Raw genomic sequence first — 375,792 nt, 5'->3', positions numbered from 1 at the left:
GCGCTGTCGCGAAAGAAGATCGGGAGCAAGAATCGTGAAAAAGCCAAATTACTTTTGGCGAAGAAACACGAAAAGATTGCCAACCAACGCAAGGACTTCCTTCACAAACTGTCGAGACGGATCGTTGACGAGAACCAAGTCATCGTCGTGGAGACATTGAAATCGAGCAACATAATGAAGAACCGACGCTTAGCCAAATCGGTTGGCGATGTCAGTTGGTACGAGTTCGTCCGTCAACTCGAATACAAATCAAACTTCTACGGACGGACACTCATCAAGGCAGACCCTTGGTACGCATCCACTCAAATCTGCTCCACTTGCGGCGTAAAGGGCGAGAAGAAGGCGATGGATGTCCGTGAATGGACGTGTGCCTGTGGCGCGCATCATGACCGTGACATCAACGCGAGCATCAACCTGTTGATGTTGGCAAACTAAAACGAATTCCTTCAGGGTGGGAACCACCCGACGAGCTTGGTAAACAACCGTGGCTGGTAAGAGCACGGTCTTCCCAAGAAGCTCCCCCTTCAATTTGCGAAGCAAATAAGTGGCGAGTAGTTCACTCCGAGGATATCAATCAAGCGATTCGTCGTATGTTCTGGTAACTTCCAAATAACGTCCGTCCGTTCGAGTTTCGTAATCACACTCGGACGGTTCGGTTGACCGAGCCAAAGTTGATAACGTTCATACTCCCCACCTTTGTACTGTACTGTGAGGTCGAAATCAGGAGCCACTTCAATCTCAATGCCTTCGATTTCTTCTGAACTTCGGAGCATTTCCGCGAACACCCGAACCTGGCTCAATTCATGAAACTCTAACGCTACTTCTGGATTGAATGTTCCGCGCTCTGATGACTCCGCCACCATCACTCGTTCCATTTCTTCTCTCTCGAGTTCTTCTGTATCGATTTTATAAGAGATCGTCATTTTACGAATCTCACCTGCTAAACGAATCCATTTATCCATCACTCTAACCTCCCGTCTCGTTTTATATACGTTTGTTTTTGTGAAACGGTTTCAACATTTTGAAAATAAAAAAGCCGAGCAAACGCTCAGCTTTTACACTCATTCATACTTCCAACCAACTAATGTCGCATCCGCTCCGACGTAGCGAATCCGTTTCTCGTCGTCACTTGGGAAGACGCGAAGCGTTGCCACGGCGTCACCGTCATTGACGAAACATTCAACACTTGAGGAATCGACGAACAGATGAAGGGACTTGACCTCGTTCACTTTTGTCCGGGTCGTCCCGAACTCGGTCGCGAACGGTTCACCCGCGTTTGTCCGATCGATGGTCAATTCGCGTGTATCTTTCTCGTACCGAATCACAAGCGACTCTTCTTCTGTCTTCAATAGTTCAAGCTCGAAGTCTTCTCCGGACGTCGACAATTTCAATTCATAACGTTCGGGCGAAATCATTTCGATATGCGTACCTGATTCGTCTGCGAACTGATTAGTTCGGAGTTGCTTCATTTCAGGGACTGGTCGTTGTTTTAATACGCCATCCTCAACCGAGAGTTCTCGAGGAAGCGTCAACGCATGGGCCCAACCGTAGCGGTCTGTCGGATATTCAATCTCCGGTAAGCCCATCCAGCCGACTAGAATACGACGACCATCATGCTCCGTCGTTTGCGGAGCGTAAAAGTCGAAACCGAAGTCGAGCTCTTCAAACGACTCGTGCGTGAAGACGAGCGTCTCTAAATCAAGAGTACCTGTGACATATCCGGATTGATAGATGTTGTGGTAGCGATGACCCTCAGGCTCAATCCCTTGCGGAGAAAAAATGAGGACATGTCTTCCATTCAGTTCAAACACGTCAGGACATTCCCACATGTAACCGAACCGCTCAAGCTCGGTCTTCACTTCACCTAAAAACGTCCATTCATTCAAGTCGGTCGAACGATATAAGACGACACATCCTGTCTCATCCGTTCGCTGTGCACCGACAATCGCATAATACGATTCATCTTCTTCCCATACTTTCGGATCACGGAAATGTTCCGTGTAGCCTGCTGGAATATCCGGGATTGCCACATTACGACGCTCAATTACCCCGTCACGTAAGACACCGATAATTTGCGAGGCGTGACGCGTCCAATCGTCGGTACGATGATTCCCGGTGTACATCACATGAAGGGTATCATCAACGACGAATCCACTTCCAGAATATGCACCATGAGAATCTTCCTTCGTTTCAGGGACTAACGCCACCCCGCGGTCCGTCCAATGGACGAGATCAGTTGAACTGACATGGTACCAATGTTTGAGACCGTGAACTGGCCCGAGCGGGAACCACTGATAGAATAGATGGTACTCTCCATCGTAATATGCGAAGCCGTTCGGATCATTGAGGAGGCCCGTAGGCGGCTGGATATGGTATCCAAACCGCCACGGGGATGCGGCCGTCTTAGTACGGAGGACCTCCATCTCGAGGGCGCTCACGTCACGGAGTGAACGATAACGTTCGGCCTTCGTCCAATTCATAGTGTCACTTCCTTTTTCATTATGCGGCTTGTTTGACCGCTTCTTTTTTTGCTTGTCGCTTCGCGAGGATGAATGTCAATCCAAATGTCACGGCGAATGCGATAGCCATACCGATGATATATGAGATGATTGAACCAGGTGCGATTGAGATAATTCCCGGTAACCCAGCAGCACCGAGCGCTACTGCCAATACGTCGTTTCCGACGATGAATGCAGAGGCGATAGCTGAACCGACGATGGCAGCGATGAACGGATAACGAAGCTTTAAGTTAACCCCGAACATGGCAGGCTCTGTGATCCCAAGTAATGCTGAGATTCCTGATGCTGATGCAACACCTTTCATCTTTTTATCAGCAGTCAAGAAGAAGACAGCGAGTGTAGCCGCCCCTTGCGCGACGTTCGACATCGCAGCGATTGGGAAGATGAACGATCCGCCAGTTTCGGCGATATCCGCAAGAAGCTGTGTTTCAATCGCGATGAAGCTATGGTGCATACCTGTAATAACGATTGGGGCGTAGAGAAGACCCATGATCAAACCACCGACGAATCCGAGTGAATCATACGTCCATACCAACCCATCAATGATCAAGTTCCCTGCTTCACGAGTGATCGGACCGACGAAAGCGAACGTGATGAACGCTGTGAAGAGGAGAGAGAGTAATGGCGTAAGCAAGATATCAAGTGACGCCGGCATGAACTTCCGGATGTTGATTTCAAGCTTCGATAAAATATACGTCGAGACGAGGACTGGTAAGACTTGTCCTTGGTATCCTAACTTCTCAATCTCAAGACCAAAGATGTTCCAAACCGGAATTTCTTCAACAGTTGCCTGTGCATATGCGTTGATCAAGTCCGGGTGAACCATGATCATCCCGAGCGCTGCACCAAGATATGGGTTACCCCCGAATCGCTTGGCTGCGGAGAAACCTATGAGTACAGGTAAGAAGACGAAGGCGGCATTCGCGAACGTATTAATCATTGCTGCGAGGTCTGCCATGCCTGGATACTGGTCAATCAATGAACGTCCTTCAAAGAACAAATCCGGTGCCGTCAATAAGTTGTTGATCCCCATCAAGAGACCGCCGGCGACAATCGCCGGAATGATTGGAACGAAGATATCCGATAACATTTTGACGAACTGTTGGAGCGGGTTCATCTTTTTCGCTCCGGCTGATTTCACATCTGTCGTCGACATATCACCAAGTCCTGTTAATAACGAGAACTCTGTATATACCTTGTTGACCGTACCTTGTCCGATGATGATTTGGTATTGTCCTCCCGTTGAGAACGTTCCTTTGACAACATCGAGTTGTTCGAGAGCTTTCTCATCAACCTTCGACTCATCGTTCAATACGAGACGAAGACGCGTCGCACAGTGAGCAGCTGCCGCCACGTTTTCTTTCCCACCAATCGCTTCTAATATCGATGCTGCTTCTTTTTTGTAATCCATTTTCATTTCCCTCCTAACGTTTCATTCACAAGTTGTCGTGATGGAATTGCTGGAATAGCGCCATAAGCTGTACATGTTAATGCACCCGTTACGTTCGCATATTCAATGTCGGAACGTAAGCGCTCCGGGTCAAATCCGAGTGACGCCAAACGATACAGATAAGCACCGACGAACGCATCTCCCGCTCCAGTAGAATCGACACTATCGATCGAGATTGAAGGAACGATTTCATGATGTGCGCTTGTTGCAATCAACGTACCACGAGACCCTAATGTGATGGCAATCTGCTTTGCGCCTAATTCTAGAAGTGCTTGAACAGCATCTTCAAGTTGCTCTTCGCCGGTCAACAAGTGCGCTTCTTCTTCGCTCAATTTAATGAAGTCCGATTCTGCGATGAAATGTCTCGCATCTTGTTTGAACTGCTCGAGGTCAGTGATCAACGCATCTCGATAGTTCGGGTCAAATGAGATGAACAAGCCATCCCGTTTTGCAAATTGCAATAATTTGAAGTACGCATCTTTTAGTTTTCCATCTAGTAATGCTGTCGCAGAACCGAAATGAATGAGATCACCTTTTTGAATCAATGATAAATCGATGGATTCAAACCCATAATCTCCATCACTTCCGCGACGGAACGTGAAGTCCCGCTCTCCGTCCTCTTGAATCGACACAAAAGCGAATGTCGTATCACCCGCTTCAACAAGGTTGTCTGTGCTGACTCCATTCTCGGACAACGTCTGTTTCAAGAAAAGACCAAATGGGTCATTCCCGACTTGTCCGAGAAAACTCGACTGTCCACCATGCTTACTGACGACTGCCGCAACATTCGCAGGTGCGCCACCTGCTTTTTTGACGAACGTCGTTCCGTTGACGAGGTCGCTCGAAGCATCCTCGCATACCCAGTCAATCAACAATTCGCCGATACAATGTACGGTGTTCATATCGTCCACCTCCAAAAATCTTATAAGTTCTATATACGATTGGTACCGGTTCCAATTTAGAATAAAAAATGTTGCGGAACCGGTTCCGCAACACAAATGTAAACGATTTAATTCAGCTTGTCAACGCTTTCGCGCACTTTTAATTCAAAAATTGTGAACGTTTTCATCGGGACGTCATTTCCTTGTAAAAGTTGAAGCATCATATCTGCCGACTTGGCCCCAGTTCGCCGATACGGAAGATGAACAGTAGTGATTGATGGATGTAAGACTTCCGTAAAATCATAGCCACCAAAGCCACTGACAGAGATGTCATTTGGAACAGAAATCCCCTGATTCGCCAGTCCCTTCAATACACCAAGGGCAATATTGTCTGTTGCACAAATAATGAGTGAGGTCGATCCAATCTGTTTCGCCAATTGTTCTCCGATTGGAATGGCATCCTCGATTTTAAACGTTGTCTGAACGACTGTGACACGTGCATCCGCCTCATGAAGCGCCTTCAAAAATCCATCACGTCGATCTTGTCCGACTGCGATATCTGTCTCTGAAACACCGACGTAGACGACGTCCCGATGACCCCATTTCGTGAACTCACTACCGAGGGCATATGCGGCTTCATAGTCCGGGTAGACGAGACTGTGCACGATGTCATGCTGTTGACCAATCAGCAACACCGGAATTTGAATCGTCTCTATTGCTTCGAGGTGACGGTCGGTGACAGTCGTCCCGAGCCAAATGATGCCTGCGACTTTTTGTTTGGCGAGGTTGTATAATTGTTCAATCTCTCGTTCGGTCTGTTGCGCTGTGTTGACGACTAGCATCTGATAGCCTTGTTCTGTCAATCGTTCATCAATTCCCATCATTGTACGCGAGGCAGCGTAAGAATCGAGTCGCGGAACGATGACCCCAATCATTTTCGTCTGCTTTGACTTAAGACTTTGGGCGAATTGATTCGGTTCATAATTGGTTTCCCGGATGACCCGATCGAGCTTTTCTCTCGTCGCCTTCCCTACCGACCCACCGTTCAAATAGCGGGAGACTGTACTCTTTGCGACTCCTGCGAGCTCAGCGATATCTTTAATGGTGACCTGTTTCATCCTTACCCCTCCATATGAAAAAAGCTGACGTGCGAGACGCCGTCAGCTTAATGGTTTACTACATATCGTTTCTTGAAATTTAAATAATATAGACCGTTTCGCTTTTCAAATCCGTTTTGAACGAGCACTTGATGCATCTCTTGTTGATGTGGGCTTGTCGGTGGAATGCCGGCGCGAACTGTTTGTCCATCCATCAATTTTGAGTCCAATAAGGCGAGACGTAAACCTTCCGTCGCATATCCCTTATTTTTGTATGCATCGAACACCATCAGGTCAAGTTGGTAAACTCGGGCAAGCTTGAGTAACAAAACTTTACCGACAAGTTTGTCATCGACTATCAAGTCGTAATAAAAGTCTTCTCCGTAACTATGCTCTTCTGCATGATAAAGTTGCTCCGTCCCCATTTCTTCGAGAATTCCTTTCAACTCTTCAGCAGAAACGCCATATGAGTTTTCTCCATATTTCTGAAAGTGTTCATATTCGATCTCATCAATCTGGCGAATAGGTTGACGCACGATGTTCATCCCGTGCCCTCCTTAACTAGTAGTTCAATATCTGTCTGCGCTTATTATAAACGAATCCGTTCATGAAGCGCAAAAGATAACCGAACGTCAAATCGGCTCAATATGAATATGCACTGAATCGACCGCATGCTGTTCATCCAGTTTTCGTTCGATTTCGTCACATAATTCATGGGCCGCGTCCACGGTCAAATCTCCATCAACTGCAATCGTCACATCGAGCATCACGTGATTTCCTAGATGACGCCCCTTAATTTCCCGAACTTCTTTCACACGTTCAAATTGTTCAATCGTTTCCTCATAAGACTCGACGAGGTGTGGAGGGAATCCGTCAGAAAGCTGATGGGTTGCATCTAAAAAGATTTGAACCGCTGTCCGGATAATCATGCCGGCAATAACAACTGCCAAGACCGTGTCCATCCAAGGCAGTTGGAAATAAGCGAATAGCACACCAAGTGTGGCTCCAACTGAAATCATCGCATCGGCCAAGTTGTCTTTCGCCGCAGCTTTAAGTGCCAATGACTTTGTTTTCTTCGCGAGGTTCAAGTTGAAGCGATACACCCCGAACATGACGAGCGCACTGGCGAACGCGACGACCGCAGCTAACGGGTTCGGTTCTGCATATTCTCCCCCGATTAAATTCGACAGACTATTAAAGAAGACGAAAATACCGACCGCAATCATGATCAATGAAGCGATGAGTGCAGAGATTGTCTCCATCTTCGCGTGACCATATTTATGCTCAGCATCCCGTGGTAACGCCGCAACCCGAATACCGATGTAGACGGCGACCGACGCGATAATATCCGTCGTATTGTTGAATCCATCGGCTAAAACTGCCTCAGACTCATATAAGTATCCGAAGAACACTTTTAATATAGATAAGATCAAATATGCCGTGATCGACACAATCGCTCCCTTGAGCGCTTTTGGTGGATGATTTGTAGTCTCCATCCGCCCACCTCCTTATTAGCTCAGTTAGTATAGCAGGTGAACTTCGTGTGGGGATAGAGAAACAATGTTTCTTACAGTCAAAATAAATGGAATATATTCCCGGTAGTTTCGTTTAACAAATTTTATGGTAAAGTAAACAGGAAGAGACCTTAGGGTTAAACCGCAAAAGAGGTGAAACAGATGTTTACAGAACGAGATGGAATCAAATTACGATTGGAACAAATTGACAGATTACTAGTGGATTTGAATCGTGAGGCGAAACAATTGATGGCGCGCCTTCGCGAGTTAGATGCCTCTGGAGAAAATCCGCATGAAGTATCTTTGAAACCTGAAGAACGTGATACGTTGAAATCGTCAATCGACGAGACACTCGAAGCACTTCAAAGCCGTTCAAAACGTCCGGTGAACGTGAACGACGAGAAGAAGAAAGAACTCGCTTCTCACAAAGCACTGATCGACGAACTGTCAGATTTACTCAGTAAGAAAAAATGAGACGCGACCGCGTCTCATTTTTTATGAAGGAGCCCGTCCCATGTATATCGTAACCACTTGTTTACGTCCGACAGATGAAGTAATGTCTCGGGCGCAAACGCATGCCACCACATACAATATGAGATTTGTCGAGCGACGCAAGCATTCAATTGAAGAATTGAAAAAGCGGCATCACCAAGATGTGCTTGTCTTTGACAAGCGACGCGTCGAGTTCACACCATTGCAAAGTAAAGAGCCATTCTTTTTTCACCCTTCTAGCTCGGTCTTTCGCGTAAAGCAACTCAGTCGTGGTGGAACAGATCCACTCATTGACGCATTACAAGCAACGCCAGGTGATCGTATTTTAGACTGTACGCTCGGCCTCGGATCGGACAGTATCGTCATGAGCCATGCCGTCGGTTCATCCGGTAAAGTAATCGGTCTTGAGAGCCAATTCATAACGGCACAACTCGTCCGGGAAGGTATGTCCGTATGGGTCGAAAAAGATGAGCAAATCAATGAGGCGATGCGCCGCATTGAGGTCGTTCATACGAATTCTCTCGAATATTTGAAAACATGTGTGGAAAATTCGTTCGACTGTATTTACTTTGATCCGATGTTCGAAAAGACGATTTCAGAATCGGTTCATCTGAACCCACTTCGTTCAATCGCAGACACCTCCCCACTCTCAGAAGAGTTGATGATTGAAGCAAAACGTGTAGCTAAAAAACGAATTGTCTTAAAGGCGCATTTTGAGAGCGATGCCTTCAAACGCTATGATTTTACTCACATAAAGCGAAAAACATCGAAGTTCCATTATGGATATATCGACCTGGAGTCTAAGACTATTTAGTTCATATTGACTAAATAGGTCTTTAGACTCTTTTTCCGGTTATTATTTTCTGAATATTGACATTAATCAGACACAAACGGTACATTTACAACAAGCTCACACATTTTCCCATTATTTTTTACAGGAGGTTCATACAAATGAAAAAACGTTCCATCCGTCGAACGACACTCGCGGCTCTCATGACATCTGCCATGACAGTCAGTATCGTTCCGGCCGCTGGTGCTGCACCGCTTTCGGTTGCACCATCTGTGCCGACAACGAGCGAGCTTGCTCCGTTCGACCACAACATCATCGATGAAGATCGTCTCGCAAAAGCACTCGAGAAGCGTGGCGTCATCAAAAAAGGATTGTCAGCATCGGAGCGCATGAAAGCGGTCGACGCGTATATCGCGAAAAAACAAGGTGAAGCGAAAGATCCACATAAGCACGACGACGAATTGAATGAGAAGGCTTCAAAAGCAAAAGAGAAGATACATACTCAATTCGAAAAAGAAACTGAACGAATTCTCGACAAAGCGAAAAAAGGTCAAGCGAACTACCGTAAAGGAAAGCCGAACGGTCAAGTGAAGGTTTCTCCGGCACAACAATCATCTTATAACGGTGCAGTGCGTGAAGATAAGGTCCTCGTCCTTCTCGTCGAGTATAGCGACTTCAAACACAATAACGTCGAACAAGATCCAGGCTATATGTATAGCGATAACTTCAGCAAAGAGCATTATGAAAAATACATGTTCGGTGATGAATCGTTCGAACTCTTTAACGGTGAGAAAGTACAAACGTTTAAACAATACTATGAAGAACAATCAGGTGGCAGTTACACGGTCGACGGAGAGGTTTCTGAATGGTTAACCGTACCTGGAACTGCTAAAGACTATGGTGCAGACAAAGGCGATGGTGGTCATGATAACGTCGGTCCTGGTCCGCGACAACTTGTTAAAGATGCATTGAACGCTGCTGTCGCATCAGGAATCGATCTTGCCGAGCACGATCAATACGATCTTTACGACTTGGATGGCGACGGTGACTTCAATGAGCCAGACGGCCTCGTCGACCACTTGATGATCATCCACGCTGGTACTGGTCAAGAAGCTGGTGGTGGTGCACTCGGTGACGATGCAGTATGGTCACACCGTTGGGTCCTTAACGGCGTTTATCCGGTAGCCAACACAGAAGCTGCAGTTCCTTACTGGGGCGGTAAAATGGCGGCGTACGATTACACGATTCAACCAGAAGACGGCGCAGTTGGCGTCTTCGCACACGAATTTGGACATGACCTCGGTCTTCCAGATGAGTACGATACGCAGTACACAGGTCAAGGTGAGCCAGTACAATCATGGTCAATCATGAGTGGCGGTAGCTGGGCTGGTAAAGTCGCTGGTACAGAGCCAACAAGCTTCTCACCACAAAACAAAGAGTACTTCCAAAAAATCATGGGTGGAAACTGGGCGAACATCACAGAAGTCGACCTTGAAGATATCAACTCACAAGGTTTTGTCTCACAACTCGACCAATCTGTGACGAAGTCAAACAACCCAGGAATTATCAAAGTCAACCTTCCTGATAAGAAGATTAAAGGAATCGAACCAGCTTATGGCGAGCGCTACTACTACTCGACAAAAGGTGACGACATCCATACGGAAATGGCTACACCTAGCGTAAAACTTGGTGCGGACGGTGTCCTCACATTCGATTCATTCTATGAAGTCGAATCAGATTACGACTACTTGTATGTGAAAGCCGTCAGCGGCGGTAAAGAAGTTGTCCTCGATGTGTTCGGTGATGACGTCAACGGTGCAAACGAAGCTGGATACCCTGCTGAGACGACGAACGGTGCATGGGTCAACAAATCTTATGACCTTTCACAATTCGCTGGCCAAGATGTCCAGATCGTATTCGAATACGTGACAGATGGCGGCGTCGCAATGAAAGGCTTCGCAGTCGACAACTTGTCAATCCAATCAGAATCAGCAACACTCTTCGCAGACGATGCGGAAGGTGCTGAAGCCGTCACACTTGATGGATTTGTCAACTCAGACGGATACGATTCAAAACCGCATTACTACTACCTCGAATGGCGTAACCATGCCGGGTCGGATATGGGGCTTCTCAACGGCCGTGGCGTGAAATACAACACTGGTCTTGTCGTGTGGTACGGTGATGACTCGTACACAGACAACTGGGTCGGTGTCCACCCTGGTGAAGGCTTCCTCGGTGTCGTCGACTCTCACCCAGAGGCGCTCATCGGAAACTTGAACGGGAAAGAGACAGTTGCAGGTAGCACGCGTTACCAAATCGCTGATGCTGCATTCAGTCTCGATAAGACACTCGCTTGGTACATCGATTCACCAAGTCGTGGTGTGTATGATTACAAAGCACAAGCTGGCGTGAAACAGTTCAATGATGCGAATTCGTACATCAACTCACTCATCCCAGATGCAGGACGTAAACTTCCGCAATACGGACTCGTCATTGACGTTGTCGGTGAAGCGAAAGACAACTCTGCAGGTGCTGTTTGGATCCGTACAAAATAAGGATGAACCATTTGACCTCCAGTCTTCTAACAAAGAAGATTGGAGGTCTTATTATTCTGAAAAAGCTTGAAAAATGAAAGGAACGTGTGTAACATAGTTGGTGTAACGCCTCTGTAGGTTAGTGGCAGACCTCAGCAATGGTAATGCTGCAGCACGAGTTCGATTCTCGTCGGAGGCATCAAAAATACCGCTCAACGAAGCGGTTCAGAGCACTTCCTGTTTATGACAGGAGGTGCTTTTTTATACTTATCAATCTAATATCTTTTTAATGAACATTCTGACGACAATCAATGGTACAATTTGGATTACCATATCATTTACAGGAGGGTTTCGATGAAACGAGCACTTGGGATAGGCACAGTCGTGATTTTTTTGGCAGCTTGTTCGCCTAGTTCTGATCAGGACTCAAAACCTGAACCAGTTACAGAAAACACCACAGAAACATCAGAAGAAACCGTCGAAGAATTCACTCTATTTTTCAAAGGCGAACCAACTCAAAAAGAAATTGATATTTTCTGGGGATATTTACAATCTGAAAGTAGCGATGTGCTCGCTGCATTCGCCGAGGGATCGGAAAGTCTTTGGGCTTGCCAAAACACTTGCGAGAACCCTGACTCGACTGAATCCATTAACCTACAAAATCGTTTGGATCAAACCTTTACTAACATCGAAGAATTGCGAGTGGGTCTTGAACACTTAAAAGAATTTGATATCGACCATATTCAACATGTTGAAATCGATTCCGTTCTTCGGTCATTAACCTATTCGCAGGACGTGATCAATCACTTCAAAGAAACGAAGCATCAGTTAACTTGGAGAGAACAAGCAGACGTGCTCGGGAGCGCATTTAGTATTGTAAAAGGTTTGAACATCGAACTGAGCGGAGTATAACTGCTTTCGTATCGCATGAATCATAGATCAGCCTGAGTGTACCTCACCTTGACATCATTTCCGTTCCTCTATAAACTTGAAAAGTTGAAATCATTGAATAGTTAGAGGAAGGAGCATGATTCATGCTAAACGAATGGTTATGGATTCCTTCTGCCATCCTTACACTCGGTCTTCTCGTCCTCAGTTACAAATTGTTCGGACGGGTCGGATTATATGCTTGGATTGCGATGGCTTCAGTTGTCGCAAATATTCAAGTCACACAACAGATTGTAATTGGCGGATACATTTTTACGCTCGGTAACATCGTCTACGGTTCGCTCTATTTAGCGACTGATATTTTGAACGAAAAACACGGACGAGCCGCGGCTCGAAAAGGGGTATGGCTCGGGTTCTTCATTTTGATCGTTTCGACGGTACTCATGCAGTATGCCCTCTTGTATGAACCGTTCGAAGAAGCGCTCTTCATGCACGAAAGTTTTGAGGCACTCTTCTCGATGCTTCCGTTGATCACACTTGGTAGCCTTGCTGCTTACCTCGTCTCTCAATTGTTTGACGTCTTCGTCTACTCGAAGATTCGCGCCAAAACGGGCGAGAAAAAACTTTGGCTCAGAACGACAGGTTCTACCGTGCTCTCACAGTTAATTGATACGTTCACTTTCTGTATCATCGCTTTCTGGGGAATGGATTGGGACATCTGGTGGAACATCTTCATTACGACGTACGTTGCGAAATTTGTGATTGCTTGGATGGCAACACCGTTCATGTACTATGCAAAACGCACGAATCCTCAAGATGAAACCGAACAAGACGCTGCATAAAATAAGCCGTAACTTCACTGTCGAAGTTACGGCTTTTCTTATGGTCGTTCAATCTGGATACGCACAGCATACGGACGGGCTTCTTCAATCGACGCCGACTCTCGACAGACAGTGATCGCCTTGAACGCATCAATGGCGACCGCTTCGATCGTTTGATCGTTCGTTTCGACTTCAAGAATGGTATAGGCAGGTAAACGCTCGAGTTTAACCCACTCCCCGTTACGTTTTTTTTCATAGATGACTGGTGTTTGAATCGAGTAACGTCGGAGTAAATCATGTACATTCATCTGATCTCCTCCCTATTTAAATCGTACACCTATTATAGAAAGCGTTTTCACATTTGTAAAGCGAGCTTATCTAAAAATTATACTCATTTCCACTTCATTTCGAATTGTAAATGTCCGATATAGGGAGTAGAGAAATGGGGTGAATTGATGCGTTATCGCAGACAGGAAACTTTTCGCTATATTCTACCGAATCCCCGCACGATCCCTTATCGACTCGTTTGGGAAGAGAAGGAACTTTATGATGGAGAAGGACTTCTATTGAATGTGAGCTCACACGGACTGAAATTGCGATCCGATTATCTTTTCCCACTATCCGATGATTTGCAGGTCCACTTCGTCCTCGATCTCGTTCCGACTCTTCAACCTATTGAGTTGATTGGACATGTCAGACATCGCAGTCAATTAGGTTCATTATACGATTATGGTATTTTACTTGATGCCAAAATGGAAGAAACGCAACAACTTGTTACGATGATTAAAATGTATGCACGTGAAAATAAATGAGAACATGCGCCATCGCATCTTCTCATTTTTTCGTGTTTCCAAAAGAGGGTATACTACTATTATGACTATCATTGGGTGAGGTGTTCGTATGACGAGAAAATTTTTATTGATTCCATGGGGTATGGCCATTGCTTTAGCTATTTTTGGTCCGAACGTACCGTTTGACGGGCGATTCTTACTTGATTTCGTGACGTATAATACGGATGCTTACGAAGGCTATTCTCTTTCCTTATTCAGTATTCTAGGTGTATTTCCATTAGCCATGTTCCCGCTGCTTTGGTCAGAAGTGAACCAATTGAAGCCAAATCCGCTGTTTGCGGCAATCAGTAGTTTCTTCGTAGGAGGCTTCTTACTCGCCCCCTATTTGGCTTTCGCGAGACAATCTCCTTATCCAACTCCCGTTAAACCGCTTCCGACACGCATCCTTGGCGTCGTATTGTTGCTGGTGACAATCGGATTGTTTATCGCCGCCGCAAATACAGGGAATGTAGCAGAATATTGGTCGTATGTGGAGAACAACCAGTTCGTCCGAACGATGACCGTCGATTTCTTTTTATTGGCATTTATTCAGATTACGTTAATGAATCGTGATGCGAAACGGTATAAGATGAGCCTTTGGCCTCTTCCATACATCCCGCTCTTCGGCTTGATCTTCTGGCTCATGATTCGGCATCAAAAACCGTTTAACGAGGCACCACCAAAACGTGAGCGGGCCGAGATGAAACATTGATACCCCCTTTTGACTCATGAACCGTTATACTAGTTATTAGTTTTTATTATCAAAGGAGATTATCGCATGCGCTATTTTCAAGTCACCTCTTATGTGACTGTTAAGAATGAAGAACTCGTGTTGAATGAATATGTAAAAGTGCCGAATCAAAAAGTAGATCAATTTTTAAAAGAGACGCTAGAGCTTGATCTGTATGATGATCAAGTGACGTTGCGTGAATGTGTTGTCGCAAAAGGAAAGTGGGAATGCCCTGTCGGTGACTTCGTCATCACAGAACATATGGATGAAAAGAAGTTTAATCGTCTACAAAACAGCCGTTCCTCAAAAACGAAAAAGTAACCTCGACACGAAAAACCTCCTTGTCTAATCGACGAGGAGGTTTTGTCTTACAAGTTAATCCCTTTATTCATCCGATTCTTCATCGGGATCTGGATCAGGGTGTTGGGTCGGAGCCGGTTTTTGTGCCGGGTTTGATTCATCATCCGGAATTGGATCTGGATGTACCCCTGGTTGTGATTCGTCTCGTTTCATCGTATCCCTCCTTCATCGTTACTCCATTTGTTTATCCGTTTTGTTTATAGATGAAACGTATCAGTGTATATTTTGATTCCCAATCACTCGTCTTGAGATGGCTTTTTCAATCTCTACGATGATAAATACGACGGCTCCAAATGCCACTGGATAAATCCAATCTTCCCACGTAAGTGGAGCGGTCCCGAATAGCGTATGCATGAACGGAACATACGTGATGAACAATTGTAGGGCGATGAGCAGTCCAGATACGAGGAACGCGATTTTATTGTCGAAGAAACGACGATTGAACGCCGGAACCAACTCAGTGCGACAGTTATATAAGTGGAACAACTGTGCCATGACAATCGCATTTAAAGTAATGGTCTGTAATTTCTCGGTCGAGTAATCGAAATCTCCGAGCATGTAGTTGATCCATAAACTACCTCCCCCGATTAATATCGACACGAACGTGACACGGAAAATGTAATAGCGACTGAGAAGTGGTACGTTCGCTGGTCGTGGAGGACGCTTCATCGTACTCTCTTCAAGTGGTTCAAAGGCAATCGCCAATGAGAGCGTAATCGCGACGACCATGTTGACCCATAAGATTTGAACTGGGCTAAGTGGAGCTGCTGCCCCGAGTAAAATACTCATCGCAACGAGTAACGCCTGTCCACCGTTCGTAGGGAGTAGGAAGAGAATCGTTTTCTTCAAGTTGTCATAGACACGTCGACCTTCACGGACGGCGTTATAGATGGTTTTGAAGTTATCATCGACAAGAACCATTTGAGAGGCTTCTTTTGCGACTTCCGTCCCTTTGATCCCCATTGCGACCCCGATATCGGCACGTTTTAAGGCTGGTGCATCGTTCACACCGTCTCCGGTCATCGAGGTGATCAATCCATTCTCTTGTAACCCTTTCACGAGACGAAGTTTATCGTTCGGACTCGTTCGTGCGAATACGTCATTATGAACCGACGCTTCTTTGATTTCTTCATCAGACATGTCTGTCAGCTCTCGACCCTCGAGCGCACCTTCCACTTCCATACCGAGTTCTTTTGCGATGGCGACAGCCGTATCCTTATGGTCACCCGTGATCATTTTAATTCGGATTCCAGCATCGCGACACGCGGCGACTGCGTCAATCGCCTCTTGACGTGGCGGATCGACGATACCAAACAAACCGAGGAAAGTCAGACCATCTTCAACGTCCTCATGATCAATCGATTGTTTTGAACTGTCGACACGTTTTAATCCGGCCCCGAGGACGCGTTGACCGCGGTCGGCAATCTCTTTTCGTTTTTCATCCCAATACTCTTGTTTGAATCCGTCTGTTGTCGCCATATCAAACAAGCGATCCGGAGCCCCTTTGACGAAGATCATACGCTCGCCTTTATATTCAACGAGCGTCGCCATGTATTTGTACTCTGAATCAAATGGGATTTTAGAGATGACTTTAAGACGCTCAATCGGGCGCTCCGCTTTCTCAGCGACAGTTAATAAACAAGCTTCAGTAGGATCTCCGTTAATGACCCATTCTCCATCTTCTTCGTTCAACTGTGCATCGTTACACGTCTTTCCGACAGTCAATAGGTCAATCATTGACTCATCGTCATCCAAGTCAAACGGTTGACCGTTTAATTCTAAGTCTCCGTTCGGTGCATACCCGCTACCTGACACCTCAATGTCATGTTTCGCCGTCACGATTTGTTTGACGGTCATCTCGTTTTTCGTCAATGTTCCGGTCTTATCGGTACAGATGACCGAGACTGCGCCTAACGTTTCAACAGATGGCAGACTTCGAACAATTGCTTTTTGCTCAGCCATATTCCGAACCCCGAGCGCCAAGATAATGGAGATGACAGCTGGTAATCCTTCTGGAATGGCTGCGACTGCTAGACCAATCGTCGTTAACATGAGTTCGACTGGTTCATAATCTCGTAAGAAATAACCGAATGCATAAATAATGACAGAGATAATTAGGATGGCGATGGAGACCGTCTGTCCAAACTTCGTCGTCTGACGAATCAGTGGCGTCTTCACGGTTTGTACTTCTGAAATGGACGCATTGATTTGACCAAGTTCCGTACCTTCTCCGATTGCCGTCACAATGGCTTTCGCACTTCCCGTCGCCACACTCGTTCCTGAATAGACCATGTTTTTTCGATCTGCGAGCACGGCTTCTTCTTTGACGACGTCTGGTTTTTTCTCGACCGTTGTGGCCTCACCGGTCAATGCGGATTCTTCCACTTTAAATTTTTCCGCTTGAATGACCCTTGCGTCGGCGGGTACTTTGTCGCCTGCAGCGAGAACGAGAATATCCCCGACGACGAGATCACTTGAATCGATTTCGGATTGTTTACCATCGCGAATGATGGTCGCTTTCGTCTCTAACAACTTTTTGATTCCTTCAAGTGCTTCTTCCGCTTTATTCTCTTGGAGATAACCGACAACCCCGATGACCGTCACAACTAAGACGATGACAATCGTATCGATATATTCGCCAAGAAAACCGGTGACAATTGCCGCTCCTAAAAGGACGTAAACGAGAATATCATTGAACTGTCTTAAAAATTTTATAATTTCTGGCGTCTTCTCCTTTTCAGGTAGAACGTTCTTTCCGAACTCCTCCTGTCGATTGGTGACCGTTTGCTTCGAGAGACCAGATTCCACATCAGTCTCCACGTGGGATTGAACCTCGTCTACTTCGAGCGCATGCCATTCCCTGTTCTCGTTCTGCATGTTCTTTCCTCCTCGACCAATACTTTATGAAACATCTATCCCCTATCTGTTCCCAATCTGATTCGGCTCGACACGTCCAAACTTGTATAATTGATGTCATTTTTCAAAGAAAACGCTCCCATGATTTTTTGTTTCTTCATGTAAACGGTATCATGAATCAATTTTGATTTTTCTGATGAAAATGGCTTTACAGAAGCCTTTCAATCATTGAATATAGAAGAAATTATGAATGAATACAGATAGATAGAAAGAAGGAAGAGTTTATGGTCATTATTCAAGGAATTGCACTTTTACTGCTCATCCTCGCCTTGTTCACACTTTTCAGTTACAAGGCGCCATACGGAATGAAAGCGATGGGCGCATTGGCAGGTGCGGCAATCGCAAGCTTTCTCGTCGAAGCATTCAACGCATATGCCATCGGCGGATTACTGCCACTCCCTTTATATGAAGAAGTCGGGCAGGCAGCCGGTTCATTATCTGGTCCTGCTGCCGCAGCACTCGTTGCCATCGCACTCAGAATCAATCCCGTTTATAGTTTAATGATCGGGTTATCCGTGTCTGGTTTCGGGATCCTTCCTGGATTTTTCGCAGGATATATCCTAGCTCTGGCTGGCACACGAATCAATCGCTATCTTCCGACAGGTGTCGATATGATTTTCTACGTCATCGTGATGGCACCGCTCGCACGTCTCGTCGCTACTGGCGTGGACCCACTGGTTTCAAATACACTTGCACAAATCGGTGCAGTCATCGAACTCGCCGCGACGCAAAACCCTGTCGTCATGGGACTCGTTCTCGGTGGAATCGTTACTGTCGTTTCGACGTCACCTCTCAGCTCAATGGCTTTGACGGCGATGCTCGGATTGACAGGTGTGCCGATGGCGATTGCCGCTCTCGCGTTGACTGCATCCATTTCGATGAACTACCTGTTGTTCCGTCAACTGAAAATCGGTACGAAAAAAGACCAGCTTTCTGTAGCCATTGAACCGTTGACACAGGCCGACCTCATCTCGGCGAATCCAATCCCAATCTATAGTGTGAACTTTGTAGGAGGTGCAATCGCAGGATTGATTGTAGCGATGACCGGTATGATCAATGATGCCCCCGGGTCGGCTGCGGGTATTCCTGGTCTACTCGTCATGTATGGCTTCAACGACTGGCAGACCGTCACACTGACAGCTGTTGTTTTATTCATCCTTGGAATCGGATTCGGATTGATTGGAAGTCGACTCTTTAAAAACTTCCCGATTGTCCGTCATACGGAAAAAGTTGAATCAACAGAAGAAGATGCCGCATAAAAAAATCGATGCACGCTCGAACGGTTTGTTCAGCGGCATCGATTTTTTTATTTTGCTTTCGGGAGTGGGGTATCCAACCTTACAGGTGTCCGGTAGATTGGAAAGTAATTAGATAATCCATGCAATTGAATGTGCTTTGCATTTAATTGCTGATAAACCTGTTCGTTGAATACAAATTGACCAATGTAGTAAGGAAGCGGCTCATCTCCGGAAAAACTCATTTTAAAGTCATAGAGTGCATCCTGCCCGGTCGCCCCTCCTCCGAGATGAAGATGGAGTTTACCCTTTTCACCCGCCCGGCGAATCATTTCACTGAAGAGGAAATGGTTGGGACGGAGAGGTAAGTATTTCTTAAGAGACCCTCCAAGGTGATAATTGGCTCCCTCATCTCCGTACAATACCAGAACTCCTGCAACCACGGTGTTTTCAAACACAGCAAATAGAAATTCCGCTTCAAAGGATTCGCTCGTCAGTAACTGAGTGAAATAAGAATCGGTATAATAATAGTCTTCAATTGCATCCCGACGATTCATGGTCGCCTCATAAAGATGCATAAATGTGTGAATGTCTGAAGCGTCACCACGCACGACAGTCAACTGTTCACGGTTGGCTCGTTTCACGTTTCGCTTCGTCATTTTATGGAACCGCTCAGTCAAGTATTCATACGGTTCATCTAGTTGGACATGGACAGTCTGTCGTACTGGAACTGCTCTCCCGAATGTTTCCATAATCACCTCATCAATTCTTAATGGATGATAGCGAATCGTTTCGGTCACCGTTCTCTCATTCTCCTGACGTCTAATAAAATGTTGCCTTGCGACTTTCACTTCATCATCTGTGAACGTTCCAACACGAAACGGACCACCATATCCATAAGCTGTCACAAGATCATCATATTTTTCATTGATTCGGCGACGGATATATGGATATACAAGCATCCCTTTTGACGTGATGGCGAGAAACAGCTCTGGTGAGTCGTTCGATTCACAATTCACGTTGACATAATCAAAATGATCATACGCATCGCATGTTGTTAGATCCAACCATTTTTCCCATTCCATTTGGTCTTTGATGATTTTGAATTCCATCATCTCATCCCCTTTTCAGTAAGTGATTTCCATAACCACTTTTCCCATTAAAGGATGAGCACACCAGTGAAGAATTTAACTTTTTGTTGTTAACAATCAATATCCGTTTAAAGTAATTTACGAAATAAATATCGTGATTTCTTTTTACGTTTTTGGTTAAAAAAAGAACGAACTCGCACTCAGGCGAATTCGTTCTTATAGAATTCTTATGGAAATCAATCTACTGACATCACTTGACCCGTCTCGGACGATTGTCGAGCGAGTTCGATCATTTGCGTCGTGAGTGCCGCATCTTTTAATGATACGACAGGTTGCCGTGTCTGATAGCTTTCGGCTAATTGTTGATAATACATCAAATAGTCACCTTTCTCGACTTGAATTGTTTCAACCTCATCCGTCGATAAGATCCCAGTCTCTAACACGTCACTCGTAAACTGTCCTTGCTTCAGTGCCTCTTCCTGAGGATCAAGTCCGAACTTCACGAAACTACCTTTCGTTCCATGGACTTCGAACCGCGGAGTTTCGCCAGCGATGAATGGATTCGAGCGAAGATACACTCGCTTCTCTCCATAATAGAATGTCACATAGAATCCGTCGTCAGACTGTCCACCCTCGCGTTGAATCATCACATCCGCTTGAATCTTGTCAGGTTTTCCGAACAAGGCGAGCGTCTGATCGATGAGATGACTTCCTAAGTCAAACAAAATCCCTGATCCCGGACCTGCATTTTCACGCCAACGGTCCCGTACGTTCGGTCGGAAACGATCAAATCGGGATTCAATCACTTTCCACTCCCCTAACACATTTGAGTCGAGCAATGACCGAATTGTTAAGAAATCACCGTCATAACGACGGTTTTGATAAACGTTGACGATTCCCTCCGACTCCGCTTCGATGCTCATCAACTCAGACCCTTCTGCCGTGGTCAGAAATGCGGGTTTTTCAACCAACACATCTTTCCCAGCTTTGAGACAGGCAACAATCATCTCTTTATGTAAATGCGATGGTGTCGTAATGACATATAAAGAAGCATCCGTTTGAAGTGCCTCGTCTAATGTCGCATACACCGTGGCATCCGGTAATTCAGCCTTTACTTCATCCGGACGTGATGACACAACACCACTCACATTGAATGAATCAATTGCCTTTAAAAATGGCAGATGGAATGTATTCGCTGAAAAGCCGAACCCTACCAAAATGGTTTTAATCATGAAAACTCCTCCTTTTCGCTTTTATCATTGTATCAAAAAAAGGGTCCAAAGACCCTTATGCACTCATGCTCTCATCTAATCTGTATTCGAACGTATTGTACCCGTTTCGTGAATCGACAAAGACGAAACCGAAACGTGGATAATAACTATTTAGAAATTCATTGTCAGCGACACAATCTAGACGAATTGGTTCATCTTCATCGGCTTCCTCTAGTACGTGCTCCATGAGCTGCTGACCGACGCCACGACCTTTCAGCTTTTCGCTGACGACGATTCGATGGATATATTGTCCGCGCTCACTGTCGTCCCATAAGTTGTCATCCCAGTCGTCCGGGGGCAACAAGGCGATTGAAGCTAAAATTTGTTGGTCATCTTCAAAGACATAAACACTGCCTTCTGCAATGTCAGTGCGCACACGCTCTACGAGGTCCTGTTCCAAATATTCGGTCCATTGGTCGCTTCCTTGTTCATTTAGCGCTACGGCTCGTTGTTCGATTAGGTTCGCGATGTTGTTGGCATCGCGCTTCGTCGCGAGTCGAATCATAACGTCCTCCTTTAGTTATACAGTATTTGAAATACAAATATAACGGAGAACTGATTGCCTTTCAACCATCTTGCTCACTGCTGAAGTTCAAACGCAGTGACTTCGCCATCGTTCAATTGATAGCTGTAAGTTAAAGTGGCGTTGAGACTGTGTGAAACAGAACAATAGCGTTCAACAGATAGTTCAATCGCGCGTCGCACCCGTTCTTCCGACATGTCGCCTTTCAGAATATACAAGATGTGAATGGCTGTAAAGCGTTTTGGATGATCGATTGCCCGAACCCCGTCGATTTTCATCTCGAACGATTCTAGCGGTTGACGCATCTTATGCAAAATGGAGACGATATCGATCCCTGTGCATGACGCGGTAGCGTGAAGTAACATCTCTGTCGGACGAGGTCCAGTGTCGAGACCGCCCACGTCCTCGGATGCGTCAAGTGTCACTGTGTGCCCCGACGGCGTATGTGTCTCAAACGCCATACCTTGCTTCCATACGACTTCCATGTTCATTGTCTTCTCCCCCTATTTCATTTGATAGCAACCTATTCCCGCATTTGATGTATGATTAAGCTACAAATCGATTTTTAAGGGGTGTATGTTGTTGGATTGGTCCATTATTTTCAGTTGGGGGCTATATATCGTCCTCGGGTTAAACTTATTGTTCGCACTCGCCGTCATTTTTGCCGAAAGACGTGACGTTGGCGCGACCTGGGCCTGGTTGCTTGTCCTATTTTTCTTGCCGGTGCTCGGTTTTATCATTTACCTGTTCCTCGGACGACAACTCAAAAAGGATAACTTCTACAATTTGAGTGTGGAAGAACGCTCTTTTCATTCGCTACAAGTGGAAGCACAGCTCGAACAGATTCACACACGTCAGACGCAACTTGCGCAACCACTGTTCGAAAAGTATGACCAACTGCTTCAAATGAATTTGCGCTCTTCAAAATCTTTGATTAGTGTACATAACCGTTCCCTCATCTTACATGACGGCGAACAAAAGTTTAAAGCGTTGATGGATGATATTCGCTCCGCCGAAACCGAAATCAACATCCAGTACTATATCATCCAACGCGATGCTCTTGGACAAGCTCTTTTAAAGGAATTGATTGAACGAGCGAAAGCAGGTGTCAAAGTTCGGCTTCTTTACGACGCGGTCGGTTCTCGCAGTCTTCGGAACTCTGACTTCAAAGAATTAATTGCAAACGATGGGGAAGTACGTGTCTTCTTCCCACCGACACTTGGGATGATCAATTTCAAGTTGAACAACCGCAATCACCGAAAAGTCGTCATCATCGATGGGAAGATCGGATATGTCGGTGGATTTAATGTCGGGACCGAATACCTTGGACTTGTTGAGAAGTTCGGTTATTGGCGCGATACCCATTTACGTGTCGAAGGAGACGTCGTCTACAATCTTCAACACCGATTCATCCTGGACTGGAATTACTCAGGTCACCGTAAACATGATCCGGAGAATACGTTTTGCTTTGCGAGACATGAGATTAAAGACAATTCGCCGATGCAAATCGTAACGAGCGGTCCAAACTCGGATACCGAACATCTAAAAAATATGATGATTAAAATGATTATGTCAGCGAAACGACGGGTCGTCATCCAAACCCCTTATTTTATACCAGACACGAGTTTTATGGATGCATGTAAAATGGCACTCAACTCCGGCGTTCAGATGGACATCATGATCCCAGGAAAACCGGACCACCCGTTCGTCATGTGGGCGTCGCTCTCCTTCCTCGGAGAATTGCTCGATTATGGGGCAAACGTCTATCTGTATGATGAAGGCTTCCTCCACGCGAAGACACTTGTCGTCGATGATGAGATTGCGACTGTCGGAACGACGAATTTGGATGCCCGAAGTTTCCGTCTCAACTTTGAAGTGAACGCAGTCATTTACGACGAACGCGTCGCCCTCGAACTTGTTTCCTTATTTGAGACAGACACGTCAGTCAGTCGAACGTATACGATGGAAGACTATGAAAAGCGGAAATGGACAGTACGTGCTCGGGAAGGTGTCTCACGACTCCTCAGCCCGATTTTATAACGAAAGAAGCAGAGCTCGGTGCTCTGCTTCTTTTTCATTTTATAGTTTGAATCTTGAGACGAGGTCTTGTAATTCTTCCGCCATCGTCGCGAGTGCCCTCGCCGATTGTGACACTTCTTCAATCGATTTCAACTGGTCGTCTGTCGTCGCTGCGACTTGTTTGGAGACACTTGAGTTCTCGTCGGCGATGTCAGCAATTTGGGATGCGGTCGCAGCTACTTCTTGGACGTTTGCCGCAATCTCCTCGACTGTTGCCGTCACATCTTCGATTCGCGGTGTCATCGCGACCGTTCGCTCTTTGATTTTCTCAAATCGATCTGCCGTCATTTCTGAAGAAATGAGACCGGCTTTCGTATGAGTGGATACTTCTTGCATCAGGTGGACGGATTGCTCCGTCTCCTGTTTGATGCGGTCAATCAATGCCGCAATTTGTTTAGTCGACTGTTGGGATTGTTCCGCCAGCTTTCGAACCTCGCTCGCCACGACGGCGAACCCTTTCCCGTTTTCACCAGCACGTGCCGCTTCAATCGCTGCGTTCAAAGCGAGCAGGTTCGTCTGTTCAGCAATCCCATTGATGACCGAGACGATTTCTCCAATCTCACTTGAACGATGTGCCAACGATTGGATGACACTCTCAAACGTGACGACCGATGCATCGATTGCCTGCATCTGTTTAACGTTCTCTCGCACGGTCGTTGACCCATCTTCCGCTTCGTTTGACGTCTCACGTGATAGTTCAGACACGTCCATCGAGCTCTCTGAGATACGCATGATTCCGGATGTGATGGCCTGGAGTGACGTCGCGTTGTCATCAAGTTGACGTTTTGAACCATCGGCACTGACTGCCATCTGGTCGACCGCACGAGCAATCTGTTCAGACGAAGCGGTATTATGTGCGGAGTTTGCCATCAATTCCTGAGAAGATGCTGCTACTTGACTAATTGAATCGTCTAGACGAAGTAATACCATTCGCAGTGAGGCACTCATCTCATTGAAACTCTCTGAAACGCGACCAATCTCATCGTTCGATAAGACGGAGATCGGTTCAGTCAAATCGCCGGACTTGATCCGTTCTGCTCCCTCGGTTAATAAGCGTAGAGGGCGCAAGATCGACCGAAGAACGAAGTATAGAAGAATAGCAGCCACACCGAACATACCGATAATGACGAGCACGGTCGTCCAAAGGATGCCGACAGTCTCGTCTTGAATTTCACCATCGTATAGGGTCCCTGTGATTTTCCACCCTGTGAGCGGGTTCGTCACGAACGCTTTTTCGACACCCTCCCCATTCTCTTCAGCGGACAGGATTCCCTCATCTGTTGCAAAAACAGATTCCATCGATGACTCTTCTGATTTCTCTCCGACAGCAATCGATGGATGAATGACGACTTGTCTGGCCTCATCGAAGATGGCCACATATCCTTCTTCACCGATTTGAATATTCTTTGCGACTTCTGCAATATCATTCACGTCCACATCAACCGCAACGACCCCGCGACCATCTGCCGTCTTTTTAGAGACCGTGATCATCATTTTTTGAGAAGCGGCGTCTACGTATGGATTCGTGATGGCGACGTCTTGACCACTCGCTTCTGCCGCCTCATACCAAGGACGAGTCCGTGGATCGTACCCTTTCGGCAATTCTTGCTCAGGATAGATCGTCATCGTACCTTCCGCTGAGGCAAAATAAATATTTGTCACTTTAGGGTGTGTGTCTAAGTATTCCGTGAGCTTTTCTGCTAACGCTTGATTGTCTTCACCTTCTTCATAGATGGATGCATCAATCCGATTGGAGAAGAATGAAATGTCCGTCTGAATCGGAGCAATCAAATTCGTCACTTCATTATTCATCCGGTCTACCCCCGAATTGGCAGACTGGATCATTTGTGACTCGATTTTTTGTTTCGCCTGCGTATAAGCGACGACCCCGATCAATGTTGCTGGAATGAGTAGTAATAGAACTGATAAGACAATTAATTTTTGTTTGATGCTGATGGTACGTTTCTGTCTCATAAAACATCTCCTTACCCCGAATAGAATGTTCAAGAAGCATCGGTATGGGGTACCGAATCCTCCTTGGGTTACTTACAATATCGGTTACGAAAAATAGATTTTAATCATTGATTGAATTATTCGAAAATTATTTTTCGGAAACTGAAATGGAGTTTCACTTTATTCGTAACATAATGACAAATCATTATATTCGTAATCTGAAATGTATTCAGTTAACATATCGGAAAAGGGGGTAAAAATATGAACACATTATTGGAAGAAATCAAAGCGTATAAAGATCAATTCAAGCAAAAAGCACCAGCCGAAAAACAACGTTTGATGGCGCAGGCGACACAAGAATTGAAAGAATCAGGAGTGGCTACCGGTTTAGCAGTCGGGGATCAAGCTCCGCTGTTTGAATTGCCTCATGCGGATGGGACAGAAGTCGGTTTGAAAACACTTCTTGAAAAAGGACCTGTCATAGTCACGTTTTATCGCGGTGGATGGTGCCCATACTGTAACCTCGAACTCCGAGCGTATCAGCGAGAATTGGCACAAATTGAGGAAAAGGGTGCGACGCTCGTGGCAATCAGCCCGGAGACTCCGGATTACTCACTATCTACGAAAGAGAAGAATGAGCTCGATTTTTACGTGTTGAGCGATGTGGATAATCAAGTCGCACGCCAATTTGACCTTGTCTTTGATATGCCGGATTATTTGATTGAGATTTATGAGGCATCTGGTCTTCACGTCGATGCACATAACGGCAATGAGGACTGGCAACTTCCGAAGCCAGCGACGTTCATCATCCAACCGGATGGTACGATTTCATTCAGTGATGTGCCCGCTGACTATACAGAACGAGTAGACCCGAAAACGGTCGTTGAGAAACTATAAATGAAAAAGGAGGTGACGTGTGTCATCTCCTTTTCTGTAACCCATTCGATTAATCGTCTTCATTTATAAAATTCCTCATGTAGAATTCCATACACCATGCTATCGGTCCATTCATTCTTATTCCAATAGTCCTTCAAGAAATGAGCTTCTTTTCTCATTCCAATTCGCTCGCATAATTTTTGGGAAGCGACATTTCTTGCGTCAAGATTGGCTTGTATTCGATGTAAGTTGAACTCCTGGAACAATTTTTCAAGTAATCCTTTAACTGCTTCAGTCGCAAGCCCTTTTCCTGAATGTGAATCAGAAAAACAATACCCGATTTCTACCGTTTCTTTCATTCCCGTATACCAGACCGTCAGATCTCCAATCACTTCATCTTGATGTACGACCGCTAAATTTAACGTACCTGTCTCGGTAAGAGTAGAATTCGTTAGTTTTTTAGTAAACGCTTCATTCATATTCTCAGAAGTCCAAGGGTCATGCAAAAGATATCTACACACGTCTGCATTTTTATAGATGTTGAATGTGGCAGGCAGATCGCTATTCTTGAATGGTCTGATTTCTAGACGTTCAGTGGTAAATTCCAGATCGATTCCCCCTTGTAGATGGTGATGAATATCCTATGAACACTCACCACCTTACAACTTTATGGTGCAATGATAAATTGCTCAACGCGCTTGAGAAGTATTTCAAGTAAGCGTAGTGACCGATATGTATCTCCTGTGTACTCGAGACTATGATTCATCTCTTCGACAATCTCGAGTTCGGTCATGGCCAGATGTTCAAGATGCTTCATTCTCTCATCTACATAATGTTGGTCCGCCGTTCCCATGAGAACGAGCTGTTCACCTTTATGAGACAGGATTGCTTCGTATATGTCGTCTTGTTTCAACAACGGTGTCAACCAAACCAATTTGGCATCATGAAACACGTTTCGGGTAAGCTCACTTGCCATCGCCATCGTACCGAGCGATTTTCCGATGATTATGTATTCATTAACAGAATGGGATTGTAGCACTTGATCGATGACGAGACGAACGTCGTCAACAATCGCCTTAGATACATCGACTGAATCATACCGCTCATCCCGATAGTTGTAGTTGACTTCAAGAACGTTCAACCCATTTTCTAAACAAAGTGCTGTCGTATATCGAAACATCGGGGAATCATTCGTATATCCGTATCCGGGCAACAACATCACGAGCGTGTCAGATGACGAATCAGGCTTCATATACGAATACGAGATAGATATTCCGTTTGTCCCGACGACGTGACCATCTGTTACTTCATACATATCGTCCCCTCATTTCTGCAAAAGTTGCGTGTCATGGTGATGAATCATCGTTCCAATGATCTCTCCTTGGAGAATCCGATGAATGGCGTTCCGTTCCTTGAAGTCGAACAAGTGAATCGGCAAACCGTGGTCTCTAGCGAGGAGTAATGCCGATTGATCCATCACTTTCAAGTTATGAGCGATGACGTCGTTATAGTGTAGGGTTTCGTATTGACGCGCCTCCGAGTCCAACCGAGGGTCTCGGTCAAATACGCCGGAGACACCGTTCTTGGCCACAAACAAGGCGTCGCATCCCACTTCGATGGCACGCTGAACAGCCGGGTAATCTGAAGAGACGAACGGTTGACCGTTACCGCCTGCGAAAATGACGATATACCCTTTTTTCAAATGATTGACGGCCCGAAGCTGAATGTATGGCTCGGCTACACTTGGCATTGGAATCGACGTCATGACGCGTACTTCTCGACTGGCATCACGTTTCAAGATGCCACGCAGCATCAATGAGTTCATGACTGTCCCGAGGGTCCCGATGCTGTCAGCTTCCACTCGATTGATGCCCCACGCTTCTGCTTGATTCCCTCGGAAGAGATTTCCCCCGCCGACCATGACACACACTTCAACCCCGCTATTTGCGAGTGACAAGATCTCCTCTGCAATCAGGCTGAGGCTCATTTCATCAAAATTATCCGGTCCATCACCAGCTAGAGCGGCTCCACTTAACTTGATACAGATTTTTCGGTGTTCCATCATTCCCCAACCCTTCATTTGGAATTTTTTGTTCAATTCAGTATAGAAAAGTTATTGCGGATAGACAACGATTTGAAAGAATATATTTAGGATTTTGAATTATGTCCAATGTCCTAAAACAAAAAAAGACCGTAGAACATTCTACAGTCACTAAGCTTAGGCACCCATAATCGAATCATGACGGGTCGTTTCCCAACCATACGCCACTTCACGGAGTAACAATTCACCAAACTCCCGATCCTTTTGGTCGATGACCTGCCCTTGTTTCCGCTCATAAAATGTGCGGAATGGGTTCATCTCAAGCGCCCAAATCAAAAGTCCCGCCTCGCACATTGATTGGACGGCATGTTCAAGGAGAGCGGACCCGATTCCGTTCCCTTGATGATTTTCCAAAATATAAATGGCATACACTTCGTTCGTATGGTCTGGATACTCACCCGTACGCTCTTCTCCGTAAAGGACGAAGCCCACAATCTCATCATCCACGATCGCCACAAAGCCGGCGACTTCCTGCCGACGAAGCGCTGTGCGCAATCGTTCTGCCCATTCGATGGAACCGGACGAAACTTTCAATAAATACTCAGTCGGTACGATCCCCCGATAGGTAGTACGCCATCCGTTCACACGCACTCTCGCAATCCCATACACATCATCTGGTTTGGCGACTCGAATGTCCAATGTGACCCCCTCCTAACCCGAAGCTTTACAAATAGTTTACCACAAATCCCCAACTTGCAATCCGAGATTATGTGAATTTTCATCGTTCTTCTGCCATAAAAAAGAGCCGCCACCTCTACTGAGGCAACGACTCTCTCGGTTTATGCGACTTCTTTTGATTGCACTGGTGCAGATGTCGTCAACGGCTTCTTCAAGAATGAAAGGAGCAATGCACCGACGAGGGCACCTGTCAAGATGGCAACGGCATAGAGTCCCATGCTCATCGCGACATTTCCAGCACCTTCAAGAAGTGGGAAGACGAAGATTCCACCGTGTGGGGCCGGTAATTGAATCGTGAAGAATGCTGACAATCCGCCTGCGATTGCAGAACCGAGGATGGCAGATGGTAGGACGCGAATCGGGTCAGCAGCAGCGAACGGAATGGCCGCTTCGGTGATGAATGAAGCACCCATGATGTACGCAGTCTTACCAGCTTCACGCTCTTGTTTCGAGAATTTCTGACGAGCAAATACGGTTGATGCAAGTGCGACAAGGATTGGTGGTACCATTCCACCCGCCATGACGGCTGCCATGACTTCTTGGTTTCCTGCTGTGAGGGCTGCCGTACCGAACACGTATGCTGTCTTGTTGATCGGACCACCCATATCGACTGCCATCATACCACCGACGATGACACCGAGAAGGATCGCATTCGCGCCACTCATGCTGTTCAACGTATCCATCAACCATGTCATAAGTGCTGCGATCGGTTCATTAACGACAAGCAACATGATCATACCTGAGATAAACGATCCAAGTAACGGATACAAAAGAACTGGCTTGATCCCTTCAAGCGAAGCAGGCAATTTCGCGAGTGCCTTTTTCAAGAAGAGGACAACATAACCTGCCAAGAAACCGGCAATGAGGCCACCGAGGAATCCGGCGTTCCCTTGGTTTGCGAGTACCCCTGCGACGAGACCTGGTGCGAGACCTGGACGATCGGCAATCGACATCGCGATGAAACCTGCAAGAATCGGAACGAGGAAGCCGAATGCAGCTCCACCGATTGTCATCAACTGTGCTGCGAATTCATTGTAAGATGGATCATCCGGGTTAGCAGAGTTGATGCCCCAGAAGAAACTGATTGCGATCAAGAGACCACCTGCGACGACGAGTGGTAGCATCGCAGATACACCGCTCATCAAGTGCTTATAGACACCTGTACGTTGTTCTTTCGGTGCACCAGACGTTTTGGAAGCTTCATATACCGGCGCATCTTGATTGACGGCACGATTGATGAGTTCTTCCGGTTTCCGGATTCCTTGTGCGACCGGTACTTCGATGACACGTTTTCCGGCGAAACGCTCCATTTCTACGGCTTTGTCCGCTGCGACGATGATAGCTGTCGCACGATCGATGTCTGCCCGTGTAAGCTCGTTCTTCACTCCAGTAGAACCATTCGTTTCGACTTTAATATCGACACCCATCGCTTCCGCTTTTTGTTTCAAGCTGTCCGCCGCCATATACGTATGGGCGATTCCTGTCGGACAAGCCGTGACCGCTAAGATGAACGGTGCATCTTCATTCATCGGTTTGACGACTTCCGGCTTCTCTTCAGCCGCTTCCTTCTCCTCGATGGCACGGATGACATCGCTTTCAGAAGTTGCTGCATAGAGGCGCTCTTGGAATGCTGGGTCCATCAAATAGACCGATAATTTAGAGAGCGTTTCAAGGTGTTCGTTATTCGCGTTCTCCCCTGCCGCAATCATGAAGAAAAGGCGGCTTGGTTGACCGTCCAACGCTTCGTAATCGACTCCTTCTGAACGTCCGAAGGCGATTGCTGGTGTTTGGACAGCACTTGTTTTCGCGTGAGGGATGGCAATCCCTTCTCCGAGTCCAGTCGTGCTCTCGCTTTCACGTTTTAAGATGGCGTCACGATATCCGTCGCGGTCAGATAGTTTGCCGGCACGGTCGAGGACATCGACGAGTTCTTCGATGACCTCACGCTTAGAGCTAGCACGAAGATTCAATTGAATCGTATCGCGTTGAAGCAAGTCCGTGATTTTCATGTTGTTTCCTCCATTCGTTTGAGTGGTGTGAGTTGTACTTGATCAATCAATCGATCAATATCTTCTTTTGAACAAAGACCAAACGTATATGCGGACGCACTACCTGTTGTGACAGCGTAGCGGAACGCCTCCTGTTCGCCTTTTTCTTTGACGTTTGCGACAAATCCGGCAACGAGTGAATCTCCGGCACCGACTGAGTTGACGAGTTTACCGACCGGTGTGTTCGCCGTGACCGCGCCGTCCTTGTTGACGAGTAGTGCTCCATCCCCTGCAAACGAAATGATGACGTTTTTCGCGCCACGTTCGACGAGCTGCTCCGCATAAGGAAGCGCGTCCTCAAACGTCTCGATTTCTGTGTCGAACAATTCGCCTAACTCGTGATGGTTCGGTTTAATCATCAACGGTTCGAGCGAAAGGACTTCAAGCATGGCGTCTTTCGTCGTATCGACGACGAAGTCGGCACCTTTTTCGCGAATCGATTCAGCGATCGTCCGGTACAATGAGTCCGGTAAATTGCTTGGGATACTTCCTGCAAGAACGACGATGTCACCTTCATCGACTTGGTCGAACTTCGCTTTCAATTGTTCGAGTTCACCATCCGTGATGTTCGGTCCGCTCGCGTTCAATTCGGTCTCTTCTTTTGCACGAATCTTGACGTTGATTCGAGTATTTCCGTTCACTTCAACAAAATCCGTGTGCACACCATGGTCGACGAGCGACTTTTTGATGAAATCACCTGTCGTTCCACCGATAAAGCCAAGCGCTTTCGTTTCTTTTTCATATTCTCGAAGCACGATCGAAACGTTGATCCCTTTTCCACCTGCACGTTCGGTCGTTTCTTCGATTCGGTTCACTTCTCCTAAATTTACTTCTGGTAATGTCACATAGTAATCAATAGAAGGGTTGAGTGTTAACGTGTAAATCATTTCGCATTCACCACCTTTGTTATTGTTTGGATGGAACTCATTGATGCATCGCTTGATGTGATCAATTGCGCAGCGTCCAACGTGGCGACTCGGCTGAACGTTCGTTTCCCGATTTTCGATGCGTCCGCGAGCACGTATGACGTCTGTGCCAATTCAATCGCCGTCTTTTTGACAAGCGCTTCTTCTGGGTCCGGTGTCGTGTAGCCTGCGTCAAGGTCGATTCCGTTCATTCCGAGGAAAGCGAGGTCAACTCGATAATTCATCATGCTCTCGCGGGCATTGTATCCAACGAGCGCTTGAGTCGACCGTTTCAATTCTCCGCCGATCACAAACGTCTTAATATCAAGATCAAATAATTCATTCGCTATCGGTAGACTGTTTGTGACGACTACAATTTTCTTTCCTTCTAAAAACGGTACCATCGCCTGAGTCGTTGTCCCGGCATCTAAATAGATTGACATCCCATCTTCAATGAATGTTGCGGCCTTCCGTGCAATCGCAACTTTTTCATCGACGAAACGATCTCGTTTCTCTTCAAATGTCGGTTCTTCGTCAGGAGTCGCGATGAGTGTCGCTCCCCCGTGCACCCTTGCCAGATATCCTTCCGCTTCGAGGTCCGTCAAATCACGACGAATCGTCGACTCGGATGAATCCGTCAAATCAACCAACTCTTTCAATTTGACGACTTTCTGCTCAGATAAGCGTTGTAATATCAACTGATGTCGTTGTTTCGTTAACATCTTGTTCCCTCCATATGTCTAATATAAAGCGTTTTCATTATAAAAACAACTAAAATCATTCAAAAACATTCAGATACATTCAATTTGTCACAATTATAACATAAAAAACGGTCATATAATGACCGTTTTTTATGTTTATGACTGTTTTCTTAACCATTCCACCACTTCTTGGACGAGTTTTGGATGAATCGGTTCATCAATCGCCTCACGGTATTCTTTATGAAGCGTCAGAAGAGAATGCGGTGAATCTCGCTTCACGAGAAGGTGATTCATGTCATCGATGATCGAGGACGTAACCTCCCCTTTCGTCTGAATCATATGGACGTGCTCCGGTGGGACTTGTACGTCACGCCCTCCTGTAATCGCAAGGACCGGAACAGTGACATGTTCTAACCGCTCCCGTACGTCATACGAGGCATGTTCGCGAATCCATTTTGCGTTCACGACTTGTCCTCTATATTTAAAAGCGGAGACGTTCGTGCGTAAAGATCGCTCGAGCAAGTCATCCTGCCGCTGTCTTACCTTTTTCGCCACCCCTGTCACCCGGTAAAACATGCCTTTTAATCCTTTGACACGTTCGACGTCCTTTGCTAAGGCGTCTGCCTGATATAAAAACATCTGTTTCGATGACTCATGGAACCCTGACAATAAAATGAGTCCATCGGATTTCGTCTCCAATTGTACAGCTGGCGCAAGAACTGCCCCTTCACTATGACCGAGTATATAGAGATGGTTGACATCTGCGAGTTGTCGAATCGTCCGCACGACTAGAATCGCATCGTTAATCAAATCATGTAACCCGACCTTATTGAAGTCACCATCCGACTTCCCGATTCCTTGTTTGTCATACCGAAAGACGTTATAGCCATGATCGTATAGCGCCTCAGCTAATTTTCCGTACGTATTAAAGCCGACGCCACCCATATTCCCGTCACGGTCACTTGGTCCGCTTCCACTCAACATGACAATGGTCGCCCGAGGCTCCTCATGCGAAAGAAAAGTTCCTGCAATCGTTCCATATGCTGTCGTAATCGTCATCTCTTGTTTCATCGTATCGCCTCCACTTCTATCATACCCGAAACGAACGACCAAAAAAATATGTCGTCGCCTGTACCGTTTCTTAACTAACCTTTTATCTACTCAAAAAAGGTGCCCGCTCTCTCGAACGGGCACCTTGATTGATTTGATTTCTTATACGCCTTCGTATGCTGCGTACATGATTTCTTTCAACTCTTCAACGAGCGGCATTTTCGGGTTTGCCGTCGTACATTGGTCTTCGAATGCGTCGACTGCCATTTTGTCAATCTTCGCATCGAGTTCTGCTTTCTTGATGCCTTGTGCTTTGAACGAGAGTTTGATGTTCAAACGTTGACCGAGCTCGATGATCGCTTGGACGAGTGACTCGACACCTTCGGCTGTCGTACTTGCCGGGAGGCCGAGGTAACGTGCGATTTCTGCGTAACGCTCGTCTGCGATGAATGACTCATATTTCGGGAACGCCGCAAGTTTTGATGGGCGTGTCGCGTTGTAACGGATGACGTGTGGCATAAGGATTGCGTTCGTACGACCGTGTGGTACGTGGAACTCTCCACCGATTTTGTGAGCGATCGAGTGGTTGATTCCAAGGAACGCGTTCGCGAACGCCATACCAGCCATCGTTGAAGCGTTGTGCACTTTCTGACGTGCTTCCGCATCGCTACCGTTTTCATACGCTTTTGGTAGGTAGTCGAAAATCATCTTGATGGCGCGGAGGCAAAGACCGTCCGTGTAATCATTCGCCATGACTGAAACGTATGCTTCGATCGCGTGCGTCATGACGTCCATTCCTGTGTCAGCCGTAATTGATGCTGGCACGGTCATGACGAACTCAGGGTCGACGATGGCAACGTCTGGTGTGATCGCATAGTCGGCAATCGGATATTTTACGTTACGTTTTTTGTCTGTGATGACGGTGAACGGTGTCACTTCAGAACCTGTACCAGAAGTTGTCGGGATGGCGATAAACATTGATTTGTTACCGAGCGTCGGGAACTTGTACGTCCGTTTGCGAATATCCATGAATTTCTGACGAAGGTTTGAGAACTTCTCTTCTGGACGTTCGTAGAAGAGCCACATTCCTTTCGCAGCATCCATCGGTGATCCACCACCGAGTGCGATAATCATGTCTGGTTGGAAGTGACGCATCGCTTCGGCACCGTTCATGACCGTTTCGACAGATGGGTCTGGTTCGACTTGGTCAAAGATGCGATACTCGACGCCTGCAGGCAAGTTTTTGATGACTTTGTCAGCAAATCCGAGTTTGACCATCATTTCATCCGTGACGATCATCGCCCGTTTTTTCGTTGTGAGCGATTGAAGGTATTGCACCGAGTTTTTCTCGAAGTAGATTTTTTCAGGTACTTTGAACCATTGCATATTCACGCGACGTCTCGCCACCTTTTTCACGTTGAGTAGATGTTTCGCCGTCACGTTTTCTGAGACGGAGTTTTTACCGTATGACCCACAACCGAGCGTGAGGGATGGTGTCATTTCGTTATAAAGGTCACCGATTCCACCGTGTGCTGAAGGTGAGTTGACGATGATACGGCAAGCTTTCATGCGAAGACCGAAGTCAAGGATGGCATCGTCATCTGTTGAGTGGATGACCGCTGTGTGACCGAGACCACCGATTTCGAGCATTTTTTCAGCGATCGCAAATCCTTCTTCACGTGACTGTACTTTATAAGCGCCGAGAACCGGGCTCAACTTTTCATGAGAAAGAAGTTCAGTTGCGCCGACCGTTTCGAGTTCAGCGATCAAGATTTTCGTATCAGCCGGTACTTTGAGACCTGCTTTTTCAGCGATCCACGCTGCTGGCTTCCCGACGATTTCTGGGTTGACCGCACATGTGTCCGTGCGAATGACAAGTGTTTCGAGTTTCGCTTTTTCTTCAGGTGAACAGAAGTAGCAACCGAGTGCCGTCATTTCTGCCTTCACTTCTTCGTAAACTTCTTGGTCGACGATGATTGCTTGTTCAGACGCACAAATCATACCGTTATCGAACGTTTTTGAGAGGATGACGTCTGAGATGGCACGTTTCACTTTCGCAGTCTTATCGATGTAAGCCGGTACGTTACCAGGTCCGACACCGAGTGCTGGTTTACCAGTCGAGTAAGCCGATTTGACCATCGCTGCCCCACCAGTCGCAAGAACCATCGCCACACCTGGGTGATTCATGAGTGCTTTTGTTGCATCGAGTGACGGAACTTCAACCCATTGAATCAAGTTTTCAGGAGCACCTGCCGCTACCGCTGCGTCACGAAGGACACGTGCAGCTTCACTTGAACATTGTTGAGCGGATGGGTGGAACGCGAAGATGATTGGGTTACGTGTCTTGATGGCGATGATCGCTTTGAACATCGTTGTCGATGTTGGGTTTGTGACCGGTGTGACCCCAGCGACGACACCGACTGGTTCTGCGATGTATGTGATTCCGTTTTGAACGTCGTCTTCAAGAACGCCAACTGTTTTTTCTCCACGGAGTGAGTTGTAAATATATTCTGTCGCGAAGATATTTTTGATCATCTTGTCTTCAAAGACACCGCGACCTGTTTCTGTATGTGCTAGTTTCGCAAGTGCGACGTGTTGCTCAAGACCAGCGAGCGCCATCGCTTGTACGATTTCATCGATTTTCTCTTGGTCGAACGTCATCAACGTATCGAGTGCGGCATGTGCACCCGCTACGAGCGCATCCACCATTTGTTCTGCCGTAGTTTCCACTTTTGCTTTCTCTTTGACTGCCATGTTAGGTTCCTCCTCATAATTGAGAGCTTTTAATGAACATATTGACTTGATGGAAGACACAATGTGATGACTGCTTTCAAGAGATTGTGCTTTCCTTCACATTCATAGAATACAATGTTTTTCAGAGTTTGTGGGTGACAACAATGTGAACTCTTTCACAATATTTTTTTGTCATTTGTTGATAGGTCTTGATTTTTAAGTGTGTCCTCAGTAAAATCGAATACGTTTTCATGAAAATAAGTAATTCTGTTTATGTAAACGCTTACATCAATTGTGTCGAATCTATTTCTACTATGATGTATGAATCATCACATCAACCCGTTTTTAGGTTCAACTGCACCTAACTCGTGTATAATAAAAATAGAACCTAACTAGGAAGTGAATCTACTATGCCGAAACAAGATGCTGCGGACCAGTTTGTCAAACTGATCCCTTTAATTCGTCGTAAACTGCTACGTCGATCTGATTTCCCACAAATTCCGAACTTGAACTTCTCTCATTTCCATCTGTTGATGTTGATTGAGGACGAGGGAGCTGTCACAAACGGACGAATTAGTGAAACACTCTCCATCGCGCCGCCAAACGTTACCCCGCTCATCACGAAGCTGTTAAATGAAGGATATATTACACGCGTACCGGATGAACGAGACCGTCGTGTCATTTGGAACCAGTTGACGGAGAAAGGTGAGCGTATTTTACTTGAACGGAGAGACTCGTTCCGGAGGCTTTTTGAGGAGCGTCTCGCCTTCTTAAATGAGGATGAAACCGACCGCCTCATTGACAGTTTGAAGACGCTCACCGAGATTGTTGAGAAGATGGATAAAGGCGACGAGTAAAACTTTTCTCGTCAATTCAAGCAACTTCTTATATAATCTGTAATGAATCTACGTACAAATGGAAAGAGAGATGACATGTAATGGGTCGTAAATGGAACAACATTAAAGAGAAGAAGGCATCAAAAGACGCGAACACGAGTCGCGTCTATGCTAAGTTCGGTCGCGAGATTTATGTAGCCGCCCGTCAAGGGGAACCTGATCCTGAGTTGAACCAGTCATTAAAATTCGTTGTGGAGCGTGCGAAGACGTATAACGTGCCTCGTGCGATTATCGATCGCGCGATCGATAAAGCAAAAGGTGGCGACGAGGAAAACTTCGATGAGCTTCGTTATGAAGGTTTCGGACCGAACGGCGCGATGGTCATCGTCGATACGTTGACGAATAACGTGAACCGTACAGCATCTGAAGTACGTGCCGCTTTCGGTAAAAACGGAGGAAACATGGGAGTCAGCGGCTCGGTCGCCTACATGTTTGATGCGACCGCCGTCATCGGTGTCAATCAAATGTCGGCAGAAGATGTCCTTGAACTCATGATGGAACATGACCTCGACGTTCGTGACGTCATCGAGGAAGACGAGACGGTCATCGTCTATGCCGAGCCAGAAGCGTTCCACGCCGTCCAGACTGCATTCAAGTCTGCAGGGGTTGAAGAGTTTGCTGTGGCGGAGTTGACGATGCTTCCACAAAATGAAGTGTCGCTCGATGACGATTCAAAAGCACAGTTTGAAAAATTAATCGATGTGCTCGAAGACTTGGAAGATGTTCGCCAAGTTTATCACAACGTCGATCTGTAACACGTTAGCGATAACTTTCACGAGTTATCGCTTTTTTTCATAATCGATTTGACAAGGGTCACATCATATGTTAAATTTCAAAAAGTCTTTATCATATTAAAGTGATACCAAGAGAAAGAAATTGTGAAAGGTGTTGGATGGATATGAACGCAGTATTACTTGCAGTCATCGTCTTATTTGCACTCGCCATCAGTCGTGTGCACATTGTATTGTCCTTAATATTAGCTGCGCTTGTCGGAGGGCTTGTTGGAGGGCTCGGATTTAACGATACGTTGACCGCCTTCAGCGACGGTCTTGGCGGCGGAGCAAGCATCGCCCTTAGCTATGCGCTTCTCGGGGCATTCGCCGTCGGATTGTCGAAGACGGGTCTCCCAGACGTCTTAGCTGAAAAGTTAATTGCGATGTCAGGTCGTGACGTGTCAGGCAAGCGCGTGATGTACGTCAAAGCGTTCTTGTTGTCGCTTCTCTTATTGTTGTCAATCAGCTCACAAAACGTACTCCCGATTCACATCGCCTTTATCCCGATTGTGATTCCACCGTTACTCGTCTTATTCAATGAATTGAAATTAGACCGCCGTCTTGTTGCGACAATCTTGACGTTTGGTCTCGTGACACCGTATATGTTGCTACCAGTCGGGTTCGGTGGCATTTACTTGAATGAGATTTTGATTGCAAACGTTGAAGCGAACGGCTTAGCTGTCGGAGACGTCAATATCATCTCGATTATGGGAATTCCGGCATTAGGGATGGTCGTCGGATTGATTGCCGCGTTCATTCACTACCGGAAACCACGAACGTACGAAACGATTGCACTCGGACCATCTGACTATGAAGTTCGTCAAATGAGTGGCTTCAAGATGATCATGACGCTTGCCGTCGTTCTCATCGTCCTCGTCGTCCAATTGCAGACGGAGTCGATGATTGCTTCAGCGGTGACAGGACTAATCTTACTCTCGATTTTCCGCCTCATCCCTTGGTCAGAGGCCGATGACATCTTCACGAGCGGGATGCGCATGATGGCATTCATCGGTTTCGTCATGATTGCCGCTAGTGGATTCGCAGCCGTTATTCGTGAAACAGGTGCCATCGATCCGCTCGTCAACGGTGCGAGCGATTTGATGGGTGATTCTAAAATGATTGCAGCTCTTGTCATGTTACTTGTCGGACTCGTCATTACACTTGGCATCGGCTCGAGCTTCTCAACTGTTCCAATCATTGCGGCCATCTTCGTACCGCTTTGTGTACAGTATGGCTTCTCTGTCGAGGCGACGATTGCCATCATCGGGACTGCAGGTGCTCTTGGTGACGCCGGGAGTCCTGCGAGTGACTCGACCCTCGGACCTACGAGTGGATTGAACGCTGACGGTCAACACGATCACCTTCGTGAAACGGTTTGGCCAACGTTCTTACACTACAACATTCCACTCATCATCTTCGGGGTGATTGCCGCGATGGTGCTTTGATCATTTTTTCCGTCGTGAATAAATGGTTCCTAATAAAATCAGGATGAGAATAAACCAGATTCCCGTATACATGAGGATTTCGGTGAACATAAAACTCCTCCTAAACAAAAGATAAGGAGCGACAGTTGTCGCTCCTTTTTATGATGAGGTTTTTAAAACGGTCTTGCAAGTATCGAGATACGCATCGACCACTTCTGCCACCTCTCGTCCTTCTCGAATTGCCCATACAATCAGGCTTTGCCCCCGCTTCGCATCCCCAGCGACAAAGACGTTATCCGTTTCCGTATGGAAATCTTTCGTCTTCTCGACGCCGATTTTCCGCAACTCGTGCTCTGGGCGTTCAAATCCAATGGCGACGAGGATGAGGTCCGCCGGGTACGTCTCCATCGAATCTTCCTCTTCGAAGAAAGTCGCTTGACCATCCGGGTTGACGACTTTCGTCATCCGTTCCGTTTCAATCCCTGTGACACGTCCTTCTTTCGTAACGATTTGGTTGGAGCGAATCAAATATGTTCTCGGGTCTTTCTCATAGACCGCGAGTGATTCCGCATACGCATAATCGGTCGTAAGCGTGTCAGGTTGAAGTGGCCAAGGTTTCTCTGGTGCACGGAGCAACCGTTTTGACGGGTGCTTCCCAAATTGAACGACTGATTTTGCACCTTGACGGATTGCCGTCGCCACGCAGTCCGCTCCTGTATCTCCTCCTCCAATGACGATGACATCTTTGTCCTTGGCGTCATAACCAGAGGCAAGGGGAGCCCCTTTACGTTCATGCATAGATGCCGTCAAATAATCCATCGCCATTTCAACGCCAGTGGCATCATCTCCGTCAATCCCGAGCGTGCGCTGTTTTTGAGCTCCGGTCGCCAAGATGACCGCATCGTATTCGTTCCGAAGCGATTCGACCGTTACATCTGTACCAACCTCGACGTTCGTCCGGATGACAATACCCTCTTGTTCGAGTAACCGAACGCGACGTCTTACGACATCTTTATCGAGTTTCATGTTTGGGATTCCATACATGAGCAGTCCTCCCGCTTCATCCGACTTCTCGATGATGGTGACCGAATGACCCAATTGATTCAATTGATCAGCGGCGGCCAGACCAGCAGGACCACTTCCGATGATGGCGACCGACATCCCAGTTCTTCGATGAACTAGTCTCGGTTTCACCCATCCTTCTTCAAATGCCCGGTCGATGATTGTTCGCTCGATGGATTTGATGGCGACTGGATCTTCACTGATCCCGAGTGTACACGATCCTTCACACGGTGCCGGACAAACCCTTCCCGTGAACTCCGGGAAGTTGTTCGTCTCCATCAATCGATGGTATGCACCCATCCAGTCCGCTTTCGTGACGAGCTTGTTCCATTCAGGAATATAGTTGTGAATCGGGCATCCAATCGTCTCCTGACCAATCAAATCACCGACATGACAGAACGGTGTGCCGCAGTCCATACAACGCGCGGCTTGTTGTTGAACGGATTGATCATCCATACGAGACGCATATTCATCATAATCCCTCACCCGCTCTTCGACGTGACGTTCTGGAAGCGTCGTTCGCGCGATGTTCAAAAAGTTATGTTTCATACGGTACCTCCTTCTGTCACGACACGGAACAATTCAAGTGCTCGGTCGGCCTCACTCAATTCAGGACGATTTGCCTCAATTTGACGCATCACGTCTAAGACGTTCGCATAGTCTCTAGGAACGACTTTCACAAACTGTGAACGTACTTGTTCAAATGACTCTAAAATTGTCCGTGCTTTGACGCTATCTGTGTGGAATTGGTGCGCTTCAAGAAGCGCATAAATTTGTTCGATATCTTCATCGTCCAACTCCCGTACGACGGAAACAAGCTCCTCATTGACGAGTTGTTCATAGGCTTGCGCTCCGTAAATATAAGCTGTACCACCGGACATACCGGCCGCAAAATTTCGTCCAATCTGTCCGAGTACAAGTACAGTTCCACCGGTCATATATTCACACCCGTGATCCCCGACTCCTTCGACGACTGCCGTCGCACCAGAGTTACGAACGGCGAATCGCTCACCGACATGTCCGTTGAAGAACGCCTGACCGCTCGTCGCTCCGTACAAGCAGACGTTACCGGCAATCATTTGTTCACTTTCATCAAACGGCGCATGCTTTTCAGCAATCAATGCCAGTTTCCCTCCGCTCAAGCCTTTGCCGATATAATCGTTCGCATCGCCAATGACAGAGATAGTGATTCCGTTCGGTAAAAATGCCCCCAGACTTTGTCCGGCAGATCCACTAAGGCGAAGCGAAATCGTATCGTCCGGTAAACCGACCTGACCATGAACTTTCGTCACTTCAAAACCTAACTGTGTTCCGACCGCTCGATCGGTGTTTCGGATGCGACCTACGAAGAACGTCGGTTGGCCAGAAGTGATGGAACGTGATACAGCTGGGATGAGTTTACGATGATCGTATGAACGGTATGCCGGATGAGTGAGTTCTTCTCGTTCCGATAGCGGTGTCGGCATCGAAATCATTGGAGACAAATCTAGACGTCGCGCTTTCAGATGATTCGTCTTCCACACGCTTTCTTCGAGTAGATCCGTTCGACCGACCACTTCGTCGAGTGATGTGACACCGAGTGACGCCAAGATTTCCCGCACTTCTTCAGCCAAGAACGTCATCAAGTTGACGACATGCTCTGGTTTCCCCATAAATTTCTGACGAAGTACCGGGTCTTGTGTCGCCACACCGACCGGACAAGTATCTAAGTGACAAGCGCGCATCATGATACATCCTAGAACGACGAGCGGTGCTGTCGCAAACGCAAACTCTTCTGCACCGAAGATGGCTGCCATAACGATATCGCGACCCGTCATAAGCTTCCCGTCCGTCTCGAGCGTGACTCTTCCCCGGAGTCCGTTCAATGCGAGCGTTTGATGTGTCTCTAGGAGACCGAGTTCCCACGGAAGACCTGTATGCTTAATTGATGTCTTCGGAGAAGCACCGGTCCCACCGTCGTATCCGCTAATGACAATCGTATCCGCATTCGCTTTCGCCACGCCTGCTGCAATCGTCCCAACCCCTGATTTTGAAACGAGTTTGACACTGATTTTCGCGTTCGGGTTCACATGTTTTAAGTCAAAAATAAGTTGTGCCAAATCCTCAATCGAATAAATATCGTGATGCGGAGGTGGCGAGATGAGTCCGACGCCAGGAACCGATCCCCGGACTTCGGCGACCCATGGATACACCTTGTTCCCTGGAAGTTGTCCACCTTCCCCCGGTTTTGCCCCTTGTGCCATCTTGATTTGAATCTCATCGGCATGATATAGATATTCCGCCGTCACGCCGAAACGTCCACTCGCCACTTGTTTGATGCGGCTGATGCGCTCGTTCCCGAATTCATCCGGGACAAAGCGAGCACGGTCTTCCCCACCTTCACCTGAGTTACTTTTCGCACCAATTTGGTTCATCGCAATAGCGAGCGTCTCATGTGCTTCTTTCGACAAGGATCCGAACGACATCGCCCCCGTCTTAAAGCGGCGTACAATCGACGTGATCGGTTCCACCTCATCAATCGCCACCGGACGTTGTTCCTTAAACGCGAACAACTGACGGATAAATTGTCCCGACGACTCATGCAACTTCACGTAGGCATCGTAATATTTTCGCTCATTCTCACGGCAGGCGCGTTGCAACAAGTGAATCGTCTTCGGATTGAACGCATGCTCCTCTCCGTCTGCACGCCATTGGAAGTCACTTCCCGCTTCGAGCGGGCGGTTTGTCTCATATGCGTCTTTGTGGAGTGTTTTTGCCTCGTCTTCTAATTCAACGAATCCGATTCCTGACAGCTGAGACGTCGTTCCTCGGAAATGTGTTTCAATCAAATCACGGTCTAATCCGACCGCTTCGAAGATTTGAGCCCCACGATAACTTTGAATCGTCGAGATTCCCATTTTCGACATGATTTTGACGATGCCTTCAACGACAGCTTTTTGATAGGAACGAATTGCCGCTTCAAACGAATGAGTGATTTGTTCATGTTCGACCAAGTGTTGAATTGTTGCATAGGCAACGTAAGGGTATATCGCATCGGCTCCATAACCGATCAAAGTGGCAGCCTGATGCACTTCTCGCACTTCGCCACTTTCACAAATCACGCTACAGTTCGATCGCAAGTTCTCACGAATCAAATGTTGATGAACGGCACTGAGCACGAGGAGCGCCGGCATCGCAGCCCGATCACGTGACATATAACGGTCAGATAGGACAATGACGTTCGAACCATTTCGTACAATTTCGCTGACGTGTTGCAAAAGAGCTTCAAGCGCAGCCTCTAAATCATTTGTGAACGTCGTATCGACGCGAGCGAGTTTGAGTCGCTCACCAATTTGATCGAGTGTCGAACCATCGATGATTGGATGATCCAGCCACACACGTTTCGCATGACCACGTCCGGTATGGACCGGATCACCTTGCGGACCAATCCAAGTGAACGTCGCTGTGACAATTTTCTCCCGTAAGGCATCAATTGGCGGGTTCGTCACTTGCGCGAAATGTTGTTTAAAGTAATGGAAGAGCGACCGAGGACGGGTAGAGAGAACTGCGATTGGTTGATCATGCCCCATCGACCCAATCGGATCTTTCTCGTCGTTGATCAATGGAATCATATACTGTTCGATATCCTCTTTTGTATACCCGAACGCGCGTTGCACACGATCGAGTTCTGAGACGTCTTGTTCCTGAACACCTTTATCTTCCACTTTCATCATTTGTTTGAGCCATTTATGATACGGCTCCGATTTTGCAATCGTCTCCTTGATTTCCTGATCGGGAATCAAACGTTTCTCAATCAAGTCGATCAAGAGCAATTGTCCAGGTCGTAGGCGCTGTTTTGATTTGACGTTCTCGGCATCGACAGGGATGACGCCTGTCTCTGATGACAGGATCAATTCTCCGTCTAATGTCTCGACGTAACGCATCGGGCGCAACCCGTTCCGGTCTAAAATTGCACCGATCTGTCGCCCATCGGTAAAGACGACGCCCGTTGGACCATCCCATGGCTCCATGATGGATGAATGATATTGATAGAAGTCACGTTTGAACGGTTCCATCTTGCCTTCAACAAACGGTTCGGGAATCAACATCATCGCCGTATGCGCAATCGATCGACCGGTGCGTGTGAAGAACTCGAAGGCATTATCGAGCATCGACGAGTCACTACCGTCCTCTTGGAGAACTGGGAACAAATGATTCACATCCTCAAACAAATCGGTCGATGTGACTCCTTCGCGCGCTCGCATCGCATCGATATTGCCTCGTAACGTGTTGATTTCTCCATTATGGACAATCATCCGGTTTGGGTGTGCACGTTCCCATGAAGGAAACGTATTTGTTGAGAAGCGAGAGTGAACGATTCCGAACGTGCTCTTATAATGCGGTGATTGCAAGTCCAAATAAAAGGCATCAATTTGAACTGGCGTCAGCATTCCTTTATATACAATCGTTCTCGTCGACAGGCTCGCAATATATAAGTTTAGCGATTCAACTTTTTCAATCTTTCGTCGGAGTTCATAGAACACACGTTCATTCGCATCTTCATCGAGAAACGGACAAGAGATGAACCATTGATAAATGACCGGTTGCGTCACACGTGCATGTTCCCCGATTTGCGTTGCATCCACGGGTACTTCTCGCCACTCGATGGTCGAACAGTCTAATTCATCTGCCATGCGTTCCATCAAATTTATTTTTTCCTTTAGCCGATCGTCTGATGGCTGAAAAAAAACCATTCCGACAGCGTAACGACCAAGTGACGGAAGGTTCATCGTTTGCGTGAAAAGTTCATGTGGGATTTCAGTCATAATACCCGCACCATCACCGGCATCGATGACACCTTGCCCTCCTCGGTGCTCTAATTTACATAGCATCGAGAGTGATTTACGGACAATCTCATGTTTTTTTAGTCCGTTTAAATTGACGTATAATCCAATCCCGCACGCGTCTTTCTCAAATCTTGAGTCATACAGTCCAACTCGACTCATATCATCGACCCCTTTCACTCACAGTTTCATAATTAACATTCTGTTCTAAATATTCTGAAAAATCAAGTGGACTGTATGTATTTTTGCATAATAGGAATTGAATCTATTACGATTGAAAGCGTATACATAGCTGATATCAATAGGTTCTACTGTTTTAGTTATGTTAAATAAAGAATAAATATCCATGAATATTATTTATTTATAGGTTCTTAAGAACACAAAAAGGATATCTGTTAAGATATCCTTTTCTAACTTAATGTTCTACTGTTTTACGTGGATGATGTAGAAACGATTTCGGACGCTTCCACAAGATCAAACCGATATATCCAATCGCGAGCAGTGCGAGCGCACTGACGATGACGACATACAGTGTCCCTTCTTCGATTCTTGCGAAAATACCGATATAGGCCCAAACGAATACGAGTGGATAGATGAAATCGTGATGCCACCACATGAAGAGTAGAGCTAATACAACACCGACCATCAGCATGAGCGATGTCCATGCAAGTTCATCAAGACCTAATAAAGAAGTGATCTGTTCTGTCTTCATCACGACGAACGTATTGACAATCGTTGCGACCGACACCCAACCGATATAGATTGAGAACGGGAAACGATCGAGCCAACTTGTAGATGTGCGGAATGCAATATAGTATAGCCAGCATAGAGACGCTAAGAATGACACCATGATTACGAGCGAGAGTACGAACCACTCATTCGTAAATGCGAGAAGCCACAATCCGTTCAACACACATGAAATCAGGAATCCTGCTTTCATACGTTCGGCCTGTCGGTTGGCCGTCGTCCCTTTTTTCAATTGTAAGACTAACCAGACAAGTAATGCGACATAGATGACGCCCCAAATGGAGAAGGCGTAACCCGCCGGTTTAAAGTAGATGTCAATTCGATCTGAAACCGCGGCATTATCACCGCTCGCAAAATAATTGATGACGACGGTCGCTAGAAAAGCGACCCAGTTGACAATTGGCCATTTTGATAAGTCCATAAGCACGATCTTCTGAATGAAGATCAAACACCTCCTTTTAGCAACATAATAATCATTACCCGCATACATGTGACTCTACACGTAGAAAGGGGCTCGCAAATGCGAGCCCCTTGTTATTAAAAGTCGATTTCGTCCGGATCTGGTCCAAGACGTTCACCTGTCGCCACCTGGTCGATTTTTGCCAAATCGTCCACGTCGAGTGAAAAATCGAATACATCGAAGTTTTCACGGATGCGATGCGGTGTCACCGACTTCGGCAATGCGACATGACCTGACTCGAGGTGCCAACGAAGCACGACTTGTGCAGGCGTTTTTCCATGCTTCTCCGCAATTTCTGAGAAGGCATCGATCTCTAAAAACTTCCCTTGCATAAGAGGACTCCACGCCTCAATTTGAATGCCTTCATCCTGGCAATAGTCCAACAAATCCGGTTGTGGAAGCTGTGGATGAAGTTCTACCTGATTGATGAGCGGTGCCATCAGTCCTTCTTCTTTTAACGTCTCAAGATGATGTTCTTTGAAGTTGGATACACCGATTGCTTTAATCTTTCCGGCTTCATATAGTTCGATCAGATCTTTCCAAGCATCGACGAAACCATCAACTGGCCAGTGAAGCAGACAAAGGTCTAAATAGTCTGTCTCGAGGCGTTTTAATGAGTCTTCAAACGCTTCTTTCGTCTTCCCTTCACGAATATCGTCATTCCAAATTTTCGATGTGATGAATAGGTCTGAGCGGTCGACTCCCGAGACTTTAATCCCTTTTGCGACGCCTTCTTCATTTTTATAAATGGCAGCCGTGTCGATATGGCGATAGCCAGTCTTGAGTGCCTCGACGACAGCGGCAGGTGCCTCCGTCTCATTGTCGACTTGCCATACCCCAAACCCAATCATCGGAATCTCTACTTTGTTTCGTAACGTAGCATATAGCATTTCATTCATCCCCTTTTCTTTCTAACGAGCTGATTGTATCATACCCGACAATTTATTTCGGAAAACTAAATCGTTAAATCTTTTCGGGTAAAGCGGATGAATGAGAGTGCTGAAAAGACGATTAACAGGCCGATTAACCAAATAAAGTGAACACCACCGAACTGTTCACGCATGATGGCCGGAGCATCGAAGAGAGAAAAGAAAGAGATGTTCCCTAACCATTCGAACTGCTCGCTTACTCCGTTGATGATATTCACCATCAAGAAGAACGTGAAGATTCCGCCGGTCACCATATAAGATTTACTACTGTCATCAAACAGACTGGCCAGCATATAGGCAACGACCCCTAATACGAGAAGCATGAGCGCTCCGTTCAATTGAAGCATCCATAAAACTGCATAGTCGATTTGTAAATCGAATAATACATCTGCCGCCATGAGACTGAAGCCATTTAACCCGACAAACAAGCCAACTGCAATGATCAGGATGACGAACGTAGACCATACATATTTGACACGAGAAATCGGAGCTGCCATATACAGCATGATTTCACCTGAATCGATCGGTTTAGCAAGAAGTTTCGAGGCAAACGTCAACGCAAACAACACGGCAAGTACATAAAAAATTAATCCATAGTAATTACTCGACAATAAATTGAGCAGATTATCCATCGCCATCGTCGCATCGATTTGAAACACTTCGAGCAACTCAGGTGGAAGTGACTCTAATTTCGCCTCAATCAGTCCCGTTTCCTGAATGGATGGGAATATAGCGGCCAAAAAGAAGAGATAGACACTTGTCCCGACCGAATAACCGAGAATCCAACTGCGATTCTGTTTAAACATTGAGCGTATTAACATTTATGTCGCCTCCCCGTAATACTGCATAAACAAGTGTTCGAGTTCGTCAGCGCCACTCTCCAATGAAAGAATCTCATAGTCGGCAAGCGTTCGAATCAAGTTGTTCAATTCTACTGGCGACGTGATGGCGACTTCTACGTGTATTCCATCTCGTGTTCCAGTAGTTTTGATGAATCGGATTGCCTCTGCCTCGGAAGAAAACTCAATCTGATATCGTTTCACACTGTGCTGTCTAAGTTCTTCCATGTCTTCCTCAATGATGATGCGCCCGTCTTTAATCAATGCGGCTCGATCACACGTCCGCTCCATCTCAGGAAAATGGTGAGAGCTCATCAAAATCGCCTTACCTGCTTCTTTTTCTTCGATTAGCCAATCGATCAAACGTTCTTGCATGAGCGGATCGAGTCCGCTCGTAGGCTCATCCAGAATATAGACGGGTGCCTCTTTCATGAAGCACGTGATGATGGCGAGCTTTTGTTTCATCCCTTTAGACATCTTCCGAACTTTCGTCGACTCATCGAACGCGAATCGCTCGCGAAGTCGTCGCTCTCGTGCAGGATCCGTTTTATGCAAATGACGCGTTAACCGAATGATTTCTTCTCCAGTCATATGTTGTGGATAATTGATTTCCCCAGGCAAATAACCGACATTTCGTTTGACCTGCTCGGTTTCGCTCCAGCAGTCGAACCCGTTTATGGTCGCCTTTCCTTCGCTCGGTTTCAACAGACCCATTAGATGACGAATCGTCGTCGATTTCCCAGCACCGTTCGGTCCGATGAATCCAAAAATCGTTCCGGGTAACACATCGAGTGTCACATCAAAAATACCGTGGGTTGCATCGAATCGTTTTGTTAATCGTTCAATCCGAATCATCACAAACCCTCCTTTTTTGAAATATAAGATTAATATGATTACAAAACTAGTATATCACGTTCTTTTTTGAAATGGAAATGGTATATTTATTACAAAACTACAGAAAGGAGCGCTCCGACCAATGGACGGATTCGCAAAACGCACCGAAGAAAAAAGACAGGCCATCTTACGTGCCGCATATGACCTGATGACGGAGAAACAATCTCGGTTTACCGTTAGTGAACTCGCCAAGCAAGCTCATGTATCCCCCGTCTCAATCTATAATTACTTCGGCTCGAAAGAACAAGTCATCATTGAAGTGTTACAACAAATGACGGAAGAACAAATGAGCTGGATTGATGAACAAATCGAGTCGAACGCTCCGTTTGAGACGTTACTCGTCGATATATTGAAACGAAAAATCAAAACTGCCGTTCTTTTTGATGAGACCATCACCACGATGATTCAACAGGATCCAAACTGGGAGCAGTTGGCGTCCCGTGGTTATGCATCTTTCGCCCGTTTGATCGAATACGGGAAACAAGAAGGGGCGATCGACGCCACATTATCGACCACATCCTATTTACGCTATGTGCAATTGATGCAACAGGCCATCCTGTCCGACCCGCATTTTTCAATCGGCGACATGAAAGAGACAATGGAAGACTATTTTCATTTCTTTCTGAACGGGGTCATCAAACGCTAAAAAGGTGACTGTCTATAAAGAGACAGCCACCTTTTCTTATGCTTTGAATATAAAGTCATCAATCGGATAGAGTGAAAGGTCCACTTCGCATTCGCCCGTCAGCACGAGGTCACTTAACACCTTTCCGATGAACGGACCGACCGTCAAACCGGATGACCCTAGTCCGTTTGCCACAAGCAATTGATTCGCCCCCGTTACTCTCCCGAGTATAGGAATGGAGTTTGGTGTGACCGGGCGGAAACCGACTTTCGTCTCGATGAGTTCTGCTTCCGAAAGTCCTGGTGCTGATTCAAGCCCTTTCGTCAGCACTTCGTGGACACCAATCGCCGTCGGGCGAACATCGAACGCTTTACCTTTCTCATGGGTCGAGCCGATGACGACCTTCCCATCTTCAAATCCAAGTAGATAACGTCGCCTTGGCGGCATGACAACCGGCCAATTCGAGGCATCGGTATCTTTTAACTGGACGTGAACGAGTTGTGCCTTTTCTCCGTCGACGCGAACCGTATATCCGAGAGGCTGTAATAATTCCGGGAGCCACGCCCCAGTCGCAAGGATGATTTCATCCGCTTCATATCGAACTCCGTCACACTCGACGCCAATCGCGTCCCCATCGGTCAACCGTGCCGAACCGTATACAAATTTCACACCACGTTTCATAGCGACTCGTTCAAGTGCTGCACGGAATTTCCCACCATCCACACGTGCGCCACCTTTGACTAGAAGCGCATCATATTCATCTGAAAGTGGAGGGAAAAGACGTTGTGCCTCTTCTGCTGTCAATCGTTCTAAGTCACCGATTTCTGGTGCTTCTTCGCGACGAACCATCGTCCGCTCCATCATTTGATCAAGTTTGGACTCTTCATGGAGGGCAAGTGTCCCGACACGTTTGTATCCAGTGTCCGTCTCGCCTTCAGCTTCCAACTCGTTCACGACATACGGATAATAGTGCGCACCACCTTTAGCGAGTGCGTACCATGCTTTGTTACGCCGCTGGGCAATCCAAGGACAGACAATTCCCGCTGCCGCATCGGTCGCCCGTCCTTCTTCCTTACGGTCGATGACCGTCACGTCAGCTTTTCCTGCTAAATGATAGGCTGTGGAGACACCAACGATGCCCGACCCAATAATCACAATTTTCTTCATCATGTACCTGCCTTTTCAGACAGATGAACACATCCTTTCGTGAAAAAATCATCGACCCAATGGATCGATGATTGATTGTTATTCTCTCATCGCTAGACGATATAATAAGTCCAGCAATTCAATATACAACCAGACGAGCGTGACGATTAAGCCAAACGCCGCAACCCATTCCAATTGTTTTGGTGCCCGCTCTTCGACTTGACGTGCGATGAAATCAAAGTCTAAGACGAGTGCGAGTGAAGCGACGATGACAATGACAAATTGAACACCGATGGCAAGCGGGCTAGAACCTGTCATAAACGCCAATCCTGAACCGAATAGGCTCATGACGAGTTGGACAAGGTACAATAACATGACCGTAAACATCGCAGCCATGACCCCTGCTCTGAATTTTTGCGTCACTTTGACAAGACCTGTCGTATAAACAAACCACATCGCAAAAGCAACGACGAACGTCGTCATGACGGCACGACCGACAATACCAGGGACCATCGCTTCAAAGAAGTATGAAATTGAACCGACGAAGACACCCTCGATAATTCCGTATAACGGCGCAACGACTGGTGCCGTATTCGGCTTGAACGTGATGAGTAATGCAAAGATGAAACCGAGGATGAGTGACCCGATCATGAGCGGGAACAAAAGCCCTTCCCCGATTGTAGGAACGACGAGCCATGTCGTTCCGGCTGCCGCTGTGACGAGAAGAAGCAAGGTGAACACTTTTGACCATGTTCCTGCTTTCGTCATCGGCTCGGCACTGTAAGCTGTAGACTGCATTGATTTACGAAGTAGTGGATTCGATTTTAAGTTCAACGTTGTATAGCTCCTTTATGATTCAATTACTGTTTTGCGAACACGTCGATAAACGCACGCATGTAGTCTGGTAGATCCGGTGGTCGACGACTTGAGACGATATGTCCATCGACGACAACAGGTTCGTCATGCCAAATGGCACCTGCGTTTTCCATGTCGTCCTTGATTCCTGGTGTACTCGTGACGTTCACCCCGTCCAAAATATTCGCTGAAATCAAGACCCATCCAGCATGGCAAATTTGACCGATTGGTCGTTTTTGTTCATCCATATAACGAACGAAGCCTTTCACCGAATCAAAACGGCGCAACAAGTCAGGTGACCAGCCTCCCGGTACGAGGATCGCATCAAACGATGTGATATCCACATCATCGAATGATACGTCCGACTTCGCTGGCACACCATACTTCCCGATGTAGGCATGGTCTGCTTTTTCCCCGGCTAAAATGACATGCGCTCCTTCTTCACGAAGACGGTGTACAGGGTACCAAAGCTCTAAATCCTCGAAGTCATTACTGACAAGTTGAAGGACTTTCTTTCCTTGTAGTTTCATCAAATCCCTCCTTTTGTTCATTCCCCATTATACCCGAAACAGAGGTTCGCGAAAACGAAGAATCAAGGTTGTTTTTTCATTATATGGATGGAATACGCTCCTAGATACTATATCTTGTGTTATGTTATGATACCTTTAGTCAATGGAGATTGAGAAGGAGGTTCATCACCTTATGAAGCAATATCATGATTTATGTCGACATATCCTCGAAAACGGAGTAGTGAAAGAAGACCGTACTGGCACAGGGACGACCAGCGTTTTCGGCTATCAAATGCGATTCAATTTACAAGAAGGCTTCCCCCTCATCACGACGAAAAAGTTACATACTCGTTCGATTATCCATGAACTTCTTTGGTTCATCTCGGGGGAGACGAACATTCGTTATCTACAAGAGAACGGAGTGCGGATTTGGAACGAATGGGCAGATGAAGAAGGAAACCTCGGCCCGGTATACGGCTCACAGTGGCGCTCTTTCCCACGCCCGGACGGCTCGTCCGTCGATCAACTGGCTCAAGTGATTGAACAAATCAAAACGAATCCTGATTCAAGACGATTGATTGTTTCCGCATGGAACCCTGGACAACTCGATGAGATGGCCCTTCCACCGTGTCATTTACTTTTCCAATTCTATGTCGCTGACGGGAAGCTCTCCTGCCAGTTATATCAACGAAGTGCCGACACCTTCTTAGGCGTTCCGTTCAACATCGCATCGTATGCGCTTTTGACGCACATGGTCGCTCATGTGACCGGTCTAGAAGTTGGCGATTTCGTCCACACCCTCGGAGATGCTCATATTTATCATAACCATCTCGAACAAGTGGAACTTCAACTGTCGCGTGACCCTCGTCCGTTACCACAACTCAAGATTGTCCGAGACGTATCATCAATTGAATCATTCCGTTTTGAGGACTTTGAGATTCTCGGATATGACCCGCATCCACATATTAAAGGAGAAGTGAGCGTATGATTTCACACGTGGTCGCGTACGGACTCAATCGGGAAATCGGGAAAGACAATGATTTATTGTGGCGATTGCCGGATGATTTGAAACACTTCAAATCTGTCACGTCTGGTGGCACCGTCGTCATGGGAAGAAAAACGTTCGAATCGATTGGAAAGGCATTGCCGAACCGACGGAATATCGTCGTGACGTCCGATTCAACTTTTAAAGCAGAACACATTGAAGTGTGGCATGATTTAGAACGTCTCGTCGAAGAAAGTCAAAACGAGGAATGGTTTGTCATTGGCGGCGCGACGCTATATGAACAGACCATGTCGATGACGAGTCGAATTTATGCCACCGAAGTAAAATCCACGTTCGAGGCAGACACGTATTACCCTGAACGGAGCGGTTCATGGACGATCCAAAGTCAGACAGATCATCCGCAAGACGAAAGACATGCATATGACTTTTCGTTCATACAATATGACAAAGCAGACATCGATCATTAATCGATGTCTGCTTTTTTAGTCAGGTAGTTTTTCTAACCACTGTTCAATTTTTTTCGTGATGACTTCATCTTGATTATCATCAGCGTAGTCGTCATAAATCGCTTCTAGTTCGGAGGCTGTACGCTTCGAAACCGCGAGGATGTGACTATATTTACCACGCTGTTCTTTCACGGCAGAGAGTGTCCCTCTCGCTTCATGGACTCGGGTATCGTCTAAGACGAACATTTCGATGTTATCGTTACAAGAATATGCTTCGTATGGACGATACACGACCTCATAGCGACGATGCTCTTTTGGCAAGCGGTTTGCAAGCGAAGTGTACGTGTTCTCGGACATCGTCACGTAAGCAATCCGCTTTTCCTCACGAACCGCCGACGTGTATCGGACAACCCGATTTCGACCATCACGTTTTGCCTTATAAAGCGCCTCATCTGCGTATGCACACCATTCCCCAAGCGTATATCCTGTCTGGCAGACACGGGTATATCCGATTGATACGGTCACGTGATGCTCGTACGGGAATTCCATCTCTTCAATCCGGGTACGGACGCGCTCTAACACCGATTCGACAATCGCTCGGTCAGATACGTTCAAGAGAATTAAAAACTCTTCTCCTCCATAACGGATGAGTTCATCACTCGATCGAATCGCGTGTCGGATTTCTTCCGAGACCCGATGAAGAACGTCATCCCCATAAGAGTGACCGAACGTGTCGTTCAATTGTTTAAAATGATCGATATCAAGTAGGGCAACAGCAAAGCTCTCACCTGAGCGCTCTAACCTTGAGATGAAGCGAGAAAACGTCGCTTTTAAATATTTTCTGTTGAATGCACCCGTCAGCTCATCGACAAGTAAGGCCTTTGAAACTAAACGAGACTTTTCAATATGTAGACCAAGACGGACTAACCGCTCCTCCATCGGTACCCATGATTCCCAATAATCATCGAATCCGTAGGAATAGGCAGCGAGACGATAATGCTCATTCGTTCCGATGACGATGAGCGGGACGTAAAGTTTTCTCATCTTGCTCACAAACGATTGGATGTCACGTTCTTTAAACTGTGGCCATAGTTCAACGTCCATGATGATTGCTTTTGGGACGTCCTCATAGTCATACTCGACCGCTTCTTCAAGTGTTTGCAAGAATACAGGACGTGCTCCAAGCTTCTCAACACGCGATTTATACCGACTAAATGTCGAAAAACTTGCAGAAAGAATCAAAACGAGGTCCTCATCTTCTTGTTCGATTCCCAGAACGGTATGGATGTATCGTTTCACCGGTGAGATCAAGGTCATTGCCTCTGCTTGGGTAAGGACGCTAGGCAACTCCTTCGCCTCAGACTCAACACGACTAAATATTTCTAACAGATGCATAAAGCGTCGCTGTCTAACTTCCTTCTTCACCCAATCAAGTAGAAACTCGATATCGGATTTTGGAATTTGTCTAGACTCTGATATCTTTTTTAAAATCATATGTATACGCTCAGTGAGTTGACCTTGCTCCATCTTCGTCCCCCCTATGTTCGTACTCCCCGAATTCTCTTATGTATCGATTATGCGACTTCTACAGATAAAATACAACTATTTCCTTATTTATTTTCTATTGTTTTACATATCCCTAGTGCTTACGTCCTAAAATAGACATAGAAAAAGCGGTCTTGCGACCGCTTCATGTTATTTTTTCACTTTTAGGTTTGGTGATGTCATCTCTTCAGGACGAATCCATTGATCAAATTGCTCTTCTGTCAATAGTCCCGTTTCCAATGCCGCCTCTTTTAAAGAAGTACCGTTTTTATGTGCCAGTTTTGCGATTTTCGCAGCATTTTCATATCCGATATGTGGGTTGAGTGCTGTGACGAGCATGAGCGACTGTTCCACGTTACGAGAAATCACTTCATGATTCGGCTCAATCCCGACCGCACAATGATCGTTGAATGAATGTAGGCTGTCCGTCAAGAGACGACAAGTCTGTAAGAAGTTATACATGATGACCGGTTTGAAGACGTTCAGTTCAAAGTTCCCTTGGCTCGCCCCGAAACCAATCGTCGCGTCGTTACCAAGAACTTGAGCGGCAACCATCGTGAGTGCCTCACTTTGTGTCGGGTTGACTTTCCCTGGCATGATTGAACTTCCTGGCTCATTCTCAGGAATCGTAATTTCGCCGATCCCCGCACGTGGGCCCGATGCCAACCAACGCACGTCGTTCGCAATCTTCATTGCATCCATCGCTAACGCTTTTAAAGCACCATGTGTAAAGACGAGTTGATCGTGACTTGTAAGTGCGTGGAATTTGTTTACGGCCGTGACAAACGGTTTTCCTGTCTCTTCAGAAATCTTTTTCGCCACGACTTCCCCAAATTCGGGATGAGCGTTGATTCCAGTACCGACAGCTGTTCCACCGAGAGCAAGCTCTGTCAATGGTTCAATCGTCCGTTCAATCATTTGTTTTGAGAGTTCGAGCATCCGCACCCAGCCGCTAATTTCCTGACCGAGCGTGACCGGTGTCGCATCTTGAAGATGTGTGCGTCCGATTTTGACGATATCCATATACGCTTCCGCTTTTTGCGAAAGAGTTTGGTGAAGGGCATCGATTGCCGGCAAGACGTCATCTTGCACGGAAAGGATGGCCGCAATGTGCATCGCTGTCGGATACGTGTCATTCGAGCTCTGCGATTTGTTGACATCATCATTCGGATGAATCCAAATCGATTGCTCACGCGCATGCAATTTGATATTCGCAATGTTCGCGATTACTTCGTTGACGTTCATGTTTGATTGGGTACCCGATCCCGTTTGCCAGACGACGAGTGGAAATTCAGCGTCGTACTTTCCTTCTAAAATCTCATCGGCTACTTCCGCAATGATTTCAGCTTTCTCTTCTTCCAGTACTCCAAGTTCAGCGTTGGCGAGAGCCGCCCCTTTTTTTAAGATTGCGAAGGCACGTATAATCTCAAGCGGCATCTTTTCTGCACCGATTTTAAAGTTCTCAAGACTACGTTGCGTTTGTGCTCCCCATTTTGCATCAGCCGGGACTTTGATTTCCCCCATCGTGTCCCGTTCGATTCGATAATCCTTCATGCTAAATTCCCCCTCTATAGTTGACTACGCTTTCATTTTAGCGAAAAACCATCTAAAAAGAAACGACTCAATCCAAAAAGCGACCAAGAATGATCTTAGTCGCTTACTTCGTTCCGTTTAATGCTTCACGTGCAATGACATCTGCACGATTTTCTGCACGAGGAATCCATTTGATAAAGACGTTCGGTAAATCATCGTACGCAATCAACGCTTTGAGAAAGAGGGGTTTGGCCGAGGAATCTTTCATGAACCGTTGCTCCAACGCACGAACAATCACTTCCGCATCGGAGTAGAGCATGAATGACGTCTCTCCTTGCATCGTATGCGCCATTTCAAGTGCATAGGCACAAGCCGCTAATTCTGCATGGACACTGGACAAACCTTGCATTTGACGCTTGAACGTCGAGACCGTACCGTCTGATGACTTAATCCAGACACCAAGCCCGTTCTCTTCGGTTGTCTGATTTGTTGCTGCGTCAAAATAAATGTGAACCAAATCGATACGCCTCCCAGTCCGTATTAATCGGCGCATGGATATCAATTTGTGACAGACGTTTAGATAAGAGCGCAATCTCTTCATGCCCGTCTAATTTTTTTGCAAACTTCTGATGCGGTGCCTCGAGCGTTGCATTTCGAACGTTCGTGTAGAGCGTTTCGACCGTATCGTAATGTTGAATCAAGATGGTTGCCGTTTTTGGCCCGATGCCACGAACGCCAGGGATATTATCCGAAGAATCACCTTGTAATGCTTTCACGTCGACAAACTGATATGGTTTCACCCCATACATCGCTTCAAACGAACTCTCATTGACAAGTTGTTCTTCACCTTTTTTCGGCATGATTTGAAACACGTTTGGTGACAGTAATTGTAGTAAATCACGATCAGAGGAATAAAGATATGATTCTCCCGGGAACGCTGTCGCCACAGCTCCCATCAAGTCATCCGCCTCATAGCCGGTCAATTCTGACTGTAAAATCCCTCGCTCGTCCAAAGCCGCTCTCAATTTGACATAGTCTTCGAAAAGCGGTTCTGGCAAACCATTACGCGTCGCTTTATATTCAGGATAAAGGGCATAACGATGCGTTGTTTCTCTCGTCCCGTCCCAAAAGAAAGCAATATGTGAAAAGTCCGTCGTCCAGGCATCGACTTTTCGAAGCAACCCTTTCACCGTCACATCCGGGTCGAGTGCTCTTCTACGCTCCGTTGCAAAATAATAACGTGATAATAAGTTAAATCCATCAACGAGAATGAGTTTCATCCTGCTCCACCTCACATGCTTTTAATCCTCGTGCCAATGCATCGGCATCTAGTTCTTTTCCAATCCAGACGAATACCGAACGGTTTCCTTCATGTACCTCATTCGCAAATGTCGCGCCCATGAGTTGATTCGTTGCTTGAATGATGAATTTTCGATTCTCATCCTTTAGACGAACGATTGCCTTCATCCGATAGATTGAATCCTCATAATGCATCAGTACCTCACGAACATATCGCGTCACGCGTTCACGAGAGAGCGGACGATCTGCATTCAACGTGACGGCCCGAAGCGAAGAGACAGATTCGGTCGCTTCTGTAAGACGACTCAATTGTTCTTCATCGACTCGCGACAGTTGGAACGTGTTTTCAAGAAGGTCAAATGCCCCTTCCGTCTGGACCGTTTCCACTACACGAACGGTCGGATTGATTTGATTGATACGTGCTCGGGCATGTTTCAATTCCTCGCTCGAGACTAAATCTGTCTTGTTTAATAAGATCATGTCCGCATACGCGATTTGATGAATGCCTTCTTTGAATAAGTCGCGATCCATTTGACTGGCATCCACGACAGTCAAGATGGCGTTCATTTTAAAATGTTGACGTAAGTACTCGTCGTAATAAATCGTCTGGATGATTGGGGCAGGGTCTGCAACACCAGTCGTCTCGATGATGATTCGGTCAAACGTCTCTTTCTTCGCCACGAGTTGATAAAACGTCTTACTCAAGTCATTTTGAATCGAACAACAAATACATCCGTTCGAGAGCTCAATTTGCTCCTGGTCCATCTTTACAATCAACTGTTCATCAATATTGACCGCTCCTAGTTCGTTGACAATCAAACAAATCTTCTCATCTGTCGCAGCGAGTAGACGATTCATATACGTCGTCTTACCTGCTCCTAAAAATCCGGTCACTAACTGAACGGGAATCATAGTACCACCCTTTTCTTACAAATCTTCGTGCGCACGAGCCCATTTCTCATAGCGTGCGTCTAATAAATCAATCAAGTGAAGCATCCACGCTTCTGTCGTCATCGGTAATACACTCGAACCCCACTCACGTTTCCCATGATGCGATAAGATCATATGCCAAATACGGTGATGGACATCAATCGGCAGACGGACGTCTGCACGACGCAGCGTTTCTTCGAATAGAAGTCCACCATACGGCATATGCCCGATCAACATTCCTAGCGGATTGATGGAGATCCCTGTCGTCTCACTCGTTCCTTCGACAGGCGACAGTTTTTCAAAACGGTTCGGGCTCGATAACAGGTGACTGTATTCATATATTTTTCCGATGTCATGGAAGAGGATTCCTAGCGCAAGCTCATCCCAATTGAGTGGTTCCTTCCGCTCTGCCATCGCTTCACATGCCGCATATAATGATTCGAACGTACCTTTATAGGCTTGTTCGATTTTAACACCGTTCATCGTATTCCAAAGGTCGACTTTATGCAACTGCTCGGCTTCTTTGATCACACGAAACACCATTGCCAAATAGTCGTCCTGCTCCTGAATCCGGTATCCGAGACGCAACATGCAGGCGGTATGCTTCAGCAATCCTCCTGCGTAATTGTGATGGTGATAAAGAGCTGCAGGCGAAAGTACAAAGTCATCCCAGACGAAATCGAGGAGTCCGTAGGCAATCTGTTGATAGGTCGGTGATAACGTATCGATTAAACTGAACAACTCATCTGCAAACTGTTCCATCGTCTCATCACCCGGTAACCCTGGGAGTAAAGAAATCGCCTCATCTTTTGAAATCGGTTGGACACGATCGATTGTAATCGACTTAGCACCGTCCGGTTTCGGATAGACATCGATTTTCCCGGACAATTCGATGACACCCGATTCATAGATTGGAAGTAGTTCACTCTCATTTCCACGTAGCCAATGCTTCGCACGCATCATCCCGCTCGCCGTCGTGACACTTAACTGTAGCCATTTCGCCCCGCTTTTCCCTTCTCTCACTTCGACCGTACTAACGAGCGCTTTCGTCTGAACAGGAGCCCCGTCTGGCAACTGATCTAACCGCTCTTTCGTTTTTTCAATATGTGGTATCTGAAATCTTTCACGGTTCATCGATAAACCTGTGACCGAATCAATCTGTTGATAATAATTCATGAACATTCCCTCCTCGCATCTTCTGACATTGTATCGTGTTTCTACACATTAGGCGAACATACTTTCTAGTAGGGTCATGATTTCACATTCATTATATTGAAAGCGCTTACGATTATTGGTACGATAAAGATAGTTCTACAAAGGGGGAAACGATAATGATTTCATTAATCGATACGTATGAGCGTTTTATCGCCTCGGGGGAAGCGACACGTTATGCACAAGAGCAACAATCCATTGAACATATTCTACAAGCATCGAGTTGTCCGGTAGAGATGAAGGATTTAGAACAGTCACTCACTCACCTTTCTGGTAATCCATATACTAAAGATGAATCACTCGACAAAATCGTCGAACACGAGATGAAAGGCGCCATGGCCGCTCTCGAGCTATCTGGTTACCCACTTCAAACACCACTCGCGAAAGCGGTCATCCTATCTGCTTTCACACGGACGAACCGTCTTAACATTGATAAATTGAAAGAACTGAGCCATGCCGACCTTCTAGTCCGGATCCAATCGGCAGAACGCGCATGGAAACGAACATATACATTGTTACACCGTTCGACGCCGACACAAATTTGTGGCCAAATGGATTCGCTCCTCGGTGGCTGCGCCGTCCAGCGCGTCCTAGAGGCAATCAAACAGCCCGGTACGTCAAAAACAGCATAAGAAAAGGAGCGGTCCCCGGGCCGCTCCTTTTCTTATGCTTATCCTTCTGTTACTTCGACTGCATCTGGCTCGTATAACGTGACGTTACGTGCAGGTGAGAATGTTGAGATCGCATGCTTGTAGATTAACTGTTGACGACCTTCTGATTCGACGATGACAGTAAAGTTATCAAATGATTTGATGACACCTCGAATTTGAAACCCGCTCACTAAAAAGACGGTCGTTGGCACCATTTCTTTTCGGAGTTGATTCAAAAAATGGTCTTGGATGTTGTAGCTCGCTTTCATGCTGGATTCCCCCTAGTCTTTATCTCTTTAAAATAATCGGAATTTTCGAAAAAACCCCTCTACATCATCATAAATATTTTTATATGATAGTTCAAATGATTTTCGCCCCATATCCACCCAAATTCCATCAAATTGATGACGGAACCACGTCAATTGACGCTTTGCGAACTGTCTCGTATGTTGTTTCAACAAGTCTGTCGCACGGTCTTTCGAAATTTTTCCCTCAACATACGGAATGATTTCCTTATACCCGATGGCTCGCATCGCCTGAGTATCTCGATATCCTTTCGCCATCAAGCTCTCTACTTCCTCAACAAGTCCAGCTTCCATCATCGCATCGACCCGTTGATTGATTCGGTCATATAGAAGTTCCCGGTCAGCATGGAGGACGAATAATCGGTAATCATAATGTTCAGACGGCGCGCTATCTGTCGTCTGCGTATCACCTTGCATCGCTACTTCGAGTGCTCGCACGACGCGACGGACGTTATTCGGGTGAATCGTAGACGCACGTTCCGGATCAAGTTGAACTAACCTTTGATGTAACGCCTCACGTCCTTCAACTTCTGCCAACCGTTCGAGGTCAGCCCGCAACGCCTCGTCCACAGGTCGCTCCACAAATTCATAGTCATATAAAATCGAACGAATGTATAAACCTGTTCCTCCGACAATAATCGGTAGTTTGCCACGGGCATAAATATCATCAATGGCCGCACGAGCCAACTGTTGAAAAGCTGCGACACTCATTGCATCATCCGGGTCGCAAATATCAATCAAATGATGCGGGATTCCTTCGGCTTCTTCTTTCGTTACTTTTGCCGAACCGATGTCCATGCCCCGGTATACTTGAACCGAGTCACCTGAGACAATCTCGCCGTCGAACGCTTTCGCGAGTTCAATACCCGTCTTTGTTTTTCCAACAGCAGTTGGTCCGACGATGACGACGACAGGTGTTTTTTTCATACTTCTCACTCCTCAATTAAAAACCCGTCTCTTCATGAGACGGGCCATCAAATTCTTCTTTTTATTCTATCATCAAATACGACGGCAAACAGCATCCAACCACATAAAAGTAATCCGAGTAATAACACGAGTCCATCACTCATCTGCTTTCGCCTCCTTTAGCTTCCTCATTCCCACTTTTCACATTTCAGACACAAAATAGATGAGAAAAAAGCACACTCGTGAAGAGTGTGCTAACTAAGATAAATAAGCAACCTACTAATTTAACCTTATCTTCTGAACCAATCCCAAAAGTGGGCACCTTGCGCGACAATCAAATAGTCGAACCAACGTGTATAATCCATTGGAAGTTTTTCAATGTCATCTTGATAAGTCAAAAATTCTCCGACCCAAATGTAGTTCTCATGTTCGTTGACGACCTCACAAACAATCCATTCTCCATCCATACCAGCGCCGACGGGGATAAACTGCTCAGGACATTCCCATACTTCCCGATACTCGTTGATTTCTTCCACACTAAAGAGTTGAATCCCTCCACCGTATGTCGGATGGACGAATAGCTGTGCGCCGTTATGCATGTTCAAAAAGTGAATCATGGCTTCGGGTGTTCTTTTTGGCAATCGTTTGATTTCAAGTTCTGTTGCAGGCTGATTGAAGGAAAATCGTAACGTGTCCACATCCCCTTCTTCTCTTTGTACTTTCAATTGATTGTCTGCAAGTCGACTTTTCAATGCTTCTAAGGCAATCAATCCACGGTCCCCTTTCTACACAACGTTTTCTGTTGAATGTAGTATATACCAAACCATTTCATGTTATACAAAAAAGTCATCCGATGCGATAATACTTCACCAGATGACCTCATATGTGTTTCTATATATTCAAGCTACTTCTACGGCCTGTTTCGTTCGTTTGACGGAGACGATAAAGTACAGAATCGCTGTCCCGCTCGCTGCCCACCAAATCATGTCATACAATCCGTTCATGAGTCCGGCCATCCCAACCATCGCCGGGACAATCAGCGTCAACCATGATAATACGAGAGCGACACGCGCTGTGATGGCCTCATTCGGTCTGCCAAGACCCATACCCAAAAAGAAGAGTCCCCATAATAGTGACCAAAAGAACCATGTCAACGCACCCATCGGATCGGCTACAGCAATCGCCATCACCCCATAAAAAGCGGCTGCGATCGAGACGAATAACGAGAACCAGCCGACGCCACGTCCGTCTAGATTCAAAATGAACGTCACACCGACATATAAATATGTGAACGCGAACAAGTAAATGCTCGCGAGGCCGAACTGCTCTTCAGGACTTGCCCCAATCAGTAACCATGTTGCGATAAACGTTTGCAGGATTCCGGTGAACAAACTGAATACACCAGCACTCTTCATATCGACCTTCCCGAGAAGGACAAGACTATTTAAAAATAGCGCGACGCCACCAAATAATAAACTTACGTTACCCACACTCATTACCCCTTTGTACAGATGTCTGACCTCTATTCTACTGTATCACTTTAGCTTGAATTCGCTTTCAGTGCAAGGGGATTTTTAATTGTTCACGAGAACGTCATCCGTTATTCATTTTCAAGTGTTTGAATCGCCTCATCGATGCGTTCTTGCTCTTCATCCGAAAACGTTGGATATTGTGGGTCGATTTGGTCGAGGACATCAATCATGACGGATGAAATGATATAACGACTGTACCACTCGTCGTCTGCCGGCAAAATATACCACGGTGAAACGTCAGTTGATGTGTGTGTGATCATCTCTTCAAAGATTTTTTGATAATCATCCCAATATTGTCGTTCTTCCACATCGCTGAACGAGAACTCCCAATTCTTCTTCGTGTCTTTCAACCGTTCTACACTGTCCGGAATCAGTTCATCCGTCAAAGTCGAATCATCAGGTTTATCTTTCACATGGGTAGAGAAATCACTCAACTGAATTTGCTTGTTCGGTGTAGCCATATATTCTTTTAGATTCATGTTATTTCTCCTTTTCAGTCATCACTCCAATCTGATTTACCCCATATCGACACAAAAAATCCCTTCCGAAATATTTCGGAAGGGATTTCTTGATTAGACTCTTAGTAGATTCCGACAGCGTCAAACGATTTCGCAGCCGATACTGCTTGTGGGCTAGTCGCACCGTAAAGATCTTTCGCCGATTGAACGACAGCTTGACGAAGGCTAGAGAAGTTAGATGTTGGCGTCAAGTAAACATTGAGCGCACGGTAGTAGATATCACCCATCTCCATAACACCGACTCCTTGGACAGATACACCGTAGTGCGATCCGCCGTTACCTAAGAGGTATGCCGCTTTGTTGACGATACCAGAGTTGATGTGAACACCCCCGTTATCTTGCGTACCTGTGTAACGTTTTGAGTAGTGGTCCGGGTCGCCATAGGCAGCCGGGTTAGACATCGAACGAAGACCATCACCCGCAACTCCAGGTGTGTAGATGTCTTCCCCTACCAACCAGTCGAAGTTTGTTCCGACACTGTACTCGGCCACTGTACCTAAGATATCCGATACCGCTTCGTTGATCGCCCCAGACTCGTTCTGATAGATCAATCCTGCTGTGTATTCCGTGACTGCGTGCGTCAATTCGTGCGCAACAACATCAAGTGCCCCAGAGAGGTATGTGAATGTCTGACCATCTCCATCACCGTATACCATCTTGCTTCCATCCCAGAACGCGTTGTTATAGCTACGGCTATAGTGAACCGTCGAGTTGAGGGCAGCACCAGCATTATCATAGCTGTTACGTCCATACGTGTTCTTATAGAAGTCATACGTTTTCGTTGCATTAACGTGTGCCGAAACTGCTGCACGATCGTATGTCGTGTTCAAGACGTTATCGACATCAGCCCAAAGTGAACCCGGAAGGCGTGTACGGTTTGCTGCATCGTACGTATAGATCCCTTTTCCACGTGTCGAATCTTGTAAGTAGTAGTATGAACCACTCTTCGTTGTCTTGAACGTCTGGCTATATCCAAGAACATCAATCCCTGTTCCTGTATATGTAGTTCCCGTCACACCGTTCGTCGGTTTTGCGTGTGCCAACTGATCGAATTTGTTAAGAACTTCTCCTGTACCAGCATCAATGAAGTACGTCCAACGTGATGGCTCTTCAGCATCTAAAATCGTTCCAGTCACTTGATACGCGTAGACCGACTTGTCTCCATTTGGATAGACGATTAATTCAGCTTCAGGTTCGAGTTCGTAAGCACCTTTATGTCCGACAAGCGTTTTGTAGCTTGCAATGGCTTTCTTCTCGCTCAATTTGATTGACTTATGTAGATTCTTTACTGATTTTGCATCATCTACGACTGTTTTCAATTGTCCGTCTTCATCAACGACACCGACAACGACACCACCGAATACCGGGACACCGTCTACCGTCTGCTGTAACTTGACGACTTTACCAAGTTTGTCTGATTTCGACTCGATCGTTTTGAATTCACCTTTTGCTTTCACGAACTCTTTGACAATTGTCGTCGGAGCACTTTCAGATGGTTTCGTCAACGTGCCTGACTTCAATTCTGCCGCCCCGACCAATTGTGGTACGAGTAGGACACCAGCGATTAATGATGTAGATACAACTTTTTTCATGTGTTTGCCTCCTTTGTGATGACTCTTACTTTACACAGTTTCCCACAAACAATGTATCCAACTTTTTAATTATTTTGACAATTCTAAATATTGAGTATTTAGAACTAATTATTTCTCTTTCATAATCATTTAGCCACTAAAAAAAGTGCCACCCAGGAGGGTAGCACTATAAACAATTAATATACATCTTTTTGCGTAAAGTGATAAAACGCGTACGCGAGAGCAGCCATTGACCAAATGAGAATGACGACTAGAGAAAACGGTAGAGTCATCCCTTCAATCGGTGGGGCTTGTCCTTCCAAATAGGTATGAAGGCCGAAGTTGACGTTCACCAAGTACTTCGAGCTATCCCAATTTGATCCAAGCGACGTCAAAAGCGGTCCTGAAATGAGGACGGCCATCATGATCCCGATTCCGGTCGCCGTGTTTTTCACCAGCACCGAGATCATAAGTGAAATTGTACCAACGGCAGCAACGACAAGCCATGAGAGCCCCATTGACATGAGCAAGTATTCCCACATCGGCAACGTATGGACAAAATCGGTTGAGAAGGTGCCAGTCGGTGAAGCTTGGAAACCTGTCAGGATTGGAGCTGTCCAACCGTCCCACCCGAGAACGATCCCGGATATAGCGTAACTGACGATGGCGGTCACAAATATTAAGATTGACGTATACAAAAGTGTCGTCAACCATTTAGCAAGCAAAATTTTATAACGCCTTACGGGTCGGGACAGTAGCGTCTTGATTGTCCCGTCGTTATGCTCCCCACTGACGATATCTGCCATCAAGACGATGATAAAGAGTGGCAGTACGAGCGTCGTCCCTTGCGAGAAGAAGACACGCATAAACGTCGGAGCGCCTGGATAGTTCGGGTTGATGTCATTGTCTAAATAGTATTGGTTCTGTTGGACACGGAACTCTAAAATCTGACGAAACTCGTCTTGGACGTTGGCGGAAGCGAGTCGGTTTTGTGTATCGATGATTTCTTGCTGAAGATCGACACGCCAATCAATCGTCCCTTGCTCTTCACGTTGCTTCTCGATTTGCCGATAGTTCGCGTATGTGAACATCGAAACGAGTACAATCAGGATGATTGAGACGACCATCAACCTACGCTTCCGATGAATTTTTAATACTTCATTACGTATGAGTCCGAGTAAAGATGGATTAGGCAATGTGATCACCGCCCGTCAATGTAATGAAGAGATCCTCTAACGTCTGCACACGACGCTCGAGTCCGAACACGTCGACATCTCGTTCCATTAAGTATCGATTCAACTTTGCCGTCTCCTCGACGTTCATCGAGATTCGAATCGTTCGCTCATCGATCACGTCCGCTTGATCGATTCCTTCATAACCTTGAACGATCGGCAGCACTTCAAAGCTATTAGCAACGTGCAAATCGACCGTCGATGCGAGTTCTTCAATCAAAGCATCGACCGTCCCCACTTTGACAATCTTCCCGCGCGACATGATCGCGACGCGGTCCGCTAACAATTCAATCTCGGCCAAGATATGACTCGACACGAGAACACTCAGCCCAGTTTCTTCGACAAGTCGACGAATGAACAGTCGTAAATCTCGAATCCCCATCGGATCAAGTCCGTTCGTCGGTTCGTCTAAAATAAGGACGCGTGGATTGTTCAATAATGCCTGTGCGATACCGAGCCGTTGACGCATCCCGAGCGAGTATGTCTTCACTTTATCATCGATGCGAGCCGTCAGATCGACGAGGTCGATCACTTCTTGAATCCGTTTGTCATCCACGCCAGGCAACATGCGAGCGAAGGCTTCTAAGTTCTCACGTCCAGACAAAAATTTATACAGCTCCGGATTCTCGACGATGGCTCCGATCTGATTCATCGCTTGAACGAATTGTTTATCGACACGATAGCCACAAATGGATACATTACCTTTCGTCGGTTTAATCAAGCCGACGATCATCCGAATCGTCGTCGTTTTCCCGGCACCGTTCGGTCCTAAAAATCCGAACACCTCACCCGGGTTGACTTCTAACGAAATATTATCGATGATCGTCTTTTTTCCAATCACTTTTGTCAGTTGATGTAGCTTTAAAGTCGGTTCCATTGTCTCACCTCTTTCTTTATTCTATCGGACAAAATCAAATCTGTCCTATTCGAACATTCACATAGGGCACATCACTACATTTTTGATATGATGTCTGTATAGAAAGCGAGGTCAGCCCATGAAACAGTCGAAATGGTATGCATTTTTAAGTGGCGCCGTACTTTTGACGGGAATCGCCATATATGGTCTTTGGATTGGTTATCAAGATATCGTCAATCCGCCAGAACGAACACTTTCTGTCTCTGAAGACGAACGTCCAGAACCGGAAGGAGACATCTATGTCGCCCTCGGCGATTCGTTGACTCGCGGTGTCGGCTCGACGTCAGGTGCAGGATATGTCCAACCTGTTAGTACAGTACTAGAAGAAGATGGGGTTCGTACACAAAATTTAGCTGTGTCTGGTGCACGTACTGAAGATCTACTTGCTCAACTCGAGCAACCCGAAGTTCGTCGAACAATCGAAAACGCACGATATATCACGTTAACCATCGGCGGAAACGATTTGTTCAACCGCGGGGAGAACGTCGACAACTTTGAATCTGTCGATATTCAACAAGTGGTCACGGATGCAAAGACAAATCTTGAAACGATTTTTTCAGAGATTCGCACGCTGAACGACTCAGCTACGATTGTCTACATCGGCCTATACAACCCGTTTCAAAATGATGAGAATGGACAAGCGTTCAATCAGCTCATCCTCGATTGGAACGCTTCTGCGAAACAATTGGCGAATGCTCAAAATATCGATGTGATTGACCCGTTCGCGTATATTTCTGATTTATCACGTGATCTCGCGACCGATCAATTCCATCCGAGTGACCGCACGTATGAAAAATTCGCGAATGATGTACTTTTCGTCTTAGAATAAACAAAATCCTCGTCAGCTTGACGAGGATTTTTTTACTTCTCATATCGAACAGTCCATTGTTCCCCTTGTTTCATAAGACCAGTCCCGCACCAACCTGCTTGAAGGAGCTCAACTTGTCTCACCCGATCTTCCATCGGAACATCTACCACTTCTGATGCGGGTTGCCATGACCGATGAAGCTCCTTGTAAAAGATATAGCGGAGTTTCCCGCCATACTTTTCTTTCAATGCACCGATTCGGAGTCCAAGCGTGAATTTGTCTTTCATACTTGGAATATTAAACGGTGCGACCGTCGCACAGACGACATCAAATCGGTTGTCCGATTCAACTTGTGACATTAATAGTTTGCCCAAGTGCGTCTGCAACCCATATCCTCGGAAATCTGGATGGACGTTCGTCACTTCCTGATAAAGGACACGTTCAAGCGAATCCTCCGGCCAGCCGATATCTCGTCCTAAATGTTCATCGTCAATCGGGGGGATCAACATGGCACGGAATGCAATCAGTCGCCCTTCAGCCGTTGCCCCGATCAACGTCTGATCTGCCAACAATTTTGTGAATTCTTCAATTGATAATGATTGATAGTGCTCCGGTTCAGCCAACGCTTGAATCACTGCCTCTTGAATCGACAACAACTCAGGTAAGTCTGACAAAGTCAGAACACGCACTTGAAACAGAAGATCTTTAACCTTACCTTGCCACATGTGAGTCTTCTCCAATCACGTATGAATCGATCGTCAATTCACGCAAAATGTCCTCATCGACTTCAATGCCGAGACCAGGACGGTCGTTCAACGAGATGATGGGCAAATCATATGTTAAGTTCCCGACATCCATGCCGAACCGGAGCGGCCCTGTCAATTCCACCGTTTTTACAATCTTACTAGAAAAGGCGACATGGAATCCCGCACTCGATGCGATCGAAGATTCGACCATCGAGCCGATTTGGCATTCAATCCCTGACATCTCCGCCATATGGACCAACTTCTTCGCCGGATAAATGCCACCACATTTCATCAGCTTGATGTTCGCTTTATGGGCTGCTTGCATCATCGTCAACCGTCTCATATCGTGAATGTTTTTCAGACCTTCATCGATCATGAGTGGCACCGAGATTTTTTGTTTCACTTCGAGCATGCCTTCAAAATCATCCGCTTTGACCGGTTGTTCGACCCAATCGATTCCGTACGATTCGAGTAAACGCATAGCTTGGACCGTGTTGGCCGCATTGACCCACCCTTGATTGACGTCGACCCGAATCGGGACATTTGGTCCTACGGCTTCTCGCACGGCTTTGACACGTGCCACGTCCGTTAGTACGTCGACCCCGACTTTCATCTTCACGGCCGTATAGCCCTGATTGATTTGATCAAGAGCCTCTTGTGCCATGTGATCCGGTTCTCCGATACTCAAGACGTGTGTGACCGGGAACGATTCATGGTACCGACCACCAATCCATTCGTAAATCGGTTGATTCAGTTTCTTTCCAATCAAATCGTGACAGGCGATATCGAGTGCTGCTTTTGCTGCAGGAACACCTTTTATCGCACGGTCCATCTCGTCATGAATCCTCTCCAAATGCATCGGATTTTTCCCGATCAATAAAGGTGCCAATAGATGACGGAGGACACTCACCGTACTTTCAGCTGACTCTCCCGTCACGTGCTCATCCGCTACCGCTTCCCCATAACCAATCAGTCCGCAAGACGTGGTCATTTTGACGATGACAGATGGCATATCGTCATAACGATGATAACTCACGATAAATGGAACTTTTAGTGGGAATCGAACTGAGAAAATTTCAATGCTTTGAATGTTCAAGTTCATCACTCCTTTACTTCGTCTACGCTTTCCTCTATATTGTCGTTATATAGTCGTTAAATTGCAAGGGGGATTTTGTGATGTCCATCCATATCGCTGTCGTCGGCTCACCAGCGTTTATTCAACATATTGTAAATGGTTCTTCCTTACCCGATGTCCGGATTGAAGGGTTTCCTTATGATGACCCGCGCGAAGCGAGAGACATCGCCCATCAACTACACTTTTTTGACGGTGTTTTCTTCTCCGGGTCATTTCCGTATACGTACGCGATGGAGAAGGCGAACCTCCCGTATGCTCATCATGTCGTTCAAGACGATGTCGTTTTATTGACCTCACTCTTATATATGACGTTGACGCAACACGTCGAGCTCGAACATCTATCGATTGACCTCGTCGACTCATCACGACTTGCATCGATGTTAGAGCCATTTCCCACTCGTATCTCGCAATCGCAAGTGAAACAGCTTCATCCAGACATGAATTTCGAGGACTTGATTGCCTTTCATAAACAACTTCAAGAAAATGGGACGACACGATTCGCTTTGACGAGTGTCGAGCAAGTCCATCGCCGGTTAAGAACCGACGGCTATCGGAGTCAACTCATGATTGAACCGAAAGAGAGGATTCTTCACCATTTTAATGATTTTCTTCAACAGATTCGATTGCAAAAATCAGATCAGTCTCAGTTTGCCATTCTTCAGTATTCGAATTCGAGTGAAGAGACGTTAGCACACGTGTCGGACCAACAATTCTTCGGTGGCAAGTTGCTACAATCGAATGAAGAGGGAGTCACAATCTTATCGAATAAAGGCAAAATTGAGACAGCTATTTCAAACGGTATTGTTTTACCGAATCCCTCGTCTGTTCATGTTGGCATCGGATATGGCTCAGACTATCAGCGCGCTCTCGACCATGCACGACTCGCTCTTTATGCAGAAAGTGAACGACAGATGCGCATCGTCGATGATTCGAAGCGACTAATGTTCTCTGATCAACCATCACCCATTCATTTTCGCGTCACGCAAACACGAGTCTACGACATGATGAAACAGACCGGTATGAGTCCGACCAATATCGAAAAACTCATCCACTTCTCACGTAATCAACTTGAGTTCACGGCTAAAGAGTTGACCGATTACTTACAAGTCACCCGTCGCACGACAGAGCGACTCATCAAAAAATTGGTTGATGCAAAACTCGTTCATCCGATTGGCGAAGAGATGAGCTACAGTCAAGGTCGTCCGCGCACCGTCTATAAATTTCAATTCCCGGTCGATTGACGACCGGGAATTGTTTTATTGTGCTGCTTGCTTCACAACTGACTCTTCTTGCTGAATGACGGCCATGCGCTCGATTGTGAATCCCGTAAAGGCATACAGAATCGAAATGACCGGTACGATAAAGTTTAAGACGGCGTAAGGCGCGTATTCGAATGCCCCAACCCCGAGCGTACCAAGAATGAATACCCCACACGTATTCCACGGGATGAACACCGATGTCAATGTTCCACCGTCCTCGAGTGCGCGAGATAAGTTTTTTGATTGTAATCCCATTTTTTCATAAGCCCCTGCAAACATACGTGACGGAACAACAATCGAGATATATTGCTCCGAACAGGTCGCATTTGTCGCAATCCCGGCCAAAATCGTTGAAGCAATCAACGAGCCTGCCGTTTTCGCCAACTTCAAGATTTGATTCATGATCGATTGAAGCATACCTGAATATTCTAAAATTCCACCGAACGTCATCGCGACAATCGTCATCGAGACTGTGTACATCATCGCATCGAGACCGCCTCGGCTAAAGAGGTTATCGACCAATTCATTACCTGTATCAATGACATAGCCACTTTGAAGAGCACCTACGCTGTCTGAAAGTGACCCGCCTTGGATGAACACTTGAGCCAAGAAGCCCAGTGCAATCCCGACAACGAGTGCTGGAATCGCTGGTACTTTTTTTGCGACGAGTAAAATGACTGCGAGCGGAACGACAAGTAACCATGGCGAGATGACAAAACTGTCTTCAAGAATGTTAAGCGTCTGTGTAATCTCTGACGAGTCCGTCGTCGAATCCGCAAACCGTCTTCCAAGCCATGCGTATACCCCTAGCGCGATGATGAGACCTGGAATGGTCGTATATAACATGTGTCGGATATGTACGAATAGATTCGTATGAGTCAGTCCTGCCGCCAAGTTTGTCGTATCTGACAATGGTGACATCTTGTCCCCGAAATAAGCACCTGAGATGACGGCCCCCGCAACCATCGGAGCTGGTATCCCCATACTCAGTCCGATTCCCATCCCTGCTACACCGATTGTACCCATCGTCGACCACGAACTCCCAATCGAGAGCGCGACGACCGCACAGATGAGGCAAATCGTTAACAAAAAGTATGCCGGCGAGATGATCTTCAGTCCGAAATAGATCATCGTGGCAACGATTCCCCCACCAATCCAAGCACCGATTGTCAATCCGACCAAAATGATGATGACGACTGCCGGTAAGGCAAGACGAATCCCTTTATACATCATCTCTTCAATCTCTTTCCACTTGAACCCATGACGCCAGGCGACGAGCGAAGCGACCGCCGTCCCGACGATGAGCGGGATGTGTGGTCCTTGTCCGAGCTTGACGATTGAGATGAGCATGACAACAATCATCACACCAAGTGGTAAGAGCGCCCACCCTAGCTTCATGTCTTGCTTGTTCCCCGTTGTTTCCATCTAACTTCCTCCCCTATAGCGAAAATTCAGAATTGTCGTTATATTGTCGCTAATAACGTTATGATAGCGCTTACAATCATCTGATGCAATAAAAAAATGAGTGGACAGACATCTGTCTATCACACTCATCCTGAATTATGTTGCTGCAATTCGGAGTGCATCCGCAAGCAGGCGTGCCCCGTCTTCTAACGCATCACGGTCAAACGTCATATGCGGATGATGAAGTCCTGGACCTAAATCTGCACCAATTCCAATCATCGTCGCATCAAGCGTCGGTTTCTCGACGGTATAGAAATGAAAATCATCGCTACCTGACGTGACAATCCTCTCGACGAGAGCCGACTGGCCGAAGCGTTGCTCGATCGCCTGCTTCGCAATCTGACTCGACTGTTCCCCAACGACCGCTCCCGGTGTGAAGTCTTGCCACTCCCACTCCAATGTCACACGATGAAGCTGACCGACATGGAGTAACATGTCTTCGACACGATTTCGTAGTTCGAGCAATTCCTCATTTTGTTGAGCGCGGACATCAATCGAGAACGTCGCATTTCCTGGAATGATGTTCATATTGTCACTCCCGGCGTGTACTTTCGTCAACTTGACGGAGTGTGGCTCAAACGGTGATAAGTAAATACTTTTGAGCATGTGTTGAATCGTGAAGATGACATCGAGTGCGTTTTGCCCTTGATGCGGTCTTGCGCCGTGCGCGTCATCCCCAATTACCTCTCCCTTTAAGAAGAAGGCAGCACCATGCTGAATCGCCGCCGCATATTGGCCTTTCTTCAACTCTTCTTGTGGACGCAAATGAATCCCGAAGAGTTGCGTCACGTCTTCTAACGCCCCACGTTCGATCATGGCGAGGGAACCATTCCCTTGCTCTTCGGCAGGTTGGAAGATGAAACGGATCCGCTTCTGTAACGCCTCGTCCTTCAACAGTTCGAGTGCACCGAGTACCATGCTGATGTTCGCGTCGTGCCCGCATGAATGGTTCGCACGAAACGTACCGTCCACTTGTTGCCATAACGCATCGATATCGGCGCGGACTGCAATCACGTCTTCTCCCGATCCAATCTCAGCAATCACCCCGGTCACATCTTCAAACGTCCGATGTGGTATCGACCAGTCCGATAAAATCGATGCGATTGTTCGAGTCGTCTCGACTTCTTTCCAACTGATTTCTGGATGTGCATGAAAATGTTCAAACCATTTCAATACGTTTGTCATATGTATCTCCACACCTTTATATTTTTTTGACACCTTTGATGAGAACCCATTGAAGCGGGAGTCGTCCCCATGTGATCCATTTCGGAATGACTTTCCCACCGATTCTAGAAGGTTTGACAGCCATGTTAATATTGGCCGGGAAGACGGCGACAAAGAATGCCGGTAACGTCCGCTTTACGAACGTCGTCCCCTTGTTAAGTAAGAGCATTGCCCCAAAGACGACTTCCACGACTCCGCTCAATTGCACCATCAAGCGGCGGAAAGGCCAAGACTTCGGAATAATCGACATGAATGCCTTCTCTCTGACAAAATGTAAAATTCCTGCCCCGAATAATAACACCCCATATAAATTTCGTACCATATCTCATCCTCCTTTTGTATAAGCATAGCAAAAAAGGCGGGCATGTTGCCCACCTTTTACAATGCAGAACCGTTTGCGTTTTGAATCTCGACTTGAACTGTTTCCGTTTTTCCGTCGCGGACATATTCGATGTCGACCGTTCCGTCCGTATCTCGAATCAATTCACTACGGAGGTCGATGAACGAGCTGACGTCTTTGTCATTGATTTTCACGATGACGTCACGCGCCTCAAGACCCGCTTTTGCGGCTGAACTATTTTGTTGAACTTCTACGATTATCGTTCCCGCCGTTACCGATTCAGGTAAGTTGATTTGTTCCGTCAAGTAACCTGGAGGGAACTCTGACACGTCACGTAGCGATACGCCGAGTGAAGGATGATTCACTTCTCCCGTCTGTTCGATTTGATTGATCAGCGGAAGGGCGATGTCGACCGGAATCGAGAATCCGACTCCCTCGACTTCTGCCGTCGCAATCTTCATCGAGTTGATTCCGACGAGTTGTCCTTCTTCGTTGATTAACGCACCACCCGAGTTACCTGGGTTGATGGCCGCATCCGTTTGAATGACCTCAGCGTTGAAGTCAGCCTGTCCGTTCTCATCCGTATCTACCGGGACTAGACGTGACGTCGATGAGACGACTCCGCGTGTCACGGAGTTCTCGAATTGTCCAAGCGGATTCCCGATGGCGATGACCGTTTGTCCAGGTTTTAATTCGCTTGATTTTCCGATTGAGATGACGGCCGGTACTTTGTCAGCGTCCACTTTCAAGACCGCCAAGTCATACGTCGCGTCACTTCCCATGAGCGTCGCTTCCGCTGTCGTTCCGTCATTAAACGTGACCGTCAGCTTGTCTGCCCCGTTGACAACGTGATGGTTCGTCGCGATAAATGCCGAGTCACCTTCTTTTTTGTAGATGACCCCTGAACCGACTCCAGCCTCAACCGCTTCACTCGAGAAGCCGGTTTGGGCGAAGTTGTTCACGGTGACGACGGCAGGCTGAGCGGTTGCGACGGCATTCGTGACTGAAGAGTCAGACACGTTTGATGACGTTTGGACCGGAGTCCCTTGCGAGGTCACGTTCGTATCACTCACATTCGTTGCGGGTTGGTCGATAAACGGATAAGCGATTGCGCCCGTCAACAATGCCCCGATGACCCCACCGACAAGTCCTGGGAACATGCGGCTGACGAATGAAGGTTTTGTCTGTGTTCGTACCATTGTCTCTTCTCGGTTGGATGAACCGAGTTCTGTATCTAACCAATCTTTTTGTTGTTCTGATTCATGTAATTGATCGTGTTCATTTGATTGATCGTGACGATCCATAATGATTCATCTCCTCTGTGTTATCTTCTACCCTTACTATAACGAAGAGGAACACTCATTTATAAAATGATAAATGAATTACAAGATTCTTCACATTTTGCGTCATTTCATTCAGACAATCACATTTCGTAGCGTGCCAAGACCTTCAATCGTCACTTCGACGGTGTCCCCCGTTTGAAGATAGGTCGGTGGTGTCATCCCATGCCCGACTCCCGCTGGCGTTCCGGTCGCGATAATGTCACCCGCTTCAAGCGTCATGCCTTTCGATAACGTACGAATGAGCTCGTCAATCGGGCGAATCATATCGGCCGTCGTTCCGTCTTGGCGCGTCTCCCCGTTGACATTCGTTTGGATTCGGAGAGGGAACTGAAGCTCGTCCGGCGTCACGATGAACGGTCCCATCGGACAGAACGTATCGAGTGACTTACCACGGAAAAATTGGACATGTTCTTTTTGCACGTCTCGTGCCGTCACATCGTTTAGAATCGTGTATCCGAAAATGTGTTCTTCGACTGATTCGATGTCTCGTCCCGACTTTCCGATGATGACCGCGAGTTCGCCTTCATAGTCGAGTTTTTCCGTCAATTCCGGATGGCGCTCGATGACAGCGTCTGGTCCGACGACTGAAGTTGGTGCTTTCGTGAAGATGACGAGTTTCCCCGCTCCCGCTGTATCCATCTCTTTCACGTGTTCTTCATAGTTCTTCCCGATACAAATCACATTTTTCAACGGTCGATACGGGGCGAGCAATTTCACGTCCGTCACTCGGTATGAAGGTGCCACGTCTAAATCGATATCCGGTTCGAACTCACGCGCAATCACTTCTAATAAGTTAGTCGTATGTACTTGATTGCTGACATCGTAGACGAAATCGCCTTCGACAATCCCCACTCGTTGCTCTTCTTGCATGTCAAAACTACACCATTTCATCAAAAATCCCCCTTTTTCATCATTATACAAAAAATCGAGACATCTCTGCCTCGATTATACTTTGTTCAAAAAGATGATGCGTTGATTACGCGATCCCCGAAAGCGAAGTCCCATATCTCGTAGCGACTGCTCAAAGCGACCATCAACGAGCACATCGGCGTAGTCTAAAACGGTTTGAACGGCTCCATCCTGCATCGCTACCAACTGTTCCATCGTATAGCCCGTATACACCCATACATTTTTACCGAGCGACTTACATGCCTTGACGAGTTTTGCTAACTCTGAAGATTGAAGAAACGGTTCGCCACCTGAGATGGTCACACCGTCCCAACCACTGAGTTTGATGCGACGGACAATCTCATCTACCTCGATTTCCTCACCGCCGGCTGGATTCCATGAGGAAGGATTGTGACACCCTTTACAATGGTGAGGACAGCCAGCAGTAAAGATGACCGTTCGAATCCCCGGTCCATCGACGACGGATTCTTCAACGACGGATAGAATGCGCATCGTGTTTCACCCTCGCCCGTTCTTCTTCTCGCTTCGCCGTATTCCAGCGGTCCATCGTCCCAACCAAATAGCCAGTGATACGGCGGATCCGTTCGATTTTCTCATCTTCACCACAAGTCGGACAAGCCGCGTCAATCAATCCTTCAAGTCCGCAATTCCCGCAGCGGTCGACGGGATGGTTGATGGAACCGTAGCCGATATCATGCTGACGCATCAAGCGAACAATCGATTCTACCGCTTCCGCATTATGGGCAAGGGAGCCATCGACTTCGACATAGGAGATGTGTCCCGCGTCACACAACGCATGATACGGTGCCTCAATCCGGATTTTTTCGCGGATGGATACGGACTGATATACCGGTACGTGGAAGGAATTCGTGTAAAACGCCCGATTCGTCACCCCGTCGATCATGCCGAACTCTTCCTGGTCTCGCGTCACAAATTTCCCTGACAATCCTTCCGCCGGTGTCGCTAGTAACGAGAAATTCAAATCGTATGATTCGGTCGCTGCTCGCATCCGATCAGATAAGTTCGTGACGATATCGAGACCGAGTCGTTCCGCTTCACGCGACTCGGCATGTGTACTGCCCGTCAACACCTTCAACGTTTCAGCGAGTCCGATGAATCCGAGGGAAAGCGTTCCTTGTTTCAGCACATCTCGGACCTCATCATGTATATGTAACTGCTCACTTCCACGCCAGACACCTTGTGTGTAAAGAAAACGAAATTCTTCAGCGCGACGTGTACATTGATACTCGAAACGCTCGATCAACTGTTCGATGCCGATATCGATATATCGGTTAAGAATGCGGTAAAAGTCAGTTAGTGATTCAGAGACAAGCGCCATCTTCACCAAGTTGAGTGTGGAGAAAGATAAGTTGCCACGTCCGACTGACGTCTCCTCACCGTGGCGATTTCCCATAACCCGAGTGCGGCAGCCCATGTACGCCACTTCAGATTCATGCGATCCATCATAGTAAGCGGCATTGAACGGGGCATCGATGAAGGAGAAGTTCGGGAAGAGCCGTTTGCCTGTGACGCGACACGCTTCACGAAAGAGATCAACGTTCGGGTCGTCCTCGTTGAAGTTGATGCCTTCTTTCACTTTAAAGATTTGAATAGGAAAAATCGGGGTCTCTCCATTCCCTAACCCACGTTCTGTGGCACGAAGTAACTCCCGAATGAGGATGCGTCCCCACTTTGAGGTATCCGTCCCGTAATTGATTGAGACGAACGGGACTTGACCGCCACCTCGTGAATGCATCGAGTTCGCATTATGAATGAACGCCTCACACGCCTGATATGTCGCCGAAATCGTCTCTTCTTCTGCGAGTTGTTCCAATTGTGTCTTGTCCCAGTCAACAGGGAGTGATTGGAGTTTGCTCAATTGGCGCTCATAGGTCTTCTCGACGTACGGTGCCAAATCGACGTCAAACATCGGGAACGCTTGACCCCCATGCTGCATATTTTGATTCGCTTGAAGGATGATGGACGCGAGCGCCATGGCGGAGCGAATGTCCTTTGGCGACCGAATCGTCCCATGCCCGGTATGGAAACCGTCATTCAACAATTGACCGAGTGGAATTTGACAACATGTCGTCGATCCTGTGATGTAATAGTCGGCGTCGTGCACGTATAAATAGTTATCAGTGACGGCCTGTTTTGAGCGCTCCGACATCAAATATGTCTGCGACAATTCTTTCGACACTTCTGAAGAGAGTCGTGCTAGTTTCCCAAGTGGGGACTTTCCGTCCACATTCGCATTTTCTTGTACTAAGTCTTGGTCTGGTAAGACGCAAACATCCTCATACAACTGCAGTAATTTCAAAACCCATCACCTCACTATATATGGATTAAAAACATTCAAAAAAGTTTTTAAAATCCTATATATAGATTATGACACGTATTTTTCTTGATGGTCACGAGTCGATATTGTGACAGTTTACGTGTGAGCATACGACAAAAAAGAGCCTCGTCTTCGGTAAGACAAGGCCCAGCGTTATTTGTGACAAACGTCATTTATTTAGCAGCTTTGACGACTTTTAATTCGACTTCTTCCTCTAATTCTTGTGCCTCACGGAGACCTTTTGAGTTGAGCCATGTATAGATGGCTCCCATGAAGAGGGCGCCGCCGATAATATTACCGAATGTCGCAGGAATCAAGTTGTGGATTGCACCTGCCATGCTGATCGTTTCAGGATGTGGAACGACGAGCGTCAAGGCGAACAAGACGAAGTTGGCGATAACATGGTCGAATCCTGAAGCGAAGAAGACGGCAACAAGGAAAATCATCGAGAAAATTTGAGCGAATTCATTTTTCATTTGTTTCGGTAAGAAAATGGCGAGACAGACCATCCAGTTACAGAAGATGGCGCGGAAGAAAATTTCGACCGTCGTGTGATGCATTTTCCCCTCGACGACTGAGAACAACCAGTTGTTCATGCCAAGTTCTTGGATGACGCCAGTCGGTGCAAGTAGTAACGCAAATAGGATTCCCCCAAGTGCGTTCCCGACGAAGCATAATAACCAAACGAGCATCGTGTCGCTGAGCGTTGTATAGCCGCGAAGTGTCGACGTCGTGAAATACATCGTATTCCCCGTAAACAACTCGGCTCCCCCATAGATGATCATAACGAGCGCAATCCCGAACGAGAAGCCCCCGATGAGTGTCGTGAACGGAGATTCCGCTAAATACATACCGTTGACGACTTTCAGCGTGAAGATTGAAGCAAAGCCGATAAAAATCCCGGCTAACATTGCCCGTAAAAAGTATTCCATTGGACGATAATGAATCATTTGCGAGGAAGCCTGTGCTTTTTTCCGTAATGATTCGAGTGCATGGATTTCCATTGATGCCATGTCACAAACCCTTCTTTCTGAATAATTAAATAGGAAAGTATCAGTTCTAATATGTGAAATCATTAACAATATAAACTGTACAGTCTCTGTTGGCAATCACCTCTTGAGGGAATTGACAGAGTGTTCACATCGTAATCGTTTACATATGGCGGATTTGTGACAAAGAAAAAGTGCTCCGATTTCTCGAAGCACTTTCTTTACAATTATTCTTTATCTTCAGTCGATTCTTCTGTTTCTTCAGAAGATGTTTCTGAAGCTTCTTCTTCAGTCGAACCTTCCTCTGATTCAGTTTCTTCCTCTTCCTCAGCAACCGGCTCATTCACAGAGGCGATGTGCATATCTGGTTCAGAGACAATCGTGTATGCTTTGTCTTCTGGAAGATCCGCTACCGTCACCGAGTCACCGATTTCGAGGTCTGACACGTCGAGTTCGATGCGTTCAGGGATGTTGGCAGGTGTCGCAGAAACCGTTACTTTATAGAGCGACTGAGCGAGATATCCGCCTTCTTTGACACCTTTCGCGTCGCCGACAAGGACGATATCCGCTTCGACTTCTGTCTCTTCATCCATCTTCACAGCCATGAATTCGACGTGCTGATAGAAGTTTGTGAACGGATTTGTTTCTGAACCGTGCACGAGCGTATTGATTTTGTTTCCATCGAAATGGAGTTCAATCAAAGCGTTGTCACCATGGTCTCGAAGAATTTTACGAAGGTCCATCTCGTCAAACACGATTGGTGTGCTGTCTACTTTGTAACCATAAACAACTCCTAACGCTTTTCCTTCGTTACGCAACTTCGTGCGTAGTGATCGTGGGCGTAATTCTCGTTTTGAAACTTGAAGTTTGTTCGTCATTTTCTTTTCCTCCTACATGGATATACATTTCATGTCGACATCTTGAGGGTGAGGCAGTGAAAAAGCCACCTCTCAACCTCGATGCGTTGAGTGACATGTGTATAGTTTTCCCATGAGGACTCGTAAATAAACGTTACATCGTATTAAAACAAGGTAACAAGACGATTACATGACACGTTTGAACAACTTCTCGAGTTCATACGTGCTCCACTTCACGAGAATCGGACGACCATGCGGACAAGTGAATGGAGACGTCGTACGACCTAAATCATCAATCAATTGTCGCATCATGTCCATATTGAGTGGATGATTCGCTTTAATCGATCGTTTACACGCCATGAGGATTGATGCTTCCTCTCGATATTTCGCGATGTCAATCGAGCGTTGTTGAATCGCCATCTCCACTAGATCACGAATTGTACCCTCTAAGTCATGTTGTGGATACCATGTCGGAATCTCGCGCACGAGGAACGTGTTTCCCCCAAACGGTTCTAACGTGATACCAGCTTCCGCTAGAAGGGGGAGCACTTCTTCGATGGCAAGCGTCTCTTCCTGTGTGAACTCCAACGTCAACGGAATCAACAGGAGCTGATACTCTTTTTCTGGACGTCCTAACTGCTCATAAAACAACTCATACTTGATGCGTTCCTGGGCAGCATGTTGGTCCATCACGTACATCCCGTCTTCCGCTCCACAGATGATATAACTCGAATGCAGTTGTCCGATGACGTCTAGCGCCGGAAGACGTTCGGACTGACGAACGGGTTCCTCAACCTGTTCTACCTGGAGCATCTCTGGCTCTGGTTCATGAACGAGCGGTGCCGGGTTCCACTGGGAGGGAGACGTGAGCGATTCTTTTCGCTCCCGAGGAATCGGATAATTCCACTCGACCGTGTCTACTTGTTTAGGTTGCGGTTCCATCGAAAAGTCGAGTTTCGACTGTTCGGACGGTGTCTCTCGCTTTGGTTTTGGCTCTTGTTTCACAGACGGAATAAGACGTTGCTCACGGAGAGTCAATTGAACGGTCTCTCGAATGAGCTGGCACAATTCTTTTTCTTTCGACAAGCGCACTTCACGCTTCGTCGGATGGACGTTCACGTCAATCAACATCGGGTCCATCTTCACTTCGAGCACGGCAATCGGATAGCGACCGATCGGTAAGAGCGTATGGTAGCCTTCGAGCACGCTTTGTGTCAGTGCAAAGTTCTTGATACTGCGGCCATTTAAGATGAGAGTCACGTATTGTTTGTTCGAACGGGTCACTTCCGGGCGCACGAGATGCGCGCTCAGTGTATAGTCGTTCGTTTTACTAGAGGCCGTGACGATTTGTGCGGCGACTTGGCGACCATAGATGGCGAGCATGACTTGCTTCAAGTCTCCATTCCCGTTCGTTCGCAACAGTTCTTTCTCTTCATGAAAGACGGTGAAGCGAATCTCTGGATGAGACAGTGCCAAACGGTTCAACGTGTCGGTAATGCTCGCGAGTTCCGTCGCCGATGTCTTCAAATACTTCAGCCTTGCCGGTGTGTTGAAGAAGAGCTGACTGACCGCGATTTCGGTCCCGACGTTCGTCGCCGCCGGATTCGTCTCCTTGACGACACCGCCTTCAAGCGTCATCTCAAAACCGTCCTCATCCGCTCGCTTTGACTTCAACGAGACGTGACTGACCGACGCAATCGAGGCGAGTGCCTCACCACGGAAACCGAGTGTCCGAATACGAAACAAGTCATGCTCGTCCCGGATTTTACTCGTCGCATGTCGTAAGAAGGCTCGTGCTGCGTCTTCTTCATGGAACCCGTGTCCGTTGTCACGCACTTTGATGAGACGGATACCCGCTTCTTGTAAGTCGACGTCCACTTTCGTCGCTCCCGCATCGATCGCATTCTCGACTAATTCTTTGACGACGGAAGCTGGTCGTTCGACGACCTCCCCGGCTGCGATTCGGTTCGCGAGTTGTTCCGGTAACTCTCGAATGATTCCCATCGACTCACCCTTTCTTTGCGGTCTGTTGCAGTTCGTAGAGCGCCTGCATCGCTTCGATTGGATTCATTGCCAATAGATCGAGTTTGAGCAGCTGTTCTCGAACAGCGTCATTCGACTCGAACAATGACAACTGGCTGACATCTTCCACTTGAGGTGAAGCAGTTTGCTCGTTTAAGACAGATTTCGTTGCTTCGGATTCGAGTTCTGACAGAATCGTCCGTGCCCGGTCAATCAATGAATCTGGGAGTTCGGCCAATTCCGCCACGTGAATCCCATACGATTTATCCGCACGTCCTGGATGCACTTCATGGAGGAAGACGACACGCCCATCCCGCTCAATCGCCCGGACATGGACGTTCTCAAGTGTCGGAATCGAGTCCTCGAGCACCGTCAGTTCATGATAGTGCGTCGAAAAGAGTGTCTTCGCCCCGATTGACGAAGCAATATACTCAACAATTGCCTGCGCAAGGGCCATCCCATCATACGTCGACGTCCCGCGACCAATCTCATCCAATAGAATCAGACTATGGTTCGTCGCCTCGGTGACGGCTTGTCGCGTCTCGGTCATCTCGACCATGAACGTCGACTGTCCGCTCACCAAATCGTCCGCCGCACCGATCCGTGTAAAGATGCGGTCAAAGAGCGGGAGTTCCGCTGCTTCTGCCGGGACAAATGAACCGATTTGATGAAGGATCGCAATCAACGCAAACTGACGCATATACGTCGATTTACCGGACATGTTCGGTCCGGTGATGAGTAACATTTGACGTGTGTCGTCAAGCGTCAAGTCATTAGCGACATACTCACCTCGCGGCAAGACCGTCTCAATGACAGGGTGACGACCGCGTTCGATTTGAACGTGCGATGCGGTTTTCGGGCGTACATACTCTCGTCTTTCCGCCACAACGGCAAGGGCGAGTAGCACATCCAACTCACTGAGTGAACGGGCCAATTGTTGAAGGGCCTTCGTGTACGTCTTCACTTCTTCACGAAGTGCAACAAACAAGTCATATTCGAGCGTACAGCTCTTCTCTTCCGCTCCTAAGATGAGGGCTTCCTTCTCTTTTAGCTCAGGCGTAATGTATCGTTCCGCATTCGTCAACGTCTGCTTCCGCTCATAACGCCCTTCTTCGAGCAACTTCGCATTCGCCTTCGTCACTTCCAAGTAGTAACCAAATACGCGGTTATAACCGACTTTCAACGACTTGATGCCGGTTGCGATACGTTCCTGTTGTTCGAGGTTGGCAATCCACGATTTCCCGTTCGCTTTCGCTTCTAGCAATTCATCGAGCTCTTCTGAATATCCGTGACGAATCATCCCGCCTTCTTTCGTCGAGATCGGAGGTGAGTCGACGAGGGCAGTCCGGAGCTGTTCACTCAACGTCTCGAACGAGTCGAGATTCTGTTCGATTTGCTGCAAGCGATCCGCTTTCACTGTTTGTAAGAGTGACCGGACAGAAGGCATCCGCTCGAGCGTGTCGCGAAGTTGGACGAGATCTCGCGCATTCGCTGTCCCGTACCCAACTTTCGCGACAAGGCGTTCGATATCATAGACTCGCTTCAACTCTTCCTGTAGTTGATCGCGCAACATGAAGTCGTCCACTAAGTTCTCGACGGCGTCCTGTCGCTCTTTGATGCCTTGTTCGGTATAGAGCGGCTGTTCAAGCCAGCGTTTCAACAAACGACCACCCATTGCCGTCGTCGTCTCATCAAGGAGTGAAAGGAGTGACCCTTTCCGTTCTCCCGAACGAGCGGAACGAAACAGTTCAAGGTTTCTGGCCGTATTGGCGTCGAGCTGCATATGCTGTTCGACCTCATAGGCGACAGCCGGTTGCAAGTGATCGAGCGAACGCTTCTGTGTTTTCGTCAAATAGGCGAACAACAACTCAAATGCCGAGCGCTGCGCCTCGTCTTTCGCACCTTTTGCGAGTGGACTATCCCGCTTGTCCACTTGAATCGAAAGAGGAATCCCAGTCTGTCGTAACAAGTCAGCGAGTCGTTCGTCTTCGACGATGACCTCGTTCGGAAGCAATCCTTCGATTTCCCGTAAGACGGCCTCTTCTGACGAGAGCGTCGTCAACCACGATTCCCCCGTCGTCACGTCACCTCTAGCAATTCCAAAACGTCCCGCGACGTCCGAGATGGCGACGAGATAACGGTTCTCTTTTTCGCTGAGTGATGCCATATATGTACCTGGCGTGATCACTTGAATGACTTCCCGCTTCACAAGTCCTTTTGTCGCTTTCGGATCTTCTGTCTGTTCGCAGATGGCGACGTTGAATCCTTTTTCGATCAGTTGTTCGATGTAGATTGCCGCCGAATGGTGTGGGACACCACACATCGGAATTGGATGCTCGGCCTGCTTCCCATTTTTAGAAGTGAGCGTGAGCTCTAATTCCTTGGCGACAATTTGTGCATCTTCAAAAAACAACTCGTAAAAGTCACCGAGTCGATAGAATAAAAAGGCGTTCGGATAGTCTGCCTTGATTGAGAAATATTGTTTCATCATTGGTGTCTGATGGACTTCTTGCATGTTGATTCACCTCTAGAAAGTACAACAGCTGACCATCGGCCAGCTGTGTCGTTTTAGTATCCGCAGCCGCCGCGTGCTTGTTCAGCCGCCATGCCGCTCCCTGTCTTCCCTGCAAGGACGTCTCCGTCCGTCGATTCGATGATGCGGTCCGTCACGGAGTTCGCGAGCGTGACCGTCACGTATTGAAGCAAATCGTTCACTTCAACTTGAGTCTCTTGGAATGCTTGAACGACCGGAATCGAGTCGAGCTCTTCCATCGCCTTATCGATCTTCTGCTCGACTTTCGCAAGTGCTTCCGTCTTGCCGTAGTGCTTACAGTTGACGGCTTCTTTTTGTAAGAACTTGATTCGTTTAATCAACGTCTGTACGCGGTCACTTCCGTTCACTTTCGCTTCCGCTTCTTTGAAACGCGCCACTTCTGGTGTTTGTGCTAATACGTCTGCCAATTCTCTTGCTTTTGCAATTACTTGTTGATCGGTCACCATTGTAAACCCCTTTATGTCTATGATGTAATCGTGCTCAAGGGCACGTGAATGTTCTTTCTCATTCTAACATGAACGATTCGGAAACGGTACTAGCGGGATTCGTTGATTCTCGTAACATATCGACGTGTGGAATACGGTCTTCTTGATACACATCACTCGTCCGTTTGAAACCAAACGAGGCATAAAAAGGTTCCACATACGTCTGAGCTTGCAGATACAATGTCTCATGACCGAAGTCCTTGATTGCCGCATCCATCAAGAGGCGAGAATACCCTTTCCCTCGATACGTCGCTTTCGTGACGACACGTCCGATGGCGACTGGAGAGGCTTCCGTCAAAACACGAAGCGCAGAGACAATCTCTCCATCATCTTCGATCCAATAATGGACGGCTTGTTCATCTTTTCCATCGATTTCTTGATACGGACAGTTCTGTTCGACGACGAAAATCTCAGTCCGTAGCGCCAGTAAGCGATACAATTCCAATGTTGTCAGTTCATCAAATGCTTTTTTCTTCATCAATATCCCCCCTAATCAATCGTCACCCCGATTGCTCGGGCAACATGTAACCCGCTCGTCATTGCGCCAATCGTCCCCGCCCCTGGAAATACGGTATCCCCGCATACATAAAAGTTCGGCAAGTCTGTGCGATAACTCGCGGCACGGAACAACGCCTGGCTTGGCGTCTGGGCATATCCCCCGACTGCCCCATGCGGTCGCTTCGTATACTTCACCCATGCACCTGGTCCACCAGGAAGGAGAAGTGACGATTCACGGTCCCATGCAGGGAACGCAGTGGCGACGACATCGACGAGACGATTGGTCCAATCTTGTTTTAGTTTCTCATATGCCGCTCGGTCTTTCCAATGTTGCCATTCTGATAAATCGATATGTGTGGATACCGTAATGGTCCGTTCTGGTTTTTCTGTGCGCAACACGTCATCCGGCGCCGACATGGATATGAACGCATGCCCACTCGGTAATCGCTCGTGATAGATTTGTTGAAATAGTGGTTGCTGTTGACAGACATCCTCAGGCAAGACGAGGTAAAGGCTGAACGTGCCCCATTGCGACTGTTTCAACTGTCTTCGATATTGCCGTTTAAACTTTCGCTGTTCCTGTCCCCGTAAAATCTCGCTCGTCCGCTCAATCGGGATGGCGGAAACAATCACATCGACCAGTTCAAGTCGTCCTCTTCGATCGGTGATGAGCCATCCATCCGTCACTCGTTCGATGGACTGGACGTCTCTGCCTAATTTCGTCTCGCCACCAAACGTTCGGACGGCGCGCTCTAACGCATGAGCCAATTGATACAGCCCACCTTCCACATAGTACGCTCCTTCGTGATAGACCGACAGCGCCACTGCACCGAGTAAATGACTCGCTTCTTTCGCACCGGTCTGCAAACTATCGAGCAGGACTCCATCGATAAATCGCTCGAACATCGTACCGTTTAGTCCATGACGAGCTAACGTGACACCGAGTGGCCGCTGGAGTTTTAGGAGCGCCGTAAGTTGGTTCGGTCGGAACCCCTTCATTGCGTATACCATATCCGATGTCGTGCGAAACGGAAGTGCCGGCAACTCTTGAAACAACGGTCGGATCTTCTCAAAGTCACCCCACACTTCACGATAAAACGCATGGATTGCCTCGTGGTTCTCTGGGAACGCATGACTGAGCTCATCAAGCAGACGTTCTCGGTCGCGATAGTAAGTGACGGTGACGTCAGGCAGATGAATGTCCATCACCTCATCCAACAAAGTGACCTCGACCGATTCGTCCAATTTCTCAAGGACACGCTGATGGACTCCACCTTTTTCAAATCCCATTCCGAGCGTCGCGCCTGCCGGGAACAAGTAGTCACCCCGTTGAAATTTACCTGCACATCCGCCCCATTCACGCGATGCTTCAAAGACGGTTACGTCATGTCCTTTTTGTTGCGCGAGCGCAGCGGCCGTTAAACCCGCGACACCTCCACCTATGACCCCGATTTTCATGTACATCCCTCCTCTCTATATCATACCTGCTCATTCAAAAACTTGAAGAAATGAATCGGTTTTTAAGATTCCAATGTTCTTTTGAAGGGAACTGATTCTCCTATGCAGAAATAGTTTACATCTGAAAAGGTAAGGTGATGAAAATGCGTAGTCGTGTCATGGTTTATTTATTGATTCCCATCCTCATCTTTATTGGTATACTGATTACCCCACCTTCCGAGGAATCGCTCAAGCTCGCGACGATGACCGTCGTCAGCATCCAGGAGATGATTCCTTACGAAAAAGAGTATACGGCACAGAAAGTGCTAGAAGAACGAACAGTGGACGACAAATCAGCCATCATCGAAGAATGGCGTCTCGAGCAAGGAGCAAGAACGTCTTACAGTTATGTGCTCAGACTGAGAGGATTTGAACATGTGACACAGATTGATGCAGGGGCTGCCAACACGAGATCGGATGGGTATTACGCGATGCAGGCGCATAGCCCTATTTTCGAGACGGACAAACCCGTGTCAACGAACTATCCGATCGTCATGTTCAGTTCGGAACAACGACTCGTCATCGGACAGATGGATGTCCGCGTCATTTATGAAGAGGATGAGCAGTTGAAGAAATGGATTGTATTGGAGGATAAACAAGATTAGATGAGCAACTTATGACTTAATCGCAATACAAACATGAAACGAATCATGATCATCGGTTCAGGCGGTGCAGGGAAATCCACACTTGCCCGTCAACTCGGTGAACGATTACAGATTTTACGAACGGGAAAGCCCATATCGGGCATAGCCCGCCTTTAGGCATGGGATGAGAGTGAGTTCGGATGTTTTTACATCCGACGTTCGGGTCTACTTATCCCATAGACAAGAACAAGTCTCTAAAACGCCTGCGTCCATCGCCCCTTGAAAATCGTATACGGTTCGGTCATGAAAACATATGACCGGTAAAACGATGCCTGTCGTCATGCAAAAGACGCTAAAACATCAGATGGATACACCTGCAACGACCTGTGGTGGATGGTAACAGTCCACCAGCCTGAGAATCTATATGATCTGTCTCAGGAGGGGTGATGGCACACCCTCATCTGAAGGCTTGAGCAAAACAGAAATGGACTGCGCTCGCACAAGCACTTCAGAATCCCACGGTTTTAATTGTGGGAGTGTCAAACCTCGATGTCTATCATTTGGATGCTCTCATGTGGAGACCGGGATGGGTGATGGCGCCGAGAGAGGAACGAATCGATATTCAACAATAACTCGTGAAGAAAGATCAATGGATCATCGATGGAAACTTCGGGAACACGCTTGATTTACGTTTACAGGCAGCAGATACCGTCATTTTGATCGACCTTCCGCGAATCATTTGTGTATACCGCGTCCTCAAACGATTTGCCCGTTACCGTGGTACGACGCGACCGGATATGGGCGCATCCTGTGAGGAAAAGCTCGATTTCGCATTTCTGAAATGGGTTTGGAATTTTCCTGACGTTCAACGGCCACAACTGTTACGACAAATTCAACAACATCCGACAAAACCTAATTTGATACATTTGAAATCGTCACGAGCAGTCAGAAACTACTTGAAATCAATTTAAAACGCTTTCATTTCAAAAGCGTTTCTCTTTTTAATATTTTTTGTATTTTTATGCTTTACAATTAATAATCATACATATACACTTAGTCTCATCTACAACAGGGAGGCATTATACACATATGAAAAAATGGTTATTAGCAGGTACACTTATGTTAAGCGCGGCTTTACTCGGTGCATGTAGTCAAGAAACAGAAGGTGAAGCGACAGAGCAAAAAACGCTCGTCATGGGGACGAGCGCCGATTACTTCCCATATGAATTTGTCGATACGGCAAACGGAGATGCGATCGTCGGATTTGATATTGAAATCGCGGAGACGATTACAGAACGTCTCGGTTACGAATTGAAGATTGAAGATATGGACTTCGGTAGCTTACTCGGAGCCTTGAACAGCGGGCGTGTCGACTTCGTCATGGCAGGAATGACGCCAACAGAAGAGCGTAAAGAGAATGCGGACTTCTCAGACATCTATCTTTCCGCGACAAACTTGATCATGACAAAAGATGAGTCACTTCAGGCAATCGAAGATTTGTCTGGTAAGAAAATCGGTGTCCAAACGGCTTCGATTCAAGAAAACATCGCAAAAGAACAAGCGCCTGACGCTGAACTCGTATCGTTGAACAAGATCCCTGAAATCGTTCAAGAGTTGAATACAGGTCGAATCGATGCAATGGTCATCGAAGACACGGTCGCACAAAAGTATCTAGATCAAGACGACAGCTTCTATACATTCGCTTTAAAAGAGGATGGCGAAAAAGGATCAGCTGCTGCATTTAAATTAGATGATGAGTTACGCGACCAGTTCAACGAAGAATTGAACAAGATGATGGAGTCTGGCGAAATCGATGAATTGGTGAAAAAATGGTTCTCGATGGAGCCGACTGAATGAGACAAGTCGAGCTGCCGATCTATCCCGTCGTTTATCCGACGGGACATCGGTTAAATCAAAATGAAAGTCAGTTCCCTTTACCTGACCGAATCAAGAGCCAGCTTGATTCGTTGACGTATCATGACTTACACGAATATCCGGTCGAACCGATCAATGAGTTGTTCGAACGCTACGCTGCGTATGTCGGTGTGACACCTGAGCAACTGCTCGTCGGTTGTGGAAGTGATGAGATGATTCATGTCGTGACGCAAGCATTACTCGCACCAAATGACATCGTCTTGTCCCCGGCTCCTGACTTTTCGATGTATCCCATCTTTACGACCATCGCACACGGGCAACATGTTCAAGCCAATGATTTATCATATGAGGAAATTGTAGAAGCAATCGAGACGCATCATCCGAAGCTTCTTCTTCTCTCGAACCCGAACAATCCAACCGGGAAGCTGTGGACCGTGAAAGAGTTGACGCATCTCGCCTCACTCGTTCCTTACCTTGTGGTGGACGAGGCGTATATGGATTTCACACCGGATGACAGCATGATTCCGTTCATTGCGAACCATCCGAATCTCATCGTCCTTCGCACGATGTCAAAAGCGTTCGGATTGGCAAACGTACGAATTGGATTCATGGTGACAAACAACGAACTCGCTCACTATTTCCGTCAATTCATCCCACCGTTCAACATTAGCGGGGTGAGTGCAAAGATTTGCAACATCTTCTTAAAAGATGCAACTTATCTTCAAGAAACAATCGAATGGCATGACGAGATGCGGCAAAAGTGGGTATCCGCTTTTGAATCAATTGGTCACGTCCTCCCTGCCTCGACAAACTTTTTGTATATCGAGCTCGAGCAACCCGAAGCAGTATGGGCACAATTGACCGCATTGAACGTACACACTTCGAAACAACCGACGGGCATTCGAGTGACCATCGGTGACGAAGCGGCACTTCATCTCGCACATACAGCTATTCAGCAATACAAGGAAACAAGTCACGTAAAAAACTCCTGAACCTCATGTTCAGGAGTTTTTGTCAGTCGATCGTTTTGATCACGCGCGCCGGATTTCCTCCGACAACCGTCCGTGGTGGCACATCTTTTGTGACGACTGCACCAGATGCGATGACTGCCTCATCTCCAATCGTCACACCCGGATTGATGATGGCCCCTCCACCGATCCATACCCGGTCTCCAATCGTCACGGGTTTCCCGAACTCATACCCAGAGATGCGCTCAATCGGATCAATCGGATGTGTCGCCGTATAGATATGTACACCTGGTGCAAGCATACAGTCATCCCCGAAAGTGATGGGACAAATGTCTAAAAAGACACAGTCAAAATTCGCATAGAATCGTTCACCCAAGTGAATATTGTACCCGTAATCACATTTGAAGTTCGGTTCGATGTAATACGACTCTTTCGTCGAACCGAGTAACGCACTAAGAATTTCTTTCCGTTCAGTCAAATCATCAATCCCGGAACGATTGAATCGCTCGGTCAATCGCCGGGCATGCTTCCGATCTTTAACGAGCGTCTCATCACCAGCTAAATACAGTTCACCACGAATCATCTTCTCTTTTTCCGTCATCATGATCCCTCCTTACACTCAGTATAGAGGATTTTCAAATCATTTAGGGAATAGAGACAAGGATGAGCAGAAGGAGGAAGATGTGATGAAACGTATTTTAGAGTGTCGGGCAAGTGATTTTATCACGTTTAATCGTCAAGATTTAGTCGGGTCGATTCGGAAGGCAGAAGGACGAACGGTCATGGCCGAGGTCATCCCGACGGTTCAACCGCTCTACCCAGAAGTCACGAATGCAGAACTGGCAAGAGCGTTCGGTGCCGACTTGATTTTATTGAACATGTTAGATGTGTTCCATCCTTACATTAAAGGACTTGAAAGTCACGCGCTGTTCGGCGACATGCCAGGTGAGGAGATGAGTGACCATCCGATTTTGGAACTAAAGCGATTGATCGGATTGCCGATTGGAGTCAATTTAGAGCCTGTCGACTTTTCAGAGAGATCGTCTGAAATGAATGAAGTGAAACGAGGCAGACTCGCTTCAGTCGAAGCGTTCCAAAAAGCGTCTGAACTCGGGATCGATTTCGTTTGTCTGACAGGCAACCCGAATACCGGGGTTACGAATGAAGCAATCGAACAAGCGATTATCCGAGGGCGTCGTGAATTCGCTGGCGTCATCATTGCCGGAAAGATGCATCAGGCCGGTGTCGGCAGCGTGTTAGATCGCGACGCATATATCCGCTTCGTTGAAGCAGGGGCAGACATTATTCTTCTGCCAGCTCCAGGAACCGTTCCGGGTGTCCGTGAAGAGGCATTCCACGAACTCGTACAAGAACTGCAAGCACTCGGAGCACTCACGTTAGCCGCAATCGGGACATCTCAAGAAGGGGCTGATGTGGCGACTGTTCGTGAGATCGCACTCTCTTCAAAGCGTGGAGGCGCAGATATCGTCCATATCGGTGACGCCGGATTGTCTGGGATTGCCGTACCAGAGAACATTCAGGCACTTTCAATTGCCATTCGCGGGCGACGTCATACATACATTCGCATGGCTGCCTCGGTCAATCGTTGACACAAAAAAGGAAGGAGACGCGCTCCTTCCTTTTGCTTTACCATTCCGTGACGTCTCGACGAGGCTTCGCAGGCGTCGTCGTGCCGTGACGTTTGGCAAGTAACGCTTCTACATCTTCTAAGCGCACACCTTTAGCTGCCAATAAGACGAGCAGGTGATACAGAAGGTCGGCCGATTCTTCGACCAAATCTTCGTCCGTCATTGCGGCAATCACGACCTCGAACGATTCTTCACCGAACTTCTTCGCAATTTTTTCAACGCCTTGTTCAAACAAATATGTCGTATATGAACCTTCTTTTGGTTCATTCTTTCTTGATTGAATCAATTGCTCCAATTCATGAATCATACGTTCACCTCCGTAAAGAAACAACTTCGATTTCCGGTATGACAAGTCGGACCATTCGCATGGACACGAACAAGAAGCGCATCCTGGTCACAGTCGACGTGGATACTGACGACGTCAAGTGTGTTGCCGCTCGTCTCCCCTTTCATCCATAGCCGACCTTTTGAACGAGACCAGAATGTCACGACCCGTTCACGTAGCGTCTGACGGATGGCCTCATCGTTCATATATCCGAGCATGAGAACGGCCTCGTCTTCTTCTGAGACGATGATGGCGGGAATCAATCCATTTTCGTCGAAACGAACCGCATCGGCAAGTTGTGACTCGTGCATACGTGCTTCACCTCTTCTACTGTCGTTTTTCGGTCATGTAAGATGGAGGCAAGTAGTGCGGCATCGACCTTCTCGAGCGCTTCGACTACGTGCTCGGCATTCCCCGCCCCACCTGAGGCAATAATCGGTATGTCGACGACTTCGCGAAGTTGTTCTAAAATCGCAAGGTCATATCCGCTTTGCTTTCCGTCTTGGTTCATGGACGTGACAAGAAGTTCACCCGCCCCGAGTGCGGCCACTTGTTTCGCCCATTCGACCGCTAACAGTTCTGTCTTTTGTTTACCGCCATATGTGTACACATAGTATTCCCCGTCTTCAAATTTCACGTCGATCGCAACGACGATACATTGTGACCCGAAACGATCGGCCGCTTCTCGAATGAGACTTGGGGATTCGACAGCGAGCGTGTTCAACGATACTTTATCTGCTCCTGCTTTTAATAATGACGAGATGTCATCAAGTGAACGAATCCCTCCACCTACCGTCAACGGGATGAATACTTTCCGTGCCACTGCACTGACGACATCTAGCATCGTCTGGCGGCGTTCCGTACTTGCCGTGATGTCGAGAAAGACGAGTTCATCGGCTCCGGACTCATCATAATACTTCGCGATTTCGACCGGGTCACCGATGTCTCGTAGTTGAACGAATTCAATCCCTTTGACGACACGGCCTTCCTTCACATCGAGACATGGAATAATTCTGCGTTTAAGCATAACGCGCCTCCCATTCAATCAGTTCATCGATACTTACTTTACCGGAGAGGAGCGCTTTCCCAACGACGGCCTCATCAATCTTAGCCATCTTCAGTTCCTTCACGTCCTCTTCGGTCGTCACACCGCCTGAGGCAATGAGTGTGACGTTGACGATTTGGCGTAGCGCCTTCATGCGCGCAACGTTCGGACCATTCAGTTTTCCGTCAGATCCGATGTCCGTATACAGAATCGTCTCAATCCCTCGTTTGACGAGATCTTGAGCGACCGAGATGTCATCGAGCTTTGTCGCTTCCTGCCATCCGTTGATGGCGACCTTTCCGTCATATGCATCGAGTGCCACAGCAACTCGTTTGCCATACTTTTCAATCGCCTTGTCTAAAAAGTCAGGATCCGTAAATGCTTTTGTCCCTAAGAGGACACGATCCGCACCAGTTTCCATGACCGCATCGAGTGAGGCTTCTGAACGAATCCCACCACCCGTCTGTACGAGAAAGCCAAGAGACTTCGCATAACGGACGACATCTAAGTGACGCGGTTCGCCTGCCTTAGCCCCTTCTAAGTCGATCAAGTGAATCATCGGCACTTTTCCTTGCCACGCTTTTAATAATTCATACGGGTCACCGTATTGTTCTTCCGTCGAAAAATCGCCTTCCGTCAAACGGACAATCTTGCCTCCAATTAAATCAATGGCGGGTAGTAATTTCACGCTCGACCGCCTCCTTCCATTCTTGAAGTAAACTTAGACCGAACGCCCCACTTTTTTCCGGGTGAAACTGCATGCCTGTGACGAGTCCTTTTTGAACAATCGCGGGAACACGCTCTCCCATATATTCCGCTTCCGCCACGATATTGGCATCGTCCGTCACGGCGTGATAAGAGTGAACAAAGTAGACGTCCTCATCGCGAAGAATCGAGTTCCATCCAACGTGTGGAAGACGCTTCGCGCGCATCCGCTCAACCGTGCCCGGAATCAACCCGAGACCTTTTGTCGGCATGCCTTCCGTGCTCGAATCAAACAGGAGCTGCATCCCAAGACAGATCCCTAAAAACGGCTTTTCCGTCGCCATCTTTTGTAATAGCGGGATGAGCCCCGTCTGTTCGAGTGATTGCATCGCTTGCGGGAAAGCACCGACCCCAGGAAGTAAAATGGCGTCCGCTTCTTCAATTTGGCTTGCATCATTCGTAATCACGACGTAGCAACCGATGGCCTGCAACGCACGTTCGACGTTGAATACGTTACCCATTCCATAATCGATGACCGCTACTTTCATCCTTCAATCCATCCTTTCGTAGAAGGGAGACGATCGGTTCCATCGCTCGAGACCGCCTCAGCGAGTGCTCGTCCGAACGCTTTGAACAACCCTTCAATCATGTGGTGTGAGTTCGATCCATACAGGACCGCGAGGTGAAGTGTGAGTCGACCGTTCATGGCAACCGCCCGGAAGAATTCCTCAGCGAGCTCGGTATCAAAATCGCCAAGCTTTGGATTGCGAATATCCGCCTGATAGACAAGGAAGGGACGTCCTGACACATCGACGACCGCTCGCGCTAACGTTTCGTCCATTGGCATATAACTAGTTCCATAGCGACGAATCCCGACTTTGTCTCCGAGAGACTTCGCAATGAGTTGACCGAGTGCAATCCCCACATCTTCCACTGTATGGTGGGCATCGACCCATGTATCACCTTCGACTTTCACCTCTAAGTCCATCTGACTGTGAAAGGCAAGTAACGTCAACATGTGGTCAAAAAAGCCGACTCCTGTTTGGATGGTGCTTTCTCCTGTTCCATCTAGATTGACTCGAATCTCAATTTTTGTCTCTTTCGTCTCACGCTTTAGTTCAGCTGTTCTCAACAGAATTCACCTCTTCAATCGTTTGTCGGATATAGGTATACGCCTCATCTGTCCCTGCACTGATACGTAATCCATCCGGAAATGCACGTACATGGACGCCTTTTTCTAGGAAGCGGGATGCCCACCCTTCACTGTCATCGGTTTTGACATAGATAAAGTTGGCACGACTCGGTAAAATTTCACCGATTGGTCGTAACAACTCGGTTAATTTCTCACGTTGCGCCGTATGGAACTGAATCGACTCTTGGATATACGTCTCATCACGCAATACAACGTTGGCGACTGCGGCACTGAGTCCACTCACATTGAACGGTGAACGGAATCGGTCAATCTGTTCGATGATCTCTTCTGACGCAATCATGAATCCAATTCGAAGGTTCGCAAGACCGAACGCTTTTGATAACGTTCGTAAGATGATGACGTTCGGATGTTCGTTCAAGCGAGATACAAATGAATCCTCGATCGTGAAATCGATATACGCCTCATCTACGACGAGATAAGGGACGCGTGTCGCAATGTCCGACAATTCTTCAAGTGTCCACATCTTACCGGTCGGGTTATTCGGATTCGAAATCAGAACGAGCTTAGGCTCATTCGTTTGAATAAGTTCGGTTAGCGCATCGTAACTCAATCCATGCTTATCCGGTTGCATGAAGTGCCCTCTCGCAATCTGTGTGTATATGCCATACATCGAAAAGTCTGGAGCCGGTGCGACCACACGGTCTTCCGTATCTAAAATGGCCTGACTTAAGATGGCTAACAGCTCGTCGCTTCCACTTCCGACCATCAGTTGCGTCGTCTCGACTCCCGCATAGTTCGCATAACTCGCTTTTAAAGCAAGCAATTCTTCGACCGGATAACGGCTGAGCGCCTCGAGTGAAACGTCTCGAATAGCTCGTTCAAGCCGCTCTGGTAACGGATATTGACTTTCATTTTGATTGAGCGCGTACCCTGATACGGCATGGGGCACATATCGCGGGATGTTCTGATAATTTCGTCTCATACGTCCTCCATCCGAACAGCCATGGCACGGGCATGTCCTTCTAATTGTTCTTGTTTTGCGATTCGAATCGCAGCCTTTGTGATCGCCTCATCAAGCTCTGTCATCTCAAGGAACGTCTGACGGCGATAAAAGTCATCGACGGACAATCCGCTCGAGAATCGCGCCGTCCCACTTGTCGGAAGGACATGGTTCGGTCCAGCGATATAATCCCCGAACGCTTCCGCCGCCTCGTGACCGAGGAAGAACGACCCGCCGTGACGTATCGCATCCATCAACGTTTCAGGATTTTTGACGGCCAACTGGACGTGCTCCGCAGCCATCGTGTTCGCGTACTCGATGGCATCTTCTAGTGATCGAACGATGACTCCGCCACGTTTCAATGATTCCCTAGCGATCTCTTGTCGTGGTAAGAGCGAAAGTTGATGCTCAAGTTCTTGTTCGACTTCATCACGAAGCGTTTCTGTCGTGACGAGTGCGATAGCCGTCGCTTCTACGTCATGTTCAGCTTGTGCGAGAAGATCGGCGGCAACCCACTTCGGATTTGCCGATTCATCGGCAATGATCAACACTTCGGACGGTCCTGCGACAGAGTCGATGCCGACGATGTGCGAGACGAGCGCCTTCGCCGTCGCGACATACGCATTTCCGGGTCCGACAATCTTATCTACCGGACGAATCGTTTCTGTCCCATATGCGAGTGCGGCAACGGCTTGCGCACCTCCGACTAGAAAACACTCATCTGCCCCTGCGATTTTTGCTGCAATCAAGAGGGAAATGTCGATCCCATCTGCTTTTGGTGGGGTGACCATGACGACTCGTTTGACACCGGCCACTTTCGCCGGAATGATATTCATCAGGACGCTCGACGGATAGACGGCTGTCCCACCTGGTACGTAGACACCGACCGAATCGAGCGGCATATAACGTCTGCCGAGTCGGAACATCGTATCTTCGAACACATCATCTTGACGTACTTGATGCGCGTGGAAGGCGCGAATTCGTTCTGCCGCTAAGGACAACGCTTCCGTCAGTTCAGCATACGCTGCCGGCGGGGTAAAGCGAGACAAATCGACAGACTCGATTTGGTCGACCCCATCGAATTGACGCGTCCATTCAAGGAGTGCTTCATCTCCGCGTGCCTCAACCGCTTCTACGATTGGTTTCACGGCTTCCGCCCAAGCTTCTCGCCGTGATCGATTCGTTTCTGTACTCATGCATTCTCCTCCTGACTCAGCTTTCGAATCCATGCCTTTAATTCGTCAGGCTGCTCTGCCAAAGCCGTTTCGCTCGTGATGAATTTTGCATTGATTGAAAAAATCGTTTCATATTCCTCTAAGTCATTCGCTGCTAACGTTGCACCTGTCTCGACGATGTCGACGATACAATCCGCTAGTCCTGTTAACGGAGCGAGCTCCACAGACCCATTCAACGCGATGACTTCTACGTTTTGTCGCTTTGACGCAAAGTGTGAGATGGCGATGTTCGGATATTTACTCGCCACTTTTAATTTCTTTGTGCCATTACGTCGAACTTTCGGACCACATACGGCCATCCGACAGCGTCCGAACGGTAAGTCGACGACTTCAAGTACACCTGGCGTTTTCTCTCGTAAAATATCTCCACCAACAATTCCGACATCAGCCGCTCCGTGCATTACATATTTATAGACGTCGTCCCCTTTGACGAAAATAAATTCATGATCTCCTGCTTTTACTGTGAGTTCACGTCCCCGCTTCTCTGGCCAAACGGGTAAATCACGTTCGACAAAAAATTGACGAGCTGCTTTTTCGATTCGTCCTTTCGCGACCGCTACCTTCATTTAATCACCTCATCTAACTGTTCTAAATCGAGTGACATACCGAACGCTCGTCTTGAGTGTCCGAAATGACCATATAGTGAATCGTATCGTCCCCCTGAAAGGACACGCTTTCCTTCTACACTTCCCGTCACGGTCAAACCTGAATAGTAATCGAAATCTCCCGTTTGACCGAAATCGTACGATACGTCTAGACCGATCGCACGCAAATGTTGTACGGCCTCATCGACTTCATCGATGGCATCGTTTAGAGATTCTGGTGCCTCAGCCCGTAATTCTTCGAGCGCTGAATTCCCAATTAAAAACGGTAGCTTCGCAATCAATGGATAGCGATACGTCTCTGCTAACTCACGTAACGACTCTAAATTTCGAAGTGCTAAGATTTTTCGGAATGTCCGTTCTTGAATGCCTGTCTCTTTCGCGATAAGCGAGATGACAGCCGCTGATCCGATTTTGATTGTCAAACGCTCAGTAGGCAGGACTCCTTCCGTCATATCGAGAAATGATTCGATAAGATGACTGTCCTTCATTTCCCCGTCGACCCACTCGAGTCCGAGCTGTTGCCGTTCATGTGGTTGACCGGAATGTTTGATCGTCCGACGGTAGACGGCTCCGGCGTACGCGACACGCATCGGTTCATGACCGTCTGCTAACTTTCTTGCGATTTGTAATGTATAGTCAGGGCGCATGACGAGGAGTTCCCCGTCATTCCCGAATAAACGATAATAGGCCGACTCATCAAAGAGCGCTAAATTTTGATAGTGCGAATAGTATTCGAGTAACGGCGGGTCGATGACGGCATAACCGCTCGCCTCTGCCTTTTCTAAAAATGACAGCATCCACCGCTTTGGTCGAATGACATCTCCTGATTGTAGTTCATACCATCCTTCTGGAATTGAACCTTTCGAATTTGACCAAATCATGATAACCACCCTTTATCTTATTATCACTTTACCAAACTAAAGTAGTGTGTTAAATTTATCAAACAGAGAAACACCTGTCAACCAATTGAACTGAAAAGGACGTGTAACAGATGTTTAACTTTACCCATGATGGTCATGTGCATACCCCGTATTGTCCACACGGTACAAAAGACCCGATTGAACACTATATTCAAGTCGGGATTGAAAAAAACCTGCAAGCAATGACGTTCACAGAACATGCACCGTTCCCACAGGCATTTATCGATCCGGTGCCGAATCAAGACTCCGCGATGTCGATTGACCTCCTTCCTGACTACCTTAATACGTTGCATCAGATGAAAAGTCAGTATCAAGAGGTCATTGACATTAAAGTAGGACTAGAAGTCGACTTGTTACCACGTCTAGAAGAAGAGACGATTGCTTTGTTAAAACCATATGCTTCCCTTCTTGATGAAGTCATCTTGTCCCAACACTTTTTATTGGTAGATGGTGTATATATGCCGATAGATTATTCTGCTGAAACGTTTGACGACCTCGTTCAAGCGCTCGGTTCATTTGAAAACGTGATGAAAGCTTATTATGACTCGATTGAACGTAGTCTTAGCTTTCCATGGGAAACGATTCAAGTCGCTCGGATTGGACACATCGACTTACCGATCAAATATCAAAAAAAATATGACTGGGATCGTACAGCAGTCAGACAAGAAGAAGAACGTCTCTTGCGAGCGATTGCCGGCAGAGGATTCGGTCTCGATTTTAATACCGCCGGACTTAGAAAACCTGATTGTGGTGAGCCATACGTCGCAGGACTCGCCAAATATGCGAGCCAATTGAATATCCCTTTCACGTTAGGATCTGATGCTCATCTCGCTAAAGATGTAGCTGCCGGATTCGATGTGATTGCACAAAAAAAAGCCACGTTCCTATGAACGTGGCTTTTTGACAGCGATCTAGCCATCTAGATCCCCATGCTTATGGTTGACAACGATATGGCGTTCCATTTCTTCATCTGTAAATATCATACCATAACGAAGAATAGATGCAACAAAAAATTGGGTGAAATGGTTCACCCAATTAAAATCACATCGCTGCGTATAAAGTTTTCAAGTCGTTTGTCGCTGCCTCATCCATTTGGAGGGCTACAAGTTCAACATATTGAAGGGCAGGATCCTGATCTTTTGATAATGCGACAATTTCAGCGGCCGCCTTATCTAGTGCTAACAAAATGCCTGACACCCCGAGTGTCGGATAGTAACGAAGAAGTGCACGGACATGCTTAATCTCAGAAACTTCATTTCCATTGATGGTCAACGATTTGACCGCCAATTCCTGATGCATGCCAATTGCAAATTTATCTTCCCATACTTCTTCAAGTGTGATTAACGCTTCTACTTCATATGCACCATCTGTAAAGCGAACGTGTTTTTCCATGAACAAATTCCCCTCTCCTGAATCTACTTTTATTATATAAGAGATTTTAGAGAGTATATTGTGAAATATTGAACATTATGTGTAAAGTTTGTCTCACTTCATTTTGAACAACAAAAAAGGCCCCTCCGTAGAGGGGCGAATAATGGAAGAGTAAAACACCATTGGCAGTACATTAATAATATATCATCTAATGAAAACGTTTACAATGTATTTTTGTACATTTTTTCAAGTGGCATATGTAACACTTCGATCCCACTCTCACGCATTAATTCTAATCCATCACCATGCTCATATCCTACTGCATAGACGACGCGGGCGACGCGCGCTGCAATCAGAGCAAGAGAGCAGGCATGACACGGTGAATGAGTGACGTAGGCCGTTGCACCGAACGCATTCGTCGAATCGGCAGCCAATTTTCCGATCGCATTGATTTCGGCATGAATCTCATGTTGCTTCGACCAGTGATGATGATCATACGGGTCCGTACATTTGATATATGTCACACCATCCCGAATGAGCCGGGCGGGCTCATTGATCATATCGAGATCCGACGATGCAATATAGTCCGCATGCTTATAGAACCCGTCTTCTTGCTTGATATAAATCTCATTACAATTCGTATGACCAGAAGGTGTACCATTCAGACCAATTGAAATCGGTTTTTCATCTTTTACGATGACACAAGCAACACTTTTCGATGCACACTTCGAATGTCGTTCTGCCATCATATCGGCGAACAATAGCCACGTCTCGTCCCACAATCGTTGTTTCTCCATATAAGCCCCTCCTCGTAGAAAAGGAAAGTCTGATTGCTCAGACTTCCCTTCTTAATATCCTGTATCTTTTGGCAGTTCTTTATTTTTTGAGGCAATCTCAATGACTTTCTCTTTGAGTTCATGCTCCATCCGGTCGAGTTCACGTTCAGCGTCACGACGCTTTTGTTTACCTTCTTGTTGAATGCGTAACGTTTCATCAAGTGTCGAGAGTAAATTCTCGTGGGCGACTTTAAGGGATTCCACAGAAACAATCCCTTTTTCATTTTCTTGAGCGATTTCAATCGAAGAGTCTTTGAGCATCTTCGAGTTCTGCTCAAGCAACTGATTGGTCGTCTTCGTCACGTCCTGTTGCATACGAAGCGCTGTCTTCTGACGCGTCAAACTAAGCGCGAGAACGACTTGGTTCTTCCAAAGCGGAATCGTATTGACGACCGCAGACTCGATTTTCTCAGCGAGGATTTGGTTGTTCTGTTGGATGACTCGGATTTGCGGCGCCATCTGCAGGCTGATGGTACGGCTCAATTTCAAATCATGTAGCTTCTTCTCAAAACGATCTGCCAATTGAATCATATCGTTCAATTGTTGAAGTTTAGACTGATCTTTTGAAATTTCGACTTCTTGACGAAGTGGCGCGATTTCATGTTCACGTACATGATCAAGCTTCGTCTCACCCGCAGCGATATAGACGTTCAACTCTTCGAAATAACGCTTATTCTTATCATACATTTGATCGAGCATCGTAATGTCTTTCATAAGACCGAACTTCGCACGATCGAGGTTATGGATGACCTCTTCCAAATAAACGTTCATTTTTTCGAATTGAAGCTTATAGTTTTCGGCTTTCTTCTTTGCACGACCGATGAGTGGAATGTTGTCCATAAAACTCTTTTTCTCAGGTTGAAGCATGTCCGGGTCCATCTTTCGGACGTTCTGCATTAAGTCAGACAAGAGTTTCCCCGCATCCCCACCATCTTTCATTCGAACTTCCGTCAGAATTTGGTCAGAGAATTGTGAAAGTTCACGTTGAACGTTCGAGCCAAACAACATGACCGAATCTGTCTTTTTAATATCAATCGACTCCGCCAATCGTGTAATTCGCTCACGGTGCTCTTGAGGCACGTCTGGCTTTGCTTGGATGGCAGGTACTTCGTGAGGTTGTGAAACAGATGACCATTCCACAGATGGGTCACTAAAACCCTCTGTTTCTGTTTCTGTTTTCGTTTTCGTATCAGATGTCAGCTCTTCTTCCGGCCATGACTGCCAGTTCGTTTCATTCGATGAAGTCATGTTTCTTTCTCCCTTCCGGCTGATCAGATAAGACTCTCTCCATCATGATCAGTTCGCGTTCAAAGTCTACGGCGTCATCTTCAAGGAGACGTCCGCGTTGTTCTTTAAATTTATCGACAATTAGTCGCATGTTCGTGATTAATTGCTCTCGAGTTTCTTCTTGAATGACGACTCGTTTTCCTTCAAGTTCTTTAAATTTCAAGACGACCGAGACGAGGGAATCTAAGTAGAATGTGAACAAGTCTCGAACATGTTTTGCGTCTTGTGGATTTTCGAAAAGTTCTTCAAACAATTCGTGTGCTTCTTTAGAGACAGCTTTCATCTCACGCCTTACTTCCACATCTTTGATTTCAGGAAGGACGCGGTCAATCTGTTGTAGCTTCTCATAACCTTGTTCAATCGTACGTTGCAAAAATTGAAGTTCTAAATCGTCCGTTGCCTCGAATTGACGCGCCGGCATGGGTTCCTCAATCGGCTTAAGGATTCTTGAACCTGAGAATGGTTCGTCCTCATCGAGCAACAGTTTTTTCTTGGCACGTTTCGCGACCATTGTCGGTGTTCGTTGACGGTTTTTGCGCTTATTCGTCGACCAGACTTCATTCAAGACGAGCGCCCCTACTATAATGAATAACCAGGAGAAATCGAATACGTTGATGGCAAAGTATATGACTGCCCCTGTCAGGGCCCATTTCATCCATGTTTTCATTCTTTTCACCTCATCTCATGTTACTTCTATTGTACATTACGAAACCTATCAAAAAAAGTTTCGTCATCCCTATCATTTTAGCATAATAAAATTCGTTGTTTCCTCCGTCCACAGGTGTAAAAACAAGTACCTATATCGACTTCTTTCCCGTTGTGCTATGAAAAAAACCGTAGACCTTTAAGCCTACGGTTTGTCTATTATGTTGTGACCCACGTTGATACCATAACAATGGCTACCGTCACAGGAATGACGTAGCGAATGAGCGCATGCCAGATCGGATAAAGTTTCTTACCCGGTTCTGACGTTTGAATCTCATCTTTCAAAATGCGTTGATCGACGACGTATCCGACAAAAATCGATGTTAAGAGTGCCCCGATCGGCATCAAAATATAGCTGACGAGGTAATCCATCGTATCGAAGAACGTCCGACCATTCCAAATCTGTAAATCACTCAATAGTCCGAATGACAATGCAGATGGAACGCCTACGACGAACACGAGAATGGCTGCCATCACGGTTACTTGCTTCTTCGTCCAAGTTGATTTCTTTTCGTTCAAACGATCTGTAACACCCGCGACAACTACTTCTAACATCGCGATTGACGACGTGATCGATGCGAACGCGAATAAGAGGAAGAACAACACCATGAAGAAGCCGCCTAGTGGTACTTGATTAAAGACAGCCGGTAATACGACGAACAGTAACGCCGGACCTTCAGCCGGATCCAGTCCTGATGCAAAGACTGCCGGGAAAATGGCAAGTCCAGCTAAGAGTGAAACCGTGATGTTCAATAGAACAATCATGTTCGCAGAACGATTCAACGTACCTTTCGTCTTAATGTAAGACGCATATGTCAACATCGCCGCTACCCCTAACGATAAGGAGAAGAAGGCTTGTCCTAGTGCAAATAGTACCGATTCACCCGTTAGTGCAGAGAAGTCAGGTTGTAAGAAGAAGCGAACCCCTTCCATCGCCCCGTCGAGTGTCAATGAACGGACGACGAGTACAATGAAGCTGATGAATAAGAGTGGCATTAAAATCTTGCTCATCCGTTCAATCCCAGCTTCGACCCCGCGTAAGACAATCAAAAGCGTGATTAACAAGAATAAGAATTGTCCGAGTACCGCGATGCCAGGTGTCGACACAACATTTCCGAACACATCCCCGAACTCGTCAGCTGTACGCCCACTTAATGTCCCACTTAAACCGAGTCCGATATAAATGAGGACCCATCCTCCAATAACACTATAGAAGGAAAGCAACAAGAAACATGCGATGACACCTAGGTAACCAATAATGCTCCAACGACCATGCCCTAATTTTTTGAAGGCAAGAAGTGCCGTCTTTTGAGTTGAACGTCCAACGATGAATTCACCAATCAATAATGGCAGACCAAGTAATAATGTGAACGCCAAAAACATGAGTAAAAAGGCACCGCCCCCACTAGTTCCAGTGACATATGGAAATTTCCATATCGCACCTAAACCGATTGCCGACCCTGCGGCAGCTAGAATGAATCCAATTTTTGAGGCGAATGAGTTTTGCGCCATGATTACCCCTACTTCCTGTTTTTCATTTCATTTTCATAATAATAGTGAAATACTAACACGGTTCAAGGGTCAGGACAACATAAAAACAGAGAAAAGTCTGAATACTTTTCTCTGTTGATGCTTTATGGCGTTAAAAACGTGAGAGCCCGCTCTCGAATCTGGATTGCTAAGTGATCTGTTTCAAAATGTTCACCGTCGATATCGATAATTTGTGCCTCATTCAATTCGACTTCTACATGTGGAGTTTGAAAGTGATTCCACTCTGGCGATTTTTGATCGAGACCGAGCTGTTGGGCCAACAATTGTCGAATCATCGGAAATCCGATGGCCGAACTGTGAACGACTTCTAACATGCCATCCGAAAACGATTGCGTCTCCAATTTCGTCGGTACGGTTCCGAGATAACTCCCGTTCCCTACATATAAGAAACTGACGTCTCCATCGTAAAGAAGTTCATCTCCTCGTCGTAATCGAATCTGAAACGGGTCAGCTTCACGAAATTGACGAATGGTTGCCAAAAAGTAGCCGATTGATCCTAATGATTCTTTCTCATTTGGGTCGATTTGACGGGACGTGTCTGCAATCAATCCAACTCCAACGAAATTGAGGGCATACATCTCATCTACTTGAATCACGTCCACATGTTGCTCATGGTTTGATTTGATGATGCTCGCGGCTTGTGTTGGTTGAATGGGAAGTTCGAGCGCTCGTGCGAAATCATTACATGTTCCTGCAGGAATAATCCCTACTGTCGGTCGCTCCTCAAGCTCTAACGTCATCAACCCATTGACCACTTCATTGAGCGTACCGTCTCCCCCGATGACAATCAGGTGGTCGAACGATCCACTTTCTTTCGCAAATCGGAGTGCGTCCCCGATTTCTTGAGTCTTCTTGATGATGATTTCTTCATAGAGCGATTCAATCGTTCCGATGACTTCCCCGAGCATCGTTTCGCTCGTACCAGACTTCGGATTCGAAATAATCAATGCTCTCATAATAACCCTTCCTGTTCTAAGAAGTCTTTCGCTACATCATAGGCTCGTTCATTTCCGTACGCGACACGACGGTTCAATTCAGACATTTGTTCGTCTGTGATTTTACCTGCGAGCTGATTGAGTGCATCCTCAATTTCTGGATACTCTTCAAGCGTCTCTTCTTTCAGGAGCGGTGCCCCTTGGTATGGCGGGAAGAACTGTCGATCGTCTTCTAGAACGACAAGGTCGTTCTCGGCAATATCAGGATCTGTCGCGTAAGCGTCTACTAAATTGACATCTCCTCGTGAGATGGCACGATAGCGTAATTTTTGCTCCATCGAGACGACAGAAGGGAAATCAAATCCGTACTCGTTTTGAAGTCCTGGATATCCGTCTTCACGGTCGGTGAATTCAAGTGTAAAGCCTGCTTTAATATCTGACTGCACATTTCGTAAATCTGAGATGGCCGAAATACCTTCTGCCTCGGCATAGTCACGTGGAATCGCGAGCGCGTACGTATTGTTAAACTGCATCGGTTCGAGCATGACGTATCCGTCTTCGGCGAGCGCCTCTCTAGCTTGTTCATATACTTCACGGGCATCGTTTGATTCTGGCGTCTCCTTGACGAGACTCGCGAGTGCTGTCCCTGTGAATTCCGGATAGATGTCAACATCACCAGATTGGAGGGCGCCCCATACAAATGTCGTCTCCCCAAAGTTCGGCTTCACCGATACAGTCAAATCCGTTTCTTCTTCAATCAACAACTTGTACATATTCATAAGAATTTCTGGCTCTGGACCAAGTTTCCCAGCTACGACAAGGTCTGTCTCTTGCGAGCGACCAAATGCGAGCGGTGTGATGATGATGAGTGCGAGTACGGTAGAGACTGCAATCAATTTCGTCTTATTACGGGTCGCTGTCGCACCTTCCATCTGACGTAACAAGAAATCAAACAGGAGGGCTAAAATGGCGGCTGGGATGGCACCCAATAGAATTAAGTAATTGTCATTTCGGTTAATTCCGAGCAAGATCAGCGTACCGAGTCCGCCTGCACCGACTAGCGCGGCAAGTGTCGCCGTACCGACGATGAGGACCATCGCTGTACGGATACCTGCCATGATAACAGGTAGGGCGAGCGGAAGTTCGACTTTCATCAAGCTTTGATTCGGTTTCATCCCACAAGCTCGAGCTGCTTCAAGTAACGATTTGTCCACTTCGTTTAAACCAGTGAATGTATTACGTAATATTGGCAATAGCGCGTATAATACGAGCGCAATAATGGCAGGTAATGCCCCAATCCCGACGAGCGGAATCATTAATCCGAGTAAGGCAAGCGAAGGAATCGTTTGAATAATCGCAGTGACGCCAATGGCGGTTTCAGCAATCTTCTTTCGGCGCGTCAGCCAAATCCCTAAAGGTACGGCAATTAAGACGGCAATCAATAGCGATACGACAGAGAGCTGTAAGTGCTCAATCAGTGCCTCGACAAGCTGTCCTTGTCTATTTTGGAACGTCTCAAGCATCCAGCTCACCTCTTCCACGTTGTGTAAATTCTAAGACGAACGGGTCTTCACTCGCCAAGATTTCTTCTGGTGTTCCGACTAGCATGAGTTCCCCATCACGCATTAACGCAATACGATCCCCGAGCTTCATCGCTTCTTGCATGTCGTGTGTGACAAAAAGAATTGTCTTACCGAGTTCGTCATTTAGTCGTTTGATGTCATCTTGCAATTGGCCACGGCTTATCGGGTCAAGTGCAGAGAACGGTTCATCCATAAGGATGACGTCCGGGTCTGCCGCTAAGGCGCGTAATACACCGACGCGTTGCTGTTGACCACCAGACAGTTCAGAAGGCTTCTTCGAACGGAGTTTCTGATCGAGACCGGCAATTTTCATCAATTCCGTCACCCGGTCTTTTGTTCGTTCTTTTTTCCATTTCAATAGTTCAGGTACGACAGAAATATTTTCTTCCACTGTCAAATGGGGGAATAATGCAATTTGTTGGAGCACGTAACCGATGTTACGACGCAATTCGAAAATATTGAACTGGTAGATTTCTTTTCCATCGATTAGAATCTTTCCATCCGTATGATCAATTAGGCGGTTCACCATTTTCATTGTAGTGGTCTTCCCACAACCGGAAGGTCCGATCAATACAAAGATTTCTCCCTTTTCTACTGTTAAGCTTAATTCTTTGACGGCTAACGTCCCGTCCTCATAACGTTTTGACACATCACGAAACTCAATCAACCTGATCCCTCCTCGACTATTTCCAAAATGGAAATTCAAATATTATTTTGCCCTATTTTCTGCTTCTCTAAACAAAAAAAGGCTCTCCTTTTGGAGAACCTCATCATTAATATAGTGTAACTTGAATATGTCGACGCCCCCACTGGATGGCATCCTGTTTTGAATCGACGAGTAAATCGACGATGTATCCTTTGATCCTGCCGCCTGTATCAAGGGCAATCGCATCACCGACACCTTGAATGTGCACTTTAGAACCTAATGGAATAATGGCCGGGTCGACAGCGATAATGCGCATCCCATTATAATAAATTGAATCTGTGACATCATGTCCGGTTGCTGTTAAGACACGACCGCCATAAGCTTTGTTGTCAGCCACATCATTTGAGTATGCTGTCGATTCGACTGTAATGACTTTCTTATTCGGTGAAGTAGACACCGGTGTTGCCGTGGTCTTCTTGCTCGAAGAAGCCGCTGCTTGTTGTGCTGCCGCACGTTCTGCTTCTTTACGCGCTTCTTCCGCTTTACGCTCTGCTTCGAGTTTAGCAAGTCTTGCTTTCTTTGCTTCCGCTTCTGCTTTCGCTTTTTCAGCAGCGAGACGTTCTGCTTCTAAACGCTTTTCTTCAGCGATGCGTTTTTCTTCAGCAATTTTCTTTTGACGAGCGATTTCTTTTTGTCGTTCTTCTTCGATCGCTTGTCGTTCAAGTTCAAGAGGATTTTGGACGATCTTCTGTTCTGTCCCGATTCCGATCTGAGCAGCATCTGCTTGATCGACAAATGTGAACATCCCCATCATCGCGGTTCCAAATAGAATCATATATTTAATGAATTTCATCGTAGTAAGGTCATCACCTTTCTCGTTATGTAACGAACAGATGTTAATTTACCACGACCCGTCACATTCGAGTAGCCATTTCAACGAAGTGAAATATTCCTGACATATGACTTCAAAAGTGGTTACAGATTGTAACAATTGCAAAAAACGTTGCTATTACTAGGTTTCACAAAAAAATTACAGATTCGTTACAATAAGTCTTGTAACAAACCTGTAATCTCCCTGTCATGCGGTTTACTTATTCAATCGGCTTTAAATCATGCAATCTGAGCATCCCCCACGGTGCAACATCAACTTCCACTGTGAACGATTTTTCACCCTCGATCCTATCCACTTCATCTAGAGGGACACGATACGCCCCCATTTCTTCTATATAAAGGTTACGGTCATAATAGTTCGCGCGCACTCCTCCGAAAAACGGTTTTGACTCGACTCGGTCGATGACAGCAAATCCATCATCCCCTTGTTCGAACGAGACATAAACGGTGCCCGTCTCCACATTATGACGACCTTCGAATTCATCATATTCAAGATAAATCGAGTCCCCAAAATAAGGATCATACGGTTCGAACGAGGTACCCTTGAACGTGTATGTCTCTCCCACCCACGAGATGGCATAAACAAGGATGACAAACAAAATCGCAATCATAACTTGGACAGCAGGAATGATCCACGTAGACAACCGTTTCATGTCGTCACATCCCTTCTCGTACGATTACGCCACCATAATCCGAGTGACAACGCAAAGACGATCAGTGCACCAATCAAGAAGAAGAGAGATATATCGAGACGGTCCCAAACGTAAATGAAATAAATCGTCATCTGGACGACTAAGAAATAGATGAAGGCAAAGATGGTTCGTTGTCTCGTCATGTCTTGACGAACGAGATAAGCCAATGCAATCACTTCAATCAAAACCGCCAAAAGGACACCAGAGTCCTCAAACAACGCAAACGGAATGACTGCGAGCAAACTTACCCACATCAAATCACTCCGACGATGAATCAAGTAGATCGCAACAAGCGCAATGGATAAAAGTGTCGCTTCTATAATCGAAGGCGGTCTTTGAGAGAGCCAGCTTTCCGTGACGTTCACTAAATAACCGATGGAGAGGATTGCTGCGACAAACAAATATACAGATTGCCACGCAGCTTGTTTTCGATAAATGAGAAGCAGCACGTGTAGAATAACAAGAGACCAAAGTGGCCATAGTCTACCTTCATAGTCGACATATTGTCCAAAGATATTAAGAATGCCGTAGAAGGTAAGCCAAGCGAACGTCCGGTCTAACGATTCCTCAACAAAATGGAACCATACCCATGTCACGATGAGTGCAAATCCAATCAACGTCAATCCGACGCCTTCGAAACTGTTCGTAACGCTCATGAATGCGGTGATAGCGGAGATTATCGAAAAAATGATGTGCTCATAAATGATACGGTGAAGGACTGCCATCGTGAAAAGAATCCAAAATAGAAACGTCAACTGCCCGGAAAGATTATACGTTGTAAAGATGACCGCCATGGTCGCCACAAAAAAGACGAATCCTAGTACTCGTAATAATGTCACGTACCTTGGGGTTTTCAATCTGACCCGTTCAGCAAACGCATAAAATCCAACCATAAAAATGAGAAATAATCCTATCTTCAAAAGGTCGGGAATCGCCTGCCAATTGGCTGCGACGAAGCTGAATAGACTGAGTGCCAGTAAAATTGAACCGACAATGACTAAAACAGGCGGCTTGTGACCATGTTGCTCACTAGCCGCCCGTTGTTTATGTTCATAGTCGACTAGTCTTTTACCGGTCGCTTCATCTAACAAACCCGCCTCTTGCCATTCACGTACTTTTTTGTCAATGGACACCTGAATCATCCCTTTCGGAAAAACGTCAGCTGGCGCGTTCAATCAATTCTAATTCTGATTTTAGTAAAACTTGTTTCTCAAACTCGAGTCCGAGCTGTTGAAACTCTTCCATAATCGATACGTCTCCGATTACAGTATTGGTCAGTACGGCGGTCACTTCTGCGACCCATCCTTCACGAGTCGACTTAACGATATCACCTACGAGGAATTCTTCAGACACACCCATTCACTTCCAATCTAAATTTGTTTCTATCATTATAACGAAATTATATCGGTTTGAATACGTTTTCTTTTATACGTTGGATAAATTGTGTCAAAAATTTTCCAGTAAGTCCCCAAATGATGTAGTCCTCATGTTCATAAAAAGGCTCTCTCATCTTAATTACCCGTTTTTTGTACGCTTTAGCATTCGCCAATCGATCTAACGGAATATTTTGATCTGGGTTCATTGTCCACTCCATCTCCCCATGAAACGGGTCAATCATGAGCAACGTCGATACCGGTACCGTAAACAAATGATCGACTTCATCTGTCTCTCTTACGGTCGGCAACTCCGACAACATCCCGACAAAGGGATAAATCAATTGTCGATGTGGCGTGGCGAGTGGCCTCAATTTCCCGATGACTTCGATTTGATTCGAGGCAAGCTCGAGCTCCTCACACGTTTCTCGAACCGCTGCTTCGACAGGCGTCTCCCCTTTTTCAAGTCGTCCACCAGGAAATGAAATCTCTCCAGGCTGCTGTCGCATCGTATGGGCACGTACTTCAAAGACGACGTGCCACTCTTTCTCTATTTCAACGAGCGGAATCAAAACCGCTGCTGTCTGTTCATAATCTTCTTCCATTGTAAAGCTATCTCGTATTTGCTTTTCCTTGATCCATGGCTGCACACTGTTCACTCACCTTCCATCATCGAATATCCTATACCGTTCTATACCCCACTTTTCGTTTAATCGCTGCCAATGTCGGAAATATCATTATTAATGATAGGAGTTGATCACTTTGGACGAACAAGTGGATGTACTAATCGTTGGAGCCGGACCGACCGGCCTAACACTCGGCCTCACCTTAGCTAGATATGGCGTATCATTTCAAATCATCGATCGAAAAACGACCCCGTCGGATAATTCTCGAGCCATCGGAATCCAACCACGGACAATCGAAGTGTTCTCTCGTTTAGATGTCGCTCAAGAAGTGCTCGAGCGGGCCCGGACGATTGAAAGAGGGAATCTCTACTTCTCAGGTCAGTGGACAGCAAAGCTGGAGTTTTCAAAACTTGTCACCCCATATCCGTTTGTGACATTACTTCGTCAAAATGAAACAGAAGAAATTTTAGAACGGGCCTTAAAAAAACATGGACACACAGTGAAACGTGGAGAGTCACTCTCTTCCATCACTCAATATCCATCGCGTACAATCGCTCATTTGACTGCTGAAGGCGGAACTCATCGTTCGGTCGAAGCGAAGTATGTCGTTGCTGCTGATGGCGCCAATAGTTCCATCCGTCGAATGCTCGCCCTTCCATTCAGTGGAAAGTCGTTCAAAGAGGCGTGGGTATTAGCAGATTTGAAAGCAGATTGGCCGATTTCTCGCGAAGAAGTTCACATTTTCTTCTCGGACCAAGGGGTGCTAGAAGTATTTCCACTCACGGATGAAACGATTCGAATCACCGGGAATCTACGGACCGATGAATCGTTCGTCGAAGCGGACCTTCAACAATTCGTGGAGCAACGTAGTCATATGCCCGTTCACATACATGATGTCGAATGGTTCTCGCTCTTTCGGGTTCATAACCGGATGGTCGATACATTCATTCATAATCGCGTCATTCTAATGGGCGATGCCGCCCATATCAATTCACCAGTCGGGGGACAAGGAATGAATACTGGGATTGCGGATGCATTCAACATAGGCTGGAAGCTATGGCTCCATTTGAAGACGGGGGCACCACATCAAGTCGTCTCCACGTATCGAAATGAGCGTGAACATGTCGCAAGAAATGTACTTCAGACAACAAATGTCGCGACTGTGATGCTCCAGACGACGTTGCCGATGCTATTACCGTTCCAAGCAATCGGAGCTGATGTCTTCACTCGCGTCAATCTCGTCAATCAAAAAATCACGGAACGCATCTCACAGCTTCACCTATCCTATCCCAAAACACTGCGTATGCCGTTTCGCCGCGTCGCAGAAGGAAAGATATTCCCAGAGACGGAAATTTTACGAACGGATGATGGATTCCGGACGAAGATTTCAGAGATTGCCGACGGGCGCTTCCAAGTACTCGTTTTCGACGATGGCAAACGCGATTTGACGTCAATCTATGAATACTTAAATCAGCATCACCCGTTTCTTCAGACCATCACCTTGTCGAAGACGAGTCGTCCATTTTTCGACCAAGGGAATGAACTCGCCAAGTCCCTGTTTATGAAACGTGGTATTTTAGTCATTCGTCCGGACGGTTATTTGTTGCACAAGCAACATCACGTCCGTCTTAAGCCGTTACAAGATAAGTTAGCTGTCTGGCTTCCACCATCTTAAGCGTGTATAAATGGAGAGCCTCACCGAATTGGTGAAGCTCTCCATGCCAATTACTCTTCAACATTTACATACAAAATACCTGGTTTTGAGAGTGTCAAATCGTAAAACGCTTCGAACGCTTCGATATCTTCTAGCTTGCGAAAGTCAATCTTGTCCGTCTCCTCATTCGGGATGGCAACGATAATCCCTTCATCTGTAGACTTGATCATGCCTGTTTGCCCGTTGTGAATGCGAATATAGAGTACTTGTTGATCTTCAAGGAGTGAGATGGCCTCTCGTCTCGATTGAATCGGTTTTTTCATGTAATCCCCTCTTTTCCATTTTAGTATAACGTTCAGTTCATATTGCTTTCAACTCGCCGCCCTATTAAACTTGTGTAAAGAAGGGGTTGAATGCGTTGGAAACATTATTCATCATTGTGCTTGCCATCTTGTTCGTCATTTTAGTGACGATTCGGACGATTCGGAACTTAAAATGGATTCGCTTCGGTGAAGCGTTCGGCAAACAAGGGGAAGAACTTCTAGGTGACTATCATTACCTGACAGAACAGGGAATCACCTGTCGCGTCGAACAAGGACTTCCGACCGGAAAGTTGTTAAAACCGCTCGCGAAAAATTTAGACGACCGTGTCGCACTGTTCGTTCATCGAGATGATGCGGCAAGGGCAAGAGAGCTCTTAAAATAAGAAAAAGGCCGAATTCGATTATTCGGCCTTCTTCTAATTATTTATGTATTTGTCGTTCAGAACAATAGTAGGCGATTTGTTTAACAAGTGGCTCCGTCAACGTTTCAAGATTCGTTTTGCTGATGACCTGATTGACGAGTGTGAAAGAATCCCCACAATTGGCCTTGACCCGTTTGAGCTTCAACTGTTCCGTCTCTGGGAAGATCAAGAAGGAATAGACAGGAATCGCTTGTCCACACTCTTTCTTCAACCGTGTCCGTACTTGTTTCGTCATTCGCTCTAGCTCCGTGACAGGATGTGGATAGATGTGCTTCCATCCCATAGACGTCTCCGTCCGACACTCGCGATTCGTCAAATGGACAGGGGCTGGAGTTCGATTTAATTGAATTAAGAATACACCTTTCGGCCCGACGAGCACGTAATGAACGAGGTCCTCGCCAAATTCGACTTGTTCAATCATCATCCAATCAAATCGACAGGTGTGCCTAATGTTTTCGACGAGACGATCTGTATAGCTTGTCGGTGCTTTCATCACTTCTTCTTTCGTTCGAAACAGCTTCCTTGTTTGTTGTTTAACGGGTTGTTTCTCCGTAGCCGTTAACACTTGCAACATTCACTCCACCCCCTATTCCTTATTCGCTTGGTCCCACTTGCTTTCCGAAGACTGCTTTTTCAAGATTTGAAATGCGACGCAACATATCATAGTTCGACGCAACGGGTTGCGCTGGTTTTGTAGGTTCTGCCACTGGTGCCGATTCGCGACGCAATGAATCATTTTCTTTCTGAAGCCGTTCGAATTCTTTCGCCATCTTTTCATAATCGCGAATGACCACATCTAAAAATTGATCGACTTCTTCTTGCGAATAGCCTCGTAATGCCGTTTTAAATTCTTGTTTATAAATTGCCTCTGCCGTTAATTCGGTTTGCATTGTATCACTCCCATTGTTGTTCCCATTGTTTTTCTTCCTCAATGAAACGTAAATCTTCCTGTGTGATGAGAAAGACCTCCATATTCGGCTTTCGCCGAGCCCCTTCGACTAGAAAACGGGGACTTCCCTCCGTTTCTTCGTCATACAAGGTAATCAATCCTTCTGCTTTATCTAAAAAGAATGCAGTTTTTGCGCGTAATTGACTCGGATCCTCATATGGACGTTGCGTCAACGGTTCAAAGAAATCTGCTTCGAGTTGAAGTTGAACAAACAATTCTTGTTCGAACGGTTTATAGCGTTCGTCCATATTTAAGAACGGTGGAAATACCGCAATTTTAATCGGATATGTTTCTCTTAACTCTAACAATACTTGTCCGGCCCATAATTCACAACCGTTCGTTCCACTAAAGATGAACCATTCAGCACCTAATTCAATGACTTCTAGGATTTTTTTTCGGTAAGCTTCTTGAATGATGTCGATCCCCGGATGGTCCGCTTTGAAAATCCCAAGTTCATGGGGACGATATCCTGTGACGGCTACAACTTTCATGATCGCTTCCTTTCTAGACGGGCAAGCCGATGTTCGAGCTCGGCCTTCTCGCGATTAACGGTTTGACGCAAAACGGTGCGCTTTTGCTCGAGCAGTTCGATGGCACGTTCCGTGTAATCGATTGCGAGTACCACGTCCTTCTGTTTATGCTCTGCGTACTTGGCGAGTTCCACATACCCTTCAATCGTATGCAACGATTCAAAGAGCGGGATTGCTTGCTCCATACGACCTGTTCGTTTCAATAACAACGCTTGCCGCATGACGGCTCGCTTCGAAGGGTCAGACAGCTGTTCAAATTCTTTAAGCGCCTGCTCCTGGTCCCCTAAATCATGCAACCAATGCGCTCGCTCTTCTCCGAAATCTGTCTCGGGACTCGTGACGAGTTGACTGAGTCGCGTGTAAAGAGAGACGAGACTCAAACAGTCCGCATGATGGTGCTTGAGGACCGGCATAAGGATCTCTGGGTTGCGCTCTTTGACGTACTGAAAATAATGCATTGGAGCTAAAAATCCAGGTAGATCGTCCGTCCGTCCGTGACCGAAATACGTTTCGACCGCTTTGAGCGACACCGATTCTAACCTCGGTTTCAACAATCGTCTTGCCGCATGCAATAGATCGACATGACCGACGGAAGGCAATGCTTTTACCCGTGATTTGACAAACGTATGTCTCGTTTTGATTTGTGGCCAGTCAAAAGACTTTCCATTATAGGTGACGAACCGTACCTCATCCCCGATGTCCTGTAGAAAATGATAGTAAAAAGCAGTCTCAAAGGCAGGATGAGGCAAGACATACTGAATCATTTCAAGCTGTTCCGCACGAATCCGTGCAAATCCGATTAAGAAAATCGACGTCCCGGACCCACGTAATCCGGTCGTCTCTGTATCCATAAATAAGACTTGATCCGGTTTTAAGTCGACCGCGAAAAACGGATGTTCCGTTTTCTGCATCATTCGTCTGGCGTCTCCGAACGCATAGTCGTGATAAATCTCATCAAGCGGATAGGTGTTTCGGATTCGTACACACCATTCTCCTTCGAACGTTAAAATTTCCCCACCTTGTTCAGTCCATTTCTGTTGTTCCACTTCATCAGGTGAGGTGACGCGCGGGCGTTCGACAGGTTCTTTCGTTTTAATCAATCTTGATAATTTTGCTTTCATAACGATCCTTTCAAAGCTTGTAACTGACGGATGACTTGATGCTTGAAGTCTCCATATCCAATCATACCGACACAGCGAGGGCATCCACTCTCACAAGGACAATCCGATACCGTCCGCTCTGCTGCCTCGAGCACCATGTCTGCATCTTTATAGAGCGCCTCACTGAGACCGATGCCACCCGGATAACGGTCATATAAATAGACGGTCGGTTTATTCGTATGAGTCGACTTCATTTGAATGGTTGTAAATAAATCGAGCGTATCACACATGAGATAGAGTGGGGCAAGCCGTCTGAATAAGTCACTGACCGCTTCGAGTTGGTCTTCAAGATCTGCCTCTGAATAAGCAAAACGTTCATCTAATGTGAACCATGTCGCCGTCGTATGCAGTTCTCGTTCCGGAAGATGAATCGGGCCTGACCCAATATTCTCATGCGTACCGAATTTGATTTTTTTAAAGAGCGTGGCCATCGCTATGACCGACACTTCACCAAACGTTTTTGCACCATCCGTTTTGTTCTCTTCGAGCACTTTTAATTCTACTGCCAGATTCGCATCCGTATAGTAGTCGACATCGACGCGACGGACGAACGCCTTCTTCTCTTCAAAGTCTAATTTCTCGACTTGATACTGTTCAGCTCCGTGTAAATAAATGGCTTCATCGTGTAACAAAGTCATCGCGCTGAACGTATCCATTTCACCGATTACTTGATGCTTCGCGGTTTGGTCGACGATGACGACATTCTCTTGGTCGCTCGTCCGAAGGGAGATATCGTGTGCCGGGAATGAATCAGTCATCCAATAGTATTTATTTGCCCGTTCATGTAGCACTTGTGCGTCTGTCAGGAAATCTAAAATATCTTCCGTGTCGACCGTTCCGAAGCGCTCTCCTTTTTGAAACGGTAGCTCAAATGCGGCACACTTCATGTGGTCGACTAAAATGATCAAGTTGTTCGGGTCAAGACGTGCCGCTTCCGGCGAACGGTCTAAAATCATGTCCGGCTGTTCGACGACGAGCTGATCAAGAGAGGAAGACGATGCGACAAATACGACGAGTGATTCGGAATGACGACGACCTGCACGACCCGCTTGTTGCCAGAGTGAGGCGACGGTTCCAGGATAGCCATTGAGGACACATGCTTGCAATTGACCGATATCCACACCGAGTTCTAACGCGTTCGTTGATACGACCGCTTTGATTTCACCATTTCGTAAACGCCGTTCAATCTCGCGTCGTTCAGACGGAAGATAACCGCCTCGATAACCGACGATTGACTTTGGTCCGAGTTCTCGTCGTGTCAGTTCTTGCAAATACGTCAGAAGCACCTCGACTCGTACACGTGAACGCGCGAAGACAATGGTCTGGATGTTCGCTTCAACGAGCTTCGACGCGATTCGTTTCGTCTCAAGCGTTGCACTTCTTCGAATTCCGAGCGCCTCATTGACGACGGGAGGATTGTAGAAGACGAGGTGTTTCTTCCCTTGTGGCGCCCCGTTTCGGTCAATCAATACGACTTCTTCTTCCGTCAATAATTCAGCGAGTTCTCGCGGGTTTGCAATCGTCGCAGAAGTCATAATCCATTTTGGGTGACTCCCATAATAGGCACAAATTCGTTTCAAGCGACGAAATACGTTGGCCACGTGACTGCCAAACACGCCACGATACGTGTGCAACTCATCGACGACGATGTATTCTAAGTTTTCAAATAGACGAATCCATTTCGTATGGTGCGGTAAAATACCGGAATGTAACATATCCGGATTGGTGATGACGATATTCCCCGCATCCCTGACTTTCGTTCGGGCAGCGGGAGACGTGTCCCCATCATACGTGAAGCATCGTAAATTCCCTTCGAGTGCCTCGACCATCTCCATCAAATCACTATTTTGGTCCTGGGCGAGCGCTTTTGTCGGGTACAAATATAGCGCACGCGCTGTTGGTTTTTCAATCATCTTTGAAAGTACCGGTAAGTTATAACACAGTGTTTTCCCTGATGCGGTAGGTGTCACAATGACGGTCGAATGACCAGCAGCCGTTTGTTTCACGGCTTCAGCTTGGTGCGTGTATAGTTGCTCAATTCCCCGACTTTTCAATACGTTCGTCAATTGTTCCGGCACTTGCTCTGGAATGGGTGCATATTGTGCCGGACGTGCATCGACTGTATGCCAATGACGGACGTTTTTGGCAAAGCTCGGGTCTTCTTTTAATTCTTGAATCATCTCTTCGACGGAGCGTGATTTTCGCATCAGTTCACCTTCTTTTTTTATGAGTTCGAAGGTGCAAGTTCGACTACGGTTTGTCGGATTGATTGAATCCGTTCATCTCGTATCATTCTCGATACAGCGGGCATTTTTAAAATGGTCATGTGTTGAAACGTATCAGCCACATGCGCATTCTCTTCTTCGAGACGGATGAGCGCGTCTGAAAATAGACGTTGTGTCGATCGACCGAATAAGACAATGGTATGTAGCTTCGTACATTTCGAATGAACCGCTAATAGATGTTTGGCGTAGCGTTGCACCGTTTTATAATAATCCTCGTCTGTCGATAACAGTTGACGGTTGCCACGGAGTAAGTCTGGATAATAAGACTCTTCACCTGTGAACATCGTTTCGACTCCGATTCGTTTTAAGTAAGAATGTCCAATCGCTTCAGCGACGGTCTGATCTTGGATGAGACGTCCGAGTGGAATCGACTCTTTTAATAGCAGATGGGAAAGCTTTAATCCGAGATGTCCACTTAGCGGTACGCCGAAATCGTCGTCTTGCAGTCGATCCATAACAAATAACACTTTCATCTTTCGCTTTAAAGAGAGTTGAACCATGTGTCACCATCCTGTTCCCTTTCTTTTCATTATAACAAAGTCATACGAAAAACAGGGCGCACAATGTCGCCCTGCCTTCCTTAGTTATTTCCGTTATTCGAATTGCCGTTCCCACGTTCCGTGGCTGGCGATTCATTATTCGATTGACCTTCTAGCGGAGCACCTGAATCTTCTCCATCTGTCGGTTGGTCTGTTCCTTCATCCGTACCTTCATCGGTCGCTGGCTCATCAGGATTTTGTTCGTCAGTGGTATCTTCACCGTTTCCGTTACCATTACCGTTATTGTTCCCGTTACCGTTGTTCTCGTCCGATGAGTTGTCTTCGTTATTCTCTTCATCAGAAGGACTTTCCTCTTCATCATCCTTCGGTTCTTCTTTTGGTTCGATTGAGTAACTTGCTTGTGCTGGGGCAGATTGCTGTTCACCCGTCAATGGGTTTGTCGCCTTAGCGACGATGGTGAACGTTGTATCCCCTTCAGCCAAGTTCGAAATATCAATACTCGTCTCTCCCGTCGTACCGACGACTTGTTCTCCGCCTTCGGCTGACTGTTGCGTCACGGTGAATGAGATGTCTGAGTAGCCATCTGCTTGTGCGCCATCAAAATCGTATGACCACGAGACAGAGCCTGCTTTTGAATCTTCATCATAGTTGACGCTTGCACCCGTTGGAGCGGCAAGCTTCTCAGGTTGAAGATCCTTTGGCTTCGTTCCTTTGACATATAGTTCATTCCCGAGTGATAAGACAGAGTCTGGACGTTGGAAGCGATCTGGTTGACCTGAAATCTTTGTCGCTTCCTGCATGATATATTCAAAGAAATATTGTGCATGGTCAGGATCGAATTGATCAGATGTGGCTTCACTCGATTTTCCCGTCCAAACCGAAATAGAATAATCTGTCGAATATCCTGTGAACCATTTATCTTTTGGAATGACATTTCCATTTTCATCTTTTTCATTCGTCGTACCCGTTTTACCAGCTACATCCCATGGGAATGCACCCGGTACATATGTTCCACCTTCAGCGCTCACTACGTCACGGAGCATATCGGTTAACATATAAGCTGTATAGTCTTCCATCGCCTGTTTCGCTTTGACTGGCGAGTTAATACTTGAACCATCGTTAAATTCAATTTTTTGAATCAAGTGAGGTTTCGTATACATACCATTCGCACCAAGTGCTGCGTAAGCTGCGGCCATCTGCGTCGTACTTGCCTCAGCCGTACCAAGAGCATTCGATTCATTTAATTGATCGCCAGAATATGAAGGTTCGATCCCAACATTTTTGACGAACGATTCAATCGCATCTTGTCCATACTCATCCCGCACTTCTTGGAAAGCACGAACTGCTGGCGTGTTCGCTGAAATCTTCAAATATTGACGCATCGTGTTTGGTCCACGGAAGCCTGAATAGTAGTTACTTGGACTATATGTGCCATCTAATTCAGCATCAAGTAACACTTTACCAGTTGACCATTGACCGTTCTCAATCCCCGGACCGTAGTCGAAGAACGGTTTGGCTGTCGAACCGATTGGCTTCTTCTCATTCGAATAGTCACGGTACGTCGTATCACCTTGTTTTGCTTGCTGACTATCAACAATCGCGACAATCTCGCCCGTCTTCGTATTCAGTACGGTCGCACCCATTCTTAATTCCTCTGGGTAACCATTAGTTTGAAGATTGACATTGTTTGACTTAATATCGCTATTGATTTTCGTGTGCAATTCTTTGTTGATTGACGTATATACTTTTAGACCTGTTCCGTAGATGTCTGACTGTTCAAGTCCGAAGTCATCTTCTAGCTCTTTAAGCACGCGTGAATAAATCGCACGTGTGAACGCCTCTTCTTCCGTCTCTTCACCAGGTGAGATGACGTCAGCAATGGCAACATCAAGCGCTTCGTTATACTGTTCTTCCGAAATGTGACCGTCTCGCTTCATCGCAGACAATACTTGTTCTTGGCGATAACGCGTTAACTCTTGGTCACCATTGATTGGATCGTATGCACTCGGACGTTGCGGAAGACCTGCAAGGATTGCCGCTTCTTGATAGTTGACCTCAGAGACCGGCTTGTTGAAGTAGCGTTTCGATGCGGTTTGTACACCGTATCCACCGCTACCATAGTAGTTTTTATTTAAATACATCTCTAAAATCTGTTCTTTTGTATACTCACGTTCAAGTTTGAGCGCGAGCCACTGCTCTTGAAGCTTACGCTTCAACTTCTTGTCTGTTGAAAGAAACGACTGTTTCACTAACTGCTGCGTGATAGTTGACCCACCTTCTGCACCGAAACCGTCAGTCAAGTTGGCCACGACTGCGCCACCGATCCGACGTAAGTCGATTCCGTTGTGCTCATAGAAACGACGGTCCTCAATCGAGACGACCGCTTGTTGCATCACTTCTGAAATGTCGTCAATGGAGACGTATTCCCGAATTTGACCGGCTCCTTCGAGCGGTTCACCTTCAGCCGAAATCAATTGAATCGGATACGTATCGACGAGTTTTTCTTCGTCAAGCTCTGGTGCCGTCGCAATCGCATATACGGTATATGCCCCGAATGCGATGACTGCTGCAATAAATAATAAGAAACCTAATAAAAAGATGCGTTTCCACATCGGTTTTTTACTCTTCGTCTTTGGTTGTTTTCCAGTTTTTTTGCGTTTATTTGTCGTCGAATCTTGTCGACGTGCGACCCTACTTCGCTCCATTCATGGTTCACTCCTTCTATTCAATCGAGCCATTGATCGAGCACCGTCAAATAGTCAATCGACGGTAAGGCTCTTGTCGGAACTTCAATCGCTTCCTCTTCGATAAAACGAAGTGGAATTGACTTACGTCCCGTCAATCGTTGTTCCCACCACTGAACAAGTTGTTCCGTGGTCAATACATATTGCGTATTATAGCGACTAAAGCGGATGATGACAAAACAAATCCCTCCATGGCGTTCGCACTCGCGCATGTGTTCAATCTGGTGCTCATGGAAATTTCCTAGAGGAAACGACGTCTTATTATTCGTTTCTTTCGCTTCAAAGTCAATGTACTTACCGCGATACACCCCGTTATAGTCAGTCGTGGATGCCTGTTTGAAATAGGCTTCCGTCACTTTGGCTGCACTTCGCTTCGGATAGTCGACTTTGACAATTTGTAACGGTGTCGGTTTCTTATGAATGACGGCTCGTTGATGGATTCGATAAAATTCATTCGTTTCATTCAACAATGTCTCCAAATTCATTCCGCGATTCGCATAGGTTGGAGAATTCGAGGGTTGTTTCGAAATTCCTTCTTCCTTTGGTGCCTTTGTCACTTTTGCTTTTTTACCGTTTGGATAATGGAACAATGTCGTCACCCCATACATACATATTAACAGGTCGGTCCACTCGTTCCTTCCGTCTCAGGTCTGATTGTCGACTTCTGTCGGTCGACACTTGTGTGGATTTACCGCAACACATATCGTACCAAACTCCCGTATGTTAAACTAGTATGTAAGCGATTGTGTATCCAAATTGAAAAGCTCTCGTCACGTAAGACTTGATTGTTTTTCTATGATAATAGCACCTCTTCTGTTTAACCAAGATTGTACATCGATAAACCTAATTGATGTCATTCTGAAGAAAAAGTGTGCAATACCTGTGCAATTGATTGACCGAATCATCATTCGGAAATAAAATAGAATGCTTAAAGACGTTACTGTTAAGCCGTTTTGGAGGGATTGGATGGAAAGTGGAAAGAAGTATGTCATGTTCGTCGACGAAACAGGTACACCGAAAGGAAACACACAGTTCAATTTGACTGGTGTTCTGATGGAGTACAAATATTCAATCGATGCGGATGAAACTGGAATGCCATGTGAATTGAAGCGACGTCTTCACGCGTTCAAGCGAGATGTTTTTAAAACCGAGCAAATCCCGCTTCATTTAAAAGAAATTTTAAAGGCCGAGCACCCTTATGGGAAAGAAGATGGCATCACGATCGACATGTTGCGTGATTTTTGGGACAAGTTACCTGATTTTTTGCGAGGAATCGATTGTACAATCGTCAGTGTTGAAGTCGATAAACAAAAACTACATGACTTTTATTCGACGCCAAAAGATCCGTATGTAGTCGCCTTCGCCCACTTGATGAAGTCGTTCTATGCGTTCTTAGAGGAAACAGAGGCGGTCAGTGCACGCGTCGTTCTCGAATCACGAGATGATTACCAGAACTTACTCATTCAAAAAGCATTTTTCGATATTTTCAACTCGGGCACGGTCCATCTCGATGTCGAAAAGAGTCGTCAAAAAATCAAAGGATTCATCTTCTCTGAGAAGCAGAACACGATGTATCAATCCGGTTTAGAAATCGCCGACCTCGTCTGTCTCCCACTTTCACGTGTCCGTCGAGGTGTGATCGAGGTAAAACCACGGTTCGTCCATTATGGGGACGAGAACCGAATCTTTAAAGCAATCAAGGACAAAATTTACATTCGTAAAGAAAGTCCGGACCAAGATTTCCGCAACTGGGGCTTCAAAAAGGTACCCATCACGAAAAAGCGTCGTGAGTGGAGCGACCATCCTTGGAATCATTAACACAAAAATGCATCGACACATATGTCGATGCATTTTTTATGTCGTGACTTTCGCGGATTTCATCCGTTTCTTTCCTTCCCGACACATATGAAGAAGCGGGCATGTCTCACAGGCAGGTCGCTGGGCTTTACAATGATAGCGTCCAAAGAAAATAAATTGATGATGAAGTTGTGACCACTCATCGCGTGGGAATTTCTTCATCAACGTATCCTCGACTTGACGGACGTTATCTTTCCAGCGACAAATGCCAAGACGTTTTGACACCCGTTCGACGTGGGTATCCACGGCAAATGCTGGTTCATGAAAAGCGACCGACAAGACGACGTTAGCCGTTTTACGACCGACACCTGGGAGAGCCTCAAGTGATGCCCGATCCGACGGCACAATGCCGTCATGCTCGTTCACGATTTTTTCAGAGAGTGCCTTCACGTTCTTCGCTTTGTTCCGATACAATCCAATGCGTTTGATCAACGCCTCAATCTCTGAAACGTCTGCCGCAGCCATCGCTTCGACTGTCGGAAACGCTTCAAACAAGCCCGGTGTCACCTTGTTGACGAGGGCATCCGTCGCTTGGGCGGAGAGCGCCACAGCGACCACTAATTGGAATGGGTTTTGATGCGTCAGTTCGCAATGCGCATCCGGGAACATTTGCCTCATCGTATCAGACACTTCCTGTAACTGGACTTTCGTCAACATCATTTATTCCTCCGTTGATATTCCACGACATCCTCAAGCGTCTCAACTTGATGGTCCTGCCAGACGCGTAAGATTTTATCCATGTATTTGAAGTTTCGAACATTCCGAAGTTTCGCTTCGCGTAACGCGGCCATGATCAGTTCTTCGCTGAAATTATCTTCCGTCATCCACCCGACGATTTGTTCAATTTCAAACGGTGTAATTGTGCCAAATTCTCGTTCGAACGTATGGATGATATTTTCATTCAACGTCTGTTGCGGTGCGATTTTTTCTTCTCCTTGTAACGCCTCAAATAGCGGTAATAGACTATATCGCTCGCTATTCCCCGAGGCGTCAATGGCAATCAATTCTTTTTGCAACAAGCCGAGTAACACAGAGCGCGCCTCATTCTCCGAGACGTTCAACCGTTTTCCTAACTCGCTCGGGAGTGGCATGACGATGCCTTCCCCCGTCATTTCAAGAAGATGGACGATGAGACTGAATTCGACAGGCGATAAGTCGAGTCGTCTAGCGTCAGTGAACAGTTTGCGCGGAATAACGACCGGACTTTGCTCGAATAATTGTATCAATTGATGTGCATCCATGTCGCACTTCCTTTCTAAGACACATCAATCGGGGAGGACATGACGTCTTCCCCGATTAATCGTTAAGGGTGGATTCGGTTTAATAAACGTGGGAATGGAATAGCTTCACGGATATGCTCGATTCCACTAATCCATGCAACCGTACGCTCGAGTCCAAGTCCGAAACCAGAGTGTGGGACCGAACCGTATTGACGAAGTTCGAGATACCAGTCGTATGCATCTGTTTCATCAAGACCTTCTTTAATGATCTCTTCTTTTAGACGGTCGTAATCGTCTTCACGTTGAGACCCCCCGATGATTTCTCCATATCCTTCTGGTGCAATCAAGTCTGCACAAAGAACGAGCTCAGGATTTTCAGGGTCCACTTTCATGTAGAACGGTTTGATTTCTTTTGGCCAGTGCGTGATGAAAACTGGCTGGTCATGTGCGTTAGCAATCGCCGTCTCATGCGGTGCACCGAAATCGTCGCCGTATTCGATATCGTCAAATCCTTCTGATTTCAAGAATTTGATTGCATCTTCGTAACGGACACGTGGGAAAGGTGCCTTCACTTGTGCCAACTTCTCAAGGTCACGTCCAAGGAATTCAAGTTCATCCTTACAGTTCTCAAGCGCTGATTGTGCGATATATGAGACGTATTGCTCTTGAATCTCAAGGTTCATGTCGTGATCGAAGAACGCCATCTCTGGCTCGATCATCCAGAACTCAATCAAGTGACGACGTGTTTTTGATTTCTCTGCACGGAAAGTTGGTCCGAACGAGAATACTTTACCGAGTGCCATTGCAGCGGCTTCCATATACAATTGGCCCGTCTGTGAGAGGTAAGCGGATTGACCGAAATAGTCTGTCTCGAACAACTCTGTCGTGCCCTCAGGTGCACTGCTCGTAAGGATTGGCGGATCGATTTTGACGAATCCTTCTTTATTAAAGAATTCATACGTCGCACGAATGATTTCGTTACGCACTTTCATAATCGCGTGTTGGCGACGTGAACGGAGCCATAAGTGACGGTTATCCATCAAGAATTCTGTTCCATGTTCTTTCGGTGTGATTGGGTAATCCACTGACTCTGCAATCACCTCTACATCTGTCACTTCTAATTCAAATCCGAGTGGTGTACGTCCACCATCCGACTTGACGTTACCTGTCACCCAGACAGAAGTCTCTTGTGTCACACCTTTAGCAAGAGTGAACAATTCTTCAGAGACGTCAGCCTTCACGACGACCGCTTGTGCAAATCCGCTACCGTCACGTAGTTGAAGGAATGCAATTTTCCCGCTAGAACGTTTGTTGGCAATCCAAGCTCCGACGCGGACCGTCTGTCCTTCGTAGTCTTTAAATTGGTTAATCGAAATTGTTGTCATATTCATTTCCATCCTTTCGCTTATCGAGTGCGCTTCGTAATGAAGTCTTCTACTCGATCGAGCGCTTCTAATACGCGTTTTAATTCTGTTGCATATGATAATCGTACGTAGTCTTCCTGTCCAAAACCAGAGCCTGGAACAAGTGCCACGTTTGCCTCTTCAAGTACTGCCTCGCACCAAGCATCGACTGTGTCGTATCCACTCTCAGTCGCGGCAACTTTCGCATTGGCATATAAGTAAAATGCACCTTGTGGCTTCAGGCAAGTGATTCCTGGAATTTGTTCGAGACGTTTGTAGACGATGTCGAGTCGCTCTTCGAATGACTGACGCATCATCTCTACATCATCTTGTGGACCATTGTATGCCTCGACCGCTGCTGCTTGAGCGACAGATGTCGGGTTTGATGTCGAGTGGGAAGCTAAGTTTGTCATCGCGCTGATGATCGTCGCGTCACCAACGGCATATCCGATACGCCACCCTGTCATCGCGTGAGACTTTGAGACACCGTTGATGATGATCGTACGTTCACGCATATTCGGTAATGTCGCAATCGATACGAATTCAGCGTCACCGTAAATCAACTTCTCATAAATTTCATCGCTCACGACGAGAAGATTATGTCGAAGAACGACATCAGCGAGTGCCTGTAGCTCTTCTTTCGTATAAATCATTCCTGTCGGGTTGGAAGGACTGTTCAAAATGACTGCCTTCGTACGATCTGTAATCGCACATTCGAGCAGTTCAGGTGTCAATTTGAAGGATGTGTCTTCATTTGTATCGACATATACAGGTACACCGTCAGCGAGTTTGATTTGCTCTGGATAACTGACCCAGTAAGGTGTCGGGACGATGACTTCGTCACCTTCATCTAAAATCGCTTGGAACAATGCGTAGAGCGCATGTTTTGCACCTGAAGCGACCATTACTTCATTGCGCTCAAACGTCAACTGGCTGTCTCGCTTCGTTTTTTCAATGATGGCGTCCTTCAACGCGACAGTACCGCCTGATGGTGTATATTTCGTATCGCCATCACGAGCCGCTTGACAAGCAGCATCGATGATTCGTTCCGGTGTATTGAAATCAGGCTCACCTGCGCCGAGTCCAATGACATCTTTGCCCGAAGCCTTAAGCGCCTTCGCTTTAGCCGTAATCGCTAATGTTGTCGACGGCGTGAGTTGTTTCACTCGTTTCGCTAATAGATGTTCCATCATTATCCCCCTCTAATTCGTCACATTTGATCGGTCAATTGGACGCGTCGAATAAACTCTCCAGTCTGTAACGTGTAATACGAATACGTATAAGATGCGTCTGCCTTTGTGACCACTTCAACGAGTGCTCTCTCGTCGAATCCGTACTTACAACTGATGAGTTGTCCGCCTGTATCTTCGACAGAACGAGCGCAGACGTCATTCGCATTCACTTCACCGATTTCACGTTGTTCAATCTCGAACTCGTCATCGAGTGGAACGAACCAAATGGAGTCTCCGTCCGCTTCCGGAAATACGACGTATGCCTCTGTCCCATTGAACAGCTCTCCTTGCCCTACTTGAAGGTTTGGCGATTCCTCATTCAATCGAATCAAGGCTTCCTCGATGAGTTGCTCTTTTTGATTTTCTGTGTGTCCAATCGTGAATCGATACATCACGCTAAAGACAAGGACGACACCGAGCAGTGCCGCCAGTAACGAGACGATCCATTTTGTTTTTCTGGTCATTCTGTACGATAGATGGTGAAGACCATCTCTTCCTTCTTCGGATCATTCACTTTCTTCTCAAGCGAAAGGCCGAACATCAAATCTTGACTTTTTAAAGTCCGATTCAATAAATCGACAATCTTATAAACGTCCGCAGTCGGTTCGATGCGTACACTCGCAAGCGTCTCAATATTCGAATTCATGTTGACTCCTCCTCCAAAACCTATACGTATCATTATAAAACGATAACATCATGATGCCTAGCGTTATCTATCATTTCTTGCCACAGAGTTTTCCTTTTCATCTAAGAACAATTCCAACTCGGATAGAGATGTCTCTAGCGTCCCTTCAATCCGGTCCACCTTCGGTAAGCTATTGATGAACTGTTTCCCGTAACGAGTCGTCTCGACCCGACGATCGAACACAAAAATCGCACCGTAGTCCGATTTCGATCGAATTAATCGACCGACACCTTGTTTGAAACGGATGACTGCTTGAGGAAGCGAAAGTTCGAAGAATGGAGATTTCCCCATCGATTCAATTTTTTCCGAACGTGCTTGCATGATTGGTTGATCGGGCGGCGCGAACGGCAGACGCACGATGACCAGGCACGTCAACGCCTCACCCGGAATATCGACACCTTCCCAAAAGCTTGCCGTTCCGAATAAAATCGATTGTTCCATCCGCTTGAACTGTTTCGTCAATCGGCTTCGCGATCCCCCACTGACTCCTTGTGCAAGTAGCGTATAAGAAGGGTCGAGATGATCTTTTACTTGTTCGTAAGTGAGACGTAACAATTCATTCGAGGTGAAGAGGACGAGCATTCGCCCTTTTGTCACGTTTGCAATTTGAACAATCGATTGAGCGGTCTGATCAACGAACTGAGGAAGCGGTACATCATTGATCAACGGGAAGTCTGACGGAACAAACAATTTTGCCTGGTCCTTAAAGTTGAACGGCGAAGGTAATACGACTCGTCTGACCGGTTCTCCTTCAAGTCCGAGTCGTCGTTCCATAAAACTAAACTTGCCCGAGACCGTCATCGTCGCCGACGTCAAAATCGTCGGTCTCTTCTTAAATAATCGTTCGTGCAGCAACGGACCGATTTCAACCGGTTGCGTGTAGACCGATGTCAATTTACGGTTTCCTAAATTCAACTCGACCCAACTGACCGCATCATCATTGCGTGTCAACATCGTCTCATAAATGACACTTTCGAGCTCACGGACGTCGCTAATCAATGTTTTCAAATCACTCAAAAGTGCGCGTTGTTTGAACGTCATGTGTTCTTTACGCTCATCGAGCAGTCGATGTAGATGTCTGAGTGACGTCCGTAGTGCACGTAACTTGTCCTCTAATCGATTCGCCACTTCACGAATCGGTCTGAATGATGCGCCTTCTCGCTCGAATCGAACGGTTTGCCGGGGTTCTTTTTTCTTTCCTAGCGACTGTAGTGCCGTCAAGAGGTCTTCGAGCTCTTCCTCGACCCGTGCGAGCGCAGAATCAATCTGTTGACTGAACGCTTCTGCCTCTTCTGTCACAGACGTCAAATCGGCTAGCTGAATGATCCGAGAATGAAACTTCCCGTCCGCACCGTATCCGAACCATTTGAACAACCGATCAAACTGGATGGCATCAAACGTCACACCGAAATGGTGAGAGGCCACTTCTTCGACTTGATGTGCCTCGTCTAAGACGAGCGGTGTATCGGTCGGTAAGATACCTGCCTGATGTTGTAAATCAGAGAACAAGAGCGCGTGATTCGTCACAATCAAATCTGCTTCTTTCGAACGGAGGACTGCTTTTGTGAAGAAGTCTCGGCTATACCAAGGGTCGAACCGTCCGAATTCACTTGAAGCATCGGCTTGAATCAACCGTTTAAAAGAAGCTGGACCTTGTGTCGCAGATCCGGGGAATGAGAGTTCTTCCAAATCCCCCGTCTCTGTCTCTGTTAACCAGACGAGTACCATCGCCTTACACATGGAAACCAACAATCCATCATTCGATTCATCGAGCACCATCTCGAATTTACGTAAATCGATATAGTTCCGTCTTCCTTTCAACAAGGTGAATTCAATTTCCGGAAAGATTTGTCGAAGTACTGGTAAATCTCGGTTCAGAAGCTGCTCCTGTAATTGAATCGTATGCGTACTGATGACGACAGGACGTTTCGTCTCAAGTGCATGATGGGCACTCGGGATTAAGTACGCCAACGTCTTCCCTGTTCCCGTTCCTGCTTCGACTAACAACGTTTCCTCGTCGTCTAACGCTTTATAGACGTGACGCATCATTTCAAATTGACTTTGTCTCGGCTCAAATTGATCAAAAATTGACGGGAGTGTTTCTTCAATCGTGCGAAGGAGAAACGGTTCAAAGGGTTCTCGTTCTTCTGCCGGAACGAACGTATCGCTTGGACGGTGTAACGCAATCTTTCGATGAATATCAAAACGCGTTTCGTCGTCTGGTCGAATCCCAACCTCGAGGATGATTTCATCGAGCAACGGCTCGACGTGACTCGTCCACGACTCCGATAAATCGCGAAGTCGTTTCAATGTCACGACCGGTAAATCGCGCAAGCGCTCGAGCATTCGGATAAAAAGCTCGGCCGTTGCTTCCGCATCACTGAGTGCGCGGTGTGCGTCTGTATGTACGAGGTTGAATGTCTCAGATAACGCTTCTAGGGCATGACTCTCAAGTGTTGGGTAGAGGATACGAGCGAGTTCAACCGTATCAATGGCTCTCCCCTGAAACGATAGATAGCCTGCTTGTTCAAGACTCTCGTTTAAAAAAGTTAAATCAAATGCGACGTTATGCGCGACAAATACCCGTCCATCTAGCATTTTCCAAATGTCGGGGATCACTTCTTCAAATGTTGGTGCATCACTTACGTCATCATCGCTAATCGTTGTTAATTGCGTAATAAAAGGTGGGATTGGTCGACCCGGTCGGATCAAGGTGCTGTAGCGCTCGATCACTTCACCATCTTGTACGACGACCGCCGCAAACTCAATCAGTTCATCACCGGACTTTACGGAATGACCCGTTGTCTCTATATCCACAATCACATACGTGTCCATAACATCCATCCCATCTTAGGCACGCTCGTGCTTTCTGTCTGTCTCATCTTACCATAGAACGAACGACGAAAAAACGGGGATGCCTTTGTCGACACCCCCGAATGTTTTATAAAATCGTGTGAGCGATTTCTTCGTAAAGAAGTTGATCGACCTCGTTTTGCTCGTTCAATACGGCTACTTTTGGACGATGCGTTTTCGCTTCTTCTGCAGTCATTTGACCATAAGCCATGATGATGACAACATCACCAACCTGGAAATGACGTGCTGCGGCACCGTTTAAACAAATCACACCAGAACCACGTTCGCCTTTGATGACATACGTCTCGATACGAGCGCCATTGTGGTTGTTCGTGATGTGCACATGTTCATTTTCCATGATGCCTACTGCATCCATCAAGTCCTCATCGATTGTAATCGAACCGACGTAGTGTAAGTTTGCTTCTGTCACCGTTGCTTTATGAAGCTTTGCGTGCATAAATGTACGAATCATTGGATTCATCCCTTCTTCCAAATCACATTATCAATCAATCGGGCTCGCTCAAACTGAACGGCCACCGCCATCAATATTTCATTCGAATCGCTTGAAGCGTCAGCAAGCGTCGGGTAGTCAACGAGTTCGACATAGTCGATCTGACTGTTCGGGATCTCGTGTAATCGTTCGGTCAGTCGTTGCTTCACTTCTTCAAGATCATGACCTGCTTCAAGTGTTTCTCGCGCTGTCGTCAATGCTTTAAAGATTTGACTCGCATCTTCTTTTTCAGTGTCTGACAAATATACGTTTCGAGAAGACTTGGCTAGTCCTGTCTCCTCACGAATAATCGGGCAACGTCGAATCTCGACCGGGACAAAATAGTCTCGGACGTACCCTTCGATGAGCGCCACTTGCTGGGCGTCTTTCAGACCGAAGTAAGCACGGGTCGGTTGAACAAGGTTAAATAATTTCGAGACGATTGTCAACACACCATCAAAATGGCCGGGACGACTCGCCCCACATAATACATCTGCCCCTTGGCGAACAGTGACGCGCGCCATATCAAGCGGGTACATCGTCTCCGTCGTCGGATAGAAGAGAAGATCGACACCGGCTTCTCGTGCCAATTTTTCATCTCGTTCGAAGTCACGAGGATATCGGTCGAGGTCTTCGTTCGGACCGAACTGAGTCGGATTGACGAAAATACTCATGACAACGACGTCATTCTCACGTCGTGCGTTCTCAACCAGACTCATGTGTCCTTCATGCAAATATCCCATCGTTGGCACAAAACCAATCGTTTGATCCGTTGGCAACGTGTGACGTAACTCTTCAACTGTTGATACGATTTTCATCATTTTCCTCCATACAGCGAGTCGAGCAATGACTCATCCATTGTGAACGTGTGACGTTCAAGCGGGAATTGTCCAGCTTTCGTCTCTTCCACATAAGAGCGGATGGCATCAGTCGCCACTTCATTCACGTCGGCATATGCCTGAACGAATTTCGGTAAGCGGTCCACGCCATATTTCAACACGTCATGATAGACGAGTACTTGTCCGTCTACCTCTGCCCCGGCACCGATTCCGATAACTGGAATCGTCAACTCTTCTGCGATTCGTTTCGCCAACTGATGCGGCACACACTCAAGGACGAGCATTTTCGCACCGGCACGTTCGGCAGCCAAGCTATCTTGAAGCAGTGTCTCTGCCGCCTCAAGGGATTTCCCTTGCACTTTATACCCTTCTAGCACACCGACCGATTGCGGAGTCAACCCTAGATGGGCAACACAAGGCATTCCTACTTGAGTGAGTCGTTCAATCGTCTGAAGGACTTCACCCGCACCTTCTAGTTTGATCGCATCCGCATGTCCTTCTTGGAATAGACGGGACGCAGCCTGAAGCGTTCGGTCAAAATCACCATGGTATGTCGCAAATGGCATATCCACCACGACAAATGTGTTTTTCGCCCCACGGCGAACAGCCTTCGAATGGTGAAGCATGTCTTCTGTCGTCACCGGGATCGTTGAGTCATAACCAAGGACGACCATCCCAAGAGAATCGCCAACCAAAATCAAATCGACCCCTGCCGCTTCGGCAAGTTTGGCTGACGGGTAATCATACGCCGTCAACATGACGAGCTTTTCTTGCTCGTTCATCTTTTTCAATAATGAAGTCATCGTGTGCATCTGTTTCTCCTCCTAAACGTGGAGACAGGAAAGAATAAACGCCCTCTTCCACGGTTGGCAAGAAGGCGCACGAAAAACAATTTCATGGTTTTCATGAGTAGTGTCCTTCTGTCCCTGTCAAAATGATCAAGGCAGACAACTGATTGTGACAGTCTGCAAGCGCGGTACACTTCAAAAACTGATAGCGTCCGACACATTAAGTATAGTCGATGGTCTCGCTTTCATCAATCATTCCACACTGCAATCTCAGCTGAGTAGACGGGTTCAACCTTCCCTTCTTCTTCAAGAAGCAATGCGCCCTCTTCGGATATCCCTCGCATGACCCCTGTACGAGAAGTACGAGAAGCGTTCAACGTGATTCTTTCATTCAAGTAGGCGGCATGTTGCATCCAATTGACCCGAATCGGATCAAAACCACTTTCGAGGAATCGGTCGTATTCGACTTCAAGTTCAGCCAGTAATTCAGCCAACAGTTCACTTCGACGGAATCGCTTTTCAGTTTCTAGATAAAGAGAAGTGGCCCGATGAGCTAACTCGTCTGGAATCTCCTCACCATTGACGTTCATCCCAAACCCTAGGATGACGGCCTGGATCCGGTCGCCTTCCGTCTGCATCTCTGTCAAAATGCCACCGATTTTCTTCCCATTCAATAATAAATCATTCGGCCACTTGATCATGACATCAAGATTTCTATGGTTGAGCGCCCGTGCGAATGCACTCGCTGCCATCAACGTCAGTTTCGATGCGTCTCGAATCGGCAAATCGGGTCTTAGGATAATGCTCGCCGCAATATTGACATGTTTCGGATTATGCCAATGACGACCGAGTTGTCCCCGTCCTGCAGTCTGTTCCTCACTGATGACAATCGTCCCTTCCGACACATGCTGTTGCGCCAATTCATGGGCGATTCGTTGTGTCGTATCGACTTGTTCATACGCATGGACCGTCTGACCGAATCGACCTTTACGGAATGAGACAAACGCTGGTTCATCCAAACGGTCGCTCTGTTCGATCAGTTGATATCCTTTACGGGGAATCGTATGAATCGCGTACCCATCTTGCTTCAAGGTTTCGATATGTTTCCAAATAGCGGTACGTGAAATATTCAATTGACGTGCCAATTCTTGTCCGCTCCACACTTCCCCATTTTGTAATAACGTCAAGACACGCCCGCGCGTTGAAGCCATCGTCTCGCCTCCTCTTTTAATACGGTCCCGTGATTCGGAATCTCTTGTGAAATGACACGTCGTTCGAGATCAAGCAATAGATGCTTGATCGCCTCGCCTGTCGCACCGAGTTCAAGCGCATCCCGTCCATTGAATTTCAGTTCTTGGCGGGACTGGATTGGGAGTGACTCCTTCAGTTCACGACTGCGGTCTGGTTCACCATTCATTTTAAAATAAGTCGAGAGAGTCCGCTCATCCGTCGTATAAACCGTCATCACATCGAGTCCGGTCTCACAGAGCTCCGCAAGCACTCGAGCCTCCCGCTTGATTGCATTCGATCGTTTCCATGGCAGTAGCCATGCCTCATCTTTCGCGTGATATAAGAAGATGGCCCATCCACTGACCGCATTCACTGGAGTGCGATCATCTTGTTGCACCCGTTGCATCAGTTCAGTCGTCACGTTCGGTAGATAGCGATGGATGCCGAGCTCGACCATCTCTGCTAACGCCTTTCGATAGGCTGGTCCCGTCAACAGTTTCTCAAACTCGATTGCAATGCGTTCCATTGCGATTTGTTCAAGTTTGTGACTAAGCGAACTCGCTGCGTGACGCAATTCTTCGTGTAACGTGAAGTCGAGCTGAGACATGAAACGGAGCGCACGCATGATGCGTAGGGCATCTTCACCAAACCGCTCGAAAGGACTCCCGACTGTGCGAATGATGCGTTCATCTAAATCGTGTTGCCCTCCGAATAAATCGACGACTTGTCCATCATGAAACGCCATCGCGTTCATCGTGAAGTCACGACGTAACATGTCTTCTTCGAGCGATACACCGAGTGCAACATGGTCCGGACGTCTTGAATCTGAATAAGATCCTTCAGACCGGAATGTCGTCACTTCGAACGGATGATGGTCGATGATGACCGTGACCGTTCCATGTTCGATACCGGTCGGGACCGATTTCGGGAACAGCGCCATCACTTCTTCCGGGAAGAGGGACGTGGCCAAATCGATATCGTCGGGCAAATTTCCAAGGACATAGTCCCGAACGGCTCCGCCAACGATATACGCCTCGCCGCCATGTCGTTCAATCGTCTCGATGATCTGTTTTGCATACTCCCATTCTGTCATGATGTCACCACCTGTTCATACAAGCGTTCATATTGTGTCACGATGTCTTGTGAGGCGAATCGTTTTGATTTCATCAACCCGTTTTGTCTGAAACGCTCCTGTAACGTTGCGTCTGTCAACAGCTGTTGCATCGCCATAGCAGCTTTCGTTGCATCGCCTCGTGGAACGACGAACCCGTCCTCACCGTCCGTGATCACTTCGGGTAGCCCTCCTGCGTCACTGACGACCGACGGGACTCCCGTTGCCATCGCCTCGAGTGCAACAAGACCGAACGCCTCTTTATCTGATAAGAGGACATGGACATCACTAATGGAGAGCAGTGCAGCGACTTGCTCTTGTTTCCCGGCAAAGATGACTTGATCTTCAAGTCCCATCTCCGTCACGAGGCGGCGCATAGCACCCATGAGCGGACCGTCTCCGACGAGTAACAATTTTTTATTCGGGACATCCATCTTGTCGAACGCCTCGAGGACAAGATCGACGCGTTTGACGGGACGGAAGTTTGAAATATGAATCACGACCCGGTCGTCTGTCGTTAAGCCGTATCGTTCCCGCAAGGTTGGGTCGAATTGTGGGGTGTACACCGATTCATCAATAAAGTTGTGAATGACTTGAATCGGCAAATTGCTAGCAATCCGCTCCTCTGTCTCCCGTTTCAAACTGTGTGAGACGGCCGTAATCGCATTAGATTGGCGCAACCCATATAAAATCGCCGGTTTCAATTCCTCATCCTCACCGAGAACGGTGATATCGGTTCCGTGTAGCGTCGAGACAATCGGCGTCTTCACACCGGCCATCTCACGCCCGAGCGCGGCACACACGGCATGTGGTACGGCATAATGTGCATGAATGACATCAAGGCCGAATGACTGGATGACACTCGCAATTTTCGCGGAGAGCGTCATATCGTACGGCGGATAGCGAAAGACCGAATATTGGTTGATTTCGACTTGGTGGAACGTGATATTCGGATGATAGGCGTTCAAACGAAACGGCATACTGCTCGTAATGAAATGAACGTCATGTCCTCGGTCCGCAAGCTTCATGCCGAGTTCCGTCGCTAAAATCCCCGAACCACCGACAGATGGATAACAAAGAATTCCGATTCGATACGTCATGTGAGCTCACCTGCCCGTTTGACGACATACGGTCGCACACGTTTCAACCCTTCCGCATAAGCGACGCCAATCAAGCTCCCGAAATGGCGTTCACGGGCAATGACCCGTTCCACGTATGCATCGGTGAGCGGTGTTTTCACCCCATCGACTGGAGTGAACTGACTTGCGTAACATTGGAGTGCCCGTGTCTTCACTTCAATCGTGTCACTAATATCAACGCATACATCCGGCTCGACATGTGCATTGATCATATATTGATACACACTTTCTGGTCGATATGCCGGAAGCTCCGGTAAATATTTTCGAATACCCGCGTTGAACAACGCCTCTGTCACGAGATAAGCGCATGCCGCATGGTCGGGATGGCGATCGACTTCATATGGATACAACAAGTGCGTTGGACGCTCACGTCGAATCAAGGAGACGATTGCCTTGAGCTGTTCTTCTCCCCCGTCAATTCCCCGATCTTTAAATCCGAGATTGATTCGGCGGACACCAAGCACGTCATCTGCCACACTGGCTTCTTGTTGTCTCGTTTCTACATCACCATTTGAAGAAAGTTCCGCTCTCGTCAAATCGACGTAAACGACCTCAATCTTCTCTTTCGTCCATTGGGCGGTCATCCCTGCAATCCCGATCTCGATATCATCTGGATGTGCCCCGATGGCTACTACTTTCATTTACATCACCTCTTCTTTGAAAAGTATAGCCGACTCGTTTCTGAATGTCATATGTTCAGGGTAGTCAATCGAACTGTTTTTCGAGTACTCTATCTAAGGGGAGGTGAACCTGATGACGGTACAATTACCGATTCGTGTTCGAAATATTATTTTCATCTTAATAGGTTCTTTTATTTTTGCATTCGGCGTTTATCACTTCAACGTCCAAAACAACTTGGCAGAGGGTGGATTCACCGGGATCACCTTGATTCTTCGTGGTCTCTTTGATATCTCGCCTTCCATCACGAACTTGGCGTTAAACGTCCCGCTCTTTTTCATGAGTTATAAGTTATTAGGTCGAACGACTTTCGTTTATACACTCATCGGGACGTTCTCATTTTCACTTTGGTATGCACTCATCGCTAAATATTCTACACTCGTCATCGACCTGACGGATGACATGGTGCTCGCAAGTTTGTTTGCCGGTCTCTTTATCGGAGTCGGACTCGGAATCATCTTTAACAATGGCGGAACGACTGGTGGCGTCGATATCATCGCGCGACTCGTACAACGCTATATCGGCTGGTCAATCGGAAAGACGTTCCTCATCTTTGACTTCTTTGTCATCGTTCTCAGTTTGACATATCTCGATATCCGCGAGGCGATGTATACGCTTCTTGCCGTCTATATCGGGGCACGTGTCATCGACTCAATGCAAGAAGGAACGTATGCCGGTAAGGCGGCGATGATCATCAGTGACCACCGGACTGCCATCGCAGACGGTATTCATGCGACGATGAACCGCGGCACGACAAGACTACTTGCCAAAGGTGGCTATTCGAATCGTGAACTTGAAGTGCTGTACGTCGTCGTCGGGCGAAATGAAGTGAATCGCTTGAAGACGATCGTCAAACAGATCGACCCTCATGCGTTCGTCACGTTCCATCACGTCTATGAAGTGGGCGGAGAAGGCTTTACGTTCGATGAAAATCGAATGCCGTTGAAATAAGCAAAAAATCGCCTCGTTCATAGTAATGAACGGGCGATTTTTTATGGCTCGATGTTGAGCACCTCGACTTGAATCGTGCCTCCGGGCGTTTCAATTTGAATCGTTTGACCGACAGTCGTCCCCATCAAACTACGACCGAGTGGCGATGTCATCGAAATACTTCCTCGTTCTAGGTCTGCTTCTGCCTCACTCACGATTCGATAGCTCTCGGTCTCCTCGTCGCCTACACGAATCACGACCCGATTCCCGAACATCACGACTTCCGACTGTTCGGATTCGACGATTGTCACGTCGGCAAGCAGGCGCTCAAGGTCTTGAATATCCGCCTCTACCCGCTCATATTCCCGTACCGCCTCAGTATAGGTGATATCTTCTCGAAAATCACAAAATTTCCGCGCTGTACGTATACGTTCACGCGCATCCGTCCGAGCCTGTCTTAACACGGCTAGTTTATTTTTCAATTGCTCATGACCGTACTCTGTCAGTTGCGGTTTCATCAACAACATTTCCTTTCATCAAAAAAATAAAAAAATCCCGCCAATCGACGGGATTTCCTTCTACTCCTCACGAGGCATGAAGACGATGAGCGCCAAACGGATGAGTTCGGCAACCGCAACGAGCGTTGCAGCCACATACGTCCATGCTGCGGCATTCAATACTTTCCGTGCGCCAGATTCTTCTGTCGCCGTCACGATGCCGTGTGACGTCAACTGAGCCATCGCTCGTTTCGACGCATCGAACTCGACCGGGAGCGTGATCAATTGGAAGACGACCGCCCCGAGCATCATGATGACACCGAGTTGTGCCAATCCGAGTGCACCGAACAAGAAACCACCGAGTAACAATGGGAACGACAAGTTCGACGTGATGTTTACGACTGGAACGAGACTATGTCGAACGCGCATCATCTTGTAGTCCGTCGCATCTTGAATGACGTGACCGATTTCGTGGGCCGCGATGGCTGCCGACGAAATCGTCGATCCTTGATACACTTCACGAGAGAGACGGACGACCTTATTGACCGGGTCATAGTGGTCGCTCATGAGTCCATCGACCATCTCGATTCGTACGTTGTGGACACCGTTCTGTTTCATGATGAAATCAGCGACTTGTGCGCCTGTGACACCGCTTTGAAGCGGTTGTTTTAAAAACTGTTTGTACGTGCTTTTCACTCGCATCTGGGCCCATAAGGGGATGAGCATAATCAGTGCAAGATAGAAAATATAGCCACCTAATGACATTTTCTATTTCACCTCTGCGTGTATTTGATAATTTGATTTTACATTCTTATGAACTTATTTTCAAGCGAAGGGCGCAGGACGAACGCATATCCCATAAAAAAACATAATCCCGTTAACCAAAACGAGCCGTAGCCGATCCACATAATATGTTCCGCGAGTGACGGATAGCGCGGCCATTGACCGAGCACATAATCAACTACGTCATTATGAATTACCCAAATCAATGAACAGACAAACGATGTAATCGTCCATTTCATAAAAGGTGCGTAGATGAGTGCTTGAAGCGCCATCGCTCCATGAGAAACCATCAACATGACCGCCATTAAAATGGTGATGGTCGGTGCATCCACCGGTAACGTCCCTAAAAACATGATATTCATGATGACGGCCCAGACGCCGTATTTGATTAAGGTAATGAATGCAAGCGTCTCGAATAATGGGGAACGTTTTTTCGCTATCCATAATCCGAGAACAATCGTAAAGAAGAGGGATGCTGTCGGGCTGTCCGGGACAAACGGCCAATATACGTATGGTGTGTCCCGCAGCTGAGGTTCATACCAAATATAGCCGTAAATCGTACCGCCTAAGTTGATGACAAATAATAGCGTCAGTACGATTCGGTTCATTAAGAAAGTGTTTAAAAACGTCGGGTTCATGTTCTCAATCCTTTTTTCTTCAGTTTATCGCAATACGAATACATAAGTAAAAAAGTGTAGCCTGGTTTCTCAGGCTACACTTTATGGCTTACTCGTTATTTTCGCCGCCTTCACCATATGAAGCGATGAATTCAGATAGTACTTGTAAATCTTCAGGTGAGCCGTCCCACTGACCAGCAGGCATCGTCCCAATCCCGTTTACAGCGATATCCGCAATCTCTTCAGCTGTATACTGTGTTCCGACGAGTGCTGGAGCTGCTGCTCCACCTTCAAGGTTTTGACCGTGACAGTTCACACAAGATTGAGCCGAATAGATCTCATATCCTGGTGCAGCCGTATCAATTTCAGGACCTTCACCTGGAATTTGAAGTTCACCTTGAGCGTGGACTTGATCCCAGTGTGTCGTTTGAACAGATTCCCAAGTCAAGTAGAAGACCGAGAGAATACCGAGCAACATGAAACTGATGGCGACTGGACGTTTTGCCGGACGACGCTCGAGACCTTGGTCAAGCCAAGGCGCAATGAGAAGTGCCGTGAACGCCAAACCTGGAATGATGACCGTACCAAGCAAGATCCAGTCTCCTGCAGCGAATTGATATTTGAGTAATTGATACAAGAACAAGAAATACCAGTCCGGTAATGGAATGTATGACGTGTTCGTTGGATCGGCGATATTTTGAAGCGGTGGTGCTTCGACGATTGTCAAAGCGATGAAGCCGATCAAGAAGACCGACCCTACCATCCACTCTTTAAGCAAGAAGTTCGGCCAAAACGCCTCTGTGCGTCCTGGGTATTCTGAATAGTCTTTTGCAATGTTTTGTTTCCGATTCGAGATTCCTACTCGAGAGTCGGTTACAAATTTCATCCCTTTACCGCGATGCATATCGTTTCTCCTCCTTTTTCTCCTCGAATCGGCTTATAGCGGTCCAGAAACCCCTTGTTTACGAATCATCAAGAAGTGGGCTCCCAATAGTCCGAACAATGCCGCCGGTAAGAAGAAGACGTGGATGGCGAAGAATCGTGCGAGCGTGCTCGCCCCGACAATCTCACCACCGGCGAGAAGTGTCTTCGCAATACCACCGATGACCGGTACACTTTCAGCGATTTGAAGCGTAACTTTCGTTGCGAACAATGCTTTCATGTCCCATGGAAGCAAGTATCCTGTGAGTCCAAGCGCCAAGACGACGAAGAACAAGAGAACACCGACGACCCAGTTAAGCTCACGTGGCTTCTTATACGATCCCGTGAAGAACACGCGGAGCGTATGTAAGAATAACATGACGATGGCAACGGATGCGCCCCAGTGGTGCATCCCACGAACGATTTGTCCGTGTGCAATTTCATTTTGTAAATAGTATACCGACGCGTGCGCGTTGATGATATCTGGTACATAGTACATCGTCAAGAACATCCCTGAAAGGATTTGGATGACGATTGTAAAGAACGTCAAACCACCAAAACAATAGACAAATGCAGAGAAGTGATGGGCAGGGTTGACGTGTTCTGGTACTTCGTGGTCTGCGATATCGCGCCAAAGTGGTGTGATGTCTACGCGCTCATCGACCCAATCATAAATTTTTTGTAACATCGACTAGTCCCCCTCTCACTTCTGTGAAATTGGGCTACCTAGGTATAGGAAGCCATCTTTTTCTTCTTTTTCATAACGTGCAAGTGGTGCTGTTGGTGGTGTACCCGGGATGTTCGTTCCATCTTTTTCGTAACGTCCTAAGTGACACGGACAGAAGAATTCTTGTGGACGAGTCGGATCACCCGCAAAAGCTACCTGACAGCCGAGGTGTGTACAAATCGGAGAGAGTGCGATGATTTCGCCACTTTCTGTTTTGTATACCCATGCTGAGAGCGTTTCTTCAAATTCGTACCAAGCATCTTGTGTTTGTTTCTTAAAGTCGACACGTTGCGGCTCAGTCGTGATGTCATCAAGACTCATTACTTTTACTTTGTCGCCTGCTCCAGATTTTTTCAAAACCGGATCAATCGCAAAGTTGACCATCGGACTGATCAATGTTGCCGCCATAAAGCCACCTACTCCAGTCAGTGTGTACGTTAAGAACTGACGGCGCGTGACTTTTGACCCATTTTGAGCCATTTCGTTCCCCCCTCATTCGTGTGCATAACCCCATAATTCTTTATGCATTCTTCACAAAAATTTCTCACTCAACAAAATAGTATATCAATAAAACCTCTACGTCAACCGCTTCATGTCGCCATCCAACGGCTCGAAAGTTCCGTGATAACTTGTGTCGCAAAATTTTGAACCATCGTGTGCGCCTGATCGCTCGACATCGCTCCTAGCGCAAGCGGTGGTACGAACAAAATCGGCAAATCATATGGCTTGTAACGGACGTCTGACGCAATAAATAAAACGTGAGAAAAACCGGATGATTCCGCTTTTGCCACCACATCTTTCGCCAGTTCCACACCAGCTTCCACATCGGTGTAACTGATCGTTGGGCTGAGCATCGTCCGACCAGATAATTGACGTTCTGTCTCAACCGTGACGGCATGAATGACTTCATAGCTTTCGGCTTTACGAACCATATCCTCACCAAACGCCAATTCTGCGAGCGGAACGATGAGCGTATCGACGTATTGTCGTTCGGCAATCGAGCGCAGTGCCCCTTGACTATCGAACCTCATCTTTTCCCTCCTCTCCAACTTATCTCATCATGTCTATTGTATCGTACATGACTTCGTTCACGTTTCAAACTTATGAACGAACTGTGAAATAATTGTGTATTCCTACGTTATTAATATACCAAAAAACAAGCGTCAACCGGAACGGAAGCGCTTGTTTTTTTCAAAATAATTTAGATTCCCGTACTTGGTGAAGTTGACTCGTCAAATTGCGGAATAAGTTCTCATCCCGACGATCGAGCGCTTTATCGATTTCAATCAATAATCGCTCTTCTTCAAATTGGGCAACGGAAGCTTGAATGACCGTCTGAGCAGAAGAAGATACTTCATCTTTCACTTCCGCCACCGGTTCAAACGGATTTTGCTCCACGATGTCAATCCAATTCTCATCAATCATCATGCCTTGAAAATTCAATTCCACATAAATTGGCCCATCGTGCAAACGGATGTCATGATAAGCCTTTTCAGGATTCATGGTCACAAGGTCTCCCCGTCGATATCGAAACGGTTCACCGTCAAATCCGTACGCCGTCATCACAAGACTTCGTGGCGAGACCGAGGCGTTTGTTACGAAATGAACGTTGCCAAGCTTATCCGGATGTCTCAACCAGTAGTCAAGAATCCATTTCGCTTCACGTTTCCGAAGTGTATGATGAGCGACAAATCGCTTCAAAAAATTCCGTTTCCGCTCGACCATCTGACCTCATTCCCTTCCCTTTATCATTCTACGTCATCAGACAATTGTTCGAGCTGGTCTTCGAGCATTTGGCGATCTTCAAGGTCGACCACCAATGCAAGCGATTGCTCGACCACACGTCTCGCGTCTTGTCTACGACCTTCCTCTATCAACAGTGTAGCCCATTCTGTAACAAATGACACGTCCTCTTTCATCATCGGCTCAATCGAGGCATACAAACTAACAGCTTCGTCATATTCCTCGAGCTCATATTTTGCCTTCGCCTTGTACCAAGTCATCAGCGGGGATGTCGTATGATCTTCGAGTGCATCTATTGTTTCGAGGACGTCATCGATTTCTCCTGCTTCGAATAAAATCGATAAGATCAATTCTGTCGCTTGTAGCGATTCCGGATTCAACACGAGTGCTTCTCGAAGCTCTTTAACGGCTCCATCGCGATTGCCAAGTTTGAGGAGCAATTTCGCTTTCACGTGACGAAGTTCGTCATTATAGTCGTCGCGTGTGATTCCTTGATCGACGATTTCAAGCGCTTCTTCCGTCTGCCCATTCGCGTCCAATGCTTCGGTGTAAGGAAGATAGAGCGAGGTAAAGTCCGGGTCCATCGCCTGGAGCTCTTTAAACTGCTTGATGGCAACTTCCTCTCGACCGATTCGATGTGCTGTCATCGCATGTCCGAATACGGTATTTAAATTACGATGTGTTGCTTTTTCATACTCATCGAGCGCTTCTTCGAACGACCCAACCATTGTGAGTGCTTCCGCATAGTCAGCTTGGTAATCGATTTCGGACGGCAAGTTCATTTTAGGCAAACGTGCATAGAGGGGGATGGCCTGCTCGAACGACCCAGTCGAGGCGTACAATTCCGCCAATCCATAGATGAGTAATGGTTCGTCTGGATTCTTTTCAAGAGCTTCCATCAATTTTTTCACGGCTACCTCATCGAGCCCCTGAGATTGATACAAATCAGCTAACAAGACGAGACTTCTTACTTGCGTCTCTGCGTCATCTGACTTGACCTTTTCTAATACCGCAATCGCTTCTTCTTCACGGTCACTGTCTAAATATGCCTCTGCAAGTGAAAGGGCGACGTTTGGGTCACCTTCGTAATCCACGTACAATTTTGAAAGGACTTCTGTCGCTCGATCGGCAAGACCAAGTTCTAAATACAAATCAGCAATCGCTAAGCGATCATCATCCGACCCGTCTTTCTCAAGTTCTTCTATATGCGCAAGAGCATGTTCAGTCTCTCCTGATTCAAGCATCTCGATAATATGTGTTAATGCTGCTTCATCTAGCATGTTTCGTCCTCCTGGCCTTCGGTTTGTCGTTATTCTATCTCACGTTGAATCTGTTGTAAATCTTGACGGAATCCGGGATAGCTGACATCGGACGCATCAATGTCTTCAATTTGGATCGTTTCATCCGTGACGAGTGTAGCGACTTGTAACATCATCGACAGACGATGGTCACCATGTGCCGAGACGTGTCCGCCGTGAAGACGACTCGGTTTTACAATAAACCCGTCCTCTTTTCCGACGATGTCCACCCCTAATTTTCGTAACTCTGAAACGACCACGTCAATCCGATCCGTCTCCTTCACTCTCAGTTCCGCTGCGTCGTTCACGATTGACGGAGAATTTGCCTGTGAAGCGACGAGTGCGAATAACGGCAACTCATCGATTTGTGACGGAATCATATCCCCTTCTACGACCGTGCCAGACAGTTCACTTGTCGCCACCGTGACGTCACCGACCAATTCCTCCCCGATGGTTCGTTCATTGGAGATGACGATATTTGCCCCCATCCGTTCGAGCGTCCGCAAAAATCCGATTCGCGTCTCATTCAAACAGACGTCCGTCGTCGTGACGGAGCTATTCGGCACGATGGCCGCCCCTGCCCAGAAGAAGGCAGCCGACGAAGGGTCTGCCGGTACATCGACCGTCGCGCCGCTTAGTCGAGAAGGTTCGACACGAATGATTCGTTCCCCTTTTTCCGCATCAACAGTGAGCTGCGCCCCAAAGAGCGGCAACATTCGCTCAGTATGGTCTCTAGACAATATCGGCTCACGAACAATCGTCGTCCCTTCCGCACGTAACCCGGCAAGGAGGACAGCCGATTTCACTTGGGCGCTCGCTACCGGTAACGTGTAGTCGATGGATTGTAGCGTTTTCCCTTCAATCACGATCGGCGCCAGATCACCTTTCACGTCCGCTCCCATTTCACGGAGTGGTGCGTTGACACGTCGCATCGGACGTTTTGACAACGACTCATCTCCCACGAGTTCAAATGACCCATCATACCCCGATAAGAGTCCAATCAACAAGCGCATCGTCGTCCCTGAGTTCCCGCAGTCTAATCGTGCCGAATGCGGTGACTCGACCCCTGTGATGAGGAGTTCGTCTTGTTTTTCAATCACTTCTGCTCCGAGTGATCGAATGATGTCAAGCGTAGAGCGACAATCGGCACCGAGAAGTGGATGCACGACGCGCGTCGTCCCAGTCGCCATCATGCCGAATAAAAGCGCACGATGAGTGATCGACTTATCACTCGGCACACGGATTGAACCGTTTAAACTCATCATTCCCACCATCCTTTCATCTGTTCAAATGTATGTTCAAGGTGCTCGAGCGGCACAGATTCAACGACAATCGTGTCACGGAGCAAGACGAACCGAATTTCGCCATGACGATTCTTTTTATCCCGAACCATTTTTTCGACATATTGCTCGAACGGTTTCCAGTCAATCGGTGTGACATCGTTCAGACGAATCCAATCAAACAATCGTTTCGCCCGTGTCTCGTCTCCCGATAGTAAAAAGGCAAACACCATCCCATGTAACACCGCTTCTCCGTGAGGGATACGGTACGCTTCGACGGACTCAAGCGCATGACCGAACGTATGCCCGAAGTTCAGCCAAGCGCGAATACCATGCTCTTGCTCATCTTTCTCGACAACTGCTCGTTTCACTTCAATGCCGCGTGCGAGCCATGTGACCCAATCCAATTCCTGATGTTCAGAAAGAGCGGAAAACAAGTCGTCCTCGAAAGAGGATTCGAGGACGTAACGAGATAAATACGCATGTTTTAACAGTTCACCGAGACCGCTCCGCACTTCTTGGATCGGCAAGGTATGAAGACGAGAAACATTGTAATAGACACCGATCGGTTGATAGAATGAACCGATCGCATTTTTCGCAAGTGGATGATTGACGGCGACTTTACCACCGACAGCCGAATCGTGTGCCAAAATCGTCGTCGGAACTTGTATGTAAGGAACACCACGCATATAGACACTCGCTAAAAAACCAGCTAAATCGCCAATCATCCCGCCACCGAAAGCGACAATCAGAGTATGACGGTCACATCCGTGTCTCAATCCTTCAGTGACGAGCTGTTCGAGTTGTGATAATGATTTCGATGCGTCACCCGCCGTGACGACAGACGAGACGACGTGCGGGTGGACTTGCTTTAACTTTGTAAGGAACGATTCCCCGTAAAGTGCGTCGACCCGTTCATCCGTGACGATCCAGAGCATCGAATAACGTGACCAATCACTTGTTTCCATCCAGCAATCTTGATCGTCGACGATAACCTGATACGGGGTCGATGCCGCGATTGGAATAGTCACCATACTCGTAACTCCTCTCGATACTCATCGATTCGGTGTTTTATTCGTTCCATCGTATCATGACCGAACGTCTCACATACTTCCTTCGCAATTTCAAACGCGATGACCGCCTCGACGACGAGTGATGCTGCAGGGACAGCGCAAGAATCGCTCCGTTCGATTTGTGCGAGGAATGCCTCTTTTGTATCGATATCAACTGATTGAAGAGGTTTATAGAGTGTCGGAATTGGTTTCATCACGGCTGAACAGACAATCGGCATACCTGTTGTCATCCCGCCTTCAAAGCCACCGAGGTGATTACTGAGTCGTGTATATCCTTCATCTCCATATGCAATCGGGTCCATCACTTCAGAACCGGGGCGATATGCCATTTCAAATCCATCTCCGAACTCCACGCCCTTAAATGCGTTCACACTCAAGACCGCCTGCGCGATTTTCGCATCCAATTTCCGATCATACTGCACATATGAACCAAGACCAGGAACAACACCATGTACTTCCGTGCAGACGATACCGCCAATCGAGTCTCCATTCGCCTTGGCTTCATCGATGCGACGCATCATACGCTCAGCCGCTGCTTCGTCAAGCGTCCGAACGGGTGAGGCGTCAATCACTTCTTTTGCTTCTTGAAGCGATTCAAACGTACGCATTTCCGCCTGTTCTCCACCGATCACTTTGACGTAACTGAAGAGCGACACCCCGACTTGTTGAAGCAATTGCTTACAAAAAGCACCGACGGCGACACGTGCCGCCGTCTCCCTCGCACTCGAGCGTTCCAAGACGTCACGTAAATCTCGATGGTCATACTTCATCCCACCTACTAAATCGGCATGACCCGGTCTCGGTCGTGAGACTCGTCGCTTGATTTCGACATCATCTTCGATTGGCTCGGCTTGCATGACATGTTTCCAATGTGTATGGTCTTTATTCTCAATCCAAAATGTGATTGGTGCGCCTGTCGTTTTACCGTGACGTATGCCAGATCGAACATCTACTTGGTCTGACTCGATTTGCATGCGACGTCCTCGCCCATATCCCGACTGACGTTTTTTCAATTCTAGGTTAATTTGATCTAAATTTATAGCGAGACCGGCAGGGGCACCTTCAATGATGACCGTCAGGCCCGGACCGTGTGATTCACCAGCTGTCAAATAGCGCATCTGTTCACCTCATCCATCTATTTTTTCGTAAAAGAAGCTTTGTTTCATCGCATATCCATAACGCTTCGGCTGGAAGATTTGTTCGGTTCCTCCGACAAACAAGATTCCTCCTGGTCGAAGGGCACGTTGAAATGACGTATATACTTTTTCTTTCGCTTCTTCCGTAAAGTAAATCAAAACGTTTCGACAGACAATCAAATCAAAGTTCCGTTCATACACGTCCGCTAGTAAATTGTGTTTTTTAAACGTCACAAGTTGTTTGATTTCATCCGAAATGAAATAGTCGTCTCCACGACGTGTAAAGTATCGATTTTTAAACTCATCTGGCAAATCGATGAGTGCCCGCTCGTGATACTTCCCTTGTTTCGCCTTTTCGATGACAATATCGTCTAAATCAGTGGCCATAATGGAAAATTGAGAAGGTGCCAGATGTTTAGACAATAGCATGGCGAGCGAGTAAGGTTCTTCTCCTGTCGAGCACGCTGCGCTCCACACGCGGAGCTTCCCTTGACTCGAACGGATCAAGTGAGGCAGGATATCTTCTTCAAGCTGCTGCCAACGTATCGGATTGCGATAAAATTCACTCACGTTAATCGTCATTCGGTCAAGGAATTCCTCATAGAGCTGACGATCCGTCTCCATCGCCTTTAAATACTCAATGAACGACGCATATCCCTTCTTTTCGCGTAAGGCGACCATCCGGCGCTTCATTTGCGCCTCTTTATATAAATTCAAGTCAATTCCGGACTTGTTATAAAACTTTTTTACGAAGATGGCATAATCATTCATCACCAATTTCAACCTCAATTCTTTCTCATTTCCTCTTTCTTCTGACCACAGGCTTTTAGAAGGGCATCAAAAAAGGACAGGTTTCCCCGTCCCTTCGAAAAGTCATGAAACGTGTGAGGCAACTCCTGCGAACCAAAGTGCCAATTCGCGTTCCGCGCTGTCCACACTATCAGAACCATGAATTACGTTTTGTGACATCGTCGATGCAAAATCACCACGAATCGTTCCAGGTTGTGCATCGAGCGGCTTTGTCTTCCCGATCATGAGACGAGAGACGGCTACGATGTCTTCCCCTTCCCATTCCATCGCGACGACCGGACCAGAAGTCAAAAACTCTACCAATTCACCAAAGAACGGCTTTTCCTTATGCTCTGCGTAGTGTGCCTCTGCGACCTCAACTGACGGTGTCACCATTTCGAGACGGTTCAATGTATATCCTTTGTTTTCAAAACGTGAGATGATTTCCCCAATCAATCCACGTTTTACCCCATCCGGTTTAACCATTAAAAATGTCTTTTCCATTCCCCAAATCCCCCTAAGTCAATAAATGTGTACGTTGTACGTATTTAGTGTACACGCTCCTGAACATTTTTGAAAGGGGTTACATGGGCATTTACCATTTACGTTTCCCGATATATTGGGCGATTTCAATCAAAGATCGCTTGTCAGGCACATCCGGCAACTCATCGAGTCTTCGAATGGCGCGTTCAACGTATCGGTCAATCGTGCGCTGGCTTCGTTCTAATGTCCCATTTCGTTGCACTTCACGAACGAGTGATTTCGTCATCTCCATGTCTGTCGATGCATTCACCTGGCGGAGACGCTCATAAAAAATCGGGTCTTCTGATGAATAGAGCAACGGCAACGTCTTATGACCATGCTTCAAATCTTCTCCAACGGGTTTCCCGAGTTGGAAACTCTTTGCCGTGAAATCGAGCAAATCATCGGTCATTTGGAATGCCATCCCGATATCATAACCGAATAAGCTTAGTTGTTTGACGACTTGAGGTGACGCTCCTGAAATAACAGCGCCTGCCGCACAACTCGTTTCAATCAAAAGGGCTGTCTTTCGTGCAATCCGATCTAAGTATCGTTTAGGTGATTGACCCCAGTCATATTGATCTTGGATTTGATTGATTTCGCCGACACAAATCCGTTCCATCGTGTCCGCCATGATTCGCATCACTTCCGGAGAATCGATTTCGGATACGAGACGAATCGCCTCTCCGAATAGCGTATTTCCGGTATACATCGCAACGGTCTCATCATAACGCTCCATGACGGTCGGTTTCCCCCTACGCAGCATCGCATCATCGATGACATCGTCATGAACGAGCGATGCCATATGAATCAACTCAAGACTTGAGGCAACTTTCGTCAAACGGATATCTTTCGTCTCACCGAATCCCGCGCTCAATAAAACGAAAGCTGGTCGGATGCGTTTACCACCAGCATCGAGTAGTTGGCGAGATGCCGATTCAATAACAGGGTGGTCCGTCCTGACTCGAGTTGATAAAAATTGATCGATTTGATCAATCTCTCGGTTCATGTGACGGTAAAGTCGCTTCAAAGACATGTTTCACCACTTCTTTCCTAGATGCATGGCACATGCACCTCCGGAGAATGTCTTCACTTCGACTTGTTCGAACCCGGCATCTTCAAACATACGTTTGAGCGTCAGACGGTCAGGAAACTGATCGGTCGATTCTTGTAACCATTTGTATTGGTCGTATGACCCGGCAAACACTTTGCCGAACAAAGGCATGACGGTTCCAAAGTAAAATCGATACAATTCTTTAAAGACGGGTGCCGTCGGTTGACTCGTTTCAAGACAGACGACCGTTCCGCCCGGTTTTAAGACGCGATGCATTTCACGCAAAACCGTCATGTAATCCGGAACGTTCCGAAGTCCAAACCCGATTGTGACGTAATCGAACGAATGATCCCCAAACGGTAGCGCCATTGCATTTCCGTGTAGTAATTCAATCGTCGGCATTGATTTTACTTTTTCCTCTCCCACTTTCAACATATTCTCTGAAAAGTCGAGACCTTTGACGACCCCCGTATTCCCTGCAGCTTCAGCCAATTGAATCGTCCAGTCGGCTGTGCCACAACAAACGTCTAGACATTTAGCCCCCGGAAAGACGTTCATTTTCTTCATCGTTGTCCGACGCCACCATTTGTGAAGTCGGAAGCTGATAATCGAGTTCATCGTATCGTAGCTCGGAGAAATGGACTGAAATACTTCGTATACTTTTTGCTCTTTTTCTATCGGTTGCAACGCGTAACATCCTTTCCGTTCTAAGCGACCGCGTGCGCGAGCAACGTATTAAGCTGCTCCTTTTGGTCCTGTCTGAGCGCTGTCGCTTTCTTATCAATCATTCGTTTCCCACTTGTTGTCAAATAAGGTTGTTCAATCAGTTCGGAAAGTGTTTGAATCAATCCGACGTTCGCTTCGATCCAAATGTTCATCGAGACGTTTTTATCGAGCAGTAATGTACATTTTGCAGCATTGACACGTTGTACAGACTGTCCGAATCGATCGCTATACGACGCTGGGAAAGCCGTCAAGATTTTATAAAACTGAGCCGAGGCAAAATCGCCCGCGAGCACTTTTAATTGGCGCTCTAGCGACCCTTTCGGACTACTGTTCACTTGATCATGTAATTCGAGCGCCTGATGAGCGAAATAAGTTGCCATCACGAGTTGTCGATGCTCAATCGATTCCAAATCAATCATCTCGACCATCCAACGAAGCAACAGCATGTCGACTGCTGGTACAACCTCGTGTTTCGTCAAATAGGGATGATTCATACGTTGTTGGATTTGACGAGCAAGGTCTGTGACAACGAATTCATTTGTCAACTGTTCCATGCTATCCCCCCTCGTCCACTTCATTGTCATTCTGACATAGTATAGCACATTTTTGTCACATTCACGTCATTCGAACTCGCAAACGAAACAAAAAAGCCGCCTTTCGGCGACTTATGTATTGCAGATTACTTGACCGCATCTTTGAGCGCTTTACCTGCTTTAAATGCAGGAACTTTGCTCGCTGGGATTTCGATATCTTCTTTTGTACGTGGGTTACGACCTTTACGGGCAGCACGTTCACGAACTTCAAAAGTACCAAAACCGATCAATTGAATTTTTTCACCGTTTTGGAGTGCTTCAGTGATAGATTCGAAAGTAGCTTCTACAACTACTGTAGCTTCTTTTTTCGAAACATTTGCTTTCTCCGCTACTGCTTGGATCAATTCAGTTTTGTTCATCACGATTCACCTCCTCTCACTAGGAGTTTACGGGATTAATCATATCGTACAAACGTTGATATGACAACATTTTTTGCGTGAATTCACGACATTCGCCATCAAAACAAGCTTAGTTGTTTAAAAAAACGACTTCTCCTTGTTCATCTATTGTATAGCCTTGTGAATAAGCAGGGGCGAATGGAGCGTCTTTATACAGCAAATAACGAATGTCTTCACCGATTTCTGGCGACTCATCCGTATTTTGAAGCGCTTCCTTCACATCTTCTCGATAGTCTACAAATAGTTGTCCGGTACCGTCCACGTAGATCGGGAGTTCACGATCGGAAAACGGGCTCGGGATGACCGGTTCTTCTGTGACAAAGATTTTGTCGTAATCGAGCGTGAACTGATTTTTCCCAATCGAGCCATCGAACGGGAACTTCCCTTCTTTCGCCCGAAACGCATTAATGTTTGTCTGAAGCTGTTGAAGACGTTCCGATACACGCAAATCAATCAATTTGACGGTTGGTTCCGTTTCGACATCAACGAGAATATACTGAAACAACCCACCGCCCTCAAAACTATTCGATGGAGGATCCGCTAAATATCCTGGTACGAGACGGGCAAATTCGATGGGATAGCGCTCCATGAGCGGCGTTTCCGCTGGTTTTGTTTTAATGGGCAAGACGCCAGATTGTTCACGATATGCATCGACCGCACTTTGTACGGTATTCAACTGGTCTTCGTACGGAATATTGTTAGCTCGTTCCGAGTCCGGGAACATACATCCTGCCAACAAAGTCGTTAACAGTAAGCTAACAGCGATAATGCTCTTTTTCATGGTCTATCCTCCCGTCGGTCCTGAGACTACGACAAAAATCATAATAACTGTCCCAAATAAGAAAATGATGAACGCAATCAGGCGCACAAGCGTCGCGAACCATCCGGTCAGTTTCGTGTGACTGATGGCGACCATCAGTGCAGCGATGGCAAAAGCACCAATCCCCGCAAATGAAATCCACATTTTGATGAGTGACGGTGTCACGTCTAACCCCCTACTTTCTCTATGTTCTCCAGACTTCAAGTGTAGCAAAAAAAAGCGAGGAACTGAACGAAAACGTCAGTTCCTCTCCGAAGTATTATTCTTCAAAATGAAATACTTGTTCCATCTCGTGCTTCTGTGGGCGTCTCATGAGTTTTTTCACTTCATCATGAGGGCTCTTCCCTTCAAATAGCACGTTATAGAGCGCTTCCGTAATCGGCATTTCGACCCCAGCTTCTTTCGCGAGCGAGTGTGCCGCTTCACAGGCGCGGACACCTTCGACGACCATTCCCATGTTTCCAAGAACGTCCTCGAGCTTTTCACCGCGTCCGATTGCATTGCCGGCCCGCCAATTTCGGCTATGTTGTGATGTCGCTGTCACAATCAAGTCCCCAATCCCTGTCAATCCAGAGAAAGAGGCCGGATTTGCTCCGAGCTTCACCCCAAGTCGGGCAATTTCCACAATTCCACGTGTCATGAGGGCAGCTTTTGCATTGTCCCCATAACCAAGTCCGTCGGTCATACCTGCAGCAAGAGCGATAATATTTTTAAGCGCCCCGCCATACTCGGCACCGACGACATCCGAGTTCAAATAGACACGGAATTGATCGTTTGTAAGCAGCTCCTGCACTTCGTCAGCGACATCGAGGTCCTCACAAGCAATCGTGATTGTCGTCGGTTTCCGCACTGCAACTTCTTCAGCGTGAGTCGGTCCGGTCAATACACCGATTGCTCGACGTTTTGACGGGTCGATTTCTTCCGCAATGATCTCCGAAAGGCGTTTGTGCGTTTTCGGTTCAATCCCTTTTGCGGCATGAACGATGGTGACCGGTTCCTTCAACATGGTGTTCAACTGTTTTGAGACAGGACGAATCGCCGAGCTTGGGACGACAAGGAAGACGATGTTGCGTCCCTCGAGCGCTTCCTTCAAATCTGTCGTGGCCCGAATCGATTCCGGTAACGGTGCGTCTTTCAAATAAAACGAGTTTGTATGAGACGAATTGATCTCGTCCACATGCTCTTGTTCACGTCCGTAGAGCAGGACGTCATGACCATTATCCGCTAATACGAGCGAGATGGCCGTTCCCCAACTTCCCGCTCCAATGACAGCTACATTTGCCATAAGTGGCACCCCCGTTATTAGTTTTTCTGACGAGCCACGATATGAATCGGCGTCCCGGTGAAGTCAAATGCTTTACGGATTTGATTATCTAAATAACGTTTATACGAGAAATGCAACAATTCAGGATCGTTGACGAACAAGACGAACGTCGGCGGCTCGATGGCAACTTGAGTCGCGTAGTTGATCTTCAAACGTTGTCCTTTATCTGTCGGTGTCGGGTTCATCGCGACCGCATCGACGATGACATCGTTCAATACGCTCGTCGAGATCCGACGACGATGTGTTTCTGCCACTTGCTTGATGACAGGCAATAATGTCTGTAATCGTTTCGACGTAAGTGCCGACAAGAAGACAATCGGTGCATAATCAAGGAACAAAAATTCTTTGCGAATTTTCTCTTCCATCTTCTTCATTGTCTTATCATCTTTTTCGACTGCATCCCACTTGTTGACGACGATGACAATCGCCTTCCCGGCTTCATGGGCGAGACCGGCAACACGTTTATCTTGCTCGATGATTCCTTCTTCACCGTCAAGGACGACGAGGACGACGTTCGAGCGTTCAATCGCCTTTTGCGCGCGCATGACGCTGTAACGTTCTGTCGATTCGTATACTTTTCCGCGTTTACGCATACCAGCCGTATCGATGATGACATACTCTTGTCCGTCACGTGTGAACGGTGTATCGATGGCATCACGCGTCGTTCCAGCGATGTTTGAAACGATGACACGGTCTTCGCCAAGGATCGAGTTCGTCAAACTAGACTTCCCGACGTTTGGTCGACCGATCAACGAGAACTGAATGACGTCTTCGTTATATTCAAATTCATCCTTTTCAGGAGCAAGTTCGAATACTTGGTCTAACAAGTCACCAAGTCCTAACCCGTGTGTACCCGAGATTGGGAACGGGTCACCAAATCCGAGTGAATAAAACTCGTACATGAGATCTCTCATTTCAAAGTTATCCACTTTGTTGACGGCAAGAACGATCGGTTTGTTCGAACGGAACAACAAGTTCGCTACTTCTTCATCGGCTGCCGTGATGCCTTCGCGTCCGTTCACCATGAAGATGATGACATCCGCCTCATCGATGGCAAGTTCAGCCTGATGACGCATTTGTACGAGCAACGGCTCGTCTCCTACTTCGATTCCACCTGTGTCAATCAAATGGAACTTACGGTTGAGCCACTCTCCTGTACCGTAAATACGGTCACGTGTGACACCTGGTTTGTCATCGACGATCGAGACACGATCTCCGATGATGCGGTTAAAAATTGTGGATTTCCCGATATTCGGGCGGCCAACGATGGCCACTGCTGGAATTCCCATAACAACACCTCACTAATCTTTCTATCAAAATTTCATCATTTCAACATTTCGAAACGCAACTCACCTATCATATCACAGGCAAAATTAAGTGACCATACAAAAAGAAGCGGGAGCATGACTCCCGCTTGAACGATCATCTTATTTAGAGTCGTCCGAAGATTCATCACCTGTCAATTCAGAGACAGAGAATCCTCCTTGGTCGCTGTATTCGTCGAGTAACGCTTGGTCATCATCTTGACGAGTCGGTTCAGATGATTCGAGTGCACGCATCGACAATGAGATTTTCTTATCATCGAGATGAACGTCTAATACTTTAACTTTCACTTCTTGGCCTTCTGATAACACTTCAGATGGCGTTGCGATGTGACGGTTCGCGATTTGCGAGATATGAAGGAGACCTTCCACTTGTGGTGCGACCTCGACGAAAGCACCGAACGTCACAAGACGTTTGACAGTTCCTTCGATCACATCACCTGGTTGAATTTTCCCTTCAATCGTTTCCCACGGTCCTGGTTGTGTCTCTTTAATCGAGAGCTTCACTTTTTCATTATCTAAGTCGAGACCAAGGACTTTCACTTTGACGCGGTCGCCTTCTGTTACGACATCGCTCGGCTTCTCGACACGGCTGTGCGCCATTTCTGAGATATGGACGAGACCGTCCACACCGCCGATATCAACGAACGCACCGAAGTCCGTCAAACGTTGAACCGTTCCTTCGATCACTTGACCGACTTCGAGCGATTCAAGCGTCTCGGATTTCTTCGCACTCATTTCCGCTTCGACAACTGCTTTATGTGACAAGATGACGCGATTTTTTTCGCGATCAATCTCGACAACTTTTACGGTAATTGGTTTGTTTAAATAAGACGAGAAGTCTTCTACAAAGTGACTTTCGACGAGAGATGCCGGGATAAATCCACGGATTCCGATATCGACGACAAGACCACCTTTGACCTTATCTTTCACCATCACTTCAAACACTTCGCCCGATTCGAATTTTTCGACGATTCGATCCCATGCTGCTTCAGCATCGACGTCTTTTTTCGAAACGACCACTTCTTCGTCCGTGACTTTTTTAACTTTGACACGAATCTCGTCGTTCACTTGGAGTGATTCGTTTAAATCGTCTAGATGCATGCTTGATACTTCGCTAATTGGCAAAATCGCTTCGGTTTTATAACCGATATCGATTAGCGCTTGCTTGTCCTCGATTTTGACAACTGTTCCGGTCACAATCTGACCACGATTAATTTCAAAATCAGGCATATCTTTCATTTCTTCGACCATTCCAACACTACCCCCTCACGATGAGTACAAAAAGGAGCGCCCTGAGGCGCTTACACCTAGTATAAATCTCTTATAATTCCGAGAATTTGTCAAGGCGTTATGAAGATTGTACCTCTATTGAAAGAAGTTTAAACCTCAATTCCCTAAACCTATAATTACTTCGTGAATGAATGTTTTAAATAGAGGTCGGCGATTGTATCCATGATTAAGTCGGCTGCCTCTTGCGCGTTTGCCTTACGTTCCTTCAAAGGAGCCAAATCAATCGGCTTTCCAATGACGACACGCAATTTCGCACGAAACTTATATCTACCGATGATGGCAATCGGTAAAATGTGCGCGTCTGAACGCATCGCAAAGAAACCAACCCCGGCTTGCGCCTTTCCTAACGTCCCATCTTTTGAACGTGTACCCTCAGGGAAGATCGAGATGACCTCATCTTCTTTTAGCTTTTGAAGAACAACTCGTAGCGCCTGACGGTCACCTTCCCCACGCGATACAGGAATTTGTCCCGCACGGTTCAAAATATGCTTCAATACAGGAACGCTGAAAAGCTCTTTTTTCGCAAAGAATCGTAATGGACGTTCTTTCGGAATCGCACATGCGAGAAGGACCGGATCCCAGTTCGACTGGTGGTTCGAACAGACGAGGATCGCCCCATCTTTTGGGACATGTTCGCGTCCGATGAACTCGACACGAAACGATGCGCGTTGAATGATATTCACGACGCCTCTCGCCAGCCTATACATGCCAAACGGACCATTGTTCAACGGTTTACTCATGCTTTCACCTCTTCAATTAATCGTTCAATCGCCGAGACGACCCCATCAATCGACAACGTCGTCGTATCGAGATAATGAGCATCTTCAGCTTGACGGAGAGGCGCGACCTCGCGCTCTGAATCACGTTTGTCACGAAGGGCGATTTCCTCCTTCAAACGCTCGTAATCACTCGGGATTCCTTTTGACACATTCTCCTCATGACGACGGCGTGCTCGCTCTTCGACCGAGGCAGTCATGAACACTTTCAAATCTGCATTCGGCAACACGTGCGTACCGATATCGCGTCCATCCATGACGACACCGCCATGTTTCGCTAAATCACGTTGTAAATCCATCAAGGCATCCCGTACTTCCGGTTGACGGGCGACAAAACTCACATTATTCGTCACTTCACTAGAACGAATGACGTCTGTCACTTCTTCCTCACCATCGAATACACGTTGCCCTACTTCAGATGGTACAAGACGAATCGACATGTTCTCAATCATCTTTGCAAGCGCAGGACCGTCTTCAAGATTAACCCCTTCGTTTAAAGCACGGTATGTGACCGCTCGATAAATCGCACCTGTATCAATGTAGACATAGCCCAATTGTTTCGCCAACGACTTGGCGATTGTACTTTTCCCGGCACCAGCCGGTCCATCTAAAGCAATTTGTAACGATTTTTTCATACAAAACGGGTATCGAGTGTGCCCGATACCCTCCTCCTCTCGGTCTATAATCCCGAGAACATCATAACAGTTTTTTATCTTGAAGAAAATACAGACCCTGTACGCTTACGCGCTTCAAGTTGAACGCGGAAACAGTATCGTAAAATCGTTTCCTGATCGCGAGGGGTCAAATCTTCGAATGCCAAAGAGAGTTCTTGCTTCACTTCTTGTTTATGTATCCGTACTAAACGACTCTTCACACGAAAGAGTTGTGGCACACCTTGCTCGTCTTCAATCCGAAAAACGACGATGAGTGATTCATCCACTTCGACAGGTGCACGGTTCGCAATGATTTTCATTCCACCAGCCGATACGTCAAGCGATGTCGTTTCAAACGACTCAAAGTCTGCCCCATCCGCCGCAACGACTGTCACATCAATCATTTCAGGAACGCGCAAATATTCTCGTCGTTGAATCCGTTTGATTTTTTTCTCATCCGGCATCTTGAAAGCATAGCGAATCGTCATCTGCGCATCACTGATTCGCTTCGCAACTTTCGTATCAAATGCGAACAACTGGTTATCCCCTTTGAAAAAGTAGACACGCATCTCTTCTTCTTCATGTAAGAAGAATGTTTTGAGCGTCGTCGTGTCGCTTGGTGATTCAATCCAAACGATTTGATCTACTATGGCAGCAATCTTTGTTTTCCCTTCATTACGTCCTTCTACTTCAATTCGTAATTCTTGTCCTTCTTTCAGCATACGCATGCTCCCCTTTATTTAAATTGACGACGATTGGACAGATTGGCTGCTCGTACAAGCAGAAGTGCAACCATCCATAAAATGACGATATAAAGAACGGCGGGCAACTTATGATTTGGTTCTAAAATCAAAATCAAATCAAACGTTCCGTGAATGACCGTTGCAGAAAAAATTGCCATAAACAGCCACACCCGCTCACGTGCCGAATGTTTGGCTCGTCCCAAGCAGTAGCCCATGACAACCGCAAACAATGCATGTCCGCTCACGGGTAAAATGGCCCGCCAAATCGCGATTTCTAGTGAATCGTACACCCATAAGTATAAAAAATTCTCTAACGTCGCAAAGCCTAATGAGCAGGCGACCGCATAGAGAATCCCGTCGTAGTAATCATCAAAGACTTTATGTATATATATTGTATAATAAATCATAAACCACTTAAAAAACTCTTCGAGTAAGGCAGTGGTGACATATGCCTGCCAAAACGGACCAGTCAGGACGCCTTCTTCGATGAACGCATATTGGATAAACATGATCGGGAAAACAAGAACGGCCCCGGCCACGAAAGAACGAATCACATATCCGAGCGGTTCTGCTTCCAATTCATGGCGAAGATAGAAGTAGGAAAGAAGGGCAAGCCCTGGTGCCACCGCAGACAAGGCGATTGCGATCATGACGCATCTCTCCTTTCTCTCATTAGCATACACTGAATTGTCTGAAAGAAAAAGTGTGTAACGCCTAGAAAATGGAAATATCCACAAAAAATAATTAGGAGGTCATTTATGAATCATTTATTACTTATTCACACAGGCGGTACAATCGCCATGTCCCAATCTGGTACAGGACACGTCGAACCGAGCGATGTGAACCCAATCGATGCTACACTTCCGAAGGCGACGGACATCGCTCACATTACAACGAAGCATTTCTCGAATATCCCATCTCCGCATATGACGCCCGATAAAATGCTTGAACTAGCTCACTTCATTCAACATGAGTTGACGCAGGATACGTATGACGGAGTCGTCATCACGCATGGAACGGATACGTTAGAAGAAACGGCTTACTTCTTGCAGATTACGCTCGGTGCGCCCGTACCAATCGTATTGACAGGAGCGATGCGTTCCTCGAACGAGGTCGGTTCAGACGGGGAATTCAATTTAATCACTGCTCTTCGGGTCGCAAAGAGCGAATCAGCTCGCGGAAAAGGAGTACTCGTCGTGTTCAACGGAGAGATTCATTCGGCCTTCAATGTCACAAAAACGCATACGTCATCCGTCGATACGTTCAAGTCGGTTCATTTCGGAAACGTGGGTATGGTCACTAAGGATCACGTACTCATCTATAGTCAACCGGCAACGAGACAGCCTAAAATGATTCCGTCTATCTCAAAACGGGTAGCTGTGTTAAAAGTCGTTGCGGGAATGGAGCCTGATTTGCTCGAATCGGTGATGGAGCTTGGATACGACGGACTCGTCCTCGAAGTGTTAGGACAAGGAAATGTACCACCGACACTTTTGCCGGCGCTCGAGCGCTTGGTCAAGGAGATCCCCGTTGTGATTGTCAGCCGTTGCTTTAACGGGATCGTCCAAGACGTATACGGATATGCCGGTGGCGGGAAACAATTGAAAGAGATGGGGATCATTTTCTCGAACGGGTTAAATTCGCAAAAAGCTCGCCTTCGTTTACTCGTGGAACTCGAATCCGGCTCTTCTCAATCCGTCATGGAGCATAGCTTTAGTTTCCAGCAATAACCTTGCGCTTCCGCATTCCCTTCCCTACAATGAGCAAAGAGGTGATTTTCAGTGAATAAACAAGCGATTATTGTGGGTGCTGGACCATGCGGTCTATCAGCGGCCATCGAGTTAGAGAAGATTGGGGTTTCTTGTACGGTAATTGAACGAGGAAATATCGTTGATGCAATCTATCGATATCCGACCCATCAAACGTTCTTTTCATCTGCAAACCTGTTAGAGATCGGGGACATCCCGTTTATATGTAAAGATTTAAAGCCACGTCGACAAGATGCACTCGTCTATTATCGGGAAGTCGTCACCCGTACCGGATTGAACGTCCATCCGTTCGAGACCGTGGAATCAGTCGAGAAAATCGACGATCGGTTCGTCGTGACGTCTAGACACGAGCGCCGTGGGGAAATCGTTCGCGAGGCGGATTATGTGATTTTAGCCACAGGATACTATGGACGTCCTCGCATGCTCGATGTGCCTGGTGAAGAGTTACCACATGTCCACCATTATTTCCACGAGGCCCATCCGTACTATCGACAACACGTCACCATCATCGGTGGAAAGAACTCAGCTGTCGATGCGGCGATTGAACTCGAAAAGGCTGGAGCATACGTGACGGTGCTTTATCGCGGTGACTCCTACAGTCCTTCGGTGAAGCCATGGGTTCTCCCTAACTTCGACTCACTCGTCCGACATGAGAAAGTTCGGATGGAATTTGAAGCGACAATCGATCGCATTACCGAAGATGGTGTCTATTATCACCAACATGGGGAAGAGAAGCACGTGTATGCCGATCACGTCCTCGCGATGACAGGGTATCAACCAGACCATCACCTTTTTGAAAATGCGGGAATCACGATCGATGAGGAGAGCGGTGTTCCGACGTTTGATGAGGAAACGTTTGAAACGAATGTCGAGCATTTGTTCATCGCTGGCGTTGTCGCTGCCGGCAACGATGCGAATAAGATATTTATCGAGAACGGTCGCTTCCACGGAAAAGCCATCGCAAACACAATCGCAAATCGTATTCAAGTATAAAAAAGTTCGGTCAACACGAGTTGACCGAACTTTTTTTAAACCCAACCGCGGAAACGTGATGCTTCCGCCATCTTACGTACACCGACCATATAGGCAGCGAGACGCATATCGACTTTGCGGGCTGAAGATGTGTTGTAAACGGTGTTGAACGAATGAACGAGTACTTTTTCAAGTTTTTCCTCGACTTCTTCTTCCGTCCAATAGTAACCTTGGTTGTTTTGTACCCATTCGAAGTAAGAAACCGTGACCCCACCACTTGATGCCAATACGTCTGGCACGAGGAGAATTCCGCGCTCTGTCAAGATTTTCGTCGCTTCGTTCGTCGTCGGGCCGTTCGCCGCTTCCACTACGATGGATGCTTTAATGGCATCGGCGTTATCTTCCGTGATTTGATTCTCGATGGCAGCTGGCACGAGAATGTCACAGTCGAGTTCTAACATTTCTTTATTTGAGATGGTGTTTTTGAAGAGCGTCGAGATTGTACCGAATGAATCACGACGGTCTAACAAGTAAGGGATATCTAAGCCATTTTCGTCATGGATTGCACCGTAAGCGTCGCTTACCGCAATCACTTTTGCTCCTGCGTCGTACATGAATTTCGAAAGGAAGCTACCCGCGTTCCCGAATCCTTGAACAACGACACGGGCGCCTTTTAGTTCGATCCCACGGCGGAGTGCCGCTTCTCGAATCATGATGGCTACACCTTTCGCAGTCGCAGTTTCACGGCCGTGCGAACCGCCAAGCACAAGCGGTTTACCCGTAATAAAGCCTGGTGAGTTGAATTCATCGATTCGGCTATACTCATCCATCATCCATGCCATGATTTGCGAGTTCGTGAACACGTCCGGAGCAGGGATATCTTTTGTCGGTCCTACAATTTGGCTAATGGCACGCACATAACCGCGGCTCAATCGTTCGATTTCACGGAAACTCATTTCACGTGGGTCACAGACGATTCCGCCTTTCCCCCCACCATATGGCAAGTCAACAATCCCCGCCTTTAAACTCATCCATACAGATAATGCTTTTACTTCTACTTCAGTTACGCTCGGGTGGAACCGAATTCCCCCTTTTGTCGGTCCGACCGCATCGTTATGTTGAGCGCGATAACCCGTAAAGATTTTTGTCGAGCCATCATCCATGCGAACTGGGATCCGAACGGTCAGCATGCGAAGCGGTTCTTTTAACAACTCGTACATCTCATCTGGATAGCCGAGTTTATCTAAAGCTTCGTGAATTACCTCTTGTGTCGATTCCAAGATGTTTTTTCGTTTTTGATGACCTTTTTCTTGATCCGTAATCATGAAGGTTTCCTCCCCTAAATTGTCAATTCTCCCCCAAGAATTAACCTCGTATTCGTTTAAAAGTATAGCTGATACACGCTCAATTTGAAAGGGTTTTACAAAAATAATGAAAGCGTTTTCTTGAAGTGTGGAATGATCCAGATAACTTACTTCGACTCGCGTTCGAGTGCTAGCTCCATAAAGCGTTCTAAAAGCTCGCCATACGAAATTCCGACTGTTTTCGCACTGTCCGGGAAAAGACTCAACGGCGTCATTCCAGGCAGCGTGTTCGTTTCTAAAATATACGCTTCTCCCGTTTCCGATACGAGGAAATCAGAACGTGAGTACCCTGAGCAACCGAGCGCACGGTGAGCCATGACAGCCGCTTGTTGCACTTCCGTCGTCACCTCATCCGAGATTTCGGCTGGACAAACATGAATCGAACCACCCTCTGTATACTTCGACTCATAGTCGTAAAACTCATTTTTTGGAATGATTTCAATGACAGGAAGTGCTTCTTCTTTCCCAAAGTTCCCGATGACCGGTACCGTCAATTCTTTTCCTTTAATGTACTGCTCGACTAATACCGCTGAATCACATGCAAATGCTCGATCAATTCCCGCACGTAACATCGACTCGTCCATCGCGATCGTCAAACCGTTCGAAGAACCTTCTTGGGCAGGCTTGACGACACACGGAAACTCATTTCCCCACTCAGCTACTTTCGCATCAATCGAATCCACAGATTCAATTAACACGTCGCGCGCCACACGGATGCCTGATGCTGCGAAGATGATTTTTGCTCTTGCCTTATCCATCGCAAGAGCAGATGCTAGGACACCTGACCCCGTGTACGGGATTCCCGCCATTTCTAGTAATGATTGGACGCGACCATCTTCGCCATACTTCCCGTGTAATGCGCTGACGACGACATCGACATCTAACGTCAATATCTCGTTCGCGCGTTCTGGATGAAAATCGATTGCCGTGACCTCATGACCACGCTCCGTCAATGCCTCAATCATCCCTTGTCCACTTGTGAGGGATACCTCACGTTCTCCTGACACTCCACCATACAATACAGCGACCTTCATTCCAATCTCTCCTTCAACTAACTACTGAAAATTCATGTCTAATCATAACACGGACATGTCAAAAACAATAGAAACAGAAAAGTAAAAAAGCCGTACTTATGCGAATGCATCGTACAGCTCTTTCACAGCCTGTTCAGTTTGAATCGTTTTTCCATATTCCATCATGACGTACGGACTGACCGTGGTCGTCTTTCCATATTCGGATAAAATGGCAGCGAGACGTTCTTCCACTTTCTCAGGTAGTACTTCCACGAAGTGGAGATAGTACCGTCCCTCATAGTGATAAAGTGCTCCGCCCTGCTCAGTCTCATGTATATGTGGAAACAGTTGAATCGACGCGTTAATCACATCTTCAATATCATCAAACTGATAAATCAAATGATGAATGACATCAATTGTGAGTCGAATCTCAACTTGCTCGACATCAAGCTCTGCTATGGCCTCACCTTTTTGAACATCGATGACGAGACCATCACGAGGAAACATCGTCACATTCAAATCGACCGCTCCTTGTGGAGAGAATCCGTATTCACTCTCTGCTGTCTCAAGTAATTCTTTCCACAGCTGTTGACCGTTTTCCCCCACGATCGTATCGATAGCGATCCCACGTAACGAAAGCTCATTCGCAGTCACATATACACGAAGATGTTCTTTTGTTTGTTTTTCAAATCTCAATCGAAAACCTCCAGTGAATATTCAATCCTACTAATAAGCTACTCCCGTTTTAATCCCGTGTCAAATAGTTGATAACCATTTCGTCCACTCTTCTGGCGTATCGCCAAGAAATGCATCATCGAACTGACTACGTTCGAGGCTGACCGCGTATCCACCCGCCCCAATCTTTAATGTGGGATGCTCTTCTTGAATATATTCCATCGCCTCTAACAAGCTCGGGATATGGTCCGTCAATGTGCATGCGAAAATAAGGCACGATGTCTTGATGTCGTGCAGAGCCTTGCTTAAATCTTCTTTCGGGAAGCCCGCTCCTAAAAAGATGACGTCGTACCCATGTTGACGCAAATAAAGTGTGACGAACAGCAATCCGATTTCATGCATCTCACCCGGTGCACAGACACAAGTGACTCGTGGAAGAAACGGGTTCATCGGCATTTGAAGTGACAACGTAGAAAGACGTGCTCGTAAAAACGCCGTGGCGAAGTGCTCGTGGGCAATCGTAATCGTTCCTTGCTCCCACTTTGAACCAATATCCATCAGTAACGGTCCAATGATATCTTTTGTCACCTTTTCAAAACTGAACGTATTAAACGCACGATTAATTAGATCATGCGCGGTCCGCTCATCGAAAGAAAGCAGTGCCTGAAGCAAAGCATCCTTCAACTCTTCATCGTAAAGCTTCGCAGACGTCGGTTCTGGTTCAGGAGCTTGGTGGAGTTGTTGAATTGCTTGAGAGACCGTCAATCCCTCTTTTTGCTTGTCTACCACCCACTTAATTTTCTCGACATCTTGATCTGAATATAGGCGGTGACCTGATTCGGTTCGGCTCGGTACGATAAATTGATATCGCCGTTCCCAAGCTCGAATGGTCGTTGGATTGACACCGGTCAACGTCGCCACAGTCTTAATGGAGTATTTCGGCATCTCCGCCCTCCTCTCCTATTCGTTCTATGATATAAGTATATCCTCAATTGAAAAGGTTTACCCCTTTTATTGTGCAATCGAGTATTTTCCCAAAATAAAAAAAGGCACGGACCATGTCCGCACCCTTTTTAAAAAATGGCATCTCGCCCGATATATATGAAAATGAGAATAATCGCTAACATGGCGAAGGTTAGAGTCATCGCCAACGGGCGCTTCATCAAGTTATCATTCAACTTCCTCTTCCGTTCATGCTCTTGCCTCTCCGATCGAGACGGCAACGTATCCGCCAACTGCTCGCGTAAAGAATCTGCCTGATTCCGATGTCGCAACGTATGCCCTCCTTTACCTTTTTTATCATTTTACTATGATATTATTCAAAGGAAAAGATTTGCGTCAACCGTATTTTCCATTCTGTCACATTTTTTCGAACGATTTGCGGTGTCTCAGGGAACTCAATCGTCCCACACACATCACAACATTCCTCTTGTTCGATTGTCGGCTCCGAAAAATAGCGGAGTAAATAGTCGCGTCGGCATGTTCGGATGAGTGCATAATCCATCATCTGACCGAGTTGACGATAACGATCACGCTTTCTCTCTTTTACCCAATCGAGCGCCTCTTGAAGCGAGCGTTCAGACAGCATCTGCTTCAAAAGAAGGAATTTCGGGTCTTCTTCGTTCATTCTTAATAAACGGGGTAATTGCGAAAGTTTCGTGCCATTCTCACACTCAAAGTATGCTAAGCGGATCTCTTCGTCTTTTGGATATTGACCGTCAATTAAAAACTGCTGAATGCGTTCATCCCCATCCGCATAAAGGAGAACAGCAAACGCCGCTGCTCCATCTCTACCTGCACGACCAATCTCCTGCATATATGCTTCCACCGTCGCAGGGATTTGATAGTGGATGACAGAGCGGACGTTGTCTTTGTTCACGCCCATCCCGAATGCACTCGTACACACCATGACCGACACTTCATTCCGTAAAAATTGAGATTGTACGAGCCGTCGGTCTTCCGTTGACATACCACCGTGATAAAACAACGCGTCCTCTAGTTCAAACGCCAATGCCTCGGCTTCCCGACGTGTCGCCGTATAGACGACTGCCGGTTTTGGAACATCTCGGACCAATTCTTTTAGCCGATCAAGTTTCTTCTCTTTTTCAAGTCGTTCGACCATCAATCGAATTTCTGGTCGATTCGCGGAATGGACGAACTGCTCAGGTGAAAAGAGTGCCAACTTTTCAATAATATCTTGCTTCACACTCTCCGGTGCCGTCGCCGTGACGGCCATGCACTGAGGACTCCCGATTTGTTTACGTAGTTCGCCTAAACGCGCATATTCCGGTCTGAACTCATGACCCCATTGTGAGATACAGTGCGCCTCGTCAATGACGAGCATTTGAATCTTCACGTTTGAGAGTGCGCGTGTAACGTACGGAACGGCCAACTGTTCGGGGGAGAGATATAAAAATCGATAACGTTTCAAGTGATTGATGATTTCTTGCTTTTCTTCAGAAGACTCCATCGACGTCAAACGTGCGACGCCACGTTCTCCCCGCTCTCGGATATGGAGCATTTGGTCTTCAATCAAGGAGAGGAGAGGCGAGACGATGACCGTCAATCCCCCGTTCTTGATGTACGAAGGGAGTTGAAACGTCAACGACTTCCCTGCCCCTGTCGGCATGACGGCTAATACATCTTGTCCCTCTACAACGGAGTGGATGATTTCATGCTGCCCAGGACGAAATGAATCATATCCGAACACGCGTTTCAATGTCGATTCATACAAATGTCTCACCTCGTTTCAACCTTGCGAACACAAGGCGTATTTGAAAGTAACTCACGTTGCCCATCTTTTCAAATATAGGTTTCAAAGCCCAGCTCTCTGGGTCTCGCAGTTTCTCGATGGTGACGATGTCGTCGCTCGGAACAAATTGATCGAGGGGAAAGATATCTAAATACATCGCCATCTCTACCACATGATCCTCAATCGTGCTCGTTCGTAGTCGGCGGCTCGATTGAACTTGTTGAAACGAATAGCCTTTGAGGAAGAGATCATACGATTCACGTGCTGAATAGGTCATACGTTCAGTCGATAGTCCGTACGTGAAACCCCGAAGCTTCGCCTCTTTCGGTAACACAGTTAACAGTTCATTCCATCCTGCTAAAAAATAGAGGCGAGCCGTCTCTGCATCGACATCAAGTAGACTGGCGATTTGTTCATAGGTCAGACCGGTCTCGAAGGCTCCCGTGAATCGATAGACGACCGCTGTCGCATATGGGTCCCCAATGATGTCAAGTGCATCCTCGATCTCATGATGGAATGTTTGCATAAGCACCTTCCAATCTCGATCGATCTGTAACAACTGTTTGACCCACTGTTCCGCAGGTCGATCGGCTTGAACGGGATAAAACGTCCTCTCATGTTCCCTAGACATGAATGTCTGGACAAAGAGGCTCAAACGTTTCCACGTCGTCGCATTATAATCACGGCGCTCTCCCCCTAAACGATTGAATAAATCCTTTACCGTTTCAGGTGAAGACAATAGGTTTCCCGCTTCTGTCAGTTTAAACTGTTTACGGTCCAGCCAACCCCGCTTTTCAAATCCTTTTAACAAAGATTCATATGAGTACGTCGTTTGAGGAAATTGACCAAAAACAGGCTCTAGCTCATAAAAGAACGCATCTTGTAACGTCGTTGCCGAGCGCTTTCCGTTCAAGACATGGAACAGGCTACGTTCACTCCGTTCCCCATTTAATCGCTTAATGGCCAGCAGTAAAACTCCATCTGCTAAATGAACCAAGTCGTCACATCCTTAAAAAAATCATTATCCTACCAAAAAGACACTCGTTTCCTCATTGAAATAATTGGGTATGTAGACTACAATTACTCGTAGACAGTAGATTGATTTCTAAGAGAAACGAACCGTTTGGAGGGTTATTATCATGGCAAAATTTACTATCGTCGATAAAGATACATGTATCGCATGCGGAGCTTGTGGCGCAGCGGCACCAGATATTTACGATTACGATGATGAAGGTCTCGCATTCAACTTGATGGATGACAACACAGGTACTGTGGAAATCCCTGATGAGTTGTACGAAGACATGATGGATGCATTCGAAGGGTGCCCGACCGATTCAATCAAAGTGGCAGACGAATCGTTCGATGGCGATGCATTAAAGTACGAATAAACTTGCAAAGACATATTGGTCAAATGACCGATATGTCTTTTTTATTCACTGCTCTATCCCACTCTAATCATGACAGCTCTAGCCAAGTATAACAAAAAAGGTTGTTTGGCTTAAGCACCAAACAACCTTTCCAAAATGGACATATGTCCTATTCTGGATTAACGTTTTCCTTTAATATATGGAATACCGACCGACTTCGGTGCATCTGCACGACCGACGAGTCCAGCGAGCGCAAGAATCGTGAGTGCGTAAGGTGCAATCAAAAGTAGAAGCTGCGGCACGTTATTGATGACAGGCAAGTTGCTTCCGATAATCGATAGCGCTTGGGCGAACCCGAAGAACAATCCAGCTCCGAGCGCTCCGAGCGGATTCCACTTCCCAAAGATCATTGCAGCAATCGCCAAGAACCCTTGACCAACGATTGTCGTTCCACTGAAGTTCGTCGTAACCGTGACGGCGTATACCGCTCCGGCAAGACCACCAAATGCACCAGAGAGCATGACGCCCATAAAGCGCATTTTTGTGACGTTGATCCCCATCGTGTCAGCGGCCATCGGGTGTTCTCCGACTGAACGAAGACGAAGTCCAAATGGTGTCTTGAAGATAACGAACCAGACGACAAACGCTAAAGCGATGGCAACGAATGACGTGTATTGCACGTTAATGAAGAACATTTTTAGAACAGGAATATCTGATAAAAATGGTACATTTTCTTTCGCAATACGGTACTCGATAAAGTCAGTTTGACCTTTGTTGTAAAGCACACGCACAACGAAGATGGCGAGACCAATCGCAAGCATGTTGATTGCTACTCCAAGAACTGTTTGGTCTGCACGCCATAGGATGGCCGGGACAGCCAAGAAGAGAGAGAATAGTGCACCGACTACCATCGCAACGAGCAAGGAGATCCATGGGCTAAATACACCGGCTCCTAAGTCTGTTAACGTGAGCGTCGTGATGATCCCTGTTGCGGCACCGATGATCATAATCCCTTCAAGGGCAATGTTGACGACACCAGAGCGTTCACTGAAAATCCCACCGAGTGCTGCGATAATGAGTGGAGTCGCATAGGCAAGTGCAACCGGTACGACGATATAGAGGACTTCTAAGAAGCTCATTTTTTCTCCACTCCTTTCTTACGATTTCCTTTAAGTTTCTCAATGACATAGTTGATGGCATAACCAGATGCCACAAAGATGACGATTGCTGCGATGATGACTTTGACAAGTTCAGACGGTACGTTCGCACCGAGCTGCATCGCCAATCCACCGATGTTCAATCCAGCAAATAGAATCGCTGCGAGAATGACACCGATTGCTGTGTTGGCACCAAGAAGGGCTACTGCGATCCCGTCAAAACCGACACCTGTGAACGATGCAGAGAGCGTCATACTACCGAACGTCCCGAGACCTTCCATCGCACCAGCGAGACCTGCAAACATCCCTGAGATAACAAACGAAAGGACGATGTTACGGTCAACGCTCATCCCCGCATATTGAGAGGCATGTTTGTTGAAACCGACTGCACGCAACTCATAACCGAGTGTCGTACGCTGAAGAATGTAGTAGTACACAATCGCCGCGAGTACTGCAACGAGGACACCCCAGTGAAGACGTGAGTACGTCGTCAACTCTTGCAACCAAGGTGATGCAAGCGATGCTGATTCATTGATTGAGTCAGTACGCTCGTTCGTCACACCGATGACGCTACGCAAAATCGCATTCGTCGTGTATAGCGCGATATAGTTCATCATGATGGATGTGATAACTTCGTGGACGTAAAACTTCGCTTTCAAGAATCCAGGAACGAAAGCCCAAAGTGCGGCCGCGACCATCGCTGCGAGAAGCGCAAGCGGTAAATGGATGAACATCGGCAAATCGAAGTTGATCCCTACATATACAGCTGCTACCCATCCGATTAATACTTGACCTTCTACCCCGATGTTGAATAACCCCGTCCGGAATGCGAAAGCAACCGCGAGACCCGAGAAGATAAGTGGTGCTGCTGCTCGTAGCGTCTCCCCGACGGCATATGGGCTTCCAAACATCCCTTCAAACAAGGAGATGAAGCCTTGAATCGGGTCGTATCCACCAATCAACATGACGATGGCTCCGACGAGAAGTCCTAAAATGATTGATAGGAATGGAATGAGAAGTTGATTTAAACTTAATTTTTTCATTCTTTGTCGTCCCCTCTCTGACCGCCGGCCATCAAGAAACCAAGCTCTTGTTCCGTCGTCTCTTTCGGATCACGAATTCCTACGATTTTTCCTTCATAAAGAACGGCGATGCGGTCGGATACGTGTAAAATCTCATCAAGTTCGAACGAAATGAGCAAGACGGCACGGCCCTTTTCACGTTCTTTAACGAGTTGTTCGTGAATAAATTCAATCGCACCGACATCAAGACCGCGCGTCGGCTGTGCTGCGATGAGTAAATCAGGTGAACGATCGACCTCACGGGCAATGATTGCTTTCTGTTGGTTACCACCAGAAAGGGCACGAGCCGGGACATCGATGGATGGAGTTCGGACGTCAAACTTCTCAATCAACGCCTTCGCTTTCTCTGCCACAGCTTTATAATTCATGAGTCCTCGTTTCGAGAATGGTTCTTTATAATAAGTTTGAAGAACCATGTTGTCACGAATCGAGTAGTCAAGGACGAGACCATGTTTATGACGGTCCTGTGGAATGTGTCCGATTCCAGCTTCCGTCATTTTACGTGGCGTATGCCCCGTCACATCTTTTCCATTGAGCAAAACTTTACCCGACTCCGGTTTCTTGAGCCCAGAGATCGCTTCAATCAGTTCCGTCTGACCGTTACCGTCAATTCCGGCAATACCAAGCACTTCTCCAGCACGAATCTGAAGGTCTAATCCTTCAACGACTTTCAAACCACGACTGTCTTTGACGACAAGCCCTTGAACGTCGAGAACGACTTGTTGCGGGTCGGCTTTCGAATACTCTGCATCGAAATTAACTTCACGCCCGACCATCATTTCAGCAAGACTATCTTCGTTAACCGTCTCGTCCACTTCAACGGTACCGATATAACGTCCGCGGCGAATGACCGTGCATCGGTCTGCGACTTGCATAATTTCCTTCAGCTTGTGCGTAATCAAGATGATCGACTTACCTTCAGCAATCAGACGTTTCATAATTTGGATAAGTTCTTGAATCTCTTGTGGTGTCAACACTGCCGTCGGTTCATCGAAGATCAAAATATCCGCCCCACGATAGAGCGTCTTCAAGATTTCTACACGCTGTTGCATGCCAACTGAAATATCTTCAATCTTCGCGTCTGGATCAATCTTAAGTCCATACTGTTCTGAAATATCCATGACCTTTTTACGGGCTGTCGCACGGTCTATCGTCACACCGCTCTTTGGCTCAAGTCCAAGGATGATGTTCTCAGTGACTGTGAATTTTTCAACAAGCATAAAGTGCTGGTGGACCATCCCGATCCCAAGTTCGTTGGCGATGTTCGGGTTTTCAATATCCACTTTTTTTCCGTGCACACGAATCTCCCCGCCTTCAGGCTGATAGAGACCGAATAACACGTTCATGAGCGTCGACTTCCCCGCCCCGTTCTCTCCGAGAAGCGCATGGATTTCTCCTTTGCGCAATTGGAGTGTGATATTGTCGTTCGCAACGAACGTACCGAACTCTTTGCGAATATTTAGCATTTCAATTACATATTCCAAGGAAGTTCACCCCTAACTTTAAGTAAAGGGAGACCACATGGGTCCCCCCTTCACTCAAATGAATTATTTTACGTTTTTCATGAACTCTTCGAACTCAGCGTCAGTTGCTGGTGCAGTGAGTTCTCCGTCAACCAATTGTGTACGGTATTCTTCAACTTTATCGAGAATCTCTTGTGAAACGTGCTTGTCAGAAGTTTCTGCGATTCCGACACCGTCATCTTTCAAACCGAACTCGATGATTTCGCCGCCTGGGAATTCTCCGTCCATCGTCTGTTTCGATACATCATAAGTAGCTGTATCTACACGTTTGACCATTGAAGTCAACGTAACGTCTTCTGGAAGACCTTCTTCGTACTGGTCACGGTCAACCCCGATTACCCAAACTTCTTCGCCGTTCTTCTTACGGTTTTTCGCTTCTGTGAATACCCCTACACCTGTACCACCAGCTGCGTGATAGATGATGTCCGATCCAGAACCGTACATACCTGAAGCGATTGCTGTTCCTTTTTCAGCTGAGTTGAAGTCTTCTGCATACTTCACGTCGATTGTTGCTTCTGGGTTAACAGCCATGACACCCGCTTTAAATCCATTTTCAAACTTCTTGATCAAGTCTGACTCTACTCCACCGATGAAACCGACTTTATCAGTTGTCGTTGTGAGACCGGCAATGACACCAACGAGGAATGAACCTTCTTGCTCTTTGAACGTGATTGAAGCAACGTTCGGAGCGTCAACAACCATATCAACGATTGCGAAGTTGTTGTCAGGGAACTGCTCAGCAACTTTTTGTACGTCTTCAGCCATTAAGAAGCCGATACCGTAGATCAAGTTGAAGTTGTCACGAGCCAATTGTTGCAAGTTTGGCTGGTAGTCCGCTTGTTTAGCTGATTGAAGATATTTGTATCCTTCGTTTTCAGTCAAGTTGTTGTCTGAACCGAATTTCGTGAGACCTTCCCAAGCAGATTGGTTGAATGATTTGTCATCAACACCACCAGTATCTGTAACCATTGCTACTTTGAAGTCGCCGCCCTCGCCGCCTTCGCCGTTTGAAGATGAGCCGCCTTCGTTGTCATCTCCACCGCATGCTGCGAGTACTGTAGAGAGTGTGAGTCCTGCTGCTAAAGCTGAGAGAATCGTTTTCTTTTTGTTCATCATCGTCGTGTTTCCCCTTTCGGTTCATAACAAATTTTGTTGTCATGTTATCAGTAGTCTTTACACCGGTATAAGAAAGCGCTTTCACGCTATTCCCCAAAAATAACTCTTCCGTCAAAAAACTGTTCGGTTACACTCGTTTACGTACGACGTGGAAGTCGAATCGATCAGCTCGGAAAAAGTTGGCTGAATCGAGCAATGGTAAATCACTCTCATCGTAATGCAATTGTTTTAAAGCGAGTAACGGTTGGTCCGTCTGAAGTTGTGACGAAATTTCAGAGCTGACACTCGGTTCGATGTGCGTGATCGCGTATGCGACTCGACGTCCTACCTCTTTTTCGAGAGAGTCAAACAGAGACTTCCCTTCAGTCAATGCCTCAGGATTTGAGACGAGATGGGCCGGCACTTTGTCGACACAATAAACGACCGGTGTGTCATCCGCATATCGAATTCGAACAATCCGATAAATCGGTGAGTTCGGCTCAATCTTGAGACGCTCGGCTTCTCTCTCTGTTGCCAACACTTTCTCGGCCACCAATACTTTCGTTCCTGGTGTCATTTTTGCACGTGTGATCATATCAGTGACACTGAACAACTCTTCAATCCCTGACGTGAATGGCGGTTTAGAACTGATAAATGTCCCTACTCCATGTTTTCGCACGACAAATTTCTCATCTTCGAGAATTCTTAGCGCTTCCCGAAGTGTCGCTCGACTTACTCCAAGTTGCTTTGAAAGCTCGAATTCTGAAGGTAACTTCTCACCTTCACGATAGACACCAGCGTCGATATCTTGCTTAATTTTCTCAATCACTCGAAGATAGAGCAATCGATGATCGAGCTTAATCGACATTGGCCTCACCACCTTTAATTTACTTACCAGTGCTCAGACATCTGACGTATGAATGTCCTTGCCAATATTAAGTATAGGGATTCGAGAATTAGAACGCAATAGTTTTTGTTCGGAATCAAGGAAATATTTTAAAAAACCATCTCCAACCGTACCTCTGAGTCCATTTTACCCATTTTAATCCGGTTTGAAAAACTTCTGTAAAATGTAAACGTTATTAAAAGATGTAAGCGTTTCAGCAGTTTTTAAAAGTATGTACTAATAAAAGATATAGGACATATGTGCTATATTACATTTATATTATAGCGAACCTCTCTGATTTGCGCGAATATTTCCATATCGTATAAAAAGGAATAAAAAACGAACGATTGTTTGTCGGTATATACAATCGTTCGCTTTTTAATTTATTCATCTTGTTCGTGAATTAATACTTTCCGTGGTTTCGAACCTTCTGATGGACCTACATATCCCGCCTCTTCAAGCGAGTCAATCAGGCGCGCTGCCCGGTTATAACCAATTCGAAATCTTCGTTGAATCATCGAGGTCGAAGCCGTTTCCTGAGTAACAATGAATTGAATGACTTCTCCGAACAATGAATCGTCCGAGTCAATCGTCGTCACTTCTTCTTCTTTCGGCATCATCGCTTCTACATACTGTGCACGTTGCTGAGCGATGACGTGATTGACGACTGTTTCGACTTCTTGATCGGAGACGAACGCCCCTTGGACACGTACCGGTTTGTTCATCCCGTTTGCAAGCATAAGCATGTCGCCACGCCCAAGCAGTTTTTCTGCTCCTCCTCCGTCCAAGATTGTACGGGAATCGGTTTGTGATGAGACCGCAAATGCGATGCGAGACGGGATGTTTGCTTTAATGACCCCTGTAATGACGTCAACCGACGGACGTTGTGTCGCCAGTACCATATGAATCCCTGCGGCCCGTGCCATTTGCGCGAGTCGCATGATGGCGTCCTCAACGTCATTTGAAGCAACCATCATCAAATCTGCCAACTCATCGACAATGACGACGATGAACGGTAGACGTTTTGCATCCTCATCATCGGACTTGTCCACCAGTTCATTGTATCCTTCAATGTTACGGACACCATATCGACTGAATAGCTCATATCGTCTTTCCATCTCGGCGACGACTTGTTTCAATGCCTGAGCCGCCTTTTTCGGGTCTGTGACAACCGGCGTCAACAGATGCGGCACACCATTATAAACATTGAGTTCGACCATTTTCGGATCAATCATCATGAGTCGAACCTCATCCGGTCGAGAACGCATCAAGATGGATACAATCATCCCGTTGATACAGACTGATTTACCGGAACCTGTCGATCCGGCCACGAGTAAGTGTGGCATTTTGTTTAGTGAGATGCCGACAGTCTCCCCACTGATACTTCGTCCGAGTGCGACGAGTAGCTTTGAATCGTCCTGTTTCACCGGATCTGCTTCAAGCACTTCTCGTAAACAAACTGGAGCGACTTCCTGGTTCGGTACCTCGATTCCAATCGCCGCCTTGCCCGGAATCGGTGCCTCGATTCGGATATCTTTCGCGGCAAGCGCAAGTGCGAGATCATCGCTAAGCGACGTGATGCGACTGACTTTCACACCGATGTCCGGCTGTAACTCATACTTCGTGACTGTCGGACCAAGGTGAATTTTTAAAACTTTCACCCCTACACCAAAAGATTTTAATGTCTTCACTAGTTTAGCGGCATTCTCTTTCAAACGCGCATTTTCGCCAGATAAATCAGTGATCACCGGTTCCTTCAGATTAGTGAATGGTGGTAGCTCATATGTGTCTGAGACATCTTGCGCCGCGGTCATCATCATTTCCTCGGTCGAGATAGATCCATCTGTTTCCGAAGACGGCTCCGTTTTCGTTTCCTCTTTTTTCTCCGCGACAACCTTCTCACTGAATCCGACGATTGGGATGTCATTCATCGTGACCACATCTGATTCTGACTCCATCTCTAAATCAGCTTCCGCCAGCAACGGCTCAGACGATGGTTTTCGCGACCGTTTCGGTTCTTGTTTTTGCTTGTTGTCTTGTTTTTTCTCTGTTTTCGGTCTCGATTGCCATTCTTTTTTCACGGCCATTACGGATTCCTCTAGACGATGATAGATTGTTCCCCAAATCGTTGGCACATAGAGGGAGACACCGAGGATAAAACAGACGATGCCTAAAAAGATGAGACCAAAATCAGAAAATAAGTATTGGTTTAAGCCATAAAGTGCACCGTTGACCCCACCGCGCTCATTTCCCCAAAGTAAATCTCCAAACAGTAGAAATGAGGCGGTCATACTGAGCAGTCCTGCTCGCTCCATCGGCTTCATCGATTTTAATACAATCCATAACAGGATGGCGACCATCAAATAGGTGAGCGCACCCCAGCCACCAAACAGGTATTCGGACAAGTCAGATAGCTGCCGACCAATCCATCCGAAATCGAATAAGGAAAATACGAATGCGACGATGGAAAGAACGAAAATCCCCCATCCATATGTACGTGGCGCAATCGGTTGTTTTTTCCGTTTTCTCGTGTTTCGCGTTGCTGGTCGCTTCCGCTTCACGGGTGTCTTTCTCGTTTTTTGAGCCACTTTTAGTTCCTCCTAAAAAAAGAAGGCAAAAGTCAGATGACTTTTGCCTCACTCTCATTCCATTAAATCTCCATGATGATCGGCAAGATCATCGGACGACGTTTCGTCTGCTCGAATAAGAAGACGCTAAGTCGCTCGCGGATATTTGATTTCAATTCGGTCCAATCACTGCCAGCTTGCAGACTCTTTTCAATCTGTTTCGTGACAATACGGTTTGCCTCTGAAATCATTTCTTCCGATTCGCGCATATACACGAATCCACGTGAGATGAGTTCAGGTCCTGAAATCAATTTCTTCTGTTTCCGATTCAATGTGACCACGCAAAGCACGACCCCATCTTGTGACAACAAACGACGGTCTCGTAAGACGATGTTCCCGACGTCACCGACGCCGATTCCATCAATCAATACGTTACCCGCAGGAACTTTTCGGCTCATCCGGGCTTTTCGACCAGTGAACTCGACGACATCTCCTTTTTCGACGATGAAGATATTGTTCGGTTTGACACCTACTTGTTCAGCGAGTTTCGAGTGTGCCATTTGCATCCGGTATTCCCCGTGAATCGGTAAGAAGTATTTCGGTTTGACGAGGTTGAGCATTAACTTCAACTCTTCCGCCGACCCGTGTCCGGATACGTGAACTTTACGTTGGTTGTAAATGACGTTTGCCCCAGAACGGAACAATAGGTCAATCGTTTTCGAAACTGACTTTTCATTCCCTGGAATCGGTGTCGCCGCAATAACGACTGTGTCATTCAAACGAATGTTCACTTGCTTATGCGCGTTACGTGCCATACGTGTCAACGCAGCCATCGGCTCTCCTTGAGACCCAGTCGTCAAGATGACGACTTTGTTATCAGGAAGACGATTTACTTGAGACAACTCGACGAGTGTCTTCGCTTTGAAACGTAAGTAGTTTAATTTTTGTGCGACTTCGACGATATTGACCATACTGCGGCCAACGACCGCGACTTTACGGTCATTCGCTTCTGCAGCTGCAAAAACTTGTTGTAAGCGATGGACGTTCGAAGCGAATGACGCTACGATGACACGACCTTCGGCTTGATAAATCACATCGTTCAATTCAGCACCGACAATCGATTCTGAACCAGTCTGACCCGGACGCTCTGCGTTTGTCGAATCAGAAAGTAACGCGAGAACACCGCGCTGTCCAATCGCTGCTAATTTATTGAAATCGGATTGTTTCCCATCGACTGGCGTATAATCAAACTTGAAATCTCCGGTATGGACGATCGCACCTTGAGATGTTTGAATACAAACACCGACACAGTCGGGAATCGAGTGATTGACGCGGAAGAACGTGACGAGATGATCAGCGATAGTCAATTTCGTTTTGGCATCAATCATGCGAAGGTCGACTTCTTTCAATAAACCGGCCTCTTTTAATTTCAGTTCAATTAACCCGAGAGTCAATTTTGTCCCGTATACCGGAACGTGTTTTAAATCGCGTAAGACGTAGCTGAGTCCACCAATGTGGTCTTCGTGACCGTGTGTGATGAAAATCGCTCGGACGCGATCTTTGTTTTCTTTTAAATAAGTGATGTCTGGGATGACGATATCAATCCCGAGCATCTCATCGCCTGGAAACATGAGACCGGCATCGATGACGAAGATGTCGTCGTCTAGCTCCACGACGTACATGTTCTTTCCGATTTCGCCTACGCCTCCAAGCGCAAAGACGCTAATATTCTCTGTCTTCTTTTTTGACACTAACAAAAACCTCCTAAATGTTTCATATTCTGTTTCGTCCCTTATCGCTACTGAATATTGTATCGGAAAACGGCTTCATTGCCAACATTTCCGTTCAATCTAGTAGAGGTTTTAGAGTATCGGCAAGCGGTGCGACCGCTTCTTTGTCCGGGCGTTTCCCTGCGTCAAGTTGTCGGATAGACAAGCCAAAGTCCATCTGGAGGTGCGGATAGTCAGGGAATGAGTTCCAGTCGCCTCCCCATTCGAAACCAAGTGCCTTTCCTAATTCTCCGAGTTCTTGCCAGTCTGGTACGTCGTTGCGATTACGGTCCGTGCTTAAATTATAGTCCGTTTTGTTGTCATGGATGATGACAAAGTCGACTGCAAGTCCATAATTATGATAGCTTTGACCCGCTTTTGCGTTCGTCACGACTTGTCCGGGTTCAGACCGACCTTGTGCATATAAAGCGTTCTGTTCTTTTGCTGAACGATACCCTGACGTCAATCGAACTTCGAGATCGAGACAAGAATGTGCCAAGCGCACGAAGGTCGCTCCCCGTTCCGCGACTTGTGGATGTAGGCGGTCGAAGTCAATATTGGTTCTTGCCAATATCGTATTCTCAGTCTCTACGTCCCGCACACACATGTCCGCTTCAAAGGTCGGCTCATCAACCCACGGCACAGGTTCTGGTTGCATATAAAAATAAGCAAGCGTAATTCCAATCAAGAAGGCGACCATCGCAAGTGATAACACGCCGGTCCACCTCATCTTCTTAACCGTTTACGCAGTCCTTTAAGGATTGGTAATCCTTTTTCGAGTGCCATATATAGTGGACGATTCAAGACGAGGTCGAACTCTCCGACTTTCTCAATCATGTCACTTCCCCATCCGGACTTGAAGGCATAGAGACCCGCGTATTCATCGTCTGGATCGGTGCTGCCTGAGACACCGCCGAAGTCATATCGTTCAGCTCCGCTCTCTTTCGCCGCTTGCATCATCGTCCACTGCATCAAATGGTTCGGCATGAACTCACGGAACTCATTCGATGAGGCACCATATAAGTAATACGAACGTCGTCCTGCAAGTGTTAATAATCCACCTGACAACACGAGTCCATCCGGATAAGTCTTGTTCAGTTCGATGAGCTCAGGTAACGCCTGCTCAGCTTTTTGAATTTGTGCCACCGTCTGTTCTTTGCGGTTAAGAAGGCTTGTCCGTTTCTTTTCGACCGTTTCCTTCTCTAACCCACGTTCAATCTTTTCCAACTCTTTTTTTGCTTTTTCAAGCGTCGCTTGTTGCTGATCAAGTGCAATTTTCGGTTCAAGCTTTGTCAAAAAGAGTCGCGCATCGTTCGGTTGGAGACAATCATATAGATTCTCAAAATAATCGAGGCCGCGAATGGCGAACCCGTCACGCTCTCCTGTCACTTTCATCAGGTCGGCAAACGTTTTTAATCCGTCTCGCCCGACTTCTTTACAGACGATTCCTTTCTTCTCTGCTAAACGTACGTTATAGCGGAATTTATGATGGAATTTCGCAAAGATTTCTTTTTCACTCGGTCGTAAATCTGTCTCCATCGTGAAACGAGGTTGTGCATAGTCAAAGCCACCCCCGAACCCTTTATGATGGAATCCGACGGCTTCCATTTCTGTTAAGAGGCCCGGCATCTCATCGCGGTCGATGTTTGGATCGATTTTGACGACAATCGCCTTGTGATTCGCAGCGACTCGCTTCGCTTCTTTTACAAGTGCCTGGAGAGACGCCACGTCATCATAATCCACCACAAATCCGCGTGGAGCATAACATAACGTATACGGTAACTTCGGCACGCGCTTAAATAACAGTAACGCCACGCCAGTCGTCAAACCGTCACGGGCAACCGCAACGCGCTCCGACGTCCATCCGTTCTGTCGTTTTACATCTCCCCAACTTGATAGTTGTAATAAATCACCACGATCATGTGCTTTGACGAAGTCGTCATGTTCTTTTTCTGTCAACGTAACTGGTTGTACTGCCATAAATCATGCTTCCTCCGTATTCAAAATGGTCGATCGGACAATCGCCTCTTCGTCGAGTGGCAATTTCTCGTTTCCGATAATTTGATATTTTTCGTGCCCTTTCCCTGCTAACACGATAATATTATCCGGTTTGGCTAAAGTTGCTGCGTATCGGACTGCTTCTTCTCGGTCGCCGATTTCCACATAGTTGTCATGCGTCATTCCGGCCGCAATCCCTTTCGTGATAGATTCATACGCTTCGAAACGTGGGTCGTCGGTCGTAATAATGACCGTCCCAGCGTAAGTCGACGCCATTTCTCCCATTGCTGGACGCTTCGTCACGTCACGGTTTCCGCCCGTACCGATTAAAAAGACAATCTTCTCTTTTGGTACGCCGACGAGCGATTTCAAACATTGTTCGATGCCGTCGGGTGTATGGGCATAGTCTGCGTATACGTTGTACCCCGGTACGTCTAGGCGCTGCATACGCCCTTTGGCCGGATGAATCATTTCAATTGCTTTAGCGATTTGCTCCAATGAGTATCCTGCTGCGAGGAGACAGCCTGTCGCGAGCAACAAATTATACACGTTGAAACGACCGATAAACTGTACGGTCACCGGTAGGCGTTTGCCTTGATAGTTCAACACAAAGCTCGTTTGAGACAACGTCTGTTCAATCTCTGACGCCATCAAATCAGCCATTGTGTCGATTCCATACGTCAACACTTTAGCGCCTGTCATTGTTTCATAGAGAGCGCTTTGTGCATCATCTGCATTCAAGACGGCTACTTTCCCCCGTGATGCCATTTGACCGAGTTGAGCGAACAACAATCCCTTTGCGCGGGCATAGTTTTCGAACGTTCCATGGAAATCGAGATGATCGTGCGTCAAATTCGTGAATCCGACGATATCAAAATCCGTTCCGATGACACGACCGAGCTCGAGACCGTGCGAAGATACTTCCATCATGACATCTGTCACACCTTCATCACGCATTTGTGCCAACAGTTGTTGAAGTTCCGAGCTTTGTGGTGTCGTATTTTTGCTCGGTACAACTTTGTCGTTGATTCGCACTTCGACGGTGCCGATCAGGCCAGTCGAGTGTCCGAGAACGTCAAGGACATCCCGTAAAATCGTGGTCGTTGTCGTTTTACCATTCGTTCCAGTGATCCCGAACAGTCGCATCTGTTCAGAAGGATACGCATAAAACGCTGAAGCCAAAAGTCCGACCGAGCGAGAACTGTCACGCACAATCAAGTTTGGAACGGAAAGTTCGAGCGGTCGTTCACTGACAACCGCTACTGCCCCTCGTTCCACAGCTTGAGTCGCATATTCATGTCCATCGACCGTATAGCCTTTAATGGCGACAAACAACGTCCCCGGGACAACTTCCCGAGAATCGGTTGTCACGTGAGTCACCACGATGCCTTCAAGATTTGGTTGGTTAATTAGTTGTATCGTCTTCACTAAGTCCGTTAAGTTCAAGTCTTTCCCTTCTTTCACCTGTATCCTATCCAAACTAAAGAATACCTCTTAATCAGTGTAGAGAACTTACAATTCGGTTTCAAGTCACGCTTCGTTTGGGAGGACATATGACTTCGCTGGCTGATGGTTCAACACTTCACGAATCAACGCATTGACCTTATCACGCTTGATTTTCTCCACTTTTTGAATCACCTGTTCAATCGGCTCCACTTCATCAAGTAGTAACAAGTTCCGACCATTCCGATTCATCCGAGCACTCGAGCTTTCATTCCCGAGAACGAGCGAACCTTTCAATTGGCGTTTCCCTTTATCGACTTCTTCATCCGTCAATCCTTCTTCTAACAAACGCTTCAATTCTCTTTCTAGAATGACTTCGACTTGATTCAACGTGTCTGGAGATGTTCCGACATAGATGGTAAACGTCCCATGATCGGCGAACGTCGTATAGTACGAGTAAATCGAGTAGGCCAGTCCTTCTTCTTCACGAATCGATTGAAATAACCGTGAGGACATCGTTGCACCGATGGCGTTGTTCATCAGTGCCAAGTGCGGTAAACGATCATCCGTTGCCGAGATGGCTTCATAGTTCCAACAGAGATGTGCTTGCTCTGTCTCCTTACGTTTCGTCAACGTATCATGGAACAGTTCTGGTTGATTGAGTTCTTTCGACGATTCCCTAGAAGGGATGTTGGCAAACCTACGCTTCACTGCCTCCATCAACTCTTCAGAGACATGTCCTGCGATGGAGACGACGATTTCTTCTGCCACATACCGTTCTTGTAAATAATCGACGAGTTGGTCGCGTGTCAATCGATTGACGCTCTCCTCCGTTCCAAGGATTGGTTGTGCGAGAATATCGTCACGGTATGCCGCAACTGCCAATAGTTCATGTACGAGGTCTTCAGGAGTATCCTCATACATTTTGATTTCTTCCACGACGACTCGCTTCTCTTTTTCAAGTTCTGTCTCATCGAGTACCGAATCAAACAACATATCCGTCAAGACATCGAGCGCCATGACCGCATGTTCGTCGAGCGTCTTCACGTAAAAACAAGTATGGTCTTTTGAGGTGAAGGCATTGACGCTTCCACCAAGTTCATCGAAAAAGGAAGCGATTTCTTTCGCGTTTTTCGTCGATGTTCCTTTAAATAACATATGTTCAATCAAATGACTGATTCCGATGTTTTCAAATGACTCTGTTCGTGTCCCAGCTTTAATAAAGACACCTGTTGACGTACTGCGAGAACCTTCAATCGGTTCGATGATGACGCGGATACCATTTTGTAGTGTCATCCATTCCATATTCTCACTCCTATGAAAAAGGCCATCGCACCAAGACGATGGCCAGAATAATTAATTTGTCGAGCGCGGTGGACGACGGTCCCCGTCACGACGTGGCGGACGGCCTTCACGAGGTGGACGGCTTTCACGTGCAGCCTTCCGTTTCGCTTCATACGCTTCACGCTCTTCAGGAGATAAGCCTTCTAAGATGAGCGCTTTATGCGACGCGTTGACACGACCTTTATCATCGATTTCCGTGACTTTGACTTGAATCGTATCACCGAGCTTCACAACGTCTTCAACGTTTGCGACACGCTCGAGACTGAATTCTGAAACGTGTACGAGTGCATCTTTTCCTTTGAAGAGTTCGACGAACGCGCCGAACTTCTCGATGCGGCGTACCGTTGCATCAAATACTTCACCGACGACGACTTCGCGAACGATGTCCCCAATCATCTTCATGGCAAGATCAATGCCTTCTTGGTCTGTCGAGGCGATGAACACCGTACCATCTTGTTCGATGTCAATCTTGACACCTGTTTGGTCGATGATGCTGTTGATCATCTTACCACCTGGTCCAATCACATCACGGATCTTATCCGGATTGATTGTCATCGTCACGATTTTCGGTGCATATTTCGACAATTGTGTACGTGGTGTTTCTAATGTTTCAAGCATATGGTCAAGGATGTGTAGACGACCGACACGTGCCTGCTCAAGCGCTTCTTCTAAGATTTCACGCGTGATTCCAGCAATCTTGATATCCATTTGAAGGGCTGTAATCCCATCTTTCGTTCCGGCAACTTTGAAGTCCATGTCACCGAGGTGGTCTTCGAGTCCTTGAATATCTGTCAAGACCGTGTAGTGCTCCCCTTCCATGATAAGACCCATGGCAATCCCAGCGACCGGCGCTTTGATTGGTACACCTGCATCCATCAATGCAAGCGTCGAGCCACAGATTGAAGCTTGTGAACTTGAACCGTTTGATTCAAGTACTTCCGAGACGAGACGAATCGTATACGGGAAGTCTGCTTCTTTCGGAATGATTGGCAAGAGTGCGCGCTCACCGAGTGCCCCGTGACCGATCTCACGACGACCTGGTGCACGGACTGGACGTGCTTCACCGACCGAGAACGGCGGGAAGTTATAGTGGTGCATGAAGCGCTTGTTCTCTTCTAAGCCGATTCCGTCAATGATTTGCGCATCACCTATGACACCGAGTGTTGCGACCGACATGACTTGTGTTTGACCACGTGTGAAGAGACCGACACCGTGCGCGCGTGGAAGCAATCCGACTTCTGATGCGAGCGGACGGATGACATCTGGGCGACGACCGTCAGGACGGACTTTGTCGACCGTGATCAAGCGACGGACTTCATCTTTGACGAATTTGTTCAAAATGCCCGAAACTTCTCCAAGTTTTGATGGCTCATCAGCAAGGCGCTCTTCATACATCGCCACGTATTTCGCAATCACTTCATTGATGGCTTCATCGCGAGCATGTTTCTCTTCCACTTGAACCGCTTCAACGATTTCAGGACGAGCTTCTTCAAGCTCTGCTGTGAGTGCCTCATCGTATTTCGAGACCGTATATTCAAACTTCGGTTTGCCGACTGCATCAACGATTTCTTGTTGGAACGCAATCAAACGCTTGATCTCTTCATGCCCAAACAAGATTGACTCGAGCATGACATCTTCTGGCACTTCATTCGCGCCAGCTTCAACCATGTTGATGGCAGTCGATGTACCTGCAACTTGAAGTTCAAGATCCGTTTTCTCCATTTGAGCTGTCGTTGGGTTGACGACGAATTCACCATCAACACGGCCGACCGTCACACCTGCGATTGGACCATCGAATGGTACATCTGAAATCGAGAGTGCGATTGACGTTCCGAGCATTCCTGCCATTTCAGCCGAGCAGTCTGGATCGTTCGACATGACGTAAATCATGACTTGAATGTCATGACGGAATCCATCTGGGAAGAGTGGACGAATCGGACGGTCGATGAGACGTGATGTCAAAATCGCATTTTCCCCTGGACGTCCTTCACGGCGAAGGAATCCTCCTGGAATTTTACCTACCGAGTAAAGTTTTTCCTCATAGTTGACCGTCAATGGGAAAAAGTCTAAATCTTTTGGTGCTTTTGAAGCCGTTACTGTCGCAAGGACGACCGTGTCACCATAGCGAACGAGCGCCGATCCGTTTGCTTGCTTCGCAAGTTGACCGACCTCTACAGACAATGGGCGTCCGCCCCACTCTGTAGAGAATACTTGTTTCGTACCTAACATGTACATTCTCCTCTCAAACCTTATCTAGTTTATTATGTAACTCTATCTTACGAATGTCTAATCATTTTCCTCTTAACAAACAAGAAACGGACTAGGACGTTGTCCCAGCCCGTTAAACAGTCTCGATCGATTAACGACGGAGACCGAGGCGTTGAATCAATTCACGGTAGCGCGTAACGTCCTTGTTACGAAGGTACGTAAGCAAGTTACGACGACGTCCAACCATTTTCAAGAGACCGCGACGTGAGTGGTGGTCTTTCTTGTGTGTACGAAGGTGAGCGTTCAATGTGTTGATTTGTTCAGTCAACACTGCCACTTGTACTTCCGGTGAACCAGTGTCACCTTGTTTAGTCGCGTATTCCGCGATAATTTCGTTTTTACGTTCTTTTGAGAGTGCCATTGCCTCTCCACCTCCATTTAATAAAAAATTGCCGCGTTGCCGAGCCGGCGTTGGTGAATCGACCAGCCAAGCGAAACGGTGTACTTTGCGTACTTGACAAGGATAGCGTAACCGCAACCGAAAGTCAAGATAGGATTGAGCGTGCCGATACCTCATCCTGTTTCAGTTGAGCGATTAATGCATCTAATCCATCGAACGCTCGCTCGTTACGAATATACTGAACCCACTCGATCTCGATCACTTGCCCGTACAAATCCTCCGAAAAGTCAAAGAGATGACTCTCGACAGAAACCGCTCCCGTCTCATAAAACGTCGGGCGACGTCCGACATTGGTCATCGCCTCGAACGTCCGACCATCAGAGAGCGTGACACGTGTCGCATATACGCCGAGCCGTGGCATGACATATGAGGCGTCCATCAACACGTTTGCTGTCGGGAACCCGATTGTACGGCCTCTCGCATCTCCGTGAATGACTTCACCGCAGATAACGTATGGAGAACCGAGTAACTCTTGAGCTGCATCAACGTGGCCTTCAGCCAATAGTTTACGAATTCGCGTCGATGATACCTTCTCTCCATCCATCGTCTGTTCTGTAACAATGGACGTCGTGAACTGATCGCGAGAATGGTATGGGAGTGTCTCCATCGTCCCTTCACCAAACTTGCCATACGAGTAATCAAATCCTGCCGTCACGTGTACGGCTCCAGCAGCAATCAAATAATCATCGACAAACTGTTGAGGAGATAATCCAGCCAACTCTTTCGTAAACGTCAAGACGAGACATCGCTCGACCCCGAGCGCTTCGATTCGTTTTAGTTTCCGGGATAGCGGTGTAATATAACGGACCGCGTCCGGTTTGTTCGAAAGCACTTGTTTCGGATGTGGGTCGAACGTGACGACCGTCACCGGAAGGTTATGCTCTGCCGCGACACGCTTCGCATGATTGATCACAGCTTGATGTCCTTTATGAACACCGTCAAAAAAACCGAGTACCATGACCGATGGATACAGGTCAGGCGTTTCTGGATAGGTGAGATGTCTTGTTTCCATACTGTCAATTTCCCCTTTAGTCGATGGCCAGCATGACCTCGACTGTAGCGTCTGTCGTTCCATCTTGTCTTCGATATAAAGCAAGAGGGATTCCTTCTTCATTATAGACAGTAAATAACTCAAATTCGAGCGAAACGCCGTTCAGCTTGCCACCATTCCGAATATACCGTTCCCGATTCTTCGGAATCGTGATGGCTGGCCAACGTTTGATGACCTCTTCGAGTGGGATGACATGCGCCAATCGTTCTCCTACCGTCTCTAATGCCTGTAACTGTTCGAGGGATACAGCATTCGCTTCTTCGAATGAGCCGGAGCTCGTGCGTCTCAGTTCGCTCATATGAGCAGGGTAACCGAGCTTCTCCCCGATTTGTACGGCGAGCGTACGAATGTATGTCCCTTTTCCGCAATCGATTTCCATCTGAAAACGACATACACCTTCTTCAAACGTTAACTCGCTCGTCCGCTCCAGACGGTGAATCTCGACCATTCGACGGGGGCGTTCAACGGTTTGGCCTTTGCGGGCGTACTCATACAGCTTCTTCCCATTGACCTTGACCGCTGAATAATAAGGCGGAATCTGTTCAATCGTGCCAACTAACTGCCGCATCGCTTCATCAATCTGTGACTCATCCAACTCATTCGGTGTGACTGTCTTCTGTTCTACGACCTCGCCGTGAGCGTCCTCGGTCATAGTGGCCGTCCCGATTGTCACCTCGGCCACGTAACGCTTGCCCTCATCCGTGATAAAACGAGATAACTTCGTGGCACGTCCTAAACAGATTGGTAATACGCCTGTCACTTCCGGGTCAAGCGTGCCCGTATGACCCACTTTTTTCGTTTGAAACAACTTTCGTAACTTGAACACGCAGTCATGACTCGTCATGCCTCGGTCCTTATCGAGTACAAGCACTCCGTTCGGTTCCAACTTCATCCCTCCATACAAAAAAGGGAGAACGATGTCTCCCCTTTCAAATTATTGGTCTTTGTTCAAATCACGAATCAATGAATCGATATGACTACCATATGCGACCGAAGAATCGTATTCGAACGAGATTTCTGGTGTTTTACGAAGACGGATGCGGTTCCCGATTTCGCGACGGATAAATCCTTTCGCTTTGTCGAGACCTGCTTGCGTTTCTGCTTTCACATCTTCCTCATCACCGAGCACCGTATAGTAGACCGTTGCTTGTTGTAAGTCCCCTGTCACATCAACGCTTGTAATTGTAGCATTCTTTGTACGTGGGTCACTCACTTCCCGTAACAAGACGTCTGTAATCTCTTTACGCATTTGCTCGGCAACACGTTGGGCACGAATTTTCATACGTGATCCCTCCTCACATTATTTACGTTCGACTTCTTTCATGACGAACGCTTCAATAACATCTTCTACTTTGATGTCATCAAATTTCTCTACTTTAATCCCACACTCATAACCAGTCGCAACTTCTTTTACGTCATCTTTGAAGCGGCGAAGCGTATCGAGCTTGCCTTCATATACGACGATTCCGTTACGAATGACACGGACACCAGCGTCACGTGTGATTTTACCTTCAGTCACATAACAACCTGCAATCGTACCGACTTTCGATACTTTGAAGACGTCACGGACTTCGACTTGACCAGTGATTTCTTCGACGAACTCAGGGTCAAGCATCCCTTTCATCGCGCTCTCGATTTCTTCGATCGCGTTGTAGATGATGCGGTGGAGACGCATTTCAACATTTTCCTGTTCAGCCATCGAACGAGCGTTACCGTCAGGACGTACGTTGAAACCGATGATGACGGCGTTCGCAGCTGATGCGAGAATGACGTCACCTTCTGTGATGGCACCGACACCTTGGTGAACAATGTTAACTTTGACGCCTTCGACATCAATCTTGCGGAGTGAACCAGCCAATGCTTCAGCTGAACCTTGTACGTCTGCTTTAATGATGACGTTCAAGTCTTTCACTTCACCTTCTTGAATACGGCTGAACAAGTCGTCAAGGCTGACTTTCGCTGATTCACGACGTTGTGACTCGAGGTAACGTTGGTAACGTTTTTCCCCGATTGCACGTGCTTTTTTCTCATCCTCAAATACGATGAACTGATCACCGGCTTGTGGCACATCGTTCAAACCTGTGATTTCAATCGGTGTAGATGGACCGACTTGTTTCACACGACGACCGATATCGTTAACCATTGCCCGAACACGACCGAACGTGCTACCGACAACGATTGGGTCACCGATACGAAGCGTACCGTGTTGAACGAGAAGCGTTGCGACAGGTCCACGACCTTTGTCGAGTTTTGCTTCGATGACTGATCCACGAGCTGGCATGTCTGGCGTCGACTTGTATTCTTCGACTTCAGATACGAGAAGAATCATCTCGAGCAACTCATCGATCCCTTCACCTTTAATCGCAGAGATCGGAACGAAAATCGTTTCGCCGCCCCACTCTTCCGGAATGAGACCGAACTCGGTCAATTCTTGTTTGACACGGTCCGGGTTTGCCCCTTCTTTGTCCATTTTGTTGACCGCAACGATGATTGGAACGTTCGCTGCTTTCGCGTGCGAGATCGCTTCCTCTGTTTGTGGCATGACGCCATCGTCAGCCGCAACGACGATAATGGCGATATCTGTCACTTCCGCACCACGTGCACGCATCGTTGTGAACGCCGCGTGACCTGGCGTATCGAGGAATGTGATTTTCTTGTCGTTTACAGACACTTGGTATGCACCGATATGCTGCGTGATTCCACCCGCTTCTCCTGCAACGACTTTCGTGTTACGAATCGAGTCAAGAAGTGTCGTTTTACCGTGGTCAACGTGACCCATGATTGTAACGACCGCTGGGCGCTCTTCAAGATCATATTGTGAGAAGTCAATCTCAACTGTTTCGAAGTCTGTCTCATCGACGACGACTTCTTTTTCTACTTCAAAACCAAACTCTGAAGCGAGCAACTCGATTGTTTCGTCATCGAGTGTCTGGTTGATTGTCGCCATCACACCAAGACCCATCAACTTCATAATGATTTCGTTTGGTTTTTTGTTCATTTTCTCTGCGAGGTCAGAGACACTGAGCACATCCTCATACTTGATGACGTTCCCCATCTCTGCTTCTTGAGCGAGACGAGCCGCTTTACGCTGACTTGTCTTCGAATTTGGATCGGCTTCTTGTGGCACGGCCGCTTTTACCGGCTTGCCTTTACCTTTCCCTTTTCCACGTTTTTTATTGCGTGGATCGTTGTTACGGTTGTCGTTACGATTTTGACCACCGCGGTTGTTTTGACCGCCACGGTTTTGTTGCGCCGCTTGCGGACGTGACTGTTCTTTTTTCTCTTGTTTCGGCTCGTTCGAAGTTGAAGTCGCTTTCGCTTCAGCTTGCTTCTCAGCACGATATTTTTCTGGATTGAACACACGGTCCAACTGTTTGACTGTCTCATCATCGAGGACGGCCATGTGGTTTTTCACCGGTTTGTTCAATTTTTCTAGTTGAGTAATGACTTGCTTACTCGTTACATTCTGTTCTTTTGCAAATTCATAGACGCGTTTTCCCAAAGCATCCACCTCCGTTAATAGTTAAGAGAGAAGTTGCTTAAGCTTGTTCGCAAATCCGGATTCTGTCACCGATACGACGACACGCATATCTTTCCCAAGTGCGGCACCGATCGTATAGCGATCGCTCACTTCAATCAGCGGCACTTGATAAGATGCACATTTGTCGGTGACTCGTTTTTTCGTCGAGGCACCTGCATCTCCGGCTAGAATAACGAGCTTGGCACGACCTGCTCGTACATCCTTTAATACAAACTCTTCTCCCATCGTTACTTTCCTTGCTCGAGCGGCAAGGCCTAACAATGATTCCCACTGACTCATGATTCGTCACCTGCGGCAGCTTTCAACTGCTCATACAAGTCATCGCTCGTCTTCACTTTCAAATGATGGTCGAGCGTCCGTTTTTTCTCTGCTTGACGAACAACATCGATATCTTTTGATAAGTAGGCACCGCGACCGTTCACTTTACCTGTCTGATCGATGACCACGTCACCTTCAGGCGTTCGAACAACACGAATCAACTCTTTCTTCGGGAGCATTTCTTGTGTGACCACACACTTACGCAAAGGAAGTTTCTTTTGCTTCATGGTCATTCCTCTTCTTTCACCACAGCTGTTTCAACTGAAGCATCTGATAAGTCTTGTTCAACTTCATTTTGAACAATTTCTGGTTCTGATTCAACTTTTTCAGCGAACGTATCGAACAAATCAAGCGCTTCCGCATCTGTCTCGCTCTTAATGTCGATTTTCCAACCTGTCAACTTCGCTGCAAGACGAGCGTTTTGACCACGTTTTCCAATCGCGAGTGACAATTGGTAGTCCGGTACGACGACTGTCGTCGACTTCGCAGGCTCATTGACATAGACGGCAACGACTTGCGCCGGGCTGAGTGCGTTTCGAACGAACTCTTTCGGGTCTTCAGACCAGCGAACGATATCGATTTTCTCACCGTTCAACTCGTCGACGATCGTTTGGACACGTTGTCCTTTCGGTCCGACACATGCGCCGACCGGATCAACGATATCCGAGTGCACAGCAATTTTCGAACGGTCACCTGCTTCACGCGATACAGACATGACATCGACTGTTCCGTTTGAAATCTCAGGTACTTCAAGTTCGAACAAACGGCGTAAAAGTCCCGGATGCGTACGCGACACTTGAATCGCAGCACCTGAACCTTTCGTCGTCGAATCAACTTTTGTCACGTATACCTTGATACGGTCATGAATTTGATACGACTCGTTCGGCATTTGTTCGTTCGGAGTGAGGACCGCTTCAATGTTGTTCTCAAGACCGATATACAAGTTGCGCGGGTCAAAGCGCTCCACAATCCCTGTCATGATCTCGTCTTCTTTGTCTGCGAAGTGGTTGTAGATGCGTTCACGCTCCGCTTCACGCATTTTCTGCGTCACGACTTGTTTCGCCGTCATCGCTGCGACACGTCCGAAATCACTTGGTGTGACTTCTTCTTTATGGAAGTCACCAAGTTCATAGTTCGGGTCGATTTCATGTGCTTCCTCAAGCGAGAGCTGTTGGTCTGGTTGTGTGAGACGTTCGACGACTTCTAAAAGTGCGTAGACACGAATGTCTCCTGTCACCTGGTCGAATTCGACTTTCACATGCTCGTTCGGGTTCGCGACGTTTCGGCGGTATGCAGAAATGAGCGCTTGTTCGAGAGCGTCGATAATAATATTTTTGTCAATTCCTTTTTCTTTGGCAATCTGTTCGATTGTAGTGAGTAATTGTGGACCCATCTTCTTCCCTCTCCTTAACTAAACGTGACCGCTAAGCGGGCTTGTGCAATTTTGTCTACCGGTAGCGATACCGCTTTTTTTCTCGTCTTGATGCGTGTCTCGATCACGACCGTTTCCCCATCATATGCCGTCAAAATTCCTTCAAACTCCTTGGCACCATCGATCGGAGCGAACGTTTTCATGTAGACGTTTTTGCCTACAGCACGTTCGAAATCACTCGGCTTTTTAAGCGGACGCTCCGCACCAGGACTCGAGACATCAAGATAATAAGCCTGTTCAATCGGATCGGTTTCGTTCAGTTTTTCCGAGAGTTGTTCATTGATATTGACGCAATCGTCTAAATCGACGCCCCCTGGTTTATCGATGTAAACGCGCAAGAACCAGTCTGGACCTTCTTTTACGAATTCCACATCGACCAATTCCATGTTTTCTCGTTCGACGATTGGCAACGCAATCGATTCAACGACTTCTGTTATTTTGGACACTCTCATCCCTCCTTCTGGCTTTTACATACAAGAAAGGAGTAGGGTTCCCTACTCCTTTCCGTCGTAGTATCCAACTTTGTTCGATACCAATATATCATATTTTCCCGACAAATCGCAACTTACACCCCAAAATCAAAGAATGAGAGTTGGTTCTCATCAGGCAAGCCTTCGAGACATTTCATCGTATCAAGTGTCTCGATGACCGTTTTCGATAGCTTCGCTCGTTTGCGTAAATCTTCTTTCGAAAGGAACTGCCCTTCCTCCCTCGCTTCGACAATCGCTTTTGCCGCATTCGTTCCGAGCCCATCAACCGCATTGAATGGAGGAATCAACGTATTATCCTCAATCAAGAACTCTGTCGCGCTTGAACGATACAAGTCGATATTTTGGAACTTCATGCCCCGCTCAAGCATCTCAAGCGCAAGTTCGAGGACCGTATGCAATCCTTTATCTTTCGCTGTCGCGTCGAAGCCTTTTTCACGAATATCCGACATCGCTTTACGGACGGCTTGAGGACCTTTGATCATCGCAGATAAGTCAAAGTCCCCGGCGCGCACGGTGAAGTAGGTCGCATAGTATAGGATAGGATGATGCACTTTGAAATACGCGATACGAACGGCCATCAAGACGTATGCTGTCGCGTGCGCTTTCGGGAACATGTATTTGATCTTCTTACAAGAAGAGATATACCATTCCGGCACATCGTTCTCCCGCATCTCTGACTCCATCTCCTCTGTGAGACCTTTCCCTTTACGGACGGATTCCATGATTTTGAAGGCGAACGATGGTTCGAGCCCTGCGTAAATCAAATAGACCATGATGTCATCACGACAACCGATAACGTCTTTCAGTTCACACGTCCCGTTGTAAATCAATTCATTCGCGTTCCCAAGCCACACATCCGTTCCGTGAGACAGACCTGAGATTTGAACGAGCTCCGAGAACGTGGACGGTTTCGTCTCTTCAAGCATCTGCCGGACGAACTTCGTCCCAAACTCAGGAATCCCGAGTGTGCCAGTCTTCGACTCAATCTGTTCCGGCGTCACCCCGAGCACTTCTGGCGAGGAGAAAATTTTCATGACGGTCGGATCATCTGTCGGAATCGTCTTCGGATCAATCCCTGATAAGTCTTGAAGCATCCGGATGACGGTCGGATCATCGTGCCCGAGAATATCAAGCTTTAACAAATTATCATGGATAGAGTGGAAATCGAAGTGTGTCGTCTTCCATTCAGACGAGTTGTCATCCGCCGGATATTGAATCGGTGAGATATCCGCGATGTCCATATAGTCCGGGACAACGATGATTCCACCCGGGTGCTGCCCCGTTGTTCGTTTCACACCAGTGACCCCGGAGACGAGACGATCGACTTCTGCGTTTCGATAAATCTTGTCGTTCTCGGTCGCATATCCTTTCACGTACCCATACGCCGTCTTATCCGCAATCGTTCCGATTGTACCGGCACGATATACATATTCTTCTCCGAACAACACTTTTGTATAGGCGTGGGCATGCGGTTGATATTCACCCGAGAAGTTCAAATCGATATCTGGTACTTTGTCCCCTTTGAATCCGAGGAACGTTTCGAACGGAATATCATGTCCATCTTTTGTATACCATGTGCCACATTCCGGACACTCTTTGTCCGGTAAGTCATATCCCGATCCGACAGACCCGTCGTTGAAGAAGTGCGAGTGTTGACAGTTTGGACATACATAGTGCGGCGGTAACGGATTGACCTCGGTGATCTCCGTCATCGTAGCAACGAGACTCGACCCGACCGACCCACGCGACCCGACCAAGTAACCATCATCTAAAGATTTCTTAACGAGTTTATGTGAGATCAAGTAGATGACCGCGAATCCATGCCCGATGATTGACTTCAATTCTTTTTCTAGACGTGCCTCAACGATTTCAGGAAGCTCGTCCCCATAAATCGAACGGGCCATGTCGTAGCTCATATTCCGAACCTCGTCATCCGCGCCTTCAATTTTCGGCGTATATAAGTCATCCGGGATGATTTGGATCGATTCGATTTGATCGGCGATCGCATTCGGGTTCGTGATGACGATTTCACGTGCCAAGTCGTCACCAAGAAACTTGAACTCTTCCATCATTTCCTTCGTCGTCCGGAAATGGGCATGTGGCAACTCTTTACGTGTATTGATAAAGTTCGCCCCACCTTGGGTACGAATCAAAATCTCACGATACGAACGGTCGGCCCGGTCCAAATAGTGCACATTCCCTGTCGCACATACCGGTAACTCGGCTTTCTCCGCGACACGAATGATACGTTTGATGATTTCACGGAGCTCCATCTCATTCGCGACAATCTCTTTATCGATCAAATGGTGATAGAGCGCCGGCGGGTGAATCTCGATAAAGTCGTAAAACGACATCATCTTCTCGAGCTCATCATCTGACTTATTCAAAGCAGCGTCAAAAATCTCACCATTGTCACAAGCCGAACCAATCAACAGTCCTTCACGGCGCTTCACGAGCTCTGAACGCGGCATCCGTGCCATCCGATATAAATAATCGATATGAGAGAGTGAAATGAGTTCATATAGATGGCGAAGTCCCGGCTTTTTATTTTTCGCATAAATCGTCGCATGGAACGGACGAATCTTCGACACGTCACTCCCGACTTTGGCGTTCAACGAGCGATGCGTCGTCATCTCAAACATCTGTTTGGCGAGGTCGAGAAGTTTCATCAACAAATACGCTGTCGCCTCCGCATCATAAATCGCACGGTGATGCTGAGTCAATTCGATATCGAATCGCTTCGCAAGCGTGTTCAGTCGGTGATTCTTCAAGGTCGGCATCAACGTACGAGCCAGCTCGAGTGTATCGATGACCGGGTAATCATCCGGTTCATGACCTCCGCTCCGAAGTGTCGCCTCGAGGAAGCCCATGTCGAACGATGCGTTATGGGCGACAAGGATACTGTCACCACACCATTCGACGAACTGTTTCGTGATGACTTCTGGGTCAGGTTGTCCTTGAACCATGTCATCCGTGATTCCCGTCAACTCAATCGTCGTCGCCGACAACGCATGTTTCGGGTCAGCGAACGCCTCAAAGCGGTCGATAATCTCCCCGTCCTTGATTTTGACACCTGCGAGCTCGATGATTTTATTATAGACGGCAGAAAGTCCCGTCGTCTCGACGTCAAAGACGACGTATGTCGCATCGTCTAACGACACATCACTTGGATGATACGCAACCGGAACACCATCATTGACGACGTTCGCCTCGACTCCGTACAACACTTTGATGTCGTTTTTCTTCCCGGCATAGTACGCTTCCGGGAACGCTTGGACACCAGCATGGTCGGTAATGGCAATCGCACGATGTCCCCACTTTGCGGCACGCGCGACGAGAGCGGACACGTTCGTGACTGCGTCCATTTGACTCATCTGTGTATGTGCGTGAAGTTCGACCCGCTTCTCACCTTCCCACTCATCTCGGGGTGGCTCGACTTTCACTTCTTGGAGTTGCGACGCCATCATGCATAGTTCACGCATGAACGAATCATCCTCGACTCGTCCTGCCGTTTGAATCCACATGCCCTTTTTGACGGCACTTAGCATCCGGTCGTCATCATCATCGCGCGCAAAGACTTTCACGATGAGCGAATCGGTATAGTCCGTCATTTTGAAGGTGAATAGCTTTTTCCCACTCTTCAGCTCTTTTCGCTCCGCAGAGAAGACGAGACCACGAATGGCGACGCGGCGTTCTTCTTCGATAATCGTCTTGATTGGAACAATCTCATCTTTGATGAGAGCACCCATTCGAATCTCTGTGATGGGTTCATCGTTCGTTTCTGTCGCTTTAGCGAATTGTGCTGCAAGTGCCATTTTCGCTTGCTCGATATCTTCCTGAACCACTTGTTCACGTAAAGCCTGACTGGCTTCGGCATCTTCAGAGAAGTGTGCCTGACACGGTTTTTTCGTGAACCCATATGCGCTATAGAGTGCTTGGACTTCTTGACAAAGTTCTTTGTCCACGTAGCTCGCCTCAGGTCCAGACCGTACCGGAATCAACAGTTTATTCTGTTCAAATCGCGGTGACACCGATCCGAAATAGCTTCGCATCGCTCCGGACACTTGACTCAATTCGCTAACGATTCGTGGCCAGTAGTCGATATAGTCCTGCTCGCTCCCGCCTTTTGCCGTCGAGAAGCGCGCATACACTTCGTCAGCGAACGTCGCGTACCGATTTTCTAACCGACTCATGAACAATTGATGGACGTCGTACGGTAAGACTGTCGGAAATGTAAAATAAAACGTCCACGTTCGTCGTTTTTTATTGACGACGAGTCGTGAGAGTTCCGCTTCGTCGAACAGGTCTGTTTCAGTCGTGATCCCTAAATCACTTAATAATAGTTGCATCTTTTGATTTGCTTCCACGGGTCCGTCTTTCCCCCTTTATGCCAATTCGACAAATGAAGGTGACCGCTTACGCTGTCACCTTCATCCATTAATGAACTTCGCTAAATTTTGAAGTGATGACTTGTTTCAATTCATCGATTGAAGTCTCGATCACTTCACCTGTGGCACGTACTTTTACTTCAACGATTCCTTCACCGGCTTTTTTCCCGACGTTGACGCGAATCGGAAGACCGATCAAGTCTGCATCGGCAAATTTGACGCCCGCTCGTTCTTTTCGATCATCGAACAAGACATCGTACGTTTGACCGAGCTCTTCATAAAGACGATTTGCAAGTCCCACTTGTGTCTCGTCTTTTGCGTTGATCGCAATCAAATGAAGATCGAACGGCGCCACGTTTCGTGGCCAGATGATTCCTCGATCGTCATGATGTTGTTCGACGATGGCAGAGAGTGTCCGTGACACACCAATCCCGTAGCAACCCATGATGAGTGGTTCAGCACGACCTTCTTCGTTTAAGAATGTCGCTCCCATCGCCTCTGAATAACGTGTCCCGAGTTTGAAGACTTGTCCGACTTCGATTCCGCGGGCGAAACGAACAGGACCCGACTCGTCGGGTGCTAAGTCGCCTTCGACGACGAAACGTAAATCATGATAAGTCAATTCTGCTAGGTCACGCTCGGCATTTACGCCTGTGTAGTGCGTGTTTGCTTCGTTCGCTCCACAAACAGCGTCTACGAGATACTTGACCGCATAGTCGGCAACGACTTTAACTGGCGCATGAATTGGTCCGAGCGTACCTGGTGCACACTTGAACAACTCGACGATTTTCGCCTCATCTTCGAGTTGAATATCGAGTCCACCGAGTGCATTTTTTACTTTGACCTCGTTCGCTTCATGGTCACCACGAACGATTGCCATTACCGTTTCTCCATCTACATTGAATAGGACAGATTTAATCGTCGTCTTCGGATCGACGTTCAAGAATTTCGCTACGTCTTCAATCGTGCGATTTTCTTCCGTGTCTACTTTCTCGAGTGGACGTACGTCAGCTTGTTGCATCTCATAACGGTCGAGTGTTTCTGCCATTTCAATGTTCGCCGCATAGTTCGATGAATCGGTATAAACGATCGTGTCTTCACCGATATCAGCGAGTGCTTGGAATTCGTGCGTGTCTTTCCCGCCGATTGCTCCAGAGTCTGCGACGACCGGACGATACTTAAGACCTGTACGGTCGAAGATGCGTGAGTACGCGTTATACATGTTTGTATATTCTTCATCTAAGCCTTCTTGTGTCGCGTGGAATGAGTATGCATCTTTCATCAAGAACTCACGTCCGCGAAGCAATCCAAAGCGCGGACGACGCTCATCGCGATACTTCGTTTGAATCTGATACAAGTTCATCGGAAGTTTTTTATACGAGTTGAGCTCGTCTCGGACAATTGACGTAATCAATTCTTCGTGTGTCGCACCGAGTGCGAAACGACGGTCATGACGGTCAGTCAAGCGCATCAATTCTGGGCCATAAATGCCCCATCGTCCTGTCTCTTCCCAAAGTTCTGCCGGTTGGATGGCCGGCATCAATAACTCTTGTGCACCCGCACGATTCATCTCTTCACGGATGATTGTTTGGATGTTGTGTAACACTTTATGTCCGAGTGGAAGATAAGAATAGATTCCTGCCGCATTTTGACGGATGAATCCTCCACGGACGAGAAGTTGGTGGCTGACCGCTTCCGCGTCAGCCGGTACTTCTCTCAATGTAGGCATGAGCAATCTAGATTGTTTCATACAGTTCAACGTTTCCCTTCTCTACAAACAGCTTATTTAAAGAATGATTGAATGTCGTTCCAAGTGACAATCAACATTAAGATCATCAATAAGGCAAACCCGATAAAGTGGACGAATCCTTCCTTTTTCGGATCAATCGGACGCCCTCGCACCGCTTCGAATAAGAGGAAGATCAATCGTCCTCCATCCAAAGCCGGAAGTGGGAGCAAGTTGAAGATAGCGAGGTTGACGGAAAGGAGCGCTGTCCAGTTCAACAGCATAATCAAACCGCTCGCTGCCACTTCGTCAGTCATCCGTACGATTCCGACAGGTCCTGCCAATTGATCGACACCAACTTGTCCCGTCACCAAATCACCGACGGCTGAGAAGATGAGGGTGGACATCGTCCACGTCGTCTCAGCACCTGTCGTCACGGCTTTGACCGGTGAACGCTCTAATGCGTTCGTGACACCTAGAATCCCGACCGTTTCACCATTTTGTTCAACCGCTTGTGGTGTGACGGTGACGGTCGCCTCCTCGCCATCACGGACGTACGTGACATCTGTTGGCGTATCGGCGCGGTCAGCTAGAGCAGTGCGCAAGTCGAGCCAATCCGTGACTGGTTCGCCTTCAATCGAAACGATTTCATCTCCACTCATCAACCCTGCCTCATCGGCGGCTGAATCAGGTTGAACGGTACCGATTTGACCATCGTTCGTCGGCGTTCCTTGAACGAGACCAACGATAATGAGCAAGATGAACGCTAATACGAAATTCATCGCTGGACCGGCTGCAATCGCCAAGACCCGCTTCCATACCGATTGGGCACCGAACGTGCGATCATACGGTGCGATTTGAATTTCCATCCCTTGGTCGACAAGAAGAGTATCCCGTTCTAATGAATAGACACGTACTTCCTCATCGATGAGGAGTTGCACTTTTAATTCATGCGTCGCGTCAAATTTATCAACGGTCCCGACGACTTGAACATCTGTAGCGGTGTCCGGCTGAAAGTAGACTCGGTCTACTTTACCTTGTTCGGTTAAACGAAGTCCGACGTGTTGACCTGCACGTACTTCAATCGGTTCGAAATCTTCCCCAGCCATTTTGACATAGCCACCGATTGGTAAGAGACGGATGGTATAGAGCGTTTCATTTTTACGGAATGAAACAATTTTTGGACCGAATCCGATTGCAAACTCGTGACAGAGAATGCCTGCCCGTTTCGCCATGACGAGGTGTCCCCATTCGTGTACCGAAATGAGAACCCCAAACATCAGAACGATGGCGATAAAAGTCGTCATGATTTATTCCCCACCTTCAATTCCTTGCTGAATCTGTTGACGTACTGCTTGGTCTACTTCTAGAATTTGCGCGAGCGTCGGTTCGGCAATCACTTCGTGTTGAGCCATCGCCTCTTCCACGAGTCGTTCAATTTCTAAGAACGTAATCTGACCGTTTAAGAACAGGTCCACTGCCATCTCATTGGCCGCATTCAGGACTGTCGGCATGGAGCCGCCGATTCTTCCTGCTTCAAACGCTAACCGAAGTGCCGGATAACGGTTGAAATCAGCCTCTTGAAAATGTAGCTTACCGATTTCTTTCAAGTTTAACCGCTTATTCCCCTCAATTTCAAGCCGCTTCGGTTCCGAAAGCGCATAGAGAATCGGTCCCCGCATATCCGGGTTTCCGAGCTGTGCCATCACGGCTGCATCTTTAAATTCGACCATCGAGTGAATAATTGATTCACGATGCAAGATGACTTCAATATCATTATAATCGATATCGAACAGCCAGTGTGCCTCGATCACCTCGAGCCCTTTATTAAACATCGTCGCAGAGTCGATTGTGATTTTCGCCCCCATCGACCAGTTCGGATGATTCAATGCATCTTCAACCGTCACGTCGGCTAGTTCTTCCCGCGAGCGGTCACGGAAACTTCCGCCAGACGCTGTTAAAATAATTTTTGAAACATCTTCTCTTCGTTCACCGTTCAAACATTGGTAGATGGCAGAATGCTCGCTATCGACCGGTAAAAGTTTAACCCCATGTTCTTTCACGGCCGCCTTGACGAGATGCCCTGCCGTAACGAGTGTTTCTTTGTTGGCGAGTGCAATATCTTTTCCTGCTTGAATCGCAGCAAGCGTCGGCTCGAGACCGACCGCTCCCACGACTGCTGTCACGACGATATCCGCACGCTCTGCCGTCGCACACTCTTTTAGACCTTCAGGACCGATGAAATATAGAGGTTCATATGTAAGGTGCGGCTTCAATTGTTCGAGTACCTCGATACTTGTCGCCGACACATATTTTGGTCTAAGTCGATTGATCCATTCCGTGGCAACATCGACGTTCGTGCCGAACGCATACGCCTCTAATTCAAACAGGTCGGGGTGCTGTTCGATGACGTCACATGTCTGCACGCCAATCGAACCTGTCGCCCCAATTAAGCTAATTCGCTTCATCTCGACACTCCTTCTTATAGCAGATTAAACACCCAAATGACGGTAAAAACCGCAATCATACTGTCGAACCGGTCAAGGATTCCTCCGTGGCCAGGTAAGAGATGACCCGAATCTTTTACTCCGAACTGACGTTTATAAGCGGATTGTACCAAATCACCGAGCTGTCCGACGACGGCAACGACAATGGCTAAAATAATCACTTCTAATACTGGTAAAATCGGATCGATCCAGACGAAGATGATGCCGAGTACAATGGCCGATACAATTCCGCCGATTGCCCCTTCAATCGTCTTATTCGGGCTGATCGATGGCCATAATTTTGCTTTCCCGAACGCCTTTCCAGTGAAATAGGCTCCAGAATCCGTCGCCCAAATCATGAACAAGATGAGCAATACTTTCGACAACCCGTCGTCAGAAAGGCGTACGAGCGCGAAACTTGAGAAACCGACGACCAAATAGACAGCGGATACGAAATAGAATCCTGCATCTTCATACGTGAATCGATTTTTTGTGACGACTGTCCAAAACAGTAATAACACAAGCCCTAACACGAGCCACTGTTCAATCGTGAACGGCATCTCGCCCGTGACGATTCGCGTTTCCAGTAACAACAAGACGAACGGGAAAGCAACGAGGAGCGATGTCACTAAAAATGGGAACGCCAACAGCTTATGTTTTCGCATCAACGTGAACTCGCTCAATCCAATAAGGGCGAGAATACCCATCAAAGAAACAAAGGCGTTACCACCGAGTGCGATGACGGTAATAAAGATTGCGCCCGCCCATAGGCCTGTAATAATTCGTGTCTTCATGTTACACCCCACCAAAACGTCGCGTGCGCGCGTTGTAAGATTCAATCGCTTCTACAAAATGCTCACGCTTAAATTCCGGCCACAATACTTCTGTGAAGTGGAGTTCAGCATATGCGCTTTGCCATAGTAAAAAGTTTGACAGTCGTTGTTCACCGCTTGTGCGAATGATGAGATCCACATCTTGAACGTGAGTCATGAGTCGTTCACCAATCAACTGATCATCCACGGCATCTGGTACTAGCATACCAGACTGTACATCCTCGGCAATGCTACGCATCGCTTGGACGAGTTCGTCCCGACCACCGTAGTTGAGTGCAAAGACGAGTTTCAAACCTGTATTTGTAGCGGTCCGTTCTCTCGCCTGATCGACAGCCTCCCGCGTCTCGAATGGAAGCTTCGTCGTGTCCCCAGCGACGAGCACCTGAACGTTTTGTTCATGAAGTTCTTTCAAATCGGTCTCTAAAAATTGTTTCGGCAACTTCATCAAGAACGAGACTTCCTCTTCCGGGCGAGTCCAGTTTTCCGTAGAGAATGCGTAAAGCGTCAGTGATTGAATCCCGAGTTCTTGCGCTGTCCGAACCGCTTCACGGATTGACTTCATCCCTTCTCGGTGACCCATGATGCGAGGGAGACCACGTTTTTTGGCCCAACGTCCATTTCCATCCATGATGATGGCTACGTGCTCAGGAACACTTAATTCTGCCTCGATTTTTGTTTTAGGATTCACCCATTTAAACATTCTGTTATCCTCCTGATTGTATGAAAGAAGGACCCTCTCAGAAAAAGGGTCCCCACACAGCTTTTTGGTATACCACTTCCGTGATTACACTTCCATGATTTCTTTTTCTTTCGTTGCTGCAGATTCATCAATCTTCTTGATATACGAATCCGTCAACGTTTGAACGTCATCTGCATATCCGCGGAGATCGTCTTCTGTTAACTCGCCATCTTTTTCGAGTTTTTTCAAGTTTTCGTTGGCATCACGGCGAACGTTACGGACAGCGACTTTCGCCTCTTCCGCATATTTCTTCGTGATTTTAACCAATTCTTTACGACGTTCTTCCGTCAAGGCAGGAATCGCCAAACGGATGACTGTTCCGTCAGAAGATGGAGACAAGCCGAGGTCTGCCTTTTGAATCGCTTTTTCTACTTCTGAAACCATTGATTTATCCCATGGTTGAATCAAGAGCAAGCGCGCTTCTGGTGTATTGATGTTTGCTACTTGATTGAGTGGTGTTGGAACACCATAGTAATCAACTTGAACAGGATCCAAAATCGATGCGCTGGCACGGCCAGTGCGAAGCGTACCAAAATCACGTTTCAGTGACGTGTGCGCTTTTTCCATTTTTTCTTCAGCTGTTTGCAATACTTCTTTGACACTCATGAATTGACTCCTCCTACTACCGTCCCGATATGTTCCCCGAGTACGACACGTTTAATGTTACCTTCTTCAAGCAATGAGAATACAATCAATGGAATGTGATTGTCCATACAGAGTGATGTTGCCGTTGAGTCCATGACTTGAAGCCCGTCTTTTAAGACATCAAGGTATGACAACGACTCATATTTCACTGCAGTGGCATCCAATTTCGGATCGGCAGAGTAGACGCCGTCCACATTGTTTTTACCCATTAAAATGACATCGGCTTCGATTTCAGCAGCGCGAAGTGCAGCTGTCGTATCCGTTGAGAAATATGGGTTTCCTGTACCCGCTGCAAAGATGACGACGCGACCTTTTTCAAGGTGACGCATTGCCCGGCGACGAATGTATGGTTCAGCAACTTGTCGCATTTCAATTGATGTTTGGACGCGCGTTTGAACACCGTACGTTTCAAGGCTGTCTTGAAGGGCAAGTGAGTTTAAGACAGTGGCGAGCATTCCCATGTAATCTGCGTTTGCCCGGTCCATTCCAAGTTCACTACCCGTCTTTCCACGCCAAATGTTTCCGGCACCAACAACCACGGCCACTTCTACACCCATCTCGATCAATTCTTTAATTTGATTTGAGATTGAGTTTACAATGTTAGGGTCAATCCCATAACCTTGATCTCCAGCGAGCGCTTCTCCACTCAATTTTAACACAATTCGTTTATATTTCGGTTCCATAACTTTGCCTCCTCTTGCTTGAAAAAAGGGAACACGCTCCCTTAACGAACTAACTCAAGGTTATAAAGACGTGTTCCCAATTTTGATTGCATCATATACGATGACGCAGATTATTTTTTAAGTTGGTTCATAACTTCTTCAGCAAAGTTCTCTTCACGTTTCTCCATACCTTCTCCTACTTCGAAGCGTACGAATGAGTTTACTTTCCCGCCTTTAGATTCTACATACTTACCAACTTTGAAGTCGCCGTCTTTTACGAACGTTTGGTCTACGAGGCAGATTTCCTCGAAGTACTTGTTCATGCGACCAGCAATCATCTTCTCAACGATGTTAGCAGGCTTACCTTCGTTAAGAGCTTGCTCAGTCAAGACTTTCTTCTCACGGTCGATTTCTTCAGCTGATACTTCATCGCGTGTCGCGTAAAGTGGACGTGCTGCTGCAACGTGCATTGCTACGTCTTTTGCAACTGTTTCGTCAGACGTGCCGTCGATTACGACTACAGAACCGATGCGACCACCCATGTGGAGGTACGTACCGAATACAGCGTCGTCAGCTTTTTCAAGAACAGCTACACGGCGGAGTGAGATTTTCTCTCCGATTGTAGAAGCTTCTTCTTGGATGTACGTTTCAAGCGTTTTGCCTGCTTCGTAATCAGCTGCGAGTGCTGCTTCTGCAGTTGTTGCGCCTGAAGCGAGTACTGCTTTTGCTACGTTGTTCACGAGTGTTTGGAACTTCTCGTTCTTCGCAACGAAGTCTGTTTCTGAGTTGATTTCGACGAGCACAGCTTTGTTGCCTTCAACTGCTACTGCTGTCAAACCTTCAGCGGCGATACGATCACCTTTTGATGCTGCTTTAGCGATTCCTTTTTCGCGAAGGAAGTCGATTGCTGCTTGCATGTCACCGTCTGTTTCAACGAGTGCTTTTTTGCAATCGAGCATTCCTGCTCCTGTTTTTTCACGAAGTTCTTTTACCATTGCTGCTGTAACTGCCATCGGAAATTCCTCCTTGTAAAACTTACGAATTTTAAGAAAAAGCACGTGGCTTTTTGAATACTTGTCCTAAAAAAAGGTGATAAAAGGCTTTCCCTTTATCACCTATTGTCTCACTGATTACTCAGCTTCTGTAGCTTCAGCTTCTGTCGCTACAGCTTCTTCAGCAACTTCTTCTTCACCTTGCTTCGCTTCGATAATTGCGTCTGCCATTTTCGAAGTGAGCAATTTAACTGCACGAATTGCATCGTCGTTCGCTGGGATTACGTAGTCGATTTCATCTGGGTCACAGTTTGTGTCGACAATCGCAACGATTGGGATGTTCAATTTGTGAGCTTCCGCGATTGCGATACGCTCTTTACGTGGGTCAACGATGAAGAGGGCGTCAGGCACACCAGGCATATCCTTGATTCCGCCGAGGAACTTCTCAAGACGAGTCATTTCTTTTTTCAAGATGATGACTTCTTTCTTAGGAAGTACTTCGAACGTGCCGTCTTCTTCCATTTTTTCGAGTTGCTTCAAGCGGTTAATACGCTTTTTGATTGTTGAGAAGTTAGTGAGTGTTCCACCCAACCAACGCTCGTTAATGAAGAACATACCAGAACGGATTGCTTCTTCTTTGATTGTATCTTGAGCTTGTTTTTTCGTACCTACGAAGAGGACGTTTCCGCCTTCTGCCGCGAGTTCACGAACAAAGTTGTAAGCTTCGTCTACTTTTTTGACCGTTTTTTGAAGGTCGATGATGTAGATCCCGTTACGCTCTGTGAAGATGTATTTCGCCATTTTTGGGTTCCAACGGCGTGTTTGGTGACCGAAGTGTACACCAGCTTCAAGCAATTGCTTCATTGAAATTACTGCCATGATAAATTTCCTCCTTGTGGTTTAAAAAAGTCCTCCGCCTCGTTCATTGTTGTATTCCGACCTTTCGGCACCGAGGAATATCATCCCGAGACGTGTGTGATGTGTTTAACACCGAGAACTACTATAGCATATGTCACGAAATCCGGCAACTCTCACTTTTTGCGAAGTTTCGCATATAGCGCGAGTTCACCTTCCCCTTTTCCAAGAATGCGTGCAGCATCTCGGACCGAGTGCCGCAATAACACATCATCTACGTCAATTGACGGTTTTGACTTGTCTTCATCTAAGTCATTTGACACGACATCCGTTTTTGTTTCAACAGGCACGGACACATCCTCCTGATGAACGTCCACTTTACGCTCTACCGGTTCTTTCGTGACAAGATCATTCATCGACTCCATAAACGAGAGAAGCAACGTCTCCGTCTCCTGTTTCTCTCGTTCGAGCCGCTCAACCCGTTCTTGTAACGCCTGGACTTGACGGTACCCGAATAAAAAACCGTAAGCAACCAAACAAGCCGTGATCACATATACAATATACACTTGTTCATCTCCTTACGATGTCTTTTCTTCTAAATACGACCGTCCGAGTGCCTGCTTTAACGTCTTCAACGCTTTTGAATGGATTTGAGAAATGCGGGAAGTCGATAATTCGAGCACTTCCCCAATCTCAGTCAATGTCAATTCATCAAAATAAAATAACGATACGACGAGCCGTTCTTTTTCCGATAGATGGTCTACTTCTGTCGCGAGCACATCAATCAACTCTCGTTGAAGGAGTGTGTCTTCCGGTTTTTCGGAGTCCGGGTCGAAGTACGTGACTGACATGACTTTGCCTTCCTCTTGTAACGTCACTGCCTCGTCGATCGATAACATATTAGCAAAATACCCTTCTGCCATCGTTCGTTCGATTTCTGAAACAGGAAGATCACAAGCAAGCGCCAACTCATTCTTCGTCGGAGCGCGATGAAGTGATTGTTCAAGTTGTTCTGCCGCCTGATCGATTTTTTTCACTTTCTCACGAACCGATCGAGGCAACCAGTCTACTTTTCGCAACCCATCGATGATGGCTCCTCGAATTCGAAATGCAGCGTACGTATCAAATTTATTATTATGCTCTGGATCATATTTCATAAGGGCATCGTACAATCCCATGTAACCCAAACTTTTCAATTCGTCGCGTTCGACGCTCTTTGGAAGCGTCACGATCATCCGTTGTACGTGGTAGTGGATGAGAAACTCGTAATGTGCTAGTAATTCGTTTGCTGTATCCATATCACGGTCCGTATTCCAGCGATCCCACAACTGTGTAAGATGAGTCGTCATGTCGATCCCCCCTTATAGTTCTTTCGTACCTACGCTCACCGTCCGAATCGATAAGACCGATGTCGCAACATCGAACTCAATCGTCCGTCCGTTATGACCGCCACAATCTTCGGCCACGAGCGGAATCCGATGAACCTTTAATGCTTGACGAATCGCCTCGGCGTTCCGTTCGCCGATTCGCATCGCTTCATTCTCATATTTGAATTGAAACATTTGTGCCCCACCAGCCATTTTTGCTTGTAACCGCGTCGCTCCCTCTCGTTTGAGAGAACGGACGAGCGTATCGATGGCTGTGTCCGCATATTTTCCTACTTCAATCGCTTGATTCTTCCGCGCAATGGTCGAGTCGGGTAACATGACATGCGCCATCGCTGCCAATTGGAGACGAGTGTCATATAAGATGACACCTACGCACGAACCAAGTCCGGCTGTCCGTAACCGATTCGGTGCCGTCGTTTGTTTCCATTCGGCGATGCCGATTTTTAATACGTCAGCCATTGCCAAGCAACCGTTCTTGAATGCGTTTGAGCGAACCATGTGTTGGTAGGAACAACACATGTCCTGCACTTACTTTTTGATCAATCATAAAGGTCGTATCGATATACAGTGCGGCGTCTTCCTCAGGTTGAACCGATGTGACGACAAACTCGACGATCGATCCCGCCATATCGATTGCGGTTGCCGGTACTTGGATCATGATTGGAGTCTGCAACCAATCACCAAGTGCCCGTGCATACGCACCGCTCATAATATTCCCGATTTCTTCCCAGGCCGATTGTCCGAGTTCATCACCAGATTGGAATGAAAACGGCATGCCGATCAGTGTCGAGACCATCTGTTCGGCGTCCTCAACGGCAAATAAAATAAGTATCATACCACGAATCTCACCGTCTAACTCGAGTAGCACCGAAGCGACATGTCGCTCCGGACCACCAACCCGATCTGGTAAATAGGAGATTGGCTCCATCTCGGCCGAAGAGACCGTGATGTTCACCGGTTTGGCTAACATGGCGGATAAAGCGGTTGCCGCATGTCCAGACCCTATATTTCCCAGTTCCTTTAACAGATCTTGCTCAAACTCACTCAGCATATTGTTCCTCAAACAACGCATTCGCATCGAGAAGCGAGAAGAGTTTGTCTTCCCCTTTAGCGATTGCTGTCAAGTGTGCTGAAATCATGTCGCGACTCGACTCCGGAATCGGTTCAATCCGCACTTCATCACTCTCGACAACTTCATTTGCCCGGTCAACGATAAAGCCCGCGTCCCCTTGATTCAATGATGCGATTAAAATACGTGTCTCATCCGTCGGTTCGATTTCTTCATAACCGAGGCGTAAACGAAGATCGATGACCGGTGTGACGACACCTCGAAGATTAATGACCCCTTTCACGTGTGACGGGGCGTTCGGGACGCGTGTGATTGGCTGAAGTCGCTCGATTGAGCGGACCGACTGCACATCGATTCCGTACGTATTTTCTTCAAGTGAAAAGACTACCCATTTCTGTTCCATCTATATTCCTCCTTAAAAGAGATCGTTACTATCTACGATAAGGGCGACGCGACCGTCACCGAGAATGGTCGCACCTGAGATAGCAGGAATCCCTTCAAGATACGTACCGAGCGGTTTCATGACAATTTCTTGTTGGCCAATCAAATCGTTGACGACGACACCAACGAGTTTGTTACCTTTTCGAACGACGACGACCGGGAATTGGGACTTCGTTTCCGATTCGATTCCGAACATTTCTTTTAAGTAGACGAGTGGAACCAATTGACCACGGAAATCAAACACACGCTCACGATGCGCCGTCAAGATGTCCGCCTCATCAAGTAAGGTCGTCTCAAGAATCGATGACAACGGAATCGCATACGATTCCTCGCCGACTTGTACGAGCATGGCCGAGATGATGGAGAGGGTGAGTGGCAAGCTGACTTGGAATTTCGTCCCTTGTCCCGCTACCGTCTCTAACGAAACGACACCACCGAGCGACTCAATTTTATTTTTGACGACATCGAGGCCGACACCACGACCTGAAAGGTCCGTCACCACATCTGCTGTCGAGAACCCTGGGGCGAAGATCAACATCGCCAACTCATTCTCAGTCATCATGGTCGCCTCTTCATCTGAAATGACACCACGCTCCAACGCTTTAGCACGAACTTTGTCGACATTGATCCCTGCGCCATCATCTTCAATTTCGATAAAGACACGGTTCCCGCCGTGATAAGCACGAAGGGCGAGCATGCCTTGTTCCGGCTTTCCAGCTTGTACGCGAACTTCTGGACGTTCGATTCCATGGTCGATTGCATTCCGAATCAAGTGAACAAGTGGGTCGCCAATCTCATCGATGACTGTCCGATCAAGTTCTGTCTCGGCACCTGAAATATTCAATTGAACTTTCTTATGAATATCTTTTGCGACTGAACGCACCATACGTGGGAAACGATTGAACACTTGCTCGATTGGCATCATGCGAAGTGTCAAAACAAGAGATTGTAGTTCATTTGTACCTCGCTTGATTTTTTCAACCGTTTCATTCAATTCTGGTTGCCCTACCTCTTCAGCAAGTCGTTCCAAACGTCCACGATCGATGATAAATTCTTCAAACAAGTTCATGAGACGATCAATTCGTTCCAAGTTGACGCGAATCGTCTTCGCTTGAGCCTGGGCCGCAACTTGTTCTTTCGTATCTTTTTCTTCTTGGTCTGAAGCTGTCTGCACTACTGGTTCCGGAACTACCGCTTCAGCTGTCACTGCGACTTCTGGTTCGCTTTCTGGCGCTCCTGTGAACACATTGACTTCGACACGTTCCACTTCCGATACTTGGGCGATGGCGTGTTCGATGACTTCCGCAGTCTCTTGTGAGAGGAACAAGACGTCAAACGACAAGTCGAATTGTTCTTGTTCAATTTCTTCTGTCTCCGGATGCGTTCGTACCACTTCGCCTAGTTCTTGAAGGCGATCAAACACCATGTATGCCCGAGCCGCTTTCAAGACGACAGCGTCTGATAGTTTCACAGTAATCTGATACGCCTCAAACCCAGTTTGTTTCGCCTGGTCAATGACCGAGTTTGTGTAAAGGTCAACGTCGAATGTACTCGACTCTTTCGCTTCGGTGACCACGACCTCTTTTCCACCGATGAATGATTGGAAGGCGGCAACCGTTTCAGAAACATCCACGTTTGCTCCTTGTCCCCCGTTCTCGATGTCGGCGATCATGTCTTCCATTTGTTCCATAGCGATGAACATCGTGTCCAACAAGAGTTGGTTGCTTTCTTTTTTACCACCACGAACGAGGTCGAGTGCACTTTCCATCTCATGCGTTAAATTGGCGACGCGTTCGTACCCCATCGTCGAAGACATCCCTTTTAACGTATGTGCAGACCGGAAAATCTCTTGAACGACATCCGCCCCACCCGACTGCTCTAACTTAAGTAACTGTGTGTTGATCGATTGGATATGTTCTTGGGATTCATCTAAAAACAACCCTAAGTATTCGTTCACGTCCATCTTTATTGCCTCCCTGTCGTTATACTCGGTTCCATTGTTTCCGTAAGTTCCCCATCAAACGGTCCATCAAGTGACGTGGTTTTGGAGGCGTTCCCGTAAGCGTTGTCAAAATTCGTTCGAGCCGCCAGCTAATATCACTTTTTCGATTGTATTGATAAAACGGGACTTGTGCGATGACTGCCTTTCTGACTGAAGGGTCATCCGGTAAAAATCCGAGGAATCGAATCGTCTTATTTAAGAACTGCTTGCATGCGACTTCCATCCGTTCGAAACATTGCAGTGCTTCCTCTCCAGACTGAGCTCGGTTTACGATGACGCCGAGTGGTAAGTCGGGATATTGATGATGCACTAGTTTTGTATATGCGTACCCGTCCATGAGCGAAGTCGGTTCCGGTGTTAAAATTAAAAACATTTCGTCACACCCCGCAATAAATTGCAGGGAGGTGTCCGTCGCCCCGGCGCCCATATCGAAGAGGACGTAATCATATGCGGTCAGTACTTCGAGTTCTCGCATGAGAAATTGCATGTCATCATCTGAGAGATGGACGAGTTGGTCTTGTCCACTCCCTCCATGTAATATATCGACACCATGCACATTTTTCTGAACAGCTGCAGCCAATGGAATACGAGCTTTTACGGACTCGATCATCGTTCTCGACTTCATTGCGTTCATCAAGATGTGAACGTTGGCCATGCCAATATCAAAGTCAACGATCAACACCCGTTTTCCGAGCTCCGAAAGGGCGATTGCCGTATTGACGCAAACGTTCGTCTTTCCAACGCCGCCTTTCCCGCTCGCAAAAGCGATGGTCGTCGGATGGACATCATTGATTGCTCTTAAACGCCTTGCTTGGTCCATCTGGCCCACCCTTCTTTCTCAAACAGCCGTTTCGTCAACGCCTCCGCATCTCCTCGAATCAAATCATCTGGCACTTCTTGACCGTCTGTCATCCATGCGACAGGCAGTCCACTCTTTTTCACCATTCGATACATCGCGTGGATGTCACTCGTCTCATCCGCTTTTGTGAAGATGAGCGAACTGAGGGGGAGAGATTCGAATTGGGAATAGATCATGTCCATATCTTTCATTTTGGATGTCAAACTCAATACAAGCGATAGACTCGTTTCCGTGAAGTCATGATGCTCGTGAAACTGTTCCACGTATGCTGGGTCTCGGAAGTTTCGACCTGCCGTATCGATCAATACAATATCTTTTCGGGCAAATAATTGCTTCGCTCGCTTAAAGTCATGAAAGTCATACGCTACTTCAACGGGGATGCTCATGATTTCTGCATACGTCTTCAACTGTTCGATGGCCGCGATTCGATATGTATCTGTCGTAATCAGCCCAACCGTTTTGCCTTCTGTTAATTTGAAATGCGCAGCTAGTTTGGCAAGGGTAGTCGTCTTCCCGACACCCGTCGGTCCAACGAGCATGACATAACGTTTCGCTTCAGGCGGGTCGATAAAGGATGACTTGACTTGCTCATACACGAATCGTTCGGCTACTTCCACAGATTTCGTCGTATAGTAAAGCTCGTTTAACGTCTCTTCCCATGACTCTTCTGCGAACGACTCCGTCGAAAGTAACGCGTCAATGTGTTGCAGTGACGAGTGGAGCCTTGGTGCTGTCCCTCCTACCATACGAGGTGTTGACGGTACTTGAGGTGATGGCGTTGGTGCAGGTGCAGGCGATGACGTCGGATCTGGTTGAACCGAGTCGGGTCGCCTTGGCTTCGTGACCGCCTTCTCTTTTTCGAGTGCGGCGATGACTTCCACTTGTTTCGAAGCGAATAAACCAAACCATCCGGTCTTCACTTGCCGCGAATTGAGGATGACCGCTTCATCACCTAGCTCTTGCTTCACTTTCGTCATCGCCTCAGCCATCGTTTTCGCTGTAAATTTTTTAATTTGCATTTAAATCACCCCAATACTTTTCACTTCGACGGAACTGAGTAACTCGTTATAGGCCAAAACAGGCACATCTGGATAGTATCGTTCGAGCAACTGTCGGACGAACAATCGAATCGTTGGTGAGCATAAAATCACCGCTGACGCACCGTAGCGTTCGAACATCGACAATTGTTCTCCCGTACGCTCGATGATCTCGCGCGCCTGCTCTGGGTCGAGCGCCAAATAGTTCCCAAACTCGGTCTTCTGTACGGCATCTTGGACGGTCTGTTCCGTCTGGCCACCTAACGTAACCACATACAATGGACCTTCTGGTGGCTTGACTTGGTCGGTCAGCTGACGTGACAATCCTTGGCGACAATATTCCCCGAGGATTTCTGCATCTTTCGTCACCTTTCCGTAGTCTGCCATCGTCTCGAACAAGAGAGGCAAGTTTCGAATCGATACGTTCTCTTGTAATAAGTGACGTAGCACTTTTTGAATTTCACCAATCGAGAGGACTGAAGGCGTTACATCTTCTACAAGAACCGGATGGGTTTCCTTCAAGTGCTCGACGAGTTGTTTCGTTTCTTCACGACCGAGTAAATCGGCGGCATGTTTTTTCAGCGTTTCGGTCAAATGTGTCGCGACAACGGATGGTGGGTCTACGACCGTATACCCACTCATTTCAGCTCGCGTCCGTGTCTCCTCATCAATCCAAAGGGCAGGAAGTCCGAATGCCGGTTCCGTCGTTTCAATTCCATATACTTCTGGGTCTTCAATCCCTGGGCTCATCGCCAAGTAGTGGTCGAGTAACAACTCCCCTTCTGCAACGACGTTTCCTTTCACCTTGATGCGATACGCGTTCGGTGAGAGTTGTAAATGGTCGCGAATACGAACTGTCGGCAAGATGAAGCCGAGTTCGAGTGCAAGCTGACGACGAATCATGACGACACGATCTAACAAGTCACCGCCTTGTGACTCATCCGCAAGAGGAATCAAGCCGTATCCGAACTCGAATTCAATCGAATCGATTTGTAAGAGCGAGACAACAGATTCTGTCGGAGCCATCGAAGGTTCTTCTTCCATGATCGGTTCCTCCGTCGCCTGCCGGATGTTTCGTCGCATCGTATAAGCTCCGAAGAACGCCGTACCTGCGATGATCATCGTCACTGGAATAAGTGGAGGTGACACGAATCCGAGCAAGAAGACGATGCCGCCTGCGATATAGAGAAGCGATGGGTTTTGACCGAGCTGGTCGATGACATCCTCCCCTAAATTGCCGTCTGAGACGGCACGGGTCACGATGATCCCGGTCGCCGTAGAAATCAAGAGTGCCGGGATTTGACTGACGAGTCCGTCCCCGATCGTCATGAGCGAGAACGTTTGGAATGCCTCCCCGACCGGTAGTCCCATTTGAACGACGCCGATAATGATCCCGAAGATCAAGTTAATCGTCACGATGATGATCCCGGCGATAGCATCCCCTTTGACGAACTTGGATGCCCCATCCATCGAACCGTAGAAGTCCGCCTCACTTTGAATTTTACGGCGACGCATCTGCGCTTCCTTGTCATCAATCAATCCGGAGTTCAAGTCAGCATCGATGGCCATCTGTTTCCCTGGCATCGCATCGAGCGTGAAGCGGGCAGATACCTCAGATACACGCTCGGCACCTTTCGTGATGACAACGAACTGAATGATGACGAGGATCAGGAAGACGACGAATCCGACAAGGACATTTCCTCCGATGACGAAGTCACCAAACGTCGCAATGACTTCCCCTCCATACCCGTTTGAGAGGATCGAGCGGGTCGTCGATACGTTCAATCCGAGACGAAACAACGTCACAATCAATAAGAGAGAAGGGAATACGGAGAAGTCGAGCGCTTCTCTGGCATTCATCGCCACAAGTAAGATCATGAGGGCGATTAAAATATTTACGATGATTAAAAAGTCTAATAAAAAGCCCGGTAACGGGATGATCAGCATGATGACAATCATCAAGACACCAATCAAAACTGCAAAGTCTTTCGCTTTTACTGCCAACACATACTCCTCCTCAAGACGGTTGCTTCATTTGATAGACGAACGCGAGCACTTCCGCGATTGCTTGATAGAATGATTCGTCTACCACTTCTCCAATATCGATTTGGGCGTAAAGCGCCCGTGCGAGCGGTTTGTTCTCGACAATCGCCACATCGTGCTCTTTTGCGACATCTCGAATATGAAAGGCGACTCGGTCGACCCCTTTTGCGACAACGAGCGGCGCAAAATCTTTCGTGTCATCGTAGCGGATGACGACCGCGTAATGGGTCGGGTTCGTGATGACGACATCGGCATTCGGGATTTCTTGCATCATCCGTCGCATCGCCATTTCCCGTTGTTGTTGCTTAATCTTGGATTTGATGAGCGGGTCACCTTCTGAGTTTTTATACTCGTCTTTAATGTCTTGCTTTGACATTCGAATCGATTTTTCGAAATCAAATCGTTGGTAAAAAAAGTCGAGTAATGCGAGTGCGAGCAAGGCGACACTCACCCAGAGCCCAAGCTCAATCGTGATACCCGCGAGCGCGACGATGGATTCTCGAATCTGCTCGACGGCCATACGGGACAATTCTTTTTGGTTTTGCCAAAGGACAGCGACAGCGGTTGTCAGGATGATTAAAAATTTGAATAAGGACTTTAAAAATTCGACGACCGCTTTCATGCTGACGATCCGTTTCACCCCTTTAATCGGGTCGATTCGTTCGAGCTTTGGCTGAATCGCTTCTAACGAAAATAGCGTTCCAACTTGTAGATAATTGATGAGAATCCCAAAGACGACAGCAACGATAAAGAACGGTGCCAAAATCAGTCCGACTCGAAGCATTAAGTCGATGACCATCCCCGACATGCCCTCAGATACATTGAATAGTAAATATTGCGGGCTAAGTAAATCCCCGATTAGTGAAAGTAGCTGTTGCCCGATGAATGGTCCGAAGAATGACAGCATGAGAAACATGGCAAAGAGTGCGAATGCCCCCGTCAAATCAGCAGATTTGGCGACTTGCCCTTTCTTTCGTGAGTCTTCTCGTTTACGTGGTGTCGCTTTTTCTGTTTTTTCACCTGCAAAAAACTGCAGATTGACCGATAAAGGATATAGAGGCTTCTTCATGAGGCATCTCCTAGCATGAGCATAAAGTCGCGCATCACTTCTTGTAACAATGGAATGAACTGACTAATTCCTGTCAATGTCAATCCCATTAACAACACCATGACGGCAAATCCAGCAATAAGTTTGAAGGAAAAGCCGATTGCAAAGATATTGAACTGTGGTGCTGATTTTGCTAAAAATCCAAGTGCCAAATCAACAAGCAGTAATGATGCCATCATCGGTAAGGCCAGCTGCAAGGCCACCATCATCGTCATCGTGACGACTTTCACCGCCATCATGAGTGAGGCTTCCGTGAAATTAATCATCGGTTGACCGGGTGGATAGATTTGAAAACTGTAATAAATGCCGTCAATCAGGAGTAAATGTAAATTACTCGTCAATAAAATAAACAAGGTAAATATATAATAAAATCGTCCAATGAGTGGAGACTGTCCGCCAAACATAGGATCATATGCGGAAGCCATCGCTAATCCGAGTTGAAGATCGATGACCCCTCCGGCAATTTGTGGAGCGAAAAAGAGGATGTTAATCAATAGACCGAGTAACAGTCCAATCATGACTTCATAGACTACTTGAAGGACGAAAGCATTCGTCATCACGATTGGCTCAGTCAATGTGAACATCGCGTAATACGCTAAGAATGCACTGAACCCGACGCGATGCATGACCGGCAACTGCCTCGTCGAGAACAGAGGGACACTGACAAAAAAGCCAGAAAGTCGCGCAAACGTCAGACCGTACATACTGATGAAGTCGACCACATTCATTTCGAAGCGACCTCGACCATCAGCTCAAAAATCAATCGAGTGAACCCTTCAATTTGTTGAAGCATCCACGGTCCGAAGATGACAAGACCGATGAAGACCGAGATAATTTTTGGAACGAACGAAAGCGTTTGTTCTTGAATTTGAGTCGTGGCCTGTAAAATCGAGATCACGAGACCGACAATCAGTGAAATGAGTAGCAATGGCATTGAAATTTTTAATAATGTCCACACACTCTCTGTTGCCAAGTAAATGACCATTTCTTGTGTCATGTCCGTTCCCCCTACATACTTCTAAGCAATGATTCCACAATCAAGTGCCAGCCATCGACCAATACAAATAACAATAATTTAAACGGCAATGCGATCATGACCGGTGGTAACATCATCATCCCCATCGACATGAGGACACTCGCGACGACCATATCGATAATTAAAAATGGCAAGAAAATCATGAAACCGATTTGGAAGGCTGTCTTCAATTCACTGATCGCATACGCCGGAACGAGAGCGAGAAGCGGTACATCATCAAGTGATTCAGGTTGCTCGTAGTTCCCATACTTCAAAAAGAGTTGTAAATCTTCTTGTCTCGTATACTTCGACATAAATTCCTTCATCGTCCCACTCGCTTCATCAAACGCCTCATCTTGTGAGATTTTGTCATCGAGATAAGGTTTTAACGCGTTCTCATTCAAATCAGAGAGAACGGGGGACATGACAAACAATGTAATGAACAAGGCCAATCCGACAATCAACTGGTTTGGCGGTGTCTGCTGTGTACCGAGCGCTGGCCGAATGAAAGATAGTACGACGACGACACGTGTGAAGCACGTCATCAAAATTAAAAAAGAAGGTGCAAGTGTCAATAACGTCAATAAAATTAAGAGTTTGATGGATGTGGAAGTACTGTCTGGTGTTTCTAAATTAATTAATTGCTCAAACGTTGTCATGACTTCTTCCTCACTTCTTCTAATTGAGCAAGTTGTTTCTTAAATGTATCCAAAAATGCATTCGAATTCGCCGTTCGGAGTGATAAAGGCTCTGACTGTTCTTCATCCATCGTTTCCGCATCGAGACGATCAATCAGTTGAATCGATTCCCCGACACCGAGGACATAGACCTGATCCCCGAGTTTCACGAGTTGGACGGAACGGTCTTTTCCGAGTGGGACGCCTCCTAGATGTTTCATATGCTGAGTCGCTTTCACACCTTGTGTTTTGGAACCGAGCCAACGCATCAAAACGATGAAACCGCCGACCACGACTACGAGACTCAACACGACTTTCACGCCATTCCCAATCGTTGACGCTGTCGTTGGAACGTTACTTTCCAATTCTTCTGTCTGTTTTTGCTCGAATTGTTGGTCTACGGTGGCGGCCTCAACCGTGGTCGGAATATAAAGCCCGACCACGAGAAGAATAATCAACCACCATTTCTTCATTGTGCGACCGTTTTAGAAACCGCTTCGATGACGCGCTCTGCGTTGAACGGCTTGACGATGAAGTCTTTCGCACCTGCTTGAATCGCATCGATGACCATCGCTTGTTGTCCCATCGCTGAACACATGATGACTTTTGCGTTCGAGTCAAAACTACGGATCTCTTTCAATGCTGCGAGTCCATCCATCTCTGGCATCGTGATATCAAGTGTGACGAGATCCGGTGTGAGTTCACGATATTTCACGACCGCGTCAGCTCCGTTTTCTGCCTCACCTACTACGTCATATCCATTCTTAGTCAAAATATCCTTGATCATCATACGCATGAACGCTGCGTCGTCTACTACTAATACTTTTGCACTCATTCTAATTTCCTCCTTAAACGATTCCGATCCGCTCATGCGGTTGAATAATTTCTGTTACACGTACCCCAAAGTTTTCTTCAATGACGACTACTTCTCCTCTAGCAATCCGTTGTTGGTTAACGTAAATATCAACCGGTTCGCCTGCTAGCTTGTCGAGTTCGATGATCGAACCTTGTGATAGCTCGAGTACTTCCCGGACAGACTTTTTCGTTCTGCCTAATTCGACGGTCACGTTCAATGGAACGTCATACAGTAATCCTAAGTTTGCCGGCACGGACTCTTGCGGAGCCGGTGATTGGAGCGGCATGAATTCGGCTTGGCTTACCGCGACCTCTGGCATCGATTTTTGTTTTTCCGGTTGTGCTTGTGGTTGCGCCTGTGGTTGCGCTTGGGGCTGAGGTTTAGGCGCCTCGGCTTTCGGCTGCTCTTTTACAGGCTCTGCAGCTTGTGCCTCCCCGGTTGCTTTCATCAATTCGTCTACCAACTGTTTTCCGAATTGAATTGGTGCAATTTGAACAATTGTCGAGTCAATCAATGTACCGACTTTGAGATTGAACTCAATCAGCACCATCGTCTCCCAAAGTTCGAGGCGGTCGATAATGGTTTGATTTTTCGTCGCATCAAACACCTCGACAAGTGGTGGAGAGATGTCAATCTTCTTCGAGAACACCGTCGATAAAGATGTCGCGGCTGCACCCATCATCTGGTTCATCGCTTCTTGAACAGCCGATAAGCGAATCTCATCAAGGCTTTCAGGATCGACGTTCTCTCCCGTTCCACCTAACATGAGATCAGAGATGATGGCCGCATCTTCGCGAGTCAAGACGAGGACGTTTTCACCCTTTATCCCTTCCGTATAACCGACACGTAACGCCACATGAGGCGTCGGATAACGTTCACGCAACTCTTCGATTCTCACTTCACTGACAACCGGTGTCGTAATTTCTACTTTTTGTTGTAGCAACGTCGACAATGCCGTTGCAGAATTCCCAAACGAAATGTTTCCGATTTCCCCAAGAGCATCGCTTTCCATCGAATCTAGGTGCTCTTCTTTTTCCGCCTTTGGCGTCGGCGTACTGTCGCTTGTCCCACGTAGTAACGCGTCAATTTCATCTTGTGACAGCATTTCACTCATTGCTCTTCCTCCTTCACACGGTGAAGCACCTGAACCGCCATCCGCTTCCCGCTCACACCGACTTGCCCTTTAAATACTTTATTCTCCCCTACCATGATGGATAGAGGTTCTTTTGCCACTTGATCGAGTGCCAAGCAGTCCCCAACTTCAAGGTGCAACAGATCACCAAACGTGATTGTCGTCTCGCCAAGTAATGAGACAACCTCGACAGTCGAATTCATCAACTGTGCTTTGAGTGGTTCTTTGCTCGACTCACTCGCATTGCGACGATTCGCTTCCTGCATCCAGTAATGACTCGACAACTTCGACAAGACCGGTTCGATTGTCACGAACGGAAGACAAACGTTGATTGTTCCGCTCACTTCACCGATTGTCACCCCAATCGAAATGAGGACGACCGTCTCGTTTGGTGAAACGAGTTGGAGAAACTGCGGATTCACTTCCACTGCAGACATTTCCGCCTTGATTTCCGCAATCGATTCCCATGCGTCCCCATACGTTGAAAAGGCACGCTTATACAATTGCGTCAAAATGCGCATCTCGATTTCTGTGAACGATTCAATTTTGTCCATCTCGACACCCGGACCGCCGAGTAGACGATCGAGCATCGCATAAGAAATGTTCGGATTGACCTCGATGATGAAGCGTCCGTTTAACGGTGGCGCTTCAATCAAGTTAATCATCGTCATACTCGGGATAGAATGAATGAATTCATCGTACGGTAATTGTTCGACCGAATTGACGGAAAACTGAACATATGTGCGAAGTTGGGCCGAGAAGAACGTCGTTAACATGCGAGTGAAATGCTCGTGAATTCGAGTCAAACTGCGAATCTGATCTTTTGAAAATCGGACGGCTCGCTTGAAGTCGTATTGCCGAACTTTCTTTTCTTCCTCTTGTGCAAGAAAGGAATCCGCTTCGACATCCCCACTGCTTAGTGCAGATAGTAAGGCATCAATTTCTTGTTGAGACAGTACTTCTCCCATGATGCCACCTCACTGAATAATTTTCTTCGTCATATAGACGCGTTGGACTTCACCTTCTTCAAGCAGTCCATTAAGTTGTTCTCGTAGTGTCTGTTCAAACTTTTGCATATCTTCTTTTGTTGCCAACTGTGTTTTTGTCATTCCAGCCAAATCCCCGAGAATGACGTTGTGTACTTGAAATTTGCGTAACTCTAGATTCTCTCTTGTTTCCAAAGAATCTGTGACAATCGTGAATTGAACGTTGATGAAACGCTCATCTTGAATGTTTGTCGTCATGTCATCGGTCGTGAAGCTTCGTTCCGCCAATTCTTCGGCAGTAACCGGTTTCGTTTTAGCGGTGACGTTATCCCCGAACACGTATTTATATGTCATGAAGCCGGCTCCGCCCATGACAAGTAGGACGACTAGTAAGATGATGACAACCTTCAGGCCGCCACCTTTTTTCTTTTCTTCTTCACTCATCTTCTTCACCTCTTGTGAACATCGTTCCGACTAAACCGATTGAGCGGTAAAAGGCTTCAGTTCGTTCAATGATTTGATCTTTCGTTTCTTTCACGAGATACGTTTTGCCATTAAATAATTGGATAATCGTGTCGGGCTCTGCTTTCACCGTTTCGATGAGCAAAGCGTTGAGCACGAATTCCTCACCCCGAAATGCTGTGACGCGAATCATCAGCGTTTCAAGTTGACGAGTTCTTGAAGAATCTCGTCTGACGTTGTAATGATTCGTGTGTTCGCCTGGAAACCACGTTGTGCCACAATCATTTCCGTAAACTCTTCAGAAAGGTCGACGTTCGACATCTCAAGAGCACCTGAAACGAGGTTACCTCGTCCTAAATCACCAGCTGCCCCGATGAGTGGGTCGCCTGAGTTTTGAGATTGTAAGAAGTTGTTGGCACCGACTTTTGATAGACCAGCGTTGTTGCTAAAGTTTGCCGTCACAATATAGCCTGCTGTCTGAAGTGCACCGGCTGCATCGACATAACTGACTTGACCATCTTTTCCAATCGACAATGAACGTGCATCTGTCGGAATCGAGATTTTACCGTAAGCTGTCGATCCTGCCACGGTGTCAGGAATATTCCCAGTCAAGTTTGGAGCTGGAAGGTTAGCCGCAGGTTTTGCACCCGTTCCTAATAAGTATGTTCCTTCACCAGTCACCAAGTCACCGTTATTGTCCGTGTAAAAGTTACCGGCACGCGTGTACTGCGCTTGTCCGTTGACGATTGTGACGAAGAAGCCTTCACCCGAGATACCGACGTCTAATGCACGTCCCGTATTTTGCATCGCCCCTTGGTTGTAGACGTTATCGACAGTAGCCATCGTGCCCCCAAGACCGACCTCTTTCGGGTTAATCCCTCCTGCCGTTGTCCCGTTCCCGCCTGACGCACTACCGACTTGTTGACTAACCAAGTCTTTGAACGTGACACGTCCCTTTTTGTAACCGAACGTGTTGACGTTCGCAATGTTGTTCCCGACGACGTCTAGCTTAGATTGAAAGTTCTTCAGTCCACTGATTCCTGAGTACATTGCTCTTAACATAATAATTTCCCCCTATGCTTATTTGATGGACGTGATATCGTACACGCTGACCGATGTGCCGTCTTCAAGGTCGGCCATGTATCCAGTTAAATCAGATCGTGAAATCGAGACGACACGACCTGAGTCTTTTGTCGTTTCTTCACTCGATTCCGAACTATAGTCAATCGTTTTACCGATCATGCTACTGAATTCAGAAATCGAGGCCATATGACGGTCAACCAAAACAGAATCAAGTTGCTTCGAAATCGTTTGCATTTGTTCTAGTGAAGAAAATTGCGCCATCTGAGCGATGAACTCACGGTCTTCCATCGGTGACATCGGGTCCTGGTTCGCGATTTGAGCGAGCAGCAACTTCATAAACATGTCTTTGTCATATTGATTCGTCACTTTCGGAAGTGACTGGTCTGGCAATGTATAGTCATTCGTCTTCGATTGGATGCTCGTCATCTTCAGACCCTCCTTTAGGCTGTTCCTGCGGTTGCTCTTGTTCCGGTTGATCGGAACCATCTGGCATCGTCGACTTCGCATCTAGTGCTTGTTGTGTCAAGTTGACCTCGACACGAACGTTTTGGGAATGAGGTGTCAGCGTTTGTTGCAACTGCTGAACTTGTGACTGAATCAGTTGCTTCGCTTCTTGATTGCTTGCAAACAACTTCACGACAAGTTCCCCATTCTGCCGCTCTAGCTTGACGACGAGTTCTCCTAGCTGCTCTGGATAAAGTCGTACCGTAAACACTTTCGAGCCATCCGCTCCACTTTGAAATGGTGCTTTTTGAAGTGCTGCCTCAATTCTTGCCTGTAAGTTTTCAGGTAAGGAGCCTTTCGAGGCATACATGACAGTCTCTACATCAATCTGTGGTCGCGACCAGTTCAAGCCTTTCGGTAACCAATCCACGCTACTTGATTGAGGAAGTGCTTTCGTCGATTTCATGGTTTCAACTTGAGGCATGACGGGAATTTCTTTCGTATTGCCAGTTGGTCCATTAAATTGTGCGATCACCCGCTGAATCGTTTGAACATGCTTTCCAAGTTCTTGATTCGGAACAGGATGTGTCACAAGTGTTTTCGCAGACGGATCTGCTTGTTGAATGATGCCACTAATTGAACCGATTGTTTGAGCAAGGATGAGGGGCCCCTCCTCAACATTGCTAGACGGCATGGACAGGTGCCCGAGTACGCCTACATATGCATCCATAAACGTTCGATATGCATCTTGAGGAAGTGATTTGAGCCATTTCAGTGTTTCAGGTTTTTGAAACCATGTTTCAAGTTCCTGAGCCATTTTTTCGAGGTCGACGAGTTCTTCAGATAACACGCCCTCTTCAAGTTTAGGAATTTCCCCCTGCTCGCCAGAGGCTTGCATTGGCGCAAGCATGGCAGATAAAAGGCTTAAGAAACCGCCTGTTCCCTGCGATTCGCCTTCTGCCACTCCGGTACGAGTCGTCGAACCTTGAATGGCTTGTGATAGTAAAGCAATATTCAATGTAGGTCCTCCCTTCCCATATTCATTGGAGAAGCTGTGTCACAACTGCAGCTTGTTGCGCATTCATCCTCCCTAAAATATCAGCCTGTTGCTTCGGTGATAATTCTTTTAACAGTTCAGCCACTTGGGGACTCTCTAGTTCCCCCATAATGGCCGCAGCTTGTTTGGCAGACATCTCTTCATACACACTGGAAATGTCAGATGAATTTTCCTCTTCCGTTGTGGCCGCTGCAAGTTCGGAGACAAGTCGGTCACGTTCTCGTATTAAATCGGTGATCTCTTCTTGTCTCGCTTTCACTTCATTCGTCAGTTCCACATTTTCATTTCGAAGTTTTTCAATCTCACTGTTTGCTGCTTTCAACCGGTTCGTGGCGTCACTGTCGATGCCCGTCACGTTCACTTTCGCTTCAGACGTCTCAGGCGTTTCTGATGACTTTTCTTCCTCGCTAACTGGTAGGAATGGTACAGATAAAAGTGGACGATCCATCGCATAGTTCATGACGACCATTCCGCCGACTAAAATGAAGATTGCCGGGATGAGGACCAACGCCACAATCATTTGTTTGCCTCGTTTATTGTTCTCTTTTGCCATGCTACTTCCCTTTCCCATGATGAATCACAGCGAGTTCGTCCATCATTAGTTGCTCTGTGAGTTTTGCCGCTGACATCTCTTGTAAACTGACCTTTTCATGTAGCGTCACATATTTCTTTTCTTCCACTACTTTCCCAAGCAGTCTTTCTTGCGACGCATGATAACGATTGCGTGCTTGTTGAACAACGAGCTGTTGCGTTTCGATTTGACGCTTCACTTGCTCACGCGTTTTTTCTCGGTACTGAGACATGAGTAAATCAATATACCCTTGCTGCTCATCTTGATGTTTAATCAATGACTCATACATGAGGAGAAGGTCATACAACGCTTCCATTTCCGTTTCGAGTTTCGCCTTGAAGCCTCTAACTTCTGAAGCAGCATCTTCTTTCTCATGTTCAGCAATTGGCATGATTCGTTCTAAAATAAGTCTGTTCATGATTCACCTCGCGCAATGTCTGACAAATGAGTCATCGTTTGTTGGAATGCTGCGTCTTCATCGATTGATTGTTTCAAAAATGTCAATAAGTATGGATACTTCTCGATTGCGGTGTCAATCGCTGGATTCGACCCTTTTTTATATGCGCCGATGTTAATCAAGTCCTCGGCATCGATATATGTCGCCAGCCAACTCCGAAACGTTTGTGCGGCTTCACGATGTGATGGCGAGACGATTTGGTTCATGACCCGACTGATTGACTTCAATACATGAATCGCAGGAAACTGTCCACGGTTTGCAAGCGCGCGATCCATGACAAAGTGTCCATCTAATATCCCACGCACCGCATCGGCAATCGGTTCGTTCATATCGTCACCATCGACGAGGACCGTATAAAATGCTGTAATCGATCCAGTCGCCGCCGTCCCGCTTCGCTCTAACAATTGCGGGAGCATCGCAAAAACAGACGGTGTATATCCTTTCGATGTCGGTGGTTCTCCCGTCGCGAGCCCGATTTCTCGTTGGGCCATTGCAAAACGTGTCACCGAGTCCATCATGAGCACCACTTCTTTGCCTTGATCACGAAAGTATTCGGCGATTGCGGTTGCGGTATATGCCCCTTTCAATCGGACGAGCGGGGGTTGGTCGCTTGTCGCCACAATGACGACAGATCGGGCCATCCCTTCTGGACCAAGCTCTTTTTCAATGAATTCCTTTACTTCCCGACCACGTTCCCCAATTAAGGCGATGACGTTAATATCTGCCGAGGAGCGTTTGGCAATCATTCCGAGTAACGTGGACTTCCCGACCCCAGAACCGGCAAACAACCCAACACGTTGCCCTTTTCCTACAGTCAGTAGACCATCGATCATACGAACACCAGTCGACAAGGCATCTAAAATCCTTGGACGATTCAACGGGTTTGGCGGTTTACGTTGGACATCATACCGCTTACCTGTCACAAGTCGTTCACCCGACAAAGGACGTCCTAAACCGTCGAGCACTTGTCCAATCAATTCTTCACCGACAGGGACTTGAAGCATCTTCCCGGTTCCTTTTACTAAACAACCGGGTGCAATCTGTGTCGTTTCACCGTATGGCATGAGAAGGACGCGCTCTTCATTAAAGCCCACCACTTCCGCTTCGACCGACTCATTTGAAGGGAGCATGATGAAACATCGCTCCCCGACAAATGCACTCGGTCCATTTGACTCGATCATCAACCCTACGACCCGACAAACTCGACCGATTTTGCGAGTAAACTCGCCATCCGTAGACTGTTTGATCGTATCGATGACCTGCTCAATAAGCGCCATCCGCTAAAACCTCCTCGATTTTGGCTTGGATTCTTTCGAAGCTGTACGAAAGGTCGATTTCATTCCCTCGATGTGGTGATTCAATGCGCACGGACGTTTCATCTAAAGAGCCGTCTCCCCGATATTTCAAAGGAGGTGTCTCTTCATCACGCCACAACGATTCAAATCGCTGAATCGAAGCAAGGCGAGTGGGATGAACGAAGATCGTCAACGCTTCTGCATCAATGAGGTGCGCCATCTGTTCTTGAATCATCTCCGCAAACAACGCCTCATCTTTTCGGACAAGATCTGTCGTCACTTGCGCACTTACTGCAATCGCAAGGTCAATGAGTTGGACTTCTGCCTGCTTCCATTTTTCTTGGAACAGTTGTTCGAGTTCAGTGGAGACCGAGTTCAGACGCGTCGTAACGTCTTCAAACTCGGCATACCCATCTTGTCTTCCTTGGAGTAGGCCCGCTTCATAACCTTCTAATCGAGCCTGTTCATATGCTTCTTGTTTGAATCGTTCGAGTTGTTCGATTTCTGTCTGCTGAAACAGTTGAAACGCTTCTTCATCCTGTCTTAATTTCTCATAACGCGACTCGATGACTTGATGATGATCGATGCCTTCAACCGGGTCCGGAATGGATGACTCCAATCGTTTTGATTCAATTCGATGAGGAATATGCGATGTCGCGCGTTGACGTTTGATCACATTAGACAACGATGTCATCTCCCCCACCTCGACTGATCACGATCTCACCGACGTCTTCTAGACGACGAATGATTCCGACGATTCGACTTTGCGCTTCTTCGACGTCACGCAATCGAACAGGTCCCATAAATTCCATATCTTCTTTGAACGTTTCGACCATCCGTTGAGACATGTTTTTGAAGATAATTTGTTTCACTTCTTCTGACGACACTTTGAGTGCTAGCAACAAGTCGTCGTTCGCCACTTCGCGAATGATTCGTTGAATCGCGCGTGAATCGAGCGTAACGATGTCCTCGAAGACAAACATACGCTTCTTGATTTCTTCTGCGAGTTCAGGATCTTCAATCTCGAGTGCGTCAAGAATGGTACGTTCTGTCGTACGATCGACCCCATTCAATACTTCGACGACCGCCTCGATTCCACCCGACTGGGCATAATCTTGCATATCCGTCTGAGAGAGGTTCTTTTCAAGGATTTGTTCGACTTCATGAATAACATCCGGATTAAGTCGGTCCATCGTCGCAATCCGTTTCGCAACTTCCGATTGAATCTCAGGAGGGAGTTCCGATAAGATTTGCCCTGACTTGACCGGCTCTAAGTGAGCTAAAATTAGAGCAATCGTCTGTGGATGTTCGTTTTGAATAAAGTTCAGTAACTGTTTCGGGTCGGCTTTCCGAGCAAATTCGAACGGTCGAACTTGTAAAGTCGATGTCAAACGATGAATCAATGCCATCGCCTTATCTTCACCGACCGCTTTTTCAAGAACTGTTTTGGCAAAGCCGATTCCACCTTGGGTAATGTAGCTTTGAGCCATCGCAAGTTCGTGGAACTCACCGAGAATGCTCTCTTTTTCTTCTGGAGACACCTTTTTGAGTGCTGAGATTTGAAGCGTCAACTGCTCCATTTCTTCTTCCGAAAGATGTTTATAAACATTCGCTGCCACTTCTGGACCTAATGAGATCATGAGCATTGCTGCTTTTTCTCGATTCGATTGTTTGGCATAGTTCACGTTACTCACTCCTCAGACATCCAAGTACGAAGCAGTTTAGCAAACTCTTCTGGATTACTTTCAGCTAATTTTTCTAACTGTTTCTTCTTCACAGCCCCTTCGCCTCGTTCCTCGAGGTCTAGGTCAGGTACTTCATCTTCATATGGAACTTCCCACTCGTTCGTCTCTTCCACTACTTCTTGTTTACGTCTACGCATTGCGAAGAAGATTAAGGCAAGCAAGACGACTGCTCCGGCTGCTGAAGCGTACATCCACCATGGTGTAGGCTGCTCTGCCGTTGCCACCTCTTCTGCTTCAGCGAACGGTCTCGAAACAACGACTACTTTTTGTTCAAGCTCCGCATCTGTGATAGCTTCGTCCGTTTTCGCTAGTGATGTTCGAATGATGGAATACATCATCGTCTCAAGATCACCTTCAAGTTGTGGGTCAATACTCGTTGCGCCGTCTGGTGGTTCTACAATCAATTGCACCCCAAGGTCGCGGATGGTGTATGGTGCATTTTGAATCTGTTTCGTAATGCGATTTACTTCATAATTAATGATTTCATGATTTTTTTCACTTTCTTCTGTGCTGTCACCTGTAGCAGCAGGGAAGTTGATCGTGTCATTCTCACCGGTCCCAGTCGCTTCTGTCGCCGTCCCCGTACCACCTGTATACGCTTCTGCAATTCGTTCAGCCGAAGTCACGATACCTTCCATGCTCTCTTCATTGACTGGCGTGACAAGGTTTTGTTCTTCGGCAGTCTGAGTCGTATCAATATCTGCTGTGACAGAGACAAGAACGCTCCGTTCACCAAGAAGAACAGACAACATCTGCTGAATTTGTTGACGGACGTCTTTTTCAACTTGACGTTTCAGTGCCAACGGATCAGAGGAAGAGCCCCCAGCCACAACGGTTTGATCAAGGTCATAATACGTAAAGTATTGGTCCATGATCGAGATGTTTTCAGGTTTTAAGTTCGGGACACTTTTACTGATTAAATGATAGAGACCTTTGACCGTGTTCGGTTCTAGATTCGTTCCTGCTCCGATATTTAACACGATCGAGGCTGTGGGCTCACCTTGGTCTTCCGCTAAAAAGACAGACTTCTCAGGAAGCGAGATGATGACTTTCGCTTGATTGATCCCTTCGATTTGGGTAATGAGCCGCTCTAGTTCGGTCTGCATCGCACTTCGTTCAATGACCGCCATTTCTCGGTCTGTCGTTCCGAAACCAGCATTCTCACTGAAGAAACTATAGTCGATTGACCCGGATTTGGGGATCCCGGCCGCAGCAAGGCTCACTTTCAATTGGTCGACCATTTCATTTGGCACGTATACACTGACCCCGTTCGAAGTCGCTTTTATTTCCGACTTCACCCCGTCCGCTGTCAGTTTCTCTGTCACTTCTCCCGCTTCTTGCGCGGATAAGTTCGTGTACAAAGGAGCCATATTTGGTCTTGCAAGGAAGAAAGTGAGCAAGAGGGCCGCGATTAAAATGACCGCAATGGAAATCCCCCATATGAGCTTCCGCTTTGCCGGCATCGATTTCAGCGCATCGGTCATCGATTTGAATCGTTCTTTTAATTGTTCATTCATCGCAACTTGTCATCCTCTACAATTAAACTTGCATTCGCATCATTTCTTGATAGGCCTCAACAGCCTTGTTCCTCACCTCGATGGCAAGTTGCATCGCAATCGACGACTCTTCACTTTGAATCATGACTTGATGAAGGTCCGCTTTCCCGACAGCTAAATCTTGACGGGCTTGACTCGTCGCTTGTTGCGTCTCGTTCAACGCATTCATCGCTTCATTCAAATATGACCCGAATTGAGATGGGTTCGTTTTGTTCATTGATGGCGTGATTTCTGGGTTCATCATTTGAATCGGATTAATTTGCATCCTTCGTCACTCCTTATCCTTTTCCAATCTCCATCGCTTTGACGAGCATCGCTTTTGATGCGTTCATCGCGGCGATGTTTGCTTCGTAAGAGCGGGTCGCACCCATAAGGTCGACCATTTCTTTAAGTAGATCAACGTTCGGCATTTGGACATATCCCCGCTCGTCTGCATCAGGATGACTCGGATTGTAAGCAAGCTTATACGGTGCATCGTCCTCGATGATTTGAGCTACCTGGACCCCACCACTGACTGCATTTAACTGTTTACGGAAAGGTGCTTCCTGTAACACCGTCATCTTTCTCGTGTACGGTTGCCACTCCCCATCGACAAGTTTTCCTCGAGTTGTCTGAGCGTTGGCAATGTTCGCCGATACGGTATCCATCCGCAAACGTTGAGACGTTAACGCAGTAGCTGAAATATGAAAACTATCGAACATTCCCATCGATTAACGACCTCCTCGAATAACAGATTTCAATCCACCTAACCTACGATTTAATTGCTCCATCATCGCCTCATACTGGAGTTGATTACGTGCCAGTTCACTCATCTCATAATCTAAATCGACGTTGTTGCCATCACTTCGCATCGCCCCACCTGCCCGATCGACGACAGTAGACTGCGTCGAATCACTCGGACGCCCACCTTGGAGCTTCAGTCGCATCTCGCTTTGGAGCGTCTGTTCAAACACGGCTTGCTTCGCTTTGAAGTTTGGCGTATCGATATTCGAAAGATTATGACTAATCACTTTTTGATTGAGGACTGCATGATTGACGGCTTGCTTAAGTAATTGATAGTCACTACCAATCCAATTCACGGCGTTCACTCACTTTCATATGCTCATTACTGATATATACCTGATTTGGAAATTCTACTATTTCATTGAAACAAATCTGTAACAGTTCTGAAAGATATTTTTTAAAACATAGGTAAATGGCTTCGCATCTTTTTGTCGAATTAACGACAAATCCTGAAAATGATTACTTTTGCACTAAAAAAAACCGCTTTCTCAATTAAGAAAGCGGTTTTTTAGGAACAAAGTCCCTTTTTATAGTGTTTTCAATGGTAAATGCACATCTAAAGTTGTGTTTCAGTTTGATTTCAGTTTTTGCAGTTCAAACAAGAAATTGTCATTTAGTATCTTGATATACGTTCCCTTCATTCCTAGTGAACGGGATTCAATGACGCCCGCACTTTCTAGTTTCCGAAGCGCGTTCACGATGACAGAACGTGTGATTCCCACACGGTCGGCAATTTTGGAAGCAACTAACAACCCTTCGTTTCCGCCGAGCTCTTCGAAAATGTGTTCGATCGCTTCTAGCTCTGAATACGACAGTGAATTGATTGCCATTTGAACGACAGCTTTTTTACGGGCTGACGTTTCAGCTTCTGCTGCTTTTTCACGAAGAATCTCCATTCCTACGACCGTCGCACTATATTCTGCGAGGACGAGGTCATCTTCTGTGAATTCGTTAGCCAATCGACCTAACACGAGCGTCCCTAGACGCTCACCACCACCGATGATTGGGACAATCGTCGTCTTCGAGTTGAGGAACAAATCATGGTTCTCTACAGGGAACGCCGTATATTCGCTATCAATATCAATGTTCGCTGTCGTTTCTTTCACATTGAACAAGTTTGATGCATATGGCTCTGGGAACTGTCGGTCAACGAGAAATGCCTTCATGCGGTCGTTCTCAATCTGTTGTTTAATCGCAAAGCCAAGTAGGCGACCACGACGGCTCACGATAAACGTATTAGATTCAAGCACTTCACGCATTTTATCCGCCATTTCTTTAAAGTCAACATGTGCACTCGCTTCTTGTTGAAGCATCGTGTTTAATTGGCGAGTTTTGTCTAGTAAATTCATAATGTCTATTTCCTCCCTGTATGTGCATACAGAATCTTATAAAATATATTGGCTGAGGTCTCGATCATCCGCAATCGACCCAACTTTAGCTTGTACATAAGCGGGAGTGATCTCCACGCTTGTTTGCGGCATATCTGCCGCTTCAAATGAAAGATCTTCTAACACGCGCTCCATAATAGTATAAAGGCGACGCGCGCCGATGTCATCGGTCTCACGATTGACATGTGTCGCAATTTTTGCGATTTCTTCAATCGCTTCATGCGTGAATCGGACGGTGATTTCTTCCGATTCCAATAATGCGGTATATTGTTTGATTAACGCCTGAGATGGTTCTGTCAAGATTTTGACGAAGTCCTCTTCCGTCAAGCTGTTCAATTCGACACGAATCGGGAATCGTCCTTGCAACTCTGGAATCAAATCAGACGGTTTGGCCATATGGAACGCTCCAGCTGCGATGAAGAGAACATGATCGGTTTTGACCGGTCCGTACTTCGTGACGACCGTTGACCCTTCGACAATCGGAAGGATATCGCGTTGCACGCCTTCACGAGAGACACCAGCATGGTCTTGCGACTTCGTTGCAATCTTATCGATTTCATCGACGAAGATGATGCCCATCTGTTCACTACGCTGCACCGCTTCATCATGTACTTCGTTCAAATCCAGAAGATTTTCAGCTTCTTCCGCTATGAGGAGCGGTCTCGCTTCACGGACGGTCAATTTCCGTTGCTTCCGTTTCTTCGGAACGATTTGTCCGAGCATATCTTGAAGGTTCGATAACCCTTCCATTCCTTGCCCTTGGAACAAATCCATCGTTTGCTTTTCCTCTAGTTCAACTTCGATGACTCGGTCTTCTAGTTCTCCGAGCTCGAGAAGACGGCGAAGCTGTGCCCGGTCATTCTTTGACGTATCCGTTGTGGATTCAGGCTGTTGTGTCTGCCCACCGAACAACGCCTCAAACGGGTTTGACGCACTCGATGTGGCTTTCGCTTTTCCTTGTAAGGCGTCTAGCAATCGTTCTGTCGCTGCTCGCTCTGCCGGCTCTTTCACGTCTTCTTTCTTCTCTTCTTTCACGAGACGAACAGATGCTTCGACGAGATCTCGCACCATCGACTCAACGTCACGACCGACGTAACCGACTTCCGTAAATTTCGTCGCTTCCACTTTGACGAACGGTGCCCCGACTAATTTCGCTAAACGACGTGCGATTTCGGTTTTCCCGACCCCAGTCGGCCCGATCATCAAAATGTTTTTCGGTGTGACTTCATCACGAAGGTCTGCACTTAATTTCTGACGGCGATAACGATTACGCAATGCAATCGAGACAGCCCGTTTGGCGTCCTTCTGACCGATTACAAACTTGTCCAGTTCCGATACGATTTGTCTTGGTGTCAACTCTCGATTCATTCAGCATCGCCTCCGATCGTTTCTACAATGACTTGATCATTCGTATACACGCAAAGCTCACCGGCAATCTCGAGAGCAGCTCGTGCGATTTCTTCCGCTGACTTCTCAGCGGAATGGCGGACGAGTGCACGTCCTGCTGCGAGCGCGTAATTCCCACCCGAACCGATTGCAAGGATACCGTCATCCGGCTCAATCACTTCTCCATTCCCAGAGACGAGCAGTAAATGGTCAGCATCCATCACAATCAATAGCGCCTCGAGTTGCCGTAAGATTTTATCCCCGCGCCACTCTTTGGCAAGCTCGACCGCAGCACGCGGTAAGTTACCGTTATACATTTCAAGTTTCGATTCAAACTTTTCAAACAATGTGAAAGCATCGGCTACGCTACCTGCAAAACCGGCAACGACTTTCCCGCCGTATAAGCGTCTGACTTTCTTCGCTTTATTTTTCATGATGACGGCATTCCCGAATGTGACTTGGCCATCCCCACTCATCGCGCATTGGCCATTGTGTCGAACTGCAAAAATCGTTGTTGCATGAAACATATCGTAACCTCCTACTTTCTTGGATGTGTCGCTTGATAAATCGAACGTAGTCGTTCAGTCGATACGTGGGTATAGCGTCCTGTCGTCGACAAGGACTCGTGACCGAGCAATTCTTGAACGGCGCGCAAGTCCGCTCCCCGCTCCAATAAGTCCGTTGCAAAGCTATGTCGCAACGAGTGCGGGGTCAATGGCTTATGTACCCCACTGTCTTTTCTCAAACGCTTCATGACATACCGAATTTGGTCTGTTGTCATCCGATTCCCTTTTTGACTCAAAAATAATGCGTTTTCCGTCGGGAGTCCGACGTCTTTCCGTATTTCTACATAGCGCTTCAATGCTTGTACGGCATATTGACCGATTGGAACGTACCGTTCTTTCTTTCCTTTCCCCATCACATGGACGAAAGATAAGACATCGTCAAAGGAAGACAGGTTCATTCCACAAAGCTCTGCGACACGGATTCCCGTTCCATACAACACCTCAATGATGGCGACGTCTCTCGCCTGTAAAAAAGGGTCGTTTTGAATAGAAGCCGCCTCTAACAACCGTTCGACTTCGGACGGGACAGCGAACGTCGGCAAGGACTGTCGCTTTTTCGGTGAAGTCAGGTCATGGAACAATGGCTCTCCCCCATGCTCTCTCGTCATATATTTCCCGAACTGTTTGAGGCAAGATACTTTTTGGGACACCGTAGACGCGGCCAACTGTTTCTCATAAAGGACATATAAATAACGCCGCGCCGTCTGTGCATCATAGGGATCTTGATGCGTCGATTGGCAATATGCGGCGTACTGGTCGAGCGTTTGCTCGTAGGAGCGTTTCGTATGAGGAGACAGTCGACGTTCAATTTGGCAGTAGCGTAAAAATGATTGTCGATCCTCTAAGAATCCCATTTTATCGCCTCCTCGATGACACGTAAAAACGCATGTTCTCGTCAAATCGAAATTAGCATAGCATACAGAATGTATGGTGACAATAGATAGTCGTTCAATAATCTGAAAATTTTCAAAGTATGAAACAAAATACACAATTGAAATTTTATTTCAAAACAAAAGAGCCAAAAATTGGCTCTCCTGTTCAAAGGTCCTTAAACTGTTGAATCGTTTCTAAAGCACGGTTAGCGTATCGCTCGTACCGCTCTTGTTTTTTCATTTTCTTCGGGGCATCCTCTAAAGATGGGACCAATCCGAAGTTCGCATTCATCGGCTGGAAGTGCTTTCCGTCAGCCGTGGTGATGTAGTGCGCCATCGAACCGAGCATCGTTTCACGTGGTAAAACGACGAGCTCTTCTCCTGCAATCATCTTCGCTGCATTGATTCCCGCTAACAATCCAGACGCCGCTGACTCCACGTATCCTTCAACACCTGTCATCTGACCGGCAAAGAATAATGTGTCACGCGTGCGCGCCTGATACGTCGGTTTCAACAAGCTCGGTGAATTGATGAACGTGTTGCGGTGCATGACACCGTAACGAACGATATCTGCATTTTCAAGTCCAGGGATAAGACGGATGATACGCTTCTGTTCGCCCCATTTCAAATGCGTCTGGAAGCCGACAAGATTATAAAGCGTTCCTGCTGAGTTGTCCTGACGAAGTTGAACGACTGCGTACGGACGTTTGCCCGTCTTCGGATCTTCCAAACCGACCGGCTTCATCGGTCCGAAGAGAAGTGTCTTCTTCCCACGCTGGGCCATGACTTCAAATGGCATACAACCTTCGAAGTAAATCTCTTTTTCGAACTCTTTCAATGGAACGACTTCTGCCTTGACCAATTCCTCGTAAAAGACGTCAAACTCTTCTTCTGTCATCGGACAGTTCAAGTAAGCAGCTTCACCTTTATCGTAACGCGACTTCAAGTACACTTTTTCGCGATCGATCGTATCGCCATCTAGAATCGGAGCGGCCGCATCGTAGAAGTAAAGATAATCTTCCCCTGTGAACGCTTTGAGCGATGCCGATAAATCCGGAGACGTCAATGGCCCTGTCGCGACGATGACAATCCCTTCAGGAATTTCTTTTAATTCTTCGGTATGCACCGTGACGTTTTCATGGTTCTTCAACTTCTCAGTGATGAATCCAGCAAACTCATGTCGGTCGACAGCAAGGGCGCCGCCAGCTGGGACGCTTGCTGTGTCTGCCGCTTTCAAGATGAGTGAGTCAAGTGTACGCATCTCTTCTTTCAAGACGCCGACCGCGTTTTGAAGGCCGTTCGCCCGAAGCGAGTTCGAACAAACGAGTTCTGCGAATTGATCCGTGTGGTGCGCCGGTGTTTGACGGACCGGTCTCATTTCATACAAATCTACTTGAATGCCGCGCTTGGCGAGTTGCCAAGCCGCTTCGGAACCGGCCAAGCCGGCTCCGATTACAGTTACACGCTGTTGCAACATTAATCCTCCTCTTGCTGATGTACCTCGGTATGGGTACATTTCGTACATTGATATTTCACGCCGTCTTTAATTTTCTTCTCGACCATCAAACTGTCGCACACTGGGCACGGTTTCGCAACCGGTTTGTCCCATGAGACGAACTCACATTCTGGATAGTTCGAACAGCCATAGAAAAGGCGACCTTTTTTACTACGACGTTCCACGATTTGTCCGTCCTTACAGTCCGGGCAAGGGACACCAATCTCAACTTGAACTGGTTTCGTGTTCGTACAGTTCGGGAAGTTCGAGCAAGCCATAAACTTACCGTATCGACCCATCTTGATGACCATCGGTGAACCACAAACTTCACAGTCGATTCCCGCAGGCTCATCTTTCACTTCAATCTTTTCGATTTCTTCTTCGGCACGCTTCAAGCGTTTCTCAAACGAACGATAGATCGGGGCGACGACTTCCGTCCACTCCACTTCTTTATGCTCAATCGAGTCAAGAAGCGTTTCCATGTCGGCCGTGAACTGGACGGTGATGAAGTCATTGAAATATTCATCTATCATTTCAATGACGAGTTCACCGAGCTCGGTCGGAAGGAACTTCTTCTCTTCTAAAACGACATAGCCACGACGTTGAATCGTGTCAAGTGTAGGCGCATATGTCGACGGGCGACCGATACCGAGCTCTTCCATCGCACGGACGAGTCGTGCTTCCGTGTAACGCGGCGGTGGTTGCGTGAAGTGTTGCTTCGGCTCAATCGCTTCAAAGCTGACCGTGTCCTCGACTTCAAGAGGTGGTAACAAGCCCTCTTTCTCTTGATTCGTATCCTCGATATCATCATCTTTCGACTCGATATACACTTTCATGAAACCTGGGAATTTGACGGTCGAGCCATTCGCACGGAAGATCATTCCGTTCGATTCTACATCGATCTTGACGGTATCGAGTACGGCAGGTGCCATTTGGCTCGCAATCAAACGTTCCCAAATCAATTTATAAAGGCGCAACTGGTCACGAGACAAATAAGGTTTTAAAGAAGCAGGGTCGCGGAGTGCCGATGTCGGACGAATCGCTTCGTGTGCATCTTGTGCGTTTGCCGCTTTCTTTTCCTTTTGCTTCTGTGAGGCGACGTATTCTTCACCGAATGTCGATTCGATGTATTCTTTCGCCTCTCCCTTCGCCAAGTCCGAGATTCGTGTCGAGTCTGTACGCATATACGTAATCAAACCGACCGTCCCCTCTTTCTTACCGAGGTCGATTCCTTCATATAATTGTTGGGCGAGCATCATCGTCTTCTTCGCACGGAAATTCAATTTACGCGCCGCATCTTGTTGCAACGAACTTGTCGTGAACGGCAACGAAGCGTTGCGTTTGCGTTCTTTCTTCGTCACGTCGATGACTTTGAATTCGTCGTTGATGGCATCAAGGACGGCTTGAGCGTCTTCTTCCGACTTCAATTCCATCTTTTTCCCATCTTTTCCGTAAAATGAAGTCTCGAACGTTTCCCCATCATGATTCAAGTCGAGCTTGATCGTCCAATACTCTTCTGGGTCGAACGCATTGATCTCGCGTTCACGGTCGATGATCATCTTCACGGCAACCGACTGAACTCGTCCGGCAGATAGTCCTTTTTTGACTTTCTTCCATAATAACGGACTCATTCCGTATCCGACGAGGCGGTCTAAAATCCGTCGCGCTTGTTGCGCATCGACGAGGTCGTGATTGATTTTACGTGGATGTTTAAATGATTCTTTAATTGCATCTTTTGTGATTTCGTTAAAGACGACACGACATTCAGTCGTTTCATCCACGCCGAGAGCGCGAGCCAAGTGCCAGGCAATCGCTTCCCCTTCTCTGTCGGGGTCGGCTGCGAGAAAGATTTTCGTGGCTTTTTTCGCCGCTGTCTTCAATTCTTTCAATACGGGTCCTTTACCACGGATGGTAATATACTTCGGTTCAAAGTCATGTTCGACGTCTACACCGAGTTGACTCTTCGGTAAATCGATGACGTGTCCCATCGAAGCTTTGACCATATAATTCGGACCTAAATAACGTTTAATTGTTTTTGCTTTCGCAGGTGACTCAACGATCACCAAATATTTTGCCATACATCTGCTCCCCTTTTAGAGGTCATTTAAATCCCTACCATAATATTCATGTTCTCACCGGTTTGTCAACGTACAATCCTGAGATCTCGAATAATTTGATCGGAATTCGTCAATGGAATCGCTCCTTCTTCAATCAATCGATTCGGTCCTTCCGCCAGTGGATCAAGCGGTGAACCTGGTACGGCGAACACCGTCTTTCCCTGCTCTAGTGCGTGTCCAACCGTGTTCATCGTTCCGCTCTTTCGTCTCGCTTGTAAGACAACGAGCGTGTCACCGAGACCGCTCACCAATCGATTTCTTTCCAAAAATTGAAATTTTTGAACAGGTGTGTTTGGGGCATACTCACTCAAGAGAATCCCTTGCTTTGGAATCCGTAAGAGCAACTGTCGATTCGCTGCTGGATAGAGGTTGTTCAGTCCAGCTCCGAGCACTGCCACGGTCGGACGATTCTCATTTACTGCATGATGGTGGACGAGACCATCAATGCCAAGCGCTCCACCCGAAACGGAAACAGTTTCTTCTATTAAAGAGTGATAGTGTTGCACTAACGATTGACTAATTCGATTCAACTCACGACTTCCGACCATCGCGGTCGTTCTTTCTTGTAGTACCTCTAAATCTCCATCGTAAAACAAACAGTACGGCGGGTTGGGAATCTCGAGCAAGCGTTTCGGGAACGTTTCATCTTCCCAAGTGACAAATCGATTAAACGATTCGGACGATCGGAGCGCAGAATGAGCTCGCTTCCAGACATGTGAAGAAAAATGAGTGCGATGTGCTTCTAGCGTTCCGTTCAAATAATGATGCACAAACTCAACCGGAATTCGTGCAGCGGCAAACCGAGCTATTGTTTGATTCATCACAATCTCTCCTTTAAAAAAATGAGGGATGCAAGCATCCCTCATGATTCTTATGTCGTCGGTTGACCCGTGACACACGCTTCGTATAGACCTTCATTTTTCAAGACACGAATCAACGTTTCACCGATGACAGCTGGTGTTTCAGCTACTTCGATTCCATTCGCGTTCAACGTCTTAATCTTTTCAGCAGCCGTCCCTTTACCACCTGAGATGATTGCGCCGGCATGTCCCATACGTTTGCCTTCAGGAGCCGTCTGTCCGCCGATGAAGCCGATGACTGGTTTCGTCATGTTCGCTTTCACCCATTCAGCCGCCTCTTCTTCAGCCGTTCCACCGATTTCCCCGATCATGATGACAGCTTTCGTGTCCTCATCTTCGTTGAACGCCTTGAGCGTATCGATGAAGTTTGTTCCGTTGACTGGGTCTCCCCCGATTCCGACAGCTGTCGATTGACCGATTCCTGCCGTTGTCAACTGATGAACCGCCTCATACGTGAGCGTTCCAGAACGTGACACGATTCCGACATGCCCTTTCGTATGAATATAGCCAGGCATGATTCCAAGTTTTGCTTCTCCTGGAGTGATGATTCCAGGACAGTTCGGTCCAATCAAACGAGCCGGCTTGTCTTCGAGATAGCGTTTCACTTGGATCATGTCCACTACAGGAATGCCTTCAGTGATACAGATGATGAGTTCGATGCCACTGTCCGCTGCTTCCATGATTGAGTCAGCTGCGAAAGCTGGTGGTACGTAGATGATCGATGCGTTTGCACCAGTCGTCTCGACCGCCTCAGAGACTGTGTTGAAGACTGGAACGTTGTCGAGAACAGTCGTACCACCTTTACCTGGTGTTACCCCGCCGACTAATTTCGTGTTATAAGCAAGCATCTGTTCACCATGGAACAAACCTTGCTTCCCTGTAATCCCTTGAATGATGACTTTCGTATCTTTATTCGCCCAAATACTCATGTCGTTTCCCCCTTATCGAACAAGTGCTGCGATTTTTTCCGCACCGTCAGCCATCGAGCTAGCTGTCGTGATCGCAAGTCCAGATTCATCGAGAATGCGCTTCCCGGCATCAACGTTCGTTCCTTCTAAGCGAACGACGAGTGGCAAGTCGAGTCCGATTTCTTTCGTAGCTGCGACAATCCCCTCTGCGATGATGTCACACTTCATGATTCCACCGAAAATGTTAACGAAGATTCCTTTGACTTGGTCATCAGACAAAATCAATTTGAACGCTTCTGTAACTTTTTCTTTTGTCGCACCGCCACCTACATCGAGGAAGTTAGCGGGTTCAGCGCCGTAATGTTTGATGATATCCATCGTTGCCATCGCAAGGCCTGCACCGTTGACAAGGCAACCGATGTTTCCATCAAGTGCGATATAGCTGAGGTCATGTTTTGATGCCTCGACTTCACGTGGATCTTCTTCCGTCGTATCACGAAGCGAAAGGATATCTGAGTGACGATAAAGTGCGTTGCTATCGAAGTTCAACTTCGCATCGAGCGCGATGACGTTTCCGTCTTTCGTCGTGACGAGCGGGTTGATTTCCGCGATTGTGCAATCTGTCTCGACATATACTTTGTACAACTTCATGACCATGTCACTGAACTTGTTCACAAGTTTCGTCGGGACTTCCATTTTGAATGCGAGACGACGTGCTTGGAATGGACGCAAGCCCACAACCGGATCGACGATCTCTTTATGAATCTTCTCAGGTGTATGTTCAGCGACTTCCTCGATGTCCATACCACCTTCTGATGAACCCATGATGACAATTCGGCCGATCGAACGGTCAAGCACGAGTCCTAAGTAAAATTCTTGGTCAATCGCAGAACCTTCTTCGATATAGAGACGCTGGACAACTTTTCCTTCCGGACCTGTTTGGTGTGTCACGAGCGTTTTTCCGAGAATCTCTGTCGCGTATTGCTTCACTTCTTCATCTGTCTTCGCAAGTTTGACGCCACCTGCTTTACCGCGGCCACCTGCGTGGATTTGAGCTTTTACAACTTTCAACTCACCGTCAAGCTTAGCAGCTGCTGCTACAGCTTCTTCAACAGTAAAGGCTGGATAACCCGTCGGAACGGCTACCCCAAACTCTCTTAGCAATTCTTTCGCCTGATACTCATGGATATTCATATGTTTTCCCCCTTAGTCCCCTTTAATATCGGCACGTCTATTGTAACGAAAAACTGAAAGCGCTGTCTATCGTTCTTGCTTTAAGTTTTCATCTTTTTTTCACATATAACCCTAGACAAATCAAATTTTATCTTGTTCCATCTGATAAAGAAAGACAAAAAGTTCGGCAATGACTTGATAAACGTCCTCCGGAATCTGCTCTTCGATGTTTAATGCTGAGAGTAAGGATAGGAGTGCCGGGTCCTCATGAACAGGAATTCCGTTCGCTTGAGCAATCTCAAGCATCCGCTCAGCGACAATCCCCGTCCCTTTCGCCACGACGTGCGGGGCATCCATTGATTGCTCATATGACAGAGCGATTGCTTTCTTTGGATCGTTCATATTTGGAGATCCACCTTTCCGAGAGGCGCAAATGTTTCTGGCACACGCTCACGCTTTGCTTCGTATGAAAAAGAAGACAGATCGAAATCGACGCGTTTCAACCCTTCTTTTAGAAGCGGTTCGTATGTACGGACGTATGGACTCAAATCATGTTGCTCATTAAATACCCGAACGGATACATACCGTTTTTGAATCAACACATCGATTCCCGTTTCGCCGAATCGTGGCGTTTCAAGAAACAAGACGATTCGGGCATGATCAGAATCAATCGCCTCTCGTTTTGGTGCTTCTAAACGAAGTTGAACGTTTTCAAATGGACCTAAATGCGGTATGTGAAATGCTTGAGCGACGAATGGAGGGCTTTGGGTCGCATTGAACGCTTCCTGAGCTCGCACGAACTGCTCGAACTTCGGCTCGCCTTTCGCTTTGAAAAGTTCGCCGACGAGCGCCTTTACATCAGACCCCGCTCCGTTCTCTAGCATCGTTTTCCCGGCTGTCTTGACCGATTCTGGTGTCGGAATCGGTTCACGTATGAAACGGGCAAGTTGTTCCCCTAATGTCTGGAGAGGTGATTTGGAAGCCACGAGCGCTTCTGTCGCTTGTGGGATGACTTTCAAGACGAGCTTCGGCTCGACGTCCGTGACGACCATCTTATACGTCACGTTCTCTTTCACGTTCGCATTGACACCGACCCGGAATATTCCTTGCGGCAACTGCATGACTGCCTCGTTGCCGGGCAGAAGTTGTAGCACCTTACCGACAATCGTATTCCCGAGCAAAAGCGGTCGCGACGTCTGTTCGGTCACTTTGAACGGTAAAACTCCTTGATGATCGATGCGCAACGCCATCACTCCTTTCACATATGCTTGATCGGGGCGAATGTACGACGATGGATCGGTGTCACCCCGTAGCGTCTCAACCCTTCTAAATGAGCCTCTGTCCCATACCCGGCATTATTCGCAAACCCGTAACCGGGATACGTCCGGTCGTATTCTTCCATCATCCGGTCCCGGACGACCTTAGCGACGACACTCGCCGCAGCGATTGAGACGCTGAGCGTGTCTCCTTTAATCAAGGACTGCTGAGGAATGTCGAGGTCCAGTTTCATGGCGTCAATCAATAAAGCATCGACCTCCCCGACTTGACGAATCGCCTCCATCATCGCAAGTTTCGTCGCCTCATAGATGTTGACCTCATCGATTACCGCAGGATCGACGATTCCGACACCGATTTCCGCGACTTCCATGATGTGTTCGTATGCCGTGTCTCTCGCCGTTTTCGACATTTTCTTCGAATCGTCCAACCCCGCCATATAAAACCCTTCCGGTAGCAAGACGGCAGCTGCCACGACCGGTCCTGCGAGCGGTCCACGCCCAACCTCATCGACTCCGACAATTCGAGTGAACCCTTGCGTCTTCCATTCACGTTCATACGTCATCCGACGCTCGAAATCCTCTTGTAATGCTTGTTCTCGCTCGAATTGGCGCTCTTTTTGCCGAAGCAACGTTTGCACACCTGCTCGGGGGTCTTGTGACAAGGTTGGGTAGATTTGTACCCATTCTTCATATCGGATGTCCGCTAGTTGTTGTTTAATCTGTTGAATCGTCACGTTCTTCCTCCTATTCAAAAAAAGCCCTGTTTACACAGGACTTTACGCCATTTCATGGTCAGCCGGTGTCTCAAGCGAGATCCGTCCGATTTTTTCATGCCGTAGTTCGTTCAAAAGTAGCTCGCTCGCCTTCTCAAAATCGACGTAACCGCCACTGATGAGACCACGCTTTTTCCCGATCATCTCAAGGAGTTCCACGCCGTCCTCCGGTAACGTTTCGAGTTTGAACCGTTCCTTTAATTGTTCCGGATAACGAGCATGCAACTCACGAACCGTATACAAGGCGATATCATCTAAATTGAGAATCTCGTCTTTGATGGCGCCGGTCGCGGCTAGACGATATCCGACGAGTTGGTCCTCAAACTTCGGCCACAGAATACCCGGCGTGTCTAAGAGCTCCATCTCGCCACCTTTCATCTTGATCCACTGTTGACGCTTCGTCACACCCGGTCGGTCGCCTGTGATGGCGATGTTACGACCTGCGAGACGGTTGATGAGCGTCGACTTCCCGACGTTCGGGATTCCGATGATGAGCGCACGAATCGGGCCAGGGTTACGTCCCTTTTCACGCATGCGGTCATGTTTTTCTTGCATCAACTTTTGCGCGCCTGTGATGAGCTGTTTCAAGCCTTTGCTATGCTTCGCATCAACCGCGACGACTTCGACCTCTTCTCGCTTCAGAGCACGTAACCACGCGTCCGTCACGACAGGGTCGGCCATGTCCGCCTTGTTGAGGACGATGAGTCTTGGCTTACCAGCCGTAATCTCGTCGACCATCGGGTTACGACTCGATTGTGGCACACGTGCATCCACGAGCTCGATGACGACATCGATCAATTTTAATTTTTCAGTAACTTGTCTTCTTGCTTTGGCCATGTGGCCAGGAAACCATTGAATTGCCAAAAAAGCACCACCTTAATCTTCTACCGTGCCAACATCGTCGAGCGGCCAGAAGATGAAGTTCGTCTTACCGACAATCTCCTCTTTCGACACAAATCCGATTTCACGACTGTCCTTCGAGTTTTGACGGTTGTCTCCCATGACGAAGTATGAATCTTCAGGGACGACTGACTCGCCTGTCACTTGTTCAAGCGTGAAGTTCTCCGTCAGCGGGAACCCGTTCATCTGTGCGCGGAACTCGTCTAAATACGGTTCTTCTACCGCTTCACCGTTAATATAGAGCACGTCATCTCGATATTCGAGCGTGTCGCCTGGAATGGCGATGACACGTTTAATATAATCTTTTGATTCTGTCGCATGGAATACGACGATATCACCTCGGTCTAGCTCACCAACATAGTTCGAAATTTTACTGACGATCATTCGATCCGCATTGTGGAGTGTCGGCATCATCGACTCCCCTTCAACGATGACAGGAACGAAGATGAACGTCCGGATGACGAACGCGATGACAAGAGCGACAACGATGGCTTTGAGCCAACTAAACACTTCTTTCAACTTCACTCACTCCTCTATCCATTTGAACTTATTGTACTAGAAAAAAAGAAGCTTGTCGCAAGCGACAAGCTTAATTCCCATCTTAACGACGGATTTCTTTAATACGTGCTGCTTTACCGCGAAGGTTACGGAGGTAGTAAAGTTTCGCACGGCGAACTTTACCGTAGCGTACGACTTCGATTTGTGCAACGCGTGGTGAGTGAAGCGGGAATGCACGCTCAACACCTACGCCGTAAGAAATCTTACGGACTGTGAATGTTTCGCTGATGCCGCCACCTTTACGCTTGATTACAACACCTTCGAAGATCTGGATACGCTCACGCGTTCCCTCTACAACTTTAACGTGGACACGTACTGTGTCACCAGGACGGAAAGCAGGTACGTCCGATTTGAATTGTTCTTCTGTGATTTCACGGAACAGTTTTTGTGTGTTCATGAATCATATCTCCTTTTTCTTCAATGTTCATATCTTCATATGCCCAAGCATCCAATAGCGGAACATCGGTAATCGATGGGTTTAACCCACATGCTCAAACATAGCATATATTTCTCAATCGCGCAACGATTGGAGAAACTTTTTATCATCTTCTGTCAGCTCGAGTTGCTCGAGTAAATCCGGTCGACGTCGATACGTTCGCTCGAGTGATTGTTCACGTCGCCACGTCTCGATGCGGGCGTGATTGCCAGAAAGGAGGACGTCCGGTACTTTCAACCCACGAAAATCGGCAGGTCGTGTATAGTGCGGATATTCCAGTAGACCGGTTGAGAACGAATCGTCCTCATGGCTCGCCTGATCGCCGAGGACGTCCGGGAGCAGTCTCACCGTCGCATCGATCATCACCATCGTCGCAAGCTCGCCACCCGTCAAGACAAAGTCGCCAATCGACACTTCGTCTGTCGCCAGTTCATCGTGTATGCGTTGGTCGAATCCTTCATAATGCCCACACAAAAAGATCAGGTGTTCTTCCCGTGCCCATTCTTCCGCCATCTGCTGATTAAACGGCTTTCCGGTCGGTGTCGTAAGGATGACACGTGGTGACTTTGCCTCGATCGAGTCAAACGCATCGAAGATCGGTTGTGGGGTAAGCAACATGCCCGCCCCTCCCCCGTACGGATAATCGTCAACCTTATGATGCTTGTTCGTTGAAAAATCCCGGAAATTGATGAACGACATATCCACTTGCCCGAGCGCTTTCGCGCGGCCGACGATGGAATGGTCGAGCGTCTTGAACATGTCCGGGAATAACGTCAACACATCAATCTTCATCGTCAATCATTCCGGGAATCGGGGTGATGACGACACGTTTCGCTTCGACATCAATCTCTTTAACGACCGATTCGATATAAGGGATGAGGGCGTCCGATTTACCCGGGCGTTTGATGACCCATACGTCGTTCGCACCCGTCTCAAAGATATCATCGATCATACCAATCGACTCACCATCAACGATTGCCTCACAACCGATAATCTCATGATAGTAATATTCGTTTTCCGAAAGATCATGGACGTGTTCGGCATGAACATATAACTTCAAGCCTTTATATCTCTCAATGAGGTTGATATTCTCAAACCCTTTGAACGTGACGAGATGGAACTGCTTATGCGGACGATACGTCGTGATCGTCATCTCTTGTTTCGTTCCGTCCACGTCAAGGAACAACGTGTTCCCTTTTTTAAATCGTTCTTCCGGAAAATCTGTCGCCGCCAAAATTTTCACTTCCCCTTTAAGGCCGTGCGTGTTGGCGATTTTCCCAACGTATAACCAATCCATTTCGCGTTCCCTCCTCAACAAAATAGGCCGACCTCAGAAAAGGTCGGCCACATCATTACTTCGCGTTTTTCGCGTTGTGGAATTTCTCCATGATCCCTGCTTTAGAGAACAAGTTACGTACTGTGTCAGATGGCTTCGCGCCGTCTGCCAACCATTTGAGAGCGAGTTCTTCGTTGATGCGAACTTCAGCTTCTGGTTTTGCAACCGGGTTGTAGTGACCAACTTGCTCGATGAAGCGACCGTCACGTGGTGAACGTGAGTCTGCTACAACGATACGGTAGAAAGGTGATTTTTTTGCGCCCATGCGCTTAAGACGAATTTTAACTGCCATGGTAATATACCTCCATCATGTGTTTAAGAATTGACAACTTTTATAGTATACAGCTTTTTTGTCCGACTGACAAAAGTTTTTGTTAGAAGAACGGAAGACCTAAGCCCTTTTTCTTCCCTTTCATTTGTCCTGACATTTGCTTCATCAGCTTCTTCATGTCATCGAACTGTTTGATGAGACGGTTCACTTCTTGAATCGAGCGACCGCTCCCTTTTGCGATCCGCTTCCGACGACTCGCATTGAGCACTTCCGGGTTGGCGCGCTCATGTTTTGTCATCGAGCGAATGATCGCTTCGACGTGATCGAGTTGTTTCTCGTCGATTTGGACGTTTTTCAACCCTTTCATCTTACCTGCACCAGGTAACATCGAAAGTAATTCATCAATCGGGCCCATGTTTTTCACTTGACCCAACTGTTCAATGAAATCATCGAACGTGAATGACGCGTCACGAATTTTGCTTTCTAGCTCTCTCGCTGCGTCTTGGTCCATCTGTGTTTCGGCTTTTTCAATGAGCGAGAGCACGTCCCCCATTCCAAGGATCCGTGACGCCATGCGTTCTGGATGGAATGGTTCGAGGGCATCCAACTTTTCGCCGAGACCGACGAATTTAATCGGCGCTCCCGTGACTGCCTTGATCGAAAGGGCTGCCCCGCCTCGTGTATCTCCGTCGAGCTTTGTGAGCACGACCCCGGTGATTCCGAGTTTCTCATTGAAACTGTCGGCCACATTGACCGCATCTTGACCTGTCATCGAGTCGACGACAAGGAAGATTTCATTTGGTTTGGCAATCGTCTTCACATTTTCGAGCTCACCCATGAGCGTCTCGTCGATATGAAGGCGACCCGCCGTATCGATCAACACGAAATCGTGATGATTTGTTTTTGCGTACTCGAGTGCTTTCGTCACAATCTCTTCCGGTTTCACTTGATCGCCAAGTGAGAAGACCGGTAAATCGAGTTGTTTCCCGAGTGTCTCGAGCTGCTTGATTGCCGCCGGACGATAAATATCCGCCGCGACGAGAAGTGGACTGCGGTTATGCTTTTTGCGAATCAAGTTCGCTAGCTTCCCGGTCGTTGTCGTCTTACCTGCCCCTTGCAGACCGACCATCATGACGACTGTCGGTGGTTTCTGACTGAATGAGATCGGGACGACATCGCTTCCCATCAAATTCGTCAACTCTTCGTGAACGATTTTGACGACTTGTTGACCTGGCGTCAATGATTTCATGACATCCTGACCAACCGCACGTTCTTTCACGTCATTGATGAATTGCTTGACCACTTTAAAGTTGACGTCGGCTTCTAGTAAGGCGAGGCGAACCTCACGCATCATCTCTTTGACATCAGCTTCAGAGATTTTCCCTTTACCGCGCATCTTTGAAAGCGTCGATTGCAACCGTTCTGATAATCCTTCAAATGCCATGCTCCAGCCCCCTACTCTAAATTCTCAAGCGCAGAAATCGTAGCCTGCACGTCATCCGTGAGCTCGACTTGACGTTTGAGGGTCTGAAGAAGTTGCTGACGCTGTTCGAATTTTTCGAATAGAGCGAGCTTTTCCTCGTACTGTTCAAGCATCGTTTCTGTACGCTTTATGTTATCGTAGACCGCTTGACGGCTGACTTCAAACTCTTCCGCTATCTCTCCGAGCGAGTAGTCATCTAGGTAATAAAGAGACATATAGTTGCGCTGTTTCGGTGTGAGGAGCGCTTGATAGAAATCGATGAGATAGTTCATGCGATTCGTTTTTTCGAGCGTCAAACCTTTCACCTCCACATGTTAAGTGAAATCCCTTTACAACTACCAATAGTACAGCCGTGCCTAGTACTTGTCAAGTTTTTTTCTTAACAGTAAAACTTAGGCGAGGTCTTTGTTTGTGTCCTCATTTTCAGTCGAGTCCTCTTCTGATTTGTCCTCAAAAACGTCTCCGAACAACCCGAGGACGAACTGCTCTGGGTCAAACTCTTGCAAATCGTCCATCTTCTCCCCGAGACCGACATATTTGACCGGAATATCGAGTTCATTTCGAATCGCGAGAACAATCCCACCTTTTGCTGTACCGTCGAGTTTCGTCAAGACGATTCCGCTCACGTTCGTCGCTTCTTTGAACGCTTTCGCTTGAATCATAGCGTTTTGTCCGGTCGTTGCATCTAATGCAAGTAAGACCTCATGTGGTCCGTTCGGGACTTCTCGTTCGATGACCCGTTTCACTTTTTCGAGTTCTTTCATTAAGTTCACTTTATTTTGAAGGCGTCCAGCCGTGTCACAAATGAGAACGTCCATGTTACGTGACTTCGCAGATTGAACTGCATCGTATACGACGGCAGCCGGGTCAGACCCTTCCGTTTGACGAATGACCGGTACTCCGACGCGTTCGCCCCATACTTGAAGTTGCTCGATCGCTCCTGCACGGAATGTATCTCCTGCCGCGAGCATGACGTTACGACCTTCCGATTTCAATTGATGCGCCAATTTTCCGATCGTCGTCGTCTTTCCGACACCGTTCACACCGACAAACAAGATGACTGTGAGTCCGTCTTGCATGTTCAGTTCACGGTCAGATTCGTCTTCCTGAAGGCGTTTCGCCACCACTTCAACGAGAGCATCTCGAACAGCGACCGGGTCTTTCAAGTTGCGTCGTTTCACTTCTTCTTTCAAGTCTTCGACAAGGTCCATCGTCGTCGTGACGCCGACATCCGCTTGGATGAGCAAATCTTCGAGTTCATCGAAGAAGTCCTCATCCACCTCGCGAAAACGATAAACGAGGTCGTTGACGGCACTCGCAAATCCGTCACGCGTTTTCGTCAATCCGTCTGTAAACTTCTGTGACACCTCTTGGGTAGATGTCGTTAATTTTTCTTTTAATTTCTTGAAAAAACTCAACGTGATTCCTCCATCTCTTCATCCATTTCTACGACGCGTTTTGCTTCAGATAGTTCGACCGATAATACTTCGGACACCCCGTTCTGTTGCATCGTGACGCCATAAAGCGTATCTGCCGCTTCCATTGTACCTTTTCGGTGCGTGATGATGACAAATTGCGTGTCGATTGAGAGCGTGCGAATATATTCCCCGAACCGGTGTACGTTCGCCTCATCAAGTGCCGCTTCGACTTCATCGAGGACACAGAATGGTACCGGACGCGTTTTCAAAATCGCAAACAGTAAAGCGATTGCCGTGAGTGCACGCTCTCCTCCAGACAACAGACTGAGCGTCTGTAGCTTTTTACCAGGCGGTTTGGCGACGATTTCAATCCCTGTATTCAACAAGTCGGACTCATCAACCAATTTCAAATCGGCTTCGCCCCCACCGAATAACTCGGTGAACGTCTGTTTGAAGTGTGCCCGCACGTTCGTATACGTCTCTTTGAAAAGACGTGTCACTTCACGGTCCATCTCGGCGATGATCTCATACAAATCTTCTTTCGCACTGACCAAGTCATCCCGCTGTTCAGACAAGAACGTAAAGCGCTCATGAACGCTATCGAATTCCTCAATCGCATTCAAGTTAACCGGTCCAATCTCTTCAATTTGACGAACGAGCAATTTGAACTCTTCTTTCGCCTCCTCAAGAGGAATCTCAAGCGCCGGTAAAAGTTCTGCAACGAGCCCGTGTTCCTCTAACGCATCGAGCTTCCACTGTCGTTTTAATTCGAACTCTTGTTTCGCCGTCTCTAGTTTTCGAACGACCGCTTCCGCCTGACGCCGTGCTTCCGTTGCCTGATCGACGCGCTGACGCATGATGCGGTACGCCTCCTCGTTTGACTTGAGCGTTGCCGTCATCTCTTGAAGTCGCCCTTGAATGTGGGTGAATTCAAGTTTGGCCGTAGCGAGCGTCTCTTCTAACTCGGCAGATGAGACGACTTCCCCACTGTCGAGTCGCGTAAGTTCACGATTCATCTGATCGGTCCGGTCCTGTAGACGTTTCCGTTCAGTCGTCAAGCGCTCCACTTCATAGCGAACCCGTTCTTCTTCGAGAGTATGGCGTTGTAGGTCGAGCTCGTTTTGACGAAGCATCGCTTCAAGTTGCCCCGTACTTTCGGCACTTTTTGCCTGTTCGGCACGAAGCGACTCTAGACGAACACGAATGTCCGCTTGCTCTTTATCCGTATCTGCCAACGTTTTCGTCAAACGTTCGAGCTCGGCTGTCGACGTCTCAATCGTTTTCTCATAACGCAGCATCTCATGATCGAACAGTTCAAGTTGTGACTTGGCATCAAGCGAGGCGCGTTCGGCGGTACGGTAAGCAGCTTCGACCTCTCGAAGCGATCCTTCGACGGTACGTTTCTCGTCTCGTAGCGTTGATAATTCTTCAGTGATTGTCTTCAACGCTTCCGTGTATTCTTGAAGACGTTGTTTTTGCTCATGAAGCATCGCAAGCCCTTGCGTCAATCCTTGTTTCAAGTCGTCTAACTCACGCGATTGTGTGAACAAGGCCACACCTTGCTTACGACTACCACCGGTCATCGAACCACCGACGTTCACGATGTCACCCTCAAGCGTGACGACGCGGAAACGGTATCCGGTCATTTGCGCAATCCGGTTCGCGACTTCTAACGTCTCGGCGACGAGCACTGAACCGAGAAGTGATTTTTTCAACGTTTCGAACGACTCGTCCGTCTCGACTAAATCAGATGCCACCCCGACAAATCCGCTCATCGACTCGAGACGATGTAAGACCTCAGTCGGTACGAACCTTGGTTTGATGGTCGTCATCGGTAAGAACGTCGCGCGACCTGCGTTCGCTTTGCGCAATCGATCGATTTCATGACGTCCGACTGTCTCGTCTTTGACGACGACATGTTGTTGCGTCTGTCCGAGAGCCGTCTCGATTGCGGCTTCATACGAAGGACGAACGCGAATCAGTTCAGCGACGGCACCAAGCACACCTGAAGAACGGTCTTTCAATACAAACTTGACCGCATGGAAATACCCTTCATACGATTGCTTCATCCGTTCGAGCATCTCAATCCGATCTTCCGTCTTTTGACGACGACGTTCGAGGTCATAGTAAGACGTCTCTGCCCGTGTCAACTTTTCACGGATCGTCGTCTCTTGGTCACGAAGTTCCGCTTCTTTTTTACTTAGTAATTCGAAACGACCTTGCACATCTTCATATCGTTCCCGTGTCGCTTCGAGTGTTGCTTCTTGTGAAGACCGATCATCAAGACGATGTTTGTTCTCACGAAGGAGACGTTCTTTCGACTCGATGGCGACATCGATATCCCGTTGCTCCCGCTTTTGTTGGTTACTGATTGTCGCTCGCGTTGTCGCGAGTTCGAACGCCTCACTTTGTAACGCTTCGATTTCGGCATTGAAATCACGCGAGGCGGCTGTCAATTGTTGTTGAAGCGCATCTCTCGCCTCAGTCGTTTGTCGCAACGTATCTACTTTTTTAGACAATTCATCACGAACGACCACCAGTCGAGTCTCTAGCTCTTCCATCTCGGCGCTGACTTCTTCACGTTGACGGACGAGACGCTCTTTCATCTCGGCTCCATGCTCTTCTTGTGCTTTCGCGAGCTTGATGTCACCCGTCAAGCGCTCGACATACGTCGACTGTTCGCGCTCTTTCTGGTTCATCTCGGATAACTCTTCACGAAGGGTCGATAGCGTAGCCTCGAGTTGAGTACGTTCCTCCGTGAGGTGTTGTACAGAACGATCGCAATCCGATAATTGCTTGATCGATTCTGTATGACGTACCGTCACTTGTTCAATTTCTTGTTGGAGCAACTGAATTTCGGCACCCATAATCCCCGTCTCGAGCTCGTCATGACGGGCTTTTGCCACTTTATATTCCCGAGCGAGCGCAGCCTGCTCACGAAGCGGTTCCACCCGGTCAGCCAACTCAAATAAAATGTCGTCGACACGTGACAAGTTCAATTCGGTATCTTGCAATTTACGCTCAGCCTGTTTTTTACGCTGGCGATACTTGAGGACACCTGCCGCCTCTTCGATGACGGCACGACGATCTTCCGGCTTCCCGGAAATGACTTGCTCGACTCGACCTTGCCCGATAATCGCGAACGCATCACGGGAAAGACCTGTGTCTAAAAAGAGATCAATGACGTCTTTTAGACGACATGGTTTTTTATTCATAAAATAGTCGCTGTCCCCACTTCGGGTCACGCGACGGGTCACACTCACTTCCTCATAAGGAAGACGTAACTGTTCGTCGCGATTATCAAGGACGAGCGTGACCTCCGCGACGTTTCGGTGATTCTCACCTTCACTCCCGGCAAAGATGACGTCTTCCATCTTGGCACCGCGAAGTGATTTGGCCGACTGTTCTCCAAGTACCCAGCGAACAGCGTCCGATATATTGGATTTCCCGCTTCCGTTCGGCCCTACTACAGCCGTGACGCCGGGACGGAAATCTAATTCAATTCGCTTGGCAAATGATTTAAAGCCAGCGAGTTCGATTCGTTTTAAGTGCATCGTGACCATCCTATCCGCAGTAAGCATTCATCTGTATATTTTACCACAGTTAACAGTTCGTCAAAATGCCAGAATCATGCTATTCTTAAAAGAACTGTAGAAAGGGGAATACAGATGACGAATGAACAGATGATTGAAGCGATTTTGGACAAAATGAACATTATTAACCGCGGTGCAATCAAGGCGGAAGAATATAATGCGGCTGACCCATCAGCGGTGAAAGAGATTTACGAGTACGTAATGACACGTTCTTCCCTCTCTTTATCGGAAGTCGACGGGATTGTCGAAGAACTCGGTCAATTGACATGAAAAAGGAGTGGAACCATTGTGAATGGTCCACTCCTTTTTGTTTATAGATCAGCGTAACGTCGATTGAACGCGATGAGCGCTTCTTTAGCAGCCAACTGCTCGGCTTCTTTTTTTGAGCGTCCAACTCCCTCCCCGACGATGTCGTCGCTGAGACGTGCATGGGCAACGAATTCACGGCTGTGCGCCGGTCCTCGCTCCTCGATGATTTCATAAGTGACCGGACCTAAGCCTTCCCGTTGCACACTTTCCTGCAACTGACTCTTGAAATCGGTCTGTTCTTCAAATACACCCGCTAAGACTTTCGGAAAAACCGCTTCGGCGAGGAATCGTTCGACTGCCTCAATCCCTTGGTCTAAATAAAGAGCACCGATATAGGATTCGAAGACATCGGCAAGTAGTGCCGGACGTTTTCGTCCACCGGTCAACTCTTCACCTTTTCCAAGCAAGATGAAGTCAGAGAAAGCATAGGCCTCCGCAAAATTCACGAGTGACGGTTCGCAAACGATCGCCGCCCGTAATTTCGTTAATTCCCCCTCGGAGCGCTCCGGATAAGTCTCATATAGGAAGCGGGATACGGTCAACTCTAACACGGCATCCCCTAAAAATTCTAAGCGTTCATTGTCTTTTCGTAGTCCACGTTGTTCATTCACATAAGAAGAGTGTGTGAACGCCTGCATGAGCAAGTCGTGATTCGAAAACTGAACGTCTAAACGCTCTTCTAATGACTTGAATAATTCTAAGATGCGTGCCCGTTCCATTTCCTGACGCCGGCGACGCTGCGCCGACCCTTGACGGTCAAACCGTCGTTTGTCTTTTGTCATAGTTCCCTCCATGAATAAGCACAAGCCCACCGCTCGAAACCGAGCGGTGGGATGGCTTGATTACACTTTTGTTTCGATATACGCTACTACGTCGCCAACAGTCGCGAGCTTCTCAGCGTCTTCGTCTTCAATCGTGATGTCGAATTTGTCTTCGAGGTCCATCACCATTTCCATTACTTCAAGCGAGTCAGCGCCAAGGTCGTCCTTGAACGATTTCTCTGCAGTGATCTCAGAAATGTCTTTCCCGAGCTTCTCTGCTACTGCTTCTTGTACGTCTACTAAAATTTGTTCTTTTGTCATGATAAAATCCCTCCAAAGGTAAGTATATTAAATGTCTGTCTATTGGTAAAGTTCTCTTTTACGCCATCGTCATGCCGCCATCGACGGCAATCGTCTGACCCGTCACGTAAGCGGCTTGTTCAGATGCTAAGAATGAGACGAGGTTCGCCACATCTTCGACTTGTCCGAAACGATTGAACGGAATTTGCTCGAGTGTAGCGTTCCGCTGTTCATCTGTCAAGGCATCAGTCATATCGGTTTGAATAAAACCAGGACAAACGGCATTGACCGTCACATGACGACTTGCGAGTTCGCGTGCCACTGATTTCGTCAACCCAATCAATCCTGCTTTTGCAGCCGCATAGTTGGCTTGTCCGGCATTTCCTGTAATCCCGACGACTGAGGCGATATTGATGATTCGCCCCGATTTTGATTTGAGCAACGATCGTGTGACCGCTTGCGATGTGAGGAACGCGCCTTTCAAGTTCGTCGATAAGACGTCATTGAAGTCCGCTTCTTTCATCCGCATGAGTAACCCGTCACGTGTGATGCCTGCATTGTTCACAAGACAATCGACGCGTCCGTACGTATCGACCGTCGTCTTGACGAGCGCTTTAACGTCGTCAGCGTTTGAGACGTCCGCCTTCACGGCCGTAGCATCGCCACCTGCTTCAATGATGGCCGCCACGACAGCGTTTGCTTTTTCTTCACTACCCGAGTAATTCACGACGACTCGGAAGCCGTCTTCCCCTAAACGTTTCGCGATGGCCGCACCGATTCCACGGGACGCGCCAGTCACGATCGCTACTTGATCATGCACGAACTTCTCCTCCTAACGAGGCGACTTCTTCCAACGTGGTCGCCTTTTGAATCGATACATTCGAATCGATTCGTTTAATCAACCCAGAAAGTGGTGACGATGGACCGAATTCGATGAACGTGTCCACCCCGTCTGCAATCGCTTTTCGAACACATTCTTCAAAACGAACCGACGAATACAGTTGTTTCGTCAACAACGCTTTCAGATGTTCGGGATCACGATGCACAGCCGCATCCACGTTCGAGATGAAATCGACAGACGCTTCTTGGAACGGTGATGAGGCGAGGACATCTTGGAAACGTGTCGCCACCGGCATCATATATGAACTGTGGAACGCACCGGAGACGTTTAACGGCAATACCCGTTTCGCGCCGGCTGCCTTCAGTTCTACACTCGCCTGTTCGACCGCATCGATTTGCCCGGAAATGACAAACTGACCAGGGCAATTCAAGTTAGCGATTTGAACCAAGTCCCCACTCGCACTAATTTTTTCAGTGATATGAAGCGCTTCTTGTAAATCGGTCATTCCGACGACTGCCGCCATCGTCCCGTCTTTTACAGAAGACATCAAATTACCACGTTCTCGAACGAGCACGGTCGCCTCTTCTAAATCGATGACCCCCGCTGAGACGAGCGCCGCATACTCTCCTACGCTATGTCCGATGACGACATCCGGTGTCGCACCGTTTGCCGCATAGGCTTGTGCAAGCAACGAGGCATGTGCCACGATTGCTGGTTGTGCGACTTCTGTTTCTTGTAGGTCTTCTTTCGACCCGGCAGACATGACTTCAAGAAGGTCAAATCCGAGTCGACGCCCGATTGCCTGAAGGGCTTCAGGTTGGTCTAAAAAGGTCTGTCCCATTCCAACGGCTTGAGAGCCTTGTCCTGGGAACACCCATGCTACTTTCCCCATGTCCTCACCTGCTTTCGCTTAGTCTATCGCTTTGGCACGCTTGATTTTATCGACGACATCGTGGTCTACCATGATTTTCGCCTGTTTCAACGCACTCGCAATCGCAAGTGCGTCGCTCGATCCATGTGCCTTGATGACAGGCGCATTGATCCCGAATAATCCGGCTCCCCCATGTTCACGATAATCAAGCGTTTCTTTCAATCGTCTTAATTTCGGTTTTAAGATGAGAGCGGCAAGTTTTGATACAAGGTTGCTCGTAAATTGTTCTTTCATCATCTTCATGAGCATCGCTGAGGATCCTTCTACACCTTTTAACAAGATGTTTCCTGCAAATCCTTCTGTCACGATGACGTCCACGTCTCCTGACATCGCTTCTCGCGCTTCGACATTCCCGACAAAGTGGACAGGGGCCTGTTCAAGGAGGGGGAACGCTTCTTTCGTGAGCGCATTTCCTTTTCCGGCTTCCGTCCCGATATTGAGAAGGGCGACACGCGGTGTTTTGATGCCACGGACATGTTCTGCATACAGTGAACCCATGATCGCATAATCCACAAGATGTTCGGCTTTCGCATCCGGATTCGCTCCGACATCCAGCACGACGACACCGCTACCTGTATATGTAGGGAACGTCGGAGATAATGCCGGACGCTCGATTCCTGGGATCCGTCCGATGACGAAGAGAGACGCTGCCATCAAGGCGCCGGTGTTCCCGGCAGACACGAGAGCATCCGCTTTCCCCTCTTTAACAAGGTTTGCCGCTACGACGAGCGAGCTGTCCTTTTTGCGGCGGACCGCACGAACAGGCTCATCCTCACCTGTAATGATTTCACTTGCTGGAACGACCGTCACACGAGGATCGTCAAGTCCGTAAGAGGCAATTTTAACCTCGTCACCGACTAGAAAAAGCTCCATCGGTTCATTCGGATATTGTTCAACGAACCGTTTCACACCTTCTACGATCGCTTTCGGTGCGTGATCGCCACCCATTGCATCAATTGCTAATTTCATGCTTGTTCCTCCTCACCACGTCGGTAAATCGTGAAGTCGCCTTCAAAGACGCGTTCCTCACCGACATAACTTTCGACCGTGACGTCTGTTCTCCCGTCCCCTCTTAGCTTCATCACACGAGCCTTGGCAACGACTCGCTCTCCAAGATGGACCTGGCGACTAAACCGGATTTCCGCTTTAGTGGTCAACGCCAATTCATCATTGATGAGCGCCACCGCTAACGAGTTGGCTTGCGCGAACAGGACGTGCCCACGTGCAATCTCATTGCGGCTAAAGACGTGTTCTTTTTCTATATCGAGGACAGAAATCGCAGAGTCATCGAGTTTCAAGTCAATCATATCACCGATGACCTCGCTCATTGAAAGCGATTTGACTTCATCGAGGTGCTCGGAAGCCACATGTTTGATTCGTTCCCTCACTTCCGGAATTTTTAATTCCATCCGGTCGAGCCGAATCGTCTGGATGCTGACGGAAAACTGTTTTGATAGTTCTTCGTCTTTGATGAACGGGTTGCGCTCAATCGTTTCTTGTAACAAGCGTTGCCGCTCTTTCTTAGGTACCCGCATTCAGTTCCCTCCTAAACTAATCGCTAAAGAACTTAATACCTGGTACTAATAGCAGTATATATTCTTTAGTCGTCATTTTCAAGTATTATTCTAACCTTTCCCCAACGAGAAGGTCGAGTTGTTTCAAATAGCCACGTAACCCTTCATATTGGGCGTCATGCCAAAAGGCGTCGCTTCCTAGAAGTTTTACGGCATCTTGCATCGCCACTTCCATCACTTTCAAGTCGAGAACGGGATCTGCGACCCGGAAGCTCGGAAGACCGCTTTGCGCGGTACCAAAGAAATCACCGGCACCACGTAACTCTAAATCTTTCTCCGCCAATACGAACCCATCATTCGTTTCCGTCATCGTTTTCAGCCGAACTTTCCCGACATCTGATTTCGGGTCCCCGACGAGGATACAGAACGATTGATGGGCACCACGACCGACACGGCCACGTAACTGATGGAGTTGCGCGAGCCCAAAACGCTCGGCGTCATGGATGATAATGAGTGAAGCGTTCGGAACGTTCACCCCGACTTCGACGACCGTTGTCGAGACGAGAATTTGCGTCGCGTTGTCAGCAAATGATTTCATCACGTCGTCCTTTTCTGCGCTCGACAGCTTTCCGTGCATCAGCCCTACCGAATAGTTCGGAAACCGCTCTTTCAACAGTTCATATAATGCTGTCGCACTTTCGACCTCGAGCGTATCCGACTCCTCGATGAGTGGTGCGATCACATATGCTTGACGACCGAGCGACAGCTCACGGTCGACCATCGAATGGACACGGTCGATTTGGTCTTGCTTCGCCCAGTATGTTTCAATCGGTTTTCGACCTTTTGGCATCTCATCGATTGTCGAGACGTCCATCTCACCGAAGGCGCTGATGGCAAGTGTCCTCGGAATCGGGGTCGCTGTCATATATAAGACGTCCGCAAATTCCGCTTTATCGCGAAGTTTCTTCCGTTGTTCGACACCGAATCGATGTTGTTCGTCCGTGATTGCCAAATGTAAATTCGAAAACTCGACGGGTCCTTGAATGAGCGCATGTGTCCCCACGATGATGTCGACGTCCCCTGATTGGATTGCCGTTAGAAGCGCTTCTCGCGCCTTTCCTTTCACCGAGCTCGTCAAGAGGGCGATTGTGATGCCAAACGGTTCAAACAGTTCCTGTAAAGACGTCGCATGTTGTTCTGCTAAAATCTCGGTCGGCACCATCAACGCCCCTTGATACCCAGCCATGACGGTCGCATACAAGGCAATCGCGGCAACGACGGTCTTCCCGCTCCCGACATCCCCTTGTAGCAATCGATTCATCCGTTCTGGCTTCTCCAAATCGGATACGATTTCACGGATGACCCGTGTCTGAGCTCCCGTCAACGGGAATGCGAGTCGTTTGACGAACTCGTTCAATTGGTGCTTATCGAGTTGAAGGACCCGACCGTTTCCTGACCGCTCCATTTTCCGAAACGCCTGCAGTTTCAATTGATACATGAGACATTCTTCATAAACATAACTCCGTCTCGCCTGCTTATACGTTTCCACAGTATCTGGAAAATGCATACCACGTAGCATGTCCATTCGGTCCTCAAGTCGATACCTGGCCCGTATGGACGGCGGCACCCGCTCCGGAAGCTCACTCACTTGTTCGAATGCTAACTTGACGATGCGACTAAAGTTCTTTTGCGTCAGTCCCGCTCGTAATGAATAGATTGGTTGAAGTCCGCCTGACGGAGCACCGAACTCGAGGTCGGTCGCGCTGATTGTCATCCGATTCATGTCCCATTTCCCTTTGACCGTGACGGTCTCGCCGATTGCTAACTTCTCTTTATAAAACGCACGGTTGAACATCGTCACTTGGACCGCATAACGTTCCTCTAACAATAATCTGAACTGAAGTCGATTCTTGCCTTTACTATAGTAGCGAACGAGTGGTTCTGCCTGAACCGTCCCACTCCACTTGACCAGGTCACCGTGAACAGCAGTCGTTACGGTCCCACTGTTATAATTCTCATAACGAAACGGGACGTGCTCTAGCACGTCCTCGATTCGAACAAGTCCCATCACTTCTAGTTTTTTGGCCATCTCTGGCCCGACTCCTTTCAGAGTCGTCAGTCGTTCATTGTTTTGCATCTTCTTTCGCTCCAAATATATTTCGTTCGAGGCGACGAGCCGTCGGCGTATTCGCCAGTCCACCTTTCGCCGTCTCTTTCAATGCAGTCGGCATCATTTGACCGACTTCATGCATCGCTGAAATGACTTCGTCACAAGGAATGCGTGATGTGATTCCCGCGAGGGCCATGTCCGCTGCGACAATGGCATTGGCACCACCCATGGCATTTCGTTTTACACAAGGGACTTCAACGAGTCCTGCCACGGGGTCACAGACGAGACCGAGCATGTTCTTAAGGGCGATCGCAAACGCCGTCGCCGACTGGTCCGGTGTCCCGCCGGCTGCTTCGACGATGGCGGCCGCAGCCATCCCGGTCGCTGAACCGACCTCTGCCTGGCAACCACCTGCCGCTCCCGAAATCGAGGCGTTGTTCGCCACCACGAAACCGAAAGCACCTGACGTGAACAAGTAGCGAATCATCGCATCACGGTCCATCTCGAGACGGTCTTTCACAGCGAATAACGTTCCAGGTACGACACCTGCACTCCCCGCAGTCGGTGTCGCACAAATCCGTCCCATCGCCGCATTTACTTCGTTCGTCCCGATGGCTTTTGACACGGCATCTAAAATGAGGTCTCCAGCAAGTGATTTGCCTGATTGGATATACTCTTGCATGAGTACGGCATCGTTCCCCGTCAATCCCGTTACTGATGTAACACCTTGAAGTGCGCGTTCAACCGCTTCTTCCATGACCTCGAGGTTTCGGTCCATCATCCCGATGATGTCCTCCCGGCTCGCGCGTCTGACGTGCATCTCTTGTTCAATCATGACTTCAGAAATCGGGATGCCTCGTTCTGTGGCAATCGTCACTAACTCTTCTACTGATTTAAACATCTCACATTCTCCTTATTCCCCAAAAATAGCTATCCGTTCGATTTGCGGTAACCGTTCCAGTTCTGCAATCACTTCAGCAGGAATCGTTTCATCAATCTCAATCGCCATCAAAGCTTGCATTCCTTTTTCGTGACGACTCACTTCCATATGCCCGATGTTCAATTGATGATTCGCCAAGACGCCGGTCACTGCAGCGATGGCGCCGAATCGGTCATGATGCAAGACGACGAGCGCAGGTCCCCCACCTGTCAATTTCAACGGGAACCCATTTAGTTCCGTAATCTCAATCGTTCCCCCGCCGATTGAAATCCCGACGATTTCAAATGTGCCAAACTCATCTTCGAGTAAGACACGTGCTGTATTCGGATGATCCGTCAACAAGTCACTCGTCTCAAAGGTGACCTCGATCCCTTTTTCACGGGCGATGTCTAACGCCTGTGGGATTCGCAAGTCAAACGTATCGAATCCCATGATTCCACCGACGATCGCGACATCCGTACCGTGACCCCGATACGTGTCCGCAAACGATCCGTAAAACGTGATGCGCGCGGTGCAGGGCGTTCGCCCAAATAACTTCCCTGCCATCAGCCCGATGCGTGCGGCACCGGCTGTATGTGAGCTTGATGGACCGACCATGACAGGACCAATAATGTCAAACACACTACGATATTTCACTTCATTTTCCCCCTTTCAAAAATCCCTACCTTCATTATACAGAAGGTAGGGATTTGAAACAGCTTATTCCACACTAAAAATATAAGAGTAAAGCGGTTGTTTGCCGTCGTGTACTTCAATCTCAATCTCATCATTTACAGACTCGATATATGACGTCAACGCTTCCACGTCTGATTCAGATGAACCTTCACCTGTTAAGATCGTGATGATTTCGTCATCTGCTTCGACGAGTGCATCGACCAACTTCTTAGCCGCTTCGAGGCTTGACGTCGATGAAGAAACAATTTTCTTCTCTGCAATCGCCATATGCTCGTCTTTCTTGATTTCCACACCATCGATGCTCGTATCACGAACAGCGTAAGTGACCTGACCAGACTTCACAGTCGCGGCAGCCGCTTTCATCGCTTGTTCGTTCATCTCGACATCTGCCTCTGGGTTGAAGGCAATTGCCGCCGCAAGACCTTGTGGGACCGTCTTCGTTGGGATGACAGAGACACCGCATGGTGCGACAGATGCTGCTTGCTCAGCAGCCATGATGATGTTTGAATTGTTCGGGAAGATAAAGACATGTTCCGCATGTGCAGATTCAATCGCCTTGACGATATCTTCTGTCGATGGGTTCATCGTCTGACCGCCTTCGATGACATGTGCCGCTCCGAGCGAACGGAACAATTCACTGACGCCTTCACCCATTGCCACCGTTACGATCGCAAATGGTGCTTTTGGCTTCTCGGCCTGTTGAACACCGTGCTGATTTGCGCCGTGTTCTTCTTCGAGAATCGTCGAGTGCTGTTGACGCATGTTCTCGATTTTGACTGCAACGAGTTCACCGAAACGCTGACCTTTCGTGATGACCTCACCTGGAGTCTCGACGTGAACGTGAACTTTTAAGAGTTCTTCGTCCGCGACGACAAGGAGAGAGTCTCCTAGTTCTGACAATTCGTTACGGAATGCGTCTTCATTGAACGGCGCATCCTTTAACTTATCGTCTTGGAAACGAACCATGATCTCCGTGCAGTAGCCGAATTCGATGTCTTCTGTTGACATGAACCCTTGTGCTGCATGAGCATGATGTTCTGCCTCAATCAACGCATCCATGACGGGTGCATGTGGTTTTTCGAGTTCTTTTCCTTCAAGGCTTGCAAGGAATCCTTCGTAGATGACGAGAAGACCTTGACCACCTGAGTCGACAACGCCGACTTCTTTTAATACCGGCAACAAGTCCGGTGTACGATCTAACGATGCTTTCGCTTCTACGATGACACGTTTCATAAATTCAGTGAAATCACTTGTCGACTCTGACGCAAGAAGCGCTTCGTCGGCCGCTTCACGAGCAACCGTCAAAATCGTTCCTTCAACCGGTTTCATAACCGCCTTGTATGCCGTGTCGACACCGCGCTTGAGAGCCTCTGCAAAATCAACCGTTGTCAGTTCCGCTTTGCCTTCAACCGCTTTACCGAATCCACGGAACAACTGACTTAAAATAACGCCTGAGTTTCCACGTGCTCCCATAAGTAGTCCACGAGCAAACTTCGATGACACCTCTGCGATATCTGATGAGTTCATCGCTGCTACTTCTTTCGCACCCGACGTCATCGTCAAGTTCATGTTCGTTCCCGTATCTCCGTCTGGAACCGGGAAGACGTTAAGCGAATCCACATAATCTGCGTTTTGGCTCAAGTTGGCCGCTCCGTTCGCGATCATGTTTGAGAGCGCCAATCCATCTAAACGTTTTAAACCCACACCAAATCCTCCTCCGTTTTCGTCAGTCATTCGTCAGACGAACGCCTTGAACGAATATATTTACCGACGAAACGTTTAATCCTAAAGTTTCTCCAAGCGTATACTTCACTCGGCTCTGCACGTTGTATGCAACTTCAGATACTTTCGTTCCGTAGCTTACAATGATGTGCATGTCGATATGTACGTCTTCGTCTTCTTGACGTACGACGACACCACGTGCATAATTTTCACGTTTTAACAATTCAGCAATGCCGTCTTTCAATTGTGCTTGTGAAGCCATGCCGACCACACCGAAGCATTCCATCGCCGCACCACCTGCGAGTGTCGCGATGACGTCACTTGTGATGTCAATATTGCCATATGTTGTCTTCATTTCAATTGCCATATGGAGTAGCCTCCTTTATTCGGAATGATTCCTAATGTACATTCTACAATAAGTACCTAGTTATTAAAAGAACCTGCTCCAGAAACTCGGTCAATTAACGCGATAACCTCATTCATTATTCAAATCCTTGAGAGTAATGTCAAGTTTTTTTCTTGTCATGGCATGATTTTCTAGTTGCATCGGGAAAAAAGCCGTGCTAATATAAACGAGTGTCTATTAGGACGAACCCACATAAAAAAGGAGGGGAAACGCATGGCACGTAAATGCTACGTAACAGGTAAATCACCTAAATCAGGTAACAACCGTTCGCACGCACTCAACAAGACAAAACGTACTTGGGGTGTAAACGTACAAAAAGTTCGTATTCTCGTTGACGGTAAACCGAAACGCGTTTGGGTTTCAGCTCGCGCACTTAAATCAGGTCTCGTTGAACGCGTATAATACTTATACACGAACGAATAAATCCCAGCGGCATTCGCCGATGGGATTTTTTTTGCTCATTTTTTGATGATCATGACGAGAACCATCCCTTGATGAACCGTCAATCGGGCAGTCGCTTCGGTCCATTCATTCGAAATGGTCAACGCCTCCCCACTCTTGACTTCATGATGATCGAGTGGATATTTGACACCTTCAATCGAAATCGTTGCCGTCTTCCAGGGCATGAAGGAAAGATAATACCCGTCTCGCTTCATGATGACCTCGTTACCTGTTCTTACGAGATAAACCGTTTGGCCTTCTCCGTGAAGAACCATCTCCGGATAGGCTTCAAGTAGGCCGACGTTCGCAAACGTCATGTCAATGCGTCCGCCTAAGCCACCATATACATCCATCCGTGTCGCCCCGCGTTCTCTCGCAAGCGCTAGTGCAATCTCTAGGTCCGTCACATCTTTTTCCGAGGGATAGCGTAGCGCTTCATCAGGTGGTAGTCCTTCGAACGAATCAAAGTCACCGACCACAACGTCTGGTACGATCTCTTCATCTAATAACCTTTGATATCCGCCATCAACGCCGATGACAAAATCGGCATCACGCGGTAAGTCTGGAATGGGTTCCGGACTCGCCGCGACGATCAATATATTCATTGACGGAGATCCCGTGTCGCCACACGTGTGAAACGTGGTGCTGTCGTGAAGAGGAGCACTAACACGATGGCTGAGATGACGAAGGATGGTGCCATGTACGTAGCATTATAGCCGAGTGAATAGGCGACGACCGGACCTTCTGCATATTCAGCAAAAAAGACAATTCCCGAGATGACGTGTGCCGCGTATCGTAACATCGACCCAAGGAGCGCCCCGAGTACTAAATAAGTGGCAAGCGTCTTCGTCGCGCCTTGACTCGCAGCATGTTTCACACGCCCCGCGAACACTCCGGCCATACCGACAAGGCCATAGGCGACCGTATAATCGAGCAAGAATTGTACGGGCGTGAAAATATAGGCACCGAACAAGAGTTGGAGTGTCCCAACGAGGGCACCTGTCGCGAGACCACCTTTTAGTCCGTGACGGAATGCCATCACAAAGATTGGGAGCATCGCTAAACTGATTGATCCTCCTTGTGGCAAGCGATATGGAATGAGCAAATCGAAAATGAGCCCGAGCGCCGCAAACAATGAAATTTCAATGAGCGCTTGTAATTTGAAACGTGATTTCATCTTTTTTCCTCCTTTATTTGGTTGAACGACAAAAAGCAGCATGACGTAAACGCCATGCTGCTTGGATTCGCAACGTGCATTTTCGCCACATCCCTACGTCCGTGTGAACGGAACAGGTTCAAAGGGTTAGCGTATGCCTCTCAGCCACATGATGTGACACCCCTTGCGACTCTATCTTGTTGTTCTATCGTTGATTATACACGAGATGCGCCACGAATGCTATCGATGGCTGCTTTATAATCTGGTTGATTGTAGATGGCTGATCCCGCAACAAGGACATCAGCGCCTGCGTCGATGCAATGTTTTGCCGTCTCCGCGTTGACACCACCATCGATTTCAATCTCAAAATCAAGCTGACGGTCTTGGCGAAGTTGGCTGAGTGCTGAAATTTTCGGTACGACTGATTCAATGAACGCTTGTCCCCCGAATCCCGGGTTGACGGTCATGAGCAATACCATGTCGACGTCCGCAAGCACGTGCTCAATCGTCGAGAGTGGTGTATGTGGATTCAAGACGACTCCACATTTGGCACCAGCCGCTTTGATTTGTTGCAAGACGCGATGCAAATGGTTCGTCGCTTCCACGTGAACGGTCACGATATCCGCTCCCGCTTTCACGAAGTCTTCAACATAGCGTTCCGGTTGGTCAATCATCAAATGCACATCGAGGATCATATCTGATTTTTTACGCAAGCTCGCGAGGACTGGTAGGCCAATTGAGATGTTCGGCACGAACTGCCCGTCCATGACGTCAAAATGGATATAGTCCGCTCCCGCTTCTTGTACAGCTTTCACTTCCGCCTCCAAATTGGCAAAGTCGGCCGCTAAAATAGATGGTGCAATTTTAATCATCTGTCAATACCTCCGTTTTCGATCGTTTAACTCCTCCATAAAGGTAACATAATTCTCGTACCGTGTTGAAGCGATTTCACCCTTTTCAACGGCTTGTTTGATGGCACATCCCGGTTCATTCAGGTGAGCACATCCGCGGAACTTACAATCGTCATGGCGTTCTACGAACTCAGGAAAACACCATCTGAGTTCGTCCGCCTCAAGTTCTTGCGGAAACTCCAAGCTTGAAAATCCAGGTGTGTCAGCAACAAGCCCATCCGCTAATTGAATCAACGTCACGTGACGCGTCGTGTGCTTCCCTCGACCGAGTGATTTAGAGATTTTCCCTGTCGCCAACTCGAGCTCTGGTGCGACGGCGTTGAGTAACGAACTTTTTCCGACACCGGTCTGACCGGCGAAGACGCTCGTTTTTCCTTCAAAGAGCCCGCGTACTTCATCCACTCCGCGCGCATGCTCTGTCGACGTCTCAATCACCTCATACCCAATGGCACGATAGCGTGCAACCGCCTCCCGGATCGGCTCGACTTCATGTTCATCAAGCAAGTCCATCTTCGTCAAGACGATGATTGGATGAACTTGTTTCGATTCAATGAGCACGAGGAAACGGTCAAGCAAATGATACGAAAACGCTGGTTCTTTTACTGAAAAGAGGAGGAACGCCTGATCGATATTGGCAATCGGCGGGCGAACGAGGTGGTTTTGACGCTCATCCACTTCTAAAATATAGCCGGTCCCATCTTCTTGATCTTGAATCACCACATCGTCGCCGACGACAGGTGAGATGTTGCGTTTTCGAAAATTCCCTCTAGCCCGACAACGAATCTCTTGATTCGTCTCGGTCATCACATCGTAAAACCCGCCTTGAAGGCGAATGATTGTTCCTTTCATTATGACTACCTCCTTTAAAAAAGAGGTGACGACACCGTCACCTCTTTATTGTGCCTCTTCAGCTTGTGCATATGTGACTGAATCCGTTCGGACAATCTCACCATCGACTTCAATCGTCGCCGTCCCGACTTCGTCAGGAGCAATGACGAGCGTATACGAATACGTTGTCGTCTCTGTGATTTGATCACGAAGCACCTCAATCTCACCACGTGCGTCAACCGTACGAATCACGACTTCGACCGTCTTCGGCTTCTTGTCTTTATCCGGTTGTTCGACTTCCACGGTCACTTCACGTTCAATCGAAATATCGGTCGGTTCAACGCCTTCCGATACGATGACCGTAAGTTCCGTTCCCGGGTCGACTGCTGTCCCGGCTGTCGGAAGTTGACGGATGATTTGACCTTTTGGAACACTTGTCGAAAATTCATCCCGCTTCACGATTTTCAATTTGTTCTGTTCAGCATAAATGGATGCTTCGTCGAACGTATATCCAGCAAGGTTCGATAGTTCCACTTTGTTGCTTCCTGTCGACACGACGAGTGTGACCGTCACCTCTGAAGGAACGACCTCTTCACCTGGGTCGACCGATTGCGAAATCACGTCTCCGCTATTCACCGTTTCGGAAGCTTCTGTTGTGATTTCAAGGTCGCTGAATGCCAAGTCTTTCAACATACGTTCGGCAGCAGTTTGCGAGAGACCTTCTACGTTTGGCATTTCGACCGTTTCTTTTCCAGCCGATACGACAATCGTCACGGTCGTTCCGCGTTTTGGCTTACGTCCTTCTTGCGGATTTTGCGAAATGACCTCACCCTCCGCAATATCATCGCTCGCCCGTTCTGTCACTTCGACGACAAACCCGGAAGCTTCAAGCTCTGTCGTCGCATCCCCGATACTCATGCCGACGACATCCGGCACGACGGAACGCGACATCTCGTCGGCGACCACGTAAGCGGCAATGCTTCCACCAATCAATAGAACGATGAGTAAGATCCAAATCCACCATTTTCGTTTCTTCTTTTTCACAGGCACCTCTTCCGGTTCCTGTTCTTTTGGTGGCGTGACCGGTGGTGGTGTCACGGGCACATCTTGTTTTTCTTCCGGCACGACCGGTGCCATGACGAGCGTCTGGTCGAACTCGTCTTGATTTGCCGAGAGTCGTCTCGGTTCATTGGCACGTTCACGGCTCAACGCGGTCATGCAATCTTTTTTAAAGGCTGCGACCGATGCATGTCGGGCACCCGGTGATTTTGATAAGGCTTGCATGACACAGTTCTCAAGCGCTTGTGGGATATTCGGATTTAAGTCCATCGGTCGAATCGGGTCATCTTGCAAATGTTGAAGGGCGACCGCGACCGGCGTCTCGCCGATGAACGGTACACGACCCGTCAACAATTCATAAAGAACCGCACCGAGCGAGTAAATGTCCGATTTTTCATCCGCAAATTTCCCACGAGCTTGCTCGGGTGAGAAGTAATGGACAGAACCAAGGACGGACATCGTATGCGTCAACGTCGCATTCGACATCGCGACAGCAATCCCAAAATCGGTCACTTTCACGTTTCCATGCTGATCGATCATCATATTCTGCGGCTTGATGTCCCGGTGAATGATTCGGTTCGCATGGGCGTGGTCAATCGCATCACAAATCTGCCCCATGATGCGCAACGCCTCATCGACAGATATGTATTCTTCCTGCAAATATTGTTTTAACGTCACGCCATCGACGTGCTCCATGACGATATAGTATAAATCATCTTCATCGCCGACGTCGTAGATGGCGACGATATTCGGATGGTTCAGACTCGTAGCCGCGTGGGCTTCTCGCTCGAACCGACGTATAAATTGTTCGTTATGTGAGAATTCAGATCGCAACACCTTGATGGCGACGGTTCGGTTTAAAATCTCGTCATGAGCCCGGTAGACATTTGCCATGCCTCCGCTGCCGATTTGTTGTTCGATCCGATAACGATCGTTGATTCGTTCTCCGCTTCGCATCGGATTCATCCTCTCTTTCTATCTGTGAATTGAACGAGGGCGACCGTGATGTTGTCGCTCCCTCCCAATTGGTTGGCTTCCGCAATCAGTTGATCTGCCTTTTGATCAGCTGATACAGCTTGTTGTAAAACGTGTTGAATCGCCCCATCGGTCAGATGTGTCGTCAATCCATCCGTACAAATTAAAATCACATCAAACTCAGGGTCAGCGAGCACTTGTACGTCAGGCTCGACTTGTTCGCTTGAACCGATCGCTCGGGTGATGACATTTCGTTTCGGATGAACGCGCATCTCTTCTTCCGTCAATTCACCGAGCTGTTTGAGCACGTTGACGTAAGAATGGTCTTCTGTAAGACGCCTTAATTCGTTCGCTTGCAGGGCATAGACACGGCTATCGCCGATATGAACGATGACAACTGTCTCTCCGTTCCAACAAACGGCCGCCACAGTCGTTCCCATCATGACAAGGTTCGACTGTTTCGCAAACTGCAACACTTGTTCATTCGCCAAGTGAATGTGATGGCGGAACCATTGTTCGATGTCGACAGGGGTCGACGGGAGAGACGGGAAAGCCCGTCGAAACTCTTCAATCACGATTTGACTCGCGACCTCTCCCGCTGCATGTCCACCCATCCCGTCGGCAACGAGCGCAATTCCTGAGAAGGCATCGCCTAAGATTAAAACTGCATCTTCATTTTGTGTGCGTACTTGTCCACGATCTGTTCGAAATGCTAATTCCATCTTTCTGATTACCTCGTTTCTTGTTCGCGCTCCTTCGCTCGAAGTTGCCCACAAGCAGCATCGATATCCGAACCTTGCTCACGACGAATCGTCACGTTCACATTGCGGTCTTTGAGCACTTTTTCGAAGGCAAAGATTTGAGCTCTCGGTGTGCGTACGTAGTCGCGTTCCAATACGTGGTTGACTGGGATCAAGTTGACGTGACATTTAATCCCTTTCAACAAGTCAGCCAATTCGTGGGCATGGTCTTCCGTATCGTTGACACCACCAAACAATCCGTATTCGAACGTGATGCGACGACCGCTCTTCTCTGTATAGTAACGGACGGCATCCATCAATTTGTTCAAGTCAAAGGCACGGTTGATTGGCATGAGACGTGTACGTAGTTCTGTCGAAGCCGCATGAAGAGAGATGGCAAAGTTGATGCGCATACCTTCATCAGCAAACTTATAAATTTTCGGAACGATTCCACTTGTAGATACTGTGATGTGACGGGCACCAATGTTAAGGCCGTTATCATGGTTGACCGTGCGTAAGAAACGCATCAACTCATCATAGTTATCAAACGGTTCACCGATTCCCATGACGACGATTGAGTCAACACGTTCGCCCGTCGCGTCTAGCGCACGCTGTACGTCAAGAACTTGTGCCGTGATTTCACCAGCTTCTAAGTTACGTTTCAACCCACCGAGTGTTGAGGCACAGAACGTACAGCCAATCCGGCAACCGACTTGTGTTGTGACACAAATGGAGTTCCCGTACTCGTGACGCATAAGAACAGTTTCAATTGAATAGCCATCTTGAAGTTCGAATAAGAATTTGATCGTACCGTCTTGCGATTCTTGTTTGACCAATTCCTTCAACGTTGTCAGTTGGAACGATTCTTCTAATTGGTCACGAAGTGCCTTTGGAACGTTCGTCATATCGTCGAATGACGTGACACGTTTAACGTACATCCAATCATATAATTGTTTCGCACGGAATGATTTTTCTCCTGCTTCCACGACCCACGCCTCAAGTTCAGGGAACGTCAACGAATAAAGTGACGGTTTTGCGCCTAAAAGTGGATTCTTTTCTACTGCTTTTGGATTCATTGTTTTATACCTCTTTCTTAAATGCGGCGATATAGAAGCCGTCGGTCCCGAATGTCGTCGGTAATAGTTTTAATTCAGCACGGTCCGATGTCATAATCGGACGAACAGATTGCGGGAGACGTTCTTTTAGCGTCTCGTCCCACACCAATCCTTTTGACAATACATAGTCAGCCTGCGTCTCGTTCTCGGACGGATCAATCGTACATGTCGAGTAAACAAGCGTACCACCTGGTTTCAGCAGTGGCAATACGGCATCAATGATTTGTCGTTGAATCTTCGGTAAGTTTTCTAACTGGGCTTTGTCTTTCGTCCATTTGATATCTGGCTTCCGACGAATGACACCAAGACCCGAACAAGGAACATCCAGAAGAATACGGTCAAAGCTCTCTTTTTCAAACCGTTCACCTGCCAGACGAGCATCAAGGGCAAGTGCGGTCACTCCATTGATGTGAAGACGTTTGGCTTGCTGGTCGATTAATTTCGCTTTATGTGGATGTAAATCGAGTGCTGTGAGCGAACCGTTCTCCATCCGTTCTGCCGTGTGCATCGCTTTCCCACCAGGGGCGGCACATGCGTCTAAAATTTGATCATCTTTCGATACACCTAGGGCATCTGCGACAAGCATCGAGCTCTCATCTTGAATCGATAAGAGGCCTTCCTCGATAAACGGGGTCGAATGGACGTTGCCCGATTCGACGACGAGTCCGTCGCTTGATAGTTCAGAGCGTGACGTCAAGACACCTAAGTCGGCCAACCGGTTCATCATGTCGTCGACAGACGCGCGTTTACGGTTGACGCGAACCGTGACAGGAGCCGGCTCATTGTTCAATTGACAGATGGCTTCTGCCGTCTCCACCCCATATAGGTCAATCCAATCGGAAACGAGCCATTTCGGATGACTATGTTCGATCGAGATTCTTTCCGCATCTGTCAACTCGCTAAAATCAGGGAACCCTTCACGGAGAACGTTACGTAACACCCCGTTCACGAATTTGCTCGTTCCGAGATGGTGTCCTCGTTTTTTCGCGATTTCGACCGCTTCGTGTAAGACGGCACGATCTGGCACCTTATCGAGGTAAAAGAGTTGATATACACTCATCCGAAGAAGCGGAAGGACGAACTTATCGAGCTTCTTCGGCGAACGGATTCGATCGTTTAAGATGTAATCCAACGTTCCTTTCCGACTGAGTGTCCCATAAACGAGTTCGGTATAAAGGCCGACATCTTTTGGAGCGACTTTCTTTTGTTTTAATGCATCATTGACGGCAATCGTTGAATACGCGCCGCCTTGTTCAATTTTTATCAGCGTATCAAGCGCTGCTTCACGTACGTTCATGAGTTCCTCCTAATCGATCACCAACACGCAACTTCTGTCCAGCTCCACGCATGAAGGTCGCACCATCCATTCGTTTTTTCCCTGCTGGTTGTAAGTCCGTCACTTTAATGGCAACGCTGTTCCCAGTCGCCACGACGAATCCGTCTTCTTCAAGTCGAACGACTTCTCCAGGTTGCCCTGTGCCGGTCGTCTTCTCTCCCATGAACAGTTTCACGCGTTCACCTTCAAGCGTCGAATAGGCAGTCGGGAATGGATTCATCCCGCGAATGTGATTATAGATGGCTTCCCCACCCATACTCCAGTCGATTTGTTCGCGCTCACGGCTGATGTTCGGTGCAAACGTCACATCCCGCTCATCTTGAGGGACCGCTTCAATCCATCCTTCTAAGAAAGCCGGAAGTGTACGGATGAGAAGATCGCTTCCTGCTACAGCCAGTTTATCAAATAACGTTCCGACCGTATCCATCTCTTCAATCGGAACAATCGTATTGGCAATCATGTCACCTGCGTCCAATTTGTCGACCATATACATGATTGTCACACCCGTTTCCGATTCCCCATCGATGATCGCTTGATGAATTGGGGCACCTCCACGATATTTCGGAAGAAGGGAAGCGTGGACATTGATTGCTCCGTGAGGCGGTGCCTCAAGTAATGCGGTCGGCACGATTTGACCATACGCTGCCGTGACGATAAGGTCCGGACGCAACGCTAAAATTTCTTCATAATCCGTGCGAACTTTCTCAGGTTGCAAGACAGGAATGCCGTGACGGAGTGCACACTCTTTCACAGGCGTTGGTTTCAGTTCACGTTTTCGCCCGACCGGTTTGTCCGGCTGCGAGACGACACCTACGACATTGTATCCTTCTTCGAGCAGTCGCTCAAGTACAGATACCGCAAATGTCGGAGTTCCCATGAAGACGATCCGTTTGTCTTTTCCAGGGTTTGGAACCGCGAGCTTATCTGTGAATAAGACGCCATCTAAATGATCCATCTCATGCTGAATCGCCCGGGCGAAGAAGCCGCTCGCTTGAATCGTATGCGTGCGCCCTTTCAAGTCCTGATTTTTGACGACAATCGACTCATGACGTTCCACGAATCCAAATTCGCCTGGGATGCTCAAACATCCTTCGAGTCCGACCTCACGTCCTGACGTCTCGATGATTTCAGGATTGATCAAGACGAGAGGACCCGTCTCATCATCGGTATGGACGACTGCGAGTCGTTGATTCAAGTTGACCTGTGGTGCCGCAACACCGACTCCGTCATACTCATACATCGTATCAAACAATCGGTCGACCGTTTGACGCAATTTTTTATCGAACTTCGTTACCGGTTCGCATGTTACGCGTAATATATCGTTCGGTACTTCTACTACTTTATACATGTCTCTCCACCTCACATGAATACGTATGGGTTCACATCGATACTCATTTGATATTCTTTCTTACTGATCGCTTTCGCTCTTGCTTGTTGAAGGCGAGCTAACTCCGCGTAGAGCGTTTCAGGTTGTTTCGTTTTAATGAACACCTGATAACGATACGCATTCTTTAATTTTGATAACGGGGCAGGCATCGGACCGTTCAAGCGGCTGTTCTCCACTTGCGCCTGTAAAAAGTCTGATGCGAACAGTTCCGCCTCTGCCTTGGCGACGAGCGGATTTTCTGCTGAGAACGTGACGAGTGTCAAAAACCAGTATGGCGGATGGTTCCCGACTTGTCTGAGCCCCATCTCCTTGGCGAAGAACGTCTCATAGTCGTGTTCACTCGCTGTCTCGATGACATAATGATCCGGATTATATGTTTGCACAAACGCCTCACCTGGAAGTTTTCCACGACCGGCTCTCCCTGCCACTTGGGTGACGAGTTGGAACGTCCGCTCGGTCGCACGGAAATCAGGCATCCCGAGCGTCGCGTCTGCCGCGAGTACCCCGACGAGCGTGACGTTTGGGAAGTCAAGTCCTTTGGCAATCATTTGAGTGCCGAGTAAAATGTCGGCCTCGCCTTCTTCGAAGCGTCGCAACAGTTGTTCATGTGACCCTTTCCGCGACGTCGTATCTTGGTCCATTCGGATGATGCGCGCCTCCGGAATTCGGTTCAACAACTCTGTCTCAATCTTCTGAGTGCCTGATCCGAACTGCTTGATTTTCTTACTGCTACACGATGGACACGTCGACGGCATGCCGACTTCGTAGCCACAATAATGACACTTCAATCGATCACCAAACTGATGATACGTTAAATTGACCGCACAATGCGGACAGGTCATTCCTTCCCCACAGTCCCGACACATGACAAATGTCGTAAACCCTCGGCGATTCAATAGAATGACACATTGCTCTTTTTTCTCGATTCGGTCGAGGATCCCATTAAACAATTCCTCAGAGAACATCGTCGTATTGCCTTTTGCGAGTTCATGACGCATATCGATAATGTGGACCGGTGGCATCTCTCCACCGTACCGTTCTTTCAAGTGTAAGTAGCGATACACACCCTTTTGAGCTCGGGCGTATGACTCGAGCGAAGGTGTCGCACTCCCCAACACGACGGGACACCCATGATACCGGGCCCGCCAAATGGCGACATCGCGCGCATGATAGCGCGGATTCTCTTCTTGTTTATACGTCGTCTCATGCTCTTCATCTAAGATGATGAGACCGAGACGGTCGAGCGGCGCAAAGATGGCCGAACGAGCACCGACGACGACGTCGACTTCATTCCGCTTGATTTTACGCCACTCGTCATACTTCTCCCCTTTAGAAAGGGCACTGTGTAAGACTGCAACGCGTTCACCGAAGCGACGTTTAAAACGTTTTACCATCATCGGTGTCAAACTGATTTCCGGCACGAGCAAGATGGCCTGCTTGCCTTCATCGATGACTTGCCCAATCGATTCTAAATACACTTCGGTCTTTCCGCTACCGGTCACACCGTGTACAAGTAACGTCTCGCCTGCATCCGCCTCATGAATCGCCTGGACCGCGTTCGCCTGACTATCGTTTAACTGCACCGATTCCTGTACTTGCTCGATTGTCGCATACGGGTCACGATTCAATTCTACTTCGGTCAACCGTACCGCACCGAGACCTTCGAGCTTTTGAAGTTGCGGACGAGTCAACCCAATTTGGCGTAATGCTGACCAATACATACGTGGTGTCTCTTCTAACGCTTGAATCGCTTCTAGTTGTTTTTTCGCACGTTTCGAGACGACTGTCGGATCGAGAAGTTCGACGACGATGTCTGTTTTGACTGTTTTCTTTTCTTTCAGAACGGGAGCGAGGGTAAGCTCCCCTTTTTTAGCAAGTCCGAGAATGATCGATTGAATGTCTTTCGGATATTCCGATAAATGTGTTCCGAGACGAACACCTTCAGGCACATGCCCCTCTTTAATTTCTTTGTCGTAACTGACTTTTAGCGCTGCTGGTAGCATCGCGAGGAGTGCGGAAGAACGGAAGCATAGCGTCGTCTCCTTCACATGGATGGACAAGTCGAGTAGTTCATCCGTGAGTGAAGATTCTTCATCTAATAAGGCTTCGAGCGGTTTCAATCCATCTCTCGTTCCGTCCGAAGTGCCGACAACGATCCCTAACAGACGGCGTGAACCAAATGGAACGGAGACGCGCATCCCCGGCTCAATCAAGGATTCGAACTGTTCGGGTACTTCATAATCAAACGGACGATCAATCGTGATCACCGGTGCATCAACATGGACATGGGCAATCATTGGACCGCTTCCTTAAAGTGTGTGAGCAGTTCGAACGCCAATTGTTTCTTCGACTGTTTCGGAAGTTGGAGCGTCGTCCCGTCAGCATGGAACAGGACAGCCTCATTATCATCTGCACCAAATCCGACGTCACTACCGGATACATCGTTTGCAACGAGGAAATCAACGTTCTTTTTCTTCAGCTTCGCTGCCGCATGTTCTTCGAGTCGTTCCGTCTCCGCAGCAAAGCCGACTAACACTTGATGTGTTTTTCGTTCACCGAGTGTCTTTAGAATGTCTGTCGTTTCTTCGAGTTCGATCGTCAGTGGACCGTGTACTTTTTTATGTTTCTCTGCATGAACTGTTTTTGGACGATAATCCGCGACTGCCGCCGACTTCACGACGAGGTCGAGTGTATCGAAACGACTTGTCACTTCCTGCAACATCTCTTCGCTCGATTTGACGGGAATGGCCGTCACACCGTCTGGCACGGGGACTTGAAGCGGACCGTGGACGAGAGTGACGCGGGCACCCATATCACGTGCTACTTCTGCGAGCGCAACACCCATTTTTCCTGACGAGTCATTTGATAAGTAACGGACGGGGTCGATGCGTTCTACCGTCGGACCAGCCGTAATCAATACTTCTTTTCCGAGGTATAGTTTCGGGACGAACTGGCTTTCGATGATGCGTACCAAATCTTCTGGTTCTGGTAGACGTCCACCGCCAATCCAGCCACATGCCAAGTTACCGACGCCTGGTTCGATTAACTGATAGCCGTATGATTTTAATGTCTCGATATTTCGCTGTGTGGCAGGATGTTCGAGCATATTCACGTTCATCGCGGGTGAGACAATCACTGGGCATTTCGCCGCTAGGATCGACGTCGTAATGAAGTCATCTGCAATCCCGTTCGCTAATTTCGCAATCGTGTTGGCCGTCGCAGGAGCGACGACGATTAAGTCACTTGAGTCGACGACATCGATATGTGCAATCTTTGTCGGATCATGCTCTTCAAACACATCGGTATAGACCGGATTTCGACTGAGCGCCTGGAAGGTCGCCTGACCCACGAATTGTTCTGCCGACTTCGTCATCGCGACGCGAACATTCGCTCCGGCTTGAACCAATTTCGATGTGAGCGCACACGCCTTGTAGGCGGCGATGCCACCACTCACACATAACAAAATAGTACGATCCTTCACCATTCCCAAACTCCCCCTTATAGACAATGAGACCCAAGTCGCAAACGACTTGGGTCACACTTCATCCGTTGTTTTTTTCGTTCACGATGATTGTCGTATCACCCGAAAATAGTTCTTCTAACGCTTGACCGACCGGCTTATATGATTTTGGCTCGGCGACTTTCGGTGCTTTTCCATCTTGAATCTGACGCGCCCGTTTCGCAGCGACCGTAACGATCGTATATTTTGACGGGATAGTACGTTGTAAGGCATCAATCGAAGGGTATAACATTAAATGACCTCCATCATGGCTTTTTTATAGAGTGACGCAACACGTTCACGTTTACAATGCTCAGCTGTCACGATCGCTTTAATTCGATCGATGGCTTTGTCGACCTCGTCGTTCGTGACGACGTAATCATAGGCGTCCATCAACTCGATTTCTTCACGCGCGACGAGCAGGCGTTGCTTGATGACTTCTTCAGACTCCGTGCCTCGTCCGATTAGACGATTGCGAAGTTCTTGAAGACTTGGTGGTGCCAAGAATAAAAAGACGGCTTCCGGGAGAAGTTCCTTCACTTGGAACGCTCCTTGCACCTCAATTTCAAGAATGACATCTTGGCCGCTTTCGAGCGTTTCACGCACCCACTCTACAGGCGTCCCGTAATAGTTGCCGACGAACTCGGCGTGTTCAAGCAATTCTTTTTGTTCGATCATGCGTTCGAACTCTTCTCTCGATTTGAAGAAGTAATGCACTCCTTCGACTTCCCCTTCACGTGGCTTTCGAGTCGTCGCCGACACCGAATATTGAAGGTTATTGTCCTCTTCCTCGCGAAGAGCACGACAAACGGTCCCTTTTCCGACACCGCTCGGTCCAGACAAAACGATTAATAATCCTCGTTCTTTAAAATTCACTGCAAGCCCTCCATCTTCTAACATCACATTTAATTATAATAGCAGTCAATCAATTGTCCCGGCAAGAAGAAGTTCGGATTTCCTACTCCATCGTACCATATTTTCTGTTTTTCTGATAACGTAGAGACAGAAAATGAACAAAGGTGATGAGATCATTGGCTTATGATGGATTAATGACATATCGTGTCGTACAAGAATTACAATCGCTCGTCGGAGGGCGAATCAACAAAGTACATCAACCGTATTCTCTCGATTTGATGCTCCAAATTCGTTCGAACCGACAGAACGCGCAACTACTCATATCAGCAAACGCGATGTATGCCCGTCTTCAATTGACGGATACACCGATTAAAAATCCGCAAGAACCGCCGATGTTTTGCATGATGTTACGAAAACATGTAGAAGGCGGATTTATCACGGCAGTCGAACAAATCGGCCGTGACCGTGTCATCGTCATCTCCGTCCGATCTCGAAACGAGCTCGGTGATGAAGAATCGAAAAAAGTCTACATCGAGTTGATGGGACGTCACTCGAACGTCGTCTTAACGACAGAGGACGGGAAAATTTTAGATGCGATTAAACACCTCCCGCCTTCGCAAAACACGTATCGGACAATCATGCCGGGTAGTGAATACCTACTCCCGCCGGAACAACACAAGTTCGACCCGTTGTCTGATTTGACGGAAGGGTTGAAGCGAATCGACTGGAATGCCGGTAAATTGGACAAACAGATTGTCGCCACGTTCGCCGGGGTCAGCCCTCAAATCGCGCAAGAAGTCGTGCACCTCGCGAAGATGCCAAATCGTGAATCGATTCAACAAGCGTTCGAGAACGTATTGCGTCAACTCGAAGGACCTTACGTCTTCCAACAACTCGCTTCTGGAAAGGAACGTTTCGCCCCGATCGTATTAACGGCAGGAGAAATCGTATCCGAAGAAACATATGCATCGAGTAAAGAAGTGCTCGACCGTTTCTTCTATGAGAAAGCGAACCGTGACCGCGTCAGACAACAAGCCCACGATGTCGAGCGTCTCTTGAAATCCGAACTCGAAAAGAACTTGTTGAAGCGCCGCCGTCTCTTAGAGGACTTAAAGGCGACAGAACGAGCGGACGAGTTACAAAAGTTTGGCGAGTTGTTAACGACGTACTTGTTCCAGCTTGAAAAAGGGATGCGTGTCGCTGAAGTCGTCGATTACTACGATGAAGAGGGTACGACCATCTCGATTCCGCTCGACCCACTTAAAACACCGAACGAGAATGCGCAACAGTACTATAAGAAGTACAACAAATTAAAAGTCGCCAAAGTCGAAGTGAAAAAGCAACTCGAATTAAACGAAGCGGAGATTGACTATTTGGAGACGCTCACCGCCCAGCTCGATGTCGCCTCTCCATCCGACCTACTCGAGATTCGGGAGGAACTCGCCGAAGAAGGATACATCCGTCAAAAACGTCAAAAGAAAAAAGCGAATCCAAAGATTTCGCTTGAAGCGTACACGTCTTCGACGGGAACAGAATTCTTCGTCGGGAAGAATAATACCCAAAACGACCATCTGACGTTCAAGTTCGCACGCCGTGATGAGATTTGGCTTCATGTCAAAGACATCCCGGGTTCTCACGTCATCATTCGTTCCACGGACCCCGATGAGACGACGCTTCTTGAAGCCGCATCGGTCGCTGCCTACTTCTCGAAAGCACGCGCATCGAGCGGTGTGCCCGTCGATTATACGCGCGCCCGCTACGTGAAAAAACCAAGCGGTGCCAAACCCGGGTTTGTCATCTATACGGATCAACAGACCGTCTACGTGACACCGGATGAGCAATTGATGAAGTCGCTGAAACAGTCATAAACGAAACCCGCCATGTTCTGATGGCGGGTTTTTAGTAAGGAAACAACTTGTTTTACGCTTTCGGGTCATGCTTAAACGCTTCGAGCTGTTCATGATAATCGAGCAAATGCCCGTGTAAAATTTCTGAAACGGATAAATCTTCGTGCGGCAACCTAAAGAGCGAATACGGTTTATCACACGTATAGAGAATATCATGATGGTGCGCGAGCAAATATAAGAACTCCGATTCGAACGCCTGACGTTCTTCCTCACTCATGAGTAAGAAGGCTTCCCGATGCTCGGCTAGACTCTCTAGCAACAAGACGAGCTTGTCTTCGAGATGAATGAGCAAGCGATACTGCTTGATTGTCATATACTTCAATTTCACGTTCGTCACTTTCATATCCTCTTGAAGCATCATATGCAGCTCCTGATGACCGAGGATGCGGGCACGCGTCTCTAACAGTTCCGCCGGGGAACCGACGAGTTCACGCCAATGGTGAAACAAATAAGATGAAGTCTTTCTGACCTCGCTCAACAAACGATCTTCATACCGCGGTGGCAAGAACGCATAGTTCACACCGAGTGAGACGAATACACCGACTGCCGTCAACAATGAGCGTGTCCATGCATAATGGAAGAAATCCGAAGTCGGGTTTTCTAACATCATGACGATGGCGAACGCCGCGTACGTCGACATGTGTGTCTTATCGAATGTCGTATTGAGCGTGAGCGACACGATGACCGCTAGACCAATGGAGATGGGATTGACGCCGAATAAATAGACGATGAACAACCCACACATGAGACCGACGACCGTTCCGAATATTCGACTGAACACGATTTTAGACGAGCGCTTGACGGTCGGTTGCATCGCCACGACGGCTGCGATCGCACCCATTCCAGAATAAATTCCGAATACATACCACGAGATTGCGACGGTGATTGATACGGCAATCCCGGTCTTTAACGTACGAAGCCCGATTTTCGGGATGTAGCGTTTTCCATTCATTTCAGTTCGACCTTTCCTGTCTCAGAAATCAACTCAACGACAGGTCGATTCGATGTCGACAACTGATAGACACCTGGTTCGACTTCTTTGTAACGGTCGCTACTAGAAATTTTCCCAGCCGTCGTCACGTTCACTTGCCCTGTCGCATGTTTTGGCGCATAACTAAGCGTTCCTGCCTCCGTTTGAACCGTCATCGCCTGGTTCACGACGACGTCTGTGATGGTCGCATGACGATAAGAACGGATATCTCCCGTTACGAGACGTGCGGATTCGATTGTCGTATCACTCTTCGTCTCAATTCGCAGACGATCACTATCAATTTGCTTCAAATTGACAGCGTTCGCATTCATCACAATCGTTTTCACGTTTAACCCTTGCCCGGTCACTTGTTCAGCCCCGAGATGAACCGAGGTCATCGAACTCGGTAAGGCAACGCGAAGCTTATAGCGGGACGGTTCATCACTGGCCCGACTGCCGAAATAGCTGAACCACCCATACCGCTCGACGACATAGATGGTATCGCCGACCGATTTGACTTTGATACGTCGTTCTTTCGAATTGGTCTGCACCACTTCGATTTGTACTTTTTCATTTGTACTACGCACGAACTCGACATTCCCATGATACGTCTCAAGTCGTAACTTCTTCATTTGGTATCGATCTTCATACTGGTCCCCTAACGCCAACAAATGGCTGAATACGAATAAATTCACGAGAAAGAGCGTTGGGATGACCGTCAAGACGAGACCGAAGGCGATTTTACGATGTTTCGGGATTGCCCGGAATCGTGCGCTCCATGTTTTTTCTTTGCTTCTTGAATACGCCATATGCCTCTCCTTCTTGGTTCACTTTCATCAGTTTACCATGAAGTATGACATATGCCGAATTGAAAAAGAATCCGCCCGAAGGTGGATTCTTAAGACGTGACGAGGTCGCTCCAGGCGCGGGGGTCTTGTTGCCACTCGCGAAGAGAGTGAATCTCTGATTTGGTTAAGTTCCCTGTCGATTCCGCAAATTCGACCAATTCAGGAAATGTCGTCAATGAAGTGGCACTGAGATTTGCATCCGCTAAATTCTTCTCTAAAATCGGCAATCCGTAAGAGAAGATGGCTTGAATGCCAATAACCTCACCACCCGCTTCACGAATCGCATGGGCTGCCTCGATACTCGACATACCTGTCGACAACAGATCTTCGATGACAAGCACGCGTGCTCCACCGTCGAGTTTCCCCTCGATTTGATTCCCTTTCCCATGTCCTTTCGCACTCGAGCGGACGTAAATGAATGGAAGACCGAGACGGTCGGCAAGTAAAGCGCCGTGAGGAATACCGGCTGTTGCCGTTCCTGCAATGACATCGAATTCTGTTGATCCGACTGCGTCCACCAATCCATCGATGATCATGTTACGGATGTCAGGATAACTGAGCGTCAATCGGTTGTCACAATAGATTGGGCTTCTCAAACCACTCGACCATGTATATGGCTCCGTCGGTGATAATGTGACGACTTTGATTTGTAATAAGGCTTCAGCGATTTGTTTCATATGATTGTCCCCATTCCATCATAAATTGTTCATACATGGCTAACGGATTATTTGCGCGTGTGATTGGGCGACCGACGACGATTGCATGAACACCGGCCAGTCTCGCTTCACGAGGTGTCGCGACACGTACTTGGTCATCATCGGTTTGTCCGAGTCGAATCCCAGGTGTGACCGTCATAAATGCGTCACCGAGTTCCTGATGAATCATCTTCGCTTCCTGAACAGATGCGACGACACCATCAAGTCCCGCCTGCTTAGCGAGCGATGCCTGACGGATGACGGCTTGGTCAAGGCGACCCGGAATCCCGAGCTCCATCTGCATCATCTGTTCGTCCGTGGATGTCAGCTGTGTAACCCCGATCAAACGGGTCGTGTCACTTCCTTGACGAAGCCCATCCAACGCGTAGCGCATCATCTTTTCACCGCCTAGCGTATGCACGTTCGTCATCTCAACTCCAAGCTTTCCGATTTGACGCATCGTGCGACGTGCCGTCTCTGGAATGTCATGTACTTTTACATCGAGAAAGACCGGATATCCGAGGTCGACCAACTCTTCGACAAAGCGTCCACCTTCCCGATAAAACAGTTCCATCCCTACTTTGACAGCAGGTCGGCCCGGGAATGGTTTTAATAAATGAAGCGCCTCGTCGCGTGTCTCCACGTCAAGGGCGAGATACAAGTTGTGCATACGCTTTCCCCCTCACGTCCAGTATATGATCGATTCCAAGTGAATCAAGTCGTCCCGGTAATGCCTCGATGATTTCTTGACAAACATATGGATTTTCAAAATTTGCGGTACCGACTGCAACGGCGGACGCTCCCGCATAGATGAATTCGAGAACGTCGTCGACCGTCCGAACCCCGCCCATAGCGATGATTGGAATATCGACCGCTTGCGCGACTTCATATACCATCCGGACCGCCACCGGTTTAATGGCCGGGCCTGATAATCCGCCGATTCGATTCGCCAAGATTGGTTGCCCGGTCTGGATATCGATTCGCATCCCGACGAGCGTATTGATCATCGTCAAGCCGTCCGCCCCAGCCGCTTCGACTGCACGCGCCATGTCAGTGATCGACGTGACGTTCGGGGACAGCTTCACATAAACCGGCTTACTTGAAGCCGCTTTGACGAGTCTCGTCAATTCCGCAGCCATCACGGGATCCGTCCCGAACTGCATCCCCCCACACTTCACGTTCGGGCATGAGATATTCAACTCGATGGCTTTGATGGTCGGGTCTGCACTGATTCGACGTGCGACTTCCACGTATTCGTCTGGCGTCGACCCGGCAACGTTGGCGATAATCTCTGTATCGAAAGTGGAGAGGAACGGCAATTTCTCTTCGATGATTGCATCGACCCCTGGATTTTGAAGGCCGATCGCATTGAGCATCCCTTGCGCCGTCTCTGCGACACGTGGCGTCGCATTTCCGAATCGTGACTCTTCTGTCGCTGCCTTGATCATGATGCCGCCTAAGATGGAGAGGTCATACAGTTTGGCAAACTCTTCCCCGAATCCGAAACATCCAGAAGCCGGGATGATCGGATTTTTCAACTGGAGTCCTGGTAACTCGACATGTAATCTCATAACAGCACCTCTTCCGCATTGAATACCGGTCCATCGCTACATACTTTTACATAGCCTTCCGGTGCTTTGCAGACGCAAGCAAAGCATGCGCCAATGCCACAACCCATTCGATTTTCAATCGAGATGTAACGCTCCGGAATCGGCGAAGCGGCGACCGCCTTCAACATCGCTTCCGGGCCACAGCTGAACAATACGTCCGCATCGATGCGTGCGAGTGGTCCCGTCACAAATCCCCGCTCCCCGTAGCTCCCGTCAACGGTCGTGATGATCGTTTCCCCGAGCTCTTGAAATGCTTCTTCATAAAAGACGCTCTCTTTTGAATCAAACCCAAGAATCGCAATCGTCTCAATCCCCATCTCATGTAGACGACGTCTGACGTAGTAAAGCGGAGGTACCCCGATTCCACCACCGACGAGGACAACCCGTTTCCCATATTGTGCGAGCGGAAAGCCGTTTCCGAGTGGTCCGAGGACGTCAAGCGTGTCCCCAACACGCTTGTTTGCCAACTCGGAAGTCCCTTCTCCGATCACCTTATATAAAAATGTGACTTCTTCTCCTTCAACGTTCGCCACCGACAACGGTCGACGTAACAAGCCGGACGTCTTGATGTGAAAGAACGTCCCAGGGGCGACTTCCACCCCAGGGCAACGTACTTTCATCTCCATCGTCGCTTTTGCGATTTGGCGATTGCTGATGATGGTTACGTCACGTCTCATACCATCACCCCGAACTTCGTGAATGCTGGAATGCTGACCGTTTGGAATGACAGACTTTCAATGACTTGTAATAGCGCTTCGACCGTGTCGAGCGATGTGAGGCACACTGTACCTTGCTCGGCGGCCGTACGTCGAATCAAGAAGCCGTCTTTCGTCACAAGCGCGTCGCGACTCGTCGTATTGATGATCAAGTCGACTTCCCCGCGCTCGATCACGCTGAGCATCGTCTCACCTGATTCTTGAATCTTCCCGACCCGACGGACGCGCATCTGCTCCGCTTCTAGTCCATCTGCCGTACCGCTCGTCGCCATGAGACGGAAGCCGAGACGATCAAATCGTTTGGCTAAGGCAATCGCCTCATCCTTGTCGTGATCTGCGATTGTCATGAGGACGTTTCCTTTTAAGGCGATGTTCATTCCAGCTGCGACAAGACCTTTATAGAGCGCTTTTTCAAGTGTTCGGTCTGTTGCCATGACTTCCCCTGTCGACTTCATCTCAGGTCCAAGCGACGGATCGACTTCTTTTAATTTCGCGAAAGAGAAGACCGGCACTTTGACAGAGATGCTGTCTGACTCAGGATGGATGCCTGTTCCAAGACCGAGTTCTTTCAAGCTCGTTCCGAGAATTGTTTGCGTCGCAATTCGTGCGACCGGTAAACCTGTCACTTTTGAGATGAACGGAACCGTTCGGCTCGCACGCGGGTTTACTTCGATGACGTACAAATCATCCGCATAGACGAACTGGATGTTGAGAAGCCCTTTGATGCGGAACGCTTTCGCTAACTTGATCGTGTAGTCGACGACTTTTTGCTTCAGCGCGTCACTGAGGCGTTGTGGTGGATATACTGCGATCGAGTCACCAGAGTGTACACCGGCACGTTCGATATGCTCCATGATGCCTGGGATATAGACGTCCGTCCCGTCACAAATCGCGTCGACTTCAATCTCAATCCCCGTTAAATAACGGTCGATGAGAACCGGACGATCTTTTGAGGCGATGACGGCGTTTCGCATGTAGCGCTCGAGCTCTGACTGTTCATATACAATCTCCATCGCCCGTCCCCCGAGTACGTAAGATGGTCGGACGAGTACCGGATAACCGAGTTCATTCGCACATGCAACCGCCTCTTCGACGTTCGTCGCTGTCTTCCCTGGTGGTTGGGCCAATCGTTCAGCTGACAAGGTAGCTTCGAACGCCTTCCGGTCCTCGGCGCGATCGATGTCTTCTAATGACGTCCCGAGAATCTTCACGCCGTTCGCTTCGAGCGATGCCGCCAAGTTGATGGCGGTCTGTCCACCGAATTGAACGATGACGCCGAGCGGATTCTCGTTATCGATGACTTCTAACACATCTTCCGTCGTCAACGGCTCGAAGTATAGGCGATCGGAGATGGAGAAGTCTGTCGAGACCGTTTCTGGGTTGTTGTTGATGATAATGGCTTCATATCCGGCGTCACGAATCGTCTGAATCGAATGAACGGTCGCATAGTCGAACTCGACACCTTGACCGATTCGAATCGGGCCTGATCCGAGGACGAGGATCGATGGGCGGTCTGTCTTCACCGCTTCGTTCTCCACTTCATATGTCCCGTAGAAATATGGCGTCTCCGATGCGAATTCCGCCGCACACGTATCGACCATCTTATACACAGGGCGGATGTTCCATCCGTGACGTTGCGAACGAATCGTCTCAACGTCTGTCTCAAGGATTCGGGCGATGGCGACGTCACTGAAGCCGAGTCGCTTCACGTCGAGCAAACGCTCTGACGTCAATGGCTCCGATGCGAGCTGTTGCTCGGTCTGCCAAATATGGTTCAGTTTGTGTAAGTAGAAACGATCAATCTTCGTCAATTGATGAAGCGCTTCTACCGTGTATCCGCGGCGAAGAGCCTCATATACCATGAACAAGCGCTCGTCCGTCGGATGAACGAGACCATGCTCGAGCTGTTCTGTGCTCAAGTCCTGGAGTTGCGGGAGATATAATTCCTCCATCCCCAGTTCGAGCGAGCGCACGGCTTTTAATAGCGCCTCTTCTAAGTTTCGACCGATGGCCATGACTTCACCCGTCGCTTTCATTTGTGTGCCTAAGCGGCGATCCGCGGACTCAAACTTATCGAAAGCGAAACGAGGGATTTTGGCGACGACATAATCAAGTGCCGGCTCGAACGATGCGTAGCTCGTCTCGGTGACCGGGTTTTTTAGTTCTGACAACTTGTAACCGACAGCGACTTTTGCAGCGAGTTTGGCGATCGGATAGCCGGTCGCTTTTGACGCGAGCGCCGAGCTTCTTGAGACGCGCGGGTTCACTTCGATGACGTAGTATGTGAAGCTATCTGGGTCGAGTGCGAATTGGATGTTACATCCTCCTTCAATCCCAAGTGCCCGGATGATGTCGAGCGAGACGCTACGAAGCATCTGATAATCGCGGTCCGATAACGTCTGAGTCGGTGCGAATACGATTGAGTCTCCTGTATGGACACCGACCGGGTCAAAGTTTTCCATCGCACAGACGATGATGGCCTGGTCGCTCGAGTCACGCATGACCTCAAATTCGACTTCTTTCATCCCGGCAATCGACTTCTCTAGCAACACTTGCGTCACTGGACTCGCCTTTAAACCAGATTCGACGATTTGCTCGAACGATTCACGGTCATGGGCAATCCCTCCACCGGTTCCGCCGAGCGTGTAAGCAGGTCGAATGATGATCGGATATCCGATACGCTCTGCAAATCCCCAAGCAGAATCGAGCGTATGAACGATTTCACTCTCAGGAACGCCATGCCCGAGCTCGAACATGAGGTTACGGAACTGCTCACGGTCTTCAGCTTTTACGATGGCCGCTAGATTCGTTCCGAGTAATTCTACCCCACAATCGCGTAATACTCCCCGCTTATCGAGTTCAAACGCCAAGTTCAATCCCGTCTGACCTCCGAGTGTCGCGAGTAGCGCATCGGGGCGTTCTTGGCGGATGATCCGCTCGACGAATTCGGGTTCGAGTGGTTCGATATACACGCGATCCGCTGTCGTCGGGTCCGTCATGATCGTCGCCGGGTTCGAGTTGACGAGAATGACCTCGTAGCCTTCTTCTTTCAAGGCAAGACATGCCTGTGTACCAGCATAATCAAATTCTGCTGCTTGTCCGATCACAATCGGTCCTGATCCGATTACAAGGATTTTCTGAATATCTGGTCGTTTTGGCATGTCAAATTCCCACTTTCTGTTTGTTTTCTTGAACGAGTTGCATGAAACGGTCAAATAAATCGTTGGCGTCAAATGGTCCTGGTGCTGCTTCCGGGTGATACTGTACCGAGAATGTCGGATGATGCAGATGTTTCACTCCTTCGATCGTTCCGTCGTTGACCGCACGATGTGTCACGATGAGCGCTGTATCGAGTAACGATGCCTCTTCTACCGCATATCCATGGTTTTGAGATGTAATCGTCACGGCGCCTGTCTCCAACTCAAGGACAGGATGGTTCGCCCCACGGTGTCCGAACGGAAGTTTGAATGTGTTCGCCCCGTTCGCGAGCGCGATCAGTTGATGACCGAGACAAATCCCGAACATCGGTGTCGTCGGCATGAGTTGTTGAATGAGTGGAATCGCTGTCGGGACGTCTTTCGGATCCCCCGGTCCGTTCGACAACATGATGCCATCTGGCTCGTACCGCAACACGTCTTCTGCCGTAGTGTCATGTGGGAAGACGATGACTTCACAGTCCCGCTTCATCAACTCGCGCATGATGCCAAGTTTGGCCCCAAAGTCAATCAACGCGATCCGCGGCCCCGTACCCGTACTTACATACGTCCGTTTCGTCGAGACGCGTGCGACTTGATCGTTCGGAGACAGTTCGTTAAAGCGAGACTGTACTTCGTCCCATGTCAACTCACCATCAACGAGGACACCTCGCATGACACCTTGTGCCCGTAAGTGACGTGTCAACATGCGCGTATCGATATCGGATAACCCTGGGATGCCAAAGCGAGTAAGCGTTGCATCTAGCGTCGCCGTGGAACGGAAGTTCGACGGTGTGTCGCAAGCCTCTTTTACAATTAATGCTTTTGCCATCGGAACTGTCGTTTCGAAGTCTTCACGATTGACACCGTAGTTTCCGATCAACGGGTTCGTCAGCACGATCATCTGGTCGCAATACGACGGATCCGACAAAATTTCTTGATAACCGGTCATACCTGTTTGGAAGACGACTTCCCCAATCGTATCCGCTGGTGCCCCGAATCCTTTACCGACAAATTTCATTCCATCCTCAAGCCATAATGTTCGTTTCATCAAATCGCCCCTTATATACAATTTCGCCACCGACCATCGTCATGACCGGCCATCCGACAAGTTGTTTCCCCGTAAACGGTGTGTTCTTTCCTTTTGAATAGAACGTCGACGGATCCACCACGCGCGTCTTATCTGTATCGATCAGTACCAAATCGGCATCCGCCCCAACTTTCAGTTCACCTCTTGCTAATCCAAATACGTCGCTCGGACGCTTCGTCATCCAGTCGATTAACTGATGTTCTTTCATGATGCCCGTCTTCACGAACGTCGTGTACAGAAGCGGGAACGCTGTCTCAAATCCGGTAATCCCGAACGGTGCACGCTCGATCCCTTGCGCTTTTTCCTCTGCCGTATGTGGGGCATGGTCTGTCGCAATCATGTCAATCGTTCCATCGAATAATCCTTCAAGAAGCGCCTGTCGATCGTCCTCGCTTCGGAGCGGAGGATTCATCTTGAAGTTGGCATCGAGCCCTGGGATATCGTCTTCGCTCAAGACGAGGTGGTGAGGAGTCACTTCTGCCGTCACTTGAATACCTGCCCGCTTCGCATCTCGGATGACACGGACCGATTGCCGCGATGAGACGTGACACACGTGATAATGACAGCCCGTTTCTTCGGCGATCAGCACATCTCGGGCGATATGGATACTCTCTGCAAGACTTGGAATCCCTTGAATCCCGTGCGCCTCACTGAACTTCCCTTCGTGGACCGATCCTGCTTTTAGCGTATTGTCTTCACAGTGCGCGACGACGGCCTTATTCAACCGTTTCGCTTCACGCATCGCTTGTCGCATCATCGCCGCCGATTGAACACCGACCCCGTCATCGGTGAAGGCAAATGCATCTGATAGAGATTCCATATCAACCTGTTCTTCACCGAGCTGCCGCTTCGTGATGGCAGCGTATGGAAGGACACGGACAACCGCATCTTGCTCAATCTTTTGAAGGAGCGCGTCCATCGTGACGCGATCGTCTGGTACCGGTCGCGTGTTCGGCATCGAACAGATTGTCGTGAATCCACCCGCCGCTGCCGCCATCGTTCCCGTTTTGATCGTTTCTTTCGCTTCGCCTCCCGGCTCACGCAAGTGGACGTGAACATCGACAAGTCCTGGTGCGAGTAGGTAGTCTGTCGCATCGATGACTTCTTCCCCGGCTGTCGACCCGTTATAATCGAGCGATTCGATTTTTCCGTCTTTCAATAGGATGTTTGTCGTGCGTTTTGTCCCGTTGTCATACCATGTCGCGTGTTGAAGTATCATTGTTGTCCTCCTAATGCTCGATTTAAGATGCTCATGCGTGCATAGACGCCGTTCTTCATTTGCGGGAAGATGCGTGACCGTTCATGTTCAATCAGACTGCCCGCAATCTCGACATCCCGATTGACCGGTGCCGGATGCATGATGATGGCCCCTTCTTTCATCCGCTCGACTCGCTCGACCGTCAGTCCATATCGTGTGTGATATTCCTCTTTCGAGAAAATGTCTCCCATGATATGACGCTCGTGCTGAACCCGTAACAGCATGATGACGTCACTTTCTGCCAACACATCATCAAGTTCTTTACGCTCAAGCCCCATGGAATCATCCCACCATGAGGCTGGGCTGCATCCGACCACATTTGCACCAAAACGTTTCAACACACTCGCATTCGATCGAGCGACGCGACTATGAACGAGGTCTCCACAGATGGCAACGTTTAATCCTTGGAACGTTCTGAACTCTTCAAAGATTGTGACGAGGTCGAGTAGTGATTGGGAAGGGTGTTCGCCACTCCCGTCGCCCCCATTGAGTACCGGGATATTCAACTTCTCAACGAGTTCATGATAGTATCCTGCTTCTGGATGTCGGATGACGAGTGCGTCAACTCCAATCGCTTCGAGCGTCTTGCATGTGTCGTAGAGTGTCTCTCCCTTCGTGACCGATGACGTCGTCACATCAAACGGAATCTCTTGCATGTTCAAGTGTCGCTCGGCCATTTGAAACGAGTTTTTCGTACGCGTCGAGTTTTCAAAGAACAGGTTTGCGACCGTCTTCCCATCGAATAGTGGGGGTAGGTCCCCTTGCTTATAGCGCAATGACTCTTCAATCATGCCCATGATCTCATCGAGCGAGAGTGTGTCTAAGCTGACGAAGTGTTTGACTGGTTTGACATTCGTTTGCATCGTATTCATGTTCGTCTCCTCCTTTTGTTAGAGGCAAAGAGAAAAGGCGTCTCTTCACCGATGTGAAGGGACGCCTTCATTTGGGCAAGGTACACCCAAATAAACGAGCCTTCACTTTGCCGACCTCACGGGATCGAATTAAAAGTTACTTGCTTGTTTCGTTTCTTCAGTTGTGCTGACTTCCACGACCGTCTCGACTTCCTCTTTCGGTAAGATGGCGTTTAAAAGAATCCCGACGACCGTCGCGAGCGCCATCCCTTGTACAGGGAAGCTGCCGAGTTGAATCATCGCACCACCCAGCCCGATGACGAGGATGACCGATGAGATGATCAAGTTGCGTTTTTCTGCCAAATCGACTTTGCTCTCTACCATCGTCCGTAGTCCGTTCGACGCGATGACCCCGAATAAGAGAATCGAGATGCCACCTTTGACTGGATTCGGAATCGTTGAGATGAATGCCTCGATATGACCGAGGAATCCGAAGCTGATGGCCATGAGCGCCGCTCCAGCGATGACATAGACACTGTAGACGCGTGTGATGGCCATGACGCCGTTGTTCTCACCGTATGTCGTACATGGTGGACCACCGAGTGCGGAAGCGACTGCTTTCCCTACCCCGTCACCGAGTAGCGTGCGATGGAGGCCGGGATCTTTCATCGTCTCTCGTCCGATGATTTTAGATGTGACCATTTGATCGCCGATATGCTCGGTCATCGTGACGAGTGCGACCGGTACGATCGCGAGGAGTGCACCGACTTGCCACATTGGCATGTAGTCGACGAACACCATCGTGAAGTCAGGGAGTTGGAACAAGCTTGCTTGTTGAATTGGTGAGTAATCGATGATTCCGAATGCTGCGGCAATCCCGTAACCTCCGACGATTCCGAAAAGGATTGGAACCGCTCCCCAAACCCCTTTCAGTTTTGTCATGGCGAGCATCGTGATTCCAAGTGTCAGGAGTGCGATTGTCATGAACGTTCCATTATAAGCTCCGTCTTGATTCATCGACATGTCGATGGCGACCGGCGCGAGCGACAAACCGATGACCATGATGACCGGTCCGACGACGACTGGTGGGAGCAACCGGAGCAACCAGTTGACGCCTGTCTTATAGATGATCAAGGAAACGACACCGTATACCGAGCCGGCAATGATTCCGCCGAACAGTGCCGCTTCGACACCCCATTGCTGACTGACCGCAATGATTGGGGCGATGTAGGCAAAACTTGAACCGAGGTATGTTGGGACTTTGAAGCGCGTAATCGCTAAGAATGAGAGCGTGGCCACTCCGGAAGCGACGAGGGCGACCGATGTATTCAATCCTGTTAAAATCGGGACTAAAATCGTCGCTCCGAACATGGCGAAGACGTGTTGAAGACTGAATAACAGCCATTGTGGAAAGTGAGCTGGACGCTCGTGGATGTGTAGAACGGGTTGTTTCATATTGAATTTCTCCTTCCTGGCCTCTCTGGACCACCTTAAAGGTTTTTAAGATTATTGCTGATTGATTGTCACTTCATCTGCCGTGTCGACTTCACTGAGTCGGACGACGACTTGCTCGGACTTCGATGTCGGAACGTTCTTCCCGATGAAATCAGGTCGAATCGGAAGCTCCCGATGTCCTCGGTCAATCAAGACCGCGAGTTGGATATAGTCTGGGCGACCGTGGTCGACGAGTGCGTCCATTGCGGCACGGACTGTTCGACCGGTATATAGGACGTCGTCGACGAGGACGACGGTCTTCCCATTAATGTCATGCGGCAACTCTGTTGCCTTCACTTCTGGATCTAACGACTTCTTCGATAAGTCATCCCGGTAAAGCGTGATGTCGAGATTCCCGAGTGCGACCGGCTTGCCTTCAATCTCTTCGATGCGGCGTGCGAGTCGGTCAGCGAGCGTCTCGCCTCTCGTCTTGATCCCGACGAGGACGACATCGTCGATTCCTTTATTCCGCTCGATGATTTCATGAGCGATTCGTGTCAACGCTCGACGGATGGCTGATTCATCTAAAATGACGGACTGTTTCACGTCACTCCTCCTTTCATGCTTCATTCAAAAAAGAAGACTCCCTCGTCCGGCTGGAAAGGGAGTCTTCATCAAAAACGGCAGTCTGATGCCGGGTTGAATTGAAGTTAGTGTGACCGCGGTCACAATCCTTTCACAGCCTCTCTGGACTGGGTTTAAAGGTGTTATGCTTCCTAGACTATAAATCGGAACGTGACAGAAGTCAACGAGTTTTCTCGATTTTATCTAACTTTGCAAGTTCTGCCTTAAAGTCTTCAGGAAGTGGTGCCTCAAATTCCATCCATTCTTTCGTACGTGGATGGTGGAAACCGAGCGTCGCCGCATGGAGGGCTTGACCGCCCAAATCAATCGTGCGACGTGGTCCATATTTCGGGTCGCCTGCGAGCGGATGCCCGATATAGCGCATGTGCACACGGATTTGGTGTGTGCGACCTGTCTCGAGTTTACACTCGACGAGCGTGAAGTCTTTGTAGCGCTCGAGCAAGCGGAAATGCGTCACCGCTTCTTTCGCGTTCTTGTCCGTCACGGTCATACGCTGACGATCATTTGTATCGCGACCAATCGGTGCCTCGATTGTCCCGAGTTCGTGAACGAGTTCGCCGTGAACGAGCGCAATATATTCACGTTTAATCGTCTTGTCTTTCAACTGGCTCGCAAGTGATTCATGAGCCAAGTCATTTTTAGCGACCATAAGGAGACCTGTCGTGTCTTTGTCGATTCGATGCACGATTCCAGGGCGCTTGACGCCATTGATGCCTGAGAGGTCATCACAATGTCCGAGAAGCGCATTGACGAGCGTTCCAGACGTGTGACCGGCAGCAGGGTGAACGACCATCCCACGTGCTTTATTGACGACAATCATATCTTCATCTTCATAAACGATTTCAAGGGGAATGTGTTCAGGTAACACTTCGAGTTCCACCGCTTCCGGGACGTTCACTTCGATTTCATCGCCCACTTGAAGCTTATAGTTTGGTTTGACGGCACTCCCATTAACGAGAAGTGCTCCGGTCTTAATCCATTCTTGTACTTGTGAGCGTGACCATTCTCCACGGTCGCTCACCCACTTGTCGATCCTTGCCTTTTCATCGGCGACAAAAGTATAGGATTCCATTACGATTGTCCCCTTTCTTTGTGTAATTTTTCTTCAAATAAAATCCCGATGACCATCAAAATGACCCCGAACGTAAGCGCCATATCGGCCACGTTAAAAATCGGGAAGTTGTAGCCAAACGGATACGTATCAACAAAATCGACGACTTCACCGCGGAACAGTCGATCGATAAAGTTACCGATCGCACCGGCCAACAGCAGTCCAACACTGTATCCGAGAAGCTGATACCCGTTCACTTCTTTATGCAGGAAGTAAACAAGACCCGCCACGACGAGAATCGTGATGACGAAGAAGAACGCCATCTGTCCTTCTAACATCCCCCAAGCCGCTCCTTTATTGCGATAAGAGGTCCAGTATAACAAGTTCGGGATGACTTCAATCGATTGACCGATTGTCATCGTCTGAACGACTACCCATTTGGTGAGTTGATCGAGCAGAATCAAGATGACGGCCAAACCGTAATATCGTTTCATATGCGTCTCCTTTCAAGCCGTTAAGAAACCGGAGTGGGGACGCCACTCCGGTTCGTCTTAACCGATTACTGATGCACAGCGTGGGCAAAGCTCAGGATGCTCTTCGTTTTGTCCAAGCTCTGTCGAGTATGTCCAACAACGTGCACAAGCGGCACCATCTGCTTTCTTGACTGTGATTTTCGTCGTCGCATAATCGACGTCTGCCGTCTCAGCCCATTCTACTTGTGATACTTGAAGCAACTGACTGACGTTATCGATTGTTTCCAATAACGCGGCAGTCTCTGCTTTCGGTGCGAGAATCAATTTCGCCTCGAGCGGTTTCCCGATCAATTTCTCGCCACGTGCGATTTCGATCGCTTTGAGGACATCGTCACGGAAGACGAGGAATTTCGACCATTTCTCTAATAACGCTTGCTCATCAGCAGTCAATGCATCCACTTCTTCTAGATCCGTCAAGAAGATGCTTGCTTCCGACTTCCCAGGGACCTCTTTCCACGCCTCATCAGCAGTGTGTGGAAGGACTGGAGCCAAGAGCTTCGTCAAAAGGACAACCGCATCGTACATGACCGTCTGAACGGCACGACGGCGGAGATCGTCTTCACGCTCGATATAAAGGATATCTTTTGTAAAGTCGAGATAGAACGATGACAACTCGTTAACGCAGAAGTTATGAACGAGATGATACACCGCCATGAAGTCAAACGTGTCATACGCTTTGACAACTTTTGCTTGTAGCTGTTTAAGTTTCGTTGCCATGAAGCGGTCTGCTTCTGGCATGTCCTTGAATGCGACACGCATCGACGGATCAAACCCGTTCAAGTTCCCAAGAAGGAAACGGATTGTGTTACGCATCTTACGGTATACTTCTGACACTTGTTTAAAGTTGTCGTGCGAAGCGCGAACGTCAGACTGATAGTCGACCGACGCGACCCATAGGCGGACGATTTCAGCACCATATTGCTTCACGAGATCGTTTGGCGCAATCGTGTTACCGAGCGATTTCGACATCTTACGTCCATCCCCGTCAAGAACGAAACCGTGGCTCAAGACGTTTCGGTATGGCGCTTTGCCCGTTGTCGCAACAGCTGTTGAGAGTGACGAGTTGAACCAACCGCGGTATTGGTCAGATCCTTCAAGATAAAGGTCAGCCGGGCGACGTAGGTTTTCACGTTCCTCTAATACACCAGCGTGTGAAGAACCTGAATCGAACCAGACGTCCATGATATCGAGTTCTTTACGGAATTCGCCATTCGGGCTGTTCGGATGCGTAAATCCTTCAGGAAGAAGGTCTTTCGCTTCACGCTCGTACCAGACGTTCGAACCGTGCTCACGGAACAAGTTTGCGACGTGGTCGATCGTCTCGCTCGTGATGATTTCCGTTCCATCCTCTGCATAGAAGATTGGAATCGGCACGCCCCATGCACGTTGACGACTGATGACCCAGTCCCCACGGTCACGGACCATGTTGTAAAGACGTGTCATTCCCCATTCCGGAACCCAGTTCACTTCTTCGATTTCACGGAGCATGTCTTCACGGAAATCTTTGATGGAAGCGAACCATTGCGGTGTCGCACGGAAGATGACCGGTTTTTTCGTACGCCAGTCATGCGGGTACGAGTGTTTGATGAACTTCAAGTTGAGCAAGTAGCCGTTCTCTTCAAGTTTCATCCCGATTTGTTTGTTCGCATCTTCATAGAACAACCCTTCAAAACCAGGCGCCTCAGCCGTCATATAACCACGGTCATCGACCGGGCAAAGAACGTCCAAGCCGTAAGCCTGACCGACACGATAATCGTCTTCCCCGTGCCCAGGTGCTGTATGGACGAGTCCAGTCGCATCCGCTGTGACGTGATCGCCGAGCATGACGAGTGACGTGCGGTCATACAACGGATGTTGAGCCGTCATATATTCAAAGTCGCGACCGTTCCATGAACCGCTCACAGTGTAATCAGTCCAGCCGAGCGCTGTCGTCACTTCTTCAACGAGCGTCTCTGCGACGATATAGCCTTTTCCTTCGTGTTCGATACGCGTGTACGTCAACTCATCACTGACTGCGATCCCGAGGTTCGCCGGGATTGTCCAAGGCGTCGTCGTCCAGATGACGAAATGATCGTCAGACGTCAATGTGTCTTTTCCGTCTACGACGCGGAATGCCACGTAGATGGCTGGTGATTTTTTATCGTAATATTCGATCTCAGCTTCTGCGAGTGCAGACTCCGAAGACGGCGACCAGTAGACTGGTTTCTTCCCTTTGTAGATGTATCCTTTTTCAGCCATCGTCCCGAACAAGCGGATTTGTGCCGCCTCATATTCCGGAAGGAGCGTGATATATGGATTTTCAAAGTCTGCAAGAAGACCGAGACGTTTGAACTGTTCACGTTGTGAGTTCACTTGTTCCATCGCATATTCTGCACACTTTTCGCGGAATTCAGCGACCGTCATTTCTTTACGGTTGACGCCAGCTTTTTGAAGGGCGTTCTCGATTGGAAGACCGTGCGTATCCCAACCTGGAATCATTGGAGACTGATATCCGTTCATTCCTTTGAAACGGACGATGATGTCTTTTAAGACTTTGTTCATCGCATGTCCCATGTGGATGTCGCCGTTCGCATATGGAGGCCCATCATGCAAGATGTATTGTGGTTTCCCTGCATTTTTTTCTTGTACCTTGTTGTAAAGGTCCATGTCTTCCCATTCTGTTTGCATCGCTGGTTCGCGTTTTGGTAAATTCCCACGCATTGCGAATTCTGTGTTTGGCATTAATAGCGTGTCTTTGTAGTTCATCGAAACTCCTCCATCAACATTTTTTAGAAAACAAAAAAAACCAACCCATCCCTGATAGGGACGAGTTGGTTGACTCGCGGTACCACCCTACTAGTCTCACTCTCATGAGACCGCTCTCGGTAACCGATAACGAGGTCAGGCGGTCACGCTTACTCTAGTTCAGCGTGACGACTCATAGGGGATACCGATTCGAGTCTTTCTCTTAGGCTCTCACCGTCCCTAAGTCGCTTCGTAGGTATGACTCGATCGACGCGTCCTACTCAACGTGTTGATCATTTATCCATGTTGTTCTTCATTCTGTGTGACTTCGTGGTCATTATACGCAAGTTCTGATCTATCGTCAAGAACCGTCTGCACAGGCGGCTCCCCGACAATCGTCTCCCACTCGGTGCTGTTTAAGAGCTCCATTTGGGCGTCAACGAGGACACGGAAACGTGTGCGATACAACTCGACTTTTTTGAGCATTTGAACAACTTCACGTTCTGCAAGTTGCTCTTTACGGGCCGCTTCTTCTTCACGAGCGTACGCTTCACGCTCCGCTTGTTTCAGAATGAGACTCGCTTCTTTTTGCGCGTTGTTCTTCACTTCTTCCGCTGCTTCCTGCGCGACGATGATCGACTTGTTCAATGTATCTTCCATCGAGGAGAAGTAGTCAATGCGAGCTTGCATATCGTTGACAAGTTCTTCATACCGTCGATTCTCACGAATCAATAGTTCAAACTCTTTAATGATTTGATCTAAAAATTCATTGACCTCATCGATGTCGTACCCACGAAAACGGGAAGAGAATTCTTTATTATGAATATCAATCGGTGTCAACGCCATTCGACTTTCCTCCTAAAATTTAACGTATGGTCCCATACTGGATTTTAATCTTTTCACGTTTGGTCGAACCAAGGATCTCCATCATCTTAATACGACCGTATCCACGGACGGATAAAAGATCATCGGGTTCAAGGATGAAGCTCGGGTCTTCAATGACTTTATGATTCACTTTGCAGTCACCGTGTTTCACGAGCGCCTGAGCTTTCTGACGAGATATGTTGAGTACCTCGCTCACAACCGTATCAAATCGTAACGAGGACACGATGCCGAACCCCTCGACCCACTCTGTTTTCGGAACGACGAGTATGTCATCCTTCGCAACAGAGGAGATGCGAACTTTCGCTTTTCCGACACGCTCCAAGTTCATTTCGATGAACCCGACGGCTTCGCGGGTCGTAGCAAACTGGACGATTTCCTCTTCCAGGACGACGTCCCCAAACTTTTGACGCTTTAATCCAGCGTTCAGTAAAGTTCCAGTCACTTGTCGATGTGTCAGGTCAACAAATTTTGTCGGATATTCGATACGGCGAATCTCAATTTCAAAATCATCGGTATTCAGCTCATAATACTCTGGCGCCAAAATCAGCCGACGTCGTTCAGCTCCTTCAAACCCGCCATCGTCGTGAATGACGAGCTGCTTACCGACAAGCTGTTTGACGATTTGTTGTTCACGAGGATCTAAAAAGTCCGTCAACTTCAATACATAGCTGTTCTCGACTTGTTGTACCCAGTCCAACACTTGTTCGACGAACGCCCGTTCACTTGGTCTGTAGTGGTCATAAACGCTCATACATCACCCGAAAATGGCAGTGATACCGGCTTGTGCCATCCGAAGCACGAACAATGCGACGATTGGAGAGATATCGAGCATGCCACCAATTGGTGGAATAATCCGTCGAAACGGTGCTAAAAACGGTTCACATAAAAACGATAAAATTTGTCCGAACTTCGATTCGCGCGCGTTCGGGAACCATGATAATAAGATATAGCCGATGAGAATCCAACTATAAATACCAAGTAAGTCTCTCAACGTATTGCCTAAGGCAGGGATTACGTTTTCCATTCAGTTACCACCCTTTACTGTGAAGTTCATCCTCCGAAATCAAGTTTGAGATTGAACCAGTCAATTCGACATTGTTCGGAGTACACAGAATCGTGTTATGTCCAATCGAAGTCATCGATCCTTCTAGCGCATACACGACACCGGAAAGGAAGTTGACGACTTGACGTGATTGGTCTTTTGACATGCGTTGAAGATTGACGATGACAGCACGGTTTTCTTTCAATTGATCGCTAATATCTTGCGCTTCAGCAAATACACGTGGTTCAGCCAATACGACTTTCGAGCGTTCTTTCTTCTTCGTATTCAATGCCACGAGATTATTTGCTGATTTTGGGCGATCCTCTTGTCTCACGACCGCTGTTTCAGTTGAAGAAGTTGCTGATGTGTTTGCGACGGCAAACTCTTCTTCTTCGTATGTGCTGTTCGGATCTTCCTCGAGTCCAAAGAAATCTTTCATTTTGTTTTTGATTGACATAACGGATTCCTCCTTAAGATATATTATTGCACAAGTACGGTACCAATACGAACAAACGATGCGCCTTCTTCAATCGCGATTGGATAATCGTTTGACATTCCCATCGACAGCTCCGTGCAGGGGGCGTGTTCAAACCCTTTTACGTTCACTTCATCACGTAATCGACGTAAACGACCGAACGTCTCACGGAGGACTGACTCTTCTTCCGTGAACGGTGCCATCGTCATCAACCCGATGATTCGAATATGAGGATACTGTTTACAGTTCTCGATGAAAGGCATAACTTCCTCTATTTCAAGACCATGTTTTGAATCTTCTCCTGAGGTATTTACTTGAACGAAACAATCAATCGTCTCGCTCGCTCGTTTATCAATCTCTGCAGCGAGTGATAAACGGTCCAATGAGTGAATAGCTGTCACGTGATCGATGATTTGTCTCACTTTACGTGTCTGTAACGTGCCGATGAAGTGAAACTTTGCGTCTTCTGGCATGCCGTTTACTTTCTCAAGTAAGGAATCTGGACGATTTTCACCGAAGTCACGAATTCCTTCTGCGTAGAGAGCATTGGCCACATCTACGCCTACCGATTTCGTGACGGCAATCAAAGTAGGCTCCACATCTTGAACGTGGGCTGCCATGATGGATTGAACTTGCTTTACGTTATCTGAAATACTCACAATTTACGCTCCTTGACGATGACTGCCGCAAATCGACGCTTCGTTTCTCCATCTCGATACGAGAAAAATGGTGTGCTTGCGCCAGTCGATAAATTCGATTGCATGACGGACGTGTCATGTTCGTTTGCCAATACTTCATTGACGGTTTGGAGTGACAACAAGGCGTGGTCGCCCGAATCCTGTCGAACGGCTTCTTGATAGGCAATCGGCGAAACGGATTGAACCGCATCTAGCACTCGACGATCGACCTCATATTCATTCCCAGCAATCGCTGGACCGACGAGCATCTCCACTTCTGTCGCATCGATGCCTAATTCTTCAAACGCTTGGATCATGGACGTGACGATATTGCCGACGGTCCCTTTCCACCCCGCATGAGCGACACCGATGACTCCATGGTCTTTCGCACAGAAAAAGAGAGGTACACAATCTGCAAAGACGAGAGCGAGCGGCAATGCTTCTTCTGTCGTGATCAGTCCGTCTGTTTGCGAAATCGCCTCGTCATATCGAAATGCACCTTTGCCCTTGTCCGCTGAATCCACGCTTTGGACCGTTATCCCGTGCACTTGGTCGGCCCAAACGGAGTCTTCTAGCGAAAGATTCGCCTGTTGAAAGAACCATTGACGATTTTGAATGACTCCATCAATATCATCGCCGACGTGAAGACCGACGTTTCCGGCATTGTGTCCGTTCGTCCGTGTCGTCACGTAAGCAAGATAGCGATTCGATTCGGTTTCCCATGTATGTAACAGTTGCATCGGTTTCTCCTTTTTTAGAAAAAGGGATGCCGAGTCACGGCACCCCTTTTTGTTTAGTTACGGCGTTGTCTCACGAACGCAGGGATGTTGATCGTCTCGTCTGGGACGTCCCCTCCATACACAGGGCGATGGAAGTTCCCTTCGTCTTGTTGAGCCGCTTCATTTGCTTTTGGTTGGGGTTCCTTGTTCTCAACCTCAGGCTGTTTTTTCGGCTGCTGAAGGAACGGGTTCGCCCCTTGTGTTTCCTCAGCAAATTCAGTTGCAATCACGGTGACGATGATTTCATCGTTCAAGTTTTCGTTGATGACTGAACCGAAGATCAAGTTCACTTCTTCATCTGCGGCACTTTGAACGATTTGAGCTGCTTCTGTCACTTCATACAAGCTAAGGCTGAGTCCACCTGTAATGTTCATCAAGACACCTTTCGCTCCTTCGATTGAAGATTCGAGAAGTGGTGAAGAGATTGCTTTCTTCGCTGCTTCAACGGCACGGTTTTCACCTGTAGCAACACCTACACCCATAAGTGCAGATCCTTTTTCCGTCATGATCGTCTTCACGTCAGCGAAGTCAAGGTTGATAAGACCAGGGATGGCAATCAAGTCTGTAATCCCTTGTACACCTTGACGAAGGACGTTATCCGCTTCACGGAACGCTTCGATCATCGGTGTATTGCGTTCCACGATTTCAAGAAGCTTATCGTTTGGAATGACGATGAGTGTATCTACTTTTTCTTTAAACGCTTGAATCCCATGTTGCGCGTGTTGCATGCGCTTCCGGCCTTCAAACATGAATGGTTTTGTGACGACACCGACTGTGAGCGCGCCGATTTCTTTTGAAATCTCAGCGATGACCGGTGCAGCACCAGTTCCTGTTCCGCCGCCCATACCAGCTGTGACGAAGACCATATCCGCTCCGTCGAGTGCTTCAATCAATTGTTCGCGGCTTTCTTCTGCCGCTTTTTTACCGATATCAGGATTCGCACCAGCACCGAGACCACGTGTCAATTTGGCACCAAGTTGAAGCTTCACATCGGCTTTCGACATATTCAAGGCTTGAGCATCCGTGTTGACAGCGATGAACTCAACTCCTTGTACCCCGTGTTCAATCATACGGTTAACGGCGTTTGAACCGCCGCCTCCGACTCCAATTACTTTAATTTTTGCTACGGCGTCAATCGCCTCATCAAAGTACATCATTCAGGTATCCCCCTACTTATTTTCCAAGTTGTATTACAACGTCAGCTTAAACGCCAAATAATTTTTCCATCAAACGACTAAAACCTTTTTTCGACTCTTGATCGGTCTCGTATTCGTTCTCTCCAACATGAGTATCGGTCGGTTCCTGCTTATTGTGAAGCGTTTCGTAGCGAACTTCCGGTTTTTCGAGTTGAGATTTTGAAACGTGATGATCACTCATTAAGACATATTTCAAAACACCGACTGCTGTCGCGTATTTTGGATGTCTGACGCCAATCGACGACGGTTGATACAATCTCGTCTTTTGACCCATGACACGAGTCGCTAACTCTTGAATACCTGGTAGAGCAGCAGCTCCACCACAAAGTAGATATCCGCCATTCAGCATCGGAACACCTACTTTTTGAACCTTATTCAACATAAGAGTAAACATTTCCTCTATTCTCGCCTCTAAAACATAGCTAATTTCTGACTGTGGTTCGAACGCCACTTCCCCATTGATGTTCGTGTAGGAGAAACCTTCTGTTCCATCGGCCATTTCTTCGAGTGCGAGACCATATTCTTCTTTCGCCACTTTGGCGTCTTGATATTTGCAGTTTAGCTTATAGACCAAGTCTCTTGTCATATGGTCTCCACCGACTGGAAGGATATACGAGTAAACGAGATCTCCACGATAAAATACCGAGACCGTCGTCTTTTCGTGCCCGACATCGACAAGACCAATGCCGAGGTCGATTTCATCTACAGAAGCTGCACTCATACCGAGCGCGAGGTTCCCTAAAATAAATCCTTCTAAGTGTAATCCGGCACGTTCAATCGAACGACGAATACTATGTAAAATTGTCTTCGATCCAGTAACCATTTTCCCATGCATTTCTAGTCGATAACCAAGCATTCCACGAGGATCGACGACACCCGTTTGTTGATCCACCGTGAATGATGATGGGATTACATCGATGACACTCATCTCATCCGGTAATCGCATCACTTGTGCTGAATTGATGACTTCCATCACGTCTGCATCTGTAATTTCCTGATCTTCCCGCTTCACGGATGCGATTCCATGACATGGGGCAATTTGGATATGTTCCCCTTCGATGGCAACGTATACAGATCGAATTTGATCACCTAACGATGTCTCCGCGTGTTCAACGGCCTGTTTGATCGCTTGGACTGTTTTATCGATGTCTACGACAGCACCACGTTTCACCCCTGCAGACGGTGCACACCCTTCTGCCAAAATATTAAGCGTTCCGCCGAGCAATTCACCGACGACGAGCTTAATCTCTGACGTTCCAATATCTAATGCGGCCACATAACCATTCGCTTCCAAAAGGGAAACACCTCCGCTCTATAATTTTCCTGTACAAATTACATGACAAATATGACAGATATCCAAAAAAATTGTTGGTTTCGACAAGATATCTCACGTCTAAGTTTACAACAAATAAGATAGTGAGAAAAGGTAGAATCCTACAATTTAAGCGGTTTCGCGTTATCAATTCGTTTACAAACGACAAAAAAACAGCCCTTATGTGTCTAAGGACTGTAATATAACTGATTATTCATTCGTTTTCTTGTATGGAACAAAGTAAAAACCACCATCCATGACGACTGTTCCTTGCTGACCTTTCGGAATGTTTTCATAGATTTCTCCATATTTCGAAACGGTCTCACTTAATTTCAGCGTCGGGGTAAGAAGCGTATTTCCGTCATTCATAAAGATCTCGTAACGTGTCGGCTCTCCCTCTTGTTTAGACAAGATGACTTCCGACATTCGGGCTCGCGTCGCGTCATCGACTTGTTCCAACTCACTGGCAATCTTTTCGAGTTCTTTTTCCGAATTGAATTCTCTTAGCAGTGGACCATCTTTTAACTTCTGAGGGTCGGTGATGGTGCCCGTCGGATGAAGTGAGCCGTCTGCTAACACGACGACATCTCCCGTCTCCGCACGAGCATAAGCAATCATCTTCTCTTCTGTCACATTGACGTGAACGACGTTATACCAAGATCGGTCCATGTCTACCCGTTTGACACCCGGCAACTTTTCCATTTGGTCACTCATCTTGCTCGGTGATAGACTGACAAATTTTGTCGATGTGTCAAGTTCCATGTCTTGAAACACGTAGGATTCATCAAGCCAGTATAGCCCAGATACATTCACTTCTTTCACGTTCGACATCGAAGTTTGCATATAGACCACGAGTAGGATGAGAATCCCAAACAAGGAAAGCACGGAGAACATCCGACGGTTCGCTTTTTTCCGTCGCTGCTTTTTCATGTACGGAATACGGTCTTCTAGACTGCGTACCGTTTGTTGGCTTGGTTCCATCGGATTCTACTCCTTTATCGAATGACTTTTTCTACTAAGTCGGCTAATGCATCCGACGCGTCCGGGAATCCGAGGGCACGGGATGCGTTCGCCATCTCTTCTTGTTTGTCGAGCACTTGGCGAATCGCTTCGACGAGCGTTTCCCCTGTCAACGACTCCTCTTTCACGAGTAACGCCGCACCGTTTTCAACAAGGGCAGAGGCGTTCTTCGTCTGATGGTCTGCTGTCACGTATGGGCTCGGAATCAATACGCTCGGTAAGCCGAGGGCAGTCAATTCAGAAATGGTCGAAGCTCCCGCACGCGAGACGACGATTGACGTACAAGCGAGTAAGGCCGGCATGTCATAGACGTACGGATGAACATGTACGTTTTCAGACGATGGCGCTTCTTTCGATACAGATTCGTAATGAACTTTCCCTGTGACGTAGAGCACGTTGATCGGTAAGTCTGAAAGCGCCGGGATGGCCTCAGTGACGGCACGGTTGATTGCTTCGGCGCCACGGCTCCCTCCGTAAATCAGTACGATTGGTCGTTCATCCAGATTGTACTGTTCTCGTACAGCTGCATCGTCGACTTTCGTTTGTAGCACTTCACTTCCACGCGGATTTCCAATCAAGCGTACGTTTGCCCCAGGGAAATGAACATCTGACCCTTTAAAGGAAAGGGCGACCCGATCCGCCTTTTTCGATAAAAACTTATTCGTTAACCCTGGGATGCTGTTTTGTTCATGCAAAATAGTCGGGATACCGAGTTGTTGCGCCGTATAGACGACCGGTCCTGACACGAATCCACCTGTTCCAATGACGACGTCTGGTTTGAATGCTGCCATATCTTTTTTCAGAGAGCGGACAGCTTTCAAGAACCAGTACGCCGTCTTTAAGTTCTCAAGAGAGAGGGACCGTTTCAATCCAGCGATTTGAATCGATTTGAACGGGACACCTGCTCGAGGAACGAGATCGGCTTCTAATCCATTCTCCGTTCCCACGTATTGTACCTGTAAATTCGGGTGACGTTTTTGTAACGTCTCGATCAATGCGAGGGCCGGATAAATATGACCACCAGTACCTCCACCAGAAATCATGACTTTCATCGGTTCGCCTCCTCATATGCGCGAACGAGTTGGACGAACTGTTCGCCTCGTTCTTCAAAAGTCTTGAATTGGTCCCAACTCGCACAAGCAGGAGATAAGAGAATGACATCTCCCGTCTCAGATTGTTCAAACGCGAGTGGAACGGCGTCTGCTAACGTCTCGACCGTGAAAGACGGAATCTGTTGGGACTCTCCAAGCTCTTTAAAACGCTCTTTTGTCTCACCATACGCGACGACAGCTTTTACGTTTGAGAGAGCTGGCGCGAGCGAAGATAAGTCCGCTCCACGTTCGAGTCCTCCACATAGCCACACAATCGGAGCATCAAATCCTCGTAGCGCCGCTTCCGCCGCGACGTTGTTCGTCGCCTTCGAATCATTGTAGACGGCACGTCCGAGAACATCACCTAAACTTTCAGTTCGATGTGCGACACCGCCAAAGTTTCGTAATACTCGCTCGACGTGTGCTTTTGGAAGTGCAAACGGTTCGACCAACAGAAGAGCCGCTAGTACGTTCTCGACGTTATGGGCACCACCTAATGCCAATTCATTCACACGAATGATTCGCTCTCCGCGTACTGTGACCCAACCGTCCACAACGGAAGCATCTCCTCGCTCAAAACTGAACGTATTCGGTTCAAGATGGGCCGGGACACGTTTCATCACTTCGGAGTCTGTCACTTTGACGACGATTTGGTCGTCTCGTGTCATCTGACGGAACAAATTTCCTTTTGCATCTGCATACGAGTCGAAGTCGCCGTGATAATCGAGATGGGCTTCTGATAGATTCAGCAACGCTGCCGAACGCGGATGGAAGGACTCAACCCCCATCAACTGAAAGCTCGATAATTCAATGACAATCAATTCGCCCGCTTTCGCGTTTGTCGCGACCTCTATAGCTGGGAATCCGATGTTTCCCGCGAGATGAACCGGGCGCTCTCCACCTTTGAGTAACTCATAGACGAGTGTCGTTGTCGTCGTTTTTCCATTCGAACCTGTAATGGCGACAAATTCTGCGTCCGTTGCCATATAGGCCAGCTCCACTTCCGTGTAGATTGGAATCTCACGCGACATCGCTTCTTGAAGCAACGGGATGTGATACGGAATCCCTGGATTTTTGACAATCAACTCTGTCTCATTCAACAAAGCGAGAGGATGTTCATTAAACACCGATTGAATCCCAAGTGACTGAATTTTTTCCTGCTCGTCTTCGGGAGGGATATTCCCCGTATTGATCGTCACATCCGCTCCCGCATGATGCAGATACGTCGCCGCTGCGATTCCGCTCTTAGCGGCGCCGAGGACGAGAACTTTTTTACCGTGCCATTGCTTTTCCATCTGTCTCACCCTTTTACATGAGTAGTAATGATAAACCTGCTGTAATTAAACTGATTCCACCGAACGTAAGGACGATTCGCCATTCCGACCAACCGACCATTTCGAAGTGGTGATGAATCGGGCTCATTTTAAAGATGCGCTTCCCTGTCGTTTTGAATGAAAGAACTTGCAAGATTACGCTCAATGTCTCGATGACAAAGATGATCCCGACGAATACGAGGAGTAACTCAAGTTTCAACATGAGCGCTAGTCCAGCGACAGCTCCACCTAACGCGAGCGAGCCTGTATCGCCCATAAAAATCTTCGCCGGATATTTATTGAAAACGAGGAACCCAATCAATGCTCCGACGACGGCGAATGCGAACCAGGCAATCCCAAGCTCATCTTGTGCGAGCGCATAAATTCCGAAGAACGTGAACGTCGGAATCGCTGAGAACGAAACGAGACCGTCAAGACCGTCCGTCAAGTTGACGGCATTTGAGAAGCCGACGAGCCAGAAGATGACGATCGCGATATAGAACCAACCTGTATCAAATGAAATCGATGTGAATGGAATCGAGATCGATGTATCGAGCTCTCCACCGAGTGAAAGGAACCAGGCGAACAGAACGGATACGACAATTTGACCAATCAACTTCTGAAGTGACGTCAACCCGAGGTTTCGTTTATTGACGACTTTAATATAGTCATCTAAAAATCCGATTACCCCAAACGCCATCGTCACGAATAGAAGTGTCCCGAATCCTGCGACCGCTTCCCCAAAAATGACGGATACGATGAAGCCGACTAAGATAGCTAGCAAGATGACGATTCCGCCCATCGTCGGCGTTCCCGATTTCTTCTGGTGCCAGCCCGGACCTTCATCACGAATCTCTTGTCCAAATTTCAACTGACGCAATGCCGGAATAGCTCGCGGCATGACGATTAATACACTTAATAATGCACTGATTAAGACGATTAAACTAATTAACATATTGCTACCTCACTACTCTATTTATTGAACGAGACGCTCAAGCGCCAGTCCTCGAGATGCCTTTAACAATACCACAGTATCCGGTCGTTGATAACGATGAAGGAGCGCCTTCGCTTCCTCTACGGTCGGGACAGATGTGACGTTCACTCGTGTGTCTTCAATACCATCAGCAATCCATTTCGCTTTTTCACCGACGAGAATACAATCCGTCACGGGAGATGTCACGACGCCCCCCACTTGTGTGTGCTGGGCTTGTTCGTCAGATCCTAGCTCATACATATCGCCAAGGACGAGAACACGCTTCGAAAAGCCTTCGAGCGATTTGACCGTTTCAATCGCCGCAATCATCGATGTCGGGCTCGCATTATATGCATCGTTGATGAGATGCGCTTCACCGAACATTTGCTTTTCCATTCGCATCGTCGTCAGTTTGATGCGGTCAAGACCACGTTGGATCATCGTATGATCGAGTCCGAACTCGAGACCGCATGCAATCGCATAAGCTGCGTTTCGGATTTGATGGGCACCGAGCACCTTCAGCTCGTACAGGTCACCATTGTATTTAAAGATGGATGCATCGAACGTCGTCTCGACCACTTCGATTTTCCCGTCCGCCGTCTCATCGTATCCGACTCGATAGCCTTGACCGGCAAGAAGCGGCTCATCCGCATCGACGATCAATCGTCCGTCCGGTTTCAGACCAGCTTTGATTTCAAGCTTCGCTTTCGCGATCCCTGTGCGTCCGCCGACTTGTTCACCATGTGACTCCCCAATGTTCGTGACAAATGCCACGTCCGGTTTGGCAATTTTCGACAATTGCTCGATTTGACCGAAGCCGTTCATGCCCATCTCCAACACGGCCACTTCCGTATCGCGCGGCATTCTGAGAACGGTAAGCGGTAAGCCAACGTCCGAATTGAAATTTCCAGCTGTCTTATGCGTCTTGAATTTTTCTTCGAGTACGACGGCAATCATATCTTTCGTAGACGTTTTTCCGTTTGAACCGGTAATGGCGACCACGAGTGGATTGATTTCCTCTAAATAGCGTGCCGCTGCCATTTGCAAGGCGTCGATCGTCGACTTGACGGGGATGACAAACACATTGTCCGGTTGAGGGCGACCTTCTTCCCAAAACGTGACGATGGCACCTTTCTCAATCGCTGCTTCGATGTAGTCATGACCGTCAACACGTGCACCGACGATTGGGACAAATAGTCCTGCCCCATTCTCATCTCTCGAATCTGTGGCGATGCGTTCGACGAGACGATCGTCTTCCACGTCAACCCCAAACCAAGACGCTAATTTTTGAACTGTCAATTGTTCCATACAAACTTCCTCCTCATACATAGGAAAAGAGAGCCGCAGCCCTCTTCATCTCGTGCGTTAATTCGATGGTGTCTCCAATTTCACTTTCAAGGAGGCACCCGTTTTGACAGGTTTCCCTTTGCCAATCGATTGCGATGTGACAAATCCGGTACCATCGATTTCTAAATTTAATTGATAGAGCGTCGCTAGACGTTTCACATCACGTAACGACCACCCTTTTAATGTTGGCATCGTAAACGAATTACTCGTTTTTAGCAACAGTCGTTCACCGACGACATAAGATTGTCCCTTTACAGGACTTTGAGCCGTCACTTCATCCCCGTCACCTAAGACGATCGGATTGAACGAACTGTCAGTCGCCTCTTTTACGACATCTTCACGATTTTTACCAATATACGATGTCACCGTCTTTGTCGAGGCCTCAACCGCTTTTTCTTGCTTTTCAGGCTCGACACTCCGGTAACGTAACGCGACATCCATCACATCTTTGAAGAGTGGTGCCATGATGCGTGGACCCGTTGTTGACGAGTCACTGTTCGGACGATCGACCGCGATATACATGACGAGTTCCGGATCGTCTTCCGGTGCCATCCCGACGAATGAGTGAATGTACTGTCCGCTCAAATACTTTCCGTTCTCAGCGATTTGGGCAGTACCCGTCTTCCCGACCACTTGATAGTTATCTAACGCATACAATTGGCCTGTTCCCACATCGCTATTGACGACACCGTCAAGTGCTTCACGCGTCTTTTTCGCAGTCTCTGCAGTGATCGGTTGACCGACCTCTTTCGGGTTCGTCGTCCGAATCGTTTCGCCCGTCTCGCTGTTGACAATCTTCTTAATGACGTGCGGTTGTTTCATCGTGCCGTCCGTTGCAATCGCAGATGTCGCCTGCAAGATTTGCATCGGTGTCACCGCGGTCGATTGTCCCCAAGCTGTGATCAAGACGTTCATCGGACTCTCGAAGTCGAATTGACTGTTTACCTCACCAGGTAAATCAATTCCGGTCCGTTGATCGAACTTGAACGCTTTAAAGTAATCTTCATAGCGACTGAGACCGAGTCGTTCGTTCGCTAAGATCGAGAACGCGACGTTCGACGAGTGCCAGACGCCTTCTACCATAGGAATGGTACCCCATCCAGTAATGTTATAATCATTGAATACCGTCTTGCCGTACTTGTATGATCCTGACTTGTACAACTCGTTCGGGTTATATACGCCCTCGTTGATCGCAGCCGCCAACGTGAAAATTTTCATCGTTGACCCTGGCTCAAAGCGAGACGATACCGAGAAGTTACTGTATGAGGAAATCTCACGCGTATTCGGGTCGAAAGATGGACGGTCCGATAAGGCGATGATCTCCCCTGTTTTCGGATCCATGATGATGGCCGTCGCATTTTTCGGTTCATACTCCTCATATAACTCATTCATCTTCGTCTCGAGCAGCTGTTGAATCCGATGATCAATCGTCAGTTGGACATCCGCGCCGTCTTCTGGCTCGATTTTTAATTGTTCGTCGCTCGAGACGAGCTCACGTCCTGCCAAATCTTTTTCGAATCGATACAAGCCATACGACTCACTTAAAATATCGTTGAGCGATTTTTCGATCCCGAGTTCACCGACGAGCTCGATTCGACCGTTTTGGTCAATCTTTTGCGCATAGCCGATGACCGAAGATGCGAATACTTTATTCGGGTAGTAACGTTTCGGTTCTTCGACGAACGTGATACCCGGAAGTTCGAACGCTTCGATCTCTTCTTTTTGTTCAACGGTCAAATCACGTCCCGGAACACCGAACTCGATTTGGCCGCGGTCGACATTTTGCTCAAGTCGCTTTAAGATGTCGGCCTCTGTCATCGGAAGCACGGTCGCGAGTTGTTTCGCGGCTTCTTCGAACTCGTTTGGCATGAGCGTCTTCCCTTCGACCCGCTCGCCACCAAGTTTTAACACGGCGACAAGTCGATACGATGGAATGTTGATGGCAATTGGTTGACCAAAACGGTCGTACACTTCGCCTCGTTCGGCTTCTAACGTACTGACTGCCTTCCACCGCTGCTCTTCAGCGAACGCCAACATATTCTCGCCTTTATATGTATGCGTGACAGACAAGTAAAGAAACCATCCGACAAAAAATAAAAAGAGTGGGGTGAAGCAGACAATCGCTACCCACGCCACTCTTTTTTTACTCTGTTGTAGAGAATTCATCAATCAATCACCTTGACGTTCTTCTCATTGAATTTCATTCCGAGTTTCTCGGCAATCGCGTAAATTCGTTCTGGCGAGCTTAGTTGGGCGATTTCATACTTTAGTTCTTCGTTTTCTTTTGCAACCCCATTTACCTGCTGGTTGACGGCTGCCGTATCACGCATAATGTTATACGCTTCGTTGTGTTTTGACACCGTGATGCCACCGAACATGACCACTGAACCAATCATCACTGGATACAGGATCGATTCAAACAAGGTCAACGTGCGTCGTTTTGGAGCAGGTATTGGTCGTTCTTGCGGAATCGGATTTCGATTCGGTGTAACTTGAGGCTGCAACGCCTTACGGGCAGCTTCTGGCATCAGGTATCCCTCCTACAAAGTGATTATTTTTGTTTTTCGGCCACTCTCAGTTTTGCCGAGCGTGAACGACGGTTATCTTCGAGTTCTCCTTCACTCGCCACGATTGGTTTGCGTGTGATCAACTTGAGTTCTGGTTCGAACTCTTTCGGGATGACCGGCAATCCTGGTGGTAACGGCGGGTGTTGGCTCCGTTCTTTAAACACTTGTTTACAAATTCGGTCTTCTAACGAATGGAATGTAATGACACAGATGCGTCCGTTCACTGCGAGTAAATCAATCGCATCTTGTACGGCACGGTCAAATACGTTCAACTCGTCATTGACGGCGATTCGAATCGCTTGGAACGTTCGTTTCGCTGGATGACCGCCTTTACGTCTTGCTGGTGCAGGAATCGCTTCTTTAATCAAGTCGACAAGCTCAAACGTCGTCTCAATCGGTTTATCGGCACGGGCTTGCTCAATCTTTCGTGCGATTTGTTTTGAAAACTTTTCCTCCCCGTATGTAAAGAAAATACGAGCAAGTTCTCCAAACGACCATTCATTCACAACATGATAAGCTGAAAACTCTCGCGAGCGATCCATTCTCATATCGAGCGGCGCGTCGTAATTGTAACTGAATCCACGTTCTGCCTCATCAAGCTGTGGCGAAGAAACGCCTAGGTCGAATAGTACGCCGTCCACTTTTGTCACGCCATGTTGGGCGAGTTCTTCTTTCAAGTGAACGAAGTTGCTCTTTATAAACGTCACACGGCCTTCATAAGGAGCCAATCGCTCTTTCGCATGCGCGAGCGCGACGTCATCTTGGTCGAACGCATATAGTTGTCCCGTCGTTAGACGCTTGGCGATTTCTTCACTATGACCCGCTCCACCTAACGTACAGTCCACATATATACCATCTGGTTTGATGTTCAATCCTTCAATGGACTCCATTTTTAAAACCGTTTCATGCTCAAACATTCAAAAAACCCTCTCAACCTACATATTTCAACTGTTTTATTACACTTACTTTATCATAAAAATGTCAAGGTCCGTACAGGTTTTTAGCGAAAAGAGGAAACAAAAAGGTAACAACAAAAAAAAGCTCCTGACAAATGTCAAGAGCTGTTCAAAAAAAGGTTATACCTTGAACAAACATCGCTCCGCTTCCGATTGCTCATAAGCGTGCTTCATCCGCTCAAAAATATCCAAACCATGTCGATTCAACATCGGGACCATCGATAAAATACGCTCCTGAGGCGCATTCATTGGGAAAAGTCGAGTCGAAAGATGAATGCGGCGTGCGTTCAATCGATATTGATCACGTTTTGCCTCGGCACGCATCTCATCTGCCAACCGTTCAAGAACGTGTCTCGACTTCGACTCAAATCGTCTGCCGTGACTGCGTGCTTCCTGGCTGACCGCCTCCGTGAGTGTCCGATACGCATATAACTTCGCTTCGAACGCCTCATCATCAAACGGATGATCAGGTAGTGGTTGCTTCATATATTCCTCAAGTGTGACGCCTTCTTGTCGTAATTTCTTTTCATCGTTACTCGAGACGATTAACCCACCGAGGCGAGGTAATAGGACCGGCATTTTCCATCCAAGCTCGTGGAATAACGGACGGAGTTGTAGCCAGTAGGCGATTTCTCCTGGACCGGCGACATAGCCGAGCGTCGGAAATAAATAGTCTTGCATGAGCGGTCGAGAGACGACGTTGTTTGAAAAGCGTTCCGGGTGTGCCTCGATTTCATCGAGCAATTCGGTCTCCGTGAATCGATGTCCACGTTTTGTCGTGTACACCGAGTCGGTTTTTGTGAGCAACTCACGCGTCCCGTCATGGTAAAAAAGATGCGCCGCCTCTTTATTTAACTCGACGGCTGGCATTCCGTCTTCGAAGGCATGTACAAGCGCTTGTTGCAATGCGTCATGTTGCTCAATCAGTCGACGGAACATTGGACGTTCAAGTTCGCGTACGTCTCTCGCGTGCGGGTCAAACAACAAAAAGTCGTTCCCTACGAAACGGCGCATCATTCCTCCAAAGAACTGCGCGAACGAATGACTTCCTTGAATGAGTTCAATCAACTCCTGATATAGACGTAATGTATGAGGTGTCTCCGTTTCGTTCAACAACATCCGTTGCGCCATTTGTACCAGTTCAAGTTTCACTCGGTCGAACTCAAGCTCCCCTACAGATGCTTTCCCTGCTAGCGGAAGCGTGGATAGTGCATCTTTTTTTAACGTTCTCGAAAACGTCTGGGTCGTGAAGACATGATTGATTTCCGCGAAGTCATGATCTTCCGTCGCCATCCAGAAAATCGGAAGGACCGGTTTGCCGAGCTTCGCTTCCGCCTCTTTCGCTCGTTTGATGACCGCTAGCAATTTATATACAGCGAACAGAGGGCCTCCGTACACGCCGACTTGTTGACCGGTCACCATAACATATGCTTCACGCTGTTCGAGCAAATCAAGATTCGCTGATAGACGTTCCGATAGGTCCCCGAACTGCCGTTGCTGCTGTTTTAAAATGTGGACGAGTTCATGGAGATGGTCGTATGAGCGTCCTGCAATCTCCGTTGCGCGCTTCTCGACTTCATCCATGCCTCGATAATCGAGCCAGCGCCCGTACCCTTCTTCAATTTGTATCATCGGGGATGTGGGTGCATATAGGGCATCAAATGCTTCTACCTTCACGTATAACAACTTCCTTTCAATCAATCAACGAATCATTTCTTGGGCCACGCCGATCGCAAACAAAATCGCATGCGTCGGGACTAGGAGTAAAAAGAGCAAGCGCCAGCCGTGGACGAACATCTTCGTGAACAACACTTCCTCATAACGAATCCGCTGCCAGATCGCATTGATCGGAAAGATGGCGCAACATGCCGCAAGCAATAGAAGAAACACTTCCGTCCCGAAGATGGCCTCAAGTAAAACGCCGCATGCATAGAACCAGAGTACGACCCCGGCATCGCAGGCGAGTTTGAATGAGTTGATTGATTTCGGCATAATTTTTCTAAGTATCATATACACCATAAACCATAAGATGAGTGGAAATGAAACGATATACACTAGCACGATGCGCTCGCTCCTATAATCAGTTTATGTAGCAATGGGATGACTGTAAGTGAAATCTTCATTTGTTCGGCTTTCTCAATCACTGGTTTTAGAATCGCATCCACTTCTGTCGGTCGACCTTCTTCAAGATCACGTAACATGGAAGAACGATTCTCGGCAGTGCGTTCGATGATCGACTCGATATAAGTATACGAGACACGCTTTGAAAAGAGCGGCGTTAGTTCTTCGTAGATGGAATGCGCAATCTCACGATATGGAGCGTTTACGAGCGACCCATTCGGAACACGGCATAATGCTGTGATGGGATTGATGATCGCATTCGCAAATAGCTTTTCGATTACGACTTGTTCGATGTCTTCTTCCCAGATGACCTGAAGGGAACTATCTTGAAGTGTGATTGGAAGGAGACCTGTCATGCTCCCGATTCGAATACGCCCGAGTCCACGATGCTCGATGGTGTTTCCTTGTTTCGTCACCCCGTGTTCGACGACGCCTAAATGAAAACCATGTTGTTTCGCATAATCTAGATGGGCAATCCCGTTCGAGCAAATGAAGACAGGAACCGCTCCAGAGAGTCGTGCCGTAGCCTGTTCGACTTGATGGGCTTTCGTCGTGACAAAAAAGAGATCTTGGTCAGTTTCTTCTAATGTGGCACTAGATTGTAGCGATACATATGCTGACCCATTCGTCATACCCGTTCGTGTGATTAAAATCTTTTCAGGTGATCCACTTCGTCCATATACCGTCACCTCATAATCATCAGCGAACAAGGATGCCATCAATAGTCCGACCGCCCCGTTCCCGATGATGCCAATCCGTTTAATGGAGTTCATACATGCTTTCCTCCTGAATAGAACTATTTTCGCACAAAAAGTTTACCACATCTTCTCGCCATGACCCAAAAATGACAAACAAAAAAAGAAGTGACCTGATATCAGATCACTTCTTCTCGCATTATTTGCTTGTTACTTCTTTACCGTTGTAATGTCCGCAAGATTTGCAAACACGGTGTGAAAGTTTCATTTCGCCACAGTTCGGGCACTCGTTCATACCAGGTACGTTGAGTTTGAAGTGAGTACGACGAAGACGTTTGCGAGTTTTCGACGTTCTACGGAATGGTACTGCCATCGTTGTCCACCTCCTTGAAAAGTTAACCTTCCTCGTTCTCTTTTTTCGAGAACAGGTCGGCCAGTCCCGCGAATCGCGGGTCAATTTTTGGTTGGGCATCCGGCTGTTCGTCAGTGAGCGTCCAGCCTTCCCCTTCAACCTGAGTTTTGTCTGTTTCGTTCCCATAAACTTGCATCGGGACGTCTAACATGATGAGCTCTTTTACAATCGGTACAAGACTGATTGTATTTCCTTCTGGCAAATTCACGTCATCGAATTGCTCCGTATAACGCCCATTCTCCAAAAAGAAAGGCTCGAGCGATTCAATATCAAATTCATAAGTGACGTCTTCTAACGTTCGCGCATCTGGCAACGTCAGATCACCTTGAATCTTCAGATTGAATGTAACTTGATTAGATGTGAACGATGCATCCCCGTGCACATGCACCGGGCGAATCGAACGGATATCCGGATGGAGCTGAGTCAGCTCTGGTAGTTCTACAATCTCATCGATCGTAAAACCGTCACCCTGGTTTCGGAGCTTAAGTAGCTGTGCAATAGACCATTTCATCCGAATCACCTCAATTGCAACAATATGAATTATAGATAGGCCAACTTGTTTTGTCAATGTTTTTTCTTTACACTAAAATCAGTTGACGACGGCGCTTTGCCAAAGCGTACTTACTCATCTTACACCAATCCATACGACAATGCAAAGGAGTAAATCATGCAAAAGACGGCCATTATCGCAGAGTACAATCCGTTTCACAACGGACACTATTATCAAGCGCAAACCGCACGTCAAGAAACCGGGGCTGATGCCATGATTGCCATCATGAGTGCCCAGTTCACTCAACGAGGAGAACCAGCCTCATTCGATAAGTGGAAACGGGCAAGAGCGGCCGTCGAGAGCGGGGCAATCGACCTCGTCGTCGAACTACCGACCAAGTATGGGGTACAACGGGCGGATCGCTTCGCCATGTCTGCCGTCTCAATCGCCGAACAACTCCGATGCCAAACGCTATCGTTCGGAAGCGAAAGCGGAGATGTCGACGCCATCCTTCATGCAGCGCAGTCAAATGTCGAAGAGACACCTCTATATAAAGAGGCACTCCACCAAGCACTACAAGAAGGTCATTCGTCGGCGCAAGCTTCGAGTCGGGCTTTCCGTACCGTCTATCCGTCGTTTGATTTGACACGCCCTAACAATATTTTGGCGTATCATTACGCCAAAGCAGCAAAGACGATTCAGTTACATACGGTGAAGCGTCTCGGGGCAGATTATCACGACACCTCACTCACGGACGTCATGTCGGCCACCGGCATCCGGGCCCATTACCTAGAAACGGGTGAAGTTCGTGCCGTCCCGGCATCGACAGAAGCGATGTTCCAGTCGCAATCGATGACGCATTGGGAAGTGTATTGGCCCGTCTTACAATACAAACTTAGGACGCTACCGCTTCACACATTGACTGAGCTCGTCGGCATTGACACTTCCCTCGCACCTCGCCTTAAACGAGCCGGATTCGAAACGTCGTTTGAACAAGCCCTCACATCCGTTTCGACACGTCGCTATACACGCACATCAATTCAACGGGCGTTCGTGTCCGTTCTTCTGCACTGGTTAAAAGAAGAAGCACCGACACGTTTTGACGATGTCCCTTATGTGAGACCGCTCGCGTTTAACGACATCGGTCGCTTGGCGTTACGTGATGTGAAACAAGAGTTGCCGCTCATCGGTAAATACGATGAACGGCTCGATTTTGAAGCGCGTGTCACCGAGGCGTATCGACTGCCGCTTCATAACGACACATTGATTGAATACCGCCAGCGACCTCAGTTCATCTCTTCTAAATAACGGATTGCATCTTCGACCGTCTTGACAGGGACGACTTCTATGTCACTGTCGAGACGGTCGCGCGATTCAAGCGCTTCCTCATAATTGGAACCGGCCGGGACGAAAAAGACTTCGGCCCCTTCCTCGTCCGCTGCGACAATCTTTTGCCACGCGCCTCCGATTGGTCCGACATTTCCTTCCTCATCGACGGTTCCCGTGCCAGCGATTCGCTTTCCGTTCGCCAAATCGCCCGGCGTCAGCTGATCATAAATTTCTAACGTGAACATCAATCCTGCGGACGGTCCCCCGACATTCGTCAAAGCGACATCGACTTTAGGGTCTGCTGTGATCTCTTGGACAGGTAGTGGCTCATAAATACCAATCCCGACGCGGTCACCACTTTGGTCAATCGGTTGAATAAGCGTCTGCACGACACGCTCCTCCCCGTCTCGCTCGATTGTCAGCTCGACTTCATCACCGGCATCCGATTCCATCACCCGATTTAAAAAGTCCATACGTGTCGCAAATGACATGCCGTTGATTGCCGTAATGACATCGCCCGGCTTTAAGACGTTGGCTGCGAGAGAGCCCGGAATCGGCGCAGAGACGTAAATTCCTTCAAAATCGACCGTCACTTCTTCGTCAGCGAGCTCATAAGCATATTGGATTGCCGCTTGTTGAGAGGAGTCCATCAAAAGTTGTTGACGTCTGTCGTAGTCCGCCTCGCTTTCTCCATCGTATAAATAACGACTAGATAAATTGGCTTCTGTGAACGGTGTGACCCAACTCTCCACTAACCAAAACGGTGTCGCTCTCCGTTGCGAGATGGTCACCATCATCAATTCCCCTTCATCCTTTTCGCCACCTTCGACGGTCAGGAACTCTTCGATCGAGGTAGCCGCACCAGGTGAAGAGATGTAATAAGGGAGCGGAACGAAGAGAAATAGAAGAACAGTGACAAGCAGACCAAGCCCGATTTTTAGTGATTTCATTGTCCCGAACTCACTTGATACTTTTTACGTAACGCGACTTCGACTTGCTCTGGGACGAGTTCATTAACTGATGCGCCATATTTCGCTACTTCTTTCACGATGGACGAACTGAGGAATGAGTATTGACTGTTCGTCATCATGAATAATGTTTCTACGTTCTCATTCAATTTCTTGTTGATTGATGCGATTTGAAGTTCATATTCAAAATCAGATACGGCTCGTAATCCACGCACAATTGTTGCCGCTTCTCGCTCCGCAGCGTACTCGACGAGAAGTCCACCGAACGCGTCAGCCGACACGTTCGGAAGATGTGTCGTCACCTCTCGGATGAGTGCTAATCGTTCTTCCACATCAAATAGTGGGGCCTTGCTGGAATTTTCAAGGACGGCGACAATGACTTCGTCAAAGATGGCCGCCGCTCGTTCGATAATGTCTAAATGTCCATTAGTGATCGGGTCAAAGCTCCCTGGGCAAATCGCAATCCGCTTCATTTGTTTCACTCCTCAATCGATGCATACTCATAAAAGCTGATGGTGATCACCTCTGAGTATCGCTGTTCTTTAATTCGTTCAAGTCGTCCGATACGTTCCGGTAATGTCACGTCGCTCCCGTGTTCACAGACGATGACGCCAACATCGATCAACATGTCAGCTTCATCAATCAGTCGTAAGAAAGCCTCGTGCTCTTCCGCATGATACGGGGGATCCATAAAGATCAGCTTAAACTGTTCCTTCTGTGCGCGAAGCTGTTCGAGCACCGACTTGGCGTCTTGACGATACACGTTCGCCTTCTTTTCGTAGTGGGTCGCCCGCAAGTTTTCTTGAATCGTTTGCACGGCTTTCGGTTGACGGTCGACAAACACCGCTTCGTCACACCCTCTCGACAACGCCTCGATGCCAAGTCCACCACTGCCCGCATAGAGGTCTAACGCTTTCCCACCAGAAAAATAGGGTCCAATGATGTTGAATAACGATTCCTTTACTTTATCTGTTGTCGGCCGCGTAGCCGTTCCTGGGACCGCCTTTAAACGGGTCCCTTTTCGTTCTCCAGATATGACACGCATGTCTTTCCCTCCAGCAGAAAAGATGAAGGTGATGCCACCTTCATCTTTTTGTTTATTTCGATTTTGTCTCGTACGTTTCGGAAATGAATGGACGCTCGCTCCGAACGACCGCTTCCACGAACGGCAATGCCTTTACTTGTTCGAGTACAGCTTCATGACCTTCGAGGTCTGTATAAAGAAACGCATACTTCTCTCGTTTTGAGACAAAGTACAGATTCGCATAACGTCTTAACGCTTTCACTTGTTTCAAGGAATTCACGTATACGACGAAACCGATCCGTTCATTCAACTTAGACGGCGCATCCACAACTTCCGCCTCCTCCGCAACTGCCACCACCGGAACATCCACCTTCGTCAAAGAATGGATTACCAGTCGGGACCTTGATTTTAGGAGAGACTGAATGAGCTAATAGTTCACTCACTTCCCCTAACAACTTATCCAAGCTTCGTTCTGCTTTTTTGAACGCAGCGATTTCCGGCTGAACGTCAAGACGACGTTTGATGAGATGCATCTCTTTTTTGATACGGTCGTGGTCCGGATGGTGCTTCCCAAACCGCTGGACGTACTCATAGTCCTCTTTCATCTTTAGGAACTCGCGCTCGATTTCCTTCGCTTCTTGTGATGCGAGACGTGCCGCTTTCGTTTGAATATATGTTTGAAACGATTCGCTTGCTTCAATCAAATCGGTCAATTCTTCAGTTTGATCGAGCAGGGCAATCGTCTGTTCAGTGATTATCATACCCCTCACCCTTTCTGCCATGATTTTACCACAATTGTTTCCCTATGTAAGCAATCCACACTATAATTGAAGTTGACCGCAAGGCGTTCAATGTAGAAAGGAAGTGAATAGACGTACCCAGTGCGTCTGTATATGAAAAAAGTTTCTTTTAATATGATTCGATCAGCCGGAATCAAGACGGATTATGCGAAGCCTGAATATTATTATGATCAACTCGATAAAGTACGCGAAGCTGACCTCGTTTTGTTCCCCGAGTACTGGATGGTCAACTCCATCATTTACGGAATGAACAAAGCCATTTTCCCATCTCCGGCGACATATCATCTCGGGCACGACAAAATCGAGATGACACGTGCCTTTAAAGCGACGTATCCTCACCGTATTCCGAAGACGCTCATTTACGGAAAAAATCCATACACGATTGAACGCGTGTTGGAAGAGTTCCACTATCCGTTCGTTGCCAAAAAAGCCAAATCCTCGATGGGACAAGGGGTATGGTTGATTAAGAACGACCAAGACTGGTTAGAGTATGTCGAGAACCATGATACGTTCTATGTCCAAGAGTTCATCCCAAATGATCGTGATTTACGAGTCATCATTATTGGTGAAGAAGTCGTCGGTGCGTATTGGCGCGTCAGTGAGGCGTTTTTGAATAACGTCGCCCAAGGAGCTAACTTCTCGTACGAAGACATTCCTGAAGACGTCGTCAAAGAAGTTCAATCGATTGCGAATACGTTGCACATCAACCACGCAGCGTTTGACGTTATCGTGACGGAAGAAGGATTCTATATTTTGGAATTCAACGTCTTTTTCGGTTCGGAAGGACTGCTCCCACTCGGGGTAAAACTCCCTCAAAAAATCGAAGAATATCTAACTACACTAAGCTAATCAATCGTTCATCTTTTTTTCACAATTTGAACACACGTTATTCCAAGAACGTTTTTGAATATGGTATGATGACATATGAGGTTTATTCGAAAAGGGGGATTATGATGAAATTTGAGCAGTTCCACATCGAAGGAAAAGAAATCCGTTTTGGTTTGCTCGAGACGATCATGGATCATCATCATTTCATCCGTGAAGGTGCTTGGGATTATGAGCGTGCCACGTATGATATGAAATATGAGAAACAATCGACTGGCGAAACATTCTATCTTCGCTTACCTGTATACGCCATTGAAGGTCAAATCGAAGATCGTCACGCTGTTGTTAAAATGCTTACACCGATTTTAGGGAAGCATTATTATCCACACGGTGTTGAATACGATGAAGTCTTCCCAGAAGAAATCGTCCGCGACTGCGAACGTCGCCTAAAAGCACTCGCAGAAACACTAGAAGTCAAACCCCTTGCATAAGCAAAGGGGTTTCTTTTTGGGCTATATCGGAGGTTCACAGCCTTGAAGAATTCAATCTATCTTGAAAAAGAGAGTAACCTCTTATGCGCCGAAGCATCACGCATCCAGTTAAAAATGATTCATCTTCCTGATTCAATTCGTGAATTGGAACGAATGATTTTTTCTGATCAAATACAGACTCTTTATATCTCAACTTATCAAATGAAAGATAGAGATCTATTAGAGCCTCAAGCAATCAGCAATATCCGATCCCAATGGAACGAGTCATTCAGGACACACATCGTACTTTCCGATGAAGCAGATTTAGATGACTTTGAAAATGGATATTGCTTATTCGCAGAACTTTTTCATGACCTACAAAAAAATATGATATTAATCCTTTATCAAGCTCACTAATAAATACGATGATAAAACAAAGCCCACAGAAGCAAATTCGCTTCTGTGGGCTTATATTAATTGGTCGCAATGATGGTCAACGTCACATCGACCTGACCGAGCAATAAATCAAATTGGTCTCGAACGTAGCGATACAATCGCTCCGCCTCGACGAGTGGTAAAGATGCAATGATTCGATAATCATAATGGTCTTTCGATTGAGATACGACTTTCACTTCTTTTAAGCCGAACTCAATGGCGCTACATGCGATTAAATCTTCAATCGCCCGTTCTGCAATCGTCACGTCTCCGTATGAATAGTCATTCCCAATCACAGCCATCGTATCGTTCATGGTGATCACTCCTTTTCATTCGCGAGTACTTTAACGTCCTCCATGATAGATTCGATATCAACGGGTTCATCACCTGCTGTCGCCATCTGAGCGACGGCACGAACATCATGATGACGGTCGATGACGTACATCGTCGTCGCATGCGTCACAAGCCCGCTGTTTGCCTTTGAATAATAAAATTGCAGCTGTCGTGTGATTCGGTCAATGTCGACCTGGTCACCCGTCAACATCTTCCATCCGTTTGGCTCCGCCTGGAACGCTTCCCCGTAGTTTTTGAGTACGGGGACCGTGTCCACTTTCGGGTCGACTGTGATGGCGACGAGCTCTACGTCTGAACCGTATAGATTCTCTGCCTTCAACTCTTTCTCCAGCTTCATAAAATCACGTAGCGTGAGCGGACAAATATCAGGGCAGTTCGTATAAAAGAATGTGACAATTTTTACTTTTCCATTATCGGAATTGTATGTTTCTTCATTTAATGCGTTCGTCAATGTGAACGGGGTTGGCTCTTGGATGACCGGCAAGTCGTCTTGGTTGAAGAATACAAAATACACGGCTACTCCGATGACAACGAGCGTCAGGACAGTCAAACCGACCGTCATATAGCTATTCCGTTTCATACAACTCTCCCTCTCTATGGATCATCCTCCGATTATCGCGCGGAATACGTTCGTCGTTTCACCCGGGTCATAAGCCACATAGAGAAGAATATAAACCGTCACACCTGTGATCGCTGTGAAGAACCAAATCACTGATGCTTTCGGTCCGATTTTACGGTGTTTCTCAATCTTGTTTTTATAACCGAGATACAAGGTGATCAAACCGAGGACGCCGCCTGTAGTCGCGAGTAGGATATGGAAGATCATAAAGCCGAGATAGAACGGTTTGACAGAATCCGGTCCCCCAAATGCCGTGTTCCCGACAAAGATGGTACGTGAGACGTAAAGGATGAAGAACGTCGTCGCTGCAATCGCGGCCGCCGTCATCACTTTCTTATGTTTTTCGATGTTGCTACGGTCTTTTGCGATGATCACCCATCCGATGGCGACAAGAATCGCACTGATGACAATGAATGACACACTAATTAAGGCAAGATAGTTCATCAATGTTTCCCCTTTTGTTCTGTTTAATTTTTCTCGTTTGTTTCTTGCGGAGTGAATGACATGCCTTCATCCAGCGCAAGAGATTTTGTGCGACGGACCCAACCGAAGAACGTCCAGCCGAAGAAGAAGCCGTAGACGATTTCTTGACCGAGTTTCATCAAGACGCCACCGAATCGTTGATCTTCGAGGGCACTGTTCGTCGCTCCCATGAGCGCCTCTAAGTTAATCCCCGACACGTCCCCATTCGGTAGACAATATCCAAGTACCCTAGCGAACGTCTCCGGGTCCGTATACGCGTTATATAGCGTCGTTTGACTGAAGATGATGAGCGCACAGGCTGGTGTTAACAACACTCCGTTGGCGATGATATACACCATTCGTTTTAAGTCGGACATGCCTTCCTCTTCGTCCGTCACGAGCGGAACGATGACCGGGTACCACATCGTCAAACTAAAGACGACTAATGCACCGTGGAAGATGCGGTGTACGCCATAGTTCGTCAAGACATAGTCAAATACGACCGGCATGTGATAAATCGAGAACAATGCGTTGAATAAAATGAGCGCGATGAGTGGTTTTGTTAAAAACTTAAACGTTGGCCCAATGAATTTGAAGCTAAGTACTTTTTCAAACACCCAGTACGGTAGACCATAAACGACGAGTGCCGGTGCCAAAATATAGACGAGCACCATTTGGAACATATGCACCGATAAAATGATATGTGCCAACACATCGATCGGACTTCCGAAACCGATATAGTACAAGACAATCGCAAACAACATACTAAACTTTTGTAATAACGTGGTCGAGGCATATCCTCGCTTCGCCATTCTCTCTGTCACGACGGCGTATAACACATAAATCCCGACCATGAGCAATCCGAACAGCGGACTCCATAACGTGAGCCAATCAAATTGATTGAGCAGCTCCGACGTATTCCAGAGCATCCGTTCACCCCTTTTCTTTCTCTCCCTAACCTTTGAAACCGTTCACTTCAAGATTACTATTCATTCATTTTTGAAGTAAAGGAAAAAGGACCGAATCATCCGTGTTTCCACAGATGTTCAATCCTTTGTCACAATTACCAAATGAGTAAGCGTAGTGCCGCGACCGTGATGATGGCGACGAAGATGCCTAACCACATCATGCCGACGATCCATGTGTTCCCACGGTTATTCATATGCATGAAAATATACAACTGAAGGAAGACTTGGATGACTGCCAATATGATTAAGAAACCACCTGCTGCCCAGACTGGCATCAGTTCCGCATAAACGGCACCGAATGCCACGAACGTGAGTAAAATCATCATGGCGAAGCTGATCAACTGAAGTTGATACTCGCGCTTCGATTCTGCTTTTACTTCAAGCTCTAATTGTTTGTGCGATTCGTTCATTGCTCGTTTTTCCATATTAGTTCACCATCCCTAAGAGGTAGACGATTGAGAAGATGAAGACCCAAACAACATCGATGAAGTGCCAGTAAAGACTTGATACATAAAACTTCGGTGCATTGTACACATCGATTGGACGGTTCCAGTTGCGAATCAAGAGTGTCGTGATCCAAAGGAGACCGAACGTAACGTGCGCGCCGTGGAAGCCGACCAACGTGTAGAAGGCTGAACCGAATGCGCTCGACGTGAACGTGTGACCGATGTGGTAGTAGTGAATGAACTCGTAAATCTCAGCACCAAGGAATCCTGCACCAAGAAGGAGCGTCACAATCAACCAAAGCTTCATACGCCCTGGATTGTTTGCTTTCATACTCATCATCGCAAGGACACTTGTCAGTGAACTTGTGAGGAGGAGCATCGTCATGATGAAGACGAGCTCCATTTCAAAAATGTTATACGAGCGTAACTCCTCTGGCGCACCAGAGTTCAAGAGACCAACGTACGTTCCAAAGAGCGAGGCGAAGAGGACTGTCTCTCCACCAAGGAAGAACCAGAAGGCCACATATTTATTTTTCCCTTCCAGCGTTGCTTTCTCTGGATTGGCCGGGATACCGGTCACTGGGTGTTTTTCTACTGCATGTGCCATTTATTGTTCTCCTTTCTCACGAATCGCTTTCAAGTCTGCTTCGACTTGTGACTTCGGAATGTAGTAGCCGTGATCGTCAATCCAAGAACGTAGGAACATCGAGACGAACGTCATCGCTAATCCAAATCCGATCAATGACCAACCGACGACTGCGTTATCCAAGTGGAAGATTGCTCCAAGTCCTGCGATAAAGAGGCCGAGTGACATGAAGAACGGAATGAGCGAGTTGTTCGGCATGTGGATGTCCGAAACTTCTTCAGCGACTGACACGCGTTTGTTTCCTGCCATTTTCTCGAGCCAGAACGTATCAAGTCCTTTAACGAGTGGCGTTTGTGCAAAGTTGTACTCTGGAGTCGGAACAGGAAGTGTCCACTCAAGCGTACGTCCGTCTCCCCAGTGGTCTGGTTTGACGCGTTCTTTTGACAAGAAAGCTTTCACAACAGCGATGAGCAAGATAATCGTTGATACACCCATGAAGAATGCTCCGGCTGTCGAAAGCATGTTAAGTGTGTCCCAACCTTGACCACCAAGGTACGTGAAGACTCGACGTGGCATACCGAACAATCCGAGGAAGTGTTGCGGGAAGAACGTCAAGTGGAACCCGATAAAGAACAACCAGAACTGCCAGTATCCAAGCTTTTCAGAAAGGGCTTTTCCGAACATGAGTGGGAACCAGTAGTAAAGACCTGCGAAGAGACCGTATACAACCCCACCTACGATAACGTAGTGGAAGTGAGCGACAACGAAATAGCTGTCGTGGTACTGATAGTCGGCCGGTGCGACTGAAAGCATAACCCCTGTCATCCCACCAACGAGGAATGAAGGAATGAACGCGACTGAGTAAAGCATCGCCACGTTGAATTTAATTTGACCGCCCCACAGTGTGAAGAGCCAGTTAAAGATTTTAACACCGGTCGGTACGGCGATCGCCATCGTCGCAACAGCGAAGATCGAGTTCGCAACTGGACCAAGACCGACTGTGAACATATGGTGAACCCAAACCATGAATCCAAGGAAACCGATGAGCATTGTCGCGAAGACCATCGTCGTGTAACCGAAGAGGCGTTTACGCGCAAATGTTGGAATGATTTCCGAGAAAATACCGAATGCCGGTAAGATCAAAATGTATACTTCCGGGTGACCGAAGATCCAGAAAAGGTGTTCCCAGATGACAACGTTCCCACCAAGTGCTGGGTCGAAGTATGCGGCTCCAAAGAGTCGCTCGAACATCAACATGAACAATCCGACCGTAAGTGGCGGGAATGCGAAGACGATCAATGCCGATGCAACGAAAGTCGTCCATGTGAAGAGCGGCATGCGCATGAGCTTCATACCTGGCGCACGCATGTTCAAGATGGTGACGAGGAAGTTAATCCCGGCCATCAATGAACCGAAACCTGAAATCTGAAGACCGAGGGCGTAGAAGTCTACCCCTGTTGCTTCCGGTTGTGTCGAAAGTGGAGCGTAAGCTGTCCACCCTGCGTTCGGTGCTGCTCCGAAGAACCAGCTCAAGTTAAGCATGACTCCACCGAAGAAGAACAACCAAAAACCTAATGAGTTAATGAATGGGAACGCGACGTCGCGTGCCCCGATTTGAAGTGGTACGACGGCGTTCATGAAACCGAATAGCATCGGCATCGCCGCTAGGAAGATCATTGTCGTCCCGTGCATCGTAATTAATTGGTTAAACGTTTCACCGCTGACGAAATCGTTCATTGGTTTAACAAGTTGCCAACGAATCAGTAATGCTTCAATTCCACCGAGAAGGAGGAAGAAGATTCCTGAGAACAAATACAAAATACCGATTTTTTTGTGGTCAACCGTCGTAATCCAATCCATGATGCCATTGTATTTACGCGATTGCTGCATTGCAGTGGTCTGTGCCACGTGAAATCCCCCTTTTCCCGTTAGTCAATCTTCTGCTCATACAAGAAGTCAACGAGTGCGTCTAATTCTTCGTTGCTGATTTGACCTTCATTGAAACCTGGCATGAGAGCCCCTTGTTTCTTATCTTGCGGGTTACGAATCCACTCTTTCAAGTTGTCCTCGTTGTTTTCGAGGTAACCTGCGAGCCATTCGCGATCGCCGAAGTTCGTTAAACTTGGTGCAACTTTACCGCCGCCGTGACAGCTCAAGCAGCTTTGAACATACACTTCTTCACCTGTCGTCAAGTTCGTGTTGTCTGCGACGAGTTTCTCACCGTTCTCGTCTTGCTTGGCTTTCATGTCAGCGAGCCATTGATCGTATTCTTCTTGCTCGAGCGCGATGACTTTAAAGTCCATAAGGGCATGTGACGGACCGCAAAGCTCTGCACATTTCCCGTAGTAAGTACCTGGTTCATTTGCATGTAACCACATTTCGTTATCAAGTCCTGGGTTCGTATCTGTTTTACCAGATAAAGCTGGTACCCAGAATGAGTGAATGACATCTTTTGATGTCAAGTTGATGCCGACTCGTTTTCCAACTGGGATGACGAGTTCTTGACCTGTCACAACACCTGCTTCTGGATATTCAAATTCCCACCAGTACAAGTTTGCTGTAACGTTGATTTCTTCTTCTTTTTTTGCTTCTTTCGCTTTCGCGAGTTCGACAGTCGTTGTGATTGTCGGAACAGCGAGAATGATGAGAAGGATAATCGGAACGACTGTCCAAATCATCTCAAGTGTACTGCTACCTTCAACTTGCTTCGGAATCGATTCATCTTTCCGACGGAACTTCATGAGCACGTACACGTAAATGACCGATACGATGATGAGTACGAAGAGCATGATTGCCAAACTGATGAGAATGATGCGGAGCTGAAGCTCAGCGCCTTCTCCCATCGGCTTCAATGCAGACAATCCCTCTTGACCGCAACCTGACAACAGGACTGCGAACATCATCATCGGGACGATGCCAAACAGAAGCTTCTTAAATGATTTCACAACAATCCCCACTTTCTCCCAAAATGATGTGTAATGGTTTTCTATATAGTGAGTGCAATCATCAGAGTGCTGTCAAAATCAGCGCGATAATCCACACGACTAAATAAATTAATGAATAGAAGAACATTTTGTTTGCCCACTTAATTTCATCCTCGGCATTGAATCCTTTCAATCCGAGATACAACCAGTAGCCCCCTAAACCGGCTGCGACTGTCAAGTAAACAAGACCATAGTGCATAAATAAGAGCGATGCCGGAATCAGCGTCGCAATCCACCAGATGATTTGCCGTTTTGTGATGGCAAATCCGTTCACGACCGGAAGCATCGGAATGCCTGCCGCTCGATACTCTTCTGTGCGTCGCATAGCGAGCGCTAGGAAGTGAGGTGGTTGCCATAAGAACATGACAAGAAACATGAGCCACGCATCGATATGAAGTGCCGGGTCGAGCGCTGCCCAACCGATGAGCGGTGGAACGGCTCCTGAAATACTACCGACGACCGTATTGAGCGTACTCGTACGCTTCAGCCACATCGTATAAATCACGACATAAAAAAATGCCCCGATTAAACCGAATACAGCGGCGACGTACGATACAAGGAGCAATAACAGAGTTCCTAACGCAAGTTGTGTCAATCCGAGGAGTAAAATCTTCTCCCCTGAAATCTTGCCGTTTACACTCGGTCGATTGTCCGTACGATCCATTAAGTAATCGATATCTCGGTCCACAAAGTTGTTTAGGTAACAACTCCCCGAAATCACGAGTGCGCTTCCTAACATCGTTAATAAGAGCTGTGGCCAAACTTCAAACAAATAAAGGACTGGCGTATCGCTCTGATACGTCGCTGCCACGAAGAAACCTGCAAACACCAACATCAAGTTGGCACGAACGATTCCCATTTTCGCTAAGGCGACGTAATCTCGGAATGACGTTGACTCTGTATATTCTACATCTACAGTCATTCCTGGGTTGACTTTTGTCATACTGACCCCCCCACATAATCACGAAATCCTCGCATTCTCTTCACAGAAAAAACACAATATGAACAAAATACACTTAACTCTCTACAAAGATACCATATTTTTTTATAAAATACGCCCTTTATGCTTGTAAAATAGCGAGTTTTTTGTGTCAATAGTGTGATATTTGTCACACCTTATGTGCCTTACTAATATTAGAATAACGTTTTTGATAACGATTGCAAGCTTTTCCATTTCGTTTTTTGAACGGAAAGCCGTATAATAAGTATGGCGAAAAAAATATAAATAAACAAGGTACATTTTTAACGGATTTTGATTAGAAGCAGGTGGTATTGCATGCATAAAAAACTCGCGTTTTTCTCAGGGTTTGTCACCCTCGGAATGATGCTTGTCCTCATCATGGGTGGAACCGTGACGAAGACAGACTCAGGGGATGGTTGTGGAACAGACTGGCCACTCTGTCACGGTAAGTTGATTCCGACCAATCCAAGTGTTGAGACGATGATCGAGTACAGTCACCGCGTCGTCTCGGGAATCGAAGGTCTCTTGATCATCGCACTCGCCATTTGGACGTTCATCGCGGTCAAACATCGTGTCGATGTAAAAATCTTTGCGTTTCTTGCATTTATCTTTATGCTCATCCAATCAATCATTGGAGCAGGGGCGGTTATTTGGCAACAATCAGATGCCATCTTGGCCCTTCACTTCGGGATTTCTCTCGTCTCGTTTGCATCGCTACTCATTTTGACGATTCTATTATTCGAAGGTGACCGAGAGCATAAAGTCGTATCGAGACGGTTAAGATCTCATCTTTACGGTCTTTCGATTTACACGATGATCGTCGTTTACACAGGAGCCTATGTCCGTCACCTCGGTGCTACATACGCTTGTGTCGGTTGGCCGATTTGTGAACAAGAAGTGTGGACGTTTGAGTCTTATGTTCAAATGGGTCACCGTGTGATGGCTGGACTACTCGTCTTGTACACGTTGTATGTCCTCTATCTTGCTCGAAAAGAGATGAATCGATTAATCGAACGCGGCATGATGGCGTCCCTTTTCTTCATTCTTCTTCAAGTCGGGACTGGCGCATGGATCGTACTCGGCGGGCATGCCACATATGTGCCGCTCCTCCATGCCTTCTTGATCACTTGTTACTTCGGCATCCTGTCCTATCTCGCTTACCACGCGTACCGTTCGACGGACCGACAAAGTGATTCACAATTGAAAGACATGAACGGATAAGTAAGTAAAAAAGCGCCGCGGCGCTTTTTTACTTACAATTCTTTAAATCGTTCGAGGGCACGCTCTCTCGCTTCTTTATGGTCGACGAGCGGCATCGCATAATTGTCTCGCTCTGACGGGTCCGGAAAATGAATCGATTTGTCTGTCACATGTTTCAGCTCCGGCACATACTTCCGGATGAACGTCCCATCTGGGTCGAACCGTTCAGATTGCGTCGTCGGATTAAAAATACGGAAATACGGAACAGCGTCCGTCCCGACCGAGGCGGCCCATTGCCACCCCCCGATATTCGAAGAGGCCTCGTAATCAATCAACTTCCTCTCGAAATACCGTTCCCCTTTCCGCCAATCGAGAAGAAGGTGTTTCGTCAAGAAAGATGCGACAATCATGCGTAGACGGTTGTGCATCCATCCGGTCTCATTCAATTGACGCATCGCTGCATCGACAATCGGATAACCCGTCTCCCCGTTACACCACTTTTCGAACTGCTCCTCATTGTCTTCCCATTCGAGCGATTTGTATTTGTCATTGAACGGTTGATCTTTCAATCCTTTGAACTTCGCCATCACCATATAATAAAATTCGCGCCACAACAGTTCGTCGTAATACGTGTCGCGTCCTTTAGATTTTCTGGCGGCCAGCACCTGCTCGGTAATCGTACGAATCGATAATACACCGGTCCGTAAGTATGGGGATAACCGGCTCGTCCCGGCAATACTCGGGATGTCACGTTTTTCTTCATAATCGACCATCCGATCATTGACGAAGCGCGTCAACCGCTTCTTCGCCTCGGTCTCCCCTAGCCCTTTCCACTCTCGCTCACAGCGTTTGAACAAGTCTTTCAGTTCACTCGGCTGCTCGTTTTTCGAGCTGATGAAATCCGTTAAACGATCGATATCGACATCGTACGGTTTCGGCGGTTGCTCGGCATAAGCCGCTTTTTTGAACGGGGTGAACACTTTATACGGGTCTCCACTCTTCGTACTGAACGCATCGGGATGAAACAGATGCCGATCAAGGAGTCGGACGACTTTGACTTCTTCACCAAGTGCCTCGATGACACTGTCGTCTCGCTGTTTAAACGGTTCTACATACTCCGCATTGAAGTATAGCGCATCTATCTCCCCGAGCTGTTCCACGAAATCCTTCTCCGTTTCCGCAACGAGCACTCGAAGCCCCAAACCTTTTGTCTCCAAGTCATCCATAAACGTTCGCATCGTCGAGAAGAAATAATCGTGACGGACTTCAAACGGATCACAATATTTCGGGTTTAGCCAAAAGACGAAAGCGAGGTCATCCCCCTCTTCCATATCGTTCAGCGCACGGTGAAGCATATGATTATCGGTCAATCTAAAATCAGATCTAAACCAACATACTCGTTTCATCATTTCCACTCCCATCTACAAAAAAAGAAGCATAGCGAACTATGCTTCTTTTGATTATACAAATTCAATCAACAAGTCGTCACTTTGTATTGTGTCGCCTTCTTTAATATGGATGGCTTTGATCTCGCCATCTTGTGCTGCCTGAATCGTCGTTTCCATCTTCATCGCTTCCGTGACGAGCAGTTGCTCTCCACGATGAACACGGCTTCCTGGCTCGACTAACACTTTCAAAACAGAGCCCGGCATTGAGGCACCGACTTGTTTCGGGTTCGAACGATCCACTTTCGGACGACTCGTTGTCGCTGATTTGACGTTCACGTCTTTAATCTCGATCTCACGTGGTACGCCGTTCATCTCATAAGAGACGAGACGAATGCCATCTTCGTTTGCCGCACTCACTTGTACGAGCTTGATGATCAACGTCTTCCCTGTCTCGATCTCAACTTGAATCGTCTCACCAACGTTTAATCCGTAGAAGAATGTCAACGTGTCGAGGACGGATACGTCACCGTACGTCGTCGTATGTTTGACATAGTCTTCGTATACTTTCGGATAGAGCGCGTGGGCAAGAAGCTCAAAGTCTGTGACCGGTCGCTCAAACTTCTCGAACAACTCTTGGCGTGCTGATTCAAAGTCATATGGCTTGATCAGTTTACCTGGACGAACGTTCAGTGGCTCCTCCCCTTTTAAGATGACTTGTTGGACATCTTTCGGGAAACCGCCAGGAGGTGTACCTAACTCGCCGCGCATCATCTCGACGACCGAGTCCGGGAAGTCGAGTTGATGGCCACGCGTCATCACATCCTCTTCTGTCAAGTTGTGCTGCACCATGAAGAGCGCCATGTCACCGACGACTTTTGAAGAAGGGGTAACCTTGACGATATCTCCGAACAACATGTTGACACGGGCATACATCGCTTTCACTTCTCCCCAACGGTCTCCAAGCCCGACTGCTTTCGCTTGTTGCTGAAGGTTCGAATATTGACCACCTGGCATCTCGTGTTCGTATACAGACGGATGCGGTGCGCGCATATCACTTTCGAACGGTTCGTAGTTGTGGCGCACGTCTTGCCAGTAATCACTGATCACTTCATATTGTTTCGGATCAATCTTCGGCTGACGTTCGTGGTGGTTGAGCGCGTAGACTAAACTTCCACCTGAAGGTTGCGATGTCATCCCTGACATCGAGCTTGCGGCAACGTCGACGATGTCGACACCAGCATCCGTCGCACGTGCGTAAGTGAAGATCCCGTTCCCTGAAGCATCGTGTGTATGCAAGTGAATCGGCAAATCGACCGCATCTTTCAATGCTGACACGAGCGCATAGGCTGATTCCGGCTTCAATAAGCCGGCCATATCTTTAATGGCTAGAATATGCGCACCACTCGCCTCAAGTTTCTTCGCAAGGTCAATGTAGTACGGAAGATGATATTTCGGACGGTTTCCGTCATACAAGTCACCTGTATAACAAATCGCCGCCTCCGCTACTTTTCCTGTCGGTAACGTCGCATCAATTGCTAATTGAATCGACTCTAGGTTGTTAAGACTGTCGAAGATTCGGAATACGTCGACTCCTGCATACGCCGCTTCATGCACGAACTTCTCAATGACGTTGTCCGCATAGTTTTTATACCCGACCGCGTTCGCGCCGCGAAGCAACATTTGAATCAAGACGTTCGGCATCTTCTCACGAAGCTTCATGAGACGTACCCATGGGTCTTCTGACAAGAAGCGGTATGCGACATCGAACGTCGCTCCACCCCATGCTTCGACTGAGAACAATTCTGGCATCAGTTTGCTTGTCGGCTCTGCGATATTGAGAATGTCTTGCGTCCGCATGCGCGTCGCAAGCAATGACTGGTGCGCGTCACGCATCGTCGTATCCGTCAATAACAGTTCCGGTTGACGTTTGATCCAGTCAGCCAGGCCGTCTGGACCGAGTTCCGTCAAGATTTGTTTCGTTCCCGGTTTTGCTTCTGTCGGTAGGTCTTGCGGGATACGTACCGAGCGGCTGATCGGTTTGTCTTTCAGACCGACTCCTGGGAATCCGTTCACTGTCACATCGCCGATATAGTTCAACAACTTCGTACCACGGTCTTTTCGTTTCGGGAAGACGAAAAGTTCTGGCGTCTCATCGATGAATGACGTGTTGTAGTCCCCATTGATGAAGTTCGGATGCTTCATGACGTTAATCAAGAATGGGATGTTCGTCTTGATTCCACGAATTCGGAACTCGTTCAAGTTTCGCACCATTTTCGAAGCGGCTTGTTCGAATGTCATACCATGCGTCGACAGTTTCACGAGAAGTGAATCGTAGTACGGTGAAATTTCTGCACCGACGTACGCGTTTCCGCCGTCAAGACGGACACCAAAACCACCTGGAGAACGGTATGCCATGATTTTCCCAGTATCCGGCATGAAGTTGTTCCCTGGGTCTTCTGACGTAACACGTGATTGAATCGCATAACCGAGAAGTTTAATGTCCTCTTGCTTCGGCATTTGAATCATATCACCGTGAAGCGATTCTCCTTGTGCAATCATCAATTGCGTTTGAACGATGTCAAACCCTGTGACCATCTCTGTGATTGTATGCTCAACTTGGACGCGTGGGTTTACTTCGATGAAGTAGAATGATTCGTCTTCCGTCACTAAAAATTCAACCGTACCGGCGTTGACGTATCCGACGTGACGCATAAGTTGAACCGCCGCATCACAAATCGCTTGACGTGATTCTTCGGATAATGTCACACACGGTGCCACTTCGACGACCTTTTGATGTCGGCGCTGCACTGAACAGTCACGCTCGAACAAGTGAACGATGTGACCGTGCTCATCTCCGAGAATTTGAACCTCGATGTGCTTTGGACGTTCGACTAATTTCTCTATGTACACTTCATCAGAACCAAACGCTTGTTTCGCTTCCGATTTCGCGCGCTCGATGAGATCTTTCATTTCCGCTTCTGTACGGATGACACGCATCCCGCGTCCTCCGCCACCCATTGATGCTTTGACCATGAGTGGGAAGCCGTGTTCGTTCGCAAACGCTTCTGCATCTTCATACGAAGTGAGCGGACCGTTCGAGCCTGGGATAACAGGAAGACCTGCAGCAATCGCACTCTGACGTGCCCGCACTTTGTCCCCGAACGCATGCAAGTGCGACTCGTGTGGACCCACAAAGATGATGCCCTCTTCACGGCAACGTCGTGCGAGGTCAATGTTTTCTGAAAGGAAACCATATCCCGGGTGAATCGCGTCACTACCTGATTCCTTGGCGATACGAATGACACCTTCGATATCGAGGTACGCATCAATCGGCTTCTTATCGAGTCCTACCAAGTAGGCTTCATCGGCTTTAAAGCGATGTAATGAACCGCTATCTTCTTGCGAATAGACGGCTACAGTCCGAATGCCTAACTCAGTTGCCGCTCGAAATACGCGAATGGCAATCTCCCCACGGTTTGCAACAAGTAACTTTTTAATTGGTTTCAAATGAAATCCCCCCGTTAAATTAATTTAAATGTTTCTTACCTGACCACATGAAGCGATGAACGTTGAACGTTCTCTTCGGACTTCACCCGAATTTCTTCTCGTCGTGTCGCTTCTCGATGACGGTTACGCATCGAGATACTACTAAGTACCCCGAGAACACCCATCATCATAATCAGCGATGTTCCCCCATAACTGACCAGCGGCAAGGTCACCCCTGTCCCTGGGAACCAACCAGACATCGCACCGATATTGATGGCTGTTTGAATGATGATTTGTGATGCAATGCCAAACGAGACGAACATCGCAAAATGACTATCTGCATGATTGGCAATATGAATCGCGCGAAACGCGATGAAGAAGAGTAGTACCAAAACCGTCAGCACACCGAAGAACCCTAACTCTTCAGCAATGATTGACATAATATAGTCGGTTTCAGGTTCTGGTAAATACCCATACTTTTGAAAACTGTTCCCGAGTCCGACACCGGTCAATCCACCATGTACGATCGAGATGATCGACATGAGCAACTGATGACCGTATCCTTCCGGGTCCATGAACGGGTTGAACACGACCTCAATCCGGCTCCGTTGATTCTCTGAGAAGATTGTCGTGAACAATAAGAACACAGCACCGACACCGGCTAAAATCCCTGGAATCATGATTCGAAGTGGCGCCCCGACTCCGAACCACATGAGAAGCATGATTGATCCGAGGACGAATAATCCTCCCATGTCTGGTTGCCCATTGATGGCGATGGCGTAGAATGAGAAGTAAAAGAGAACAGGTACTAAGAAGAAGGCACCAATTTGAGCGCGCCACCCTTTTTTCACGATGGCAGCCCGAGCGAGACGTCCCGGTAGTCCTTTTAACTCATTATTCCATAGCTCGTGGTAATAGTTCGCAAGCAGTATGATGAGAACGAATTTGGCAATCTCGACCGGTTGAATAGTAAATCCGCCGATGATGAGCCAAGCCCGTGCCCCGTTCAATGGTGGCATCGCCCATGTAACAAATAGCAAGATGACAGAGACCGCATAGAGACTGAGACGAATGCCTTTCTTCCGAAACATCTCATAGCGGAACAGCGTCGCAATCAAGTAGACAAAGATCCCGATTCCTACGTAGACGAGCTGGCGATAGAACAAGCTGCTATTCGCATAGTCCCCACGATTCCAAACGCTCGCACTGTAAATCATGATCGAACTGATCCCGACGAGTAAGAGCACTGACAAAAACAACGCAAAATCAAAATACCGAAACCGTGTTTTCATGTATTCACTTCCTTATGTAAAACAATCCGACAACCTTTATAAAAAAATACTCAAACAGCGCCACTTGCACAGTTTGAGTATAAGGTTCATAATTCTGAAGCTTCTGCCAAGGCAGACAACTTTTGTTCCAATGAATCGAGCAGTCCTTTACCTTCAATGTCTGAAATGAGTCCAAGACGAACCGCAAAATCAATTTGGCGCGATAGTCCAAACATATGTGTATCAAGCACCTCTTCATAAAGCGGGCACTTCGGCATTTTTAGGTTTTCTAACTGCACTTCAATCAGACAACGGATTTTTTCAGCATCCGCCTCGAGTAACTGAAGCGCTTGCTCCCGTTGGATTGCAGCCAAATTTGTCGCCACTACGACCCCTCCTCCGTACGATGACAGACTGTTTGTCATAACTCAACTGTACATTATCTTTCATCATAATTCAATGTACAGTATGGATGATTGCGACATTCTTCCTCTTTTCCATTTTACGAGAAAGAGCGCTATAATGAAACGTGTAATGTGTATAAAGGGGGATGTAAGCATGATTTTTCCACTAGACGGAGCGGTTCGTCACAGTTTGACGATCGATCCGACCGTATGGATTTTTGACGACCGAAAACGAAAGATTGAAGAATTGGACTCGGTGACCGAGAATGACCGTGAGGCTTACTATGCGAAAATGGGGAAAGCATGGGACGATGGTCTATCACAAGGAACAAGAATCGACCACAATAAGCCGATGTCTCGTCAAGATAAAGACGCAGCTTTGCGCGATTCGTTCGCGATGCCGCTCGCACCATTTTTGAACAATGCCGAACCAATTGATATGGCCACACACGTCCGTTTTTACGGAGAAACGGTGTTGACGCTGTCGCTTAGCGAAGCATCACGCGTGTACTTACAATTTTCAAAAGACGGGAAAGTACTCGCTGACGGACCGGTCTATGTATTATATGAAGATCAGGTCATTCGCCAAGTGAATCACATAACCGTACTGAGCAATCAATGAGAAGGAACTTTCCTTCTCATTTTTTGGACTTTTTACTTCACAAAGTGTAATATGTAGTGTATTGACTACAAATTGAATATGAAAGGTCGTGACGCTTACGATGCCTCTTTGGAAACGAAATTTAATAGTTGTTTGGATCGGTAGCTTCTTGACCGCCGCTTCAATGAGTCTCGTCCTCCCCTTCCTGCCGTTGTTTATTGAACAACTCGGTGTAAAGGACCCTGACCATGTCGTCACTTGGTCGGCGATCGCGTTCGGCGCGACGTTCCTCGTGGCCGCCATCGTTTCCCCGATGTGGGGACGTCTGGCTGACCAAAAAGGGAGAAAGTTGATGCTTATCCGAGCAAGCCTCGGAATGGCCATCGTGATGTTTCTCATTAGTTTTGTGCAAGACGTGTATCAACTGGTCGGGTTGCGTTTACTCATGGGTGCCGTTTCTGGATTTATCTCAGCCGGTATCACCTTAGTCGCTTCCCAAACCCCAAAAGAGAAAAGTGGCTGGGCGCTCGGTACCTTGTCGACCGGTGGAATCACTGGTGGTCTACTCGGCCCGCTCATCGGCGGACTACTTGCAGACTGGATTGGGCTTCGATCCGTTTTTCTCTTTACCGGAAGTGCACTCTTCCTCACATTCCTCATCACGCTCTGGTTCGTAAAAGAAGACTTTGTCCCAGTGAAACGTGATGAACTCGCTTCAGTGAAGTCCATTTTCGCCTCACTGCGGCATCCGCAATTGATTGTCGGGTTGTTTGTGACAACGTTCCTCATCCAGTTCTCAACACAATCAATCGGACCACTCTTGACGTTATATGTACGTGAATTAAATCCGCATACGACCGCACTTGCCTTCATGGCAGGGATTGTCGCATCTTCCCCTGGGCTCGCCGCTCTCTTTTCGGCGCAACGTCTCGGACGATTATCGGACCGATACGGGGCAGAACGGATCTTATTTTGGGCACTGCTACTCTACAGTTTATTCTTAATCCCGCAAGCATTCGTCACATCGACGACCCAACTCATTCTGTTACGCTTCGGGATTGGATTTGCGACCGCTGCATTGATGCCATCCGTTCAGTCGTTGCTGCGGCAGCATACACCAACCGCTGCAACCGGAAGAATCTTTTCCTATAATCAGTCCGCTCAGTTCATGGGAAATCTACTCGGACCGCTATTTGGATCCCAAATCGTAGCACACTTCGGATTTTCCGCACTGTTCATCGTCACAGGATTGATCATGATTTCAAACGCCTTTTTAGAACGGACGAACGTCCAATCGCTACAACTCGATACAAAATAACGCCGAGCGCTTAGCTCGGCGTTATTTGTGTATCTCGCTTATAACAAGTCGGCCGCCAATCTTGCGAGAGACGAACGCTCCCCTTTTACCAATTGGACGTGACCGAAGACATTTTGTCCTTTGAATCGTTCAACGGCGTATGTCAATCCGTTCGAATATTCATCTAAATACGGATGGTCGATTTGGTACGGGTCACCGACGAGAACAATTTTCGAGTTCTCCCCGACTCGGGTGAGAATCGTCTTGATTTCATGTTTCGTTAAGTTTTGAGCTTCGTCGATGATGATGAACTGGTCGGGCATGCTTCTTCCTCGAATATAAGTGAGCGCTTCGAGTTGAATCGATTTCATGCCGGCCAGAATATTCCCTAGCTCATCTTTTGAATTGGCACTGAAGAGAAATTCTAGATTATCATAGATCGGTTGCATCCATGGACGTAACTTTTCTTCCATCTCTCCTGGCAAGTAGCCGATATCGTTCCCCATCGGGACGACCGGTCGGGCGACGACGAGCTTATTGTATCGTTGCTCGTCCTCAACGAGTGAGAGTCCTGCCGCTAGGGCAAGGAGCGTCTTTCCGGTTCCCGCTTTCCCGAGTAACGTGACGAACGGAATGTCATCTCGCAACAATAAGTCGAGCGCCATGCGTTGCTGGACGTTTCGTGGATGAATTCCCCAGATGTGGTCAGCGTCGAGCGCTAGCGGACGAACAATCGGTTGGAGCGTGTCGACCACCGCGAGCGCACTCGCTTTCGACACGTTACTTTTTAACACGACGAACGAATTCGGATATAACGTTTGTTTCGTCAATGCGGATGTCGGAAGTTGGCGTACTTTATAAAATTCATCGATGAGTGCCTGATCGACCTCGATTTCACGATAGCCGGCATACAAATTCGTCGTATCGACGATATGGTCGGTCAGATAGTCTTCGGCATCAATTCCGATCGCGTCCGCCTTCACACGGACCAATATATCTTTTGAGACGACGACGACTTTATGGTTCGTGTCATGCTCGTATTGTTTCATTAATTTTAAGGCAACGAGTAGGATGCGGTTATCGTTCGTCATCACGTCGAATGGAATATCGACTTCGTGTTCGTGTCCAATCTCGACAAAGAGACGTCCACCGTTTTCAAGTGGGACGCCGTCATGAAGTTTCCCCGAAGTTCGGAGCTGGTCTAGAACACGCGACGTTTCACGGGCGTTCCGCCCGACCTCATCCATGTTTCGTTTTTTACCATCAAGTTCTTCTAAGACAATGGCCGGGATGACCACGTCATGTTCTTCAAATTGAAATAAGGATAGCGGATCATGTAGGAGTACGTTCGTATCGAGTACATACGTTTTTTTCATAGACTTTGCCGCCCCTCGACTATAGGATGGTAATCAAGAATGAAGACTTTCTTTCACTTCACGGTCTAATTTTTCCGCCGCTCGGATATCATACGTTTTCGTAATTTCGGGCTGAGCGTATGCTGCACCATAAAATGAGATATTTCTCACTTCTTCGACATGTCCTTCAAAAAAACGAAGATGAAGGCTCGGTTTTACCGCTGGTTCAAATTCTCGAATGGATGAAAGTAAAACATGATAGGACTGACCATCTTCGATAAAGATGAGACCTGCTGTCTTTTCGGTTGATAAAATCGTCACGATATGCGAATTCTTGGTTAAAGCGAACCGCATCGTGTCCTTGTCGAGTGCTTGCACCCAACTGATGGCGTGGCTGATTGGCCAACGCTTTGCCTCATCAAAACCGACGAGAAATGTTAACGGCATGTCATTCAACAATCGCTGTTGAGCGGCTGTCAATTCAAACGTTGCCTTACTCGCCATTCAACTCCCCTCCTTTTAACCGGGTATGGTTGTACCATTCTCCCTTATCGATTCAATTCCCTGCTTTCAACGAATGAAATCATGCTATACTCATCCTATAGAGGAAGGTGAGAAGATGCGTGTAAAATGTTCTCTTTGCGATAAAATCGAAACAATCGACTCATGGTCGTTTGAAGCAAAACGATTGCGCAACAAGCCGGCTAAAACGTATATGTGTCAAGACTGTCAGGAGCGAATCAGCGAACGTACGGCTGAACGCGCCGCATCTGGACAATTCAAGTTATATCCTACATTTCGACAAAAGCGAAATTGGTAATGAAAACGGGCGCCTCCGAAGAGACGCCCGTATTTTTTATGACTCGACTGCATCCTGACGACGGTTCCACCAAAGACGACCGCGATAGATGGCCAACACGATGGCCATGACAGCAAGTACTTCTGGAATCGGCCACGTGAAAAAGACGAGCGCCATCGTCCCTGCGCCAAGTGCAAGTAGAATATAGACGATCAGTGATTTCCACCATGCCAATTGTTTTGCAAAACCAAGCTTAAAGACGAGAATCGTCAGTAAGATGACCGTGACAACGAGTGCGTTGAATCCGACCGAAAAATCGTTCGGGTCGCTCCCGACACCTAGCATCGAGGCAATCCACGGAACATCAATTTGTGTGATATCGATTGTTTGAGAAGCTTTCAAGACAAAGAGTCCCCCTTTATTTCATACACATCCATTCTACACTATTCCATGCAAAAGGGAACGCCGAAGCGTTCCCTTTTCTACTACTTATTCTTTACCAAGTTTACGACGCTTGTCAGCTTTCTCGCGTTCGTTCTTGTTCAAGATTTTCTTACGAAGACGGATTGACTCTGGCGTGATTTCACAGTACTCGTCATCGTTCAAGAACGTGAGCGACTCTTCAAGTGAGAAGACGCGCGGACGTTTCAAGACTTGTGTCGAGTCTTTTGCTGAAGCACGCATGTTTGTCAATTGCTTCCCTTTAACGGCGTTAATCGCAAGGTCGACGTCACGGTTACATTCACCGATGATCATTCCTTCGTATACATCCGTACCTGGCTCGATGAAGATCGTTCCACGGTCTTCGAGTGCACCGATTGAGTAAGCCGTTGACTTCCCGTTTTCGATACAAACCATAACACCACTGCGACGACCACCGATATCAGCTGCGATATACGGACGGTACTCTTCGAACGTGTGGTTCAAGATTCCGTATCCACGTGTCGCCGACAAGAATTCGTTACGGTAACCGATGAGTCCGCGTGATGGAACGATGAATTCCATACGTGTCTGACCGTTATCGTTCGTGTTCATGTTGGCAAGTTCACCTTTACGGAGACCGATCGACTCCATGACTGAACCTGTGTACTCTTCTGGTACGTCGATGATCACGCGCTCAAACGGCTCAACTTTCGTACCGTTTTCGTCTTCACGGATGATAACTTGTGGCTTCGATACTTGAAGCTCGTAGCCTTCACGACGCATGTTCTCGATCAAGATACCGAGGTGAAGCTCACCGCGTCCTGATACGATCCATTGGTCAGGAGAATCCGTGTTTTCCACACGAAGTGACACGTCTGTCTCAAGTTGTTTCATCAAACGCTCTTCGATCTTACGTGCAGTGACGAAGTCCCCTTCACGTCCTGCGAACGGCGAGTTGTTCGTCATGAAGCGCATTTGAAGTGTTGGCTCATCGATACGAAGGAGCGGAAGTGGCTCTTCTTTACCGACTGGCGTAACTGTCTCACCAACGTTGATGTCTTCCATCCCGGCGATAGCGATCAAGTCACCTGCTTTAGCTTCTTCGATTTCAACGCGCTTGAGGCCGAAGTAACCGAACAATTTCGTGACACGGAGTTGCTTCACTGTACCGTCTGTCTTACAGAGCGATACTTGCTCACCGACTTTGATTTTCCCACGGAAGACGCGACCTACACCGATACGACCGAGGTAGTTATCGTAGTCGAGCATCGTCACTTGGAATTGAAGTGGCTCATCTGAGTTATCCACTGGAGCTGGTGTGTTTTCAAGAATTGTATCGAGCACGTGTGTGATCGTGTCTTCTTGGTTTGCTGGATCAGGATCGAACGAACTTGAACCGCTGACAGCCGATGTATAGACGACAGGGAATTCAAGTTGATCTTCATCTGCGCCAAGATCGATCAAGAGATCGACGACTTCATCGACAACGTCGAGTGGGCGAACCATCGGCTTATCGATTTTGTTAACAACGACGATCGGACGAAGTCCTTGGTCGAGTGCTTTTTTCAATACGAAGCGAGTCTGTGGCATACAGCCTTCACGCGCATCGACGACGAGAATAACGCCATCAACCATACGCATGATTCGCTCAACTTCCCCACCAAAGTCTGCGTGACCTGGCGTATCTACGATGTTGATGCGTGTGTCTTTGTAATCGATTGCCGTGTTTTTCGCGAGAATTGTGATTCCGCGCTCACGTTCGATATCGTTCGAGTCCATCGCGCGTTCTGCGACTGCCTCGTTCGTCCGGAAAGTACCAGACTGTTTCAATAATTCATCGACTAACGTTGTTTTACCGTGGTCAACGTGAGCGATGATGGCTACGTTACGAAGGTTTGTTCTTACGTTCATGTAGTTATTCCTCTCTTATTTAAAAAGTTTCAGCTTTTCTTCAACTTTAAGAGTATAGCACACGTCACAGTACCTTTGTCGAGTGGAATCGACTGTGAACGTTTTCATTGGACGTTTTTTATCATACAATGGGGGGGAGAAGAGAAAATAAGGAGGAGTCTCCATGCAGCTTATGTTTCTATTGATTGCCATGACCGTCGTCGCCGGATTTGTCGGCATCGGCATTGGGGTGGCCGAAGGAAGCGCCGCCATCATTTTAGGCAGTCTCGTACTTAGTGGTGTCGCGACATTCTTTGGTATTCAATTACGCCGTCGCATTCTTTCTGATCGTCAATCTTCATAAACACAAGAGGGTTGCCCGACTTTTGTCAGAGCAACCCTCTTTCCTTTTATTTGATGATTCAAATCGGACGTGTCAAACAGATGCGGTCACGTAAGACCAAACCATCCTCCTCAATCGCATCGTACCCATGATTCATGAAGTAATCACGTTCCACAGAATCAAATCGGAATCCGGCTTGTTGATAAAAGCGCAATTGCATGATGCTTGAATTCCCGGTACAAACGAGGAGTTCTTGACCGCCGAGTGCCGTCGCCCGTTTTACTGCGTCTTGTAGCATCCGCTGACCAATCGTTTGATTTTGCCTCTCCGGTTTCACCGCGATATTGACAAGCTCGATTCGTCCTGCCCCATGCGATACAAGCATATAGGCACCGACGATTTCTCCTCCGAGTAACGCTTTAAACGTTCGTCCTGTTTGAAACTGTTCTCGCACCATCGCTTCATTCGGATTCGCTAAAACAAGCAAATCACGAATTTCTTCATATGATTCATGTTTCACGATTTGAAGATCCGGCTTCGCTTCCGGGGTCACCCCTTTTGCGATGACATAGTGTTTGATGACGTCATTGACGAATGTCTCGCTTCCTGCCAATACAGATGTTCTCCCATCGTATCGAATCGGTTCCCCATATAAGGAAACGACCCGTCCACCCACTTCTTCTACGAGCAATTTCCCTGCAGCATAATCCCACGGCATGTTGCGCATCGTAATGTATCCGTCCACTCGTCCTGCGGCGAGCCAAGCAAGCTCAAGCGATGCAGCGCCGTGTGCCCGTGTCCCAATCGAGTCCCGAACAATCGGGGCAAGGATTTCCGGGGCAATTTGATGGTTCGGGGTGACCCACGTCGCATTCATACTCAAAAATGCATCTCGTACATGATGTTCATGTAGATTCGTCAACGTCCGTCCGTTTAATGTCGCACCATACCCTCTTCTTGCCATGAACATCTCATCTGCCATCACATCATAGACAAATCCGTACTCTACGACCCCATCGACCATCACGGCCACCGAGATGGCGAACATACGCTTCTGATGAATAAAATTTAACGTCCCATCAATTGGATCGACGAACCATACCGTTCCTGATAACGTGTCTGGCGTATCCGTCGTCCCTTCTTCCCCCATGATTTGATGGTCCGGGAATTGGTTTTGAATACGGTGGACAATCAACTGTTCCACCGCTCGGTCAATCTCAGTGACCAAGTCTCCTTTTCCGGTCTTCCGTTCCACTTCATAATGTTGATCAATCTCGCGACGAATCAGTTCTCCCGCCTGTTTGATTAAATCGACTGCAAACCATTCTATCATCTGTGATCACCTCAACTGTATTGTACCAAACAAAAACCAGTATCCGCTCGGAATACTGGTTGAATGTGTGTGTAATGGTCAGGCTTCGAGACGCAATAATTCTTGGCGGTACTTCTCCAACCGATGCTTGCTAGCCTGAACTGTAGCATCATCCTGTGACGCCATCGCATCGAAAAGGGTTGCCAATTCATAATCAATCTCCAAGCGCAGCACCGGAATCCGTTTTTCTGCGTCTTTTCTTTTGAATGCCTCAATCACTTGTTTCATAAGATGCCACACTCCTTTTGTTGGGCTACAAGTTACGGTTTAGTGAGTTGAATTGAGTATATCAGATAAAATTCGAAAAAGAAAGAGAATTGTCTGACTATTTTGAATTTTTTATCTTAATGGATATATTCCCAATTTCAATCCCCTTAAACCTGAATAAGTGTTAGATAACTGTACCCGACTTTTAAGAAGTAATAACAAAAAAGCATGCCTGAATTTGCACGGGCATGCTCGGACTTACAATTTAATCATTTTGCTCGATGACTTCATCGCTGCCTGAACGGTACGATACGTAGAATATCCAGTCTGTTCATCGTGAACCGCGTTCAGTTGTTTCTCTTCTGACTTAGATGTTACGATTTGCTTGAAGGCTCGATACGCGTCTAGGAAAACCTCACGCTCGACTCCACCTTCGTTCGCTTGTGCGACGACATTATAAAACTCGACGACCTCGATCAATTCATCGGTCGTCCAATCCGGATTAATCGGATAATTGATTTGCATATTGTTCACCTCGACACTCATTGTATCAACAAAAAAAACTATTGCAAGTTACGTCAGAAATCTCTATAGTTTTTTTGTTGCTTCTTTTTTTTTAAAAAAACATATAACGTAACGATATCATTCATCTAATAAATAAACTGATTCCAAGGGGGATTTACGATTGAAATTAAAAGGTGCTACTCAGCTCGAAACGCCACTATTTGACACGTTACTTGAACATGTCGACTCAAATCCGATTGCGTTCCATATTCCTGGTCACAAGAGCGGGAAAGGGATGGATCCGGAGTTTCGTGGCTTTATTGGCGAAAACGCCCTAAAAATTGATTTGATTAACATTGCCCCACTCGATGACCTTCATCATCCAAAAGCGGCAATCGCTGAAGCGGAACGCTTGGCGGCAGAGGCGTTCCGTGCTGATGAGACCTTTTTCTCCGTTCAAGGAACGTCGAGTGCCATCATGGCGATGATCATGGGCGTCGTCGGACCGAATGAGAAAATCATCGTTCCACGTAACGTGCACAAATCGGTCATGTCCGCGCTCGTCTTGACGGGTGCACACCCGGTCTTCATCCACCCAGAATTCGATGAGACGTACGGCATCGCGCACGGGATTACAGCAAGTGCCGTAGAACGTGCACTCGAGCTTCACCCTGATACAAAAGCCGTACTCGTCATCAACCCGACTTATTTCGGTGTCGCGGGTGATTTGGAGCGCATCGTTGACGTCGCTCATGCACAAGATGTACCCGTACTTGTCGATGAGGCACACGGTGTCCATCTTCCGTTTCACGATGAACTCCCACTCTCGGCAATGCAAGCGGGAGCGGACGTGGCGGCAACGAGCGTGCATAAACTTGGCGGATCGATGACAGGAAGTTCCATCTTGAACGTGCGCCGTGGTCTCGTTTCACCAGAGCGGATACATGCGATGCTTTCGATGATCACGACGACTTCAACATCATACTTGCTCCTTGCTTCTCTTGATGCGGCGCGTCGACAGCTTGCTACGAAAGGTCATATGATGAACGAACGTGCGCTTGACCTTGCTCGAGCAGCACGGACAGCAATCGGTCAAATGCCAAACTTGTCGGTTTACGGACACGCGGAGCTTCACTCAGAATCGACTTATGCACTCGATGAGACAAAAGTTCTCGTATCTGTTCGCGAGCTCGGTGTGACAGGATTTGAAGTCGAGAAGTACCTTCGTGAGAAACACCGCATCGAAGTCGAAATGTCAGATTTATTGAACGTGCTCTTCATTGTTACGTCAGCAGACGATGAGTCGACGATTCAAGCATTGATTGAAGCGATGCGTGACGTCGTGTCCGTTTATCAGAAGTCTGGGAATGACTCACTCTCAATCATGCTTCCTGAAATCCCGCCATTGGCTCTTAGCCCGCGTGATGCATTTTATGAAGAGACGGAGACGATCCCTCTTGAGAACGCCGTCGGACGCATTTCAGCTGAATTCATTATGGTGTACCCACCAGGAATTCCAATCATCATTCCAGGTGAATTGATCACAACGTCGACACTCGAATACATCATGGCCAACATCGAAGCCGGTCTCCCGGTTCAAGGTCTTGAAGATGAGTCTCTTCAAATGATTAAAGTCATCCAACAAACAAAAGCGATTCGCTAAATAAAAAATGAGCCGGTCATAGTGACCGGCTCATTTTTTATGTCATCTCAGAAAAGGTGGCTGTAGATGATCGAATTGCTTCCCCTATTGCCTATTATAAGAAAACGCTTACATGTTTTCAAGTGTCAATTTCTTCAGATGCTTCTGTTTTTTCAACTAGGCAGAGTCGTAAAAATTCAGCGACGTGTTCTGTATCATTCAAGTTAATGCCGAGCATCGGATACAATTGACGGGGCTCTTCTAGCGCATGCAGATCGAGAAGGGCCGATTGACCCGTTTGCATACAGACAACTAATACCTTGCCCATGAATTGATGTGTATAGACGAAACCAAAGTCATAGCGGGCAGCTTCTGTCTCAATCCCGGTGAAACGTACACGACTCGTCTCGGATACGGTATATAATAACTCCTCATCGAATGCCATCAGGATTCCCTCCCTTCTCTCTTCACAAGTATTTTCCTTTATACTACAAGTATGAAACCTAAGGAGAGAGTCATCATGAAAATTGAGTATGCCAAACCGTCAAACCAAGAAGCACTCGCGCAATTGATGCATGAGCTATGGCCCGACGCCCCGATTGAGGAATTGCGGATGGAAGTCAAACTCGGTCTTGCTTCAAAAAAAATGCATTACTTCATCGCATCTTCTGACACAAAAGCGATTGGATTTTGCCAGCTCAGCTTCCGGCATGACTATGTGCCAGGTTCAAGCATGTCTCCGACAGCCTATGTGGAAGGAATCTATGTCATTGAAGCAGAGCGTCAAAGAGGTGTCGCCGCCCGTCTGATTGATGCTGCCTCAACATTCGCGGCACGTCATGGTTGTATCGAACTGGCATCAGATACCGAACTTGAAAACGAGAGCAGCCAACAGTTCCACGAGAAAATCGGATTCCAAGAAGTCGAACGCGTCGTCACCTATATCAAAAAACTCTCTCACGAAAAGTGAGAGAGTTTTTATTGACATTCTTATTTAACGACGTGGATTGGCATACCCATTGCGATTTCAGCAGCTTCCATTGCCATCTCACCGAGTGATGGGTGAGCGTGGATTGTAAGTGCGATATCTTCAGCAGTCATACCAGCTTCGATTGCGAGACCAAGCTCAGCAATCATATCTGATGCACCAGTACCCGCGATTTGAGCACCGATCAAGAGACCGTCCTCTTTGCGAGTGATGAGCTTCATGAAGCCGTCTGGCTCGTCAAGTGCAAGTGCACGACCGTTCGCTGCGAATGGGAATTTCGAAACTGTGATTTCGAGTCCTTCTTCTTTTGCGAGTGGTTCAGTGTAACCAACCGTTGCAAGTTCAGGATCTGTGAAGACGACTGCAGGGATTGCAGAGTAGTCGAGGTAAGCTGGCTTACCTGCTGCTGCTTCCGCTGCGATTTTCGCTTCGTAAGATGCTTTGTGTGCAAGTGGTGGTCCAGGAACGATATCACCGATTGCATAGATGTTTTCGTTCGAAGTCTTACACTGGTCATCGATTTCGATGATTCCACGGTCGCTGATTTTAACGTCCGCGTTCTCAAGGCCGATGTCGCCTGTGTTTGGACGACGACCAACTGTGACGAGGACATAGTCCGCTTCAACAGATTGCTCTTCACCGTTTACTTCAAACTTAACAGTTACGCCGTCTTCCGTTTCTTCGACACCTTTAGCAAGTGCGTTTGTGTGGATTGTGACGTTCCCTTTTTGTTTGAGTTTCTTCTTAACGATTTGCGTCATTTGTGGTTCGAAACCAGACAAGATGTCGCTAGCGCCTTCTACAACAACTACTTCTGTATCGAAGTTAGCGTATGCCGTACCGAGCTCCATACCGATGTATCCACCGCCGATGACGACGAGTTTCTTCGGTACTTCAGGAAGTGCCAATGCGCCAGTTGAAGAAAGGACGCGTTTTGACCATTTGAACGATGGAATCTCGATTGGTGTAGAACCAGTCGCAACGATCGCTTTTTTGAATTTGTAAGGAGTTGAGCTGTCTTCTGTGATGACACGAACTGTGTCTTCAGAAGCGAAGAAAGCTTCACCTTGAACGATTTCAATCTTGTTCCCTTTAAGGAGACCTTTGACACCGCCAGTCAATTTGTTAACAACTGACTGTTTCCAGTCTTGAACTTTTGTGAAGTCCACTGACACGTTGTCAGACGAGATTCCCATTGAATCATGTCCTTTAGCGTGTTGGAAGTTGTGTCCAGCTGTGATCAACGCTTTCGATGGGATACATCCGACGTTTAGGCAGACACCACCGAAGTTGCCTTTCTCAACGATTGTTACTTTCATTCCGAGCTGTGCGCCACGGATTGCGGCAACGTATCCACCAGGACCGGCACCGATGACAAGCAAATCAGTTTCTTGTGCGAATTCTCCTACTACCATGTTCTTATCCCTCCATCATTAGAAGTGCTGGGTCTTCGAGCAAGCGTTTCACCATGTTAAGAGCGTTCTGTGCAGTCGCACCGTCGATGAGGCGGTGGTCAAAGCTGAATGAAAGTGCAAGTACTGGCGCAGCAACGATTTCACCGTTCTTCACGACAGCTTTCTCAGCGATACGGCCGATACCGAGAATTGCAACTTCTGGGTGGTTGATGACAGGTGTGAACCATTGTCCACCAGCAGAACCGATGTTTGTGATTGTGATCGATCCGCCTTTCATGTCTTCCCCAGCGAGCTTACCTTCACGAGCTTTACCTGCAAGTTCGTTAATGTTTGTAGCAAGTGCATAGATTGATTTACGGTCTGCATCTTTTACGACTGGTACAACGAGTCCGTTGTCCGTGTCAGCTGCGATACCGATGTTGTAATAGTTTTTGTAAACGATTTCTTCGTTCACATCATCGATTGAAGCGTTGATTGTTGGGAATGCTTTCGCTGCAGCAGTCAATGCTTTCACGACGAATGGCAAGTACGTGAGTTTCACGCCTTGGTCAGCCGCGACTTGTTTGAAGTCTTTGCGGAGTGCGACGAGTTTTGTAACGTCGACTTCGTCCATGAGCGTAACGTGTGGTGCAGTGTGTTTCGAGTTAACCATAGCTTTCGAGATGGCTTTACGGATTCCACGGATTTTCTCACGTGTTTCAAGTTCTGGAGTCGCTGACTCGTAAGGCTTGATTTCCGTTTTCGCAGCTGCTGCTGGTGCTACAGAATCTGTTTTCTCTGTTGTAGCTTCTGCAGACGGTGCTTCACCGTTCGCGAATGCATCAATGTCTTCTTTCAAGACGCGACCGTTGTCGCCAGAACCGTTTACTTCACGGATGTCGACACCTTTTTCACGTGCATATTTACGGACAGATGGCATTGCGATGACACGCTCAGATTTGTGAAGTTGAACGTCGCGTGGCGCGTCTTCTTTCACATCTTCTTTCACGTCTTCTGTCTTCTCTTCTGCTTTCGGTTGTTCAGGTGCTTCTTCTTCACCTGCTGGTGCGTCGCCTTCGATGTCAAACGAAATGAGGACGTCGCCGACTACGGCAACTGTACCTTCAGAAACTTTAACTTCTTTGACTGTACCGTCGACTGGAGCTGGGATTTCAACGACTGCTTTGTCGTTTTGTACTTCTAAAAGAACATCGTCCTCTTTGACCGTATCCCCTGCTTTTACGAACCACTTGACGATTTCACCTTCGTGAATACCTTCACCGATATCTGGTAATTTAAATTCAAATACTGCCACTGGTTTTTCCTCCCATCAATTCATCATGTAAACACGACAAGGGAGAACATTCTCCCTCATCGTTTATTCAACACGATCTTAGAAGTTCACAACTTCCTTAACTTTTGCAACGACATCTTTATGGTCTGGTAACCACATGTCTTCACCTTGTGCAAATGCAAAGACTGTGTCTGGTGCAGTTACTCGAAGAACTGGTGCTTCGAGGTGAAGAATTGCGCGTTCTTGAATTTCAGTTACAACGTTCGCTGCGATACCTGCTTGACGTTGTGCCTCTTGAACGACGATCGCACGACCTGTTTTCTTAACAGATTCTACGATTGTGTCGATATCAAGCGGGCTCACTGTCATGAGGTCGATGACTTCAACGTTGATGTTTTCTTTTTCGAGTTCTTCCGCTGCTTTAAGTGAAGTATGCACCATCGCACCGTAAGTGATGATTGAAACGTCTGTACCTTCACGTTTCACATCTGCTTTACCGAGTTCGATTGTGTAATCACCTTCAGGTACTTCGTCACGGAATGAACGATACAATTTCATGTGCTCGAGGAACACAACTGGGTCGTTGTCACGGATTGACGCGATCAACAAACCTTTTGCATCGTAAGGAGTCGATGGAATAACGACTTTAAGACCAGGTGTCTGAGCCATCAAACCTTCAAGGCTATCCGCGTGAAGCTCAGGTGTCTTAACTCCACCACCGAATGGTGAACGGATTGTGATTGGTTGGCTGTAAGCGCCGCCTGAACGGTAACGCATACGTGCCATTTGAGCTGCGATTGAGTCAAACACTTCGAATACGAATCCGAAGAACTGGACTTCCATGATTGGACGGAATCCAGTAAGACCTAGACCGATTGCAAGACCACCAATCCCTGATTCAGCGAGTGGCGTGTCGAAGACACGGTCTTCGCCGAGCTCGTCTTGGAGACCTTCCGTCGCACGGAATACCCCACCGTTTTTACCAACGTCTTCTCCGAAGAGAAGTACTTTCTCGTCGCGTTTCATTTCAACGCGCATCGCATCAGTAATCGCTTGGATCATTGTCATTTGAGCCATAACTTACTTCGACTCCTTTGCAGTATATTCTTCAAGCTGTTCTTTCAAGTTTGAAGGAAGTTCTTCGAACATGTTGTTGATGAAGTCCGAAACTTTTTGTTTTGGTTCTTTGTCAGCTTGGCTGATTGCTTCTTTCACATCAGCTTTCGCTTGCTCGATCACTTCGTTCTCCATGTCTTCGTTCCAGAGTTTCTTGTTCTCAAGGAAGAGACGGAAACGCACGAGTGGATCTTTTTCTTGATACTCTGTGTCGAGTTCTTTTGTACGGTAACGTGTTGGGTCATCCCCAGCGAGCGTGTGTGGTCCGTAACGGTAAGTGAGTGACTCGATGAGTGTTGGCGTTCCTTCGAGTGCATCTACGCGAGCTTGTTGTGTCGCTGCAAGCACTGCAAGAACGTCCATTCCGTCTACTTGGATTCCGTTGATTCCAGCTGCAACAGCTTTTTGCGCGATCGTTTTAGCTGCTGTTTGCTTTTCAACTGGCGTCGAAATAGCGAAGCGGTTGTTTTGAACGACGAAGATTGCTGGTGATTTGAATGCACCTGCAAAGTTCAATCCTTCGTAGAAGTCACCTTGTGATGAGCCACCGTCACCTGTGTAAGTAATAGCGACATTTTTGTTGCCGTTGCGTTTGAGGCCCATAGCCACACCCGCAGTTTGAATGATTTGTGCACCGATGATGATTTGCGGCATCAATACGTTGACACCTTCAGGGATGCGGTTTCCTGCCACGTGTCCACGTGAGAACAAGAACGCTTGATAAAGCGGAAGTCCGTGGAATACGAGTTGTGGAATATCACGGTATCCTGGAAGGATCCAGTCCTCTTTGTCGAGCGCGTATTGCGTCCCGATCATCGTCGCTTCTTGACCTGCCACTGGCGCGTAGAATCCTAGGCGTCCTTGACGGTTAAGTGAGATGGCGCGTTGGTCCCAGATTCGAGTATAGACCATGCGGCGCATGAGTTCCTGAAGTTGCTCGTCCGTTAGGTCAGGCATTGCGTCTTGGTTGACGACCTCACCCTTCTCGTCGAGAATACGGAACGTTTGGAAGTTTTCTTCCACGTTTTGAAGTACCTGAACGTTGTTCATTCGTTTCACCTCATCCTTTCAACTATGAGACAATTGTCTTTTTTGTGATCAAACACTATCTCAAATCTTACGTGTATCTGTCCAAAAAAGCAATCTGTATTAACGTAATTCAGGAAAGTTATGCTCTCCTGCCGTTTCCTAGTTAGTATAAAACGGGTTGTTATAATAACGCAAAAAATATGCTTACTGAAATAAAACGCTTACATTCAAGGGATATGACATTCATTTTGCCTCTGTATCATTTTCGTTTCACCTTCTGTACCATCCACATTCTTCTCCTTTTAAATATGATATAATCAATCATATATGTTTTATAGAAAGGAAGTTGCACATGTTAACGATGAAAGACGTCATTCGCGAAGGAGACGAACGACTCCGCACACGTTCAATTGAAGTACCGATTCCGCCAACCGAAGAGGACTTGGCGCTACTTGACGAGATGGAGACGTTCCTCGTCAATAGTCAAGACCCAGAGATGAGCGAAAAATACGAGTTACGAGGTGGTGTCGGAATCGCCGCGCCACAACTCGGTGTAACCCGTCGTTTCTTCACAGTCTTGCTACAAGAAGAGGAAGAAACGTTCAAACTCTCGATTTTCAATCCTAAAATCACAAGCCACTCCGTCGAACAGACATTTTTAAATGGTGGGGAAGGATGTTTGTCGGTCGACCGCGTGGTCAAAGGAAATGTACCTCGTTTTCGTCGAATCACATTAGAAGGGTTTGACCGAGACGGACAACCAATTAAGCTTCGTCTTCGGGGTATGCGCGCGATCGTGTGTCAGCACGAGCTCGACCATTTGGACGGTATTTTATTCTATGACCGAATCAATACGTCGAATCCGCTAGACACATACGGCGAACCGATCTAACATGTTTAGCTCGAGAAAAAGGGCACTGTTGTTACTATTCCCATTTTTATTTCTTTTAATCGGCGGATGTGTGCGCATTAATTACGATGCGACCGTGCATTACGATCAATCCGTTTCACTCGAAACCACTTATGCTTTCCGCGACCACCCAGTGATGAAGTTGCTCAATCTCAGGCTCGACTGGGATACGTGGAAGGAGCAGGCCGAGGATAATGGGTACGAGACTGAAGATTATTCGAGCGCCGATGATTATGAAGGGATGGTCTTGAAGAAGACGTTCCGCAATGTGGATGAGTTACAACAGATTAAAGAAGAATGGAAAACCGGTCCAGCCGGAATTCTCGTCCCACCTGACATTCAATTCGATATCGAGCAACGAGAAGGCATCTGGTTCGACTCTTACACGATGCAGACGAACCTCGATCTTCGACTTGATCAGGTTGACTTACCGGGTGTCGAACTATCGGGCTCCCCGAAGAAATTAGCGGAGCGATATATCCGTCAAGCCGATATCCGGTTTAATCTGACTGTTCCGACCGGTGTGTTCGTGGAAGACGGGACTGGCCTTGACCTTCGCTCCATGAAGCATGTCGAGTGGCAAGTGTACGGTGGTCGCCAAAATAATTTAACACTCGTCGCCCATGTGCCAAACGTTAAAGCATGGGTGATCACCATCATCGTATTTGTGGGAGCGATTATTTTAGGGTATTTCATTTGGCGCAAGTATCGAAAAAACGTCGGTAACCCTAGGGAAACATCGATTCGTTCGCGCCTGTTAGGGTTATTGATTGTCTCCCTTTCACTCGTATTGATTGTCGGGACATTCCGACAAGAATTGGCGAATGAGCGACAATCCGAGGCGATTCGCCAAGCGTCGCAGACGAACGAGTTTATCCCCACTTTCGCGGTGCATGGTCTACTCGGGACTGACCGAACGTTCCTCCGCTTCTCGCAAGCGATGGAAGAGAGTGGTCAGGCTACCGACGGCGCCCTTTGTACGGTAACTGTCAAAGGAAAAACCGATTGCGAAATTTATGACTATAGCTCGAATCGTCCAATCGTTCGAATCGAGTTCGAGGATGCAGAAGCTTCTTTGAACAATCAAACGAAATGGTTAAATTCAGCCATTGAAACGTATAAGAAAACGAGAAACCGCTCATTCGATCGCATGTATATCCTCGGTCATAGTATGGGTGGCGTTGCAGCAGCCAACTACATTTTGAATCAGGAGACATACATCGTCGACAAGTTCGTCACGTTTGATAGTCCATTCGGCGGCACTCGACTCGCAAACTTTGGCCTATCGGCTAGTAACTTTGGAATCAACACAGGTAGCCCAGCTATCCGTGACTTATCACCCAACTCGGACGGGCTACAAGCGTTCCAGTCAAAACTGGAGACATGGCCACGATCCGTACAAGTGCTATCCTTCTCTGGACGAGGCGGCGAGTTCAATCTGATTGAGCCGGAGAGTTCTCTGTTACTAGAAGAATATACAAATAACATTCAAACAGAGACCGTACCGTACGATCATTTCTCGCTTCACCGTAAGAGTGACGTCTTGAAAGAGACCGGGAAATTCTTATATGAGTATACGAATGAGTTTAATCCAATCGAGACGAACTAACGTCAAAACAGCTATCCCCAATTTGAGGATAGCTGTTTTTTAGTACGTCATCGTCCATGTCACTTTTTGAAGCCAATACATCACATACTTTCCAAGCGGGATGTCGGTTTGAATCTCGTCATATGCCACTGTGTACGTTCCATTCTCGTTATTCCATAAGCGATTGAAATAATCGTCTACTTCATCAAAGAAAACTGTATCCTCTTCTCCTTTTACCTCGACGTCTGCCTCTAGGTTGTAATCGTTCATATTTCGTGTCGTATAATTTCCGGAACCTAAGACGACTGTCTTCTCTTCTCCATCCACATATAGGATTTTTGGATGATATTGTTCCTTGCCGACATCATACCAACGAATTTCGATCTGTTCAGGATTGACGGTATTCAGTTCTGCCGTTACAGGTAAGTTCGGCAATCCCGATTTTGAGCGACCAAAAGCGTTCGTATTGGGGTCGAGAATCATGTTCACGGTCACACCTCGGCCAGCGGCATCCTCAATCGCTTGAATAATATTTCGGTCAGCCAAGTAGAACATGCCGATCCAAATCGTATCTCCGTCTTCCGCTCCATTCATCGCATCGAGCACCGACTCCTGAATCTTTCCTTCCGTTACGTAACGAATCTCCATCGGCGCATCGTTCGGCGCGCTCTCGATCTTCGATAATGCGTCATCGTCCGGGAAACGTCGTGCATCGCCTTTTGAGAACGTCGCGACTGCTTGTTCCCCTTTAGCTATCTCTTTTAAAATGGGTCCTTTTAAATGAACACCGACATTTGAGTGATACCCACTCGCATCATGCGGGTTCGCCGATAATACGAACCCTTCATTTTCTGTCACCATCACTTTTCGGTGGTTCGCTTTAATGTTCAGCAATCTTAAATACGCCCGAACGGTAATATCCGGTGCCGACGAGGCCATCGGATTCGGCAACCATCCGTCCTGACTATCCCCAAACCATTGAAGCGCCATCCGATAAAACGTGGAGTACAAAATGTTTGGGTCACGAAGTGCGTCGAGATTCGTGTACACAACTTCCACCCCCGCCTCTTCGAGCACATCGAAGTGGTCGGAGACGTGCCCGTTATACGTCGTATTGATATCGTCTGTAATAAAGACGACTTTCAAGTCCGGGTATCGCTCCATTTGCTCCAGCAGCGCTGATGATAATCGCGCCGTGATATCCGGATATTGCCGGTCTTCATTGGAATATGGATTGAATAAGAAAAAGTCCATGACGATATATTCCTCGGCTTCCTGAATCGCTCGCTCGACTTCCTTAAAAATTTCTTGCTCGACAATCTCCGTATCCTCTCCTTGATATGTCAAATCATGAAGAAAGTCGATTTGATCATCCGAAATGAGATAAGGTTCAGATTGTCGTGACACCCCATCCGGTAACGGTTTTACTTGGTGATACACAAGTGTGATGAGAAAAATGACAGCGATGATGGCTAATCCCCACTTGAGCCAGCCTTTTTTCTTTTTTTCTTTAGCCATGAGTTCCCCTCCTTCTTTACGGTTCAAAAAAAGGACTGTAGTCACCTACAGCCCGTTAGATCATACTTCCATAATAATCGGCAGGACCATCGGGTGTCTCCGCGTCTTTTGTGCCAAATACGGTGTGAGCGTATCGGATACGAGTTGCTTCATCTCCGACCACTTCATCTGTTTATTTGACAGCCCTTGCTCGACGGTTTTCTTCAACAGACGTTCGCCGTCACGAATCAAGCTACCCGATTCACGCATATAGACGAAACCACGCGAGATGATATCCGGTCCTGAAACGAGTTTACGTGTCTTGCCATCGATACTGATGACAACGACGACAAGTCCATCTTCAGAAAGGATACGACGATCCCTTAATACAATATTCCCGATATCGCCGATTCCATTCCCATCAATGTAAACGGCGTTCGCAGAAATTTTACCAGTGACCGCAGCCGACTCAGAATCGACAGCGAGCACTTCCCCGTTATCCATGACGAAGCTATTTTCTTTCGGAATCCCGACTGATTCAGCAAGCTCCGCATGTTTCTTCAACATGCGATACTCTCCGTGAATCGGCATAAAGAATTTTGGATTGAGAAGACGAATCATCAACAACTGTTCTTGTTGTGAACCGTGTCCAGACGTATGAATGTTCGTTAACTTCCCGTAAACGACGTCAGCCCCTGCTTTATACAACTGGTCAATCGTCTTGCCGACCGAAATGGCGTTCCCCGGAATCGGAGAAGATGAGAAGATGACCGTATCCCCTGGGATGATCGACACTTGACGGTGTGTCCCGTTCGCGATCCGACTAAGCGCGGCCATCGGTTCACCTTGTGAACCGGTACAAAGAATGGCAATCTCGTTCGGGTCATAGTGACGCATTTGATTCGCTTCAATGATCATCCCTTTCGGAACGTTGATGAATCCGAGCTCTTGCCCGATCGTCATGACTTTCTCCATGGAGCGACCGAAAATCATGAGGTGACGACCTGTCTCAGCACACGCATCGACGACTTGTTGTAATCGATAAATGTTCGATGCAAATGTGGCGAAGATGATTCGACCGTCCGCTTTACGGAACGTCTCGCTAATCGTCCCCCCGACGACGCTCTCACTCATCGTGAAGCCTTCGACTTCCGCATTTGTCGAGTCAGACAAGAGACAGAGCACGCCTTCTTTTCCAATCTCCGCCATCTTGGCGAGGTCGGCCGGTTCACCGACTGGAGTAAAGTCGAACTTGAAGTCACCCGTATGGACGATGTTCCCTTGTGGTGTTTTGACGACAACACCGAGCGAGTTCGGAATCGAGTGCGTCGTTCGGAAGAACGAAATGCTCGTTTTACGGAACTTGATGAGTGAATCCTCATCGATTTCGTGGAGTTCCGCCTCACGCAACAATCCATGCTCCTCGAGTTTTACTTTAATCAAACCAAGCGCAAGTTTCGTAGCGTAAATCGGTAACTGAACTTGCTTGAGTAAGAATGGAATTCCCCCGATATGGTCTTCGTGACCGTGCGTGATGAATACCCCTTTTACTTTGTCCTTGTTCTTAATCAAATACGAGTAATCCGGAATCACATAGTCAATCCCAAGCAAGTCATCCTCTGGGAACATGATTCCCGCATCGATGACGATGATTTCATCTTGGAATTGAACAACGTATGTGTTCTTCCCGATTTCTCCTAGTCCGCCTAATGCGAACACGGCTGTTTGGTGGTTCTTAACAAACTTCATTTAATCTCTCCTTACTTCAATTATTAATACATCTATGTGAAACATAAGTGATTCTCGAATATGTCCGTAAGATTCTTTTTTCATTATAGCTCATATCATGGCAATATTTCACTAACGATGTGATATTCGTGGTAGTTTCCCTATTTCGTGTTATCCTTTTAGTGGGATCGAAAAACATATTTTTTAGACAAAGAGAAAGAATGGTGAATCAAATGGAAGATCAAAAAGTTGTTTTTTTCGACATTGACGGCACACTCTTGCATGAAGGTAGCTATATTCCACCTTCAACGATTTCAGCGATTCAAGCGCTTCGTGAAAACGGCGTCGAGACATTTATCGCGACGGGACGAGGACCAGCGATGTTATCAGATATCCCGGAACGTGTCGGAATCGATAGCCTTGTTTGTTACAACGGTCAAATCGTCGTGCATAAAGGTGAAATCGTATATCGTAACACGCTATCTAAAGATGCACTCGGTCGTTTGACGACTCATGCCACTTCGAACAACCATACCCTCGTCTATCTAGGACAAGATCGCGGCGGCGCTTCAAAACCGGATGACGCCATCGTCAAGCAATCTCTTGGAGAACTCGACATGCCGATTCCGCGCTACGAACCAAACTTCCACACAGAAGAAGACGTCTATCAAACGCTCCTTTACTGTACACCTGAAGATGAGCATCACTATCTCGACGCCTATCATGAGTTCGACTTCATCCGCTGGCATCCACATGCGATGGACGTCATCAATAAAGGTGCAAGTAAAGCCGACGGCATTCGTCACTTTATCGAAGCGAACGGTTATCGACTCGAGAATACGTACGCGTTTGGAGACGCTTTGAACGACTTGGCCATGCTCCAATATGTAGGGACAGGGATTGCCATGGGAAATGCTCGTTCTGAAGCGAAAGACGTTGCGGACTTTGTGACGAAATCGATTCTTGAAGATGGCATCGAATATGGATTGAAAGCGATGAAGTTAATCTAAAAAAAGAGACCTCTTGCGTCAAACCGCCGAGTTGGATCAATCGATTCAACGATCACGGTATCGCTCAAGAGGTCTTTTTTTATTTCGAACGTAACGTCCGTTCAAGCCTGTCTAAATCGGTATCTTTTCCGATGATAATCAAAATATCTTCTGATAAGATCATCTCATCCGCCTGCGGCGAAATGATGACATCATCATCACGACGAATGGCGACAATGTTGACCCCATACTTCGCACGGAAGTCCAAATCGATGAGCGATTTGTTCGATAACTTATCTGACGCTTTAATTTCAACAATCGAATGTTCATTTGATAATTCAAGATAATCTAAAATGCTCTGGCTCATCAAACCGTTTGCGATTCGAACACCCATGTCACGTTCTGGGTGGACGATATTATCTGCACCGATGCGACGGAGAACTTTTTCATGGTAATCGTTTGTCGCTTTGACAGTGATGATTTGGACGCCAAGTTCTTTTAAGATCAACGTCGTTAAAATCGAAGCTTGAATGTTTTCACCGATGGCAACGATGACGTGTTCAAAGTTACGAATCCCCAAACTCTTCAACACGTTTTCATCTGTCGTATCCGCGATCACGGCATGAGTGGCCAAACCCATGAACTCATTGACGCGTTCTTCATCTGAATCGATGGCGAGGACGTCATATCCGTTTGAAGACAACTCACGGACGATTGACCCACCAAACCGCCCTAATCCAATGACTGCAAATTCACCTGTCATGATATTACATCCCTTTCCTACACATGTTCTCTTCTTGATTCTTCGTTCAGTGTAACTGATTCCACTTGAAAACTCTATATAAAAAAACAAGATGGGATCTCCTCCGTATGAAGGAAATCCCATCTTTTCAATTACGCTTTTCCGCTCGAACGTTTCCCGCGTACATAATCGTTGTCAAACAGGAACAAACGGAGCAACAAGTAGAGCGCCGGAACGAGAAGGAGCAATCCTAAGATGAATACGACGACGAGTGCCACCGCCATCGACTCGTTGACGACACTTCCATTGATATCGATATACGGATACAAGATATACGGTAAGTGTGAATATCCGTAGCCGAACCACGCCATGAAGAATTGTCCCATGACCATCAAGAAGGCAATCCCGTAATTTCGCTTCATATAAACGAATGAGACGGCAATCGCGAAGAAGAGGAAGCTCATTGCGAACCACCACCAGTTTCCTCCTAAGATGCTCTCGTAGTGCCAAGCCGCCTGCGACTTCAAACCGAAGAAGACGAGCCCAGAAGCAATAATCGTCGGAACGCTCCAGAAGAGCGCCCATTTTCTGACGAGTTCGACCGCATTTTGATCGCGTGCCTTGTCCGCATAGAACAAGAGGAACATCGCGCTAATATAGAGGACTGAAACAATCGCCAAGATGACGACTGTCCATGAATAAAAATTGGTGAACAACTTCGCGCCGTCAAAGAAGACGCCGTTTTCCGTCTCGGTGATGAATCCACCTTGACTGACCGTCAATACGGTCGACATCGAAGCTGGGATGAGTAATCCTGTGGCTCCGTAAAGGAACATATACAGCGTGCTTTCTTTCGACCCATAGTTCGCGAATGCGTAAAAGCTACCGCGAATCGCGAGTAAAATCAACACGACGGATGCCGGAACGAGTAACGCCGTTCCATAGTAATAAGCTGTATCCGGAAAGAATCCGACAATCCCGACGAAGAAGAAGACGAAAAACACATTCGTTACTTCCCAAGTCGGTGACAAATACCGTTTAACGAGACGGTTCACTAAGTGATCCCGTTTTGTATAACGGCTATAGAATGCGAAGAAGCCAGCACCGAAGTCAATCGATGCGACGATGAGATAGCCGTATAAGAACGTCCATAAGACGGCAATCCCTAACTCTTGAATTTGCATGTCATACCCTCCGATCACACTTCATCCGCAAACATCGCTTCACCACGATGTTCGGATTGTTTTAGTTCTTTCCCTACTGGGTTCTCTTTGAACAGACGTGATAGAACGACCACCGTGACTGTTCCGAGCACCGCATAGAGGATCGCGAAAGCGACAAGCATCCAACCGACATTCGCCGATGTCGTAGCTGCTTCACTCGTACGCATCAACTCATAAAGCGCCCACGGTTGACGACCAAATTCAGCGAAGAACCAACCGAATTCAATCGCTGCCATCGCAAGCGGTCCACCGGCTGCAATCGCAAAGAGCATCGGTTTACTGAACTGGTTCAAACGTTTAATATAACGCCCTAATACGAATAGGAAGGAGATGAGCGCTAGAAGCATCCCGATTCCGACCATCGCATCAAACAAGTAGTGAACAAAGAGCGGTGGCTGGTCTTCTTTCGCAAATTCATTGAGACCTGTCACTTCATAGTTCGGAACACCACCGGCAAGAATTGAAAGCGCGTAAGGAATTTTTAAGGCGCCTCGAACTTCATATCCGCCTTCACCGTCATCTTCTAACCAACCACCAAGAATCAACTCAGCCTCGGAGGAGGTTTCAAAATGCCATTCCGCTGCTGCTAATTTATCCGGCTGATATTGTGCCAAATACTTACCTGAGAAGTCTCCGACAAGTGCTGTCGCAATCGCAAAAATCAAAGCGACTGTCATCGTCAAGCGAAGACCTTTTTTGTGATATTCAATCGACATCTTGTCGAGTTGATTACGACGTTGACGTAACAACTGTACAGCTGCAATCGCTGCTAGGATGAACGCAGACGTTAAAATCGCAGACGTCAGTACGTGTGCCATCTTCGTCGGCATAGCTGGACTAAACATCGCTTCAAGCGGACTGACGTTCGCTAAACGACCATCGACAATATCGAACCCTACTGGTTGGTTCATAAAGCTGTTTACCGTTGTGATAAAGAACCCAGAGAATAATGCACCGACTGCGACTGGAATCCCGAGTAGCATGTGATGCCACGGGTTTTTAAACCGATCCCACGTATACAAGTAAATCCCAAGGAAAATCGCTTCGAAGAAGAAAGCGAACGTCTCCATGAATAGTGGAAGTGCAATCGTTTGACCCGCGACGCGCATCAAGTTCGGCCATAATAGCGAAAGCTGTAGACCGATTGCTGTACCCGTTACAACCCCGACAGCTACTGTCACGACATACCCGCGTGACCACCGGCGAGCCATAAGGGTATATTTCGGGTCTTTTTTACGAATTCCTAAAAATTCTGCCAATAAGATTAAAAGTGGAACCCCGACGCCGAGTGTGGCAAAAATCACATGAAAACCTAATGTGAGTGCCGTCAATGCTCGGCTCATCAGGACAGGATCTTGAAACATCTATTGATTACCTCCTATCTCTCTCTATCGCTTCGAACCCATGTATGAAACGACAATCACAGATGAATACCCTTCGATACTTCCATCATAATGATTTTATATTGCGCTGTAATGTCTCAATGCTCGAGTTTGCAAAATGTTCACATTTGAGCAATCGCCACAGAATTGTCGCTTTACATTCATATTTGATTCCCTTTTTGCTCACACTTCACTCTTTTTGGGGCACACTAAAAGCGGTCTCAATGGAGACCGCTTCGTGTTATTGAATCATGACCGTGCGGAAATAGTGGTCAAACAATTCGATGGCTACTTCAATCGCTCGTTCGTCCGGGTTGAGTGTCGATTGATGGAGACCCGACCCCATATCGTTCACACCTAGCCAAACCATGAATCCAGGAACTTGTTTCAGCATATATCCGAAGTCTTCCCCTGTCATGGCAGGAACACATGTCTTATACGAATACCCTACCTCTTCGACCGCTTCTTCGAACTGATAAAGATAGCGCTCATCGTTGACGACCTCATGATAACGATTGCCGAATTCAAGGTCGATCTGAACATTATACGTCATTTCGACACCGGCGATGATTTGACGAATTCGGCTCTCGAGTACAACCATCTCCTTGTCAGATAACGCTCGTACCGTTCCATCTAACTTGGCTGTATCGGCGATGATGTTCTCTTTTGTTCCCGCTGCGACTTTCCCGATGCTGACGACCGCACTTCCCATCGGATCAATGTTCCGTGAAACGATGGTTTGCAGTTGCATGATGAGGGCGGCTTGGACGATAACGGCATCAATTCCTGCGTGAGGGAATGCACCGTGCCCTCCCTTTCCATGAATCGTAATATGGAGTTCACGTGCACTTGCGAATAATACACCTGGTCTAGAAGCTACCATCCCGACCGGATATTCAGGCGCGACATGTAATCCAAATAGCGCGTCCGGACGGAAGTGATAGAATAATTCGGATTTCGCCATCGGTTCTGCCCCGCCTGGCCCTTCTTCAGCTGGTTGGAAGAAGACAACAAGATGGTGGTTGAACGGGACTTCGACCGCTCGTTTGATTAATCCGAGCGCGATAGACATATGGACATCATGACCGCACGCATGCATCATACCCTCGTGAATCGATGCAAACTCCAATCCGGTCTCCTCGGTAATCGGCAACCCATCCATGTCGGCTCGGTACCCGATTGTCTTCTCCCCGACGAGACCATCCACGCGAACGAAAAGACCCGTCCGCCAGTGCGTGATATGAACACGCGGCGAATCGAGCGAACGGATCAGTTGTTCGAGAGTCGCCTGTGTTTTGAATTCTTCATATCCAGCTTCCGGGATTAAATGCAGTTGTCTTCTTGCTTCGATTGCCCAATTCATGATTCAGTCTCCTTCGTAACTTCTTCAACAATGTTCCAAAATGCTTGTACTTGTGCCAATTCCAACATCGATTCTGTCGACAGCATCCACGTGTCCCGAACGAGCGGGACACCACTCGAGGACGTCAACGGAATCTTGTTCATTTCATTGACATCTTTAATGGTCGACTCCGGTAAAATGGCGAAGCCGATTCCATGTAACGCCATCTGTTTACACGTTTCAATCTGGTCTACGACGAGTGTGGTGAGCGGCGGGCTCGAAAATCGTTCCTGCCACCATTCTAATATTTCCTGGTAATATGTCGAGTCGCTCTTAAATTGAATAAATGATCGTTCGTTATTTTTTAGTTGGGACAGGTCTGTCATTTTTAAATCGACCAAGTGTAAGGAGTCAGAGAACAGCTTCATCCGCTCCCCGCGCCAATCCGGATTTCCTCGAATGATGCCGATATGAAAATTCTCCTCAAGCATGTAACGCATCATTTCACTCGACCATCCGGTGACTAACTTGACACGGACAGACGGATATCGCTCCACGAACGTCTTTAACACTTTCGGGAGCCAATACTGACCCATGATGGAAGCAACAGCAATCTTTAACGTCCCGTATACTTCTCCAGGATTTGCTGTGAGCTCGCTTCGCAACTCTTGTTCTTCACTGTACATCTTCTTGGCGAACTCGATGATTTTCTCCCCATCTGGCGTCAAGGCAAGACCGCGTGTCGAACGGACAAAAATCTTTTTTCCCCATTGATGTTCAATCGTCACGAGCCGTTGACTGAGCGCCGGTTGAGAGACGAATAACCGCTCCGCCGCTTTGCGCATATTCAATTCTTCTGCAAGGATAATTAACACTTCTACTTCCGATACTTGCATGACGTCACCTGTTTCTCTATCGTTTGAAAGATTGTATACTGAATAAGTATTTGTTTCAATGTATCATATCATGTTTATTCATCAATTTGATTGTTAGGAGGAAATCTGATGCAACGTCATCATTTCGCCTTTATCGTTGCGACCGTCGCGACGCTTGGCAGCCTTTACTTCTCTGAAGTCATGCTTTTCTTACCATGTAAACTGTGTTGGTTCCAACGCATCTTTATGTATCCACTCGCCATCTATTACTTGACGATCATGTTGACCGCCCGTGATGTGAATCGATTGTTCGTCGGAATCATGGCCGGTGCCGGCTGGTGTATCAGTCTCTATCACGTCATCCTAGAACGTATTCCGAACGGAGAAGCCTTCTGCACGAACGACTGCCTCATTCGCTGGGTGAATTATTTCGGCTTTGTTACCATCCCACTTCTCAGTTTCATCGCCTTTACATGTATTCTCATCATCCAATTCGTCCCGTTCAAAAAAGCGTAAGACATACAAAGGAGAAGCCGTCATCAAGACGGCTTCTCCTTTCTCTTATTGCCACCACTCGTCGTACAGTGAAGCAGGCATATGATGCTTATGACGTGAACGTTTGAAAATCGTCTCAATCCGCTCTGCAATCACCGGATCGATGGATTTACCTTCTAAATAATCATCTAATTGGTCATATGTCATGCCAAGCGCCACTTCGTCAGGCAGGCCAGGACGACCGTCTTCAAGATCTGCTGTCGGCACTTTATAAATGACTCGTTCATGCGCCTCTAGTTCGTGAAGCAACGCCTTCCCTTGACGTTTGTTCAAACCAGTCAACGGTGTGAGGTCACACGCCCCGTCTCCATGTTTCGTGTAGAATCCCGTCACATATTCCGCTGCATGGTCCGTACCGACGACAAGGGCACCAAACGTTGCCGCGATGTCATATTGCGCCTTCATCCGTTCACGCGCTTTCGTGTTCCCTTTATGGAAGTCACTCAACTCAAGACCCGTCGCTTGTCGGAACGCTTCTACCGATGCGTCGACGGCAGGCTTGATATTGACAGTGAGGGACTTGTCCGGACGGATGAACTCGAGGGCGAGTTGGGCATCATCTTCATCATGTTGTTCGCCATACGGTAATCTTACCGCATAAAACGTGTAGTCCCCCGCATCTTCTGCTCGTAGTTCTTCCATGGCGAGCTGACATAACTTCCCTGCCAAACTCGAGTCTTGTCCCCCTGAAATTCCGAGGACAAGTCCTTTTGCACCGGCACGTTTCACATACGCTTTCAAGAAATCGATTCGTTGACGAATCTCTGCCTGCGGATCGATGGTCGGTTTGACATGTGTTGATTCGATAATATGTTGTTGCATGAATGACCCTCCCATAATTCTCTCATTTCGTTTTATTGTCTGATAATTCACAAACCCCGTCAACTAGCGATATACAAAAGAAAGACGGAAACATTCGTTTCCGTCTCATGATTATTGAATTTGGAATGACGTAACTTCTCCACCAATCGGTGTCAATTCGAGGAATAATTTTTGACCTTCCGCTGGCGCTTCATCGAGTAACACACCAAATGTGAAGCTTCCACCCGTCACTTCTGCCGCACCTTGTGCATATAAGTTATGCCCGTCTGACACAGACCATTCAAACTCTACTTCTTCCGTGAAGCCACTGACTTGAATCATCGTATCATTCACATCGATTGTCACATCGCGGAACGCACCGTCTGTTTGCGGTTCAGATGCAGGCGTTTCTTCTGGCGTTTCAGTTGTGTCCTCGTCTGGCTCTTCTACAGCTCGTTCAACAGTGAAGGACGTCTCATCCGTCACAGCGATTTCTGGTGCTCCATCGACTTGACCGAGTCCGATCACTTCGACCGAGTATTCACCAGCTGCCAATTCTAATGGAAATACCTCATCAAAGATCTTTTGTTCATCCGCTTCCCACGTCTCTTCGATAATCGATTCCGTGAACATATATTTGCTACCATAGTCAAATACGGTTTCGTCACCTTGTTTGATAATCAATTGGAAGCGTTGTGAAGAGTTGAACGTCACTTTCGCCGCCTCTTCATTCGGGTTTGTCATCTTGACAGTTGCCGATAATGTATTGGCTGACGCATCATATGCCATTTCCGTATCAAGTGTTAATGGAGCTGGTGGTTCAGACGAATCGCTATTCACTTGACTCGGTTTCGCCTCTTCTTTTCCACATGCTGCTACGACTAGTATGATTGCCGTCACGACGGCGAGTAACCAAGTTTTTTTCATGGATCCCACTCTCCTCAACAAAATAAAAAAACGTCTATAGCACTAGTGTATACAAAGTGCAGACGTTTGTAATGATTTTCCTTATATTATTTACCTTTTTTACGAAACTTTAGCTTGTTCCATGTACTGTTGCCAACCGGTCATGAACAACGAATCAGCGATATCGAGATCAGACCGGACTTGAGCCGAAATGGAGAACGTCTCACTATGCATCGATTCAAACGTGACGACCATCGTCTCTCCTACCACTTCTTTATAAGCTACAAGTTCAGGCGTTTCTGCAAACAACATCATAAGTATGGCTCCTTTGTTCATCTGTGATAAACCTAGTGTACCAATATGAAACCAAGATGTAGGTCCTATCGTTCGACAGGGGAACAGTGACATTTTACCTATTGTCGAAACGCTTACATCAAATGTTAGTCAAATGGTGAAATGTGCATATAAGAGATCGAAAAAGAGAGGAAATCCGCCTTGCGGACCCCTCTCCTTTCCTGAAAATGTAAATGAAATTGATTCATCACATGTCGAACGAAACATCACTTCGTACGGTTTGAAATTTGTTGCCATACTGTTCCGAGAGCCGTTTCTCCGCTTGTAATGCGTTCTTTCGCGAGTCGTGCCTGCAACGAAACTTCAAATTCGCGGTCTTGTTCGGCAACTGTCAAAGCCGAAACAGCGCGTTCGTCTCCACAATCGAACAAGAAACGAGCCGCACGCCAACGGACAAGTTTATTTTTGTCTTTCAGCGCCTCGATCATCGAAGGTTGAGATTGAGGTAATGCCCAATCTGAGACAGTGTCCCCAGCCGTACGTCGCACAATCGGAGAAGCGTCCACAAGAGCTTGTTCGATATATGTGACATATTCCTCACGACGTTCTTCAAACATCCCGATCATGACGACAGCTTGTCGGCGAATCGCCATCACGGAATCTTCGAGTGCACGGCGGAAATACACCATATTCTCGTCTTGAATGTCTAATTCGTCTAAGAAAGCCATCCGGTCTTTCCAATTGTCAGATTGCAAGTGGTTCGCATTTGCTTCAAAGTCAGCCTCGCGCCCAAACGCTCGAGCCACGATGCGCTCCACTCGTTCTTGTGGATACGCAGCTTCTAATTCTTCCTGAGCGACGACACTGACCTCATCCAATTCACCATAGCGTGGGGCTTGTTCTACCCAACGACGGTCTTGAATGACGTTCTTCACCTGTGCTTGAACTTCCATGGCCGCGTCGACGAATCGTTTCGACAGCCCGATTCGTTTTTCCTCGTCCCCTTTGACGAGCTTCAACTGCATCGGGACATCAAGCACGAACTGGACGGATACATGGACCGGCTCATAATCCGTATCCATTTGTGTAGATTCGACTTCCTCGACCTGTTCCCCGAACGCCCGTCGGATTTCATTCATGACGTCGTGCCAGTCATGTTTCGGATGACGCTCAACGGCAAGAAAATCAGATACCGCATATACCGATTTGACGCCTCGAAGACCAACGATTTCTTGAATAATCGTCGGGGCATCGGTACTCGCTTTGTCGTATGTGGTGCCTCTCCCCTCAAACGGAGGGTCCACAATAATCTTTAGGTTATTCGGACTTGGTGTCGGTTCAATTGCTACTAGTTTCATTCTCATCACCTCTCTCTCAATCGTGACGAAAATGCCAAAAAAACGCAAGCGAGTCGCTTGCGTTCAACCAACCATCTATTCTATTTAGAACAACGCGATAAACTGTTGGAGTGAATACGTCGTGCCGTCCACAGTAAACGTGTCGTCCTCTGAAATCGGTTCAAGGAAGAAACGTTTTTCACCATTCTCTTTTACGTAACCAAAAATATGATTAGATTGATAGAACAATTCAACAATCGTCATCCGTCCAAACGTCATTCCATCGTTCATTACCGCCCGATCACCTAATTCGCCGCCATTGTACAGTTCGATGTAAGTTTCCATTTTGGTGTCGCTCCTCTTGTGTTTGTTTTCACAATTCCTTTCTATCAAACAAAAAGAGCGACTTCAAGTTAATTTTTTGCGTTACGCTTCCAAAATTCAATCCATTTACGATACTCCAATAATGTTTTATTGATTTGATGAATCGATTTCTCATCATGCAATCCAGTATCATCTATCTTCTCTTTACAATGTGTGATGAAAATTTCATTTCCCGGTAAAACATTTGCACGATTTGTGGCAAATACTTGTCGGAGATGAATTTGACATCTGGCCGTTCCGAGGATGCCCGGAGAGGCACCAGCAATCATAACCGGTTTATCTCGAAGCGGCGTCCCCGGCTCGAGAGAGAGCCAGTCGATTGCATTTTTTAAAACGCCTGGAATGCTATGGTTATATTCAGGTGTGACAATCAATAACCCGTCGGCTTCTCGAACGGACTGCTTCAAAGCGGCCACAGCTTCTGGTTCATCCGGATCAATCAAGTCGTCGTTGAACAGCGGGAGCTCGATGGAGACGACTTCAATATCAAAATCATCTTGAGCCAGTTCAATAATCGAATGCAAAAGAGCGGTATTAAAAGACTTCTTTCGAAGACTCCCCGACATGGCAATTAATTTATATTTTCCCATGCTCTACCTCCTGAATCCACTTATTCACGATCTCTGCTTCTTCCATCGGGTCTTCCATCATCCCCATATGACTGTATGGGACAATCGCTGTCATATGACGTTCTGCACCTAAAAACGCCCGTTCCTCATTCATATTCGGGTCTTTTGATCCATAAATGAATAAGCCGGGAAGGTCCGTTGTTTCGACGGTCCTCACTTCGTCTTCACGATCCCGAATCGCCCGTTGCGCGTTCACAACCCCTTCAACAGACATCTCGTATCCAATCTCGATTGCTTGTTGAATGAGTATAGGATTCGATTCCTTCGAAAAGACATTCGGGATCATCCCGTCGATAAACGACTTTACCCCTTCTTCAATGACCTTGTTGATTGCACCGTTCCGTTTTTCTTTTGCTTCTTCTGAATCAGAGGCAGCGGTCGAATGCATCAATCCAAAGCCGGACAATTCTTCAGCATAGCGACGAACAAGGTTGGTCGTCACATATCCTCCGAATGAATGTCCGATAACGAGTGGTTGTTCAAGATTTCGAAGTCGAATCTCTTCTATGACCCAATCTGCGAACTGGTCCATCGTTTCCGGCCCGACTTCCGTTCCCGCATGACCCGGAAGTGTGAGTGCATGAACTTCGGCGTTCAATAACGGTTCTAACTGTTCAAAGTATGTTGGCGAACCGCACAATCCATGTAACAATACGAGTGCTTTCATATCATCGAGTGCTCCTTTTCTTCCCATTCTGTTTTGAGTAGCCGATACATCGTCAAATCCATGAATCGACCATGGCTGTATGCATAATCATGTAAGAGGCCTTCTTCTATAAATCCGAGCTTTTGTACGAGGCGATTCGACCCCTCATTCCCTGGTGCCACCAAGGCGGAGATTCGGTGAAACTTGAACTCTTCGAATCCATGTTGGATGACGGCAGTCGCCGCCTCAAAAGCCACCCCTTGTCTCCAATAATGGGGCGAGACTTCGAATCCGATTTCAGCCCGGTAATATTGGGGCGTCCAATTATGAAAACCGATTGTGCCGACCAACTCGTTTGTCAATCGATCGCAGATGGCCCAACGAATCGCCTTGCCTTGTTGGAACTGGTCTTTGAAATAGGCGATGACATTTTTCGCCTCATAAACAGCAAGCAACGGGTCCGATCCATAATAACGCATCACTTCTTCAGTGGATAAGATGGTATAAAGTGCTCTAGCATCACGCGGTTCTAGCTCTCGCAGGATAAACCGGGGCGTAGCGAGCTCAGGAAAACTACGTTTCAATCCCCACATGTGGAACCCGCCTTTCCTATTCATTTCCTCAAGTATACTTCTCTTTTCCCAAATGTATCGAACTCAACCCTCTTGAACCGTCTCAAGATAGCGGAACTCATGTGTTTTTGCTACTATAAATGTAGTATGTCAAACCGAGGGGATACCATATGTCAAAACAACTCTTTTATTTAAAACAAGACC

General features: G+C 47.5%; 383 protein-coding genes, 1 tRNA gene, 5 pseudogenes, 1 riboswitch and 1 other annotated feature (1 of these 391 only partly in view). Of the genes and pseudogenes, 55 read left to right on the top strand and 334 right to left on the bottom strand.

Going from position 1 to position 375,792, the window contains the following annotated elements; translation table 11 throughout:
* A partial coding sequence (locus KNP04_RS10485; RefSeq protein ID WP_214875794.1) for an RNA-guided endonuclease TnpB family protein occupies window positions 1-435 on the top strand: 435 nt, incomplete at its 5' end.
* A gap of 89 nt (window positions 436-524) precedes the next feature.
* Here the strand turns inward: KNP04_RS10485 and KNP04_RS10480 are convergent.
* The 7 genes from KNP04_RS10480 to KNP04_RS10450 form a co-directional block, all read right to left on the bottom strand.
* Window positions 525-962, bottom strand: coding sequence for a YhfM domain-containing protein (locus KNP04_RS10480; protein WP_214875792.1), 438 nt, complete (start codon window positions 960-962; stop codon window positions 525-527).
* Window positions 963-1,061: 99 nt separating this feature from the next.
* Entirely contained in the window at window positions 1,062-2,480 is a 1,419-nt protein-coding gene (locus KNP04_RS10475) for a glycoside hydrolase family 32 protein (RefSeq protein WP_214875790.1), read from the bottom strand.
* Window positions 2,481-2,499: 19 nt separating this feature from the next.
* Window positions 2,500-3,930 carry a sucrose-specific PTS transporter subunit IIBC gene (locus KNP04_RS10470; protein WP_214875788.1) on the bottom strand — a complete coding sequence of 477 codons (1,431 nt, stop codon included), beginning with the start codon at window positions 3,928-3,930 and terminating at the stop codon, window positions 2,500-2,502.
* Window positions 3,931-3,932: 2 nt separating this feature from the next.
* Window positions 3,933-4,871 (bottom strand): carbohydrate kinase family protein, encoded by a 939-nt coding sequence (locus tag KNP04_RS10465; protein ID WP_214875786.1) that lies wholly within the window; start codon window positions 4,869-4,871, stop codon window positions 3,933-3,935.
* 107 nt (window positions 4,872-4,978) lie between these two features.
* Window positions 4,979-5,968 carry a LacI family DNA-binding transcriptional regulator gene (locus tag KNP04_RS10460; RefSeq protein WP_214875785.1) on the bottom strand — a complete coding sequence of 330 codons (990 nt, stop codon included), beginning with the start codon at window positions 5,966-5,968 and terminating at the stop codon, window positions 4,979-4,981.
* A 47-nt stretch (window positions 5,969-6,015) separates the two neighbouring features.
* Window positions 6,016-6,492, bottom strand: a complete 477-nt coding sequence (locus KNP04_RS10455) for an N-acetyltransferase (protein ID WP_214875783.1) — start codon at window positions 6,490-6,492, stop codon at window positions 6,016-6,018.
* 87 nt (window positions 6,493-6,579) lie between these two features.
* On the bottom strand, window positions 6,580-7,443 hold the full coding sequence (locus tag KNP04_RS10450; RefSeq protein ID WP_214875781.1) for a cation diffusion facilitator family transporter: 864 nt from the start codon (window positions 7,441-7,443) through the stop codon (window positions 6,580-6,582).
* A 180-nt stretch (window positions 7,444-7,623) separates the two neighbouring features.
* On the opposite strand from KNP04_RS10450, the gene KNP04_RS10445 reads away from it, so the two are divergent.
* The 6 genes from KNP04_RS10445 to KNP04_RS10420 all read left to right on the top strand — a co-directional run bounded on the left by KNP04_RS10445 (window position 7,624) and on the right by KNP04_RS10420 (window position 13,007).
* Entirely contained in the window at window positions 7,624-7,935 is a 312-nt protein-coding gene (locus KNP04_RS10445) for a hypothetical protein (protein ID WP_026826028.1), read from the top strand.
* A 40-nt stretch (window positions 7,936-7,975) separates the two neighbouring features.
* Window positions 7,976-8,767 (top strand): class I SAM-dependent methyltransferase, encoded by a 792-nt coding sequence (locus KNP04_RS10440; protein WP_214875779.1) that lies wholly within the window; start codon window positions 7,976-7,978, stop codon window positions 8,765-8,767.
* Window positions 8,768-8,904: 137 nt separating this feature from the next.
* Window positions 8,905-11,298: an immune inhibitor A domain-containing protein gene (locus KNP04_RS10435; protein ID WP_214875777.1), complete on the top strand. Its 2,394-nt coding sequence runs from the start codon at window positions 8,905-8,907 to the stop codon at window positions 11,296-11,298.
* A 107-nt stretch (window positions 11,299-11,405) separates the two neighbouring features.
* Window positions 11,406-11,476: transfer RNA gene (locus KNP04_RS10430), tRNA-Thr, on the top strand.
* A gap of 155 nt (window positions 11,477-11,631) precedes the next feature.
* Complete coding sequence (locus KNP04_RS10425; RefSeq protein ID WP_214875775.1) at window positions 11,632-12,189, top strand: hypothetical protein; 558 nt, start codon at window positions 11,632-11,634, stop codon at window positions 12,187-12,189.
* Between the two features lie 122 nt (window positions 12,190-12,311).
* Window positions 12,312-13,007: a queuosine precursor transporter gene (locus tag KNP04_RS10420; RefSeq protein WP_074034510.1), complete on the top strand. Its 696-nt coding sequence runs from the start codon at window positions 12,312-12,314 to the stop codon at window positions 13,005-13,007.
* Window positions 13,008-13,045: 38 nt separating this feature from the next.
* On the opposite strand, the gene KNP04_RS10415 is transcribed toward KNP04_RS10420, so the two are convergent.
* The gene (locus KNP04_RS10415) at window positions 13,046-13,294 is read right to left on the bottom strand and encodes a hypothetical protein (protein ID WP_214692196.1); all 249 of its coding nucleotides are present in this window, start codon (window positions 13,292-13,294) and stop codon (window positions 13,046-13,048) included.
* A 147-nt stretch (window positions 13,295-13,441) separates the two neighbouring features.
* Here KNP04_RS10415 and KNP04_RS10410 point away from each other — a divergent pair, with 147 nt between their 5' ends.
* The 3 genes from KNP04_RS10410 (at window position 13,442) to KNP04_RS10400 (ending at window position 14,867) form a co-directional block, all read left to right on the top strand.
* On the top strand, window positions 13,442-13,798 hold the full coding sequence (locus tag KNP04_RS10410) for a PilZ domain-containing protein (RefSeq protein WP_214692194.1): 357 nt from the start codon (window positions 13,442-13,444) through the stop codon (window positions 13,796-13,798).
* Between the two features lie 88 nt (window positions 13,799-13,886).
* Complete coding sequence (locus KNP04_RS10405) at window positions 13,887-14,528, top strand: hypothetical protein (RefSeq protein WP_074034513.1); 642 nt, start codon at window positions 13,887-13,889, stop codon at window positions 14,526-14,528.
* A gap of 66 nt (window positions 14,529-14,594) precedes the next feature.
* Complete coding sequence (locus KNP04_RS10400; protein WP_214875773.1) at window positions 14,595-14,867, top strand: hypothetical protein; 273 nt, start codon at window positions 14,595-14,597, stop codon at window positions 14,865-14,867.
* A gap of 63 nt (window positions 14,868-14,930) precedes the next feature.
* Here the strand turns inward: KNP04_RS10400 and KNP04_RS15460 are convergent, their stop codons facing one another.
* Together KNP04_RS15460 and KNP04_RS10395 are read right to left on the bottom strand one after the other, a co-directional pair.
* Window positions 14,931-15,059 carry a hypothetical protein gene (locus KNP04_RS15460; RefSeq protein ID WP_256441151.1) on the bottom strand — a complete coding sequence of 43 codons (129 nt, stop codon included), beginning with the start codon at window positions 15,057-15,059 and terminating at the stop codon, window positions 14,931-14,933.
* 60 nt (window positions 15,060-15,119) lie between these two features.
* Window positions 15,120-17,783: a cation-transporting P-type ATPase gene (locus tag KNP04_RS10395; RefSeq protein WP_214875771.1), complete on the bottom strand. Its 2,664-nt coding sequence runs from the start codon at window positions 17,781-17,783 to the stop codon at window positions 15,120-15,122.
* A gap of 263 nt (window positions 17,784-18,046) precedes the next feature.
* On the opposite strand from KNP04_RS10395, the gene KNP04_RS10390 reads away from it, so the two are divergent.
* The gene (locus KNP04_RS10390; RefSeq protein WP_214875769.1) at window positions 18,047-19,081 is read left to right on the top strand and encodes a PTS sugar transporter subunit IIC; all 1,035 of its coding nucleotides are present in this window, start codon (window positions 18,047-18,049) and stop codon (window positions 19,079-19,081) included.
* A gap of 47 nt (window positions 19,082-19,128) precedes the next feature.
* Here the strand turns inward: KNP04_RS10390 and KNP04_RS10385 are convergent, their stop codons facing one another.
* From KNP04_RS10385 to KNP04_RS10370, 4 genes are all read right to left on the bottom strand, one after another.
* Entirely contained in the window at window positions 19,129-20,169 is a 1,041-nt protein-coding gene (locus KNP04_RS10385; protein WP_214875767.1) for a lipid II:glycine glycyltransferase FemX, read from the bottom strand.
* 215 nt (window positions 20,170-20,384) lie between these two features.
* Window positions 20,385-21,380 carry a Gfo/Idh/MocA family oxidoreductase gene (locus tag KNP04_RS10380; protein WP_214875760.1) on the bottom strand — a complete coding sequence of 332 codons (996 nt, stop codon included), beginning with the start codon at window positions 21,378-21,380 and terminating at the stop codon, window positions 20,385-20,387.
* A gap of 55 nt (window positions 21,381-21,435) precedes the next feature.
* Window positions 21,436-21,924 (bottom strand): GNAT family N-acetyltransferase, encoded by a 489-nt coding sequence (locus KNP04_RS10375; protein ID WP_074034518.1) that lies wholly within the window; start codon window positions 21,922-21,924, stop codon window positions 21,436-21,438.
* Between the two features lie 74 nt (window positions 21,925-21,998).
* Entirely contained in the window at window positions 21,999-22,433 is a 435-nt protein-coding gene (locus KNP04_RS10370) for an OsmC family protein (protein WP_214875758.1), read from the bottom strand.
* A gap of 85 nt (window positions 22,434-22,518) precedes the next feature.
* Here KNP04_RS10370 and cls point away from each other — a divergent pair, with 85 nt between their 5' ends.
* Window positions 22,519-23,982: a cardiolipin synthase gene (gene cls / locus KNP04_RS10365; protein WP_483297969.1), complete on the top strand. Its 1,464-nt coding sequence runs from the start codon at window positions 22,519-22,521 to the stop codon at window positions 23,980-23,982.
* Window positions 23,983-24,021: 39 nt separating this feature from the next.
* On the opposite strand, the gene KNP04_RS10360 is transcribed toward cls, so the two are convergent.
* Window positions 24,022-25,995 (bottom strand): methyl-accepting chemotaxis protein, encoded by a 1,974-nt coding sequence (locus KNP04_RS10360; protein WP_214875754.1) that lies wholly within the window; start codon window positions 25,993-25,995, stop codon window positions 24,022-24,024.
* A gap of 240 nt (window positions 25,996-26,235) precedes the next feature.
* On the opposite strand from KNP04_RS10360, the gene KNP04_RS10355 reads away from it, so the two are divergent.
* Window positions 26,236-26,871, top strand: a complete 636-nt coding sequence (locus tag KNP04_RS10355) for a peroxiredoxin-like family protein (RefSeq protein ID WP_214875752.1) — start codon at window positions 26,236-26,238, stop codon at window positions 26,869-26,871.
* Between the two features lie 59 nt (window positions 26,872-26,930).
* Here the strand turns inward: KNP04_RS10355 and KNP04_RS10350 are convergent, their stop codons facing one another.
* From KNP04_RS10350 to adhE, 9 genes are all read right to left on the bottom strand, one after another.
* Window positions 26,931-27,458, bottom strand: coding sequence for a GNAT family N-acetyltransferase (locus KNP04_RS10350; protein WP_214875832.1), 528 nt, complete (start codon window positions 27,456-27,458; stop codon window positions 26,931-26,933).
* A gap of 59 nt (window positions 27,459-27,517) precedes the next feature.
* A complete protein-coding gene (locus KNP04_RS10345; RefSeq protein WP_214875750.1) occupies window positions 27,518-28,165 on the bottom strand; it encodes an alpha/beta family hydrolase in 648 nt (215 codons plus the stop codon).
* A gap of 9 nt (window positions 28,166-28,174) precedes the next feature.
* On the bottom strand, window positions 28,175-28,915 hold the full coding sequence (gene pyrH, locus KNP04_RS10340) for a UMP kinase (protein ID WP_214875748.1): 741 nt from the start codon (window positions 28,913-28,915) through the stop codon (window positions 28,175-28,177).
* 153 nt (window positions 28,916-29,068) lie between these two features.
* Complete coding sequence (locus KNP04_RS10335; RefSeq protein WP_214692154.1) at window positions 29,069-29,590, bottom strand: GNAT family N-acetyltransferase; 522 nt, start codon at window positions 29,588-29,590, stop codon at window positions 29,069-29,071.
* A 140-nt stretch (window positions 29,591-29,730) separates the two neighbouring features.
* The gene (locus tag KNP04_RS10330) at window positions 29,731-31,638 is read right to left on the bottom strand and encodes a PTS fructose transporter subunit IIABC (protein ID WP_214875746.1); all 1,908 of its coding nucleotides are present in this window, start codon (window positions 31,636-31,638) and stop codon (window positions 29,731-29,733) included.
* Window positions 31,635-32,564, bottom strand: coding sequence for a 1-phosphofructokinase (pfkB, locus tag KNP04_RS10325; protein WP_214875744.1), 930 nt, complete (start codon window positions 32,562-32,564; stop codon window positions 31,635-31,637). Before pfkB ends, KNP04_RS10330 begins: the two co-directional genes overlap by 4 nt.
* Window positions 32,561-33,304 carry a DeoR/GlpR family DNA-binding transcription regulator gene (locus KNP04_RS10320; RefSeq protein ID WP_214875742.1) on the bottom strand — a complete coding sequence of 248 codons (744 nt, stop codon included), beginning with the start codon at window positions 33,302-33,304 and terminating at the stop codon, window positions 32,561-32,563. The genes pfkB and KNP04_RS10320 overlap by 4 nt, the downstream gene beginning before the upstream one ends.
* 135 nt (window positions 33,305-33,439) lie before the next feature.
* On the bottom strand, window positions 33,440-34,354 hold the full coding sequence (locus KNP04_RS10315) for an alpha/beta hydrolase (protein ID WP_214761815.1): 915 nt from the start codon (window positions 34,352-34,354) through the stop codon (window positions 33,440-33,442).
* A gap of 141 nt (window positions 34,355-34,495) precedes the next feature.
* Window positions 34,496-37,087: a bifunctional acetaldehyde-CoA/alcohol dehydrogenase gene (gene adhE / locus KNP04_RS10310; protein WP_214875740.1), complete on the bottom strand. Its 2,592-nt coding sequence runs from the start codon at window positions 37,085-37,087 to the stop codon at window positions 34,496-34,498.
* 389 nt (window positions 37,088-37,476) lie between these two features.
* Between adhE and KNP04_RS10305 the strand changes: the two genes are divergently transcribed.
* The 3 genes from KNP04_RS10305 to KNP04_RS10295 all read left to right on the top strand — a co-directional run bounded on the left by KNP04_RS10305 (window position 37,477) and on the right by KNP04_RS10295 (window position 40,180).
* A complete protein-coding gene (locus KNP04_RS10305; RefSeq protein ID WP_031423822.1) occupies window positions 37,477-37,923 on the top strand; it encodes a MarR family winged helix-turn-helix transcriptional regulator in 447 nt (148 codons plus the stop codon).
* Between the two features lie 80 nt (window positions 37,924-38,003).
* A complete protein-coding gene (locus tag KNP04_RS10300; RefSeq protein WP_214875738.1) occupies window positions 38,004-38,717 on the top strand; it encodes a YebC/PmpR family DNA-binding transcriptional regulator in 714 nt (237 codons plus the stop codon).
* A 143-nt stretch (window positions 38,718-38,860) separates the two neighbouring features.
* Window positions 38,861-40,180, top strand: coding sequence for a Na+/H+ antiporter family protein (locus KNP04_RS10295; protein WP_214761813.1), 1,320 nt, complete (start codon window positions 38,861-38,863; stop codon window positions 40,178-40,180).
* Between the two features lie 138 nt (window positions 40,181-40,318).
* On the opposite strand, the gene KNP04_RS10290 is transcribed toward KNP04_RS10295, so the two are convergent.
* The 6 genes from KNP04_RS10290 to KNP04_RS10265 all read right to left on the bottom strand — a co-directional run bounded on the left by KNP04_RS10290 (window position 40,319) and on the right by KNP04_RS10265 (window position 49,874).
* Window positions 40,319-41,770 carry a glutamate synthase subunit beta gene (locus KNP04_RS10290; protein ID WP_214875736.1) on the bottom strand — a complete coding sequence of 484 codons (1,452 nt, stop codon included), beginning with the start codon at window positions 41,768-41,770 and terminating at the stop codon, window positions 40,319-40,321.
* Window positions 41,767-46,206, bottom strand: coding sequence for a glutamate synthase large subunit (gltB, locus tag KNP04_RS10285; protein ID WP_214875735.1), 4,440 nt, complete (start codon window positions 46,204-46,206; stop codon window positions 41,767-41,769). The genes KNP04_RS10290 and gltB overlap by 4 nt, the downstream gene beginning before the upstream one ends.
* A gap of 253 nt (window positions 46,207-46,459) precedes the next feature.
* Window positions 46,460-47,212: a tryptophan-rich sensory protein gene (locus KNP04_RS10280; RefSeq protein WP_214761809.1), complete on the bottom strand. Its 753-nt coding sequence runs from the start codon at window positions 47,210-47,212 to the stop codon at window positions 46,460-46,462.
* A 116-nt stretch (window positions 47,213-47,328) separates the two neighbouring features.
* Complete coding sequence (locus KNP04_RS10275) at window positions 47,329-48,141, bottom strand: aldo/keto reductase (protein WP_214875733.1); 813 nt, start codon at window positions 48,139-48,141, stop codon at window positions 47,329-47,331.
* 65 nt (window positions 48,142-48,206) lie between these two features.
* Window positions 48,207-48,986, bottom strand: coding sequence for an ABC transporter permease subunit (locus KNP04_RS10270; protein ID WP_251129902.1), 780 nt, complete (start codon window positions 48,984-48,986; stop codon window positions 48,207-48,209).
* 15 nt (window positions 48,987-49,001) lie between these two features.
* The gene (locus KNP04_RS10265; RefSeq protein ID WP_214875729.1) at window positions 49,002-49,874 is read right to left on the bottom strand and encodes an ABC transporter ATP-binding protein; all 873 of its coding nucleotides are present in this window, start codon (window positions 49,872-49,874) and stop codon (window positions 49,002-49,004) included.
* Between the two features lie 121 nt (window positions 49,875-49,995).
* Between KNP04_RS10265 and KNP04_RS10260 the strand changes: the two genes are divergently transcribed.
* The gene (locus KNP04_RS10260; protein ID WP_214875727.1) at window positions 49,996-50,559 is read left to right on the top strand and encodes a TetR/AcrR family transcriptional regulator; all 564 of its coding nucleotides are present in this window, start codon (window positions 49,996-49,998) and stop codon (window positions 50,557-50,559) included.
* A 36-nt stretch (window positions 50,560-50,595) separates the two neighbouring features.
* Here the strand turns inward: KNP04_RS10260 and KNP04_RS10255 are convergent, their stop codons facing one another.
* The 3 genes from KNP04_RS10255 to KNP04_RS10245 all read right to left on the bottom strand — a co-directional run bounded on the left by KNP04_RS10255 (window position 50,596) and on the right by KNP04_RS10245 (window position 53,069).
* Window positions 50,596-51,708, bottom strand: coding sequence for an NAD(P)/FAD-dependent oxidoreductase (locus tag KNP04_RS10255; RefSeq protein ID WP_353047922.1), 1,113 nt, complete (start codon window positions 51,706-51,708; stop codon window positions 50,596-50,598).
* A 75-nt stretch (window positions 51,709-51,783) separates the two neighbouring features.
* Entirely contained in the window at window positions 51,784-52,518 is a 735-nt protein-coding gene (locus KNP04_RS10250) for a Bax inhibitor-1/YccA family protein (RefSeq protein WP_074034536.1), read from the bottom strand.
* A 26-nt stretch (window positions 52,519-52,544) separates the two neighbouring features.
* The gene (locus KNP04_RS10245) at window positions 52,545-53,069 is read right to left on the bottom strand and encodes a type 1 glutamine amidotransferase domain-containing protein (RefSeq protein WP_026826070.1); all 525 of its coding nucleotides are present in this window, start codon (window positions 53,067-53,069) and stop codon (window positions 52,545-52,547) included.
* Window positions 53,070-53,241: 172 nt separating this feature from the next.
* On the opposite strand from KNP04_RS10245, the gene KNP04_RS10240 reads away from it, so the two are divergent.
* Together KNP04_RS10240 and KNP04_RS10235 are read left to right on the top strand one after the other, a co-directional pair.
* Window positions 53,242-54,036 carry a thymidylate synthase gene (locus tag KNP04_RS10240; protein ID WP_214692107.1) on the top strand — a complete coding sequence of 265 codons (795 nt, stop codon included), beginning with the start codon at window positions 53,242-53,244 and terminating at the stop codon, window positions 54,034-54,036.
* Window positions 54,033-54,521, top strand: coding sequence for a dihydrofolate reductase (locus KNP04_RS10235; RefSeq protein WP_214875725.1), 489 nt, complete (start codon window positions 54,033-54,035; stop codon window positions 54,519-54,521). Before KNP04_RS10240 ends, KNP04_RS10235 begins: the two co-directional genes overlap by 4 nt.
* A gap of 15 nt (window positions 54,522-54,536) precedes the next feature.
* Here KNP04_RS10235 and KNP04_RS10230 read toward each other — a convergent pair whose 3' ends face one another.
* From KNP04_RS10230 to KNP04_RS10205, 7 genes and pseudogenes are all read right to left on the bottom strand, one after another.
* Entirely contained in the window at window positions 54,537-56,027 is a 1,491-nt protein-coding gene (locus KNP04_RS10230; RefSeq protein ID WP_214875723.1) for a GGDEF domain-containing protein, read from the bottom strand.
* Between the two features lie 168 nt (window positions 56,028-56,195).
* Entirely contained in the window at window positions 56,196-57,599 is a 1,404-nt protein-coding gene (fumC, locus tag KNP04_RS10225) for a class II fumarate hydratase (RefSeq protein ID WP_214875721.1), read from the bottom strand.
* Between the two features lie 103 nt (window positions 57,600-57,702).
* The gene (locus KNP04_RS10220) at window positions 57,703-58,095 is read right to left on the bottom strand and encodes a reverse transcriptase-like protein (protein WP_214875719.1); all 393 of its coding nucleotides are present in this window, start codon (window positions 58,093-58,095) and stop codon (window positions 57,703-57,705) included.
* Window positions 58,076-58,858 carry a 5'-3' exonuclease gene (locus KNP04_RS10215; protein ID WP_214875717.1) on the bottom strand — a complete coding sequence of 261 codons (783 nt, stop codon included), beginning with the start codon at window positions 58,856-58,858 and terminating at the stop codon, window positions 58,076-58,078. The genes KNP04_RS10220 and KNP04_RS10215 overlap by 20 nt, the downstream gene beginning before the upstream one ends.
* Complete coding sequence (locus KNP04_RS15535; RefSeq protein ID WP_483297971.1) at window positions 58,839-59,132, bottom strand: CobW C-terminal domain-containing protein; 294 nt, start codon at window positions 59,130-59,132, stop codon at window positions 58,839-58,841. The genes KNP04_RS10215 and KNP04_RS15535 overlap by 20 nt, the downstream gene beginning before the upstream one ends.
* A 189-nt stretch (window positions 59,133-59,321) precedes the next feature.
* Window positions 59,322-59,735: pseudogene (locus KNP04_RS15530) on the bottom strand (CobW family GTP-binding protein); the annotation flags it as partial.
* Between the two features lie 69 nt (window positions 59,736-59,804).
* A complete protein-coding gene (locus tag KNP04_RS10205) occupies window positions 59,805-60,983 on the bottom strand; it encodes an HD domain-containing protein (RefSeq protein ID WP_214875713.1) in 1,179 nt (392 codons plus the stop codon).
* A 155-nt stretch (window positions 60,984-61,138) separates the two neighbouring features.
* On the opposite strand from KNP04_RS10205, the gene KNP04_RS10200 reads away from it, so the two are divergent.
* Entirely contained in the window at window positions 61,139-61,651 is a 513-nt protein-coding gene (locus KNP04_RS10200; protein ID WP_214745247.1) for a hypothetical protein, read from the top strand.
* Window positions 61,652-61,689: 38 nt separating this feature from the next.
* Here KNP04_RS10200 and hfq read toward each other — a convergent pair whose 3' ends face one another.
* The 8 genes from hfq to KNP04_RS10160 form a co-directional block, all read right to left on the bottom strand.
* Entirely contained in the window at window positions 61,690-61,938 is a 249-nt protein-coding gene (hfq, locus tag KNP04_RS10195) for an RNA chaperone Hfq (RefSeq protein WP_012726185.1), read from the bottom strand.
* A gap of 27 nt (window positions 61,939-61,965) precedes the next feature.
* Window positions 61,966-62,901: a tRNA (adenosine(37)-N6)-dimethylallyltransferase MiaA gene (miaA, locus tag KNP04_RS10190; protein WP_214875710.1), complete on the bottom strand. Its 936-nt coding sequence runs from the start codon at window positions 62,899-62,901 to the stop codon at window positions 61,966-61,968.
* 269 nt (window positions 62,902-63,170) lie between these two features.
* Complete coding sequence (locus KNP04_RS10185; protein ID WP_214875708.1) at window positions 63,171-63,650, bottom strand: SMI1/KNR4 family protein; 480 nt, start codon at window positions 63,648-63,650, stop codon at window positions 63,171-63,173.
* 129 nt (window positions 63,651-63,779) lie between these two features.
* Window positions 63,780-64,376, bottom strand: coding sequence for an AmiS/UreI family transporter (locus tag KNP04_RS10180; protein ID WP_251129900.1), 597 nt, complete (start codon window positions 64,374-64,376; stop codon window positions 63,780-63,782).
* A 104-nt stretch (window positions 64,377-64,480) separates the two neighbouring features.
* Window positions 64,481-64,891, bottom strand: a complete 411-nt coding sequence (locus KNP04_RS10175; RefSeq protein WP_251129899.1) for a polyphosphate kinase 2 family protein — start codon at window positions 64,889-64,891, stop codon at window positions 64,481-64,483.
* Between the two features lie 101 nt (window positions 64,892-64,992).
* The gene (locus tag KNP04_RS10170) at window positions 64,993-66,522 is read right to left on the bottom strand and encodes a M4 family metallopeptidase (RefSeq protein ID WP_214875705.1); all 1,530 of its coding nucleotides are present in this window, start codon (window positions 66,520-66,522) and stop codon (window positions 64,993-64,995) included.
* A 176-nt stretch (window positions 66,523-66,698) separates the two neighbouring features.
* The gene (locus KNP04_RS10165; protein WP_214875703.1) at window positions 66,699-67,697 is read right to left on the bottom strand and encodes an ABC transporter permease; all 999 of its coding nucleotides are present in this window, start codon (window positions 67,695-67,697) and stop codon (window positions 66,699-66,701) included.
* Window positions 67,690-68,610, bottom strand: coding sequence for an ABC transporter ATP-binding protein (locus tag KNP04_RS10160; RefSeq protein ID WP_214875701.1), 921 nt, complete (start codon window positions 68,608-68,610; stop codon window positions 67,690-67,692). The genes KNP04_RS10165 and KNP04_RS10160 overlap by 8 nt, the downstream gene beginning before the upstream one ends.
* 118 nt (window positions 68,611-68,728) lie before the next feature.
* On the opposite strand from KNP04_RS10160, the gene KNP04_RS10155 reads away from it, so the two are divergent.
* On the top strand, window positions 68,729-69,478 hold the full coding sequence (locus KNP04_RS10155) for a GDSL-type esterase/lipase family protein (RefSeq protein ID WP_214875699.1): 750 nt from the start codon (window positions 68,729-68,731) through the stop codon (window positions 69,476-69,478).
* A gap of 32 nt (window positions 69,479-69,510) precedes the next feature.
* On the opposite strand, the gene KNP04_RS10150 is transcribed toward KNP04_RS10155, so the two are convergent.
* Entirely contained in the window at window positions 69,511-70,182 is a 672-nt protein-coding gene (locus KNP04_RS10150; RefSeq protein WP_214875697.1) for a GNAT family N-acetyltransferase, read from the bottom strand.
* On the bottom strand, window positions 70,169-71,299 hold the full coding sequence (locus KNP04_RS10145; RefSeq protein ID WP_214875696.1) for a mandelate racemase/muconate lactonizing enzyme family protein: 1,131 nt from the start codon (window positions 71,297-71,299) through the stop codon (window positions 70,169-70,171). Before KNP04_RS10145 ends, KNP04_RS10150 begins: the two co-directional genes overlap by 14 nt.
* A gap of 80 nt (window positions 71,300-71,379) precedes the next feature.
* Here KNP04_RS10145 and KNP04_RS10140 point away from each other — a divergent pair, with 80 nt between their 5' ends.
* Window positions 71,380-72,579: a hypothetical protein gene (locus tag KNP04_RS10140; RefSeq protein ID WP_214875694.1), complete on the top strand. Its 1,200-nt coding sequence runs from the start codon at window positions 71,380-71,382 to the stop codon at window positions 72,577-72,579.
* 15 nt (window positions 72,580-72,594) lie between these two features.
* Here the strand turns inward: KNP04_RS10140 and nhaC are convergent, their stop codons facing one another.
* The 14 genes from nhaC to KNP04_RS10070 form a co-directional block, all read right to left on the bottom strand.
* A complete protein-coding gene (gene nhaC / locus KNP04_RS10135; protein WP_214745263.1) occupies window positions 72,595-74,022 on the bottom strand; it encodes a Na+/H+ antiporter NhaC in 1,428 nt (475 codons plus the stop codon).
* A 135-nt stretch (window positions 74,023-74,157) separates the two neighbouring features.
* Window positions 74,158-75,246 carry an amidohydrolase gene (locus KNP04_RS10130; RefSeq protein ID WP_214875692.1) on the bottom strand — a complete coding sequence of 363 codons (1,089 nt, stop codon included), beginning with the start codon at window positions 75,244-75,246 and terminating at the stop codon, window positions 74,158-74,160.
* 16 nt (window positions 75,247-75,262) lie between these two features.
* Window positions 75,263-75,607, bottom strand: a complete 345-nt coding sequence (locus KNP04_RS10125; protein ID WP_214875690.1) for a DoxX family protein — start codon at window positions 75,605-75,607, stop codon at window positions 75,263-75,265.
* Window positions 75,608-75,663: 56 nt separating this feature from the next.
* Complete coding sequence (locus tag KNP04_RS10120; RefSeq protein WP_214875688.1) at window positions 75,664-76,929, bottom strand: S1C family serine protease; 1,266 nt, start codon at window positions 76,927-76,929, stop codon at window positions 75,664-75,666.
* Window positions 76,930-77,040: 111 nt separating this feature from the next.
* On the bottom strand, window positions 77,041-77,859 hold the full coding sequence (locus tag KNP04_RS10115; RefSeq protein WP_214875686.1) for a fumarylacetoacetate hydrolase family protein: 819 nt from the start codon (window positions 77,857-77,859) through the stop codon (window positions 77,041-77,043).
* A 54-nt stretch (window positions 77,860-77,913) separates the two neighbouring features.
* Window positions 77,914-78,369, bottom strand: coding sequence for an anaerobic ribonucleoside-triphosphate reductase activating protein (gene nrdG / locus KNP04_RS10110; protein WP_214875685.1), 456 nt, complete (start codon window positions 78,367-78,369; stop codon window positions 77,914-77,916).
* On the bottom strand, window positions 78,347-80,197 hold the full coding sequence (locus KNP04_RS10105; protein WP_214875683.1) for an anaerobic ribonucleoside triphosphate reductase: 1,851 nt from the start codon (window positions 80,195-80,197) through the stop codon (window positions 78,347-78,349). The genes nrdG and KNP04_RS10105 overlap by 23 nt, the downstream gene beginning before the upstream one ends.
* A gap of 191 nt (window positions 80,198-80,388) precedes the next feature.
* Window positions 80,389-81,219 (bottom strand): formate/nitrite transporter family protein, encoded by an 831-nt coding sequence (locus KNP04_RS10100; RefSeq protein ID WP_074035310.1) that lies wholly within the window; start codon window positions 81,217-81,219, stop codon window positions 80,389-80,391.
* 212 nt (window positions 81,220-81,431) lie between these two features.
* Window positions 81,432-82,082: a 50S ribosomal protein L25/general stress protein Ctc gene (locus KNP04_RS10095; protein ID WP_214875681.1), complete on the bottom strand. Its 651-nt coding sequence runs from the start codon at window positions 82,080-82,082 to the stop codon at window positions 81,432-81,434.
* A gap of 165 nt (window positions 82,083-82,247) precedes the next feature.
* Window positions 82,248-84,065, bottom strand: coding sequence for a DNA mismatch repair endonuclease MutL (gene mutL, locus KNP04_RS10090; protein WP_214875679.1), 1,818 nt, complete (start codon window positions 84,063-84,065; stop codon window positions 82,248-82,250).
* Between the two features lie 4 nt (window positions 84,066-84,069).
* Window positions 84,070-86,598: a DNA mismatch repair protein MutS gene (mutS, locus tag KNP04_RS10085; protein ID WP_214875677.1), complete on the bottom strand. Its 2,529-nt coding sequence runs from the start codon at window positions 86,596-86,598 to the stop codon at window positions 84,070-84,072.
* Window positions 86,599-86,651: 53 nt separating this feature from the next.
* Window positions 86,652-87,083 carry a YlbF/YmcA family competence regulator gene (locus KNP04_RS10080; protein ID WP_012726155.1) on the bottom strand — a complete coding sequence of 144 codons (432 nt, stop codon included), beginning with the start codon at window positions 87,081-87,083 and terminating at the stop codon, window positions 86,652-86,654.
* 58 nt (window positions 87,084-87,141) lie between these two features.
* Window positions 87,142-87,600: a GNAT family N-acetyltransferase gene (locus tag KNP04_RS10075; RefSeq protein WP_214875675.1), complete on the bottom strand. Its 459-nt coding sequence runs from the start codon at window positions 87,598-87,600 to the stop codon at window positions 87,142-87,144.
* 11 nt (window positions 87,601-87,611) lie between these two features.
* Window positions 87,612-89,078 carry a phytoene desaturase family protein gene (locus KNP04_RS10070; RefSeq protein WP_214875673.1) on the bottom strand — a complete coding sequence of 489 codons (1,467 nt, stop codon included), beginning with the start codon at window positions 89,076-89,078 and terminating at the stop codon, window positions 87,612-87,614.
* 137 nt (window positions 89,079-89,215) lie between these two features.
* On the opposite strand from KNP04_RS10070, the gene KNP04_RS10065 reads away from it, so the two are divergent.
* From KNP04_RS10065 to KNP04_RS10045, 5 genes and pseudogenes are all read left to right on the top strand, one after another.
* The gene (locus tag KNP04_RS10065; RefSeq protein WP_214875671.1) at window positions 89,216-89,722 is read left to right on the top strand and encodes a hypothetical protein; all 507 of its coding nucleotides are present in this window, start codon (window positions 89,216-89,218) and stop codon (window positions 89,720-89,722) included.
* Between the two features lie 33 nt (window positions 89,723-89,755).
* Window positions 89,756-89,836 (top strand): annotated as a pseudogene (locus tag KNP04_RS10060) (EutP/PduV family microcompartment system protein); the annotation flags it as partial.
* 500 nt (window positions 89,837-90,336) lie between these two features.
* Window positions 90,337-90,672 carry a P-loop NTPase family protein gene (locus tag KNP04_RS10055; protein WP_214875669.1) on the top strand — a complete coding sequence of 112 codons (336 nt, stop codon included), beginning with the start codon at window positions 90,337-90,339 and terminating at the stop codon, window positions 90,670-90,672.
* Window positions 90,673-90,790: 118 nt separating this feature from the next.
* Complete coding sequence (locus KNP04_RS10050; protein WP_214745287.1) at window positions 90,791-91,558, top strand: transporter substrate-binding domain-containing protein; 768 nt, start codon at window positions 90,791-90,793, stop codon at window positions 91,556-91,558.
* A complete protein-coding gene (locus KNP04_RS10045) occupies window positions 91,555-92,568 on the top strand; it encodes a pyridoxal phosphate-dependent aminotransferase (RefSeq protein ID WP_214875667.1) in 1,014 nt (337 codons plus the stop codon). The genes KNP04_RS10050 and KNP04_RS10045 overlap by 4 nt, the downstream gene beginning before the upstream one ends.
* A 22-nt stretch (window positions 92,569-92,590) precedes the next feature.
* Here KNP04_RS10045 and KNP04_RS10040 read toward each other — a convergent pair whose 3' ends face one another.
* Window positions 92,591-93,145 (bottom strand): maltose acetyltransferase domain-containing protein, encoded by a 555-nt coding sequence (locus tag KNP04_RS10040; protein WP_285800662.1) that lies wholly within the window; start codon window positions 93,143-93,145, stop codon window positions 92,591-92,593.
* Window positions 93,146-93,230: 85 nt separating this feature from the next.
* Between KNP04_RS10040 and KNP04_RS10035 the strand changes: the two genes are divergently transcribed.
* Complete coding sequence (locus KNP04_RS10035) at window positions 93,231-94,154, top strand: DUF7916 family protein (RefSeq protein WP_214875665.1); 924 nt, start codon at window positions 93,231-93,233, stop codon at window positions 94,152-94,154.
* 37 nt (window positions 94,155-94,191) lie between these two features.
* Here KNP04_RS10035 and hisIE read toward each other — a convergent pair.
* The 9 genes and pseudogenes from hisIE to KNP04_RS09985 form a co-directional block, all read right to left on the bottom strand.
* A pseudogene (gene hisIE, locus KNP04_RS15510) lies at window positions 94,192-94,829 on the bottom strand (bifunctional phosphoribosyl-AMP cyclohydrolase/phosphoribosyl-ATP diphosphatase HisIE).
* Entirely contained in the window at window positions 94,778-95,545 is a 768-nt protein-coding gene (gene hisF, locus KNP04_RS10020; RefSeq protein WP_214692002.1) for an imidazole glycerol phosphate synthase subunit HisF, read from the bottom strand. The pseudogene hisIE and the gene hisF overlap by 52 nt, the downstream one beginning before the upstream one ends.
* On the bottom strand, window positions 95,538-96,251 hold the full coding sequence (gene hisA / locus KNP04_RS10015; RefSeq protein WP_214745297.1) for a 1-(5-phosphoribosyl)-5-[(5-phosphoribosylamino)methylideneamino]imidazole-4-carboxamide isomerase: 714 nt from the start codon (window positions 96,249-96,251) through the stop codon (window positions 95,538-95,540). The genes hisF and hisA overlap by 8 nt, the downstream gene beginning before the upstream one ends.
* On the bottom strand, window positions 96,229-96,816 hold the full coding sequence (hisH, locus tag KNP04_RS10010) for an imidazole glycerol phosphate synthase subunit HisH (protein WP_214783564.1): 588 nt from the start codon (window positions 96,814-96,816) through the stop codon (window positions 96,229-96,231). The genes hisA and hisH overlap by 23 nt, the downstream gene beginning before the upstream one ends.
* Window positions 96,813-97,400 (bottom strand): imidazoleglycerol-phosphate dehydratase HisB, encoded by a 588-nt coding sequence (gene hisB, locus KNP04_RS10005; RefSeq protein WP_214783567.1) that lies wholly within the window; start codon window positions 97,398-97,400, stop codon window positions 96,813-96,815. The genes hisH and hisB overlap by 4 nt, the downstream gene beginning before the upstream one ends.
* Complete coding sequence (locus KNP04_RS10000; protein WP_214875654.1) at window positions 97,387-98,403, bottom strand: pyridoxal phosphate-dependent aminotransferase; 1,017 nt, start codon at window positions 98,401-98,403, stop codon at window positions 97,387-97,389. Before KNP04_RS10000 ends, hisB begins: the two co-directional genes overlap by 14 nt.
* The gene (gene hisD, locus KNP04_RS09995; RefSeq protein WP_214875652.1) at window positions 98,400-99,617 is read right to left on the bottom strand and encodes a histidinol dehydrogenase; all 1,218 of its coding nucleotides are present in this window, start codon (window positions 99,615-99,617) and stop codon (window positions 98,400-98,402) included. The genes KNP04_RS10000 and hisD overlap by 4 nt, the downstream gene beginning before the upstream one ends.
* The gene (gene hisG, locus KNP04_RS09990) at window positions 99,614-100,222 is read right to left on the bottom strand and encodes an ATP phosphoribosyltransferase (protein WP_214691980.1); all 609 of its coding nucleotides are present in this window, start codon (window positions 100,220-100,222) and stop codon (window positions 99,614-99,616) included. Before hisG ends, hisD begins: the two co-directional genes overlap by 4 nt.
* Complete coding sequence (locus KNP04_RS09985; RefSeq protein WP_214783576.1) at window positions 100,219-101,142, bottom strand: ATP phosphoribosyltransferase regulatory subunit; 924 nt, start codon at window positions 101,140-101,142, stop codon at window positions 100,219-100,221. The genes hisG and KNP04_RS09985 overlap by 4 nt, the downstream gene beginning before the upstream one ends.
* 110 nt (window positions 101,143-101,252) lie before the next feature.
* Between KNP04_RS09985 and hisJ the strand changes: the two genes are divergently transcribed.
* Window positions 101,253-102,071, top strand: coding sequence for a histidinol-phosphatase HisJ (gene hisJ / locus KNP04_RS09980; protein WP_214875650.1), 819 nt, complete (start codon window positions 101,253-101,255; stop codon window positions 102,069-102,071).
* A 151-nt stretch (window positions 102,072-102,222) separates the two neighbouring features.
* Here the strand turns inward: hisJ and KNP04_RS09975 are convergent, their stop codons facing one another.
* From KNP04_RS09975 to KNP04_RS09915, 13 genes and pseudogenes are all read right to left on the bottom strand, one after another.
* On the bottom strand, window positions 102,223-102,573 hold the full coding sequence (locus KNP04_RS09975) for a hypothetical protein (protein ID WP_074034584.1): 351 nt from the start codon (window positions 102,571-102,573) through the stop codon (window positions 102,223-102,225).
* 200 nt (window positions 102,574-102,773) lie between these two features.
* Complete coding sequence (locus tag KNP04_RS09970; protein ID WP_214875643.1) at window positions 102,774-103,349, bottom strand: deoxycytidylate deaminase; 576 nt, start codon at window positions 103,347-103,349, stop codon at window positions 102,774-102,776.
* Window positions 103,350-103,400: 51 nt separating this feature from the next.
* Window positions 103,401-104,636 carry a toxic anion resistance protein gene (locus KNP04_RS09965; RefSeq protein ID WP_214875641.1) on the bottom strand — a complete coding sequence of 412 codons (1,236 nt, stop codon included), beginning with the start codon at window positions 104,634-104,636 and terminating at the stop codon, window positions 103,401-103,403.
* Entirely contained in the window at window positions 104,620-105,342 is a 723-nt protein-coding gene (locus KNP04_RS09960) for a 5-bromo-4-chloroindolyl phosphate hydrolysis family protein (RefSeq protein ID WP_214875639.1), read from the bottom strand. The genes KNP04_RS09965 and KNP04_RS09960 overlap by 17 nt, the downstream gene beginning before the upstream one ends.
* Window positions 105,343-105,539: 197 nt before the next feature.
* Window positions 105,540-106,892 carry a sodium-dependent transporter gene (locus tag KNP04_RS09955; protein WP_214875637.1) on the bottom strand — a complete coding sequence of 451 codons (1,353 nt, stop codon included), beginning with the start codon at window positions 106,890-106,892 and terminating at the stop codon, window positions 105,540-105,542.
* Between the two features lie 122 nt (window positions 106,893-107,014).
* A complete protein-coding gene (locus KNP04_RS09950; protein ID WP_214875635.1) occupies window positions 107,015-107,887 on the bottom strand; it encodes a diacylglycerol/lipid kinase family protein in 873 nt (290 codons plus the stop codon).
* Window positions 107,884-109,389: an ABC transporter permease/substrate-binding protein gene (locus KNP04_RS09945; protein WP_214691955.1), complete on the bottom strand. Its 1,506-nt coding sequence runs from the start codon at window positions 109,387-109,389 to the stop codon at window positions 107,884-107,886. Before KNP04_RS09945 ends, KNP04_RS09950 begins: the two co-directional genes overlap by 4 nt.
* Before the next feature lie 10 nt (window positions 109,390-109,399).
* A pseudogene (locus tag KNP04_RS09940) lies at window positions 109,400-110,116 on the bottom strand (ABC transporter ATP-binding protein); the annotation flags it as partial.
* Between the two features lie 106 nt (window positions 110,117-110,222).
* Window positions 110,223-110,948 carry a 3D domain-containing protein gene (locus KNP04_RS15455; protein WP_285801232.1) on the bottom strand — a complete coding sequence of 242 codons (726 nt, stop codon included), beginning with the start codon at window positions 110,946-110,948 and terminating at the stop codon, window positions 110,223-110,225.
* Between the two features lie 238 nt (window positions 110,949-111,186).
* Window positions 111,187-111,639, bottom strand: coding sequence for a GDYXXLXY domain-containing protein (locus tag KNP04_RS09930; RefSeq protein WP_214875631.1), 453 nt, complete (start codon window positions 111,637-111,639; stop codon window positions 111,187-111,189).
* On the bottom strand, window positions 111,636-112,820 hold the full coding sequence (locus tag KNP04_RS09925) for a DUF2157 domain-containing protein (protein WP_214875630.1): 1,185 nt from the start codon (window positions 112,818-112,820) through the stop codon (window positions 111,636-111,638). The genes KNP04_RS09930 and KNP04_RS09925 overlap by 4 nt, the downstream gene beginning before the upstream one ends.
* Before the next feature lie 16 nt (window positions 112,821-112,836).
* The gene (locus KNP04_RS09920) at window positions 112,837-113,037 is read right to left on the bottom strand and encodes a DUF2187 family protein (protein ID WP_012726121.1); all 201 of its coding nucleotides are present in this window, start codon (window positions 113,035-113,037) and stop codon (window positions 112,837-112,839) included.
* A 40-nt stretch (window positions 113,038-113,077) separates the two neighbouring features.
* Window positions 113,078-113,656: an NUDIX hydrolase gene (locus tag KNP04_RS09915; protein WP_251129898.1), complete on the bottom strand. Its 579-nt coding sequence runs from the start codon at window positions 113,654-113,656 to the stop codon at window positions 113,078-113,080.
* A 157-nt stretch (window positions 113,657-113,813) separates the two neighbouring features.
* On the opposite strand from KNP04_RS09915, the gene KNP04_RS09910 reads away from it, so the two are divergent.
* Entirely contained in the window at window positions 113,814-115,352 is a 1,539-nt protein-coding gene (locus KNP04_RS09910; protein ID WP_214875626.1) for an FAD-dependent monooxygenase, read from the top strand.
* Between the two features lie 50 nt (window positions 115,353-115,402).
* On the opposite strand, the gene KNP04_RS09905 is transcribed toward KNP04_RS09910, so the two are convergent.
* Window positions 115,403-115,654, bottom strand: coding sequence for a hypothetical protein (locus tag KNP04_RS09905; protein WP_214875624.1), 252 nt, complete (start codon window positions 115,652-115,654; stop codon window positions 115,403-115,405).
* Window positions 115,655-115,749: 95 nt separating this feature from the next.
* On the opposite strand from KNP04_RS09905, the gene KNP04_RS09900 reads away from it, so the two are divergent.
* Window positions 115,750-116,037: a hypothetical protein gene (locus KNP04_RS09900; RefSeq protein ID WP_214875623.1), complete on the top strand. Its 288-nt coding sequence runs from the start codon at window positions 115,750-115,752 to the stop codon at window positions 116,035-116,037.
* Window positions 116,038-116,074: 37 nt separating this feature from the next.
* On the opposite strand, the gene KNP04_RS09895 is transcribed toward KNP04_RS09900, so the two are convergent.
* The 8 genes from KNP04_RS09895 to recU all read right to left on the bottom strand — a co-directional run bounded on the left by KNP04_RS09895 (window position 116,075) and on the right by recU (window position 124,852).
* Window positions 116,075-116,650 carry an NERD domain-containing protein gene (locus KNP04_RS09895; protein ID WP_214875621.1) on the bottom strand — a complete coding sequence of 192 codons (576 nt, stop codon included), beginning with the start codon at window positions 116,648-116,650 and terminating at the stop codon, window positions 116,075-116,077.
* A gap of 19 nt (window positions 116,651-116,669) precedes the next feature.
* Window positions 116,670-116,966, bottom strand: coding sequence for a cell division regulator GpsB (gene gpsB / locus KNP04_RS09890; RefSeq protein WP_214875619.1), 297 nt, complete (start codon window positions 116,964-116,966; stop codon window positions 116,670-116,672).
* A 4-nt stretch (window positions 116,967-116,970) separates the two neighbouring features.
* The gene (locus KNP04_RS09885; RefSeq protein ID WP_214875617.1) at window positions 116,971-117,516 is read right to left on the bottom strand and encodes an SLOG family protein; all 546 of its coding nucleotides are present in this window, start codon (window positions 117,514-117,516) and stop codon (window positions 116,971-116,973) included.
* Entirely contained in the window at window positions 117,513-118,676 is a 1,164-nt protein-coding gene (locus tag KNP04_RS09880) for a ribonuclease H-like domain-containing protein (protein WP_214875615.1), read from the bottom strand. Before KNP04_RS09880 ends, KNP04_RS09885 begins: the two co-directional genes overlap by 4 nt.
* On the bottom strand, window positions 118,673-120,922 hold the full coding sequence (locus tag KNP04_RS09875; RefSeq protein ID WP_214875613.1) for a DEAD/DEAH box helicase: 2,250 nt from the start codon (window positions 120,920-120,922) through the stop codon (window positions 118,673-118,675). Before KNP04_RS09875 ends, KNP04_RS09880 begins: the two co-directional genes overlap by 4 nt.
* 17 nt (window positions 120,923-120,939) lie before the next feature.
* On the bottom strand, window positions 120,940-121,500 hold the full coding sequence (locus tag KNP04_RS09870) for a hypothetical protein (RefSeq protein ID WP_214875611.1): 561 nt from the start codon (window positions 121,498-121,500) through the stop codon (window positions 120,940-120,942).
* Window positions 121,501-121,580: 80 nt separating this feature from the next.
* On the bottom strand, window positions 121,581-124,205 hold the full coding sequence (locus KNP04_RS09865) for a transglycosylase domain-containing protein (protein ID WP_214875608.1): 2,625 nt from the start codon (window positions 124,203-124,205) through the stop codon (window positions 121,581-121,583).
* 20 nt (window positions 124,206-124,225) lie between these two features.
* On the bottom strand, window positions 124,226-124,852 hold the full coding sequence (gene recU, locus KNP04_RS09860; protein WP_214875606.1) for a Holliday junction resolvase RecU: 627 nt from the start codon (window positions 124,850-124,852) through the stop codon (window positions 124,226-124,228).
* A 358-nt stretch (window positions 124,853-125,210) separates the two neighbouring features.
* On the opposite strand from recU, the gene KNP04_RS09855 reads away from it, so the two are divergent.
* Window positions 125,211-126,062: a DUF3800 domain-containing protein gene (locus KNP04_RS09855; protein ID WP_198930015.1), complete on the top strand. Its 852-nt coding sequence runs from the start codon at window positions 125,211-125,213 to the stop codon at window positions 126,060-126,062.
* Between the two features lie 36 nt (window positions 126,063-126,098).
* Here KNP04_RS09855 and nth read toward each other — a convergent pair whose 3' ends face one another.
* The 14 genes from nth to bshB1 form a co-directional block, all read right to left on the bottom strand.
* The gene (gene nth, locus KNP04_RS09850) at window positions 126,099-126,758 is read right to left on the bottom strand and encodes an endonuclease III (RefSeq protein ID WP_214875604.1); all 660 of its coding nucleotides are present in this window, start codon (window positions 126,756-126,758) and stop codon (window positions 126,099-126,101) included.
* On the bottom strand, window positions 126,758-127,342 hold the full coding sequence (locus tag KNP04_RS09845) for a DnaD domain-containing protein (protein WP_074034606.1): 585 nt from the start codon (window positions 127,340-127,342) through the stop codon (window positions 126,758-126,760). Before KNP04_RS09845 ends, nth begins: the two co-directional genes overlap by 1 nt.
* A 62-nt stretch (window positions 127,343-127,404) precedes the next feature.
* Window positions 127,405-128,706 (bottom strand): asparagine--tRNA ligase, encoded by a 1,302-nt coding sequence (gene asnS, locus KNP04_RS09840; RefSeq protein WP_074034607.1) that lies wholly within the window; start codon window positions 128,704-128,706, stop codon window positions 127,405-127,407.
* Between the two features lie 20 nt (window positions 128,707-128,726).
* Window positions 128,727-129,914 (bottom strand): pyridoxal phosphate-dependent aminotransferase, encoded by a 1,188-nt coding sequence (locus KNP04_RS09835; protein WP_214875602.1) that lies wholly within the window; start codon window positions 129,912-129,914, stop codon window positions 128,727-128,729.
* Window positions 129,915-129,934: 20 nt separating this feature from the next.
* The gene (locus KNP04_RS09830) at window positions 129,935-130,420 is read right to left on the bottom strand and encodes a hypothetical protein (RefSeq protein WP_214875601.1); all 486 of its coding nucleotides are present in this window, start codon (window positions 130,418-130,420) and stop codon (window positions 129,935-129,937) included.
* Window positions 130,417-130,602, bottom strand: coding sequence for a YpmA family protein (locus tag KNP04_RS09825; RefSeq protein WP_015881492.1), 186 nt, complete (start codon window positions 130,600-130,602; stop codon window positions 130,417-130,419). The genes KNP04_RS09830 and KNP04_RS09825 overlap by 4 nt, the downstream gene beginning before the upstream one ends.
* A 63-nt stretch (window positions 130,603-130,665) precedes the next feature.
* A complete protein-coding gene (gene dinG, locus KNP04_RS09820) occupies window positions 130,666-133,476 on the bottom strand; it encodes an ATP-dependent DNA helicase DinG (protein ID WP_214875589.1) in 2,811 nt (936 codons plus the stop codon).
* A gap of 106 nt (window positions 133,477-133,582) precedes the next feature.
* A complete protein-coding gene (gene panD, locus KNP04_RS09815; protein ID WP_015881490.1) occupies window positions 133,583-133,966 on the bottom strand; it encodes an aspartate 1-decarboxylase in 384 nt (127 codons plus the stop codon).
* 5 nt (window positions 133,967-133,971) lie between these two features.
* Complete coding sequence (gene panC, locus KNP04_RS09810) at window positions 133,972-134,802, bottom strand: pantoate--beta-alanine ligase (RefSeq protein ID WP_214745352.1); 831 nt, start codon at window positions 134,800-134,802, stop codon at window positions 133,972-133,974.
* Window positions 134,802-135,635, bottom strand: coding sequence for a 3-methyl-2-oxobutanoate hydroxymethyltransferase (gene panB, locus KNP04_RS09805; protein ID WP_214691902.1), 834 nt, complete (start codon window positions 135,633-135,635; stop codon window positions 134,802-134,804). The genes panC and panB overlap by 1 nt, the downstream gene beginning before the upstream one ends.
* Before the next feature lie 224 nt (window positions 135,636-135,859).
* On the bottom strand, window positions 135,860-136,822 hold the full coding sequence (locus KNP04_RS09800) for a biotin--[acetyl-CoA-carboxylase] ligase (RefSeq protein WP_214875587.1): 963 nt from the start codon (window positions 136,820-136,822) through the stop codon (window positions 135,860-135,862).
* Complete coding sequence (locus tag KNP04_RS09795; protein ID WP_214875585.1) at window positions 136,795-137,934, bottom strand: CCA tRNA nucleotidyltransferase; 1,140 nt, start codon at window positions 137,932-137,934, stop codon at window positions 136,795-136,797. The genes KNP04_RS09800 and KNP04_RS09795 overlap by 28 nt, the downstream gene beginning before the upstream one ends.
* Complete coding sequence (gene bshA / locus KNP04_RS09790; protein ID WP_214875583.1) at window positions 137,931-139,052, bottom strand: N-acetyl-alpha-D-glucosaminyl L-malate synthase BshA; 1,122 nt, start codon at window positions 139,050-139,052, stop codon at window positions 137,931-137,933. The genes KNP04_RS09795 and bshA overlap by 4 nt, the downstream gene beginning before the upstream one ends.
* Entirely contained in the window at window positions 139,049-139,732 is a 684-nt protein-coding gene (bshB1, locus tag KNP04_RS09785) for a bacillithiol biosynthesis deacetylase BshB1 (RefSeq protein ID WP_214875581.1), read from the bottom strand. The genes bshA and bshB1 overlap by 4 nt, the downstream gene beginning before the upstream one ends.
* A 112-nt stretch (window positions 139,733-139,844) precedes the next feature.
* On the opposite strand from bshB1, the gene KNP04_RS09780 reads away from it, so the two are divergent.
* Window positions 139,845-140,720 (top strand): YitT family protein, encoded by an 876-nt coding sequence (locus tag KNP04_RS09780; protein ID WP_214875579.1) that lies wholly within the window; start codon window positions 139,845-139,847, stop codon window positions 140,718-140,720.
* A gap of 41 nt (window positions 140,721-140,761) precedes the next feature.
* Here KNP04_RS09780 and KNP04_RS09775 read toward each other — a convergent pair whose 3' ends face one another.
* The 27 genes from KNP04_RS09775 to prsW form a co-directional block, all read right to left on the bottom strand.
* Window positions 140,762-141,217, bottom strand: coding sequence for a GreA/GreB family elongation factor (locus KNP04_RS09775; RefSeq protein WP_214875577.1), 456 nt, complete (start codon window positions 141,215-141,217; stop codon window positions 140,762-140,764).
* A gap of 60 nt (window positions 141,218-141,277) precedes the next feature.
* On the bottom strand, window positions 141,278-141,961 hold the full coding sequence (locus KNP04_RS09770; RefSeq protein WP_214745364.1) for a zinc metallopeptidase: 684 nt from the start codon (window positions 141,959-141,961) through the stop codon (window positions 141,278-141,280).
* A gap of 38 nt (window positions 141,962-141,999) precedes the next feature.
* A complete protein-coding gene (locus KNP04_RS09765; protein WP_251129897.1) occupies window positions 142,000-142,587 on the bottom strand; it encodes a DUF1405 domain-containing protein in 588 nt (195 codons plus the stop codon).
* Between the two features lie 118 nt (window positions 142,588-142,705).
* Window positions 142,706-143,500, bottom strand: coding sequence for a menaquinol-cytochrome c reductase cytochrome b/c subunit (locus tag KNP04_RS09760; protein ID WP_074034621.1), 795 nt, complete (start codon window positions 143,498-143,500; stop codon window positions 142,706-142,708).
* A 33-nt stretch (window positions 143,501-143,533) separates the two neighbouring features.
* Entirely contained in the window at window positions 143,534-144,205 is a 672-nt protein-coding gene (gene qcrB, locus KNP04_RS09755) for a menaquinol-cytochrome c reductase cytochrome b subunit (RefSeq protein WP_015881478.1), read from the bottom strand.
* 15 nt (window positions 144,206-144,220) lie between these two features.
* Window positions 144,221-144,724 carry a QcrA and Rieske domain-containing protein gene (locus KNP04_RS09750; RefSeq protein ID WP_214691882.1) on the bottom strand — a complete coding sequence of 168 codons (504 nt, stop codon included), beginning with the start codon at window positions 144,722-144,724 and terminating at the stop codon, window positions 144,221-144,223.
* A 110-nt stretch (window positions 144,725-144,834) separates the two neighbouring features.
* Window positions 144,835-145,275, bottom strand: a complete 441-nt coding sequence (locus tag KNP04_RS09745) for a DUF2487 family protein (RefSeq protein ID WP_214875568.1) — start codon at window positions 145,273-145,275, stop codon at window positions 144,835-144,837.
* A gap of 160 nt (window positions 145,276-145,435) precedes the next feature.
* On the bottom strand, window positions 145,436-145,969 hold the full coding sequence (locus KNP04_RS09740) for a ReoY family proteolytic degradation factor (protein ID WP_214691878.1): 534 nt from the start codon (window positions 145,967-145,969) through the stop codon (window positions 145,436-145,438).
* A gap of 23 nt (window positions 145,970-145,992) precedes the next feature.
* The gene (locus KNP04_RS09735) at window positions 145,993-147,267 is read right to left on the bottom strand and encodes a tetratricopeptide repeat protein (RefSeq protein ID WP_214875566.1); all 1,275 of its coding nucleotides are present in this window, start codon (window positions 147,265-147,267) and stop codon (window positions 145,993-145,995) included.
* 29 nt (window positions 147,268-147,296) lie between these two features.
* On the bottom strand, window positions 147,297-148,547 hold the full coding sequence (gene aroA, locus KNP04_RS09730) for a 3-phosphoshikimate 1-carboxyvinyltransferase (protein WP_214875564.1): 1,251 nt from the start codon (window positions 148,545-148,547) through the stop codon (window positions 147,297-147,299).
* Window positions 148,547-149,599 carry a 3-dehydroquinate synthase gene (locus tag KNP04_RS09725; protein WP_214875562.1) on the bottom strand — a complete coding sequence of 351 codons (1,053 nt, stop codon included), beginning with the start codon at window positions 149,597-149,599 and terminating at the stop codon, window positions 148,547-148,549. Before KNP04_RS09725 ends, aroA begins: the two co-directional genes overlap by 1 nt.
* On the bottom strand, window positions 149,593-150,756 hold the full coding sequence (gene aroC, locus KNP04_RS09720; RefSeq protein WP_214875560.1) for a chorismate synthase: 1,164 nt from the start codon (window positions 150,754-150,756) through the stop codon (window positions 149,593-149,595). Before aroC ends, KNP04_RS09725 begins: the two co-directional genes overlap by 7 nt.
* 9 nt (window positions 150,757-150,765) lie before the next feature.
* Window positions 150,766-151,545: a CheR family methyltransferase gene (locus tag KNP04_RS09715; RefSeq protein ID WP_214691869.1), complete on the bottom strand. Its 780-nt coding sequence runs from the start codon at window positions 151,543-151,545 to the stop codon at window positions 150,766-150,768.
* A gap of 102 nt (window positions 151,546-151,647) precedes the next feature.
* A complete protein-coding gene (ndk, locus tag KNP04_RS09710; RefSeq protein WP_214691868.1) occupies window positions 151,648-152,067 on the bottom strand; it encodes a nucleoside-diphosphate kinase in 420 nt (139 codons plus the stop codon).
* A gap of 91 nt (window positions 152,068-152,158) precedes the next feature.
* Window positions 152,159-153,094, bottom strand: coding sequence for a polyprenyl synthetase family protein (locus KNP04_RS09705; protein WP_251129896.1), 936 nt, complete (start codon window positions 153,092-153,094; stop codon window positions 152,159-152,161).
* 30 nt (window positions 153,095-153,124) lie between these two features.
* Window positions 153,125-153,826 (bottom strand): demethylmenaquinone methyltransferase, encoded by a 702-nt coding sequence (locus KNP04_RS09700; RefSeq protein WP_214691866.1) that lies wholly within the window; start codon window positions 153,824-153,826, stop codon window positions 153,125-153,127.
* A gap of 20 nt (window positions 153,827-153,846) precedes the next feature.
* Window positions 153,847-154,419: a heptaprenyl diphosphate synthase component 1 gene (locus KNP04_RS09695; protein WP_214875556.1), complete on the bottom strand. Its 573-nt coding sequence runs from the start codon at window positions 154,417-154,419 to the stop codon at window positions 153,847-153,849.
* 125 nt (window positions 154,420-154,544) lie between these two features.
* Window positions 154,545-154,817 carry an HU family DNA-binding protein gene (locus KNP04_RS09690; protein ID WP_074034634.1) on the bottom strand — a complete coding sequence of 91 codons (273 nt, stop codon included), beginning with the start codon at window positions 154,815-154,817 and terminating at the stop codon, window positions 154,545-154,547.
* A gap of 109 nt (window positions 154,818-154,926) precedes the next feature.
* On the bottom strand, window positions 154,927-155,637 hold the full coding sequence (locus KNP04_RS09685; RefSeq protein ID WP_214875554.1) for a hypothetical protein: 711 nt from the start codon (window positions 155,635-155,637) through the stop codon (window positions 154,927-154,929).
* Between the two features lie 3 nt (window positions 155,638-155,640).
* On the bottom strand, window positions 155,641-155,841 hold the full coding sequence (locus KNP04_RS09680; RefSeq protein WP_074034636.1) for a DUF2768 family protein: 201 nt from the start codon (window positions 155,839-155,841) through the stop codon (window positions 155,641-155,643).
* Between the two features lie 94 nt (window positions 155,842-155,935).
* Window positions 155,936-156,961, bottom strand: a complete 1,026-nt coding sequence (locus KNP04_RS09675) for an NAD(P)H-dependent glycerol-3-phosphate dehydrogenase (protein WP_214875552.1) — start codon at window positions 156,959-156,961, stop codon at window positions 155,936-155,938.
* 17 nt (window positions 156,962-156,978) lie between these two features.
* Window positions 156,979-158,289 carry a ribosome biogenesis GTPase Der gene (gene der / locus KNP04_RS09670; RefSeq protein ID WP_214875550.1) on the bottom strand — a complete coding sequence of 437 codons (1,311 nt, stop codon included), beginning with the start codon at window positions 158,287-158,289 and terminating at the stop codon, window positions 156,979-156,981.
* Between the two features lie 138 nt (window positions 158,290-158,427).
* Complete coding sequence (rpsA, locus tag KNP04_RS09665; protein WP_214691862.1) at window positions 158,428-159,576, bottom strand: 30S ribosomal protein S1; 1,149 nt, start codon at window positions 159,574-159,576, stop codon at window positions 158,428-158,430.
* A 155-nt stretch (window positions 159,577-159,731) separates the two neighbouring features.
* Window positions 159,732-160,355, bottom strand: coding sequence for a lysophospholipid acyltransferase family protein (locus KNP04_RS09660; protein WP_214875548.1), 624 nt, complete (start codon window positions 160,353-160,355; stop codon window positions 159,732-159,734).
* Complete coding sequence (gene cmk, locus KNP04_RS09655; RefSeq protein WP_214875546.1) at window positions 160,352-161,026, bottom strand: (d)CMP kinase; 675 nt, start codon at window positions 161,024-161,026, stop codon at window positions 160,352-160,354. Before cmk ends, KNP04_RS09660 begins: the two co-directional genes overlap by 4 nt.
* A gap of 74 nt (window positions 161,027-161,100) precedes the next feature.
* Window positions 161,101-161,766: a flagellar brake protein gene (locus tag KNP04_RS09650; protein ID WP_214875537.1), complete on the bottom strand. Its 666-nt coding sequence runs from the start codon at window positions 161,764-161,766 to the stop codon at window positions 161,101-161,103.
* 14 nt (window positions 161,767-161,780) lie between these two features.
* Window positions 161,781-162,437, bottom strand: a complete 657-nt coding sequence (prsW, locus tag KNP04_RS09645) for a glutamic-type intramembrane protease PrsW (protein ID WP_214875530.1) — start codon at window positions 162,435-162,437, stop codon at window positions 161,781-161,783.
* Between the two features lie 108 nt (window positions 162,438-162,545).
* Here prsW and KNP04_RS09640 point away from each other — a divergent pair, with 108 nt between their 5' ends.
* Together KNP04_RS09640 and KNP04_RS09635 are read left to right on the top strand one after the other, a co-directional pair.
* The gene (locus KNP04_RS09640) at window positions 162,546-163,517 is read left to right on the top strand and encodes an asparaginase (protein ID WP_214875528.1); all 972 of its coding nucleotides are present in this window, start codon (window positions 162,546-162,548) and stop codon (window positions 163,515-163,517) included.
* 51 nt (window positions 163,518-163,568) lie between these two features.
* On the top strand, window positions 163,569-164,549 hold the full coding sequence (locus KNP04_RS09635) for a YpdA family putative bacillithiol disulfide reductase (RefSeq protein WP_214875526.1): 981 nt from the start codon (window positions 163,569-163,571) through the stop codon (window positions 164,547-164,549).
* Between the two features lie 35 nt (window positions 164,550-164,584).
* Here the strand turns inward: KNP04_RS09635 and KNP04_RS09630 are convergent, their stop codons facing one another.
* The 7 genes from KNP04_RS09630 to KNP04_RS09600 all read right to left on the bottom strand — a co-directional run bounded on the left by KNP04_RS09630 (window position 164,585) and on the right by KNP04_RS09600 (window position 171,329).
* Window positions 164,585-165,853: a Glu/Leu/Phe/Val family dehydrogenase gene (locus KNP04_RS09630; RefSeq protein WP_015881453.1), complete on the bottom strand. Its 1,269-nt coding sequence runs from the start codon at window positions 165,851-165,853 to the stop codon at window positions 164,585-164,587.
* Between the two features lie 146 nt (window positions 165,854-165,999).
* Window positions 166,000-166,926: a D-alanine--D-alanine ligase gene (locus KNP04_RS09625; protein WP_214875524.1), complete on the bottom strand. Its 927-nt coding sequence runs from the start codon at window positions 166,924-166,926 to the stop codon at window positions 166,000-166,002.
* Window positions 166,927-167,022: 96 nt separating this feature from the next.
* The gene (locus KNP04_RS09620) at window positions 167,023-167,601 is read right to left on the bottom strand and encodes an adaptor protein MecA (protein ID WP_074034646.1); all 579 of its coding nucleotides are present in this window, start codon (window positions 167,599-167,601) and stop codon (window positions 167,023-167,025) included.
* A 60-nt stretch (window positions 167,602-167,661) separates the two neighbouring features.
* Window positions 167,662-168,525 carry a MerR family transcriptional regulator gene (locus KNP04_RS09615; RefSeq protein ID WP_214875522.1) on the bottom strand — a complete coding sequence of 288 codons (864 nt, stop codon included), beginning with the start codon at window positions 168,523-168,525 and terminating at the stop codon, window positions 167,662-167,664.
* Between the two features lie 128 nt (window positions 168,526-168,653).
* Window positions 168,654-168,854 (bottom strand): hypothetical protein, encoded by a 201-nt coding sequence (locus tag KNP04_RS09610; protein WP_074034648.1) that lies wholly within the window; start codon window positions 168,852-168,854, stop codon window positions 168,654-168,656.
* A 41-nt stretch (window positions 168,855-168,895) separates the two neighbouring features.
* Window positions 168,896-170,323 carry a RecQ family ATP-dependent DNA helicase gene (locus KNP04_RS09605; protein ID WP_353047921.1) on the bottom strand — a complete coding sequence of 476 codons (1,428 nt, stop codon included), beginning with the start codon at window positions 170,321-170,323 and terminating at the stop codon, window positions 168,896-168,898.
* A complete protein-coding gene (locus tag KNP04_RS09600; protein ID WP_214875520.1) occupies window positions 170,307-171,329 on the bottom strand; it encodes a YpbB family protein in 1,023 nt (340 codons plus the stop codon). The genes KNP04_RS09605 and KNP04_RS09600 overlap by 17 nt, the downstream gene beginning before the upstream one ends.
* Before the next feature lie 142 nt (window positions 171,330-171,471).
* Between KNP04_RS09600 and KNP04_RS09595 the strand changes: the two genes are divergently transcribed.
* Window positions 171,472-171,720, top strand: coding sequence for a ferredoxin (locus KNP04_RS09595; protein ID WP_074034651.1), 249 nt, complete (start codon window positions 171,472-171,474; stop codon window positions 171,718-171,720).
* Window positions 171,721-171,878: 158 nt separating this feature from the next.
* Here KNP04_RS09595 and KNP04_RS09590 read toward each other — a convergent pair whose 3' ends face one another.
* The 84 genes from KNP04_RS09590 to smc form a co-directional block, all read right to left on the bottom strand.
* A complete protein-coding gene (locus KNP04_RS09590) occupies window positions 171,879-172,838 on the bottom strand; it encodes an ABC transporter permease (RefSeq protein WP_074034652.1) in 960 nt (319 codons plus the stop codon).
* Entirely contained in the window at window positions 172,835-173,899 is a 1,065-nt protein-coding gene (locus KNP04_RS09585; RefSeq protein ID WP_214691853.1) for an ABC transporter permease, read from the bottom strand. The genes KNP04_RS09590 and KNP04_RS09585 overlap by 4 nt, the downstream gene beginning before the upstream one ends.
* Window positions 173,896-175,422: an ABC transporter ATP-binding protein gene (locus tag KNP04_RS09580; RefSeq protein WP_214745406.1), complete on the bottom strand. Its 1,527-nt coding sequence runs from the start codon at window positions 175,420-175,422 to the stop codon at window positions 173,896-173,898. The genes KNP04_RS09585 and KNP04_RS09580 overlap by 4 nt, the downstream gene beginning before the upstream one ends.
* A gap of 63 nt (window positions 175,423-175,485) precedes the next feature.
* Entirely contained in the window at window positions 175,486-176,574 is a 1,089-nt protein-coding gene (locus tag KNP04_RS09575) for a BMP family lipoprotein (protein ID WP_214875518.1), read from the bottom strand.
* Window positions 176,575-176,704: 130 nt separating this feature from the next.
* Complete coding sequence (locus tag KNP04_RS09570; protein WP_074034655.1) at window positions 176,705-177,424, bottom strand: GntR family transcriptional regulator; 720 nt, start codon at window positions 177,422-177,424, stop codon at window positions 176,705-176,707.
* A gap of 401 nt (window positions 177,425-177,825) precedes the next feature.
* Window positions 177,826-180,030 carry an FtsK/SpoIIIE family DNA translocase gene (locus KNP04_RS09565; RefSeq protein WP_214875516.1) on the bottom strand — a complete coding sequence of 735 codons (2,205 nt, stop codon included), beginning with the start codon at window positions 180,028-180,030 and terminating at the stop codon, window positions 177,826-177,828.
* A gap of 62 nt (window positions 180,031-180,092) precedes the next feature.
* Window positions 180,093-181,760, bottom strand: a complete 1,668-nt coding sequence (locus KNP04_RS09560; protein WP_074034657.1) for a ribonuclease J — start codon at window positions 181,758-181,760, stop codon at window positions 180,093-180,095.
* Window positions 181,761-181,854: 94 nt separating this feature from the next.
* Window positions 181,855-182,508 (bottom strand): M15 family metallopeptidase, encoded by a 654-nt coding sequence (locus tag KNP04_RS09555; RefSeq protein ID WP_214875514.1) that lies wholly within the window; start codon window positions 182,506-182,508, stop codon window positions 181,855-181,857.
* Window positions 182,505-183,758, bottom strand: coding sequence for a lipid II:glycine glycyltransferase FemX (locus tag KNP04_RS09550; protein WP_214875512.1), 1,254 nt, complete (start codon window positions 183,756-183,758; stop codon window positions 182,505-182,507). The genes KNP04_RS09555 and KNP04_RS09550 overlap by 4 nt, the downstream gene beginning before the upstream one ends.
* A gap of 3 nt (window positions 183,759-183,761) precedes the next feature.
* Window positions 183,762-185,240 carry a UDP-N-acetylmuramoyl-L-alanyl-D-glutamate--2,6-diaminopimelate ligase gene (locus KNP04_RS09545; protein ID WP_214875510.1) on the bottom strand — a complete coding sequence of 493 codons (1,479 nt, stop codon included), beginning with the start codon at window positions 185,238-185,240 and terminating at the stop codon, window positions 183,762-183,764.
* Between the two features lie 66 nt (window positions 185,241-185,306).
* A complete protein-coding gene (locus KNP04_RS09540; RefSeq protein ID WP_214875508.1) occupies window positions 185,307-186,524 on the bottom strand; it encodes a M16 family metallopeptidase in 1,218 nt (405 codons plus the stop codon).
* A gap of 51 nt (window positions 186,525-186,575) precedes the next feature.
* A complete protein-coding gene (gene pnp / locus KNP04_RS09535; protein WP_214875506.1) occupies window positions 186,576-188,792 on the bottom strand; it encodes a polyribonucleotide nucleotidyltransferase in 2,217 nt (738 codons plus the stop codon).
* A gap of 130 nt (window positions 188,793-188,922) precedes the next feature.
* A complete protein-coding gene (gene rpsO, locus KNP04_RS09530; RefSeq protein ID WP_074034662.1) occupies window positions 188,923-189,192 on the bottom strand; it encodes a 30S ribosomal protein S15 in 270 nt (89 codons plus the stop codon).
* 124 nt (window positions 189,193-189,316) lie between these two features.
* On the bottom strand, window positions 189,317-190,243 hold the full coding sequence (locus KNP04_RS09525) for a bifunctional riboflavin kinase/FAD synthetase (RefSeq protein ID WP_214875504.1): 927 nt from the start codon (window positions 190,241-190,243) through the stop codon (window positions 189,317-189,319).
* A gap of 16 nt (window positions 190,244-190,259) precedes the next feature.
* Window positions 190,260-191,174 carry a tRNA pseudouridine(55) synthase TruB gene (truB, locus tag KNP04_RS09520; protein ID WP_483297968.1) on the bottom strand — a complete coding sequence of 305 codons (915 nt, stop codon included), beginning with the start codon at window positions 191,172-191,174 and terminating at the stop codon, window positions 190,260-190,262.
* 42 nt (window positions 191,175-191,216) lie between these two features.
* A complete protein-coding gene (gene rbfA / locus KNP04_RS09515) occupies window positions 191,217-191,564 on the bottom strand; it encodes a 30S ribosome-binding factor RbfA (RefSeq protein WP_015881430.1) in 348 nt (115 codons plus the stop codon).
* A gap of 18 nt (window positions 191,565-191,582) precedes the next feature.
* The gene (infB, locus tag KNP04_RS09510) at window positions 191,583-193,784 is read right to left on the bottom strand and encodes a translation initiation factor IF-2 (protein ID WP_214875501.1); all 2,202 of its coding nucleotides are present in this window, start codon (window positions 193,782-193,784) and stop codon (window positions 191,583-191,585) included.
* A gap of 21 nt (window positions 193,785-193,805) precedes the next feature.
* On the bottom strand, window positions 193,806-194,102 hold the full coding sequence (locus KNP04_RS09505; RefSeq protein WP_015881428.1) for a YlxQ family RNA-binding protein: 297 nt from the start codon (window positions 194,100-194,102) through the stop codon (window positions 193,806-193,808).
* Window positions 194,099-194,374: an RNase P modulator RnpM gene (gene rnpM, locus KNP04_RS09500; protein ID WP_214875499.1), complete on the bottom strand. Its 276-nt coding sequence runs from the start codon at window positions 194,372-194,374 to the stop codon at window positions 194,099-194,101. The genes KNP04_RS09505 and rnpM overlap by 4 nt, the downstream gene beginning before the upstream one ends.
* The gene (gene nusA / locus KNP04_RS09495; protein ID WP_214745422.1) at window positions 194,371-195,534 is read right to left on the bottom strand and encodes a transcription termination factor NusA; all 1,164 of its coding nucleotides are present in this window, start codon (window positions 195,532-195,534) and stop codon (window positions 194,371-194,373) included. The genes rnpM and nusA overlap by 4 nt, the downstream gene beginning before the upstream one ends.
* A 14-nt stretch (window positions 195,535-195,548) precedes the next feature.
* A complete protein-coding gene (gene rimP, locus KNP04_RS09490; protein WP_193343250.1) occupies window positions 195,549-196,025 on the bottom strand; it encodes a ribosome maturation factor RimP in 477 nt (158 codons plus the stop codon).
* A 113-nt stretch (window positions 196,026-196,138) separates the two neighbouring features.
* The gene (locus tag KNP04_RS09485) at window positions 196,139-200,431 is read right to left on the bottom strand and encodes a PolC-type DNA polymerase III (protein WP_214875497.1); all 4,293 of its coding nucleotides are present in this window, start codon (window positions 200,429-200,431) and stop codon (window positions 196,139-196,141) included.
* Between the two features lie 70 nt (window positions 200,432-200,501).
* On the bottom strand, window positions 200,502-202,202 hold the full coding sequence (locus KNP04_RS09480; RefSeq protein ID WP_214875495.1) for a proline--tRNA ligase: 1,701 nt from the start codon (window positions 202,200-202,202) through the stop codon (window positions 200,502-200,504).
* Between the two features lie 32 nt (window positions 202,203-202,234).
* Window positions 202,235-203,485 carry an RIP metalloprotease RseP gene (gene rseP / locus KNP04_RS09475; protein WP_214875493.1) on the bottom strand — a complete coding sequence of 417 codons (1,251 nt, stop codon included), beginning with the start codon at window positions 203,483-203,485 and terminating at the stop codon, window positions 202,235-202,237.
* Window positions 203,486-203,488: 3 nt separating this feature from the next.
* Window positions 203,489-204,646: a 1-deoxy-D-xylulose-5-phosphate reductoisomerase gene (gene dxr, locus KNP04_RS09470; protein ID WP_214875491.1), complete on the bottom strand. Its 1,158-nt coding sequence runs from the start codon at window positions 204,644-204,646 to the stop codon at window positions 203,489-203,491.
* 14 nt (window positions 204,647-204,660) lie between these two features.
* The gene (locus tag KNP04_RS09465) at window positions 204,661-205,458 is read right to left on the bottom strand and encodes a phosphatidate cytidylyltransferase (RefSeq protein WP_214783728.1); all 798 of its coding nucleotides are present in this window, start codon (window positions 205,456-205,458) and stop codon (window positions 204,661-204,663) included.
* Between the two features lies 1 nt (window position 205,459).
* Window positions 205,460-206,197, bottom strand: coding sequence for an undecaprenyl pyrophosphate synthase (locus KNP04_RS09460; RefSeq protein ID WP_214875489.1), 738 nt, complete (start codon window positions 206,195-206,197; stop codon window positions 205,460-205,462).
* A gap of 84 nt (window positions 206,198-206,281) precedes the next feature.
* Entirely contained in the window at window positions 206,282-206,842 is a 561-nt protein-coding gene (gene frr, locus KNP04_RS09455; RefSeq protein WP_074034674.1) for a ribosome recycling factor, read from the bottom strand.
* Entirely contained in the window at window positions 206,839-207,564 is a 726-nt protein-coding gene (gene pyrH, locus KNP04_RS09450) for a UMP kinase (RefSeq protein ID WP_074034675.1), read from the bottom strand. The genes frr and pyrH (KNP04_RS09450) overlap by 4 nt, the downstream gene beginning before the upstream one ends.
* 110 nt (window positions 207,565-207,674) lie before the next feature.
* Window positions 207,675-208,556 (bottom strand): translation elongation factor Ts, encoded by an 882-nt coding sequence (gene tsf / locus KNP04_RS09445; RefSeq protein ID WP_214875487.1) that lies wholly within the window; start codon window positions 208,554-208,556, stop codon window positions 207,675-207,677.
* Window positions 208,557-208,673: 117 nt separating this feature from the next.
* Window positions 208,674-209,414 (bottom strand): 30S ribosomal protein S2, encoded by a 741-nt coding sequence (gene rpsB, locus KNP04_RS09440; protein WP_015881415.1) that lies wholly within the window; start codon window positions 209,412-209,414, stop codon window positions 208,674-208,676.
* A gap of 152 nt (window positions 209,415-209,566) precedes the next feature.
* Window positions 209,567-209,956 (bottom strand): hypothetical protein, encoded by a 390-nt coding sequence (locus KNP04_RS09435; protein ID WP_214875485.1) that lies wholly within the window; start codon window positions 209,954-209,956, stop codon window positions 209,567-209,569.
* 12 nt (window positions 209,957-209,968) lie between these two features.
* Window positions 209,969-210,739: a FliA/WhiG family RNA polymerase sigma factor gene (locus KNP04_RS09430; RefSeq protein WP_074034678.1), complete on the bottom strand. Its 771-nt coding sequence runs from the start codon at window positions 210,737-210,739 to the stop codon at window positions 209,969-209,971.
* 12 nt (window positions 210,740-210,751) lie between these two features.
* The gene (locus KNP04_RS09425; RefSeq protein ID WP_074034679.1) at window positions 210,752-211,237 is read right to left on the bottom strand and encodes a chemotaxis protein CheD; all 486 of its coding nucleotides are present in this window, start codon (window positions 211,235-211,237) and stop codon (window positions 210,752-210,754) included.
* Window positions 211,230-211,829 (bottom strand): chemotaxis protein CheC, encoded by a 600-nt coding sequence (locus KNP04_RS09420; protein ID WP_214875483.1) that lies wholly within the window; start codon window positions 211,827-211,829, stop codon window positions 211,230-211,232. The genes KNP04_RS09425 and KNP04_RS09420 overlap by 8 nt, the downstream gene beginning before the upstream one ends.
* Window positions 211,819-212,250 carry a chemotaxis protein CheW gene (locus tag KNP04_RS09415; RefSeq protein WP_074034681.1) on the bottom strand — a complete coding sequence of 144 codons (432 nt, stop codon included), beginning with the start codon at window positions 212,248-212,250 and terminating at the stop codon, window positions 211,819-211,821. The genes KNP04_RS09420 and KNP04_RS09415 overlap by 11 nt, the downstream gene beginning before the upstream one ends.
* A 12-nt stretch (window positions 212,251-212,262) precedes the next feature.
* Window positions 212,263-214,251, bottom strand: coding sequence for a chemotaxis protein CheA (locus tag KNP04_RS09410; RefSeq protein ID WP_214875481.1), 1,989 nt, complete (start codon window positions 214,249-214,251; stop codon window positions 212,263-212,265).
* Between the two features lie 19 nt (window positions 214,252-214,270).
* The gene (locus KNP04_RS09405; protein ID WP_214875479.1) at window positions 214,271-215,110 is read right to left on the bottom strand and encodes a MinD/ParA family protein; all 840 of its coding nucleotides are present in this window, start codon (window positions 215,108-215,110) and stop codon (window positions 214,271-214,273) included.
* The gene (locus KNP04_RS09400; protein WP_214875477.1) at window positions 215,089-216,168 is read right to left on the bottom strand and encodes a flagellar biosynthesis protein FlhF; all 1,080 of its coding nucleotides are present in this window, start codon (window positions 216,166-216,168) and stop codon (window positions 215,089-215,091) included. The genes KNP04_RS09405 and KNP04_RS09400 overlap by 22 nt, the downstream gene beginning before the upstream one ends.
* On the bottom strand, window positions 216,169-218,190 hold the full coding sequence (gene flhA, locus KNP04_RS09395; RefSeq protein WP_263600777.1) for a flagellar biosynthesis protein FlhA: 2,022 nt from the start codon (window positions 218,188-218,190) through the stop codon (window positions 216,169-216,171).
* A 13-nt stretch (window positions 218,191-218,203) separates the two neighbouring features.
* The gene (gene flhB / locus KNP04_RS09390) at window positions 218,204-219,298 is read right to left on the bottom strand and encodes a flagellar biosynthesis protein FlhB (protein WP_214760335.1); all 1,095 of its coding nucleotides are present in this window, start codon (window positions 219,296-219,298) and stop codon (window positions 218,204-218,206) included.
* A complete protein-coding gene (fliR, locus tag KNP04_RS09385) occupies window positions 219,295-220,065 on the bottom strand; it encodes a flagellar biosynthetic protein FliR (protein WP_214691827.1) in 771 nt (256 codons plus the stop codon). Before fliR ends, flhB begins: the two co-directional genes overlap by 4 nt.
* Window positions 220,062-220,334: a flagellar biosynthesis protein FliQ gene (gene fliQ, locus KNP04_RS09380; RefSeq protein WP_015881403.1), complete on the bottom strand. Its 273-nt coding sequence runs from the start codon at window positions 220,332-220,334 to the stop codon at window positions 220,062-220,064. The genes fliR and fliQ overlap by 4 nt, the downstream gene beginning before the upstream one ends.
* A gap of 11 nt (window positions 220,335-220,345) precedes the next feature.
* Window positions 220,346-221,011: a flagellar type III secretion system pore protein FliP gene (gene fliP / locus KNP04_RS09375; RefSeq protein ID WP_074034688.1), complete on the bottom strand. Its 666-nt coding sequence runs from the start codon at window positions 221,009-221,011 to the stop codon at window positions 220,346-220,348.
* A complete protein-coding gene (locus KNP04_RS09370; protein WP_074034689.1) occupies window positions 221,008-221,502 on the bottom strand; it encodes a flagellar biosynthetic protein FliO in 495 nt (164 codons plus the stop codon). The genes fliP and KNP04_RS09370 overlap by 4 nt, the downstream gene beginning before the upstream one ends.
* The gene (locus KNP04_RS09365; RefSeq protein ID WP_074034690.1) at window positions 221,499-221,864 is read right to left on the bottom strand and encodes a response regulator; all 366 of its coding nucleotides are present in this window, start codon (window positions 221,862-221,864) and stop codon (window positions 221,499-221,501) included. Before KNP04_RS09365 ends, KNP04_RS09370 begins: the two co-directional genes overlap by 4 nt.
* 13 nt (window positions 221,865-221,877) lie before the next feature.
* On the bottom strand, window positions 221,878-222,999 hold the full coding sequence (gene fliY, locus KNP04_RS09360; protein WP_214691825.1) for a flagellar motor switch phosphatase FliY: 1,122 nt from the start codon (window positions 222,997-222,999) through the stop codon (window positions 221,878-221,880).
* Entirely contained in the window at window positions 222,996-223,985 is a 990-nt protein-coding gene (fliM, locus tag KNP04_RS09355) for a flagellar motor switch protein FliM (RefSeq protein WP_074034699.1), read from the bottom strand. The genes fliY and fliM overlap by 4 nt, the downstream gene beginning before the upstream one ends.
* 9 nt (window positions 223,986-223,994) lie before the next feature.
* Window positions 223,995-224,447: a flagellar basal body-associated FliL family protein gene (locus KNP04_RS09350; RefSeq protein WP_214691824.1), complete on the bottom strand. Its 453-nt coding sequence runs from the start codon at window positions 224,445-224,447 to the stop codon at window positions 223,995-223,997.
* A complete protein-coding gene (locus tag KNP04_RS09345; RefSeq protein ID WP_031421671.1) occupies window positions 224,440-224,658 on the bottom strand; it encodes a flagellar FlbD family protein in 219 nt (72 codons plus the stop codon). The genes KNP04_RS09350 and KNP04_RS09345 overlap by 8 nt, the downstream gene beginning before the upstream one ends.
* Window positions 224,658-225,527 carry a flagellar basal body rod protein FlgG gene (flgG, locus tag KNP04_RS09340; RefSeq protein ID WP_214760342.1) on the bottom strand — a complete coding sequence of 290 codons (870 nt, stop codon included), beginning with the start codon at window positions 225,525-225,527 and terminating at the stop codon, window positions 224,658-224,660. Before flgG ends, KNP04_RS09345 begins: the two co-directional genes overlap by 1 nt.
* Window positions 225,528-225,545: 18 nt before the next feature.
* Window positions 225,546-225,974, bottom strand: a complete 429-nt coding sequence (locus KNP04_RS09335; protein WP_214875473.1) for a flagellar hook capping FlgD N-terminal domain-containing protein — start codon at window positions 225,972-225,974, stop codon at window positions 225,546-225,548.
* Window positions 225,946-227,010 carry a flagellar hook-length control protein FliK gene (locus KNP04_RS09330; protein ID WP_214875471.1) on the bottom strand — a complete coding sequence of 355 codons (1,065 nt, stop codon included), beginning with the start codon at window positions 227,008-227,010 and terminating at the stop codon, window positions 225,946-225,948. The genes KNP04_RS09335 and KNP04_RS09330 overlap by 29 nt, the downstream gene beginning before the upstream one ends.
* Window positions 227,011-227,032: 22 nt before the next feature.
* Complete coding sequence (locus tag KNP04_RS09325) at window positions 227,033-227,602, bottom strand: MotE family protein (protein WP_214875469.1); 570 nt, start codon at window positions 227,600-227,602, stop codon at window positions 227,033-227,035.
* A gap of 1 nt (window position 227,603) precedes the next feature.
* On the bottom strand, window positions 227,604-228,038 hold the full coding sequence (locus tag KNP04_RS09320; protein ID WP_214875467.1) for a flagellar FliJ family protein: 435 nt from the start codon (window positions 228,036-228,038) through the stop codon (window positions 227,604-227,606).
* Window positions 228,035-229,354 (bottom strand): flagellar protein export ATPase FliI, encoded by a 1,320-nt coding sequence (fliI, locus tag KNP04_RS09315; protein WP_214875465.1) that lies wholly within the window; start codon window positions 229,352-229,354, stop codon window positions 228,035-228,037. The genes KNP04_RS09320 and fliI overlap by 4 nt, the downstream gene beginning before the upstream one ends.
* The gene (locus tag KNP04_RS09310) at window positions 229,341-230,048 is read right to left on the bottom strand and encodes a FliH/SctL family protein (protein WP_353047920.1); all 708 of its coding nucleotides are present in this window, start codon (window positions 230,046-230,048) and stop codon (window positions 229,341-229,343) included. The genes fliI and KNP04_RS09310 overlap by 14 nt, the downstream gene beginning before the upstream one ends.
* A 1-nt stretch (window position 230,049) precedes the next feature.
* Window positions 230,050-231,057 (bottom strand): flagellar motor switch protein FliG, encoded by a 1,008-nt coding sequence (gene fliG / locus KNP04_RS09305; protein ID WP_031421657.1) that lies wholly within the window; start codon window positions 231,055-231,057, stop codon window positions 230,050-230,052.
* A gap of 5 nt (window positions 231,058-231,062) precedes the next feature.
* Window positions 231,063-232,634 carry a flagellar basal-body MS-ring/collar protein FliF gene (gene fliF, locus KNP04_RS09300; protein ID WP_214691816.1) on the bottom strand — a complete coding sequence of 524 codons (1,572 nt, stop codon included), beginning with the start codon at window positions 232,632-232,634 and terminating at the stop codon, window positions 231,063-231,065.
* A gap of 22 nt (window positions 232,635-232,656) precedes the next feature.
* Complete coding sequence (fliE, locus tag KNP04_RS09295; protein WP_214875461.1) at window positions 232,657-232,938, bottom strand: flagellar hook-basal body complex protein FliE; 282 nt, start codon at window positions 232,936-232,938, stop codon at window positions 232,657-232,659.
* A gap of 13 nt (window positions 232,939-232,951) precedes the next feature.
* Complete coding sequence (flgC, locus tag KNP04_RS09290; RefSeq protein ID WP_214691814.1) at window positions 232,952-233,380, bottom strand: flagellar basal body rod protein FlgC; 429 nt, start codon at window positions 233,378-233,380, stop codon at window positions 232,952-232,954.
* Window positions 233,381-233,383: 3 nt separating this feature from the next.
* The gene (flgB, locus tag KNP04_RS09285; RefSeq protein ID WP_214875453.1) at window positions 233,384-233,752 is read right to left on the bottom strand and encodes a flagellar basal body rod protein FlgB; all 369 of its coding nucleotides are present in this window, start codon (window positions 233,750-233,752) and stop codon (window positions 233,384-233,386) included.
* A 273-nt stretch (window positions 233,753-234,025) separates the two neighbouring features.
* Entirely contained in the window at window positions 234,026-234,805 is a 780-nt protein-coding gene (codY, locus tag KNP04_RS09280; protein WP_214691812.1) for a GTP-sensing pleiotropic transcriptional regulator CodY, read from the bottom strand.
* Window positions 234,806-234,841: 36 nt separating this feature from the next.
* Complete coding sequence (gene hslU / locus KNP04_RS09275) at window positions 234,842-236,212, bottom strand: ATP-dependent protease ATPase subunit HslU (RefSeq protein WP_214875451.1); 1,371 nt, start codon at window positions 236,210-236,212, stop codon at window positions 234,842-234,844.
* The gene (gene hslV, locus KNP04_RS09270; protein WP_074034743.1) at window positions 236,209-236,757 is read right to left on the bottom strand and encodes an ATP-dependent protease subunit HslV; all 549 of its coding nucleotides are present in this window, start codon (window positions 236,755-236,757) and stop codon (window positions 236,209-236,211) included. The genes hslU and hslV overlap by 4 nt, the downstream gene beginning before the upstream one ends.
* A gap of 11 nt (window positions 236,758-236,768) precedes the next feature.
* Window positions 236,769-237,650 (bottom strand): tyrosine-type recombinase/integrase, encoded by an 882-nt coding sequence (locus KNP04_RS09265; RefSeq protein WP_214875448.1) that lies wholly within the window; start codon window positions 237,648-237,650, stop codon window positions 236,769-236,771.
* Window positions 237,651-237,834: 184 nt separating this feature from the next.
* Window positions 237,835-239,145, bottom strand: coding sequence for an FADH(2)-oxidizing methylenetetrahydrofolate--tRNA-(uracil(54)-C(5))-methyltransferase TrmFO (gene trmFO, locus KNP04_RS09260; protein WP_214875446.1), 1,311 nt, complete (start codon window positions 239,143-239,145; stop codon window positions 237,835-237,837).
* Window positions 239,145-241,241: a type I DNA topoisomerase gene (topA, locus tag KNP04_RS09255; RefSeq protein ID WP_214745468.1), complete on the bottom strand. Its 2,097-nt coding sequence runs from the start codon at window positions 241,239-241,241 to the stop codon at window positions 239,145-239,147. The genes trmFO and topA overlap by 1 nt, the downstream gene beginning before the upstream one ends.
* Window positions 241,242-241,306: 65 nt before the next feature.
* The gene (dprA, locus tag KNP04_RS09250; RefSeq protein ID WP_214875444.1) at window positions 241,307-242,101 is read right to left on the bottom strand and encodes a DNA-processing protein DprA; all 795 of its coding nucleotides are present in this window, start codon (window positions 242,099-242,101) and stop codon (window positions 241,307-241,309) included.
* A 50-nt stretch (window positions 242,102-242,151) separates the two neighbouring features.
* A complete protein-coding gene (gene sucD / locus KNP04_RS09245) occupies window positions 242,152-243,069 on the bottom strand; it encodes a succinate--CoA ligase subunit alpha (protein ID WP_074034760.1) in 918 nt (305 codons plus the stop codon).
* Between the two features lie 12 nt (window positions 243,070-243,081).
* Window positions 243,082-244,242 carry an ADP-forming succinate--CoA ligase subunit beta gene (sucC, locus tag KNP04_RS09240; protein ID WP_074034761.1) on the bottom strand — a complete coding sequence of 387 codons (1,161 nt, stop codon included), beginning with the start codon at window positions 244,240-244,242 and terminating at the stop codon, window positions 243,082-243,084.
* Window positions 244,243-244,362: 120 nt separating this feature from the next.
* Window positions 244,363-244,623: an EscU/YscU/HrcU family type III secretion system export apparatus switch protein gene (locus KNP04_RS09235; RefSeq protein WP_074034763.1), complete on the bottom strand. Its 261-nt coding sequence runs from the start codon at window positions 244,621-244,623 to the stop codon at window positions 244,363-244,365.
* Window positions 244,620-245,471 (bottom strand): hypothetical protein, encoded by an 852-nt coding sequence (locus KNP04_RS09230; protein WP_251129895.1) that lies wholly within the window; start codon window positions 245,469-245,471, stop codon window positions 244,620-244,622. Before KNP04_RS09230 ends, KNP04_RS09235 begins: the two co-directional genes overlap by 4 nt.
* A gap of 8 nt (window positions 245,472-245,479) precedes the next feature.
* Entirely contained in the window at window positions 245,480-246,232 is a 753-nt protein-coding gene (locus KNP04_RS09225; RefSeq protein ID WP_214875440.1) for a ribonuclease HII, read from the bottom strand.
* A gap of 42 nt (window positions 246,233-246,274) precedes the next feature.
* Window positions 246,275-247,135, bottom strand: a complete 861-nt coding sequence (gene ylqF, locus KNP04_RS09220; RefSeq protein WP_214745483.1) for a ribosome biogenesis GTPase YlqF — start codon at window positions 247,133-247,135, stop codon at window positions 246,275-246,277.
* A gap of 12 nt (window positions 247,136-247,147) precedes the next feature.
* Window positions 247,148-247,690 (bottom strand): signal peptidase I, encoded by a 543-nt coding sequence (lepB, locus tag KNP04_RS09215; protein ID WP_074034770.1) that lies wholly within the window; start codon window positions 247,688-247,690, stop codon window positions 247,148-247,150.
* An 82-nt stretch (window positions 247,691-247,772) separates the two neighbouring features.
* Window positions 247,773-248,126 (bottom strand): 50S ribosomal protein L19, encoded by a 354-nt coding sequence (gene rplS / locus KNP04_RS09210; RefSeq protein ID WP_015881369.1) that lies wholly within the window; start codon window positions 248,124-248,126, stop codon window positions 247,773-247,775.
* A 114-nt stretch (window positions 248,127-248,240) separates the two neighbouring features.
* Complete coding sequence (gene trmD, locus KNP04_RS09205) at window positions 248,241-248,957, bottom strand: tRNA (guanosine(37)-N1)-methyltransferase TrmD (protein ID WP_214875438.1); 717 nt, start codon at window positions 248,955-248,957, stop codon at window positions 248,241-248,243.
* Window positions 248,947-249,462 (bottom strand): ribosome maturation factor RimM, encoded by a 516-nt coding sequence (gene rimM / locus KNP04_RS09200; RefSeq protein ID WP_214875436.1) that lies wholly within the window; start codon window positions 249,460-249,462, stop codon window positions 248,947-248,949. Before rimM ends, trmD begins: the two co-directional genes overlap by 11 nt.
* Window positions 249,463-249,517: 55 nt before the next feature.
* Window positions 249,518-249,793 (bottom strand): 30S ribosomal protein S16, encoded by a 276-nt coding sequence (rpsP, locus tag KNP04_RS09195; protein ID WP_015881366.1) that lies wholly within the window; start codon window positions 249,791-249,793, stop codon window positions 249,518-249,520.
* Window positions 249,794-249,875: 82 nt separating this feature from the next.
* Window positions 249,876-251,216 carry a signal recognition particle protein gene (gene ffh / locus KNP04_RS09190; protein ID WP_214875434.1) on the bottom strand — a complete coding sequence of 447 codons (1,341 nt, stop codon included), beginning with the start codon at window positions 251,214-251,216 and terminating at the stop codon, window positions 249,876-249,878.
* 11 nt (window positions 251,217-251,227) lie between these two features.
* Complete coding sequence (locus tag KNP04_RS09185) at window positions 251,228-251,551, bottom strand: putative DNA-binding protein (protein ID WP_074034780.1); 324 nt, start codon at window positions 251,549-251,551, stop codon at window positions 251,228-251,230.
* A gap of 96 nt (window positions 251,552-251,647) precedes the next feature.
* Window positions 251,648-252,673, bottom strand: coding sequence for a signal recognition particle-docking protein FtsY (ftsY, locus tag KNP04_RS09180; RefSeq protein ID WP_074034782.1), 1,026 nt, complete (start codon window positions 252,671-252,673; stop codon window positions 251,648-251,650).
* A complete protein-coding gene (smc, locus tag KNP04_RS09175) occupies window positions 252,670-256,227 on the bottom strand; it encodes a chromosome segregation protein SMC (RefSeq protein WP_214875432.1) in 3,558 nt (1,185 codons plus the stop codon). Before smc ends, ftsY begins: the two co-directional genes overlap by 4 nt.
* 114 nt (window positions 256,228-256,341) lie before the next feature.
* Here smc and KNP04_RS09170 point away from each other — a divergent pair, with 114 nt between their 5' ends.
* Window positions 256,342-256,536, top strand: a complete 195-nt coding sequence (locus KNP04_RS09170; RefSeq protein ID WP_015881361.1) for a DUF1128 family protein — start codon at window positions 256,342-256,344, stop codon at window positions 256,534-256,536.
* A 41-nt stretch (window positions 256,537-256,577) separates the two neighbouring features.
* Here KNP04_RS09170 and rnc read toward each other — a convergent pair whose 3' ends face one another.
* The 11 genes from rnc to KNP04_RS09115 form a co-directional block, all read right to left on the bottom strand.
* A complete protein-coding gene (rnc, locus tag KNP04_RS09165; RefSeq protein ID WP_214693956.1) occupies window positions 256,578-257,294 on the bottom strand; it encodes a ribonuclease III in 717 nt (238 codons plus the stop codon).
* Window positions 257,295-257,417: 123 nt separating this feature from the next.
* The gene (gene acpP / locus KNP04_RS09160) at window positions 257,418-257,657 is read right to left on the bottom strand and encodes an acyl carrier protein (protein ID WP_074034794.1); all 240 of its coding nucleotides are present in this window, start codon (window positions 257,655-257,657) and stop codon (window positions 257,418-257,420) included.
* A gap of 58 nt (window positions 257,658-257,715) precedes the next feature.
* A complete protein-coding gene (gene fabG / locus KNP04_RS09155) occupies window positions 257,716-258,456 on the bottom strand; it encodes a 3-oxoacyl-[acyl-carrier-protein] reductase (protein WP_214691798.1) in 741 nt (246 codons plus the stop codon).
* Entirely contained in the window at window positions 258,449-259,369 is a 921-nt protein-coding gene (gene fabD / locus KNP04_RS09150; RefSeq protein ID WP_214745501.1) for an ACP S-malonyltransferase, read from the bottom strand. Before fabD ends, fabG begins: the two co-directional genes overlap by 8 nt.
* An 18-nt stretch (window positions 259,370-259,387) precedes the next feature.
* Window positions 259,388-260,377: a phosphate acyltransferase PlsX gene (plsX, locus tag KNP04_RS09145; RefSeq protein WP_214875424.1), complete on the bottom strand. Its 990-nt coding sequence runs from the start codon at window positions 260,375-260,377 to the stop codon at window positions 259,388-259,390.
* Window positions 260,374-260,943 (bottom strand): transcription factor FapR, encoded by a 570-nt coding sequence (fapR, locus tag KNP04_RS09140; RefSeq protein ID WP_074034802.1) that lies wholly within the window; start codon window positions 260,941-260,943, stop codon window positions 260,374-260,376. The genes plsX and fapR overlap by 4 nt, the downstream gene beginning before the upstream one ends.
* Window positions 260,944-261,028: 85 nt before the next feature.
* Window positions 261,029-263,059: an ATP-dependent DNA helicase RecG gene (gene recG, locus KNP04_RS09135; RefSeq protein WP_214875415.1), complete on the bottom strand. Its 2,031-nt coding sequence runs from the start codon at window positions 263,057-263,059 to the stop codon at window positions 261,029-261,031.
* On the bottom strand, window positions 263,046-263,933 hold the full coding sequence (sdaAA, locus tag KNP04_RS09130; RefSeq protein ID WP_214875413.1) for an L-serine ammonia-lyase, iron-sulfur-dependent, subunit alpha: 888 nt from the start codon (window positions 263,931-263,933) through the stop codon (window positions 263,046-263,048). The genes recG and sdaAA overlap by 14 nt, the downstream gene beginning before the upstream one ends.
* A gap of 12 nt (window positions 263,934-263,945) precedes the next feature.
* Window positions 263,946-264,608, bottom strand: a complete 663-nt coding sequence (gene sdaAB / locus KNP04_RS09125; RefSeq protein WP_214875411.1) for an L-serine ammonia-lyase, iron-sulfur-dependent subunit beta — start codon at window positions 264,606-264,608, stop codon at window positions 263,946-263,948.
* Between the two features lie 63 nt (window positions 264,609-264,671).
* Window positions 264,672-266,351, bottom strand: a complete 1,680-nt coding sequence (locus KNP04_RS09120) for a DAK2 domain-containing protein (protein WP_214875409.1) — start codon at window positions 266,349-266,351, stop codon at window positions 264,672-264,674.
* A 22-nt stretch (window positions 266,352-266,373) separates the two neighbouring features.
* On the bottom strand, window positions 266,374-266,736 hold the full coding sequence (locus tag KNP04_RS09115; RefSeq protein ID WP_015881350.1) for an Asp23/Gls24 family envelope stress response protein: 363 nt from the start codon (window positions 266,734-266,736) through the stop codon (window positions 266,374-266,376).
* Between the two features lie 252 nt (window positions 266,737-266,988).
* Here KNP04_RS09115 and rpmB point away from each other — a divergent pair, with 252 nt between their 5' ends.
* Complete coding sequence (rpmB, locus tag KNP04_RS09110) at window positions 266,989-267,177, top strand: 50S ribosomal protein L28 (RefSeq protein ID WP_015881349.1); 189 nt, start codon at window positions 266,989-266,991, stop codon at window positions 267,175-267,177.
* A 56-nt stretch (window positions 267,178-267,233) separates the two neighbouring features.
* Here rpmB and KNP04_RS09105 read toward each other — a convergent pair whose 3' ends face one another.
* The 14 genes and pseudogenes from KNP04_RS09105 to gmk form a co-directional block, all read right to left on the bottom strand.
* Window positions 267,234-267,821 (bottom strand): thiamine diphosphokinase, encoded by a 588-nt coding sequence (locus KNP04_RS09105; RefSeq protein WP_214875407.1) that lies wholly within the window; start codon window positions 267,819-267,821, stop codon window positions 267,234-267,236.
* Window positions 267,818-268,393 carry an energy-coupled thiamine transporter ThiT gene (gene thiT, locus KNP04_RS09100; RefSeq protein WP_214875405.1) on the bottom strand — a complete coding sequence of 192 codons (576 nt, stop codon included), beginning with the start codon at window positions 268,391-268,393 and terminating at the stop codon, window positions 267,818-267,820. The genes KNP04_RS09105 and thiT overlap by 4 nt, the downstream gene beginning before the upstream one ends.
* A 73-nt stretch (window positions 268,394-268,466) precedes the next feature.
* Window positions 268,467-268,567: riboswitch (TPP riboswitch) on the bottom strand.
* A 20-nt stretch (window positions 268,568-268,587) separates the two neighbouring features.
* Window positions 268,588-269,244 (bottom strand): ribulose-phosphate 3-epimerase, encoded by a 657-nt coding sequence (gene rpe, locus KNP04_RS09095; protein WP_214875397.1) that lies wholly within the window; start codon window positions 269,242-269,244, stop codon window positions 268,588-268,590.
* A 3-nt stretch (window positions 269,245-269,247) separates the two neighbouring features.
* A complete protein-coding gene (rsgA, locus tag KNP04_RS09090; protein ID WP_214875823.1) occupies window positions 269,248-270,135 on the bottom strand; it encodes a ribosome small subunit-dependent GTPase A in 888 nt (295 codons plus the stop codon).
* A gap of 42 nt (window positions 270,136-270,177) precedes the next feature.
* Complete coding sequence (pknB, locus tag KNP04_RS09085) at window positions 270,178-272,127, bottom strand: Stk1 family PASTA domain-containing Ser/Thr kinase (RefSeq protein ID WP_214783830.1); 1,950 nt, start codon at window positions 272,125-272,127, stop codon at window positions 270,178-270,180.
* A 5-nt stretch (window positions 272,128-272,132) separates the two neighbouring features.
* Entirely contained in the window at window positions 272,133-272,867 is a 735-nt protein-coding gene (locus KNP04_RS09080) for a Stp1/IreP family PP2C-type Ser/Thr phosphatase (protein ID WP_214745525.1), read from the bottom strand.
* Window positions 272,868-272,875: 8 nt separating this feature from the next.
* The gene (rlmN, locus tag KNP04_RS09075) at window positions 272,876-273,961 is read right to left on the bottom strand and encodes a dual-specificity RNA methyltransferase RlmN (protein WP_074034829.1); all 1,086 of its coding nucleotides are present in this window, start codon (window positions 273,959-273,961) and stop codon (window positions 272,876-272,878) included.
* A 4-nt stretch (window positions 273,962-273,965) separates the two neighbouring features.
* Window positions 273,966-275,297, bottom strand: coding sequence for a 16S rRNA (cytosine(967)-C(5))-methyltransferase RsmB (rsmB, locus tag KNP04_RS09070; RefSeq protein WP_214691787.1), 1,332 nt, complete (start codon window positions 275,295-275,297; stop codon window positions 273,966-273,968).
* Window positions 275,284-276,222, bottom strand: a complete 939-nt coding sequence (gene fmt / locus KNP04_RS09065; RefSeq protein WP_337873904.1) for a methionyl-tRNA formyltransferase — start codon at window positions 276,220-276,222, stop codon at window positions 275,284-275,286. The genes rsmB and fmt overlap by 14 nt, the downstream gene beginning before the upstream one ends.
* A gap of 24 nt (window positions 276,223-276,246) precedes the next feature.
* Window positions 276,247-276,684: pseudogene (gene def, locus KNP04_RS15505) on the bottom strand (peptide deformylase); the annotation flags it as partial.
* Window positions 276,685-276,695: 11 nt separating this feature from the next.
* On the bottom strand, window positions 276,696-279,020 hold the full coding sequence (gene priA, locus KNP04_RS09060) for a primosomal protein N' (RefSeq protein ID WP_214875379.1): 2,325 nt from the start codon (window positions 279,018-279,020) through the stop codon (window positions 276,696-276,698).
* Window positions 279,017-280,207, bottom strand: coding sequence for a bifunctional phosphopantothenoylcysteine decarboxylase/phosphopantothenate--cysteine ligase CoaBC (gene coaBC / locus KNP04_RS09055; protein ID WP_214875378.1), 1,191 nt, complete (start codon window positions 280,205-280,207; stop codon window positions 279,017-279,019). The genes priA and coaBC overlap by 4 nt, the downstream gene beginning before the upstream one ends.
* Before the next feature lie 58 nt (window positions 280,208-280,265).
* Complete coding sequence (gene rpoZ / locus KNP04_RS09050; protein ID WP_015881337.1) at window positions 280,266-280,475, bottom strand: DNA-directed RNA polymerase subunit omega; 210 nt, start codon at window positions 280,473-280,475, stop codon at window positions 280,266-280,268.
* Window positions 280,475-281,122 carry a guanylate kinase gene (gmk, locus tag KNP04_RS09045; protein WP_031421596.1) on the bottom strand — a complete coding sequence of 216 codons (648 nt, stop codon included), beginning with the start codon at window positions 281,120-281,122 and terminating at the stop codon, window positions 280,475-280,477. The genes rpoZ and gmk overlap by 1 nt, the downstream gene beginning before the upstream one ends.
* Before the next feature lie 131 nt (window positions 281,123-281,253).
* On the opposite strand from gmk, the gene KNP04_RS09040 reads away from it, so the two are divergent.
* Entirely contained in the window at window positions 281,254-282,945 is a 1,692-nt protein-coding gene (locus KNP04_RS09040) for an Rqc2 family fibronectin-binding protein (protein ID WP_214875377.1), read from the top strand.
* Between the two features lie 52 nt (window positions 282,946-282,997).
* Here the strand turns inward: KNP04_RS09040 and KNP04_RS09035 are convergent, their stop codons facing one another.
* From KNP04_RS09035 to KNP04_RS08860, 36 genes are all read right to left on the bottom strand, one after another.
* The gene (locus KNP04_RS09035) at window positions 282,998-283,936 is read right to left on the bottom strand and encodes an FUSC family protein (protein WP_214783850.1); all 939 of its coding nucleotides are present in this window, start codon (window positions 283,934-283,936) and stop codon (window positions 282,998-283,000) included.
* Entirely contained in the window at window positions 283,933-284,763 is an 831-nt protein-coding gene (locus KNP04_RS09030) for a hypothetical protein (protein ID WP_214875376.1), read from the bottom strand. Before KNP04_RS09030 ends, KNP04_RS09035 begins: the two co-directional genes overlap by 4 nt.
* Before the next feature lie 89 nt (window positions 284,764-284,852).
* Entirely contained in the window at window positions 284,853-285,479 is a 627-nt protein-coding gene (gene pyrE, locus KNP04_RS09025) for an orotate phosphoribosyltransferase (protein ID WP_214875375.1), read from the bottom strand.
* Window positions 285,463-286,167: an orotidine-5'-phosphate decarboxylase gene (pyrF, locus tag KNP04_RS09020; RefSeq protein WP_214875374.1), complete on the bottom strand. Its 705-nt coding sequence runs from the start codon at window positions 286,165-286,167 to the stop codon at window positions 285,463-285,465. Before pyrF ends, pyrE begins: the two co-directional genes overlap by 17 nt.
* Window positions 286,142-287,068 (bottom strand): dihydroorotate dehydrogenase, encoded by a 927-nt coding sequence (locus KNP04_RS09015; protein ID WP_214875373.1) that lies wholly within the window; start codon window positions 287,066-287,068, stop codon window positions 286,142-286,144. The genes pyrF and KNP04_RS09015 overlap by 26 nt, the downstream gene beginning before the upstream one ends.
* The gene (locus KNP04_RS09010) at window positions 287,065-287,784 is read right to left on the bottom strand and encodes a dihydroorotate dehydrogenase electron transfer subunit (RefSeq protein WP_214875372.1); all 720 of its coding nucleotides are present in this window, start codon (window positions 287,782-287,784) and stop codon (window positions 287,065-287,067) included. The genes KNP04_RS09015 and KNP04_RS09010 overlap by 4 nt, the downstream gene beginning before the upstream one ends.
* Window positions 287,781-290,984, bottom strand: a complete 3,204-nt coding sequence (gene carB / locus KNP04_RS09005; protein ID WP_214875371.1) for a carbamoyl-phosphate synthase large subunit — start codon at window positions 290,982-290,984, stop codon at window positions 287,781-287,783. The genes KNP04_RS09010 and carB overlap by 4 nt, the downstream gene beginning before the upstream one ends.
* A 1-nt stretch (window position 290,985) precedes the next feature.
* Window positions 290,986-292,068: a carbamoyl phosphate synthase small subunit gene (locus KNP04_RS09000; RefSeq protein WP_214875370.1), complete on the bottom strand. Its 1,083-nt coding sequence runs from the start codon at window positions 292,066-292,068 to the stop codon at window positions 290,986-290,988.
* Window positions 292,046-293,326, bottom strand: coding sequence for a dihydroorotase (locus tag KNP04_RS08995; protein WP_214875369.1), 1,281 nt, complete (start codon window positions 293,324-293,326; stop codon window positions 292,046-292,048). Before KNP04_RS08995 ends, KNP04_RS09000 begins: the two co-directional genes overlap by 23 nt.
* Entirely contained in the window at window positions 293,323-294,237 is a 915-nt protein-coding gene (locus tag KNP04_RS08990; RefSeq protein ID WP_214875368.1) for an aspartate carbamoyltransferase catalytic subunit, read from the bottom strand. The genes KNP04_RS08995 and KNP04_RS08990 overlap by 4 nt, the downstream gene beginning before the upstream one ends.
* Window positions 294,238-294,366: 129 nt before the next feature.
* Window positions 294,367-295,671 (bottom strand): solute carrier family 23 protein, encoded by a 1,305-nt coding sequence (locus KNP04_RS08985; protein ID WP_214875367.1) that lies wholly within the window; start codon window positions 295,669-295,671, stop codon window positions 294,367-294,369.
* 51 nt (window positions 295,672-295,722) lie between these two features.
* Window positions 295,723-296,280: a bifunctional pyr operon transcriptional regulator/uracil phosphoribosyltransferase PyrR gene (pyrR, locus tag KNP04_RS08980; protein WP_251126017.1), complete on the bottom strand. Its 558-nt coding sequence runs from the start codon at window positions 296,278-296,280 to the stop codon at window positions 295,723-295,725.
* Window positions 296,281-296,455: 175 nt separating this feature from the next.
* A complete protein-coding gene (locus KNP04_RS08975) occupies window positions 296,456-297,367 on the bottom strand; it encodes an RluA family pseudouridine synthase (protein WP_214691771.1) in 912 nt (303 codons plus the stop codon).
* On the bottom strand, window positions 297,367-297,840 hold the full coding sequence (gene lspA / locus KNP04_RS08970) for a signal peptidase II (RefSeq protein ID WP_214875366.1): 474 nt from the start codon (window positions 297,838-297,840) through the stop codon (window positions 297,367-297,369). The genes KNP04_RS08975 and lspA overlap by 1 nt, the downstream gene beginning before the upstream one ends.
* A gap of 57 nt (window positions 297,841-297,897) precedes the next feature.
* Window positions 297,898-300,624: an isoleucine--tRNA ligase gene (gene ileS, locus KNP04_RS08965; RefSeq protein WP_214875365.1), complete on the bottom strand. Its 2,727-nt coding sequence runs from the start codon at window positions 300,622-300,624 to the stop codon at window positions 297,898-297,900.
* Between the two features lie 53 nt (window positions 300,625-300,677).
* Window positions 300,678-300,897 (bottom strand) — a binding site (T-box leader).
* Between the two features lie 3 nt (window positions 300,898-300,900).
* Entirely contained in the window at window positions 300,901-301,449 is a 549-nt protein-coding gene (locus KNP04_RS08960; protein ID WP_074034869.1) for a DivIVA domain-containing protein, read from the bottom strand.
* A gap of 19 nt (window positions 301,450-301,468) precedes the next feature.
* On the bottom strand, window positions 301,469-302,239 hold the full coding sequence (locus KNP04_RS08955) for a YlmH family RNA-binding protein (protein ID WP_214875364.1): 771 nt from the start codon (window positions 302,237-302,239) through the stop codon (window positions 301,469-301,471).
* Window positions 302,240-302,242: 3 nt separating this feature from the next.
* On the bottom strand, window positions 302,243-302,512 hold the full coding sequence (locus tag KNP04_RS08950; RefSeq protein WP_214745583.1) for a YggT family protein: 270 nt from the start codon (window positions 302,510-302,512) through the stop codon (window positions 302,243-302,245).
* 4 nt (window positions 302,513-302,516) lie between these two features.
* Window positions 302,517-302,987, bottom strand: a complete 471-nt coding sequence (locus tag KNP04_RS08945) for a cell division protein SepF (RefSeq protein WP_214819602.1) — start codon at window positions 302,985-302,987, stop codon at window positions 302,517-302,519.
* A gap of 23 nt (window positions 302,988-303,010) precedes the next feature.
* Complete coding sequence (locus KNP04_RS08940; RefSeq protein ID WP_214819600.1) at window positions 303,011-303,664, bottom strand: YggS family pyridoxal phosphate-dependent enzyme; 654 nt, start codon at window positions 303,662-303,664, stop codon at window positions 303,011-303,013.
* Entirely contained in the window at window positions 303,661-304,422 is a 762-nt protein-coding gene (gene pgeF / locus KNP04_RS08935; RefSeq protein ID WP_214875363.1) for a peptidoglycan editing factor PgeF, read from the bottom strand. The genes KNP04_RS08940 and pgeF overlap by 4 nt, the downstream gene beginning before the upstream one ends.
* A 53-nt stretch (window positions 304,423-304,475) precedes the next feature.
* Window positions 304,476-305,618 carry a cell division protein FtsZ gene (gene ftsZ, locus KNP04_RS08930; protein WP_214691765.1) on the bottom strand — a complete coding sequence of 381 codons (1,143 nt, stop codon included), beginning with the start codon at window positions 305,616-305,618 and terminating at the stop codon, window positions 304,476-304,478.
* A 46-nt stretch (window positions 305,619-305,664) separates the two neighbouring features.
* Window positions 305,665-306,951 carry a cell division protein FtsA gene (ftsA, locus tag KNP04_RS08925; protein ID WP_214691764.1) on the bottom strand — a complete coding sequence of 429 codons (1,287 nt, stop codon included), beginning with the start codon at window positions 306,949-306,951 and terminating at the stop codon, window positions 305,665-305,667.
* 228 nt (window positions 306,952-307,179) lie between these two features.
* A complete protein-coding gene (locus tag KNP04_RS08920) occupies window positions 307,180-307,950 on the bottom strand; it encodes a cell division protein FtsQ/DivIB (protein WP_214691763.1) in 771 nt (256 codons plus the stop codon).
* Window positions 307,951-307,964: 14 nt separating this feature from the next.
* On the bottom strand, window positions 307,965-309,041 hold the full coding sequence (gene murG / locus KNP04_RS08915; protein WP_214875362.1) for an undecaprenyldiphospho-muramoylpentapeptide beta-N-acetylglucosaminyltransferase: 1,077 nt from the start codon (window positions 309,039-309,041) through the stop codon (window positions 307,965-307,967).
* On the bottom strand, window positions 309,038-310,375 hold the full coding sequence (gene murD / locus KNP04_RS08910) for a UDP-N-acetylmuramoyl-L-alanine--D-glutamate ligase (protein WP_214875361.1): 1,338 nt from the start codon (window positions 310,373-310,375) through the stop codon (window positions 309,038-309,040). Before murD ends, murG begins: the two co-directional genes overlap by 4 nt.
* Before the next feature lie 13 nt (window positions 310,376-310,388).
* Window positions 310,389-311,348 carry a phospho-N-acetylmuramoyl-pentapeptide-transferase gene (mraY, locus tag KNP04_RS08905; protein WP_214691760.1) on the bottom strand — a complete coding sequence of 320 codons (960 nt, stop codon included), beginning with the start codon at window positions 311,346-311,348 and terminating at the stop codon, window positions 310,389-310,391.
* A 21-nt stretch (window positions 311,349-311,369) separates the two neighbouring features.
* Entirely contained in the window at window positions 311,370-312,674 is a 1,305-nt protein-coding gene (locus tag KNP04_RS08900; protein ID WP_214875360.1) for a UDP-N-acetylmuramoyl-tripeptide--D-alanyl-D-alanine ligase, read from the bottom strand.
* 57 nt (window positions 312,675-312,731) lie between these two features.
* A complete protein-coding gene (locus KNP04_RS08895) occupies window positions 312,732-314,879 on the bottom strand; it encodes a penicillin-binding protein (RefSeq protein WP_214819591.1) in 2,148 nt (715 codons plus the stop codon).
* Complete coding sequence (gene ftsL / locus KNP04_RS08890; protein ID WP_214691757.1) at window positions 314,879-315,241, bottom strand: cell division protein FtsL; 363 nt, start codon at window positions 315,239-315,241, stop codon at window positions 314,879-314,881. The genes KNP04_RS08895 and ftsL overlap by 1 nt, the downstream gene beginning before the upstream one ends.
* 23 nt (window positions 315,242-315,264) lie before the next feature.
* Window positions 315,265-316,197 carry a 16S rRNA (cytosine(1402)-N(4))-methyltransferase RsmH gene (gene rsmH, locus KNP04_RS08885; protein WP_214745610.1) on the bottom strand — a complete coding sequence of 311 codons (933 nt, stop codon included), beginning with the start codon at window positions 316,195-316,197 and terminating at the stop codon, window positions 315,265-315,267.
* 159 nt (window positions 316,198-316,356) lie between these two features.
* The gene (bshC, locus tag KNP04_RS08880) at window positions 316,357-317,868 is read right to left on the bottom strand and encodes a bacillithiol biosynthesis cysteine-adding enzyme BshC (RefSeq protein WP_214875359.1); all 1,512 of its coding nucleotides are present in this window, start codon (window positions 317,866-317,868) and stop codon (window positions 316,357-316,359) included.
* Window positions 317,869-317,937: 69 nt separating this feature from the next.
* Entirely contained in the window at window positions 317,938-318,291 is a 354-nt protein-coding gene (locus tag KNP04_RS08875) for a DUF3397 domain-containing protein (RefSeq protein ID WP_353047924.1), read from the bottom strand.
* Window positions 318,291-319,130 (bottom strand): 2-dehydropantoate 2-reductase, encoded by an 840-nt coding sequence (locus KNP04_RS08870; RefSeq protein ID WP_214875358.1) that lies wholly within the window; start codon window positions 319,128-319,130, stop codon window positions 318,291-318,293. The genes KNP04_RS08875 and KNP04_RS08870 overlap by 1 nt, the downstream gene beginning before the upstream one ends.
* Window positions 319,131-319,251: 121 nt before the next feature.
* Window positions 319,252-319,425 (bottom strand): 50S ribosomal protein L32, encoded by a 174-nt coding sequence (gene rpmF / locus KNP04_RS08865; RefSeq protein WP_015881300.1) that lies wholly within the window; start codon window positions 319,423-319,425, stop codon window positions 319,252-319,254.
* A 22-nt stretch (window positions 319,426-319,447) separates the two neighbouring features.
* Window positions 319,448-319,975 (bottom strand): YceD family protein, encoded by a 528-nt coding sequence (locus KNP04_RS08860; protein ID WP_214875357.1) that lies wholly within the window; start codon window positions 319,973-319,975, stop codon window positions 319,448-319,450.
* A 156-nt stretch (window positions 319,976-320,131) separates the two neighbouring features.
* Here KNP04_RS08860 and KNP04_RS08855 point away from each other — a divergent pair, with 156 nt between their 5' ends.
* Window positions 320,132-321,262: a tRNA(Met) cytidine acetate ligase gene (locus tag KNP04_RS08855; protein WP_214875356.1), complete on the top strand. Its 1,131-nt coding sequence runs from the start codon at window positions 320,132-320,134 to the stop codon at window positions 321,260-321,262.
* Here KNP04_RS08855 and KNP04_RS08850 read toward each other — a convergent pair.
* From KNP04_RS08850 to KNP04_RS08830, 5 genes are read right to left on the bottom strand one after another with little or no spacing between them, the layout of a single operon-like run.
* Entirely contained in the window at window positions 321,241-322,233 is a 993-nt protein-coding gene (locus tag KNP04_RS08850; RefSeq protein WP_214819584.1) for a SepM family pheromone-processing serine protease, read from the bottom strand. The two genes, KNP04_RS08855 and KNP04_RS08850, sit on opposite strands and share 22 nt — an antisense overlap.
* Window positions 322,230-322,724 (bottom strand): pantetheine-phosphate adenylyltransferase, encoded by a 495-nt coding sequence (coaD, locus tag KNP04_RS08845; RefSeq protein WP_214745622.1) that lies wholly within the window; start codon window positions 322,722-322,724, stop codon window positions 322,230-322,232. Before coaD ends, KNP04_RS08850 begins: the two co-directional genes overlap by 4 nt.
* A gap of 5 nt (window positions 322,725-322,729) precedes the next feature.
* Window positions 322,730-323,296 carry a 16S rRNA (guanine(966)-N(2))-methyltransferase RsmD gene (rsmD, locus tag KNP04_RS08840; RefSeq protein ID WP_214875355.1) on the bottom strand — a complete coding sequence of 189 codons (567 nt, stop codon included), beginning with the start codon at window positions 323,294-323,296 and terminating at the stop codon, window positions 322,730-322,732.
* Window positions 323,297-323,348: 52 nt separating this feature from the next.
* Complete coding sequence (locus KNP04_RS08835) at window positions 323,349-323,603, bottom strand: YlbG family protein (RefSeq protein WP_143406649.1); 255 nt, start codon at window positions 323,601-323,603, stop codon at window positions 323,349-323,351.
* Window positions 323,587-324,036: a YlbF/YmcA family competence regulator gene (locus tag KNP04_RS08830; RefSeq protein WP_015881293.1), complete on the bottom strand. Its 450-nt coding sequence runs from the start codon at window positions 324,034-324,036 to the stop codon at window positions 323,587-323,589. The genes KNP04_RS08835 and KNP04_RS08830 overlap by 17 nt, the downstream gene beginning before the upstream one ends.
* A gap of 132 nt (window positions 324,037-324,168) precedes the next feature.
* Between KNP04_RS08830 and KNP04_RS08825 the strand changes: the two genes are divergently transcribed.
* The 3 genes from KNP04_RS08825 to KNP04_RS08815 all read left to right on the top strand — a co-directional run bounded on the left by KNP04_RS08825 (window position 324,169) and on the right by KNP04_RS08815 (window position 325,787).
* Complete coding sequence (locus KNP04_RS08825; protein ID WP_214819579.1) at window positions 324,169-324,924, top strand: ATP-grasp domain-containing protein; 756 nt, start codon at window positions 324,169-324,171, stop codon at window positions 324,922-324,924.
* A gap of 104 nt (window positions 324,925-325,028) precedes the next feature.
* A complete protein-coding gene (locus tag KNP04_RS08820; protein ID WP_015881291.1) occupies window positions 325,029-325,391 on the top strand; it encodes a YugN family protein in 363 nt (120 codons plus the stop codon).
* A gap of 42 nt (window positions 325,392-325,433) precedes the next feature.
* Window positions 325,434-325,787, top strand: a complete 354-nt coding sequence (locus tag KNP04_RS08815; RefSeq protein WP_214875354.1) for a hypothetical protein — start codon at window positions 325,434-325,436, stop codon at window positions 325,785-325,787.
* Window positions 325,788-325,843: 56 nt separating this feature from the next.
* Here KNP04_RS08815 and KNP04_RS08810 read toward each other — a convergent pair whose 3' ends face one another.
* The 9 genes from KNP04_RS08810 to cyoE all read right to left on the bottom strand — a co-directional run bounded on the left by KNP04_RS08810 (window position 325,844) and on the right by cyoE (window position 333,167).
* Complete coding sequence (locus KNP04_RS08810) at window positions 325,844-326,119, bottom strand: hypothetical protein (protein ID WP_074034927.1); 276 nt, start codon at window positions 326,117-326,119, stop codon at window positions 325,844-325,846.
* Between the two features lie 5 nt (window positions 326,120-326,124).
* Window positions 326,125-326,739: an SCO family protein gene (locus KNP04_RS08805; protein WP_074034929.1), complete on the bottom strand. Its 615-nt coding sequence runs from the start codon at window positions 326,737-326,739 to the stop codon at window positions 326,125-326,127.
* Between the two features lie 21 nt (window positions 326,740-326,760).
* Complete coding sequence (locus KNP04_RS08800) at window positions 326,761-327,222, bottom strand: DUF420 domain-containing protein (RefSeq protein ID WP_214691745.1); 462 nt, start codon at window positions 327,220-327,222, stop codon at window positions 326,761-326,763.
* Between the two features lie 23 nt (window positions 327,223-327,245).
* Entirely contained in the window at window positions 327,246-328,169 is a 924-nt protein-coding gene (locus KNP04_RS08795; protein WP_214691744.1) for a cytochrome c oxidase assembly protein, read from the bottom strand.
* 134 nt (window positions 328,170-328,303) lie between these two features.
* On the bottom strand, window positions 328,304-328,633 hold the full coding sequence (locus KNP04_RS08790; protein ID WP_214691743.1) for a cytochrome C oxidase subunit IV family protein: 330 nt from the start codon (window positions 328,631-328,633) through the stop codon (window positions 328,304-328,306).
* A gap of 1 nt (window position 328,634) precedes the next feature.
* Window positions 328,635-329,261 carry a cytochrome (ubi)quinol oxidase subunit III gene (locus tag KNP04_RS08785; RefSeq protein WP_214875353.1) on the bottom strand — a complete coding sequence of 209 codons (627 nt, stop codon included), beginning with the start codon at window positions 329,259-329,261 and terminating at the stop codon, window positions 328,635-328,637.
* Window positions 329,262-331,130 carry a cytochrome c oxidase subunit I gene (gene ctaD / locus KNP04_RS08780; RefSeq protein WP_214875821.1) on the bottom strand — a complete coding sequence of 623 codons (1,869 nt, stop codon included), beginning with the start codon at window positions 331,128-331,130 and terminating at the stop codon, window positions 329,262-329,264.
* 38 nt (window positions 331,131-331,168) lie between these two features.
* The gene (gene coxB / locus KNP04_RS08775) at window positions 331,169-332,146 is read right to left on the bottom strand and encodes a cytochrome c oxidase subunit II (RefSeq protein ID WP_074035327.1); all 978 of its coding nucleotides are present in this window, start codon (window positions 332,144-332,146) and stop codon (window positions 331,169-331,171) included.
* Window positions 332,147-332,246: 100 nt separating this feature from the next.
* Window positions 332,247-333,167 (bottom strand): heme o synthase, encoded by a 921-nt coding sequence (gene cyoE, locus KNP04_RS08770; protein WP_214691742.1) that lies wholly within the window; start codon window positions 333,165-333,167, stop codon window positions 332,247-332,249.
* A 333-nt stretch (window positions 333,168-333,500) separates the two neighbouring features.
* Between cyoE and KNP04_RS08765 the strand changes: the two genes are divergently transcribed.
* Window positions 333,501-334,406: a COX15/CtaA family protein gene (locus tag KNP04_RS08765; RefSeq protein WP_214783952.1), complete on the top strand. Its 906-nt coding sequence runs from the start codon at window positions 333,501-333,503 to the stop codon at window positions 334,404-334,406.
* A 32-nt stretch (window positions 334,407-334,438) separates the two neighbouring features.
* Here KNP04_RS08765 and KNP04_RS08760 read toward each other — a convergent pair whose 3' ends face one another.
* The 4 genes from KNP04_RS08760 to KNP04_RS08745 all read right to left on the bottom strand — a co-directional run bounded on the left by KNP04_RS08760 (window position 334,439) and on the right by KNP04_RS08745 (window position 340,916).
* Window positions 334,439-335,791, bottom strand: coding sequence for a cryptochrome/photolyase family protein (locus KNP04_RS08760; protein WP_214819570.1), 1,353 nt, complete (start codon window positions 335,789-335,791; stop codon window positions 334,439-334,441).
* A 54-nt stretch (window positions 335,792-335,845) separates the two neighbouring features.
* Window positions 335,846-339,280 (bottom strand): pyruvate carboxylase, encoded by a 3,435-nt coding sequence (locus KNP04_RS08755; protein WP_214783958.1) that lies wholly within the window; start codon window positions 339,278-339,280, stop codon window positions 335,846-335,848.
* A gap of 35 nt (window positions 339,281-339,315) precedes the next feature.
* Complete coding sequence (locus KNP04_RS08750) at window positions 339,316-340,551, bottom strand: FtsW/RodA/SpoVE family cell cycle protein (RefSeq protein WP_214783962.1); 1,236 nt, start codon at window positions 340,549-340,551, stop codon at window positions 339,316-339,318.
* Window positions 340,552-340,637: 86 nt separating this feature from the next.
* The gene (locus tag KNP04_RS08745; protein ID WP_015881276.1) at window positions 340,638-340,916 is read right to left on the bottom strand and encodes an Fpa/YlaN family protein; all 279 of its coding nucleotides are present in this window, start codon (window positions 340,914-340,916) and stop codon (window positions 340,638-340,640) included.
* A 172-nt stretch (window positions 340,917-341,088) separates the two neighbouring features.
* Here KNP04_RS08745 and KNP04_RS08740 point away from each other — a divergent pair, with 172 nt between their 5' ends.
* Together KNP04_RS08740 and KNP04_RS08735 are read left to right on the top strand one after the other, a co-directional pair.
* Entirely contained in the window at window positions 341,089-341,556 is a 468-nt protein-coding gene (locus KNP04_RS08740; protein ID WP_214819567.1) for a hypothetical protein, read from the top strand.
* A gap of 88 nt (window positions 341,557-341,644) precedes the next feature.
* Window positions 341,645-342,853, top strand: a complete 1,209-nt coding sequence (locus tag KNP04_RS08735) for a multidrug efflux MFS transporter (protein WP_353047919.1) — start codon at window positions 341,645-341,647, stop codon at window positions 342,851-342,853.
* A 38-nt stretch (window positions 342,854-342,891) separates the two neighbouring features.
* Here the strand turns inward: KNP04_RS08735 and KNP04_RS08730 are convergent, their stop codons facing one another.
* Window positions 342,892-344,208 carry a PhoH family protein gene (locus tag KNP04_RS08730; protein WP_214750046.1) on the bottom strand — a complete coding sequence of 439 codons (1,317 nt, stop codon included), beginning with the start codon at window positions 344,206-344,208 and terminating at the stop codon, window positions 342,892-342,894.
* A gap of 33 nt (window positions 344,209-344,241) precedes the next feature.
* Window positions 344,242-344,691: a PNPOx family protein gene (locus KNP04_RS08725; RefSeq protein WP_214695585.1), complete on the bottom strand. Its 450-nt coding sequence runs from the start codon at window positions 344,689-344,691 to the stop codon at window positions 344,242-344,244.
* 115 nt (window positions 344,692-344,806) lie between these two features.
* On the opposite strand from KNP04_RS08725, the gene KNP04_RS08720 reads away from it, so the two are divergent.
* Window positions 344,807-345,007: a YlaI family protein gene (locus tag KNP04_RS08720; RefSeq protein WP_214819563.1), complete on the top strand. Its 201-nt coding sequence runs from the start codon at window positions 344,807-344,809 to the stop codon at window positions 345,005-345,007.
* A 36-nt stretch (window positions 345,008-345,043) separates the two neighbouring features.
* On the opposite strand, the gene KNP04_RS08715 is transcribed toward KNP04_RS08720, so the two are convergent.
* Window positions 345,044-345,388 (bottom strand): YlaH-like family protein, encoded by a 345-nt coding sequence (locus tag KNP04_RS08715; RefSeq protein WP_074034961.1) that lies wholly within the window; start codon window positions 345,386-345,388, stop codon window positions 345,044-345,046.
* Window positions 345,389-345,475: 87 nt separating this feature from the next.
* Window positions 345,476-347,320 carry a translational GTPase TypA gene (gene typA, locus KNP04_RS08710; protein WP_214819560.1) on the bottom strand — a complete coding sequence of 615 codons (1,845 nt, stop codon included), beginning with the start codon at window positions 347,318-347,320 and terminating at the stop codon, window positions 345,476-345,478.
* 163 nt (window positions 347,321-347,483) lie between these two features.
* On the opposite strand from typA, the gene KNP04_RS08705 reads away from it, so the two are divergent.
* Window positions 347,484-347,663 carry a DUF5325 family protein gene (locus tag KNP04_RS08705; protein ID WP_214875352.1) on the top strand — a complete coding sequence of 60 codons (180 nt, stop codon included), beginning with the start codon at window positions 347,484-347,486 and terminating at the stop codon, window positions 347,661-347,663.
* A gap of 58 nt (window positions 347,664-347,721) precedes the next feature.
* Here the strand turns inward: KNP04_RS08705 and KNP04_RS08700 are convergent, their stop codons facing one another.
* The 3 genes from KNP04_RS08700 to KNP04_RS08690 form a co-directional block, all read right to left on the bottom strand.
* A complete protein-coding gene (locus KNP04_RS08700) occupies window positions 347,722-348,975 on the bottom strand; it encodes an inositol monophosphatase family protein (RefSeq protein ID WP_214875351.1) in 1,254 nt (417 codons plus the stop codon).
* A gap of 78 nt (window positions 348,976-349,053) precedes the next feature.
* Window positions 349,054-349,242, bottom strand: coding sequence for a hypothetical protein (locus tag KNP04_RS08695; protein WP_015881266.1), 189 nt, complete (start codon window positions 349,240-349,242; stop codon window positions 349,054-349,056).
* 237 nt (window positions 349,243-349,479) lie between these two features.
* A complete protein-coding gene (locus KNP04_RS08690; protein WP_214748331.1) occupies window positions 349,480-349,746 on the bottom strand; it encodes a UPF0223 family protein in 267 nt (88 codons plus the stop codon).
* Between the two features lie 160 nt (window positions 349,747-349,906).
* Between KNP04_RS08690 and KNP04_RS08685 the strand changes: the two genes are divergently transcribed.
* Window positions 349,907-351,388 carry an aminotransferase class I/II-fold pyridoxal phosphate-dependent enzyme gene (locus tag KNP04_RS08685; protein ID WP_214875350.1) on the top strand — a complete coding sequence of 494 codons (1,482 nt, stop codon included), beginning with the start codon at window positions 349,907-349,909 and terminating at the stop codon, window positions 351,386-351,388.
* Window positions 351,389-351,506: 118 nt separating this feature from the next.
* Here the strand turns inward: KNP04_RS08685 and KNP04_RS08680 are convergent, their stop codons facing one another.
* Window positions 351,507-351,812 (bottom strand): DUF3055 domain-containing protein, encoded by a 306-nt coding sequence (locus KNP04_RS08680; RefSeq protein WP_074034985.1) that lies wholly within the window; start codon window positions 351,810-351,812, stop codon window positions 351,507-351,509.
* Window positions 351,813-351,887: 75 nt separating this feature from the next.
* On the opposite strand from KNP04_RS08680, the gene aac(6') reads away from it, so the two are divergent.
* Window positions 351,888-352,337, top strand: a complete 450-nt coding sequence (gene aac(6') / locus KNP04_RS08675) for an aminoglycoside 6'-N-acetyltransferase (RefSeq protein ID WP_214875349.1) — start codon at window positions 351,888-351,890, stop codon at window positions 352,335-352,337.
* Window positions 352,338-352,357: 20 nt separating this feature from the next.
* Here the strand turns inward: aac(6') and lpdA are convergent, their stop codons facing one another.
* The 4 genes from lpdA to pdhA form a co-directional block, all read right to left on the bottom strand.
* The gene (gene lpdA, locus KNP04_RS08670; RefSeq protein ID WP_074034989.1) at window positions 352,358-353,770 is read right to left on the bottom strand and encodes a dihydrolipoyl dehydrogenase; all 1,413 of its coding nucleotides are present in this window, start codon (window positions 353,768-353,770) and stop codon (window positions 352,358-352,360) included.
* A 4-nt stretch (window positions 353,771-353,774) separates the two neighbouring features.
* Complete coding sequence (locus KNP04_RS08665; protein WP_214875348.1) at window positions 353,775-355,064, bottom strand: dihydrolipoamide acetyltransferase family protein; 1,290 nt, start codon at window positions 355,062-355,064, stop codon at window positions 353,775-353,777.
* A 78-nt stretch (window positions 355,065-355,142) separates the two neighbouring features.
* Window positions 355,143-356,120 (bottom strand): alpha-ketoacid dehydrogenase subunit beta, encoded by a 978-nt coding sequence (locus KNP04_RS08660; protein ID WP_214875347.1) that lies wholly within the window; start codon window positions 356,118-356,120, stop codon window positions 355,143-355,145.
* Window positions 356,121-356,123: 3 nt separating this feature from the next.
* The gene (gene pdhA, locus KNP04_RS08655) at window positions 356,124-357,209 is read right to left on the bottom strand and encodes a pyruvate dehydrogenase (acetyl-transferring) E1 component subunit alpha (RefSeq protein WP_015881258.1); all 1,086 of its coding nucleotides are present in this window, start codon (window positions 357,207-357,209) and stop codon (window positions 356,124-356,126) included.
* A 331-nt stretch (window positions 357,210-357,540) separates the two neighbouring features.
* Here pdhA and def (KNP04_RS08650) point away from each other — a divergent pair, with 331 nt between their 5' ends.
* Entirely contained in the window at window positions 357,541-358,080 is a 540-nt protein-coding gene (gene def / locus KNP04_RS08650) for a peptide deformylase (RefSeq protein WP_214875346.1), read from the top strand.
* 1 nt (window position 358,081) lies between these two features.
* Window positions 358,082-359,707 (top strand): alpha/beta hydrolase, encoded by a 1,626-nt coding sequence (locus KNP04_RS08645; protein ID WP_214695573.1) that lies wholly within the window; start codon window positions 358,082-358,084, stop codon window positions 359,705-359,707.
* 39 nt (window positions 359,708-359,746) lie between these two features.
* Here KNP04_RS08645 and KNP04_RS08640 read toward each other — a convergent pair whose 3' ends face one another.
* Entirely contained in the window at window positions 359,747-361,204 is a 1,458-nt protein-coding gene (locus KNP04_RS08640; RefSeq protein WP_214819545.1) for a phospholipase D family protein, read from the bottom strand.
* A 60-nt stretch (window positions 361,205-361,264) separates the two neighbouring features.
* Window positions 361,265-362,932, bottom strand: a complete 1,668-nt coding sequence (rnjA, locus tag KNP04_RS08635; RefSeq protein ID WP_015881254.1) for a ribonuclease J1 — start codon at window positions 362,930-362,932, stop codon at window positions 361,265-361,267.
* 200 nt (window positions 362,933-363,132) lie between these two features.
* On the opposite strand from rnjA, the gene KNP04_RS08630 reads away from it, so the two are divergent.
* The gene (locus KNP04_RS08630) at window positions 363,133-363,921 is read left to right on the top strand and encodes a Cof-type HAD-IIB family hydrolase (RefSeq protein ID WP_214819543.1); all 789 of its coding nucleotides are present in this window, start codon (window positions 363,133-363,135) and stop codon (window positions 363,919-363,921) included.
* A gap of 79 nt (window positions 363,922-364,000) precedes the next feature.
* On the opposite strand, the gene KNP04_RS08625 is transcribed toward KNP04_RS08630, so the two are convergent.
* From KNP04_RS08625 to KNP04_RS08605, 5 genes are all read right to left on the bottom strand, one after another.
* A complete protein-coding gene (locus KNP04_RS08625; protein ID WP_074035000.1) occupies window positions 364,001-364,663 on the bottom strand; it encodes a potassium channel family protein in 663 nt (220 codons plus the stop codon).
* Between the two features lie 131 nt (window positions 364,664-364,794).
* Window positions 364,795-365,826 (bottom strand): cytochrome d ubiquinol oxidase subunit II, encoded by a 1,032-nt coding sequence (locus tag KNP04_RS08620; RefSeq protein ID WP_214748358.1) that lies wholly within the window; start codon window positions 365,824-365,826, stop codon window positions 364,795-364,797.
* A 14-nt stretch (window positions 365,827-365,840) separates the two neighbouring features.
* On the bottom strand, window positions 365,841-367,229 hold the full coding sequence (locus KNP04_RS08615; protein ID WP_214875345.1) for a cytochrome ubiquinol oxidase subunit I: 1,389 nt from the start codon (window positions 367,227-367,229) through the stop codon (window positions 365,841-365,843).
* A gap of 259 nt (window positions 367,230-367,488) precedes the next feature.
* Complete coding sequence (locus tag KNP04_RS08610; protein ID WP_074035009.1) at window positions 367,489-368,610, bottom strand: N-acetyldiaminopimelate deacetylase; 1,122 nt, start codon at window positions 368,608-368,610, stop codon at window positions 367,489-367,491.
* Window positions 368,607-369,485, bottom strand: coding sequence for a transcriptional regulator CcpC (locus KNP04_RS08605; protein ID WP_214785219.1), 879 nt, complete (start codon window positions 369,483-369,485; stop codon window positions 368,607-368,609). Before KNP04_RS08605 ends, KNP04_RS08610 begins: the two co-directional genes overlap by 4 nt.
* Window positions 369,486-369,593: 108 nt before the next feature.
* Here KNP04_RS08605 and KNP04_RS08600 point away from each other — a divergent pair, with 108 nt between their 5' ends.
* Complete coding sequence (locus tag KNP04_RS08600) at window positions 369,594-369,980, top strand: disulfide bond formation protein B (RefSeq protein ID WP_214748368.1); 387 nt, start codon at window positions 369,594-369,596, stop codon at window positions 369,978-369,980.
* A 45-nt stretch (window positions 369,981-370,025) separates the two neighbouring features.
* On the opposite strand, the gene nadE is transcribed toward KNP04_RS08600, so the two are convergent.
* The 8 genes from nadE to KNP04_RS08560 form a co-directional block, all read right to left on the bottom strand.
* Complete coding sequence (gene nadE, locus KNP04_RS08595; RefSeq protein ID WP_214748371.1) at window positions 370,026-370,841, bottom strand: ammonia-dependent NAD(+) synthetase; 816 nt, start codon at window positions 370,839-370,841, stop codon at window positions 370,026-370,028.
* A gap of 111 nt (window positions 370,842-370,952) precedes the next feature.
* A complete protein-coding gene (locus tag KNP04_RS08590) occupies window positions 370,953-371,747 on the bottom strand; it encodes a BsuPI-related putative proteinase inhibitor (protein ID WP_214819536.1) in 795 nt (264 codons plus the stop codon).
* Between the two features lie 99 nt (window positions 371,748-371,846).
* Window positions 371,847-372,041, bottom strand: coding sequence for a hypothetical protein (locus KNP04_RS08585; RefSeq protein ID WP_214695545.1), 195 nt, complete (start codon window positions 372,039-372,041; stop codon window positions 371,847-371,849).
* Window positions 372,042-372,286: 245 nt separating this feature from the next.
* On the bottom strand, window positions 372,287-373,378 hold the full coding sequence (locus KNP04_RS08580) for a virulence factor (RefSeq protein WP_214819534.1): 1,092 nt from the start codon (window positions 373,376-373,378) through the stop codon (window positions 372,287-372,289).
* Window positions 373,379-373,462: 84 nt separating this feature from the next.
* Window positions 373,463-373,702, bottom strand: coding sequence for a hypothetical protein (locus tag KNP04_RS08575; RefSeq protein ID WP_074035023.1), 240 nt, complete (start codon window positions 373,700-373,702; stop codon window positions 373,463-373,465).
* Window positions 373,703-373,770: 68 nt separating this feature from the next.
* A complete protein-coding gene (locus KNP04_RS08570) occupies window positions 373,771-374,331 on the bottom strand; it encodes an NADPH-dependent FMN reductase (RefSeq protein WP_214819531.1) in 561 nt (186 codons plus the stop codon).
* The gene (locus KNP04_RS08565) at window positions 374,318-375,037 is read right to left on the bottom strand and encodes an alpha/beta fold hydrolase (RefSeq protein ID WP_214875344.1); all 720 of its coding nucleotides are present in this window, start codon (window positions 375,035-375,037) and stop codon (window positions 374,318-374,320) included. Before KNP04_RS08565 ends, KNP04_RS08570 begins: the two co-directional genes overlap by 14 nt.
* The gene (locus KNP04_RS08560; RefSeq protein WP_214819527.1) at window positions 375,034-375,609 is read right to left on the bottom strand and encodes a GNAT family N-acetyltransferase; all 576 of its coding nucleotides are present in this window, start codon (window positions 375,607-375,609) and stop codon (window positions 375,034-375,036) included. The genes KNP04_RS08565 and KNP04_RS08560 overlap by 4 nt, the downstream gene beginning before the upstream one ends.
* Window positions 375,610-375,758: 149 nt before the next feature.
* On the opposite strand from KNP04_RS08560, the gene KNP04_RS08555 reads away from it, so the two are divergent.
* Window positions 375,759-375,792, top strand: partial view of a hypothetical protein gene (locus KNP04_RS08555; RefSeq protein ID WP_214819525.1) — the 5' end (the start) only. Its footprint extends 698 nt past the window's final position; 34 of the gene's 732 nt are visible here — the first part of the coding sequence; it begins with the start codon at window positions 375,759-375,761; the stop codon falls past the right edge of the window.

The organism is Exiguobacterium sp. CH10 (genome assembly GCF_018617635.1).
GTDB classification, from domain to species: domain Bacteria; phylum Bacillota; class Bacilli; order Exiguobacteriales; family Exiguobacteriaceae; genus Exiguobacterium; species Exiguobacterium aestuarii_A.
Note: the sequence above shows the minus strand (reverse complement) of the source record. Positions and strands in the feature narration are given on the sequence as shown.

What these genes read in the sequence shown, in the direction of transcription:
- KNP04_RS09770 (WP_214745364.1), bottom strand. Translation starts at nt 141,961, where the DNA reads ATGTCATTAGGTGGCTATATTTTCTATCTTGCACTGATTATGCTCATC.
- rpsA (WP_214691862.1), bottom strand. Translation starts at nt 159,576, where the DNA reads ATGGTCGAAGAAATGAAAGATATGCCTGATTTTGAAATTAATCGTGGT.
- KNP04_RS10330 (WP_214875746.1), bottom strand. Translation starts at nt 31,638, where the DNA reads ATGAAAATCACGGACTTGCTTCAACGCGATACGATTCAATTGAATCTT.
- KNP04_RS09460 (WP_214875489.1), bottom strand. Translation starts at nt 206,197, where the DNA reads ATGTTTAAATGGGTGAATCCTAAAACAAAAATCGAGGCAGAATTAAGT.
- cmk (WP_214875546.1), bottom strand. Translation starts at nt 161,026, where the DNA reads ATGAAAAAATCGTTACAAATTGCTTTAGATGGACCGGCTGGTGCCGGG.
- KNP04_RS10280 (WP_214761809.1), bottom strand. Translation starts at nt 47,212, where the DNA reads ATGGACTTATCAAAATGGCCAATTGTCAACTGGGTCGCTTTTCTAGCG.
- rnjA (WP_015881254.1), bottom strand. Translation starts at nt 362,932, where the DNA reads ATGAAGTTTGTTAAGAACCACCAAACAGCCGTGTTCGCATTAGGCGGA.
- rseP (WP_214875493.1), bottom strand. Translation starts at nt 203,485, where the DNA reads ATGACGACTTTTATCGCCATCGTTCTGATGTTTGGGGTTCTCATTTCG.
- hisD (WP_214875652.1), bottom strand. Translation starts at nt 99,617, where the DNA reads ATGAGTACAGAAACGAATCGATCACGGCGAGAAGCTTGGGCGGAAGCC.
- recU (WP_214875606.1), bottom strand. Translation starts at nt 124,852, where the DNA reads ATGTATGGGGTGACGACATTGTTCCATTATCCAAACGGTAAAAAAGCA.
- ffh (WP_214875434.1), bottom strand. Translation starts at nt 251,216, where the DNA reads ATGGCATTTGAAGGATTATCAGAACGGTTGCAATCGACGCTTTCAAAG.
- hfq (WP_012726185.1), bottom strand. Translation starts at nt 61,938, where the DNA reads ATGAAAGCGAGCTACAACATCCAAGACCATTTTTTGAATCAACTCCGA.
- KNP04_RS09105 (WP_214875407.1), bottom strand. Translation starts at nt 267,821, where the DNA reads ATGAATATATTGATCGTCGCGGCGAGTCCGGAACCCATTCCAGACTTA.
- KNP04_RS10395 (WP_214875771.1), bottom strand. Translation starts at nt 17,783, where the DNA reads ATGCAGAACGAGAACAGGGAATGGCATGCGCTCGAAGTAGACGAGGTT.
- hisF (WP_214692002.1), bottom strand. Translation starts at nt 95,545, where the DNA reads ATGCTTAAACGCAGAATTATTCCATGTCTCGATGTGAAGGAAGGCCGT.
- KNP04_RS08600 (WP_214748368.1), top strand. Translation starts at nt 369,594, where the DNA reads ATGCAACGTCATCATTTCGCCTTTATCGTTGCGACCGTCGCGACGCTT.
- KNP04_RS08790 (WP_214691743.1), bottom strand. Translation starts at nt 328,633, where the DNA reads ATGGAAAAACGAGCAATGAACGAATCGCACAAACAATTAGAGCTTGAA.
- topA (WP_214745468.1), bottom strand. Translation starts at nt 241,241, where the DNA reads ATGGCAAAATATTTGGTGATCGTTGAGTCACCTGCGAAAGCAAAAACA.
- KNP04_RS09930 (WP_214875631.1), bottom strand. Translation starts at nt 111,639, where the DNA reads ATGAAACGGTTGTCTACGTGGATCATTCCTGCTGTCCAAGTTATGATT.
- KNP04_RS09480 (WP_214875495.1), bottom strand. Translation starts at nt 202,202, where the DNA reads ATGAAACAATCTAGATTGCTCATGCCTACATTGAGAGAAGTACCGGCT.
- KNP04_RS10130 (WP_214875692.1), bottom strand. Translation starts at nt 75,246, where the DNA reads ATGACAAACGTATTGAAATGGTTTGAACATTTTCATGCACATCCAGAA.
- fliM (WP_074034699.1), bottom strand. Translation starts at nt 223,985, where the DNA reads ATGGGAGAAGTACTGTCTCAACAAGAAATTGATGCCTTACTATCTGCA.
- KNP04_RS08800 (WP_214691745.1), bottom strand. Translation starts at nt 327,222, where the DNA reads ATGAACTATCTTGCCTTAATTAGTGTGTCATTCATTGTCATCAGTGCG.
- KNP04_RS09595 (WP_074034651.1), top strand. Translation starts at nt 171,472, where the DNA reads ATGGCAAAATTTACTATCGTCGATAAAGATACATGTATCGCATGCGGA.
- rimP (WP_193343250.1), bottom strand. Translation starts at nt 196,025, where the DNA reads ATGAGAGTGTCCAAAATAACAGAAGTCGTTGAATCGATTGCGTTGCCA.
- KNP04_RS08680 (WP_074034985.1), bottom strand. Translation starts at nt 351,812, where the DNA reads ATGGCATTCGATGAGGAGTTATTATATACCGTATCCGAGACGAGTCGT.
- panD (WP_015881490.1), bottom strand. Translation starts at nt 133,966, where the DNA reads ATGATTCGTACATTTATGCACGCAAAGCTTCATAAAGCAACGGTGACA.
- trmD (WP_214875438.1), bottom strand. Translation starts at nt 248,957, where the DNA reads ATGAAGATTGATGTGTTGACGTTATTCCCGGACATGTTCAAGACGCTC.
- KNP04_RS08900 (WP_214875360.1), bottom strand. Translation starts at nt 312,674, where the DNA reads ATGGAACAATTGACAGTTCAAAAATTAGCGTCTTGGTTTGGGGTTGAC.
- KNP04_RS15460 (WP_256441151.1), bottom strand. Translation starts at nt 15,059, where the DNA reads ATGAAACGAGACGAATCACAACCAGGGGTACATCCAGATCCAATTCCG.
- KNP04_RS10405 (WP_074034513.1), top strand. Translation starts at nt 13,887, where the DNA reads ATGACGAGAAAATTTTTATTGATTCCATGGGGTATGGCCATTGCTTTA.
- KNP04_RS10290 (WP_214875736.1), bottom strand. Translation starts at nt 41,770, where the DNA reads ATGAAACATAACTTTTTGAACATCGCGCGAACGACGCTTCCAGAACGT.
- ftsZ (WP_214691765.1), bottom strand. Translation starts at nt 305,618, where the DNA reads ATGATGTACTTTGATGAGGCGATTGACGCCGTAGCAAAAATTAAAGTA.
- KNP04_RS08580 (WP_214819534.1), bottom strand. Translation starts at nt 373,378, where the DNA reads ATGAAACTAGTAGCAATTGAACCGACACCAAGTCCGAATAACCTAAAG.
- KNP04_RS09625 (WP_214875524.1), bottom strand. Translation starts at nt 166,926, where the DNA reads ATGAAGGTCGCTGTATTGTATGGTGGAGTGTCAGGAGAACGTGAGGTA.
- KNP04_RS10255 (WP_353047922.1), bottom strand. Translation starts at nt 51,708, where the DNA reads ATGATGAAGAAAATTGTGATTATTGGGTCGGGCATCGTTGGTGTCTCC.
- KNP04_RS08620 (WP_214748358.1), bottom strand. Translation starts at nt 365,826, where the DNA reads ATGCAAATTCAAGAGTTAGGGATTGCCGTCTTATGGACGTTCTTATAC.
- sucD (WP_074034760.1), bottom strand. Translation starts at nt 243,069, where the DNA reads ATGAGTATTTGGGCGAATAAAGATACGAAAGTCATCATTCAAGGGATT.
- murD (WP_214875361.1), bottom strand. Translation starts at nt 310,375, where the DNA reads ATGGAAAAGCAATGGCACGGTAAAAAAGTTCTCGTCCTCGGCGCCGCT.
- KNP04_RS10355 (WP_214875752.1), top strand. Translation starts at nt 26,236, where the DNA reads ATGAACACATTATTGGAAGAAATCAAAGCGTATAAAGATCAATTCAAG.
- rplS (WP_015881369.1), bottom strand. Translation starts at nt 248,126, where the DNA reads ATGAACACACAAAAACTGTTCCGTGAAATCACAGAAGAACAATTCAAA.
- KNP04_RS09695 (WP_214875556.1), bottom strand. Translation starts at nt 154,419, where the DNA reads ATGGAACAGTTGACAAATGAATTCGTTGTCACAGACCTTGCTCGTCAA.
- KNP04_RS08560 (WP_214819527.1), bottom strand. Translation starts at nt 375,609, where the DNA reads ATGTGGGGATTGAAACGTAGTTTTCCTGAGCTCGCTACGCCCCGGTTT.
- sdaAA (WP_214875413.1), bottom strand. Translation starts at nt 263,933, where the DNA reads ATGTTTAAATCAGTAGAAGAGTTAGTGACGATTGCCACAGAACGAGGC.
- thiT (WP_214875405.1), bottom strand. Translation starts at nt 268,393, where the DNA reads ATGAAATCACGTTTCAAATTACAAGCGCTCATTGAAATTTCATTGTTT.
- carB (WP_214875371.1), bottom strand. Translation starts at nt 290,984, where the DNA reads ATGCCAAAACGACCAGATATTCAGAAAATCCTTGTAATCGGATCAGGA.
- KNP04_RS10415 (WP_214692196.1), bottom strand. Translation starts at nt 13,294, where the DNA reads ATGAATGTACATGATTTACTCCGACGTTACTCGATTCAAACACCAGTC.
- KNP04_RS08950 (WP_214745583.1), bottom strand. Translation starts at nt 302,512, where the DNA reads ATGGAAAACGTAATCCCTGCCTTAGGCAATACGTTGAGAGACTTACTT.
- fliP (WP_074034688.1), bottom strand. Translation starts at nt 221,011, where the DNA reads ATGACAACGTTTGAGCAATTAATTAATTTAGAAACACCAGACAGTACT.
- rsmB (WP_214691787.1), bottom strand. Translation starts at nt 275,297, where the DNA reads ATGAACGTACGTGAAGCAGCGCTTGATACGCTGATAAAAATTGAACAA.
- plsX (WP_214875424.1), bottom strand. Translation starts at nt 260,377, where the DNA reads ATGAAATTAGCAATTGATGCAATGGGTGGCGATCACGCACCGAAAGCG.
- fumC (WP_214875721.1), bottom strand. Translation starts at nt 57,599, where the DNA reads ATGAAGGATTATCGAATCGAACGGGACACGATGGGGGAAATCAAAGTC.
- KNP04_RS09370 (WP_074034689.1), bottom strand. Translation starts at nt 221,502, where the DNA reads ATGAAGAAATGGTGGTTGATTATTCTTCTCGTGGTCGGGCTTTATATT.
- acpP (WP_074034794.1), bottom strand. Translation starts at nt 257,657, where the DNA reads ATGACAAAAGAACAAATTTTAGTAGACGTACAAGAAGCAGTAGCAGAG.
- KNP04_RS09920 (WP_012726121.1), bottom strand. Translation starts at nt 113,037, where the DNA reads ATGGGTGTGTCTGAAGAATTCCTCGTAGGTGATATCGTTAAGTCGACT.
- KNP04_RS10175 (WP_251129899.1), bottom strand. Translation starts at nt 64,891, where the DNA reads ATGAATCTAAAAGAATATATGGCTACACCGAACAAGCAAATTCAGTTG.
- KNP04_RS10390 (WP_214875769.1), top strand. Translation starts at nt 18,047, where the DNA reads ATGGTCATTATTCAAGGAATTGCACTTTTACTGCTCATCCTCGCCTTG.
- KNP04_RS09550 (WP_214875512.1), bottom strand. Translation starts at nt 183,758, where the DNA reads ATGGCAGTACAACCAGTTACGTTGACAGAAAAAGAACATGACGACTTC.
- hisG (WP_214691980.1), bottom strand. Translation starts at nt 100,222, where the DNA reads ATGAAGGTAGCGGTCGCGAAAGGACGAATCGAAAAAGCAGCTCGTCAA.
- KNP04_RS10205 (WP_214875713.1), bottom strand. Translation starts at nt 60,983, where the DNA reads ATGAATTATTATCAACAGATTGATTCGGTCACAGGTTTATCGATGAAC.
- dinG (WP_214875589.1), bottom strand. Translation starts at nt 133,476, where the DNA reads ATGGACACGTATGTGATTGTGGATATAGAGACAACGGGTCATTCCGTA.
- KNP04_RS10300 (WP_214875738.1), top strand. Translation starts at nt 38,004, where the DNA reads ATGGGTCGTAAATGGAACAACATTAAAGAGAAGAAGGCATCAAAAGAC.
- KNP04_RS08785 (WP_214875353.1), bottom strand. Translation starts at nt 329,261, where the DNA reads ATGGCACATGCAGTAGAAAAACACCCAGTGACCGGTATCCCGGCCAAT.
- KNP04_RS08705 (WP_214875352.1), top strand. Translation starts at nt 347,484, where the DNA reads ATGCAGCTTATGTTTCTATTGATTGCCATGACCGTCGTCGCCGGATTT.
- KNP04_RS08820 (WP_015881291.1), top strand. Translation starts at nt 325,029, where the DNA reads ATGAAATTTGAGCAGTTCCACATCGAAGGAAAAGAAATCCGTTTTGGT.
- KNP04_RS10425 (WP_214875775.1), top strand. Translation starts at nt 11,632, where the DNA reads ATGAAACGAGCACTTGGGATAGGCACAGTCGTGATTTTTTTGGCAGCT.
- mraY (WP_214691760.1), bottom strand. Translation starts at nt 311,348, where the DNA reads ATGTTAATTAGTTTAATCGTCTTAATCAGTGCATTATTAAGTGTATTA.
- KNP04_RS10240 (WP_214692107.1), top strand. Translation starts at nt 53,242, where the DNA reads ATGAAGCAATATCATGATTTATGTCGACATATCCTCGAAAACGGAGTA.
- KNP04_RS08860 (WP_214875357.1), bottom strand. Translation starts at nt 319,975, where the DNA reads ATGAAATGGTCTATTGCACAGCTACTTAAGCTCCGAAACCAGGGTGAC.
- KNP04_RS08570 (WP_214819531.1), bottom strand. Translation starts at nt 374,331, where the DNA reads ATGGGAAAATATAAATTAATTGCCATGTCGGGGAGTCTTCGAAAGAAG.
- hslV (WP_074034743.1), bottom strand. Translation starts at nt 236,757, where the DNA reads ATGTTTCATGCAACAACGATTTTTGCAGTTCGACACAATGGCCAATGC.
- fliQ (WP_015881403.1), bottom strand. Translation starts at nt 220,334, where the DNA reads ATGACACAAGAAATGGTCATTTACTTGGCAACAGAGAGTGTGTGGACA.
- KNP04_RS09880 (WP_214875615.1), bottom strand. Translation starts at nt 118,676, where the DNA reads ATGAAAGCAAAATTATCAAGATTGATTAAAACGAAAGAACCTGTCGAA.
- typA (WP_214819560.1), bottom strand. Translation starts at nt 347,320, where the DNA reads ATGAACGTAAGAACAAACCTTCGTAACGTAGCCATCATCGCTCACGTT.
- nrdG (WP_214875685.1), bottom strand. Translation starts at nt 78,369, where the DNA reads ATGCGCATTCTATCCGTCGTTGAAGAATCCGTCGTCGATGGACCGGGG.
- KNP04_RS09345 (WP_031421671.1), bottom strand. Translation starts at nt 224,658, where the DNA reads ATGATTCGCGTCACAGCATTTCGGGGTGAGGAATTCGTGCTCAACGCT.
- KNP04_RS10080 (WP_012726155.1), bottom strand. Translation starts at nt 87,083, where the DNA reads ATGGTGACCGATCAACAAGTAATTGCAAAAGCAAGAGAATTGGCAGAC.
- KNP04_RS09230 (WP_251129895.1), bottom strand. Translation starts at nt 245,471, where the DNA reads ATGGCGTTGCGCATCGATCATCAAGGAGTTTTACCGTTCAAAGTGACC.
- KNP04_RS09115 (WP_015881350.1), bottom strand. Translation starts at nt 266,736, where the DNA reads ATGGCAATTGAAATGAAGACAACATATGGCAATATTGACATCACAAGT.
- KNP04_RS09235 (WP_074034763.1), bottom strand. Translation starts at nt 244,623, where the DNA reads ATGAACGATCCAAAGAAAGCAATCGCTCTGTCATATGAGCAATCAATG.
- KNP04_RS10480 (WP_214875792.1), bottom strand. Translation starts at nt 962, where the DNA reads ATGGATAAATGGATTCGTTTAGCAGGTGAGATTCGTAAAATGACGATC.
- qcrB (WP_015881478.1), bottom strand. Translation starts at nt 144,205, where the DNA reads ATGTTACAAAAAATTTATGATTGGGTCGATGAGCGCGTAGACATCACA.
- KNP04_RS10435 (WP_214875777.1), top strand. Translation starts at nt 8,905, where the DNA reads ATGAAAAAACGTTCCATCCGTCGAACGACACTCGCGGCTCTCATGACA.
- KNP04_RS10445 (WP_026826028.1), top strand. Translation starts at nt 7,624, where the DNA reads ATGTTTACAGAACGAGATGGAATCAAATTACGATTGGAACAAATTGAC.
- KNP04_RS09765 (WP_251129897.1), bottom strand. Translation starts at nt 142,587, where the DNA reads ATGAACCGAATCGTACTGACGCTATTATTTGTCATCAACTTAGGCGGT.
- coaBC (WP_214875378.1), bottom strand. Translation starts at nt 280,207, where the DNA reads ATGGTGAAGGATCGTACTATTTTGTTATGTGTGAGTGGTGGCATCGCC.
- KNP04_RS10375 (WP_074034518.1), bottom strand. Translation starts at nt 21,924, where the DNA reads ATGATTCGACTCGCGACGAAGCGCGATGCCAACAACATCGCGAACCTA.
- hisJ (WP_214875650.1), top strand. Translation starts at nt 101,253, where the DNA reads ATGTTTAACTTTACCCATGATGGTCATGTGCATACCCCGTATTGTCCA.
- KNP04_RS08805 (WP_074034929.1), bottom strand. Translation starts at nt 326,739, where the DNA reads ATGAAACGGAATAGCTATATGACGGTCGGTTTGACTGTCCTGACGCTC.
- ileS (WP_214875365.1), bottom strand. Translation starts at nt 300,624, where the DNA reads ATGAACTACAAAGACACGCTATTAATGCCAAACACAGAATTCGCAATG.
- KNP04_RS10140 (WP_214875694.1), top strand. Translation starts at nt 71,380, where the DNA reads ATGTCCATCCATATCGCTGTCGTCGGCTCACCAGCGTTTATTCAACAT.
- adhE (WP_214875740.1), bottom strand. Translation starts at nt 37,087, where the DNA reads ATGGCAGTCAAAGAGAAAGCAAAAGTGGAAACTACGGCAGAACAAATG.
- KNP04_RS08575 (WP_074035023.1), bottom strand. Translation starts at nt 373,702, where the DNA reads ATGGAAACTTACATCGAACTGTACAATGGCGGCGAATTAGGTGATCGG.
- KNP04_RS10410 (WP_214692194.1), top strand. Translation starts at nt 13,442, where the DNA reads ATGCGTTATCGCAGACAGGAAACTTTTCGCTATATTCTACCGAATCCC.
- KNP04_RS09430 (WP_074034678.1), bottom strand. Translation starts at nt 210,739, where the DNA reads ATGACGACTCATCTTACACAGTTGTGGGATCGCTGGAATACGGACCGT.
- KNP04_RS09080 (WP_214745525.1), bottom strand. Translation starts at nt 272,867, where the DNA reads ATGGAATTAGCATTTCGAACAGATCGTGGACAAGTACGCACACAAAAT.
- KNP04_RS08615 (WP_214875345.1), bottom strand. Translation starts at nt 367,229, where the DNA reads ATGTTTCAAGATCCTGTCCTGATGAGCCGAGCATTGACGGCACTCACA.
- KNP04_RS08640 (WP_214819545.1), bottom strand. Translation starts at nt 361,204, where the DNA reads ATGGCTAAAGAAAAAAAGAAAAAAGGCTGGCTCAAGTGGGGATTAGCC.
- KNP04_RS09415 (WP_074034681.1), bottom strand. Translation starts at nt 212,250, where the DNA reads ATGGAACAGAAATGGGTAGTCTTTTCACTTGAAGAAAATACGTACGGA.
- KNP04_RS10235 (WP_214875725.1), top strand. Translation starts at nt 54,033, where the DNA reads ATGATTTCACACGTGGTCGCGTACGGACTCAATCGGGAAATCGGGAAA.
- pyrH (WP_214875748.1), bottom strand. Translation starts at nt 28,915, where the DNA reads ATGATGGAACACCGAAAAATCTGTATCAAGTTAAGTGGAGCCGCTCTA.
- prsW (WP_214875530.1), bottom strand. Translation starts at nt 162,437, where the DNA reads ATGATCGCAATCGCCTTGTCTGCGGTGGCACCAGGGCTTGCCCTTCTT.
- KNP04_RS08765 (WP_214783952.1), top strand. Translation starts at nt 333,501, where the DNA reads ATGCATAAAAAACTCGCGTTTTTCTCAGGGTTTGTCACCCTCGGAATG.
- KNP04_RS09750 (WP_214691882.1), bottom strand. Translation starts at nt 144,724, where the DNA reads ATGGCTCAAAATGGGTCAAAAGTCACGCGCCGTCAGTTCTTAACGTAC.
- KNP04_RS09405 (WP_214875479.1), bottom strand. Translation starts at nt 215,110, where the DNA reads ATGGACCAAGCAAGGCGTTTAAGAGCAATCAATGATGTCCATCCGACG.
- nth (WP_214875604.1), bottom strand. Translation starts at nt 126,758, where the DNA reads ATGTTGACGAAAGTCCAGTTACAGGAAGTGTCTGATACGATGAGGCAA.
- truB (WP_483297968.1), bottom strand. Translation starts at nt 191,174, where the DNA reads ATGAAGTTGGAACCGAACGGAGTGCTTGTACTCGATAAGGACCGAGGC.
- rpsB (WP_015881415.1), bottom strand. Translation starts at nt 209,414, where the DNA reads ATGGCAGTAATTTCAATGAAGCAATTGCTTGAAGCTGGTGTACACTTC.
- KNP04_RS09905 (WP_214875624.1), bottom strand. Translation starts at nt 115,654, where the DNA reads ATGAAAAAACCGATTCAATCGAGACGAGAGGCCATCTCACTCCTTGAA.
- KNP04_RS10270 (WP_251129902.1), bottom strand. Translation starts at nt 48,986, where the DNA reads ATGTTTAAACAGAATCGCAGTTGGATTCTCGGTTATTCGGTCGGGACA.
- KNP04_RS08720 (WP_214819563.1), top strand. Translation starts at nt 344,807, where the DNA reads ATGCGTGTAAAATGTTCTCTTTGCGATAAAATCGAAACAATCGACTCA.
- codY (WP_214691812.1), bottom strand. Translation starts at nt 234,805, where the DNA reads ATGAATTTACTAGACAAAACTCGCCAATTAAACACGATGCTTCAACAA.
- KNP04_RS10320 (WP_214875742.1), bottom strand. Translation starts at nt 33,304, where the DNA reads ATGTTAACGAAACAACGACATCAGTTGATATTACAACGCTTATCTGAG.
- KNP04_RS09915 (WP_251129898.1), bottom strand. Translation starts at nt 113,656, where the DNA reads ATGGAAGAAGATTATGAACAGACAGCAGCGGTTTTGATTCCGCTCGTT.
- nusA (WP_214745422.1), bottom strand. Translation starts at nt 195,534, where the DNA reads ATGGGTCCACAATTACTCACTACAATCGAACAGATTGCCAAAGAAAAA.
- dprA (WP_214875444.1), bottom strand. Translation starts at nt 242,101, where the DNA reads ATGAATCAAACAATAGCTCGGTTTGCCGCTGCACGAATTCCGGTTGAG.
- ndk (WP_214691868.1), bottom strand. Translation starts at nt 152,067, where the DNA reads ATGGAAAAGACATTTTTAATGGTTAAACCGGATGGGGTAAAACGTGGA.
- KNP04_RS10275 (WP_214875733.1), bottom strand. Translation starts at nt 48,141, where the DNA reads ATGCTATATGCTACGTTACGAAACAAAGTAGAGATTCCGATGATTGGG.
- KNP04_RS09400 (WP_214875477.1), bottom strand. Translation starts at nt 216,168, where the DNA reads ATGCAAATTAAAAAATTTACAGCGAAAACGATGGCTGAGGCGATGACG.
- gpsB (WP_214875619.1), bottom strand. Translation starts at nt 116,966, where the DNA reads ATGCAAACCGAATTAACGGCAGAGGCAATTTATAAACAAGAATTTAAA.
- KNP04_RS08945 (WP_214819602.1), bottom strand. Translation starts at nt 302,987, where the DNA reads ATGTCAATCAAAAACAAAATGAAAGATTTCTTTGGACTCGAGGAAGAT.
- bshC (WP_214875359.1), bottom strand. Translation starts at nt 317,868, where the DNA reads ATGATACAAATTGAAGAAGGGTACGGGCGCTGGCTCGATTATCGAGGC.
- KNP04_RS08870 (WP_214875358.1), bottom strand. Translation starts at nt 319,130, where the DNA reads ATGAACTCCATTAAACGGATTGGCATCATCGGGAACGGGGCGGTCGGA.
- rlmN (WP_074034829.1), bottom strand. Translation starts at nt 273,961, where the DNA reads ATGAATCCAAAAGCAGTAGAAAAGAATCCACTTTTAGGCGCAAAACCG.
- KNP04_RS09555 (WP_214875514.1), bottom strand. Translation starts at nt 182,508, where the DNA reads ATGAGGTGGACCGGCGTGTTATCACTTGCGATGGTCGCCTTCTTGATT.
- KNP04_RS09465 (WP_214783728.1), bottom strand. Translation starts at nt 205,458, where the DNA reads ATGAAGACACGAATTATTACAGGCCTATGGGCGGGCGCAATCTTTATT.
- KNP04_RS08920 (WP_214691763.1), bottom strand. Translation starts at nt 307,950, where the DNA reads ATGGAACCAAGCCAACAAACGGTACGCAGTCTAGAAGACCGTATTCCG.
- rnpM (WP_214875499.1), bottom strand. Translation starts at nt 194,374, where the DNA reads ATGACCATGAAGCAAAAGAAACTTCCTTTGCGTAAGTGTGTGGTCACA.
- KNP04_RS10450 (WP_214875781.1), bottom strand. Translation starts at nt 7,443, where the DNA reads ATGGAGACTACAAATCATCCACCAAAAGCGCTCAAGGGAGCGATTGTG.
- pdhA (WP_015881258.1), bottom strand. Translation starts at nt 357,209, where the DNA reads ATGAACAACGTTCAGGTACTTCAAAACGTGGAAGAAAACTTCCAAACG.
- KNP04_RS09800 (WP_214875587.1), bottom strand. Translation starts at nt 136,822, where the DNA reads ATGGCTTCAACGCGCGGGCGTGTCTTGACGTTATTACAAAATGGGGAA.
- KNP04_RS09365 (WP_074034690.1), bottom strand. Translation starts at nt 221,864, where the DNA reads ATGAGTGCAAAAGTATTAGTAGTAGACGACGCAGCGTTCATGCGTATG.
- lpdA (WP_074034989.1), bottom strand. Translation starts at nt 353,770, where the DNA reads ATGGTAGTAGGAGAATTCGCACAAGAAACTGATTTGCTTGTCATCGGT.
- KNP04_RS09760 (WP_074034621.1), bottom strand. Translation starts at nt 143,500, where the DNA reads ATGCATCGCGGTAAAGGGATGAAATTTGTAACCGACTCTCGAGTAGGA.
- KNP04_RS09970 (WP_214875643.1), bottom strand. Translation starts at nt 103,349, where the DNA reads ATGGAGAAACAACGATTGTGGGACGAGACGTGGCTATTGTTCGCCGAT.
- KNP04_RS09735 (WP_214875566.1), bottom strand. Translation starts at nt 147,267, where the DNA reads ATGCTAGATGAAGCAGCATTAACACATATTATCGAGATGCTTGAATCA.
- KNP04_RS10065 (WP_214875671.1), top strand. Translation starts at nt 89,216, where the DNA reads ATGAAAATGCGTAGTCGTGTCATGGTTTATTTATTGATTCCCATCCTC.
- pfkB (WP_214875744.1), bottom strand. Translation starts at nt 32,564, where the DNA reads ATGATTTACACGTTAACACTCAACCCTTCTATTGATTACTATGTGACA.
- cls (WP_483297969.1), top strand. Translation starts at nt 22,519, where the DNA reads ATGTTGTTGGATTGGTCCATTATTTTCAGTTGGGGGCTATATATCGTC.
- KNP04_RS08960 (WP_074034869.1), bottom strand. Translation starts at nt 301,449, where the DNA reads ATGGCGTTGACACCGATTGATATTCATAATAAAGAATTCTCTTCCCGT.
- KNP04_RS10305 (WP_031423822.1), top strand. Translation starts at nt 37,477, where the DNA reads ATGCCGAAACAAGATGCTGCGGACCAGTTTGTCAAACTGATCCCTTTA.
- fapR (WP_074034802.1), bottom strand. Translation starts at nt 260,943, where the DNA reads ATGCGGGTACCTAAGAAAGAGCGGCAACGCTTGTTACAAGAAACGATT.
- KNP04_RS10470 (WP_214875788.1), bottom strand. Translation starts at nt 3,930, where the DNA reads ATGGATTACAAAAAAGAAGCAGCATCGATATTAGAAGCGATTGGTGGG.
- rpsO (WP_074034662.1), bottom strand. Translation starts at nt 189,192, where the DNA reads ATGGCACTCTCAAAAGAACGTAAAAACGAAATTATCGCGGAATACGCG.
- KNP04_RS09885 (WP_214875617.1), bottom strand. Translation starts at nt 117,516, where the DNA reads ATGAAAGTTGTAGCCGTCACAGGATATCGTCCCCATGAACTTGGGATT.
- KNP04_RS09715 (WP_214691869.1), bottom strand. Translation starts at nt 151,545, where the DNA reads ATGAATGATTATGCCATCTTCGTAAAAAAGTTTTATAACAAGTCCGGA.
- KNP04_RS09895 (WP_214875621.1), bottom strand. Translation starts at nt 116,650, where the DNA reads ATGTTGCAAGTGTTAACGGCTACGGAGAAACAACCCGTTAAACAACAA.
- KNP04_RS08610 (WP_074035009.1), bottom strand. Translation starts at nt 368,610, where the DNA reads ATGAATTGGGCAATCGAAGCAAGAAGACAACTGCATTTAATCCCGGAA.
- KNP04_RS08760 (WP_214819570.1), bottom strand. Translation starts at nt 335,791, where the DNA reads ATGAAACGAGTATGTTGGTTTAGATCTGATTTTAGATTGACCGATAAT.
- KNP04_RS09835 (WP_214875602.1), bottom strand. Translation starts at nt 129,914, where the DNA reads ATGGAACATCTATTAGCGAAACGAGTGAAACAACTCACGCCGTCGACA.
- KNP04_RS08695 (WP_015881266.1), bottom strand. Translation starts at nt 349,242, where the DNA reads ATGAAACAAGTGATTGAGGCATTCAAAAGAAAAGACGCAGAAAAACGG.
- rpmF (WP_015881300.1), bottom strand. Translation starts at nt 319,425, where the DNA reads ATGGCAGTACCATTCCGTAGAACGTCGAAAACTCGCAAACGTCTTCGT.
- nhaC (WP_214745263.1), bottom strand. Translation starts at nt 74,022, where the DNA reads ATGGAAACAACGGGGAACAAGCAAGACATGAAGCTAGGGTGGGCGCTC.
- fliY (WP_214691825.1), bottom strand. Translation starts at nt 222,999, where the DNA reads ATGAGTGAAATGCTGTCACAAGATGAAATTGACGCGTTACTACGTGGG.
- KNP04_RS09030 (WP_214875376.1), bottom strand. Translation starts at nt 284,763, where the DNA reads ATGGCGTATTCAAGAAGCAAAGAAAAAACATGGAGCGCACGATTCCGG.
- KNP04_RS10230 (WP_214875723.1), bottom strand. Translation starts at nt 56,027, where the DNA reads ATGGAGCAAGGTCAACTCACTGAGCGTATACATATGATTTTAAAAAAG.
- KNP04_RS10160 (WP_214875701.1), bottom strand. Translation starts at nt 68,610, where the DNA reads ATGGAACCGACTTTAAAGCTACATCAACTGACAAAAGTGATTGGAAAA.
- KNP04_RS10345 (WP_214875750.1), bottom strand. Translation starts at nt 28,165, where the DNA reads ATGTATGAAGTAACAGATGGTCACGTCGTCGGGACAAACGGAATATCT.
- sucC (WP_074034761.1), bottom strand. Translation starts at nt 244,242, where the DNA reads ATGAATATCCATGAGTATCAGGCGAAAGAATTGCTAAGAGAGTTTGGG.
- KNP04_RS09525 (WP_214875504.1), bottom strand. Translation starts at nt 190,243, where the DNA reads ATGGAAACAAGACATCTCACCTATCCAGAAACGCCTGACCTGTATCCA.
- KNP04_RS08955 (WP_214875364.1), bottom strand. Translation starts at nt 302,239, where the DNA reads ATGAGCGTTTATGACCACTACAGACCAAGTGAACGGGCGTTCGTCGAA.
- flgC (WP_214691814.1), bottom strand. Translation starts at nt 233,380, where the DNA reads ATGGGAATGTTCGATAGTTTTCATATTTCAGCTACTGCGTTAACGTCT.
- rimM (WP_214875436.1), bottom strand. Translation starts at nt 249,462, where the DNA reads ATGGATTGGTTATACGTTGGGAAAATCGCCAACACGCACGGCCTTAAA.
- KNP04_RS09725 (WP_214875562.1), bottom strand. Translation starts at nt 149,599, where the DNA reads ATGGTGACTATTCCAATCGCGGCATCGACCCCGTATCAGGTTATCGTC.
- KNP04_RS08795 (WP_214691744.1), bottom strand. Translation starts at nt 328,169, where the DNA reads ATGCTCTGGAATACGTCGGAGCTGCTCAATCAATTTGATTGGCTCACG.
- KNP04_RS10120 (WP_214875688.1), bottom strand. Translation starts at nt 76,929, where the DNA reads ATGGATCGTCACGATCAATCAAATGAACACGATCAATTACATGAATCA.
- panC (WP_214745352.1), bottom strand. Translation starts at nt 134,802, where the DNA reads ATGAAAATCGTATCAACAGTTGAAGAGTTACGTCACACGTTGCCAACG.
- KNP04_RS09410 (WP_214875481.1), bottom strand. Translation starts at nt 214,251, where the DNA reads ATGGACGTGAACGAATACTTAGGGTTGTTTTTAGATGAATCCCAAGAA.
- KNP04_RS09690 (WP_074034634.1), bottom strand. Translation starts at nt 154,817, where the DNA reads ATGAACAAAACTGAATTGATCCAAGCAGTAGCGGAGAAAGCAAATGTT.
- KNP04_RS09830 (WP_214875601.1), bottom strand. Translation starts at nt 130,420, where the DNA reads ATGACCAGAAAAACAAAATGGATCGTCTCGTTACTGGCGGCACTGCTC.
- KNP04_RS10460 (WP_214875785.1), bottom strand. Translation starts at nt 5,968, where the DNA reads ATGAAACAGGTCACCATTAAAGATATCGCTGAGCTCGCAGGAGTCGCA.
- gltB (WP_214875735.1), bottom strand. Translation starts at nt 46,206, where the DNA reads ATGAGTCGAGTTGGACTGTATGACTCAAGATTTGAGAAAGACGCGTGC.
- KNP04_RS09745 (WP_214875568.1), bottom strand. Translation starts at nt 145,275, where the DNA reads ATGAGGTTCGATAGTCAAGGGGCACTGCGCTCGATTGCCGAACGACAA.
- rpmB (WP_015881349.1), top strand. Translation starts at nt 266,989, where the DNA reads ATGGCACGTAAATGCTACGTAACAGGTAAATCACCTAAATCAGGTAAC.
- KNP04_RS09010 (WP_214875372.1), bottom strand. Translation starts at nt 287,784, where the DNA reads ATGAGACGTGACGTAACCATCATCAGCAATCGCCAAATCGCAAAAGCG.
- ctaD (WP_214875821.1), bottom strand. Translation starts at nt 331,130, where the DNA reads ATGCAGCAATCGCGTAAATACAATGGCATCATGGATTGGATTACGACG.
- KNP04_RS09630 (WP_015881453.1), bottom strand. Translation starts at nt 165,853, where the DNA reads ATGATTACGGATCAAGAAAAAGGTCATCAAAAACGAAAAAACATCTTG.
- KNP04_RS09350 (WP_214691824.1), bottom strand. Translation starts at nt 224,447, where the DNA reads ATGAGTGAAGAAGAAAAGAAAAAAGGTGGCGGCCTGAAGGTTGTCATC.
- pnp (WP_214875506.1), bottom strand. Translation starts at nt 188,792, where the DNA reads ATGTTAGGTACGAAACAAGTATTCTCTACAGAGTGGGGCGGACGCCCA.
- nadE (WP_214748371.1), bottom strand. Translation starts at nt 370,841, where the DNA reads ATGCAACAACATATTATCGAATCAACACATGTCAAACCGACCATCGAT.
- KNP04_RS10045 (WP_214875667.1), top strand. Translation starts at nt 91,555, where the DNA reads ATGAGACAAGTCGAGCTGCCGATCTATCCCGTCGTTTATCCGACGGGA.
- fliR (WP_214691827.1), bottom strand. Translation starts at nt 220,065, where the DNA reads ATGAATGTGGTCGACTTCATCAGTATGTACGGTCTGACGTTTGCGCGA.
- KNP04_RS10035 (WP_214875665.1), top strand. Translation starts at nt 93,231, where the DNA reads ATGAAACGTATTTTAGAGTGTCGGGCAAGTGATTTTATCACGTTTAAT.
- KNP04_RS10385 (WP_214875767.1), bottom strand. Translation starts at nt 20,169, where the DNA reads ATGGAATTCAAAATCATCAAAGACCAAATGGAATGGGAAAAATGGTTG.
- KNP04_RS08605 (WP_214785219.1), bottom strand. Translation starts at nt 369,485, where the DNA reads ATGCAAGTATCGGAAGTAGAAGTGTTAATTATCCTTGCAGAAGAATTG.
- KNP04_RS08645 (WP_214695573.1), top strand. Translation starts at nt 358,082, where the DNA reads ATGTTTAGCTCGAGAAAAAGGGCACTGTTGTTACTATTCCCATTTTTA.
- gmk (WP_031421596.1), bottom strand. Translation starts at nt 281,122, where the DNA reads ATGTTAGAAGATGGAGGGCTTGCAGTGAATTTTAAAGAACGAGGATTA.
- KNP04_RS09975 (WP_074034584.1), bottom strand. Translation starts at nt 102,573, where the DNA reads ATGGAAAAACACGTTCGCTTTACAGATGGTGCATATGAAGTAGAAGCG.
- KNP04_RS08725 (WP_214695585.1), bottom strand. Translation starts at nt 344,691, where the DNA reads ATGGCGAGTAAGGCAACGTTTGAATTGACAGCCGCTCAACAGCGATTG.
- KNP04_RS09640 (WP_214875528.1), top strand. Translation starts at nt 162,546, where the DNA reads ATGAATCATTTATTACTTATTCACACAGGCGGTACAATCGCCATGTCC.
- KNP04_RS10380 (WP_214875760.1), bottom strand. Translation starts at nt 21,380, where the DNA reads ATGATTAAAACCATTTTGGTAGGGTTCGGCTTTTCAGCGAATACATTC.
- KNP04_RS09320 (WP_214875467.1), bottom strand. Translation starts at nt 228,038, where the DNA reads ATGAACAGACTTATTTTAGAACGAATCATGCCAATTGCTGAACATGAG.
- KNP04_RS10295 (WP_214761813.1), top strand. Translation starts at nt 38,861, where the DNA reads ATGAACGCAGTATTACTTGCAGTCATCGTCTTATTTGCACTCGCCATC.
- cyoE (WP_214691742.1), bottom strand. Translation starts at nt 333,167, where the DNA reads ATGACAAAAGTCAACCCAGGAATGACTGTAGATGTAGAATATACAGAG.
- KNP04_RS08660 (WP_214875347.1), bottom strand. Translation starts at nt 356,120, where the DNA reads ATGGCTCAAATGACAATGATCCAAGCGATTACTGATGCGATGCGCGTT.
- KNP04_RS09000 (WP_214875370.1), bottom strand. Translation starts at nt 292,068, where the DNA reads ATGAAACGAACATTATGGCTTGAGGATGGAATGAAATTTGTCGGTAAA.
- KNP04_RS09945 (WP_214691955.1), bottom strand. Translation starts at nt 109,389, where the DNA reads ATGCTTGAGACGTTCCAAAATAGACAAGGACAGCTTGTCGAGGCACTG.
- bshB1 (WP_214875581.1), bottom strand. Translation starts at nt 139,732, where the DNA reads ATGAAAGTAGTAGCCATCGGGGCACATCCAGATGATATCGAGATCGGG.
- KNP04_RS10180 (WP_251129900.1), bottom strand. Translation starts at nt 64,376, where the DNA reads ATGAGTGTGGGTAACGTAAGTTTATTATTTGGTGGCGTCGCGCTATTT.
- KNP04_RS10475 (WP_214875790.1), bottom strand. Translation starts at nt 2,480, where the DNA reads ATGAATTGGACGAAGGCCGAACGTTATCGTTCACTCCGTGACGTGAGC.
- KNP04_RS09660 (WP_214875548.1), bottom strand. Translation starts at nt 160,355, where the DNA reads ATGAGTAAACCGTTGAACAATGGTCCGTTTGGCATGTATAGGCTGGCG.
- aroC (WP_214875560.1), bottom strand. Translation starts at nt 150,756, where the DNA reads ATGCGCTATTTGACAGCTGGTGAATCACACGGTCCGGGCCTGACGGTC.
- der (WP_214875550.1), bottom strand. Translation starts at nt 158,289, where the DNA reads ATGGGAATTCCAGCAGTGGCCATCGTTGGCCGCCCGAATATCGGGAAA.
- pyrR (WP_251126017.1), bottom strand. Translation starts at nt 296,280, where the DNA reads ATGAAGCATGAAAGGAGGAGTGACGTGAAACAGTCCGTCATTTTAGAT.
- KNP04_RS10115 (WP_214875686.1), bottom strand. Translation starts at nt 77,859, where the DNA reads ATGAAATGGTGTAGTTTTGACATGCAAGAAGAGCAACGAGTGGGGATT.
- KNP04_RS10100 (WP_074035310.1), bottom strand. Translation starts at nt 81,219, where the DNA reads ATGGAAATCCATGCACTCGAATCATTACGGAAAAAAGCACAGGCTTCC.
- murG (WP_214875362.1), bottom strand. Translation starts at nt 309,041, where the DNA reads ATGAAAGTCATGATTTCTGGTGGAGGTACTGGTGGTCATATTTATCCG.
- KNP04_RS10150 (WP_214875697.1), bottom strand. Translation starts at nt 70,182, where the DNA reads ATGTGGCAAGGTAAGGTTAAAGATCTTCTGTTTCAAGTGCGTGTTCTG.
- KNP04_RS08825 (WP_214819579.1), top strand. Translation starts at nt 324,169, where the DNA reads ATGAAAAAAGTTTCTTTTAATATGATTCGATCAGCCGGAATCAAGACG.
- KNP04_RS09420 (WP_214875483.1), bottom strand. Translation starts at nt 211,829, where the DNA reads ATGCTGAGTGAGTTTGAGCAAGATCTGTTAAAGGAACTGGGAAATATA.
- fliF (WP_214691816.1), bottom strand. Translation starts at nt 232,634, where the DNA reads ATGAATGAACAATTAAAAGAACGATTCAAATCGATGACCGATGCGCTG.
- KNP04_RS10000 (WP_214875654.1), bottom strand. Translation starts at nt 98,403, where the DNA reads ATGAGACGAAATTATCAGAACATCCCGCGATATGTGCCCCATGCCGTA.
- fliE (WP_214875461.1), bottom strand. Translation starts at nt 232,938, where the DNA reads ATGCAAATTAATCCGATTCAAATGATGAACCCAGAAATCACGCCATCA.
- tsf (WP_214875487.1), bottom strand. Translation starts at nt 208,556, where the DNA reads ATGGCAGTTACAGCAGCAATGGTAAAAGAACTTCGTGAAAAAACAGGA.
- KNP04_RS09825 (WP_015881492.1), bottom strand. Translation starts at nt 130,602, where the DNA reads ATGAATTCGAATATTGAGACGCTTGCGAGTGTACGCATCGAACCGACT.
- miaA (WP_214875710.1), bottom strand. Translation starts at nt 62,901, where the DNA reads ATGAAAAAAACACCTGTCGTCGTCATCGTCGGACCAACTGCTGTTGGA.
- pyrF (WP_214875374.1), bottom strand. Translation starts at nt 286,167, where the DNA reads ATGCACAACTTGTATCTCGCCCTTGACGTGGAGACACGCGACGAGGCG.
- KNP04_RS09925 (WP_214875630.1), bottom strand. Translation starts at nt 112,820, where the DNA reads ATGATTCAGGTGTCCATTGACAAAAAAGTACGTGAATGGCAAGAGGCG.
- KNP04_RS09685 (WP_214875554.1), bottom strand. Translation starts at nt 155,637, where the DNA reads ATGAAAAAGAGCATTATCGCTGTTAGCTTACTGTTAACGACTTTGTTG.
- KNP04_RS09845 (WP_074034606.1), bottom strand. Translation starts at nt 127,342, where the DNA reads ATGGATGCACATCAATTGATACAATTATTCGAGCAAAGTCCGGTCGTT.
- flhB (WP_214760335.1), bottom strand. Translation starts at nt 219,298, where the DNA reads ATGAAGAAGCCTCTATATCCTTTATCGGTCAATCTGCAGTTTTTTGCA.
- KNP04_RS10075 (WP_214875675.1), bottom strand. Translation starts at nt 87,600, where the DNA reads ATGAAGAAAAAAGCATTTGATGAACTGACAACATTGGAATTGTATCGC.
- KNP04_RS08830 (WP_015881293.1), bottom strand. Translation starts at nt 324,036, where the DNA reads ATGATAATCACTGAACAGACGATTGCCCTGCTCGATCAAACTGAAGAA.
- KNP04_RS10095 (WP_214875681.1), bottom strand. Translation starts at nt 82,082, where the DNA reads ATGACGAACAAACTTCAAGTTTCAAAACGAGAATTACGCCCACGATCA.
- KNP04_RS09615 (WP_214875522.1), bottom strand. Translation starts at nt 168,525, where the DNA reads ATGCCGAAATACTCCATTAAGACTGTGGCGACGTTGACCGGTGTCAAT.
- KNP04_RS09335 (WP_214875473.1), bottom strand. Translation starts at nt 225,974, where the DNA reads ATGACGAGCATCCAATCGAAGACGAATGACTATACATTGCCAGACCAG.
- mutL (WP_214875679.1), bottom strand. Translation starts at nt 84,065, where the DNA reads ATGGGAATCATTCGAGAGTTACCGGAACAACTCGCGAACCGAATCGCA.
- KNP04_RS08850 (WP_214819584.1), bottom strand. Translation starts at nt 322,233, where the DNA reads ATGAAATCACTAAAAATCGGGCTTGGTCTGCTTGTCACTGTTCTTCTA.
- rsmD (WP_214875355.1), bottom strand. Translation starts at nt 323,296, where the DNA reads ATGCGTGTCATATCTGGAGAACGAAAAGGGACCCGTTTAAAGGCGGTC.
- dxr (WP_214875491.1), bottom strand. Translation starts at nt 204,646, where the DNA reads ATGAAGCGAATTAGCTTAATTGGGGCGACAGGTTCGATTGGCGTGCAG.
- KNP04_RS08750 (WP_214783962.1), bottom strand. Translation starts at nt 340,551, where the DNA reads ATGAAAACACGGTTTCGGTATTTTGATTTTGCGTTGTTTTTGTCAGTG.
- KNP04_RS10455 (WP_214875783.1), bottom strand. Translation starts at nt 6,492, where the DNA reads ATGAACATCGTGCGTCAACCTATTCGCCAGATTGATGAGATCGAATAT.
- KNP04_RS10200 (WP_214745247.1), top strand. Translation starts at nt 61,139, where the DNA reads ATGATTTCATTAATCGATACGTATGAGCGTTTTATCGCCTCGGGGGAA.
- KNP04_RS09590 (WP_074034652.1), bottom strand. Translation starts at nt 172,838, where the DNA reads ATGAGCTTCTTAGAAGTCCTCTATATCGTCGTACCGGTTGCACTTGCC.
- KNP04_RS09575 (WP_214875518.1), bottom strand. Translation starts at nt 176,574, where the DNA reads ATGAACAAAAAGAAAACGATTCTCTCAGCTTTAGCAGCAGGACTCACA.
- bshA (WP_214875583.1), bottom strand. Translation starts at nt 139,052, where the DNA reads ATGACGTATCGAATCGGAATTCTTTGTTATCCATCTGTCGGTGGTTCG.
- KNP04_RS08985 (WP_214875367.1), bottom strand. Translation starts at nt 295,671, where the DNA reads ATGAAACAACCCGTTCTACACATCCACGAGCGTCCAGCTCACTTTCCA.
- recG (WP_214875415.1), bottom strand. Translation starts at nt 263,059, where the DNA reads ATGCAAAACAATGAACGACTGACGACTCTGAAAGGAGTCGGGCCAGAG.
- fabD (WP_214745501.1), bottom strand. Translation starts at nt 259,369, where the DNA reads ATGGGGAAAGTAGCATGGGTGTTCCCAGGACAAGGCTCTCAAGCCGTT.
- KNP04_RS10125 (WP_214875690.1), bottom strand. Translation starts at nt 75,607, where the DNA reads ATGGTACGAAATTTATATGGGGTGTTATTATTCGGGGCAGGAATTTTA.
- KNP04_RS10050 (WP_214745287.1), top strand. Translation starts at nt 90,791, where the DNA reads ATGAAAAAATGGTTATTAGCAGGTACACTTATGTTAAGCGCGGCTTTA.
- KNP04_RS08895 (WP_214819591.1), bottom strand. Translation starts at nt 314,879, where the DNA reads ATGAATTCTCTACAACAGAGTAAAAAAAGAGTGGCGTGGGTAGCGATT.
- KNP04_RS10040 (WP_285800662.1), bottom strand. Translation starts at nt 93,145, where the DNA reads ATGACGGAAAAAGAGAAGATGATTCGTGGTGAACTGTATTTAGCTGGT.
- KNP04_RS10170 (WP_214875705.1), bottom strand. Translation starts at nt 66,522, where the DNA reads ATGAAAAAAGTTGTATCTACATCATTAATCGCTGGTGTCCTACTCGTA.
- KNP04_RS09955 (WP_214875637.1), bottom strand. Translation starts at nt 106,892, where the DNA reads ATGGCGCAAAACTCATTCGCCTCAAAAATTGGATTCATTCTAGCTGCC.
- KNP04_RS09705 (WP_251129896.1), bottom strand. Translation starts at nt 153,094, where the DNA reads ATGAACCGAGAGATTGATCAAATCGATCAATTTTTATCAACTCGAGTC.
- KNP04_RS08810 (WP_074034927.1), bottom strand. Translation starts at nt 326,119, where the DNA reads ATGAACGATACGATGGCTGTGATTGGGAATGACTATTCATACGGAGAC.
- KNP04_RS10155 (WP_214875699.1), top strand. Translation starts at nt 68,729, where the DNA reads ATGAAACAGTCGAAATGGTATGCATTTTTAAGTGGCGCCGTACTTTTG.
- KNP04_RS08700 (WP_214875351.1), bottom strand. Translation starts at nt 348,975, where the DNA reads ATGATAGAATGGTTTGCAGTCGATTTAATCAAACAGGCGGGAGAACTG.
- KNP04_RS15455 (WP_285801232.1), bottom strand. Translation starts at nt 110,948, where the DNA reads ATGAAATTCATTAAATATATGATTCTATTTGGAACCGCGATGATGGGG.
- KNP04_RS08990 (WP_214875368.1), bottom strand. Translation starts at nt 294,237, where the DNA reads ATGAATACGATGCAAACGAATGTCAAACCAGTCAAACACTTCGTCAGC.
- KNP04_RS09035 (WP_214783850.1), bottom strand. Translation starts at nt 283,936, where the DNA reads ATGAATGGAAAACGCTACATCCCGAAAATCGGGCTTCGTACGTTAAAG.
- KNP04_RS10440 (WP_214875779.1), top strand. Translation starts at nt 7,976, where the DNA reads ATGTATATCGTAACCACTTGTTTACGTCCGACAGATGAAGTAATGTCT.
- KNP04_RS09585 (WP_214691853.1), bottom strand. Translation starts at nt 173,899, where the DNA reads ATGAAAAAATTAAGTTTAAATCAACTTCTCATTCCATTCCTATCAATC.
- KNP04_RS08625 (WP_074035000.1), bottom strand. Translation starts at nt 364,663, where the DNA reads ATGACAGGTGAATTTGCAGTCATTGGATTAGGGCGGTTTGGTGGGTCA.
- rbfA (WP_015881430.1), bottom strand. Translation starts at nt 191,564, where the DNA reads ATGAAAATTCGTGCCCAACGTGTTGCCGAGCAAATGCGTAAAGAGATT.
- KNP04_RS09170 (WP_015881361.1), top strand. Translation starts at nt 256,342, where the DNA reads ATGACGAATGAACAGATGATTGAAGCGATTTTGGACAAAATGAACATT.
- KNP04_RS09265 (WP_214875448.1), bottom strand. Translation starts at nt 237,650, where the DNA reads ATGGGATTCTTAGAGGATCGACAATCATTTTTACGCTACTGCCAAATT.
- KNP04_RS08585 (WP_214695545.1), bottom strand. Translation starts at nt 372,041, where the DNA reads ATGATGTTGTTTGCAGAAACGCCTGAACTTGTAGCTTATAAAGAAGTG.
- KNP04_RS09015 (WP_214875373.1), bottom strand. Translation starts at nt 287,068, where the DNA reads ATGAGATTACATGTCGAGTTACCAGGACTCCAGTTGAAAAATCCGATC.
- priA (WP_214875379.1), bottom strand. Translation starts at nt 279,020, where the DNA reads ATGATTGCCCATGTCCATGTTGATGCACCGGTGATCACGATTGATCGT.
- aroA (WP_214875564.1), bottom strand. Translation starts at nt 148,547, where the DNA reads ATGAGTTTAAACGGTTCAATCCGTGTGCCGAGTGATAAGTCGATCACT.
- KNP04_RS10400 (WP_214875773.1), top strand. Translation starts at nt 14,595, where the DNA reads ATGCGCTATTTTCAAGTCACCTCTTATGTGACTGTTAAGAATGAAGAA.
- KNP04_RS10245 (WP_026826070.1), bottom strand. Translation starts at nt 53,069, where the DNA reads ATGAAACTACAAGGAAAGAAAGTCCTTCAACTTGTCAGTAATGACTTC.
- KNP04_RS09505 (WP_015881428.1), bottom strand. Translation starts at nt 194,102, where the DNA reads ATGAGTCAGTGGGAATCATTGTTAGGCCTTGCCGCTCGAGCAAGGAAA.
- KNP04_RS09740 (WP_214691878.1), bottom strand. Translation starts at nt 145,969, where the DNA reads ATGGTCGAGCGGAAACGGAATTTTTTGAAGCGATTTGTCGCTCATCAT.
- KNP04_RS09855 (WP_198930015.1), top strand. Translation starts at nt 125,211, where the DNA reads ATGGAAAGTGGAAAGAAGTATGTCATGTTCGTCGACGAAACAGGTACA.
- KNP04_RS09675 (WP_214875552.1), bottom strand. Translation starts at nt 156,961, where the DNA reads ATGGCAAATGTAGCTGTCATTGGAGCGGGAAGTTGGGGAACGGCCATC.
- KNP04_RS08590 (WP_214819536.1), bottom strand. Translation starts at nt 371,747, where the DNA reads ATGAAAAAAACTTGGTTACTCGCCGTCGTGACGGCAATCATACTAGTC.
- fliI (WP_214875465.1), bottom strand. Translation starts at nt 229,354, where the DNA reads ATGGCGCTTATTGAGCAGGTCATCGATACGATCAAACAGTCTACGGAT.
- KNP04_RS09865 (WP_214875608.1), bottom strand. Translation starts at nt 124,205, where the DNA reads ATGGAGCGAAGTAGGGTCGCACGTCGACAAGATTCGACGACAAATAAA.
- KNP04_RS10315 (WP_214761815.1), bottom strand. Translation starts at nt 34,354, where the DNA reads ATGAAACAAGAGATGACGATTACGACAGCATATGGAACGATTGCAGGA.
- rpe (WP_214875397.1), bottom strand. Translation starts at nt 269,244, where the DNA reads ATGATTAAAATTGCACCATCTATTTTAGCGGCCGACTTTGCCAATTTG.
- KNP04_RS09540 (WP_214875508.1), bottom strand. Translation starts at nt 186,524, where the DNA reads ATGGAATGGATGACACTACAAAATGGTATCCGCGTCATCATCGAACCG.
- KNP04_RS10070 (WP_214875673.1), bottom strand. Translation starts at nt 89,078, where the DNA reads ATGAAAATCGGGGTCATAGGTGGAGGTGTCGCGGGTTTAACGGCCGCT.
- rpoZ (WP_015881337.1), bottom strand. Translation starts at nt 280,475, where the DNA reads ATGTTATACCCTTCGATTGATGCCTTACAACGTACTATCCCGTCAAAA.
- KNP04_RS09985 (WP_214783576.1), bottom strand. Translation starts at nt 101,142, where the DNA reads ATGATTTGGTCAAATTCGAAAGGTTCAATTCCAGAAGGATGGTATGAA.
- KNP04_RS09960 (WP_214875639.1), bottom strand. Translation starts at nt 105,342, where the DNA reads ATGAAAACATGGATGAAATGGGCCCTGACAGGGGCAGTCATATACTTT.
- KNP04_RS10265 (WP_214875729.1), bottom strand. Translation starts at nt 49,874, where the DNA reads ATGATTCGGATTGAACGATTAACAAAACGATTCGATGCAACCCACGGT.
- pyrH (WP_074034675.1), bottom strand. Translation starts at nt 207,564, where the DNA reads ATGGAACCGAAATATAAACGAATTGTGTTAAAATTGAGTGGAGAAGCG.
- KNP04_RS09780 (WP_214875579.1), top strand. Translation starts at nt 139,845, where the DNA reads ATGACGGTACAATTACCGATTCGTGTTCGAAATATTATTTTCATCTTA.
- KNP04_RS09650 (WP_214875537.1), bottom strand. Translation starts at nt 161,766, where the DNA reads ATGCTGAAAGAAGGACAAGAATTACGAATTGAAGTAGAAGGACGTAAT.
- pgeF (WP_214875363.1), bottom strand. Translation starts at nt 304,422, where the DNA reads ATGCAACTGTTACATACATGGGAAACCGAATCGAATCGCTATCTTGCT.
- KNP04_RS09570 (WP_074034655.1), bottom strand. Translation starts at nt 177,424, where the DNA reads ATGTCGATTAAGCTCGATCATCGATTGCTCTATCTTCGAGTGATTGAG.
- KNP04_RS08630 (WP_214819543.1), top strand. Translation starts at nt 363,133, where the DNA reads ATGGTGAATCAAATGGAAGATCAAAAAGTTGTTTTTTTCGACATTGAC.
- frr (WP_074034674.1), bottom strand. Translation starts at nt 206,842, where the DNA reads ATGAGTGTCAAAGAAGTATTGCAAACAGCTGAAGAAAAAATGGAAAAA.
- KNP04_RS09965 (WP_214875641.1), bottom strand. Translation starts at nt 104,636, where the DNA reads ATGACTTCATCGAATGAAACGAACTGGCAGTCATGGCCGGAAGAAGAG.
- trmFO (WP_214875446.1), bottom strand. Translation starts at nt 239,145, where the DNA reads ATGTTGCAACAGCGTGTAACTGTAATCGGAGCCGGCTTGGCCGGTTCC.
- KNP04_RS09425 (WP_074034679.1), bottom strand. Translation starts at nt 211,237, where the DNA reads ATGGCTGACGTATTAAAAATCGGCATCGCCGAATGGAAACAAACGACG.
- KNP04_RS10260 (WP_214875727.1), top strand. Translation starts at nt 49,996, where the DNA reads ATGGACGGATTCGCAAAACGCACCGAAGAAAAAAGACAGGCCATCTTA.
- KNP04_RS10370 (WP_214875758.1), bottom strand. Translation starts at nt 22,433, where the DNA reads ATGAACATGGAAGTCGTATGGAAGCAAGGTATGGCGTTTGAGACACAT.
- coxB (WP_074035327.1), bottom strand. Translation starts at nt 332,146, where the DNA reads ATGATGATGTTCGCAGTCCTGTTGTCAGGTTGCGGTCAAGAGGGATTG.
- KNP04_RS10465 (WP_214875786.1), bottom strand. Translation starts at nt 4,871, where the DNA reads ATGAACACCGTACATTGTATCGGCGAATTGTTGATTGACTGGGTATGC.
- KNP04_RS09325 (WP_214875469.1), bottom strand. Translation starts at nt 227,602, where the DNA reads ATGGCAAAAGAGAACAATAAACGAGGCAAACAAATGATTGTGGCGTTG.
- KNP04_RS08995 (WP_214875369.1), bottom strand. Translation starts at nt 293,326, where the DNA reads ATGATACTTCAACACGCGACATGGTATGACAACGGGACAAAACGCACG.
- ftsL (WP_214691757.1), bottom strand. Translation starts at nt 315,241, where the DNA reads ATGCCAGAAGCTGCCCGTAAGGCGTTGCAGCCTCAAGTTACACCGAAT.
- KNP04_RS10420 (WP_074034510.1), top strand. Translation starts at nt 12,312, where the DNA reads ATGCTAAACGAATGGTTATGGATTCCTTCTGCCATCCTTACACTCGGT.
- asnS (WP_074034607.1), bottom strand. Translation starts at nt 128,706, where the DNA reads ATGACAACAATTTCGATTAACCAATTTAAAGACTACGAAGGACAGACG.
- lspA (WP_214875366.1), bottom strand. Translation starts at nt 297,840, where the DNA reads ATGAAACGATATTACGGTTTGGCCGTCATCTTGATTCTGCTCGATCAA.
- KNP04_RS09875 (WP_214875613.1), bottom strand. Translation starts at nt 120,922, where the DNA reads ATGCGAAAATCACGCTCCGTCGAAGAGATGATTCAAGAATTAAAAGAA.
- pknB (WP_214783830.1), bottom strand. Translation starts at nt 272,127, where the DNA reads ATGCGAAGCGGAGAACGAATCAACGATCGTTATCGGATCGAACAACAA.
- rsmH (WP_214745610.1), bottom strand. Translation starts at nt 316,197, where the DNA reads ATGTTTGAGCATGAAACGGTTTTAAAAATGGAGTCCATTGAAGGATTG.
- KNP04_RS08975 (WP_214691771.1), bottom strand. Translation starts at nt 297,367, where the DNA reads ATGGAATCCTATACTTTTGTCGCCGATGAAAAGGCAAGGATCGACAAG.
- flgG (WP_214760342.1), bottom strand. Translation starts at nt 225,527, where the DNA reads ATGTTAAGAGCAATGTACTCAGGAATCAGTGGACTGAAGAACTTTCAA.
- KNP04_RS09870 (WP_214875611.1), bottom strand. Translation starts at nt 121,500, where the DNA reads ATGGTTCAACTCTCTTTAAAGCGAAAGATGAAAGTGTTATTTGTTATG.
- rnc (WP_214693956.1), bottom strand. Translation starts at nt 257,294, where the DNA reads ATGGAACGGGCACGCATCTTAGAATTATTCAAGTCATTAGAAGAGCGT.
- def (WP_214875346.1), top strand. Translation starts at nt 357,541, where the DNA reads ATGTTAACGATGAAAGACGTCATTCGCGAAGGAGACGAACGACTCCGC.
- KNP04_RS09775 (WP_214875577.1), bottom strand. Translation starts at nt 141,217, where the DNA reads ATGAAACCGCAACTGACAGAGTACGGTCATGAGCAATTGAAAAATAAA.
- KNP04_RS08565 (WP_214875344.1), bottom strand. Translation starts at nt 375,037, where the DNA reads ATGAAAGCACTCGTATTGTTACATGGATTGTGCGGTTCGCCAACATAC.
- pyrE (WP_214875375.1), bottom strand. Translation starts at nt 285,479, where the DNA reads ATGAAACAAATCGCTGAAGCCTTATTACAAATCAAAGTCGTCACATTA.
- rpsP (WP_015881366.1), bottom strand. Translation starts at nt 249,793, where the DNA reads ATGGCAGTTAAAATTCGTCTTAAGCGCATGGGCGCAAAAAAATCACCT.
- hisH (WP_214783564.1), bottom strand. Translation starts at nt 96,816, where the DNA reads ATGAAAGTAGCGGTCATCGATTATGGAATGGGTAACGTATTCAACGTC.
- KNP04_RS08855 (WP_214875356.1), top strand. Translation starts at nt 320,132, where the DNA reads ATGCAAAAGACGGCCATTATCGCAGAGTACAATCCGTTTCACAACGGA.
- KNP04_RS08740 (WP_214819567.1), top strand. Translation starts at nt 341,089, where the DNA reads ATGATTTTTCCACTAGACGGAGCGGTTCGTCACAGTTTGACGATCGAT.
- panB (WP_214691902.1), bottom strand. Translation starts at nt 135,635, where the DNA reads ATGCACACGATGACTTCATTATTGAAAAAGATGAACGAGCAAGAAAAG.
- smc (WP_214875432.1), bottom strand. Translation starts at nt 256,227, where the DNA reads ATGCACTTAAAACGAATCGAACTCGCTGGCTTTAAATCATTTGCCAAG.
- mutS (WP_214875677.1), bottom strand. Translation starts at nt 86,598, where the DNA reads ATGCAAGAAGTCCATCAGACACCAATGATGAAACAATATTTCTCAATC.
- KNP04_RS08690 (WP_214748331.1), bottom strand. Translation starts at nt 349,746, where the DNA reads ATGCAAATCAATTATCCGATTAATCCGGATTGGACGACCGATGAATTG.
- KNP04_RS10360 (WP_214875754.1), bottom strand. Translation starts at nt 25,995, where the DNA reads ATGAGACAGAAACGTACCATCAGCATCAAACAAAAATTAATTGTCTTA.
- KNP04_RS09795 (WP_214875585.1), bottom strand. Translation starts at nt 137,934, where the DNA reads ATGACAGAATGGGAGTATGCAAAACAGATCATCGAGACGATTGAACGA.
- KNP04_RS09950 (WP_214875635.1), bottom strand. Translation starts at nt 107,887, where the DNA reads ATGAGAGCATTGATTATTTCGAATCCGAAGTCTGGTACGAGCGAAACG.
- KNP04_RS10215 (WP_214875717.1), bottom strand. Translation starts at nt 58,858, where the DNA reads ATGAAACTCATTCTCGTTGATGGATTTAACTTATTATCACGTTATTAT.
- KNP04_RS08730 (WP_214750046.1), bottom strand. Translation starts at nt 344,208, where the DNA reads ATGAAAAAAACGTATGTACTCGATACGAACGTACTCCTACATGATCCG.
- hslU (WP_214875451.1), bottom strand. Translation starts at nt 236,212, where the DNA reads ATGAATCGAGAGTTGACACCAAGACAAATCGTATCGGAACTGGACAAG.
- coaD (WP_214745622.1), bottom strand. Translation starts at nt 322,724, where the DNA reads ATGAAGCGGATTGCGATTTGCCCAGGGAGCTTTGACCCGATCACTAAT.